The sequence below is a fragment of the Chromatium okenii genome, from assembly GCF_002958735.1.
Taxonomy (GTDB): domain Bacteria; phylum Pseudomonadota; class Gammaproteobacteria; order Chromatiales; family Chromatiaceae; genus Chromatium; species Chromatium okenii_A.
Genome location: NZ_PPGH01000037.1, coordinates 288,358 through 749,730, shown reverse-complemented (window position 1 = coordinate 749,730; position 461,373 = coordinate 288,358). Strand labels below are relative to the sequence as shown.

Sequence of the window (461,373 nt, the reverse complement as noted above, 5' to 3'; positions counted from 1 at the left end):
ACGCTTCATCATCGAGCGTAGGCGCATTTTCAGTGGCGTCTTGATCCTCAATTAGCGTCATCTCGGTACGGAAACAGTAGATTATTTGATTAGTGCAACATTGCCTGAGAAAATAAACCACACATTCAATTTATTTGAGAGGCAATTATGTTTCGTTTGCACCGTATTTTGAGTTATCTTGCGATGATCTGTTGCGTTACTTTTTCGGCATCGGTTTTTGCAGCAGATTCTGCGGAAAATCTGTATCAAACCAATTGTCTACAGTGTCATTCCACTGAAATTTACACTCGCGCAATGCACAGAATCAATGCTTTTGATATGCTTGAACGTCAAGTCAAACGTTGCGAACTGTCGTTAGGATTACAGTGGTTTGATAAAGATATTCATGCAGTTGCAGTTTATCTTAACGAACATTTTTATCACTTTTTACGCTAATGTTGATAACGGTATTCAATACTGCGCAGCGATGATTATGGTGTCAGCAGTTTAATTTGATTATTGGTATCATCAATGGTCATTTGAAACTGCCCTAATACTGCCATTCCCAATAATGCTTGACCACCGAGACGTTGATCGTCAATAAAAGCGACTGGAACATCCGCAAGCCGTTGGGAATCAAGCCACAGTCCAGAAAGATTAGCGGCTTGTGCATTCACGACACCATTGGCAGTTTGCACTGGTCGTTGCCGCAGCGTATTGGGATTTAAACCAAGTTTGGTAATGAGTGAAGTTGGCAGTACGACGTGATCGGCTCCGGTGTCAATCAATAAAGATTGGCGGATTTTTTGATGATTAACGCCTTCCAAAGTGACAGTGACGAGATGAGAAGTGCCTTGGCGCTGGGTCGGCAAAATAATCTCGGTGGCTGACGATGAAGTATTTGGCTGCGAGTGATTAGAATTTTGCGTCACTGCTGGCGGTGGTGCAGAAGCTGTTTTTTCCCCCAGAATTAAAATGCGTTCCACCTTTCGATCTGGTGTTTGCACCAGTACATAATTAAAATTTTCTAATAATATGTGTAGTCGAGAAAGTAATTCATCTCCTTCTACATGTGCTGTTGCATCAGCGGTTTGTTCAATACCAGTCACTTCAAAACCGTGTATTGACATCAACCGCTCTAATTCGGTAGTCACTGCAACCATTGTGGATGGCGCAGCAGCATTGCTGAGGTGATAAGTGAATAATAATGCTGCGATTACCCAATAATACTTTGATTTCATGGCAATCATCCGACGAATTGATATGTTGATAACCGTGCAGGCGAATACAACACATCAGCCGCTTCATTGCGGCTTTTTAATGCGCTGCTTTTTAGGTATGAAAATATAGCGCAGTATCATTTTGAGAATTGCACACTGCATCGGAAAGAATGTTCGAGGAGCATCAATTAAAAAACCGATTTTGGTAAGCGATGCCGAGTTGATAGCTATCAATCATCCGCTACCATTTGTGTTTAAGAGGCAGCGAATGATTGTGAATTAAAATCGCGTTAAACTCTTCGCGCTTCCATCATCCGTTCAATAATTGGTTGCAAAATCACTTCCATTGCAAAACCCATTTTACCACCCGGCACAACCATGCTATTACGACGCGACATGAAAGAATCGTGAATCATCGCCAGTAAATACGGAAAATCAACATGCAGCTTTTCCGGGTTCTTAAAACGAATAATGACAAAACTTTCGTCTGGCGTCGGAATATCCCGTGCAATAAACGGGTTAGAAGTATCAACCGTAGGGACGCGTTGGAAGTTAATGTCGGTTAACGAGAACTGCGGCGTGATATGGCGAATGTAATCGGGCATTCGGCGCATAATTGTATCGACAATCGCTTCAGCAGAATAACCGCGCTCCATGTTGTCGCGTTGAATCTTTTGAATCCACTCCAAATTGACAATAGGAACTACGCCGACACCGAGATCAACATGTTGGGCGACATTGTCTTCTTCAGTCACCACTAATCCATGCAGACCTTCATAAAATAACAGGTCAGTATTCGCAGGCAGCGTTTCCCATGGCGTGAATTCACCGGGCGCAAGGTCAGTGCCAAGACGCGCATTTAATTCTGCTGCTTCATCGCTGCTATGAATGTAATAACGCTTTTGCCCAGTGCCAGTTTCACCGTAGTCTTGAAACAGTTTTGCGAGTGAATCAAAACGATTGGCTTCAGGACCAAAATGGCTGAGATTGTATGATTTTCAGCGGCTTTGGCCATTTCCGCTTTCATTTCAACGCGACCATAGCGATGAAAACTATCGCCTTCGATGACTGCCGCACTGATGCCATCACGATAAAAAATGTGCTCAAAGGCGCGTTTGACAGTGGTCGTACCCGCGCCGGAAGAACCGGTGACGGCAACAATCGGATGTTTTTTTGACATAAATCGGTCTCTCCTCGTTGATTTTCAGTGTGTTTCGCATTCGGTTCAATCCGCAAACCAATGCGAAATGACGCGCTAATGTACCACGAGACCAGACGACGATTGCAGTTGGCGTTCTGTGCGCCTACTGCACGGCGTTTTAGCCGCTGCTCGCACCGCGATCTAAACGGCGATAACCAATTGCTTCGCTGAGATGCGTCACCGTGATCGCCGATGTAGCGTGTAAATCAGCAATCGTCCGCGCAACTTTCAAAATGCGGTGATAAGCGCGAGCAGAAAGCGCCAGCCGCGTTAACGCCTGCTCCATCAACCGCCGTCCTGCGTCATCCAGCACACAATCACGGTCAATTTCGCTCGGACCCAGCACGTTATTGGGTTTATTAGCGCGGTCGCGTTGGCGAGCACGCGCAGCAATCACGCGATCACGCACCATTGCTGTCGTTTCGGTATCGGTCGGGCGAGCGCCAGCCAGCCGCGAACATCGAGCCGAGGCACTTCGATGTGCATGTCGATTCGATCCAGCACGGTCCAGAAATGCGGGCGCGATAACGCCCAATTTGATCGGCAGAGCAATGACAGCGTCCGCTGTTGTCGCCCAAATAACCGCATGGGCACGGATTCATCGCAGCAATCAATTGAAATCGCGCTGGAAATCGCGCTTGGCGGGCAGCGCGAGAAATGTCGATATGACCGGATTCCAGCGGCTCACGCAGCACTTCCAACACTTTGCGGTCGTATTCCGGCAGCTCGTCCAGAAACAGCACGCCTTGATGCGCCAGCGAAATTTCACCGGGACGCGGATTGCTGCCGCCGCCAACCAGTGCTGCGCCGGAAGCAGTGTGGTGCGGAGAACGAAACGGGCGCTCGCGCCAGCGCGAGGGTTCAAACAAATCGCGGTCGCTCACCGAACGAATCGCCGCTGCTTCCAGTGCTTCGTCATCAGTCAGCGGAGGCAGCAAACCGGGTAAACGATTGGCTAACATCGATTTTCCCGTGCCGGGTGGTCCAATCAGCAGCAGGCTGTGCGCACCCGCAGCGGCAATTTCTAATGCGCGTTTCGCGTGTTCCTGACCGCGCACTTCGGCCAATTCGGGATACTGCGGTTGCCCATGATCGGGCGTGACTGGCGCGGTAAAAACCGGCAAGGCGCGAACGCCGCTGAGGTGATCGCAGACTTCGCGCAAATGTGCTGCCGGACGCAGCACCAATCCGTTGACCAATGCTGCTTCAGCGGCGTTGTCATGCGGCAAAATCAATTCTCGCCCAGCGCGATGGGCAGCCAGCGCCACCGGTAACACGCCGTTGACTGGACGCAGTGCACCGGATAACGCAAGTTCACCAATGAATTCATAACGATCTAGCGCGTTAATCGGGATTTGATCCGAAGCACCGAGAATACCCAGCGCAATTGGTAAATCAAATCGTCCACCTTCTTTCGGTAAATCCGCTGGCGCGAGATTGATGGTGACGCGCCCATCGGGAAACCGAAAGCGCCCGTTCAGCAGTGCACCGCGCACCCGATCTTTGCTTTCTTTCACTGCCATTTCTGGCAAACCAACCATGGATAACGACGGCAGTCCGTTGGCTAAATGCACTTCGACGGTGACTGCTGGCGCGTGAATGCCGACGCGGGCGCGGCTGTAAAGGGTACACAGTGCCATGAGATGCGCTGGTGCTCAGTTGGCGGACGATTGATTGACGGCGAGGGCGCGTTCCAACGCATTCACCTGCTTCTCCAGCGCGGAAAGTTTGGTGCGGTTCGTGCCAGCACTGCGGATTGCACATCGAATTCTTCGCGGGTGACTAAATCCATTCGCGCCAGCCCAGATTCCAATGAAGCGCGGAGATTGCGATTCACATCTTCCTGCAACACCTGAAAACCTTCGGTAACGCTGAAGACATCCGTTGCAATAAATCATCGAATTGTTTGGGGTCTAACATTTTGATATTCCTGTATGAATTGTCGCGTGTGCGACCTGAAATCAGAAAGATGATGGCGATTGATTATAAAGAAAGTCGCTCATCACCGCCGTTATCAATCATCGCCCTATCGCAGTGCGGTGCAAAATCAACCGGCGGCATGAGCGGTTTAACTTGGTGCACCACTTACCGACAGCTGTTGCATTTATCGCACAGATGTTTTGTTTTTGCCGCGATCACTGACTGGCATGTAATATGCTGTTGACTTTATGTCAACGCGGCTAACCGGTTTTATCTAGGCTCCGGTTGGTTCTCGTTTTATACCCCGTGCTGCCTAGATTGAATTGAGGAATACACGAATGAAAGTAACACCTTTTCGCGCCGCGTTGACGATTGGCGTATTCGCAGCTGGCGCATCGCAAATCACTTTTGCCGAAGACGGTGGTCCACACACCATCACTGCTAATTTTGGCGCAGTGAGCAATTACATTTGGCGCGGGCTAACCCAGACCGATAATCAATCCGCAGTGCAGGGTGGAATTGATTACAACCATTCCAGTGGTCTCTATGCGAAAACATGGGTTTCCAATGTTGATTTCGGTGCTGGAGATCAAACCAATTATGAATTTGATGTCGCAGCAGGCTTTGGTAATTCAATCAATGATGATCTGAGCTACGACATCAACTTGACTTACATTAGTTATCCCGATGTCGATGATATTGATTTCGCCGAACTCGGTGGCAGTGTCACTTTCAAATGGATCACTGCTGGAATGAATTATACCGTCTACGGGCAGGTCGATAATTCTTCTGCTTATGATGTCGGTGACATCTATTACCACGCTGCACTTGATTTCGAGTTGCTCTATAACTTGGGATTAAATCTACATGTTGGCTATTACGATTTTGATGCTCCCAATGTGACAGACTATACCAATTGGGGCATTTCTATTAGTCGCTCCGCTGGTGACTTTGGTACGGTCAGTTTGAATTACGATCAACTCGACAGTGATACCGAAGGCGCTTACGACGAAGATCCAAAAATCTGGATCGGTTGGAATAAAACGTTCTAATCCGACGTTTTATCACGACTTCAACCCTTAACTGGGGTATTCATACCCCAGTTTTTTTACTGGAGAATGTTAGGATGAAATTGGTTGCAGCCGTCATTAAACCTTTCAAGCTCGATGATGTGCGCGAGGCACTCGGTGATATTGGCGTATCGGGAATTACGGTGATTGAAGTTAAAGGCTTTGGTCGCCAGAAAGGCCATACCGAACTGTATCGTGGCGCTGAATACGTTGTTGATTTCTTGCCAAAAATTAAGGTCGAAATTGCGGTTGATGATGAGATGGTAGATAAGGTCATCGAAGCAATTAGCAATGCTGCGCATACCGGAAAAATTGGCGACGGCAAAATTTTTGTATTTGAACTCAGCCAAGTCATGCGTATTCGTACCGGCGAGACTGGTTCTGATGCACTGTAACTACGATTTAGGAGAAAATCGGATGATAAAACATGATAACTGGCTGAATGCTGCGGCATTGACTGGTGTATTAACATTAATACCGACAATTGCATTTGCGCAGGAAGAAACGCCGGTGTTAAATAGCGGTGATACCGCGTGGATGCTGACTGCGACGGCATTGGTTTTGTTTATGACCATTCCGGGGCTGGCGCTGTTTTACGGCGGCATGGTTCGAGCAAAAAACGTGCTGTCGATTTTAATGCAGTGTTTTGCGATTACGGCGCTAATCACGGTATTGTGGGTGCTTTACGGTTACAGTGTCGCCTTCTCGACTGCGGGAATGGAACAGGGTGTGATTAACCTTAATTCATTCATTGGTGGTTTCGATAAGATGTTATTGGCTGGTGTGACCCGCGAGAGTTTAACTTTAGCCATTCCTGAAACGGTCTTTGCAACCTTTCAAATGACGTTTGCGATTATCACGCCAGCGTTAATTGTTGGTGCCTTTGCGGAGCGCATGAAGTTTTCGGCATTATTAGTATTTATGGCGATTTGGTTCACGCTGGTTTATTTGCCCATTGCACACATGGTTTGGGGCGGTAACGGCGCATTAATGTGGGATTGGGGCGTAATTGATTTTGCTGGCGGAACCGTGGTGCATATTAACGCCGGAATTGCGGGTTTAGTTGCCGCATTAGTATTGGGAAAACGCAAAGGTTTTCCGACAACCGCCATGCCGCCACATAATTTAAGCTATACCGTAATTGGCGCATCAATGTTATGGGTAGGTTGGTTTGGATTTAATGCAGGCAGCGCAGTTGCTGCAAATGAAAGTGCGGGCATGGCAATGTTAGTCACGCATTCGCAACGGCAATGGCGGCTGGCGTGGATGTTTGCGGAATGGTTAAGTCACGGAAAAGCGAGTGTATTGGGTATTGCTTCTGGCGCGGTCGCTGGTTTAGTTGCAATTACGCCAGCATCGGGCACTGCTGGGCCATTGGGCGCATTAGCGATTGGCGCTGCTTCGGGCATCATTTGTTTTCTCGCTTCAACGAAACTCAAACGCAAACTTGGTTATGACGACGCATTAGATGTATTCGGTGTTCATGCGGTTGGCGGTATCATCGGTGCGTTATTAACCGGCGTATTCGCTGCTGCAAGTTTGGGTGGCGCAGGTTTAGTGGAAGGAATGACAATTCCCGGTCAACTGTGGATTCAAACGAAAGCCGTTCTGGTCACGCTGATTTATACGGCAATTCTGAGTTATATCATTCTTAAATTGATTGATTTAACGATGGGCTTGCGTGTGAATGAAGAGCAGGAAACCGAAGGGCTTGATCTTTCGCAGCACGATGAGCGCGGTTATATTCTTTAAGAATGTAATGTTCGCTTAACAAAAAACCCGTCTTTTGGCGGGTTTTTTTATGCAATCATACTGGTGTCGCAGTCACAGTGAATTGAATTGAAACTGTCAATCCAAACGATGCTGACAACACTAGAATGCGGTGGCGAGTGTTGCAGACAAGCATCAACGTTAAAACGATGCAGCTCTATTGCGCTGGACACTATCCAATCTTCATTGATCTGTTTATGATGTTTCGTAGATGTCAATAATAATTGGAGTTTGAAATGAAACGAGTTTTTGCAAAAAGTATCGTGATGCTGACGACCGTTGCTGTGGTGCTTTCCGGCTGCGCTACGACGGGGACTTCTGGCGGCAGCGGCATGTCCGATACCGGACAAGGTGCGGTGATGGGTACGGTCATCGGTGCGGCAGCCGGGGCGCTCATTGGTTCTAAAAGTGCCAATGCTGGACGCGGCGCGTTGATTGGGGCGATTGGTGGCGCATTGGCTGGCACTGCGGTTGGCGCGTATATGGAAAAGCAACGGCAGGATTTTGAAAAGGTGCTCGCCGATGAAATTGCCAGTGGCATGATTCGCGTGCAGAAATTGCCGAATGATGAATTGCTAGTGGGAATGACCGGCGAAACTACGTTTGAAGTAGATTCGGATCGCATTAAACCCGGCTTTTACAGCACGATGGATAAAATTGCTGCCATCGTGAATAAATACGGCAAAACTGCGCTGGCAATTGCCGGTCATACCGATAGCACCGGCTCGGCAACCTAACCAAACGCTATCGGAACGCCGCGCTGGTTCGGTTGAGCAGTATTTGAGCCGCGCTGGTGTAGCATCCGGTCGTCTCACCTCCGCCGGATTCGGTAAAGATCAACCCATTGCCAGCAATGCCAGCGAATCTGGACGGCGACTCAATCGTCGCGTGGACATCACCATCGTGCCGATTACTGATGCTAATCAAGGCTAACGTTGCCGAACGACTGCGGTCGTGAGCGCATCGGCGAGCCGTGCCAGTTGTAGCCACGGATCGCCGGGTGCTCGTCCTTTGATCGCCAAATCAATCTGTAAACACTGTTGCAGCATTCGTTGCAGATAGCCGGGCGACAGTTTTTGCAACGCTTTCACAATTCCCTCCTGACGCGGACGCGGAACCCGATGCGTCGTTAACACGGTTTCCAATGACCCACGCCGCGCCAGCACTCCCGCTGCTTCTGCCAACATCCGCAACTCCCGCGCCAGCACCCATAACACCAGCACTTCAGAGGTGCCTTCATCACGCAGCCCAAACACGATGCGCTGCACTCGCGCCCGTTCGCCCGCCAACGCCGCAGTGGTCAATGCGTACACATCAAAGCGGGCGCTATCGGCTAAATTGCCTAGCAAATCATCGAGTTTCAGCGCACCGGGGCGGTGCAGCAGCCGCAATTTTTCGATTTCCTGCACTGCCGCCAGCAGATTGCCTTCAGCGCGTTCTGCCAGCAGCGCGCCACGCCCGGCTCGGGTTGAAATCCCGCAGTTTCCAGCCGCTGATTGACCCAAGGCTCCAGCTCCTTTTCCTTCAATGGCCACACTTGCACCACTGCGCCGAGCGCATCACGCTTGACCCACTGCGCTTGCAAATCCTTCCATTCCAATCCCGGTGCGAGGATTAACAACAGGTTATCGGCGCAGGGTTGCGTGCAATACGCCCGCAGCGCCGCGCTGCCATCTTTACCGAGTTTCCCATTATTGATGCGCAATTCAATCAATTTGCGGGTTGCAAACAGCGACATCGCCTCGGCGGATGCAGCCAGCAAATTCCAGTCAAAATGAGTTTCAACATCAAGCACTTCGCGTTCAGTAAAACCTTCACGCTGCGCCCGTTTACGCACCAACCGCGCTGCCTCGCCGAGTTGATACGGCTCATCGCCGCACAGCAGATAAACCGGCGCGAGATTGCGATTGAGTTGGCTATTCAATTGGTTAAAACGCAGTTGCATGAGTTAAATCAACACGGCGCGTAAGCGCATTAGAATACGGTCAGCAGTATCAGTTGCAAAGTCTTGATAAATCAGCTCTTCTTCTAGTTTTTTACCAAGCACTTCAACCTCTGGATTATCAAAATTACGGGTTAAATCTAGTGTTTGTGGCGGCACTTTCTGCGTTCCATCTGGCGCAATAGCATCGAAATGCACCACCGAATGCAATTCAAACGCCAGCGTTTTGCCATTGGCATCCACTGCGGCAACCCGTGATGAGCGCATTTCCGACAAAATCCGCAACGTTAATTTCGCCGCAGCAGGAGTAGTTGTGAGATGAATGGCGCTGCCGGTTAATAAATCTTCAATTGCCCGTCGTACTGGTGAACCGACTGGCGCTTGAATAAATAACGGATTAAGTGACACCGGAATTTCAATTCGCCCGCGCAAATGAAAACCGCAGCCGGTGAATAGTGCAAACGTGAATAAGATGAGAAATCCTTGCCCCCAATTTTTCAAAGGGGAGAGAAAAAAGCCCCCCTTTAGCAAAGGAGGGTTGGGGGGATTTATCAATAGCCAATTATTCATCACGCAACGACATTAACCAATTTGCCCGGCACGACAATCACCTTGCGCACCGGGTTATTGCCAATGAATTTTTGCACCACTTCACAAGCCAGCACTGCTGCTTCAATGTGCTCGCGTTCGGCATTCACCGCCATGCGTATACTGCCGCGCATCTTGCCATTGACCTGAATCACATAATCAATGCTGTCTTGTTTCAATGCAGCATCATCTACTTGCAGCAATGGCGCATTCAAAATATCCACACCAAAATTCAATTCACGCCACAAATAATGCGTGACATGTGGCGCAATGGGAGCCAATAAACGCAGCACCATTCCAATGCCTTCGCGCAACAATGCTGCTCGCAGTGGTGATGCTTCCAATTTATACAACACATTCACCATCGTCATGCAGCCCGAAACCACCGTGTTAAATTGCTGGCGCTCATAATCAAACAACGCCTTTTTTAATGCCGTGTGCAATTCGCGGCGAGCGTTTTGTTCTGCATCGCTTAATGCAGAAAGATTCAATGTTGAATCTGCCGCTTGAATTGCTTCGGCTTCATTCATTGCCAGCGCCCACAATCGTTTGATAAAACGAAATGCGCCCTCAACACCTTCGTCATTCCATTCTAATGATTGATCCGGTGGCGAAGTGAACATCGTATACAATCGCACCGTATCTGCGCCATAACGTTCAGTGAGATATTGCGGATCAACGCCATTGTTTTTTGATTTCGACATCTTTTCGATGCCACCAAAATGAACTGGTTGACTATCAGCAGCGAGCACTGCGCGAATTAATCGCCCTTTTTCATCGCGTTCCACCATCACTTCTGCCGGATTAAACCACTGTTTGCGTCCATCGCTATCTTCGCGGAACCAAGTTTCCGCAACGACCATGCCCTGCGTGAGTAATTTTTGAAATGGTTCATCGCAATGCACCAAACCTTCATCACGCATCAATTTATGAAAAAACCGCGCATATAATAGATGCAAAACTGCATGTTCAATCCCGCCAACATATTGATCAACCGGCAACCAATAATTCGCCCGTTCATCCAGCATTGCCGTATTACAATCAGATGAACAATAGCGGGCATAATACCAACTGGATTCAAAAAACGTATCAAACGTATCGGTTTCGCGGGTTGCGCCATTGGGTAATTCAAAGAATGCGGGCATTCGTTTTAATGGCGATCCTGCGCCGTCAACAATTACATCTTCAGGCAATTGCACTGGTAATTCGGTTTCCGCTCGTACTTCGCCATTTGCATCGCGCACCATTGGAATTGGACAACCCCAATAACGTTGACGCGATACGCCCCAATCACGCAAACGAAAATTAACGGTTTTTTGTCCACGTCCATGTTCAGTTAACCAATTCGCAATCGCATCAAAAGCCTGCGCCGAAGTAAGACCATCAAATGGTGCGGAATTAAATAACACCCCTTTTTCAGTAAACGCAGCAGTTTCAATTCCGCACGGACTGCCATCAATAGAATGAATCACTGCTTGTTTCGGAATTCCGTAGCGTTCAGCAAATTCCCAATCGCGTTGATCGTGCGCAGGTACGGCCATCACTGCGCCCGTGCCGTAACCCATCAACACAAAATTGGCAGCAAAAATAGGCACTTGTGCGCCAGTAATTGGATGAATCGCGTCGAGACCGAGCGGATGACCGCGCTTTTCCATCGTCTCGATTTCCGCCTCCGAGGTGCCGCCTTGCCGACAACTTTCCACAAATGCGGTAATCGCGGGATTGTTCGCCGCTGCTCGCTGCGCCAGCGGATGTTCGGCAGCCACGGCAACGTAGGTCACGCCCATCAGCGTATCGGGGCGCGTGGTGTAAATTCCCAATGTTTCCGTAGTGTTAGCGATGCTAAAATCCATGTGCACACCTTCGGAGCGCCCAATCCAATTGCGCTGCATGATGCGCACCCGCTCCGGCCAACCGTCGAGTCCGTCGAGTGCGTCGAGCAATTCCTGAGCATAATCAGTGATCCTCACCGACCATTGCACGATTTCACGCTTTTCCACCAACGCGCCGGAGCGCCAGCCACGTCCATCAATGACTTGTTCATTCGCTAAAACCGTTTGATCAATTGGATCCCAATTGACAATTGCTTTGGCGCGATAGGCTAATCCCTTCTCAATTAACCGCGTAAATAACCATTGTTCCCAGCGGTAATAATCAGGATCGCAAGTGGCTAATTCACGCTCCCAATCATAACCAAAACCGAGTGATTTAAGTTGATTTTTCATATACGCAATGTTGGCGCGTGTCCATTGCGATGGCGGAATACCATGTGCAATAGCGGCGTTTTCTGCTGGCAGCCCAAACGCATCCCAACCCATTGGTTGTAAAACATTTTTACCGAGCATTCGCTGATAACGTGCAATGACATCGCCAATGGTATAATTGCGCACATGTCCCATGTGCAACCGCCCAGATGGATACGGAAACATGGCTAAACAATAAAACTTTTCGCGGGCTGGGTCTTCAATAGCTTTGAATGACTGTTGCTCTTCCCAATAGGTTTGGGCAGCGGCTTCGATGGTGCGTGGATCGTAATCGGTCAGCATGAGAATGGTCTGAATTGAAAGACGGAAGTGATAATGAATTGCGTCAACAAGGATGCCGTCGTTACCCTGCGCAATTGTTAAAGAGCATACAGTTTAGAGTTCAATAACATCTGCGATGATTTTATAAAAGTATTCAAGCCAATGTTCGCCGTTTGGAAAATCCATTGATAAAGGACGTTGTCCAGCAGTATCACGAATACACCGAAAAACCGGCAATTCATCAATTTGCAACGTCACTTCAAAACTTAAAAACCCGTTGGGCATGGCTATTTTTAATCCATAGGGTGCGGTTTCTGGACCCAATTTAGCAACCAATAAGCCAGCAACACGATCATCACGCTGGTCGAAATCACTTGGCCAAATTTGCCGCAAAACAGCGACCCGCACGAATTCACGTTCTACATCGGTAAATGCTCGCAATAACGGTGCGGCAAATTTAGCACGTAAGGCAATGTTGCGTTGTTCTTTTGATTCAGAATCCTGAATACTCATCACGCTTTCTTGTGCCAGTTCGCGCAATTTTTTAATTGTCTGATTCATTGTGCTAAAACCCTCAATAGTGAAAATAATGTTGAATTGAAAGGTTTAGTTAATCGCGAGCATTTAACTCAAACATGGGTTTACCCGTTGGATCAGCATCATGTAATGCTGGATTTAAATAACGTGTATTCAGCGTTGGCTCAACATTCAGTGATAGCAGTGACAAATCAAGATATTTTTTGAGTAAACGCCGCGCTTGTTTCGGATTTTTAACTTCGCGCAAAGTTTGCACCTGCGTTAATGCGGTTTGGGTGGGTGCTGTACCGCCTTGACGCTGATAGTTACTAATAACTGCCTCGGTATAATTCAATGTTTCCCGATAAGTGACTTGGCTATTGGTGCGATCAACAACACCTTCGCCAGCGTTATAAGCCATAATAGCTCGTCCGTAATCGTTTTTATATTTGTTTAATAGGCGTTTCAAATGGCGTGTTCCAGTGCGAAGATTAGTCAATGGATCAAATAGTTTATCGACTGATGACACGCCATAATCATTGGCAGTTGGGGGCATTAACTGCATCAATCCAACTGCACCTGCCGGAGATACTGCGTGTGCATTAAAATTGGATTCAGCAGTAATCACTGCGCGAATAAGTGCTTCTTCTACGCCGTAATGATTCGCCACTGCGGGAATCATTGCCATGATTTGAGCACGGCTGGGACGCGGACAATTCGGTGGCGTGGGTAATGCCGGTTTAATTGGTGGCGGAATTGCTTCAGTAGGCGGCGCAGATTCCGCAGGATCAGGCGTTGTCATTGCCACGAGAGGCGCATCAGGTGCGCTCCAGCCCAGCGCCGGAATAATTAAAAATACCAGAATTAACCAAGAATACGAGTGCAAATGAACCATTGCAGGTTATAAACCTCTAAAGCTGGGCGGAAACATCACGGCATGATTTAATCATGCACCGCAAGCGTCGTCATCGCAATACCAATCAACAGTGGATTTTTATAATGAACGAACAACAACGCCAGCAATTCTTTCTTCGTTTACAATCTGCAAATCCTGCGCCAATTACTGAATTGAGTTATCAAACGCCATTTGAATTGCTCATTGCGGTGATGCTGTCGGCGCAAGCAACCGATAAAAGTGTGAATAAAGCCACCACCAGTTTGTTTGTCATTGCGAATACACCTGCGGCAATACTTGCGCTCGGTGAAGAGCAATTGAAAGCGCATATTCGCACCATCGGTTTATTCAATACTAAAGCGCGTAACATTCTCAAAACTTGTGCGCTGCTGATTGCCGAACACAATGGCGCAGTACCGAACAATCGTCAATCACTGGAAGCCTTGCCCGGCGTTGGTCGCAAAACCGCTAATGTTATGTTGAATACGGCGTTTGGCGAGCCGACGATTGCGGTGGACACGCATATTTTTCGGGTTGCTAATCGTACCGGTCTTGCGCCGGGGAAAACACCGCTGGCGGTCGAACAGGCATTATTGCAGCAGGTTCCTGTTGAATTTCAAAAAGATGCGCATCATTGGTTAATTCTGCACGGACGCTATATTTGTGTTGCTCGCCGTCCACATTGTGCTCAATGTCCAGTTGCTGATCTATGCGAATTTCCTGATAAAACGTGAATTTAAATCGAATAGCGTGACGCTTAAAACTGTCAAAGATTGCGTGGTTGAAAAAAGTTGTCAGTTTTAGACGCAGTGTTTAATTGCCATTAATGATATTCAATCACTGCGTATCGGCAAGCCTTTACCGGGATTCAAAATGTTTGCGGGATCAAAACCCAGTTTAATTGCTGCCATTAACCGCAGCGCCACTGGATCAAGTTCGCGCTCCACGAATTCGCGTTTTTCTAAACCGACGCCGTGCTCACCAGACAGCGTACCGCCGAGCCGCAGCACCAGTGTAAATATCGCGTCCAAACACACGCTGGCTTGCGCAACTTCAGTCGTATTATCAGGATTAATCAATAGATTAACGTGAATGTTGCCGTTCCCAGCGTGACCGAAATTGACAATGCGGACGCCGGTTTCGTGCGCCAGCCGCTCCAGCCCGTCGATAAATTCGCCCATCCGCGACACCGGAACGACCACGTCTTCGTTGATTTTCTTCGGTGCAATGTGCCGCAGCGTCGGTGATAACGATTTACGAATTTTCCACAGCGCCGCGACTTCCGCTGCCGATTCCGCTCGCCGCAGTTCGCGCAATCCCGTCACGGTCGCAGCCGCACTCACCGCAGCAACCGCTGCGTCAATGCAGGCATGAGCGCCGTCTACTTCAATCATTAGCAATGCGCCGACGCCATTTGGTACGTCAAGTGGCGCGAAATGGCGCACCGTCGCCAGTGCCGCTGCGTCCATAAATTCAACGCGCAGGGCGTTACTGGCTGCGCCATGATTGCGGACACTGCGGCAGCGGCAGCGTGAATATCGACATAGCTGGCGCGAAGGTGCGCCGGGTTTCCGGCAGTGGCGTTAGTTTCAACTTCGCTTCGGTCAACAGCGCCAGCGTTCCTTCCGAACCAATCAGCAGCCGCGTTAAATCGTAACCAACCACGCCTTTCGTGGTTTGAACGCCGGTATGAAAAGCCTCGCCGCGTCCATCAATTGCCCGCAAACCCAGCGTGTTATCGCGGGGAGTGCCGTATTTCACGGCTCGCGGTCCAGCGGAGTTGTAGGCGAGATTACCGCCGATGGTGCAGGTTGCAGCACTGGTTGGATCGGGTGGCCAGAAAAATCCAGCGGTTCAATTGCTTGCTGCAACTGCGCATTCACCACCCCGGGTTGTACCACTGCCAGCCGATCTGCGGGCGCGAGGCGAATAATCTGCGTCATCCGCTCAAATGACAGCACGATGCCGCCTTGATCCGGCACGGTCGCGCCCGTTGTGCCTGTGCCGCGTCCGCGAGCAATCAACGGCGTTCCCGTTTCTGCGCACAGTCGCACCAGCGCAGCAATTTGCATTTCATCCGTGGCGAAAATCACCGCTTGCGGCAGCGCGTGACGGCGGCTGTTGTCGTAACCGTAAGCCCAGCAATCCGCGGGATCAGTGCACAGGCAGCCGTCACCGGCGATTTTGGTGAGGCTGGCGCGGAAGCCAGCGGAAAATGCGGGATGAGTGGATGTTGCTGCGGAATTCATTGCGGCGAGCTGAAGATTTGAGAAGCAGACAGATTAAGTGTGATCCGTTGGTTTTCCTAGCAATTGCGTTTAGCCCGCCGCGCTGCCGTCCAAATTTCAATCTTGTGATCACAAATTGGCATCATCAATCCAACTCAAACGATTGCGCTAAAACATTTCAAAAAGCGACTGGGCTGCCTTGCAATCCTTCAATCTCTTCAGCTAATTGCTGCGCTTCAAATTCTAAAATCGCAATCTCTTGTTGAATATCTTCAATTTGCTGCGCCGCAATTTCATCCAGAAAATCTGCGTTCATGCAACTGAGCTGATACAGCTCGTAATTGCTGGTGGTGCGTAATTGCGCCAATGCTTCGAGAGTGGCAAGAATGCGCATTTGCAAACTGTCGTAAAGTTTTTGCAGTTTTTGTAAATCTTTTTCTTCAGTAAAATCAAGACTTCCTCCGCCATGTTGTGCCAGAAATTCATTGGGATCGTTGGCGATTTCACGCAGCAATTGGATGTCACCGCTACTAAATATCTAACAAAATCTATACAAAATCGTACAAATCTAGCTTTGATATATTCACACCGTCAACGCAAAAGCCATGATGAAACTATGGTCTAACTTTGCTCTGGTGTGCATTTAAGGTCAGGCTGTAACGTGTCCAGACCGTATTGATTTAGATTGAGCGCGGCGTTTAAATCTCTATCCGCGCTAAATCCACACTCACAGGTAAAAGTTCGATCTGCAAGTGATAAATTTGTTTTAACTTTTCCACAACAGGAACATGTTTTACTGCTGGGAAAAAATCGATTTGCGACAACAACGACACAATTTCTCAATTTAGCCTTATATTCAATCATCTGCCGTAAATAACCAAAACCAGCATCGCTAATTGCACGACTGAGTTTTCGATTTTTTACCATGCCTTTGACGTTTAAATCTTCAATGGTAATCACGTCAAAAGTCTCAGTTAAATAGTCCGATATTTCATGCAATAAGGCTTGTCGTTGTCTGGTAATACGAAAATGAAGTTTTTGAATCTTGAGCTTGGCTTTCGCTCGACGGTTTGAATTCTTCACTTTCTTTGCTAAGTTGCGTTGAAGTTTTGCCAACTTTTTCAAACTGGCTTTCAACTTTTGATGTGCCGGAAACACTTTACCCGTGCTTAAAATGGCAAGTGCTTTGATACCAAAATCAACACCAATTGATGGTTGGCGATCAACATCGTGGGGATTGTAATCTTCTGTTTCAATTAAAATTGAAGCAAAATACTTTCCAGCTCGTTTAGAAATCGTGACTTGTTTTGCGATGCCTTGAAAACGTAACGGTTGACGCAGTTCAATTTTAGTTTTGAGTTTTTCAATTCGCAGTTGTCGCCCACTAACCGTGAACTTTGATGGTTCACGCAACGCAAAACTATCTTTAACATCTTTCTTTTTGAAGCGAGGAAAACCTGCTTTTTGTTTCGCTTTCACGCGCCTGAAAAAGTGCTTAAACGCGGTATCCAAATCATCAATTGCATTGCGGGTGACACGACTTGAAACTTCGTTGTACCACTCAAATTCTTTGCGAAGTACGTTGATATAATACTGATATGCTTCATTTTTTGACCACTTATTTTCTGGCTTTGAAAAATGAGCCAACAACTGATTATAGCAATGGCGTTTGGAGCCACAGGCTTTATCCAAGTACACCATCTGTTCAGGTGTGGGACGCAATTCAATTTTGTGTGCCAGTAACATTTTCGTCGGTTAATTCAGTAACGGCTTCGTTGAGTTTATCTAAAAATTGTTTGTTTTTGTGGCTTCGTGAGCCATAAAGTCTCGCGCTAAAAACGGTAATAATTTCTAACACATCTTTTGCGAGTTCTTCTTCAAAGCGGGGTTGTTCGCCCTTATGAATAATAATGATTTCAATGCCTTGTGCTTCACATAATGCAAATACCAACTCTGCACCAAAACGCAATAATCGGTCTTTATGCGTAATCACCAGCCGTTTAATGCTTTTTTTAAAATCATTTCCAGCAATTTGAGCTTTTTTGCGGTAATTCATACCTGAACCTAAATCCGCTATCACTTCGGTTCGCCAACCTTTCGCCGCGCAATACGCTTCGAGCATATCTTGTTGTCGTTGCAAATCTTCTTTTTGGTCGTGACTTGAAACGCGAGCGTAACACACCGTCGGGGCATCGATTTCACCTACTTTCATCAATTCGGCAACGCTGTAGTAACGTGTTCCACCTTGCGTTTTTCGCGTTGGGACTAATTCGCCCGACGCTTCCCATCGACGCAATGTATTTACACACGTTCCCAAAATTTTTGCCGCTTCACCTATTTTTACTAATTTCTTTTCCATAAGTGTAGATTTTAGTAGATATGTATAGATTATTGCAAGCTGTTACTTACCCGCCCGCGCCACCGCCCAAATTTCAATTTCCGCCACTCCCGCCAGCGCCAGCACCCGACTCAATTCGCTCACCGTCGTGGCGGTCGTCATCACGTCATCAATCAGCGCCACCCGCGACCACTGCGGCGGCCGCGTCAGCGCAAAGGCTCCGCGCAAATTATGCCGCCGTGCTCGCGCCGACAATTCCGTTTGCGGCGTGGTCGCCAGCACCCGCGCACAGCTTTGATAATCCACCGAAATCTGCAACTCGCGCCCCACCACGCGGGCGATTTCGAGCGATTGGTTATAACCGCGCTCGCGCAATCGCTGCGGATGCAGCGGCACCGGAATCAACACCTCCGGCAGCGGCGGCGCTGCGGCAATAACGCGCTCGGCGAGGCATTGACCGAGCAGGCGAGCAACATTCAGTTTTCCTTCAAATTTCGCACTGATCATCAAAAACGGCACTGCGCCCTGATAACGAAATGTAGTGATGGTGCGCGTGAATGGCGGCGGCTGGCGCTGGCAGCGACGGCACAGCGTGTCCGGTGGTTTCGTGGTGCTAAACGGTTGGGCGCAGCGCCAGCAAGCGTGGCGATTGTGCGGTAATTCGGCGGCGCAGCCTGCGCACAGATCGCGGTCGCCAACTCCCGCTGCGCCGCACAAAATGCAGGTGGCGGGAAATAATGTGGATTTCAGCGCAGAAATGCCGATTAAACGCATTGCGAAAATTCAGTTAACAGTGGACAAGTGCTTGCCAAAGTGTAGATTTCACTAACAAATGACAACTGATAACTTCATCCTATGACCGCTGTTATTCGCCACGATTGGATCCTCGACGAAATCACCGCTTTATTGGATTTGCCCTTGACCGATGTCTTGTTTCGCGCTCAGACCATTCATCGCGCCAATTTTGACCCGAATCAAATCAAAATCAGCACCTTGCTGAGTATTAAAACCGGCGCTTGCGCAGAAGATTGCAGCTATTGCGCCCAAAGTGCCAAGCACCAAACCACGTTGGAAGCGAACGGTTGCTGGCGCTAGAGGCAGTGCTGACTGCGGCCGTGCTGCCCGCGAACAGGGTGCAACGCGGTTTTGCATGGGCGCAGCGTGGCGTAATCCAACCGACACCAATTTGGAACAAGTGATTGCGATGATTGAAGGCGTGCACGCGCTGGGCATGGAAACCTGCGTCACGCTGGGAATGCTCACCACCGCGCAGGCGCAGCGGTTGAAGGACGCAGGGCTGGATTATTACAACCACAATCTCGACACCTCGCCGGAGTTTTACGGTCAGATCATCACCACCCGCACTTTTCAAGATCGGCTCGATACGCTGGAGCGACTGCGCAAAGTCGGTTTGAAAACGTGCAGCGGCGGCATTCTCGGCATGGGCGAATCCCGCCGCGACCGCGCTTCAATGCTGCGCCAACTCACCAATTTGCCCGCGCATCCAGAATCAGTGCCAATCAATTTATTGGTGCAAATTGAAGGAACGCCACTATTTGGACAGATGCCGCTTGATCCATTTGAATTGGTGCGCGTAGTCGCAGCAACGCGCATTTTAATGCCGCTATCGGATATTCGTTTATCTGCCGGGCGCAGTGAAATGAGTGATGAATTGCAGGCACTGTGTTTTCTGGCAGGAGCCAATTCCATTTTCTATGGAGAAAATCTATTAACTGCGCCGAATGCTGCGGCGAATCGTGACCGCGAATTATTTACGCGGTTGGGTTTAACATTTGAAACAGTCGCTGCGGAACGCGAAGAACCGGGCGGCTGTCATCGGAGTAAACACGTCCATGATTAAACGGATCGCCATTGAACAGCTTAAGATCGGTATGTATATCCATGATCTGAATTGTGATTGGCTTGATCATAGTTTTATGCGCACGCGTTTTTTAGTGAAAAACGCGAAGCATTTAGAAAAGATTCAACAGCTCGGAATGCACGATCTTTACATTGATACCGAAAAAGGTCTCGATGTGTCCTCTGCGCCGACTGCCGCCCAAGTGGAAAGTGAAATTGAACAAGATTTAACGCATATTGCAGCGACACCAGATATTCCTCATCCGGTGGTATTAACCGCAGAACGCGGACAAGCACGGCGTATTCATCAAGAAGCCATTGGCGTAGTGAAAACATTGATGGAAGATGTGCGGCTCGGACAACAAATTGATTTAGAACATGTCAATCCGGTTGTCACCAAAATGGTTGGTTCCATTTTCCGCAATCAAGATGCGTTATTGGCGCTCACGCGCATTCGCCAAGTGGGACGCTATACATTTGAGCATTCAGTGAATGTCGCAGTGCTCATGGTGTCTTTTGCACGAACAATGGGATTAGAGCAAACATTAATTCACAACATCGGTCTCGGCGCATTATTACATGACATTGGAAAAACGCTGGTTCCACCGGAAATTCTGAATAAACCCGGCGCATTAACGGATGATGAATTTGTCGTCATGCGCGGTCATGTCGTGCACACCCAGAATCTGCTCACGGTTGTTCCCGGTATTCCGCATATTGCACTATCAGTCGCTGCCGAACATCACGAACGTATTGATGGTAATGGTTATCCTTATCACAAAGCTGGCGACGATATTTCATTATACGGGCAAATGGCATCAATCGCTGATGTGTATGACGCGCTGACGACCGATCGGGTCTATCACAAAGCAATGGAACCGCATCAGGCGCTGCGCAAGTTATTGGAATGGAGTAATCATCATTTTGATTCTGCGCTGGTGCAGCATTTCATTCGTTGCGTGGGCATTTATCCGATTGGAACGCTGGTGCGTTTGAATAGCGGACGGCTGGGCGTGGTGGTCGAAAATGGTCGTCAAGGCTTGCGCCAGCCAGTGGTGCGTGTGGTGATGGATGTCAAACGCCGCATCTTTTTAACTGCAAAAGATGTGGATTTATCTTGTTTACCGATTGATTCCGATGAACGCATTATCGGCACTGAATCACCAGCGCAATGGGATATAGATCCAATAAAAGTAATGATGCTGGCTTAATAAAGTTGGCAGTAACAGCACTGTTTTTGCTGACAACTGCCAACTGACAACTTTTTACACATTCAACGCCGCAAGCAATGCGGCATTTTCTTTTGGTGAACCCACAGTTAAACGCAAACAATCTTGTAGCAGCGGATGTGCGCCATGCAGATTTTTAATCAAAATGCCTCGCGCTTTTAATTCAGCAAAAATGCGTTCAGCTTGTTCGGGTGGCGTTCGCACCAAAATAAAATTGGCTTCACTGGGATAAACGTGTAACGCAGTCAAACTGCTTAATGCGCTAAATAAATGACTGCGTTCTAGCCGAATCGCTTGGGTTTGCGCATCAAATACCGTTTTATGCTGTAACGCAAAGGTCGCAGAAAGCTGCGTTAATACGTTGATGTTATACGGTAAGCGCACCTTGTCGATTTCATTTAACCATTCCGGCGCTCCGATTAAATAACCCAGCCGCAAGCCCGCTAATCCCATTTTCGATACAGTGCGCATCACCAATAAATTCGGCCATTTACCGAGTAAACCGAGAAAGCTCGCATCAGTAAATGGCGAATAGGCTTCATCGACGATGACCAAGCCCGGCGCTGCTTCAATAATCCGCACCATATCTTCTGCATTAAAAAGATTGCCGGTCGGATTATTCGGATAAGCGAGATAAATCAATGCTGGCTGAGTGCGTTCAATTGCTTCTAATACGGCGAGAACATCAATTGAAAAATCTTCGGCATGGAGCGGAACGCCGACGTAATTTATGCCAGCAAATAATCCGATCATGCGATACATCACGAAACTCGGTTCAACCGATAAAATCGTCCGCCCCGGTGCGGAAACCGCCAGCGCCAGCATTTGAATCAATTCATCCGAGCCATTGCCCAGCAATAACGCCATGTCATGCGGAATGCCCATTGCTTCGCGCAATTGATGTTGCAATTGCGAGCAGTGGGATCGGGATAACGATTTAATTCTGCGCTGCGCAATTGTTCGCGCCATTCTGCTGCCAGCGTTTCTGGCAATGAATACGGATTTTCCATTGCGTCCAATTTAATCAATCCGCTGGCTTCGGGAATGTGATAAGCATTCAGAGCGCGGATTTCGGGGCGAATTAACCGTTCAATTAAATTGTTCACGCGGCATCTCCGCGATATTCAGCCGAACGCGCATGGCAGTTAAACCTTCGCCTCGCGCCAGCACCGATGCCGTTTTAGACAATTCAGCCGCGCCAGCAGCAGACGCCATGATCAAACTGGAGCGTTTTTGGAAATCGTAGACGCCGAGCGGTGAGGAAAATCGCGCCGTTCGTGAAGTCGGTAAAACGTGATTCGGTCCAGCGCAATAATCGCCGAGCGCCTCGGCGGTATAACGTCCCATGAAGATCGCGCCGGCGTGACGCAGTCGCGTGACCACTGTTTCTGGGTCGGCAATCGACAGTTCCAGATGTTCCGGCGCGATTTGGTTGGCGACGGCAATCGCGTCGTCAAGATCGCGCACCTGAATCAGTGCGCCGCGCAATCGCAACGCATTGGCGATGATTGGCTGGCGCTCCATGGTCGGCAGCAGGCGTTCAATACTCGCGGCGACCTGCGTCAAAAAGTCGTCGTTCCAACTCACCAAAATCGCCTGCGCGTCCTCGTCGTGCTCGGCCTGCGAAAACAAATCCATCGCAATCCAATCGGGATCGGTCGCGCCGTCACAAATCACCAGAATTTCCGAAGGTCCGGCGATCATGTCGATGCCAACTTGCCCGTAAACAGCGCGTTTCGCCGTGGCGACGTAGATATTGCCGGGACCGACAATTTTATCTACGCCGGGAATGGTCGCCGTGCCATACGCCAGCGCCGCCACTGCCTGCGCTCCACCAATCGCAAAAGCACGATCAACGCCCGCGATGTGCGCGGCAGCCAGCACCAATTCGTTCAATTCGCCATCCGGCGTGGGCACAACCATGATGAGTTCACCCACGCCAGCAACTTTGGCGGGAATCGCATTCATCAGCACCGACGACGGATAAGCCGCTTTGCCGCCGGGCACATACAACCCAGCACGATCTAACGGCGTGATCTGTTGCCCGAGCAGCGTTCCGTCTGCTTCGCAGTAGCTCCAACTTTCCAATTTTTGGCGCTCGGCATAGGCGCGAATGCGCTCGGCGGACAGTTCCAACGCAGCACGTTGCGCAGCCGGCAGTGTGTTCCATGCCTGTTCCAGTCGGGCGCGAGGTAATTCCAAATCAGCCGCGCTGGCTGGTGTCCAGCGATCAAAACGGGCGGTGAATTCCAATAGTGCTGCGTCACCACGAGCGCGAATGTCACGAATGATCTCAGCAACGGTGCTTTGCACGCGATCATCAGAAACCGAATCCCATGCCAGTAACGCATTGAGCTGGGGCTGAAAATCGGCGTCGGAAGTAGATAAACAATGGATATCAATCACGGTGAATGACTCGAAAAATGAGGAGAGAAAGTAAGTTGTCGGTTGCCAGTTTTCAGTTGTCAATCACCATCTTGTTTGCTGCCAACAACTCAACGTTGATTGTTTATTCTCAACGATATTGCAGTATTTGCGCAGTTAAATAGACAAATAATTGATTTATTTGGCAATAACCGTCGCATTTCTTGCTGACAACTGCCAACTGACAACCGATCACTTGTTTCAGCTACGCAACGCCTAATCGCTTATAAACATCTGATTTTATAATTTTTTATTGGCGCGTTTTTCGCTTTAGATTTCCTGATAAATGCCGTTAGAGAAATCAACGGCACCACCTCTTCGCCTTTGCGGGCGCTCGTTTTCATCAGGATGCTGACATGGCTTCTTCCATTATTTCCACCATGAGTCTTACCAAAATCGCTGCGTTGACGACCAAGCAAATCGCTGGTTTTCAAACCGCAGATGTCGCGGCGTTATCGACAGCGCAGATCGTGGCAATGAGTCCCGAACAACTGGCTGCGATCAGCACCAAAAACGTCGCAGTGCTCACTTCGGTGCAATTGGGCGCAATGCTCACTGAAGACATCGCGGCGTTGACCACGTTGCAAATCGGGGCGTTTTCCTCGGCAGCGATGGCAGGTTTAACGCCTGAACAAGTTATTGCGTTGAGCACCGCGCAGGTGACATCGCTCACCTCGAAACAGATTCCGGGTTTAAGCACGGTTGCGGTTCAATCTCTGACGCCAGATCAAGTTGTGGCGCTGACGACGGCTGCTGTCACAGGGTTGAGTGGCTCTCAGGTTGGCGCACTAGAAGTAGCTGATATTGCCGTGTTGTCTACCGCGCAATTTGCCGCGTTGTCATCAAAGGCATTGTTAGGGTTGCAAGTCGATGACGTTCCCGTCTTAACCTCGGCGCAATTGATCGGATTAAGCGTCAAACAGATTCCCGGTTTAAGTGCGGAAATCATCACGGCGATGAGTCCTGAGCAAATTGGGGTGTTCAGCACTGCGGCGCTGGGCGGCATTAACGCTACCCAATTACTCGCCCTCGAAACAGCAGATATTGCGGTACTCACGCCCGATCAATTTGCCGCGCTGCCGTCTAAGGCGCTGCCGGGATTGCAAACGGAAGACACCGCGGCATTGACGGTCGAACAGATTGCCGTGCTGTCCGCAAAACAAATTCCAGGTTTGATGCCAGCCAGTATTGGCGCATTAACACCTGAACAAACCGCAGCGTTGTCTACTGCCGCATTGGCGGCGCTCAGTTCTACCAATTAGCCGCATTTGATAGCACTGACATTGCTGCGTTGACACCAGAGCAATTTGCGGCGTTATCGGCAAAAGCGTTACTGGGACTGGAAACTGCTGATGTGTCGGCGCTCACGGTTGAGCAACTGGCTGCGTTGAGCGTCAAACAGGTGACGGGTTTGCCAACTGCTGACATTGCATTGCTGACTTCAGCGCAGATTGCTGCCTTGCCAGCCGCAACTTTCGCGGCGCTGACTTCGGCGCAGATTCCGGCGATTGCGCTTGACGTAATCCCGACACTGGCAACGGCGCAGATTGCGGCAATTACTGCCAAACAGGTTCCGGGGCTGATGTTTGTGGCGTTACAAGCCATGACTCCAGAGCAGATTGCGGCGTTGTCTACGGCAGCGATGTCGGCGTTCAATTTGACGCAACTCGGCGCTTTGGAAACGACAGACATCGCGGCGCTAACTTCGGCGCAATTTGCGGCGCTGCCATCAAAGGCGTTGCCCGGCTTGACGATTGACGACGTTCCGGCGCTAACGACCGAACAATTGGCTGCGTTTACTGCCAAACAGGTGCCCGGGCTGGCTACCGAAACCATTGCGGCGTTATCTGTCGAGCAGGCTGGCGCATTTACTGATGCAGCAGTTGCGGCAATGAGTGCGGCACAGCTCACAGCATTGGAATTGACCAATGTACAAACAATGAGCGTGGAGCATTTTGCGGCGCTGTCATCGAAGGCATTGGTGGGTTTAGAAACTGAAGACATCGCGGTGTTATCCGCAGCGCAAATCGCGGTGTTATCGGCGAAGCAAGTGCCGGGTTTGGAAACGGCAGACATCGCGGTGCTGAGTTCGGCGCAATTCCCCGCGTTGAGCAGTGCTGCCTTTGCTGCGTTGAGCACCGCACAGATTGCGGCGATTGCCGTCGAAGTCATTCCGAGTATCACCACTGCGCAAATTGCCGCGTTGACCGCCAAGCAAGTGCCCGGAATGACTACCATCGAAATCAACGCGCTGACCGCAGATCAGCTTGTGGCGCTATCGACTGGCGCATTGAGTGGATTGAGTTCGTTGCAAATTGCGGCATTTGATACTGCCGACATCAGCACGTTAACGCCGGTGCAAATTGCGGCGTTGTCATCGAAAGCTCTGCCGGGCTTGGAATTGGATGATATGGCGGTGTTAACGCCCGCGCAGATTGCGGCGTTGACGGCAAAGCAAGTGGTGGGGCTGGCAACTGACGATTTGGCGGCACTGCTGTCAACGCAGATCAATGCGTTAACGACCGATGCGTTTCCGGCGTTGACCAGCGCCCAGATTGCGGCGCTGCCGGTTGACATCGTGACGACGCTCGGTTCTGAGCAAATCTCGGCGCTGACCGCGAAACAGGTCGCCGGATTGACGACGGCTCAAGTGATTGCGTTGTTGCCCGAACAAATCACCGCATTGTCCACCGCTGCGATTGCGGCGTTGAATTCGGCACAAGTTGCCGCACTCGAAACCACTGATTTTCCCGCACTGTCCGCCCTGCAAATTGCGGCGCTGTCATCAAAAGCATTGCCGGGGCTGGCGCTCGAAGATATTCCCATCATCAGCCCGCTACAGATTGCCGCACTCACGGCGAAACAAATTCCGGGACTCACCACTGCGAATACGGAAGCTCTGAGCGCCGAGCAAGTTGGATCGTTGTCTATTGCTGCGCTGGCAGTGCTGAGTTCGGCGCAATTAGCCACGCTTGACACCGCCGACATCGCTGCGTTGTCGCCAACCCAGTTTGCGGTGTTGACGTCAAAGGCGTTGCCGGGGCTGGCGCTTGATGGTGTTGCAGCGTTAAGCGTTGAGCAATTAACGGCGATGACTGCGAAACAACTCCCCGGATTATCGACTGAGGCGCTGACGGCGATGACGCCAGAACAGGTTGCGGCTTTGTCGTCAGATGCACTGACTGCGTTGACCTCTGCGCAATTAACCGCGTTGGAGCCAGCAGATGTCATTGCGTTGAGTACGGCACAGATTGCCGCGCTGTCCGCAAAAACGCTGCCGGGCTTTGAAGTTGCTGATATTGCGGTATTAACTGGCGAGCAATTGGCGGCGCTGTCTGCCAAACAGATTGTTGGGCTGGCAACCGATGACCTCGCGGCGTTGAGTTCAGCGCAAATCACCAGCTTGACCAGTACTGCGTTTGCGGCGTTGACCACGGCGCAGATTCCCGCAATTGCCCTCGACGCGCTGCCCGGCTTAACCGCGCTACAACTTGCAGCGATGACCTGTGCCGCGACGCAAAGTTTTCTGCCAACGCAGGTTGACGTGCTCTCTGACGAACAGTTTGCATCGTTGAATTTCGCCACACCGCTGGCGTTAGATTTAGGTGGCGACGGACTACAAACCACGCCAGCAAATCACGGTGTCATCTTTGATTTATATGGCATTGGTCATCCGGCGCAGGTCGGCTGGATTGCGCCGAGCGATGCGCTGTTAGTCATGGATCGCAACGGCAACGGCTTGATTGATGACGGGCGCGAATTGTTCGGCAGCGGCACTCAGCTAGAAAATGGTTCACGCGCCGCTAATGGTTTTGTCGCGCTGGCCGAAACAGACTCCAACGGCGATGGTTTTGTGGATGCGCTGGATGCTGCGTTTGCGGAATTGCAGATTTGGCGCGACTTGAATCAAGACGGAATCAGCGATGTCGGTGAATTGACGTTTGCGTCATTAACAATTGCGCAGTTTGATTTAAATGCCAGCGCAGTTGAGATTATTGATCACGGCAATGTCATTGGATTGACTTCAGTATATGACACGCTTGATGGCAATACGCATTTATTAGCGGATGTGTGGCTGGCGGGAATTGTGACTACCAGCAATTTAGATGCGGGAATTGGTTGAGACTGCGTTGGTTGAGTTGGCGTGGGTCAACTCAACTGACAAAAATAAAGGATTGAAAATGCCAGTCATTTCCTAATTTTTTGGAATATATGTGCGTATGTATTTTGACGAGCACAATCCGCCACATTTTCATGTTGAATACCAAGGTCAATAAGCACTTGTGGCGATTGAAACCGGAGAGCTCATCAACGGACGATTGCCGCGTAAAGCGATACGATTGATTCGTGAATGGACGCTAGAACACCAGACGGAACTCAGTACAAATTGGGAAAGGGCGATTGCACTACTGCCACTTGAACAAATTTCTGGAGCAGACAATGATTAAAATTCGGTGCGCAACGGTACTCAATGACCATTGTATTCGTCTTGAATTTTCAGATGGAAGTCTGGGAGATTTTGATTGTCGTGAATTGATTGCGCGTGATACCGAGATGGTGCGACCGTTATCTGATCCAACTTTTTTTAGCCAGTGCTTTTTAGAACTGGGTGCGTTGTGTTGGCGAAATGGATTTGCGCTGAGTGCAGGTAGTTTGCAACAAAAATTGGCGCAGCAAGGTCAATTGCAATATACAGAAGCGGCGTAAATATGAGACTGCTATGTTGATTGATGTCATTGCCGTTTGTCCGCGTCCTAATTTCCAACTTGATTTGGAATTTAAGAATGGTGAACAGCGCCGTTTTGATATGCGCCCGCTGTTAAAAATAACACCTTGGAATCGTATCGCTTCGCCAGCTATTTTCGAGCGCGTATCTATTGATTATGGCATCGTTGTTTGACCTGGAAACATTGATATTGCACCTGAAACCATTTATGACAATTCAGTGCTTATCGAGGAGCAAATAAAATTAACGCTTTGATTAAACAGCAAGATGTGTTGACAGTTTTAGAAGAAACGGCGCAAGCCCTAAAAGCATCTGCTGAAGCTGTTAATGGCTCAACTGAATATGATAACGGGCGGTTGCTGGGCTATTACGAAGCATTATCAACCTTGTTATCACAGTGTGCGGTGATGGGAATAACGCCTGCTGATTTACATTTGGGAGAGGACTTTTTTCCAGAATCGTTGCTTAACGCGCACCACCCAATTTAGATAACATACTTGTAGTTGACAAAACTCAAATACTTCCGACAGGATTAAGCATATTTTGCCAACGTGACCTAAACGATTATTGTATTTTTTATCAGGCTTGCGCGTTGCCCGTAGTTTGCGCCAACAATTAGCGTAACAGAGGGCAAGTTTCAGTAGGTAAAAGTAGCTTAAAAATGCGTTATCTGTCACAAAACTAATCTGATTTAATTGTTAGACTTCGTCTAAATTAAATGTAGATCGTACTTCACCCGCGAGATTATTTTAATCAACACGGGATTTCAAACCGCTCGACCTTTGGAGAATTAAGATGGCATCTACCATTTCCAAAATGACAACCGCGCAGGTTGCGGCACTGACCACCACGCAGATCGCTGGTCTCCAATCCACGGACGTTGCCGCACTAACTGCCGCGATGATCGACGCGATGGATTTGAATCCCACTGACGGTCAGTTTGAGGCCTTCAAACCAACGCAAATCACCAGTTTGAGCAATCTCGCGGTTGCGGCGTTGAGTTCGACCCAGCTTAACCAGTTGACCACCGCGACCTTTGCGGCGCTGTCGAAAACGCAGGTTGCCGCCATTTCCACCGCAGCGATTTCTGGAATCGACGTGGCGCACATCAAGGCGTTGTCTTCCGTCCAGATCACGGGTTTGAGCATCAGCGAAATCGCGAATCTCACCACCGCCCAAGTCAGCCAACTGTCTACTGCTGCCGTTGGCGCATTAAGTACAGCGCAACTCGGCGCGTTTTTGGATCCACTCAATAAAAGCTCCGGTGCTGATGTCACCGGTGGCATTGCGGCATTGACACCAACCCAGTTTGCGGCGTTGTCATCCACGGCGCTGCCGGGCCTGGAGACTAATGACATCAATATCAAGGGTGATGCGGCTAACAGTTGGCTGGGTGTGACTACGGCGCAGTTGGCAGCATTGACCTCGAAACAGGCACCGGGTTTGGCGAGTGATGACCTCGGTGAATTCGCTGCGGCGCAAATTAACGCGCTCAACACCGCTGCTTTTTCGCAGTTGACCAAGACGCAGATCGCTGCCATCGACACGGCGCAGATTTCTGGTCTCGATGCCAGCCATCTCGGAGCGTTGACGACGGCGCAGGCTTCCGGGCTGTCAGTGGGGGCGATGGGAAAATTGTCGGCGGCGCAGCTTGCTAGTTTGCCCAGCGATGTGGTGGGCGTGCTGACTGCAGCGCAATTGGGCGGACTGGCAAACGGCGTGATTAAGGGCTTTACAGCAGATCAGTTTGCGTCATTGGCATCCAGCGCATTGCCGGGTTTAGACGCAGCGGACATCACCAGTCTGAATGACAACTCGGTGGTCAGTAATACATTGCTGGGGGCGCTGACTTCTAAGCAAACACCGGGGCTGGCAACCGCTGACATCGCGTTATTCAGTGCGGCGCAGATCAATTTGCTTGATCCTGATGCGTTTGCAGCGCTGTCCAAAACCCAAGTTGCGGCGATTGCGATCGATCAAATTGAGAGTATCGACGCTAATCACATCGCAGCTCTGACTTCGGCGCAGGTTTCAGGTTTATCAACTGCGGCGATTTCGGCGCTCAACGATGGAACAGTCACCGGACAAATTGCGGCGCTGTCTACGGCGGCAGTTGCGGCGCTGAGTGCAGCGCAAGTGGATGCACTCGGTGCAGATGGAGTTGCGGCACTTACGTCGGATCAGTTTGCAGCGTTGCCGTCGAAGGCGTTGGCGGGATTGACGGCGGGGGACATCACGAGCTTCTCTGACAATAGTTTTACCCCAACAGCGTATACAACCAATGCTCCCACGCTGGTCAGCAGCACCCCAATAAATGGCGCAACTGCTTTTGCAGCAGGCGATAACATCACTTTGACCTTTAGCGAAGACGTTGAATTTGGCACTGGCAATATTAATGTTAAGACCGGCGCCACAGACATGAAGTTTGCTGTTGCTACGGGAACATCTGCAACTGGCACAGTGACCGTTGAGGGCAACACCGTCACCATCAACCCACTCAACACCCTAGTTGGCAGTAGCACTTACAACGTCATCATTGATGACACTGCCATCCTCGATATGTCAGGCACTGCTTTCGACGGATCGGCTACGGGTGATGTCACTTTCGACGTTGCGCCGATGGTGTCGAGTGCTAAATGGACTGGTAATCCTGCAAACAATGTGGATGACAGCACCACCTTCCCTGTTAACGACAGTATCACCTTGACCTTCGCTGAGAACATGAAAGCAGGCGTCGGTAACATCATCATCAGCAGCACTGATGGTTCTGATGTCCGTACCATTCCGGTGAGCGATACCAGTCAGGTGACAGCAGGAACGATTGCGGTTCCTGCTGCGACCGTCATCATCAATCCGACGGCTAATTTAAACGCCGGCACTGGCTATTTCGTACAGATGGCAAGTGGCACGTTGGTTGATGCAGCCGTTGGTGCGCCCTACGCCGGAATAAGTGACCAGACCACGCTGAACTTCACAACTGCTACTGATGCCGTCATTCCTGCGCCTACTCTTATCGTAAACACGGCTGCTTCGACCGATACCAATCTGGTGCTGCAGTTTGGGGAAGATGTCACTCCTGTTGCGGGCAAGACGATTCAGATCATCAGAACTACTGGAGCTGTCCAAGTCGGCTCGTCGATTGATGTTGCGACAGATCCGCAGGTTTCGATTACAGGCAGATACGTCACAATTAATCCTACAGATGCCCTGCCTGCCGCAGATACCTACTATCTATTGATGGACGCTGGCGCTTTTAAGGATAGTTCTGGCAATGTTTCGGCTGCAGTTACTTTACCGGCGACTCTCAGCACTGGGGCGCTCACTGCCATAACTGACACAACCTTCGCATCACAGACACCCACCCTTACACCACTGGACGATGAAGCTGTTGATGCAACACCTATAGCATCGATCAATCTCGATCTGCTTTTTACAGAGAAGGTCATGCCCGGTGCTGGCAATATCACCATCAGAAGTGACGATGGTTCTGATATTCGTGTCATTAATATTCACGACAGTACCCAAGTGGATTTCACGACGACGCCCATGAAAGTCACCATCAATCCGCTTGCCGATCTGCGCACCAACACGCTCTATTCCGTGCAGGTCGATGGCGGTGCTATTACAGACTTTGCCAACAACAGCTACAACGGGATCAGCAATACAACTGGTTGGAACTTCACCACGATAGACGCCCTTCCCTCTATCGTCAGCAGCTCGCCAGCAGACAACGCAACCGCGACGACCGCAACACCAGTTGCGCTAGATAGCAACATCGTTCTGGTTTTTAACGAACCGGTTAAAGCGAACCCGGTAGCAAAAAATATCACATTGGAAGCAACTGTTAATGGTGCTGCAACCAATACCACTATTGCGACCAACAGCTCGCAAGTGTCTATCGATGGCAATGTCGTTACCATCAATCCAACGACTGATTTAACGTCTAATGCGATTTATGAGTTGTATATGGAAGCAGATACATTCATAGATGTTGATGGTGCTGCAAATAATACCGCCGCTATTGCTAACGGTTCTGGTATCGATTTCTTTACCACCGATACCATCGCGCCGCAATTAGGATTTGTTAACGGTGCGCCGGTACGTGTAGGTTTCACACCTGGAGGTGCAGATACATTCATCGGTATGGTCTTTGATGAAGTCGTCGCGAAAGGCAGCGGCAACATCATTATCAATGGAGTAGTAACCTTCACTGGCGCTCCCGTTGCTACGCAAATAGTGCCGGTATCTACTGTGACAGTTGACGCAGCCAATAAAGCGATCGCTATTCCCGTTACCGCTTTAGCAGGTACTAATAAGTACTCGATCACCATGGACAGCGGTGTGATTGTTGACGTAGATGGCAACTCTTACATCCCTGGCGCTTCAATGAGTGGTGCGCCAGCACTGACCAAGATAGGTGGTGATACAACGGCACCCCTTTCTATCTCTACGGCATTGGCAGCGGATATTACTGCTGGATTCTCTGGCACTGCTGAAGGCAATAACTTCACATTGCAATTCAATGAAGCGGTCAAGGCCGGTAACGGTGACATCATCATCAGTGACGGTGCTGGCGATACTCGCGTCATTTCGGCGGCTGATACCAGTCAGGTGTATTTCAACGCGACGGCAAAAACGGCGATCATCAACCCGACATTCGATCTTGCGCCCAATGTCGCCTACTCCGTCACCATCGGTAGCGGAGCCATCACCGACCTTCAGGGCAATGCCTACAATGCACCGACCGCAGTCACTCAAGGCTTGAGCGTAGATCGAATTGCCTTACTGACTTCCGCTCAGATTCCTGGGTTATCGGTCGATGCAATCACGGCGATGAGCTCCACGCAGGTCTTGGCGCTGACACCCGAAGCTGTAGGGGCAATGAGTTCAGCACAAATCGCTGCCCTTGATCCAAATGACGTTGCCAACATGACGGTTGAACAATTTGCAGCGATTGGTTCAGCTGCGATTGCGGGCTTGGAAGCCTCTGACATCACTGCATTGGCATCGATACCCGGTGCAACCGACCGCATCGCCGCCCTGACTGCAACGCAGGCACCGAAATTGTCCGAAGCGGTGATGACGGCACTGAATACGGTACAAGCTCCGGCGTTGAGCGTTGACGCGGTAGGTGCGCTGACTTCGGTACAACTGAACGCGATGACGCCGAGTGCAATCGGCTCCATGACCTTTGCGCAGTTTGCGGCGCTCAATTCTGCGGCGCTCGCCAGTCTGGATGCCACTGACATTGATGCGCTGGATGCGAGTAACACTGGACAGATCGCCGCCATCACGGTGGATCAGATCGCCAAAATCTCCACCGATGCCATCGCCTCATTCAACAGCACCCAAATCTCGGCGTTGGCCACAGAGACCTTTGCGGCGTTGTCTACCGCGCAGATTGAAGCGATTGATATTGGTGCGGTGGCGGGAATCACCGCCGCTCAAATCGAGGCGTTGACTTGTGCGCATCAAAACCTGACCCAAGCGCAAGTCTTGTTATTGAACGCCGCGCAACTTCAGGCGATGAACTTCGCAACGCCGTTGGTGCTTGATCTCAATGGCGATAACGTCATCGACACCACTGCCGCTAAAGACGGCGTTGTGTTTGATTTGGCGGGCGACGGCTCGGCAACGCAAGTGGGCTGGGTTGCACCAAGTGACGGTTTGCTGGTGTTGGATGTCAACGGCGACGGCGTGATCAATGACGGTACTGAACTGTTTGGTAGCGGCACACGCTTGGCAGATGGCAGCACGGCAGCGGATGGTTTCATCGCATTGGCCGCGCTCAACAGCAACAATAAAGACGCGAGTGAGGGCGTGATTGATGCGCAAGATGCAGCGTTTGCGCAGTTGCAAGTGTGGCAAGACGCGAATCAGGACGGCGTGACCGATGCGGGTGAATTGCTGTCACTTGCTGAATTGAACATCGCCAGCCTTTCGCTCGATGCAAACCGTGACACGCGAGAGATGAACAACGGCAACATTCTGGATATGTATGCCGAATACACCACGACCGACGGCGCTACGCATCAACTCGTTGACGTGTTGCTCGCCGGCGTGATCGACGCGCCTTAAATCCCCCCAACCCCCCTTTTTCTAAGGGGGGCTTTTGAATGAACCGAAACCCCCTTTTGTAAAAAAGGGGGTTTTTTGTATCTTCTTTTCAAAAAAGAGATAGAAAAATGCCTGAAATTTGCCGTTTTTTGGAACAACACTATGAACGACAATTTTGATTTAGAAAGCATCAAGGAATTACAACAACTTGCGCATCTAAAAGATGAAGATATTGACACCAGCGATATTCCCGAACACATTGATTGGACTGCAGCGAAACGCGGATATTTTTATCGCCCGCAGAGACAGAAGGTAACAATTAGCATTGATAGAAAACGCACCAAGATAATGACCGAACATTACACCCGCTGGGACAGCGCAGAGTGTTTGGAAACCGAAGAAGATATTAGGCTGTATTTAGATGCCTGCATCGCCGAAGACCCCGGCGATGGAACGCTCTGATTTGCCAAGTGTTGTCCGCGATTGCACGAAGACGTAATCTCAGTTCTTTGGCTGGCGACGGTATAAATCACGAAGGATTGAACAAGGCGCTATCTGCGAATGGAAACCCGTCATTTGCGCTGATTTTGAAGATTGCACATGCACTGAATTTAGAATTGCAATTAGTGACAATGCGCTAGTGAATATCTCAAGTTGGTAGTGGTCTCATCAATAGAGCTGTAATAACTTTTATCCTTTATTTAAAAAGAATTAATAAATTCTCAACCTGCTGATAAGATCACTACCCATCATTATAATGCGTCGTTATCAACCAGCAAAAATAGATAAAGTTTGCAATTCTATTCTATTGATTATGGCACTACCTCGGAATTTAGGACATGTTGATTGATCGGATGCGTATTGCATCACCACTCACACCGCCGCGCATCATGGGCATTCTCAACTGCACTCCCGACAGCTTTTCCGACGGTGGGCGCTATCTCGCCATCGAAGCGGCGCTCACGCAGGGATTGCTGATGTGCACACAGGGCGCAGATGTGCTTGATATTGGTGGCGAATCACTCGCCCCGGCGCATTGCCGGTTGCCGCAGAAGAACAGGAACGGCGCGTGCTCGATGTCATTCGCCTGCTGCGTCCCGTGTTCCGCCGCAGATGTTAATGAGCATTGACACGACTTCGGCGCAGGTCGCGGCGGCCGCACTCACGCTGGCGTTAATTGGATCAACGACACCTCGGCGGGTTGGACGATCCGCGCATGTTGCCGCTGGCAGCAGACTGGGCAGTGCCGATTATTTTAATGCACCGTCAAGGCAACCCGTTGATATGCAAACGAATCCGCATTACACCAACGTCGTGCGCGAGGTGTGCGAGCAACTGAGCGTCCGCGTCGATGCAGCACTTGCAGCGGGCATTCACGCCGACAACATCCTGCTGATCCCGGCATCGGTTTTGGTAAACGTATCGAAGACAACTGGCGCTGTTGGCGGGATTGCCTGAAGTCGTGGCGCTGGGTTTTCCGGTCGTGCTCGGCACCAGCCGCAAACGGTTTTTAGCGATGCAGTGCGGCAATTGCGCTCCAACTGCGCTGCTGCCTGCGACCTGCGCACGACAGCGATTGGCGTGCTTGCGGGAGTGCAGATATTTCGGTGCACGATGTTCTTGGCAATCGCCACGCCGCTGATGTGGCTTGGGCAGTGCGTCATGCCGATTAAACTGCTGCGCTGGGTCGCCAATAAACTGTTGATTGTTTTAATCATCATGCTGCTGCTGTCGGTTGTGATGGTCGTGTTATTCCGCTGGGTCAATCCGCCAACTTCCGCAATCATGCTGCAACACTGGATCAGCGCCGCTACTAAATATCTAACAAAATCTATACAAAAGCGTACAAATCTAGCTTTGATATATTCACACCGTCAACGCAAAAGCCATGATGAAACTATGGTCTAACTTTGCTCTGGTGTGCATTTAAGGTCAGGCTGTAACGTGTCCAGACCGTATTGATTTAGATTGAGCGCGGCGTTCAAATCTCTATCCGCGCTAAATCCACACTCACAGGTAAAAGTTCGATCTGCAAGTGATAAATTTGTTTTAACTTTTCCACAACAGGAACATGTTTTACTGCTGGGAAAAAATCGATTGGCGACAACAACGACACAATTTCTCAATTGAGCCTTGTATTCAATCATCTGCCGTAAATAACCAAAACCAGCATCGCTGATAGCGCGACTGAGTTTTCGATTTTTTAACATGCCTTTAACGTTTAAATCTTCAATCGTAATCACGTCAAAGTTTTTAGTCAGATAATCCGACAATTCATGCAACAAGGCCTGTCGTTGTCGTGCAATACGAAAATGAAGTTTTACAATTGCCAGCTTGGCTTTCGCTCGACGGTTTGACCACTTCACTTTCTTGGTTAAATTGCGTTGAAGTTTTGCCAACTTTTTCAAACTGGCTTTCAACTTTTGATTGGCAGAAAACATTTTACCCATGCTTAAAACGGCAAGTGATTTGATACCAAAATCAACACCAACTGAGTGTTGGCGATCAACATCGTTGGGATTGTAGTCTTCTGTTTCAACTAAAATTGAAGCAAAATACTTTCCAGCGCGTTTAGAAATCGTGACTTGTTTTGCGATGCCTTGAAAACGTAACGGTTGACGCAGTTCAATTTTAGTTTTGAGTTTTTCAATCCGCAATTCACGACCGATAACATCAAATTTAGCCGATTCACGCAACGCAAAACTATCACGCAAATCTTTCTTTTTGAAGCGTGGAAAACCTGCTTTTTGTTTTGCTTTGACGCGCCTAAAAAAGTGCTTAAAGGCGGTATCTAAGTCATCAATTGCATTGCGGGTGACACGGCTTGAAACTTCGTTGTACCAGTCAAATTCTTTACGAAGTACGTTAATGTAATGCTGATATGCTTCATTTTTTGACCACTTATTTTCTGGTTTTAAAAAATGCGCCAATAATTGATTATAGCAATGGCGTTTGGAGCCACAGGCTTTATCCAAATACACCATCTGTTCAGGTGTGGGGCGCAATTCAATTTTGTGTGCCAGTAACATGGTTTCTAATCTCAATCAACACATCTAAAATGTTATTCAACGTAGCCTGCAAATCTTCTTTTTGGTCGTGACTTGAAACACGAGCGTAACACACCGTATTTCACCTACGTTCATCAATTTGGCAACGCTGTAGTAACGTGTTCCACCTTGCGTTTTTCGCGTTGGGACTCATTCGCCCGACGCTCACATCGACGCAATGTATTTACATACGTTCCCAAAATTTTTGCCGCTTCACCTACCTTTACTCATTTCTTTTCCATAAGTATAGATTATTGCAAGCTGTTGCTTACCCGCGTCGGTTGCGCTGGCGGTGATTGCGGCGGAAGATCAACGTTTTCCCACGCATAATGGCTTTGATTTAATTGAAATTCAGAACGCGATGACTGCGTTTCAACACGGAAAACGACTGCGCGGCGCCAGCACCATTAGCCAGCAAACGGCGAAAAATCTGTTTTTGTGGTCGGGGCGCGATTATTTGCGCAAAGGGCTGGAGGCGTGGTTGACGGTGCTGATTGAAACGCTGTGGTCGAAGCAGCGCATTTTGGAAATTTATCTCAATATCGCGCAATTCAGCCCAGATACTTACGGCGTTGCAGCGACGAGCTGGCGCTATTTCAACCGCCCGATTTTCGCGCTGGAAACCCAGCAAGCTGCGTTGTTAGCCGCCGTGCTGCCGAATCCTGAGCATTTCAAATTGCAATCGCCATCAGCAATTGTTCGCCAACGCGCCAGCCGGATTAAACGGCAGATGCAGCAACTCGGCGGAGCACGCTATCTCCAACAGCTTTAACGCTAGACTACGCGCCATTCGCACCCACTCAGGACCGCATCGCTGTGGAACCTCGTTTTATTCATCTGCATCTGCATTCCGAATACTCACTGGTTGACGGTCTGATTCCAATCAAGCCGTTAGTCAAAGCTGTTGCTGCTGCCAACATGCCTGCCGTCGCCGTCACCGATCAAGTGAATCTGTTTGGACTGGTGCGGTTTTATCAGGCAGCGATGAGCGCCGGCATCAAACCCATCGCGGGCGCAGATTTATGGGTGCGCAATGCCGATGACGCCCAGCAACCACATCGGCTCGTGCTGCTGGTGCAGAACCAACTGGGCTACGGCAATCTGACGCGCCTGATTTCTCGCGCCTATGTCGAAGGGCAGCACAGCGGCGACGTTCCGCAAGTCGAACCGGAATGGATCACTGCCGCTGCCGACGGACTGATTGCACTGTCTGGCGGAGTGCACGGCGATGTAGCGCGGGCGCTGCTCAACGGACGACCCGAAATTGCCGAGCGACTGCTCGACCGCTGGCTTGCTGCATTTGGCGACCGCTTTTATTTGGAATTGACGCGCACCGGACGCGAAGCTGAAAACGAATGGATTGAAGCGAGCGTGGCGCTGGCGCTGCGCCGCAATGTGCCAATTGTTGCTACGAATGACGTGCGCTTTCTCGCCGCAATAGATTTTGAAGCGCATGAAGCGCGAGTCTGTATTCACGACAGCGTATTATTAGACGATCAAAATCGCCCAAAACGCTATAGCGCAGAGCAGTATTTGCGCACTCCAGCGGAAATGATTGAACTCTTCGCTGATTTACCCGAAGCATTACAAAATACGGTGGAAATTGCCAAACGCTGTAATATCGAATTAACGCTCGGCAAGAATTATTTACCCGCATTTCCAATACCGCCAGAAATGACGACTGATGCGTTTTTTACTATACAAGCGCAGCAGGGATTAGAAGCGCGACTAAAACGCATTCTCGATCACACTGCAGTAAATTATGCTGCGCAGCGCCGCATTTATGATGAACGGCTGGCGCTGGAATTAACCGTCATTACCCAGATGGGTTTTCCCGGCTATTTTTTAATCGTCGCTGATTTCATTCAATGGGCAAAAGACAATGATATTCCCGTCGGCCCCGGACGCGGCTCCGGCGCAGGTTCATTAGTCGCGTATGCACTGAAAATTACCGATCTTGATCCAATTGAACATGAATTATTGTTTGAACGCTTTTTGAATCCAGAGCGGGTGTCCATGCCCGATTTCGACATTGATTTCTGCATGGAAGGGCGCGACCGTGTGATTGATTATGTCGCCAATAAATACGGACGCGAAGCAGTCTCACAAATCATTACTTTTGGCACGATGGCCGCAAAAGCGGTATTGCGCGATGTCGGTCGTGTCATGGGTCATCCCTATGGATTTGTAGATCGAATTGCCAAAATGGTGCCCTTTGAAGTGGGCATGACGTTAGAAAAAGCCCTTGCCGAAAGCGATGAATTAAAACAAGCCTATCAACGCGATGAAGAAGTACGAACCCTGATTGATCTTGCCCGAAAATTAGAAGGTTTAGCGCGAAATGCGGGCACTCATGCTGGCGGCGTGGTCATTGCACCAACGAAATTAACTGATTTTGCCCCACTGTATTGCGAACAAGGCGGCGTTAATCTCGTCACCCAATTCGATAAAGACGATGTTGAAAAAGTTGGTTTAGTCAAATTCGACTTTCTCGGTTTGCGCACCTTAACCATTATTGATTGGGCATTAAAAACCGTGAATGCGATTCGCGCCAAACAGGGTGAATTACCGATTGAAATTGATCGGATTGATTCCCGCGATCAAAAAGCCTTTAACTTGCTCAAACAGTGCCAAACAACAGCGGTATTTCAGCTTGAATCGCGCGGAATGAAAGAGCTGATTAAAAAGCTCCAACCCGATAGCTTTGATGATATGACCGCATTGGTGGCGCTGTTTCGTCCCGGTCCGCTGCAATCGGGAATGGTGGATGATTTCATTAACCGCAAACACGGACGCGCTGATGTTGCGTATCCGCACCCGGATTTAGAGCCGGTATTAAAACCCACTTACGGCATCATTCTGTATCAAGAACAAGTCATGCAGATTGCGCAAGTCTTGGCTGGCTATTCGCTCGGCGGCGCTGATTTACTGCGTCGTGCAATGGGTAAAAAGAAAGCCTCAGAAATGGATAAACAGCGGGCAATTTTTGAACAGGGCGCAGTGAAACGTGGTGTTGATGGTAAGGTTGCCACCTATATTTTCGATTTAATGGATAAGTTCGCAGGTTATGGATTTAATCGTAGCCATTCAGCCGCTTATGCGCTGGTGAGTTATCAAACGCTGTGGTTAAAAGCGCATTATCCGGCGGCATTTATGGCCGCAGTGTTATCGGCAGATATGGATAACACCGATAAAGTTGTCATGCTGATTGAAGAATGCCGTTCGATGCAGTTGCGGGTTGATCCGCCAAAAGTCAATCGCTCTGTATATCAATTCACCATTGCCGATGATTCCACTGTCATTTATGGCATGGGCGCAATTAAAGGCGCGGGTGAAAGTGCCATTAAATCATTATTGAAGTGCGCGATGTTGGCGGTGTATTCACTGATTTGTGGGATTTTTGCTGTCGGATTGATTCCCATAAAGTCAATCGCCGAGTTTTAGAAGCGTTAATTCGTGCTGGTGCGCTTGATGACTCGGTGCAAATCGGGCGACGTTAATGATGCAATTGCCGCTTGCGCTCAAAGCGGCCGAGCAGCGCAATAGCACTAAAACTGCGGGTTGGTGGATTTATTCGGTTCTATAGAAACAAAAACAACAAGCACATCTGATCCGCAATTAGCGAATACATGCTGCGCCGAATGGGATGATGAACAGCGATTACAAGGCGAAAAAGACACGCTGGGTTTGTATCTCACTGGACATCCGATTGATCGTTATACAGCAGAATTTAATGCGCTGCGTTGTACGCGCATTGCCCAAATACTTGAGAGCGAGCACGAATTAGGTCGCCGTGATCGGCGTGAGCGTGAAAAGCGCACGGTGATGGGTTTGGTTGTCGCAGTGCGCAATAATAAAACTGCACGCGGATCAATGTGTTCAGTTACCCTTGATGATCGCAGTGGGCGAATTGAAATAACCGCTTTTTCTGAAGTTTATGAGCAACATCGAGAGCTATTGGTTGTTGATCAATTGCTGCGTGTCACGGGCGGTCTCAGTTTTGACGAATTCGTGATAATTGGTCATTACGCGCCGAGGAAATACAAACATTTGAACAGGCGCGAACTGCGGCGGCAGATCATTTAGCATTGTTATTCGATTTGTCTGCTCCGGCGGATTATGCACAAGCCAATATGCGTATTGCCGCATTGCGTGAAGCATTGGCAGCGTATCGTCCGGGAAAATTACAAGTGCGCTTGCGTTATCAGCGAGAAGGCGCAGTGGGAGAATTGGTTTTTGGTAAAACGTGGCGTGTTCAATTAAATGATGCGTTATTAAAACAATTGCGGCAAATCTTGGGTGCAGAGGCAGTTAAAGTGTCGTATCAACAGCCCTCTTATTTACAAATGTGATTTTTCGTTTAATGTGAATGAACTTCTTTTTTGTTTAACGGTCTATGTCAACTGAATAGCGTGACATTGGCGTCATGGAATTATGTTATGTCTGAGCCTCAGGCTGACTGTGAACTGGTAAAACGTGCCAAGGCTGGCGATTCTCGTGCTTTCGATTTGTTGGTATTAAAGTATCAACAAAAAATCGCCCAACTCGTTTCTCGTTATACCCGCGATTCTAATGACATTCTGGATATTACTCAGGATGCGTTTATTAAAGCCTATCGCGCTTTACCGGGGTTTCGTGGTGAGAGTGCGTTTTATACATGGCTCTATCGTATTGCCATCAATACGGTAAAAATCATTTAGTCGCTAAAGGACGGCGACCACCCAATGATGATATGGATACGTTATTGGCGGAACAAATGGATATGGCGGACGTTTGCGCGATTTTGCAACACCAGAACGGCGCGTATTAGCTGATGAAATTGCGCAAACGGTGCAGCGTGCACTGGATGATTTACCCGATGATTTACGTACTGCATTATGTTGCGTGAATTTGAAGGAATGCGTTATGAGGAAATTGCTACGGCAATGAATTGTCCAATTGGTACGGTGCGGTCGCGGATTTTTCGTGCCCGTGAAGCAATTGATCAGCAATTGCGACCGCTGCTTGACGATTAAATACACCGCCTTGATCTGATTTTTAATGACTCCCAGCGCAGGCGCAAAGCAATGAACCAAGCGCAACATTTTACTGATAAACAACGCTTTTTACTTTCAACTCTTCAGGATGGGGCATTGGATGTGCCGAATTACCGCAATTGCTTGACGCAGTCGCTGAGGATGCAGAACTGCGCGGCACTTGGGAACGTTATCAATTAATTGGTCAATTGATTCGCGGTGAATCTTACGCTCCGCTGGCACGACAGGTTTCGCCACAAGTGCACTTGGAATTGGCAATTGCGCCGGTGTTGCCATTGCCGCAGCGCATTCGTGCAGTGGCAATGCACACGCAGTTGCGGTTCGCCATCGCTGCGAGCGTGGTTGGCGTGGCGGTGTTCGTTGCGCCAGCATGGTTAGAACACAGCGCATCACCTGATCATGTTGAAATTGCGCAGGAATTTGTGCCCGCAGAGGCAGCGTCCGGCGGGCGCTGGCATCTCGATCAACCACATTTGGCCAATAAGCTCGACCGCTTTCTGGTGACACATCAAGAAACTGCGCCCATCGGCGAAACCAAAGGAATGCTGCGTTATGCGACCTTCGTGCGTGATGACCTTGATCGTTAATTGCCGCTGGGCATGGCGTTGGGCACTGCTGCTGAGTTGTGGCCTGATGAGTCCGTTGATGCTGGCGCAAACTGCTCCTGCGCCAGCATTAACGCAGCAGGTCAGCGTGCTGTTGGAGCGCATGACCAACGCGCTGCACGCGCTGAATTACGAGGGCGTTTTGGTCTATCTGCATGATAATCGGCTAGAAACACTCAATTTGCTGCATCGTGTCACTCAAGGACAGGTGCAAGAACGGCTGGTGTCGTTGAGCGGACCGGTACGCACGGTGGCGCGGGAACGCGACCGTATTTTGTCTGCGCAGCCTGAAGGTCAACCATTTGCTGTTGATCCGCCCAGCGGCGGTGGGCACATTCTCGCCACCGAAGGCATCGATCCCGCAGCACTGGACGCGCATTATCGAATTGCAATTCTGGGTACGGCGCGGATTGCCGGACGCGATACCGAAGTCATTGGCATCATTCCCCGCGATGCGCTGCGCTACGGCTATCGGTTTTATATCGACCACGCTACGGCGCTGCCGCTGAAATCCGATCTGATTGATCAACAGGAAGAACCGCTGGAGCAATTGATGTTTACCACCATCAGCATCTCGCCTGCTGATGGCGCGACACTGGCTCGCAGCGGGCAACCGATGCGCAATGCACCAGCAACGGAAGCGAGCAGTCGCTGGCGCTTCGGAACCACACCTGCTGGGTTTCAATTGGTGTTACACCGCAAAATTCGCCAGCCGGATGGCGCATTAACGGAGCATTTTTTATTTACGGATCGGCTGTGCGCCTATTCGATTTATATCGAAGACGAAAGCCAAGAAGGTTTAAACGGTGTGACCAATACCGGCGCAGTTCATGCTGCTGGGCGCACCATTGACGGGTATCGGGTGACGGCGCTGGGCGAAGTGCCAGCAGCAACCGTTGCCGCAGCGATTGCCGGAGCGCAGCGGAATTAAAGCGATCACGACAATTGCGGTGTTCTATCAAATTGAATTGGGCAACCGACGCGGCTACAGTGTCGCACCGTGCGCGATGTCGTGAGACAGCGACCTATGTATCAACCGTCTTCCATTTCCATCGCTGCGACCTAAACGATCGAGCGATGACTTCCACGTAGCCATTCACTTTTTATGACGAGATTTCTCATGCGGCGTCTATCCGCCCCATCGCTTGCCTTGACCGCATTTTTGGTCGCCGCGTTTCTTTCTCCATTGGCTATTGCCCGCGAACTGCCTGATTTTACTGTACTGGTGCGCGAAAACGGCGCGGCAGTGGTCAACATCAGCACCAAGCAAGCCGCAGCAACGGTCGCGCAAACGCCGCATAGCGGAATGACCATTCCTGATTTGCCACCAGACAGCCCGCTGCGGGAATTATTCCAGCATTTTTTGGGTGAAGACGGCGGCACTGACGAAGCGCCAGACGATGCTGCGCAATCGCGTTCACTCGGTTCTGGCTTCATTATTTCAGCAGACGGTTATGTATTAACCAACGCACATGTCGTTGAAAGTGCGGAAGAAATCGTAGTAAGAACCAATGATTTCCGCGAATTTGTCGCAACTTTAATTGGCGCAGATAAACGCAGTGATATTGCGCTATTAAAAGTCGATGGCGAAGGATTACCAACAGTACGCATTGGCGCTTCTAAAAACTTGCAAGTCGGCGAATGGGTGCTCGCAATTGGTTCACCTTTTGGTTTTGATTCTTCTGCGACAGCGGGCATCGTCAGCGCAATGGGACGCAGTTTGCCAACAGAAAATTACGTGCCGTTTATTCAAACCGATGTCGCAATTAATCCCGGCAATTCTGGCGGACCATTGTTTAATTTGGATGGCGCAGTCGTTGGCGTGAATAGCCAAATCTATAGCCGCACTGGTGGCTTTATGGGTTTGTCATTTGCAATTCCCATTGATGTAGTGATGGATGTCGTCAATCAATTAAAAACGAATGGGCGCGTCAGTCGCGGTTGGCTGGGCGTACTAATTCAAGATGTAACCCGCGAGCTGGCGGAAACTTTTGGCATGACGCAACCACGCGGTGCACTGGTGGCGCAGGTGTTGCCCAACAGCCCGGCGCTTGCTGCCGATTTGCGCCCCGGCGATGTGATTTTGAGTTTCAATAGTCAGGACGTGCTGATTTCTAGCGCATTACCGCCGTTGGTTGGCGCTACGCCAGTGGGCAAAAGCGCCACGCTGCAAGTGTTGCGGCAAGGCAAACAGCAAGCTATCACCGTTAAAATTGAAGAACTTCCTGATGATAATCAAGCATCAACCGATGAGGAGCCTGCCGTTGATCATCTCGCCAATCGCTTGGGATTGGTCGTGCGCGATCTCACGACAGACCAACGCGAACAGCTTGATGACGATGCGAATGGCGTATTAGTGGAAAGCGTCGTTTCGGGTTCTGCGGAACAAGCTGGGTTGCGAGCTGGCGATTTGATTTTAATGCTAAATAATCAGCAAGTGCCTAATTTAACGAGTTTTAATAAAATTCTCGATACGCTCCCCTCCGGTCATCCGGTCGCGGTGCTCATTCAACGTGCCAATAGCCGCATGTTTTACGCATTCAGATACCAAAAAAATGACCGACATCAGCCACATTCGTAACTTTTCAATCATTGCGCATATTGATCACGGCAAATCAACGATTGCTGACCGTTTTATTCAAATTAGCGGAGCATTGACCGAGCGCGAAATGTCCAGCCAAGTGCTGGATTCAATGGATATTGAACGCGAGCGCGGTATTACCATTAAAGCGCAAAGCGTCACGCTGGATTACATTGCTCGTGATGGTCAAACCTATCAATTAAATTTCATTGATACGCCCGGACACGTGGATTTTTCATACGAAGTATCGCGTTCGCTGGCAGCCTGTGAAGGCGCATTATTAGTGGTTGATGCAGCGCAGGGCGTAGAAGCGCAAAGCGTGGCTAATTGCTATACCGCTATTGACAGGGTTTGGAAGTATTGCCGGTATTAAATAAAATTGATTTACCGTCTGCCGAACCAGAGCGCGTCATTAAAGAAATCGAGGAAATTATCGGTTTAGATGCGCAAGATGCGCTGCGCGTGAGTGCGAAAACGGGTGAGGCATTCCAGATTTATTAGAAGCACTGGTGGCGCATATTCCTGCACCAAAAGGCGATCCGGCTGCGCCATTGCAAGCGTTAATTATTGATTCATGGTTTGATCCGTATGTTGGAGTGGTGTCATTAGTACGGGTGATGAATGGTCAAATGCGCCGCCGCGATAAGATTCTCATCATGTCTACTGGGCGCACGCAACAAATTGATGTCGTCGGCGTGTTTACTCCGAAAAAAACCGAGCGCGAAGTATTAAGCGCAGGTGAAGTGGGCTATATGGTTGCCGGAATTAAAGAGATTGACGGCGCACCCGTTGGCGATACGATTACGCGCCCCGATCAACCTGCACCAAAATTACCAGGATTCAAAGAAATGCGCCCGCGTGTATTCGCCGGGCTGTATACCGTCATCACTGATGATTATGAAGATTTGCGCGAAGCACTCGGCAAATTGCGTTTGAATGATGCTGCGCTGCATTATGAGCCAGAAGTTTCGCAAGCCTTAGGTTTTGGTTTTCGCTGCGGCTTTCTCGGAATGCTGCACATGGAGATCATTCAAGAGCGATTGGAACGCGAATACGATCTTGATTTGATTACCACAGCGCCGACAGTTGTTTATGAAGTAGTGCGCAGCGATGGCGAACTCATTAAGATTGATAATCCCGCCAATTTGCCAGAGCCGGGTCAGTTCAGCGAAGTGCGCGAACCTATTATTGAAGCGCATATTTTAGTGCCGCAAAATTATTGGGCGCAGTGATTAACCTGTGTATTGAAAAGCGCGGAATTCAAAAGCAATTGCAATATCTCGGCGGTCAGGTGCAAGCAACCTACGAACTGCCATTGAGCGAAGTAGTGCTGGATTTCTTTGATCGCTTAAAATCATGCAGCCGAGGTTTTGCTTCGTTTGAATACGAATTCAAACGCTTTCAATCTGCTGATTTAATCAAACTTGACGTGTTGATCAATGGCGATAAAGTCGATTCACTCTCAACTATTGTTCACCGTTCGCTGTCACAAACACGTGGTCGTGATATTACTGAACGCATGAAAGATTTAATTCCACGCCAAATGTTTGAAGTGGCGATTCAGGCTGCGATTGGTGCAAAAGTGATTGCCCGCACTACCGTCAAACCATTACGCAAAAATGTCACTGCAAAATGCTACGGCGGTGACGCGACCCGCAAACGTAAATTGTTAGAAAAACAAAAGGCGGGTAAAAAACGCATGAAACAGGTCGGCAAAGTCGATATTCCACAAGAAGCATTTTTGGCAGTCTTACAGGTCAATAAAGAGAATTGAATTCTGGGTAATACTCAGGATTAAAAAACCCATGAGGATTCAAAAATGACCATTGATTTTCCGGCTTTTTTAGTATTAGCTTCGGCGCTGACTGGTGGCATTTGGTTAATTGATGCGTTGCTGTTTGCTCCACGTCGCCATCGTGCAAATGATGCAGCACTCTTGAAAGGCGTAACCGATAAACTACTGTGCGTGAGCCAACAATTGTTGAGTACGCTCGCTCCTTTTTCCCTGTGATTTTTGCGGTATTGATTTTGCGTTCATTCTTGGTCGAGCCATTTCGGATTCCATCGAATTCAATGATGCCAACGCTTTTGACTGGCGATTTATTCTAGTCAATAAATTTTCGTATGGATTGCGGCTGCCAATGCTCAATTATAAAATGGTTGAAATTGGCAATCCACAACGCGGAGATGTTGTGGTTTTCAAATATCCAGAGAATCCGAGAATTGATTACATCAAACGTGTTGTTGGCTTGCCGGCGATGAAATTAATTATCGAGATAAAACGATTTTTGTGAATGGCGAAGCAGTGAGTCAATTGCCAGTTGGTAGCTTTAGCGGTGAAGGTTCGGGTATTGAAATGACTGGAGCAATAGAATCGCTAGAGCATCTTGGTGACATCAATCATGCAATTCTCACACGATTTGATGCACCTAATTTGCCTTTTGGCTGTCAAAAATTGGCGCTAGGATCGCTAATGGTTCCACCAAACCAGTATTTTGTTATGGGCGATAACCGTGATAATAGCAATGATAGTCGTTGCTGGGGTTTGTACCGGAAGATCATTTCGTTGGTAAAGCATTTGCAATCTGGATGCACTGGGATATGGCGCGAAATGGTTTTCCAATTCTGTGGTCACGTCTAGGCAATGGTATTCAATAAATAATTAAGGGGCGCAACAGTGAGAATGATAACAGGAATGAAAAAATCCCAGCGCGGAATGGGAATGCTGGGTATTTTATTTACCATAGGCTTGCTGGCATTCTTTATGACGGTATTGCTTAAACTTGGTCCATTGTATGCCGACTTTTGGACACTGCGTTCAATAATGGTTGAGGTATCGCAGCAGTCTGCAACTGAAGGTGGTGCTCGCGGTATTTCTGATATGCTTGGAAAGCGTATGGATGTTAATAATATCCGTTCGATAACGATCAATGATTTTGAAATTGAAAAGCAGGATCAAAATAAATTTAAAGTGACGCTGAATTATGCTCAACAAGCGCATCTTTTCTTTAATGTTGATGCAATTGTGAAGTTTGAATATCAGGTGGAAGTTAAAACCCAGTGAATGCTGAACCACGCCGATTGGCGCTTATACTTGGTTACTCTTTTCAGAGTATTGAATTGTTTGAACAAGCACTAACACACCGTAGCGCAGGCACGTTAAATAACGAACGATTGGAGTTTTTGGGCGATGCGTTAATTGGCTTTTTAATTGCTGAAGTCTTATCAGAAAAGTTTCCTGATGCGAATGAAGGCACATTGAGTCGAATGCGTGCATCGTTAGTAAAACGCGAATCATTGGCAGAATTAGCGCGGAAATTAAAACTTGGTGACTATTTGCGTTTAGGCGCAGGTGAATTGCGCACTGGAGGTCATGCCCGTGATTCAATTCTAGCCGATGCGTTGGAAGCAGTGCTTGGTGCAATCTATTTAGATGGTGGTTTTACGGCAGCGCGTCAGGTGGTTTTGGCGCTATTTGCTGATCGATTAAATGCAACCAGTGCAACGCAATCGGGAAAAGACCCGAAAACGCAATTACAAGAATGGCTGCAATCGCGGCGACGCGCATTACCGGAATATGTCGTGGTTACAGTAGCTGGAGATCAACATAATCAATCGTTTACTGTGCGCTGCCAATTATCAGACGCGCTTATTTATTCCCTTGGTACGGGCAGCAGTCGTCGCCGTGCTGAACAATCTGCGGCTGAATTGATGTTGGAGCAAATTAAAATATGACCGAGCACACAATTAGCCAGTCACCCAGACGTTGCGGTTATGTTGCGATTGTCGGTCGTCCCAATGTCGGTAAATCGACGTTATTAAACCGTATTCTTGGGCAAAAAATAGCGATTACCTCGCATAAAGCGCAGACCACGCGCCATGCCATTTTGGGGATTAAAACCAGTGCTGAAGGGCAAATCCTATTTGTCGATACGCCGGGCATTCATCAGCGCGGAGCGAATGCGTTAAATCGCTATTTGAATCGCGCAGCATTGGCGACATTGACTGATACAAATCTGGCGTTATTTGTGGTAGAAGCACTGCGTTGGACAGCAGAAGACGGCAAAGCATTGGCGGCAATTGCCACTGCTGGAGTGCCGGTAATTGCAGTGATTAACAAAGTCGATCGAGTGGCAAATAAACAAGCATTGTTGCCGTATTTGCAAATGTTAGCACAGCGTCATGCGTTTGTTGCGTTAATTCCAGTTTCAGCGACCAATGGCGAACAAATAACCGTATTGGAACAGGCAGTGATTGCGGCATTGCCAGAAAGTGAACCGCTATTTCCAGAAGATCAATTAACGGATCGTTCGGAGCGATTTTTTGCAGCGGAATTGGTGCGTGACAATTGATGCAGCGTTATGGCGAAGAATTGCCGTATTGCACTTCAGTGAGATTGAACGTTTTGAACAATGAATGGGCGTTATCAGATTCATGCGCTGATTTGGGTGGAGCGTTCTAGTCAAAAGGCTATTATTATCGGCAAGCAAGGCGAGGCATTAAAAGCGACAGCGAGCCAAGCGCGTCAGGAAATGCAGAAGCTATTTGATTGCCCAGTGCATTTGGAAGTTTGGGTCAAGATTAAAAAGAGTTGGTCAAGCGATGAAGCGGCAATTGCGGGTCTTGGTTACAGCGAAGATTGAACGTCCCTTTTTAATAAAGCGTTAATAAATTGACGCCAATAAAAAAGGCTTACAACGTTGTTGTAAGCCTTGATTGATTTGGTAGCGGGGGCAGGATTTGAACCTACGACCTTCGGGTTATGAGCCCGACGAGCTGCCTGACTGCTCCACCCCGCAACTGAGCTGTGAATAATAGAGACCTCGCTATTCGATAGCAAGCATTTTTTTAATTATTTTGATCCCGCTGCATCAATCCCGTGAATAATCAAAAGCTAACCAGTTTGCGGCTGGCGGCAAATCAGCGCGAGCAACCGCCGCAATAAAACCAGTTTGCGGAATGCAATGCGCAATCTGCGGCGGGTTTTCATCCGCAGCGCGAGTGCGAAATAGCCCGCGTCCATCGCATTTCACCTCCGCCTCCAGCGCCGTCCACGCCTGATAAAACAGCGCCAGCCGCTCGGTTTCCGCAGCCGCTTCCAGTGCCGCGACGGTTGCGGCGCAAACATCCGCTGCGCAATTGCCAGCCAGCGCCGCTGCGGTCGCAGCATTTCACAATCGACGCCAACCGCCGTCGTGCTAATCGCCACCAGCGCCAGCTCGCCGCTCGTCGTGAGATTGAACTCCAGCGCCGCGTCCGCCAGCGCCGGTTTGCCGTTGATTCCATAGATAAAATTGAGCGCGGCTGGCGCGACTGCCAGATAACGCGCCAGAATCAACCGCAGCCCGGCGTGAGCGCGAAGATATTGCGCTCGGCGCTCGGTCAAGCGCATTCGGCAGCGCGTTGGCGTTGCGCGTCACCAGCAGCGCCCAGCACTCGCGCAGATTCATGCCCAGCGCTGCGGTGTGCAGCCGCCACAGATGCAGATCATGCGGCGCGAGTGGCGGCAGGTTTGGCAATGCGGCTGCCGGTTGCCAGCACAACGCAATTGGAGAAAAAAAACGATGTCCACGCTCGATCATCTGCGTCTCGAATCCGTTTAGAATCAATCTGTCAGCACGGTTGCCAGCAGGTGCGGCGCATCATCGCTGCGCTTGAAAATGGCGATGAAGTGCCGGAAACGCACGGCTTAAATCAAGCCGAACGCGCCGCGCTGCTCGCTGAATTACAGCAAATCATGGCGGTTTATGGTGACGTGTGCCGGTTTGAGTTGTCAGTTGTCGGTTCGCAGTTGTCAGTAAACTGAATGCCAACTGCAAACTGAAAACCACCCATGTCTCAAATCATCACCATCATCAGTCACGACATCGCCGCTCGCCCTGAGCAAGTTGAAGCCGCATCCGCCTGTTGGACGAAGGCGCGACCGTCCCGTTCATCGCCCGTTATCGCAAAGAAGTCACCGGCGGACTTGATGACAACCAGTTGCGCCTGTTGGAGGAGCGGCTCGGTTATCTGCGCGAGTTGGGCGACCGCCGCGCTGCCGTGCTCAAAAGCATCGCCGAGCAGGGCAAATTGACTGCCGAATTGGAAGCTGCGATTGGCGCTGCCGATACCAAACAACGGCTTGAAGACCTCTATTTGCCTTATAAACAAAAGCGGCGCACCAAGGCGCTGATTGCGCGTGAAGCCGGTTTAGAACCGCTGGCCGATGCGTTGCTCGCGATCCGACGCAGTCGCCGGAGCACTGCGCCGCCGCCTTTATTGATCCGACCAAAGGCGTTGCCGACGCTGCGGCAGCGTTGGAAGGAGCGCGGCAGATTTTGATGGAGCGTTTCGCGGAAGACCCCGAATTGACCGGACAACTTCGCGCTGCGTTGTGGGCAAATGGAGTGCTGGTGGCGCGAGTGGTTGACGGTAAGGAATTGGAAGGCAACAAGTTTTCCGATTATTTCGATTATCGTGAAACCATCGCCACCATTCCCTCGCATCGGGCGCTGGCGCTGCTGCGCGGACGCAATCTCGGCATTCTCAACCTCGAATTGTTGGCGGATGCCAGCGCCGATCCCGATGCCGCCAGCCTCGGTCTGATCGCCGCGCAGTTTGGGATTCGGGCGCAGCAGCGGGCTGCCGATGCGTGGTTATTGGAAACGGTGCGCAAAACGTGGCGCGTGAAACTGCTGGCGCGGCTGGATTTGGAATTGAAAAACCGGCTGCTCGAAGCCGCTGAAGCTGAGGCGATCCGCGTTTTTGGTTTGAATCTCAAAGCGTTACTGCTCGCGCGCCAGCCGGTCGCCTGCCCACGCTGGGGCTTGATCCGGGCTGCGCACCGGCGTCAAGGTCGCAGTGGTGGACGCGACTGGACGCGTCGCGGCGACCGATACGATTTACCCGCATGTACCCAAAAATCAATGGGATGCCTCATTAGCGCGGCTGGCGCAGTTGGCGCAAACCCACGCCGTCAAACTCATCAGCATCGGCAATGGCACCGCCTCGCGGGAAACCGACCGCCTCGCCCGTGAATTGATCGCCGTCATCCGAATTGGAATTGCGCTCGCTGGTGGTCAGCGAAGCCGGCGCGTCGGTCTATTCGGCATCCGAATTGCCTCAAAAGAATTGCCGGAATTGGACGTGTCGCTGCGCGGCGCAGTGTCGATTGCGCGACGCTTGCAAGACCCGTTGGCGGAATTGGTCAAAATTGATCCGAAGGCAATTGGCGTCGGTCAATATCAACACGATGTCAATCAAAGTCGGCTGGCGCGGACGCTGGAGGCGGTGGTGGAGGATTGCGTGAACGCAGTCGGCGTCGATCTCAACACGGCATCCGTGCCGCTGCTGGCGCAGGTGTCTGGTTCAGTCGCTGGCGGAAAACATCGTGCAATTCCGCGAGGCGAACGGCGCATTTCGTAACCGTAAGAAATTGTTGGCAGTTCCGCGTTTTGGCGACAAAGCCTTTCAATTGAGCGCCGGTTTTTTGCGCGTGCCCGACAGCGACGAGCCGCTGGATGCTTCGGCGGTGCATCCAGAGCGTATCCGCTGGTGCGGCGGATCGTCGCGCACTGCGGCAAACCGATTCAGGCGCTGATTGGCGACCGTGCGACGCTGCGCCAGCTTGATCCGCGCCAATTCACCGATGAACGTTTTGGGCTGCCGACGGTGCAGGACATCGTGGCGGAACTCGAAAAGCCCGGCCGCGATCCGCGCCCCGAATTCAAAACCGCGCACTTTCAGGACGGCGTGGAAACGCTGGCCGATCTCAAGCCGGACATGATTTTGGAAGGCACCGTGACCAACGTCACCAACTTCGGCGCATTTGTGGACATCGGCGTCCATCAGGACGGTTTGGTGCATATTTCGCTGTTGGCGGATCGCTTCGTGAAAGACCCGCACGAGGTGGTCAAATCTGGCGATCTGGTGAAGGTCAAAGTGATGGAGATTGATCTGGTGCGCAAACGGGTGGCGCTGAGTATGCGGCTGGGCGATACGGCGGCGACGCAGGCGGGAGTTGAATCTGGGCGGCAGGCAGCGCGACCGAGCAAGCCGGTGGTGACTGCGCCCGCTCCGGCTGGTGGCAGCATGGCAGCGGCGTTTGCGAAAGCGAAAAAGTGAATTGAAATTCCGCCGCTTTTTGTCAAAGGGCGGAGAAGAAAAGCCCCCCTTTGAAAAAGGGGGGTTGGGGGATTAGTCAATAAGGCTTTTTATTTTGTCATTCGACAAATTGAGCGAAAAACACAAATGAACATGAGTCTTTCAGGAAAACTGTATTCGATGGCCGCAATCATGGCAGCGCTGGTGATTGTGGGAGCGGTTTCTGGATATTTCGGTATCATGCACTCGATTGACAGCTTTTCTAATCTGATGGTCGAGGAAGAGGAGCAGGTGAGAGTTGCGCTCAAAGCGCAAGTTTATTATGGAATGGCAGTGAGAGCTTTCAAAAATTATCTTATTCGCAAAGATGCCAAATATACACAAGAGTTCAATCAAGCTGCGGCTGCTATGAAAGGCGAACTGGAAACGTATTCACGGCTGGCAGATTCTCAAGAAGAAAAAGATGCGATCAATAACGCAAGCAAAACCCTTGCAGTGTTTGAACAGGCATTTTCAGAAATGTCGAAGCAACGCGAAATTAATAACGATATTCCTGCTATTGATAAGTTATTTGGTCGTCCCGCAGCGCCGGTTTATGATGCGATTCTCGTTTTGGACGGAATTGCAAAGAAAGATTATGAACTGGAATATAAGCGCGTGGAAGCGCTGGCGCTGCAAACTGGCGTTATTTTAATTGTAGGCGGGCTGCTTGGAATTGTGTTGATTGTAGTCAGCAGTCATTTAATTATCCGGCGCATTTTGCTGGCGGTTCAATCGGTGACGGCAGCAGCAAGGCGGGCAGCGGAACGTGATCTCACAATGAAAGCAACGGTTTTTGGAGCTGACGCAATTGCGATGATGGCACTTGACATCAATAAAATGATGGCAAATCTTGGCATCATTCTCGGAAAAATGAATACCACTTCGGTTGCCGTGACGCAACGTTCTCAAGCCTTTTCTGCAACTGTTACCAATATCAGATTGAAAATGAGTGAGCAGGCAGCAAAGACTGCGCATGTTGCCACTTCGGCAACTGAAATGTCTAAATCTATATTAGATATAGCAAGGAATACATCGGACATCGCTATTTCTGCAACCGCGACACTGAAAACCGCTGATGAAGGTAAAAATGCAGTTGGTAAAACAGTTGCCGAAGTGAGTGAGATTGCAAAAACAGTAACGGGTTTGGCAGCATTGGTGCATTCTCTTGGTGATCGCTCTAAACAAATTGGCGACATTGTCAATGTGATTAAAAACATCGCCGCGCAAACGAATTTATTGGCATTGAATGCCGCTATTGAAGCAGCGAGAGCCGGAGAACAAGGGCGTGGTTTTGCAGTGGTGGCTGATGAAGTAAGAGAATTAGCGGAAAAAACTGCGCATTCAACGGCGCAGATTAGCGCAATGATTGGTGCCATCCAAAGCGAAACTGCTGAAGCAGTTAAAACAATGGAAGATGGCTCGAAAAAAGTCGCTTCTGGGGTTGAATTGGCTTCATTGGCTGGCGTCGCGCTGGATCATATACATGAAAAAGTTGCAACCTTGCAGGGCATGGTTCAAGAAATCGCTTCAGCAACTGAAGAAATGTCGGTGGTTTCTAGTCAGATTAGCGATGACATCAAAGTGATTGCAGCGGCATCACAGGAAACCAGCGTGTCATCAGTTGGGATTCAGGATGCAGCACTTGAATTAAATCAGTTATCGTTGGCGATGCAGAACGAAGCAAATTTGTTTAAAATTTGAATGCGTTTTTTGGTAGTAGGGTAATGACCATATGTAGGGTGAAAATTTCTTAATCATTTTGTAAATGAAGGATAAAAATCTGTACAAACCTATTAACAAGACCACTATCCGCAAATCTACCCTACAAATTAGGATCACCACCTCTTAATTGTACGCTATTACAATCCGTCATTATTGATTAGCGCAGTACCGTTGAGCGTTGTCAGCAAATGGTCAGGACGGTTTAACGTAGACTCAACCACATGTTCATCACGCGCCGTTTCCTCATCTTCTTCATTGCCGCCATGTTCAGCACCAGCGGCAATGCCGATCATCGCGCCCAACGCAGCGCCGCCGCGCACGATCACGCTCGGCAGGCGTTGGAACGCGGCGAGGTGCGCCCGCTGGCGGAGATTTTGGCGCGAGTCGCCGATGCCGTGCCCGGTGAGGTGATTCACGTTGAATTTGAGCGCCAGCATCAGCGTGATCACCCGGTGTGGATGTATGAAATCAAGGTGTTGGCTGCCGATGGGCGGCTGCGTGAGGTGGAAGTTGACGCCGCCACTGGGCGCATTTTGAGCGTGGAGGACGATTGACGATGCGCATTTTGTTGGTGGAAGACGATGAGCGCGTGGCAGCGGGCGTCACGGCGGCGCTCACCGCTGCCGGTTTTGTGGTGGATCACGCCCGCGATGGCGATACGGCGTGGTTTCAGGGCGAAACCGAAAATTATGCGGCGGCGATTCTCGATCTGGGGCTGCCGGGTTTGGATGGTTTGTCGGTGCTGCGCAAATGGCGCACGGCGGGAGTGCGGCTGCCGGTGTTGATTCTGACGGCTCGCGGCGATTGGAGCGAGCGGGTTGAGGGCATTGATGCTGGCGCGGATGATTATTTGCCCAAACCGTTTCGCGTGGAGGAATTGCTGGCGCGACTGCGGGCGCTGGTGCGGCGAGCGGCGGGACAGGCGACGGCAGTGCTGGTGAATGGTCAGTTGACGCTCGACACGCGGCGGATGACGGTCAGCGTGGACGGTGCGCCGGTACATCTCGCGCCGCAGGAATATCGGTTGGTGAATTATCTGATGCAACACGCGGGGCGGGTGATTTCGCAGCTTGAATTAACCGAACAGCTTTATGCGCAGGATTTCGAGCGCGATTCTAATGCCGTTGAAGTGCTGGTGGGGCGCGTGCGGCGCAAACTCGGCAGCAATTTGATTCAAACGCGACGCGGGTTTGGTTATTTGATTGAAACGGATAATTAAATTCGCCAACCTTTTTTTCAGAATGGTTAAAGTGATGTTTTAAGCGATCAAGTGGAGAACAAAATGCTTACAGCAGAAGCCGTACAACAAGCGATAAAACAATTACCGCCACCAGAATTGATTAAATTCCGCTGCTGGTATGCTCAATTTGATGCTGACGCTTGGGATATTCAAATCGAAACCGATGCTGCGGCTGGTAAACTAGATGCGCTGGCAGCAGAAGCACTGGCTGAATATCACAACGGTCAGGCACTAGAATTGTGAGACATTTTGCTTCGCGCAAATTCTGGCATCGTTTTCAAGCGTTGCCAGAGGATGTAAAAAAATTGCACGGGACAATTATGAATTACTCAAAAAAAATCCGGCACATCCATCGCTTCAATTCAAGTTTGTTTATTCAGGACGCTTCAGAAGCGTTCGAGTAGGTTTGCATTATCGAGCACTAGGCGTCCCTGTGCCAGAAGGTATCCAATGGTTTTGGATTGGAAGCCATTCGGAATACGACCAGATCATTGGGTGATGCGCTTTTTTCACCTTTATGCCTCCCTTTAAATAAAGAAGGGAAAAATCTAATGCAGCACCGTTCACTACGCCTCCGCCTCTGGCTCGGCGCGATTCTCTCCATCAGCGTTGCGCTTACCGTTGCCGCATTTGGACTGATCAGCCTGTTTGAACATCACGTTGAACGGCGCATTGATGCCGAACTTCGGCTGCATCTCAACCACCTCGCTGCCGCGCTCGTTGTCGCCGCTGACGGCAGCGTCAGTCTCAATGATGAACCAGCAGATCCGCGTTTTTCCCAACCGTTGAGCGGGCTGTATTGGCAAATTGACGACATCACAACGCCGGGGTTATTGCGCTCGCGCTCGCTGTGGGACGCGCTGATGGTGCTGCCCGCCGATCCGCTCGAACCCGGCGGCATTCACGCCCACCTTCTCGCTGGTCCCAGTCAACAACAATTGCTGGTGCGCGAGCGCCAAATCCGCTTGCAAACCGCCAGCGGTCAACCGCTGCTGCGCCTCGCGGTGGGAATAGATCGTGCCGAACTGCTTGCTGCTCGCGCTGACTTCGCTGCCGATATGCAACCTTATCTTGCGTTGATTGTGGTCGTGCTGCTGCTGGCAACGTTGGTACAGATTCAAACTGGACTCGCGCCATTGGAAGCGGTGCGGCGCGGCGTTGGCGCGATTCGTTCCGGGCAATCGCCGTTGTTGCCCGATCACTATCCTCTGGAGGTGATGCCGCTGGTGAGCGAAGTAAACGCGCTGCTCGCCGCTCGCGCCGAAGCGATTGAACGCGCTCGCATCTGGACTGCCGATCTCGCGCACGGATTGAAAACGCCGCTCACGGCGCTGGCGGCAGATGCGCAGCGGCTGCGTGAGCAGGGACATCCGGCGCTGGCAGATGATTTGGAGCAATTGGCAACGGCGATGCGCCGCCGCGTTGACAGGGAATTGATCCGGGTGCGAGTGCGTTCTGGCACCGCTCGCCATGAAGCGCGGGTGGAAGTGGGCAGCGCGATTGCCCGTCTGCTGCGGGTGTTGCAGCGCACTCCAGAAGGCGAACGTTTGAATTGGCAAGTGGAGATGCCGCTGGAAGTACAGGTGGCGCTGATGCCGGATGATTTGCTGGATTTGCTGGGCAATCTGCTGGAAAACGCGGCGAAATGGGCGCGATCAAGTGTGACGATAACGGTGACGACGGCGCAGATTGGGTAGAAATTACGGTCGGTGATGACGGCGCTGGCGTCGCTGCCGCACAGTTGCCGCGTCTCGGTGAACGCGGGCTGCGCCTCGATCAACAAAAAGAAGGGTCGGGCTTGGGATTGGCGATTGTGCGCGACATCGTGGATGCCTACGGCGGCGCGGTGACTTTTGAAACCGCAGATGCGGGTGGTTTGCTGGCGCGGGTGCGATTGCCGGTGGCAAGCAAACGCTGATTTTGAATCAATCAGCGTTTGCTTAATGCGGCAGCAGTCTCGAATTAAATTCAACGCATCGAATAACTCGCCAGCGTATTTGCGCCACTCCGCCATACCACATTGCTATTCAAGTAAGGCACAGGATTAAGCGGGCGGTCATTATTCAGCACTTCAAAATGCAGATGCGGACCTGTTGCCGTCCCGTCGCGCCGACTGTGGCGATCTTGTCGCCTTGGAAAACCCGTTGACCTTCTCAACCACATTCTTCGTGTATTGTGGGCATAGCGCGTCACCAGCCCGTTGTCGTGACGAATATCGACCACGCGCCCATAACCACGCCGCGTTCCGCTATAAATCACCACGCCATCAGCAACGCTGGTAATTGGCGTTCCCCGCGCACTGGCAATATCGACACCTTCGTGAAACATGCGCACATGTTTGGTGGGATGCACTCGATAACCAAAAGGCGAAGAAATGTAGCCGGAGCGCACTGGCCAACTTGACGGCGTCGCCGCTGCGCTCAGTTCCTTGTCTACCAGCAATTCGTCGAGCACATCGAGCTTGCGCTGCCGATCCACCAGCGCATCAACCACGCCGCCGAGTTCGGCAGCCAGCTCTTTAATCGTGTAATCGCGCACTCGTCCTCGTTCAGCGCCGCCCTGCGGTGGCGGATTCACGAAATCAAACTCAGTCGGATCAAGATTTGCCATCTTGACCAAGCGTTCGCCCAGCGCGTTGAGCCGCAATAATTCGGCCTGCATGTCCGCCAGCCGCACGGCCATCGCATTCACATCTTCATTTTCAACGGCATCTGCCGCCATATTTCACCAGCATCTGCATCGGCGTAATAACCGAGCCAAAAACCCAAACCCGCACCGCTAACGGTGAGGCACAGCACGGCCAAAAGCACGACAAAGGCCGATCCGCGAGCGTGTGTATTGCGATCGTGGTGGTACATTTGTTTTTCTCTCTTGGTCAGTCATGGAATAGAAGTGATTGTAGGCACAATCAATGAACACCAAAGCATCGCCAATTGGCGATTTATTACAAAAAAATCCTTTAGTTCAACAGCTTATTCATCAGCGCCAGCAGGATATTGCACTGTTGGCAATAGTACGCGAACAGTTGCCATCTGCGATGCAAATCCACTGCGTCGATGTCAAACGGAATGGAACACATTTAACGCTGTATCTCGATTCGCCAGCATGGTTAACCCGACTGCGGTTTATGGCGATTGATCTTGCCGCTGCATTGACGGCACACGAGATTCGGATGGTAACCGGTCGGATTTGCCTGAATACACATTTGGCAACAGGAACTCGCTCGGTAACGCGATCTGCTCCGCGCATTACGGCAACCGCCGCTGCCCATTTACGGGAAGCGGCGGCAGCAGAGACTGATCCAGAATTAAGTGCGTTATTCATGCGCTTGGCGAGTCGTCATGTAGCTGACTCCACCACCTCTGCGGATTGATTCAGAGCGCAGGAATCGGCTGGGCGTAACAAATCGGCGCAGCAGCGGAGTCTTCAAACGACACTGCTTCCCATGCTGATTCTTCCGCGACCAGCGCCCGCAGCAGTGCGTTGTTCAGTGCATGACCGGATTTGTGCGCAGTGAACGCGCCAATCAGCGTGTGACCGAGCAAATACAGATCGCCAATCGCATCAAGAATTTTGTGCTTCACAAACTCGTCTTCATAACGCAGCCCTTCGTCATTGAGAATGCGGTATTCGTCAACGACGACGGCGTTATCCAAACTGCCGCCGAGTGCGAGCTGATGCTGGCGCAGGTGTTCGATGTCACGCAAAAAACCGAAAGGTTCGTGCTCGACTCACTTCGCGGACAAAAGACGCAGTGGAAAAATCAACGGTGGCGCGATTGGCGCGAGCAGTAAACGCGGGATGATCGAAATCAATCGAGAAATCAACGCGAAAGCCGTTGTATGGCGTGAACCGCGCAAACTTATCGCCATCGCGCACTTCAATCGGCTGCTTGATGCGATAAAGCGTTTGGCGCGATTTTGTTCTTCAATTCCAGCGGATTGGAGCAAAAACACGAACGGCGCAGCACTGCCGTCCATGATCGGCACTTCTGCCGCACCAACATCCACGCAAGCGTTATCAATGCCCAGCCCAGCAAAAGCGGATAAAAGATGTTCCACCGTGGAGATGCGCACTGCATCGCGGGAGAGCGTGGTGGAGAGACGGGTATCAGCGACATTAAACGGCGTCGCTTTAATTTCGACCGGCGTATCTAAATCAACACGCCGAAAAATGATGCCGGTATCGGGAGCTGCGGGGCGCAGCGTGAGTTCGATTTTCGCGCCGGTATGCAGTCCAATGCCGGTCGTTCCAACCACAGTTTTCAAGGTACGTTGCCTAAGCATCGTTCGGGTCTCCACAGCGGCTAACGACATCCTGTGCTTGCTGATCGACAGTGCCGCGTGATTCAGCCATCCCTGCTAAATCACGCTTATTGTCTGGTCGTCATAGCGTTTTGCGCTCACAAATCGGCGCGTTTGAGGATTAGCCTAGGGTTTTCCCGAACTTTTTTCAAGTTCAATATCGAAAAAGCGCAAATCTCCTTGTTTTTAATGGAGATTCAAATTAAACAACCATTGCGCCGAGTTAATCGGCCTGACGCCGCAAAAACGCCGGAATATCCAGATAATCGTCATCAATCGTTTCCGAAGCGATGGCATTGCCGCCGCGCCGGTAAATCGCTGGACGACGCTCCATTTCACGGTAATCCGGCTGTCCGTCGTTAGAATCAACCGACACTAAACGGATGCCCGGTTCAGCGTGGCCGCCGCGTTTGTGGACGCTGGCGGCGCGGCGCTCCCCCAAACCAGTCGCCACGACAGTCACGCGCAGTTCGTCCTCCAACTCCATGTCAAACACCGTACCAACCACCACCGTCGCTTCATCATCCGCAAAGTCGCGCACCGTGCTGCCGACTTCATCAAACTCGCCGATGGTCAGATTTAACCCAGCGGTGATGTTGACCAAAATCCCTTTTGCGCCTGCTAAATCAATATCTTCCAACAGCGGACTCTTAATCGCTGCCTCCGCTGCTTCCCGCGCCCGATTCGCGCCACGTGCCGAGCCCGTGCCCATCATCGCCACACCCATGTTCGACATGACGGTTTTGACATCCGCGAAATCGACGTTAATCAAGCCTTGGCGCGTAATCAGTTCGGCAATCCCCTGCGTGGCATTGAGCAACACATCATTCGCCGCTTTGAACGCATCGAGCAGGCTCATGTCCTTGCCGAGCACTGCGAGCAGTTTTTCATTCGGAATGGTAATCAGCGAATCCACTGATTTTGCCAATTCAGCGATGCCTTCTTCCGCCACGCGCCGCCGTTTTGCACCTTCAAACGGAAACGGTTTGGTAACGACTGCGACCGTCAAAATGCCGAGTTCCTTCGCCACCTGCGCGACCACTGGTGCCGCACCAGTGCCGGTGCCGCCGCCCATGCCCGCAGTAATAAACACCATATCTGCGCCTTGCAGCGCCTCTTGAATGCGATCCCGATCCTCAATTGCCGAATGGCGACCAACTTCGGGGTCTGCGCCAGCACCCAGCCCTTTCGTGATTCCAGCGCCCAATTGCAGAATGGTTTTTACATTCGAGCTTTTAAGTGCCTGCGCGTCCGTATTCGCGCAGATGAAATCCACGCCTTGAATGGTTGAATTCACCATGTGATTGACAGCGTTATTGCCACCGCCGCCCACTCCGATGACTTTAATCACCGCATTTGGCGTTTGATTGTCGATAATTTCAAACATGAAGCTCATCTCCTAATTGTGTACTTTTTTATCGCAGTACACGAAAACCTTATTTAGACCGTACACTATTCGTGCATGACCGCCATTTGACACTTCATCACCACAGATTTGGCGCGAAATCAATACGCTAAAAATTACCTTGAAACCAACTGCGCATTCGCGTCCACGTTCCTTTCAAACCCTGTTGCTCATTCAATTCAGGATTCGGGGTAAACCGATGTTGTCGCGCATAAATCAGCAAACCAACGCCTGTCGCATGAATTGGATTATTCACTACTTCATCCATTCCAATCACATGCTGCGGCAATCCCAAACGTACCGGCATTTTAAATACCGACTCCGCCAATTCGAGCAGCCCTTCCATTTTCGCACTGCCGCCGGTTAACACCACACCGCCAGCAATCAAATCCTCAAAGCTGCTGCGTCGCAATTCATTATGCAGCAACGTTAAAAGTTCCTCATAACGTGGCTCAACTACTTCAGCAAGCGTTTGACATGACAGCCGTCGCGGTGGACGGTCGCCAATACTCGGCACTTCAATCGTTTCGCCATTCCCCGCCAATTGCGTCAACGCGCAGGCGTGATTGACCTTAATCAATTCCGCATGTTGCGTTGGAGTACGCAGCGCCACTGCAATGTCATTAGTCACTTGATCGCCCGCAATGGGAATGACTGCCGTGTGCCGAATTGCGCCATCAGTGAATACTGCCAAATCGGTCGTACCGCCACCGATGTCAATGACACAAACACCGAGTTCTTTTTCATCTTCACTGAGCACCGCATAACTGGAACTCAATTGCGCCAGCACCAAATCATCAACTGCTAATCCACAGCGTTCAATACACTTTTTAATGTTCTGCGCTGCGCTGACTGCGCCCGTGACCATGTGCACTCGCGCTTCCAAACGCACGCCGCACATTCCAATCGGTTCGCGGATACCTTCCTGATTATCAATGATGAATTCCTGCGGCAGGATGTGCAGAATTTTCTGATCTGCCGGAATTGCCACTGCTCGCGCTGCATCAATTACCCGATCTACATCCGCCTGCGATACTTCCACTTCTTTAATGGCAGTGATGCCGTGTGAATTAAGACTACGCACATGGCTGCCTGCAATTCCGGCATACACTGAATTGATTTCGCAGCCCGCCATCAATTCTGCTTCTTCCACTGCGCGTTGAATGGATTGCACCGTGGATTCAATATCCACGACGACACCCTTTTTTAATCCGCGTGATGGATGAATACCGATACCAATGATTTCAATTTGGTCATCGTCTTTCAGTTCGCCAACCAGACAGGCAATTTTTGAGGTGCCAATATCCAGCCCGACTAATAGATTCTTATCATTACGCTTGTCGTTACGTTTATCATTACGTCGCGGCATTCAATTTATCCTCGATTGCCAGATTGCATGGGGCGATCTTTATTTGGCGTGGGAACCGCTGGTTCAACGTTGGGAGCCCATTTCACCGCAAAACCATTGCGATAGCGCAAATCTACCCGCAGTGGATGACCTGCTGCTTCCAGTTGTGGCGCACTGGCGATAAAGCGGGCGAATCGTTCTTCCACTGTATCGGTGCCGAGCCGCAACCGCGTTCCTTTCGCCAATTCAACTTGCCAGTCGCCCCGCGAATCGACTGATAACACGGTAATTGCGTGGCCAATGTGTCGCAGCGCCTCGCGCCATTCCTGATAACGCGCTACGACTTCGGGAGCGCGTGGTTCTTCGGCTTCGAGCTGCGCCAGCCCCTCGGGAACGATACCAGTGCCTTTCTTAAATACGATGCCGGTTGCCGTGACTAAACTATCCTGATTCCAACGCGCCAGCGGACGATATTCTTCTACTTCGACTTCCAAGCGATCCGGCCACACGCGCCGTAAACTCGCATGTCCAACCCAAGATAAATCCTCGGCAGCCGCTTTAAGCTCAAGCAAATCAACAGTTAAAAGACCACCGCGCAGACGCGCAGTGAGGGTTTTTTGCAATAGCTGCGATGAATAATGATGGAGTTCACCTTTGACCTCAATCACACGAATTGGCAATAGCCGAGGTTCCCAGTCATTAAATAGCCACCCAGCCACGCCAATTGCCATCACCACCAATAACGCCAACATCGCCCGCAATCCAGAAAATCCGCTTTGACCACTTTTCGCAGCGAGCGGCGCAGCAATCTCCGCTACTTCTGGTTTCGCGTCCGGTTCCTTGGCGAGAGGTGGATCAGCGTCGGCTTCGTTCTCAGCCACGGCGCAAACTCGTCGCCAAAATCCGCAGCACTAGCATTTCAAAATCAATGCCAGCCGCTCGCGCCGCCATCGGCACCAAGCTGTGATCGGTCATCCCCGGCACGGTGTTGATTTCCAACAAATACGGCTGCCCGGCGGCGTCCACCATAAAATCCACCCGTCCCCAGCCGCTCGCGCCAGCGGTCGTAAACGCAGCCAGCGCCAGCTCGCGAAGTGCTGCTCAGTCGCGGCATCCAATCCGCACGGGCAATGATAACGGGTGCTATCGGCTTGATATTTCGCTGCAAAATCATAAAACAGATGCGGCGTTTCCAACCGAATCAGCGGCAACGCCTCGCTGTCTAAAATGGCGCAGGTGTATTCCGGGCCATCAATCCACCGCTCCGCCAGCACTAAATCATCGTAATGCGCGGCAGCTTGCCACGCCTGCGCCAATGCTGGCGCATCTGCCACTCGCGCCATGCCGATGCTGGAGCCTTCGTGTACCGGCTTGATCATCAACGGAAATCCGAGCGCGGCAGCGGCGGGTAAATCAGCGGCACTGCGCAATAACACCGAGGCAGCAGTCGGCAAACCCGCGCCCGTCCACGCCAATTTGCAGCGATATTTGTCCATGCCCAGCGCCGAACCGAGCACGCCGGAACCAGTGTAGGGCAAGCCAATCGTTTCCAGTGCGCCCTGAATTTGCCCATCTTCGCCGCCGCGCCCGTGCAACATGATGAAAGCGCGGTCATAACTGCCACGGCGCAACTGCGCCAGCACCGTGTCATCAGGATCAAGCGGATGGGCGTCGATGCCCTGCCGTTGCAGCGCCGCGAGCACCGCTTGTCCACTTTTCAGAGAAATCTCGCGCTCGGCCGCACGTCCGCCGAGCAGCACTGCGACCTTGCCAAATTGTTGGGCGTCAAGCGTGGTTGTCATCAGAATATCCAGTAATTTGATGCACTTCGGGAATCAGGTGAATGCCGGTGTGCTGCGCCACCTGCTGCTGCACATAGTCAATTAAATGGCTGATGTCAGCGGCAGTGGCGCTGCCGGTGTTGATGATGAAATTAGCATGTTTTTCAGAAACTTGCGCCCCGCCAATGCGATAGCCTTTCAGCCCCAGCGCATCAATCAAGCGGGCGGCGTGATCATTGGGCGGATTGCGGAATACCGAGCCGCAGCTCGGCTGACCAATTGGCTGCGTCGCCGCTCGGCGCTCCAGCATCTCGCGCATTCGCTCCAACGCTGCCGCGCCATCGCCGGGCGTCAATTCCAATTCGGCGGCAACAAACCACTCGCCCGCTGCGCCGCTGACCTGACGATAACCGACGTTGAATTCTGCTGCCTCGCGCCAGCGCAACGTGCCGTGCCGATCCAGCGTGTGAACGCAGCGGACGTGCGGCCACGTTTCACCGCCCCACGCGCCAGCGTTGAGCGCCAGCGCCCCGCCAAAAGTGCCGGGAATGCCGGTCAGAAATTCCAGCCCACATAAATTGTGCTGCGCCGCAAATCGCGCCAGCTTGGCGCTCGGCACTCCCGCGTCAACGACAATGCCGGTCGCGCCGCGCTGTTCCAGTCCGGTCAAGCCGCCGAGCGTGTGAATCACGGTGCCAGCAAAACCGCTGTCAGCAATCAACACATTGCTGCCGAGTCCGAGCCACAGCAGCGGTTCAGCGGGCGGCAATTCTCGCAAAAATGCCGCTAAATCAGCAACATCAGTTGGGCGATACAGTTGTCGCGCTGGACCGCCCACGCGCCAAGTCGTGTAACGCGCCAGCGGTTCATCATGGCGCAGGATGCCGGAATAAGTGCTCATACAAATCCCCCCAACCCCCCTTTGAAAAAGGGGGGCTTTTCATCTCCCTCCCCCCTTTGAAAAAGGGGGGCTGGGGGGGATTCTCCCCCCTTTGGAAAAGGGGGGCTGGGGGGGATTTCAGACCACTGCTGCGGCAATCTTGCCGCCAGTGCGCCGATGTCGCCTGCGCCGGAAATCAACACGATGTCACCAGATTGGAGCAAATGCGGCAGCAGTTCTGGCACCTCGCTGACCTGCTGCGCAAATACCGGCTCCAGCGCCCCGCGCATCCGAATTGCCCGAATCAACGCCCGTCCATCTGCGCCAGCAATCGGCGCTTCGCCTGCCGGATACACCTCGCACAGCACCAGCGCGTCGGCGGTCGAAAGTACGGCAACGAAATCCTCAAATTGCTCCTGCGTGCGGCTGAAGCGGTGCGGCTGAAATACCAGCACCAGTCGGCGCTGCGGCCAACCGGCACGAATCGCGGCGATGGTGGCAGCGACCTCGCGGGGATGATGCCCATAATCATCAATCAACAGCAGCTCGCGTCCGGCAGCATCGGTGATGGCGCTGGCGACAAACCGCCGTCCGACGCCTTCAAATTGGGTTAAGGCGCGGGCAATCGCCGCCTCGCTCACGCCCAATTCCAGCGCGATGCAAATCGCCGCCAACGCATTCAACACGTTATGACGGCCGGGCAGATTGAGCGTGATCTCCAGCGGCGCTGCGAGCTGGGCGCTGTGGACGACAAAGCGCGTTTGCATTTCGTGCTGGCGCAGGTCGGTCGCCCGCACGTCTGCGTCAGGATGAGTGCCATAAGTGCGCACGGCGCGTCCGACCATCGGCACCAGCGCCCGTACTTCGTCGTCATCCAGACAGAGCACCGCCAGCCCGTAAAACGGCAGATGGTGCAGGAATTCCATAAACGTGCTGCGCAAGCGATTGAAATCATTGCCGTAAGTGCGCATGTGATCAGCGTCGATATTGGTCACGACGGAAATCATCGGCTGCAAATACAAAAATGAAGCGTCGCTTTCGTCGGCTTCGGCGACCAGATATTTGCTGGTGCCGAGCTTGGCGTTGGCTCCGGCGCTGGTGAGGCGTCCGCCGATGACGAAGGTCGGATCAAGTCCGCCTTCCGCCAAAATGCTGGCAACCAAGCTGGTGGTCGTGGTTTTGCCGTGCGTGCCGGCGACCGCGACGCCGTAATAAAACCGCATCAGCTCCGCCAACATTTCCGCCCGGCGCACAATCGGCAGCCGCGCTGCGCGAGCGGCAGCGATTTCGGGATTGGTTTCATCAATCGCGGTGGAAACGACAACCGCGTCGGTCGCGGCGACCTGTTCGGCGCGATGTCCGATAAACACGGTGACGCCGAGCGCAGTCAGGCGGCGCGTGGTGTCGCTCTCGCGCATGTCAGAACCGCTGACTTGGTAGCCGAGATTGGCCATCAATTCAGCGATGCCGCTCATGCCAGCGCCGCCGATGCCAATGAAATGTAAACGCCGAATGCGCCCCATGCGCTCGGCGGTGTGTTCAAAATGGGTGTTCATTTGAGTTGTCGGTTGTCAGTTGGCAGTTGTCAGAAAACAACTGGGAAGTGGGCGGGCTGGGAAAAAAGTTGTCAGTTATCAGCAGATTGAGCGCGTTGGGCAATGACGAGACACGCGGCAGCGATGCGAGCGGTAGCGTCGGGTTGAGCCAGTTGGCGAGCGCGGGCGCTCATCGCCGACAAAGTGCTGCGATCTGCGAACAATTCGGTCAATAACGCGCTCAGGCTGCTGGCGCTGAGATCGCGCTGCAACACCAGCCGCGCTGCGCCAGCATCGCTTAAATAACGAGCGTTGCCGACTTGATGATCGTCCACTGCGAACGGATACGGCACCAGCACGGAGGCGACGCCTGCTGCGGCGAGTTCGGCAACGGTCAACGCGCCAGCGCGACAAATCACCAGATCAGCCCAGTCATACGCTGCCGCCATGTCGTTGATAAATGGCGTGATCTCGGCGCTGACGCCAGCGGTTTGATACGCAGCCTGCGCAAGCTGCAAAGTCCGTTCACCGGCTTGATGACGCACTTGCGGGCGCTGCGCTTCTGGCAACGCGGCGAGCGCAGCGGGCACGATTTCATTTAACGCTTGTGCGCCGAGCGAGCCGCCGAGAATGAGGAGATTAAATCCCCCCAACCCCCCTTTGCTAAAGGGGGGCTCAGTTGCAGCGCCTTTTTCTAAGGGTGGCTTTTCATCTCCCCCCTTTGGAAAAGGGGGCAGGGGGGGATTGGTGAGATCGGGCTTGTTGCATCAAATCCCCCCAACCCCCCTTTGCTAAAGGGGGGCTTTTCTTCCTCCCCCCTTTGGAAAAGGGGGGGCGGGGGGGATTTAAGCGACAAGTCAAGAATCGCCTGCCGCACGGGATTCCCGACCGTGATTGCGCCTCGCGCTGGCGGAAAACTGTTCGGAAAGGCTTCAAAAACTTGCGTGGCGAGCCGCGCCAGCCAGCGATTGGTCAAGCCCGGAATTCCGTTTTGCTCGTGAATCACCAGCGGAATGCCCAACATTCGCGCCGCTAATCCGCCCGGGCCGGCGACAAATCCGCCCATGCCCAGCACCAGCGCCGGTTGCCGTCGCCGCAAAATGGTCTGCGCTTGCCAAACTGCGCCCGCCAAGGTGAACGGCAGCCGCAGCCGCGTTGCCCAGCTTTTGCCGCGCACGCCGGCGATGTCGATCCATTCCAGTTCAAAACCGTGTTCAGCGACCAGTCGCGCTTCCATGCCGCTGCGGGTGCCGATCCAAAACACCTCAACGCCGTGCTGGCGCAGCACTTCGGCGACCGCCAGCGCCGGGAAAACGTGCCCGCCCGTGCCGCCCGCCATGATGCCAATCGTTATGCGCGAACCCATCGCACCCCCTGCTGTGGTTTTGGAATTGCGGCAGCCGCGAGCTGGCGCATGGTGACATCAATGCGCAGCAGAATGGCGACTGCCATGCAGCCAACAATCAGGCTGTTACTGCCATAACTGAGAAACGGCATGGTTAAACCTTTAGTTGGCAGAAAACCGATATTAACGCCGATATTGACAAAGGCTTGCAAACTCAACCACATCGCAATGCCTTGGGCAACATGCGCTCCGAAGCGTTGATTGAGTGCCTCGGCGCGGCCGCTAATGGCAAATGCGCGTTGCGCTAAAAAAACAAATGCGCCAATTAAGGCGACAATGCCAACTAAACCAAACTCTTCACCGACAACAGAAACGAGAAAATCGGTGTGCGCTTCCGGTAGAAAGAATTGCTTTTGAATGCCATTACCCAAACCGACGCCTGTCCATTCGCCACGCCCAAATGCAATTAACGCTTGGCTGAGTTGATAGCCGCTATTAAATGGGTCTTGCCAAGGATCGAGAAATGAAATGACGCGCTTCATTCGATACGGTGAAAAAATCACCAGCGTTACTAAACCCGTCGCCACTGCACCAATTAAAACAGCAAATGGCAATAAGCTGGCGCCACCGAGAAATAATAAGCCCATGACTGTCGTGAGCATCACTGCCGTTGTGCCGAAATCCGGCTGCATTAAAATCAAAGTTGCTGCTGCGCCAATTAATAGCATCGGACGAATAAAGCCGACGATTTGATTGGCAACGGCGGTGGCATGGCGGACGAGATAGCTGGAAACGTAGATCACCGCAAAAAGTTTCACGAATTCCGACGGTTGCAAGTTGAGCGGACCGAGTGGAATCCAGCGCGTGGCGCCGTTGACGCTGCGCCCAATGCCGGGGACTAATACTAGCGCCAGCACTAAAATTCCTAATAAAAATAAAACGGTGCCTGCGCGTTCCCAGCGTTCTAATGGCACAAAATAGGTCGCTAATCCGCAGCCCAGCGCCAGCGTCATGGCGAAACCGTGACGAATAACATAAAAAAATGGATCGTTGCAGCAGCGTTCGGCAATCGACATTGAGGCGGAGGCGACCATGATGAAGCCAAATGCCAGCAGTCCGGCAGCGCAAATCAGCAGCGGATAATCAAGTTGTGGTGGGCGCACACGGCGGCGAGTGAGTGGGCGCGGAGTGCGTTTGACGATTGCCATCATGGTGATTGATTGAACCTATTTCTGACCAAAGTTTTTCACCTTATAAAGTGAATTGTCCAATTAAATACATAATGGGAAACAATCATCCAATACTTAAAGGTCTTTTTTTGATTGCTCGTCGGTGAGAGCTTGATTAACTTGCTTTTTGTAATTTTCAAGTCCGGGTATTCGGCGCGAGAAGACGTGAAGGATATTGAGCAAGTCGTTGGTAAGTTCGTGCTCTGACGAGTAAGAAGATTGGTCAAGAATCACGAGTTCTCCACCATTGTGTTCAATAACCTGTTGAATGAGTTCGCAGCCAAATCTTGCCAGTCGGTCACGGTGGGCAACCACAAGTTGAATGCAATCGCCGCGCATTGCGCGTTCCAAAATGGCTTTAAGTCCTTTGCGTTTGAAATTGAGTCCACTACCAATATCCTTAATGATCTCTGCTTGTGGATATTGATTGCGTATGAATTGAACTTGGCGGTCGAGATCATCGCGCTGTTTGAATGAAGAGACGCGGCAATAGCTAATGACTACGCGCTGGGGTTGGATGCGGAGATAAGCATCAACATCGTAGCGGCGCTGTCCGCTGCTGGTGCGAATGTGGGAATTTTGCCAGCATCTGCCCATTTTCTGAGCGTACAGGGATGGCAGCCGAGTCGTTTAGCAGCTTCTCTACTTGGAATGTACATGGGGTTTTGATGCCATAAGCAATCATTAACATTACTCAATAAAACATAGCATATCGTTTACTATGTTGTAACCTCAATGTCCCCGATCTGCGGCAATCATACGGGCATAACGTCCGCCGGCAGCAGCGAGGCTGACATGAGTGCCTTGTTCTACAATTTGTCCTTGATCTAACACCAAAATTTGATCTGCTCGGCGCACCGTTGCCAGCCGATGCGCAATCACCAACAACGTCCGTCCCTGCGCCAGCTCGTCGATACTTTCCTGCACCAGCCGTTCACTTTCGGGATCAAGATTGGCAGTTGCTTCGTCGAGAATCACCAGCGGCGCATCGCGCACAAATGCTCGCGCCAGCGCAATCCGTTGAATCTGTCCGCCAGACAAACCCGCGCCGCGTTCGCCAACCACGCTGTCATAACCATCTGGCAAACCGTCAATAAACGCATCAATCCGCGCCCGTCGCGCTGCTTCGCGCACTGCATCAAATGATGCAGCTGGCGCACCGAGCCGAATGTTGTCGGCGATGCTGCCCTGAAATAAACGCGGCTGCTGCGGAACCCACGCCAGATGTTGCCGCCAATCCGCGAGATTAATTTCTGCAAGGTCCTGATCGTTAACCACAATGCGCCCGGCGGTCGGCGTCAAAAAGCCCAGCAGCAGATTGATAATCGTGGTTTTGCCAGCGCCGCTGGTGCCGACCAGCGCGATCCGTTGCCCAGCGGGAATGTTTAAATTCAGCCCGTGCAGCGCATCGCGTCCGGCTTCATAACTGAAATGCACTGTCTCGAAACGCACGGCGAGTGAAGAAATCCCCCCCAGCCCCCCTTTTTTAAAGAGGGGAGACGAAAGAGCATCTTTTGCAAAGGGTGGAGTTGAAGAGCCCCCCTTTAGCAAAGGGGGGTTGGGGGGATTTGTTGGCGCAGGGTGGTTGGGGGGATTGGTCTCTAACACGCGAATCAGTTGTTCCGCTGCTGCCGTGGCCGCCATTCGTGCGTGATATTGCGTGCCGAGATTGCGCAGCGGCGCGTAAAACTCCGGCGCCAGCATCAGCACAAATAACCCGTGCAAAAAGTTGATGTCGGGCACTTTGAACCACGGCGGCACCGGTAACGCCATGTCGTATAAACGAAAACCGATAAATACGGCGATGATAGCGATGCCGACAGTGGCGAAAAATTCGAGCACTGCCGACGATAAAAAACGCGATCCGCAGCACCTGCATCGTGCTGATCCGGTAGTCATCGGAAATTTTGGCGATAACTGCGACTTCGCGGCGGCTGGCCCAAACAGTTTGAGCGTGGTTAAGCCTTGAATGACATCGAGAAAATGCGCACTCATTCGCGCCAACTGCTTCCACTGGCGCTGATTGCGCACTTCTGCGCCGGAGCCAATCAAAATCATAAACAGCGGAATCATCGGCGCAGTAATCAGCAGCACTGCGCCCGCCAGCCAATCCATCGGCAGCACGACGTTAATAGCGCCAGCGGCAAAATCATCGTCAAGGTCATCGTCGGCAAAAAACGGCGTAATAACCTTCCGATCATCGATGCCTTTGGTGAGTTTTCCACCAACGCGCCGCTGCGTTCGGTGGCGAGATACGCTGGACCGAGCGTTTGCAAATGCCGATACACTTGATCGCGCAAATGAATTCGCACTTTGGCTGCCGCAGTAAAGCAGCGCGTTCACCCAACCACACAATGACTGCGCGTACTGCCAGCAATCCCAATAAACTCAGCAGCCAGCGTTGTACTGCGACGAGGTCTGCGCCTTCAAACATCACCGCGTTGAGAATGACCGCCAAACACCATGCTTGCGCGATGGCCAGCAACCCGTTGAATGTGTTGAGCCAAATGGTGTGCGCGAGGGCGCGACCGGCAAGTGGGCGTTGTGATTTAAGCCAAGTGATCGCGGACATGCGCAGAGATTCCAATACCGATGGTGATAAAAAACAGTAGGAACTGCGCAGTTGAAAACGCAAATATTGATTTAATTCTCAATCGTCGGTAATGACATTTCTTACTGATAACTGACAACTTTTTTAACGCGCAGCCCTAAGCAGAATACGGAACCAGTCGGGAGCGGCAATGCAGATTTATCATTGTGAACCAATACTGAGCTTCCAACTGCAACTAAACATCGAAATGAATCAATTCTGGACCAGCGCATGACCACACCCGCACTTTCTGTTGCTGCTTTACCTTGGTTAACCGAAATTTGGACAGGTTTACAAACCGCTCGCGCCGCAGATCGGCTGGCGCATGGACTGCTCATTAGCGGTCCGTGGTGTCGGAAAACGCTTGCTTGCCGAGCAGTTAGCGCATTCGTGCTGTGTCCACTGTGACCATGACGGCGTACCCTGCGGGACTTGCGCCGACTGTCATCTGCTCGCTGCGGGCACACATCCCGATCTCACTCGTCTCGGTCCTGATCCCGAAGCCAAATCCAACTCATTACGATTGACACCATTCGCGCTTTCACTGAGCACGAATCGCTCACGCCAAGTCGCGCACCGCGCAAAATCGTGTTGATTGATCCCGCAGATCGTCTCAACACTGCGGCGGCCAATGCGCTGCTGAAAACACTGGAAGAACCTGCTGGGCGCACGATTTTATGCTTGATTGGCGAGCACATCGGGCAATTGCCGGCGACGATTCGCAGTCGCTGCCAGCACCTCAAAGTGCCGATTCCCGCCGAAACCGTCGCGCTCGCGTGGCTGCGCAGTCACACCACGCAACGCGATCAAACCTTGCGGTTGCGGCTGGCGCACGGCGCACCGCTGCGGCATTGACCGAATTCAACGATGAACTGCTTGAACAACGGCGCTTGCGACTGACGGGATTTCTCGCCATTGCCGCCAAAACCCGCGATCCGGTTGCTGAAGCAGCGATTTGGAACACGCAGGGCGCAGCGCAAATGTTGGATTGGCTCGCCGGTTGGCTGTGCGATCTGCTGCGGCTGATGGTCGCGCAGCAGCCGCCGCGATTGAATAATCCCGATCATCAGGGCGATTTTGCCGCGCTGGCTGGGCGCATTTCACCCGCTGCGGGACATCGTTTATTGCGGCGGATTTTAGAAGCGGGAAATTCAGCTTAATGCCAATATCAATTCGCTGCTTATTTTAGAATCATTAGCAATTGAATGGGCACAAATTAACGTAGTGCACAGGAAATCTTAAAGAATGAATATGCCAAATTCTCTGGGTTCATTAAGCGGTCAACAGCGTATTTTGAGCTTTGCCATCAAAGATAAAAGCGCACTGTATTTATCGTTTATGCCCTACATTAAAAACGGTGGTTTATTTATTCCGACCACCAAATCCTATCAGCTCGGCGATGAAATCTTTTTGCTGCTGCAATTGATGGATGAAACCGACCGATTGCCGGTTGGCTGGTAAAGTCATTTGGATCACGCCACCGGGCGCAGAAGGCAATCGTTCTATTGGCGTTGGAGTCCAATTCAGTGAACAAGATAAGGGCGGCGCTCGGCGCAAAATTGAAGCCTATCTCGCAGGATCAGCCGGTTCTGATCGCCCCACACACCATGTAATTTGAGTTTTGAACTGCCATGTTAATAGATTCTCACTGCCATTTGGATCGCATTGATCTCACACCGTATGACGGAGATTTTGCCGGTTTTATTGCACAATGCACTGCGGCAGAAGTAACGCAAATGCTCTGCGTTGCAATTGATCTTGAGCATTATTCAGCAATGCGCCAATTGATTGATCCATTTCCACAAATCGCAGTTTCCGTTGGCGTTCATCCCAATCATGAGCCGGCGTTTCAAGTAACAGTTGCACAATTGGTTGAATTAGCGACCGAGGCGCGTTGCGTGGCAATTGGCGAAACGGGATTAGATTATTATCGCAGCGGCGATTTAACTTGGCAGCATGAACGGTTTCGCATTCATATTGCCGCAGCGCGGCTTGCGGCAAACCGCTGATTATTCACAACCGCGATGCGGGAGCTGACATTATTCGTGTTTTAACTGAGGAACGCGCCAACGAGATTGGCGGTGTAATTCATTGTTTTACCGACAGTTGGGAGATTGCCGAGCGGGATTAGAATTAGGATTTTATATTTCATTTTCGGGCGTGGTGACATTCAAAACTGCGGACGCATTGCGCGAAGTAGCGCGGCGTGTTCCATTAGAACGCATTTTAATCGAAACCGACGCGCCGTATTTAGCGCCTGCGCCGCATCGTGGCAAACCCAATTCACCGCATTTTGTTCCGTTGATTGCGGCAGTGCTGGCGGATATTCATGGGATGACGTTGCCAGCATTTGCCGCCGTTGTGCGGGAAAATTATCAACGGTTATTTAATGTTCCATTCGCTTAACTTTGAGCAGAGTTTTTATCTTCTGAGTTGTCAGTGGAATGCGCAAATCGCAATTAAAGCCAGTATTCAGAATCCAGCAATTGCGCAATGGTAAACGGGCAATCAGTTGGAAAAGTTGCAGCCGGTAAACCGGTTTCGAGTATGAAAATGACTTGCTAGCGCATGTTTTTCACTGCGTCCCATATCTTCAATTTCCTCGGCAATACGGATCAAATCCAAACCAGCGAGATGACTCGTTCGCAATTGCTCGGCGCAGTTGATTGACCATTGATAGAAATCTTGATCGTGATTCATTCACTCACCAACTTTGCTGCGTATTCTCGCGAAATAACGCAGCGTACTTAATACTGGATTGGGCGCAGTTTGCCCCAGCCCGCATAAACTGGTGGCTTGCACCACTTCGCATAATTCTTCCAATAAGGCCAAATCGGCAGTTGTGCCCTGTCCTTTGGTGATTTTTTCTAATAGCCCGTGCATTTGCTGGGTTCCAGCGCGACATGGAATACATTTGCCGCACGATTCGGTCATGCAGAATTCCATGAAATAACGGGCGACATCGACCATACACGAAGTGTCATCCATCACGATCATGCCGCCCGATCCCATCATCGTGCCCAGTGTTTTCAGGCTGTCATAATCGACTGCGATGTCGAGATGCGCGTCTGGAATGCAGCCGCCAGAAGGACCGCCGGTTTGTACGGCTTTGAAGGTGCGCCCGTCGGGAATGCCGCCGCCGATGATTTCAATGATGTCGCGCAGACTGGTTCCCATCGGCACTTCAATCAGTCCGGTGTTCTGAATCTTGCCAGCCAGCGCAAACACTTGGTTCCTTTCGATTTTTCCGTGCCGATGCCCGCAAACCACTCGCCGCCATTGCGAATAATCGGCGCGATATTGGCGAAGGTTTCGACGTTGTTAATCAGCGTCGGGCAGCCCCATAACCCAGATTCGGCTGGGTACGGTGGACGCGGACGCGGTTGACCGCGCAAGCCTTCAATCGACGCCATGAGCGCCGTTTCCTCGCCGCAGACAAACGCGCCAGCGCCGAGGCGAATTTCCACTTCAAAATTAAATTGCGTATCGGCGACGCGATGACCGAGAAAACCTGCGCCTTTGGCAGTGCGCATGGCAGTTTGCAGTCGTTCGACAGCCAGCGGATATTCAGCACGAACATAGACATAACCTTTGCTGGCGCCAATGGCGTACCCGGCAATCATCATTCCTTCCAACACGCGATGCGGATCAGATTCGAGCACGGCACGATCCATAAATGCGCCCGGATCGCCTTCGTCGGCGTTGCAAATCACATATTTCTGCGCCGGGCGTTTTGGCGACGGTTGACCATTTCAGCCCAGTTGGATAACCACCGCCGCCGCGTCCGCGCAGTCCGCTGGTGGTCACTTCACGCAACACTTCGGCAGAAGTCATTTCACTCAGCGCCTTGACCAGTGCGGCATAACCGCCAGCAGCAACGTAACTTTTGAAACTATCGGGGTCGATGATGCCGCAATTTTCCAACACGATGCGTTGCTGGCGGGCGAAAAATGGTTGCTCAGTCGAGCAGCGCAGCCGTTCCACTGGCGCACCGCAGACGCTGTGCAAAATGTCGGACGCATCTTCGGGCGTGACATCGCGGTAAAGCACTGAATCTGCGAGATCACAATTTTTATCTGCGACTGCGACCAACGGTCCGGCGGAACACAAGCCCATGCAGCCGACGCCTTTAATGCGGCAGGTACCGCCGCCGTCACCGCAGGCTTGTGTCAGTGCCTCAAATACCGGCAGCGCACCGGAGGATTGGCAACTGGCTGCGACGCACACGCGCACTTCGCGTTTGATGGCAGCTTCTTCGGCGCGAAATTGCGCCGCTTTTTCAGCGAGGTCTTCTGGGTGCATGTCAGTCCAATGCCTCCAAGGAGTTAACGAGAGTCGCGGCGTTTTGCTTACCCAGCACGTCGCCGTTGAGCACTACTGCTGGCGCGAGTCCACAGGCGCCCACGCAGCGGGCAGTCAGCAGTGATAACCGATCATCGGCAGTGGTGTCACCGGAATTGATGTCGTAGCGGGCGTGAATGCCGTCGAGCAATGCGCCTGCGCCCTTGATATAACACGCAGTCCCGGTGCAAATCACGCAGGTGTGGCGACCTTTCGGTTTGAGCATGAAGATGTGATAGAAGGTTGCCACGCCAAAAACCTTGCTTAGGGGCAAATCGAGCGATGCAGCAACGAAACGCAGTGCAATTTCGTCCAGAAAACCAAAGGCGTTTTGTACGCTGTGCAGCGTTTCAATGAGCGCGTGATCGGCGTAACCATGTCGGCGCATCGTCGCGTTAACGAGTTTCCAGCGTTTATCGTCGTCGGGTAATGGTGGTTTGGGTTGTGGCTGTTGCATGGCAATTCCTGTGGGCAATTGATTTTAAATTATTTGATGAAGAATTTTCTTTTTCGGTATCCTACGAAGTTCACCGCACTATCAGTTGTATACGCTTATCTCTAGCAATTATAAAAAAGCGTTGCGTTAGCAGTGAGCTAGTGGCAGTATCCTGACTGCCTAAAGAATCGATATTCTGACGACTACAGCTCGATTTTATCGTTAATCAAGGCAGGTAATCATGTCACAAAAAGCCAACTATTTAAGGCTATTTTACTCCGTTAAGTTTACTCCAAACGTCATTGTAATTGGAGTGATTCTTGGTCTAACTTTTGCATTACAATTTTTTCTGGTTGCCCAAACCTTTCCACTATCTGAACTATTTGGTTCGGCAAGTTTATTATACATTGACAACCCTTTTCACGAATACAATGTTGCAATGGGAGCAGCAGTCGGTTCGGTTGGATATGATCCTTTTTTTGCTGCGGGTAGAGCCACCGGCTTTGCGCTTAACCATAGCGACAGATTGCCAGCATTTTTAGCGAATATTCTACCAAGCAGTCTGACAGCAGCAGACATTTGGAAACTGTATACCTTTGCCGTTTCTCTTATTGCCAGCATTTGTTTACCACTCACTTTAATTATTTTACGCTTTGAGCGCAATGCAATCGCAATCAGCGCGGCGCTAGGTTTGCTATTGTGGTGGACGGGTATATTTCGCTGGTTTCACACCGCTGGCATGGTCTCATTTATTTTTATTGCTTTTGCATCGCTTCCGTTTACAGCATTAGTGGTGCGGTTACTGACGCAAGCGTTTACCAAAACATTAATTGCTACAGTGGCATTAGGATTAGTTGCCGCATTTCTCTTTTTTAGTCATCCTTTGTTCCCACTGCCAATAACTGTTTTTTTAATTTTTTATCTTGCCTTAAATAGGCAAGCTGTTCATTGGCAGTTTGGGTTAACCGCGTTATTAGCGGTAGCAGCTATTGGCATCCTGTTGAATGTTGGTTGGTTATACTACTTTATGAATCCACTGGAAATACAAGAGACTTTTGATCTTTATCAACGGGCGACTGGCGGCGATTTAGTGATTAAATCTCTTCTTGGTATTTGGGATAAAGCCAACGGAGCAAGAATCAATACGCCAATTGCGCTGGCTGTTATCTTAGGATTCTTTTTAGCCTATTTCAGCAGCCAACGGCGGTTACTTTTAACCTATTCTGGCGTTGGCGTGTTCTGGCTCCTATATGCTTATACGGCAGGCGATAACGACGTATTAGGGAAACTTACCCAGCCGAATCGATTTACTACAGTTGCCTATTTATTTCTTGCCTTGCCCGCGGCAGTAAGCATTGCGGAAATTTTTTGCAACGCATTACAACACGAGAAAACATGGCGACGAGCAATCTCTCGTGCAAGTGCTGGTCTGCTTGCGATTGGACTTACAATCAGTGTCGTTGAAATGGGACGCGAGGTTTCATCTGCTAACATTGGACATTATGGTCAACATCCACCGCAGGCGCGTCATCAAGGAGAATATGCAGATCATATTCTGAGTTTTTTGAATACTAACACCGATAATTCAGCACGAGTCCTATTTGAAACCTCGCTCGGAAGAATCCATGATGGCGGTCATATTGCTGGAATACTTGCATTAAAAAGCCAACGTGAGTTTGTTGGCGGACCATATGTGCAAACTGGCTTTGCTTCTTTCTGGGATGGAAAGGCATTTACGAAGCCAATCGCAGAGATTTCACCAGAAAAAATGCACGAGTATTTTGATCGCTACAATATCGGCTGGATCATTGCCCACTCGGAAAAAAGCAAGCGTTATTTTGACCAATTAAACGGCGTCGTTTGTATTAACGAATGGAAGCAACTGAAGTTTTATCAGGTACAGCGTCTGCACAGTTTCTTTTTAGCAGGGGCGGGAGAACTTGTTGCAAGAGATGCAAATCGACTGGTTTTCAAAGCTGTTTTAGGCGACTCCATCACACTCAAATATCATTATCTTCCTGGAATGCAAGTTACGGAAGGCACAATTGATCCGGTATTTATTGGTGATGATCCTAACCCGTTTATTCAATTGCGCGGAGCATCACAAAACGTTATTTTAACGTACCGCTAAAATCATAGAACACGGATCAAAACTGAATTTAATGTTGAACAACTTGGATAGTACAGGTGTCATTGTGAACGATCAAGACATTCAGCGACCATCAAACCCGACTATCTCGGTCGTGGTTCCTGTGTATCGTTCACAAGATACGCTGCGCGAATTACATCGTCGAATTACTGCGGTATTGGAAACGATTGATCCGCATTTTGAGTTAATTTTAGTGGAAGATTGCGGTGGTGATAATTCTTGGAATATCATCGAAGAACTGGCTAAAGAAGATCGTCGGGTGCGTGGCATACAACTCAATCGAAATTTTGGTCAACATGCTGCCACAATTTGCGGTTTTGCTCATTCTAGGGGTAAGTGGATTGCAACCTTAGATGATGATTTAGAACAAGTGCCAGAATATCTGCCAAATTTATACAAAAAGGCGTTGGAAGGGTATGATTTAGTTTATGGAGTTTATCCTGAACGTACTCATAAATCTTGGCGCAATATCACATCTCACACTGCTCGCTGGTTGTTTAGTAAAGCTATTCCGTCTTTGAATCATGCTTATACAAGTTTTCGTATGATTCGTGGTGATGTTGCCCGCACACTTCCTCAGTTTGATTCTCCTTTTCCTTTTGTAGACGGATATTTATCTTGGCTTACTAATAGCTATACCACCGTCGAGGTTCCGCATGGAACACGTACCTATGGCGTTAGTAATTACACTTTCAGAAAGCTCATCACTCATACTATAAATATTTTCGTTACTTTTTCTGACCTTCCACTAAAAATGGCGACATGGATAGGTATTATAGCTTTTGCTATTGGCATGATTTGGTTCACTATCATTATCGGGCGATTTTTTATCGGTGGCATTAACGTATCTGGTTACGCATCTATCATGGCAGGAATTTTGCTGTTCGGTGGGGTACAACTATTGGTTTTAGGTATCTTTGGCGAATATCTAGGACGGATGAACTTTAAATCATCGAAGAGACCGTTATTTATGGTAGGCAGAGCCACTAGTACAATAGTTAAGGATTAATTTAACATGCGTTTATTAATTTATGGGTCAAAAGAATTTGCTGCAACAGTTGCGGAATTAGCACGGCATTGTGGGCATGATGTTGTGGGAATGGTGGATGATTATAGCATGGGTTCTAATATCTTGGGTAGTTTTGATGTTATTTCACATTCACATCCTCCTTCTCAATATGGTATTGCTGTAGCGGTAGGCTATAAAAATTTACTTGCGCGTTGGTCTGTGTGGGAAAAAATTAAATTGATAGGTTATCAATCGCCTATTCTAATTCATCCACGCGCTTATGTTGCTGATACTGCGCAGATAGGAGAAGGCGCTATGGTGATGGCTGGAGCGATTGTAGATGTTCGTGTTCAACTTGGCGCATTAACTGTTTTATGGCCTGGCACATGTATTAACCATGACACTAGAGTTGGTGCAAATACGTTTATCTCACCTAATGCCACTTTATGCGGATTCGTCAATGTTGGTTCGCATAGCTTTGTTGGTGCAGGTGCTGTAATTGCTGACCATTGCACAGTTCCAGATGAAAGTTTCATAAAAATGCTTACACGTTACACGCTAAATTTATGAAAAATGTCGTTATCCTCCAATCCAACTACATTCCTTGGAAAGGTTACTTTGATCTTATCCACGATGCCGATCTATTTATCTTTTATGACGATCTTCAGTTTACTAAAAATGATTGGCGTAATCGAAATAAAATCAAAACACCAAGAGGATTAGAATGGATTACAATTCCAGTAGGTACTGATTCAAATCGTTTGATTTGTGAAGTGCAAATAAAAGATTATTCTTGGCAAGCGAAACACTGGAAAACAATTCAACAACATTATGGAAAATCACCATATTTTGCCAGTTATCGAGATTTTTTTGAGGATATTTATCTTGGGCAAAAGTGGACTAACCTTTCTGTTCTAAACCAGACCTTGATACGCTCAATTTCAAGTGAAATTCTGAATATCAAGACAGAGTTCCGAGATTCCAGAGATTACAACCTCTCGGGTCTGAAGCTCGAAAGACTCCTAGAATTGGTTACTAAAGCTGAAGCAGATCGATATATTTCTGGTCCGGCTGCAAAAGATTATATTGATCCTTCTCGTTTCGCGGAAGCAAACATTGAATTGATTTGGAAGGATTACTCAGGTTATCCCGAATATCCACAGCGATTTCCGCCGTTTGAGCATGGAGTTTCGATTCTTGACCTTATTTTCAATGTTGGTTCCGACGCACCTTGGTACATCTGGGGATGGCGTAAAAGCGAGACTCAACCAATATGAAATGGCATGTTCAACTTTCAAGATATGCTTTAGTCGGTGTTGCAAGTAATGCTTTTGGTTATTTTCTTTATCTTTCTGCCATTTGGTTAGGTGCTGGTCCTAAAACAGCGATGACCTGGCTTTACCTGTTAGGAATTCTGCAAACTTTCTTTTTCAACAAAGATTGGTCATTTCAATTTGGCGGAGCCGCAGCGCCCGCACTCGCTCGTTATGCTGCCCTCTATGCTCTTGGTTATGCTATCAACTTTCTAGCAATTATGCTGCTAGTCGATTATATTAAGTTACCCCATCAATGGGTTATGGCGGGTCTTATTTTTTACATGGCGATCTTTTTCTTTTTAGGACAAAAATTTTGGGTTTTTAACTATTTGCGTACAAAAGATTAAATTCCGAGAAAATTATGTCGTTAAATGCGTTAAATATACATCTAAAGCGCCTACTTTTTGGCATGTATTCCTTCGCCGAAAATCTACTGCGAATCATATTAGAATTGCTTCCGCATCCATTCCGTTACTGGATATTCAAAATCATGCTTGCAAAATTAGGGTCTGATTCAATGATTGATTATCAGACTTATTTTCGCTATCCATGGAAGATCAGTATTGGCAATGGAGTTTGGATAAACAGAGGATGTGAGTTCTACGGCTCGATGCTGGCTACCAATAAAGCACAGATAACAATTGGTGATCATTGCGCCTTTGGACCTCGGGTCAGGGTGCTTAGTGCCACGCACGATTACCACAGACTTGATCTTCCTGACCAAGCTGCAAGTGTCACGGTAGGGCATCACGTTTGGATTGGTGCAGGTGCAACATTATTACCAGGGATAAGTATTGGAGATGGAGCGGTGGTTGCCGCAGGTAGCGTGGTCACTCGTGATGTTGCTCCATTTACAATAGTGGCTGGTAATCCAGCACGTTTTATAAAAAACAGGGATTTAAACGATGCAAATTCCATTTAATAAGCCCTACATGACCGGTAAAGAACTTTGGTATATCGCCCAAGCTCACGCGAATGGGCATTTGGCAGGCGATGGTCAGTTCACGAAACAATGTAATGCTTGGCTAGAAACGCGCACGGGAACCAGTAAGGCGCTGCTCACTCATTCCTGTACCGCAGCATTAGAAATGGCTGCGATCTTGGCTGACATCCAGCCGGGCGATGAAGTGATTATGCCGTCTTACACCTTTGTTTCTACAGCGAATGCGTTTGTGCTGCGTGGAGCAATACCGGTGTTTGTGGATATTCGCCCAGACACGCTAAATATCGATGAAACCCGAATTGAAGCCGCCATTACCGAAAAAACCAAGGCAATTGTCCCAGTTCATTATGCTGGAGTTGGGTGCGAAATGGACACCATTATGGACATCGCCCAACGCCATGATTTGCTGGTGATTGAAGATGCGGCGCAAGGTGTAATGGCCAGCTATAAAGGTCGGGCGCTGGGCTCAATTGGGCATTTAGGTTGTTTATCTTTTCACGAAACTAAAAATATCATTTCCGGTGAGGGTGGCGCATTATTAGTCAATGACCCGCAGCTTGCCGAGCGTGCTGAGATCATCCGTGAAAAAGGCACTAACCGCTCACTATTTTTTCGTGGTCAAGTTGATAAATATACTTGGGTTGATCTCGGCTCTTCCTATTTGCCGTCCGAGTTAGTTGCCGCCTTTTTATGGGCACAAATGGAAGAAGCAGATGTCATTACGCAGCGGCGAATTGGTTTATGGAACAGTTATCACCGCTGGTTTGCGGCATCGGAAACTGCGGGTATGTGTCGTCGCCCCATTATTCCTGCCGCATGTAGTCATAATGCTCACATGTATTATTTATTACTGGCAGATTTAGAAACCCGTAATCAATTTATTGCTCGGTTAAAATTACAGGGTATTTCACCAGTGTTTCATTATGTGCCATTACATAGCGCCCTGCTGGGCAACGTTACGGACGAACACATGGCGATCTTTCTCATACCGAACATTTGGCGGATTGTCTGGTGCGGTTGCCGTTATGGATTGGTTTAGAAGAATCACAAGCTGAAGTCGCGCGGAGTATTTCGAACGTATTGGCTGAAATTGTTTGATAACTTTGAGTATTTGATTAAAAAATGAGGTTTTTTATATGAAAGGAATTGAGACAGGCACCGTAAAAAACAGTACTTTACTGTTTTTAGGAATGGGCATAATAGCTATAACAATTTTTTTTAGAATCATTTTTTATACTGGTTTTTTAGGATCAGATGAAGTCACTTACACAGAAGCTGCATTCTCTGTTCTTCACGGTAATTGGACTGTATCTTCATATGCAGGTTCAAATCGTTACGGCATCAATCTTCCCGTTGCCGTGTTGATGTCAATTTTTGGAACGAGTGAGTATTCAGCTAATTTGTGGTCTTTCCTTTGTTCAGTTTTAGAAGTTACTGTGGTGTTAGTACTTGGAACACGTTTGCTCGGCTATAAAATCGCTTTTATTGGAGCACTGTTATTAGCACTGCTTCCAATTCATGTCCATTTTGCCGGCAGGTTAATGGCGGATTCTCCATTAGCCCTTTTTATTACTCTAAGTTTTCTTTTGTTTTGGTTGGGTGAAAAACATGATCACCTAATAAGTTTTCTTTTCGCTGGCATATCAGCGGGATTCGTTTTCTGGGTTAAGCCTATAGTCGCTATTCTGTATATTTTGGTTTTTTTGACATACCCACTGATATTTCGGCGCTGGAATTTTCGCTGGATATGGATGGTAGCGGGTTTTGCTACCTTTGTTGGAGCGAACATGATTTTTTTCTGGTGGGCTGCGGGAGATCCACTTTTTGTATTCCGCGTGATGTTCAATCAATCTTCACTCGATAAAATAGTGGGCAATGAAGATGCTTATTTTTATCCCAGTTACTATCTAGTTTATCTTTTCGGAAAAATATGGCACACATGGCTGCTTGGACCACTTTCTTTGTTTGCATTAGTACTATGGATATGGAAACGTTTTACATCTCATCATTTAACTAACGAAAATATTCCGTTCCTAATTTGGTGGAGTCTTGGTTTAATGTGCATATTTTCTCTTTTCATTATTTCTTGGGAACCGCTAACTTTTATCATGAAGCAAACGAATTACATGCTTATTTTCGTTGCACCACTATCTCTGTTAGCAGGTTATGGTCTTACGATACTTTCTAACAAATTTCTCACCCTTATGCTAACAATTTTCATTTTACCATCAATCGTGTTAGCTGGAATGGAACAACGTCTAATTCATGTACATACTGCTAACAGTTTGACAACTTATGCTTTTGCACAGACTCACAACGACACGAATGTTTTTGTTGGCACTAACGCTAAGATGTTTGCTTTATTCAAGCGAGTGACAGGTCATGCAGCTCAAAAGAACATAAGATCGTTGGATGAACTGAAAAATGGAAAAAATGACGTATTAGAACTGGGGAATTATTTAATTTTTGATACGCAGACGTTTACTAAAGAGGAGCGAACAATAGTTAAAGAATTACTTGACAAAAAATCACCTTGTTTGAGTGAAGAAGTAAGTACGAAAATCAAAGACAAGCCAGCCATACTAAATTTTTTCTCAGTAGGCATTAACAGCACTTTTGATTTATTGGCTAGTAAAACTGAAAGTTTACTCCAACCAAGCCCTGCTATTATTTACAAAGTGTCTTCTTTAGATGCGTGTTCAAACTACCAATAATCCGTTTCAATACTGTTGAGAGTAATTTTCAAACGATATCAATTGATGATCTCACGGTAACAGCACCGACGCTGAGGCAAACCCGCACCGCGCACACCTAACGCCATCCGTTGGGCTGTGCCATAATCCGCCGCCTTTCCGCGTTGTAAAAGTGGTCTTTGTCGACCCGCACCGGACACGGCAACTTTACAATTTAATTTTTAGGATCAATCGCTTAACGGAGATCAAGATGGACGAAAACCGCAAAAAAGCGTTGACTGCCGCACTTGCACAAATTGACAAGCAGTTTGGTAAGGGCACGGTGATGCGCATGGGCGACACTGGCGGAGTGCGCAATGTCGAAGCGATTTCCACCGGTTCACTCGGTCTTGATTTGGCGCTGGGCATCGGCGGCGTTCCCAAAGGACGGGTTATCGAAATCTATGGTCCTGAATCGTCAGGCAAAACTACGTTATCGCTGCACATCATCTCTGAAGCGCAGAAACTTGGTGGTACCGCAGCATTCGTCGATGCCGAGCACGCGCTTGATCCGATTTACGCCGAAAAGCTCGGCGTCAACATGAAAGACCTGCTGATTTCACAGCCCGACACTGGTGAACAGGCGCTCGAAGTCACGGATATGTTAGTGCGTTCTGGTGCGCTGGATATTGTTGTAGTTGATTCGGTCGCTGCATTAACGCCAAAAGCAGAAATTGAAGGCGAAATGGGCGATTCGCACATGGGACTTCATGCGCGATTAATGTCGCAGGCATTGCGCAAATTAACTGGCAATATCAATCGCTCCAATTGCTGCGTGATTTTCATTAACCAAATCCGTATGAAAATTGGGGTCATGTTTGGCTGTTTTGATTATCACGCTCGCGTTGTTTTAGCAGATGGCACCACTGAAAAAATCGGCAAAATTGTGAATCAACGGCTGCCGGTAGAAGTGTTATCAATGGACCCAGCAACTGGAGCATTATCGGCGCGTCCAGTGGTGAATTGGTTTCGCAATGGTGACACCGAGGAATGGCTTTATTTTGAAGTGGCAGCTGGCGGCGGTTCAGGACGGCGTAAATTGACTTGTACGGAAAATCATTTAATTTTTACACCAAATGGCGAACGTCGCGCTGGCGATCTTAATATCGGTGATGAAGTGATGGTGGCGGTGAAGCATTACGCACTCACTGAAGATCAAAACCAATTGATTTTAGGTGGTGTTCTTGGCGACGGATCGCTGCGTTTTGCATCAGAATCCAATGTTGCTTTTCGTGTGGGTCACGGTGAAAAACAACGCGAGTATTGTGATTGGAAACATGAAATGCTGGCACCGTTTGCCAATCGTATTGGCTCAACAGGTAATGGTATTGGTTTTGATACTTTACCAATGGGGCAACTGGTGGGATTGCATCGTCAAGCCTATAGCGCCCAAGGGCGACGAGTGAGTGATGGCATGTTATCTGCGCTTGATGCTCGCGCTGTCGCGGTTTGGTATTGCGATGACGGATCATTTTCGGGTTCTTATGAACATTGGGGACATGGTAAAGCCGAGATTGGGTGCATGAGTTTATCAATAGATGATAAAGAACGTTTAGCGGATCGTTTAGAACAGCTTGGAATGGGACGTCCAACAGTGCGCGAGCGTTCATTATTATTTAGTGGCGAGCGTACGCAGCAATTGCATGAAAAGATTGCGCCTTATGTGCATCCGTCGCTTGATTACAAACTCCATCCTGATTTTCGTGGACGCTTTAATTGGCATCCCGATACTTCTGACCTGCATTTGAATGGTCATCGTCTCGATGCCCGCACACAGCTTAAAACTGCTCCGATGCGTATCACACGCAAAGAAATCCGCCCCGCGACGCCGCGTCATCGCACGCGATTTGATTTAGAAGTTGCTGGCAATCATAGTTATTTGATTGATCACGTTGCCGTTCATAATTCACCAGAAACCACAACTGGCGGCAATGCGCTGAAGTTTTATGCGTCAGTACGATTGGATATTCGGCGCACCGGCAATATCAAAAAAGGCGATGAAGTGATCGGCAGTGAGACCAAAGTCAAGGTCATTAAAAACAAGGTCGCGCCGCCATTCCGTCAAGCTGAGTTTGATATTTTGTACGGACACGGTATTTCCCGCGAAGGCGAGATCATTGACATCGGCGTTGCGGAAGGTTTCGTCGAAAAATCAGGTGCTTGGTATAGTTACGACGGCACTCGTATTGGTCAAGGCAAGGATAATGTGCGCAATTACCTGTGCGAGAATCCTGCAATTGCCCAGTCGATTGAAGCTAAAATTCGCGCCAAATTATTACCCGCAGTGACCGATGAATTGCCGCCGAACAAATCAACAAAAGATGACTAAATCGTCATGCACAATTTGCTGCAATGACCGCGCTTGATTCCCCAATTGATATTGAAAACTGCGCACTGCGCTTACTGGCGCAACGCGATCACACGCAGCGCGAATTGCTGCGCAAATTGCTTCAACGCGGTTTTATTGAAAGTGCCATTGATCCAGTCCTCAATCAACTTGAAACACAGGGCTTCATCAATGAACCGCAATTTGCTGAACATTACATTGCCGAGCGTATGAAAAAAGGTTTTGGTGTGCTGCGTATTCGTGGCGAATTGCGCGAAAAAGGATTAAGCGGAACGCTAATTGAACAGGCGCTCGAACCGGTAAAAAATGAATGGGCGGAGTGTATTGCTGCTGCTCATCAACGGCGATTTGGAAATACCGCGCCGACTGACCGCGCCGATTATGGCCGCCGCGCTCGTTTTCTCGAACAGCGCGGTTTTCCGACAGACTTAATTGTGCGCATACTGCGCTGATTAGACAGGATATTTGCGAGAAGTTTTGACCATGACCACCAGTGCCGCGCTCCGCGCCAGCTTTCTCGACTATTTCGCCCAACGCCAACACGAACGTGTCGCTTCCAGTTCGCTAGTGCCCGCGCATGACCCGACGCTGCTATTTACCAACGCGGGCATGGTGCAATTCAAAGATGTGTTTTTAGGGCGTGAACGCCGCAGTTACGTCCGCGCCACGACCTCGCAACGCTGCGTCCGCGCTGGCGGCAAACACAACGATTTAGAAAACGTCGGCTACACCGCCCGCCATCACACCTTTTTTGAAATGCTGGGCAATTTCAGCTTCGGCGACTATTTCAAGCGCGAAGCCATTGGTTTTGCGTGGGATTATTTGACACGAGTGCTGGCGCTGCCGCCGGCGCGATTGTGGGTGACGGTGTTTGAGGACGACGACGACGCTGCGAATATCTGGCTCCACGAGATCGGCATTGATCCGACGCGGTTTTCGCGCTGCGGCGCGAAAGACAACTTTTGGTCGATGGGCGATACCGGACCGTGCGGACCGTGCTCGGAGATTTTTTACGATCACGGCGCGGAGATCGCTGGCGGTCCGCCCGGTTCAGCGGACGCAGATGGCGACCGCTACGTTGAGATTTGGAATCTCGTATTCATGCAGTTCAACCGCGATGCTGAAGGGCATTTGACGCCGCTGCCGCGTCCGTCGGTTGATACCGGCATGGGGCTGGAGCGGCTCGCGGCAGTGTTGCAGGGCGTCCACAGCAATTATGACATTGACCTATTTCAACGCCTGATTGCGGCGGCAGCGGCGCTGACCGACTGCGCCGATCCCGCTGACAAATCGCTGCGCGTGATTGCTGATCACATTCGTTCGACGGCGTTTTTAATTGCGGATGGCGTGACGCCCAGCAACGAAGGGCGCGGTTATGTGCTGCGGCGGATCATGCGGCGAGCGATTCGGCACGGGCATCGGCTCGGCTGCACCACGCCATTTTTTCATCAGCTCGTGCCGGCGCTGGTGGCGGAAATGGGTGGCGCGTATCCCGAACTGGTCAGGGAACAAGCGCAGATTGAGCGCGTGATTGTGCAGGAAGAACAACGCTTTGCGGAAACGCTGGAGCACGGAATGCGGATTCTTGACGAGGCGATTGCCGGACTGACGAGCCAGCAAATTCCCGGCGCGACCGTGTTCAAACTCTACGACACCTTTGGTTTTCCGACCGATCTCACTGCCGACATCGCCCGCGAGCGCGGCTTGACGCTGGATATGGCTGGCTTTGAGGCGGCGATGGCGCAGCAAAAAGAACGGGCGCGGGCGGCGAGTCAGTTCGGCGGTGGGCAGGCGCTGGAGATTCAGATTCAAGGTCAAACCGATTTCTGCGGTTATGAGCGGTTGCAGGACGAGGCGACGGTGGTGGCGCTGTATCGTGACGGGCACTCGTGCGACGCGCTCAACAGCGGCGATGACGGTTTGGTCGTGCTTGATTTAACGCCGTTTTATGGTGAATCCGGCGGGCAAGTTGGCGATTGCGGCGAGCTGACGACGGAAGCGGCGCGGTTTGAGGTGCGGGACACGCACAAAAAAGGCGCTGGCGCAGTGATTCACGTCGGGCGCGTCACCGCTGGGCAAGTGACCGTTGGCGACCGAGTAACGGCGCGGGTGGATGCCGAGCGCCGTCACGCCATCGCGCTGAATCATTCGGCAACTCATTTGCTCCACGCGGCGCTGCGGCAGGTGCTCGGTGAACATGTGCAGCAGAAAGGCTCGCAGGTTGGGCCGACGCGCTTACGCTTTGATTTTTCACACTTTGCGCCGATCAGCCGCGAGCAGTTGCGCACCATTGAGCAGTTGATTAACCGCGAAGTTCGCGCCAATCATCTGGTCGAAACGCGGATTATGAGTTTGGACGATGCCAAGGCGACCGGCGCGATGGCGCTGTTTGGCGAGAAATATGCGGCGCAGGTGCGGGTGCTGCGGATGGGCGAGTTTTCGACTGAGCTGTGCGGCGGCACGCACGTCAAGGCAGTTGGCGACATCGGGCTGGTGAAAATTCTCAGCGAAACGGGCATCGCGTCGGGTGTGCGACGGATTGAGGCGACGACCGGCGCGACTGCGCTCAATGAAATTGCGGCAGATGAGGAGCGGCTGCTGCGCGTGGCGGAATTGGTCAAGGCGGGCGCGAAGATGCTGGCGAGCGCGTGAGCAATTGCTGGAGCGCAGTCGGCGTTTGGAAAAGGAGCTGGCGCAACTGAAAGCCAAGCTCGCGGCCGCTGCTGGGCAAGATGTGGCGAGTCAGCGGTGCTGGTGAATGGAATCAAGGTGTTAGCGGTGGAGCTGGCTGGCGCGGAGCCGAAAACGCTGCGCGACACGCTCGATCAAGTGAAAGATAAACTCGGTTCAGCGGTGGTAGTGTTGGCGACGGTCGCTGACGGCAAAGTCAGTTTAGTGGCGGGCGTGACCAAAGATTTGACCAATCGCTTCAAAGCGGGCGAATTGATCGGCGTCGTCGCAGCGCAGGTTGGCGGCAAGGGCGGCGGTCGTCCCGATATGGCGCAGGCGGGCGGCACTGATCCGGCTGGATTGCCGGCGGCGCTGGCGCTGGTTGCCGACTGGGTCAACAACCATCTTTGAAAATCTTTTCCGCCCCCGCTAACAAAAGGGGGCGATAGTTTGGTTATCCCGCCCGCAGTGGCGGGTTTACTTGTGAAAAAAACCATGATGCTTTTATCAGGTTATCAAACGCAGTCACTGCTTTATGAAAGTGCGAATTCAGAAATTTATCGCGCTATTAAAGCAGCGGACGGACAGAAAGTCATTCTCAAAGTTTTGAAACAAAACTATCCAACACCTTCAGAAATTGCGCGTTATAAACAAGAATACGAGCTGACAAGCCAGTTAGATTTAGACGGCGTCATCAAAACGTATGGTCTGGAAAAACATCAAAATACTTTTATTATTATCGTAGAAGATTTTGGAGGAACTTCTTTAAGTGAGCTGCTGAGTGATCGTGACTTATCGTTAGTGGATTTTTTATTGCTTGCTATCAAAATAGCGAATAGTTTAGTTCAACTGAATGCAAATCACATCATTCACAAAGATATTAATCCAGCTAACATTGTGTTTTGTCCTGATACTGCACAACTCAAAATAATTGATTTTGGAATTTCAACTAAGTTTACAAAAGAAAACTCCATTTTTAGAAATGCAAATCTCCTAGAAGGAACGCTTGCTTACATTTCTCCAGAACAAACTGGGCGTATGAATAAAAGTTTGGATTATCGTACAGATTTTTATTCTTTAGGTGTCACTTTTTATGAACTGTTGACGAAAAAATTGCCATTTTCTGCACAAGATGAATTAGAACTTGTACATTGTCATCTTGCCAAAGAAGCAGCATATCTCACTGACCTTGATCCGCTCATTCCTGTTGCAGTTTCTAATATCGTCAGAAAACTGATGGCAAAAAATGCGGATGATCGTTATCAGAACGCTTTGGGTATTAAAGCCGATTTAGAACGCTGTTTAGCGCAGTTACAGGCAACTGGTCGTATTGAAAATTTTGAATTAGCCACGCAAGACTTTTCTGATAAGTTTCAAATTCCTCAAAAATTATACGGCAGAGAATCTGAAATAGAAACCCTGTTGACTGCTTTTGAGCGCGTCAGTCATCCTAAAGATGCTGTGCCCAGTTCTGAGTTAATGTTAATTGCTGGATATTCTGGCATTGGTAAGTCAGCATTAGTGCGGGAAATTTACAAACCAATTACTGAAAAAAGAGGTTATTTTATTTCAGGAAAGTTTGATCAATTTCAGCGCAATATCCCTTATAGTGCCGTCGTCCAGGCCTTGGGCGAGTTAATTAAAAACTTATTAACCGAATCTTTACCAGAATTAGAACAATGGCGTAAAAAGTTATTAAGTGCGTTAGGAATAAATGCGCAGGTGATTATTGATGTAATTCCTGAGTTAGAGTTGATTCTTGGCAAGCAGCCACCTGTACCAGAATTAGGTGCAAATGAAGCGCAAAATCGATTTAACTTTGTTGTTAAAAATTTTACACAAGTATTTGCGCAACCAGAACATCCATTGGTGCTGTTTTTAGATGATTTGCAATGGGCTGACAGCGCGTCACTAAAATTTATGCAGTTATTGATGAGCGGTGAAATTAGATGCCTATTTTTGATTGGCGCTTATCGTGATAACGAAGTGTTTCCAGCTCATCCTTTAGTGCTGACCATTGATGAAATTGCAAAAAATGGTTCAATTATCAATCGGGTGATACTGTCGGCATTAGATTTAGCCACTTCTTCGCAGTTAATTTGTGACGCGCTCAAAACAGGAGCGGAAGAAGTGACACAATTAACAGAAATGGTGTTATTAAAAACAGGCGGAAATCCTTTTTTTCTAAACGAGTTTTTGAACGCGCTGTATGCTGAAGATTTCCTTAGTTTTGATCGTACTTCCTTGCGTTGGGTTTGGGATTTTCAGGCAATTGAGAATAGAAATTTTACTGATAACATCGTAGAACTAATGGTTAGTAAAATTAAAAAACTACCACTAAAAACTCAAGCTATTTTAAAAATTAGTGCTGCAATTGGTAATCAGTTTGACTTGTCATTAGTCAGCGCATTTGAGGCAACAGAGTTAAGAGAGCTTGTTAATCATCTTGATGTTGCCGTATCAGAAAATTTAGTCATGCCCTTAAATACTAGGGAGTATATTGAGTTATCTTTGTTAAATACTCCTAACTATTTGTTACCTGAATATAAATTCGTTCACGATCGCATCCAACAAGCAGCTTATAGCTTTATTCCTGATGATCAGCGGCACGTTGTCCACTATCAACTTGGGCAAATTTTGTTAAAAACAATACCGCCATCTGCAAGAGAAGAAAAGATTTTCGAGCTGGTGAATCAGTTAAATCAAGGAACAGTTTTAATTACGGAACAAACAGAAAAGTATTTGTTGGCGCAACTGAATCTCATTGCAGGTCAGAAAGCCCGCAATTCATCTGCTTATCAAGCAGCGCGTGACTATGCAACGCTAGGTCTGTCGTTATTGGGAGAGCATCCTTGGCATGAACACTATGAAATAAGTTTGGCTTTTCATGAGTTACAAGCAGAGCTTGCTTTTCTGTGTACTGACTTTGACCAAATGGAGTATTTTATTGATTGTGTCATTACAGAAGCACGATCTGTATTGGATGCAGTGAAAGTGTATATTATCAGGATTCAAGCAAATGCTGCCCGTAATAGAATACAAAAAGCCTTAGATGTTGGGCAGGAGATTTTACAGCGATTTAATATCACTTTTCCTGTTTTTCCGACAACGTATGATGTGCAAAAAGCCATAGCAGAAAATCAGGCGTTGCTGGACAAAGACGTTGCAGACTTATCTAATTTGCCCGTTATGACTGACAAAGAGAAACTGGCGATTATTGAAATCGGCAATAGAATTATGCCAGCAGCATTTAATGCTGGCTCTTTGTTATTCTTTTTAATTGGTTCTTTAACGGTCAAATTGTCTATTCAATCAGGTAATGCGCCAAGCTCTTGTTTTAGCTACTCAACCTATGGAACCATACTGTGTAACTTTTCTCAAGACGTTAAGACGGCTATTAAATTCGGTCAGTTAGCCCTAAATGTGCTTTCTAAATTTAATGCAATGCCTGTAAAAGCGTCGGTATTAACTGTGGTTGCTTTATTTATTTTGCACAGAAATAATCATATCCGAGATACTGCTGCTGTTTTACAAGAAGCCTACACAACAGCGTTAGAAACAGGTGATTTAGAATATAGCGGTTATAGTGCGTATGGTTATTGTCTTGCTCGTTTTTGGAGCGGCCAACCTTTGGCAGACGTGCAGCAAGAAACGGGCGCTTATGTCACACAATTGGCAAAAATGAATCAGCTCACCACGGCAAATTATTGTCGAATTTATTTGCAAGCGATTCAAAATTTATTGGGATTCAGCAAAAGTCCTGTTCTTTTTTCTGGTGAAGTGCTCCAAGAGTCTGAAATTCTCCCGCAGTTGTTAGAACAGAAAGATTTGGTAGGCGTTTATTTCTTTTATTTATACAAGTTAGTGCTCTGCTTTTTATTTGAAGACATCGAACAAGCTCAGAATTACGCTGCGGAAGGTAGACGTAATTTAATGTCAGGAGCGGGTTTAGTGACTCAAGGCGTTTTTTATTTTTATGATTCTCTTGTCATTTTGGCGAAACTCAAACCTAACGCATCAGGAGCGGAAGAAGCATTATCTTTAGTTGAAGACAATCAAACTATTTTACAACAGCATTGGGCTAGTCATGCCCCGATGAATTATCAGCATAAAATTGATTTAGTAACAGCAGAAAAATATCGCGTGCTGGGGCGGGCTTTAGATGCGATGGAGTTTTATGATCGTGCAATTGCCTTAGCGAGGGAAAACGATTATATCAACGATGTAGCAATTGCGTATGAACTAGCAGCTAAGTTTTATTTGTCAATTGATAGAACAATGATTGCAAAAACTTACATGCAGGAAGCATACTATTTTTATGAACTCTGGGGGGCTACAGCAAAAGTCAACCATTTGCGAAACAACTATTCCGGGTTAGTTACTGCGAAAAATTATAATTATCGCTTTGAAAAAAACTCCACTCCACACACGCAGTCAGCGTTGCACACTCAGTCAGCTTTTAATAATAGTTTAGATTTAGCAAGCGTCATGAAGGCGAGTCAGGCAATTACAAGTGAAATTGTCTTAGAAAATTTGTTACAAACTTTGATGAAGATATTGTTAGAGAACGCTGGTGCAGAAAGTGGTTGCTTACTCCTACAGTTGCAGCGAGAACATCTGGAAGTTGCCATTCATGCTCAAGATGGCGTCTTTGTCGTTTTTCCAAAACAAGAACTGATACAAGTTGCACCGGTGTCAGTGCTTAACTTTGTTGTACGCACAAAAACGGGCATCATTTTAGATGAAGCAATTGCAACGAAAAATAATTTTCATCAAGATGATTACATCCAGTCAGTAAAACCACTTTCTATGCTTTGCCATCCTTTATTGAATCAAAATGAATTGGTGGGAGTGGTTTATTTAGAAAATAAGATGACTGCGGGAGTGTTTACTCAAGAACGGGTCGAATTGTTACAACTCATTTCTGGTGAAGCTGCAATTGCAATTATCAATGCCACGTTATATCAGGAAAAACAACAGTATGCTTTAACTCTTGAAGAAAAAGTCAACGAGCGCACTCTGGAGTTACAAAAAGCTAACGATGAATTATTAAAACTTGCGCATTTAGATGGATTAACGCGGATTGCAAATCGACGCAGTTTTGACAGTTATTTAGCCACAGAGTGGGAAAGACATTTTAGAAGCCAAGAACCTTTGGCGCTCATTATGATTGATATTGACTTTTTTAAACTGTATAACGATAGTTACGGGCATCAAGGTGGAGATGATTGTCTGATTCAAGTAGCCCAAACGTTGGCTAAAGTTCCGCAACGTGCTGCTGATTTTGTTGCGCGTTATGGCGGAGAAGAATTTGCAGTGGTTTTGCCCAATACGGATGCACAAGGGGCACTCGTTATTGCTGAAAACTTAAATAAGCAGATCAATTTGCTTGCCCTCCCACATAAGGCATCTAAAGTCAGCGATCATGTGACTCTAAGTTTAGGTGTAGCAAGCCTAATTCCATGTGTTAATTTTAATGCGGAGCGTTTAATTGCTGATGCCGATGAAGCACTGTATCGAGCGAAAAATCAAGGTCGGAATCAAGCGAGTTTTTAATTAAATTTTGATTTATTACTAGACTTTATTGTTAAACCATTTGATAACCGCGTTTATTCAAAATTGGAGATAAGTGAAACCAATGGCGTTGATTGTGCAGAAATATGGTGGAACCTCGGTCGGCAGCGTGGAGCGCATCAACGCAGTGGCGGATCGTGTCAAACGCTGGGTTGAACAAGGGCATCAATTGGTCGTGGTGCTGTCGGCAATGTCGGGCGAGACGGATCGGTTGCTGGGGTTGGCGAAACAGATTCAGGTGCGCCCCGAACCCCGCGAGCTAGATGTGCTGCTGTCCACTGGTGAGCAGGTGACAATTGCCTTATTAAGCATGGCGTTGACTGCGCAAGGTTGTCCAGCGCGGTCGTATACCGGCGGACAGGTGCACATTTTGACCGATAGTGCGCACAATAAAGCACGGATTCGAGATATTGATGCAGCACGAGTTCGCGCAGATTTGGATGCCGGACGAGTGGTGGTGGTCGCTGGTTTTCAGGGCATTGATGAGCACGGCGACATCACGACGCTGGGGCGCGGCGGTTCGGATACTTCGGCAGTGGCGATTGCGGCAGCGCTGAAGGCGGATGAATGCCAGATTTATACCGATGTCGATGGCGTGTACACCACCGATCCGCGAGTGGAGCCGCGAGCGCGTAAGCTCGACCGCATTACTTTTGAGGAAATGCTGGAGATGGCTAGCCTCGGCTCGAAGGTGTTGCAAATCCGCTCGGTGGAATTTGCGGGTAAATATCAGGTTCCGTTGCGGGTGCTCTCCAGTTTTATTGACGGCGAGGGCACGCTGATTACGTTTGAGGAAGAAAATGTGGAAGACGCGAAAATTTCTGGAATTGCGTTCAGTCGAGATGAAGCGAAGTTGACGGTGCTGGGTGTACCGGATCAGCCGGGCGTGGCGCATCAGATTTTGGGACCGATTGCGGCAGCCAATATCGAAGTGGACATGATTATTCAAAATGTCGGGGCGCAAGAGGCGACGACGGATTTTACGTTTACGGTGCATCGCAACGATTATGCGCGGGCGCTGGAAATTCTCGACGCGATGGCGCACACGCTGGGGGCGCGGCAGGTGTTGGGCGATGCCAAGATCGTGAAAATTTCGCTGGTGGGCGTGGGAATGCGCAGTCACGCGGGCATCGCCAGCCAGATGTTTGGCTGCCTCGCCAAAGAAGGCATCAATATCCGCATGATTTCCACCTCAGAAATCAAAATTTCGGTGGTGATTGATGAGAAATATCTGGAGCTTGGCGTGCGGACATTGCACGAGGCGTTCGGTTTAGAGCACAGCGCGACGATTTGAACAGCACCAGCTAAATTGCGAATCATCATGGCACTGACAGAAAAAACTGTGGCGCAGCAGTGACAATTGCTAGAATTGACCCGCAAATCTGTACCTCACACGGGCATCCGAGGCTGACTGGTTGCATGACTTGCATGGATCAAGCTATTGAATTGAACCGATTATTGCATCGGCATTAGGGAAGAAAAGGGAGCAAACAACGATGTTAATTTTGACTCGGCGGGTTGGTGAAACACTGATGATTGGCGATGAGGTAACGGTTACTGTTCTTGGCGTCAAAGGTAATCAAGTGCGGATTGGCGTCAACGCCCCGCGCGAGGTGTCGGTGCATCGTGAGGAAATTTACGAGCGGATCAAGCGTGAACAAGCGGATGGCGGGCAAAGCGCGAGCGTTGAAGAAGACGCAGACAACTAGCGCAAATTGAATAGAACGTGTTAGGATGCGCGTCCTAATCGCAAGGCGAATAGGCAGATTGTTTGAGGAGAGATGGCCGAGCGGCTGAAGGCGCTCCCCTGCTAAGGGAGTATAGGTTAATCCCTATCGAGGGTTCGAATCCCTCTCTCTCCGCCAACTTTTATAAAAACCCGTTGTTAATATAACGGGTTTTTATTTGTCTTCAATCAGAGCTTGAATAAACGACTGAACAGCCACATCATTAAAGACCTCGCGGTCTTTTTTTATGCGCGGGAATTATGCTTTGCTGGCAGAGTGCTGATCATCTTTTTGCCATCAATCGCCAGTATTCTTTATCGTTCCATCACGCCGCCGAGGAGCGTTGCAACTCGAATGAATTCGAGCCAGGCTCGGCGTTGTGATTTCCCTTTATTTAACGGCGCTCACTCACGATTCATCGAGAGTTGATTAACCATGAGTGAGTTTTCTGATTACAAAGTCGCCGACATTGCTTTAGCTGATTTTGGGCGCAAAGAAATGGTCATCGCGGAAACGGAAATGCCGGGGTTAATGGCGCTGCGGCGGAAATTCGGCGCTGCAAAACCGCTGACTGGTGCCCGCATTACCGGCAGTTTGCACATGACCATTCAGACCGCCGTATTGATTGAAACCCTGGTTGAATTGGGTGCGCAGGTGCGCTGGTGTTCCTGCAATATCTTTTCAACGCAAGATCATGCTGCGGCAGCAATTGCCGCTGCTGGTATTCCGGTTTATGCGTGGAAAGGCGAAACGCTAGAAGAATACTGGTGGTGTACTGAGCAGGTATTGAATTGGCCCGATGGCGCAGGCCCGAATATGATTCTTGATGACGGCGGCGATGCAACTTTAGTGTTCATAAGGGCGTTGAATACGAAAACGCGGGCGCAATTCCCGCTCCTGCTGCTGGCGATAGTGAAGAATGGACAGCAATTCTTGGTCTACTCAGTCGCACTTCGACCGCAATCCACAGCATTGGCACGGAATTGCCGCTGCCATTAAAGGCGTCACGGAAGAAACCACAACTGGCGTGCATCGGCTTTATCAAATGCACCGCGATGGGCAATTGTTATTCCCCCATGAATGTCAATGATTCGGTGACGAAATCCAAGTTTGATAATTTGTATGGCTGTCGTGAATCATTGGTTGATGCCATTAAACGTGCAACCGATGTGATGATTGCAGGTAAATTAGCATTGGTCTGCGGCTTTGGCGATGTGGGTAAAGGCTCGGCAGCTTCATTGCGTGGTTTAGGTGCAACCGTTTGGGTCACAGAAATTGATCCGATTTGCGCATTACAAGCTGCAATGGAAGGTTATCGCGTCGTGCGGCTTGATGATGTCGTATCAATGATGGACATCTTTGTCACTGCTACTGGCAATACCGACATCATTACCCATGATCACATGGTCGCAATGAAAGATCAGGCGATTGTGTGCAATATCGGTCATTTCGATAATGAGATTCAGGTGTATAGCCTGAAGCAATACGAGTGGATCAATATCAAACCGCAGGTCGATCAGATCGTATTCCCCGCTGGTCATCGCATTACATTATTGGCAGAAGGGCGGTTAGTGAATCTCGGCTGCGCGACCGGTCATCCCAGTTTTGTGATGTCCAATAGCTTTACCAATCAGGTACTGGCGCAGATTGAAATCTTCACCAAGCCGGAGGAATATCCAATTGGTGTATATGTGTTGCCGAAGCATTTGGATGAAGATGTTGCACGGCTGCATTTGGAGAAGATTGGCGTTAAATTGACGACGCTGACGCAGACTCAAGCGGATTATATTGGTGTTCCGGTTGCTGGTCCATATAAAGCGGATAACTATCGTTATTAGTTGTAATGCGTGATGGTGATGAATTGATGTTGCGGATTATTCATCACGAGATAGCGAAAAGGAATTCGCTTTCAGAGTCGTAGATTGTAGATTGATCGCAAGTTGATTAACACAGCGTTGTTTGCGCTTATTTGGCGAGCAACGCAGCCCAATGTTCATCACTATTGACGAGAGAGGATTAATTCAACCAATGGCTAATACAAAACACGTTTTTGCGTTTGAAGATGGCGATGGAAAAAACAAACATCTGCTCGGCGGCAAGGGCGCGAATCTGTGCGAAATGACGCAGATCGGCTTGAATGTGCCGCCCGGTTTTGTGATTTCCACCGCTGCCTGTTTGGACTATCTCGCTGCAACCAAGCTGCCGACTGGCTTGATGGACGACGTGCAGGCGCAGATGCGGGCGCTGGAGCAGAAGACCGGCAAAGGTTTTGGCGATTCCGACAATCCGCTGCTGGTGTCGGTGCGCTCCGGCTCGGCGATGTCGATGCCGGGCATGATGGACACCATTTTGAATCTCGGCCTCAACGCCGAGACGTTGCAAGGCGTGATCTGCGCGACTGGCGACGCTCGTTTTGGTTACGACGCGTATCGGCGCTTCATCCAACTGTTTGGCAAGGTCGCGCTCGGTGTGCCGGATGCCGCGTTTGATAAGGAATTCGACGCGATCAAGGAAGCCGCTCATGCCAAGCAAGACGTTGATTTATCAGCCAATGATCTGAAAGAAGTCAGCGAACGCTTCCTCGCCGTCGTGCAAAACGTGACCGGGCATCCGTTCCCGTCCGATCCGTATCAACAGTTGGAAATTGCGATCAAAGCGGTATTCAACAGTTGGGGCGGCAAACGCGCCGTCGATTATCGCCGCCAATTCCACATCACCCCGGACATGGCCAACGGCACGGCAGTCAACGTCGTGACGATGGTGTTTGGCAATCGCGGCGACGATTCCGCGACCGGCGTTGCCTTCACGCGCAATCCGGCGACCGGCGAAAACAAGCTCTACGGCGAATATCTGGTCAACGCGCAGGGCGAAGATGTCGTTGCTGGCATTCGCACGCCGAAGCCGCTGGATCGGCTGAAAGTGGAAATGCCGGAAATGGCGGATCAGCTTGATGCGCTGCGCGACAAGCTCGAAAGCCATTATCACGAAGTGCAGGATTTTGAGTTCACCATCGAACGCGGCCAGCTCTATTGCCTGCAAACGCGCAACGGCAAGATGAATACGGTGGCGATGGTGCGCACGTCGGTTGAAATGGAGCGCGAGGGCTTGATCACCAAAGAACAGGCGCTGCTGCGTATCGCGCCCGATTCGCTGGAGCAGATGCTGTTTCCGCGCCTTGATCCGACGATCAAAGCAGAAGCGGTCGCGCAGGGTTTGCCGGCATCGCCCGGCGCTGCATCTGGCATCGCGGTGTTTGATGCGGATCGCGCCGAGCAATACGGGCGCGAGCAGGGGCGCAAAGTCATTTTGGTGCGCGAGGAAACCAAGCCCGAAGATATTCACGGCTTTTTTGCGTCCGAAGGCATTTTGACCTCACGCGGCGGCAAAACGTCTCACGCAGCGGTCGTCGCTCGTGGCATGGGCAAGCCGTGCGTGGCTGGCGCAGAAGGCATCAGCGTTGATGTCAATCGGCGCGAGGCGCGAGTGGGGCTGACCAGTTTCAAAGAAGGTGACGTGATTACGCTCGACGGCACTTCCGGCAAGGTCTATCTCGGCGCAATTCCGACCGTTGAGCCAGATTTCACGCCGGAACTCAATGTGTTGCTGGGCTGGGCGGATGAACGGGCGCGGCTGAAAGTGATGGCGAATGCCGACACGCCAGATGATGCGCGTCGCGCTCGCAGCTACGGCGCAGTTGGAATTGGGCTGGCGCGGACGGAGCGGATGTTTAACGACGTGGAACGGCTGCCGATTGTGATTGAGATGATCGTGGCCGATACGCCGGAGCAGCGCCAAGCTGCGCTGGATAAATTGCTGCCGCTGCAACGCCGCGATTTCCGCGAGCTGTTTGAAGTGATGTCGCCGAATCCGGTGACGATTCGCCTGCTTGATCCGCCGATTCACGAGTTCCTGCCAGATGAGCATGTGCTGGAGCGGGAATTGTCCGAGCTGCGGGCGCTGGCGCAGAACGCTCGCGGCGTGACCGTGCTGGCTGGCGCGATGGGGCTGCTTCATGCCTCTGAAAGTGTGCGTCACGACATCGACATAGCGCGGCGGATGATTGATCCGGCGGTCGTTGAGGACGCGATTGGCAAAAAAGAGGCGATGCTCAAAAAGGTGCGGGCGCTGTACGAAACCAATCCGATGCTCGGTCATCGCGGGGTGCGGCTCGGCATCACCTTCCCGGAGATTTACCAGATGCAGGTGCGGGCGATTCTCGAAGCGGCGGCGGAATGCGCCAAGGCGGGGATTCAGGTCAAGCCGCAAATCAAGGTGCCGCAGGTGTGTACCGCTGAGGAACTGCGCAAGGTCAAGACCTTTGTCGATGACATTCACGCCGAAGTTGCCGAACGTTATGGCAAGCCGGTGAGCTTCAAATTCGGCACGATGATTGAGGTGGTGCGGGCGTGTATGCGGGCGGAATCGCTGGCGGAAGAAGCGGAGTTTTTCTCTTTCGGCACCAACGATTTAACGCAGGCGACGTTTTCATTCTCGCGGGAAGATGCGGAGAATAAATTCCTGCCGCTGTATAACCAATCGGGGATTTTGCAAGACAACCCGTTTGATGTCTTGGATGTGAAAGGCGTCGGTAAATTGATGCAATTGGCGGTTGAATGGGGTCGTTCAGTGAAACCCGATTTGCATGTCGGCATTTGCGGCGAGCACGGCGGACATCCAGCATCAATTGAGTTCTGTCATAAAGCCAACTTGGATTATGTCAGTTGCTCCGGGCCGCGTGTGCCGGTGGCGCGATTGGCTGCGGCTCATGCCGCATTGAAGGCAGGCAATAAATAAATTGTTGCTGGCTTGAAACTGCGGGTTGATGCTTTCAATCAACCCGCAGCGCGTTATTCAATTAAAGGGTCGCACACGATGAAATTAAAAGTGGTTATTCATCCGGCAGAAGAAGGCGGGTTTTGGGCAGAAGTGCCAGCGATTCAAGGTTGCGCAACGCAAGGCAATAGCATTGAAGAACTGTTAAAAAATGTGCAGGAAGCAATAGAAGGCTGTTTGGTAGTGCCTCGATCAATAGAACTAGTAAATGTCGGAGCACCACCTAAAAACTAACACCCTAACTTATTCAATAACGGCATAAGAAAGATAGGGTTCAAATACAAAACGTTGAATCCGTAATTTTTGAATCAGTAACGACTCCACAACTGCTTGCGTTTCTCCCGGCCATTTTGGACAGTTTAGTTCATCAAACACAATTACTGCGCCTTTGGGCATACGATTTAAAAACGTATCAATCGCTGCTTTTGTTGGCAAATAAATATCAAAATCAAGATGTAATAAAGAAACAACCGTGTGAGGATTGTCGATTAGATACTGCGGCATGGTTTCACACGCATCTCCACGAATCAGACGAACTTTTGGAACGTGACCAATAGCACGATTTTGATCGTAAATTTCAAGACATTGCGTTAAATCTTCAAATGAATTGGCTTGATAACCACCTTCTCGATGTTCTTTTCCAATTTCGGCATGTTTGGTGTCATTGGAATGAAGATCGGGAAAACCGCTGAAAGTATCGAAGCCAATGATCCTGCGCTGAAGATTAAAAGGCTCAAGTGCGGCGCTCATTTGCGCAAACCACATCAAGCCTCCGCCCCAATTAACCCCGCCTTCGATAATGTCACCCTGAATGGGAAGAACTATCTTAAAAATCTCGTATAAAGCCAGATACCGCGCAGTGGTTTGACGAGTAATATATTTAGGAAAGTTTTCAAATTTTTCGCTGGGTGTACCAACGCTATTAACCGCATAATCATCTAGTTGTTGTTGATAAGCAATTTCGCTTTTCGTGGAACGACCAACTTCACGAAAACCAAAACAATCTTGCTGATAAAATGCCGATTGAGATAAGTTATCTGACATGACGAATAACCGAGTTCGCTGTATTTTTAACGATAGAATACGGTGGAACATGAGAAGTTAGAACCACGCCAGAAGCAATAACGGATTCCGTACCAATTTCAATAAATGGTTCCACCGCAACATGCGTACCAAACTTAACGCGATCCGCTACCTTAACTCGTCCAGAAAGCGATGTACGTGGACCAAAGGTGCAATGATTTCCCACAATAGAATGGTGCTCAATATAAGTGCCAGCTGCTAAAAAATTGTTATTACCTAAAATGACTCCAGTAGCGATATAGCTGCCATGCACGACTAAATTACCAGTGCCAAGCTGGCATTTTTTACGCACATTTGCTGTGGAAGCAATAACATTCGTAAACGGAATACCGATTTGTGTAAAACGTTCAAATATGGCAGCACGATCTGCAATATCTTTAACCACGGTTGAAATGAGCGCATCAAATTTTTTCTCATGCCACAGTTTAATCGCAAGATCAAAATTTCCAATTACCGGCACTCCCATCAAATCAGTGCCAATGATTTCTGGGCTGTTATCCAAAATTCCAATTGCTTGCTGCAACACCGTGTCAGAAAGTATATCCAATACTAATGCCGCACCACCGCCACCACCTAAGATAAGAATACGTTCTGGCTGAATACCAAGTGAACTGGTAACGAGCGAATGAGTGGCAGTTGTCAAATTGGGTGCATGATCTGATTCTAATTTAACCGAATTAGCTACTCCTGTTACGAGTTCTTCACCAATTAAAACTCCAGGGTGAGCAGCGCCAAGTGCAATCAAATCAACACCTAAACGGTTAGCAAGAATCTGCGCTTTTTTTGTCCACTTCGGTAGAGATAATTCAGTAGTATCATTCGATAAAGCGGGTGTTATTTTTTCAAAATGAGTGGGTATTGACTCATCAATTGATGCTGCGATAAACCCAATAATATGACCAGTGAGATATGTTTTATCTGCTGGGGCGATTTGTCTTAAAATACCATCGACTTCAGCACAAAGATCAACGGCGCTTTTCGTTGTTTCTATCACACAAATTGGTTCGTTTTGATGGACACTAGCACCGTCTGGGTGTAACCAACGCACAAGCGTAGCTGATTCATCGTTGATATTCAGCAACGGCATTTTAATGATCATGCCCATGACAGTGCCTCTAAAATTGCATTCTCAATTTTTAAACTTGAAATTAAAACCGTGGTTTCCTGTTCGATAGCCGTTGGAATAGTACAACGATTAGAGGTCACAAGTTTAATCGGGCAATACAATTTCCCCCAGAACTTTTCGTAAAGCTGGCTTGCAATACTTGATGCCCAAGTGAATCCTTCAGTACTTTCTTCGGCGATGACAATGCGTCTCGCTTCATTTGCAAAATGCGCCAGCATTTCAATTGGTACTGGATCAATAGATTCTGGCAAAAGTGCCACAATACGTATTTCTTCTGCCGCTAATTTTTTCAATAGTTCTGGCAGAAAACGCGAAATTCCGCCGTAACCAATTAGGCAAACATCTGGTATACCAAAGCGGTAATTGCGGAGAATCGCTGTTTGATAACCCGTTTCATCAATTTCTAACGTGAATGGCAATTCATCGCTATTAGATTGCAATGTTTCCCGATACAGCAGTTTGTGTTCAATGAAGATCACTGGGTTGGTTTCCCGCACAACAATTTGCTGAATGGTTTTCCCCGGTTGATGATAATGACTCGGCGCAATGAGCTTTAATCCGGGAATGCCGAGAAACATTTTTTCTAAACTTTGGCTATGTGTTGGACCATAACCTCTTCCGCCACCCATTGGTGAGCGCACGATTAACGGGCAGGTTACACCCTGATACATATTCGGAAACTTTGTTGCATGATTGATGATTTGATCGGCGCAGAGTGTTAAAAAATCACCAAACATAATTTCTACAATTGGAACGTGTCCACGCAATGCCAACCCTATTGCTACACCAGTAATACCTGCTTCCGAGATGGGTGTAGTGAATACGCGATTGGGAAATTGCGTGGATAAACCAGCGGTTACCTTGAAAGCGCCACCATAGGGATCAAGTACATCTTCTCCGAGCAGAATGACACGCGGATCATTAGAAAAAAGATCGAAAAGGCCGTTTTGAAGGTTTTGCAGATACGTCAACATTTTAAAGTAAAGAGAAGTTTTCTAACATGTGATTGATGCGTGTTTGACAGAGAGTTTGAATGCGTGTTTTTACGTTTTCAGACAACACTGTTTCAGCACGTTTGAGTGGATCATTCGTTTGATGAAAAGAAATTTCTGTAATGCAGCGATAATCATCACCTTTACTATGTGGACCTAAACGATAAGTGTTTAATAACAGGCATCTTGGTTTGGAATCTTGACGCATGTTGTCCACAATCGTTTTTGTCGAAGCGTAAACTGCTTGCACATCATTACCATCAACGGTTTCAGTTGGTATACCAAATGAAATAGGACGACCTTCGATGGCACTGCCATGCTCGAGATTCCATGGAGTACTTTGTGCAATTTGATTGTGCTCTATCACCAGTAAAAGCGGCAACTGCCATAACGATGCTATGTTTAGTGCTTCATAAATTACTCCTTCTGACATTGCGCCGTCTCCAACAAATACGACACTAATACCATCTTTTGCTGCAAATTTTTGAGAAAGTGCAATTCCCGTAGCGATTGGAACCATACCGCCAAGAATGCCATTGGAATAAAAATTATTGACATGTAAATGTTGACTGCCGCCTTTACCGCCACAGATACCAGATGCTAATCCTAATATCTCTTTTAATAATCCATCTGTATCATCGGTAAATGCAAGAAAATGTCCATGTCCACGGTGATTTGAACATAGCGTATCCCGTTTGGGATCAATTGCACTCACAACTCCAACAGCACAGGCTTCTTGACCAATGCAAGTATGAACCGTTCCGCGCAAGTGCCCAAGAGAAAACAGATTTAAAAGTGTTTCTTCAAATAAACGAATTAAAAACATTTTTTCGTAGAGAATCACAAGATCAGAATTCATGATAAAGATCGCTTCTCCCAAAAAGTTACTGGTGTTGCGTTTTGTAATACAAGACGCAAAAATGAAAGGACAATAGCGTTTGCAATGAAAATCTAGCGTCCTCGAATCAGTGTCCCAACACCAGTATCAGTGAACAAATCCAACATCACTGCATGTTCGACCCGCCCGTCAATGATATGCGCTGATTTGACGCCAGATTGCACAGCATCAATTGCGCATTGAATTTTTGGCAACATTCCGCCGTGAATCACTCCGGTTTCAATGAGTGTTTTCACCCGACCAACATCCAACTGTTGAATTAACGCTCCATCGGCATCAAGCAATCCTGCGATATTCGTTAATAACAGCAGCTTTTCTGCTTTCAATACCTGCGCCATTTTGCCCGCAACTAAATCGGCGTTGATATTATACGAGCGCCCATCTGCGCCCACGCCAATCGGTGCAATCACTGGAATAAAGTTGCTATTCACCAACATATTCACAATGCTGGGATCAATACTTTCCACTTCACCAACATGCCCAATATCAATAATTTCCGGTTCATTCAACTCTGGCGCATCGCGGCGCAATAACAGTTTTCGTGCACGAATTAAATCACCATCTGTTCCCGTCAATCCCACTGCGGAACCGCCGTGCCGGTTAATGAAATTGACGATTTCTTTATTTACCAAACCACCGAGCACCATTTCCACCACGTCCATCGTTTCAGCATCAGTGACGCGCATTCCTTGCACGAATTCACTTACTTTACCAAGCCGCTTTAATAACGAGCCAATTTGCGGCCCCCCGCCGTGTACAATGACGGGATTGATGCCGACTAATTTCATTAACACGACATCGCGGGCGAAACCTTCTTTTAAGGCTGCATCCACCATCGCATTGCCGCCGTATTTAATCACCATTGTTTTGCCTTGAAAGCGCCGAATATACGGCAGCGCCTCAATTAAAACATCTGCAATAGTTTGTGCACGATCCTGAGGAAGTGTCATCAATTTAACTCTCTTTTATTCGATTTTTGATAATTGAAAAATAACATTAAAATCTAATGCGATTTCCAAGTGTAAACGGCAGTGACAGCATAATTCCACACTGCGCCGACTAAAATGCCAGCCAACGCCGAGAAAAACCAACCTGAATTTCCTTGCTGAAATAAGGCATTAGCAATGCCGACATTTGCCAGTGCGCCCAGTCCGCACACCAGCACGAAACTCAACCAACCCCACAACAGCTGGCGACCAATCAGCCGCTGATCACGGTAAGTGAATAAATTGTTTAGAAAGAAATTGCTCGTCATGGCAACCAGCGTTGCCGTCGCTTGACCGAGCAAAAATACGCTTTCACCGAGTAAATGCAGCATCGGCCACAATACCGCCATGTGCACGGCAACGCCCAGTCCACCAATTAATGAAAAAGCAATAAAGCGCACTGGAATACGAGTGCCAATTAATTTCTGCGCCAGCATTAATAGATATTCCCACAGCACTGCTGATTCCAATTTACTCGCGCCTGCCAGCCGTTGCCGAAATGTAAATGGCAATTCTTGAAACCGCAGCGGTGTTGGCGCAGCAAAGAAAATATCCAATAAAATCTTAAAGCCCACGCCACTTAAATGATGAACGCACTGATGAATAACGTTGGCGCGTACCATGAAAAAACCGCTCATTGGATCGTGCAATTCAGCATGAATTAAGCGTTGACCGATGCGTGTTGCCAAGCGACTCATCCATTGCCGCTGCGTATTCCATTTGCCCACGCCGCCGCCCGCGATATAACGGCTGCCAATCACAATGTCGAGCGCCGCCGTTTTCAATGTCGCCAGCATTTGCGGCAACAGCGTTTCATCGTGCTGTAAATCGCCATCCATCACCGCTAAAAAGGGCGCAGTCGTCGCTAACATGCCTTCAATACACGCCGATGACAGCCCACGTCGCCCGATGCGCTGAATCAAGCGCACCCGCGCATCCTGTCGCGCCAGCTCGCGCACGCGCTCGGCTGTAGCGTCCGGTGAATCGTCATCTACAACGATGATTTCCCACGCAATACCGTCCAATACCGTCGCTACCCGTCGCACCAATTCGGCAACTGAATCTGCTTCGTTGTAGGTCGGCACGATAATCGCCAATTCGGGTGGTGGACAGTATGAATGGGATGAAATAACGGACATGAAATCAACCTAAATAAAATGAAAAGCGGCGCTAAAGTTACTGGATTAGGGAAAGCTGTCAAGCGGTTAATGGCACATTAACCGCTTTCTCAACGGTGGCATGGTTGATAAAGTACGCAGTCTCAACAATTTATCAAATGAGTTTACTAATGAGTACAGTCCGATCCGCTGATGCAATTACGCGCATTTTTGAATTATCCACTGCTGAACGTTATGACCTTTTTTTAACTGAAGTTACTGAAAATGCTCAGGTTTGGACGCTGAAAGGTGAAGGCGGTTTCGTTTCCTTCAGCGATGATGAAGGTCTGGATTACTTTCCATTTTGGCCTGCGTCGGAGTTTGCAAACACTTTAGCAAACGACGATTGGAGCGATTGTCAACCCGAACCATTACCGCTCGCCGTATTTATGGAACGCTGGTTAATCGGTATGGCAGACGATGATCGATTGGTTGCCGTATTTCCGGCATTGGATGGCTCCTGCATGGTGAGCGATCCATTAAGTTTACGCGATGATTTAATTGCTATCACCCAGCAACTTAATCTCGATCTCGGCGCTCATAATTCAAAAGACGCCCACACCGGACAATGATCTGAAGGTTTATCCATGCCGCGAATTGCGGTATCAATACCAACCTCACGCAATTGCGCAGCCAGCGGTGCGGTCATTAAAATATGATCAATCCGCAAGCCGCGCCGAGGTTGATCTTCAAAGCCCCGCGAACGGTAATCAAACCAACTGAATTGATCGCTGACATCAGGATGAATTGCGCGATAAGCGTCAATTAAACCCCATTCCAATAACCTATTAAACCACTCGCGTTCTTCCGGTAAAAACCCGCATTTGCCAGTACGCCGCCAGCGTTTGGCATTCACATCACCAATGCCGATGTCGTTTTCCAATGGCGCAACATTCAAATCACCAACGACTGCCAGCAATTGATCGGGTGAATGATTCATTTGCAAATGCGCCAGCAGATCAGCATAAAACCGCTGTTTCGCCGGAAACTTTAACGGATGGTCGCGCTCTTCGCCTTGCGGAAAATAACCGTTAATCACCGTTAATTCACCGCCACGCGGCAATGAATAGCGCCCAATGATTAAACGCCGCTGGGCATCAATTGCGTCATGCGCAAATCCTTTAGCAATTTGCAACGGCGCAGTTTGACTCAGTAATGCCACGCCGTAATGTCCTTTTTGCCCGTGAATTGCGGTATGAAAACCGAGTTGCTGCGTCCATTCTAATGGGAATTGTTCATCGACAACTTTGCATTCTTGCAGCGCCAGCACATCGGGATAATGGGCAAGTTGAATTGCTTCGATTTGATGCAGACGAGCGCGAATTCCATTGACATTAAAACTTACAATTTTGAACATGATAGATACAACGCAGTTGAAAATTAGGATATTGACTTTGTTGCGAACTGCACAAACTTAGTTTCAATAAAATCAGGCATTCAGAAAAACTCGCACAAACTTTTTAATTGAAGCTAATTTCAATAATATAAAATGCTTGGGCATTTCGGTATACCATACCACACTCCACGCAAGCCTTTAGAGGACATCACTTTTAATGTCAAATTCTCCGTTTGATCTTCACCACGATGCGGCTTATCAACACTGGCGCGAGGATAAATTAGCCACTGCGCCAACCGATCTCGGCGCGTTGATCGTGGAAATCGGCGATCCGCGCCAGCTCACTGCCAGCGAACATGCGGCGATTTTAGAACGCTGCCGTTTGGCGAATATGGCGATTTATGTCGGCACGACCGGCGACGATCCGAGTAAAGGTATTCCCGCTGCGCTGGGTGCGCATTTTGGTCTGCATCGGCTAGATCACAATCGCGGCGCAGATGACGACGCGATCACTTCATTGACAGTGCAAACCGATGTAGCGCACCGCGAATATATTCCCTATTCCAATCGCGCAATTGATTGGCATACCGACGGTTATTACAATGCGCCAGAGCGACAGATTCACGGTTTGCTGTTGCATTGCGTTCATCCGGCGGCCGATGGTGGCGAAAATGCGCTGCTCGATCACGAAATTCTGTACATCCAAATCCGCGATCACAATCCAGAATTTATTCGGGCGCTGATGCAGCCCGATTGCATGAGCATTCCTGCGCATCATATCGACGGCGAAGAAATCCGTCCTCATCAGCCCGGTCCAGTATTTTCAGTTGGAGCGAATGGCGCGTTGCACATGCGCTACACCAATCGCGCTCGCAATATCGTATGGCGCGACGATCCGCTGACTGCGGCAGCCGTGAGCTATCTTAAAAATCTGCTGCGTACTCCTTCGCCGTGGCATTTTCTCGGCAAACTGCAAGCGGGCTGGGGTTTAATCAGTAATAACGTATTGCATACGCGCACTGGTTTTAATGACGATGCCACGCCGCGTTTGTTGTATCGCGCCCGTTATTACGATCGTATTGCCGGCTGTTAATTCACGATTCACTTTTGAGCTAAACAATGAACACCAATTCTTTATTACCTTGGCAACAACGGTTTGTACTTTTGATGTGTGCGCTACTCTCATTCGGCGCAGCGCAAGCGCAATCACTCTCACTGACGCCGCCGGAAGCGCAGACCAAGCTGCAAGCCGGTGAACTCATTCTGATTGACATACGCACTCCAGAAGAATGGCGCGATTCCGGCACTGCGCCGAATGCGCAGCGCATCAATCTACAAGACCCTAATGGCGCAACAGGTTTTGCCGTTAAGGTATTGGATGCGGTGCATGGCGATAAAACTGCGCCAATTGCCGTGATTTGTCGCACCGGCAGCCGCAGTAGTTATGCGCAGCGTTATTTGGTGAAGCAGGGTTTTAGCAATGTTTTTAATATCCCAGAAGGCATGATTGGCAGCAGCGCGGGCCCCGGCTGGATTGAGCGCGGATTGCCGATGAAAGCCTGTTCCGATTGTTAAACCGTCATCTCACCATCAGGAATTCAAATTATGTTCACACGCTCTGCACTGCTCGCCAGCATTCTGCTCGCTACTGCCGCCACGCCCGCGCTGGCAGCCAATCCGAAAGTTGCCATTGATGTGAGCATTGGCGGTCAGCCAGCCGGAACGATCACCTTTGAACTGTTTGCGGATGTCGTGCCGAAAACGGCGGAGAATTTCCGCGCCCTGTGCACCGGCGAGAAAGGTCAAGAACTGCGTTATGCCGGCAGTCCATTTCATCGCATCATTCCAGAATTCATGATTCAGGGCGGCGATTTCACCAATGGCAACGGCACGGGCGGCGCGTCGATTTACGGCAAATCTTTCGCGGATGAAAACTTTGATCTCAAGTTTGGCGACGCTGGCACTTTGGCGATGGCCAACGCTGGGCCTGATACCAACGGTTCGCAGTTTTTTATCACCGTTGCGCCGACACCGTTTCTCGACGGCAAGCACGTTGTTTTTGGCAAGTTAATTAGTGGCATGGATGTAGTGCGGGCAATGGAAGCGCAAGGCAGTCGCTCCGGTCGCACCAAAACTGCGGTGACATTTGAGGGCTGTCGGCAGCTTTGAACGCACCGCTTATCGCCGTAGCGATGATTGGCTGGCGTCCAAGAGCATAAAGAGAAAAGACGTTGAGATTTAGGCGTCCTGCTGCGTTGAGTGGCAGGATTTTTCTGTCACAACTCGCGGACTTGCGCCGCGCTTGAGGTCAACCATGCAACCCGTCACTGGAAATCGATCAATCACTGCGTTGGCACAAACCGCCACGACCAGTTCACACCACACGCTACTCACCAGCCGCTCATCTGCTGCGCCAGCAGTACAAAACCCCGGCGCTGGCGGTGATTTGGCTGCCGAAATCGCAGCTCGGTTGGAGCAAGATTTGGATTATCAGATTTTGCGCAAATCCTTTGATTTGGAATCGAAAACTTCGTTGAATGTGCACCGAGCACAAACTCAGGCTGCGGCAGCGCAAGCCGACGCAGTGACGGCGCACCAAAACGCAGTGGCGCTGAATCTGCACGTCGCCACACCACAACAATCCACCGCAAAAGTGGCGCTGGCGCAGCAGTCCAGCACCAGCTCCACGTCGAGTTTTTCGTTGGTATTTCAGGTGCGCCAGCAGCAGTCACTGGAAGTTTCAGTCAGTGTCAGCAGCAATCTCGCTTCGATTTTCACGACCGATCCGCTGGTGCTTGATTTGTCTGACGCTGGCATCGCCACGACGGGCGTTGAGAACGGCGTGGAATTCGATTTGAACGCAGATGGCATCACCGAGCAGGTCAGCATGGTGAATAGTGAAACTTGGTTGCTGGCGCTAGATCGCAATGGCAACGGACGCATTGATGACGGCGGCGAGTTATTTGGCGATCAACACGGCGCAGCCAATGGATTTGCGGAATTGGCGCGTTATGACGCGGATGCGAATGGTGTGGCGGATGGCGTGATTGATGCCAATGACGTGGCGTTTTCACAATTGCAATTGCTGCAAATTGACCGCAACGGCAAGCAAGTCACGCAGACGCTAGAAGAAGCAGGTGTGGTGGCAATTGAGCTGGCGCATCAAAATACGCGCAAAGCCTTGAATTTATACGATACCGTCGCGCAAACCGCGCAATTCCGGCGCGATGACGGCAGCACCGGAGAAGCAGCAGATGTGCTACTGGGTTATCGCAGCATTGCCTGAATGCGGGCATCTTGCGTTGATGGTGGACATGACAGCACGTCAGTTTGGATACCGATGCTGCTAGACTAGAAGCGAGAACAGGCTTGTCTATCCTAGGTATCTACCGATGCAGCAGACATCTGAAGTGCTGTCACTTTTGACGGAAATTGATCTGATTCGAGACCTTTCGGAAAGCACCCGCGAGGTGCTGTCAAAACAATGCACGATGGGCGAATTAGCACCAAAAAAGCGCATTCGGCTCACCGACATTGAAGGCTGTCGATTATTTCTGGTTGATGGCCACGCAGTGCGGCTGACAAATGGTGTCACCGAGCGTTTGGAGAGTTATCAAGGGTTGAGCGATCCGATCAATCTTTTTGCAAATGAAGGTGAATTTGCAAATGATTGCGTCATCACCGAAACGCCCTGCATCGTGCTGAAGATCCCGTTGACAGCACTGGAGTCGGCGCTCAACACCAGTCTCGAAGTCAGCGATATTGAGCTTGATCCTTCCGAAGGCATGTTTCTCGCGGAACTGTACGAGCTCATCACCAGCAATCGACTGGAACTGCCCGCCCGTCCTGAAATTGCTCTGAAAATTCAGGAGCTCACCAATGATCCCGATGCCGGAGTGCAGGAACTCACCGAGGTAATTCAGCGCGACGGCACCATCGCTGGCGCACTGCTTCATGCCACCAATAGCCCGCTCTTTCGTGGCACCAAAGAAATCCAATCGGTGCGTGACGCAGTGCTGCGCTTCGGATTTCGTAACACGCGAATGCTGACCACCAATTTGGCGTTGCGGCAATCTTTCAAAGCCAAACACAATGTCACCCGCGAGGCGATGGCGGCAGTGTGGAGCGACAGCGTGCTGTGCTCGGCTTACAGCTATTTGCTCTCGGATATTCTCGGCATTTTGAATCACGATCGGGCGCTGCTGGCGGGACTGGTGGCTGGCATCGGCGCAGTGCCGATTATTCAATTCATTGAAATGCGCGATGCTAATCCCCGCTTGGCACGCATTGAATCGTTAATTGGCAAACTGCGCAGCATTACCGGAGTGTTGGTTATCAATTATTGGGGTTTAGGCGAAGATTTGGTGGAAGTAGCGGAGCATTCGAGCCATTGGGAACATCGCGCCGAGAAACCTGATTACGCTAGCATTACGACGGTAGCGCGGTGGGCAGCGTTGCAAAGTGAAGGTCGCCCGCATCCTCCAGCGACCGAAGTTCCGGCATTTGCGACATTGGGCTTATTGCCGCCGCCACAACCGGGCGAATCCATTGCACAATTGATTGGTAGCGAAAAAGCATTGGAAACTATCAAATCAATGTTTACGGTTTGATCGGTTTTTCAAATCAGCAACGATTTACTGGAGCATGTGCGCGTGTCCTCACCCATTAACCATCAACGCTCTTATTAAACAGACTGGTCGCCTGCTGGCGATTCCACGGGTGGTGGGCGAAGTGCTCAAGCTGCTTGATGACCCGAAAAGTCGTCAATCCGCCATCGCTGAGTTGCTGGCGCAGGACCCCGCACTGGTCGCCATCGTGTTGCGACTGGCGAACAGCCCAGCATTTGCCAGCTCGCGCACGGTCGATTCGATGGAACAAGCGACCATGTTGCTGGGACGCGATCATCTGCGGCGTTTGGTGATCGCTGGCGCAGTGACGCAGGCTTCCGACCGTTTGCCCGCGCAGAATCTCTTGCCGTTGGAAGTGTTTTGGCATCATTCCGCGTACTGCGCAGTGATTGCGCGATTGCTGGCGGATGCCGAAGCGCCAGCGTTATCGGGCACGGTATTTTTGGGCGGACTGCTGCACGATTTGGGACAGTTGGTGTTGTTTTCGCAGGAACCGGAAGCTGCGCATCACGCATTTCTGCGCAGTTTGAGCGAGCCACAAGCGTTAACGCCGCAAGCTGCGGAACGGGCTGAATTAGGTTTTGATCATGCGGAATTGGGCGGAATGCTGGCGGAGCACTGGGGTTTGCCCGACAGTTTGTGCGCCTGTCTGCGCTTTCATCACGATCCGCTGCGAGCGCCAGCCACTTTTCGTGTGCCGGTGATTCTGGTGCATTTGGCGAATACCGGCGCACATTTAGCCGAACTAGATTCACGCGATTGGGACGATGCGCCGCCGATTGATCCGGCGATTTGGTCAGAGATGCGCATTCGTCCAGAGGGATTTTTAGAACTGCTGGATAAGGCGCAGTATCAGGTGCTGGCGGTGGAGGCGTTGCGCAATCCCAGTTTGAATTAAACGCTCGGCGCTGGCTGTTCCAACCGATTCACATCCACGGCAACGCGCAAATCGTGAGTGCCGCCGCCGTAAAAAATCCCCCGCAATGGCGTCACATCTTGAAAATCACGACCCACCGCGGTCGTGATGTATTGCAGATTCGGCGTTTGATTATTTGTCGGATCAAAATCCACCCAGCCCAGTTCGGGAATCAGCACCGCAAACCAAGCGTGTGACGCATCTGCGCCTTGCAATTTGATCTGACCGGGCGGCGGCAGCGTCTCCAAATAACCGCTGACATACCGCGCCGCCAATCCCAATCCGCGCAGTCCGGCAATCGCCACATGCGCAAAATCCTGACACACGCCGCGCCGCTGCTGCATCACCTCTGCCAGTGGCGTGGCGACCGTTGTTGACAGTGGATCGTATTCAAATTCGCGGAAAATTCGCCCCATTAAATCCAAGGTCGCTTCTAAAATCGGTCGCCCCGCAGTGAACGACACGGCGGCAAATTCCCGCGCCTCTGCATCAAGCGGCACCTGTGGCGATGGCAACGTAAACATGCGAGCGTTGGTCATCAGCGCATCGCCTCGGTCATACAACCGCGTCACCACGCGCTCCCACGTCGGCGTTTTATCGGCATCGGGCAGCGCCAGCACATTCACATCGACTTCGCTGGTGGCGATCACTTCCAATACGCTGTGCGCCTGTTGAATCGAAAAGTAATTGACGCGATTGCCGAAAAAATCCTCACGCTCGCGCATCACCGCTGGCCAGGGATCAACGCGCAATTGGCTGGCTAAACACCGCTGGCGGCGCGTTTGCAGCGGTTTGAGATGGGCGATGCTGTGACACAACGACACCGGTTCAGCGTATTCGTAACGGGTGAGGTGCACGACGCGAAACTTCATGGCGCAGTCGCTCCAGCACGACGCAGCAGACTGTGCGGCTGTTCTTCGTGGCGGAAATACTGCGCAGTGATCGCGTCTGAAATCGCCGCCAATTCATTGCTCAAATCACTGAGCATTTTGGCCAGCGTGACGCGGCGGTTGCTGTGCTTATGCGGTTGAATCAATTGGTCAATCTCAGTTAAACGAATCTCGGTTAAACTTTTCAGCACCAGTTTCTCCGCTGCCGTGCGCCCTATCGCTAAATCACCGCGTGGCAAATCGCTAATCAGCCGGTCAAGCATCGCCAATTGATACGCCAGCGCCCGTGGATTGCCTTCGTCTTGCAGCACCAAATCTAATAACGCGCCGACGCGAGTGCCGGCGTGATAACGCCGCCGATAGGTAATCAAACTGTCGGTAATGCCCAGCACGGCTTCAATCAGCATGTTTTCATCTGGTTCGCCAGCAATCGGCACCAGCGTTGAATGCAGTAAACACGCCAACGCAGTGCCGCGTTCCAAGCGCCGTCCGGTTTCCAGAAAATGCCAGCCCTCGTTGTGCGTCATGTTTTCCTGCGTCAACCCTGAAAATGCCACCAGCGAAGTTACTAGCGGATCAAGTTCATCCAGAGCCTGCGACAATTGACTGGGCGGATTTTGCGTCAAATTCGCCAGTCGCCCTTCGATGTCGCTGATGATGCGCCAGGTATCCGCCGACAGTCGTTCGCGCACTGAATACGCTGCTTGCCCAAGTGCCTCCAACGTGCGCGGTAATCCGCCGCTGCGCTGCGGATCGGTCATCAATGACAGCAATTCGGGAATGGGCTGGCACAGCAATCCTTCTGCGCCAGCACCGACGAAACCGGGAAAGGACTGCGTTTGATTGGTCAATGCTTCCAGCAGCGAGCGCAGACAAGAGGAGCTGGCTTTTGACAGCGGATAATCTGCCCGCTCCGCAAATTTGAAAATGGTAATCCGCAACAGCCGCACCAAGCCCTCGGCGCGTTCGGCGTAACGTCCAATCCAAAACAGGTTATCGGCGACCCGACTCGAGACGGCGCTTTCCTGCACCACCGCTGGACTTTGCGAATCAGTCGTCACGAGCAGACTTTCTTGGCGCTCTGGCTCCGATGCCAGCACCCATACATCTTTGCCCAGCCCGCCGAGTTGACCAGACACCAGCGCAGTGTCTTGGGTCAGGGCGATGCGCCCCAATCCGCCCGGCATGACTGCGTAACTGTCTTCTTCGGCAACCAAAAAAGTGCGCAATACGTTGGGACGCGGTTCGAGGCGTTGACCGATTAACGCTGGCGCAGTGGACGGCAAAATCTGTGCCTGCGCCACATAACCGCTGGGATTTGCTTGAATGGCTTTGAGCAGCGCGGCTCGCGTCGATGGCTCCAATGTTGCGGAAACATAAGCCGACAGTGGGCGCGGAATCTGCACGCCGCTGCGAGCGGCAAGGGTTGGAATGGGTTTAATAATGAGGTTGTCGAAATCTCGCAGCACCTGCGCCAGCGCCGCTGGTTCGCCACACCACCACGTCGGCACATCCGGCAGCAGCAGTGCTTCACCAAGTAAATGCTCGCAAATGTGCGGTAAAAACGCTGGCAATGCCGGATGTTCCAAAATGCCGCTGCCGAGCGCATTGGCCAACACGAGATTGCCTGCTCGCGTTGCCTGCAATAAACCGGGTACACCGAGAAAGGAATCCTCGCGCAGTTCGAGCGGATCACACCATAAATCATTGACTTGGCGCAGCACTGCGTCGATGCGCTCTAACCGTCCCAGTGTGCGCAGCCACAACGCTCCATCGCGCACCGATAAATCGCCGCCCTGCACCAGCGTGTAGCCGAGATAATTCGCTAGATAAGCGTGTTCAAAATAGGCTTCATTCGCCGGGCCGGGCGTGAGCATCACCACTCGCGCATGATCGGTGCGACGCGGTGCGAGTTGCGCCAGCGTTCGGCGCATGGAGCGGAAAAATCCGGCGAGCCGATGAACGTGTGAATCACGGAATAAACTCGGCAATACCCGCGAGAGTACGACGCGATTTTCTAACGCATAACCTGCGCCCATTGGACTTTGAGTGCGATCGCCAATTACGCGCCATTGACCATTGGGCATTCGCGTTAAATCAGTGGCGTATTGCACCAGCGGACGTCCAGCAAAAATTTCAATACCGTGACAAGGCAATAAATAATTGGCGTGACCATCAATCAATTCAGCGGGAAGAAGTCCGGTGTGCAGCAATTCGCGCTCGCCATAAAGATCGCGCAAAATTAAATTGAATAATTCTGCGCGTTGAATTAAGCCGCGCTCCAATTCCGCCCATTCGTCACTGTGAATTAAAATCGGCAATAAATCCAATTGCCATGGACGCGACATGCCTTGTGGATCGCCATTGAGGTTGTAGGTGATGCCGTTATCACGAATCAGCCGCGCTGCTTTACTGCCACGTTCGGCAATGGCTGCTGCGCCCAAAGTACGCAGTGCATCCAGCAAATAGCGCCATTGCGGACGCACTTCGCCGCTGGCGGTGCGCATTTCGTCGTAACGATTGGCGAGCGGGGAATAGGCATCAATCAGCCCGGGTTTTTCTAAAAATGGTGCTAAATCAGAAACGGACATGAGCGTCAAGGTCTGTGAAGAGCGCATGATTTGATTAGACACGCCGTGTCTAACCGACGCAAGGGTTTAAGAAATCTGCTAACTCACCTGCTTTGTTAAACCGCTCCAACTTCTTTTTTTCAAAGAGGCACGTGCAACGGTTGCGCTAGAATGCGCATTATTTTGGCTCAGTGAACAACCCAGATCAAACAAGATCAGCACACGAGGATTCAGCGATGGATTGGAAAAAAGCATCTATTATCAATGCAAAACGTCTCGAGCAGGCGCTAGATGTCGAACGTTTTGCGCGTCAATTAGCTGAATTGCCACAAGCGCGACAAGCGGGAATTACTCAAGCGCAATTAACCGCGCTTACCGAAGAACGGAACAGGCAGAACGGCAGCGTCAACGTTTAGAAAAAGGCGAGTTTCGTATTGCTGTCGTTGGTCTCGAAAAAGCCGGTAAAAGCACATTTGTTAATGCGTGGCTGGGTTGCGATCTATTACCCGCAAAATCACTGCGTTGTACCTTTACGACGACGCAAATTTTTTCAGTCAAAGAAGAGACTGAACAACGACTGGAAACCCAACCAAAAACCAATGGTGAATTCAGCAGACTCGTTGCTGAATTAAACACCGTTGCGAATGGCGCAGATGACACTCGGGCTAAAAATGCAAAAGAAGATTTAGCCACCATTCAACAGTATCAAACAACGCTTAAAGAAGTATTGGATGAAGGGGCGCGAGCCAAACATTTCACCAATTTAGAAGAAATTAAAGATGCTTTGCGCAAATACGTTGCGGATGCGCGTTTTGCTCATGCGATGCACGAAGCAAGATTGTATACCTGCCGATTAGCTGAAGCTGAAGGCATTGTGTTTTATGACGTGCCGGGATTGGATTCAGGATTAGCAAAACATATCGAAGAATCCCGCGATATGCTGCACAGTTGCGATGCAGTTATTTTAATCCAACGTTATCCAGATTTGCGCGGTGCGGAAAAGGATTTAATTAAATTTGCGCGAGAAGGTGATCGCCACATTCGTTTAGAAGATAAGATGTTTGTCTTTTTCGGACGCATGGATTCTTTTGCGACACGAGAGGCATTTCAACGCGATTTTCAACATGCGGTGCAAGCATGGCGCGAGGAGGCTAATTTGCCACCGTCGCGTATTATTGGCGGATCAGCGGGTGCGCATTTGGTATTGCATGGTATGGCCGAAAGCGAAACGCTTAAAGACCTCGGCGATCAACAAAAAATTGCTGCGGATTTGCGGCGCGTTACTGGTGAAAATACCGCAGAATTAGATGTTCTAAAAACCTCACTGGTATTGATGCGATTAAAACCACCATCAACCATTATTTGAATCACGAGCGCGTGGCTATTGTGGAACGCCGCTGCACGGCGCTATTTGAAACGATATTGCGTCACAGTGAAGATATTTATCGACAAGTGCGCGGGCATTTTCCTGAAGACCCGGATGAAGCGCGGCGGCGGCAAGATGAAGATCGCAATCTCGCTTTTAATCAATGGTGGAGTGCGCGTCAAGATCAACTCAAAGCTGAATTCAATGCTTATTACAATAAAGAAGTGAGCGCCGATTTTAATGCCAATACGTTGCGTGGCTTTAATCAGCGGTATGAGGAAATCGTGCGCGAGAATATGGCGAAATTACCCGCCCGCGCTGCTGCGCAACGGGATTACAAATTTTTCAGCAGTATGCAGCATGGATTTGATCCCGATGCAGCCAACCGCGAATGGCGCGAAGCATTGTATAAAGATGTGCGCCAAATGATTCAAGAGATTGCAGCAAAACTCGCAGTTGAATTGGATCAAGATACACAAAAGATTAGCGAATTTGTGACCGGTCAATTGTGGGGGAGTGATCGCGTTCGCCATTTGCTTGTCGGTGATACACGGCAATTTCAAGAGCGGTTGCAATACAGTCTTAAAGCCTTGTTTTTGCGGTTTGTGCGCCCGCTGGCTGAGGCATTGGTACGCGCTCCAGTGAATAGCCAAACGCGGATGAATATCGTTCGTGATAGCGGTGTTGATATTGAAATTCTTGATTACTACTACCCAGAGAGTGGCGAGATTCTTTATCGTGAACTTAAACAGTATTTACGGCATGGTTCCAAGCTATTGACTGATCCGGCAGTCGCAAAAAATATGTTTTCTAGTCATCTGATAAAATTGATAAGATTTGTGAAATCTTAAAAAACGCAGTGGCTGGCGTGAGTGAACAGGGTGTTGATCAAGAAAACCGGCGTCAGGTAGTAGAAGAAGTGGAGGCAGATTTGCTGGCATTGGAGTATTACTTGTTGCACAGTTTATTTGATGCAGCGGCTTCAAAGCATTTTGTCAACAGGAATTAGAAAACCTGCGCGACCGCTATTTAGAACGCATGAATGATGGCAGTTGGGGTGGTATTGCTGGCAATGAATGGAGAAATGGTAATTCAATTATGGTGGCGGAATTGCCGCCGGAATTGCGCCCGCAGACATTTAATACAGAAGTGAGTGATCGGTTGCGTCAACTCGGCATTGCCATCCAACAGGCACGTCATTCTGTATAGTGCAAATAAGAGGGTTAATTTATGGCTGGGTCTAATGTCTGTCCGGTTTGTAGCAAAGAACATGGAAATGTGTCACATTGCAAATTGTCATTTTGATTTGACTGAGTATGCTTTTGCAAATCTCCGTCAACAGAAAGCAATGGTAGAAGCGCACCGCACACACTGGTTATCTGCTCATTCACCAGCATTAGATTCGATTGCGGCAGATTTAATTGTAGCACCAGCACCGCTGATTGATCATGCAGCTCCGTTAATTCCTGAACCACCTTCAGCATCAGTAGATCGCGGCGCATTAGAAATTATCGTGCTGTGCTGCAAATGGCGTGGGTCGATCAATATCTCGACATGCAAGAAATTAATTTGCTTTTTAAGCAAGCGCGAGAATTGAGTTTGACTTCGGAACAAACTGAAGCGATTGATCGAGAGGTGATTGGGCGTTCAGTGCGTGAACAAGCCTATTTTACTGCCTTGCAAGCAGCACGGAATGAACATGGCGATTTTTCATTGCAAGAATTACAAAAATTACCTGCATTTATGCAGCAAATTTCGATTTCGCATGAACACGCGCAGGCAGTGGAATTAGAGGTTTTAGGAAAATCTCTGATTGAAGCATTGATTTTTGAGTTGCAGCAGCAAAAAGAAAGTATTCCAGTAGTACAGGACAATCATTGTATTGAGACGAATTTATAGATTATCCACTGATCAATGAGCGTTACTGTGATTTAGGTGATGGAACGGTATTGGATACGCAAACCAATTTGCAATGGATGCGTTGCGCATTGGGGCAAACTTGGGATGGAGAAAATTGCGTTGGTAAGGCGATCAGATTTAATTGGGATGAAGCAAACACTGCGGTCAAAGATCATCAGCAGTTAATGATAATGATTGGCGATTGCCTTCGTTAGAAGAGCTGGCAACGCTGATTGTGAAGGACAAAAACCGACAATTGACTCAAAGTTTTTCCAAATACGTTAGCTTGGTTTTGGTCTAGTTCATTGGATGCTGATAATTCAAGTTATGTTTGGGGCGTGAATTTTCACAACGGCGACATCAATAATAATTATCGAAGTGGCAATAGCTACGTTCGCCTTGTGCGCAATAGATTGTGATTTTGCAGTACATTGATATTTGGTGTAAGCGTATACATTTAGAGAATTGCTGATTTATTCGTTGAGTGAGCGCATTTTGATTAGCAAAATCAGGATATGATCGCAACCGAATTCCCGTGATAATCATCAGGTTTCCTTTAGGTTTATGCTCATGCCGTTCCCGCCACCGCGCATTCTTAGCGCCCGCGTTCACACCTTCGGACAATATCTGCTGCAACGCTACGGTCAGCGCGTCCACAAACTCGCGCTCCACGCCGGTTTCACTTGTCCAAATCGTGACGGCGCAAAAGGACACGGCGGCTGCACTTTTTGCAACAACATTTCATTTAGCCCCAACGCAGCGAATCCGCCCGCGCTGGCTATTCAATTAGAAGCTGGGCGACAGGTGCTTGCCAAACGCACTGGAGCACGGCAGTTTCTCGCGTATTTTCAAGCCTATACCAACACTTATGATCCGCTTGATGCCCTGCGCCGGCGGTATGACAGCGCTTGAGTCATGCTGACGTGATTGGGCTGTCGATTGGGACGCGCCCGGATTGTGTGCCCGATGCAGTGCTGGATTTGCTCGCCAGTTATCAGGCGCAGGGCAAGGAAATTTGGCTGGAACTGGGGTTACAGTCCGCTGATGATCGGACTTTGGAGCGCGTCAATCGCGGTCATACTTTTGCTGAATATCGCACTGCGGTCATTGCCGCGCAGCAACGCGGAATTCCGGTGTGTACCCATTTAATTCTCGGTTTGCCGGGCGAAGGGCGAGCGCAGCGTTGACCAGTTTGGAGCGGGTGTTGGAGCTCGGCGTGGAAGGCTTAAAACTGCATCCGCTGCATATTGTGCGCAACACGCAGCTGGCGTTGGAGTGGCAGCGCGGCGACTATCAACCGCTGGTGTTTGACGATTATGTCAACCTGTGCGCCGATCTGGTCGAGCGCACACCGCCTGCGGTGATTTATCATCGACTCACCGGCACTGCCGCCCGCGAGATTTTGTTAGCGCCGAGCTGGTGTCACCAAAAATGGGCGGTGCTCAACGCCATTGAAGCTGAGTTGTATCGCCGCAATACCCAGCAAGGCGCACAGCTCGCCACCGCACCCTGTCATCCACTTGTCAGCACTGCCTGACGTCACACGAGACTGAAATCATCATGGAACTCGTCTGTCCTGCCGGTAATTTGCCGATGCTCAAAGCAGCCGTCGATCATGGAGCCAATGCGGTTTACATTGGTTTCCGCGACGACACCAACGCTCGCCATTTCGCTGGCTTGAATTTCAACGACAAACAAATCCGCGAGGGGCTGAATTACGCCCACGACCGCAAAGTCAAGGTGTTTGTCGCCATTAACACTTACGCGCAGCCGAATGGCTGGGAACGTTGGACGGCAGCGGTAGATCGCGCTGTTGATCTCGGCGTGGACGCGATCATTCTCGCTGACATGGGCGTGTTGGATTACGCCGCCGAGCGTTATCCCAACGTCAATCTGCATTTGTCGGTGCAGGGTTCGGCAACCAATCCGGCAGCGATTGGCTTCATGCACCGCCATTTCGGAATTAAGCGCGTGGTGGTGCCGCGAGTGTTGTCGCTGGCGCAGGTCGCGCATTTGATTGAAGAAACGCCAGTTCCGGTGGAAATCTTCGGTTTCGGCAGTCTGTGCGTGATGGTCGAAGGGCGTTGTTTATTATCGTCTTATGCCTGCGGACAATCGCCGAACACTTACGGCGCGTGTTCACCAGCCGCGCATGTTGAATGGCGCGACACGCCCAAAGGTCAGGAAACGCGGCTCGGCGGCGTGTTGATTGAACGGCGTTCGCTCAATGAACCGGCAGGTTATCCGACGCTGTGCAAAGGGCGCTACGACGTTGCGGGCGAATTGCGCCATGCAATTGAAGAACCGACCAGTCTGAATACCTTGGATATTTTGCCGGGGATTCTCGCCGCTGGCGTCAGCGCGATTAAAATTGAAGGTCGCCAGCGCAGCACCCGTTACGTTTCGCAAGTGACGCAGGTCTGGCGCGAAGCGATTGACGCTTGCCAGCGCAATCCAGACACCTTTCGCCCGAAAGAAAGCTGGCATCAAATCCTTGCCCAAGTATCGGAAGGCGCACAAACCACCATCGGCCCCTATCATCGCCCTTGGCACTAATTCACTCACAGCGACCCGTCATGCCAACGACTTCACACTCCATTCCACGCCTCACGCTCGGTCCGATTTTGTATCACTGGACACGGGAGCAGATTTTTGATTTTTATGCAGAAATGCTTGAAACGCCGGTTGCAGTGATTTATCTCGGCGAAACCATTTGCTCGAAACGACGACTGTTGCGCCCAGAAGATTATTGGGAATTGGCGGAGCGCGTCGCTGCCGCTGGCAAAGAACCGGTCATTTCCACGCTGGCGCTCATTGAAGCAGACAGCGAATTAAAAACGCTGCAACGCATTTGTGCTGACGAACGGTTTTTAATTGAAGCCAATGATTTAGCGGGATTGGATTTTCTGGAAGGACGACCATTCGTCACGGGTCATTCGATCAATTTATACAATCAACGAACGCTGGCTTTTCTCATCCAACGCGGCTTAAAACGCTGGGTTTTACCCGTTGAATTAGGACGCGAAACGACTGCCGCTTTAATTAAAACGCGCCCCGCTGGTGTGGAATGCGAATTATTCGCGTATGGACGTTTACCGCTGGCGTATTCCGCTCGCTGCTTCACCGCGTATAACCGCAATTTAAGCAAAGATGATTGTCAATTCTGCTGCGGTGATTATCCCGACGGGTTATTGGTTTCCACCCAAGAAGGAACACCGTTTTTGGCATTGAATGGAATTCAAACGCAATCGGCAACCACGCATAATTTGTTATCGGTATTGCCGGAAGTGGCGCAACTCGGCGTTGAATTGCTGCGCATTAGTCCGCAATCAATGCACACCGCTGAGATTATTCAAGTGTTTGCGAAAACACTCGCTGGCGAACTTGATCCAATTGAAGGCACGGCGCAATTACGCAATTGGTGTCCCAGCGCCCTGAGCGATGGTTATTGGACGGGTAAAGCAGGGATTGCAACTGCTTGATTGCCAGTTAAAAAGTTGTCAGTTTTCAGTGACCATGCCGTATACCTAATTCACTTAAATTGCTTGACCGAGAATTGCGATGAGCACTAAAGACCATTTGATGATTTTCGATACCACGTTGCGCGATGGCGAACAAAGCCCCGGCGCATCCATGACCCGCGATGAAAAAATCCGCATCGCCAAAGCGTTGGAACGGCTGCGTGTCGATGTGATTGAAGCCGGATTTCCAATTGCCAGCCCCGGCGATTTCGAGGCGGTGAAAGCGGTCGCTGCGGCAGTGAAAGATAGTCGCGTGTGCGGGCTGGCGCGGGCGTTGGATGCTGATATTGACCGCGCTGGCGAGGCGCTGAAAGGTGCAAATGCTGGGCGTATTCATACGTTTATCGCCACTTCACCGATTCACATGGAAAAGAAATTGCGCATGTCGCCCGATCAGGTGCTGGCGCAGGCGGTGCACGCGGTGAAACGGGCGCGGCAATTCACCGATGACGTGGAGTTTTCGCCCGAAGATGCCGGACGTTCTGAGATTGATTTTTTGTGCCGGATATTGGAAGCGGTGATTGCGGCTGGTGCGCGTACCGTCAACATTCCCGACACGGTCGGCTACAACATTCCCGATCAATTCGGCAGCCTGATTGCGACGCTGCGCGAGCGTGTGCCGAATGCCGATCAAGCGATATTTTCGGTGCATTGCCACAACGATTTGGGGCTGGCGGTCGCCAATTCGCTGGCGGCAGTGCGCAATGGAGCGCGGCAAGTGGAGTGCACTATCAACGGCTTGGGCGAACGCGCAGGCAATGCTGCGTTGGAAGAAATCGTGATGGCGGTGCGCACTCGCGCCGATTTGTTTGACTGCGCAACGCGGTTGGATACCACGCAAATTATGACCTGCTCGCGGCTGGTTTCGACCATCACCGGCTTTCCGGTGCAACCGAATAAAGCGGTCGTCGGCATCAACGCTTTCGCGCACGAATCCGGCATTCATCAAGATGGAGTGCTGAAAAACCGCGAAACCTACGAAATCATGCGGGCGCAGGATGTTGGTTGGACGGAAAACCGAATGGTGCTGGGCAAGCATTCTGGGCGCAATGCGTTTCGGGCGCGGCTGTTGGAGCTGGGCATCACCTTGAATTCTGAGGAAGAATTGAACGCAGCGTTTGCCCGTTTCAAAGATTTGGCTGATAAAAAGCACGAGATTTTCGACGAGGATTTGCAGGCGCTGGTGACGGATGCGACGCTCGAAACCGCCAACGAGCGGGTCAAATTGGTTTCGCTGCGCGTGTGCTCCGAGACTGGCGAAACGCCTCATGCGCAATTGGTGCTCACCGTTGATGGCGTTGAGCAAACCGGCAGCGCCAGCGGTGGCGGTCCAGTCGATGCGACGTTCAAAGCGATTGAAAGCATTGTGAAAAGTGATGCAGTGCTCCGGCTGTATTCGGTCAACGCGATCACCAGCGGAACGGATGCGCAGGGCGAAGTCACGGTGCGTTTGGAAAAAGGCGGGCGCGTGGTCAACGGACAGGGCGCAGACACCGACATCGTGATTGCCTCGGCCAAAGCCTATCTCAATGCGTGCAATACGATTTTGCATCCGGCCGAGCGGGCGCATCCACAGATTGCGGATGTTTGAGGACGTAACGATGGACGAAACGCGGCGACGTGCTTATCTCGAAGCGATGGACATCAGTCTGTGGCAACCGCGTTTTGCTGCGTCGCCCACATCGTCAACGCCAGCGGTAATGCCCGCCGCAGCGCCAGCGTCGGCAGTAATCATGGAGCAATCTGTTGAATCCACAGTGATTCATCCAGCGCCAGCACCGATTGTTGAAGTCATACCGCCAGCGCCGATGATTGAAACCGCAGCGCCGGTGATTGCTGCGCCAGACTGGAACACGTTAATTGCTCGCGTGAGCGCGTGTCGTGCTTGCGGGCTGTGCGAACAGCGCACCCAAACGGTATTTGGTAGCGGCAAACGCGATGCAGCGTTGATGTTCATCGGTGAAGCGCCGGGCGCAGAGGAAGATCAAACCGGTGAGCCGTTCGTTGGGCGAGCGGGAAAATTGCTGACCGCCATCGTCAGAGCGATGGGGCTGGAGCGTGAGCAGATTTACATTGCCAATGTCGTCAAATGTCGCCCGCCGGACAATCGCAATCCGCATCCTGATGAAATCGCTGCCTGCGCAGAGTATTTGCGGGAACAGGTGGCGCTGATTCAACCGCGCATGATGCTGGCGCTGGGTGGCGTGGCGGGACAGAGTTTGCTGCACACGACCGAGACTGTTGGGGCGCTGCGCGGACGCTGGTTTACGTTTGGCGAGACCAAAATTCCGCTGCGCGTCACCTATCATCCTGCGTATTTGCTGCGGTCGCCGAACCAAAAAGTGAAGGTTTGGAATGACTTAGTTGCAGTGCTGGAGCGCATGAACGTCCAATCATAAAAATAAAACCAAGGGTATTTACTATTTAAGCATCTTCTAATATACTAATTCCCATGGTCGCAGTTCAGGCGATCAGATGAAGTGCAAATCAAAAATAATTTGGAGAATATCAATGAAAAAACTTGCTACTGCTGCCGCCATCGCTGCTCTGTTGGGTGTGTCTGCTTCTGCTTCCGCATGGTGGGGCGGTCCTTGGGGCAATAACAATGGCTGGGGCAATAATGGCTACGGCAACAACGGCTGGGGCGATGGCGCTGGCGACATGCTTGGCGACATGCTCGGCGATGGTTATGGCGACTTCAACATGAGCATGGGCGGCGGCGGTCGCGGCTATGGTCGTGGCAACGGACGCGGTTATGGTCGTGGTTATGGCTATAACGATGGTTACGGTTATGGCAATCCTTATTATGGCGGCTACGGCGCTCCTTATGGTGGTTATGGCGCACCTTATTATGGTGGCGCTTATCCATATGCGTTCCCATACGCACCGCCAGTTGCACCAGCAGCTCCTGCTCCGGCAGCGCCAGCACCAACCAAGTAAACGCTGTTTTTTAAGCGTCAAAAAAACCAGACTTCGGTCTGGTTTTTTTATGTCAATTGAAAAAAAGTTGGCAGTAACGACAGGATTTTCTACTGCCAAATTTTCTATAAAGTGGGTTGTATGCGGTGATTGTTACGGAATGATTTTGAGATTACGCAATTCGCACAGGAGCTTTTCTTTACGAATAGGCTTGACTAAATACGCATCGCATAATCCTTGAAAAGCGACACTCACTGTTTTAACATCATTCAATGCAGTGGTCATCATGATCTTCGCACCTTCTGAAGAAAAAATTCCTTTTGCTTCTTCAATTTCACGAATAGCCCGCAGTGCTTCTTGACCACTCATTTCTGGCATCATCACATCAAGACAAATTAAATCATAGGGCGCATTGATTGCATCAGCCGCTTTGACTGCGGCAATTGCTTCTTTGCCATTCACCGCAATATGTGTGGTGCCATAAAGATTGAGATATTCCTGAAGAATGGTGCGACTGACGAAATCATCTTCGACAATGAGTATTTTCAAAGTTTTATCCTCTGCGTTTAAGATACCGACATGGATTTTATCTTGTCTGCCATAATATAACCGCTAACTTTTCCTACAGGAGCTTTTCGATGTTGAGTTTTATCCGTCATTTTGCTGGAGTGAAAACCGATCAAGCGATGCAGGTTGGCATTGAGGCATTGGTACGTTGGGATCCAAAAGGTGCAACTGAAGCTGAATTGCGGGCAATGGAGCAGCGTCTGGATGAATTGGGATTGGAAGTTGCGCAAGCCCGCGCTTCTTATGAACGCGAGAAAAAAGAGGCGGATGCTATTCAAACTCTGTTGAATCAGCGGATGGCAGCGGCGGAATTGCTGCAAACGCAGGTCGCAGTTGAGTTTGACGCAGCACGGCGAGCCTCGTTGGAAAAAAGTTTGAATACCTTGCTCGATATGCTGGAGCAGATGACGCCGGACGTGGAGCGCGAAGTGAGTGAAGCGGCTGATGCGCAGAGTTTTTTGGCGATGCTGGAGACGACCTATGCGGATGCTGGCAGCAAATTGAAGGCAGCACGCAGTCAGTTGGAACGCGCCGAGCGGGATATGAAACGCGCCGAGCAGCAGCGTGAAGCTGCGGAACGTCAGGCGGAATCAGCGCGACGAGCTGCCGGTTTAAGTAGCACGACCAATAGTTTAAGTGTGGCACTGAAAGCGATGAACGATGCTGCGGCGCGTGATTTGGCGCAGGCGCAGGCAGCGACCGCCAAAGCCAAACTCCTCGCGCCAACCCGCCCAGAACAGGATGATCCCAATCTCGCAGCGGCGTTGGCAGCGGCGAGTGGAACGTTATTACCTGCGCAATCGCCAGCGACCGCTTGGCACGACTGAAAATGCGCCAGCCCTAAACATTCCATTTTCACTCCGCATCAGATGAAGCTAAACCCATGACACAATTGAATTTAGAGCATTTACAACCGCTGCGTGAGCAGTTGAATCAACATCCGATTTACGGCGCGTTAACCACGATTGAAGATTTGCGCGTGTTTATGGCGCATCACGTGTTTTCAGTGTGGGATTTCATGTCGTTAATCAAATACTTGCAGCGGTACATCGCGCCGGTGCAGGTTCCGTGGATTCCGCGCAGCGATCCGAGTTTGCGCTTTTTTATCAATCAGTTAACGCTGGAAGAGGAATCCGACACTGTGCCGCTGGCGGATGGGCAAATCGGTTACGCCAGTCATTTTGAGTCGTATTGCCGAGCGATGGAGGAAGTGGGCGCAGATGCGCAATTGCCGTGGGATTTTCTAAAACTGGTGGAAGAAAAGGGTATTGATGCGGCGTTGTATGCGCCCATCGTGCCGCTGCCTGCGCGGTATTTCAGCGAAACCACCTTTAGTTTTATCCGCGAAAACAAAGCGCATTGTGTGGCAGCGGCGCTGGCGCTGGGACGCGAGAATCTCATTCCGGCGATGTTTCGGCAGTTTCTGGGTCACATGCAGATCACCGAAGCGCAAGCGCCGGTGTTTCATTTTTATCTGCATCGGCACATTCACCTCGATGAAGATTTTCACGGACCGCTGTCATTTCGGCTGTTGGAAACGCTGTGCGGCGACGATCCTGAACGCATCAGTGAAGCAGAAGTCGCGGCTGAAGAAGCGTTATGTGCACGAATTCGCTTTTGGGATGGTGTGTTAGCCGCGATTCAAGCGCGGCGATAATCTGCGCAGAGTCAAGAGGTTATCGTGCAACCTCTTGATTCTGGTACACGCGCAAACTGTTGACGTGCGCGTTTCAGCCAAAAACTCTCCGGCAGCAGCAGTAAATGCACTGCGCCGAGAATAACGAATTGATACCACAGGCTGCCGATCCACAAGGGCGTCACGCCAGTTTCCAGCCAACTTTCCGCCAGCCGTTGCAAATTGAAAAAGCAGAAATACGCCAGCAGCGCGAGTAATAACCGCCCGGTTGCAGTTTGGCGTGGCGAAATTTCCACCAGCGGAATTGCCAATATCGACAGCGTGATAATCGCTAACGGCGCAGCGATTCGGTGTTCCAACTCCGCACGATTGCCACGTTCCGGCGTTGCCAGCAGTGCCGCTGTCGGCAAGGCGGCGCGTTTTGACGGAAACCGCTGCGGCGGAGTGTCGCTGCGAATCCGTAATAGATAATCCTCAAAATGACCGATCAAAAATGCACCTGCGCCGGGATTGCCATCAAACCGCTGTCCCTGTTTCAGTGTGACCAGATGATCGCCAGTCACGGGATCGAGGCGATGACTGCCGCCGGCGCTCATCACCAACTGCGTTGGTGCGCTGCGCCGATCGAGAATGAAGAGATTGCCCAGCGTTTTGCGTCGGTAATTTCGCCAATATAAATCACCACTTGACCGTTTTCTTCGACATAAAAGCGCCCCGGCTGTAACCCCGCAAGCTGCGCTGCCTGCTCGCGTTGCTGCAACCGAATATCCTGAATCGCGCTCGCCGCTTCGGGCTGCAACCACAGCGCAAACCACGCCGTCAGCAATGCCACCGGCAGCGCCAGTAAGAGCACAATTCGATATAAACGCGGCGGACCAATGCCACACGCATTCAGCGCAATCAGTTCGCTATCACGCGATAAACGGCTCAAAGTGACGAGCGCAGCGAGAAAAAATGCGGGTGGTAACAGGCTGGCGCTATCGCGGAGGAGTTGCAGCCGCAACACCGTAAACACCAGTTCAACATTGAGACCACCGAGGTTGACTTCTTCTAAAATGCGCAAAAACATCAAACTGGTCACAATCAACAGTAAAATGATGACAATCGCGCAAACACTTTGGCGATTTCGCGCAGCAAATAACGATCAATCACGTTTAACATAGCAATTCTGCGTTGAGTTTCACAATAATCTGACAACAGATAACACAAAAACGAATACTTTGCTTTCGCCCAAACGGGCTTTTTTCATGTGAATGTGGAGTGCATAAAATGGCGCATGGCGCAATTAAAAAAGTGGTTTTAGCCTATTCCGGCGGTTTAGATACGTCGGTGATTTTACAATGGCTGCAAGAAGAATACGGCTGCGAAGTTGTCACCTTTACCGCAGATGTTGGACAGGGCGAAGAATTAGAGCCAGCTCGTGCTAAAGCGACAGCGGCAGGCGTAAAAGAAATTTACATTGATGATTTACGCGAAGAATTCGTGCGTGATTTCGTCTTTCCCATGTTTCGCGCCAATGCGATTTATGAAGGCGAATATCTGCTCGGCACTTCAATTGCGCGTCCGTTAATTGCCAAACGCTTAATTGAAATTGCTGCTGCAACAGGCGCAGATGCCATTGCGCATGGTGCGACCGGTAAAGGCAATGATCAGGTGCGTTTTGAATTAACTGCCTATGCACTCAATCCCGACATTAAAATCATCGCCCCTTGGCGCGAATGGGATTTATTATCGCGTGAAAAATTGATGGATTACGCTGCCGCGCATGGCATTGCGGTAGAAATGAAACGCGATGGAACCAAATCGCCGTATTCAATGGATGCAATTTGCTGCATATTTCATACGAAGGCTATGATCTTGAAGACCCATGGATTGAACCCGGCGCGGATATGTGGCGCTGGAGCGTTGCACCAGAAGAAGCCCCTGATCAACCACTCACCATTGAATTAACGTTTGAACATGGCGATGCAGTAGCAATCAATGGACAACCATTCAGTCCGGCGGAATTATTAGCAGAACTCAATCGCATTGGTGGCGCACAGGGTATTGGTCGCGCCGACATCGTTGAAAACCGCTATGTCGGTATGAAATCACGCGGCTGCTATGAAACACCCGGCGGAACGATTCTATTAAAAGCGCACCGCGCCATTGAATCATTGACGCTAGATCGTGAAGCAGCGCATTTGAAAGATGAATTAATGCCGCGTTATGCCAGCTTAGTTTACAACGGCTATTGGTTTGCACCGGAACGGTACATGCTGCAAGCAGCAATTGACCAGACGCAGGCAGTGGTGAATGGCGAAGTGCGCTTGAAACTATACAAAGGCAATGTGATGGTCGTTGGACGCAAATCGGCAACAAATAGCTTATTTGACGCTTCAATTGCGACCTTTGAAGAAGATGCTGGCGCATACGATCAAAAGGATGCGACCGGTTTTATTCGTTTGAATGCGTTGCGGCTGCGGGTTGCTGGGCGCAAAGGACGTTAGTCTTTTTATTCAAACGCGGCAGCGTTACATTGCAATGCGATGTAACGCACACTGACTGTTTTATTCACATCGAGGCATTTAATGAAAGCATTTCGTTACTCTATTTTAGTGACGCTTATCTGTTTGATCGTAGCGTTTTACTGGGGAAATCAAACACCTGCTGGCGGTATGGCAGCAATGTTTTTAGCGTTAATTCTGGGCGTTATGGAAGTCAGTCTTTCATTTGACAACGCAGTTGTTAATGCCTCGGTGCTCAAGGAAATGGATGCCAAATGGCAACAGATTTTTTTAACCGTCGGTATTTTAATCGCCGTCTTTGGAATGCGGTTAGTTTTCCCGATTGTAATTGTCGCTATTGCCTCAGGTCAGGGCATGATTGATGTCACCTTGATGGCGCTGCAACAACCCGATCAATACGCAAAATATCTCACAGACAGCCATGTCGGTATTTCTGCGTTTGGCGGAATGTTTCTGCTATTGGTATTCCTTTATTTTATGATGGATGCCAACAAAGAATTACACTGGCTGGGCGCAATCGAAGAGCGTTTATCAAAACTTGGCAAGCTCGATGCAATTGAGGTGATGGTTGCGTTAGTTATTCTGTTTTTGCTACAAGCCTTATTGCCATTAGAGCCCGCAGCGCGGATGTCACTATTAGTTGCTGGCATTGGTGGTGTTATTCTCTACGTTGCAGTCAGTAGCCTTGATAGCCTATTTGAAAACGAAGAAGAAGGCGCAGCAATGGTCAATACCGCCAAGCGTTCCGGTATTGCTGGCTTTTTATATCTGGAAGTACTGGATGCGTCGTTTTCTTTTGACGGTGTAATCGGAGCGTTTGCCATTACCCGTGACGTGGTGATTATCATGTTGGGCTTGGCCATTGGTGCGATGTTTGTCCGGTCATTGACAGTATACTTAGTCAATAAGGGTACATTAGATGAATATGTGTTTTTAGAACATGGTGCGCATTGGGCAATTGGTGCATTAGCCGGAATTATGCTGACCAGCATTGTGCTACATATTCCTGAAGTGATTACTGGTTTAATTGGCGTTGCTTTTATTGTTTTTGCGCTGATTTCTTCAATGCGTTACAAACATCCTGTTATTGAAGCGACTGAATCAATAACATAGCCTGTTTAATTTTTCACTCGCCCGGAAGCAGTGAGCAACCGGGCAGTGACTTGATCTACATATCACTTTTTATGAGGTAATCTAATGAGTACAGCACAATCGACTAAACTACTTTCACCCAATCGTGAACATACCCGTACTGGAATGTCTAAAGAAGCATTAAAACAGGCTTATATTGATAATCTTTTTTATATTCAAGGACGCTTTCGAGAAGTTGCAACATCGCATGATTTGTATATGGCTGCCGCTTATACGGTACGCGATCGACTACTAGCACGCTGGGTAAAATCAGCGCAGGCATTCAAAGTCAATCGTGCGCGTACCGTATGTTATTTATCAGCAGAATTTTTACTTGGCCCACATTTAGCAAATAATTTAGTCAATCTGGGAATTACCAAAATTTCGCAAGAATCTGCTGCGGAATTGGAACTAGATTTTGCAATGATTTTAGAAGAAGAAGAGGAACCAGGATTAGGTAATGGTGGTTTGGGTCGCTTGGCTGCCTGTTTTATGGATTCATTAGCAACCCAATGTATTCCCGCAATTGGCTATGGTATTCGTTATGAATTTGGTATTTTCGATCAAACGATTGAAAATGGCTGGCAGGTAGAACGTAGTGACACTTGGTTACGCAATGGTAATCCGTGGGAAATTCCGCGTCCCAAAATCTGTTTTCCAATTGGCTTTGGTGGTTATACCGAACAATATCGTCATGCAGATGGTTCATTGCGCCATCGTTGGTTGCCGAGTTTAGAAATCAATGGCGTTGCCTACGACACGCCAATTCTCGGTTATGGCGTTGGCAATGTGAATCTGTTGCGATTATGGAAAGCGGAAGCACCGCAGTCATTTGATTTTCAGGCATTCAATGTCGGTGATTATTACGGCGCAGTTCATGCAAAAATTGAGGCTGAAACCATTTCTAAGGTGCTTTATCCAAATGATGAGCCAGAGGTAGGCAAGGAATTAAGATTAAAACAACAATTCTTTTTTGTATCCTGTTCATTACAGGACATGATTCGATTACACCTCAATACTGTTGGTTCACTCGATACTTTTGCAAATAAATTTGTTGCGCAATTGAATGACACGCATCCGGCTCTGGCTGTAGCAGAGTTAATGCGGTTATTTATTGATGAGCACGGCATGGCGTGGGAACAAGCATGGACGATTACCCGCAACACTTTTTGTTATACCAATCACACGCTATTACCAGAGGCATTAGAAACTTGGTCAGTCGCTTTATTTGAGCGATTATTGCCACGTCATTTGGAAATTATTTATTTAATTAACCAAGATTTTCTCAATCAGGTACGCGAAAAATTTCCAGATGATGAGACACGGGTCATTCGGATGTCACTGATTGCAGAGGGAGAACAACGACGTGTCCGCATGGCGAATTTGGCGGTGGTTGGCAGTCAAGCAGTGAATGGTGTTGCTGCACTACATTCAGAATTAGTGAAGACGACATTATTTAATGACTTTTATGACCTATGGCCAGAGAAATTTCATAATGTTACCAATGGCGTGTCGCCTCGGCGCTTTATGGTCGTGAGTAATCCTCGGCTGGCAGATTTAATTAGTCACACTTGCGGGCATAACGATTGGATTCGTGATTTGAGTCTGTTGCGTCATTTAGAACACCATGCCGATGATGTTGAATTGCAACAGCGGTGGCGCGAGGTAAAAATTGCTGCAAAACAAGATTTTGCGAATTGGTTGCAGCAACAAACGGGCGTCGTGCTTGATCCGCAAGCCATGTTTGATGTGCAAGCAAAACGGCTGCATGAATACAAACGCCAGCATCTGAATATCTTGCATATCATTCGGTTATATCAGCGCATTCAACAGAATCCCAATCAAGAAATTGTGTCACGAGCATTCATTTTTGGCGGTAAGGCTGCGCCCGGCTATTATCTCGCTAAACTTATTATTAAACTCATTAACGCGGTTGCAGAAGTAGTTAATCATGATCCGTTAGTCAATGGGCGAATTCGCGTTGCGTTTATGCCAGATTTCAATGTTAAAAATGGTCAACGGTTGTATCCAGCAGCCGATTTGTCAGAACAGATTTCACTCGCCGGTAAAGAAGCCTCTGGCACTGGCAATATGAAATTCTCATTGAATGGTGCATTGACGATTGGCACATTAGATGGTGCGAATGTCGAAATCCGCGAAGAAGTTGGAGCGGAGAATTTCTTTTTATTCGGTATGACAGCGGCTGAGGTGACTGCAAAACAGCGTGAAGGTTATCGACCTTGGGAGCTTTATCACGCTGACCCGGAGTTAAAAGCTGATATTGATTTAATTAACTCTGGTCATTTTTCACGCGGCGACATGGTGTTATTTCGTCCATTAACTGATCATTTAATTAACCATGACCCGTTTATGGTGTTAGCTGATTACCGTGCTTATTTAGAGTGTCAAGCGCAAGTGAGTACTGCGTGGAGCGATGCTGCAAATTGGGATCGCATGTCGATTTTGAACGTGGCGCGAATGGGTAAATTTTCATCAGATCGGGCAATTGTTGAATACGCCAAAAACATTTGGAATGTTCCGCCAGTGACTGTTGAACGGTAAAAATGCTTGATTCATTTTCAATACACGATCAACGCATTGGAACGCAAAACGTTTTGCATCCATTCACAATTGGGCGCTATCAATTTGCGAATAATCTGGTGCTCGCGCCAATGGCAGGAATTACGGATCGCCCCTTTCGTGTGTTATGTCGCCAATTCGGTGCCGGTTATACTGTAGCGGAAATGGTCGCAGCGAATACGGCATTATGGGGCAGTCGTCAATCATTGCGCCGTCTTGATTATAGCGGTGAATCCGGCATCATTGCCGCGCAAATTGTCGGCGCAAACCCAATTGAATTGGCGCAAGCTGCCCAGTTGAATGTCGATTTAGGTGCGCAGATTATTGACATCAATATGGGTTGTCCCGCGCAGAAAGTCTGCCGCGTCGCTGCCGGTTCCGCTTTGCTGCGCGATGAGCCATTGGTTGGGCGGATTTTGGCGGCGGTCGTCGCGGCAGTGCAGGTGCCGGTCACGCTGAAAATTCGCACCGGCTGGTCGCCAGAAACCCGCAACGCGCCCGCCATTGCGCACATCGCGCACGATTCTGGCATTGCGGCGTTGACCGTACACGGACGCACTCGCGCTTGTCATTACAACATTCCGGCCGAACACGACACGCTGGCTGCCGTCCGCGAGGTGTTCACTGGCACTTTAATTGCCAACGGCGACATCGCTACGGCGGAGGACGTTCGCCGCATTGTGGATGCAACCGGGGCGGATGCGATTATGATTGGACGCGCTGCGCGAGGGCGACCGTGGTTATTTCGTGATCTCGCGGCGGAATTGACCACCGGCGTTGCCCCGCCGCCACTGCCCGCGCCAGCTGGATTGCCGCGCTTGTCTGCACCCATCTTGATGAATTATATCAATTTTATGGCGCAACCATGGGCGTGCAAATTGCGCGTAAACATCTCGCGTGGTATTGCCGCAGCTTTCCTCAGGCGACGGCATTTCGGGCAACGGTCAATCAGGCGCAGACGCCAGCCCAACAAACCGCGCTGGTGCAAACATTTTTCGCCCGCTGCGCGGATATAACTTGAATTTTCAACCCTTTAACGACGTTCGGACTCAATTTGATGCAAGCCATTCATCGCGCCCTGATTAGCGTTTCTGATAAAACCGGAGTAGTCGATTTTGCCCTCGCCCTCGCCGCGCACAACGTCGAAATTCTCTCCACCGGCGGCACTGCCAAACTGCTCACCGCGCACGGCATCCCCGTCATTGAAGTCTCTGATTACACAGGTTTTCCTGAAATGATGGACGGGCGCGTCAAAACGCTCCATCCGCGCATTCACGGCGGCATTTTGGGACGACGCGGCATTGACGAGGCGGTGATGGCGGCCAACGCGATTGCGCCGATTGATTTGGTGGTCGTCAATCTGTACCCGTTCGAGCAGACCGTCGCCAATCCCGACTGCGATTTGAAAACTGCGATTGAAAACATCGACATCGGCGGCCCGACCATGCTACGCGCTGCCGCCAAAAATCACGCCGGCGTGACCGTCGTCGTCGATGCAGCGGATTACACCCGCGTCTTGTCCGAACTGGAGCGCAACGGCGGCGTTTGTGTCGCAACGCGCTTTGATTTGGCAGTCAAAGTGTTTGAACACACTGCGCGTTATGACGGCGCAATTGCCAATTATCTCGGTGCCCGCGTGGCGACTGCGGTGGGTGAAAACAGCGCCTTCCCGCGCACCTTGAGCCTGCAATTCAAGCGTCAGCAGGCGCTGCGTTATGGCGAAAATCCGCATCAACATGCCGCGTTTTATGTCGAACACGATCACAGCGAAGTTGGCATCAGCACCGCCCGCCAAATTCAAGGTAAGGAACTGTCTTATAACAACATTGGCGACACCGACGCCGCGCTCGAATGCGTCAAACAATTCAGCGGAGCGCCCGCCTGCGTGATCGTCAAACACGCCAATCCGTGCGGCGTCGCTGTCAGCACCAGCCTGCTCGACGCCTACAACCGCGCCTATCAAACCGATCCCGAATCGGCATTCGGCGGCATCATCGCGTTTAACGACGAACTCGACGCAGAAACCGCGCAAGCCATTGTGGAACGGCAATTTGTTGAGGTCATCATCGCCCCGCGCATCAGCGCCGCTGCGTGTGCCGTCGTCGCCGCGAAACAAAACGTACGGCTGCTCGAATGCGGCACTTGGAATGCAGAACCTGCGTATCGCCTTGATTTCAAACGAGTCAACGGCGGATTGCTGGTGCAAGATGCGGATTTGTGTCTCACCGAACAGGTCAAAACGGTCACCGAACGCGCTCCCACTGCACAGGAATATGCCGACTTATTATTTAGCTGGCGCGTGGCTAAATTTGTAAAATCCAATGCCATTATTTATGGCCGTGAACAAATGACCATCGGCGTTGGCGCGGGCAAATGAGCCGGGTGAATTCGGCGCGAATTGCACGCATTAAAGCCGAACACGCCGGGTTAATTGTTGCTGGCGCAGTGATGGCATCCGATGCGTTTTTTCCATTCCGCGATGGCATTGATCAAGCCGCGAAGCAGGAATTACTGCCGTGATTCAACCGGGTGGCTCCATGCGCGATGCTGAAGTCATTGCCGCTGCGAATGAACATGGCATGGCGATGATCTTCACAGAAATGCGCCATTTCCGCCATTAAATCCTCCAGCCCTTTTATAAATCCCCCAACCCCCTTTTTCAAAGGGGGCTTTTAGTCCGATTGGCAAGGGTTAAAGTTAAACATGCGGATTCATCCCACTGCGATTATTGAAGCTGGCGCTCAATTGCACGACACGGTGCAAGTGGGCGCGTATTCAATTATTGAAGCAGGAGCTGTCATTGGTGCTGGCTGCATTATTGATAGCTGTGCGCGTATTTATGGCAATACGCGCATGGGCATGAATAACCGCGTGTGTCACGGAGCGACGCTCGGTGCCGAGCCGCAGGATTTCACTTTCACTCCCGACCGCGCTAAACCATTAACCATTGGCGACCGCAATCATTTCAAAGAAGGCGTTAATATCAGTTGCGGTATTAAATCGACGAAGGCACCGAATTGGCAACGATAATTATTGGATGGCATTTTCACATGCTGGGCATGATTGCGTGATTGGCGATCACAATATCTTTGCCAATACCGCCACGCTCGCGGGCATGTCACGATTGAAGATCGCGTATTTTTATCTGGTCAAGTGCAGTGCATCAATTCTGTCGCATTGGCGCGTATGCATGGTGGCGGGAGTGACGGGCGTGGCGCAGATGTGCCGCCGTTTGCGTTGCGGATGGACATCGAGCCGAATGATTGGATTAAATGTAGTCGGGCTGCGCCGCAATGGATTTACGCAAATTCAGCGCAGTCAAATTAAAGCGGTTTATCGGTTAATTATGCGTTCTGGTTTGCGTTTAGCGCAGCGTTAATTCAAGCTGAATTAGAATATCCCAGCCCAGAAACGGCGCAGATTGTGCAGTTTATTCAATCCAGTCAGCGCGGATTGATTTCGTTTGCGGATTGACGCGCTGCGCCAGCAAATAATTCATCAATTTCTTCAATCAATTGACGCGGCGGTTTATCCATCAATAACCCTTGACTGGCTGTTGCTGCGCCACGCAGAAAAACATAAATCGCGCCGCCAATATCACGCGTCATAATCGTAATTTGGCAATCGCGCTTTCAATAGCCGATGCAGCGCCAGCACATACAACACGGCTTGCAAATCATAACGGTGATGCAGCATCTCCAGTTGCATCGCCATTCGCGTATACGCCGCATCATCTTTGCCAAGCCAATTCGATTTCCAATCGACGACGTAATAACGCCCCTCGTGCACCAATAACAAATCAATAAATCCTTTGAGCATTCCGTTTAATTGATTGCTGGCGAGCGGTGGACGCGGTTGATTGGGCTGGCAATGTTTCTGCACTAATTGATCGAGCGTGGTCGTTTTAACGCCATGACTTTCAATCCAAAATTCCATTTCAACTTGAATAGCATTTGGCGCGAGATCGCGCAATGCAAATCTCCCCAACTCACTTGTTTCATCAAATCCCCCAACCCCCCTTTGCTAAAGGGGGGCTTTTCTTTCTCCCCCTTTGTAAAAGGGGGGCAGGGGGGATTTCTCTCCCTTTGAAAAAGGGGGGCGGGAGGGATTTCAAGTGACCACGTTTGATTGAGAAAAGCGCCGAGCCATTGCTCCAGCGGGACAATCCATTCAGTTAATCCATTCAATGCACAGCGATTTTTTAACATTTCCAATCGTGCTGGCGCAGACGCAGCCGCTGCGGCAAAACCAAACAGCAATTGACCGTCAGCGTCACGGGTTTCGCACTCCGCAGCCCATTCCAAAATGCCGTGCAAAAAGGTTCCAGAGCGCGTTCCTCTCGGAAAATCATGTAGTTGGCGCAGTTCGGACGCAAACGATTCCTGCGGCGCGATGCTCAATCTTTCCAGTTCTGCTTCTTCTAACACTCTGTTTTGCAATGGTGTTTCTGGCTCGGCAGCCGTGATGGTTTTCAGCGCCGAATAGCTGGCAATCCACCAACGCGACGGTAGCGAAAAATTAGCGACTCGCGCTGCTTCCAATTGCGCGGTCGGTGGCGGCGTAAACCAAGTGGCAGTTGGCGCAGGCGCTGGCTGAATGCGCAGATGCGGACAATCGCCTTGCAGCTCCGCCAGCGCCGTCCACACTTCCGCTGCACTCGCAAACTTGTTACCGCCATTGAGCAAGTAACCAAAAGCCGATTTTTCCAACTGCGGAATTTTTACATTGCCACTTTTTAACGGTGCGACACCCAACATCAGCGCATTGCGGGCGCGAGTGACGGCGACATAAATCAGCCGCACATCCTCACTCAATCGCGCTTCATCCGCTGCTTCCCACGCTTCCGCAAACTGTTTTTTCCCGCCACTTCCAAAAAGGTCTGTGTACCGTTGCGATACAGCACTTGACGCGTTTTGTCATCAACCTCTTTCCAATGACAGATAAACGGCAGCAGCACCAGCGGATATTCCAAACCCTTGGCTTTGTGAATGGTGATGACTTTCACTAATTCTGCATCACTTTCAAGGCGTTGAATGAACTCGTCGCCGCTGCTGTCGAGATGCGCAGTGAGATGCCAAATCAGCGCCTGCTCGCCGTCAAGCGCAGTTGCTGACTGCTGCAACCATTCGGATAAATGCAATAAATTCGTGAGGATACGCTCGCCGTTGGGCTGCTGGAGCAACTGTGCTGGCAATGCGAAATCGTGCAATAACTGCCGCAGCATTGTCAGTACGCCTTGCTGCTGCCACAGCAATTGATAACCGCGAAACCGCTCGATCTGCGCTTCCCACGCCAATTCATCCTGTTGCAGTTGCGCCAAATGCTCCAGCGGCAGCGCCAGCGTGTTGGTTCCCAGCGCGGCGCACACCACACGGTCATCAGTTGGCGCAGCGACTGCTCGCAGCCAATGCAGCAGGTCTTTTGCCTCTTCAGTTTGAAAAACCGATTCCCGATCAGACAGATAGACGCTGTGAATCCGCCGCGCTGCCAGCGCCTCGCGCATGATCTGCGCTTCCGTGCCGGTGTGTACCAAAATGGCGATGTCTTGTCCGCGCAGCGGTTGAAACACCTCGCCGTCAATAAAACCGGCTTTCCCTTCAGCGGCTTGCGCAAACCACGTACCAGTTGGGTGCAGTCGCAGCCGCCATCTGCTCGCGGTAACGCCGGGACTGACGGGCTGCTCGTCCACGCCGTCGAGCGTCCAAACGTGAGTGCGACTGCGTCCACGCCGTCCAAAATTAAACGCGGATGCAACGTTCGCTGGCGATCACGGTTTGCAACGGAATCGGATTGTGACCGTCGTCGGTTTTGCACCGAAACGCGCCGCGTGACGACCCAGTTTCTGCGGGCGCAAACAACCGTTGACACGCATCAATCACGGCGCTGGTGGAACGGTAATTCACGCCCAGCCGGTGATGACGCCCAGTTGTCGCAGCTCGCGCTGTCAAATAGGTGTGAATATCTGCGCCGCGAAAGCCATAAATCGCCTGCTTCGGTCGCCGATTAAAATCAGCGCCGTGTTCGGGTTGTTCGCAGCAACGCCATAAATGTGATTAAAAATCAGGTATTGCAGCGGATCGGTGTCTTGAAATTCGTCGATTAACGCGACGGGAAATTGAGCGCGAATGATGGCGGCGAGACGAGAACTGGCTCCATTTGGCGCATCCGCAGCAGACCGCGCCAGCGCTGCCTCCAATTCCCGCAACAGGTCATCAAAACCCATTTCGGCGCGTAATTGCTGGCGCTCATCGAGCGTTTTCGCCACCCATTGTTTGGCGTGTGCCAGCACTTGAGCGGCGAATGGCAATTGCGGTTGTGCTTGATACTGCTGCAAATTCGCCAGCGCCTGAAATGCCGGATGGACGATTTCAGTTTGAATTTTCGCGCCTTTTCTGAACCGAAATGCGCCCTGCGCAAAGCTCAGTAATTTATTGGGCGCAGCGCACCAGCCGCCCAGTCCGCGATTTCCGCCAGCAATTCCTCGAATTTGTCGGCATTGGCGCTGCCGTGAACATTGCCGTTGAAATGCTCGCGCAGCCCGCGCAATTGCTGTTCGAGATTGGCTTGATCCGCTTGCCACAAATTCCGCGCTTGTTGTTCCATGCTGCAACTGCGCTTGCGCCAACACATCAGCGAGCGAATCAACGACGAGCAGCTGCCCTTGATGCGCCAGCGGAATTTCGCGCCGCGCCAGCAACACCTTGAGTTTTTTCTGCAATTCTTCTGGCGATTTCACCACGCCCAGCATCAATGCCGCTTGTGCGGGTTCCAGCGGATAAAAATGAACGCGCCAATAATCGCGCACCACTTCCGCCAGCAATTCGGTTTGATCGGTGACGAGTTCCCGCGTGAACAACCCGCGAGTGTCGAAGCGTGTTCTTGCAGCATTCGATAACACCACGCATGGATGGTCGAAATCATCGCTCGTCCATCCATTGCGCAGCTAAACGCAGGCGCTGCGCACATTCCGCCCATTCGTTCGGAGCATAGGTTTCGCGCAGTGCCAGCAACGATTCCGACGCATCGCTTCCCCCCTTAGAAAAAGAAGGATTGGGGATTTGAATATCCGCCTCAAAACACTGCGCCGCTGCGACCAGCAACGCCCGAATCCGGTCGCGCAGTGCCTTGGTTGCTGCATCAGTGAAAGTGACCACCAGAATTTGCGGCGGCGTTAATGGGCGCGGAAATGCCGAGTTGTCATCGCCGTGACCGAGCACCAGTCGGACATACAGCAGCGCCAGCGTGAAGGTTTTGCCGGTGCCGGCGCTGGCTTCAATCAGCCGAGTGCCGGTGAGCGGAAAAGTCAACGGATTCAGTGCGTCGTTCATACGTCTAGCTCCGCTGCGGCGTTTCTTCTCCCCCCTTAGAAAAAGGGGGTTGGGGGGATTTGTATATCCGCGCTGTAAACGTGATCAAACAGCGGTTGATACAACTGGGCAATTAACGATAAACCGTTGATCGGCAGCGAGTTCAGCGTAGGTTGGCCAGAACCGCCGATAGCCGGGATGACTGGCGCATTCGCCGGGCTGGTGGGCGTTGAAATCATCGCCTTCGTAGGTTTTTACCAGATTAACACTGCGCCCGGCGTTGGCGGCGAGCGCGGCAAAACCGGTGTCACACGCCAGCGGCAGCGGTTGACTGATGCCCTGTTGATAGCCGTCAAGCAGCGCCAGCAAATAGGTTTGCGCCGTTTCTGCTGGCAGCGGATTGAGAACGAAATCGCTTTTTGGTCCGAAAATATGGGTGGTGGTGGCGCCGCCGAATTGCGCCGCGAGATGCAGCGGCCACGCCCGCACCAATCGCCTCCATTTCGCATAGCGCCGGAATACAGGTTACTGGCTTGTAATTGCAGAATAATTCGGTTGCCAGCGGCATCGCTGCGAATGTCGTTGAGCGCGTCATTCAGAGTTTCAAGCTGAATACTTTCCGCCGGACAACGCCGCGCATACTGCGTTAACAGCGTTTGATATTGCGCTACCGGCTCCGTCAGTTCGGCGAGCAACTTATCCATCAATGCTGCGGCAAACGGCGGCAGCGGCAATGCGCCAGCACGTGCCAATTGTGCGGCGGCATCGCGTAAACAACGGGCAGTGTCAACGCTAACATCTTGTGCCAGCGCGGTTTTCACTGCATCCAACACATCGCCCAATTGCCAACTTCCAAACTGTTCCACAGTGAACTGCTCATCATCAAGCGGCACTGTCATCCGCGTTGAAATACAGCCCCAGTCGCTGGGTATAAAAGGTCTTGAGCGGCTGGCGCAAAAACAATCCCAGCGCCGAAGTTGTCAGTTGGCAGTTTTCAGTTGGCTGATTTGTCTCCCCCTTAGTAAAAGGGGGGTCGGGGGGGATTTCTTCTTTCAAATCCCCCCAACCCCCTTTGCTAAAGGGGGGCTTTAGCTGCTCTCCTTTGCCAAAGGTGGGCTTTTCGTGGTCTTTGCTAAAGGTGGGTTTTAGCTGGTGATGCGCCGCTCGCCATTCGTTCGCGTAAGTGAACAAACGCGGCGACCGCTCCGGCTGAAAATAACGCGCACTGAATGGCTGCAACGGATGTTCGGTCGTCAAAGCGTCCAACAGATTCGTGCTCGATCCGTCGGCTAACCGCCAGCCAGCGGCAAGGTGATCGCGCAATTGCCCGACTAAAACCGACGGCGGGCGCGTCGAATCATCGCGGATGCTGCGCCCAACCCAGCTAATGACCAGCCGCTTGCGGGCTGACAGCAGCGCCTCTAAAAACAAATAACGGTCATCTTCGCGCCGCGCTCGGTCGCCGGGGCGGTAATCGTTGCTCATCAAATCAAAATCGGCGCGGTGATAATTGCGCGGATAATCGCCATCGTTCATGCCCAGCAGCCAGATGTGCCGAAACGGAATTGCTCGCATCGGCATCAGCGTGGCGAAATTGACCGCGCCCGCAAAAAATCGCTGCGTCAACGTCGGCTGATCCAATCGCGCCAGCAGTGCTTCACGCACCACTTCCAGCGGCAATTCTTCAGCTAATTCACCGTTTTGGCATTCCAGCGCCCATTTCTCCAGCGCAGCTCTCACCTGCGCCAGCGCGAGTTGATCGGCATCACTGACGGCAACAAACAGCTCGTCCATCGTCTGCGCCAATAACGCCACCCAGTCCGACGCAGAACGCGGGATTTGCAGCACCGTCCATGCCCGTTCCAGTGCATTGAGCAATTGCACCAGCGGTCCAATCAGCGCGGCATCTAAACCGCCAACTTCATCATAGGGTTCAATGCCTTGCCACGCGCTGCCTGCGCCGCTGGCAAATCCGAGCAACATCCGCTGCAAACCGAATTCCCAAGTGTTTTGTCTCAAGTCGGGCGGAAAACCCAAGCTGGCGCGATGTTCGGCAGACAAGCCCCAGCGGATATTCGCGCCACCGATCCACCGCCGCAGTTGCGGCACATCCGCGTTGTCAATGCCGAACCGCTCGCGCAGCGCCGCGATGTCCAATAAATCCACCAGCTCGGTGACGCTAAACCGCGCTTGCGGCAGATTGAGCAGCGTCGCCAGCCCGATTAACACCGGATTGGTGACAGTTTGTCCTTGATCGGCAAGTGAAACGGAATGTTGCGGCGCGGATCGTCATAACGGCGTTTGAAGACGGCCGTCACGGCTGGCGCATAACTGTTGATGTCGGGAACCATCACCAGCACGTCACGCGGCGCGAGCGGCGTTCCGGCGTGTTCCGCCAGCGCAAACGCTTCAAGTAATTGATCGTGCAGAATTTCCACCTCGCGCAACGGACTGTGCGCAATCAGAAATTCCAGACTGCGGTCAGTTGCCGGATCAATGACGGTGCGCAGCGCCTGCCGCTCCGCCAACGAACGCAATTCCAAAATGTCGTCTTGTAATTGATGCAGCAGCGTGTCGTTGCCGGGCGATTCAAACAGATCAATCGGCATGTCGGCAGCTTGAAAATGTGCCTCGTATTGGCTGCGCTGATCGTGCTCGTCCAACAGCCGCAGATAATCGCGCCCCTGTTTGCCCCACGCCGCCAGCAGCGGATGACCGTGCAGATGCAGCGCGGCAGCATCGGTGATCGGTGGGCGCTGGCGCGGTGGCTGGCGACGATAATCCTGCCGGAACAATTCGCGCTCGGCGACCAGATCGCCCCAGTAATGACGGCTGGGATTGTGCGCAAACAGCAACACCTGCGCGTGAACAGCAATCGCGGCGAGCACTTCCAGCGATTGGCGCGGCAGCGCGGAAATGCCAAACACGATGATGCGGCGGGTAAACGTGGAGCTGGCGCAGTGCGCAGTTGTTCTAAAAAAGCACGGTGAACGGCAGCGCGGCTGGCGGTGGTGAATTCACCTTGTTCAATAAATCCCCCAACCGCCCTGTTTTGATAAATCCCCCCAACCCCCCTTTTTCAAAGGGGGGCTTTTCTTCTCCCCCCTTTACGGGGGGGATTTGAATATCCGCCACTAGCAACCGCCACAACGCGGGTTGCCAGCGCTGCGCTTCGGGAATTGGTTCGCGGCTGCCATGCGGACGGATGAGCACGTCGTCGCCGTCCTGCCACGCAGTCAGCCAATCGGCGCGATAGACTTGATATTGATCGAAAAGATCGGCCAGTTTTGCTGCGAGTTGATGACGACGGCGGGCGTGATCATCACCGCTGAGAAAGCCGGTGAGTGGCGCAAAAATCTCCGCCAGCGCATCCAAATTGCCGAGCAGCCGATACAGCCGCCACGTCAACGGTTCTTTGTCAAACGGCGAGCTGTGCGGCAAATCGCCGAGCACTTGCCGATACGCTTGCCAAATAAACCGCCCCGGCAGCGTCACGTCAGTCCGCCGCAATGCCGCAGCCAGTCGCATCTGCGGCAATCGCCAACTTCAGCCACTGCGCGATGCCGTTGCTTTGCACCAGCACCACGTCATTTTCTAACGGCGGCAGCGGATGACGTTTCAGCCATGCCACCAGCAGTTCACACAGATTTTCCAGTCGGTTGCCTTGAATCAGCATGAAACCGTGCGGCAAATCTTGGTGCTCTGCGTTCATCAATTAACGTCCGCCAGAAGTGATGTCGAGCGTCGGTGACGGACGCTGCAAAAAATTACCCTGTACATAATCAACGCCAGCCGTCCACAGCACCGTTAACGACTGCGCATCTTCCACGCCGGTGACGATGGTTTTCACATTGAATTCATGTGCCATGGTCGCCAGCGCCACCAACCGCTGTTGTTTCGCCGGATCATTGGCCAAACCCTGCGCAAAGGTCGATTTCAGCAGGACGTAATCCAGCGGCAAATTCTGCAACAGCCGCTCAGGATGCGCGAGCAATCCGAAACGATGCAGCGCCACGCGACATTTAATTTTCTTTAATGTTTCCATCAGTTTATTCAGGCTTGCTAAATTGTTCGTCACCACTTCTTCCTGAAATTGGAACGTCAACCAGTTGCCGCGCACATCGAATTCGCGCAGGCAGTCGCAAATCCACAACACAATGCTGGGATTGCGAAAAGTGTCTTCCGCCAGACTGATAAACAAACTGATGCGCTGCCCAGCGCGACGCTGCTCGCCAATCACTTGAATTGCCGAGCGAATCGTCCAGCGATCCACTTGTTCGATCAGCCCAGCGCGGGTGGCGGGACCGACAAAATCCCGCGCTTCCAATGGTGGCTCGTGTTCATCAATCAACCGCACCAACACGCTGTAATTTTCTTGATCGTCGCCCATCAAGCTGATAATTGGTTGATACACCAACTTAAAATGATCCTGCGCCAGCGCCCGTTCCACCCGCCGCGCTATCTCGGCTTCACTGTCGCCAGCCGGAGTCGCTGCGGGCGCTGTTGGAACAGATTCACGCCCGACACACAGCCGATAAGCGGCGTTGACAATATCTTCGGCAGCACCAGCACGGTCGCGCACCAAGTAGTAGCCCATGTCAAAATCTGCCGTTGCATCATCCGGTTGCGTTCCGGCGCGGTGCGGCAGACGGGCTGTCGTCAATAAACGTTCAGCCAGCGCCTTGGCTTCCAATTCGTTGACATCATCGACCAACACGACAAATCCGTCATCAGTGACGCGGGCGCAAAACCCGTGTTCGGCAGCAACGAGCGTGCTCAGTTGTGCGGCGTAGGCGTCGCGTTGTTCTAGTCCCAGTGTCAAACCGAGATCACGCAGCAACTGTGTGCCGTCTTTCAATTGCAAATAGAAAATGGCAAACGGACGTTCTATCCGATGTTCGGCGTTGAGATGCCCAGTGATTTCTGCCAGCAATTGCGATAAGCCCGGTGCAGACATTTCCGCATTGACTGCGACGGGCGCTGGCGCAGCGGTGCTGATTTCCGGCTCCGCTGAAATGGCGATTGGTGTTACGAGTGCTGGCGCGTCAAGCGGATGCACCAGCAACCGCAAACAGGGTTCATGGTCGATTTCGGCGGGTGCTGCCAGCAGTCGAGCGTTGAATTGGCTGGCATCGTGACGGCGACAAATGACGGTCAATTCCACCGGTTCGTTCAACGCAGTTGCATCGCCACCGCGCAGCAGCTCGCGGATTTTCTTTTGATATTCAGGAACAAACAGATCGAGAAAGGGAATGGCTTGCAGTTCGTCGAGATCGGGATAACCAAATAGCGCGAGATAAGCGGGATTGGCGTCGAGATGCAATCCGTCCTGTACGAACGACACGCCCGCGCTGGTGACAGCAATCAGTTCACGGTCGCGCTGTTCGCACAGCCGCAAGCGTTGATTGAGTCCGGCAGCTTCGCGGCGACGCAGCAGTTCGGCAAATTCCCGCGCTACTGCCAGTTTGAGGTGATCGTGATCGTGGCGGCGAATGAGATCGCGGACAGCGGAACGGCGAATTTTGGCGAGATTGGCAGCGTGTTGCTCCGATTCTTCGATCAAAATCAACGGAATGTCGCCGATGAGCTTCCGGTGCGCTGCCAGCACGCTGTCCAAATCGACCTCGCGCTGATAGCTACAACAGAGAATCAAATCACAGCCGCGCTGGGCGATGATTTCGGCCAGTCGTTCGGCATGAGGCACAGTGACACTTTGCGTCGCAATGCCGTCTTCGCGCAGCGCCCCGATCAACCGTTCGGCATCGCTCGCATCGGAAGTAATAATCAACAGGGTGGCGGTGTGCTTGTGAACAGACATGCTGAAATGGTGAAACAACCTGAATCAGTTATTGATTGGGATTATCGGCTTTTGCAAGCGGTGAGGGAAAGGCGCGATTGTTATTTGCGCGGCGGTCTGGAAATCTTTTCCGGTTTGCAAAACAAGCCGACGCCAGTCAAGCCCGGTTCCCGCGCCAGCAACTCGCGCAACGGCTGTAAATCCGGCAAACCCAGCGCCGCTGCCAGCGCGTCATCAATGGCGATGCGATGCGGATCAACAGCGAGTTTGGCGAGCGCCAGCAGAGGTTGTTCGCACAGCCGATCATAATCTGCCGCCAATTGTTCCAGCGTCGCTGGCGGCAGCGCCCGCACATCCAGCACCGGCATTGCTGCCCACGCCGGTTGTTTAACTTTCATCCACGCACCTTGTGTCGTCACCCGCCGCGATAACAGCAGCACCAGCGCCGGAGTGCTGTTGAGCCACAGCAGCAGCACCTTCTCCTGCGCGGGCGATAACTCGGTTTGCAGCGCCCACCATGAATTGCCCAGCACGGGTCGATCAAAACCAACTGCCATCACGCGATGCGTATTTGTGCGCAGGCGTTCCGCTAATAGAATCTTTCCGGCGCGAGGCCATAACAATCGGGAGCCGTAATCTGCGCCGCGTGGCGACTGTATCCACAGCGTGAGATAGGAATTGGGCTTTTGCGCCATCGTGGTCACGATTTTGGAGTTGTGATCCCAAAAGCCTTGATAGGGCGACCAATCGTGTTTAGCCACCTTAAATCCTTCGTGAATACGTTTTTGATCTGGTCCCAATTTGCCCAGTTCGCTCACTGCGCACAGCGGCAGCGTGACTGGCGGTTTGCCCGGCACCACCAAATTGCCAGTGCCCAGCAATGCTGCGGTGCGCAGCGTCCAGGTTTGCGCAAACTGTGCTCCGATCCACTGCGCCTCGCCGACGCTCGCTGGCAATGCAATCACCTCGCCGAGCGTGTAACCGTCAAGATCACGCAGCGGCGTGATGGTTTGCTCGGTCAAGGTGGCGGGCGTCAAATCACGAATCCGCCGCGACAAATCAAGTGCTTCAAACACGGTCGGCGGATTGCGCCACAGATTGATGTAGTGCGTCATTCCTGCTGGCGCGTCTGGTTGACGCTTACGTGCGATAAAGAGCAATTCAGAAAGTTCAGTGTTTTCTGAGAAATTCGGGCGCCCGGCGTCGTGACTGACGACCACCATTTCCACCGTGTATTTCTCCGCCAGCAGCGCCCGACTGCTGCCCCACGCCTCGCCGGTCGCCAGCGCCACCGGTAAGATAAACGCCAAGCGCCCGCCGACTTTGAGCCGCGTATCCGCCAGCGCCACAAACACGCTGCCCAAACCGGCAGTGCTGCTCGCCGAGAGCTTTTTGACCTGCACTTTGAGTTCTTTCTGGAGCTGGGCGCGTTCCCGTTCCGGCAGATTGCCGAACAGCAAATTGCCGCCAACCGAGCGCACAAATGGCGGATTCATCACGCACAGATCGAGCAGCGGAATTGCTGCCTCAGCTTTAAACGTGTTGGCAACGCCAGTTTGCTGGGCTTGTAATTCCCGGTTATCCAACGATAACTGCGTCGGCACGTGATCGGTGCCGATGAATTCCAAACTGCCTAAACGCGGCAAGTTGCCTTGCATTCCCAGCGGCATGATGAACAGATTCATCCGTCGATAAGTGACGTGTGGCGACAGCATTCCCAGTGTCGATGCCGTCAGATGCACGGCAGACGGTAGCACGTCGTAACCGTGCAGCACGTTTTCCATCAGCGCCACATGCAACTGCTTCCAATCCTCCGCGAGGAGTGATAGCCCTGCGCGGGCGCGTCCTTCCACAAACCGATCCGCAATTGCTTGGCCTGCCGCCATCAGCAACGTTCCCGTGCCGCAGGTCAAATCAGCGACGGTGAACTCCGCCAGCGGCGGTGAGGTACTGACATCCAGCGTCGGCCAATCTTGGTTAAACGTCAGTTTGAGCAGCAGCGTTGCGGAAGAAACGGCGGTGTAATAAGTGCCGAGATATTTGGCGTGATACAGCAGCCAGTGATAAATCCGCCCCATTAAGTCATGGCGCAGCGCGGACTGATTGGCGCAAATGCTTTTGGCTTCGGTAATCAGCCAGCGCGTCGCAGAAATGGTCGGCAGACTGACCGGCAATTCCGCCAGAATCCGCTCGCCGAGTTGAAAAATGGGCACGTAATTGATTTCGTTCCAAATCCAATGCCAGTGCTCGCGCAGGTCGGCAATCGGATCGGGCGCTTGATCGTAAGCGCGGAGCGTGTTCACTCGCGGATCATTGCCGAAATTGGCGAGTTGTTCCTGAAAAATCATCGCGTTCGCCATCACCAGCGCGGCAACTTTGGCGGACATCACGCGCCGCGCTTCCCGCACTTCGGGCACTTCATCCGCGTGAATCGGCATTCCCAGCAATTCCGACAGCCGATCGCAGGTCGCGCCCTGTCCATTCCAAAATGAAGCAATGGTTTCAATGCGTTCTGATAATGCCTGCGCTGCCGTCGCCACGATGTCCTCTTGCGACATGGTGTGATGCACGCGCCGCAAGGTTTCCAGTAATTCGGCAGGCGTTGCCTCGCTCCATGCCGTCGCGCCGATTTCCGACAGCGTGCACACCCGCAACTGGGTTTCAGCCAGTACGCCGCTGATGTTCTTGGTAGACGTGGTGCGCAGTGCTTCGGGATACACCACGGCAGCCGCGATATGACAGATGCCGCTATCGACGCGCCGCTGCGCATCCGCCTGCACCACTTTTTCCGCGTCGGCAACGTCGGCAAATTTGCCCTCTAAAATGACGCGCAACCCATTGAAAGTGAACATCACATCCGGGCGCTGGGTTCCGGCAGTCAGGATAGTTTCGGGTTCGGCGTCATCAATTCCGTGTTCGGTCAGCAACACTGCCAAATGGGTATTGAGCGTTTCTTCGCGGTGACGTGGAGCTGGAGGCATGTGGTGGAATGCGGCGTGTGTGGTGAGTGCGATGATCCTAACAAGGATATTGGCGGTGGACAGCGCCCATTCAGCAAATGCGCGGTAACTGCTCGCCGACCGGCCAATCAACAATGCGGTTGCCCCCGAAGCAGGTAGTCATCTGCACAAATTGCAATTTATCTTCAACCACTTCGCCAATGATCGCCGCTGCTGCGCCCAGCGGATGCGCTCGCATCGCCGCCAGCAACTTGTCAGCCTGCGCGGCCGGGCAAATCGCAATTAATTTGCCTTCATTGGCGATTTGGAGCGGATCGAGACCGAGCAATTCACAGACCGCTGCAACTTCAGTGCGCACCGGAATTGCCTCCTCGCGGAGCTGCATTCCGACGCCAGACTGCTGCGCCAGCTCGTTCAATGTCGCTGCCACGCCGCCGCGAGTCGGATCGCGCAAACAGTGAATCTCCGGCACTGCCGCAATCATCACCGCAACCAATTCATGCAGCGCGGCAGTGTCCGAACGCAGCGTCGTCTCAAAACCGAGATTTTCGCGTTGCGACAACACCGCGACGCCGTGATCGCCGATGCTGCCGTTAAGCAAAATGGCATCGCCGGGCTGCGCCAGCTCGCCGGAAATGTTGATGCCGTCGGGAACCACGCCGATTCCCGTCGTCGTGATAAACACGCCATCGCCTTTGCCGCGCTCAACCACTTTGGTATCGCCGGTGACAATCGGCACGCCCGCAGCTTTGGCGGCAGCGGCCATACTTTCGACGATGCGCACCAGCTCGCGCAGCGGAAAACCCTCTTCAATAATGAACGCGGCGCTCAAATACAGCGGACGCGCTCCCGCCATTGCGACATCGTTAATCGTGCCGTGCACCGACAGGCAGCCAATATCGCCGCCGGGGAAAAACAGCGGTGAAATCACATGCCCGTCAGTGCTGATAACCAACCGACCCGCTGGCGGTTGAAACAGCGCCTGATCGTTGCCTTGCGCCAGCAGCGGATTGTCAAAATGACGCCGGAACACCTCAGCGATGAGCTGCGCCGTCGCTCGCCCACCTGCGCCGTGACTTAAATCAATGTGACCCTGATTGGTGTTCATTCGATATTTTTATGCCAACGCTCACTCACCAGCGCCAATACCTGCACACTCATTTTTGAGCGAGGGATGTAGCATGTTGGTAACTGTTGACCAACCCCCGTTGTAAAAGGGGGTTGGGGAGATTTACGCGTAATTGCTGGCGACAAACGCCCAGTTGATTTTGTCCCAAATGGTTTCGAGGTATTTCGGGCGGGCATTGCGATAGTCGATGTAATACGCGTGCTCCCAGACATCGACCGTTAACAGCGCCGTTTTGCCGGAAGTCATCGGCGTTCCGGCGTTAGAGGTGTTGAAAATCTCTAGCGAACCGTCGGCATTTTTCACCAACCATGTCCAGCCCGAGCCGAAGTTGGTCGCGCCAGCTTGGGCAAATTGCTTCTTAAATTCTTCAAACGAGCCAAAAGTTGCTGCGATCGCTGCGCCCAAGTCGCCATCTGGTGCACCGCCGCCAGTGGGACTGAGGCAATTCCAATAAAAACTGTGATTCCACACCTGCGCCGCATTGTTAAAAATTCCGCCCGTTGCTTTCAAAATGATGTCGGTCAAACTCAGATCGGCAAATTCAGTCCCAGCAATCAGGTTGTTGAGATTGGTCACATAGGTTTGATGATGCTTGCCGTAGTGATACTCAATCGTTTCCGCTGAAATCACGGGGGCAAGTGCATCTTTCGCGTAGGGTAATGCTGGTAATTCGTGGGTCATGCTGTGAATGCTCCAATGGGTGAAAGAAGAAGTTGTCAGTTTTCAGTGAACGTGGTGTTTCTTGTTGCCAACGGAAAACCGTGTCCAGTCCTGCGGAATGAAAATAAGCACATATCCACAGTTCTCAAGCCATGATTGATGCAAATCGCCATTCATTCGTGATCAACAGCATTCTGCTTGTGCAATCGCTTTATCATCGACTTACCATAGTGAAATGAACGACTAATAGCGGCTGGCAGTTGCAGGCTTTGTGGAGAAATTGCGTTTATGTTGAACATCTTGATCGTCGATGATGAGGAGCTTTTTCGCGTCATGCTGGCTGAAATGGTGCGCCGCGAAGGACATCAGGCACACACTGCGAGCAATGGCAACGAGGCACTCCGCGCTGTCGCCCAACAACCACCCGATCTCATCATTACTGACATTTTGATGCCAGAAAAAGACGGCATCGAACTGATTGCTGAACTCGCTAAACGCGGCAACCGCATTCCAATCATCGCCATTTCCGGCGGACGCCGCACCATCAGTTCTGAGTTCAATCTGGAATCGGCAACACTGATAGGTGTGCGGGCGACCTTGCCCAAACCCTTCACGCGTGAGGCGTTGCGCCGCGCCATTGCTGATGCGCTCGCGCCTTGAGCACTGTGATGTCATCGTCTCCCACCATCATCGTCGTTACCAACCGCAAAGGCGGCAGCGGCAAAACTACGACCGCTGTCAATGTTGCTGCTGAGTTCGCCGCCACTGGTCAACGTACCCTGTTGATTGATTTGGATACGCAAGGGCATTGCGCTCTCGGTTTAGGCGTGAAAACCAGCGCCAGCCAGCTCACTGCGCATCATTTGTTTACTGCTGCTGGCGCGACGCTGCCACTGACGGCGGCGATTGTGCGCACTGCGTGGGAACTGCTCGATCTCGTGCCAGCGGACCCGGAGTTTCAGCACGACAACGCACCGAATGACGATCACATCCTCGCCCGCGCTTTGACGGATTCCACCATTACCAGCAGTTATGCACGAATTGTGATTGATTCGCCGCCGTCATTGGATCGGCTGCTGCGCAATGCGTTGACTGCTGCGCAGTGGGCATTGATTCCATTTGTGCCGCATCCTCTGTCTGGCGAAGGAGTGCGCCAGCTGGCGCGGCTATTTTTTCGGATTGCGATGACGACCAATGCCGAATTGCGGTTACTGGGATTGCTGCCGGTGCAGCTCGACTCGCGCATCATTCAACATCGCCGGGTGCAGGAGCAGGTGGTTGGACAATTTGGGCTGGCGCGGTTGCTCGGTGGCATTCGCACTGACATCAAACTGGCGGAAGCCTTTGCTGCTGGTCGTCCGATTCGTTATTACGCGCCGCGCAGTCGTGGCAATGAGGACTATCAAACCGCATTTGCGAATGTCTTAGCTCGGCTGGCGATTGCCAGCTAAGTTGGCACGATTTCCCCCCTTAGCAAAAGGGGGCAGGGGGGATTTAAAGATTCAAGCCTTTGACGCCGAGGAGAAATCCCCCCTAACCCCCCTTTTGCTAAGGGGGGAACTTTCGTGTAACACCTAAACTGAAAACTTCTTTCAATCCCAACAGGTTAAATACTCATGACCCACACTGCACACAACGTTGATCCAGTGGAAATCAGCAAATTTGAAGAGCTTGCCGCCCGCTGGTGGGACCCAAATAGCGAGTTCAAACCGCTGCACGATATCAATCCGCTGCGTTTGGAATACATCGACCGCACCGCAGGCGGATTAGCCGACAAACGGGTGCTTGATGTCGGTTGCGGCGGCGGAATTTTGTCGGAAAGCATGGCGTTACGCGGGGCGCAAGTGATTGGCATCGACATGGGCGCGATGCCGCTGCGGGTGGCGGAATTGCACACGTTGGAAAGTGGCGTAGAAGTGGAATATCGGCAAATCACTTCCGAGGCGCTGGCTGCCGAACAGCCGGGCAGTTTCGATGTCGTGACCTGCATGGAAATGTTGGAACACGTTCCAAGCCCAGCGTCAGTGGTCGAAGCCTGTGCGCGGCTGGTGCGTCCCGGCGGCAAAGTGTTTTTTTCGACGCTGAATCGCAATCCCAAATCTTTTCTGTTTGCGATTGTCGGCGCGGAATATCTGCTCGGGTTATTGCCGAAAGGAACGCACGATTATGCGCGGTTCATTCGCCCGTCCGAACTGGACAGTTGGATTCGCAAAACGCCGCTGCGCACGCTCGATTTGATCGGTATGACTTACAACCCGTTAACCCGCACTTATCGCCTCAGTCCGCGCCAGCTTGATGTCAATTATCTGGTCGCCTGCGTCCGCGAAACCGCCTGAGAAACAAGATGATGGAGCAAAATTCACTGCCGCTGGCGGAGCGGATTATTCTCGTCACTGGCGCGACCGAAGGGATTGGGCAAGCGGTGGCGCTGGCGTGTGCGCAGGCTGGCGCAACCGTGATTCTGTCTGCATTCAAAGCGGATGATTTAGAACCCATTTATGACGCTATCGTTGCTGCTGGCGCACCGGAACCAGCAATGTTGCCGCTGAATTTGGAAACGGCGACCGAAGTTGATTTCATCGCTGCCGCGAACATCATCGGCGACACTTTCGGGCATTTGGACGGGCTGGCGCACTGCGCAGCGTTTGCGCCCTATCTCAGCCGGATTGACGATTACGACGCGACCGAGTGGGAACGGGTGCTGCGCATCAATTTAACTGCGCCATTTTTATTGACCCAAGCCTGTTTGCCGCTGCTGCGAGCGTCCACTGCGGCATCCATCGTGTTCACTGCTGACCGCGTGGGACGACGCGGCAAAGCCTATTGGGGCGCGTTCGCCGCTGCCAAATTCGGCATTGAAGGACTGATGCAGGTGCTCGCCGACGAAACCCGCGCTGGCGGTCACATCCGCGTCAACAGCTTCGATCCCGGTATCGTCCGCACTGCGTTACGCGCCCACCTGTATCCCGGCGAAGACCCGCACACGCATCCCGAACCGGCGACCATCACCGACCGCTACATTTACCTGCTCAGTGCTGCCAGCTCCGGCATCACTGGTCAATCCTGCTGATTATTCTTAGCTTCTCGCGGTCGAGCTATTCGGTCAGCGAGAAGCACCAGCGCAGTATCTTCCGATACATTTTTCTTAACTTTCGTTAACTGCGACAACTTAATCCGTGACCGGCGTTGTCGGGTGTATCTACCAAGGCACGAAATAAACACTTCGTGCTCCAACTCTTAGATGCGTTTCAAGTTTTACGCTAACAACTCGTGTTAGCAACCGCATACTCGAACTTGTTAAAGAGCTTAAATTAACAACGCGGGCTTGGTTCTCGCCATAAGGTACACGTTGTTGCAAACATAATAACCATGATGTAGCGATCATGTCTAATCAATGATTAGTAACCAATGTTAAAAATTGTTAACTTATTGAATGCTATACATTGACCTTTTGGATTTCGCATCAAGTTGTGTTTTCAGCATGAACCAACCGGCATCCAAAACGGACTTTGCCATCTTGGTTTTTACCAATTTGGAACTACTGACGTTGCCGACAACGATCAATGAATTCTCACGCACAATTTTAGTGGTGAATTAGTGTAAATGGTTAGCTCGACGGTTTTTGAGTTTGGCATGAATCGCTTTAACGCGCTTCTTTTTATTAGCACGTTGGGCAATACCAAGTTGCTGTTCAGCATTGCGATAAAACTGTTTTGATTCGAGCTTTAAGCCATTACTGCAGGTCGCTACTTTTTTAAGACCAAGATCAATACCGATTTCACCACGACCTGACATTTCAATAACGGGTACTTGCACCACGACATTAAAATACCAGCGCCCGCGCGAATCCTCGGTAAATGAACCAGATCGAAACGCAAATTGCGATAAACTGTAGCTGTCCCAGACCTTGAAGAAGTGCTTGTTGTAACGAACTTGACCGTTTTTCCACACTGCAGCGCCAGACTTAAACGGAACCCAGCCCAATGCACGGCGACTACCACCAGACACTCGCCAGCGCAGCTTGTCTTTTTTGAATTGCTTACGCGCTTTAGCGTGTGCTTCGGTCACTTCCTGCACTGTTTGCGAATGAATCGTGAAACCGCGTGATTTTGCGAAAATAGCCTGACTTTTGGCTAAATCAAACGCCGAAAAATTAAACCGCATCCAACCTACTTCGGGAATAGGCATGTATGAGTATTCAGCCGTGATGGCATTCGCTTCATTCCAGATTTGATTGCACTCAAACGCCCATTGGCGCAGTAATGGAGCGTGTTTGTCCTTGATGCGGACTTTGAGCGTTTTCAGGGTGGTTTCTGGATTCATGTCGTATTTTTACACTTCACGCGTTAAGCGTGCAAAAACTTAAAAGCAGCGATTGATGACAACATCTCACGCACGATTGACGTACTGCTTGGCATTTACAAACAAGACCAAAACCGCGTAAAAACCGCCTCGAACGGCGTTTTACCTGGTTCCAAATCATTCGCTGGCGGGTTGTTCGTTACCCATGACTGACCCGATAAATTGCCACCGAATCTATCCCGTTGATTTCACTTTTAATCAGGAACTTAACATGAGCTTTTTTATTTCCGATGCCATCGCCCAAACCGGCGACGCTGCTGCCTCCGCTGGCGGCTCCATCATGGCGCTGCTGCCGCTGGTACTGTTTGCCGTAGTGTTTTATTTCCTGCTGATTCGTCCGCAGACCAAACGCCAAAAAGAACATCAGAAGATGGTGGATTCGCTGGCGAAAAACGATGAAATCGTCACCGTCGGCGGCATGGCTGGGCGCATCGCGGAAATTGGCGACAACTTTGTACTGGTGGAAATTGCCGAAGGCATTCAGGTCAAGGTGCGGCGCTCTGCGGTGGAATCCGTGATGCCCAAAGGCACACTGAAAGACCTTTAACCTCCTCGCGTGTGGTTTCAACAGCGCCGCCATCTGTCAATGTCGGCGCTGTTTGTTTATTTGCCTTATGCGATCCCGCGTTTTTGCAACTTGGAACTGCCGATGAACCGATACCCGTTGTGGAAGAACCTGCTGATTTTAAGCGTGATTTTGGTCAGTCTGCTGCTGGCGTGGCCGAATCTTTATTCTCAAGACCCCTCGATTGAAATTACCGCCGCTCGCGGTGTGACCGTGACCGAAGCCAGCGTCGGCGAAATCCGCGCCGCGTTGGATAACGCCAGCATTCCCGTCAAGGAAATCAAATTGCGCGACGGTGGCAAAGTGCTGATTCGTTTCGCTGCTGCCAGCGATCAATTGCGCGGACAGGAGGCAATTGAGCAAACGTTATCAACGCGTTATCACACTGCGCTGACGTTGTCAGCGGATTTGCCCGGCTGGATGCCAGCGCTGGGTTTGAAGCCGATGAATCTCGGTCTCGATCTGCGCGGCGGCATTCATGTCGTGATTGATGTCGATTTGGATGCAGCGTTGGAGCAGGCGCTGGAGCGCAATCTCGGCGACATGCGGACGCAATTGCGCGATAAGAAAATCCGTTATCTGACGCTGACCCGCGACAGCAATCACATCATCGCCAAATTTGACGATGCGGAATCTCGCGCCGCTGCCGTGAAAGCGTTGCAGCGCGACACGCAGGATATGCAGATCGAAACCAGTGAGGACGGCGACCGCTTTATTGCCCAGCTCAGTTTGTTGCCGACCGCGCAGCGCCAGATTAAAGATTTCGCGTTAGAACAAAACATTACGACGCTGCGCAATCGCGTGAATGCGTTGGGCATCGCCGAGCCGAGCATTGCCCGTCAAGGCGAGCGGCGCATTGTGGTGCAGTTGCCCGGTGCACAAGACCCCGGTCGGTTGAAGGAAATTCTCGGCGCGACGGCAACTTTGGAATATCGCCTCGTCGATACCGAAGGCAGCGTGGCGGATGCAGTGGCGGGCAAGGTTCCGGTCGCCAGCAAGCTCTATTACGAACGCGACGGCAAACCGATTTTGCTCAAACGCCGCGTCATCGTCACCGGCGATCAAATCACCGATGCGTCATCCGGCTTTGATAATCAAAGCGGTACGCCAACGGTGTTTGTCAATCTCGACGGTCAGGGTGCGCGGCGAATGCGCGATATGACGACCGAAAATGTCGGCAAACCGATGGCGGTGGTGTTTATCGAAAATCGCACCACCACGGCGATGGTGGACGGTAAACCGGTCAAAACCACGCGCAAAGTGGAGGAAGTGATTAGCGTCGCCACCATCCGCGAACCGTTCGGCTCGCGCTTCCAAACGACTGGGTTGGAGAGCAGCGCCGAAGCCCACGATACCGCGCTGCTGCTGCGTTCGGGCGCATTGGCTGCCCCGATTCAGATCGTCGAAGAGCGCACCATCGGCCCCAGTTTGGGACAGGACAACATCGACCAAGGCATCCTGTCGGTGCTGATTGGCATGGGCGCGGTGGTGCTGTTTATGGGCTTTTATTACCGCGTATTCGGCTTGATCGCCAACGTCGCGCTGGTCGTCAATTTGGTGATGATCGCAGCAGTGCTGGGGCTGCTCGGCGCAACGCTGACCATGCCCGGCATTGCGGGAATGGTGCTCACGCTGGGCATGTCAGTTGATGCTAACGTGTTGATTTTCGAGCGAATGCGCGAAGAAATCAAAAACGGTAATTCACCGCAAGCCAGTATTGCTGCCGGCTTTGAAAAAGCCTTTTCAACGATTGTTGACGGTCACGTCACCACGTTAATTGCGGCAATTGTCCTATTCAGTTTTGGCACGGGTCCAGTGAAAGGTTTTGCGGTCACGCTCATTATTGGTTTAGCCAGCTCCATGTTCACCGCAATTAATTGTAGCCGCGCCTTAATCAATTTGGCGTATGGCGGCAAACGTTTGAAAACCCTGCCTGTTTAAGAGAACCCATTATGCGAGCAATTAAACTTCCTCAATTCAACTTTTTATCGCAGCGCCGGAAAGCGATGATCTTTTCTGCAGTGCTCATTGTCACGAGCCTGCTGTCACTGGCGATTCAAGGATTAAATCTCGGTTTGGATTTCACCGGCGGTACAGTCGTGGAAGTCAATTATAAAACGGCAGTTGATCTTGCCGAGGTGCGCAAGGCTTTAAGCACTGCCGGTTTTGAAAACGTCATGGCGCAGCAATTCGGAACACCGCGTGATGTGTTATTACGCATTCCGCCCGTGGGTGATACCAACGACCATGAACTTAGCAAGCGAGTATTTAATGCCTTAAATGCTGCCGCACCGGATCAAGTTGAGTTGCGCCGAGTTGAATTCGTCGGTCCGCAAGTCGGTAAAGAATTGGCGGATCAAAGCGGATTGTCGGTGCTATTTTCACTCATTGGCATTCTGATTTATGTCGCATTGCGGTTTGAATGGCGTTTTTCTGTTGGCGCAGTGATTGCGACCATGCACGATGCAACGATTGTGGTCGGCGCATTCTCGCTATTTCAAATTGATTTTGATCTCACCGTATTGGCCGCAGTGCTTACCGTCATCGGTTATTCACTGAATGATACCGTCGTTGTTTTTGATCGAATTCGAGAGAATTTCCGCAAAGTGCGGCGCGGCACGGTCATTGAAATCATGGATCAATCGGTGAATGAAACCATGACGCGAACCATTATTACCGCTGGAACGGTATTTTTAGTGGTGGTGACGCTGTATTTCTTTGGCGGACCAACGCTGCATGGTTTTTCATTGGCGTTAATTATTGGCGTGGTGTTCGGAACCTATTCGACGATTTACGTCGCCAGCGCGTCAGTGGTTGCGCTCGGCGTGAGTCGCGCTGATTTGTTGCGTCCACCCAAGGAAGCAGTGACCGACGGGCGGCCTTAAATCCCCCTCGCCCCCCTTTTTTCAAAGGGGGGAATTGAATTAGATGGAGAGTGATGAATGAACTGTATTATGGCGACAATTTAGATTTTGTGGAATAGGCTCAAAGATGACACGATTGATCTGTGTTAATTCTAAGCGCAATTATTTTCAGATTTATAACAACATCGGCAAAGAGGATCAGGCGCAAGCCCAAGCATTTGTTGATACTTGAGCTTGGAATGATAAAGTTTTTCTCACTAAATCGAGAGATGCGCTGCTGAAACGCACAGTTCAATCGCTTCAATATGATTTGTTCGTCCACTTTCTTTGCCAACAGCACGATAGCGTTTTGATAGGAATATCATTCCATAAGCTGCCAAAAAATCGGTATAACTTACTGCGCATTAGCGATAAATAAGAAGCAAAGATTCCCATAATCCACGTGCAGATTTCTCACTGCTATCCACAATATACGCGCCAATAATGTCACGTGTGCAAGTGTCAATCGACAACCAAAGCCATTGTTTATTTTTGTATGTACAAATAACTACATTTCATCACACTCAATCGTGATTCATCCCCGGCGCTTTTTACTCACTTCAACGTGACGTGGAATTGATTCGTGTTTTTTGTTGACATAGCGTTGCAGCCAAAATTTTGAGACGCCAACAATTCGAGTAATAGCAGCTAAAGAAACCCGCTCTAAAAGCAAGCGGTCAATCAAAGATTTCTTTTCATCAGAGATCATGCTTTTATCAGGGCTTAATACAAATTGTCGTCCGCAGTCTTTACATCGGTACATTTGCTTATTGGTAGCATTAAAACCGTTTTTGACGAAAGATTGAGAGTGGCATTTAGGGCAGTGCATAAAATAACTCCGATTCAAGTGCGTAATGATATTTTAATTTTATCCTATCGACATTACCACTACCACCCACTCACCCCGGCAGCGATGTCGGGGCAATCACTTCAGTGCTGCTATACTGTACGGAAATACACCGTATGGATGCAGCACATGGTTGAAAGCGACCGTCTTGATCTTCGTCTCCCCACGACTGCCAAACAATTACTCCAGCAAGCGGCAGCAATAACTGGCAACACCCTGAGCGCACTGGTGCTGAATGCGGCACTGGATCGGGCGCGTGACATTCTGCAAACCCACCAGCATTTTGTGCTCACAACTGAGGAATGGCGCGACTTTATGCGGTCATTGGACGACCCACCGCCGCCTACTGCTGCCCTGCGTCAAGCGTGGCGCAATGAAGATTGAACTGCTTGATCCGGCGCGGCATGAACGGCGCGGATTTGAGAGTGGGAACGCGCAACTGGATGAGTATCTGCACCGCTACGCCATGCAAGGGCAACGGCAGCAACTGGTGCGAGTTTATGTTGCAGTTGATGACCTGAACCGCGTCGTGGGTTATTGCACTTTGTCGGCAGCGTCAGTGCGTCATACCGAATTGTCCCCTGATCATGCCCGCCGTCTGCCGCGTTATCCGCTCCCAGCCGTGTTGATTGGTCGCCTTGCCAGTGACCGGACTGCTCGTGCCACTGGTCAGCGCATCGGTTCACGACTGCTGATCCATGCGTTGAAGCAAGCCTTACGCGCTGCGGACAGTATCGGGGTGCAATGTGTCATCGTGGACAGCAAACCGGATGCAGTGGGATTTTATCAACGCTTCGGGTTTATGCCGTTGCAAGCGGACGGACATCAACTGTATTTACCAATCGCTACGATCCGAATGCTGGCGACAGATTAAAATCAATTCCACAGTTGCCGAGGTCAACCATGAATCAAGATAAATTATCCGCAGCATTCTTAAACGCCAGCAATGAATACTCTGAATTGGTCGCGCAGGGTTTGGGTGAACCACCAGCAGCAGCACGCGCATTTGCACGCATGATGGAAAACGCTCCGCAATCCTTTATGGATGTGGCGCATGACGTGGCGATGGAAATGGGATTGATGCCGGAGAAACCAGACGGATACACCGCTAATGGAGAGCCTGTTTATCGTTTGGAATCAATCGCAAAACGCTTGGGTATATCGAAAGAGGAAGCGGAGAAATCACTGCACGAATTCGAAGATGCGACTGGTAAGCAATTCTTTGATGTTGATGATGTGTATTTGGTGCAGTGAATTAGCAAAATGGGAATAATGCAGTTAATCCTTGGCGAACTCGTGCTTCATCTTGTGGTGAAAGCTGACCGAGAACGCTACGAATTAAACGATGGTCAAGTGTAAAGAGTTTGAAGCGCACTTTAGATGGTGCGGGTAAACCAGCCGCGCTCAGATCATCGATGATGCAATCGAGAGGCCAAGCGGCATTTTCAGCAGAAGTAATCATTGCCATTACCGAATGACCAACCAGCGTGTTAAACCGAGATTGATCGGACAGAATAAGCGCCGGACGATTCTTGGTGGCGCTGCGATCTGTGAATGGAAAAGGCACCCGCACCACGTCAAAAGCGTTAAAGATCACGATACGCAACCTCATCTGCTGCACTTGCCCACTCGCTTAAAGTACCTTCCAAAGCGTGAAGATAATCCATATCCAGCGGTTCAGCGCGGCGTACCTGTACAGAACCATTATTGGCTTCCCACACAATCCGATCACCGGGCTTGACGTTGAGCAGTGCTCGAATTTCCTGTGGGATGGTGGTTTGTCCTTTGGCGGTGATTTTACCGATGGTCAGCATGGCAGTTGTCCAGCGTTGAGAATGATGTCCTTACTGTAAGGCGGTCATTCTGGTCTGGCAAGTATAAACGTATCAGCAGATCAGTCACGCCCAGTCGGTTGTCCACGCAGGCGCATGTATTCCTCTGCTGATAGCACGTTCCAAACCGTTGATGGGAAATGTGCTAAGGCGTTTAATGTACATCCGTCATACATCCTTACGGGTATCACCATGCACACGACACGGGTTTTTAAGAATGGCAATTCGCAAGCGGTGCGGATTCCGGCAGCACTAGCGTATGAACACACCGATATTGAACTGGAGATTGAACGTGAAGGCGATGAACTCAGAATACGCCCCGCACGTCGGTCATTGTCTGGTGTCTTGAATAAATTTGCCCAATTCTCTCCTGACTTTTTGATTGAAGGGCGCGGCACTCAGGAACAAGTTGAGCGGGATGTTTGGTAATCTCATTACCGCTGATATAAACAATTCATGGTTTCAATCACGCGGGAATATCTTTGTCAAGATAAAAACGCCATTCCCGTTGATTAAACAGTGATTCGTTCCTGTTCAATAAAAGGGCGCAATTCCGGTCGCAAGGCGCTTTCTGTAATCAAATCCACCGGACACTTCAGGAAATCCTCCAGATAAAACTGCACTCCAAAGTAACGGGCGGAAGTCGCAGCTCCATCAAAACGCACGAGGATGTCAACATCGCTATCGGCGCTTGCGGTATCGCGGGCAGTGGAACCGAATAACGCAAGGCTAATTACACCAAAGCGCGTGTGCAATTCCGGCTTGCTCTGGGTGAGTAATTCAAGGGTGCGTTGGCGATTCATCTTTTATCAACCCAAGGATTTAATGTTGCAACTCCGGCAGCAATAAAATCACTGGTGTCTCTGGTCACAACGGTTAATCCATGCTGGGCTGCGGTCGCGGCAATGAGAACGTCTGGATGACTGAAGGTGTGTCCAACCCGGCGACCGCTGTCAATGATGAGTCGCCATTGCAATAAGACATCTTCAGAGATGGGAAGTGTCCGCGTGGTAAACATGGGACGCAGTTGTTGCTCTAACCAATGTCGCAGTTCAGCACGGCGTTCTGGTGCAGCGATCAATTCAATCCCAAACCGAATCTCGGCAAAGGTCACTTCACTGACGTAGAGCTGGCTTAAAGGCTGGGCGCTAACAAATGCGACAACCGCAGGCGCTGGCTGTGGTCGCCGCAACTCAGATAAGACATTGGTGTCCAGTAGCCATCCGCTCATAGCGTGACCGCTCTCACCGCTCCCTGCACTTTGGGATGTTCCAGCACGAGGTCGGTAAGCGCCGTTCCCGCCATCAGCTCTACCAAGTCATGCCCAGTCGGTTGTCCCCGCAGGCGCATGTATTCCTCGGCAGATAGCACGACAGCACGTTCCAAACCGTTGACGGTGACATGCTGAGGACAGTCACGCGCTCGCCGTACCAGTTCACTGAATCGTGCTTTGGCGTCTTGAAGCTGCCAGTGATTCCTTGCTTCAGGGTGAGATGGCTCGTTCATGGTGTTATTCCAAAGTGGTCAGCCTGACTAGACTGTAGTCCACAATCCCATGATCTGCAAAGTCACCGCTCAAACAATTCCTCCGCTTGTTTCACCAATTCCGGTATGACGATGCGATTTAATACCTTCTGCTGGCTCACATCATTCTGCTCGGCAATAAACCGCAACATGGTGAGTTGATATTCATTCAGCCGGATTGAAATCGATGTCAAGACCCGAGAGATTGTAGACCTGTTTTTTGAAGCGTTCAGGTTCCTTCTGTTGCCAGTTTTTCAACGCTTGCACCGGTGACACATGTCCAAGGGCTTTTTGGGGTATCTGATGGTTATACATCCGCACATAATGGTGCAGCGTTTCCTCTAACTTCTTTCCAGAATCAAAGCGCGTCGTCGCCACTACCTCGGCAATCCGTCCGTTAAATCGCTCGACCATTCCGTTCGTTTGCGGATGCGAGGGCGGAATTAGGCGATGCTCAATCTGGTGTTCTTTACAAACTAAATCAAAGCGATGGCGACCAGTCGGTTCGCGTTCGCCGGTAGCGCAGAAACGATCAGTAAACTCCTTACCGTTGTCGGTCAACACCTTTTCCATCTTAAACGCGGCAGCAGCGATCACTTGCTGGAGAAACGCGCTGGCGTTGGCGGCAGTTTTCTGAGCAAAAACCTTGGCATAGACCCAACGCGTTGCCCGATCAATGGCGACAAAAAGATAGCGATGGGCTTGTTCATCCGGCATCTTAGGGAGGTATTTAATATCCATGTGGATAAAACCGGGCGCGTAATCTTTGAACTGTTTAGGTGGTTTTTTCGCACCTTCTTCTTTTGGAATCAATTCTTTAAGGTTGGAGACATGGTGGCGACGTAAGCAACGCTGTAGCCCTGAGCGCGATACCTCAGGGTTAAAACAGGTGCGCAGCACGACCAGCAAGTCATCGATGGGTAGCAACAACGTCGTGCGCAACTCCACGGCGATCAATTCTTCCAATGGTTTCAAAGTGGTATGTAGATGATGCGGACAATGAGACGCATCGTCAGTGGTCTCGCGGTGACGCCATTTGCGTACCGTCGCCCGATTCAGATGATATTCGCGGGCGAGTTCACGCTCAGATTTAGTGGAATGTTGCAGTTCACGCCGGATCGCGGGAGTTGTGCGGGCATTTTTGTGTAAATTCAAGTTCATAGCATCAATTCTCCTCTGTGTGCCCAGCTATGTGTGGATGTAGGGCGCGGTGGTGAATGTCCGTGATGACGCCTTGCAAAGCCTCTCATGCTAAAAATAGTGGGTAGCTGCGTTGCGGAATATAATCATACGGTTCCTGACAGGTAGTGCCACGATCAATAGGATTAAATCCTCCTGGTGCTTTATAAATAAAGGTTAAAAGTTATTTATTCTTATTGATTCTGGGCACTACCTTTATTTGAATTGTGTGATAGAAAAAGCGGTTTATTTTTAGCTTTCAATCCCGATAGCGCCGCCCAAGATCGCCATAAGCATCAATTCGCCGATCGCGCAAAAACGACCACGACCGCCGTACCTGCTCCGTCCGCACCAAATTAACCTCAGCAATCAATAATTTAGGCGTTTGCGAATCCGCCTGCGCCAGCATTTCACCCTGCGGTCCGCACACAAAAGAACTGCCCCAAAACCGTGTGCCAGCGCCAGAACCACGCGGCTCCGGTTCAAAACCGACCCGATTGCAGGCTGCCAGCGTCAGACCGTTGGCGACCGCATGACCGCGTTGCACCGTCACCCACGCATCCAACTGGCGCGTTTGTTCGGCAGCCGAATCGTTCGGATTCCAGCCAATCGCCGTCGGATAGAGCAGAATTTGTGCGCCAGCCAACGCCATCGCCCGCGCTGCCTCTGGAAACCATTGATCCCAACTCACCAACACGCCCAGTCGCCCAATTGCCGTATCAATCGGGTTAAATCCCAAATCGCCCGGCGTGAAATAGTATTTTTCGTAATAGCTCGGCGCGTCAGGAACGTGCATCTTGCGATAAATCCCCGCCAGCGAACCGTCTACATCCAACACCACCGCCGTGTTGTGATACAACCCCGGAGCGCGGCGCTCAAACACCGAACCGACAATCACCATCTGTAATTCACGCGCCAGCCGACTTAATCGCTCGGTCGTCGGTCCGGGAATCGGCTCGGCCAAATCGAACAGCGCAGGGTCTTCCACTTGGCAAAAATAGGAACTGTTGTGTAATTCTTGCAACAACACCAAGCTGCAACCGCGATTAGCCGCCGTGCGAATCGCCGTTTCACAATCATCCAGATTCGCGGCAGCGCTGCCCTGATCGGATTGCTGGGCAAGGGCGATAATGAGGGGCTGGGACATAGCGCGGAATCTCGACTGAAAAACAATCCGACTATTATCTTCACAATTTGCCGCACAACCTAGAAACCCGCACTGTCCACATCCTTATGGCTAATTTCCAAACCCATCTCAACCTCGGCATCGTCGTCAGTGCCACCACCACGCTGGCGCTGCACACCGCCGCGTTGATTAACGGCAGCCAAACCTTCTCGTTTTTCGTGCTCGGCGTCATCGGCAGCCTTCTGCCTGACATCGACTCGAAAACCTCCAAACCCACCAACATCCTATTTAGTCTGATCGGCGCAGGCCTTGCCTTCGTCACCACCTTGCCGTGGTTCGGACAATTATCACCACTGCAACTCACGCTCATTTGGGCTGGCGTTTACGTCCTCGTCCGTCACGGCTTCTTTGAAATTTTCGCCCACCTCACCGTACATCGCGGCATCTGGCACTCGCTGCTCGCCGTCGCCGCCGTCACTCTCAGCATCACCGATGTGGCATTTTGGTTATGGCACGAATCCGCGCAGGCAGCGTGGATTGCCGGATTCGTGACCGGCATTGGCTATCTCACGCATCTCACACTGGACGAAATCTACAGCGTCGATTTACTCAATCGCCGCATCAAACGCTCCTTTGGCACTGCCTTAAAACCATTTAGTTATACCGACCGCTGGAGCAATCTATTGATGCTGATAATTATCGTCACGCTGGCGTGGTTTACACCGCCGCTCACTTGGTTAACAACGCTGCCATTGCACATTGTTATTGACCCCGCAGCATTGCTCGATCAATTCCGCACCAGCAGCGAACAACTGTGGACGCAATTGCTGCACTGGTGGCAGCATTTCATTCGTACTTTTTAATTGGAGATTGCCATGACGCTTATTCGTGAAACCGACTTTATCACCAGCATTGCCGATGCACTTCAATTCATTTCTTATTATCACCCGCGTGATTATCTTCAAGCCCTCACCGCTGCCTATTACGCCGAACAATCACCCGCTGCCCGCGATGCAATGGCGCAAATTCTCGTTAATTCCAGACTCTGCGCCGAAGGTCAGCGCCCAATTTGCCAAGACACTGGTTTGGTTGTAGTTTTTCTCAAAATCGGCATGAATGTCCGCTGGGACACCGCGTTGAGTGTGCAGGAATTAGTCGATGCCGGAGTGCGCAGCGCCTATCAACATCCCGATAATCCGCTCCGCGCTTCAATGGTCGCGCCGCCATTCGGTGCACGTAAAAACACCGGCGACAACACGCCAGCCATCGTGCACGTTGAATTAGTGCCCGGCGCTCAAGTGGAAGTGCGGTTGGCAGCCAAAGGCGGTGGCTCTGAAAACAAAGCGAAATTTGCCATTCTCAACCCCAGCGCCAGCCTGACTGACTGGGTTTTGCAAACTGTACCGACACTCGGCGCAGGCTGGTGCCCACCGGGAATGCTCGGCATTGGCATCGGCGGCTCGGCAGAAAAAGCGATGTTGCTGGCGAAAGAATCGCTGCTCGCGCCGATTGACATGCACGAATTGCGAGCGCGAGGCGCAGCCAATCCAACTGAGGAACTGCGCTTGGAATTGTTCGATAAAATCAACGCACTCGGCATCGGAGCGCAGGGCTTGGGCGGCCTGACCACCGTGCTGGATGTCAAGATTCTGACTCATCCGACTCATGCCGCGTCGTTGCCAATCGCCCTGATTCCCAACTGCGCCGCGACTCGTCACCTTGAATTCACGCTCGACGGCAGCGGTCCCGTTACGTTCACGCCGCCCAAATTGGATGATTGGCCGCGCATCGACTGGAACGCCGCCGCCGGAGCACGGCGCGTCAATCTCGACCAACTCACTCGCGCCGATCTCGCCACTTGGCAACCTGGCGAACGGCTATTGTTATCCGGCAAATTATTAACCGGACGCGATGCAGCACATCAGCGCATTATTGAATTGCTCAATCGCAGTGAACCATTGCCCGCTGGCGTTGATCTAAACAATCGCTTTATTTATTACGTCGGCCCAGTTGATCCAGTCCGTGATGAAATTGTCGGTCCAGCAGGACCAACCACCGCAACGCGCATGGATCAATTCACCGAACAAATGCTGCGCGATACCGGTTTAATTGGCATGATTGGCAAAGCCGAACGCGGCGCAATTGCCATTAACGCAATTAAACAGCATGGCGCAGTCTATTTAATCGCAGTGGGTGGCGCTGCCTATTTAGTCGCCAAAGCGATTAAAGCCTCGCGCCTCATTGCCTTTGCTGATTTAGGAATGGAAGCAATCCGCGAATTCACTGTTGAAGACATGCCGGTCATGGTGGCAGTGGACAGTCACGGCGTATCAATCCATGAAACTGGCCCAGCGCAATGGCGCAATTATTCCGGAATCACGGTCACATAACAGTCATGTTTTTCATACCATTATTTGGTATTCTGTTTTGAACATTCACATTAGGTTATTTTGCCAATGACAGTCCATCACGCTCTCGTTCTTAATCTCCATCAACCGCCGAACAATCTTCAGGATTTACTCGCACATCAAACATGGGAAGCACAGGAAATTCTGTTTGCTTTAGATCGCATTCCGCGCAGTTTATGGGGACATGAACAACATGCGCGAGTGCATTTATCCTTGTCGGGAACGTTATTAGAAACGTTATCTGATCCCGCATTTCAACAACAGGTTTATGGTATTGTTGATTGCGGTGCGCTATTGTGGCATTTCCAAAATCAATCGCTCTTTGATATTTTGGGCACGGGTTATTATCATCCCGTATTACCGTTAATTCCTGAAGCAGATCGCCGCGAGCATTTACAACGCTGGCTGGGAATTGCGCATCATTTATTATGGCGACCACGATTTCAGGGTTTTTGGCCACCAGAAATGGGTTTTTCAATGGAACTTATTCCGCTGTTGCAAGCCTCTGGTTATCGCTACGTTTTAGTCGATAGCGAACACATTGAACCCGTCACGCCAATGAGTTGGGAAGAAATGCGTTATCGCCCGCATATTGCCCGTTATGGCGATGCAGAAATCACTGTTATTGTGCGCGACCGTGAATTGTCTGATGCGCAAGAATCCGGCATGGATTTAGGTTGGTTTCAATCCGAAGTTGCTGAACGCACGAAATGGTGTGATTTCCCGCCATTAGTCACCACTTGCACCGATGGCGAAAACGGTGGCTGGTTCCGCAATGTCACTGAAGGTGCGAATTTTTGGAGCGTTTTTTATCGCCCATTATTAGAACAAGTCCATGCTGGCATTTCAAACATCGTGCCCACATTCATTCATGAGTATTTAGATACCTATGGCGTTCACAGCGAAGTCAAAGTGCGCACTGGTGCATGGAATACGGGCTGGCATCATGGACGTGATTTCACGCAATGGACTGGATCAGAATATCAACGCAAGGTATTGGCAGAATGTGGACGCATGAGTCAATTGGTGCACGATGCGCGTTGGTTTGCTGGTGAGCATGGGATGACTGAAGGAGCACATGCTAATGCGATTGCAACTGCACTCAATGCGTTATTACGCGCCGAAACCAGTTGTCATTTCTATTGGGGCGAAGCATGGGTTCCCCGCGCTGAAGCAGATTTAGCAATCAGTCGCGCTGCATTAAATGAAATCGGAATCAATACCGATTTAGCGAATGAACCAGCGGAACAAATCAATAGCGATGCGGCGGACACTGAGGAGGTGAATACATCAGAAGAATAGCCATCTTCTGCTTTGCAGTAGCATAGATCATCAAGAATTGATAAACGTCTTTTTTGAATAAACTGTTAAGGAAATTTGCGTGAACCAACTACCTGAATACGTTAACGATGTCCCGAATATCTCTGGCAATGAAACCGAGCTGGCACAAGTCGTCGCTCGTGGTCGTGAGCGCACCTTATTTACAGATCGTGGCGGTATTAATTTCGGCGCAATTCGCTCCGCCACTGCCATCGCGCTGCATCAACATCAACCGCTTATTCCTGCTGGCGGCAATGATTTGCGTACTGCTGAACTGATTAGCAATCTGCAATATATGATGCACAACCAACACATTGGCGACAATTACAATGCGCCAGCTTTTGTGTGGTGTTATAAGCGCATGGGCGAATTCATTCCGCAATTGATTGGCGAAGGCAAATCACCGCGCTGTATGTTGGAGTATTCTGGAACGCTATTGCATGGTCTGCGCAAAATGGGTGAACACCACGTCATTGATGCGTTAAAAAACATTACCTGTAATCCTGAATACAATTGGGCAGCAGAATGGTTAGGAATGCCTTGGGGTCATGCCGTTGCGCCATCAACTCCAGTACAGGATTTCCGTTTGCATGTTCGCGCTTTTCAACATCATTTCGCTGCGATTTTCGGCTGGGAAGCATTAGAACGAGTGCGTGGTTTTTCACCTTCGGAAATGGCACTGCCGAATCATCCTGATGTCGCTTATGAATTCGTTAAAACGCTGGTTGATTGCGGTTTTCAATGGGTGCTCATTCAAGAACATTCGGTGCAACAGGTCAGCAATGGTCGTCATCCAGAGCGCCCGCATATTCCACAGCGTTTAGTCTGCACCAATTCCAAAGGTGAGACTGCAAGCATCATTGCTATTATTAAAACGCAGGGTTCTGATACCAAATTGGTTGCGCAAATGCAGCCGTGGTATGAAGCACAGGGATTGAATCGCGTTGAATTGGCTGGCAAATCCATTCCGCCATTGGTCACGCAAATTGCTGATGGCGAGAATGGCGGCGTGATGATGAATGAATTTCCCGGCAAGTTTATGGAGGTTGCGGCATTATCCAGTCATTCAGACAGCCCGATGATGAATGCCAGTGAATACCTTGAACATCTGTTTGCAATGGGTATTAAAGAGAGTGATTTCACAGCCATTCAACCGATTTTCCATGATCGTATTTGGCGCGAATGCAGCCCGGAGATGGTCCTGAAAAATTGGCGCAGGTGATTGCAGAATTGAAGCAGGAAGATGGGCGTTTTCACATGGAAGGCGGCAGTTGGACGAATGATCTGTCTTGGGTGCGCGGTTATGACAATTTGCTCGGTCCAATGGAAGCAGCCAGTTCGCTATTCCATGAAAAAGTATTGCAACGTGGAATTGCTACCAATCATCCCAGCTATCGCAATGCACTGTTTCATTTAATGGCATCGCAAACCAGTTGTTATCGCTATTGGGGACAGGGTTTGTGGACAGATTACGGACGTGAAATCTGCCAGCGTTCAATTGATGTGGTGAATCACGATTTTGCGTAAATAAAATGCCAAGCGTTCGTTAATTTTATTCAATGGGCGCTTGGTATTTATTGGAAATATGCTATGAATCAACTCATTTTAGGCGATAACCTTGAAGTATTATGCGGTATCGCAGCGGAAACAGTGGATTTAATCTATCTTGATCCGCCGTTTTTTTCTAATCGGAATTACGAAGTGATTTGGGGTGATGCTGGCGAACTCCGCAGTTTTCAAGATCGTTGGAGCGGTGGCATTGACCATTATATTTCTTGGTTAAAAGAACGTGTGATTGAAATGCACCGCATCTTAAAACCAACGGGTTCACTGTTTTTGCATTGTGATTGGCACGCAAATTCCGAAATTCGCGTTGATATTCTAAATAAGATTTTTGGCATTGACAATTTTCGAGGTGAGATCATTTGGCAACGACATAATGCACATAATGACGCTAAAAATAAGCTAGCTGTATTAAAAGATACAATTGGTATTACTCAAAAAGCGAAAAGTTCACTTATCATCCAATTTATTCTGGTTACTCAGAAAATACAGGTGAATTTTATCGTTATGATGATCAGGACGGTCGAGGATTATATCGACTAGTGATATGGGAAGTCCTAATCCACGACCTAATATGATGTATGAATGGATGGGATTTTCGTATCCAGTAAAGGGTTGGCGCTATGAAAAAGCGACGATGCAAAAACTGCACGATGAAGGAAAAATCTATTACCAAAAGATAAGCAGGCAATTACAACTTTAATAAAAACCAAGACTAAAACGCTATTTAAGCGAACAAAAAGGCACTTTATTAGGCGATATGTGGACAGACATCAATAACGTCCAAGCTCACGCTAAAGAGCGCATTGGCTATCCAACACAAAAGCCATTGGCGCTGCTGCGGCGCATTATTGAAATGGCATCCAATGAAGGTGATATGGTGTTAGACCCGTTTATGGGCGGCGGCACTACTGTTACAGCTGCGGCAGAACTAAAACGCCATTGGATTGGTATTGATCAATCGGTGCAAGCAGTCAAGGTGACAGAACTTCGGTTAATGAATGCGCGTGATTTATTCTCGGAATCTTTTGTGATTCAGCTTCATCAATACGATTACGATACCTTGCGCTATCAAAATGCGTTTGCATTTGAGACATGGATCATTGAACAATACGGCGGAACACCGAACACACGCCAGCGCGGTGATTTAGGGATTGACGGTAAAACCCGCGACGGTGTACCAATTCAAGTAAAACGCAGCGATGATATTGGTCGTAATGTAATTGATAACTTTCATTCTGCAATTATGCGTGATGATAAAGTGCTATATGAGCGCAATAAAAGCGAAAATGCATGATTGGTGTTATCATTGCGTTTAGTTTTGGCAAAGGCGCAATACAGGAAGTGGCGCGGTTAAAAAATCGGGAAAATATCAGCATTGAACTGGTGACAGTTGCGGAGATTGTGCCGATTTCAAAAAAACCAACCTTATCAGTTCAATTTAATGATCTTGGTGTCACCAAGAAGGCACACCGCGAAATTGAGTTGATCGCTGCCGCTGAAAGCGCCAGCGGAATTGAATTTTTTGCGTGGGATTTCAATTTTAATGCGGTGAAAGGGTTTAACGCTGAAGTTTTATTAGACAAAGAGGGTAAACAAATCTATCAATTCAAACCCGGCGCACATACTATTGCAGTTAAAGTGGTCGATAACGATGGTTTAGAAAACATCGAGCTGATTCATTTGAAAGTCAACGGCGGTATCACGTCGCATACTCAGCCCAGTTAGTTAAATCGCTTGTTCTGTGTTTAGCCATTTGGAGAATGCTATGGATCGTTTGTCACTCAATAAACCTGCGTTGACTCAAAAAGTACGCAAGTTTTCACCTGTATAATCCCCGTTGTGGAAAGAAAAAGGTCTATGGTGGACACTTGGTCTTTTCATTATCACCTATCTGGTGGTGATATTGATTCTCGGTATTGTTTGGTCGCGTTCGCCAGCAAGTTTTGATGTACGTGAACAGGCGCTGGCAGTGGCTAATGGTGATTCGAGTAAAGTTGTGATTGGCAGCGTCACTGCTGCAACGGCAATTCGGATTGGTGAAACACTGCTTGATAAACCAGGTGGTTATCTCACGAATGATAAAATACCCCCCGGTATTTATCTGGATAACATTCCGAATTGGGAATTTGGAGCCTTGACTGAATTGCGCGATTTAGCCAATTCGCTGCGCAATGATTTCAGTCGTGCGCAATCGCAATCAGTAGAAGATAAGGATTTACAAATTGCGCAACCGCAATTTAATTATAATTCTGATTCGTGGATTATCCCTTCAAGCGAATCAGAATATCGTAAAGGCATTACAGCACTTTATGGTTATGCGCATCGTTTAGCCGATCAACAGGCGTTTGATGGTCAATTCTTTGCGCGTGCGGATAATCTTGCGGTTTATCTTCAGGTAGCAGAAAAGCGGTTGGGTAATCTGGCACAGCGGTTATCTTATGCGGTCGGTCAAGAACGCTTGAATACGGATTTGGCGGGTGATCGCAATGCGCGTCAATCAACTAGCACACCAGACCAAATTCACGCGAAGACTCCGTGGCGACAGATTGATAACGTATTTTTTGAAGCTCGCGGTTATACCTGGGCGCTATTGCACACGCTGCAAGCCTTAGAAGTTGATTTCGATGCAGTCTTAAAAGATAAGAATGCGTTGGTGTCATTAAGGCAGATTATTCGTGAATTGCAAAACACTCAAAATCCAATTTGGAGTCCAATGATTCTTAATGGGACTGGCTTTGGCGCAATGGGTAATCATTCGTTAGTGATGGCATCTTATATTTCTCGTGCCAACGCAGCGATTGGCGATTTAAGAATGTTATTGCAACAAGGTTAATAGATTTAAACGAATTGCCCTTTTTTTCGATAAGAAGATAAGGGCAATCGTTGTTGATTTAAGTGTGCTCTTCCGGCCAAAAATCGCCCACAGTTTGCTGCCAATCAAATGGACTCAGTTGTGGAAAAGTGTTCTCAGGTAATCCTGTTTCGCGGCGAGCAATGAGACGCGCATCGCTATAAGCGTCAGTGCACGTTTCTTCTAAGTTTTCTTTCAGACTGGGATTTTTTCGTAATAATCGAAGAATACGTTGCCGCTGTTCTTTAATAGTTGCTTCCCAACTTGCTCCGCGTCGTTCAGGTTGATAACGCCATTTCAATAGGTGCGCCAGCAACACACCCAATCGGTTTTCTAATTCCCGCGCCGTACTCGTTCCTATGTCTTCCAATCCTCTGCAAGCTGTACGGCATCAAGCGCATCGAATTGACCAGCGCGAATCAGCGCAGCACTTTCTAATAACCAAGCACGATGATCGTCACGAGCGTCTATCGTTGCCATTTTGTTGTTCTCCAATCGAATTTAAGCGGCGATAATACCCTGTGTTTGCAAATAAATAATCACTGTCTCAGCGAGCATTTCTGGCGTATGATTATCAGCATTGAGCGTCAATTCAGGTGCAAGCGGTGCTTCATACGGATCATCAATGCCAGTGAAACCTTTAAGTTCCCCAGCACGGGCTTTTTTGTATAGTCCTTTGGGATCGCGGGTTTCACAAATTGCCAACGGTGTATTAACGAAAACTTCAATGAACTCGCTGGGCTGTAGCGCATTCCGTACCAATTCCCGATCGCGGCGATATGGACTAATAAACGCAGTTAATGCGATCATTCCCGCCTCTGCAAATAATTGGGTAACCGCACCAATACGACGAATGTTTTCCTCGCGGTCAATGGCAGAAAAACCCAGCCCAAAACGTTCAGCAAATGCCTCGCCGTGAATTGGTAATAATTGCGCTGGCGCAGCATTTAATGAATGACGCACGTTATCGCCATCGAGTACTGTGCTGCGAATACCACGCGCATATAATTGATGGTCAAGTGTATTGGCGATGGTGCTTTTGCCAGAACCGCTCAATCCAGTAAACCAAATGACGCAGCCTTTGTGACCATTCTGGGTTTCACGGTGAGCGCGTGTGACCTGATGCGTGTGCCAAGTCAGGTGAATATCAGTTGTCATCAGTTGTCCTATCGGGAATATCAGTTGAAAATCGCCATAATTGATTGTGCATGATTGACTGATCCTGCGTTCCTGACAATCGACAACTTTATTCATAAACCATAAAACACGATAAAAAACATGAAAGTACTATTATTGGTAATGGCGGACGCGAGCACGCGCTGGCGTGGAAAGCGGCGCAATCGTCGTTGACCACGCAGGTTTTTGTGGCACCCGGCAATGGCGGGACGGCGCAAGAATCCGGCGTCGAAAACGTGCCGATCGCGGCACCGATATTCCGGCGTTGGTGCACTTTGCCCGCGAGCAAGCCATTGATCTCACAATCATTGGGCCAGAAGCGCCATTGGTCGCTGGCATCGTCGATGCGTTTGAAGCTGCCGCTTTACCCTGTTTCGGGCCACGCCGTGCTGCGGCACAATTGGAAGGTTCCAAAGCGTTGCCAAGGATTTTTTAGCACGTCATCAATTCCAACTGCGGCTTACGGCGTGTTTACCGAAATTGCGCCTGCGTTGGCGTATTTACGCGCCGTTGGTGCGCCGATTGTGATTAAAGCGGACGGGTTGGCGGCAGGAAAAGGCGTGATTCTCGCGGAAGATTTGCCGACCGCCGAGGCAGCCGTGCGCGACATGCTGGATGCTGGGCGGTTTGGCGCAGCGGTGCGCGAGTGGTGATTGAGGAATTTTTAACGGGCGAAGAGGCGAGTTTTATCGTCATGGTTGATGGCGAGCAGGTGCTGCCGCTGGCGACTTCGCAGGATCATAAAGCCCGCGATGATGGCGATCAGGGTCCAAATACTGGCGGGATGGGCGCATATTCGCCTGCGCCGCTGGTGACACCCGCAATTCACGCCGCATTTTGCGCGAAGTCATTACGCCTACGGTTGCCGGACTTGCCGCCGAAGGCATTCATTATCGAGGCTTTTTATACGCCGGACTGATGATTGCTGCCGATGGAACGCCGAAAGTGCTGGAGTTCAATTGTCGGCTTGGCGATCCTGAAACCCAGCCGTTATTGATGCGCCTGCGTTCGGATATTCGTTGCACTCTGCATGGCAGCCGTGACGGGGCGACTGGCGGAAATGTCCGCAGATTGGGATGAACGCGCCGCGGTGGGTGTTGTGCTCGCAGCGGCTGGCTATCCTGATACGCCAAAAATTGGTGATGTTATCAACGGTTTAGAGCAGTGATCGCTGCGTCCGAGTTAAAAGTGTTTCATGCGGCACACAACTTGTTGATAACGTAGTTAAAACCAATGGGGGACGAGTGCTGTGCGTTACGGCGCTCGGCGAGCACGTGGCAACCGCGCAACAACGGGCTTATCAGGCGCTGGCAGCAATTCATTGGGACGGCGCTTTTTGTCGGCATGATATTGGTTATCGTGCTATTGCCCGCGAAACAATTGCGCGTTAAAAAGTTAAAGCGTCTTGAATGTCAGTGAGAGCGCAGAGTAATATCAATAGCTATTCGCAACCGCAATAGTCGATTAAAAAACGCGCAGGAGCGCAACCCGATGACAGACGAATTTACAAACAAGAAATTTCTGATTATCGACGACTTCAGCGATGTGCGCTCGGCGATCAGAAGTATTTTACGTTCACTCGAAGTCACGCAAATTGATCAAGCCCGTGATGGTAATGATGCTATCGCGCAGATGACGGGTAAACGTTACGACGTGGTGTTATGCGATTACAACCTCGGTCCCGGTAAAGATGGGCAACAGGTATTAGAAGAAGCGCGTCATAATCTGCTGCTTAACATTGACAGCATCTTCATTATGATTACTGCTGAAAACACCCGCGACATGGTGATGAGCGCAGTGGAATACTCACCAGACAGTTATCTTTCCAAACCCTTCACCAAAGAAATCCTCCAGCGGCGTTTAGATAAGCTATTTGAGCGCAAAGCGGATTTGAAAAAAGTCAGTAAAGCGATGATTGTAAAAGATTATAATACTGCCATTGCTGAACTTGATGCGTTAATTGCAACTGATCCCAAGAACCTTCCCGATTTACTCAAGCTCAAAACTGAGATTTGCATGACCGCCAATCGCTATGATGACGCGATGGTGATCTTTGAAAAGGTATTGCACGAACACGAAGTATCATGGGCGCGTTTGGGCATTGGAAAAGTGCTGTATTGGAAAAAGAAACATCAACAAGCATTAGAGATGTTTCAGCAATTGATTGAACTCGATCCTAATTTAGTTACAGCGTATGACTGGCTGGCAAAAACGCAGGCGGAATTAAAACAGTTTGATGCCGCCGAACAGACATTACATGCTGCCGTGAAGATTTCACCGCGTGCCCTGAAACGCCAGCAACAACTCGGTGATCTTGCACTCAGTAATGGACATCCCGAACAGGCAGAAACCGCATTTACTCGCGCCGTTACTTTGGCGAGAAATTCAGCATTGAATCATCCTTCATTACTCGCAGGATTGGCGCGTTCAAAGTCGTCGAATAACAAGCATATTGAAGCGTTGAAACTCATTGGCGAAATTACCAAGTCATTTCCCAATCAACCAGAAGCAGTCTTTTATAAAGCCACTGCGACTGCTGCGGTTAAGCAGAATCAAGGAGACAGCGTGGCAGCAGCGGCAGCACTGCAAAGTGCCGAGCAAGTCATTAGCCAATGCGGTGAGCTTGCCAATTCTAAACTCGGCTTGGAATTGGCAAAAACCTATGCACAATTAGGCGATCACGATAAAGCGACAGCGTTAATTCAAAGTGTAATTGCGAATAACCACGACGATGAAGAATTCCTAATGGTGTTGGTGCAGGTGTGTCGTGAAGCTGGCTTTGAATATGATGCTGAAACTGCAATCCGTGAAATTCAACAGGGCGTAGTGAAAACCAATAACACTGGGGTTTATCTTATTAAACAAGGTAAATTCGACGAAGCCATTCATTTATTGCATGAAGCAGCTGATGAAATGCCCGGCAATAAGACCATTAATCTCAATGCTGCTAAAGCAATGATTATCAAGATGGAAAAGTTTGGCGCATCAATGGAAGACATCCTCACTGTACGGCGTTATGTCGAACGGGTACAAACACTTGCTCCACAGGATTGGCGGTTGCATGAAGTGGTATCGCGGTTAAAAAATATCTCGCCTACTGCCTAATTGAGTGAATCATCATGGATTTTTCCGACGTTCTTGCTTCTTCTATTCACGACATCAAGAATTCGCTTGGATTGATCCTGAATTCGCTTAATGAATTGGTTAACGATCCGAATAACCACATTGCTAATCCGCGTCAAGCCAGCCTGTTGCAGCACGAAACGCAACGGGCAAACAGCGCGTTAATTCAATTACTCAATCTCTATAAAATTGGTAATGCACAATTGGTGGCGCGGATTAACGAACACAATCTTGATGATTTTTTTGAAGATGTACTTGCCGATAATCAAGCCATGTGTCGTGGCTTAAATCTTGAATTAACGCACCGTTGCGATCCGCATTTAACTGGATATTTTGACGCTGATTTAATTCATGGTTTGCTCAATAGCGCCATTGGCAATGCTGGGCGTTATGCTAAAACGAAAATCCTTCTCAGCGCCACAATTGAAGAACGTTATTGTGTAATTCGTTTGGAAGATGACGGCGCAGGTTTTCCCGATGCTTTAATCCACTGTTTGCCCTCTGAAAACGGTTTACCTCAATTCATTGCAAACGATCCGTCGCGGACGCATCTCGGTTTATATTTTGCGTCACGCATTGCTGCATTACATCGCAATTCTGATGGGCGCACTGGAATGATTCGGCTGCGCAATGCCCATATTCTCAGCGGCAGTTGTTTCGAGTTGTGGTTGCCGTAAATTAACATCTGAAAATAACTATTATCACCGCTATTTTTAGCGAGCATCATTAAAATGAAGCGCCCTTTGTTAATCGTTTTGATTCGGCAATTATCGCTGCTGCTGGTATTATTCATCAGCACTACATCATTATGCGCAGCAGCAATACCACCAGAAGTGCGATTGCTGATTGATGTGTCTGGCAGTATGAAGGAAAATGATCCGCAAAATCTGCGTGTTCCCGCATTGCGCTTGGTGAATGAATTGCTGCCAGCCAATGCACAAGCTGGCGTGTGGTTATTTGCTGAAAAAGCTGAGGTGTTATCACCACCCAGTGTGGTAGATGATAAGTGGAAAAACCGCACTCGTAGTCGGTTAGATCGTATTCATTCGCGTGGTTTATTTACTAACATTGAACAAGCAATTAACGCGGGTATTGATGGTTGGAAACCACCGATTGAAGAAACCGACCGCCATCTGGTGTTATTAACTGATGGATTGGTTGATGTTAGTAAAGATGCCAATCAAAGTGCGGCGTCACGAGAACGTATTCTTTCTACTCAGATTGACCAATTGCGGGAATTAAAAGTTAAGGTTCATGCAATTGCGCTTTCAGATGCAGTGGATACTGAATTGCTGCGGATGTTGACGAGTGAAACTGGCGGTTGGTTTGAATCTGCGGCGAATGCTGATGAATTGCAGCGGATTTTTTTGCACATGCTGGAACAGACGGCAGCGCCGACCACCGTGCCATTAACCGGAAATCGGTTTCAGATTGATGGGCAAGTGTCTGAATTTACGCTGTTAGCGTTTCGCGGCAGCGAGCGCACGACCGCACTGATTACGCCGGATGGCAAAACTATTTCGGCCACTAAACCCCAGCCTGGCGCGTTGTGGCGCGAGGAAGAAGGTTACGATCTGGTCACGCTGACCAAACCGATGCCCGGACAATGGCAACTTCAAGGCGTTACTGATCCCGATAATCGGGTGGTTGTCGTGACGGATTTGGGAATTGAACTCAATCCATTACCTGCTGCGTTAAGTCATGGCGCACCGCTGCCAATTGAAACTTGGTTGACCGATCACGGAAAAATGGTGACGCGCAGTGATTTGCTGCAATTGGTCACGGCAACCGCCACGCTCACATTGCTAGACCTTGCCGCTGCGCCAGCGCCTGCTGCGGTCAAACCGCCACCGGCTGATGCTCATGCAGATACAGTTGCTGCGCATGAAGATGCGCATCCCGTTGAACATGCAGAGAAACCTGCTGATAAACCGGTCGCTGAAATAGCGGCTGCGCCAATTGAAGTGCATTTAGAACTCGACGCTGCGACCAGTCATTTTCATGCTGAATTGGAAACGCAACTGCTGACGCCAGGCAGCTATCAACTTCAGGTCACGCTCGACAGCGGAACGTTCAAACGCCAATTGGTTAAACGCTTCAAACTGATTGGTGCGCCGCTGCAAGTGCATTACACCCAACAAAATCCAAATGAAAAAACTCCGGCGGCGATCATTGCCACGGTGGAATTTGAAGCTGATCTTGTTGATCGAAAAACCCTTTCTGGTTATTTGAGTATTCAAGGACCGCCGGGTCTGGCGACCGTAATTGACCTTGCCAACCAAAACGCCGAGCCGTTGGTGTTGACGATTCCGGTGACACAACCGGGCAAATATCAGGTTCAGGCGCGATTGTTGGCACGCACCAGCAACGGTGAAATGATTGATGTTAAACCAGAAAATGCAAATTTCACGTTCGATTTTGCAGTGCCAGAAGAAACCAAAACTTCAGCAGATACGCCGTTCTCATGGCTTGATTTTGGTCTGTATCTGCTGATTGGTAATGCCGCGTTGGGATTGATTCTCGGTCTAACGTGGTGGTTGTTACATCGCTCGAAGCCAGCCGCAATTACGACTACAGTTGTGCGGGCAAGCAAATCTTCAGCAGGCGCAACGTCCACATGAACGCACTCACGCTCAGTAGCATCGTCCTTGCCACTGAATTTGCCCTAATTGCGTGGGCAATTTTATGGATTTTAGTGCACCGCCAGCGCCAGCAGACACAAGCTGATCTTCAACATGCTGGCGCAGTAGCTAAAAAGTTTGAACGCATTGAAATATCGCGCCGGGATGCGCTCACCACGCTATTTGAATCGACCTATCGCTTGCAAGAAGACGAATTAAAAGCCAAGGTGGATGAATACGCGCTGCGCGAACAAGCATTTTATCAAGCGATGCTGAGTCTTTATTTAGAACGCGATGGTAAAAAGCTGGCAGAAATTCCGGCTGAATTAGCAAAAGTGCTTGATCCTTGGTCAGAATTAGTACCGAGCGGAATGGTTGATACTGCTGAACTTGAGGAAGAAAAAGCCAAGCTCGCCGACGAATTGGAAAACACTCGGCACACTTTAGATGAGTTAATGAAAGAATACTCTGCTGCATTCAGTAATGCCGAGGAAGATCATGCGCAATCGCCCGAAGCACCTAAACCACCATCGCCTAAAGTAGAAAAAAAACCTGAGATAGAAATTAGTGCCGAAGAATTAGACGGTCTCACTGATTTATTTGATTCGCCCAATTAAACATGCACTGCTTGCCAACCGACATCCTATTGATTGCTGATGTGCATTTGTCGCCGGAATACCCAGCGACCGTGACGCGTTTTGTGCGTTTTCTCAGTGACCGCGCACGGCAGGCGCAGCGGCTGTATATCCTCGGCGATCTGTTCGATGCGTGGATTGGCGACGATGATGATGCGCCGCACAATGTGCTGGTGAGTACGGCGCTGCGCGATCTCACTGCCGCTGGCGTGGAGTGTGTATTGCTGCACGGCAACCGTGATTTTCTGCTGGGACGGCGGTTTTTTCGACACACCGGCTGCCGACTGGGGCGCGAACCGTTGTTGATTGATTGCGCGGGCGAACGGACGTTGTTGCTGCACGGCGATGTGCTCTGCACGGATGATGTCGCGTATCAGCGATTTCGGCGGCGAGTACGCAATCCGTTGTTACAACAGCTTTTTCTGTGGAAATCGCTGGCGCGTCGGCGGGAAATTGCCGAGCACTATCGGCGCACCAGCATGAATGTGAATGCGCACAAAGCGCCAGCAATCATGGATGTTAACTTATTGACCGTTAACGATTTTCTGCGCCGTTTTGCAGCCACACGGTTGATTCACGGGCACACGCATCGTCCTGACGAGCATGTACTGGATTTGGACGGCAAACCGGCACGGCGCAGCGTGCTGGCGCAATGGGATGAAATGACGGGTGGCGAGATGCTGGTGTTCGCGCCGCAAACTGGTGAATGGCGACGCGAACCAGTGCTTTAACTGAATTAAATCGCTGATTCTGGTGGAGAAAACAGATCACGCAGTGGCGCTGGCGGGGTCAATCCAAAATGCACATAAGCGGTTTGCGTGGCCATGCGTCCGCGTGGAGTGCGCATCAAAAAACCCTGTTGAATCAAGAACGGCTCCAACACGTCCTCAATCGTTCCGCGTTCCTCACCAATCGCCGCCGCCAAACTGTCCACGCCGACCGGTCCGCCATCGAACTTTTCAATCACTGCCTCCAACAGCCGCCGATCCATGTGATCAAAACCGAGCGCGTCAACTTTCAATAACGCCAGCGCCTGATCCGCTACTTCGCGGGTAATGCGCCCATCGGCACGAATCTGCGCATAATCGCGCACCCGTCGCAGCAACCGATTGGCAATACGCGGTGTTCCGCGTGATCGCCGGGCAATTTCTGCCGCACCAGCGACATCGGTATCAATGGCGAGAATCTGCGCCGAGCGCGTGACAATCCGCGTCAAATCTTCCGCCGAGTAATACTCCAACCGCGCCACAATCCCAAACCGATCACGCAGCGGTGCAGTCAATAGCCCAGCGCGAGTGGTCGCCCCAACCAACGTAAACGGCGGTAAATCCAGCTTAATCGACCGCGCTGCGGGACCATCGCCGATCATAATGTCAAGCTGATAATCTTCCAGCGCCGGATAAAGTATTTCCTCGATGATAGGACTAAGACGATGAATTTCATCAATAAACAACACATCGCCGCGTTCTAAATTCGTCAACAGCGCCGCCAAATCGCCGGGCTTTTCCAACACCGGCCCAGAAGTCTGCCGCAGATTAACCTGCATTTCGTGCGCGATAATGTGCGACAGGGTGGTTTTGCCCAGACCGGGCGGCCCAAAAATCAGCACGTGATCGAGCGCCTCACCGCGCCCTCGTGCTGCGCTGATGAAAATATCCATCTGCTCGCATACTGTGGGTTGTCCCACATAATCAACGAGTTGGCGCGGACGAATGGCGCGATCAATCGCGGTATCATCGCGCAACGCAGCAGGATCAATTAAACGGTCAGAAATGTTCATTGCAGGTACATCATTCGCAGCCTGAGGTAAAAAATTGAAGTATTACAAACCACTATCGGCAACACTACCGACCAGATCATCAATCGCATTCAGCTCATGTTGCAGCGCCTGCGACCGTTGTTTGAGCGCATCTATCGACTGCGCTGGCGCAGCTTTTTGCACCTGCGGACGGATCGCCGCGAGCTGGCGCTTGGTTTGAACCAACTGCGTTTGTGCCTGCGCCAACCGCGCTTGTTGCGCCCGTGCCGCCGCAACCTGCTGCTTCTGACTGGCGAGCCGAGCACGCGCCTGTTTAATGCGATTTTCCAATGTTATCAATCGACTTTGTGCTTGATTCAGTTCGCCACGAATCGCTTCACGCTCTTGTTCCAAGGTTTGCGCTTGCGCCCGCAATTGTTCTCCGGCGCTCAATTCGGTGTGATAAACACTTTCACGTTCATCAATACGTCGCTGATAATTGCCATTAGCAAGTCCAGTAATTCCGTTAATAAATCCGCCTTGATGCGGATCGGGATTAGTCGCGCAACCAGCCAACCAAGTTGCACATAAAATAACCATTCCGCGTAATAAACAATGATGCGTTAGTCTGATTATCGGCGCATCTAAATCGAGAGAATAAATCATTTGTTTCCTCGATACAGCAAACAGCATTAAACTTGTACACCGATGATACACGGTATACTACATTTGTTAAATAAACGCATTAAAACTAACTGGGGGAAATGATGAAAAAACACACAACTCTAATTGCATTAATCCAATTGTTAATGGCAATTTGGTTAAATAGCATTGTTTTGACTGGGCAAGCGGCAGAACCCTGTCCGCCGTGCAGTTGCCCCACACCAACGGGCAACGACATTTTTAATCTATCTATCTGCGTTGATGGCGCAGTTTCTAATGTGAGCGCAACTTCAATTAGCGAAATCATTACGCAGATTGATGCAACGCAAATGAGTAGTCGTTTTTCTACCTATGAAGATAGCGTTTCTGCGGCTATTTACCATCTTGATTTACGCGGATTACCAATCACTTTAGGTTATAGCTATGGTTCTACCACACTCATGTTTGCTGTGCCAAGTTTAGGCATTGCAAAAGTATTTGAAGGTGGCAGCCGCAATGCAAGCAACGATTTATTTGAAGAGTATATTAAAAATAGCGGAAAAGACATTTCAAAAGAACTGCTGCGAGTATCTCCAGCTGACCCTGTTGCGGGCAATCCTGCAAGTATTGAAACGCAAATGGCTGAAGGTGATTTTAAGGCTGCAACCAGCCCAGTATATGAGGGCTTACCTGCTGGAAAATCGTTAAGTCTTGATGCACGTTTTGGCAGTTATAGCGTAGGCAATTTAACTCAAAACGTATTCACTATTCCCATGTCATACACCTATACTTTCAGCAATTACGATCGCCTAATTGTGCGTACCCCAATCACCTATATGGAACTTGGTGGTGCAACTGCCTATCGCGGTAATATCGGTATCGCTTATCGTAAAGCTCTATTTCCGCGTTGGTCGTTAACGCCGGCAATTGGCTATGGTATTACTGGATCATCTGACCTTGGATCACTTGCACAAATTATTTCTGGTTCGTTAACGAGTGATTTGGTATTACACCAAAGCGATACTCTGCGTATCAGCATGGGAAACATGGTTGGTTATTATGCAACTTTACCAATTAGCTTTGGCGACTACAGCGTTAGTTACAATTTAAAGAATACCATTATTCGCAATGGACTACTGTTTTCTGTTCCAATACAACGACGTTTTTGGAATCGAAAATTTACTATTGACTTATTTGCGACGGATACCAGTTTTTTTGGTGATGCTTTGTATAGCAGAAACTATCAAGAATTTGGCATTACTTTTGGTCCAGCACGCGCTACGGAAAAGCAGGATGTAAATCAATCAAGTCATCCTTTTGGTCTTGGTTTTAAATACATGATTGGTGATGGTGATATTAAAGGTTTAGAACTGAATTTTGGTTATCGCTTCTAGCACACTATTTTTTAGAGCGCCGACATAACGAAAACTGATCTGAAAAAGTCGATTCTTGTGGATCACAATGGTCATCTTTTTCTTTCTCTTTTTCTTTCGTTACCAGATTTTTGCTCTGAACATTAACGGACTTAACCAATGGTGGTGTTACCAGTTGCTTTTCAATCACCGGATTTTGTTCTATAGCAGCCAAATTAATTGCTTGCGCAATATCAGGTGATTGCAAAACTTCTTCCTGTTGTGCGATAACCACTGGCTGCTTTAATACTGATTGGGATGGTTCGGCATCGCTAGTTTGCTGTACTGTTACCATAGCAGATGCAATTGCTGCTTTGAATATGTCATAACTCGAACTCAAATTAGCGCTATTGGCAACCGCAGAAATTAAATCCGCAATTTCCACTAAAACACACGAAGTGTTTCCATCAATCTTCATAGTCATTACAGTTCTTGTAGGCGTCCGAGTTATAAACTGTGTTGAACCTGACCCTGTTTCTGATCCCTGTTCAACTACTGTTATTGTGACTGGAGTAATGATTACTTTGCTGTTAGTACTTAGTGTAGTTACATCAGGTAAAACGTAATCACTCGCCGATCCATTAATACCATCAGCCAGCGTCAAATTATTTAAACTTATTAAATAAGTTGTGTTATCAGATTTCTCGCTATCAGCTATTGCTAATCCAGAACCAGTAAGTGTTAATAATTCACCATCAATACCAATAACATTAATTTGGCTTGCTGTAAATTGTGCCGTACCATCGTAATCTTTAGCAGCAGTGAGTAATACAATTGCAGGGTTAATAGTTCCCTTTGCAGATTTAAGCGTTACGCTGTAATTCAATCCGCTATTCCCGTCATTCAAAATGTAATTAGGTAACACATTTAAGATGCGACTGCCCGCATGTTTGCTATCGAATACCTGCGTTAATTTGGTGAGCGTATCGCCAGTTTGCAATCCGCTAAATAATACTGCGCCGCTTGAATTGATTGTCCCATCATAAATGCGATTATCAGTAACTGCGTTAATGGTTAATGCCGCAGGGTTAATATTTCCCTTTGCAGATTTAAGCGTTACGCTATAATTTAATCCTCTATTCCCATCATTCAAAACATAATCAGGTGACACATTTAGAGTGCGATTGCCTGCATGTTTGCTATCAAATACCTGCGTTAATTCAGTGAGCGTATCGCCAATTTGCAGCCCGCTAAATGTCACTACAGCAGTTGATTCAGTAGTGCCATCATAAACGCGACTATCGGTAATAGCGTTAATGGTTAAGGCCGCAGGATTGATCACGACATTAACAGAACCACCGAGGACGCTGTAATTGGCAGCTTCAGCACCACTTAAACTCAAATCATTACGAATAAAAGCATTATAAATGCCAGCATTACCACTGCTGACTTCGGCATTACCACTGCTGAGAAGTACGTCATCATCACCCAATACACTGCCTGGATCAATTTCTAATTGAGTGTAATCAAAAATAGGTGTTCCATCATAAATTTTATTACCAAAAATACTGAGCAAATGAATGTCCGCAGCGGTAATTATCACGTTGTTATTGATACTTCGCGTAGTTAAATCAGGCAAAATATAATCACTTGCTAATTCGTTCACACCATTGGCAAGGGTTAAATCAGCTAAATCTTTTAGATAATTCACATCATTATCAGCAACTTGGTTACTATTTGCAGTTGCTAATCCAGTGCCATTAAGGGTTAATAACTCACCAAAAATACCTGTAACATTGATTTGACTGGTACTGAATTGAGCTGTGCCGTCGTAAATTTTACTCGCATTCAATGATGCAACTGCAGGGTCAATAGTTCCCTTTACAGATTTAAGCGTTACGCTGTAATTCAATCCGCTATTCCCGTCATTTAAAACATAATCAGGTGACACATTTAAGGTGCGACTGCCCGCATGTTTGCTATCGAATACTTGCGTTAATTTGGTGAGCGTATCGCCCGTTTGCAATCCGCTAAAGGTTACTGCACCGCTTGAATTGATTGTGCCATCATAAATGCGGCTGTCAGTGACTGCGTTAATCGTTAATTCTGCGGGATTGATCACGACATTAACAGAGCCTCCTACAAGGCTATAATTGGCAGCATCACTGCCACTTAAACTCAAATTATTACGAATGAAAGCATGATAAGTACCAGTATTACGATTACTAACTTCCGCATTACCACTGCTAAGAATGACGTCATCACTACCCAATACGCTTACTGGGTCAATTTCTAATTGAGTGTAATCAAAAATCGGTGTTCCATCATAAATTTTATTACCAAAAATACTGAGCAAATGAATATCCGCAGCGGTAATTATAACGTTGTTATTGATACTTCGCGTAGTTAAATCAGGCAAAATATAATCACTTGCTAATTCGTTCACGCCATTGGCAAGGGTTAAATCAGCTAAATCTTTTAGATAATTCATATCATTATCAGCAACTTGTTCACTTTTTGCGGTTGCTAATCCAGTGCCATTAAGGGTTAATAACTCACCAAAAATACCTGTAACATTGATTTGGCTGGTACTGAATTGAGCTGTACCGTCATAAATTTTACTCGCATTCAATGATGCAACTGCAGGGTTAATAGTTCCCTTTGCAGATTTAAGCGTTACGCTGTAATTTAATCCGCCATTCCCTTCATTCAAAACATAATCAGGTAACACATTTAAGGTGCGACTGCCCGCATGTTTGCTATCGAATACTTGCGTTAATTTGGTGAGCGTATCGCCCGTTTGCAATCCGCTGAATGACACAGCGCCGTTTGAATTAATTGTCCCATCATAAATGCGATTATCAGTAACTGCGTTAATCGTTAATTCTGCGGGATTGATCACGACATTAACGGAGCCTCCTACAAGGCTATAATTGGCAGCATCACTGCCACTTAAACTCAAATTATTACGAATGAAAGCATGATAAGTACCAGTATTACGATTACTAACTTCCGCATTACCACTGCTAAGAATGATGTCATCACTACCCAATACACTTACCGGGTCAATTTCTAATTGAGTGTAATCAAAAATAGGTGTTCCATCATAAATTTTATTACCAAAAATACTGAGCAAATTAATATCCGCAGCGGTAATTATAACGTTGTTATTGATACTTCGCGTAGTTAAATCAGGCAAAATATAATCACTTGCTAATTCGTTTACACCATTGGCAAGGGTTAAATCAGCTAAATCTTTTAGATAATTCACATCATTATCAGCAACTTGTTTACTATTTGCGGTTGCTAATCCAGTGCCATTAAGGGTTAATAACTCACCGAAAATACCTGTAACATTGATTTGGCTGGTACTAAATTGAGCTGTGCCGTCGTAAATTTTACTCGCATTTAATGATGCAACTGCAGGGTTAATTGTTCCCTTCGCAGATTTAAGCGTTACGCTGTAATTTAATCCGCTATTCCCGTCATTCAAAACATAATCAGGTGACACATCTAAGGTGCGACTGCCAGCATGTTTGCTATCGAATACTTGCGTTAATCTGGTGAGCGCATCGCCAGTTTGCAATCCGCTAAAGTTCACTGCGCCGCTTGAATTGATTGTCCCATCATAAATGCGATTATCAGTAACCGCGTTAATGGTTAATGCCGCTGGGTTAATTATTCCCTTCGCAGATTTAAGCGTTACGCTGTAATTCAATCCGCTATTCCCGTCATTCAAAACATAATCAGGTAACACATTTAAGGTGCGACTGCCCGCATGTTTGCTATCGAATACTTGCGTTAATTTGGTGAGCGTATCGCCCGTTTGCAGCCCGCTGAATGACACGGCGCCGTTTGAATTAATTGTCCCATCATAAATGCGATTATCAGTAACTGCGTTAATCGTTAATTCTGCGGGATTGATCACGACATTAACGGAGCCTCCTACAATGCTATAATTGGCAGCATCACTGCCACTTAAACTCAAATCATTACGAATAAAAGCATTATAAATGCCAGCATTACGACTACTGACTTCAGCATTGCCACTACTCAGAATGATGTCGTCACTACCCAATACACTTGCTGGGTCAATTTCTAATTGAGTGTAATCAAAAACCGGTGTTCCATCATAGAATTTATTACCTAAAAAATTGAGCAAATTAAGTGTTGCCGGTTTGATCGTTAAATTATTTCCGACATAATCAATATGGTAGTTATTATTCGTTGATAGGGTTCCTTGCCGAATAGGATAACTTGCTACATCTTCACCTGAATCACGATTTAAAATCCCAATAAATATCGAAAAATCATCACCATTTTTTAGTCCGTCGACTTGGTACGTCAGCACCGGATCAATTTCGCCATAAACCTTTTCTTGGATGTCAGCAGTTACGGTGATTGTTGGTTGATTGATGTAGATAAACCCGTTTTCGGTATTTGGAAAAAAAACAGAACATCCACTATCATAAGCGCAGCCGTAATAATTAAAGAAAGGCTTAGTTGCTAATCCTCCTCGATGATCATTATCAATATCGTTACTATAAATTAACCAACGTGGAGTTCCCTCTCCAGTGAACTGAATAGAGATTCCACTTGTATTGTTGTTAATGAACTGATTGCCTGAAACAAGTGTTACTGCATCTATATTCTTTGACGATGTACTGATAACACTTTCAGTAGCTAAAGTTAAATTAGAGGTTCCGCCCGCTTGAATAAAAATAGAACCACTCGCGTTAATGTTGCCCAGTGTTAGATCAGTGCGACCAAGTGTTTCAACAAATACAGTATCGGCATTGCTAATTACCAATTTTCCGGTGTCAAAACTAGATGAACTGCCAAGTGTGACATTACTTCCAACGGCATCAATTGTGGTTGTTCCGGAAACAGATTGATAAGTCGAAATATCGCAAATGCCTGATGCGCAAATGATCGAATTGTTAATATCACGAATTGCACCGACTGAATTGAGGGTTAGATTGCCTTGAGTATTGATATTGGGAAGCGCCAAATTAGCATTTTCAGAACCCTTAATTGCAATGAAAATATCACCAGTTTGATCGACATTGCCGATATAACCCATCATGTCGCCAAAATACCAATTTGATCCGTCATCGGTTCCGGCCGTTGTTTCTAAATCAAGTGTTAATTGACCACCGTTAATAGTGTAAATTCGCGTCGAAGTATCTGCTGTTGCTGTAGCGTCGCCGAGTGATAAAGCATAGCTATTTTGCGCATTGATATCGCTAGTAACATTGGCTTTGGCGCTTAAATTAATTCCATTAGCTCCGGCAACTAAAATGCTGTTGTCATAAATAGCAATACCAACGCCACTGGAATTTGCGCTGTAAACACCTTCTCCTTTTAATATCACGCCACCAGAATTGCCTGCATCAATTTGCGTATTGCGCAAATCAATTCCAGTGCCACCACCCGTATCACCTCGACCAGAAAGCTGAATTGTGCCGTTGTTTGAAGATAATGTGACATCCAATAATGTGATGCCAGCGTGATAATCGCCGCAAGTGCTGGCGGAACAACCTTCAGTTTCAGCGTTGTAGCCTGTTGCATAACCAATAGGATAACCACTTGTATTGGTTGCACCGCCACCAAGAGTAATTGAACCACCATTGCTTTTAATTGCTGAACCGGAATACATGGAGATAGCGCCAATGCCATCTGCATCAAAATCAGAATTCAAAATGACGTTTAATTTGCCGCCGCTGGCTTGAATTAATGCACCTTCAAGAAAAGTGATATTGCGGTCTGCTTGCAGAGTTAATGTCGTCGCAGTAGCGCGAATGGTTGGATTGATCACTGCGTCTGAATTGATAATGAGATCACTGATATAATCGGTTGAACAAATTGAATAAACACCACATTCTGAACTGCCAACATGTGCAACAGTAATGGTCACGTTATTATTCACCAACGCATCGCTGATATTCATTGCCGTCGCCGCAGTAATGATTTGCGTTGTTGGATCAAGCAACCAAGTTCCCGCTGCGCCTTGATCCGCGCCAGCATCAACTCGCGCTCCTTCAATTTCCAATTGATGCCCAGAGGTTTCGACCAATCCGCCCTTGCCAGCAGTTTTACCGCCGCGAGCCTTCGCAACACCTTGAAATTTTGTGGTTTTACCAATCGCGGTAATGGTTCCGCCGTCGCCGCGCTGTGTGGCTGAAGCGTCGAGTTTGGACGCTGCATCGACGTGAGTTTGTTCAACGTCCCAGTCGCCGATGTCAATCCGCCCGCCGCCATTAGCACCGCTGGCATCAAGGCGAGCGCCAGCTAAAGTCACTGTTTTACCTTTAGTTTTTACCGATCCGCCCGTTGTACCAGCGACGTTAATCGTGCCGCTGACGTGCACTGCGCCGCTGCCTTCCAACGTCACTTCGCCGCCTTTGCGCGTGATTGAGCCGGCTTCAATGCTGCCGCTCATGTTGACTGCGCCCGTCAGCAACGTGTTGACGGCTTTTGCGGTGAGAATCACGCGCCCGCCTTCGGCTTGAATCATCGCTTTCTGCTCGATCAAGGTGTCCACCGTCGCCGGATCAACTTTGACCGAAACGTTGTCGCCGAGCGCCAGCGTCACTGCATCACCGGCGGCCAGCGCCACCGTGCCGAGCCGCGCCGAGAGCACACCTTCATTGCGCAATTCCGGCGCAAGCAGCGCGATATAACCACCATCGGCTGCGGTGATTTTGCCGCGATTGATGATTTTGCCCGTCGCATTTTTGCGCTTAAACCGATGTTTTCCCGCCATAAAATCGTGATCATCAATGTCGAGCGTGGACGCCACAATTCCGCCAGCATTGACCTGCGAATCCTTGCCAAACACGATCCCCGCCGGATTGATCACAAACACCTGACCGTTGGCCTTGAGTTTGCCGTGAATTTCCGACGGGCGAGCGGTGGTCACGCGGTTGAGAATGGCGGCGTTGCGATCTGGCTGCTTGATATTGACCTCGGCGTCACGTCCAACATCGAAGCCCTGCCAATTGATGACGGCACGTGGACTGGCTTGATCGATATTCATCTGTGCGCCAGCCTGTTTAATCTGCACTGCGCCAGCAGCAACTTTTCCACCAGTCGGCAGCGCAGTCGCAGCGGGATCGGCGCTGGCGGTCGGAACTGCCAGCGCACTGCTGGCGCTGAGAATGGCGGCGATCAGCGTGGGACGAAATGAGAATGTCAACATGACGGCATGACCTTTCGGTTGCATTCGATGCAGCGTTAGGCTTTTGCCATATTTGCTGCGATTTTATCGAGCGCATCAATGGATTGGCGGTAAGTCTTCACTTCGCGGGTAAAGGCTTGTGTTGCCGTTACTGGATGCGATTGCTCCACTTTACGCTTGGCGCCCTCAAACATCTGATATTGATCTTTCGCGCCGAGCGTTGCTTTTTCGACCACCGTCCGATTGCTCCACACCCGCGCCCGCTCCTGTTTGACTTCCTCCTCGGTCGCCTTCCCGCGCTGATAGCGCGTTTGCACATCAGCCAAACGCCGCTGATCTTCAGCAATGACGGTGCGAATGCTGGCGATCAATTCTTCAGTCTGACGATTTGCGGTGCGCACATCGTTGGTCATCGCCGCTAATTGATCTTCCTGACTGGCGAATTGCTGTTGCTTCTTCGCAACGTAAATGCCGGCAAGTGCCCCCAAACTCGCGCCGATGATCGCACCGCTCACTGCATCTTCAGCATCGCCGCCCGTGACCGCGCCGATGGCCGTGCCCGCGACCGCGCCGATCAACACGCCTTGCCAGACGGTGCGATCAAACGCTTTGCTGCGTTCACGCAACGCCTTTTCGCTGGCGCTGAGTTCGCCGGTAAAGCCGTAATTTTCCTTGGGTTTCATCAGCTCCAAACCACCGAACAGAAAGCGTCCGCCGACTTCAGCCGGCGCTCGCGTCAAATCGGTGACGGGATTGGTGATGCAGCCGCTGAGGGCGACGATGGGCAAGACACTGGTTAAAACAATCACTTGCAAGTTCATCGTGCGGAACTCCCCGGTTCGATTTGCAACAAATCACGCTGCCAGCGGGTTTTATCGACGGCGCGGGCGCTGCGATACGCGGCGAGATGGGTGACGAAAACCCGCGCATAAGCAATGAGATAGACGTTGTTTTTGGCGGTTAATTCTGCTTCGACGACCGGCAATTGCCCAGTCGTTTCGGCCTCGGTGTAATCGCTGCCGACTTCAACGGTCATATCGCCGTAATACGACAGGCTGTTGGCTAAACTCGCTTCAATCTCGCGCAGCGATTCATCCCATTTTTTCTGCTTATTATTCAAATCAGTCCGCGCTTCGGCGAGCAGCGCCGCGCTGTCTTTGACGCCCTTCGCCTGCTGGCGCAAATCCTCAAACCGACTTTCTGCCAATTTGCGCAGCCGCCGAATCGCCTCCGCTCGTTGCACGTCCGTCACCACGCGCTTGCCCATAAATGCGCCAGTGCGCAGCAACGCCCGCAGCGTCCGCGTCCGCGCTTCGTTGATCGCGGTTTGCGACTGTTCAAAATTGCGCTGAATCAATTCCAGCCGAGTGCGGAGCGCGTCGTCCTGCGTTTGTACTGCCAGATTTTGCAATTGTTTGAGCGCCAGCGTCGCATCCGTGCCGGCATCGCCGCTCAACGTCGGCAATCCCGTCCACGATTGTTTGATCGCGCTCAACCGCTCCGGCGACACGATGACCGGCGCAGTGACCACCAGCCGCAAACCGAGACTGTCCATCGTTTTCGCCTGCTTCGTACCCGGATCAAAATAATTGTGTTCCTGCCGCACTGCGCTGGCGAGCTGGCTGTCTGGCGTAAATAAATCGCCGCCGCGACTGACGAAACCGCCAGCCTGACCGTGATCGCGTCCGCGCCGATCCAAATGAAATGGCGCCAGCGTCAATTCCGACGCATTGCCGAGAATGTCGTAAAGCCCCAGCGGATTGGGTTTAAGCAACCCGACTGGGTGCAATTCGCCCTCGGCCGAACCAGAACTTTCAAACCACGCATAACGCGCCAGCTCGCCGTCGGGCATCGGAAAACGCGGCGCGAGAAAATCTGCGGCATCGACTGCCAGCCCGCCGCGAGCAGCAAATTCCCATTCTTCTTCGGTCGGTAAACGCAGAAAACCGGCAGCGTGATCTTCGGTGGGCAAGCTGGCTGGCGCGTTGGTCAACAGCCATTCGGTGTAACGACGACTCAATTCCACTGCGTCAAACCAACTCACGCTGGTCATCGGCAGCCGTCCGCGCATATTCGGTTTGGGGCAATCGGGCGTCATCAGCGCCGCGTATTGATCGCGGGTGACTTCGTATTTGCCGAGATAATAACGACGCGCTGCGCCGCCCTCGGCAGTGAATGCGCCCGCCAAATGACTCAAGCGGCGACCTTCTTTGTAACCGCGCTCGGCGTCACTCTGCCCGAGTTCAACCGGACGATCATCGAGCCAGCCACCGCCGGGAATTTCCACCGGACGAAACGCCATTGCCCCGCCGCACGGCAGCGGCAAAATCAAATCGGCTGGCGCTGGCGCAGGGTTGTAGAGCTTTTCCGACCAAGTGATTTCGGCGCTCGCGGCGGCGATGACGGGAATTAGGAGTAGGAGAAATCCCCCCCAACCCCCCTTTTTCAAAGGGGGGAGTTTTAAGCTCCCGTTTAGTAATGCTGGGAGTTTTAAGCCCCCTTAGAAAAAGGGGGGTTAGGGGGATTTTTAAACATCACGAATGCTCTCCGCTGGTTCAATCCGCGCTGCTCGCCAGCCCGCCCAACTCGCTGCGGCGATTGCGCCGAACAGCGTGATAGCCAGCGCCAGCCCTAAATGCACTGGCAACAGCCGACAAATCGCTTCGCCCGGCTGCAAACTCAAAATAAACCAATCGTTTAACGTCGTCGTCACCGGCAGATACACCAACATGGCTGCCGTTGTGCCGAGCAATGCAATCAACGTTGCTTGCATCACTGGAAACAGCATCAGGCTGCCGGTCGAAAAGCCAATCAACCGTAAGATGCTCAATTCACGCCGTTTGCGCTCGACATTGGCCAGCAAGTTGGCCGCCAGCGATGCCAGAAAACCCAGCGTCCCAATCCCGGCAATCAGCCAGAACACGCGGGTCAAATTGCGATCTAACGCCTGCATCGCCGCGATTTCTGCCAGTTGACTGCGCACGTCGATATCTTCGGCAGTCAAATCTGCTTCCAGCCGCGCCACGTCGTTGATGCTCGCGGCGTACAGCCGAAACCGCGCAAATTGCCGCTCACCCGTCGGCGCTGGCGCACCAGCCCAGCCCAGCGCGGGAACCGCCACGCCGTCGCGGTAATCCTCGGTTGCCACCAGAAAATCGAGCGCCACTAACGCTGCTTCTTCGGTGAGCATTTCCGGCTGCAACACGCCGCTAACGGTCAATTCCCACACCACACCTTCATCGCGTCCGCTGTAGTTGCGGTCGATTCGCGCCAGCAACCGCTCGCCAGCGGTGACGCCCAACCGCTGCGCCGCGCTCGCCGATAACACGATTTCATTCAATCCGGTTGGCGGCGTGAGCGTGGTTTCCAGCAGCGGATCATGCAGCGCGGTCGGCACCATCTGCACCGCCCGCAATACCGCACCGCTCGCGGGATTTTGCAACTGGCTCAGGCTGGCGGCAATGCGCCGCGTGTTCGGAATCACAAACGCCACATCCGGTCGTGCCGCGATGCGTTTGAACCAAGCGGCGTCATACCGGTGACTGCCGACCGCGATCACTTCTCGATTCGATGGTGATTCAACCAACCGGCGAGCGAGCGTATCGACCAACCCAAATTTTAGACCAAATAAAATCAGCAGCGGCGCGAGCACTGCGGTCAGCGCCAGCACGTAACACCACGACAGGCGCTGCTCGTGGGCGAAATCTCGCACGGCCAAACGGATGATTTCAGAAGTGGCGGGCATGGCGTCAATTCCAGAACAGCGAGCGGGTGAGATCGCCGTGACGCTCGATGCGATGCTCCGCAAAGGTCACGCCCGGCTGCGTTTCAGTCGGCCAATCGTGCGCCGCGATGATCGCAGTCAAACCAGATTTTTGGACAAGTTCGAGCAGCAGTTGCCGAATGATCTCAGCGTTGATCGGATCAACCGAAGCAGTCGGTTCGTCGGCCAAAATCACGCTGGGGCGGTGGGCAATGGCTCGCGCAATGGCGACGCGCTGGCGCTCGCCAACCGACAACTGCGCCGGATATTGCTTGAGTTGCGCGGTGATATTCAGCCGCTCGGCGAGGCGTTCGATGCGTCCGGCAGGTTTACGCCCCAGCAGCCGCCCCGGTAACGCGATGTTTTCCCGGGCGGTGAGAAAAGGCAGCAGCCCGCCGGTTTGCAAAATGTAACCGATTTCCGCACCGCGCAATCGCCCCAAGCCGTTGAAATCATTGCGTGACCACAGGCGCATCAATCAGTCGGCTGGCGATGTTCTGGGCATAAATTAAACGTTGCAGCAGCATCGGGGCGCAGTGCCAGCGCCAGCAAATCGAGCAGCGTACTTTTGCCGCAGCCACTCGCGCCGCGTAACACGACGACTGCGCCGGGGCGAATCGTGAGCGACGGAATGTAGAGTTCAAAACCAGAAATCCCCCCTGCCCCCCTTTTTCTAAGGGGGGAGATGAGGAAAGCCCCCCTTTGGAAAAGGGGGGTTGGGGGATTTGTCAATCGGCAGTTGGGGGGATTTTTTAGCATCGGTGGATTTGTCAAAACCACGCCGTTTGACCATTTCCCGACACGTGTAAATCGCTGGCGCTGGGGCGGCCATTAGGGCAACGCATCCAGCGGAACAGTGGTGACGGATTCGCTTTTGGGCGCGTCCGGCGCGAGGGAAATCCACCGTGCGGTTTCATCGTGAATGCGCCGATACAGCCGGATTTTTTCCTCAATCGCATCCAGCACTTCTTGCTGCTCGGCGTAGGAACGCGCCAGCCAGCGCGTTTCGGTGAGATTCATCACCTGACTGGTGTACGGCAAATCATCCAACCACGCGCCAACTTGTCCGACATCCGCCAGCCGCCCGACTTGCACCTGACTGATTTGCTCTGGATTTCGCGCCAGCGCCGCTGCTGCGCCGCGCAATTGCCCGAAAAAATCCTTGGGCGTCATAAACGTACCCTCGCCCGCTTTGAGAATCGCCTCCAGCGTTTCCTGCAAATCGCTCAATTGATTTTTGGTAATCAGCACCCGCACCTCCAGCGTTTTCTGCGTTGGATCAAGCAGATCACGATCCGACACCCACGCATCCAGCAAACGCGGGGCTTGGCTGCCGCGCTCGCGTCCCAAATACGCCAACTGCATCGCTTGCCCGACGCGAGCGGTTTCGCGCTCCACCGCCGTTGCTTTCGTGTCTTCTTCTGCTGGCGCAGCGAGCATTTGCCCAGAACGAATTCCGCTGATTTGTTGCATCAGCGCATCAGCGAGGCTGTCAACTTGCGCGCCAAATTCTTCGACCGTGCGCCTTTCACCGGAAAATACAGCGCCCCGGCATCGCCCCAGCGACTCAGCGCCCGATATTGCGCGGCGGCCGCATCAAATCAGTCGGCTGGCGATGTTCTGGGCATAAATTGAACGTTGCAGCAGCATCTGGTCGCAGCGCCAGCGCCAGCAAATCGAGCAGCGTACTTTTGCCGCAGCCGCTCGCGCCGCGTAACACGACGACCGCGCAGGGGCGAATCGTGAGCGACGGAATGTAGAGTTCAAAACCAGAAATCCCCCCCTGCCCCCTTTTTCTAAGGGGGGAGATGAGGAAAGCCCCCCTTTGGAAAAGGGGGGTTGGGGGATTTTTTAGCATCGGGAGATTTCTCCAAACCCCGCCGTTTGACCAATTCCCGACAGGTGTAAATCGCGGGTGCAGCGGCGGCCATTAGGGCAACGCATCCAGCGGAACAGTGGTGACGGATTCACTTTTGGGCGCGTCCGGCGCGAGGGAAATCCACCGCGCCGTTTCATCGTGAATGCGCCGATACAGCCGAATTTTTTCCTCAATGGCATCCAGCACTTCCTGCTGCTCGGCGTAGGAACGCGCCAGCCAGCGCGTTTCGGTGAGATTCATCACCTGACTGGTGTACGGCAAATCGTCCAGCCATGCGCCGACCTGTCCGACATCCGCCAGCCGCCCGACTTGCACCTGACTGATTTGCTCAGGATTACGCGCCAACGCCGCTGCCGCACCGCGCAATTGCCCGAAAAAATCCTTGGGCGTCATAAACGTCCCTTCGCCAGCCTTGAGAATCGCCTCCAGCGTTTCTTGCAAATCGCTCAACTGATTTTTGGTAATCAGCACCCGCACCTCCAGCGTTTTCTGGGTTGGGTCAGCAATCACGATCTGACACCCACGCATCCAGCAGACGCGGGGCTTGGCTGCCGCGCTCGCGTCCCAAATACGCCAACTGCATCGCTTGCCCGACGCGAGCGGTTTCGCGCTCCACCGCCGTGGCTTTCGTATCTTCTTCTGCTGGCGCGGCGAGCATTTGCCCAGAACGAATTCCGCTGATTTGTTGCATCAGCGCATCGCGAGGCTGTCAACTGTGCGCGAATTCTTCCACCGTGCCGCCTTTCACCGGAAAATACAGCGCCCCAGCATCGCCCCAGCGACTCAGCGCCCGATATTGCGCGGCGGCCATCGCGTGGTTTGTTGACCTTCCGGCGTGAGCAGATGCAGCGTGGCGATGGCGATTTTGCTGCCACCAGCGACTGATCTTTTTCCTGCGCCAGCAATCGCAACCGCTCTGCGCCCAATTTGGTGCGACCGAGCGGATCGTTCGCTTCTCGCGCTCCGGCATCGGTAATCAATACGACGAATCGCCCGGCGTAACCGCTCCAGTCGATGCCTTCAATGCGTCGTACACGCCAGCAAACGCATCTTCGTTAAAGCCTTGATTTGAGGTTTTAGCTTCCTTGACCTCGGCGATGCGCGACAGAATTCAGCGGGATCGCGTCCATCTTTCAGCGTTGCCACAATGCGACTGACATATTCCGTCCCGGGCGCGGCTTCCGTGTTATCGCGGAATGCAATCAACCCGAAACTCAACGCGTCGCCCATTGGCGAGCCTTTCATTGGTCATAAATGCGCCGACTGCATCACGGGTGCGGGCGATGTATGGCCCCATCGAAATCGTGGTGTCGATGACGAACACCACGGCAGTGCGGTAATCGCTGGCGGGTTTACGACGCCCTGCACCGAATGCGGCGACCGTCCGGTTTTCCGGCTTGCAGCGTGGCGGCTGCGACATTGAGCAACATCGCCGTGTGACCGCTTTCCAAATAGGTTTCTTCAAACCCAAAATCGGCAGCAAATAAAACTGCTGATTGGGTCGATGTACGTTTCCGGCTCCTGCGCCAGCACGGAAAATTCGCGGCGGCTGACCGCTGCGAATCGTCGAACGGAGCTGCTCGATTTCCGACACCACCCGCTCCGATTCCAGTAAACCGTCAAGCTGGCGCGGTCACGGAAAAACAACGCGGGTTGCCGATTGCCGTCGCGCAAATGCGACGGTCAAGGTTTGTCGCCAATCCATCGCTGCGGTTGCGGGCAACCAACCTTCCGCGCCATCGCGCACTGCGCCGCCAACTTCCAGCCATTCCTGTTCGCCCTTGCGCTGGCGAGCGTAGACATAACGCACGGATAATGGTGGCAATTCCGCACCTTTCGCTGCTTGACCGGGCATCGCACTGAGGCCGAGCGCCGGGGCGCGTCAATACGCGCTGATACAAGCCCGGTTTGCCCTCCAGCGCCAGCGCCTCGCGTTCGGCTGCGTTCGCGCCAGCGGCGATCAACAACAGCGCCAAACCGAATAACCAAACTCGCCAGAAATCCCCCCTGCCCCCCTTTTACAAAGGGGGGAGGAAGAGAAAAGCCTTGGCAAAAGGGAGGAGATGATGAGGAAAGCCCCCCTTTGGAAAAGGGGGTTGGGGGGATTTGTCAACTTGATTCATCGCGGATTCTCCGTTGCAGACAACGCATTTAACCGCTCGCTCGCGGCAGCAATGCCCAACTCCGCAGCGCGTTGATACCAGTCGCGGGCTTTTTCAAGGTTCGGTTTGGAAAAGGGCGAAGTCGCCGCAGACCAATGATTTGGATCGTAAAATTCGCCGAGCGTTAAACAAGCAGCGCCGTCGATTGTTCGCCAGCAGCCGAATCAAGGTGAACGCTGCATCGCGTTTATTCGCCGCACCCAACCGTTCAATCAGCGCCCGACTTTGCATCGGCGCTGGCGGATTGCCCGCCGCATACCGCGTTTGCACCAGTGCCGCTGCATCTTCCAACCGCCCAGCTTGTATCAGCGCATCTAGCTCATCAGTTGCTGCGACCGGCGGTGTGGTCACGATTGGCGTGACTGGTGCAGAAACCACGGGCGCAGGCGTGGCGACTAACGGCGTATCGAGCGGACGCAATATCCAATAAAAACTAGCACTTATTCCCGCTAAAACGAGCGCCGCGCCAACTGCCAGCAGCCAGCGCCGACCACGGGCGTTTTCGGTTCGTGCCGAGTAACCCACGCGCCCATGCCGTTTCATCCGGCGTTTTCCCAGTCGTGGTCGGTTGCGCCGCCAGCATCGTCTTTGCCGGCCAGCGTTCCACCAACGTTTCCACACTTTCTGGACGCGCTGCTGGGTCTGGTTGCAGCATCACTGCAACCATTCGCGCAGTGCCGGTGAAACCGCACTTAAATCAGGCACTTTTGACGAAACGCAGTGCATCCATGAAATCGCTGCCCATGTCCAGCGGCTGCCCAGTGGCAGCAGCGACCAGCACCAAACCGAGGCTGTAAATATCAGTTCGCGCATCGACCACGCCGCCGAACATGCCGAATTGCTCCGGCGCGGCGTAGCGTATTTGCCGGCAAAGGCAGTGCCGACGATGGTTTTTTGTTCGGGATCGGTCAGTTTGCACAGCCCGAAATCAATCAGTTTGGCTGCGGCAATTTCACCATTTGGCAAAATCACGTTGTCGGGCGACAAATCACGATGCACTGCGCCCTGATGATGCGCAGCGCAATCCCGCACACAGGCGGTCGCGCAGCGTCAGCACTTCGGCAACGGTCAACGGCTGGTGTTTGAGTCGATCCGACAGCGGAATGCCTTCGACATATTCCATCACCAGATAATCGCGCCCCTGCGCATCGCGGACGAAACCGTCGTAATTCACCACTGCATCGTGACGCACTCCGCGCAGCACTCGCGCCTCGCGGTAAAACAAATCCATCACTTGCGTGTTGTCGCCCATCGACGGGCGAATGACTTTGATTGCGTGTTCGGTGCCGAGTCCGGCGTGACGCGCCAGATAGACTTCGCCCATGCCGCCGCCACCGAGCAAGCGTTTGATTTGATAAGTGTTAATGATGAGCGTTTCCGGCGGAATGCCGTCGCCCACGGCTGGCGCTGGTGTTAATTGCGTCGGCAATTCGGTAGGAACGACTGCGGTCGGTGGCGCGATTTCGGTGGTGAATGCTGCTGGCGCAGGTGGATGCGGCGCGATTTCAGTTGCCAATTCGAGCGTTGGCGGTGGAGTAACTAATTCGGTCGCCAATTCAACCGATGGCGCTGGCGAGCGCGTGGGTTCTTGGGTCATGGAATGTTGTGCCGGACGTTAGGAATCGAGATGTCGATAGCATAGTCTGCTTTTTCAATACAACACAGATTTGAGTGTTTGTCTTATTCAAGCGCAATCAACAGCAAAATGATCGAAACTGCGGCGCGTTATTGTCCACTGTCCGCCATTTGGTAATACACATTTTAATCCGCAGCAGCGCAAATTTGTCCAATGGGATGAATGGCACAAGCACATTGCGCGGCGATTGCCTGCGCTGCAGCGAGCCGAGCAGCAGGGACACAAAAACACAGTTCGTAATCATCGCCAGCAGCGAGCGGCAGCGCCCAGTCGCCAGTTTGGGCGATGAATTCAGCGACTGGTGGCGACAACGGCAATTGTTCCAGCGCCAGCTCTGCGCCCACGTTGGATGCCGACAAAATGTGCCCCAGATCGCCCGCCAGCCCGTCGGACAGATCAATCATCGCAGTCGCCACTCCGCGCAATCCCAATCCCAGCGCGACTCGCGGCATCGGATATTCCAAACGCTGCCGCAATTCCGCCGCCACTGCCGTTCCCGCCCGCAGCCCGCGCAGCGCCAGTCCCGCATCGCCGAGCGTGCCGCTGACGCAAATCACATCATCCACTTGCGCCCCGCTGCGCCGCACTGCCTCGCCTTTTGGAATAAAACCATGCACTTGCACGGTGACGCTCAACGCGCCGCGAGTCGTATCGCCGCCAACTAATTGAACGCCGTGCGCGGTGGCGAGCGCCGCAAATCCAGCGCTAAAGCCTTCAATCCACGCAAGTTCTGCGGTCGGCAACGTCAGTGCCAGCGTTGCCCACGCCGGTTGTGCGCCCATCGCTGCCAAATCGCTGAGACCGACCGCCAGTGCCTTGTGCCCCACGGCGACTGGATCGCAGTCCGGGAAAAAGTGCACACCAGCCGACAGCGTGTCGATGCTGACCGCCAACTGCTGCCCAGCCGGAACATTGAGCAGAGCGCAGTCGTCGCCCACGCCGAGCGCGACATCGGCGCGTGCTGCGCCAAGGTCGGCAAAGAAACGACGAATTAAATCGAATTCGGACATATTGATTTATTCATCGACGGCTGGCGCTGCGCGTCGCGCTTGATCTACTTTTAATGCGTGATGACGGGCGATTTTATCTAATACGCCATTGACATATTTATGCCCTTCAAATGCGCCGAGCAATTTGGTTAATTCCACTGCTTCATTGATGGCGACGCGGTCGGGAATGTTATCGGAGAATAAAATCTCAAATGCGCCGAGCCGCAAAATCGCCATTTCCACTGGATCACATGACATCACGCAATGGCCAGCCGCAAGTTGAATGCACGGTTTCAAATAGATCGCATAGCGTATTTTGTAAATGAACGCGCACCAGTGTTGGGCGGTCGGGACGAATTTCACCGAGCGTTAATGCTAAATGCAATTCGTTATCAATGCTGTCACGATAGGCAATGAGTTGAAATACGCCTTCGGCTGTAGGTAATTCACATACGCATTCGCGCAATACTGCTTTTTCATGGCGGACGCGGTATTGAATAAGATCAGCAATGGTGCCGATTTTTAAGCCGTGCGTTTGCGCAAATACTTCTAAATCGGGTCGCCGCGCCATGCTGCCGTCTTCATTGAGAATTTCGACAATGCTGCTGCGGACTGAATCCGGCCAAACGTGCCAAATCGCAACCGGCTTCGGTGTGACCGGCGCGAACCAACACGCCGCCGGGTTGCGCCATTAACGGGAAAATGTGTCCGGGTTGCACGAGGTCTTTGGGGCTGCGTTGGCAGCAACTGGCGGCGCGAATCGTGACGGCGCGATCTGCCGCAGAAATGCCGGTGGTGACACCCTGCGCGGCTTCGATGGACACGGTAAATGCAGTGGAATGCGCGGCTTGGTTGTCACTGACCATCAGCGGCAGTCGCAGGCGTTCGCAACGATCTTTGGTCAGCGTCAAGCAAATGAGTCCGCGCCCGTATTTCGCCATAAAGTTCACTGCTTCTGGCGTCACGCAGTCGGCAGCTAGCAATAAATCTCCTTCATTTTCACGATCTTCGTCGTCCATGATGACTACCATCCGCCCCAAGCGCAGGTCAGCGATGATGTCTTCGATGCTATTTAAGCCGGAACTGCTCATAACTGTGGAATATCGTTTGCGGGAAATGCCGGTGAGTCTAACAAATACTGCTTCAGTTCATCATGCCAAACGCGCTCATAATGACGACAACTGCGCTTATTTAAGCCTTAAAAATCAATTTGATAACGCTAAATCTCTGCGCCGTGATACCATTTTTCGCGCAAGCCTTGTAAGATGCAGGACATGCGCGGGTGGCGAAATTGGTAGACGCGCTGGATTTAGGTTCCAGTGAAGCAATTCTTGGGGGTTCGAGTCCCCCCTCGCGCACCAACCAGTTGATTTCAATACTTCAATTCCGCAGCACAAACGCAATTCCACACCGCATTCAATCAAGCTCCGAAACGTGTCACCGTGCTGGGTTCCGGCATTCTTCCCGCAATCAATTCGCTTAACACATACCAAATCGCCTCGGCGCTCGGCGGACAGCCGGGAATGAAGACATCCACTGCGACTTCGCCATGAATCGGTTTGACTGGAACGCGCAGTGCCGGTACGCCGCGAGTCGGAATCTGCGGCTGTAGCGTGACGTTTTCGTGGTAAGCGCGATTCAACACGTCAGCCAGTTTGAAATGATTGCGCAGCGCTGGGACGTTGCCAGTCACGGCGCAATCACCCAAACTAATCAATAACTTGCAGTGTTTCCGAAACTGCTGCGCTTTTTCCAGATCATCCTCAGAACTGATTGAACCTTCCAAAATTCCGACATCGACGGTTTCTGGTAATTCCTTGGCATCCACCAGCGGGCTGTAAACGATGTCGATCAACTGCGCCAGCTCCACAAGACGTTGATCCATATCTAAAAATGACATGTGGCAACCTGAGCAACCATCAAGCCACGCAGTGGCAACCGTAATTTTTGCGTTGTTCATTGGGCATGTCTCCGGCGAGCGAGAATCGGTAAAAAGTGTTGATCCTTAACCATTTCTCCAACTGAAGTGCCCTGTTTTACCAGTGCTCCAGTCGGGCACACCTGAACGCATTTGCCGCAACTGGTGCAGGTGTCGCTGCTGCCCCACGGCTGCGCTAAATCAGTGATGACGCGACAATCGGTGCCGCGTCCCATCACGTCCCAAGTGTGTGCGCCTTCGATTTCGTCGCAGACGCGCACGCAGCGGGTGCAGAGAATGCAGCGGTTGTGATCAAGCCGGAACATTTCATGTGAACTATCAACTGGATAAGCGGCTTGTCGGTACGGAACGCGGACGTGATCAACGCCGCATTGTTGCGCCAGCCATTGCAGTTCGCAGTGCCCATTGGAGACGCACACTGCGCAGACGTGATTGCGTTCGGCAAACAGCAATTCAAGAATCGTGCGGCGATAACGCTGGAGCTTTGCGCTTTGGGTGTGAATGCGCATTCCTTCAGCGACACGGGTGGAGCAGGCAGCAAATAAGCGGTTTTGTCCTTCCAATTCAACCATGCACAGCCGACAGCCACCCCACACGGAAAGCCCGTCGAGGTGGCATAAACTGGGAATGGGAATGTGGTTTTCGCGGCACACGTCAATGATCGTTTCATCTTCGCGGGCGGAAAGATCGCGCTCGTCAATACGGAGCGTGACGACGCGAATATTCAGAGTGGTAGTAGGTTGTGCCATTTATTGTTGTCCGCAGTTAAACACATAAATGATTGATTTAGTTGTAGGTTGTCAGTAACGACGCTATTTTTTACTGACAACTGACAATTTTTTTATCCTAATTCTCACATAATAACGAAATCAGCAGCGTCTAGTTGTGGAGCGCCGGAAATGATGGCAAATTGAATTGCAGCAGCACCGCCGGAACCGTCAGCGTCATACCACAGATTGCCGTTATCGGTGTCATACACAATAAAATCATTAGCGTCTTTAGCAATGCCGGTGGTATTGGCATAGAAATTGTCTGCATCAAGCCCGCCAGTCGTTTTTAATCGGGTAAAAATCGCGTTATCTAATTCGATTACATCATAAGCATGACTGAAATCAGTAATGGTATCAACGTTGCCGGCTTTGAGCACACTATCAAAACGGAAGGTGTCAATTTCTGCACCACCGGTCAGCTTATCATTGCCACCATTGCCAGCCAGCATATTCGCGCCATTGCTACCAGTTAATGTGTCATCGAAATGTGAGCCAGTGAGGTTTTCAATTGCAATCAAGCGATCATTTCCAGAGCCGCCAGTGATTTGTGTTGCAGTGATAGCGAGGCTAACAGTAACGGCTTTCATTGCCGTGTTGTAAACAACCGTATCAATGCCCGCACCGCCGTCAATGACGTTATTGCCTGCGCTCACAGTCAAAACGTTATTAAGCGCATTGCCGGTGAGATCAGAGGCTCCGGGTCTAGCAATGCGTCCGTTTTCAACATTGGCAACCAAGGTGTAGCTGGGCAGACTGCTGGCAACTATATCGATGCCACCCGCGCCGGTTTCGACCACCACATCGTCAATGTTATCAACGAAATAAATGTCATTACCTGCCCCGCCAATCATGCTATCGGCACCTGCGCCGCCGTCGAGAATGTCATTGCCAGTTCCACCATCAAGCGTGTCGTTGCCGGCAAAACTGGATAATTTGTCGTTGCCCGCCAAGCCGCTTAATAGATCGTTACTAGCGACTTTGGTATCGCTTTTCAGCGTGTCATTGCCAGTCGTGCCGATAATCAAATTCTCAAGCGCCGCTTCAATGTTGAAAGTAAGCGTGGCGGTCGAAGTAGATAGCGCGACGCCATCACTGACTTTGAAACTGAAATTTACCTTGCCGCTGGGCGGAGCAGTAAAGACCAAACCATCGGCAGCAATATCAGTGGCGGTGATTTCTTGATTGCGGGTGACTGCTGCGCCATCCAACGTAAGGCTGCCGGTCGCTGGCAAGCTGGTGATGGTGACGGATTGCAGGGTGTCGCGGGGATCGGCGTCGCTAAATCCAAAGTCGGCAAGCGTCAGGATCGTGGCGACATTGGCGCTGGTGGTAAGCGTTTGGTTGCTGGCAGTAGGGGCGTGATTGTCTGAGGCTCCACCGCCGCCACTAAAATCCAATGCCACTAATTGTTCGTCAGACATCGTATCAATCTGCGCGGCGGTTAGACCTTGAATCGCATGAGAATTCAGTGCGGAAATCTGCGTCGTGGTCAGACTGGGAATAACTTCAATAGAAATTGCCGGAATTTGTGTTGCGGTCAACGCAGCAATATCTTCGGTATCGAACGCAGCTAGTTGTGCGGCATTCAAGACCGCAATCGCTGCGGTTGATAGTGCCGCAGTCTGTTCGGGCATCAGCGCCGCAAACTGTTCAGGACTCATTGCGGCGATATCTGCAGTTTGTAAGCCAGCGATCTGCGCGGTGGTCAGAGCCGCAATTTTTGTAGGAGACATCATTGAAATAATAGAAGCCATGTCAACATCCTATAGAAAGAAATTGATGAGCACCGTAAATTGGGTTGCCGCTATTAACAACCCAATTCAATAATCCGATTTAACCCACCACCTCGCGCAGCAGCGCCAGCAATGCCGTCACCGCTTCATGTTTCATTTTCCAACTCGCTTTATTCACCACCAGCCGCGAGCTGATGTCGGCGATGTGTTCGAGCGGCACCAGTCCGTTGGCTTTCAAGGTGCTGCCGCTCTCCACCAAATCGACGATCACATCCGCCAGCCCGACCAGCGGCGCGAGTTCCATCGACCCGTAAAGTTTAATGATTTCAACCTGTTGCCCTTTGGCGGCGAAATAACGCTCGGCGCTGTGAACGTATTTGGTGGCGATGCGCAGGCGACGATTGCTCGGTTCTGGCAGGTCGGGGCGACCGGCGACCATCAGCCGACAGCGGGCGATGCCGAGATCAAGCGGTTCGTACAGCCCGTCGCCGCCGTGTTCGAGCAGCACATCTTTTCCCGCCACGCCGAGATCGGCCGCGCCGTATTCAACATACGTCGGCACGTCGCTGGCGCGGATGATGACGAAACGCACCTGCGGATTGGTCGTTTCTAAAATCAATTTGCGGCTGGTTTCAGGATCATCGAGCGGCGCAATTCCCGCGTGTGCGAGCAGCGGCAGCGTCTGCTCAAAAATGCGCCCTTTCGACAGCGCAATCGTTAATGGTGCGTTGAGATTCATCACGCAATTCCTCACTTAACCCGTTGAATTTGCGCACCAAGTCCGCGCAATTTCGCTTCAATGTTGTCGTAGCCGCGATCTAGGTGATAAACGCGATCAATCAACGTCTCGCCCTTCGCCACCAATCCCGCCAGCACCAATCCGGCCGAAGCGCGTAAATCGGTCGCCATCACCGGCGCAGCGGTCAACTGCTTGATGCCGCGACAAATGGCGATATTGCCCTCCACGCGAATATCCGCACCCATGCGCTGCAATTCGGGAACGTGCATAAACCGATTCTCGAAAATCGCCTCCGTCACCGTGCCCACGCCGTCCGCAATCGCGTTGAGCGCACAAAATTGTGCTTGCATATCAGTGGGAAACGCCGGATGTGGCGCAGTGTGAATATCCACCGCTCGCGGGCGCTGCCCCTGCATATCCAGCTCAATCCAATCCGCGCCGGTGGTAATGACCGCGCCGGCGTCGCGCAATTTGCGCAGCACCGCGTCCAAACAATCGGGACAGGTCTGCGTCACCCGCACCCGCCCGCCGGTCATCGCCGCAGCAACTAAAAAGGTTCCGGTTTCAATGCGATCCGGCATCACGCGATGCGTCCCGCCGCCGAGCTGGTTCACGCCCTGAATCTGAATTTGCGCCGTGCCAGCGCCGCTGATTTTTGCGCCGAGCGTGGTTAAAAATTCCGCTAAATCAACGATTTCTGGCTCACGCGCTGCATTTTCAATCACCGTTTCACCCTGCGCCAGCGCCGCTGCCATCAGCAGATTTTCGGTGCCCGTGACCGACACCATCTCCATCACCAGCCGCGTCCCGCGCAGCCGCTCGGCGCGAGCGCGGATGTAACCGCCGTCAACGCTGATGTTCGCGCCCAGCGCCCGCAGCCCGTCAAGATGCACCGTCACCGGTCGCGCCCCAATCGCGCAGCCGCCGGGCAGCGACACATCCGCCTTGCCGTAGCGAGCGACCAGCGGGCCGAGCACGAGAATCGACGCCCGCATCGTTTTGACGAGTTCATAAGGCGCAGCAAAATTGGTCAGCGGCGTCGGCTGCGCGACGATTTGCGTGCTGCCGTCGGCGGCATTTTCGCGTGATAAATCAGCACCTAAGCGCCGCAATAATTCCAACGTGGTGGTGATGTCGCGCAGACGCGGGACGTTGGTGAGCGTCACCGGGGCGCTGGCCAGCAATGTCGCCGCCAAAATCGGGAGCGCCGCGTTTTTTGCGCCGGACGCGCTGACGGAGCCTTGCAATTGCGCACCGCCGCTGATGAGAAGTTTATCCATTGTTTTAAGTTGTCAGTTGTCAGTTGTCAGTTGTCAGTGTCAATTGCGTATTCAATCAATTGGACACTGCCGCGAATTCTATAGCGCAGACTCTGGCTCATTGCCGCCAGCAAAAATCTGATAAGCGGGATTGCCGGTTTCATCAAAATAACGATAACCGAGCGCATCCAAAGCGTGATGAAAATCCTGTTGTTCAAGTGGTGGAATTTGTGCGCCCATCAACACGCGCCCATAGGCTGCGCCGTGATTGCGATAATGAAATAAACTGATATTCCAGCGTTTTCCCAAGCCGGTTAAAAAATCCAATAATGCGCCGGGGCGTTCTGGGAATTCAAACCGAATCAGCGTCTCGTGTTCAATCGTCGGTGCATGACCGCCCACCATAAAGCGAATATGCTGCTTGGCGGTTTCATTATCGGTCATATCCAATACTTTGAAATGCTTTTCGATCAGTTTTTCAATTAACTCGGCGCGTTCTTCATCGCCTCGCGTCAATTCAATCCCAACGAAAACTTGCGCCCGTTGCGTATCGGCATAACGATAATTAAATTCGGTAATTTGACGCTTGCCAATCGTTTTACAAAAGCTCAAAAAGCTGCCCGGACGTTCAGGAATTTCCACCGCTAATAATGCTTCCCGATGTTCGCCCAATTCAGCGCGTTCGGCGACATGGCGCAAGCGATCAAAATTGATATTCGCGCCGCTTTCAATGGCGATTAAATGCGCGTCACGAATGCCGGTTGTTTCTACCCAACGTTTTAATCCTGCGACCGCTAATGCGCCTGCTGGTTCGGCAATGCCGCGAGTATCATCAAAGATGTCTTTAATTGCTGCGCAGATTTCATCGGTGCTCACTAAAACCACTTCATCGACGCGCTCGCGGGCAATACGAAAAGTCTCCGCACCAATTAAACGCACCGCCACGCCATCGGCAAATAATCCCACTCGCGGCAGCGTAATGCGGCGACCGACCGCCAGCGCGGCGTGGAGCGTGGGCGCTTCGGCGGGTTCAACACCGATAATTTTTACTTGCGGATACAACCATTTAACATACGCAGCGATGCCAGCAATCAAGCCGCCGCCGCCAACCGGCACGAAGATTGCCGCTGGTGGTTCGGGATGCTGGCGCAGGATTTCCATACCGATGGTGCCTTGTCCGGCAATGACATCAGGATCATCAAACGGATGAATAAAGGTTAATTGTTTTTCAGTCACTAATTCCATTGCGTGAGCATAGGCATCATCATACGAATCGCCGTGCAAAATCACTTTACCGCCATGCGCTCGCACCGAACGTACTTTAATTGCGGGCGTGGTGCGCGGCATGACAATCAATGCCGGAATACCAAGTTTTTTCGCACTGAGCGCGACACCTTGCGCATGATTACCGGCGCTGGCCGCAATGACGCCGCGAGCACGAATCTCAACATCTAAATTGATGAGTTTATTATACGCACCGCGCAATTTGAATGAAAAAACTGGCTGCAAATCTTCGCGTTTTAAGAATACGGTATTGCCCAGCCGCGCCGATAATTGCGGAGCGCGAGTGAGTGGGGTTTCATGCGCAACGTCATACACTCGCGCTTTCAGAATTCGATCAACGTAGGAATCTGGCATTGATGGTCTCAGTAAAATTGCTTCGATTTTTACATATTACAGGATTTGCGCAGTTATTTGCGATCAGGCTACTGCGCATGGTTGATTTTGCTATGATGATGCTTCAATTCAATTCCAGTCACGTTGGCGTCAGTTGTTGGGTTGCCAACAGCGGCAACCCAACCTACAATTATGCTTTATGCGCATTGCGTCATCAAATCCAGTCAATTGGATTTTCGTTCGCTGCTTGTTTTATATTTGGTTTTTTAGTCTAAATTAAGAGTTGTATTTTATAGCAATGTCTGATTTGAAACCCATTCAATTTCTCGGCACTTCTCTTGATGATCTCCGTTCTTTTCCTGTGTCAGCACGGCGTGAAGCCGGTTATCAACTTGACCAAGTGCAGCACGGTCACGAACCGGACGATTGGAAACCAATGGTAACGGTTGGACAAAGTGTACGAGAGATTCGGATTCGGGATGCTTCCGGTGGATTTCGCATTATTTATGTGGCGAAATTTGCAAACGCTATTTATGTTCTCCATTGCTTTCAAAAGAAAACGCAAAAAACAAGTATCTCTGATCTGAGTATCGCTAAAAAACGCTATCGAGATTTGATTCAGGAGCACAGTTAATGAGTCATCAACAATTTATCAGCGTTTGGGATGCTATTGAAGACACGCCTCAAGAAGCCGAAATGATGCGGCTTCGGTCGGCGCTAATGATGGCATTGAAAAACCACATGACGCATCAAGGTCTCACTCAACTGCAAGCTGCGCAATTATTTGCTGTAACATTGCCGCGTGTTTCCGATCTTTTAAGTGGCAAAATCAATCTCTTTGATTTAGATGCTTTGGTCAATATGGCAGCAGCGGCTGGTTTGCACGTTGACATCCAAATACGCGACGCAGCATAAAATTACCCAACAGTTTTCAAATCCACTCAATTGGATTTTCGTTTACTGCTGGTTTTAAGCCCTGTTGTTCAATAAATAAACGATGCCAGATGGCGAATTGCATTAACCCAAATAATTCCCGACTAGCGCCATTGCCGCGTTGTCGCGCTGCAACTAATTTCGGAATTGCTGCGAGATTAAACCATTCTCGAATTCCACGATTACGCAATAGCCGTTGCCCGATTTCTGCCGCCACTTCGCCGCGCAGCCAATCGCCAACTGGAACATGAAAACCGCGTTTCGGCTGCTGGAGATGACCGGGCGGTAATTGCGGTTCTGCCCAGCGTTTCAATAACCATTTACCGTGATGTTGTTGAATTTTCAGCGTATCTGGCAGCGCCAGCCCGAATTCCACCAGCCGATGATCGAGAAATGGCACGCGCCCTTCAACGCCAAATCCCATCAGCAGCCGGTCGGTTTTGACCAGCAAATTGTCCGGCAGCGCAGTCACTAAATCGACGTATTGACGGCGTTGTAAATCCGACCAAGTCGTTGGAGTGTCGCGCCAAGCCTTTATAAATGGCGCACGTTCCATTGCTGCAACTGTGTTTAATTCTGCGCCAAATAATTGCCGTGTCCATTGTTTTGCCCATTGCCCGCGAGTACGAAAACCGCCGCTGCCAGAATGTAATAAGGTTTTTAACCAGCGTTCAGCAAAACGCGGATCATAACGGCGATAACCGGCAAATACTTCATCACCACCTTCGCCAGAAAATACAACTTTTAATGACGCGCCAGCGGTTTCTGCCAGAATTGATGTGGGCAAGCTGGCGTAGTCGCGCATCAATTCATCGGCGCACCAGATACTGTGCGGAATGCGGGAAAATACTTGGTTAAATTCCAATTCCAGCGCGTGATGATTAAAGCCAAAATGCGCGGCAATACGCGCCGCTTCATTCAATTCATCAGCTCGCGTCGCGCCGCGATAACCAACTGAAAAACTTTTAATGCGTTCGTTGCTATGCGCGTGGAGTTGCGCAGCGAGAATTGCGGAATCAACGCCGCCTGATAAAAACAGTCCAAACGGCACATCAGAACGCACATGTTCACGCATGACTGCCGTCATTAAATCATTCAATTCAGCTTGCGCAGCGTCAATTCCGATCTGGCGCGGTTCTATATTCAATGGCGACCAATAACGATGGCGTTTAATGTTTAAATCAGCATCAATGAGCAGCGCCTCGCCGGGCAATACGCGCTGAATTCCAGCCAGCAATGTGTCTTCTCCGCTGGCGAATTGATGTTGCAGAAATTGGCGCAGCGCAGTTGCTGCGACCTGCGGCTGGTGCGGCAAAATTGGCAGCAAGGCTTTGATTTCAGAAGCAAAAGCGATGCGATCCGGCAGCCGCACATAAAACAGCGGTTTGATGCCGAGCCGGTCGCGACCGAGGATCACGCGCCCAGCGGTCGCGTCGTGGAGCGCGAAGGCGTACATACCGCGCAGCTGCGGTAAACACTGCAAACCGTGTTGGGCATAACTGTTGAGGATGGTCTCGGAATCGGAGGCGGTGCGCGGAATGCGCCCGAGCTGGCGCAATTCTGCGTTTAATTCCAAGTAGTTATAAATCTCACCGTTGGCAACCAGTGCCAACTGCCCGTCGGCAGACAACAGCGGCTGATGACCGTCGTGTAAGCCGATGATTGATAAGCGCGTTTGCGCCAAACCGACCGCGCCCGCGCAATAAATGCCGCTGTCGTCGGGGCCGCGATGTGCCAGCGCCGCGTTCATCTGCGCGAGTTGCGCCGGATCGGGACGCTGCCCGGCGCGAAGAATAAAACCAGCAATGCCGCACATGATTTAATTGGTCGTTTGCGGTTGATAACTAACAATTGACAATTGACAAATTGCCGCCGCCACGCCATACACCATCACCGCCGACCAGATTATATCGGAAGCGAAATGATCGCCCATCGCCATTCGCGCCATGCCAATTAAACTCCCCGCCAGCAATGAAATAAATAGCGCCAATCGCGCCAAAATTGGGCGCTCGCGTCGCCACCAAAAGAATAATGCGCCAATTAAAAATCCAATTGAACTGTGCCCGCTGGGAAATGATTTGCCGCTGCCACTCGGATTGAATGCCAGCGGCGGTTGATAGATTTCGCTGCCGCCAAACGCGATGGTTTGATGCGGGCGCGGGCGTCCCCAGTGTTCTTTGAAGATGCCGTTGACCAATAATCCGGGGCCGAGCAGCGTCACTGCGAGCAGAAAAATTGCCAAGCGGCGCGGGCGCTGTAATTGTGACCACCGGAAGCTGGCGGCGATGACGGCCGCGCTGCCGAGCACGATGGCACCGACTAGGAACGGCACGACGTGGTAACACCATTGCCACAGCGGGCGCTGCCCTTCCCACCACACGTCGGCAGCGTCAGGGTGATAAAACTGCGCCGCGAGCCACACATCTGCGTCACTCAGCCAAAATGGCACCGTGCCCAACACTGCCGCTGCGGTCAACGCCAAGAGCGGTAATAATTCATTTCGGCGCGGGGCGGCAATGGTCAAGCGTTGCATATTATGGGCGCTCATTGAATAAAGATGCGAGCTTAACCATTTACACCGATTAACACAATTAGCGGTTATCATTTAACCGTTTTTTATTCCAGAATTGATTAAGGAATGCACTGATGATTTCACTGCTTGATTATGGCGCGGGCAATGTCCGCAGCGTCCGCAATGCGATTCAGGCGCTCGGTTTTAGCGTGACCGATATTACTTGCCCGGACGATATTTTACGCGCTGAACGGCTGATTTTTCCCGGCGTTGGCGCATTCGGCGCAGCGATGGAACGGTTGCAACGGCTGGGTTATGTCGAACCATTAAAAGAATATCTCGCTGCCAATCGTCCTTTTTTTGGGATTTGTATTGGTTTGCAAGTGCTATTTGATGGCAGTGAAGAATCGCCGGGCGTCGCCGGATTAGGTTTCATTCCGGGACACATTCGCCGTTTTGATGTCGGATCATTATCGGTTCCGCACATGGGTTGGAATGACGTGCGGCTGGCGCGTGAATCACCATTATTTGCAAATTACCGCGATGAAAAACTTTATTTTGTGCATTCTTATTGTGCAGCGCCCACGCCAGAAAATGCGGAATGGCAATTAGCATTCACTGATTACGGCGCACCATTTTTAAGTGCGGTGCAGCGCGGCAATATCGCGGCGGTGCAATTCCACCCGGAGAAAAGCGGCGCAGTCGGTTTACAATTATTGCGGCAATTTTTAGCGGGAGAAAATACGACTAAACCCATCACCAATTCATTACAGCAGACGCATTTTGCTAAACGCATCATTGCGTGTTTAGATGTGCGCACGAATGACGCTGGTGATTTGGTTGTGACCAAAGGCGATCAATATGATGTGCGCGAATTGGGTGAAGTGCGCAATCTGGGCAAACCCGTTGAATTAGCGCAACGCTATTATGATGAAGGCGCAGATGAAATCACCTTTTTGAATATCACCGCCTTTCGAGATTTCCCGCTTGCCGATCAACCGATGTTGGAAGTCTTGCGCCGCACTTCTGAGCGCGTGTTTGTGCCATTAACGATTGGTGGCGGTATTCGCGCCTTTACTGATGCCAGCGGCAAAAGTTATTCCGCGCTGGATGTTGCGGATGAATACTTTCGCTCTGGCGCCGATAAAATTTCAATTGGTTCTGATGCAGTAGCAACGGCTGAAAATTATTTAGAATGCGGTAATGGTGATGGCAGCAGCGCAATTGAACAAATCGCTCGCGTCTATGGCAATCAAGCGGTCGTGATTTCAATTGATCCGCGTCGCGTATATGTCAATTCACCCGATGACACGCGCCATCACACCGTTGCTACAACGACACCTGGACCGCATGGCGAAGGCTATTGTTGGTTTCAATGCACCATTAAAGGTGGACGGGAAGGGCGCGATGTGGATGCAGTAGAATTAGCGTGGATTTGTGAACAATTAGGCGCGGGTGAAATTCTGCTCAATTCAATTGATCGTGACGGCACGGGCGCGGGGTTTGATTTAGAATTGATTGGCGCAGTAAGTCAAGCAGTCACGATTCCGGTGATTGCGTCTAGCGGTGCAGGTCAGGTTAAACATTTCAGTGAAGTATTCGCTGCAACTGGAGTGGAAGCGGCATTAGCAGCCGGGATTTTTCATCGCCGTGAAGTGCCCATTGCCGCCGTCAAAACACATTTGCGTGAACAGGGAATTGAAACGCGGGTTTAATAAAATATCTGCGCAACGTAGTGATTGACAAAGTATAGTGTTACACAGTTGAAAAAAGTTGTCAGTTGGCGGTAAACGCAGTGTTTCTTACTGCCAAATGACCACTAATTTATGTTTTTAACTGCGCAATTTCACAGATACGAAAACATTTATTGCGATGTCATTCTTAAATATGAGAGGTATTTGGATTCTATGGAACTTTTTTTACAGCTGGTCGCAGCCGCTGCAATGGTGTTAATGCTGGTTTATTTGTGGCCAGCATTCAAACATTGGCAGCAAAATAGCCCTAAAGCTCAAGCTGGTGATTGGCAAGCAGCATTATTACCACTTGGTACAGTGGTACTTTTGGTTATTTTTCTTATCATGGCAGTACGCTGAACGCCATAATGAGAATGCCGAAAAGCAGCAGTAATTCTGGTAGGCTTGACTGTAATCGCAGTTTTACTATTCACTCACATTAATTGGATTTCACTATGAATACGCAACCACTTATCCTGCGTAAAGATCAAGAACGCCGTTTGCTCGCTGGGCATTGTTGGATTTATAGCAATGAAGTTGATACGCAGGCGACGCCGCTAAAAGCATTTTCACCCGGTCAGCCGGTAGCAATTTTTAGTGATCACGAACGCTGGATTGGTCACGGTTATGTCAATCCGCATTCATTGATTTGTGCCCGCATCGTCACTCGTGAACGGGCGCAACCACTCAGTCCGGCGCTATGGCTTAAACGTATTCACGAGGCGCTGGCGCTGCGCGAACGTCTATATCAACGCCCATTTTATCGGCTGATTTTCGGCGAAAGCGATGGGCTACCGGGCTTAATTGTAGATCGTTACGATAGCCTATTGGTTGTGCAAATCACAACGGCTGGAATGGAACGAGTACGTGGGGAAATTCTCGCAGCATTAGAACAGGTATTGCGTCCGCAATTCATCGTATTGCGCAATGACACCAGTATTCGTGAATTAGAAGGATTGGAGCGCACGGTAGAAACGGTGCTCGGAACACCGACTGATAGCATGATGTTAATTGAAAATGAATTAACATTTGAAGTTGCGCCAATCACTGGACAGAAAACTGGGTGGTTTTTTGATCAAGCAGAAAATCGTCGGCGGCTTGCGCGTTATGGCGTGGGGCAACGGGTGCTCGATGTATGCAGTTATATTGGCGCATGGGGATTACGCGCAGCAGCATTAGGTGCAAAAAGCGTGACCTGTGTTGATAGTTCGCAAACCGCATTAGATCGTGTTGCTGCTAATGCCGCTCGTAATCAATTAGACAAGCGCATTCATTCGCTACATGGCGATGCGTTTGAAGTGTTGCGGGAATTGCGCGATCAGGGTCAACGCTTTGATACAGTAATTCTTGATCCGCCAGCATTTATTAAACGCCGCAAAGATGAAAAAGAAGGCAATCAAGCCTATCAACGCTTAAATCGCTTGGGAATTGAACTACTTGAGCCGGGCGGTTTATTGGTGACTTCATCCTGTTCATTTCACATGGATCGAGATACTTTTTTGCGTGGAGTGCAATTGTCAGCGCGACGTGCTGGGCGCAGTGCACAATTGTTAGAAACTGGTCAGCAAGGTCCAGATCATCCCGTACATCCGGCAATTGCAGAAACCGCGTATTTGAAAACCTGCTTTGTACGCGTATTGCCGGAGTTTTAATGTAAAAACCTGTGTATTAAAGCAACCCATTCACACTATTAAATAATGCACCGGCTCGCAGTCGGTGTCGTCTTTTTGTAAGGATTGATTGATGTCGTTTCAGATTGATGTTTCCCGCATAATTCCCGTTATTATCGCACTGGCACTGCTGGGTTTATTCAGCATTACTGGCTGTAGTACTCACCCACCGCGTGATAAAAAAATCACCGGACCAATTGATAAGGTTGTGGTCAGAAAAGCTGCGCGGCAGCTTGAATTGCACAGTCGCGGACGGATCGCACATAAATATCACATTGCACTGGGGGGATCGCCAATTGGTCACAAATACCGTGAAGGCGATCAACGCACTCCAGAAGGTAATTATGTTTTCAATTGGCGCAAACCCAATAGCCAATTTTACAAGGCGATACACATTTCTTATCCCAATGCGCGAGATCAGGAAAATAGCCGCAATCTGGGTTATAAACCCGGAGGAATGATTATGTTGCATGGCTTGCCGACCTATATTCAGTCGGAATCCATGCGTAAACAATACCTGAACCGTGATTGGACGCATGGTTGTATTGCAGTACAAAATCACGAAATCGATGAAATTTGGAAATTAGTTCCAGATGGAACGCCAATTCAGATTTTACCTTGAGTAAACGCATTTACGTCGTTTACCTAAATCGACTACATCAATTGCGTTTTTACAGCGGCAGTGTGCCACGCAATTGATGTTATTCTTTGCCGTGTTATTGCATTTCACCTGGACGACGTACCGGAGTTTTTAATGTCACCAATTCTTCGGCGCTGCAAGGATGAATTGCCACAGTCGCATCTAAATCCGCTTTAGTTGCGCCCATTTTTACCGCAACGGCAAAACCTTGTAGCATTTCGTCTACACCGTCGCCAATCAGATGAATTCCAACCACACGCTCTTCTGCGCCCGCACAAACTAACTTCATCGCGGTCGTTGCGCCATGCGCATTAAGCGCGTAACGCATTGGCGTAAAAGCAGTTTCGTAAATCGTCAAGGTATCGCCGAACCGTTGCCGCGCTTCCGGCTCCGTCAAACCCACTTTGCCAAGCGGCGGATGCGTAAATACCACAGTTGGAATATTGTCATAATCGAGTTTGAGATCGGGTTTACCGTTAAACAGCCGCTCGGCCAGTCGCCGCCCCGCAGCGACTGCAACCGGCGTTAATGGCTCGCGTCCAGCCACATCGCCAAGCGCGTAAATCCCTGAAATGTTAGTGTTTTGGTAGGCATCAGTCGGGATGATGCCGTTCGGTTGCACGGTCACACCAGCGGTTTCTAAACCCAGATCGCGAGTGTTTGGAGTGCGCCCAACCGCCCAAATAATCTGATCAAATCCACTCAATCGCTCGCCATTTTGCGCAACCAATGCCAGCCCATCCGCATCCTGTGACAATTCTGCAACAGCAAATTCCAACCGTGTTTCAATACCATGCGCGTTCATGTTCTCGCGCAGCGTCGCACTAATCAGCGGGTCAAACAGCCACAGCAGCCGATCTTCCAATGCAACCACCGTCACCTCGGTTCCAAACGCCCGCAATACACCCGCAAGCTCGACGCCAATATAACCACCACCGACGATGGCAACGCGCTTAGGCTGGGTTTGCAGTTTAAAAAATCCATCAGAATCAATGCCTAATTCCGCACCTGGCATTCGCGGCACAATCGGTCGTCCCCCAGTGGCAATCACGATGTGCGGGGCGCTGTACTGCTGCTCGTCGACTGCGACAGTGTGCGCATCGACGAAATGGGCGCGTCCAGTGATGCGCGTAATGCCCAATTCAGTGACGTATTGATCCCAATACTGATTGATATTTGCCACATAACGGTCGCGTCCAGTGACCAAAGTCGCCCAATTCAACGCGCCACCAGTGGTATCAATGCCGAATTTCGGTGCATTAGCAACTGCAGTGGCAAGATTGGCGGCATACCACATTATTTTTTTTGGTACACAACCTGCATTAACGCAGGTTCCGCCAAGTTGTGCGGCTTCAATAATGGCGACGCGCTGCCCGAATTGCGCAGCTTTTTCTGCCACTGCTAACCCGCCGCTGCCGCCACCAATAGCAATTAAATCAAATTGTTGTGCCATAACGATCTCCAGTCTGTAGTAGAGTAATGAATGATAGCTTGCGCTGATTTAAGCTAAATTGAAAGATAACTATTTTTTAATGTTATGCCAATTGCTATTGCATAGATATTTCTGGCGTTGCAGTCAGTTTTCAAGTCATCATACGCGATGACATGCGTTTACTGGATATAAAAATTACCGTAAAAATAAATTTTCACATTTGAAAAAGAATGGTTAGGCTTTTAGTAGTCTATCAAAGAGTATGACATTTATGACACCTTTTAAGGAGCAAACCATGAACCTTCCCTATGACAGCCTGTTAGACACCGCCCGCCAATTTAATATCGAGATTTCACCGTTACAAGGCGATCTCGTCTGCGCCTTCGTTGGCGAATGGAATTCTGGCAAGAGCAGTTTATTAAATAATCTGTTTGGTTTACCGCTGCTGCCAGAACGTGCAACACCGGCGACTAAAACGCTGGTGTTATTACAACGCAATACAGATTCCGCTCCTCATGCCAAGGTTCAAGATGATCGTGGCGCAATTCAAGAGTATCAAGGAACGGCGGCGGTTGAGGCTTTACAACAATCATTGCAGCATTTATCGCGCATTGAATACCAAGCGCCACAATTAGATGTGCCTGCGCATACCGTATTTGTGGATACGCCTGGCTTTAATGATACCGATCAACAAGCCAGCACAAAAGCGGAAACGGTACGCGCCGATTTGATCGTTTTTGTGTTGAATGCGCGGGTGTCGGCGTTGAATCAAACGCAGATTGATTTTATTCAACGGGCGGTATTGAGCAAAGCTAATCTGAAAGACCTGTTTTTCGTTTTGACGCACAGCGACGTATTGGAAGATGACGACGATTCCGCCAGCTTGCGGCAACGGATTGGCGCACACGTCGGCAGTGATCGGATTTTTCTATTGTCCAATAAAGACGCAGTGACAATTCAAGGTTTTAAGCAGGCGCTCTATACCTATATTGATGAACGCCGCAGTGTTTTATTGGATGAGCGGCGGCAGCGCCATCAACGCCAGCTTTTCGACGCATTGCGGCAGCAGGTCGCTTTGGAGCGCGTGGCATTGCAACAAATGCTCAATCAGACTACTGAACAACGCGATGCCTTGCGCACGGAAATTCAAGAGGCGCGACGTAAAGAAAGCCAGAAGAAAAGTGAATTGCGTCGGCGCAGCCAGCAGCGTTTGCAATCAGTGTTACAAAGTTTGCGCGAATTGATTGAGCAGACTGAGCAGCAATTGGATGATGCGATTGACAGCAGTTCGGTTGAACAATTGCAGAAAAAAGGTTATCTCCAGCAACGCATTGAGGACGCAATGAAAACTCTGGAACCGCAGATGCAAGCCAAGCTAGATGAATTGATGCGCAGTTTGCAGGGCGATGTGCAGGAAGGTCAAACGCATTCCAATCAGTTATTAAAAGAGCTGAATTTGGAGCTTGATTTACCTGATTACAGTTCGCCATTGTCACGCGTGAGTGCCGAGCATATTATGCCGCTTGCGTTTATGGGCAGTTTATTGGTGTTTGGATGGTTTAGTGTGCCCACGCTGTTGGTGGGTTTTTTGGCGCTCAAAGCGCGTGAATTCGGTTTAACGCGCTTTGGCGATCAAACCGGCATTCTCGATACCGTGATTGATAAAATTAAAGATGGAGCTGCCAGCGTCCATCGACAAACGATTAAGATCACACTGGCGCGTACCTTGTCAGATTATCTCAATCAAGTTTCCGATTACTTCCGCGATGTGATGGATAAGTCAACGGATCAGGCGCTGCATCAAATCAATTTGGTGGCAGAATTAGAAAAAACGCTGGTCGCATTGAATAATGAAACCTCCCATATTGATTGGGAGCTGCGTTTAGATAAAGCCGAGGCGCTGATTACAAATCAGCAGCTCGCCAACAATTAACCCATCAGGAGCCGCACCATGAGTTTATTTGAGCGTAAACCGCAGTTATTGGCTTTCTATCAACGCTTGATTCAGGACGATGACGATTTGTTTTCCGTTGATGATATTCGTCAATTGAAAGAACGCGCTGCTATCTTTGATAAAGAGCAATTCAATATCGTGATTGCTGGGCGCTTTTCTGCTGGAAAATCATTGCTCATCAATCGCGCTTTTTTACAAGCAGACATTCTGCCGTATAAAAATCGACCCACGACTTGTCATCCGGTGTATATCCGCTATCACGAGAGCAAACGCTTAACGCTGGGCGCTGCGGATGGACGCACTGATTGTGTGACCGGAAATGATGACGCAATTAAAGATGCGTTGAATCAATATGTCGCGCTGTATGGCAATGACCCTGATCGCTATCAAGAAATTGAATTAGGCTGGCCGGATGCAGAGTTATTACAAAAGGGCGTGGTGTTGGTGGATACCATCGGCACGGAAGACACCGAGGAGCGTTATATTCAGCAGACGTATCGGGAAATGGAACGCGCTGCGGCGGTGCTGTTTTTAACCAACGTGCAGCAAGCGGGGACGGATTCGGAGAAGGTTTTAATTGAAAAATACCTGTCTCAGACTGGTAAAAAACTCTTTTTCGTGCTCACGCAAGCTGATGTCCGTTCTGAGGAAGAGCAAGCCGAAGTATTGGCTGATTTTCGGCGTCGGTTTCATGGCTTTTTTGCCGAGCACGGAGTGCGCGTTGAAGAGCGCATCTTTCTCACTTCTGCCAAGATGGGAACTGGGCTGGCGGAATTGCGGCAGCGATTGATTGAATTCGTCGCCAATGATCGGTTTAAGGAATTGCTGCAACAGCACGGGCAACAATTGCGCGGCGTATTGACCAGCAATAAGAGCCAGATTGAACTCCGTTTGAGCGATTATCAGGCTAAAAAATCTGGCGATGAAGTGCAGTTGAAAAAAGCCTTGCAAGCGATTGAACGGCTCGAAGAAGAATTGAATCAACGCGCCAGCCAGTTCGATGATATGAAAGACAGTTTGATTGAAGATGCGATTGATCATCTTCGTAGTGAATGCGACCGTGTTCAAGACCGCACTTTGCGCGATCTCAGTCGAATAGATACCGCTAATGAATTACAAGCAGGTTATCAAGATTTGGTGGATGAATTGGCGAAAGTTGTGGATAAAGTGGTGCGTACTTTGGCGCGTCGCATTAGCGAAGAAATCGGTAAGCGCCTGCGTCAAGGTCGCCCGCAATTGGAGACAGACGTTTGGGAACAACGCCTGACAGGAATTGGTATTAGTGGCTGGAAAATAGGCGGTTATGTGGCACACACTAGTGCTGCATCAGGTGTTTTGCTTGCTGGTTATGGTGGATTGCAATCGCTTTTAGCAATAAATACGGCAGCGAATACCGGCGCTTTAGTTACCTTGTGGAATGGGTTGGTTGGTGGTGGCGCTGCAGCGACAGCGACCATCGGGCTTCCTTTTATTGCCGGTGGTACAGCTTTAGCAGTGGCTGCGTATGGTATCGCTCAATTGTTTAAGAAAAAGCATTTAAGCAGCCAGCGCACTGAATGTAAGGAGCAGATTAAAAAGCTCATCAAAGAAATGCAAAAGGACATTGCACAACGTATTGAGCAATACACTGACACCCAAATTGAGTCGCAATTAGACGCGCTGCGGCGGGAAACCACGCAACAGCGGCAACATTTGCAAAGCACCATTCGGGAGATCAGTTTAGACAATCTGAACCGTCAGGTCTTGATTGCAGAAAAACAACGGCAAGCATTGACTGATTCTCTTCAACAATTACAACGTATTTGCACGGTATAACATGACAGACCATCATATTGATCCGCGTTTTCGCAATGAACCCTACGGTTATCATTTAGACATCAATCCGCTGTATGGCTATCGGGAACAATTGCGCACGATTTTAGCAACGGTACAACCACATCAAGATTTGCTCAATCGCATTGATGCAGTGTTGAAAAGTTTTGATGATCCCATGCGCGTGGTGGTGGCCGGTGGTTTTAATGCTGGTAAATCAACGTTTTTGAATGCGTTGGTGAATCAACGCATCATGCCAACTAAAGCGGTGCGCAGCACTTGCACCGTAAATTTATTGCAAGGTGGAACACGGCGGGAACTCGTTATTCATCGCTGTAATGGACAGCTTGAACAGCGGTCTTATCAAAATGAAGCGGATGCGCAGCAACAGATTGATGCGTTAATGAAAACTGAGCATAAAACTATTGCGCAAATTGCCGTCTGCTGTCCCAATCAATCGTTTTTAGAACGCTTTACGTTAATTGACACGCCCGGCTTAGATCATAATGCACGAGATAGCGCAGCCAGTGCGGCAGAAGTTAAAAATGCTGATGCGTTGATTTGGGTGTTACATAATAAGGGCGCGGAAAAACTCGATTATGAGCAGATTGTGCAATTTCGCACCGCCAATCCCGATAGTCCGGTGATTTTGATTTTGAATCAGGTGGACGCATTAGAATATGATGAATTGCGCGATGCGTTAACTGCAACGCAGAATAAATTGAATGCACATGTCGCAGTAGTGTTGCCGCTGTCGGCAAAGTTGGCAAGTGAAGGGCAAGCAGAAAAGAATCAAACCAAACTAGATGCCAGCTATTTCTACGATTTGCGCAATTATTTACAGCACTACCTGTTTGATCAATATCGCACGTTGCAAGAGAAGATTCGTTTTCAACGCTGCAGCCAGCCGTTAATTGCCGAGTTGCAACGCTTTTTTAATGATGTTGCCGCGCAACAGCAATCAAATGCGCCGATTATTATCAATCATCGCTATCAAGATTTAGGTGATGGTACTGTGATTGATATTCTAAACAATCTGCAATGGATGCGTTGCGCATTAGGGCAAACTTGGAACGGTAAAACCTGCACCGAAGAAGCAAAGACATTCACTTGGGAAGGTGCAAAAGGAGCCGCAAACAGCACTCATCATGCTGGGCATAACGATTGGCGTTTGCCAACGGGAGTTGAATTAGGAAAGCTAGTTGTTCATGGACAAAACCCAACCATTGATCAGCAGGCTTTTCCGAATACGCCAAATTCGCGGTTTTGGTCAAGTTCCCAGAGAGATGAAGGTGTTTTCACAACAAAAAACAAGTCGTATTATGTAGAATTTAATGATGGTGGTATCGACACCGCAAAAATGGATGATACAAATTACGCTCGTCTTGTGCGCGAAACGGTAGCTCCAATTGAACAACGCTATCGAGATTTGGGCGATGGTACGGTATTAGATACGCAAACTGGTTTGCAATGGATGCGCTGCGCTTTAGGGCAAACTTGGGACGGAAAAACTTGTGTTGGTAAGGCTAGAAAATTCGACTGGAGTGACGCGAATAAGGCAACTATTGAAAATCGTTATCTAGGCTACAGTGATTGGCGGCTACCAACGATTGATGAATTAAAAACATTGGTGATCAAAGAACAAAAACCAACAATTGACCAACAAGCTTTTCCGAATACGCCAAGTTCGTGGTTTTGGTCGGGTTCTCCGTCCGACGTCTCGAACTACGTGTGGTATGTGTATTTCTACAATGGCTACCCCAGCAGCAACTATCTGGGCAATGGTTACCACGTTCGGCTCGTTCGCGGTAGACAGTGATTTTGATTCTTTTGATTTTTAGCAATCGTAGGTTGGGTTGATGCAGTCAACCCAACATAACCAACCGCTCAGGCATGAAAAAACCGCCCCAATTTTTTAATGACGGTTCAATTTAATCGTATTGACGTTGATGCACGTTGTTGGGTTGCTAATCAAAGCACGGTTTTTTGAAATGCAGAGTGACGAAATTACCTTGGATTGTGTTGGCGATTTTCCATGAGTGGATAGACTTCTTTGCGGTGGCAAATACCAAGAATGAGGATTTCTTGTTTGTCAATCCGAAAAACAATACGGTAATCGCCAACCCTAAGTTTCCAATATCCTTTTAGTGTTTTGCGTAAGGGTTCACCATAATCTTGAGGTGCCACCATCAGGCGGGTTTCAATGGCTTGTTTCAAACGTTGATGCACATTGCTATTGATTGCCGGAATATCTCGTTTTTTGACATCTGGATGATAAATGATAGAAAAATTCATTTTCAGTTCCAAACATCTTCATGAGTCAACGCTTGAGAGCGATCAAAACTCTGCTCTCGTTCCGTAGCCAAATCAGTCAAAGCGCGATCTTCACGAATATCAAGCGCCTCCTTCACCAAATCGCGCATCAACATTGATACAGAAATTCCTTCGTCTTCAGCGAGGTCTTGAAGAGCAATATAAAGCGGTTTTTCAACGACGACGTTGATTCTCGGATTTTTTGTGGGCATTGGTTGCGCTCTTTAGTGTTTGTGGTCAAATGCTGTGAGCTTATCGTTCAATGAATTATTACAGCGACTAGGTATCCAGCCATGAATACGATGATTTATCGAGGCTATACTGCTCATGTTGAATATGATGAGCGTGATCAAATTTTGTTTGGGCGCGTTCTTGGTATAAAAGCAATTATTGGTTTTCATGGTGAAACAGTTGCTGAGTTGCGCCAAGATTTTGAGAATGCAATTGATTTTATGATTGAAGATTGCCATAAAAATGGTAAAAACCCTGAGCAACCTGTTGATGGAAAAATAATGCTGGATGTTCCGCCTGAAGTTCACGGTGCGGTATTAGTTGCAGTACAAACCGCAGGAACAAGTCTTAATCAATGGGCTGCAAAGGAACCGCTGATCTATTTAATGTTCTCCACGTTGCCTTTTTAAAAGCATATTTTTATAGAGGGGATATTAAATAAATAGTTTTTGCTTTAGTGATTCAAAATAGTCAACCTCTTTATTAGGTAAAATTAAGGTACTCTTATGCTGTGAACTCTATATTAGGCTTTTAACAGCGCCTTTTTTGCTATTAAGAGATTAGCCAGAGCAAACAAAGTTTGTAGTTGCGCAGTGTTTTTCGCAAGCCCTTTATAACGTACCTTACGGTGCATAAATAGATTTTTAATAATGTGAAATGGATGTTCAACACGCGCGCGTATTTGCGCCTTAATTTTTTCAATCTGTTGCGTGAGATTTTTCAACAAACCATCATCCATTTTTTCAACTTTAGAACGTTTTTCAGCGATATTCCAACTGACCACTTTTTCATTAAATTTGTTTTTAACTTTTTCGCGTTTATCTGCACCAGTGTAGCCAGCATCACCAAAAACTTTTTGTTCTTGACCATGTAAAATGTTTTCAACTTGAGTGACATCATGCTCATTTGCCGCCGTGCCAACCACGGTATGCACTAACCCAGAATTAACGTCAACACCAATGTGTGCTTTCATTCCGAAATACCATTGATTTCCCTTGCGAGTAGAATGCATTTCTGGATCGCGTTCTTTTGCTTCGTTTTTTGTTGAAGAAGGGGCATTGATAATGGTCGCATCAACGATTGTCCCTTGATTTAACAACAATCCTTTCTCGCGTAAATGCGCATTGATTGTAGAAAAAATCACTGTAGTCAGTGCATGACGTTCGAGTAAATGGCGAAATTTCAACAGTGTTGTTGCATCTGGTACCGCTTCAACACTCAAATCAATACCTATGAATTGCAGTAATGATTGACTATCGTAAATTGCATCTTCCAGTGCCTCATCAGCAAGATGATACCATTGCTGTACAAAGTACATCCTTAACATCCGCTCTAATCCTATTGGCGGACGACCACGCTTACCTTGACTATCAGGGTAGTAATAAGGTGTCAATGCTTTAACCAAAGTTGACCATGGAACAATTTTTTCCATATCATTGAGAAAACGTTCACGGCGCGTCGTTTTCTTTTTTGCTAAAAATTCTGATTGTGCAAAAGAAAATTGTTTCATGCTGGTATCATATTTACATTACGACTGATGCCTATTTTATCATTTAGATCGCAACGATGCTGGCTATTTAATCAGTGTTTCCCAAAGGTATTTAAAGAAGCTGTGGAGCATGAACTTTATACACCGTAATCAATTCAATTGTGCTCTTTTATTAAAAAAGCGCCTATTGATTAAATCCGCTCAACCATCATATTCAAAAGGGTGTAGAAACTATCAACTACGGCAGAAATGCCTTATTATCATCTTAGAACCCAATGTCATCACCATAAATCTATGACCATTAACATTCATCCACATGCGCTCACCAGAATGAAGGAACGTGGCGCGACCAAACAAGAAGTGATTGAAACTGTCAATTCTGGTGAACGCTTCCCAGCTAAATTTGACAGAATTGGTTTCCGTCGCAACTTTCCCTATGCCAGCGTTTGGCGTAACCGAGAGTTTGCCACAAAACAAATCGAAGTCTTTGCGGTTGAAGAACAAGGCGACCGGGTAGTCATTACCGTCATCGTGAAATACTTTTAGAGGATTGATAAATGCGCGTTGAATATGATCCACAATACAACATTGCTTATTTACGCTTTCTTGATACCCAAGCCGAAGATTTGCAAACATTGCATCTCAGTGAAGAATTGAACATCGATTTAATGCCTGACGGACGCCTTTATGGAATTGAACTACTCAATGCCAATGAACAGCTTTTCCGTCAAGATGCTGGACAGCTTTTAGTGAACAATCGCCAGACTGGACAAATGCAATCAATTCTTGTATTTGATTTTGTGTAAACCCATGCCGTGCTTCGCTTGAAACAAGCATTAAAATCTGCAATCCATTACGGGGATTTTCACATGACTGCGCAATACTACGAAGCCGTTGCTGAACTTCCAAAAACCATTGCTTACAATTACAGCTACCGCTAGAAATACCAACGGGAATAGTGCACATGGCGATTAGTTTTAAACCGACATCCAATAATCAAGCGACCGGTGACAGCATTAAAAAGTTGTTTTCTGCAATGCCATTTTACTATTCATCATGCCCTTAAAGTTATTACATCCACGCCATTGGGTAAGTTGGTTAGGCGTAGCAATTATTTATCTGTTGGGGCGCTTGCCATTTCCATTGCTATGGGCATTTGGTAGCTTCATCGGCGGATTGAGTTATTTATTTGCTGGATCGCGGCGGCGAATAGCGCGGCGCAATTTACAATGCTGTTTTCCAACGCTCAGTAACATCGCCCGCGAGTACCTCTTATGGAAGCATTTTATTTGGCTTGGTGTTGCAGTATTAACGCAAGGTGTGCGTTGGGAGATTTCACCGGCGCGAGTACGGCGGCTGGTGCATATTCGCAACCAATCAATTATTGACACCTATCTTACTGCTGATCGTCCGATCATCTTATTAGCACCGCATTTTATTGCATTAGAATTAGGTGGCGCGGGATTAACTGCATTGGTACATCCATGCGTTCACATGTATCAACGCCTCCGCAATCCCGTCATGGATTGGCGAGTACGTCGCGCCCGTTGTCAATTCGGCAGCATTCCCATTGAACGCAGCGATGATTTACGCGGTTTAATTCGCATCATTAAAGCGGGTACGCCATTTATTTATTTGCCAGATCAGGATGCAGGGCGACGCGGGATTTTCGTTCCTTTTTGTGATCAGCCCGCTTCAACCGTACCAATGCTAGGACGCTTCGCAGCGAAAACAAATGCCGTTGTTATTCCAACAATCACTCGGTTTTTACCTTGGGGACGTGGTGTCGAATTGTGTTTTTATCCGCCATTAGAACAATTTCCAAGTGGCGATCAAATTGCCGATACAACACAAATGAATCAAGTTATTGAAGCACATGTGCGCGATTTACCGGCACAGTATTTCTGGGTGCATCGTCGCTTCAAAACCCGTCCAGATCATTTATCGCCATTATATTATGTAAAACGAAAACGCTAATGGAAAATTTTTGTATTAATCCCAGTCTAAGCAGTATTTTTTCAAAAAATGGGAAATTAAATTTCATTAGTAAATGGCGTGACTGGTTATTAGGCGCAACATTTTTATTGCTATTGCTAGCAGCAGTACAATTCACAATTGGTTGGGCAACGCTACTCGCACCATGGCGGGAATTATCGCCTTGGCTACTCGCTTGGCTATTCGCATTAACCGCACTTAGTTATGGATTACGCGCTGTGCGTATGACGGATTATTTCCGCCAACAATTTGCCGGAAAATTTGCGGTTATGTTGCGCTTAACAATTTTTCACAATGTCGCTAATAATTTATTACCCATGCGCAGTGGTGAATTGGTGTTTCCGTGGTTAATGCGGCGCTATTTTGGATACGAAATACTGGATGCTGCTGCCGCCTTAATTTGGATTCGATTATTTGATCTGCATTTTCTCGCACTAATTGCTATTGTTATTCTCAATTTACGTCAGCCGTCATGGATATGGTGGCTGTTAGCGGCACTATGGATTGCAGGATTAACCCTATTAAAATTTTTCAACCAACTGCATCGTTTACCACAATTAAGCAGTACTGGGCGAATACAAAAATTAATCAAACAAGTCTTGCAAACTGCACCAAGTGAATTGAGTTTAATTGCACGGATTTATTTATGGACAGCGTTAATCTGGAGCTTAAAATTCGCTGCCTTTGTGAGTTTGCTAAGATTCTTTTTGCCGCTGGATATTTGGCAATTATTAACTGGCGTGATGGGTGCGGAATTGTCTAGTGTGTTGCCGTTTCATGGCATCGCTGGCAGCGGCAGTTATGAATTGGCAGCAGTAGCTGCATTGATGCCGCTTGGAATTGAGCCTAAACTGGCGTTGGCTGGTGCAGTCAATTTGCATTTATTTTTATTGGGAAGCACGTTAATTCTAGGTGCACTCGCATTTCTTCTAAAAAAACCATCACCGAATTGTTGAGGAGTTATTTTGTGTTGCGTGGATTGCCAATTGTATTGATACTTTGGGTATTAATGTATACGCATCTCACTGAATTAGCTGATGTTTCAATTGCATTACTGCATTTGGAACGTGCCAGCGCATTTGGCGAAGCAGTTTATTTTTTCTGTTACGAAGTGCCTAAAGTACTGTTATTACTGATCGGCATCGTCTTTATCATGGGGATCATTCAAACTTTTTTCGCACCAGAACGTACTCGTGCACTGCTTGCTGGACGACGACTTGGTATTGGTAATTTAATGGCAGCCAGCCTTGGTATTGTGACGCCATTTTGTTCCTGTTCAGCAGTGCCATTATTCATTGGTTTTGTTACTGCGGGAGTGCCATTGGGTGTAACCTTTTCATTTCTTATTTCTGCGCCGATGGTAAATGAAGTCGCGCTGGCACTGCTGTTTGGATTATTCGGATGGAAGGTTGCAGTGCTCTACTTAGGAATGGGGTTGATTATCGCTATTGTTGCAGGAATTATTATTGGCGCATTACGAATGGAAGGATATTTAGAAGATTGGGTTCGTGCAATTCATTTTGGCGATGTCGCAACGCAGGATTACACCAATTTTATTTGGTCACAACGAATTGCTGCGGGAATAAAACATGTCCGCGAAATTGTCGGACGTGTATGGCTATATGTGGTGATCGGTGTTGGATTAGGCGCAGTTATTCACGGCTATGTGCCAGAAGATTTTATGGCTGCGTTGATGGGACGTGATGTGTGGTGGGCGGTTCCTATGGCAGTAATACTTGGTGTGCCAATGTATAGCAATGCTGCCGGAATTATTCCCATTGTTGAGGCGTTAATTGGTAAAGGCGCAGCGCTTGGTACGACCTTAGCGTTTATGATGAGCGTGATTGCGTTATCTGCGCCGGAGTTATTGATTTTGCGCAAGGTGCTAAAATGGCCATTAATTGCCACTTTTGTCGGGGTGGTTGCTACTGGCATTTTATTGGTTGGTTATGTTTTCAATTGGGTTTTATAACGGAGCAATGACATGAAAAACGTCAAAATTCTTGGTACGGGTTGCCGCAATTGCCAAACTACACGCAATTTAGTCGAAGAAGTGGCGAAAGCGAAAGGCGTGATTATTGAATTAGAAAAAGTGGAGAAAATTGAGGACATCATGCGCTATCGCATTCTGGCAACGCCGGGCGTGGTGATTGATGGAGTGGTGGTGCATTCTGGCGGAATACCGGAACGCGGAACAGTTGAACGTTGGTTTGAATGAATCGCTATTTTTTAATGCACTCGCGCCCAATCAAATGCCGCACCAGGATCAGTTTTGCGTCCGGGTGCAATGTCACTGTGACCAACGATGCGCTCAGAAGTGATTGCTGAATAGGTGCTGCGCAATTGCACAATGCTCGTATTCAGCGTTTGATATTGTTCATCCGTAAACGGCATATCATCCGTTCCTTCTAATTCAATCCCAATTGAATAGTCATTACAGCGTTCGCGCCCTTGAAAACACGATTTTCCTGCGTGCCATGCTCGTTGTATAAAGGGCACGTATTGAATGATCATTCCGTCGCGGCGAATCAGTAAATGTGCGGAAACGCACAATTGTGCAATCGTTACAAAATACGAATGCGCAGCAGGATCAAGCCGATTGAGAAAAAAGTCATCAATCCAATTCCCACCAAATTCGCCCGGCGGTAGGCTGATATTATGAATTACTAATAGATCAATCACGGTATTCAGCGGGCGTTGATCGTAATTCGGTGATAGGTGGCGCTGCGCGGTCAATAGCCAGCCGTCAGCGTCAATGGCGGAATGAAATGTCATTATAAATTATTCGGTTGAATGGAGAAAAACCAGTGTTGCGCCAAGCTGCTGCTGGAGCCATTCGCGGATTTGATGGCGAGAACGAGCGCCGCTGAATCGCGCTATTTCCAGACCGTAATGAAACAACATCACGGTCGGAAAACCGCGCACCTGATAGCGCCCAGCCTCGCGCATATTATCGCCTTCATCTACCTCCAAAGTGGCGAGGTGAATTTGACCGTTGAGATCGGCAATTACGCGCTCTAATTGCGGTGATAAGGCGCGGCATGGCGCACACCAATCCGCCCAAAAATCCACGAGAATCGGACGCTGATGTGATGCTTCCAATACGGTAGTAGTGAAGTTTTCGGTGGATACTGCGAAGATGTCAGGATGTGTGGACACGACAAAAATACTCCAAAGCTAATCGACGACAATACGGATTAGTGTTCTCAAAATTGGACGCGTTTGCCGTCATGCAATTGAATTTTTTATTCACAGTAAACCCGAATTGAAACCACATGATAGGCATTACAATTTCAATTGCGTTTTTGTTTGTAGCTGGAAAAATCAATACCTGAATAAATATGCCCTAAGTGATATTTTAGCATTTATGATATCGTTAGCAATGTAAAAAAAGCGCGGAATAAAATTCCGCGCTGTTGTTCTGTCATTTAGATTAACCATATTCGCACTAAATTGGCAATATGATCAAATCAATTTAATTAGCTACCCAAGTATTTTCATCTTCAGCACACAGACCCCGACCACCTCTGTATTCAACATCCATTAACATCGTGCGGACACCATCTGTGGTAACGCTGAATGGTTCGCGTAAATCGCGGGGTGCCCAATCACAAAAGGTGGTCATTCCCGGGTTAGCGCCACTGATTGGCACTACGTTGTAACACAAAAATAATCGCGCCATATTCGCCAATGCGTCTGGTACTGCAAAAGTTGCATATCCTGCTGGAAGTGTTGTCGGATCGGGATTATTTACCCAAAACGTTGGTATCAATTTAATTACACTCAACTGTCGATTGTACGGGGGACCAACCATTACTGCGCCCATTAAACCGCCATCGTGAGTGCAATCATCGCGCAATAACGCACCACCAAACACATTCACATGATCATCAGCCAATAGATATTTGCCAACATCTCGCGGTTGCTCAGAATTACCGACACCATTACCCGGAAAAGAATCAAAATCATGTCGATGATCAGGAGGACTCGCCTGTACATTCGCAAAGACTAGCCCAAGTGCTAATCCTACCGCGCAGGAAAACTGTGTTTTCATTATTGCTGCCTCTCTATTTAACGATAGACGCTCAAGTTGAGCTGTAACTAACCGTGCCATATTAGTCAAATACGACCGATATATTCTAACGCCTATTTAGTAAATGCGTAAAGCACATGATGCGTTATGTGCGCAAACGAAGCTGGTAATAACGCGAGATCACTTCCCCGCTCCTTCCACAATTACAATTTCATCAGGTGTCAATTCGTACAGCGCATACACCAATTGATCTATTTCCCGTTCCAAGGCGCTGGTGTCCGCTTTGGGATTCTCTGATTTGGCGACAAGGATTTGGTTAACTAATTTAATGATTGGCTCTTGTTCATCTGGAGCATCAAAACTACGTTTGGGTAAAAGTAATTCTTCAACGTGTGTCTTTTTTACTTGAGCAAGTGCTTCCCCCTTTTCTGGATTGATAAAAAAATAAATAAAATCTGTAAATTTTGAGTTTAAAATACCCAAAACAAAAAGTAAGTCTGTAGAATTTTTTGGCAAAATAATGTGTAAATTGTCTCTACCTACAACGCCTGAATTACAAAGAGTTGAAATAATAGAATCACTAGTTTGACGAACAAAAATTTTAACAGGTGCTTCAAATATAGATGAATCGCGTGGCGCAGCAAGCCACTCTCCATACTTAATCCAATAATCGTTATTCCAGAGCGTGACATAACGTTGGATAAGACTACCTCTCAGAAGTGGCATCCAATTAGCACCGGATGGCTTCGAGCCTTCAACAACAAAAGGTTTTTCTCTCATAATTTGCGCAGTTTGAGGCGGTTTCCCTTTTCCCTTTTCAAAGGGTTTAACCCCGTTATACACGTCTGCAACAGATTTCAAAACTACGCCTCTTTTTTTAATTGTCTGAAAAAGATTTTGATGGGTTGGAGGAAAAATTACATTGATTGCATTACCATCTTTTGGAACATTTGCCCAAGTGAGATTGTGTGCAAAACGAATTCCAACTGGCTCAAAAAAGAAAACTGGAAACCCAATGCCTTCTTGAGGTGTTGATTTTTTGAAAACGAATACATTTGTGTCAACGACAGCAGCAAATACTTTTGTTTTAATAACAAGAAGACCAAGCCACTGGAAATGAGATACTAAAAACCTTCTAAATTTTTGAAAGGTAAGCGATGGCAGCCATGTGTTAGGAACAATGTAAATAATTACACCCTGATGACGCATCAGTTCATAACCTTTTTCTACAAATAGCATATAGCTTTCGGGAGGATTGCTTTGGTGTTTATAAATTTTTAGGAGCCAAGCTCGTAATTCAGGTGAAAACTTTGCACCATAAGGCGGATTTCCAATCACCACGTCAAACCCGCTTTTCTGATGAAATACTTCTGAAAAGTAAATCTCAAAATCAAACTCTGCTTTACCATTCGTTAGCGTGTGAATAATGGCATCAATCTGTAGCTTATACTGATCTTTCTGCTGCTTGTCTGCCGCATTAAAATAAAGCGGTTTTAATTGTTCAAGCTCACGGAATGCTTGCTCATTAAACAGCGTTTTTTCCACACCCAACAATGAATTGCCGCACACAATTTTATAAGACAAATTCGGCAACGGCTTGATGTGCTGCACGTTATCTTCATCCACCACCAGCGATAACCACAGCCGCAACTTAGCAATATCAACTGCGCCCGGATCAATATCAACTCCGTATAAACACGATTGAATGGCATGGCGTTTGAATTGATACGCGCCGCGCTCGGTAGCGTCATTAAAATACGGCGTCAATGCCGAACGAGCGCGGACAATTTCACTCATCATCCCCACCGGAAATGCACCCGAACCAACCGCCGGATCACAAACAGTAATATCCGCCAATTGCTGATCAATTTGCCGCGCCTGTTGTTGAATCGCCAGCGGCATTTCGCGCCCCGCATACTGCGTTTTAACCGTTTCATAATGCGCCAATTGATCGCCCAGCCGCACCAGCGTTTCCAAATCATCACGCGGCACGTTTAATTCCAATTCAGTCAAGCGCGTATCCAGATAATTAATTAAACTTTCCTGACACATATAATGCACGATTTCACGCGGCGTATAAAAAGAACCCAATCCTTTACGGCGATTATCTTCAATCAGATTTTCAAACACCTTGCCCAACATTTCGGGATCAATCGCCACGTCTTTTTCTAACGGCGCTGATTCAGTGATGGTGAAATTGTAGCGATCAAACACATCTAAAATGCCGGTGCCAACGTCGCCATTAGCCGCCTGCTCGGTATTCGTAAATAACCGATTGGGCAATAAAATATCCACCGTTTGCCAATGGTAATCGCCTAACGGCTCAAATAAACCGCCATTCAAAAAGGGAATACGGCAGTTGAATTGCGCACACCACGCAGCATGACCGCGATCAGTAGCGAGCGTGTCATAAAACAGCGGTTCAAGAATGTCATTAAAAAAATTGGTGTAATCATCGCGCTGCGCGAGACGGCGCAAAAAATCTGCTGGTCCCGCGCCCCAATTGTCATCTTGTGCCACACCGAGCCAGCCTTTCTTTTGCAAAAAGTATAAAAACACAATTTGCCCTAATAACTTTTTAACAAAATCTAAAGCGTTAATCTGCTGCCGCTCGAATTCATCGCGCAACAATTGCGCTTGCGCTAATAGTTGCGTCAACGCCTGTTCTAATTCACTACACAGCGCCGCGTATTGCTTGAAAAATTCTTTCGTGACCGCCTCAACACTAAACGCATCTTCAATCTGCGCCAAGGTCGGCGCGAGCCGCGTTTCCTGTAATAACGCAATAAAACGCGATTGCGCCGTGTGGCAACTTTCATTTGCACCCACGAGATAAGAACTGCGCCGCGCTGGGGTTAATTGCGTTTTAATTCCAACCGTACCAGCGACCGTTTCAACGGCACTGTATTCCATTTTGACGTAAGACAAGCGCCATTGCGCTTCTGTTGGTGAAACAAACGCCACCAATGCTGCATCTTTTTCATCGCGCTGTTTAAGATGATCGGCAATAAAATTGCGCAGCGCCGTCCGGGTGCGTTCTAATTTTGCATCATGCGTCAAGTGAACAATGAGCACATCTAATTGATCGCCGTCTGGCGCAGTGTAAGTACCGAGCCGTTCATAGCGGGCAACATGCGACTTGAAAGCATCTTTGATATAAACCGTATTCCACAGCGCAGCTTTATGTTCATCAAAATTGTTATTCAACACATTGCGCGTGAATTCCAAAAATTTCACGCGATTAAAAGCGTGGGAAAATAGATTGGCAATGTAAGTGCGTGCTTGTTGTGGGTTCATAGTTGTTTCATCAAATAAGACGATAAAATCACTTCACGCAGTGCTGGTGGGTGATTGATGGGAACAAAGCGGTTGAATTGTAGCAATTCTGCTTGAATCTGTTCGCGCAGCACTGCCAGCACCCGCAACGGAGCAAAATTCTCTTGTCGTTTTAATGCAGTTGCCACTTTTTTAGCCGTTACTTTAGGCAATAAACCATCTTCTACAAGGCGAATCACTTTGCCAATTAACGCTTCATCATCAGTGGTGAATTGCGGGCAATGCCGCACCGCTTTATCTTTTAAGCGTTTCACAATATAACTATCATATTGATGATCCGATTGCAACGCTTTCATGTGTTCAATATCAATTATGGTGGCAGCCATCCATGCCGCTTTATTTTGCTCCAGTAAAGTATAAAAACGCTGCGGAATGTGATGGCGCAGTTCATGCGGATCAGTCGGTTTTAGCAACGTCGCCGCAGTGATAAAATCTAATTCAAACGTTGCGACGCCAGTGCCACTGCTGAGAAAAAACTTATCCAATTTGCCTTGTCGAAAATAATTCAACACCGCCGGAACTGTTGGCACTGCGGTGCTTGACACTTGCCGAGTTGAGCGGGCTTTTTGTGGCAAGCGTTTGATCCGCGCAAACAACTCGGGCTGCGTATCTCGCACGGCGCGAATTTCCGTTAAAAACTGCAATTCAGATGCCGCATTGTCATCTTCACCCGTGAGCGTTTGTTTTGAATTCCAGCGCGTAAAAAGATCGTGCGACACGATGTCTTCATTTTCTGTAAGCAGCCGCGCATCAGCACCGAGCATCTGAATAAACGCATGAATTTTTGCCTCAGCCGCTTCACGCAGTTTGATTAAATCATTACTTTCATCAGTTGGAAAAAAGTTATAGGTATAAATCCGCTCAAATGTGGTATCTACGCGATTAACGCGCCCAACGCGCTGAATTAAACGGGTCGGATTCCAAGGAATATCATAATTCACCACGATATTGGCGCGGTGCAAATTGACGCCCTCAGCAAGCACTTCAGTCGTCACGAGAATACGGTAATCATCTTTGGGACGATAAAATTTAGCATCAAAATTAGCAATGACTTCTGCGCGGACGCCGGGCGCAGCGCCACCTGTCACCAACAATACTTTTGATTCAACCTGAGCGCGGATTTTTTCTGCTAAATCGGCGGCGGTTTCTTTTGATTCGGTGAAAATAATGATTTTGTTACTTTTAAGCAGCGCATTGTCATTCAGAATGGCGCAAAAGCAATCCCATTTAGGATCGCGGGTCATTTGTTGCCAATTGCTGTGAATATCCTTGAGCAGCGCCAAATCATGTTCCAAATCAATCTTAAACTCCGGTGTAAAATCGGCAGCCGCCAATTTTTCCGCTTTATCTTCATCCAGCAGCCGCTCAATTCCTGCTTCATCATCTGCATCCAATAAATCAAAAATTTTTGCGCTGTGTTTTTTACTAATAAATACATGCCCTTTATTAAATTCAATCATCACGCGTTCATAAGTCACAATAAAGCGTTCCAGCGTGGCACGAAATGCCGCAAAGCTGCTTTCAAGGCGCTTAACCAGCATTATTTTCATTAATTTAGCTAAATTGCGCTGGCTGTGAATGGCTTGCTCATCACGCTCGCCGTTGTAATATGCCAGTGGTGTATAGCGGGCATATTTGAACTCGTGAGTTAGTGTATAAATAGTCTGATTAAATACCTGCGATTCATTCGTATTAAATTGATAAAACAGTGGTTCGGGATCGGCAACTTCGGGAAATTTGAGACCTTGTTGGGCAAGATCAGCGCCGTAGTATTTGGCAATCTCGCTGCGGGTGCGGCGAATCATCAAGAATTTCAACACTTTTTCGCGGGTTTCTCGCGCATTATCCTGTACGATGCGCAAATACTCGGCGTGATCACTTTGACGGTCGAGGGCATCGAGACGGCGGCGCAACCGACCAAAGAAGGCTTCCAAATCGCGCACATTCGGAATGGTGCTGCGTTTACTCGGCTGGAACAGTTTGATTTGGCTCAAAATATCTTGTGGCGCATTATTCAGCGGCGTGGCCGACACCAGCACGACACGCTTGCCAAAACAAATCTGCGCTAATAGCGAATAACTTTGCGTGGTTTCACTGCGAAAACGGTGCGATTCATCAATAAATACCGTTGTGAATTTGCGCAAATCTTGTGTGCATAATGCCTCCAATTTACCCACTGATTCACACCGATAACCACGCACGCCAAAATCACGAAATACATTTGGCCATGCGCTAGGATTTTGCGCATCCAATAAATGCGGTGGCGCAATCACTAAACAGGGCGTATTGAGTTGCTGCGCCAGCAATGCCGCCATATAGGTTTTTCCTAAACCAACCACATCCGCTAAAAATACGCCGCCGTATTCATCCAAAATTTTATGCGCATTTGCCACCGCTTCTGCCTGATAGCGCAATGGCTTAAAACCGGGCGGCAAATTGCCATCCAAACTATCAATTGATAAATTCAGTTCGCCGCGAAAGTATTCGTATAACAATTTGAGATACAGCTCATAAGGCGTGATTGCTGCATAATGTGAATCTTGTTCAATGGTGGTGACATAATCCGCCGTCACATCCACCGCTTCTGTCCACAATTCATTAAACTTGGCGCGAGCAAATTCGTAATCAGAGCGATTTTTTAGTTCAACGTTAAATTCTAAATTATCCACTAAACCGGCAGCGGTAAAATTGCTGGAACCAGTAATAACGCGTCCGGCGTCGCGGTCGCCTTCCTTAAAGGTCATGATATAGAGCTTGGCGTGAATACGCCCCGACGGATATGCACGAATAGCTAATTTGCCGGATTTAATCCATTCCACAAAGTGCTGCACTCCGCTTTCAACAGCAGCACTCTCTTCTGCTTGCTGTAATTCGTGTAGAATTGCGCCGGGGAGATGTTGATGGACATAAGAATGAGATTCTAGCGCCAATTCCTGCTGCGCTTGCGCCGTTGCCAGCAATTGCAACACTGGTCGATCCGTATTGATGCCAATTAAAATCCGAATCTGTTCCGTATTTGCTAATGCAGAATGCAATTGATGAAAACCACTGATGAAAAAATAACCAACTAAACACTCAAAACAGCGTGGATGATCATTTAATAACACATTAAAGCGGTCGCGGAGATGTTGCCCGTGTTCATTGGTAATAAACGTCAAATCTGAGACAGTACTCATGCAGCGATTTCCTAAAAATAAACGACAATAGCGAGCAGTTTAGCCGGAAATCTGCACTGCAATCTGGAGCCGCTGCCCGTCCTGAGCTATCGTAGCTGTCCGCTGCCAACCATCAGCGGCATTTTTCCTTCCTATTGAGAACCACTGCTTATGTCCACACTTTCCACTCCTCGCTCGGCTTTTCCCGTTACGCGGCTGCGCCGGATGCGCCGTGATGATTTTTCGCGTCGGTTGATGCGCGAGCACACGCTTACTGCTAACGATTTGATTTATCCCGTATTTGTGCTGGAAGGCAGCAATCAGCGCGAGCCAATCGCGTCGATGCCCGGCGTGGAGCGCCTGAGCATTGATTTATTGGTAGAAGACGCTCGCACTGCCTATCAATTGGGAATTCCGGCGCTGGCACTATTTCCTGTGACGCCGTTATCGGTTAAATCACTCGATGCGCGGGAGGCATTTAATCCCAACGGACTGGCGCAGCGTGCAGTACGCGCAATTAAAAACGCAGTGCCGGAATTGGGGATCATTACCGATGTCGCGCTTGATCCATTCACCACGCATGGACAAGACGGTTTAATTGATGTCGCCGGTTATGTGATGAATGACGAAACGGTGGAAGTACTCGTACAACAGGCTTTATCTCATGCCGAAGCTGGCGCAGATATTGTGGCTCCATCGGACATGATGGATGGACGCATTGGCGCAGTGCGCACCGCATTAGAAGCTGCCGGTTATATTCACACCCGTATTCTGGCGTATTCCGCAAAATATGCGTCGAGTTATTACGGACCATTCCGCGATGCAGTTGGTTCAGCGGGCAATTTAGGTGCGGGCAATAAATACACTTATCAAATGGACCCGGCGAATTCCAATGAAGCACTGCATGAAGTCGCATTGGATTTAGCGGAAGGTGCGGATATGGTGATGATTAAACCCGGCTTGCCGTATTTAGACATCGTGCGGCGGATTAAAGATCAATTCGGTGCACCAACGTTTGTTTATCAAGTCAGTGGCGAATATGCGATGTTAAAAGCCGCCAGTTTGAATGGCTGGCTGAATGAAAAGGCAGTGGTTTTAGAGGCGTTATTATCAATGAAACGTGCTGGCGCAGATGGCATTTTGACGTATTACGCTAAAGACGTGGCGCGTTGGTTGGCGGAATAGACGAATTGGCAACGATGATGACCAATAAACCTTGGTGGACAATAACAACGGTGCTGCGTTTGTTGGTCGATGTCATCGCTGCCGAAGTGACGCGGGCGCGACCGGGGTTGCTCGGTGTGCGGCAGGCGCTGGCGCTGTTGACCGAAGCGCCGCTGCATTCTGACAGTCCGCAACTTGAGCAGGCGTTGGAGCGTTTAGATTTGGATTCGTTGGAGTTTCTTAATCTGGTGACGGCAATCGTGGTGCTGTTTCATCTCCACGAAACCGGTTTAGATCAACGTTTGATGACCTCACGGCGCTTGCGCGTGTGGGTCGATACCGTGCTGGAAAGTCGCCGTCACTGGGATGAAGCGATGAGCTTTTTCACTTCCGGTTCGACTGGACAACCGAAATTATGCACCCATCCGCTGGCGTGGCTGGAAGAAGAAATCAGCTTTTTTGCCAACGAGTTACACGACCGGCGGCAGGTGCTCAGTGCGGTTCCATTTCAGCATATTTACGGCTTTTTATTTGCCACGATGCTGCCTGCGCAGTTGAAAATTCCCGTGCACGATGTGCGTAACGCACTGCCGAGCAACGTACTGCGGCGAGCGCAGGCTGGCGATGTCATCGTTGGTCATCCGGCATTTTTTGATTTGGCGCTGCGTTCACCATTAACGCTCGCGCCTGATGTCACCGTCATTTCATCGACGGGGCATTGTCCGGCGAGTGTATGGCAACGGCTCGCTGCGGCGGGTTGTGCGCGGTGCATTGAGGTTTACGGTTCTTCGGAAACTGCGGGCATTGGACTGCGTGAAGCGGCTGGTGATCCGCTGCAATTACTGCCGCATTGGTCGCGTCCTGCCGATACCGTTGAACATCTCAGTCGCTACTTGCCAAACGGCGCAGTGGTGACGACGGCGTTACCGGATCAATTGCAATGGGTGGAAGCGCGGCAGTTTCAAGTGCTGGGGCGACGCGATGGCGCAGTGCAGGTCGGCGGCGTCAACGTGTTTCCGCAACGGGTGCAGGAGTGTCTGTGTCAACATCCCGACGTTATTGACGCGACGGTACGGCTGGCAAGTGCAGCGGCAGGCGGACGTTTGAAAGCGTTTGTCGTGCCGCGTGTCATTGGTGCAGATTCCGCACAATTTGCCGAGCACCTGCATCATTGGTTATCTGAACGACTCACCGCAGCGGAATTGCCACGCACCATTACAATTGGTGCTGAATTGCCGCGTTCGTCATTAGGCAAACTGATTGATTGGATATAAAAAATCGCTCGATTGTGCTACACGATCGAGCGACTATTAGAAATTAAAACGCCCGGTACTCAGTTATTCTTTGCACCCTGCGCAATCCAGTGTTCAATCAATGCAATCTTGTCGGCACTGAGTGGATCTTTTTTGTGCGGCATCTGAATTGATTTGTCCACTTCACCGGAAACCAAACGGTAAAGACTGCTGGATAGCGGATCACCAGCAACCACGACCGGGCCGAATTTCGTGCCCTTCATCAACGATTCATAAGACTCAATAAAAAATCCGCTGGTCTCGTAACCCTTGCCGCCTTTCAAATGACATTCAATGCAATTGGTATCAAGCAAGGGTTTAATGTCGTTTTTAAAACTCACCGTCCGTTCGTTACAGCCCGCAATAAAAAGCGCCAATGGAAGACCAACAGCAATAACTTGCAGATATTTTTTCATACCTTCCTCTTCGTAAAAAACCCAGTTTTAATACTGGGAAAAAATAAGCAATGACCGTATCACGGTCGGTTCTTTTTAATACACAAATACTGGTTTTCAAATCAGGATTTTGAGTACTTATGATTGAAAATCAAGTCTCTGTGGTTACTACTTTTATTCCAATGAGTGCACGCACTGGTGCAAAACTTCGCCGATGATGCGGGCACACTCCTAACGTTTGCAATGCCGCTAAATGGGTGCGCGTCGGATAACCCTTGTGTTGCGCAAAACCATAGCCGGGATATTCCGCATCCAATGCAATCATCAATCGGTCTCGCGCTACTTTCGCTAAAATCGACGCAGCGCCAATTGCCGCAATTGAACCGTCACCACCCACCACTACCTGCGCTTCACAACCGAAATCTGGACAGCGATTACCATCAACGAGAACACGCTGCGGTGGTACGGTCAACGCTGCCACCGCCCGCTGCATCGCCAGCAGCGAGGCTTGTAAAATGTTAATACGATCAATCTCTTCCACGCTTGCCCATGCCACTGCCCACGCCAGCGCCCGCTCCTGAATAACTTGCTCAAGCGCAGTGCGACGAGTTGGACTGAGTTTTTTGGAGTCATCAATTCCCGCAATCGGGCGACGCGGATCGAGAATCACTGCTGCTGCACTCACCGGCCCAGCGAGCGGTCCGCGCCCTGCTTCATCGACTCCGGCAATGAGCAGCACATGTTCATTCATATCATTCTTTTCCAATTAACTTCATTATTGCACTGGCTGCAGTTTGCGCAGCATCACGGCGCAATTCGCTATGAATACGTCCGTAATCCGCTTGAATTGCTGCCACCCGTTCTGGGTGATCGAGCCAATCCAGTAATGCAGCTGCCAGCACCTCAGCACGGCATTGTGCTTGAATAAACTCCGGCGCTAATGCCCGTCCCGCCAATAAATTCGCCATTGCAATAAATGGAACCTTAATTAAACCTAGGCGTTTAATTAATTGATAAGTTAATGGATGAACGCGATAAGCAACCACCATCGGACGTTTAAGCAACAGCGTTTCTAAAGTCGCAGTTCCCGACGCAGTGAGCACACAATCCGCAGCAGTAATTGCTTCTCGACTGCGCCCATCTAACAGCGTTACTGGTAAATGCGGTGCACGTTGCGCCAATTCTTTAATAAATAACTCTCGCAAGGTGTTATTCACCAGTGGAACCACGAAATGCAGATTTGGACGCATTAAATAACAGCGATGCGCCGCATCAATAAAGGGCGCAGCCAATCGCCGCATTTCACTGATTCGACTGCCGGGCAATAACGCAATCACCGGATCGGCGAGAGACAAATTCAATGCGCCTCGCGCTGCATCACGATCAACAATAAAAGGAATCTGATCTGCAAGTGGATGACCAATTGCAATTGCGGGAATATGATGGCGTGTCAAAAAAGCGGCTTCAAATGGAAATAGACACAACATTAAATCAACTGCGCGGCGAATAGTTTTTACCCGCCCAGCACGCCACGCCCATACAGTTGGACTGACTACATGCACTGTTTTAATTCCCGCTTCGCGTAGTTGCTGCTCTAAATACAAATTAAAATCTGGGGCATCAATACCAATGAATACTGCTGGGCGATTAGCGAGAAAGTAACGCTTCAAAGTACCACGCAATTTTAATAATTCCGGCAAATGTGCGAGCACTTCGGTTAATCCCATTACCGATAAACGCTCCAACGGCAATAAGGTTTCACAACCAGCCGCTTGCATCTGTGTTCCCGCAACACCAATAAAACGTGCATCTGGAATATGCTCACGCAGCGCCCGCACTAACGCTGCACCAAGCAAATCGCCAGAGGTTTCATTGGCGATAATTCCTATTAACATTAGCGCACAATCCCGCGCTCACTAGCCGCAATGAAATTAATAAAAATATCCAACTCTGGCGTTGCATCAACCATATTTCGAATTTGTTCAAGCGCCATATCGCGTTTTAGATCAGCCATATAAAATAGTCGATATGCACGTTTGATTGCTTGAATTGTTAGAATAGAAAAATCGCGGCGGCGTAATCCTTCGGCGTTAATGCCACGCGGCACAGCAGGATGACCACTGACAATAACATAAGGCGGCACGTTTTGATTTAATACCGTGCCCATTGCGCAAAAACTATGCGCTCCAATTCGACAAAATTGGTGAACAATAGTAAAGCCGCCAAGAATCGCCCAATCTTGAATTTCAACATGACCACCAAGTGACGCAGCATTCGCCATAATCACTTGATTACCAATTCGACAATCATGCGCAACGTGGGTATACGCCATCAATAGATTATCGTTACCAATTTTAGTAATTCCTTGATCTTGAACGGTTCCACGATGCAGCGTTGTAAATTCACGGATTTGATTGCGATCGCCAATTTCCAGCAAAGTCGGTTCACCCTGATACTTTTTATCTTGCGGGTCTTCACCAATAGATGCGAATTGAAAAATTCGATTATCACGACCAATACGTAAAGGACCGCGCAATACGGAATGAGAACCAATACGCGTACCTGCGCCAATTTGCACACCTGCACCAATAATTGCAAAGGCTTCAATCTCAACTTCAGCATCTAATTCAGCTGCTGAGTCAATGATTGCTGTAGGGTGAATCAAGCAGTGAAATCCCGTGCAGTACACATAATTTCAGCGGTAGCCACCACACGATCATCAACACGTGCTTCAGCATCAAATTTCCAAATTCCACGCCGTACTGGACCGAGTTTTACTTCCATGAATAGTTGATCGCCGGGCTCAACGGGACGTTTAAAACGTGCTTTATCAATACCGACAAAATAATAAAGTTTATTGCCAACTTCTTCCGGGCGTGAAGCCATAGCTAATAGCCCGGTTGCCTGCGCCATTGCTTCAATAATCAGAACGCCAGGCATGACTGGTCGTATTGGAAAATGCCCAGTAAAAAAAGGTTCGTTATAGGACACATTTTTAACCGCAATCAAATAATCATTGATTTTAAAATCAACAACTTTGTCAACTAATAAAAAAGGGTAACGATGCGGTAAAAGACTAAGTATTCTGTGAATATCCATCGTATTTACAGTACTTTCTGCGCAACTAATCTCTTGATTAGAATCAGTTGCAACTGAATGTGATCCATCCATTATGAGTTCTCCTGCGTTGTCATTTTTTTCATTGTTTCAATCCACGCTTCAAGGAATTTTACTCGTCGTATCAAGCCATCAAGTTGTTTAAAGCGCATCGCATTACGTCGCCATTGCGTGTTTGGCATTGCCGGAATTCCGCTACTGTATAAACCCGGTTGATGAATAGAACTGGTAACCATACTCATTCCAGTAAAATGTACTTGATCGCCAATTTCTAAATGTCCTGCAATTCCCGTCGCACCGCCGATGGTGCAATTACGACCAATGTGCGTCGAACCAGCAATTCCAGTATTGCCAGCAATTGCAGTATTGTCGCCAATTTCAACGTTATGCGCGATTTGAATATGATTATCCAATTTAACTCCATTGCCAATGCGCGTGTCACTCAAGGTGCCGCGATCAACCGTAGTGTTTGCGCCAATTTCAACATCATCACCGAGCACCGCTAGACCCAATTGCGGAATACGAATCCATTGTTCTCCATTACGCGCAAAACCAAAACCTTCACGCCCAATGACTGCTCCCGGATGTAATAATGCCCGCTTACCAATTCGTGCACCGCTACATAATGTAACTCGCGCTATTAAACGGCTATCCTCGCCAATTTCAACTCCGGCACTAAGAATGCAACCGGGTCCAATAAATACTCGCGCTCCAATTACTACATCAGCTTCAATAACTACCAGCGGACCAATCCAAGCGGTTGGATCAATTTGTGCGCAAGAATCAATTACCGCTGTTGGATGAATACCGCTATTGATTGGTGGATCAGGATGTAATAAACGCGCTGCCTGTGCAAAACTCAGATAAGGATTTTTACTGATTAAAACAGGCATCTTTGCAATCGCTGCATCGGCTTCCGATACAATGACCACGCCAGCCTGTGTTTTATTCAGCGTATTGCGATGTTTTGCATCACCAATAAATGCAAGGCTATGTGCATCGGCATTATTTAATTGTGCAACCCGCGAAATCTTAATTTCAGGATCACCGCGTAGCGTGACGTTTAGCTGTGCGGCAAGTTCTCTAAGGCAGATTTCCACGTTTTCAGGGCTCCAGCGTTGTATCAGTCAAAGCAAATGCAAATGATGACTATTTTTTATTAAACTCTTGTTTCAATCGTTCAATCACAAGATCAGAAATATCAATACGCGGATTAGAATAAACTAATCCTTCACTGAGGATTAAATCAAACTTTTGTTCTTTTGCTAATTCAACAACAACTTCGTTGACCTGCCGACCAAGTTTAGTACGCAACTCATTTTGGCGCAGTGCAAAATCTTCTTGAAATTCATCGCGGGCATATTTAAGTTTACGGGTACGGCTACGAATATCATTTTGCAATCGCTGAATTTCACTTTCACTCATTAACGCGCCGTCATGTTCCAATTTCTTTTGTAGTGATGCAATTTGCTCTTGTTGATTGCGTAAACCACGCTCTCGATCCTCAACTTCATGCTGTAAAGCATCACGCGCCGCTTCATACTGTGGTGATTGTTCAACGACACGATTCGGATTAACTACTGCAATACGATAATCAGCAGCAAGCGTTGCGCGTTGACCGAGTAACGCACACAATAACAGACCAGAGATAATCAGCGTTTTGATCATATTTAACCTCATATTATTCAAAAGGTTTGACCAAATCCAAATTGGAATACTTGTGTATCATCGCCATCTTTTTCATTGAGTGGATATGCAAGGCTAATGGAAAGTGCTCCCACAGGTGAGAGCCAAGTGAATGACATTCCCGTTGAGTAACGCAAATCACTGAAATTAAATCCAGTATTTGTTAATAAACGGGAATCTTCCATTGCCCACACGGAGCCGAAATCTAAAAAGGCTCCTAATCGTACTGATTTTTCAAACTCACCACCGACGGGTGCTGGTGCAAATAATTCAAAGCTACCAGACATTTTTAAATTGCCACCAATAGGGTCATCAGTTTGAATCTCGCGGGGTCCAATTGAATTAGCGACCCAACCACGAACAGAACGTGGACCACCGGCATAATAGTTTTCAAAGAACGGTAAATTGGTGGTTTCACCGTAACCATCGCCATAAGCGAAATTTCCGGTCAATGAAAAAATAAACCGCGACGTTAATGCAACATAGCGTTGTTCTTGATAGTTAACTTTGTAGTATTGTAGCGCACTTCCGGGCACTGCTATTTCAGCAGCAAGCGTTCTTAATCCGCCTTTCGTGGGAAAAATAGCGGTGTCACGAGTGTCGTTTGAATAACTTGCTGATATTAAATAATCGCTAAACCGCCGTCCATTATCTAAAACAAATTGTTCGGCAATACTCGAATCACCAGCAGTAAAATCCGTATATTGATAGCGAAAACCTAGTCCAGCACGACTATTATCTGCAATGGGCAATCCAAAATTCATTTCGGTTGTTCCCACATTTGACGAATAATTTGCGCCAATCAACTTGCTAAAATCTGTTTCTCTATAAGATGCGTTGAATCCGCGACTAATTCCATCAATCGTATAATATGGATTGGTATAACCAATCTGATAAAGACTGGTTGAGGAGCTGGTATTAAACGCCATTGCAACTCGTTTGCCGGTTCCCAGAAAATTGTTCTGAGTAATACTCGCATTCAGCAAAATACCCTGCGATTGCGAGAAGCCAATGCCAGCAGCAAGATTACCCGCCGGTTTTTCTTTAACGGTGACATCAATATCAACTTGATCTGCTGATCCGGGTACTGCTGGAGTCGCAATAGCAACATCTTCAAAATAACCAAGACGTTGCAGACGTTCGCGGGATTTGCGTACTAAATCTGCTGAAAACCATGCTGTTTCCAATTGGCGCATTTCACGGCGCAGCACTTCATCGCGGGTGCGTGTATTACCTTTCATATTCAAACGGCGCACATAAACGCGCTTGCCGGAATCAACAAAAAAGGTCACAGCAACCTGATGTGCCGCTTCGTTAATTTCAGGAACTGTATTCACATTCGCAAAAGCATAGCCCTCGTCGCCGAGTAAACCAGAAATACGTTCGGCGCTTTCGGTAGTTGCTTTACGCGAAAAAAAATCGCCGCGTTTGAGTTGAATTAACGGGAATAAGCGTTCAGCGGGAACTGAAGGATCACCAGCAAGTTTAATATCGCTGATGGTAAATGCTTGACCTTCGTCAATCACAATTGCAATGTAGATTTCTTTTTTATCAGCACTGATAGAAACCTGCGTTGATTTAATGTCAAATTTAATATAACCGCGATCTAAATAAAACGACCGCAGTGTTTCTAAATCGCCAGCCAGTTTTTGTTTTGAATACTGATCATTTTTTGAATAAAAAGAGTTCCAGCGTGTGATGCCAAGTTTGAATTTTTTGCTGAGTTCTTCAGTGGTAAAGGCTTGGTTGCCGATGATATTGATCTGTTTAATGCGGGCAGTTAAACCTTCAATGACATCAATGTGAATTGACACACGATTGCGTTCTAGTGGTGATATGGTGGATTGAATGAGAACGCCATATTTGCCGCGTGCGAAATACTGCCGTTCTAATTCCTGCTCAATGCGATCCAGCACCGAGCGATTGAATACACGACCTTCTTTAAGACCAATATCCGCTAATGCAGTATTGAGTGCCTCGGTTTCAATGTCCTTATTGCCAACGATTTTAATTTCTGCAATTGCCGGACGCTCGCGCACCCATAACACCAAAACATTTCCGTCACGCTCAACCCGCACATCATCAAAGAATCCGGTTTTATACAGCGCCCGAATAATGCCACCAGTGACATCTTCCGCAACGGTATCGCCAACTTGTATAGGGAGATAATTAAACACCGTGCCGGGCGCAATACGCTGTAATCCTTCAACGCGAATATCAGCAATCTGGAATACTGCGGCAGCAGCAAATTGTGGTAACGCGGTGATAACGATCAATAGCAGCAATAACTGTTTGGTCTTGCTGCAAAAAATCTGAGCTATCGGTTGCACGATAGAGTCCTCGTTGAAGGTGCGGCAATAGAGAAGATCAACTGAAATCAATCCAATAGTCGGACAATATCAGCGTAAAATGCGAGTACCATTAACGCTGCCAATAGAACAAAACCCACGGTTTGTGCGTGCTGTTGAATGGTTTCAGACACTGGACTGCCTTTAATACGCTCAATGAGAAAATATACCAAATGACCGCCATCAAGTACCGGCATAGGCAACAAATTCAATACGCCCAAACTAATACTCACGACCGCTAAAAACTTAATGAACGCATCAAAACCAGAGCTGGCAGTGCGCCCAGCAATTTCGGCAATGGTGATTGGACCGCTCAGATTTTTCACTGACGCTTCGCCGGTCAGCATTCGCCCCATGACCCGCAGCATCATCACGCTCATGTCCCACGTTTTGCCGACCGCCTGACCCAGCGCCTCACCTGCGCCGTAGCGCACAACTACTTGATAGTCATCCATCAACCCATCAGGCACTGCAACGCCCGCGCCAATGTGTCCGCTCACCTTGCCGTCAACTTCGTTTGCTTGCGGCGTGACCGTTAGCGTGGTGCGTGAACCATCGCGGCGTTCAACTTCTACCGCAATCGCTTGACCGGGGTGCTCGCGCACCAGCGTCACCCAATCTTTCCATAATTCAATCGGTTGACCGTTGGCAGTGCGCAGATGATCGCCAACGGCAAATCCCGCTTTCTCTGCCGCTTCGCCGGGCACTAATTCACCAATGACAGCCGGCAGTTGCGGACGTTTCGCCGTCAACCCGAGCCGATTGAGCAAATCCGGTTCCTCTGCCAATGCCGCGAGTTCCACGCCGGGCAGCCAGCGGGTTTGCTCCAAATTGCTGGCGTCGCGCACCCGCACCGGCAAATCTGCGCCATCCAGCGCATCCACCGCAAAAGCAAACAGCGCCGTTTCCCAACTTCGCGCCGGTTGTTCGCCAATCACCAGCAATTCATCGCCAGATTGAAAACCCGCATTTGCGGCAATTGATTGTGGCGCGACCGTGCCAATAACCGGTTTTAAACCGAGATCGCCGACCATGAAAATTGCCCAATACGCGATAATTGCAAATAGCAAATTAAAGAGTGGTCCAGCGAATACAATTGCCGAACGTTTCCATACTGGCTGGCGATTAAATGCGCGATCTAATTGATGCGCTGGCACTTCGCCTTCGCGCTCGTCGAGCATCTTGATGTAGCCGCCGAGTGGAATCGCGGCCAGCACATATTCGGTGGTCTCGGGATTGCGCTGCCATGACAGCAATGTCGGGCCGAAGCCAATTGAAAAGCGTGTCACCATTACGCCCAAGCGCCGCGCTACCCAAAAATGTCCGAATTCGTGCACCGCAATTAAAACGGTCAGCGCAATGATGAACGCGGCGAGAGTGAATAACAGGTTGTCCGTCACGCTAAAACTCCTCGGTTGCGTACTAATTGCTCGGCCTGCGCACGGGCGCGGCGGTCAACATCTAATAGAAAATCAACATCTTGTCCTTCAACCGTTTCATACGGCAGTGCATCCAAAGTGCCACTGACCACTGCCGCAATGCCCGGCAAATCAATCTGCCGTTCTAAAAACGCAGCAACCGCAATTTCGTTGGCAGCGTTCAGAATCGCTGGCGCAGTGCCGCCGGTTTGCGCCGCTTGAAACGCCAGCGCCAAACAAGGAAACCGTGCTAAATCAGGCTCTTGAAAATCTAATCGTCCGACTGAGAACAAATCCAGTGGCGCTACGCCAGAAGCAAAGCGTTTCGGCCACGCCAGCGCGTGGGCAATCGGCGTGCGCATGTCGGGATTGCCGAGCTGCGCCAGCACCGAGCCATCCTGATATTGCACCAGCGAATGAATCACGCTTTGCGGATGAATGACGACCTGAATGTGATCGGTGTCCGTGCCAAACAGCCAGCAGGCTTCGATGACTTCCAAACCCTTATTCATCATCGTGGCGGAATCGACCGAAATCTTGCGCCCCATCGCCCAAGTCGGATGCGCGCAGGCTTGCTCCGGCGTCACGTTCGCCAATTGATCCAACGGCCACTCGCGCAGCGGCCCGCCCGATGCAGTGAGCAAAATGCGTTCGACGCCGACTGCCTCCAATCCGGTGGCGAAATTGGGCGGCAGGCATTGGAAAATCGCGTTGTGTTCGCTGTCGATCGGCAGCAATTCCGCTCCGCTGGCGGCGACTGCCTGCATCAACAACGCGCCAGCCACGACTAGCGATTCTTTATTGGCGAGCAGCACTCGTTTTCCGGCATGAGCCGCCGCGAGCGTGGGGCGCAATCCCGCTGCGCCGACAATCGCGGCCATCACGTAATCGGTTTCTGGCAACGCAGCGACCTGTTCCAAACCGGCAACGCCACTCAGGATTTCTGGGCGCTGCGGCATATCGGCGAGCTGTTCACGCAATTGTGCGGCAGCATTCGGATCGACCATCACCGCAAATGCTGGGCGATGTTCACGACATTGTGCGGCCATGCGCTCAACATCCTGATTTGCCGTCAGCGCCACCACGCGAAACTGCTCGGCATGTCGCGCCAGCACATCCAAGGTGCTCACACCGATGGAACCCGTTGAACCCAGTACGGTTACACCTTTCACGACGTTACTCCGAATTAGGAAAAAACCCAGATCATGCCCAGCGCAAACAGTGGCGCGGCGGCGGTCAGGCTGTCGATGCGATCCAATAAACCGCCGTGACCGGGCAGCAGATCGCCGGAATCTTTCAATCCGCGCTGGCGCTTGAGCAAACTTTCGTACAGATCGCCAACGACGGAAATCACCACGCTGGCGCTGCAAATCATCAGCACGCGAATACTTTCCACCACATCGAGCTTCAACCACAGCGCCAGCGCTACGCTACAAATCACCGCACCAGCCAATGCGCCGTAAACGCCAGCGCGGGTTTTGCCGGGACTGATGATCGGCGCTAATTTGGTGCGTCCCCAGCGTCGCCCAGCAAAATATGCCAGTGAATCGGCGCTCCAAATCAGAATCATCAAAAACAGCACCAGCAACGATCCGACGACCGGCAGTTGATGCAGTGCCACCAATGCGATCCACGGCACAACTAAAATCACCAAACCAACCAATAACAATTCTGGTTGCAGCCCGCTCTGCGGCGTGATGTCGCGCACCTGCGTTAGCAACAGCATTTGTCGCGCCCACCACAGCAAGCCCAGCGCCAGCAATCCCATTTGAAACTCTGGGCGGAACCAGCACAGCGTCATCACTGCCGCGAGACCAAAGAGATACAGCGTCCGCAATGCCGGCTGCGTCAATCCCGCCAAGTTGCACCATTCCACTCCAGCCAGCAGCAGCACCAGCGCCATGCCGATGGCAAATACTGGCGTCGGCAGCCACAGAATCGCGGCGATAACCACTGCGCCCAATATCAGCGCAGTGCGGAGGCGTAACAAAATCCCGCCCTGCCCGCCTTTTTCCAAGGGGGGAGAATCAGAAAGCCCTACTTTTGCAACGGGCGAGGTGTCAAGCCCCCCTTTGGAAAAGGGGGGTTGGGGGGATTTTCCTAACGAATCATTTGCTTCGGTCATTGAATGTCACCCACGATTCAATTTGTTCACTGGTGCGCCCAAACCGCCGTTGCCGATTGGCAAAATCGTCGAGCGCCGCGCTAAACGCCGTTTCATTGAAATCTGGCCACAGAACATCGGTGAAATACAGCTCGGCATACGCCGATTGCCACAGGACAAAATTGCTCAACCGCTGCTCGCCGCCGGTGCGGATGAACAAATCAGGATCGGGAATATCGGGAAAAGACAAATAAGCAGCGAGCGTGGTTTCATCAAGTAAATCAGGATTTAATCGCCCTGCTTGCACGTCAATCAGCAAGCGGCGCATCGCTTGGGTAATGTCCCAGCGTCCGCCGTAGTTGGCGGCGACTTGCAACAACAGTGCGGTGTTGTGGGCGGTGAGTGCCTCGGCGTCGGCAATGCGCCGCTGGAGTTTTTCAGGAAAGGCGCTGCGTTCGCCGATGATGCGCAGGTGCACACCGTTTTCGTTCATGCGCCGGACTTCGCCGCGCAGCGCAGTCATAAACAGCTCCATCAGGATGTTGACTTCGCTGCGTGGGCGCTGCCAGTTTTCGCTGCTAAACGCAAAAATGGTGAGCGTCTTCACGCCGCGCCGGAGGCATTCATCGACCACGGCACGAACGCTTTTTACGCCCTCACGATGACCAACGGTGCGCGGACGTCCGCGCAGTTTTGCCCAGCGACCATTGCCATCCATGATGATCGCTACATGCCGAGGAATGGAGCCGTTATGCTCGGCGGTAACGGAAACAGCGGGAGTCGCAGTGTCCACAAGCGTATGAATTAACTTTGAAAAGTAGGTTTAGATCGACATTAAATCTTGTTCTTTGTCGGCCAGCACTGCATCGACATCCTTGATCGACTGATCGGTTAACTTCTGTACATTTTCCTGCCCGCGCCGCTCGTCATCTTCAGAAATCATCTTATCTTTGACCAACTCTTTGAGATCGTGATTGGCGTCGCGGCGAATGTTGCGAATGGCAACCCGCGTCTGTTCGGCTTCGTGGCGAGCGACTTTGATGAGATCGCGGCGGCGTTCCTCAGTCAACGCCGGCAGCGGCACCCGAATCACTGTGCCAGCCGTGTTGGGATTCAAACCGAGGTCTGACTGCATGATCGCCTTTTCGATCGCCTGCACCATGTTCTTTTCCCATGGCACGACCGCGAGCGTCCGCGCATCTTCAGCGTTGACGTTGGCAACTTGGCGAATCGGCATTTCCGAACCGTAGTAGGACACCATGATGTGATCGAGCAGCGACGGATGCGCCCGTCCGGTGCGAATCTTCGCCAACTCGTGCGTCAAGGCTTCGATGCTTTTGCCCATGCGCAGGGCAGCGTCTTTCTTAATATCTTCAATCATCTAAAAATTCTCGCTGACAACGAGCGAACCAATGTCCTCACCGCGCACCAAACGCAGCAAGGCTCCCGGTTCATTGATGTTCATCACCCGCAATGGCATCTGGTGATCCCGACATAACACGATGGCGGTGGTGTCCATGACTTGCAGCGCCTCGCGCAGCACTTGATCGTAACTGATGCGGGAATAACGGATTGCGGTCGGATCGCGCAGCGGATCGGCGGAATAAATCCCATCAACCTTGGTAGCCTTGATGAGCACGTCTGCGCCGATCTCAATTGCTCGCAAACTCGCGGCAGAATCGGTGGTGAAAAAGGGATTGCCGGTGCCGGCCGCGCAAATCACCACGCGCCCTTTTTCCAGATGCCGCAGCGCCCGCCGCCGATCATAACTTTCACACACCTGCGCCACTGGCAATGCCGACAGCACTCGCGCTGCAACGTCCAACCGCGCCAGCGCGTCCTGCATTGCCAACGCATTCATCAGCGTCGCCAGCATTCCCATGTGATCGCCGGTGACGCGATCCATGCCCCGCGCTGCCAAACCTGCGCCCCGAAACAGATTTCCGCCGCCAATCACCAGCGCCACTTGCACGCCCAGCGCCAGCAGATCGCGGATGTCTCGCGCATACCGGTCGAGCACATCGGGATCAATGCCGTCAGTTCCCGCGCCCATCAGCGCCTCGCCACTGAGTTTGAGCAGAATGCGACGATAAACAGCGGGTTGTGACATTGACGATGACCTCGTGGAAATGAAAGCGTGAACGCCGCTGGCGCTGGTTCGATTAGCTGCCGCGCACCTGCGCCATGACTTCCTCGGCGAAGTTTTCGGTTTTCTTTTCAATCCCTTCGCCGACTTCAACCCGCGCAAATGCCAGCACCTTCGCGCCAGCCTGCTTAACCAGTTTCTCAACCGACTGTTCAGGGTCTTTCACGAACGGCTGACCCAGCAGCGTGACTTCTTCCAGATATTTGCGCATCCGTCCGTCGATCATTTTGTCCACGATCTCCGGTTTTTTGCCGCTATCCAGCGCCTGCGCCCGGAAAATTTCCTTTTCCTTTTCAAGCGTTTCTGCCGGAACCTGCTCGGCACTGAGACACAGCGGATTGCTGGCGGCAACGTGCATGGCAATGTCACGCCCCAGCGTCGCGTCGCCACCTTCCATTTCCACGACCACGCCGATGCGAACACCGTGACGATAGCTGTGCAATGCGCCGGTCGCGCTCTCGAACCGCAGCAACCGCCGCACTTGAATGTTCTCGCCGATCTTGGCAATCAACGCTTCACGTGCTGCGCTGACGGTCATCGCTGGATCAGTGACCAGCGGCAATGTCACCAGCGTCTCAACATCAGCGGCAGTGCTTGCCAACGCAGTCGCAGTGACGGCTTCGGCGAAAGCAACGAAACCAGCGTCTTTGCCGACGAAATCGGTTTCGCAATTCACTTCTACCAGAACGCCGTGTTTTTGATCGGCAGTGATCTGAATCATCACCACGCCTTCAGCGGCAATGCGCCCGATTTCTTGGCGGCCCGTGCCTGACCGGATTTGCGCATGGCTTCAATCGCAGCTTCGATGTCGCCATTGGCTTCAACGAGGGCGGTTTTGCATTCCATCATGCCGACGCCGGTGCGCTCGCGCAGTTCCTTAACCATTGCGGCTGTAATCGCCATGTTTCACCTATCTAAATGTTTGACTGCATTTTAAATCCCCCCAACCCCCTTTTTCAAAGGGGGCTTTTCTCTCCCTTTAGTGAACTGGGCTTTCTTCTCCCCCCTTTGAAAAAGGGGGGCAGGGGGGGATTGATCAAAAAGGTTTATTCCCGACCGGCGGAGGCATCCATGATGATGGTATCGCCGCGCCCAACCATTGCTGCTGCGGTGCTGCGTCCGTCGAGAATCGCATCGGCAGCGCCAGCGATGTACAACTGCACGGCGCGGATCGCGTCGTCATTGCCGGGAATGACGTAATCGACGTTGCTGGGATCGTTGTTGGTATCGACCACGCCAATCACTGGAATGCCGAGCTTATTGGCTTCGGTGACGGCGATTTTTTCGTGACCGACATCAATCACAAACATCGCATCCGGCAGACCGTCCATGTTCTTGATGCCGCCGAGACTCTGCTCCAATTTGGCGCGTTCACGGGATAAACCGAGTGCTTCCTTTTTGTTGAAGCGTTCAATCGTGCCGGTCTCAAACATGACTTCTAAATCTTTCAGGCGCTTGACCGATTGGCGAATGGTCTTGAAATTGGTCAACATTCCGCCAAGCCAGCGATGGTTGACAAATGGCATTCCGCAGCGCAGTGCTTCGTCACGAATCGCATCGCGGGCAGCGCGTTTCGTGCCAACAAACAGCACCTTGCCGCCATTGCGGCGAGCGTCCCCATGAAATTGACTGCGTCTTGATACAGCGGCAGCGTCTTTTCCAAGTTGACGATATGAATCTTGTTGCGATGCCCGAAGATGAACGCGCCCATCTTGGGATTCCAGTAGCGGGTCTGGTGGCCGAAATGAACTCCGGCTTCCAGCATCTGGCGCATAGTGACATTGCTCATAATCTTAATTTCCTAATGGTTTGGGTTGAGACCTCCACGCGCCCCATGTGACCACCTGAGTTGAATCTCAAGGCACCCAGTCGCATGTGTCGGTGCGTGTGTGGACGGTAATCGCAGTCAGTGCTGCTGATAAAAATAAAGCGAAAAACGAGTTTTTCGCTTGGTGTCAGCGTCGCCATCATTATGAAACGCAAAACTGGCGTTGATTGCGGCGCTGCGCGGCGTTTTATACCATGCTCAACTCAATACGGGCAATTGTCCCGCTTTCTTACTCGATTTTTCATAAACCAACGATGAGTGTGCAAATTAAAACGCCGGAGGCAATCGAGCGAATGCGCGTTGCCGGTCGCTTGGCTGCTGATGTGCTCGATATGATTGAGCCTTATGTGCAGCCCGGCGTGACCACCGAAGAACTGGATCAACGCTGCCACGACTACATCAATGCGCAGGGCGCAATTGCGGCACCGTTGAATTATCGCGGGTTTCCCAAAGCCATTTGCACTTCAATCAACCATCAGGTGTGTCATGGCATTCCCAATGGCAAGCGTCTGAAAAAGGGCGATGTCATCAATATCGACATTACCGTGATTAAAGACGGCTATCACGGCGACACCAGCAAGATGTTTTTCGTGGGTGAACCGTCGGTGCTGGCGCGACGACTGGTGACGATCACGCAGCAGGCGATGCAGTTGGGAATTGCGGTGATTCGCCCCGGCGCAACACTCGGTGATATTGGTTTTGCCATTCAAAAGTTTGTGGAAAAACAAGGTTATTCAGTGGTGCGCGAATACTGCGGTCACGGCATCGGACGCGAGTTTCACGAAGAGCCGCAGTGCTGCATTACGGTAAAGCTGGCGACGGGCTGGTGTTGAAGCGGCATGTGTTTCACGGTGGAGCCGATGGTCAACGCTGGCAAACGTTATATCAAAGTGTTGCCGGACGGTTGGACGGTGATCACCAAAGATCGCAGCCTCTCGGCGCATGGGAACACACCGTGCTGGTCACGCCCGACGGACACGAAATCCTGACGCTTCGCGCCGAGGAACGCGATGATCCGGTTTCAACATGAACAATCCACTGCGTTCTGATCCGCGCTCGACCCCCGCAACTAACCCGCTCACGGTTTACCGAGAACGTCTCCGCGCTGATCAACAGGCGCTGTTTCAGCAATTCAATCAAGGTGTTCCTGTCACAACGCTGGTGCGCCAGCGCAGCCAACAGATTGATGCCGTGCTGCGCCAAATCTGGAACGACTACTTTGGTGAAACGCAAGCTGCCGCGCTGATTGCGGTCGGCGGTTACGGGCGGCAGGAGCTGCAACCCGCGTCTGACATCGACATTTTGATTCTGATCGAACCGGAGATTGACACCGCGCTGCAAGATGCGTTGGAGCGGTTTATCACGCTGCTGTGGGATTTGCGGCTCGACATCGGTCACAGCGTGCGCAGCGTCGCCGATTGTGTGGCGGAATCGGCAAAAGATGTCACCGTCATCACCAATTTATTGGAAGCCCGCTGGCTGTGCGGCAATCCGGCGCTGTTTGAGCAAATGCGCGAAGCCATTGCGCCGGAACAGTTATGGAATAGTGAACAATTCTTTGCGGCCAAAACCGAGGAGCAATGCCTGCGCTGGCAGAAATACGGCGGCACGGCTTACAACCTCGAACCCAATATCAAAGAAAATCCCGGTGGACTGCGCGACATCCAATGATTGGCTGGGTTGCAAGCGGCATTTTGCTGCCGAAACGCTGCATGATTTGGTCAATCACGGCTTTCTCACCGAAGCCGAACATCAGGCGTTGCATGATGGACAGTGTTGCTGTGGCGTATTCGTTTTGCGCTGCATCAATTAACCGGACGCCACGAAGATCGGCTGTTATTTGATTATCAGCGGACATTGGCCGAGCAATTCGGTTTTTGCGATGGAGCGAATAATCTCGCGGTTGAGCAATTCATGCAGCAGTATTACCGCACGGTGCAGGAACTCAATCGCCTCAATGAAATGCTGCTGCAATTGTTTCGAGAAGCCATTTTGCTGCATGATGCCGAGGTTTCACCGCAGCCCATTAACAAACGTTTTCAATCGCGCAGTGGTTATTTGGAAGTGACTGCGCCGAATGTGTTTCAACGTTCGCCGATTGCGTTATTAGAAGTTTTTCATTTATTACAAACCCGCTCTGAATTGCACGGCGTTCGCGCCAGCACCATTCGGTTAATTCGTGAAAATCGCCACCGCATTGATGATCGCTTTCGCGCTGATCTCCGCGCTCGCAGTTTATTTATGGAAATCTGCGCGAACCTTTTGGTATCACTGGAGCGATTCGGCGCATGAATCGTTATGGCGTTCTCGCTGCGTATATTCCGGCATTTGCCAATATCGTGGGCGAATGCAATACGATTGCTGCACGTTTACACCGTGATGAACACACGTTGATGCTGGTGCGCAATCTGCGCCGTTTCGCCAGCCCCAAGCATGATGATGAATTTCCGCTGTGCAGCGCAGTTGGGCGACGTATTCCTAAACTTGAATTGCTCTATCTCGCAGGGTTATTTCACGACATCGCCAAAGGACGCGGCGGCGATCATTCGACGCTGGGTGCGCGTGATGTCTGGGATTTTTGTCAACTGCACGGGTTGAGCGAATTCGACACCCGTTTGGTCGCGTGGCTGGTCGAGCAGCATTTGGTCATGTCGATGACTGCCCAGCGCAAAGACATCAGCGATCCTGAAGTGATTCAAGCATTTGCGGAAAAGATTGGCGATCCGATGCGGCTGGATTATCTGTATTTGCTGACCGTCGCCGATGCCCGCGCCACCAATCCCGACCGCTGGAATGGCTGGATGGATGCGCTGCTGCGCGAGCTGTATCAAAGTACGCGGCGGGCGCTGCTGCGCGGTTTGGATAATCCGCAAGCGCAGGACGAATTGATCGCGCAGAAGCAGGCAGAAGCAGTGCGACTGGTGGCGCGTTATGGCGGCGATTCAGCGGCTTGCGCGGCGTTGTGGCAGAAATTCAGCGTGGATTATTTTCTCCACCATTCGCCAGATGAAATCGCATGGCAAACGCGGCAAATCCTCGCTGCTGATTCCGCGCATTTGCCATTGATTGTGATTCGTCCGGTGACGCTGCGCGGCGCGACTGAGATTTTTATTTATACCCACGACCGCACTAATTTATTTGCCTATACGACTGCGCTGCTCGATCAACGTGGTTTAAGCGTTATGGATGCGCGAGTGATGACCACCAGCGACGGCATGGCAATTAATAGTTATCAGGTGCTCGATCAAGATGGAACGCCGGTTAATGATGCGCAGCGCATGGCAGAAATCCGTATTAAATTGGCGGCAATTATTACTGCGCAGCAGGAAGCACGAATTGCGGTGGCTCGTGCTGCTTCGCGGCGGCATCGGCATTTTCCAATTGAAACTCGCGTGAGTTTTGCAATTGATGCACCTAATCAGCGCACGATCATGCGGTTAACGACGCTTGACCGCCCCGGCATTCTCGCCGAAGTTGGCGCAGTGTTTCAGCAATGCGGAATTCGGTTGCAAAACGCCAAAATCGCCACGGTCGGCGCGAAGTTGAAGACGTGTTTTTCATTACCAATAGCGATGCGACGCCAATCACCTGCGAAACCGCATTAACCTGTCTGCGCTGCGCCATTCACGACCGGCTCGAAAGTCTCACGCCGCCGCGTTGATTCATAACGATAAGATCGCCATGTTCACGCTCATCCGCACATATTTAGGAATTGCAACATGTTAAGAGAATGGTCAGATATTTATAGCATCGGGATTGCTGATATTGACGCGCAACATCAGGTTTTTTTGCTGCGGCGCATCGGTTATATGACGACATTTTAGAACGCGAAGGCAAAAACGCGGTGGAAGATGCAATGGCGTTTATGCGCAATTACGCCGAGGAGCATTTTCAAACCGAAGTGGCATTTATGCGCAAGCATGAATACCGGTTTGAAGGAGCATTTAATCCTTCATGCGGGTTTTTTCGGAAGTTAGACGAATTAGAAAACGATTTGATGATGTTCGGCCCCAGTCAGGCGCTGGCAGATCGCGCATTGGATATTACGCAAGACTGGTTCATTGACATATCGCTGATGAAGATATGCTGTATTCGCTGCATGTAAAAGCAAAAGGCGTGAGTGATTTAAGCGCAGTTTAAATCCCCCCAACCCCCCTTTTTCAAAGGGGGGCTATTTTGAGTATTTTAATAGAGCACAGCGTGAAAAGTACCAATAAGAAAGCCCCTGTATAAAAGGGGCTTTTCTTTACTCCCCCCTTTGAAAAAGGGGGGCAGGGGGGGGATTTAACAGCGCGGTTGATACCGCAAATCCAACGTATACGGCTGCTCGCCAGCCGGTATTTCTGGCGGCGGATCAATCACTCCTGCCGTGTGTCCCATCACCCGAAACCGCGCAATTCGCCGACTTTCTGCTTCATAACTGTTCACCGGAAAACTCGATTCGCTGCGTCCGCCCGGATGCACGACGTGATAGGTGCAACCGCCGAGACTGCGCCGATTCCACAGATCAACAATCTCAAAAATCAACGGGTTATGCGCCGGAATCGTCGGATGCAATCCCGACGGCGGACTCCACGCTTTGAACCGAATGCCGGCGACAAACTCCGCTTTGCGTCCGGTCGAACGCAGCGGCACCCGCCGTCCGTTGCACACCAAGACATGCCGCTCACCAACTAAGCCGTTGATTTTGACCTGCATTCGTTCGACTGAACTATCCACGAAACGCGACGTGCCCTGCGCGGTGACTTCTTCGCCCAGCACATGCCAAGGTTCAATTGCTGCCCGCAATTCCAATTGAATACCTTCGGCAGTGACGAGATCGCCGTAATGCGGAAAACGGAATTCAAAAAACGGTTCAAACCACGCCGTTTCAATCGCATAACCAGCGCGACGGACATCGCAAATCACGTCCTCAAAATCCAAACGCGCAAAATGCGGCAATAAAAAACGGTCGTGCAATTCCGTGCCCCAGCGAATCGGTTTGCGCGTATACGGTTCTTGCCAAAACCGCGCTACGAGTGTGCGCAATAACAGCAATTGCGCCAAACTCATTTGATAATGCGGCGGCATTTCAAACCCACGAAATTCGACTAAACCCTGTCGCCCCGCCGCGCTGTCTGGTGAATAGAGTTTATCAATACAAAACTCGGTGCGATGCGTATTGCCAGTAACATCGGTTAATAGATTGCGCAGAATACGATCCACTAACCAAGGTTGCGGAATTGCGCCCGTTGGCATTTGTTGGAATGCAATTTCTAATTCGTATAAACGATCATCTCGCGCTTCATCCACTCGCGGTGCTTGACTGGTTGGGCCAATAAACATTCCCGAAAATAAATACGATAAACTCGGATGATGTTGCCAATACGCAATTAAACTCTGCACCAAATCAGGTCGGCGCAGCAGCGGACTGTCCGCTGGCGTCGCGCCGCCGAGCGTGACGTGATTGCCGCCGCCCGTGCCGGTGTGTCGCCCGTCAAGCATGAATTTCTCAGTGCCGAGCCGCGCCAGCCGCGCCTCTTCGTACAAAATCCGCGTATCGCGCACCAGCGCATCCCAGCTTTCGGCCGGATGAATGTTGACCTCAATCACGCCGGGATCGGGCGTCACCGCTAATTTTTGCAGACGCGGATCACGCGGCGGTTCATAGCCTTCGATGATGATCGGCAGTTGCAATTCCGCTGCGGTGTCTTCGATGCACATGACCAAATCCAGCCAGTGCTCCAAATGCGTCAGCGGCGGCAAAAAGCAGTACAGCCGCCCCTCTCGCGGCTCCACGCACAGCGCAGTGCGAATCAATTCCGGCGGCATTTCGTCCGGCAGGGCAATTTGCTGGCGCAGGTGATGGCTGTCATCGGCTGGCGCAATTCGACCATAATGCGCCGCTAAATCATGCGGTTGTGCGCCCTGCTCGCGGATGGTTTGCGGCGCTTGCGCTGGTGCACTGCGTTGACTATAACGCCGCGCTACTTCGTCAAACGGCGACCGCAGCGGCGCGACTGCTTCCAGCGGATTGCGCTCAGGGACTTGATCCAATTCAACTTCTGGCACATACGGCAGCGCATCGAGCGGCAGCCGCAAACCCAGCGGCGAATCGCCGGGAATTAAAAACAGATTGCCGTCGCGCAGCGCCCAGCGTCCACTTTTCCAACTGCCGGTCGCGTCAAATCCCCACCAGCGCAGCGGCAGCACAAAACCCGCAATCTGGTTTAAGCCCTTGTTAAATAACCGCGCAATGCGCTGGCGCTCGTTGGGATCGTTCAGTTTGTTATCCAGCGGATTGACGTTGACTGGCAGCCGCGCCTCGCGCCACAGGTAATACCAAACGTCTTCATGCGCTGGCGCAGCGTTCGCGGGATCAACGCCGAGATGACCGGCGAGGGTACGAATAAACCGCTCGGCATCAGCGGCAGTGTGTCCATAATCTTGATTTTCTTGACCAAACAGCGCCGGATCGCGCCACACCGGTGCACCATCTTTGCGCCAGTAACAAGACAGCGCCCAGCGCGGCAACTGCTCGCCCGGATACCATTTGCCTTGACCAAGATGCAGTAAACCGCCCGGCGCGAAATGCTGTTTTAAGCGCCGCAGCAAATCTTCAGCCAGCGGTTTTTTAGTCGGGCCGAGCGCGTCGATGTTCCATTCCGCGCCGTCCATGTCGTCAATCGACACAAAAGTCGGCTCGCCGCCCATCGTCAAACGCACATCGTTGGCGACCAATTCTGCATCGACCTGATGACCGAGCGCCTCAATCGCCGTCCATTGCTCCGGCGTGTACGGTTTGGTGACTCGCGGGTCTTCGTGAATGCGACTGATTTCATTGTGAAAATAAAATTCCACTTCGCATTTATCGGTCGCGCCCGTGATCGGCGCAGCACTGCGCGGCGCAGGTGAACACGCCAGCGGAATATGTCCCTCGCTGGCAAACAGCCCGGAGGTCGGATCAAGCCCGATCCAGCCTGCGCCGGGCACGTAAACCTCTGCCCACGCATGTAAATCGGTGAAATCTTTTTCCGTACCAGACGGGCCATCGAGCGATTTCACGTCCGCCGTCAACTGCACCAAATAGCCGGAGACAAACCGCGCTGCCAGTCCAAGATGGCGCAGAATCTGCACCAACAGCCAGCCGGTATCGCGGCACGAACCCTTGCCGCTGCCCAGCGTCTGCTCGCAAGTTTGAACGCCCGGCTCCAGCCGAATCACGTAGCCGATGTCCTGTTGCAACCGCTGATTCAAATCAACCAGAAAATAAACGGTTTCGCGGCGTTTACGATTGACGCCAGTTAACCATTTGCGCAGCAGCGGTCCACCTTCAGTGAGTTCCAAATAGGGCGACAATTCTTTACGCAAGTCCGGTTCGTATTTGAACGGATAATAAAATGCGTAATCTTCGAGAAAGAAATCAAAGGGATTGATCGTAATCATCTCGGCGATGACATCAACTTCAATTGACAATTTGCGCGTTTTTTCCGGGAATACCAATCGCGCTAGATAATTGCCGTAAGCGTCCTGCTGCCAATTGATGAAATGTTCCGCTGGTTCGATATTGAGTGAATAAGAACGAATCGCAGTACGACAATGCGGCGCTGGGCGCAAACGCACGACATGCGGCGACAGATTGACCGAACGATCAAAGTGGTATTCGGTTTTGTGATTGAGCGCAACCAAAATCGACATCGGGGTAGAATTCCTGAATGAGTCTGGACAGATAATAAGCAGAAAATGTGCCGCATTTGAAACAGCGACTGGTGGATTTCGCGCAGTTAATGCACTGCGTCATCGCTCGCAATCGGCAGCGAATCGGCGCTCGGCGCAGTCTGATCAACAATGCGGTGACGTTCATCAATCCAATCACCGAAATCAATCCAGCGACAGCGTTGACTACAAAAAGGTCGCCAAATTGAAGTGGCAACCCATTCCACCGGTTTTCCACAATGAGGACAGTTAACAATGGTATTGATCATTATTTAAAACTCACAATCGGTTTAGATGAAAAGAACTATTTCACAGGAGATTATTCAATCACAATGACGATTAAAAACAACCGTTATTTAATGCTTGCCCGCGTTATTCTATTGTTCGTTGCCTTAGCATTTTCTATAACAGCAGCTGCAAGTTCACAGGCACATACTGCGCCGCGCATTGGTCTCGTACTGGCTGGTGGCGGCGCAAAAGGCGCAGCACATATTGGCGTGCTTAAAGTTTTAGAAGAACTGCGCATTCCTATTCATGCCATTGCCGGAACCAGCATGGGTTCATTAGTGGGCGGTGTCTATGCAGCGGGCATGTCTGCCGATGAATTAGAACGGCGCGTCACACAAGTCAATTGGGACGATCTATTTAATGACGATCCACCGCGTGAGGATTGGCCGAATCAACGCAAAAGAGCATCTACAATGCCTACTTGGAATTTTACAGTTGGAATACGCAATAGAAATTTACGTTTACCCAAGGGCGCAATCTCCGGTCAAAAAGTACAATTATTTTTTAACGATTTAGTCAAAGGTGTCGAAACAGCACCTGATTTTAACGCTTTTCCCATTCCATTTCGCGCCATTGCGACCAATTTAGAAAACGGCGAAATGGTCATTTTCGATCATGGCTCATTGCCAATGGCAATGCGAGCCAGCATGGCTGTTCCCGGTATTTTTGCGCCGATGGAATGGAATCATCATATCTATGTTGATGGCGGTTTGGTGCGCAATTTACCCGTTGATGTAGCGCGTTCAATGGGCGTTGATACGCTGATTGTCGTCAATTTAGGTTCTAGTTTTCTTCCACGAGAACAGCTCGGCAATATCCTCGGTGTTTCTGGTCAAATGATTGCCATTCTGACCGAGCAAAACGTGACCATTTCACTCCAACAACTGAATTCAAAACGCGATGTATTAATTGTTCCTAATTTGGGTGATATTGGGTCTGGTGATTTTGCGCGAGCAGCCGACGCAATTAAAACTGGCATCACCGCAGCACGTAAAGCGACACCTCAATTAGCGCGTTACAGCTTGAGTAAAAATGAATACGCAGCATGGAAGCGCAAACATTTTAATTCTGGGAATCCCGTGCAATATGTTGGAAAGGTACAAATCGCTGGTTTAGAGCTGGTAAACACCGTTGTTTTCGATGGTTTAATTGCAGATCATACGCAACAACCATTAAACCGAATACAATTAGAACAAGATATTCAAAAGGTTTATGGGCGCGGCGATTTTGAGCGCATTAGTTATCATTTCATACCTGAAACGGATAAGCGCGATGTGCTCGTTATTGATGCCATTGAAAAAAATTGGGGACCTGGTTATTTAGGATTTGGGCTTGATTTATCGAGCGATAATGAAGGCGATAGCCGTTTTGGATTGCGCAGCACTTATAATCAAACTTGGATCAATTCACTGGGCGCAGAATGGAATAATCTATTTGTTCTTGGCAATGCACCACATATACAAAGTGAATTTTATCAACCGCTTAATCTCAATCAAGCGATTTTTATTGCGCCTTATTTAGATTATCGCTTGAATCAACACAGCATATTTTTAAAAGACCAACGGGTAGCGCGGTATGACGTAACACAATCCAGAATTGGCGTTGATCTTGGTACTAGTCTTAGCGATGTAGAAGTACGTGCTGGTTTTTACATAGGTCAAACGGGAATTGCATTGGATACGGGTTTTTCTGAACTTACAGAAGGACAAATTACTGATACTGGACTACACGGACGAATTATTTATGACACGCTTGATAGTGCGGGAGCACCGCGTTCGGGAGTGCAAATCACATTAGAATCAACGAGTCCGCTGGCGCAGTTAGGGGCTAGTGTTGATTATACGCGCACTTTATTTAGTACCGTTGTTGCCCATAGTTTTGGCGCGAATACGCTTTCTGGGAGCATTAAAGCTGGGTCTAGTTTCGGTGCAAATATGCCTTATTACGATCAATTTCCATTAGGTGGTTTTCTTAAACTTTCTGGTTACGCCAATGAGCAATTTCGCGGAAATGATATGGCTTTTGGTGCGATTTCGTATTATCGACAAATTGCTTCACTACCATCACCGCTGGGACGCGGATTATATTTGGGCGCATCATTAGAAGTCGGTTGGCTTTCTAAAGGCATAATTTCCAACGCTAATACTGGAAAAAATGTGCTCGTGACCCAGAAGCAACGCGAGTTAGTGGGAGTTTGTTCTTCGGATCAGATACGTGGATTGGACCGGCTTATTTAGGGTTTGGAATCGCCGAAACTGGCGATAACACAATTTATGTTTTGATCGGACGACCCTGAATATCAATCGCTCATTTTAGAGTACGCAGCAGGCAAGATTAAAAGGCACATCTTCATCGCAGGGCACGGTGGCTTTTCCATCCAGTTCCACACTCACAAAACGAATGCTATAACGGTTTTTATGCCCGCTAATTTCTGGATAACAATTGGTTGCTGGCGCAAGCCACACGCGCAGCAATTGTGCCGGAAATTCTGGGTTTAGCGCCTCTTGAAAAAAACCACCATTCGCAGTGAGTGTGCGCGTTTCCGCACTATTTCGAATTAACGACAGCATTAATTTAATTGCGTTCATTGCCGGCTCTAAATCTTCCAGCCAATGTTTAAACCATGCTTGATGCACATCGGCTGGCTGCAACAGCCAATAATGATAATGCGGCAAATCAAAACGACATGCGCCACCGGGCAAGCTGTTGCGTTGACTAATCGCTTTTAGAAACTCATCCTCACGCGCATTTTGTCCAATTGGGCAATCGAGTTGACGCAAGACATCTACTGCGCAGCTTAAATTCGCTAATACCTGTTCCAACGCATCGGTATTCACTTCCGGTTGTTTAGAGATACGCTGAAGCGTATTAAACAAACGGTCGAGTTCTTTGAATATCTCATTTTTGAGATCGGAACGCGCCGTGACACTTGCTAAATCAATGAAAGTGGTTATCGCTACCCGCCTAGCAGCGATACCGTTTTGCGGTATAAAATGTTGCACTTGTTCATAAAGATGTTCAATCCGCAAAAAAGTACGAATACGTTCATTGAGTGGTTGCTCAAAGGTCATTAAAGCTGACACGTTAGTTTCTCAAAGCTGAATGACGCCAATTAGTTGATTAGCGCGTTTTAGAAATTAGATCATCAAGCAACACAATAAAATTGCGTTTTGCTTTGTGCTGAATACGCAACGCATTAAGATATTCGATCAATGCTTGATGTTGATTCGATGCAGTCATCAAGGTAGCTATTTTTCTCAGCAGCTTAATCGCTTCTTCATAAGCGGAACTTTTTGTTTTTCCAATAAGAGAAGACACGATTCTCTGATAGATGTTAATTGCATCTTGAGGACGTGTTGATGAAAATTTTTCGGCAGCAGTGATGAGCAAATTCTGTTCGCAAAAACCTTGCTGTATCGCGGCATGAGCTGCTTCAAGATCATCTTCCCATAGCGCAATTTGAACTCGTCGTGAATAGTTAGGTGTTGCGTTTTCTGATTTATGTTTACTAAAAGTACTTGCAGTGTGAATAATGTCATCATGCAGATAATTTAATGCGCGTTCGCGCTGTTCCGACCAGACACCAATAGCACTGCTGACCGCATGTAAACGTTGATAATGCGTCAATGATGATACTTCTGAGAATTGCGCCCAGCGAGTTGTATTGCTTCATCATTGCGTCCGCGTTTAGGTAAGCATCAATCAGAAAATCGCGCAATCGACTATCGGTTTTTTCAGGAAATGCTTTAGACCGCGTTCTGCCCAATCAGTGCTTTTTCTGGTTTTGTGCTTCAGTCCAAATCTCAGCGATATTCAGATAAGCATAAGCAGATGATAAATCGGTGGCATGAATAGCGACCAATTCTTCAATATCGCCACAGGCTGTTGCTAATGCCTCCATAATGGATTTTATTCTATAGCGATTCCATGATACCCAGCAGTTTTAGCCTTATTCCATTTCTGCTAATTCCGATACCGCTGTAATCCAGTTTACCCAGTACATCGCAGTAAGTTAGCGGATCAAAGCTGTTCGCAGTTTCTGATAGGCGTTATTTCCAGTCGAAACAGGCGATCAGCCAATGCACTGGGATCAATTGATGCCAAACGACAGGCTTGCAAATGTAATTCACCTAAACGATCATCAATACTGATGATTTCACCTTCTTCATCATCTATTTCATACTTTATGTTTTCAAGTCGTTCGATGGCATATTCAGTGAGTTCAATCAGTTGTTGCGCCGTTTGGCGTCAACAATTCTTCTAATGAATCAATGACTTCATTGATGTTTTCAGCAAGCGTAAAGCGTCGTATATAATCGCTATCATCGACATGGATTGCATGTTAATAGCTTTCCGCAACGTATTTAATGTGTCGGCATTCATGTTAGGCGGATCTGCTTTCAATAGAGTGAGCGGTAAATCCGCTCATCATATTGCGCAGCATCCAATAGTAGTTTAATCAAGGTTTCTGCGCTTGTGCTGCGAGATAATCGCGGATTTTCTGCCAACGAATCCGCTGGTGGTTTTTCATCGGTTTCAACTTCAGTTTTATTAAAATTGGTCATACCTGTCAGCCAAGTCAAACCAACAGCGACACAGTGCTTGCAAAAATTGCCATCATCGGCATGAGGGCAAGTGCAATCAAACATCAATTCGCCTTCTTCTTCCCATAATCTGACGTGATAATTTCAGTGCCTTTAACTCGCGCTATGATGTTGTCATCAATGACTTGTATTTGTCGAACCGCGCCATTTGAATAATAGGCTTCGCCACGCCAGAAAACCGCTTTGCCAGCGGCTTCTTCAAGTGTATCAATGGTGATTACGTTATTGAGCATGAGATTGAATACCGAGTTGAGTTGCAGTATATTTGTTCATACCATTTTACCAATGACACACCAGCATGTTTAATTGCGCATCACGACTGGTAAAGTGGCGAGATTCACTGTTCCGTATTGGCTACTAAATGTAATTGAAGTGCCGCCGCCTTGCTGTTGGGAAAATCCCACCAATTTGATGATCAAGCGTGTCATAAATCCAGCACGAACCGCCGGTTTCAACTGCCAGCCGATGACTATTCGCAAAATAAGCATATTTGACATTATTCTGCGCTCCAGTAGCGTTTGGTGTACCAAGTTCTGCTGGCCACCAATTCATTGCTGGATCGGGAATAAATAGGCTGGATTGACCGGGAAAACCGCCCGCAGTTTGCATTTGTGCATTAACGCCGCCCTGCATTTGCGATTGAAAACTACCGCTGTGAATTAACCCCGGCTGCCGCGCCAGCACGCCAGCAATTTCGCTGCACAGCGCATCGACGCGCCCTTTAAGCCCGTGATTGAACATGTCGCCGAGCATAATCATTCCGCCCGACATCCATTGCCCGCCACCACCGAATTCAGGATGACCAAATTGTGCCATTGAACCGTTGCCATGCAACACTGCAAACAGCATATGCGTGACTGCATCGGTACTGAAACCATGCCGTCCAGCAAGTTCAGTGACCAGATTTTGACCGGCAGGAGTAAGTTGTTGCATGACCATGACCTATTGAATGATGTTGAGAAACGATCACAGGCTAACACGGGCAGCAAACAGTCTCGCGTCATCTCGCCGCAAACGTCAAAAAATTGTATCGCTTCAAATAGCGACTATGATTTGCTCCAAATCATCGGCATTTGTGCCGACCATCTGATACTCAATCGACCACTGACTTGCGGAGTTTGATCCCATGCGCCTGATCCAGGAAGCCCTGACTTTTGATGATGTTTTACTCGTTCCCGCGCATTCGCGGGTGTTGCCCAATGAGGTGAATTTTCACACTAAATTGACGCGCCAGATCGAGCTGCGCATTCCGCTGGTGTCGGCGGCGATGGATACCGTCACCGAGGCGCGGCTGGCAATTGCGATGGCGCTGGAGGGCGGCATCGGAATTATTCATAAAAACATGAACATCGAGCGCCAAGCCCGCGAAGTGCTGGCGGTGAAAAAATACGAGAGCGGGATCATCCGCAATCCGATCACGGTTGCGCCGAATATCAGCGTGGGCGAGGTGTTGGAACTCACTCATGCCCATAACATTTCGGGTGTGCCGGTGACGGAAAACGGCAAATTGGTCGGCATCGTGACTGGGCGCGATTTGCGGTTTGAGACGCGGATGGATGCGCCGGTGGCGGCGATTATGACGCCGCAGGAACGGCTGGTGACGGTGCGCGAGGGCGCGAGTCGCGCTGATGTGCTCAAACTGCTGCATCAACATCGGATTGAAAAGGTGCTGGTGGTCAACGATCAATTTGAGCTGCGCGGGCTGATTACCGTCAAAGATATTCAAAAAGCGAAAGATTTTCCCAAAGCATCGCGGGATATGCAGGAGCGGCTGCGCTGCGGCGCGGCAGTCAGCGTCGGGCGCGGCACTGAAGAGCGGGTGGCGGCGCTGGTCGCGGCGGGAGTGGATGTGATTGTGGTAGATACGGCACACGGGCATTCTCAGGGCGTATTGGATCGAATTCAATGGGTTAAAGCACATTATCCCGATTTGCAGGTCATCGGTGGCAATATCGCCACAGCGGATGCGGCGCTGGCGCTGCGCGATGCGGGCGCAGATGCGGTGAAGGTGGGGATTGGCCCGGGCTGTTTTGCGGCGGGTACGCGGGTGTTGATGGCGAACGCGACCTATAAAAATATCGAGGACATTCGCGCCGGTGAGCGCGTGATTAACCGCGACGGGCAGCCGGTGACGGTGGTCAAGGCGTGGTGTACCGGCATTCGTGAAGTGATGCAGATTCGCCACAGCGCCTCATTTTTGGGCACGTTGGCGACGCCGGATCATCGTTATCTGGTTGGCGATTTAAGCACTGCCAGCGCCGCGACCGTCACATCAAAGGGTTATGCCAACGTGCTGGAGCGCCCGACGCGCAGCGGAGCCACTAAAATCGGCTGGCAAGCGATTGGTGAAGTCGAACGCGCTACCTGTTTATTTCCGCGCCAAGTGCAATTTGAATTGCCTGCTGCGCTGAAAATTGATTTCGGCGCAAATAGCGTTTGCGATTCTTATGCGCTGGGTTATGTATTTGGCATATTCCTCAGCGGGGGCGATATTCAATCTGCGCATATCAATTGGAATCTCGCAGCGGATCAAGTTGCAGTGGCAGAACAATTGACTGCCTGCATTAAAAAAGTCAGCGGTATTCAACCTGAGCAAACGCAGCAAGCAAATATCATCACCGTTCAAATTGACTCACCGCAATGGGCGCAATTGCTGGCGCAGTTTGGCACACACCATGACAAACATTTACCTGCTGAATTGCTCTGCGCCAATCCAGACTATTTGCAAGGACTATTCGATGGTCTACTCGATAGCGATGGCTATACCGCTAGTGATGGACGGCTGTGTTTTACCAATACTTCACAACGGCTGGTTGAATTGTTTAACCTGCTGTCGCTGTTAATCAACGGCAGCTTGCCGAATTGTCATGTTGAAGCGCCCACTGCAGGCGGATTGGTCGGTGTTGAAGTCGCCAATTGCCGCGATTCTTATCGTGCGCGTTTGAATGTGTCGCATGAAAAACGGCTGATTCAGAACTATCAAGTCTTAAAAATTCTTGATCGCCAACCGCTCAATCTTGCGCTGCCGGTATATGACATCGAAGTCGATTGTCCGACCCACAGTTTTATTGCTGACAACGCAATTGTGCATAATTCAATTTGCACCACGCGCATTGTTGCTGGCGTCGGCGTTCCACAAATTACTGCCGTTGCGAATGTCACTGAAGCATTAGAAGGCAGCGGAATTCCGGTGATTGCCGATGGTGGATTGCGCTATTCGGGCGATATTGCCAAAGTCATTGCTGCTGGTGCGCACAGTGTAATGATTGGCGGTATGTTTGCGGGTACTGATGAAGCGCCCGGTGAAGTCGAGATTTATCAAGGGCGGTCATATAAATCCTATCGCGGAATGGGTTCGCTCGGTGCAATGGGTGCGAATGAAGGATCAAGTGATCGCTATTTTCAAGAAGACACTGCGAAAGAAAAATTAGTGCCCGAAGGAATTGAAGGGCGCGTGCCCTATAAAGGCAGTTTGCTGAATGTGATTCATCAATTAGTTGGTGGTTTAGGTTCCAGCATGGGCTATACCGGCTGCGCGACGATTGAAGAAATGCGTACTAAACCGCAATTCGTCCGTGTGAGCAGCGCCGGAATGCGTGAATCGCACGTTCACGATGTGCAGATTACCAAAGAAGCGCCTAATTATCGGATTGATAATTGAGACATGAATCGCTTGCTGTAACGAAATAAGACGGGGTTTATTGCCCCGTCTCTGATGGTCTTCCGTTAGTAAAGAAAGCACGATTTTACAATACGCCGTAAATCACCATGGACGATATTCTAATCCGGGAATATCTTCTCGCTCAAAGACTGCTGGCATTCGAGTAATACGTTTGCAATGTCGCAAAATCTAATTCTCGACCATAAGATGCTTTTGCTGCATCAAGCGGCAATTCCAACCAATAACCGCCAACCGTCGCCGGTTCGCGGAAAATTTGCAGGATATTATCTGCGTCCATTAAACCGAGATAATCATCTGCGCCTTGCAACCGAGGCAGCAATTGTTCGCAAATTGACCGGGCACTCATTTCAATGGCATTTGCCGAAGAACAGCTTCACCTGATCGTTCAAATAGATAAAAAACGCGATAGTGCATAATCAATTAACGCTCCATAATCGTGCACCGCAGCGATGCGCGTTTTGCTTAAACAAGGCGCATTCGGGGACGTGTTATGATTTTATCGCCCGGCGCTTTGGCTTCAAGTCTAAATAATATACGCCTGATCCCGCATATCATCGTTGCAGTCTTCGGCGCATCACTGACGCACCAACGGTTAGTGCCATTTTTTGATTTCATTCGAGTCTAGCTGTGTCATTCCAGTCCCCAACTGATGCCGATTCCACCGCCCGGTTGTTTCGAGAACGGGTCTTCAAACCGACTGAAGGCGTGTTCCTGTTTCATCCACGAGCGATGGAGCGGCTGATTGTCGAACACCTGCAAACCACTGGTTACGAAGGTTCCGTTCCCGATCTCAATTATTACCTCATGCCCGCGCCGCTTTTCTGCGCGGTTTGGAATCGGAAAATCCCGAAGCGCTCGCCGTGATTGAAGGATTGAATTTACCCCCGCAGGTGATTTTGCTGCCGATGCCCGTGGAACAGCGGCTTGATCCGGCTGGATTTACGCGCCTGCTGCGCAATTATTGGGCGCGGCGTTTTGAAGGTGAAATCGCTCGTGCGTGGCAAGCGGTGTGCGATGCAACCGGACAGCCACGCGTTGCATACGCTGATTGGCGTGCTGCCTTTGCAGAAATCCGCGATGTGTTAACCCGCGACAACATTATTCCTGCTGGTCTCAGTGACGCGCTGGTGTGTCGCGGTTTCGTGGCATTGGTCACACGACTGCGCTATTTCAGTCCCGGAGTGCGCGGGTGTTTATTTCCAGCAATTCACGATTGGGCTGCGCTGATCAATGGGTGCACCACAGCGGTTTAACGCTCTCACTTCCGGCATTATTGGAACGCATTCAACCTGATCCGCATTGCGGCGATTCAGTGCATCTGCTGGCGCTGCCGCCAGATTTGCCTTACAGCCAATCTGATCCGATGTTCGCGCTCGCCCCGCAGCGCGAGTCAGTTTTAATCCGCCATCACTGCCGGAACCCGCGCCAGCTCCACGCTGCGGTCAATCCTGTGCGCCCTGCCCCATCAATCACGCCCCTGTTTAGCAGTACGCGCATTAACCGTTTTAGATCAAACACCTCATTGGCGCTGGCGCGAGCAATTCGCACATTGGCTGCTCATATTCTGTGCGCCGTTACTGGATGCACTGCTCGCGCTGCCGCGACCATTTTGGTTTCACCGAGCGACACCGCAGATCATCGCCAGCTTGCGCCTAGAACTGGGGTTATTACTCTTTCGTCACGCTGCCCACCGAATGCAGATTGCCGAACGCAGTGAACGCTTTGCGACCGTGATTGAACAACTCGCCATTGCGCAACGGCGTTTAACCCGACTCGGCGAACCCTGCGCCAATGTCGCGTCCGAACGTTCACAAATTCTGCTGCATCGCCGAACTGCGGCGGAAAGCACCTTAGCGGCGCTGCTGGCTGAAAAATGGGTGCTTGATCCGCACAGCGCCCAAGAATTAAGTGTGCTGGTGCGGCGTCTCAGCGCAGACATTCTTAATCAATCAAGAGCTTGGACAGCGCGAGCACTGCTGCACGATTTGGAGCGGGTGCTGATTGAAAGCCGCACCACTTATTACTGCCTGCGTCCGTTGGCATGGATGCTGAGTTTTGGCAATCAGCGGCTGCGCGAGGTGTTGCCATTTCAAGCCAATCTCAAAGCGTTGCGGGCGCTGGATGCCGGATTGACGCGACTGGAACAACTCGGCTGGGCAACGCCAGAAGTTGAACGTTTTCATCAGCCACTGCATCGGCTGGCGCGACGACTCACCGTACATCTGGAAAAACAATTAAAACCACATTTGCAACGCGCCATTGCCGACGCCGGTTTCAGCGCCAGCGATCATCGTGAAGCCGTCGCTGCGCACAAATTACTGCGCGAATTGCTGGATGTGATTGAACATCGGCGACATTTGAAATTTACCGATGTGCGCGACATCATCGCCCGCAACGTGCTGCGCCTGCCTGATTTCAGTGCCAATGACGTGTTTCGTGGCGATCGACTAGCGCGATTTGATCGTGCCGCAGCACACGCCTTGCCCGGCGTGTATAAACCGGGCGAATTTTATCTCAAAGGATTACAGCAACTTGGAGCACCGTTGTTTGGCACGGCGCTGGGGCGATTGGCGCTGCGCTATTTGATACTGCCGTTTGGCTTGGCATTTTTAGGGCTAAAAACCCTGCACGTGCTGATTAGCTTATTGGTTCATCACAATTTTGATTTAACGCCGCTGTGGTTGGTCATCGTGGTTGGGCTGGCAATTAACGTGATCGCTCACGCGCATGTCGTGCGCACGGTGGCACTGGCGACGCTGCGCGGATTGTGGTGGGGATTGCGATTGTTGTTTTACGACAGCTTGCGACGACTGCTGCACTGGCCACCGCTGCTGCGTTTATTGGACACCAGCGTGGTGCGCGGAATAGATCGTCATTTGCTGCGTCCATTCGTGATTGGTGTATTTCTAGTGCTGCCTGTCATTGCCATTGCCAGCGTGATTGAAGGCACATTAATTCAATTAAACATTTCGCAATTTGCATTGGCGCTGGCGCTCGGAACGCTGGTGCGCAATACTCCAGCGGGACGGCATTTATTAGATGACACCGCCAGCGGTGTTGGGCGCTTTGTGCGCGTAGTGAATCAAACGTTAATTCTCGGTTTATTACGCGAACTGATGCAGTTTTTCAAAGAAGTCACGCGGCGCTTTCAACAGGGTTTACATTGGATTGAAGAATTATTAAGTCATCGGCTCGGCGAATCGCGCTGGGCGCTGGCATTCAAAGCGTTATTAATTCCATTGTGGCGCTTATTAGATGCACTCATTCAATTTTACGTCACCGTATTGGTGGAACCGCAGGTCAATCCCATTAAACATTTTCCGCTGGTGACGATTGGGCACAAAGTGATGCTGCCGTTTTTCCCAGTGATTACCAGTTTTTTATTGACCGTGACTGCCAGTTTATTGCCAAAATGGATTGCTTATCCATTGGTCACTTTAACCGTGCTGTTACTGCCGGGATTGGCAGGATTTTTGGTTTGGGAATTAAAAGAAAATTGGAAACTTTATGCGGCGAATCATTCGCAACCCGAATCACTGCCCGCAGTGGATAAGTCACCATTACGGCAATTGCAAGCCATTGAATTAGCAATTATCGGCAATCACGGCGAAACGATGCGCGGATTACTGCGGCGCGGTTTTCATAGTGGAACTTTACCCAAAGCATTTGACCGTTTGCGGCGCATTTTGCGTATACAAATGCGCACTGAAACTGAATTGCCACAACGATTGCGCGATGCGCGACGACATTTAGCCGAGATTGAACGGGCGATTTGCGTCTTTTGTGATCGAGAATTGGCGTATGCGTTACGGCGGCGTTGCCAACAGCCGGATTGCAGTTTAGGACGAATTGAAACGCAGCGTCCGCGTTTGGCGACTGCGTCATTTGAATTGACGTTAGAACTGTATTGCAAAGCGCCAGATCATTCTCAACCAATTACGCTGCATCTCAGTTTTTATTTATTGGAACCTGATTTATTTTTAACGGTTGCCATTCGCGGCCCGCGCATCCATTTAGATGCGCGGTGCTGGCAGCGTATTCACGAAGATTTACGGGTATTTAGCGGACGCGCCGGAGCGCGTTTAGAAGTGATCAATTAATTCGCAGTGGCGCGAACTGCCTGCGTTAATGAATTGGCATCTGCATGAGGCAATGGTAAATAAATCGCGCCCATTTCTTTTGCCAATTCACGCCCTTGCGGTTGCGGACGCGGCGAGGTGTCAATCACCAGCGCAGTGATTTCCAATCCGCGCACGACTCGCGCCGCGCCCAGCGCCTCTTCATTGGCGCGAGTGCGACCGCCCGAACCATCCCGTGCCACATTCGCTCGCCCGTCGGTCATCACAATCAGCACCGGCGTTCCGCCGCGCCGTTTGATCGAATCCGCCAAAATCATGCCCAGATCAATGCCCGACGCCAGCGGAGTGCCACCGCCACCCGGCAACCCCGCCAAGCTGCGTTTGGCTCGCACCAGCGACCGCGTCGGTGGCAGCAGCACTTCGGCGGCTTGCCCACGAAATGCCACCAGCGCGACCTTGTCACGGCGCACATAACAATCTGCCAGCAACAATTCCACTGCGCCCTTCGCCTCCGCCAGCCGATGCAGCGCCGAAGAGCCAGACGCATCAACGACAAAAATCGTCGTCGTTTCCGATTTGTGCTTGAACCGCGTGATGCGGAAATCGTCTTGCCGCACCTCAATCCGCGTCGAAGTTTGCCCGCAGCGTTCGCGTTCCTCGCGGCGCAAGCGTTGCCAAGGTGCCGCAGCGCGGAGCGTTTCCACCACGTTGAGCCGCAGCCCGGCGCGAGGTTCACCGCGCAACACGCCAGCCGGTCGCCCGCGAGTCTGCGCGTTCTGCATCGCGCCAGCTTTACCCGTCGCCCGCGAGCGCGACCGCCGTAATTTGCCCATCTGCAACTGCGCCAGCAGCCCTGCCGGAATCGCCGCTTTGGTGGCCTCTAAAATCTGATCCTGCAATTCCTGCGGTTCCTGCTGCTCCGTCTCTTGATTTTGATTTTGCTCAGGTTCCTCCGGCTCCGGCGGCGGTGGCTCGGCATCCGGCGGCGGCTCCATCGGCGGCAACTGCGTCGCTCGCGGTGCCAGCACCAGCCGCCCGGCGACCGCTAAATCTGCTTCCGTCACCGCCTCACGTTCGGCTAACGCAGCAGCAGCGCAGGCCGCACGGCAGGCAAAAATCGACGCTCGCAGCGATGGAATGCCCAGCGCCAGCGCGATTCCGCACAACGCCTCAACCTGTTCATCGCTGATCGTCACCGTCGGCAGCCGCACCCGCGCCGCCGTCAGTTCCTCGGCGTCGTAATCGCAGCTCACCGCCTCGTGATGGCGGATGTAGGTCAAGTCGAGATGAAACGCCAACCGATCACTCAGCGCGTGCAGCAAGCCTTCATCTTCACCGACGCCTTCATCCAGCGCGACCACCGCAAAACGTGCCGGATTGCGCTGCGCCAGCCCGTCGCGCTCCAAAATCACCTCGCCAAAATCAAACGCGCTGGTTAATCGCGCCACCGTGCCGGGCGCAATCCGCTCGGCCATCGCCAGCTCAATCACGCCGCCATTGGCTTCGACCAGCAGCCCGCGCTCGGCAACGGGGCGACCGGCATTCAGCGTCGCCGCTAAATCCAAACCGCCGAGCAGCCGTCCGTCAGCGACGTGCAGCGGAATTCGACGCTGCGGCGCGTCTTCCGGTTGCAGGTCGCGCATGATCGTCAACCATTGATCGCGCACCGGCCCGGCGAGAGCGCGAAGGGCGACGCCGCCAGTGCCAAACGGATCAACCGTCATCAACGCTGCTGCCAGCACGGCGTCTTCCCAAGGTGAGGCAGCGGCTGGCGCGGGGCGGGCGTCAGTCATCACAGCGGGAGTCGCGCCAGCAGTGCTCATGCGCCGAATAACTCCGCAACTGCGCGTTCAACGCGACTGGTGGAACCGGATTCATCCAGCGGATCGCGGCGCAGGCGATGACGCAGCGCAGAAGTGGCGATGGCTTTGAGATGCGTTTGGTGACTTCGGTGTCGCCCTGCAACGCGGCAAGTGCTCGCGCAGCGCGGATCAAGGTCAATTCGCCGCGCAGTCCGTCAGTGCCGAGTTTGATGCACAGCGTCCGGCATCTTCGAGCGTGGCATCCGGCACGGTGACGGTTTTTAACACTTCCTTGCCTTTCTCAATCAGCTTGCGGATTTTGGCGTCCTTGCTTTTCCATTTCTGCACGAAGGCGTTGGGATCGCGCTCAAATTCATCGCGCAGCCGTACCACTTTCATCCGCGTCGGCAAATCCTGCGGCGTCTTCACTTCGACCGATAAGCCGAAACGATCTTGCAACTGCGGGCGCAATTCGCCTTCTTCGGGATTGCCAGAACCGACCAGCACAAACGCGCTGGGTGGCGAATGCTCAAACCTTCGCGCTCCACCAGATTTTCGCCGGAGGCAGCAACGTCGAGCAGCGAATCAACCAGATGATCTTCCAGCAGATTCACCTCGTCGATGTACAAAAAGCCGCGATGTGCTCGCGCCAGCAAGCCCGGCTCAAAGGCTTTTTCACCTTTGGTCAGCGCCCGCTCCAAATCCAACGCGCCAATCACGCGGTCTTCCGTCGCGCCGAGCGGCAAATCGACGACTGGCACCGGCACTTTGCGGGATTTGGGCGGATTGCCTTTGGCGCGTTTCTCGCGGCAGTCGGCGCACACGGCATCATCACCGGCGTCGGGATCGCAATTGTAAGTACAATCATAGGCTTGCATTTTAGGCAGCAGCGCGGCGAGACCACGAATTGCGGTGGATTTGCCGGTGCCCCGGTCGCCAAACACGAGAACGCCGCCAATTGACGGATCAATTGCTGCAATCAACAGCGAGCGTTTCATCTCTTCTTGGGCGACGACGGCGGAAAACGGAAACGGGATGGACATAGGTGGCGAACCTGATTGCTGTGATTTGGAAAGAAAGGTGCAGTCACGCAGTGACCTGCGATCCCGTTGCCAAATTGGGGCTGGCGCGTGAGATCAAGATGATACTTTACCGTTAAATTGGCGACACGTCGGCAACGGATCGCGCCCAACTGCGCGGCTGGACGCCGCTGCGGCTTTCATGCAGACTCGCTGGCGCTGGGTTGACCAATTGAATCACCGGCTCTTTTTTCACGAGGAATGACGTTATGACATTGATACAGCAAGTTTTTTTAGCCGATTGCGGAGTGCGGACATGAGCGATAGCGCGTCTTTCATGGCGACTGATGGCCCGTCCAAAGGTCTCGCCCAGATCGCGCTGTTGAGCAGCGACGCTCGGCTGCAAGGTCGCCCGCGTTGTGCAGCGACTGCGGGCTGTGCGACAGCTATTTGCAGCCAGCGATGGCGCAGGCCTGCGTGTTTGTGCGCAATCAAACCGAGGCGCTGGAGCACGGCTGCACGGGCGCAATCGCCACGCCGATGACGAGCGCCAGTTTGGAATTTTCGGGCGCAACACGCAGCGCGACTGCGCCGCCCCAATCCCAAGGCGCAGTGGACGGGTATCGTAACGGCGCTCGGAGCGCGGCTGCTCGAACTGGGCGCGTTGAGGCGGTGCTGACCACCGGCGCGGGCGGGCACGCGGTTTCAAGCGCAGCCGGTGCTGGCGCGACGCCGGCGGAAGTGCTGGCAACGGCGGGCAATAAACCGAGTTTATCGCCGGTTTTGAATTTATTGGATGCCGTGCGCGAACAGGCATTAAACGCTTAGGATTTATTGGCACCAGTTGCCAAGTTCACGCGCTGCGAGCGATTGAATCTGAATTGAATTTAGATCATTTAGACGTGATTGGCATTCCTTGCAGCGATAACGTCAGTTATCCCGATTTGGTCTATTTTTTAGAACAGTCTCGCGTTCACCGGCAACGATTGTGCATTATGATTTATGCAGGATTTCGGCTGTGGATGCGCCATGAAGACGGCAGCGTAGAAAAACTCAACTTTATTGATTTCCGATGGATAAATTGCACGGCGTCTTCCCGTCGGCGTGTTTATCCTGCTTTGATTACGTCAATAGTTTGAGTGACATCACCGTCGGTTATATGGGCGCGGAATTGGGTTGGCAATGGGTGCTGGCGCGGACTGCAAATGGTGAAGAATTATTTGAGTTATTGCGCCCGGATTTAGAACTGGGCGAACTAACTTCAAAAGGTGATCGCAGCAAAGGAATGCCGCATTTTATTCAACGGCTGGCGCAACCGCCCGGCGCAAAACGTCCGCCGTATTTGGTGCGGCAATTGGTGGCGCTGCTACAACGCAAGCGCGGCTCACAGGGTTTAGAATTTGCGCGAGCGATCATTGAAATGAAACTGCTGCGCAACTTGAATTATCTGCGCAGCAAGTTTGCGCGGTTTGAGGAACGCGTGGTGCCTTATCATGTTTATGCTGCGCTGGAACCATATAACGAACAGTATCAGGAGACATTTGCGCAACCGCTAACGCCATTGCGTGAAAAGTAACTGATAGCAGGTTAAAAAGTTGTCAGTAAGAAGCAGTGTTTTTGCTGACAACTGACAACCAGTATTCTTCCTGATCCAATGTATAAATAGCAGAAAGTATTGAAAATAAGTCCGATATTAAAATTGAAAAGTGATATTCTTTACTGAAAATAATCAACAATACTATTGCACAAATGTTCACCGGCATCATTCAGGCTATCGGCCACCTTCAGCAATCGCAACCGCGCAGCGGCGATGTGCGTCTCACCATTAACACCGGCAATTTGCCGCTCGCTGGTGTCGCGCTCGGCGACAGCATCGCCGTCAACGGTGTCTGTCTCACGGCGGTTGAACTGGCGCGACAAAGTTTCGCTGCCGATGTTTCCCGTGAAACGCTGGCGCTCACGACGCTCGGCAGCCTCAGTTCCGGCAGTCGCGTCAATTTGGAACCGGCGTTAACGCTGGCGACTCCGCTCGGCGGTCATCTCGTGAGTGGTCATGTGGACGGCATCGGCACAATTTTGGAACGTCATGCCGATGCGCGTTCGTGGCGCTTGCGGATTGAAGCGCCAGCAGAATTGGCACGTTATATCGCGCCTAAAGGTTCGATCTGCATCGACGGCACGAGCTTGACGGTCAATCGAATTGACGGCGCAGTGTTTGAATTGAACATTGTTCCGCACACCATCGCGCACACCATCAGCGGCGATTATCAGGTTGGCAGCCGCGTCAATCTCGAAGTGGATTTAATCGCGCTATTTGGAGCGATTGCTGTTGGGCGATCAAGCTGCTGCGCCCACTGCGTCCGGTATTACCCGCGAACTGCTTGCGGCGCACGGTTTTCGCGCCGACTAAACCATTCCAGCGGCAGCGAGTTGCGCTGCTGCTCGCACCAAATCTTCTGCGTATCCACGCCGACACCCGGTTCGGCATCGGCAATTGCGACACTAATCCGTGCGCCACACCACAGCGCCCGCAATTGTTCCAACGATTCAACTTGTTCCAACGGCGCTGGCGACCAAGTGACAAATTGTTTGAGAAACGCAGCGCGATACGCATACAGCCCAATGTGGCGCAGCCAGCCGCCGGTTGCTGCAAGTTGAATCGGCATATTTTCAGCAAAATCATCACGATGCCACGGAATCGGTGCGCGGGAAAAATACAGCGCCAGCCCATTTTTATCCGTCACGACCTTGACCACCTGCGGATCAAACAACATCGCTGCATCCGTAATCGGAAACGCCAACGTCGCCATGCCCAACTCCGCTGACGTTGCCAACAGTGCCGCAACCTGATTGATTAACGCCGACGGCAATGCTGGTTCATCGCCCTGCACATTGACCACGATTTGCGCGTCATCCCAGCCGCACCGCTCAATTACCTCGGCGATCCGGTCGCTGCCGCTGCGATGCGTGGTTGCAGTCAGCAACGCCGTCACGCCCAGCCCGGCGCACACGTCAACAATCCGCTGATCGTCGGTCGCCACGATGATTTCATCCGCTGCGCTCGCCCGCGCTCGCGCCACGACGTGCGCGATCATCGGTTGTCCGCCAATGTCGAGCAGCGGTTTGCCCGGCAATCGCGTTGAGCCGAACCGAGCGGGAATGACCACTTTGAATTGATTAAGCATTTTTCTCACCATTGCCAAACACGAGGCGCTCAAACTGCGCCAAAAACTCTGCATCGACCGCTGCTTCCACCGGCACAAACCAATGATTCGCGCCCGCCAGCGCCGCACATTTCACTGCATCTTTTTCGGTCATCAACACTGGCAGCGGCGGCCACTGCGCCACATCTGCAGCAGTGAACCGATGATGATCGGGATACGGTCGCAGTTCGAGGTCTAATCCCAATGCAATCAAACTGTTAAAAAACCGCGCCGGATAACCGATGCCCGCCACCGCCAACACGCGCTGTCCCCGAAACTCCGCCAGCGAGCGCGTCAAATTCGGCTGGCGCAGATTGACTGCCGCGCTGGGAATCAGGTGCATTTGCGGCTGGCGCTGCATTCCGCCGTGATACAGCCGCAAATCAACGCTTTCCAACCGACGCGGCGGTTCGCGCAGCGGCCCGGCTGGCAAACAATGTCCGTTGCCAAACCCGCGCTCGCCGTCGATCAGCGCGATTTCTACCTTTCGCGCCAGCCGATAATGCTGCAATCCGTCATCGGTCAATACGATGTCGCAGCCGAGTTGCAGCGCCAAATTGCCCGCTGCGACGCGATTCGGTCCCGCAATCACCAAACAACCGCTGCGTCGCGCCAGCAATACCGGTTCATCGCCAACTTGCGCCGGATCGCTGTTCGGACGCACCACTTGCGGCCACTTCCGCGCTGCGCCACCGTAACCGCGAGTCAGAATTGCGGGCGTTTTCCCGCGCTCGCGCAATCGCGCCGCCAGCCGCAACACCAACGGCGTTTTGCCCGTGCCGCCAACCGTGAGATTGCCGACCACAATCACCGGAATCGCCAATCGCACCGAAGTCAGCCAATTGTGTTGATAAGCCCAACGCCGCATTTGCACGATGACGCAATACAGCCACGACAGCGGTAATAATAACGCGATGAACAAACGCTTTCCGATGCAATGGCGATCATTTAAGGGAACGTCGTCACAAGTTTGGTTATACCATATTGGCATAAAGTTGATACCTGTTATAAGGTTGCAATAATAACATTGCGTCGATGCCGCTAACTGTTTATTTGTTAGGGTTTTTCTATTTCACTTTAAGGCAGTTTAATTCTATGACAACGCGAGAACGACAAACGGTATTGGTCGTAGACGATGCGCCAGCAAATATCGACTTACTGGTCAGTAGTTTGAAAGATGAATATCACGTTAAAGCGGCAACTCGCGGTGAAAAGGCGTTGCAAATTATTCGTTCCGAGCGTCCACCGGATATGATTTTACTCGATGTGATGATGCCCGGAATGGATGGTTATGAAGTCTGCCGGCAATTGAAAGCGGATTTTACCACACGCCATATTCCAATTATTTTTATCACCGCCAAAATCGGCATTGAAGATGAAATTCACGGCTTTAATTTGGGCGCAGTCGATTACATTACCAAACCGATTAGCCCGCCCATTGTACAGGCGCGAGTGCGAGCGCAATTAGCGTTATTCGACCAAAATCAAGTGCTCGACCGGCGCGTAAAAGAACAGACTGCGCAACTGCAAATCATTCGCCGCTTGGGTCGCGCAGCGGAATATAAAGACAATGAAACTGGTTTGCATGTTATTCGGATGAGCCATTATTCCGAGATTTTAGGGCTGGCAGTGGGCATGAATGAACAAGAAGCCTCGTTATTATTAAATGCTGCGCCAATGCACGACATCGGCAAAATCGGTATTCCTGATTGTGTGTTGCAAAAGCCGGGTAAACTAGACGCAGATGAATGGTCGCTGATGCAAACGCACTGTCAAGTGGGCGCTGACATCATTGGCGAAGCAAATGGTTCTGATTTATTAGAAATGGCGCAGATTGTCGCCTTGACACATCACGAAAAATGGGATGGTTCTGGTTATCCCTGTGGATTAAAAGGTGAGGCGATTCCGCGTATTGGGCGCATTGTTGCAGTGGCGGATGTATTCGATGCGTTGACTTCAGTGCGCCCCTATAAAGATGCGTGGTCAATCGAACAAGCAATTGATTTTCTAAAACAAGGTGCGGGAAATCATTTCGATCCACATTTAATTCCGCTGTTTCTGGATGCGTTGCCGGAAGTGCTTGCTTTCAAAGAGCAGTATGCAGAAACGCGCTATTGTTTTGCGAGTAAACCATGAATAAACAACGGACACTTTTGTTAGTCGATGATGCGCCAGAAAATATCGACTTGTTAAAAGGTATTTTGCGCGATAATTACAAAATTAAAGCAGCAACTAGCGGCAAAAAGGCGCTGCAAGTGGTCGCAAAATCGCCGCCAGATTTAATTGTGCTGGATGTCATGATGCCTGAAATGGACGGTTATGCGGTGTGTCAACAATTAAAGGCTAACTCGACCACTGCGGCGATTCCAATTCTATTCGTGACCGGTCAAGTTGATCCTGCTGAAGTCGCAAAAGGTTTGGCACTTGGCGCTCGCGCTTACATCATTAAACCCATTGATCCCGCGCAATTATTGACGACTATTGCGGCGCATTTATCCGATGAAATGCTGGGCGAATAGTGTTGATTTGTTGCCGCGCTATACCAAGTTAATATCAGATTTTCGGTTCTTAATCTCCGATAATAGTGAACTTATCACTCATTAACGACAGTATTTCATCATGGTATTGATTTGCGTTACTAAAAAACGATTGACAGGCAAACTTGAAATCATCGAATGACTCAAAATAGCGGTTGTAGAGAATTTTCTTTTTGAAAAATTTCCACAGTCGTTCAATAAGATTAAGGTTTGGCGCATAAGGTGGAAGAAACATTAGTTTAATTCGTGAAGTTTCAAGATACTTACTAACCGCTTTTGAACGATTATAGCGAGCATTGTCACAAATGACGTAGATTACAGCAGCGGTCGGATGTAACTGCTCCAATTGTTTCAATAGTGCAATAGTAGATTCTGAATTGATTGTGTCGTCATAACGCACGACTGGTTCTAGCTTATCTAGACTCATAGCACCGTTAATGTTGATACGTTTACGACCAGTGTTAGAACGAATTTCTTGTTCATCACCACGCTTAATCCAAGCATTGGAGATCACTGGATTATGTTGAGGATGTACCGCATCCATAAAGTATATTGGGTCTTCTTCGCCTTTGTTTTCTTTAACTTTTTCGTATTCAACTAAAAATTCTTTTTGCGCTTCTGGATCAGCTTTTCCTGGAATCAACTTCGGTTTTTTGTAAACATAACCAAGACGATGCAACAGTGCTGTCATACCGCTTTCGGTATAGGTCACTTCAAAGGTATTTTCAACCCAATGAGCTATCTCTTTTGCCGTCAGATAAAGGTTTTCTTGTAAGTGGTTGTTGAGAAGAGCGAGTTCTATATCGTCAAGCAAACACTCTGAGCCACGAAAAGCAATATGCACAAGTAATTCAATGCCGCCTTGCTGATAACGCTTAAAATGATTGCGCACAGTATTAGGGTCTACTTGCAAGACTTCGGCGACTTGTTCGGCAGTCCAGCCTGTGGCTAAAAGAACGACAGCTTTAATTCGGTCAGCCTCTCGTTTATTGCGGGTATGCCGATGCAAATTACGCAACTCGTTTAGTTTATCTGTTGGAAGGTGGTAGTCAATCATAGGTAGAATTCCACAACATCACTTAGTTGATTGCACCAAGCATATTAACGAAAAAGCTAAATGAAAAGGGTATAAATGCGAGTGTTAATTAGAGGAATTTTGATGAGCTGGAAACTCAGTTTTGCAGCAGTCACCGTGTTTTTAACCATTGTGTTGATGGTCGTGCTTTACGGTCTGCACACGATGGAACGGCAATTGCGCCATGAATTCGGCGAAACGCTCACCAGTGTCAATGCCTCAGCAAGTCAGGCGTTGGAAATGTGGCTGGATAGTCACATGCGCGAAATTCGGGTGATGGCAGAAGCGCCAGCACTATTGCCGTGGACAACTCAATTATTAGAATTGCCGCGCACTGCCGATACGTTGAATAACAGTCCATTTAAAGAATTGCTGCACCGTTTGCTGCGGCCGCAAGTTAATTACATGAACGCCACTGGGTTTTATTTAATTGCGCCGGATCGCACCACGCTGGCGGCGACGCAATTAAATTCTCTTTTTGATCAATCCCCCCCTGCCCCCCTTTTTCAAAGTGGGGAGAAAGAAAAGCCGTCTGTTGACAAATCCCCCCAGCCCCCTTTGCTAAAGGGGGAGGAAAAGCCCCCCTTTGAAAAAGGGGGGTTGGGGGGATTTGAATTAGGCGCTCGCACTCAAATTGCCGTGTGGCAACCGGAATTGCTCAATCGAGCACTCAATGGCGAAACCGTGTTTGTGCCGCCGGTTTACCTCGAAACCAATTCCGAAGATGCAAATGGTGCGTATCTTCCACCGCGAGCAGCGATGTTTTTGCTGACACCGATACGAAATGCCGAGAATGCAGTGATCGCGGTGTTTGCGTTGTGCTTTGATCCACTTACTGAATTTAGCCCGATCATGCAGGTGGCGCAGGTGCACGGTAGCGGCGAAAGCTATGTGTTTAATCGTCAGGCGCAGGTGTTAACGCCATCCCGATTTGCTGAAACGTTAACGCCAGTTGCCAGCTATTTTCGCGGTAAAACCAATATGTTAGGGCTGCGAGTGCGCGATCCCGGTGGCGAGTTGTTGAAGGGCTATCAACCATTCGCGCTGCGGGCGCAATGGCCGCTGACGCAGATGGCAAGCGCAGCGTTACATGGCAATAACGGCGTGAATACAACTGGTTATCGGGATTATCGTGGCGTGATGGTGTTCGGCGCGTGGCATTGGTCGGCGCGGCTGGGTATCGGTTTGGCGACCGAGATTGATTTGGCGGATGCGTTAGCGCCCTATCGGACGATGCGCACCCTGATTTTTGCCGCGTTGTTGAGCATTGCGCTGCTGGTGTTGGGTTTGACTGCGCTCATCATCTGGTTGAGCGACCGCAGCCGCGACCGTTTACAAGTGTTAGTCGATGCTCGCACCAATGAGCTGCGCAAGCTGGCGCAGGTGGTGGAGCAAAACCCGCTGTGCATCGTGATTACCAACGTGGAAGGACGCATCGAACACGTCAATCCGATGTTTACCACCGTCACTGGTTACACCCCGGAAGAAGTGATTGGGCAAAATCCTCGCGTCTTAAAAAGTGGTTTCACGCCGCCGGAACGTTATGACGAGCTGTGGAGAACGATTCGCTCCGGTCAGGTGTGGCACAGCGAAATCTGTAACCGTCGGAAAAGTGGTGAGATTTACTGGGGATCAATTTCCATCGCGCCAGTGATAAATCAAAGCGGACAGGTGACACATTTTGTCGCCATGACCAAAGATTTAAGTGAAAACAAGCTGGTAGAACTGGCGCTGCGTGAAGCCGAAAACACGCGCCAGCTGGCGCTGGAGGCAGCGCAGATCGGGTTGTGGAGCGGCGATCTCAAAACCAACTGTTGGACATGGGATGAACGGGTGCTGCGCATGTTTGGGCTGGAGGCGGAAACGACACCGCAGCCCAGCGCGTTAATCGCCCTGCTTCACCCCGATGATCGGGAACGGGTGACGCAGGCATTCGCAGCGGCGCTGTGCTGCGAGAAAGACCTTGATCTCGAATATCGTCTGCTGTGGGCGGATGGCAGCGAGCGGTTTATTGCCGTGCGCGGCAAAACCAGTGTGGATGCGACTGGGCAGCCGACGCGGATCGACGGTGTTGCGTTTGATCGTACTGAACTGCGCTGCGCCGAAGCTGCGGTTAAAGCCGCGCAAGCCTATAACGCCTTGATTCTCAACTCCGCTGGTGAAGGCATTATCGGTTTAGACACGGCAGGACAGATTAGCTTTTGCAATCATGCGGCAGCGCAGATGCTTGGTTACACAGTAGAAACCTTGCGCGGGCAGTCAATTCACCTCATCACCCGCACCGATGCGCTCCTTGCCGATCTGACTGCGGGGCGATTCCGGGAAGGTGAACGCCGTCAAGTCGATGATGAGCTGTTTTGGCGCGAGGACGGCAGCAGTCTATCGGTGGAATCGGTCGCCGTGCCGCTGTATCAAACGGGTCAATTGGTCGGCAGCGTCGTCGTGTTCAAAGACATCAGCGAGCGCAAAGAAGCGGCGCTGGCGCTCGCGGCGCGGGAGCAAAATTTCAGAAATTTGGTCGATACCATTCCGGGCACGGTGTATCGCTGTTTGTTGGATGAACACTGGACGATGCTGTTTGTCAGCGACGAAGTGGAGCGATTAAGTGGTTATCCAGCCGCAGATTTTATTCATAACGCAGCGCGATCTTTTGCCAGCCTGATTCATCCCGATGACATGGAGTGGGTGGAAACGGAAATTGTGGCAGCAGTGCTCGCGCATCAAACCTACACCGTTGAATATCGCATCATCGACCGCGCCGGAAAAATTCGCTTCGTCTACGAACAGGGGCAAGCGAGCTACGATGCTGCGGGCAACACCATCAATCTTGCGGGCACGGTGATCGACATCAGCGACCGTAAACAGATGGAAACCGCGCTGGCGGAGGAACGAGCGCAGTTGAAATCGCTGCTCGATACCACGCCGCTGGGCGTGGCGATTTCAGTGCAAGGCATCATTCGTTTCGCTAACTCGAAATTTCTGGACATGATCGAAACCGAAATTGGCAAGCCAGCCGCCGCGATGTACGTCGATCCCCAAGAACGGGAAATCATCATGCAGCGGCTGGCGCGTGACGGGCGGATCGAAAATTACGAGCTGCGGCATTACGGGCGCAATCGCCAATCCCGCGACATGCTCGCCAATTTCATGGTGTTCAATTATCAGGGTGAAGCGGGCGTGTTGGGCTGGCTGCTCGACATTACTGATCGCAAACAATCGGAAGAGCGGTTGCGCGAAAGTGAAGCGCGGTTAGAAGCCGCAGCGAGCGCCGCAAATTTGGGCTTGTGGGATTATTTTCCGCAGCGCGGCGAGGTGCTCATCAATGCCAATTTCGCCACGATGCTCGGTCATTTGCCGGCGCTGCTGCGCGAAACCGATGACAAATGGGCGCGAATCAGCGGCGGCTGGGCGTTTTTACAGCAGCAGATTCATCCTGATGATCGTGACTGCGCCAGCGAACGTTTACAGGCGCATTTTGCTGGCGCTACTGCTGCGTATCGCGCCGAATATCGCTGCCGCTGCGCCGATGGTGGTTGGAAATGGCTGCTCGATGCTGGACAAGTGATTGAGCGCGATGCCGAAGGTCAACCGACGCGAATGGTGGGAATTCGTGCTGACATCGATAATCTCAAGCAATTACAAGAAGATTTAGAGCAGACGCTGCTCGTGGCGGAAGGTGCAACGCGAGCGAAATCGGATTTTCTGGCCAATATGAGCCACGAAATTCGCACGCCAATGAACGCGATCATCGGCATGTCGCATCTGGCATTGCAAACTGAACTTGACCAGAAGCAACACAATTACATCGAAAAAGTGCACCGTTCCGCCGAGGCGCTGCTGGGCATCATTAACGACATTCTGGATTTCTCGAAAATCGAAGCCGGTAAATTGAACATGGAAGTGATTGATTTTCGTCTGGAAGATGTGATGGACAATCTCGCCAATTTGGTCGGACTGAAAGCGGAAGAAAAAGGCGTGGAGCTGATGTTTGATCTGCATCCCAGCGTCCCGACGGCGCTGATTGGCGATCCGCTGCGGTTAGGGCAGATTTTGATTAACCTCGGCAATAATGCGGTCAAATTTACCGAACGTGGCGGCGAAATCGTGGTTTCGGTCAGTGTTGATGAACTGAGTGTAGATGCAGTGCTGCTCCATTTTGCGGTGCGTGATACCGGAATTGGCATGTCTGCCGAGCAGCAGGCGCATCTGTTTCAGTCGTTCAGTCAGGCAGATATGTCTACCACCCGCAAATACGGCGGCACGGGTTTGGGGCTGGCGATTTCTAAACGGCTGACCGACATGATGGGCGGAAACATTTGGGCAGAAAGTGCGCTGGGTCGGGGCAGCACTTTTTCGTTTACAGCGCGGCTGCTGCGCCAGCAAGGTGAATGTTCGCAACCGCGTATTAAATTATCTGAAATCAATCCGTTGCGCGTGTTGGTGGTTGATGACAATCCGACTGCGCGGGAAATTTTGTCGGAAATGCTCTCGGCGTTTGGCTTCAAAGTGGATCAAGCAGGCACGGGCGCAACGGCAATTGCACTGCTCGAACAGACTGACCGTGAAGCGCCCTACGATCAGGTGTTAATGGATTGGAAAATGCCGGGCATGGACGGCGTGGATACGATTCGTGCCATTCAGAACGACGCACACATTACGCACGTTCCAACGCTGATTATGGTGACAGCTTACGGACGCGATGAGGCGCTGGCTGCGGCGAGTGGTTTGAATATCGAAGGATTTCTGACCAAACCAGTCACACCTTCGACGCTGCTAGATACCATCATGCAAGCCAGCGGACAGGAAATCGCATCGAGTAGTCGCGCCGCTGGGCGTCACGAAGAAGCCTCCGAAGCGATTGGACGTTTGCGCGGAGCATCGGTATTGCTGGTGGAAGATAACGAACTTAATCAAGAGCTTGCTTTAGAATTACTGACGATCAACGGGCTGCACGTCGCAGTAGCAAATAATGGGCAAGAGGCGCTCGACATGCTGGCGCTGGCGCACTATGACGGCGTGTTGATGGATTGCCAGATGCCGGTGATGGACGGTTACGCAGCGACCCGGCGCATTCGCCAACAGCCGCAATATCAACATTTGCCGGTGATTGCGATGACCGCCAACGTGATGACCGGCGACCGCGAGAAAGTGCTGGAAGCCGGAATGAATGACCATATCGGCAAACCGATCAATGTGCGCGAGATGTTTACGGTCATGGCGAAATGGATCAGTCCCGAAATCCCCAGCTCCCCTTTTGCTGCGGAAGAAATCCCCCCCAGCCCCCCTTTTACAAAGGGGGGAGATGAAGAAAGCCCCCCTTTAGAAAAGGGGGGTTGGGAGGATTTATCAATCAAGCCTCCTTTTGAAAAAGAGGGGTTGGGGGGATTTAGATTTCTCCCCGGCATTGACACCGCTGCTGGGTTGGCAATTACCCAAAATAATGCGCAGCTTTATCAACGGTTGCTGGTGAAATTCCACGCCAGCCAAAGCGATTTTGCGGCGCAATTTGCTGCGGCGCAGTCGAGCGATGACCCAGAAGCTGCGACGCGCTGCGCCCACACGCTCAAAGGCGTCGCCGGCAATATCGGAGCGCAGGCAGTGGCAGCGACTGCACAAGCGTTGGAATCGGCGTGTCATGCGCAGGCAGAACCGATGGAAATTGACGCTTTGCTTGCCGCGACGGTTGCAGAATTAGAACCGGTTATCAATGGTTTGGCGGTATTTGCACCACCGACTGCATCTGTTGCTGCGCCGCCGCAAACGGTCGATGTCGCGGCGATTGCGCCGCTGTTGGCGCAGTTGTACGAACTGTTGGCAGATGACGATACCGATGCCGCAACAGTCATTGAGATGTTGCAGCCATTGCTGGCAGGAACGGCGTTAGCGAAGACGCTGGCGCAAATGCAGCAAGAGATTGATGATTACGACTTTGAAGCAGCATTGACCGTTCATGCCATGATTGCGCAGGAACTTGAGCGTTATGACCATTGAATTAGCAGGCGAATTTGAACTTGACGCTGGGTTGTGTCATCTCAATCACGCGGCGGTGAGTCCCTGGCCTCGGCGCACGGCAGCGGCAGTGACACAATTTGCGGTTGAAAATGCGCGTTCTGGTTCAATGGGTTATCTGCGTTGGCTGGAAATGGAGCAGCGGTTGCGCGAGCGATTGGCGCGGTTGATCGGCGCGAACGCAGCGGATATTGCGTTGGTCAAAAATACGTCAGAAGGGTTGTCGATTGTTGCGCATGGTTTGCCGTGGCGAGCGGGTGAAAATGTTGTTGGCATTGCTCAAGAATTCCCGTCAAATCGCATCGTGTGGGAATCGCTGGCGGCGCAGGGCGTAACGTGGCGAGCAGTCGATTTGGCGCAATCAATTGATCCTGAAGGTGATTTGCTGGCGCAGTGCGATCAACAGACGCGGGTGCTGGCGATCAGTTGGGTGCAATATGCGCGGGGTTTGCGTTTGGATTTGGCGCGATTGACAGCGGGTTGCCGCGAGCGCGATATTCTGTTGTGTGTTGACGCGATTCAAGGACTTGGTGCAGTGCCGTTTGATTTGGCGACCAGCGATGTAGATGTCGTAGTCGCGGATGGACACAAATGGCTGCTGGGACCGGAAGGCGTGGCGTTGTTGTATGTGCGCCCGGCGCTGCGCGAGCGGTTGACATTGCGGCAATTTGGCTGGCGCATGGTCGAACACCCCGGCGATTTTGACCGCGTTAAGTGGTTGCCAGGGACTGATGCGCGGCGTTTCGAGTGCGGCAGCCCGAATATGCTGGGGATTTGTGCACTGGAAGCGAGCTTGTCGCTGTTGGAAGAAATTGGTTTGGAGACAATTTGGCAAGAACTTCAGGCGCGAACGGCGTATCTTATTGCGCTATTAGATCAACGTGGTTTTGAATTGCTTACGCCCCGCGATCCTGCTCGTCGTGCGGGAATTATCACGTTTAATGTGCCTGATTTGCCTGCCGATCAATTGTATTCAGCGTTAATGGCGCGGCAAGTATTGTGTGCACAACGCGGCGGTGGAATTCGGTTTTCTCCGCATTTTTATACGCCGTTGGCGGTGATTGATGCTGCGGTTGCGGTTATTGATGAGTTGCGGGAATAAGAATGAAAAAAATATTGATGATCGCTTTTCATTTTCCGCCAATTCTCGGCAGTAGCGGTATGCACCGTACACTAGGCTTTTCACGGTATCTTCCCGAATTTGGCTGGGAACCGATTGTGTTGACCGCACATCCATTTGCTTATGAAAACCAGCGCGAAGAACTGAATAAAGAAATCCCTATTGAATTACAAGTTGAACGCGCTTTTGCATTTGATGCAGCGCGTCATTTCTCTATTTTTGGGCGTTATCCACGCGCTTTAGCAGTTCCTGATCGTTGGGCAAGCTGGTATTTTGACGCTGTACGACGCGGCAAACAGCTTTTACGCCAACATCAGATTGATGCAATTTGGTCATCTTATCCAATTCCAACGGCTCATTCTATTGGTCTCGCATTACATCAATTTAGTGGCAAACCTTGGATTAGTGATTTTCGGGATCCAATGGCGCAAGAAGGTTATCCATCTGATCCAATTCTGAAGAATGCCTATATTGTATTGGAACGTGCAACAATTGAGCAATCAACAGCGGTGACATTAACAACGCCTGGTGCTGTTCGTCTTTACCATCAGCGGTATCCGCACTTTGTTGATAAAGTACATTTGCTCGAAAATGGATATGACGAAGAAACTTTCGTTGGTACTGAAGCAGGAGCGCCCTTAAATCCTGGCAAAATTACATTGTTACATAGTGGTATTGTCTATCCACAGGAACGCGATCCAACATCTCTTTTTACGGCACTGGCAACATTAAAAGAACGTAATCCTGAGTTAACAAATAGATTACGTTTGCGTTTCAGAGCACCGGCACATGAAGATTTACTTGTTGAATTAAGCAAGCGTTTTGGCATTACTGAATTGATTGAATTGATGCCGCCAGTTGGCTATCGAGAAGCATTAAACGAGATGTTAAGTGCTGACGCTTTGATGATCCTTCAATCTAATGGCTGCAACGATCAAATACCTGTAAAAATTTATGAATATCTGCGGGCTGGTCGTCCGATTATCGCTTTAACAGATGATGCTGGGGATACAGCCCAATTATTGAAAAAAGTTGGAATTGAAGCGATTGCTCCTCTCAACGACTCTGTGCGCATTGCTGATATGTTAGTTAGGGTAATCAGTAATTTTGACAAACAGTATCTTCCGTCTTTTGAAGTTATTCAGAATTTTTCTCGGAAAGGTCGAACATACCAGTTGGCTAGATTATTTGAAAAATTGTTATAAGCATTGATTGGCATGGTTGAAGCAGCAGTCGTTTAATGGTGGACAAAGCATGAGTCTTGAAAAATACAGAGCAAGCAGTTTAGAACAAGCGAGAACAGAAGACATCCTCCGGTTAATACCATCTAGTGGCAATATTGCGCTTGATATGGGGGCTCGTGACGGACATTTCTCTAAACTTTTAGCAGAGAAATTTAATTCAGTTGTAGCTCTTGATTTAGAAGTACCATCTATTAAACACTCTCGGATTAGATGCGTAAAGGGTGATGTATTATCGTTAAATTTTGACGACGCTTACTTTGATTTTGTATTTTGCGCTGAAGTTCTTGAGCATATCCCACCGCTAGCTCTAAAAAAAGCATGTTTAGAACTGGCTCGTGTCAGCAAAGACTACTTGTTGATAGGTGTTCCGTATAAACAAGACATTCGGGTGGGACGTACAACTTGTTATTCATGCGGTGGAAAAAATCCACCATGGGGACATGTGAATACATTTGACGAAAATCGTTTAAAACAACTATTTCCTCAATACGGGATAGAAAAAATATCATTTGTTGGAAAATCGAACGCTACAACTAATCTCCTCTCAACCTTTTTGATGGATTTAGCTGGTAATCCATATGGCACTTATGATCAAGATGAACCCTGCATTCACTGTGGCAAGAAATTAGTACCACCACCAAATAGAACGCTATTTAAAAAAGTAATAACAAAAAGTGCGTTCTATGCAAAAAAACTAAGTTACTGCACTCACTCGAACTGGATTCATGTACTTTTTCGTAAAATAAAGTAGTAAAAACTAAAATTAAACACATAATGAGCTTATCCAAACCAACAAGCATTCTACGTGGAACTTTATTCACTGTAGTCATGCGTTGGACTGATCGACTGATTGGGGTAATTAGTACACTTATACTTGCTCGTCTGCTCGTACCTGAAGATTTTGGCATCATTGCAATGGCTTCAATCTTTATTGGCTTAGTTGGTGTATTTCTTGATGTCGGTGTGCATGTTGCTTTAATTCAAAATAAAAATCCCTTACAATCCCATTACAATGCCGCTTGGACAATTCGATTAGGTCAAGTATTACTATCAGCTTCATTCGTATTTTTTTCTGCACCTTTTGCTGCTGATTATTATGGTGATGCGAGGGTTGTTCCGGTTATGCAGTGGATGGCACTCGGGCTGTTCATCGCGGGATTTGAGAACATTGGTACTATTAACTTTCAGAAAGAAATGCGGTTTGGTCTCGATTTTCAGTTCATGTTTTTCAAAAGAATTGCCAGTTTTATTATCACGATCACCGCAGCATTTATTATTGAAAACTACTGGGCACTCGTTATTGGAACTTTAGTTGGACGTATTGTAGGTGTGATATTAAGTTATTGGTTGCATCCAATGCGTCCACGTTTAAGTCTTGAAAAATTTGGCGAGATTTTTGGTATTTCACAATGGATGCTTGTTAGCAGTATCGGTGGTTATCTTGACAACAACTTGCATAAGTTTATTGTTGGTCGTCAAGCTGATTCGAGCACCATGGGTGCTTACACATTAGGCGATGAGATTTCAGGTCTTCCTACAAGTGAGTTATTAGCTCCGCTAAATCGCGTCTTGTTTCCAGCAATGGTTCAAGTGAAACATGATCGAACAGAACTGAAACGCCTTTTTTTGCTCCTCCAATCGGTACAAACAACCATTGCTATTCCCGTAAGCATAGGGTTGGCTCTAATTGCTTCAGATGTTGTTGCCGTACTCCTTGGTGAAAAATGGTTTGTGGTTGTTCCCTTTCTACAAATTTTGGCAATTGTGCATTCTATCAATGCAATCACCACAAGCTGTGGTTATATTTTACTTACACTTGGCTGGGTTCGCTATTCGGCAACAATCGCTTGGCTACAAGTAGTCTGTTTTATTGTGATTGCATTTTTATTACTACCTGATTCTAATGCTGTTGAAATTGCTGTAGCGCGAGTTATATCTGTATTGGTTGGCTTATCCGTTGTTTTTACGCTTTTATTGCGCGTGATGAAGAACATCAAATTATGGGAAATCATTCGCTCTATCAGCCGACCTGTAATAGCTACAATAGTGATGGCACTTTCGATCTTCTGGATCAAGACAGTAATAGTACTATCACCATTTTTTTCATTGGTAACTGAAATTATAGTCGGTGCATTTGTTTATGTATTTGCGCTTGGGTCGATTTGGTTACTATTTGGTCGCCCTGCGGGTGCTGAGTCCTATTTTACTGACAAGCTAATTGTTTTGCGTAGAGAAAACAATTAGAGTGGATGATATACGACACAAAAATCGATTGAAGTTGAAATCTGCAAAGTTAATTTTATTAGTGCTTCAATAAATAGCGATTTAATAACTGCTTGTATACCCTTTTCATTTAGCTTTTTCGTTAATATGCTTGGTGCAATCAACTAAGTGATGTTGTGGAATTCTACCTATGATTGACTACCACCTTCCAACAGATAAACTAAACGAGTTGCGTAATTTGCATCGGCATACCCGCAATAAACGAGAGGCTGACCGAATTAAAGCTGTCGTTCTTTTAGCCACAGGCTGGACTGCCGAACAAGTCGCCGAAGTCTTGCAAGTAGACCCTAATACTGTGCGCAATCATTTTAAGCGTTATCAGCAAGGCGGCATTGAATTACTTGTGCATATTGCTTTTCGTGGCTCAGAGTGTTTGCTTGACGATATAGAACTCGCTCTTCTCAACAACCACTTACAAGAAAACCTTTATCTGACGGCAAAAGAGATAGCTCATTGGGTTGAAAATATCTTTGAAGTGACCTATACCGAAAGCGGTATGACAGCACTGTTACATCGTCTTGGTTATGTTTATAAAAAACCGAAGTTGATTCCAGGAAAAGCTGATCCAGAAGCGCAAAAAGAATTTTTAGTTGAATACAAAAAGTCAAAGAAAACAAAGGCGAAGAAGACCCAATATACTTTATGGATGCGGTACATCCTCAACATAATCCAGTGATCTCCAATGCTTGGATTAAGCGTGGTGATGAACAAGAAATTCGTTCTAACACTGGTCGTAAACGTATCAACATTAACGGTGCTATGAGTCTGGATAAGCTAGAACCAGTCGTGCGTTATGACGACACAATCAATTCAGAATCTACTATTGCACTATTGAAACAATTGGAGCAGTTACATCCGACCGCTGCTGTAATCTACGTCATTTGTGACAATGCTCGCTATAATCGTTCAAAAGCGGTTAGTAAGTATCTTGAAACTTCACGAACTAAACTAATGTTTCTTCCACCTTATGCGCCAAACCTTAATCTTATTGAACGACTGTGGAAATTTTTCAAAAAGAAAATTCTCTACAACCGCTATTTTGAATCATTCAATGATTTCAAGTTTGCCTGTCAATCGTTTTTTAGTAACGCAAATCAATACCATGATGAAATACTGTCGTTAATGAGTGATAAGTTCGCTATTATCGGAGATTAAGAACCGAAAATCTGATATTAACTTGGTATAATAAGTTACATTAATCTTGTTGATCAAGGTACTGCCAAATTTTTATTTTTTTGAGGAAAATTAAAATGAATAGCGTAAAACAATATAACAGTGATTTTCAAAAACGGAGAGTTATAGGAGTATTTGCGCATAACGAAGAGAAAAACATCGTTCAATGTTTAGAGAGTTTGAAAATATGTGTTCGAAAAGATGATATCTGCGTAGTACTAAACAATGGAAGCAAAGACAACACTGCTTCTGTTGTTGAGTGCTTTATGAAAGAAAACGATTTTTGTCGTATTTTTACAACTGAAATTGGCGACAAAGCAAACGCTTGGAATTTCTTTATCCATGAACTAAAAATAGATGCTGATATATTCTATTTTTTAGATGGAGACTGCCAGATTTCACGCAATGCACTAGATAATTTAGAAGTGTGCCTTTCAGAAAATATTTTTGCAAATGCGGCAGCGGCACTCCCTTCTGTAAAGGTTTCTCCAAAATTCAGAGCAGAAATGATAAAAAATGGAGGTCTTGCGGGAAACCTTTATGCGTTGTCTAAGCGTTTTGTTGAAAATTTAAGATTAAATAATGTATATCTTCCTGTTGGTTTTATTGGCGATGACTCTCTTGTTGGTGCATTAGCATACTGGGATTTAAACACTCAAGGTGAGTGGGTTAAAGAAAAAATCATTACCTGTAGTAGTGCTGATTTTTGCTATACTCGATTATCCTTATTTTCATTAGCTGATATTCGTTTTTACTACAGAAGAAAATTTAGATATAGCTTGCGATATATTCAAATTGAGTTAATTAAACCAATACTGAAGCAAGAAGGACTAAAAGCAATACCTAATACCGTCGATGATATGTACAAAAATAAAATTTCCGAACTAAGAATCAAATGGAGAGGAGTTGATACTTTTTTTGATTATTTAGCAGTCAGTTATATTAAAAAATGTGTAAATAAACTGACTAAAAAAGGGAAGGGGTTGTAAATAATTTTATCCTTTTAAAAAATTAAGATTCGCCCTACTATATTGGGATCACTACCTAGATTTAAATTGGATATTCTGTTCATTTGATTAAATCAATGTGTCAAACAAGGTACAAGCAATGAATAAAGAAAGAATGATTTCTAACTACAAAAAAATCTTGAATTTTATTGGCTACGACTATCGCCACTGGACGCGACCAGTAATGTACGATGCGTGTACTAAATTATTAGTAGAAATTGGGGCAGAGAGTTTAGACGTGTTAGAAATTTCTGCTGGACAATATTGGAAAACGTTGCCTTTTCGTAGTTTCTCAGAAATGAATTATCCTGAGTATGATATATGTCGAGATACATTAAAGAAAAATTTTGATTTAATTATTGCCGATCAAGTTTTCGAACATCTATTGAGGCCTTATCAAGCTGCGCAGAATGTTTACTCAATGTTAAATCCTAATGGATATTTTCTTATTTCTACACCTTTTTTGATTAAGTATCACCCAATTCCCAATGATTGCACGCGCTGGACTGAAACAGGATTACGGTATTTTTTAGCGGAAGCTGGGTTTCCAATTGACGAAATTGTTACTGGGTCTTGGGGTAATCGTTCATGTGTGAAAGCTAACTTTAATCATTGGGCAAGGCGAGGATGGTTTGGCTCACTAAAAAATGAACAAGAGTTTCCTGTCACTGTTTGGGCATTGGCAAAGAAATATAATTAATTTTTCGAAAATTACTAGGGATTAACTAACAGGATAAAAACGACTTATATACTCTTCTCATTTAGTTTTTTCGTTAGAGTTTCGCTGTGATTAGTCAAGCGATGTTACGGAATCTCAACCGTGATCAACTGTAAGAAACGCCAGTTAACACGATAACATGTTGATTTTACTAATTGTACCGTGTTGGCTTCCCGAATAAATTGGTGTTTGTTCAATAGTTCGCGTCAGTAACATGGAGAATTACGGTAATTGTCAGGAACCGTATGATTATATTCCGCGACGCAGCTACCCACTGTTTTTAGCACGAGAGGCTTTGCAAGCCGTCATCACGGACATTCACCACCGCGCCCTACATCGCTAATCGGTTGGGCACTCAGAGGAGAATTGATGCTATGAACTTGAATTTACACAAAAATGCCCGCACAACTCCCGCGATCCGGCGTGAACTGCAACATTCCACTAAATCTGAGCGTGAACTCGCCCGCGAATATCATCTGAATCGAGCCACTGTGCGCAAATGGCGTCACCGCCAGACCACTGACGATGCGTCTCATTGTCCACATCATCTGCATACCACTTTGAAACCATTGGAAGAATTGATTGCAGTGGAGTTGCGCACAACGTTGTTGCTACCTATCGATGACTTGTTAGTCGTGCTCCGCACCTGTTTTAACCCCAAGGTGTCGCGCTCAGGGCTACAGCGTTGCTTACGTCGCCACCACGTCTCCAACCTTAAAGACTTGATTCCAAAAGAAGAAGGTGCGAAAAAACCGCCTAAACAGTTCAAAGATTACGCGCCCGGTTTTATCCACATTGATATTAAATACCTCCCTAAGATGCCGGATGAACAAGCCCATCGCTATCTTTTTGTCGCCATTGATCGGGCAACGCGTTGGGTCTATGCTAAGGTTTTTGTTCAGAAAACTGCCGCCAACGCCAGCGCGTTTCTCCAGCAAGTGATCGCTGCTGCCGCGTTTAAGATTGAAAAGGTGTTGACCGACAACGGTAAGGAGTTTACTGATCGTTTCTGCGCTACCGGCGAACGCGAACCGACTGGTCGCCATCGCTTTGATTTAGTTTGTAAAGAACACCAGATTGAGCATCGCCTAATTCCACCCTCGCATCCGCAAACGAACGGAATGGTCGAGCGATTTAACGGACGGATTGCCGAGGTGGTGGCGACGACGCGCTTTGATTCTGCACAAAATTTAGAAAAAACGCTGCACCATTATGTACAGATGTATAACCATCAGATACCCCAAAAAGCCCTTGGACATGTGTCACCGGTGCAAGCGTTGAAAAACTGGCAACAGAAAGAACCTGAACGCTTCAAAAAACAGGTCTACAATCTCTCGGGTCTTGACAGGTAATTACTGAGCGATAAGTTCGCTATTATCGGTGGATCAACTCAATTTTTAACATCAGTTTGGAGTACAACCCAATGAAAGAATTGAAGAAAAAAACTAAAAACACTTTCGATCACGGCACACGTCAAGAATTTGTTGACTATTATGCTGAAAAAAGTTTAACCGCTACCAGCGTTCAGCGTATGCAAGGAATTGCAAATTGTGTTAAGAGAAATTTAAAAAAACGTGGCATCTCTGGATGCCTTAATGTTGCTGATATTGGTTGTAATGCTGGTATTATGAGTTTGATTTGGGCGCGAGAAGGACACAGCGTTTACGGACTGGATGTTAATGCCGCACTTTTAGAAATTGCCAAGCAACGCGCTAATCAGGAAAATCTGAACATTGATTTTCAACTTGGTTCGGCAACTGAATTGCCTTGGGAAAACGAATCTATGGATGTGTGCATTGCACCTGAACTTTTAGAGCATGTAGCTGACTGGGAAACCTGTCTCAAGGAATTCGTGCGGATATTAAAACCTAGTGGTGTTCTTTTTGTGAGCACAACGAATAAACTATGCCCTATTCAAGAAGAATTTACGTTGCCTTTGTATAGTTGGTATCCAAGTTTATTAAAGCATCGCTTTGAAAACCTAGCAAGAACGACCCGTCCAGAAATAGCCGGTTATGCTACATATCCTGCGGTTAATTGGTTTAGTTTTTACCAACTGCGTCGAGAATTTTTGAAAATGGGTATGGACTCATTTGATCGATTCGATATTATGGATACTGAACAAAAATCTACCTATCAAAGATATATTATTCACACTGTTATAAGCAACTCAGTTTTACGTTGGCTGGGGCATGTTGCAAGTCCAGGTTTATCCATGTTAGCAATAAAAAAATGATATATTTCCATGCGTGATTTACTAGTTACTTGCTTTGTTTTACTTGGATGTATTTACACGTTAAAGAAACCATATATCGGTATTTTATTGTGGTCATGGTTAAGCTACATGAATCCACATCGCTTATCTTATGGTTTTGCTTATAGCATGCCATTTGCACAAGTGACAGCACTAACGTTATTTGTTTCAATGTTGTTTTCAAAAGAAAATAAAAAAATTCCAGTTAATTTAATTACTGTTCTGTGGATTATTTTTGTTTTATTTATGGGTATTACAACTGCTTTTGCCTACTTTCCAGAAAGTGCATTGGAGCAGTATGAAAGAATATTTAAAATCCAACTCGTGACATTCTTAACAATGATGCTCATCACCGACATGAGCAAGTTAAAACAGTTGCTGTGGGTGATCGTTTGTTCAATTGGATTTTTTAGTGTTAAAGGTGGTTTTTTTACAATTATGACGGCAGGAGGATACCGGGTTTGGGGACCAGCTGAAAGCTTTATTGCCGATAATAATGCTTTGGCAGTGGCTGTTTTAATGACTATTCCGCTCATGGTTTACTTATATCAAATTGCAACAAATAAATGGATCAAGTATGGACTTATGGGATCATCTGTTTTAAGTCTTTTTACGATTATCGGAAGTAACTCGCGGGGCGCACTTTTGGCGATTGTTGCGATTGGTTTGACCTATTGGCTTAAAAGCAAAAATAAACTTGGAACAGGCATCGTCATTGCAGTATTAGCTTTTTCTTTATTAAGTTTTGCGCCAGAATCTTGGTATCAACGGATGAATACCATTGAAAACCACGAAGAAGACGGTTCAGCAATGGGAAGAATTAACGCTTGGTGGTACGCTTTTAACGCCGCAAACGATAACTTACTGGGGGTCGGACTTAATAGCTGGAGTGCTGAGACTTTTGCACTTTACGCACCAGAACCCACGGATGTTCATGCCGCACATAGTATTTACTTTAGCGTACTTGCAGATCATGGTTGGATTGGTTTAGGAATGTTTTTGACTATTTTTTTATTAACTTGGCTAAAATTAAAAAGCATCATTAAAAAAACTGAAAAAAATCCTGACGCTAAGGAAATTTATTTACTGGCTAAAATGCTTCAGGTTAGCTTAATGGCGTATTTTGTAGGTGGCGCTTTTTTAAGTTTATCTTATTTTGACTTGCCTTGGCATCTTGTGAGTTTTGTCGTTTTAATCGAACGTTTCTACAATGAACAGTATTCGGTTAACAGTGTTAAGCAAACACCTTCACAATTCCCGACCACACCCCGATCGAAATAACGCAATTTGCCCCTGCGTTGTCATTTCCCAATCAAATTGTTCCGCATATTTTCTCACCGCTGCGCGATCAGGATAATCGCTGATTAACGATTGAATGCCCTCAACAAGCGCGGCAACACTTCGTTCACGCATAATGCGTCCAACAATAGGCAATTGCACCACTTCTGGTGTCCCGCCCACCGCAGTTGCGACCACTGGTGTTCCACACGCCATTGATTCAAGTAATACATTCGCCCAGCCCTCACGGCTAGAACACAATAACAATATATCTGCGGCGCTATACCAATCTTTCAATTCCGTTTGCGGACGCGCTCCCGCAAAAATCACTCGCTCAGAAACCGATAATGCTTGCGCTTGTTGACGCAAATGCTCGCGCTCTTCTCCTTCTCCAACAATTGCCAGCATTGCTTGCGGTAATTGTGCTAATGCTTCAATCGCAAGATGATGACCTTTTCTTTCGATTAAATATCCAACCGAAAGCAATAATTGACCCGTTGGCAGCCCCAACTTTAAGCGCGACTCTGCTTGATTCTGTGGAGTGAAACGCTGAAGATCAACGCCATTGCGCAGCACATGCGTTTTATTCATATCGCCGCCAAGTTGAATGAGCGTATCCGTTAATGCTTTGCATACGCCAATTGAACCCGTTGCGCGTTGTTCAGCCCACTGAATTAAACGACGCGGAATGACGTAACGCGGAATTAAATTGAGATCAGTGCCGCGAGCAGTGATAAACAACGGTTTGTTAAACCATTTTGCCAATAACGCCGCTGCAACACCATCAGGATAATAATAGTGCGCGTCAATGACATCAAAATCAAATCCGCTATGAATGAGATTCGCAACAGTGCGCCGCGCACCCAGCGCCAGCGTAAATGGCGCGATATTCATACCAATTTTTGGTGGTAATACATAGCGCGGATGCCATACCTCAATTCCGTGATGTTTTTCATAATTTGGGATTTGCGCAAATTGACTCCAACTGCCAAATCTCTGATGTTTGAATGGAAACCAAGGCACTGGCGCAATCACGCGAGTTTCCACTTCACCGCTGGCGAGCAGATATTTTAAGCGCGTTTCCACAAAGATGCCGTGTCCGGGACGAATGCAATTGGGATAAAGCGTTGAAAATAATAGTGTGCGAATTGGGCGTGTCATAGCCAGCAACCGTTAAATGGTTATCGAAGAAAAAGAATATCCGTTAATATCACATCTTCTACTTTTAATTGCCGAGAATTGCTCATGTGTGGAATTGTTGGTGCGATTGCGCAACGCCCAGTTGCAGCCATTTTGCTCGAAGGTCTGCGGCGGCTGGAATACCGTGGTTATGATTCTGCCGGAATTGCGGTACTGGCCGCGCCGGAAATGCTGAACCGCGCCCGCACGCTCGGCAAGGTGGCGCGGTTGAGTGAAGCAGTGGCGGCGCAACCGCTGCCCGGCACGCTCGGCATCGCGCACACCCGCTGGGCGACGCACGGAGCGCCAGCGACGCACAACGCACATCCGCACATTTGCCGCGACCGTTGTGCAATTGTGCACAACGGCATCATCGAAAACCACGAAACGCTGCGCCGCGAGCAGACTGCGGCCGGTCATCGGTTCACTTCCGATACTGATACTGAAGTCGTCGTTCATGCACTGTATGACGCGCTGACCGCTGGCGCAGATTTGATCGACGCGGTGCGGCAAGTGACTGCGCATTTGCAAGGCGCTTATGCGCTGGGCGTGATTGATACCCACGATCCCGAGCATTTGGTTGCAGCGCGGCAAGGCAGCCCGCTGGTGATTGGCGTTGGTTTTGGTGAGCATTTCATCGCCTCCGACGTGTTCGCGCTGCTGCCCGTGACGAATCGCTTTATCTTTTTAGAAGAAGGCGACATCGCCGAGTTGACCCGCGAGCAGGTGCGGATTTGGAACCGTGACGGCGTTCTGGTGGAGCGTCCGGTGAAAACCTCCGCCGTCAATGCCGATGCAGCCGAACGCGGCGCGTATCGCCATTTCATGCTGAAAGAAATTTTCGAGCAACCTCAAGCCATTGCCGCCACGTTGGAAGGGCGATTGTTGGCGGATCGCGTGCTGCCGGAGAGTTTTGGCAATCAGGCTGCCGCGCTGTTTGCGCAGTTGCAAGCCGTCACCATTGTCGCCTGCGGCACCAGTTATCACGCTGCGCTGGTCGCCCGCAATTGGATCGAAGCGATTGCTGGGCTGCCGTGTCAGATCGAAGTCGCCAGCGAATACCGCTATCGCGCCCACGTTGTCCTGCCGAATACGCTGTTTGTGACCATTTCGCAATCCGGCGAAACTGCCGACACGCTCGCAGCGCTGCGGCTGGCGCAAACCTCCGGCTACACGACCACGCTGGCGATTTGCAACGTGCCGGAAAGTTCGCTGGTGCGCGAATCAGATTTGGTGCTGCTCACTCGCGCGGGGCCGGAAATTGGCGTCGCGTCCACCAAAGCGTTCACCACCCAATTAACTGCGCTGCTGCTGTTGACGGTGACGTTGGGGCGCGAGCGGCGACTGGATGCAGCGGGCGAGGCGCAACTCGTGCGGCTGCTGCGCACTTTGCCGAGCAAAATCGAAGCGGTGTTGGCGTTGGATAACCAAATTGCGGTGCTGGCCGAGCAGTTCGTGGACAAGCAACACACGCTGTTTCTGGGGCGCGGCGAGCAGTATCCGATTGCGATGGAAGGCGCGTTGAAATTGAAGGAAATTTCCTACATTCACGCCGAGGCTTATCCCGCTGGCGAATTGAAACACGGACCGCTGGCGCTGATTGACGAAGAGATGCCGGTGGTCGTGGTTGCGCCGAACAACGCGCTGCTCGAAAAGCTCAAATCCAATTTGGAAGAAGTTCGCGCTCGCGGCGGTCAACTGTTTGTGTTTGCTGATTTTCAGGTGCCACTGGACGAAGGGCACGGCGTGACGGTGATTCGGTTGCCAGAAACCGACAATCTGCTCGCGCCGCTGGTGTTTACCGTGCCGCTGCAATTGCTGGCGTATCACGTCGCCGTGCTCAAAGGCACCGATGTTGACCAACCGCGCAATTTGGCCAAATCGGTCACGGTTGAATAAAGCCGTAGGTTGGGTTGCCGCTGTTGGCAACCCAACAACTGCCGCCAATATCACAGCAATTGAATTGCACTGTTATTGCATGAATAAGTCGTTTTTTCATGCTTTGTTATTGAGTTGACTGCGTCAACCCAACCTACGATTGATGCCTCATGTTTAATTCATGCACCCACATTGCCGTTGCGCCTGCGACTGCGCTCGGCATTAAAATAAAGTTAATGATCGGAACCATTCCCATCACTGCGACTGCGCTGCCAAAACTCAAACTTAAACCGCGCTGTTTCCGTAACCGCTGCCGCAATTCAGCAAACTTCACGCCGTGATTGCCCATCGGATAATCTGCGTATTCAACTGCGAGCATCCACGCTGTATACAAAAACCATAGCAATGGTCCAACGACTGGTACAAATAACAAGAATAAAAATGGAATTGCCCACAGCAGCGCATACAGGATTTTGCCCACTTCATCGCGCAAGGTTGGTAATAAATCGGCGAGCAATTGCGTTCCTTCATTGCCTTGAATCAGCGGTTGATCGGTTAAAAACAATTCGACTTTTTCCGCCAATAATCCATTAAAGGGTGACGCAATGAGATTGGCAACTAAACTGAAGCTGTAAAATACTACGATAAATAGCAAGGCAATAAATAACGGCCACAATAACCAATCTAACCACTGCAACCAACTTGGTACACTAGCATGAAATTGCAGGATCAATGCTTCAAACTGCATGATGCCAACGTAAATTGCGGCAATAAATACGACGATGTTAATCAGTAGCGGCATTAAAACAAACCGCCGTAAACCCGGGCGGGTGATTAACCACATGCCTTGAAATAAGTAGCCAGCACCAGAAATTGTTGGTATTGCCATCATCGTTCCTCGTGGAATGAACTTATTAACAATTGTCGGTTGGGTTGACTCTGTCAACCCAACCTACGGAATGAACAAATCAGATGAAACTGCGCAGCACTTCTGCCAGCTTTTCGGGCGCTTCCAATAATGGGTTATGCCCAATTCCATCAAAAATACGCAGCGTCGTTGCGGGGCGCAAGTGCAGCACTTGCTGCGCTAATTCCAGAAATTTCTGATCTGCGCCACCAACCAGCCAGTGTAATTGCCCGGAAAATTGCGCCAACGTCGCCCAAGTGCTCGGCATTTCCGCTAAACCCAGCCGTTCTAAACAGCTCGCTAAACCCTCGGCTTGATGTTGCAACCGCCCGGCGCGTTGGCGGGCAAGAATGGCTGGCGGTAAATGGCGCTGCGTCGTAAACAGCGGTTGCTGTGCCCAGTTGTCCACAAATGCGGCGAGTCCTTCGCTGCGTAACTGCTTGATCCATAATTGATCTGCGTGACGACGCTGCTCGCGCTGGGCTGCATCGGTCAAGCCCGGATGCGCGGCGATGATGGTGGCAGCGCGAAAACGTGCGGGCGCGGCTTGCAGCAAACCAAGTGCCAGCCGTCCGCCAAATGAATAGCCGATCACGCGGTCGATGCTGGGCGGAAGGCGTTGCAATAGCAGGTTGATTTCGTGAGAGAAATCGCCGAGCGGTGCGGGTTGATGGTCGTGTCCGGGCAGAGCGAGCGCGAGCACTGCGGAATGATTGCCGACGAGCGGTTGCCAATCCTGCCGACTGCCGGTGAATCCGTGCAGCAGCAGGCAACGCGGCGTATTCAGGGCGCGACCTCAATGGCTTTGTCGCGGGCAATTAACGCATAGGCAGAATGGTTATGAATAGATTCAAAGTTTTCTGCTTCAACGATATAGGCTGCGACGCGCACATCATCATTTAAGCGTTTAGCTACATCGCGCACCATATCCTCAACAAACTTGGGATTTTCATAGGCGCGTTCAGTCACAAACTTTTCATCGGGGCGCTTTAATAAGCCGAATAGTTCTGATGATGCTTCCTGTTCAACCATTTCAATGATTTCTTCTAACCAAATGAAATCTTGAGCGCGAATTTGCACGGTGACATGTGAACGCTGATTGTGTGCGCCATAACGCGAAATTTCTTTGGAACAGGGACACAAACTGGTCACGGGAATTTGCACTTTAATTTCTAAAGTGGGTTGTCCATGACAAATTTCGCCAATGAAAGTGACATCGTAATCAAGCAGACTTTCCACTCCTGAAACCGGCGCTTTCTTATTGATAAAATACGGGAAGCGCATTTCAATATGCCCAGCTTCGGATTCTAAACGCGCAGACATTTCGGTCAGCATGTCTTTGAATGAATCAACGCTAATCTCGCGTTCGTGATTATTCAATATCTGCACAAAACGCGACATGTGTGTGCCTTTGAAATCATGCGGCAAATACACATACATATTGAACGTGGCGACAGTGTGTTGTTCATTTCCGTTACGTTCACGCACACGCACCGGATGACGAATATCTTTAATGCCGACTTTGTCAATAGCGATGTGACGGGTATCGGCGCTGCCTTGTACATCAACCATTTCAGCGGTTGAAGTGTTACAGCAGGTCGATTCAAGCGAATGATCCATGAGTGTTTATCCAATTAAAAAAGCAACGGCATTTAATTTGGGGGTCAATTGCCGTTAAAAAAGTGCTGCGCAGTTGGTCGTGGTCACAGCCAACTGCGGCAGATTTAACTTTTGCGCCCTTCAAGTGCGCCCGCAATCCAGCGCAGCGGTTCTGCGCCAGCCGGAAAAATCGCAATCGCAGTTAGCGCCTGCGCGGTGAGATCGCTGACCATTTCTTTGGCGGCTGCCAGCCCAACCAATGATGGATAGGTAGCTTTATCCAGCACTTGATCGCGCCCAGCGGTTTTGCCAATCGCCGCAGTTTCGCCTTCCACATCAAGCACATCGTCCTGAATTTGAAACGCCAGCCCGAGGCATTTGGCGTAACGATCTAAACGTTCCGCGTGATCGGGATTGATCGCGGGATCAGCCAAAATGCCCATTTGTACGGCGGCACGAATTAGCGCCCCAGTTTTGTGAATGTGAATGTGCTCCAACATGGTCACATTCAATTGTTTTCCTTCTGCTTCTAAATCAAGTGCTTGTCCGCCAACCATGCCGCGAGAACCGCTGGCGCGAGCAAGTTGTTCAATCATTGCGACGCGGATGCGCGGGTCTAAATCCCCGGCTTCGGCGAGTGCCTGAAATGCCAGCGTTTGCAGCGCGTCGCCCGCCAAAATCGCCGTGGCTTCGTCAAATGCGCGGTGACAAGTGGGGCGACCACGGCGTAAATCGTCATCGTCCATCGCTGGTAAATCGTCGTGAATCAATGAGTAAGCGTGAATGAATTCAATCGCGCAGGCCGGACGATCCAAACGCGCAGCGGGAATGTCGAGTGCTGCGCCGGTGGCGTAAGTCAGCAGCGGACGAATCCGTTTGCCGCCGCCGAGCACGGAATAACGCATCGCTTCGTGCAGACGCACCGGTTGCACATTGACGCGAGGCAGCAGGTCATCAAGGGCAGATTCGAGACGCGCTTGGCAGTGCGTCCGGTAGGCTTCTAAATTGTTGGCAATCATTGGCGCTCGTCGGATTGATGCTCGGCGCGATGCCGAGTTGCGGTAAATAGGGAAATGGTGAGCAGTGATTTTAATCAGCGATTTATCAATAAGCTACTGTTAGACCAAATCAACGCTCAAACTGCTGCGTCCATGCGCATTTTTCCGCTGAATAAAATTGTTGAGATTCACTGCTGCTGCTCCAATTACGCTGATGCGTATTGATTAAACATTGTTGTCAATTAGCATCAGCATAAAAATTGCTCAAGATGCCAGCGCATAACCGATGTTTTCTAATGAAATACTCGGCAATTGGTCGGAACCAAAAATTTGTTTAGCATCAAGAATTTCAATGCCAATGAGTGTTTCACCGGGACCGATATTAAGCGCCACTTCGTCGTTAAGACGTAACGTTCGACATTCACAACTGCCTTCCAGCAGACGAATATACAGCGCGTCAATTTCAGAGTCATAGCTTATTTTCATAAACGATTCTCATTGTGTACATAGTTTCGATACGCTGCCAGCGTCGCTGCAATCACCGCTTCGTCAACCAATGGAAAGGTTGCCAGAATATGCGCGAATTCGTCATCCGTTAATCCGTATAAATGCGCAATTAACCCGTCAAGTTCGGCGCGTAATTGGGCGCGTTCATTTGCATCATTAACGCCGTCACGATGTGATTCTAAACCAACCGCCGCTGCCAATTCATCGAATTCTGGCGTGATACAAATGAGCTGTGCTGCGCGATGAACAATCGGCAAAAATGCTGGATCGGTTGCAGTGAGGCGGGGAATTGGCATATTGTATACAAAGAAAAAAGAGACATGCGACGTAACACGCTGCCGGAACAAATAATCAAGAACAAAACTGTTCAATACGGCAATCAAAAAAATACGCTCTCGATGATTGATATTTGTACAGTTATAAATAATCTTGTCATTTTTTATCGAGTCAAAAAATACGTTTTCTAAACTAACCGTATGTGGACAAAATCGATTTGGAGAAAGAATTGTTCCAATAAAAGTTCTTTCGTTTGTACTGGCAGAAACATCGCGGAAAGCAAGTCGATAACTTTCATAATCAAGCTGCATCATTTCTGGTTTTACTTCAGCAGAAACCGTTGATGCAGTAATTAGTTTTTTAGCTTGTTTTATTCGTGCTGTAATTAAATCAGAACGAGCTTCATTTTCGTTTAACCAATACTTTGGCTGTCCATGATCCGCAGTAAATTGATGAAAATGTTTCCCTTCATATAATGGCAACCGCCCAGCGCCTGGCTCCGTTTTGAATAAATGGCTGTCGTTGGTCATGTGAAATTCATTCGTTAAACGCAGATTCCAAGTGCCTTCAATCGTTTCACCGAGCAGCGGAAACTTCAGCATCTTTTCCGCAATTTGCATATCAATTGCACTTTTGAATTCCATCACCGAATGCGAATCGGGCGACAACCGGCGGATCAATTCAATGGGCAATTGCAAACCCATCTGCGCTGGGAATGTCGCCAATTCTGCTACTTTATGGCGCATAAACGCAGCCGGGAATTGTATCGTTGAACCACCCTTTGCAAACGTCAATACCACAAACTTAAAACTACGATGGACGCCCTCAAAAATCTCTTCTCGATTTTCAAAGCAAAATAAACCCGTCACCTGATTCTGATTGAATAACAAATCCCGCAAACCTTTTGCGCCCAAATCGGTATAAATTCCCGACGGAATGACAATTCCACACTCGCCGCCATCGCGCAGCAAATTCGCGCATTGCTCCACGAATAACTTATACAAATTGATGTCGCTGCCGGTCTTTTTACCATTCACCACTGCCGATTGAAACTTGAATTGCGGCGCAGCACGAAACCACGCTGATTGATGCGCAAAGGTCGATAAATACGCCAGCCACAAATCCCGAACGGCTTCATCAACTAATAACTTATCTTGTTCCTTCTCGAATTCTTTAATCGTCATCTTATTCTTCGTCACCACCGCTGAATGCTCCTGAAAAAACTCCTTTGCATTCGGCTTCACAATTTCCCACGGCGGATTGGTAATCATCGCATCAAAACCACCGCGAGCTAATACCTCATCGAATTCAAACCCCAATGAAACGGACGCAGCGATTCAATATCAGCAATAAGCAATTTGCGCTTCGTCGGCTTGCCCATCTTATTCTTGGCTGCATCCCAATTTGCCTGCTCAAACCGCACACCAGCCTGATCCATTGCATTTAATAAAATCTCATTCAACACCGCTTGCGCCGCTGCCTTATGGGATTCAATCTCGCATTTAATCGTCGCCAGCGCCTCGCTACTCATTTTTGCATCATCACCGCGATACAGCGCAATCAACCGATTCTTTTCATTCACCATCTCGCGGTAAGTTGAAGTGCGAAAAAGATCGCCAGTCTTATTTTTAATCTTCTCATGTTTCTCATAATCAGCGGCGTTAACGTGCATTAACCCAATCAACGAATTACCGGCAACGATATTAAAATCAATGTTCGGCAACGGCTCCAATTGCTCCACCGTCTGCGCCGATGACACCAACGCCAAAAACAGCCGCAATTTAGCAATTTCAACTGCCTCCTCGTGAATCTCCACGCCAAATAGATTATCAGTGATGATGGTGCGTTTAATGAAATACGCCAAACTTTTATGCGCAGTTTCCCACTGCGTCACAATGGCCAGCAATTCGGGATCATTGAGCTGTTTAATTTTCTCAATCAACGCCGAATAAATGTTAATCAGCGTTTTCATCGCTGCCACCAAAAACGCCCCAGAACCGCAAGCTGGATCAAGCAATTTTAACTTAGGCAATAACTGCAACAATTCCCGACATAAATCCACATCCAAATGCAAAATCAAATCATTCAAACTCTCAAACTTGCGCCCAGCCGCTACTGGCAAAGCAAATGGATGTTCTGTATTAAAATGCGCCAAAATTAGCCCATGAATCGTGCGCTCGCACAAATAATTGGTAATTTCTGGGCGCGTATAATATGCACCGAACGCCTTTTGATTCACATACTTTTCAAAAATATAACCCAACACATCGGGATTGATTTCGTTATCCTGTCCGCCCGGCGCATCATCCAGATGCCACGAATAACTGGAAAATAACTTAAACAGATTTTCAAACGCAGCATCAGGAATTTGCAACGTGTCCTTGTATTGCATTTCCAACCGATGCGGCAAAAATAAACCGCCATTCAAAAAGCGAATCTCCCCAATCAACGCCTGCGTCTTTGCACTGCGCTTTTCTTTCGGCAACGCAAAACCCTCAAAAAACAACGCCTGTAAAAACTCGCTGTAAAACAAATCAACGCCGCGTTGACGACTGCTTGCCAGCTTATTCACCAAATAATTGAGATTACCGCCATCAAGAAAATGTTTGCGCTGTAAAAACCAAATAAACATCAACCGATTCATCACAATTGATGCCAGCCAAGCGCGATCTTTTTCATTTGTAACACCAGCAATCAGCTCAATAAAAACCAACCGCTGCGCTGCATATTCCTTAAAAAAAGCCTTGGTGACGCGCTCCACATCCAATGCCGCAGTCATGCGAGCGAGCAATTGCGCCAATGGATACTGACCGTTCTCATCTAATGTATTAATATCAACCACAATTCCCGACAATTTAGATAAAAACAAATCGCCCGGTTGTCCTTTCACATACAGATGCTCACGCGGAAATTGTCGCTTTTCATCGCGGCGCATCCATAACCACAAACTCTGCGTGATTGCATTCATTTGATCGACAAAAATCACCAAATTTTCATGCGCCTTCTTTGTTAATTCCCATGAATTGCTAAACGCATCTCACGCTCTGGCAAACCGTCCACTAAAAACGCCACCACGCCAGACATCTCAGCAATCGCTTTTATCTGAAATGATTACCTTGCGCAGTCATCAAAAACGGCTGGTCATGCGTATACGACCATCCGAGTTCTTCAATAAATAACGCGGTAAAATTAAAATTTTGCAGATGATCGCGCAGCCGTTCAATTTGGAGTTTGTCCATTTAGTGAATACTCAAAAAATTAAAATGATGGTGCGTTAATGATGTGCATTAACGCACAAAATTGCTTAATTGACAATCTGCGGTTTATTCTTCTGAAGTATTTGACGCATCCATTGGATAATCATCGTTAAAAATCTGCGCCACTGAATAGGGGCAACTGGTCGGAAAAGTCTTTAATGGCAAGCGCGTTTCCCGATGTGCTAAATCAACTGCATCAGGATAAGCAGCAGCAATGGTGTCAGTTAATACGGATTGAAGACCGGGTGATTGACGTAATAGCACCGCAATTTTTTTACGCTGTTCGATGATCGTCATACGCCAACTGCGTCCATCGAATTCACGCCAGCGTTCGGAAAGCGTTTGATATTGATACTCCCATTTTAATAAATGCGCGAGCAGCGTTAACAAACGGCTCTGCAATTCGCGGCGCTCCGTTTTACTCATATCGCTCAACTCTTCCACCAGATGTTCAATATCCAACTCTGCATAATTCCGCGAGCGCAATAATTCAGCATTGCGTTGTGCCCAAGCAGAATAATCTTTTTCATATAGCATACTGAGTTCAGTCATCAATTTCTCCGCAAGAATCTCCGCTTTTTAGGCGGATAAGTTGATTAACGCATCAGTGGAATTTTTACGCCACACGCTTGATACACCTGAGTGATAATCTCAAAACATGGTGGAGTATCAAGATGCAATGATGCAAATAATGCTTCACGAGTGATTCCTGATATCTTCGCAATTTCAGTCATTCCGCGAGCACGTGCAACGACTCCTAAAGCATGTGCTAATTCGGATGGATCGCCGTCCTCGAGCACTAAAGTTAAATAGAGTGCAATATCTTCTTCATCTTTGAGATGTTCGGCGGGATCAAAATCAGGCACAGTAGAAAGCGGAATTTTATGCGTCATGGTTTATTCCTCAAAAGCGGCTGCATACTGAACAGCCTTATTAATATCGGCGAGTTGCGTCGATTTATCTCCACCACCCAACATGACAATTAATGTTGCGCCGCGTTGAATATAATACATTCGCCAACCGGGACCAAAATGTTCGCGCATTTCAAATATGCCGCCGCTAATCGGCTTGACATCACCAAAATGACCACGACTTGCCCGATCAATTCGGCGATTAATCCGAACACGAGTTTCTCGATCTTTTAAGCCATCGAGCCAAGCAGCAAACTCATTCGTGCGCTTGATGATAAACATAGAGGGATCCATTGAGCAAAAATAGAATTATAAAACACAACATAATTCATAAAATCAGCAGATTAAACCTCAATGAAAAGTTCCATCACGCGCTCATAAACGTCCTGCACCAGCACACTGCAACCCAGCGCATCAAATGCAATGCGTTCATCGCTTTGCTGATATTCAGTTAATAACCAGCAATGATCCACTTGCCGAGTGTAATGTTCAATCCTGATTTCGTGCTTGGAAACTAATAAATAATCCTGCAACGATGGCAGATTGCGATAATGTAAAAACTTCGCGCCGCGATCATAGCCTTCGGCTGAATGAGACAACACTTCAATAATCAATAGTGGATTCAGTAGTGTATCAATTTGCTGATCTTCAAAGGCGGGTTTATCGCAGGCAATCACAACATCAGGATAGGTATACATGCCAGTGATACTGACTTTAACGCGCATGTCATTGACGTACACTTCACAGGATTTTCCGCGCAATTGAGAATGCAATGCAGCAACTAAATTGCTACAGATTAAATTATGGCTGCGGCTGGCTCCGGTCATAGCGTAAATTTCACCATTGATGAATTCGTGACGCATTTCTTGTTGGCGTTCCCAATCAAGATATTCCTGTGCTGTTAATGTCGTTTGTGAGTGTAAAATGGTCATGGTGATTGACTCGTTTACAGTGAAAAAGCCAAATGGTTGATTGCTTCAATCCGGCGCACACAATCCCAGCGTACAAATCAATTGCGGCTCCTGCTGTTCTGGGAGTGTATGCGTCACACAGAGCCGTTCATCGCGCTGCAAATTTAATAGCAAATCCACTAAATGTTGATCGCTAATTCCTGTGCGCAATTGGCGATTGAGCGTATCCAATGCGCTATGAAATAACGGATAACGCAATAGCGTTTCTAACGTTCGATCCATGCACCGCACTTCATCATCCGTCATTAACAAATCGCGCTTGTCGCCCACATTCAACCGATAGCGTTTGAGCCGTTCATAGGCTTTGGCGCGAGCACCGCTGGCGCGACCCAGCGAACCGCCAAACCGTTGTTCTTCCTTGAGAATATGCGCAATGCCGAGTTTAGTCAGATCGTGATGTTGCTCGACACGCGGCAGCGCCACCGTGTCGGCGGTGCATTCGGCAGCCTGCAAAATCGTCAATTGCGATTGCGTGACGGCAGCGCCGGTGTCGTCGATCCACGCCAGCGCGTCATTGCCCTGCGGCGTGCGGGTGTAAACCAAAACGCCGGGCGGTGCATTGATGCGACGCGGCTGCGCTTTCGTCGCGTACACCACAGCGGGCAGATTTTCGATTTTGGCGACCAGACTCGGATCGGCAGCGGTGGCGTTTTTCCAGATTTGAAAGGCGTAAGACGCGAGATCGACCTCACCATCATGGTCGGCATCGAGAATGCCGCTTTTTTCGGTATAGAGATCGCGCAGCGCCTGATCCTGCGCCAGCACTTTTGCGTCATCATCAAAAAAGAGTTCATCAGAACCAACGACTTCCGCATTTTGATTCAAGCGTTCGCGGACGCGCTGCCGCAAATTCAAAATGCGCTCCACGCCGTCGGCCGGCACGAACGAATAACAGCGGATGCAGTCGGCTTGCTGACCGATGCGATCCACGCGCCCAGCGCGTTGAATCAGCCGAATGATCGCCCACGGCAGGTCGTAATTCACCACGATGGCGCAGTCTTGCAAGTTTTGACCTTCCGACAGCACATCGGTCGCAATCAACACGCGGACTGCATCGGCTGCCGTCACGGTCGCGGCATTTGAGATCGGCGAAAAGCGCCGCGCTAATTCAGTGGGATCGGCGCTTTGCCCCGTCGCCAGCGCCAACTGGGTGACGTTTCGTGCCTGCAACTGTTTGGCGAGATACGCAGCGGTATCTGCAAACTGGGTGAAAATCAGCAATTTATCGTGCGGATGCTGCTCGGTAATCAGCCGCGCCAATTCCGCCAGCTTGGTGTCCTGCTGCGGATTCCAGTTGCCGCACTGCGTCAAAATCTCCACCAGCGCCAGCGCATCTTTCAACAAATCCTCAGCCAGCTCGGGCTTGAACAAGGCGCTGGGCAACCAACGAAAACGTTTTTGGTAGGTGCTGCGATAACTGGCATCAATGGCGGCGGCGCGGTTTTTTAAATTCAAATCCCCCAACCCCCCTTTTCCAAAGGGGGGCTTTCTGAGTCTCCCTCCTTTGAACAAGGCACTTCTTCAACTCCCCCCTTTGCAAAAGGGGGGTTGGGGGGGATTTCTTCCTCAACCTCCGGCAGCGTCTGCGGATCATCAGGATCATCATCACCAGCATCGAGCCACACCGCCTCCTGCGTTCCCAGCGGAACATCTAAACCCTGTTCTAAAGCATGTAACATGCTGAAATTGCGCAGAATATGCCGCTCAATTGACAATAAAAACGTCGGGCCGGCGCTTTCCAACCGCTTAAATAAATTAGTACGACAAAAGCCCATCAATCGCGTTCCGGCGCGTGACAAATCCACGATGATCTGTTCCTGCTCGCTGGTGAGCGACAACGCAGGCAACGGATCATTGAGATATTTTTTCAAGCCATAACGCGGCAACAGCAGCGCCGCGATGGTGTTCACCACTGCTTCCGAATAGAGCCGGCGTAAGGATCATTGGCGTTGCGCTCGTCAATCGGAAACACGACATTTTGCGGAATGCGCTGCGGAAAATAGGATGTGCTGCCGTCAGGAAAACGCAGAAATTGCCCGCGTTCATCGCTTTCGGCGTAGTGCTGAATAATGAAGCTGCGGGTGCGCCGCACCAGATACAGCCGCATCAAATCGCGCCAATCGTCTGGATCGTCGCTCTTTTCAAACGCAGCCAGCGAACGGACTGAACATTGATGCTGCTCGTTGAATTGTTTCTCGCCACCAAGCGCCGCCACCAGCCGCTCTGGGCGAATACCTAAATCCGTGTCTTCTTTGAGAAAGAGCGCGAGTTGCGCCGAGAGGTCCCCGTAATTTTTGTTATACGGCGTAGCGGACAGCAGAATGACGCGGCTGTCATTGCGTTCGATGTAGTCGCGGATGACGCGCCAGCGTTTACTGTCTTTGTTGCGCAAATTGTGCGATTCATCAATCAGCACCACGCGATAACGGCGCGTTTTTTCTGGCAATTCCGCCAACACCCGCGACAGCGACAACACCTTGGCGCAGAGCTGATAACGGTGCGCGTAGTGCTCCCACATCGTCACCAAATTTTTCGGGCAAATGATCAGCGTTTCCGTGCCGTGATCGTCCTCGAAAATCTTGGCCAGCGCCGTCGCCATCACCGATTTCCCTAAACCAACGACATCGCCGATCAACACGCCGCCGCGTTGATTGAGATGACGCGCTGCGGTTTGTACGGCAGCAGCTTGAAAATCCAATAAAACGTGTTGAAACAAAGGCGGAATCCGAAACTCGGCGATGCCAGCGCGAACGTCCTGCGCCAAATACCACGCCATGCGCAGATAAATGTGATAAGGCGACACCAGCCGATCTGCGGCCCAACTTTCTTCAATGAGCGTCGCCAATTCGTTTGATAAATCAACGCACCAGCGGTCGCCCCAGCGGTCTTCAAACCAATGCGCCAGCTTGTAGCAGGCATCGTGATCAATCACATCCAAATTCAATTCGCCCTGCTGTTGCAGCCCAGCAAAGGTCAAATTGCTGCTGCCGACAAAACCGGTGATTGGATTATTCGCATCGGTGCGATACACGAGATACAGCTTGGCGTGGAGCGGATAAGACAATGCACTTTAACGATCAACTGGCTGGCGCGGAGTTGGCGAGCGAGCTGGCGCAGTGCCGCTTCATCGGCATTGGTCGGAATGCCAAAGGTCAATTGCTGCCGGAATTCTTCCGCCAACCGGCGCTTTTCCTGCACCACCATTTGATTATCAATGCGCGGCGTGTGTTGACCCAGCCGCAGCGCCTGCCGCAAACCTCGGACGGCGTTGATTGCATTCCGACCAACAACCGACAGCAATGACCGTCGCCGCCCGCCCAATTTCCAACTGCATCGGCGAGTTGTCGCCAGCCGCGCAAATTGAAATAACCCACACAGCAATCTGCCCGCTCACCGACCTTTAAAGTGTCAAGTAACGCGGGCAGTAAATTTTGATTGATATTGTCGAAAATGCGCGGCATGGCGATGAATGCAGTTTGAATAATTAAACCGTCATCATAACCGCTTAATCTACATTTAGCGCCCAGCTTAAAAGCATCACAACGTCAGAGATAAATTCTAAAATTTGTCGTTGCGTTAAATTAAAAAATAGCGGTTAGGTTTTTTGCCGTGGACGCAATGCGCCAAGACCAATTCCGATATTTGCTTGATGTACAAAATGCTTGAAATCATCAAAGCAGGTGGCATCCAGTGGATGATTGCTTAATGCGCGGTCAGCATAAAATAAACCAATGCACTGATGATGCACGACAATTGGCGCAAGCATGAATGGTGTATAGCCTACTAATTGCTTTAAGCCGTTTGGAATCAATTGTTTATACACATCATAATCTTTCTCGGTAATCCAGCGCGGCAATTTGCGATCCATGGTTTGAAATAATAAATCAGGCGCAGTTGGCGAACGGATAAATTGAAAACCTTTAATCACTTCTTCTTGATCTTCGCCCAGCGCATATTTCGCTTTAAGTATTCTTTTGTCCGGTGAACTGAGCGCAAAGACCACGCGATCGACACCGATACCGCGATAGATTCCCTCTAAAACCAATTCCATAATGATATTAAAATCACATTGACCGGCATCGAGAACTACGCCTAATTCCCGCAAAATTTTAACGCGCAGCGAGCCATCAGGAATGCCTTTACTTGCTAAGGATTTTGCTTTAGTAAATTGCTCTTCTTCACCACGAATGACTGCATCTGGCGATGGAATATGTTTTATCGCAAAATCTGCTCCAAGATCAGATGCCAATTGTTTGGCTACTCGCGCTTCTTGATATAAATTAATTCGCGTTTCATCCAATGTGCGTTCAGTTAATTTAGCAATGCGTTGTATTAGCTGCGTCATTTCTGGTGATTGCCAGCCGGGACCCTCAGCACAACGCGCAATCTGTTGACCTAAACGAATGGTATGCAAGCGTTCATCAGCCTGTATAGGTTGGCTAATGCGCGTTGCAATAGTTCGGTTAATTGCCATTCTTGAATTAAACGGCGACTGAGTTGACTGAGACGAAACCCCAGAATTTGTTCCTGTGCACGCTCCTGCGTCATTCCGGGTTGATTGTATAGCTGCATCAGCATTTCGCCGACTTCATCGCTATAACACCAAAACGCCATTTCGCCGACGCGCATTAACAATGCAGCAATAAAGATTTCTTCCGAAGATTTGTCATTTTTTGCCAGCGCCCGTGCTTGTGTGGCGGTGTGTAGCGCCAGCGCCAGCTCGTGTCCTAATCGTTCGCGTGCTGCGCCCTTAACCAGTGCATCAATTAAGCGCACGGCTAAACAAATATCACGCACTGCATTAAATCCCAGCACCACGACGGAACGGGTAATGGTGCTGATGCTCACGCCCATTGGGTTATAAAATACAGAATTTGCCAATTTCAATACGCGAGCAGTCAACGCTGCATCGCGCAAAATGACGTTGGCTAATTCCGAAATCGGCGCTAATTCATCGCTGGTAAACGCAATGACTTTGCGAGCGGTCATATCGAAAACCGGCATTTCTTGTTCGCAAATCAATGCGACCCATTCGTCGAGATTTTTCGGAGCGGTTTCAATCTTCATAGAAATAATGCGCTTAAAATATAATCAATTGATTTTATTAAAACATACTAGAGGCAGTTATTCAGTATTAGTGTGCGGTGCGATGCTGCGCAAACTCACTTCGCCAGCATGAAATTGTTGTAAACCGTCTATCGTGTCTAAACGCAGCGCACCATCATTAGCAATTCCAGCATAAATGCCGATGATCTGCCGGTCGCCGCAGCGCAGTTGCACCGGCTGCCCCAGCCATTGATCGAAAACGCGCCAGCGGTCGAGAAACGGTGCCAGCCCGGTCTGTTCATAACGCGCCAACGCTGGCAATAACGCATCAAGTAGTTGTGCTGCAAGCAGATTGCGGTTGACTGATTGTCCGCCGAGCACCTGATCCAACGCCGTCCAAGGTTGGTCGATGAAGCCGTTTTCGTTGCGCTTGTCAGAAGGTTGATGCCAATGCCAATGACGAGTGTGCTGGTGGTCGATGATTTTGCGCCGACTTCCAACAGCAGCCCGGCTAATTTTTGCCCGTGCCATAGCAGATCATTCGGCCATTTAAGACTGAGATGTTGCGCTCCCAATGCCTGCAAAACTTCTGTCGTGACTGCGCCAGCGACCAAACTTGTGCCACCGAGCGCTGCGGCGGGTAATGGAGATCGCCATAGCAACGATAGATACAGATTACCAAAAGGCGAGACCCATTCCCGACCACGCCGTCCGCGCCCCGCAGTTTGGCGTTCGGCGAGACAAGCGGCTGGTGAAGGTGCACCTGCCGCAGCTTGGCGCAGCAATTCGGCGTTGGTTGAATCCAGTTGCTCATGACAAACGAGATGCGCCAGCATCGCTTGTCCGGCGGTCGATAAAGCGGCGTGAATATGTTCGGCGTTGAGCTGTTCTAGTGCTTGGGAAGCAGGATGCAAAGTGGAATGCGGCAACATAGGCATTTCAGTATGGCAGGACAGCGGACAGAAAAATGCCGTCAACGGTGAGGCACTGTTGACGGCATCGATCAAATGTTAGGGCAAAACCCGCGCCCTAGCAGAAGGCGTTTTTACCAGCGCGGTCCACGGGAAGGACGTTCCCCGCGTGGCTTGGCCTGATTGACTTTCAGGTTACGACCTTTCAGCGGAGTTTCGTTTAAGCCCTTGATCGCGGCATCCGCCTCGGCGTTATTCGGCATTTCGACGAAGCCAAACCCTTTGGAATCACCAGTGAACTTGTCAGTGATCAGGTTCACGCTGGAGATATCGCCGTAAGCACCGAAGGCGTCACGCAATTCCTCTTGGGTCACGCCGTAGGCAAGGTTGCCAACATAGATATTCATCAAATTCAATTTCCATGGAACGCGCATTGAAGAGAAAGAGAACGGTCGAAAAATCAATGCACAACTGATTCGACAGTCTGTGTCTCCAACCGCTGGAGACGACATTCGCAGGCCATACTATCAGCACTGCTGAAACAACGCAGTTTAAGTGGGTTTGCGCGGTGAAGCTGTGCGCGAACGCTGTCCATCACGCCGCGATCCTTGTCCAGTACGAGGACTGGGAGTCGCTCGCCGAGGTGCTGCGCTCGCCGCGACATGGCTCCCGCGTCGCCGTTCGCCGGGTTCAGGATCATTGGGCGGTGGTGTCAATGACGGCTCAAAACCCACCACTGGATTCAGCGTGATCTGCCGTCCGAGCAGCCGCTGAATGCCTTTCAGCAACACCATTTCATCATGGCTCACCAGCGACAACGCCTGCCCACCAGCGCCAGCGCGTCCAGTGCGTCCAATGCGGTGCACATAATCTTCAGCCACGTTCGGCAGCTCGAAATTCACCACCTGCGGCAACTGCGCAATATCCAAACCACGCGCAGCAATATCCGTCGCTACCAACGCTCGCACTGCACCACGTTTGAATTCATCAAGTGCCCGTGTTCGCGCCGCTTGGCTTTTATTCCCATGAATTGCAGTGGCCGCAATACCTTCGCGTCCAAGATGCTCCGCCAAGCGATTTGCGCCGGCTTTAGTGCGCGTAAAAACTAACACCTGCTGCCAGTCTTCACGATGAAAAAGATGTGCTAACAAATCGCGTTTTCGCGCTTTATCAACTGGATAGGCAGTTTGAATAACCGTCTCTGCCGCAGTATTCCGTCGCGCCACTTCGATCAATTTCGGACGCTGGAGCAGATTATCAGAAAAACGCCGCATGTCGTCAGAATAGGTGGCAGAAAAGAGCAGATTCTGGCGCCGTTCTGGTAATAGATTGATAATGCGTCGTACATCGTGAATAAATCCCATGTCGAGCATTCGATCAGCTTCGTCAAGTACTAGAATTTCAATCCGCGATAAATCCAGCGTATGTTGTCCAGCGTGATCAAGCAAACGTCCGGGCGTGGCAACTAAAATATCCACGCCGCGCCGCAGTTGATTGATTTGCGGTTGCATTCCAACGCCACCGAAAATCACGGTTGAACGCAGTGATAAGTGAATACCATAAGCATGAACGCGCTCACCAATCTGCGCCGCAAGCTCACGGGTTGGCGTTAAAATTAATGCGCGGGGATGACGCTGCGGATGACCTTTTTCAGCTAATAACTGGAGTAAGGGTAATACGAAAGCGGCGGTTTTACCGGTGCCAGTTTGAGCGCCAGCAAGTAAATCATGGCCGGCAAGAATAACGGGAATTGCTTGAGATTGGATTGGGGTCGGACGACCATAACGCTGCGTTGCTACAGCACGCAACAAATCGGCTCGTAAGCCGAGTGAATCAAATGACATGAAAGCTCCTGAAACCGGCCTAACCCAATGTATTTACTGAGGCCGGTCTAGGCGGAAAAGAGGGAATTGTGTTGGGGTTGATGCCTGAAAATAAAAGGAATTCAGCCACAAAACGACGCATCGACCGGGTGATGCGAGAAGTGCAGTGTAAGCAATGTTCCATTCAAAAGCTAGCAACGCCAACACCAATTTCGATCGAATACCCCGCTTTATCGATTATCCAAAATCATGACGACAAAACGGGGGAGTCAAACAGGTTAAAGCGTTCTGAAGAGCGTCAAACCAGAACCGCTTTTAGCGAATTCGCTTTGAATACTTCACGATCGGCTTTAGAGCGCGGATCGTAGCCCTGCTCCTGCATCTTTTGTTTCATCCAGCGTGGTAAAACGCCGCGCACATAAATGTGCTTGGCATTCTCTGGATCAACGTAATGGGTGTATTGACGGGTGGCAGTAGAGTGTTTTTTAGCTGGCCCTCTACCACGACGCTTTTTGGGTGCGATGAATGGCGTGATGTCGTCATACGAATAGCCATTGCCTTCAATAATATCACGAATCTGCTGGATGACATTGTCCTTGCCAGCTTGACGACGTTCTTCGAGAAGACGATTGAGTTCAGCCTGTCTGTTCTCGGTTTCATCACGCAGGCGCTTCAGTTCTTCAAGACTAAGATTAGCGTACTCCACGAGCGATACTCCTAAAAATGGATTAAGGGTGTTTGAACATGACGTGGTTAAGAATGACCGCGTCTATTTCTAATTTATGCGATTCTAAATAAATGTCAAGAAGGCTTATTGTTATTTTAATCTGGCTGACCTGCCCGGAAGGAACATCGCATCGCCGTAACTGAAGAAACGATAGTGCTCTGCAACGGCATGACGATAGGCATTCATCATGGCGTCGTAACCCGTAAATGCCGCAACTAACATCAATAATGTCGATTCCGGCAGATGAAAATTAGTGAGTATCGCGTCAACTACTTGAAATTGATAACCCGGTCGAATAAACAACCGACTATCACCGCAATACGGTTTGAGTTCACCGCTCGCCGCCGCAGTTTCCAGACTGCGCACCGAGGTGGTGCCCACCGCAATCACGCGCCCGCCAACTTGCCGGGTCGCCGCAATCTGTGCACACAGTTGCGCCGTCACTTCCAACCATTCGGCGTGCATTTCGTGTTGATCTAAATCATCGACGCGCACCGGCTGAAACGTGCCAGCGCCGACATGCAGCGTCACTTCTGCTCGCGTCACGCCGAGCGCATCCAAACGCTGCAACATCGCAGCATCGAAATGTAAACCCGCAGTTGGCGCGGCGACTGCGCCTTCACGACTGGCGTACAGCGTTTGATAACGCGCTTCATCGGCGGCAGTGTCCGGGCGCTGAATGTAGGGTGGCAGGGGAATGTGTCCGTGGTGCGCCATCAATTCCGCAAACGCCAGTTCTGGCGACTGCAACTGAAATAACGCGCCCTCGCGCCCCAGCACTTGCAGCGTGACGCCGTCGATCAGCAGCGTTGAACCTGCCGCTGGCGCTTTGCTGGCGCGGAGGTGCGCCAGTGCGATGTGCGGCGTTAATACGCGCTCAATCAGCAGTTCCACGCGCCCGCCGCTGGATTTGCGCCCAAACAATCGCGCCCGCATGACGCGAGTGTTGTTGAACACCAGCAAATCGTGGGGACGCAGCAGTTGTGGTAAATCGGCAAATTGCAGATCGCGGAGAGCTGCGGCGGAATGTTCCACCACCAGCAGCCGTGACCCGCCGCGTTCGGGCAGCGGGTGTTGGGCGATCAACTCAGGAGGGAGGTCGTAGTGAAAATCAGAACGAGAAAAACGCATTGCACTCAATCAGAAATGACCTTGAATAACAGTGAATTACAGCAAAATTTGCGGATGCAGCAGCGGCGCACCATCCAACCACGCTCGTCCATCCGCGCCCAGCGCCAGCCGCTTTTCGGCAAACCAGCGCACCGTCGTCGGATAAAGCCGGTGTTCCTGCGCCAGCACCCGTGCGCCCAACGTTTCTGCATCATCATTCGGCAGCACCGGCACGCGCACCTGCGCAATCACCGGCCCGCCGTCGAGTTCGGCAGTCACAAAATGCACACTCGCGCCGTGCTCTGTTTCTCTGGCGGCCAGCGCCCGCTCGTGGGTGTGTAATCCTTGAAATTTCGGCAGCAATGACGGATGGATATTGAGCATTCGACCTCGGTAATGCTCAACCAAGGTCGCAGTCAGAATCCGCATAAACCCAGCCAGCACGACCAAATCCGGCGCGTATTGATCAATCAACTGTTGTAAATCAGCATCATAGCTGGCGCGGTCGGCATAATTCCGATGATTCAGCACTGCGCTGGCAATGTTCGCCTGCTGCGCCCGCTCCAAACCAAAAGCCTTTGGCTCGTTGCTGATGACGGCCACGATTTCGAGGTGCGCAATCTGCGCGTCAAGCAATGCCTGCAAATTGCTGCCGCTGCCGGAAATCAGCACCACCACGCGCAATTTAGCCATGCGCAGCTCCGTCGCAATACACCACGCTTGGCGCAACATTCGGCGCTTCTGCTTCGATATGCCCGATGCGCCATGCCGTTTCGCCGGCTGCCTGCAACTGCGCCAGCGCGGTATCGGCATCTTCTGCGGCCACGCAGACGATCATGCCGATGCCGCAATTGAAGGTGCGCAACATTTCCATCGCGGTAATGCCGCCCTGCATTTGCAACCAATCAAACACTGCCGGACGTGACCACGCAGTGAGATCAAGCTGCGCTCGTGTGCCCGGCGGCAACACTCGCGGCAGGTTTTCGGTCAAGCCGCCGCCGGTGATGTGCGCCAGCGCGTGTATTTTGAGACTGCGGGTTAATGGCAGCACCGAGCGGACGTAAATCCGCGTCGGCGCGAGCAGCCGTTCGCCGAGCGTCGCGCCATCAAACGGCTCGGCTAAATCTGCGCCGCTGACGGCAATCACTTTGCGAATCAAGGAATAACCGTTGGAATGCGCCCCAGAAGATGCCAGCCCAATCAGCACATCGCCGACGGTGACGCGCTCCGGCACGATCAAATCTGCTTTTTCCGCAATGCCGACGCAAAAGCCAGCGAGATCGTATTCGCCTGCGTGATACATGCCGGGCATTTCCGCTGTTTCGCCGCCGGTCAAGGCGCAGCCCGCTAATGTGCAGCCCTGCGCGATGCCGCTGATGACTGCCGCTGCGACTTCGACATCCAATTGCCCAGTGGCGTAATAATCGAGGAAAAACAGCGGTTCGGCGCCACTAACCAAAATATCGTTGGCGCACATGGCGACCAGATCAATGCCGATGCTGTCGTGTCGTCCCAGTTCCAGCGCCAGCTTCAGTTTGGTTCCCACGCCGTCGGTGCCTGACACCAGCACCGGTTGGCGATAATTCGCCAGTGGTAATTCAAACAGTGCGCCAAAACCACCGAGTCCAGTGAGAACGCCGGGGCGCATGGTGGCAGCCGCGAGTGGTTTAATGCGTTCGACTAAACGTGCTCCGGCGTCGATGTCAACACCGGCATCACGATAATTGAGAGAAAGAGGACGAGAATCTGGCATGACGGCGATGATTAGTTCCGAATGAAGTGGCGAATGGCCGATTGTATACCGAGACGCTTGGACAGCTGTGAATCACCCAGCTAGCATCTTAACTTTAGAACAGCACATTTCATTTAGGTCGTATTGTGAAGCTCAAAGATTTACCTAACATTATTAGCATGATGCGGTTGATTGCCGTGATTCCGGTGGTCTATCTGCTGTTTGAAGATCAATTCGGCTGGGCGCTGGTGTTATTTGCCGTTGCTGGCGCGTCAGATGGACTGGATGGCTTCTTGGCCAAGCATTATGGCTGGCAAAGTCGGCTCGGCGGTATTCTCGATCCACTCGCGGATAAAACGCTATTAGTGTGCTGTTTTCTGGTGCTGGGTGCACGCGAGTTAATTCCGATTTGGTTGGTATTGGCGGTGGTGTTTCGAGATTTGGTGATTGTAAGCGGCGCAGTGCTTTATAACTATCAAGTGGAAGCAGTGGAAGCAGCGCCCATTCCGGTGAGCAAACTCAATACGTTATTGCAAATTTTGCTGGTCGTGGCGGTGATTACCAATGCTGCGCCGCTGCCGTTGCCAGCAGCATTGTTATCGGGATTAACGTGGGCGTGTTTTATCACGGTGATTATCAGCGGTGCGCAATACGTGTGGATTTGGACACGCAAAGCGATGCGCCGAGGTTTGAAAGCCGATTAACTGCGTTCGGCAGTGAGTCGAATCGCCGCAGTAGCGAGCCGCTGACCGAGCGCATGACAGAGTTGGCGTTCGTCATCGCTGATCGGCAATTGATTATCCGCACCGGCGACATGCGATGGACCGTAAGGAGTGCCGCCGCTGGTGGTGTGCAGCAACGCCGGTTCGCTGTACGGCAAACCCATGATGAACATGCCGTGATGCAGCAGCGGCAACATCATGCTTAACAGCGTTGATTCCTGACCGCCGTGCAAACTGGACGTTGACGTAAACACACCCGCTGGTTTTCCCGCCAACGCGCCAGCCAGCCATAAACCGCTGGTGCCATCGAGAAAATACTTCATCGGCGCAGCCATATTGCCAAAGCGTGTCGGACTGCCGAGCGCCAGCCCCGCGCAGTGGCGCACATCCTCGTGATCGGCGTAGGGCGCACCGCTCGCCGGAATGCTGTCCTCGGTCGCTTCACACAGGGCAGACACTGCGGGCACGGTGCGCAGCCGCGCTTCTAAACCGCCAGCTTCCACGCCTCGCGCAATGTGTTTCGCCATTTCTGCCGTCGCTCCATGACGGCTGTAATACAACACCAAGATATAATTCATTTCTATTCTGCTCCTGAATTGCGTTGTCAGTGATCACCGATTTTCCTACTGCCTGCTGCCAATTTTTCTATTATTCAATCGCCCCCGCAACCACCGCCGCATCCATCACCACCATCGCTATCACCATCGCCGCCAAAGAAATCACCCAGCCCATCAAGTGAACCATCGAAATCAGTGCTCGTAAAATCACCCACGCAATGCACGTTAACGCCATTATTTGATTGTAAACCAATGCAATCTAGCGCGTAATAAAAACCGTTTTCGATGCCGAGTTTTTCATCCAGTGCGAACAGCAATGGTAAACGTTCACTGCTGCGTGGATTCAATTTTTCATCACGGCAGCATTGCCACCACACGCGGCGTAATCCGGCATTATTTTGGCGATTGGCGCTGAGAACCACCGCTGGCGTGTGATGTAAAAAGCGTCCAAATGCTCGCCGACAAAAGGCTTGGTAATGGCGCGTGTATAAAATGAATTCATGCCAGAGTGCATCGGCGACTTGCGAAGGCATAGAAACGAATTGCCGCCCGCTATTGAGATAAGCAATAAAGAATTGCCGCAAAGCGCGAGCAACCAAATGTCGTTCTCTGGCATTTAATTGCGGATAGTGCGCTGCAAAACGGTCGAGTAATCCGGGTGGAAAAGCATAGCTGCGAATATACGCAGCGCGTTTAGCACGGCGGCGCATCGCCCAAATTTTAATGATTAGGCTCGTCGTCCCAGCGCCAGCAACGTGATCCAGAATCCATTCATGTTAAGTACGCTGCTGTTGGCGATGTTGACCGCCGCCATCGCACAACGCCATCAATGCTGAAAAGTTCAGCAATTCAATGTGTTTACGATCAACGCGGATCATGTTGTCGTCCTGAAAGCGCGTGAGAACGCGACTGACGGTTTCCACCGCCAAGCCGAGATAACTGCCGATTTCATGCCGCGACATGCTGAGATAAAAATCCGAGGGCGAGAGTCCGCGCCGTCGTAACCGCTGCGACAAGTTCAATAAAAAGCTGGCCAGTCGCGCCTCGGCATTTTTCCTGCCGAGCAGCAGCAGCATCTCGGTGTTTTGACCGATTTCCTGACTCAATAGCCGATACATCTGATGTTGCAGGCTGGCGGTAATCGCGGTGAGCGTTTCGAGTTTCGCAAACGAAATTTCACAAATCGCTGAGGTTTCCAAGACCTTAGCGGAACTGATGTGACAGGCGCGAGCAATCGCATCGAGACCAATGATCTCGCCGGGTAAATGAAAGCCCAGCACTTGCTCGCCACCTTCGGGGCTGGGAGCAAAGGTTTTTACTGCGCCAGTTTTGACGATGTACAGCGACCGAAAGTGATCGCCACGCCGAAATAAATAATCCCCGCGATGCAGCGGGTGATTGTGTTTGATGAGACCGTCCAGACGTTCAACGTCATCTGGTGTTAATCCCATCGGTAAACACAGGTTGACCAGACTGCAATTGCGACACGCGATGCGCATGGACTCTAGCGAGATCACTTGAAATTGGCTCACGACACATCTTTCCTTTGGTATTGACAGTGGCAGCGTGATCACGCTGGTCTGCCATTTGATTTAGATTATTTGCATCAAAATGTACGCGGTTTTTAACTGGATCGTTGACGAATTACAAGGGCGACCATTTTTGTTCGTATTATTCTGTAATGTTTTTTTGTCTGGCATTTTGTCGCCGGTCAACTGACAACTGAAAATCGCTAAATTTCTCGCTGACCACGCTACAGGCTTGATGCAACGGTGAAACCGCAACCGCTGAAATGTGGTCTAATTTCAATCAACTTTTTATGCGACGCGCTCATCTTTCTTTATGGAACAATTATTTGAACTCGCTGATCGCTTCCTCACGCAAGCTCCCGCCTGCGATTACTGGACGCTGCGCTTGGTCGAAGAGGACTCTGATCATTTAGAAGTGCGGCAAGGCGTCGTCGAACCCAGCACGCTTAATTCTTCACTCGGCGCAATGATGACCATCGTGAAAAACGGTGGCATTGGTTACGCAGCAACCAATGATTTGAGTCTCGCGGGGCTGGCCGCAGCGAGTGCGCGAGCGACGGAATGGGCGCAGGCACATGCTCGCCTCGGCTTATTCGATGCCAGCCTGTATCCGCGTTCTAATACCCGCGCTGATTACCATTCGCCAGTGCGCGAATCGTGGAATGCGCTGACCGTGACCGACAAACTGGCGCTGCTGCAAGACGCCAATCGCGCTTTGCAATTGACGAACGCATCGTCGATTGTTCGGCATGGTTGACGCGGCATCGAACGGCGCAGTTGCTAGTCACCAGCGACGGCGGGCGCATTTCGCAGGTATTTGAATCGGTACATCAGGGATTGCTGGCGGTTGCCAATGCTGGAAATCAAACGCAGCGCCGTCACGGTGGCGGCGCAGATTGGCCGCAGCAGGGTGGCTGGGAGCGGGTCACGGCAGCGCGGTTGTTGGACGATGCGCCGCGTGTGGCAGCGGAGGCGCTGGCGCTGCTGATGCGCCGGAATGTCCCAATGACATCCGCGATCTGATTTTGCTGCCCAGCCAAATGGTGCTACAGATTCACGAAAGCATCGGTCATCCGCTTGAATTAGATCGAATTCTCGGCGACGAGCGCAATTATGCGGGCACCAGTTTTGTCACGCCCGGCATGTTTGGGCGTATCGCTACGGTTCTGAATTGCTGGATGTCACCTTTGATCCCACGCTGCCCGGCGAGCTGATGTCGATGGTTGCTGACGATGTGGGCACTCCGGCGCAGCGTGAGTATTTGATTCGACGCGGGATTTTAGAACGTCCACTCGGCGGTGCACTGTCACAGTCTCGCGCCGGGTTGCCGGGCACTGCCTGTACTCGCGCCAGCAGTTGGAATCGTCCGCCGATTGATCGCATGGGCAATATCAATTTGGAGCCGGGCGAAGGCAGCTTGAACGATTTGGTGGCGCGAGTGGAACGCGGGGTGCTGATGGATACCAATCGCTCGTGGTCGATTGATGACAGCCGGAATAAATTTCAATTCGGCTGTGAATTCGGACGGTTAATTAAAAATGGCGAACTCACCGATTTGGTGCGCAATCCCGGTTATCGCGGCATTTCCGCCAATTTTTGGCGCAGTCTCGACGGCGTAGGCGGCCCAGAAACGCTGGAAATTCGCGGCGTGACCAATTGCGGCAAGGGCGAACCCAATCAAGCGGTGTATGTCGGTCATGCGTCGCCGCCGTGTTTATTTCGGGATGTAGCGGTATTTGGAGGCGATGGCGATGATGCTGAATCGAAAAATAGATGAACGGCGCAGTTCTGAGCGCGTGGCGTGGCAAGGACAGGTGCAAATTCTGCCGTTGATTCCATTTCATCCGGTGCTCGGTCTACAGCAGGTTCGGGCACAAGATTTGAGCGAAAGTGGCTTGCAGGTACAAAGCGAGCGAGCGTTGCCATTGAAATCAACAGTATTAGTAGAAATGCAGGCTTTCAATCATCCGACCGGAATTCAGGTGATTGGATCGGTGATTTGGATTTCACCGGCTGCGGCAGAGCATGAATGGTGTCTTGGGATTGAATTTTGCGATGTGGGTGAAAGTGCGCGTCACGGGATTCGCACGTTATTGAAGGATTGAGTTCAATAAAAAAGTCCGCACAGTGGCGGACTTTTTTGCTGGGTTAAATTGGGATTAGCGGAGTTGCTGCCAGTTCAGACGGCCAGTCAAAAGGTCAAACAAACCGCCATCGATTAGCGGTAATGGTTTGAGATCGCCTCCATCTGATCCCGATATTACCGATACATAATCATTAGTAGTGCCATCACGCAAAACACGCGGTGAATCGACAATTTGATTTAGTTGTACGCCACTCGCTGGCAGCTTTATATCTCCTTCTTCTGCAACGTAATCTTCTACAGTTTCAGAGCCACCTAAACTTGTTGTAACTATTTTTTCAACACCATCGATAATGCGAATTGTTCCTACAACTCCATCGCGTATGATTAGCATATCTTCAGTGTTGAATTCACCATCACCGTTAATATCAAAAGTTTTACCAGTAGAGCTACCGCCAGTGAACAGATCAATCGCAAATACCCAACTCTTGCCACCGCCAACTGTACAGGGATCGTCTGATTCGATTGGAATAATACTGGTAAACAATACCTGTCCAGCACCCGATAAAATTGCGGACGAGTGACTACGCGTTCACCTTCTTCGCCATTCTCTGGTGAAATAAGATCGAGAAACCAACCACGCTTTATCGGCGACGCTTCCCAATCCATTGGGTTTTGTGAAATAACTCGCCAAGTGTAATCTTCTGGGTCATCAGGTAAACCAAGTTCAAAAAGGATTTCCTGCTCAAGTAATGAACTTCGATTCGTGACGACAGAGCCACCATCCCAAACAAATTGAAGCGAATTATTAGGGTCTTTTTCCAATACAGCATTATCCCAAATGCCGTAAACACTTTGCAGTGCGACTAAGAACATCATTACCGCGCATGTATTGACCAGTGCCAAAATACACTAAATAACCGCCTAATGGATGTGTGCCAATTTCTAGCGGTCCAGTGATTGGTTGCCGCACATCATCCGCATCGACTGCTTGAAATAGCGGAACTCCGCTGTATGCAACACCCCAAGCAGAAGAAGTACCTGTCAAATCGAATTTCCATAGGTTGCCTTTGAGATCACCAGCATAGGCTCCAGCAATAGTTTGGTTGGTATCACGAATTAACGTTGCAGCAGACAAGCCATTGGTGACATCGGTTGAAACTTGAATCTTTTTAATTAAACTACCATCATCTAAGTTAACAATATAAAGCCAAGCACCTGTACCGCTGTCGTAGCCATTACCGAATACCGCCGCCCATTGACCATTTTGTAACCGACCAATGACGGGCGAATGTACTCCAGCAGCAATTGGCGAAGTGTTCATTTGACCGACCATATAACCAAGATTAGCATCACTGAATTCCCATAGCACATTTTCAGTTGTGAACGTATCCGGGTTTGTGACATCTAATGCAAATACCGCTTTTCCGCCATCACCTAATGTTCCAATTAGAATAGAGCGCCAAGCATCATTGACATAGGCATCAGCAACATTGGGCGAGCCGTCTACAAAATCGCGGTGCTAGTGAGGCTTTTATAAGTTGGACTGGTCAAGTCTTTTAATTTACCCAACAGGGCATTTGGCACATAAGCGAATTTTTCTTCACCTGTTAGCGCATCGAAAGCATGTAACATGCCGTCATTAGCGCCAACATAAATCATTGATGTGCGGGTCGCATTGGAGGTAAGAAATGTCGTATATGTATCTTTACCAAGTGCTCCTGTTGGTAAGTATTTATAACCGACATTTTGCGGCTTGCCGACATAAAGCGGATCGGAATGAACAATGTCACCCAAAATTTAGTGCGCTCACGAAAACCAGTGATTCCGTCATCTTTCGTTCTTTGCTCTGATCGCCTCGCAACCAATTAAATATAGTTTCATCGTTAGATAAATAGGCTTTTTGAGCGTTATTGAGTGTTGCCCAAGTGAATGCAATTCCTGCTGGGTCAGAATCATCATCTGGCGTTCCATTCCAAGTGTAATACTACGATCATTCCAGTCAGGTATAGTTGCCGAATCCCATTCAGCGTTGACTATCAACGTTATCGAACAACTGAAAGGCTTTTAATTCACCACTCCAGTCACTTGGATCAAACTTTGCCTGATAGATGAGTGTGTCATCTTTGGTGCGGGTGGAACTGGCGGCTGCCGATGCCGCAGTTGCTTTGCTTAGATTTAAGATTCTGGTAAAGGCTTCTTCGAGTTGATCTTGCAATTTTCCGGCATTCGTCACTAAGAAGTAATTAGGTGATGCTTCACCTTTAGCCAATCCTTCATTACCTTCAGAGCCATATTTTGCCGCATACCATAATGGGTTTTCTAATACCGTTGCAGCATCAGTTGCAGAGCTGGCCGTGAAGGTACGTGTTGCAGTCAATGGCAATGGAGTATCAGTTCCTGATATTCCGCAATCAGAAGGTGGTGATCCGATCGCACAACCTCCTGATGACACACCGGCTGGCGTATCAAGAAAATAATCTGGATCATCACCAACGCTCGTATCTTTATCACGTACTTCTAAATAAACGCCATCGTGAGTGGTTCCAGAAATGACATAGCCCAGATGCTGCATAATGCTTCCAGCGGCATAGCTCGAATCCAGTGCTACAGTCAGGGTATTATCTGCATTAACTTTCAAATCATATAGAACAATGGCATCCATATCGTGATCTGCGCCCTGTTCCACGTCCTCGTAGTTAATACGAAACTTAATTGATGGACGTCCACCATTAATGCTGTCATTTTCGTCTGAGCCATTTGGATCAGTGTTAGCAAATTCTTCAATAAAGAAATCAACAATGGTGTTTGTTGGTTGAAATTGCCCCTGCGCTATATTGATACTATAGCCACCAACCGATTTCGCAAAGGGTACTAGCGTTACTTTTTTAGTACCTACCGGAATGACAATCTTCGGCAATGGTGACGCCAAAGCGACAGAAAATGTATTGATGTCTTGTTTATCTCTAAATCAGTCCGAGTCATTCTCAAACGCATAGCGTGCAATGCCAGCGGAATAATAGCCGCCCTGTTTGGTTGGTTCAGAAGGTGATAATCCTCGGATATTGCCTAATCCACTAACGGTCTTTGCCGTTGGCGCACCAAGAAAATCAGAGCTACCGTTGACTTCACCAATAAAATGCGCACTTGAGCCACCATATTCGGCGCTCCAAATCGCATTTGCTTCGGTCGTTACATTTAATCCGCTGATGTCACCGCTAAAACTTCCAAACACTGTACCGGGAACCTGATCGGTATCAAATGATGGATTGACATCGCTAATCACTAATTGAGCGCCCGGTGAACAATAGAGCGAAGAATTATCGGTGTAAGGATCAACCCAAGCTGGTGCGGGTAAATCCATCGCCGAATCCGCAGGATCGCGTAAAGTAATATGCTCTTTACCGCTTGTCAGCGTTGGCATGAATACTGATGTCGCAGTGGTTTTACCAGAAAAATAACGCAAACTTTCATACATCATTTCCGCAATCGGATTACCCCAATCTGGGAATTTACTACTTGAACTCACCATCGGGCTGGTTGTCAACCAACCGCCACTATAAGAATAGCCTGTACCGCTATTGAAATCGACGATCCGAAATAAATCCAAAGTTTTTACAATACCAAGCAAACCTGTAAATACACCAGTTGATAGATCAACTTCGCCAAGACTTGGATTTATTTCATTCATAAAACTTTCAATATTTTTGCGTAAAACACCGCCGCTCATGTTGGTTGAGTGCTTGAATGATCCAGAAATTAAACCAAACAGCATTTTGTCATCTTTACCATATTCCTGTAACAACCCATCTGGTTTATAAGTCACGACATCTGGATTTGGAGCCGTATTGGTATAGGGTTTGCAATTAGAGTCTAAAAGACCGTCTTTACAAACCTGAACGCGGACAGTGTAATCTTCCATATCCGAAGCCGGAACATTTCTACTGTAAGTTGAAACAACTAAATCAGAATATTTTGCAGTTGGAACAACTGCCCAGATATCACTGCTATCAGCTCCCTTCCAATACAAGATATATTTATCTCCACCACCACCTTCTTCGTGTCGAAACTCAATTTGATGTGATCCGGCTGTAAGGTCAACACTACCTTTACAGTTATCGTCTTTAGCGGTACATACATTCCATGTATATCTACCAAAAACTACGCTTCCATCAATGATTACTTCAGTTGCATCATCACCATTGATTGAAAATTCATAATTACCAGCTGTAACGATATTAATACTTCCCTTAAATATAGTGATGTAATTATCATCGCTGCCATAAGGGTTGCAACTGCTACTACAATCAATTCTGCCATTCAGCGTAAAATTAGGAGTTGAAGGTGTGGGTGGAGCATTGCTCCCCATAAAGTTATTTGAATTTGCTAAGAGCTCAATAAGCGCATTAAAAGCATCGTGATCTGCTGGTCGAGTATTATTGACTGTTGCCGTACTTTCACATGCACCACCAGAACAATTTGTTCCAGCAACAGGTCTTTCAATTGCCACCCAGTTCCAAATTCGATAATTAGAATTCGTCAACACCCGCATTAGTGGTTTTTTACTAGCTTCATTAGCAAGTGTCGTATTAGCAAACAGATGACGAGTTCCCGCTGATGGTTGTGACAACGGCGTATAGTCAGAAATGAGATAACCATCATGTGCAGAACTTAAGTATTCCTTGCCCCAGCTATGGGCATCTTGTGGAATATAAGAACGTTCAAGAACTGTTGTAGCTGTGGTAGGGCTATCAGGGTTATAAGCAATATCAGTAAACCTCCGTCCGCCATAAAGCACTTTGCGCAGCGCATCAATCCGAGTTGTTGTAATGTAGTTAAGAAAATCGCCACTCCAATGTCCGGGACATTTTTTAGTTGTTGTCGTAGAAACTGGAGTAAAAAGATCAGCACTATAGTCATAACAAAGATGCGAATCAAAATAACCAAAATAATCGACAGCATCACCATTGGTATCAACCATATTTGGTTTATAGCCAACATCGAGCACTCCATCACCGCTTAAATCAGACGCATCGTTATAGGCTTCATAATAAAGCGTGTGATCCTTGCCCATAATCAGCATGGTCAACGGTGGCGCAGCGACATCGCCACCACTCGCAAATAATGGGTATTGCGCAAGGTCTTCAGCGTTAACGAATGCGACCGGAAACGAAAGAACGATACCAATCAAAAATGCAAATCCAGATCGGTATTGAAGAAGATGTTTGCTGTAATCACGCATGACGAATCTCCGGTAGAAATAGCTATTAATCTTCTATTCGTGCGACAGTTGTTTCTAAAACTACGACCGAAGTTGTAACAGCACCCTGTCCTCGTGCTATCACCCGATAAATTGCAAGAACAGTATCAGCAGGAGCACCAGTTGCATCTAAACAGAGATCACAAGGATTACAAAGAGTTAACTTGGGAGCATTGGGGATCAAACTAAGAGTAGGAACAGCGCGACATAAAAGCTGAGTAACATAAACTGGCTGCGCAATAACATTAGAAATTGTTTCAGAATCAACGGATATTTCATCTGTCCAACCGTCATCATCATCTGAACTAGGTTCTTTTAAGTCTTCACCCTCAGTAATTGTTGTTGGTAAATCTTCAGCATTCACAATTTGATTTTCAGCTCTACGTAATGCCACTTCTGCTGCTTGAAATGCAACATTACGATCATTCAAATTGCTCGCCATGCGTTCATTAAGTGTGGTTGTTTGTACAGAAGTCATGCCAAGAACTGTCATCAATAACAGAAAAATAAGTCCGGTGACTAAAACCATGCCACTTTGACGTTTGCGGTTCAGTAATTGACTCAACATTGCCAGCTTCCTCATTTCATGCGATTGCGCAAGGCAACAGTGGTACTAAACATTTGATAGATACGGCGGTTAGTGGCAGTAAAAAAAGTGCCATCGTTTTTTTCAAAAGGCAGCGACATTGCAGCATCCACTAAATTATCTTCACTGCTACCAACTAATAAATCAATTTTTACCGCAAGCACCCGATTCCAATCTGGAGCGGTGTTAAAATAGTTATCAATTTGGTCGTCACCTGTTGTATCAACACCATAGCGCAACTGCATATCGTAAACGCTTTCTAATAACTCTTCGTTGGTTGTGGTGGTTGTATTCACAACGGTTTTTTGTTCTCGCAGTCCTGGTAATCCGCTGGTATTGGAAACGTAATAAGTATAAGTGACAACTGAACTCAGGTTGGTATCATAATAAGTAATTCTAAAGAGATCGGTGTTTTTAACATAACCAGAGACACCTACTGTCAAAATTGCTCCTGATGGTGCTGAAGTTGCTCCAGGCCAACCCTGAATATAATTCGTTGGTGGCCAATTTGCAGGTGGAATCCCTGCGAAGTTTTGTAACCCCGATTGCCGAACATTTTTCGCTAGATATTCAACTGCGAAGCGTCCAGTTTCTTGCACTCGCGCCACATTTTCGCTATCGCGGTAGCTTTGCTTGTTGCCAATTAACAGCGCTACCATTCCCGCAGAAAGAAAAAGACCAATGGTCATGGAAATCATCAATTCAACGAGTGTAAAACCGCGTTGCGATGATGACTGCGTATAAACGGATGCGAGATACATTGAAAGCCTCATAATTCCGTTGTAAATAGAAATGATTGACTGCTGCCAGTTCCTTCTAAGCGGCTTTCATCCCAAGTAATTGTTATTGTCACCATCGTGCCGCCTGTTACCGAAATAGTAGCGGTGCCACTTGGTAAATAAGCAAGATGATTGCGCCATGCAGTAAGGTCAGCAGTCGCAATAGTAGTACTGGTAGTACCGGATGAATATGCTGTTGCAAATGTTTGATTGCCAGTAATTGCCGCAAAAGTTCCATTATAGCTTGCAGCATTCGGTGTATTTGCCCGCATCGCATCAGTGATTTCATACGCGAGATTCACTGCCTGAACGCGCAAATAAGACCCCTGACTCATTTTGAGTGAAACGCCTTGCAATCCCGCCAAACCTAATAAACCCACAGAAAGCACCAGCGCAGAAATCATCACTTCAAGTAATGTAAAACCCTGTTGATAGTGTCGATGCGCGATCATGGACAAGTTCCTGTAGTAATACGCAAACGACCAATTGCATTAAAAATTATATTGCGTTCAGCCGGTGCAATACAGATAGAAATAGTACCCCGTTGGGTACTTGCACCTAAACTTTGACCATTCGGTGTGAATCGCACAAAGTTCGCAAAATTAGTGCCTCCGCCAATTACCACACCGCTATTCGTTGACTGTCCAACGCGCAATGGAGTATCGCCAGCATCAAAAGTGCCATCACCATCGTTATCAACGAAAACAACCCAGCCATCTTGCCAATTCGCGCCAGTATTACAGGTTGGTGTGCTGTCAGTAATGTCATCAGATTTACACACTGTAACTGTTTTACCGCGTGTCATTGCTTCCGAACGCGCATGTTGCAGTGCACTGCTGAGTTGATTGGTGATCGCAGCGATGCGATTGGTGCGGGTAAAGCTCTGAAAGCTCGGCACGGCAATTGACATTAAAATAGCGGCAATTGAGAGGGTAATCATTAATTCAAGCAGCGTGGTTCCCGTCATACGCTGCCGCAGAATAAAACGGTGCGAATGGCGATTGATACCGAGCGGATAAATACGGCACATGAACATTCAGTAGCTCCGTGGGTGTGATATTGCCGTGAATCACGCAAATCGCATTCAAGCTGCTATTTCAGCTTAGATGATCTAGTTTAAAAAAATGGGAACTGCGACACAAATCAACGCATTAAATTTAATCCGTCGCAGCAGGACGCACCACCGCAATTGGTAACAGCCTAGGACGTTGAATTCGCAAGCGTTTATAGCGGGCATGTTCGCCACTGAGCAATGTAATGTGCGAAGGTGCAACGCCAAATTCCTCCGCAATAAAGCGTTTAAGTGATTGATTTCCTTTGCCATCAACCGGCGGCGATTGGATGCGCACTCGATAATAATCACCGCTCGGATCAACGCCCACAAAGTCATCACGCGGCGCTCGGGTTTGCACCCGCAGCGCCAGCTCCAAATCTTCACCGTGCCAGCGATACCACGACATCAGCGCGATCCGTTAAAACGGGCTGCCGACCAGCCATTTTAGCGGTGGAATCAGCAACATATTGAGCAACGTCAAGCCAATAATGACGACCAGCGGTGAAAGATCAACGCCGCCAATCGGCTGAATTTGCCGCTGGGCTGGCAGCATCACTGGATCGGTTAAGCGCGTGAGCAAGCCGATCATCGGATTACGCGGATCGGGATTGACCCAACTCAATAGCGCCCGCGCCAATACAGCAAATAACATCAAGTTAATAAATAACTCCGCCATGCTTGGAATGGCCCAGCCAACTGCGCCGAGAATTGAGTGCGGGCTACCGAGCAATAGCGCCAGCAATGCCAGTTCCACTGTCGTTAATAACCAAATCAATACCAATGCGGCGAGATCAAGTCCGCCATAACCGGGAATATATTGGCGCAATGGACGCAGTGCTGGCGTCGTCACGCGCACTATAAATTGCGAAATCGGATTATAAAAATCCGCTCGCGCCCATTGCAGCAGAAAGCGAATGGCGACTACAGCGGTATACAACCCAAAGAGGGTTTGTAATAAAAAAACCAGCGGGGACAGCAGATAGGAACTGGTCATGGGTGTTGTGCGAGAAAACCATTATTATCAATGGGAAGGCAGCGCATGATGCAACTGCCAAACTCGCTTCCTCCGTGGTGGTTGAGTGAAATGAATTGCTATTAACCATCAGTGCATTATTGCATTGAAAGCAATAGCAGTGAGGAATGCTGCGGCGTCATTCCTATTCTATATCGAACAATAATTCCAACTGCAAGCGGTTGATGTCTGGCGCAGGTTGATGTTCCAACCGCTCGATTTCTTCACAAAATGCGTTGACATCGGAAAACTTGCGATAGACCGAAGCAAAGCGCAAATACGCGACTTGATCAATTTGACGCAATTCGTCCATTGCCAATTCACCCAGCCGCGCTGATGACACTTCGCATTCGCCGCTGGACATTAAACGCCGTTGAATATGCGCCAGCGCCTGATCTACGCGCTCAGTGCTGATTGGGCGTTTTTCCAATGCCCGCATCATTCCCGACCGCAATTTGCGATCATCAAACGGAACGCGGCTGCCGTCGCGTTTAACGATACGCGGCACACTCAATTCCGCAACTTCATAAGTGGTAAAGCGTTCTTTACAGCCTACGCACTGCCGCCGCCGCCGCACTTGATCGCCCTCGCTGGATAAGCGCGAATCAATGACTTTGGTTTCCTGTTCATTGCAAAAAGGGCAGCGCATGATGGGCATCCAGTCAGCAGTCGAACTGCTCGACATGTTCTTCTAAGCGTTGAGCCAGCCGCCGCAAATCTTCACCGGCGCTGGCGGTTTTTTTCAGCACATTAAAACCCGCACCATCAGAATTTTAGGGCGATCCGTCGCCTCTTTTTTAGAGTTTAAGCGTGACGCAATTGAATAGAGAAGTAGTTTATTGTTATTCAATCCAAGTGCTCACTGGTGGTTTCAACTGCATCACATTTCACGCTTAACGTTGGTATACCGGAAACCGTTGGCACAGCGCCAGCACCTGCGCTTTTACGGTTGCAATTACTGCTTCATTGCCCCGCGCATCAATTAAATCACACATCCAACCCGCCAACTCCTGCGCTTCATCGCTGCCAAAACCGCGAGTGGTCATTGCTGGAGTACCAATACGAATGCCGCTGGTGACAAATGGCGATTGCGGATCATTGGGAACCGCGTTTTTATTCACCGTGATATTCGCTGCGCCGAGCCACGCATCTACATCTTTACCGGTCAAACCCTGTTGAATAAAACTTACCAAAAACAAATGGTCATCCGTGCCGCCAGAAACCACATCATAACCACGCGCAATAAAGACTTCTGCCATGATCCGCGCATTACTCACCACCTGCGCTTGATACACGCGAAAACTCGGTTCTAATGCCTCTTTGAATGCAATCGCTTTGGCGGCGATGACGTGCATTAACGGTCCGCCTTGAATACCAGGAAATACCACTGAATTCAGTTTCTTTTCAATCTCAGGATTGGCTTTTGCCAGAATAAGTCCACCGCGTGGTCCACGCAGGGTTTTATGCGTGGTCGTCGTAGTCACATCCGCAATTTGTATTGGGCTGGGATACACGCCAGCAGCAACCAATCCAGCAACATGCGCCATATCAACCAATAAATACGCGCCGACACTATCCGCGATATCACGGAATCGTTGCCAATCGACAATACGCGAATACGCGGAAAAGCCAGCAATGACCATGCGCGGACGATGTTCATGCGCCAATCGCGCTACTTCGTCATAATCAATTTCACCAGTTTCTGGATTTAAACCGTATTGCACTGCGTTATAAAGTTTGCCAGAAAAGTTCGGTTTGGCGCCGTGTGTGAGATGACCGCCATGCGCCAAACTCATTCCTAAAACAGTATCACCTGCATTGCACAGCGCCATAAACACTGCGGTATTAGCTTGCGAACCGGAATGCGGTTGCACATTGGCGTAATCGGCATTGAAGAGTTGTTTAGCGCGATCAATGGCCAATTGCTCGGCGACATCGACGTATTCGCAGCCGCCGTAATAGCGTTTGCTGGGATAACCCTCGGCGTATTTATTGGTCAATACGCTGCCTTGTGCCTGCATTACGCACGGGCTGGCGTAATTCTCAGAGGCAATTAATTCGATGTGTTCTTCTTGGCGGCGTTCTTCATTCTGAATAGCAGCCCAAATTTCTGGGTCTTGGGCGCTAATGTGCATGGTCGATTCAAACATTGTTTTATTCTCTGGCAATACAAAGTGGCGCATTTTAGCGATTTTACTGGGTGGCGTCGCTGTGACTGCGCGGCAAATGCGCAGTGCGTAAATGCTGAAAATTGGTCAAACGTTCTGGCGCAATCACTCCGGCGGTCACGGCGTCACGAATCGCACAATCCGGTTCGTGGTCGTGATGACAATCGGCAAAACGGCAGCGCCCAAGATACGGTTGAAACTCGCGGAAACCCTGCTGTAATTCGTCACGGCTGATCGCACCGAGTCGGAAACTGCGCACGCCGGGCGAATCAATTAAACGTCCGTTATCGGGCAGTCGGTAACAGGTGGTGGCGGAAGTAGTGTGGCGACCCAAGCCGGTTGCTGTTGATAACTGCCCGATTTGAATCGCTAAATCCGGCAGCAGAATTTTGACCAATGATGATTTGCCGACGCCGGATTGACCGACCAACACGCTGGTGTGGTTGGCAAGCGCCGCAATCAGTGCTGCGAGCGTGCTGAGATCATGGAGCGTTGTCCAAAAAGTGCGATAACCAATTGCCGAATAATGCGCAAATCTGCGTTCAAATGCGGCGCGAGCGGGCGGATTGAGCAAATCCATTTTGTTGCCGACTAAAATGGCTTCGACACCGATCAATTCCGCAGCAACCAGATATTGATCAATGAGATAGCTGCTCGGTTCCGGTTCTGGTGCAATCAGCACAATGAGCTGTGATAAATTGACCGCAAGTGCCTTGGGTTGATTGTTAAAATCAGGACGACTTAACACGGTGGAACGCGGCAGCAGCGCCGTCACGACCCCCTGAGCATCGGCAATGCGTTGCCAAACGACACAATCTCCGCACACTGGCTGCCCAATGTTGCGCCGCACCAAACAGTGCACCAACTGTCCAGCCATATCTTCCACTGCGAGATTTGCACCATAACGCACCATCACTCGTCCAGTTTCCGGTTCACCAATCAATTCAGTGTCTGCGGGAATGGTGTCTGGCCGTGTTTCCACGCGTGAGCGTCGCCGTTCTTGAATAGCGCGAATGCGTTCCAGCTGCCGTTCGGACAAGCGGCGTTTTGTCATAGAATTAGCACCATCATTGCAACTTGCATTAAAATTCTAAAACCAACATCATCACTTTTGTTCTCTATTAGCGGAATAATATGAAATTTAACTATAATATTGATAATTCGATGACTGTGTACAAAAATCCTGTTGAATCCACAATGTATTTAGAGGCGCTTTCGTTGTCTAAACTGGATGATTGGTCTTCGACTTTTTTAGCCAACATGCCCGAAGAGGATTTGTCAACAGTGAATGAGTTAATGATTGCAAATAATGCAATGCTCTTTGCTGGCTTATCACGCGAGGAACGCATACGCATCATGTATTTAATGTTTTTAATGAAGACCGCAATTTACGAGTCAGTGAGAACGGGTAAAAGACTCGAAGATTTTTATGAATAGCATTAGATAGCTTGTTGCTTTATCTGCGCTGAATGTACAAAAAAACCCGCAGTTACGCGGGTTTTTAATAAAATCAACGTTAATTCTGCACCTAATCACACAGTGAAAAACAAGTTTTTAACGCTCAACTGACCGGCGGCGGCAAAATGAATTCCAATACGATCTTGGTTCCGAAATACGCCAAGATGAGAATGACAAAACCGCCGAGCGTCCAAATGATCGCAGTGCGTCCGCGCCAGCCATTACGAAAACGCCCGACCAATAGCCCGCCAAACACTAGCCATGCCAGCACCGATAACACCGTTTTGTGTACTAAATGCTGCGCAAACATGTTTTCTAAAAACGCAAATCCGCTCAACAACGCCAGCGTGAGTAATACAAATCCGGCGCTAATCATTTCAAATAATAGACTTTCCATCGTTTGCAATGGCGGCAAAGTGCGAATAAATCCGCCGGGATGACGCTGGCGCAGATGACGATCTTGCAGCGCCAGCAAAATGGCTTGACCAGACGCGAGCGTTAATAGGCTATAAGCGAGCATTGACAGCAATACATGAATTTTTAGCGGCCAAGTTGCGGTCGGACGCAAAAAGGCGACCTCCGCAAAATTAGCTTCTAAAATCAGACTGAGTGCCGCAGCGGGTAACAAATCAAACCGAGATTATCGACTGGTTTGGTTAAGCTGGAGACCAGCAGCAGCGCAATGATCGTCCATGCCGTCAGCGCCAGCGCGTGATAGAAACCTAAATTGATTCCGCCTTGACTGAAGATGCTGTCCCACAGCAGCCAGCTATGCAGCAGCAAACCGGCAAACCCGACGGCAATCGCAAAACTGCGCTCTGGAATCCAGCCTTCTTTACGAAATAAGCGCATTCCAATTAAGCCGGATGCAGCGAGATAACAAAGGGTGGCGATGGTGGCAAAAATAGTATGAGTCATAGGTTTAATGGTGTGACATAGGCTGTTGATACTGAAAACGTGGGGGCATCTCACGCGAAACATTATACTCGCAACTTTCTGTGCGAGGCAGACAGCGATTGTTATTGAGGTCAATACATGTTTGAAACTCTCCAAGACCGTTTTGCCGATGTCCTGACCAATTTGCGTGGTCAGGGTCGCCTGACTGAGGACAACATTAAAGACAGTTTGCGCGAAGTACGGATGGCGCTGCTGGAAGCAGATGTGGCGCTGCCGGTGGTGCGTCAGTTTATTGATGATGTGCGGACCAAGGCGCTCGGCGAGGCAGTGGCGAAAAGCCTCACGCCCGGTCAGGTGCTGATTAAAATCGTCAATGACGAATTGGTCACGCTCATGGGGCAGGCCAATGAACAACTGAATCTTACCGCCCAGCCGCCCGCAGTGGTGCTGATGGCGGGTTTGCAAGGCTCCGGCAAAACCACCAGCGTCGCCAAGCTGGCGCGGTGGCTACAGGAAAAACAGAAAAAGTCCGTGCTGGTCGTCAGTTGCGATGTGTATCGCCCCGCTGCGATTGCGCAATTGAAAACGGTTGCGGCAGAAGTTGGCGCAGAGTTTTATCCCAGCACTGGCAGCGAACAACCGGTTGATATTGCGCAACGGGCGCTCGATTACGCTCGCCGTCATTATAAAGACGTGTTGATCGTCGATACCGCCGGACGGCTGCACGTTGACGCGGCGATGATGGACGAAATCAAAGCCATTCACGCTGCGCTCAAGCCGGTAGAAACGCTGTTTGTTGTGGACGCGATGACCGGTCAAGACGCAGCAAATACGGCAAAAGCGTTTGATGCTGCGCTGCCGTTGACCGGCGTGATTCTCACCAAAACCGATGGCGATGCTCGCGGCGGCGCAGCGTTGTCGATTCGCCAAATCACTGGCAAACCAATCAAATTTCTCGGTACGGGCGAGAAAACCACTGCGCTGGAGCCGTTTTATCCAGAGCGCGTCGCCTCGCGCATTCTCGGCATGGGCGATGTCGTGTCGCTGGTCGAAGAGGTGCAGGCACGAGTTGATCACGATAAAGCTGAGAAACTGGTCAAAAAGCTCAAAAAAGGCAAGGACTTTGATCTTGCTGATTTCAAAGAACAATTGGAAGCAAATGAACCAGATGGGCGGCATGGCCAGCCTGATGGAAAAACTTCCCGGCATGGGGCAACTGCCTGATCACATCAAAAGCAAAGCCAGCGACCGCGAGATGGGCAAATTGGTCGCCATCATCAATTCGATGACGCCGAATGAGCGGCGTTTCCGCGATTATCAAAGGCTCGCGCAAACGGCGGATTGCTGCCGGATCGGGAACGCAGGTGCAGGATATTAATCAATTGTTAAAGCAATTCATGCAGATGCAGAAGATGATGAAGAAAATGAAGGCGGCGGCATGGCCAACTGATGCAGGGATGCGCTTGCCACCGGGATTTGGTGGTGGTTTACCGCCGGGCGGATTTCCGCTGTGAGGTGCGACGTGATATTTAAAATCCCCCCAACCCCCCTTTTTCTAAGGGGGGCTTTCTCCCTCCGCTCTTTTCTCCCCCCTTGGAAAAAGGGGGGCAGGGGGGATTTCTTCTCATCACGTTTAATTTGCTGCTGCTTCCCGCATTTAACGCCGCAGCGACGCCGTGGGGCGAAGTGCAAACGCCAACTGCTGGCGCACCGCGAGTGATTGGCAGTGTCGCCAACGGCTGCATCAGCGGGGCGCGATGTTGCCAGAAAGCAGCGATGGCTACGTCAATGTGCGGCGTTATCGCAATCGTTCTTACGGTCATCCCAGCCTGCTGCGCTTTATCAACGATATGGGACGCGCCCAGCAGCAGCACTCTAACTGTTGATGATGGTGGGCGATCTCAGCCAGCCACGCGGTGGGTTGATGTCATCGTCGCATCGCAGTCACCAAAACGGACTGGACGTTGATCTGTGGTTCACGCTGGCAACTTCTCCCGCCGCAGCGCGGGCGCTGATGGATCACGCCGATGATCCGCCGAGCATGGTGCGCCGCGATGGTTTGGCGGTGAGCGAATACTGGGGCGCAGATCAACAATTTTTAATTGAAACGGCAGCGCGGCAGCGAACGGTAGAGCGCATTTTTGTGAATCCAGCAATCAAGCAGGCGCTGTGTCAACACGCAATGCCGAATGATCGCAGTTGGTTGCACAAAGTGCGTCCGTGGAAAGGACACGACGCGCATTTTCATGTGCGTTTGGTGTGTCCGCCCGGCAGTCCGCACTGTGAGCACAAAACGCATTACCGCCCGGCGACGGCTGCGGCGCAGAGTTGGATTGGTGGTTTACCGAGGAAGCACGCAAACCCAAACAGGGGATTCCCGGTTACGCGCCACCGAAACCGACGACCAGCCCGCTGCCTGTCGTGAGGTGTTGCAAGCGCCATGAAGCGTGTCGCCGCACTCCAGTCAAAAGCGGATAAAGCGGTCATCGGGGCAGCGATGGAGCAACTGGCAGAATCATTTCTGGTCGCACAAGGCTTGCAAGTGCTCGCCCGCAATCATCGCTGTCGGTTTGGCGAACTGGATTTAATTGTGCGGGATGAATCGGTGCTGGTGTTTGTTGAAGTGCGGTTTCGGCGTTCAGCACAATTTGGCGGCGCAGCAGCGAGCGTTGATCGACGCAAACAGCAGCGTTTAATTGCTGCTGCGCAGGATTATCTTCAATTCCATCCGCTGCCATTACCCTGCCGTTTTGATGTAGTGGCAATCAGCAATCAACACGACATCAATTGGATTCAACATGCCTTCATTATTGAAAGTTAATGTTTGTATTATTTTAATGCTGGCGCTGCTGCTCACGGGCTGCGCACCAGTGATTTTCGGCGGTGCAGTTGCTGGCGCTGGCGTTGCTGCACTTTATGATCGCCGCGATGCACAAACGCTTTTTGACGATCAACAAATTCAATTCGCAGCAGCTGCTGCGCTCAAACAAGACCCACGTATTAAAAGCCAAGCCGATGCGATTTCTGTGACCAGTTATCATCGTACCGTATTATTAACCGGTCAGATTGAAGCGGAAGCAGTCGCAAATCGCGCAGTCAAACGTATTACGCATTTAGCCAAAGTGAAGCGCGTGATTAACCAATTAACCTTTGGTGCGCCGCTTGATCTCACCCGGCAAGCCGAAGACCTCTATATTATTTCCCGCGCTAAATTTGCACTGACGCAAATCGGCTTACCAGATTTCAATGCCACTCGCGTTAAAATTGTTGCTTCCGATGGCGTGGTGTATTTGCTAGGTTTGGTGCGCCAGAAAGAAGGCGATGCAGCCATTGAAAAGGTGCGTTATGTGCCCGGAGTGCGCCGCGTGGTCAATCTATTTGAATATCAGTAAATAACTTCTTTTTGAAGTCAAGGAATTAAAATTTTAATGACGCATTCCACTCCACGCATCGGTTTTATCAGTCTCGGCTGCCCCAAAGCAACCGTTGATTCCGAGCACATTCTGACGCAACTTCGCGCTGAAGGTTATTCCATTCAATCGGCTGATCATGACGTTGATTTAGTCATTATTAACACCTGCGGTTTTATTGACGCAGCAGTGACCGAATCGCTAGACGTGATTGGCGCAGCATTGAATGAACATGAGCGCGTAATTGTCACTGGCTGTTTGGGCGCTCGCGCCGAATTGGTGCGCCAGCAATTTCCCGATGTGTTGGCGATTACCGGACCGCACGCGCTCGCCGAAGTGATGGCGGCCGTGCATTCGCATCTGCCTGCGCCGCACGATCCGTTAACCAGTTTGGTTCCGCCGCAGGGCGTTCGGCTCACGCCCAGTCATTACGCCTATCTCAAGATTTCCGAAGGCTGCGATCACCGTTGCAGCTTCTGCATTATTCCCAGTCTGCGCGGCGATTTGGTCAGTCGGGGCATTGGCGAAGTGCTGGATGAAGCGGCGCGTTTGGTGGAAAGCGGAGTGCGGGAAATTCTGGTGATGCGCAGGACACCAGTGCTTACGGCATGGATGTGCGTCATCGCACCGATATTTGGCACGGGCGAGCGTTGCGCACGGACATCACGACGCTGGCGCGAGAGCTGGGCGCATTGCCCGCGTGGATTCGCTGCATTACGTTTATCCGCATCCGCACGTTGACGCGCTGATTCCGCTGATGGCGGAGGGATTGATCTGCCGTATTTGGATGTGCCGTTGCAGCATGGCAGCGAGCGCGTGTTGCGGCGATGAAGCGACCGGCAGCGAGCGAACAGGTGCTGCAACGACTGGAACGCTGGCGCAGTGAATGTCCGCAATTGGTGCTGCGCAGCACCTTCATCGTCGGTTTCCCGGCGAAACTGAGGCGGAATTCGCGCAACTGTTGGAGTTTTTGCAAACCGCGCAATTGGATCGCGTCGGCTGTTTTCCGTATTCCGCAGTCGCTGGCGCTGCTGCCAATGCGTTAGCCGATCCCGTGCCGGAAGCAGTGAAGTTGGAACGGCTGGAACGGTTGATGACGCTGCAAGCAGAAATCAGTCGCGCCAAACTCGCAGCGCGGATTGGTCAGCGATTGATGGTGTTGGTTGATGCAGTGGAAGAAGACGCGATCATTGCCCGCAGTGCTGGCGATGCGCCGGAAATTGACGGCGAGGTCATCATTCCCGGCGAATGGGAAATTGAGGTCGGCGATTTCATTGAAGTGGAGATTACCGACAGCGATGACCACGATTTATGGGCGATTCCGGTGGATGATGCAGAATCCGGTTAGGGATCAAGCGCCAATCCGCTTTACAATGATGCCAATGCTTTCCACCGTTCTTTCACTCAAATAGCGCCTGTTTATCATGTCTGATTCTGAAAACTTTGAAGACCTCCTCAAGCAGTTCGACCAAACGCATCCGCAATCCCGCAAAGGTGCGCCGACCATTGGCGACCGCGTGCGCGGAACGCTGGTCGTCATCAGCGACACTCACGCCTTTGTTGATCTCGGCGCAAAAGCTGAAGGTCGCCTCGAACTTGCCGCGATTACCGATGCTGAGGGACAGCTCACTCACGCACTGGGCGATGTGATCGAACTGCAAATCACCGGCAAAGATGAGGACAGCGGAATGCTGCTGCTCGGCAGCCAGCAAGGGCAGCGGTTTCATGGTCTGGATGAAATTGAAAGTGCGTATCGGCAGGGTTTGCCGGTGCAGGGACAAGTCAGCGCAGCAGTGAAAGGCGGCGTGGAAGTGCAGATTGCTGGACTACGCGCCTTTTGCCCGGCGTCGCAGATCGACATTCGGTTTGTTGAAGAAATGGCGGAATTTGTCGGACAGCGGTTTGATTTCCGCATTACCAAATTTGAAGGCGGACGGCGTCCCAATTTGGTGGTGTCGCGGCGGGCGCTGCTGGAAGAACAGCAACGCAGTCAAGCAGAACAAACCCGCGCTCAACTCACCGAAGGCGCAGTGCTGACCGGAACTGTCACCTCAATTAAAGATTACGGCGCGTTTGTGGACATCGGCGGACTGGAAGGCATGATTCACGTCAGCCAACTGGCGTTCGGTCACATCAAACACCCGAAAGAGTGCTGCAAATCGGGCAGCAGTGAAGTCAGCGTGTTGCGCATCGACCCGCCGAGCGAGAAAAACAAGCGCGAAAAGATCGCGTTATCGATTCGCGCCCTGACCCGCGATCCATGGCAAGACGCAGTAGCACAATTTCCCGTCGGATTGCGCATCACCGGCACGGTCTCGCGTCTGCAACCATTCGGCGCGTTTATCGAACTCGCGCCCGGCATTGACGGACTGGTGCACATCAGCGAACTCGGCGCAGGTCGGCGCATCAATCACCCTAACGAAGTCGTCAATCTCGGCGATTCAGTGGAAGCGACCGTGCTCGGCGTGGATTTGGAACGCCGCCGAATTAGCCTATCGCTCAGTTCCAATCCCAAACAATCCGCAGAAACGCCGGCTGCTCGCGCTCCGGCAGCAGAATCCGCACCAGCGAAACCGCCAGAAAAAACGCTCGGTACTTTTGGCGCGTTATTGCAAGAAACAATGAATAAGGCGCGTTAACGTGATGTTGCCAGCGAGCGGAGCGCAATTGTTGCCACCGCTCGCGCTGTATATTCATCTTCCGTGGTGCATTCGCAAATGCCCGTATTGCGATTTTAATTCCTACACCAGCACCGCTCCACCGCCGATCATTATCCAGCAATTACTCGCTGATTTAGAAAACTGTGAATTGCAAAACCCAGCCGCACAACGTCCGTTATCTTCATTTTTATCGGCGGCGGAACACCGAGTTTATTTTCCGGCGCAGCAATTCAAACGCTGCTGAATGGTATTCGTGCCCGCACCGCGTTATTGCCAAATCTCGAAATTACCTTAGAAGCGAATCCGGGCGCTGCCGAAGCACGACATTTTGCCGCCTATCGCGCTGCTGGAGTGAATCGCTTATCTATTGGCGTACAAAGTTTATCAGCAGCGCAATTAACAACTTTGCAGCGCATTCATAATCCAGACCAAGCGCGTGCTGCCATTGCTGCGGCGCGTGATGCGGGATTCGACAATCTCAATTTAGACCTGATGTTTGCCTTGCCAGCACAGCGTTTGCGCGAGGCAGCAATTGATTTAGAAGCAGCGTTAGAACTCGCACCAGAGCACATTTCGTATTATCAATTGACCATCGAACCGGACACTTTATTTCACGCCAATCCGCCGATTTTACCGGATGATGAAGTGGCAGCAGAAATGGCAATACAAGGACGAGAATTGCTAGCACAAGCTGGATTTATGCAATATGAAGTTTCTGCGTATTCGCAGCGCAATCATCAATGTCGTCATAACCTTAATTATTGGCAATTTGGCGATTATCTCGGTATTGGCGCTGGCGCTCATGGCAAATTAACTGAAGTGATATTAAATAATAAAAGCTGGCGCATTTGGCGCACCGCAAAACATGCACATCCCAGCATTTATTTGCAAGCGGCAGCGAACGATTTTATTGCTAATCGCACGGAATTAAGCGCGGATGATTGTGTCTGTGAATTTGCATTAAACGCGCTGCGTTTAACGGATGGTTTTAATACGGAATTATTTATGCAAACAACCGGGCTGCCGTTGACCTATTTGGCGGCGCAGATTACGTCAGCAATCGCTGATGGATTATTGAGCGTTGATGGCGATCATATTCAGCCGACGGCATTGGGGCGGGATTTTCTCGATGATTTGGTGGGACGATTTGCGTGATGGCGACAATCTGGCGTTACTTGCGCTGAAAGTTGCGACACGATAACTGCGATGATAACCTTATGTGTTCCCAAAAATTATTAACGCCCGCGCTGGGCAAAAGGTTGAATTATGAAAGCAGACATCCATCCGAAATACACCGAAGTTAAAGTTGTGTGCAGTTGTGGCAATGAATTTGTGACCCGTTCTACTAAGGGCAAAGACCTTCATATTGAAGTATGCTCGGCGTGTCATCCGTTTTATACCGGCAAGCAAAAGGTATTAGATACCGCTGGTCGGGTGGATAAATTCCGTCGCAAATACGCCCGCTAATTCATTACATAAACGCGGAAGTTTTTAACTAAACTTCCGCGTTTTTAGTTTGATCTTCCTCGCTTTAACCCGCCCCGCATTCAAAACCATCCGTTTGATTAACGATCAATACACAATAATTGGTTGTGTTTGGCGCAGCGTGAACTGCCGCCAATTATTATGCTCAATGAAAGGTAAAATAAAGTGAAAAAAATCAGTATTGTTGGCGCAGGTCGTGTCGGTGAAACGACGGCACAAATTCTTGCAGAAACTGAATTGTGCCGTGACATTGCGCTATTCGATGTGCGCGAAGATGTACCTGAAGGCGTGGCTCTGGATATTTTACAAAGCGCACCTTTTTTTAAGTTCGATGGCGTACTGTCTGGCAGCAATGATCCGCATATTTTGCGGGATTCGGATTTAGTCATTGTGACTGCGGGTTTTCCGCGCCAGCCCGGCATGTCTCGCGCTGATGTGCTGGAAAGCAACGTTCGCATTATCGACCAAGTGACCGACCACATTATGACTCATGCGCCTAACGCGATGATTTTAGTGGTATCTAATCCGGTTGACACGCTGACGTATCGCGTGGCGCAGCGCACCGGCTGGGGGCGTGAGCGCGTATTTGGTCAAGCAGGCGTTTTGGATGCGTCACGGATGGCGAGTTTTATCGCGCAGGAAACTGGCTTTTCGACGCGAGACATCACCACACTGGTGCTCGGCGGTCATGGCGACACGATGGTTCCAGTGACGCGCTTTTGTACGATCAATGGCGTACCAATTGCGCACTTTTTATCGAAAGAACGTATCGCTGCCATTGTCGAACGCACGCGCACTGGTGGCGCAGAAATCCTTGCATTGAGAAAGAATTCAAGTGCTTATGATGCACCCGGCGCAGCAGTTGCGGCGATGGTCGATGCCATTGCCAACAATCGGCGACGTTTGCTGCCCTGCGTTGCGCTGCTTGATGGCGAATACGGCGAAACGGACATTGCGATGGGCGTTCCCTGTATTCTCGGCGAGCGTGGCGTGGAATCGGTCGTTACCCTTGATCTCAATGCTGAGGAACGTGCTGATTTTCAGCGTTCAGCGCAGGCAGTGCGGATTGATATTGAACGCCTTAATATGCTTTAAGCGTTTTTAATTCAGTGAGATGCGATGAACAACAATCATCGCATCCTGCTACCGAACATTGATTTTTTGCATGTTACTACGCAACAGATTGAAAGTATTCGTTAATTAACACAAATTGCCGGTTCGTCATGCGGCGAATACAACTAGCGAAATCGGTCAAATTTGTTATCTTTGGAATACCGCAATTTGCGCTAGATTGTAACGGCGATCACGTTTGCAGCGAGAGCACTCATGTTTGGATTTGGCCGCAAAAATACTCCACTCCTTGGTATCGATATCAGCTCGACTGCCATTAAATTAATTGAATTGTCATGTAAAGCTGGTAATTCAAACAGCCCCTCAATGTCATATCGGGTTGAGCGTTTTGCAATTGAACCACTGCCCTTTAATGCTGTTTTAGAAAAAAAGATCGCCGATCCTGAAATGGTTGGACAATGTATTCGTAAAGCTGTCATTAAAGCCGGAACTAAAACCAAACGCGCTGCGGTTGCGGTCGCCGGGGCAATGGCAATTACTAAGGTCATTTCATTATCAGCATCTTTTAATGATGCGGAAATTGAAAACCAAATTCAATTAGAAGCAGATCAATATATCACCCACCCGTTAGAAGAAGTCAATCTTGATTTTGATGTGATTGGCCCAACACCAAATAATCCAGCAATGGTTGATGTTTTATTGGCTGCATCGCGGCGCGAAAACGTTGATGATCGGGTTGCAGCACTAGAAATCGCCGGATTAACTGCGAGCATAGTTGATATTGAAGTTTATGCAATGGAAAATGCAATCTCGTTGTTATTAAATGACGCCAACAGAACCACTGATTCCCCCATCGCAGTCGTTGATATTGGTTCTGCTAATACCACACTATACGTTTTTAACAAAGGACAAATTATTTATACCCGTGAGCAAAATTTTGGTGGGCAACATTTAAAAGATGATTTGCAGCGGCGTTTTGGAATTTCCCGTGAAGAAGCAACGCAGAAGATTTTAAATAACGATTTTAGTACAACGCCTGAAGTCGAAGCACTTGAAAATTTTAAAGATTCATTATCTCAACAAATTAATCGCGCTTTACAGTTTTTCTATTCTGGAACAACGTTTAATCATGTTGAACGTGTCATATTGGCTGGGGGTTCAGCAGGTTTATCTAGGCTTGATGCAGTAGTCGAGGAGCGGCTTAAATTGCCAATTAGCATTGCTAATCCCTTTCAACACATGTCGCTATCACCACAAGTCAATGCAAAAGATTTACTGTGTGAAGCGCCGTCTTTAATGGTTGCCGTCGGGCTTGCTTTGCGGGGATTTTAATGGCACGGATTAACCTTCTTCCTTGGCGTGAAGTCGCCCGCCAACAACGTCAGCAGGAATTTCTCATTGCGGGTGGCATCGCACTGGGCATTACCTTTGCAATTGCAATTCTCATTCATTTTTTTATTGAAGGACAAATTAGTGACCAATCAGCGCGTAATGAATACCTTAAAGGCGAGATTACGAAACTTGATATTCAAATCAAAGAAATTAAAGATTTGGAAACAACAAAAACAGATTTGTTAGCGCGAATGGAGATCATTAAACAATTACAAAAAAGTCGCCCGGAAATTGTTCGGCTATTTGATGAATTGGTGAATGCGCTTCCAGAAGGTGTTTACCTCACACAAGTTGAACAAAAAGGGCGCACTGTAGAAATGGCGGGACGCGCCCAATCAAATGCGCGTGTTTCTGCCTTTATGCGCAAAATAGAAAATTCTAAATCTATTGGTAAACCGCGTTTAGTGCTGATTGAAAATAAAGATAAAACTGATACTGGTCTCAGTCATTTTCGACTGGCTTTCAATCAAACAAGTGAAGACGCAGAGGCGGAGATTGAAAAGAAAAAAGTTACGTCAAAAAAATCAACCACAGCAGCAAAACCTGCGCAATAGACTAAGCGCCATTATAACGGCACCCTTATTATGGACTTAAACGAACTCAATGAACTTGATCTCAGTGGTTTTGGTGAGTGGCCAATTCCTGTTAAAGCGGTCGTTATTTTAATCTTCTGTATTGCACTTGGCGGTTTGGTATTTTATCTTGATACCCAAGATCAACTAATTCGTTTCGATCAAGAAAAAGCCACTGAAGCCGAACTAAAAATTAGTTTTGAAGGTAAGCAACGCAAGGCTTCTAACCTTGACGCTTATCGACAACAACTTGCTGAAATGCAGGAATCTTTTGGTGCAATGTTACGGCAACTTCCGAATAAAACCGAAGTGGCTTCGCTATTGGTTGATGTATCGCAAACTGGGTTAGCTAACGGATTAGAATTTGAGTTATTTCAACCAAATCAAGAATTAACTAAAGATTTTTATGCCGAATTGCCCATTGATATTCGTGTAACGGGGAATTACCACGATTTCGGGCGTTTTATTAGCGGTCTTGCAGCATTACCGCGTATTGTGACTGTCCATGATGTGCAAATTGCTTCCGCAAATAAACCAACGGCAACAGATAAAAATGCTGATAAATCAGACGATAAAAACGCTAAACTCACGCTGCAGGCCACCGTCAAGACCTATCGTTATCTTGATGAGGAAACCAAAAAATGATGTGCCGTCTTCTGCTGTTACTAATTCTTGTATTGACTGTCGCGCAACTTGCTGGCTGTGGCGATGATGAGACTGCTGCGTTAGAGGCTTACGTTCAGGAAATTAAACAACGTCCGCCGGGTGGAATTACGCCATTACCAGAAATTGAACCAATTGAAACTTTCGTGTATATCCCCAGCGACCGTCGCGATCCTTTCGTTCCCGATGAAAAAGCAATGCCAGTTGAAGAAAAACCACCCGAAAATGAATTAGCACCAGACCCAAATCGGCGTAAAGAAGAATTGGAAAGTGTGCCACTTGATTCATTACGCATGGTGGGGACTCTCGATCAAGGCGAAGAGCGGTGGGCATTGGTAAAAAATAAAGATGGTACTCTATATCGCGTGAAAGTCGGTAATTATCTGGGGCTAAATAATGGGCAAATCGTCAATATCAGTGAGAACGCAATTCAACTGAACGAAATTGTTGCTGATGCGCCCGGTCAGTGGCGTGAACGCCAAGCTACTATTGCGCTATCTGAGTAATGAAGGGACAAATAAAGATGACTCGTTCAATTGAATATCGCGGTTGGCTAACGTTATTAAGCCGTGTGCTTTGTTTATTCATTGTTTTAATTGTGCCTGCGCAGGCAGTCGAGTTATTGAGTGTGCAGCCATCTGAATTGCCCGGAAAACAGGTGCAGATTCAACTCACTTTTTCTGCACCAGTTGCTGTACCAAAAGATTTTTCTATTCAATCGCCAGCGCGAATCATGCTTGATTTTCCGAATGTGACGAGCAAACTTGAACGCAAACCAATTGCAATTGGTGTTGGTGTTGTGCATAGCTTGATCGCAATTACTGCGGCAGTAGATGGCAGTGATCGCACTCGTGTTGTGCTTAATCTCACTGATTCGCTGCCGTATACCGTAACCAATGCGGGTGAGCGAGTCACGATTACAATCAATCCAACCACTGCTGCGTCGTCACCGGCAGTCAATTCACCAGTAGAAACGGCAACTTCCCGTCCTAATACAACACCCGTTTCAACAAGTAATTCCACTGGCGCGGCATTGCGTGACATCAATTTTCGACGCGGCAGCAGTGGCGAAGGGCGTGTTGTTATTCGTTTGCCCAGCTCCAGCACTCGCGTTGCGGTGCGCGAAGAAGGCAGCCGCGTTCTCGTTGATTTATATGACACGGCAATTCCTAAACGCTTGTTTCGGCGGCTTGATGTCACTGATTTTGCGACGCCCGTGACTGCCGTCGAATCGCGTCCGAATGGAAAAAATGTTTTGGTTGAGATTCAAACTAGCGGCGATTTCGATCAAATGGCATATCAAACTGATGAAGTCTTTACTTTGGATTTTCGTAAATTAACCCCAACGGAAAAAGAAGAGATTGCACGCAATAAAATGGTATATGAGGGGGATAAACTCAATTTGAATTTTCAAGATATTGAAATCCGCTCTGTGTTGCAGGTGTTGGCTGATTTTACCAATATGAATTTGGTTGCCAGCGATACCGTTCAGGGCAATATCACATTGCGATTAAAAAATGTGCCATGGGATCAGGCGCTTGATATTATTTTGAAAACGAAGGGATTGGATAAACGTCAGGAAGGCAATGTTATCGTCGTTGCGCCAGCGCAGGAATTGGCAGCGCAAGAACAGTTGCAAGCAGAAGCAACACAAAAAATTGAAGAACTCGCACAATTAAAAACTGAATATATCCAAATCAAGTACGCGAAAGCAGCGGATATTTCGGCTTTTTTAACTGGTGGTGCAGTTCATAAAGAATCAAAATCAACAATTAGTGATTCAACAACAAGTGCCGGTAAAAAAGTAAAGAATAGTCGTGGCATGGAAAACATGCTTTCTATGGAAAGCGATTTATACAAAGGCTCAATTCTAACGCCCGGTCGTGGGAGTGCTACTTTTGACGAACGTACCAATACACTGGTGGTGATGGATACCGCAGTACGCTTAGAAGAAATTAGAAAAATCGTGACACGATTGGATATTCCAGTGCGTCAAGTTTTAATTGAATCGCGGGTGGTGGTTGCAAATAACGATTTTGCGCGTGATTTGGGCGTGCGTTTTGGTGTTTCCGGTTCGATGGGTTCAGTTGGGAATAATGAGTTGATGGTTGCAGGCGGTCAGCCCGGCAGTCTTGCTGTTGGTGGTTTTGATAAAGGTCCATTCGGGTTAAATCTCGATGCTGGAGCACCATACAATTCTGGATTAATTGATAGCGACAACAATCAAACACTTATTACAAATTTACCTGCTTTAGACCCGTCAGGCTCTGTTAATTTCTTAATAGGAAAAGTTGGCTCTTATTTGCTTCAATTAGAGCTGTCTGCAATGCAAAAAGAAGGGAAAGGAGAAATAGTTTCCAGTCCAAGAATTATCACATCAGATCAACATCAGGCTACCATTAAAGTTGGTCAACAAATTCCGTATCAAACTGTTACCGGTACTGGTTCTAACACCACTGTAACTACATCTTTTAAAGATGCTTTCCTTCAATTAGACGTGACGCCTCATATTACGCCAAATGAAAAAGTTGTTATGGATATTTTAGTTACTAAAGACTCGGCAAATTATGAACAAAAAACAGATGCCGGTTACCCAATCGACACACGATCAGCAGAAACATCTGTTTTAGTTAGTAACGGTGAAACCCTTGTTCTTGGTGGAGTATATGAGAGAACAAAAACCTATTCTAAAGAACAGTTACCATGGCTTGGTGATATTCCTGTACTCGGTCGTTTGTTCAAAAGTGAATCGCGTTTAGATAATAATCGTGAACTACTTATTTTTGTTACGCCAAAGATATTAAAAGGCGATATAGCAAATACTGGAAAGTAATTCAAAAATGGAATTCAAGTTATTCAATCAAGACGGATTGGCGCGACGCGGGCAATTGCAATTCGAGCGCGGCACGGTCGAAACTCCGGCGTTTATGCCAGTCGGCACTTACGGCACTGTCAAAGCAATGACGCCGGAAGAATTGCGCGACGTTGGCGCGGAAATCATCCTCGGCAATACCTTTCATTTGATGCTGCGCCCCGGCACCGAAGTCATTCGCCATTGCGGTGATCTGCATCGTTTTATGCACTGGGAGCGCCCGATTCTCACCGATTCCGGTGGTTTTCAAGTATTTAGCCTCGGTGCACTGCGCAAAATCACCGAGGCTGGCGTGCATTTTCAATCGCCAATTGACGGCAGTCCGGTGTTTCTCAGCCCAGAAGTGTCGATGCAGGTGCAGCGCGATCTCGGCGCCGACATCGTGATGATTTTCGACGAATGCACGCCTTATCCAGCGACGGAAACGCAGGCGCGAGCGTCAATGGAATTGTCGTTGCGCTGGGCAGCGCGGTCGCGGGCAGCACACGGCGACAATTCCGCCGCGTTATTCGGAATCGTGCAGGGCGGAATGCACCCGCAACTTCGCGCCGAATCGCTCGCTGGGTTGACGCAAATCGGTTTTGATGGTTACGCGATTGGCGGGTTGTCGGTCGGCGAACCGGAAGCCGAGCGTTTACAAGTTCTTGATTTTTTAGCCGATAAATTACCAATTGACCGTCCGCGTTATTTGATGGGCGTCGGCACTCCCGAAGACCTCGTGGCTGCCGTGCAGCGCGGAATTGACATGTTTGATTGCGTGATGCCGACCCGCAACGCTCGCAACGGTCATTTGTTCACGCATCAGGGTACGGTCAAAATTCGCAATGCAATCCATCGCAGCGACAACAGCCCCATTGATCCGCTGTGCGATTGCGAAACCTGCCGCCATTACAGCCGCGCTTATCTGCATCATCTTGATAAATGTAAGGAAATCCTCGGCGCTCGGCTGGCAACCATTCACAATCTGCGTTATTACCAAACGCTGATGCGCGGACTGCGCGACGCGATTGCTGCTGGGCAACTTGCCGCATTTATTCAAGAATTCAAACGTTTGCGCAGCCAATCAGCGAACGATCACGACGCTTAACGCGCCAGCCGCGACGTTCATTTAATCGAGTATTTTTACGATGCCGCAGGTCACGCTTTACACCACGTTGATTTGTCCGTATTGCCACCGCGCCAAACGCCTGCTTAAACGTAAAGGCGTTGTATTTCAAGAGATTCCGATTGATTACGATCCGGCGCAGCGACAAACCATGATTCAACGCAGCAACCGCCACACCGTCCCGCAGATTTTCATTGATGACCGCGCTATCGGCGGCTATGACGATATGGTGCTGCTCGACGAATGCGGCGAACTCGACGGACTATTAGGGCTGGCGTAATGAATACGGCAAATGAATTAACGGAATTGAGACTGGATAAATGGCTATGGACAGCGCGATTCTTCAAAACACGCCAGCTCGCAGTGGAAGCAATTAACGGCGGAAAAATCGAAGTCAATGGCCATCGTGCTAAACCCGGGCGCACCATTCGCCCCGGCATTCAATTGATTATTCACAAAGACAATCTGGTTTGGGAAATCGAAGTGTTGGCGCTGAATAAACAACGGCGACCCGCAAATGAAGCAGCATTGTTGTATCGAGAAGAAGAAGCCAGTCAATTAAAACGCGCCGCCGCAGTGCGTGAACGTCGTGATTTAGGTGTGATTGATAGCGGCAAGCCAAATAAACGTGAGCGGCGAATGATTGAACAATTCACTGGGCGCAGCGAAACGGATTGAACATCATGGATATGAATGGCAAAACTGCACTGGTGACGGGCGCCAATTCCGGTTTAGGTAAAGCAATAGCGTTAGCATTGGCACAAGACGGCTGGCGTGTCGGTTTGGTCGCTCGCAATCCTGAGCGCGGCGCAGCAGCAGTTGCCGAAATTCAAGCGGCAACCGGCAATACTGAAGTGCATTTATTTATTGCGGATTTCATTGATCAAACGGCAATTCGGCAATTAGCAGTAGCAGTCTGTGATCAATTTGAATACTTGCATTTACTCATTAACAACGCAGCAACGGCGTATCCCGAACGGCGATTAAGCCCCGACGGGGTTGAATGCGCTTTTGCGGTGAATCATTTAGCGCCGTTTTTATTGACGCATTTATTATTGGAACGCTTAAAAGCCAGTGCGCCAGCACGAATTGTAACGGTTGGAACGCGCATGAATACGGCGCTGGATTTTGCGGATTTGAATTGGGAACGGCGGCGCTATCGGATGATGCAGGCTTATGGTCAAGCAAAGCTCGGTAATCTGCATTTTACCTTTGAGCTGGCGCGACGTTTAGACGGTAGCGGCGTGACTGCGAATTGCGTATTTCCGGGGATTTTTAATTCAAATCTCGGCGGAACAGATGGAGCGCAGGATTGGTTTTGGAAACTGATTGCATTGCTATTTGGTCGAATACTGCCGACACCAGAACAGGCAGCGCAGCGCGTGTTATGTGTTGCCACTGACCCGGTATTTGCCGGAATCAATGGCACTTATTTGGGAAATCATAAACCGTTAAAAGTACCGGCGCAGGCGCAGGATATGCTGATAAACCGGCAACTGTGGCGAATCAGCGAAACCTTGACCGGCATCCTGCCGGCTGCGCCCAGTCCTCTGCGTCAACTCAGGCCGTAATCGACAGGCTAGATTGATAGCTTGATGCTGCACCAGTGCGGGTTTGCTGCGTGTTTTGCTGCAAACCGTAAGCGTCCATCAATTGCATGATGCGACGTTGCAGCGCATCAGTCATGGTGCGGGTCGTGCTGGGAGTTTCATTCGCAGCAGTCGTTGTTGCTGTTGCAGTCGTTGCAGATGCAACCGTCGTGGTATTTGACGCAGTCGTTGCGGCTGTCGTCTGCGCCGTTGTTGCGGCGAGAGTTGACTGAATGGCAGCAATTGCCTCAGTCGCACTGACCGTACCGTCACCATTGGTATCCGCCGGATCGCTGACTGTTGTTGCAGCGGATGTGCCCGTCGTTGCAGGTGGCGGGGGTGGACCGCCTGCTCCACCTGGACCACCGGGCCCCATGTCTTGCTGAATAACGCCAGTTTGCGCACCGCTTGCCCCTTGCTGCTGACGATCCGCTAATGCCTGCAACGTGGTGGTAATTTCGGTCGTTGTTGCCTGACCATCGCCATTACTATCAAACGCCGAAAAGACTTGTTGCGCATTTTGAACTGCGGTCGTGCTATTCGCAGTCGAACTTTGCGCAAAAGCCGTTTGTAAATCAGAAACTTCAAGATAGCCTTTCTTTGCTGTATCTAAATTAGCAACGAGAGTTTCCGCCATCTTCGCCGGATCAGGACGCTGCGTTGGTCTAACGCCCTGCAATATCGCCGAACCACTGCTAAAACGACTAATTGATTCAACCATAACAACCTCTGTATTGGTCAACCTGATAAAAACATTAGACCTATTCAAATTGAGTATAGACCCAACCTGAGACTAATGATCGAGCGGTGGTTTGTAATTCGGATCTTTTGGATTAAGGAAAATGAAATGGAATTGACCCGGCTCAATTTCAACATAATCCATAACAGCTTGATCGAGCAATGGGACTTCCTCTGGCGCCATCACCACCGCAATTCCCTCACAAGTTAACCGAATATCATCTTCAGTGTAATCGTCAAATCCCATGCGATACACAATTTCACCGTCTGGTTGCTGCGCGGCAGCGAAACGCAACGACATGCCTTCAGTACCACCTTGATGCGCTGCGTTCAACACCTGTGCGGCAGCAGCGGCTGTGAGCTTGAACATCTCAACTCCTCATCGGTTAACCATCTAAAAATGAAGCAGAAATTATGCCATTTTTTCTGCGCTAATTGCGCTGAATGTCAGCAATGGCGCGAGGTGATTTTGGTAAACAGGATATTGTCTGCTATAGACAAATATCAATGCGCAGGTTGACGATTTATGTCGCAACCTAGATACTCAGTACTGTCAGATAAGCACTATTCGTATTTAACCTTTTACTGATAGGGTATTATTTATGCCGCAGATAAACCGCATTTTTAGCGCCACATTATTGATAATTGCGTTTCTGTTCAGTCCCAGTGTATTTGCTGCCGGTTTTTCACCTTTTATTCAAATTGCTACGGTTCCAGCGGTGTGGAAAGATGGCAAAGTAGATCATGTTGCAACCTATACGCGAGCTGCTGATGTTGCATTCAAAATTGCCGCTTTCGTTGCTAAAAAAGATGAATCAATGCTGGGTTTATCAGAAAGTAATTGGGTAAGTAACAGCTTGCAATAATCTACATAAATCTATACTTATGGAAAAGAAATGAGTAAAGATAGGTGAAGCGGCAAAAATTTTGGAAACGTGTCTAAATACATTGCGTCGATGGGAGCGTCGGGCGAATGAGTCCCAACGCGAAAAACACAAGGTGGAACACGTTACTACAGCGTTGCCAAATTGATGAACGTAGGTGAAATACGGTGTGTTACGCTCGTGTTTCAAGTCACGACCAAAAAGAAGATTTGCAGGCTACGTTGAATAAATTTTAGATGTGTTGATTGAGATTAGAAACCATGTTACTGGCACACAAAATTGAATTGCGCCCCACACCTGAACAGATGGTGTATTTGGATAAAGCCTGTGGCTCCAAACGCCATTGCTATAATCAATTATTGGCGCATTTTTCAAAACCAGAAAATAAGTGGTCAAAAAACGAAGCATATCAGCATTACATTAAAGTACTTCGTAAAGAATTTGACTGGTACAACGAAGTTTCAAGCCGTGTCACCCGCAATGCAATTGATGACTTAGATACCGCCTTTAAGCACTTTTTTAGGCGCGTCAAAGCCAAACAAAAAGCAGGTTTTCCACGCTTCAAAAAGAAAGATTTGCGTGATAGTTTTGCGTTGCGTGAATCGGCTAAATTTGATGTTATCGGTCGTGAATTGCGGATTGAAAAACTCAAAACTAAAATTGAACTGCGTCAACCGTTACGTTTTCAAGGCATCGCAAAACAAGTCACGATTTCTAAACGCGCTGGAAAGTATTTTGCTTCAATTTTAGTTGAAACAGAAGACTACAATCCCCACGATGTTGATCGCCAACACTCAGTTGGTGTTGATTTTGGTATCAAATCACTTGCCGTTTTAAGCATAGGTAAAGTGTTTTCTGCCAATCAAAAGTTGAAAGCCAGTTTGAAAAAGTTGGCAAAACTTCAACGCAATTTAACCAAGAAAGTGAAGTGGTCAAACCGTCGAGCGAAAGCCAAGCTGGCAATTGTAAAACTTCATTTTCGTATTGCACGACAACGACAAGCCTTGTTGCATGAATTGTCGGATTATCTGACTAAAAACTTTGACGTGATTACGATTGAAGATTTAAACGTTAAAGGCATGTTAAAAAATCGAAAACTCAGTCGCGCTATCAGCGATGCTGGTTTTGGTTATTTACGGCAGATGATTGAATACAAGGCTAAATTGAGAAATTGTGTCGTTGTTGTCGCAAATCGATTTTTTCCCAGCAGTAAAACATGTTCCTGTTGTGGAAAAGTTAAAACAAATTTATCACTTGCAGATCGAACTTTTACCTGTGAGTGTGGATTTAGCGCGGATAGAGATTTGAACGCCGCGCTCAATCTAAATCAATACGGTCTGGACACGTTACAGCCTGACCTTAAATGCACACCAGAGCAAAGTTAGACCATAGTTTCATCATGGCTTTTGCGTTGATGGTGTGAATATATCAAAGCTAGATTTGTACGCTTTTGTATAGATTTTGTTAGATATTTAGTAGCGGTATTAGGCGGAGCGCCAGAAGGAGCAACCGTAAAAGACGCCGATGTTAAAGCGGCTATTTTAGATCAACCTATCAATCCGAGCGTGGCATATTCGGTTACTAATACCAAGAAAATTAACATCATTGAATTATGTAATCAGGTTTTTGCCAGCAAAGCATTAGGTGTTACGCCAGTTGTTGGCAGTACTCGAGTAGCGAATGGTCATTTACACGCAACGGCTTTACCTTGTGAAGTTGCAGTGTATGCTGATGAGTATGATATTAAGATTGAAATGCTCAACGCCGAAGCAATTTTTAGCCTCTTTTTTACTGACGTTTTATTTGGTAAGCAAATGCAAAATCAAGCCTTTGCTACTGCTATTCAAAAGTTACCTGTTCAGGTCAATACGGAATTGCCTGCGATTATTTATCAGGCACTCACTGATGCAAAAGTGACGTATTGGGCAGATAATTGGTCTAAAGGACCTTGGTTTAGTGATGAATGGGACATGGTGCGTGCTTTATTATCAACACCAATGAATTCGCCTTATGTTCATTTCACATACAACAAAGTTGATGGCAAGATTTTTTCAGATGATGAAGTGTTAACAGTTGCAAAAACGATTATTGCGACATTAACCGTAAATGGTACGACGGGCGCAGGCGTTCACGACGCCGCTTTGGATGCACAATTGAGCACAGGATCACAATGGCGTTCAGCACGCCCAGCACCATTATCATTGCCTGGCGGAATCAAGTTAATTGAAGGTTGTTCGCCAATGTATGCGAAACAGGCATTAACGACTGGTTTTTATCATGCGACCGCGTTGCCCTGTGAAATGGCGGTAATGAAAAGCGCAGATAGTAAACAGCTTTTAATTAGCTTCCTTGATCCGCATTTTATGTTTAACGCCTTATTTTCAGACGCTTTTGATAATATGACAGCGGAGCAACTCACTGCTTTTGCCACTCTGCCCGATATCGTCTTAGATGATTTGCAAATCATTGTTGATTATGCGCTAGATGTGAATCTTCCGAAAACCGGAATAAAGCTCATGCCACCAGTTTCCTTCTATTACGATATGCTGCCGTTTTAATACATCATTCGTGATTTGCAGCCAACAAAAAACACGCTACGGCGTGTTTTTTTATTGCTCAATGTTAAGATTTGGTAATGGCGTTACAAAAAATCAAATAGTGAGAGTTTATTCACCTTAACATAAGTTTGTTGTGCTGCTTCAAGCACTGCTTCCTGTAATTTGAAGCGACTAATTGCATCAGCGTAATCTAAATCACGCACATCAGAAAGCGTAGTTGAAAGATCAAGCACCCGTTCATCATTCAAACCAGTTTGCATTTCCAGTGTAGAAATACGCAATCCAACTGTAGTGCGCACCTCATCAAGTCGACCTAAACCGGAATCAATGTTACGGAGCGCAATACTGCTCGCTCGGGAAAGGGCTTCACTACTAATCGTACCCGTTAGCGAATCCTCAAACGCAGTTGCAATATCATCAAGCGTTTGAAAAATAGTAACTTGAGATACTGGACGTGAAATTAATTCGTCGCCATCAGCAGGCTCACCAGTAATAGTAACCATTCGTCCTGCTAATTCAATTGACTGCGTTGAAGGCGTTGGTGCTACGAATACACCAGCAGCATCGGTATTACCATAGATACCACTAATTAAATCACCACTAGAATTGCGCACTGAATTACCATCTAAATCTAAAACGTCATATTCAACTGGTCCCGGATTTGTCGGCGGATAACTAAAGCGAATGCGCAATGTTTGTTCAGAACTATTAAGCGCATCATCTAAATTAGTAACGCTAGTTGAGTTAACATAGAGAGTGCCCGTATTGGTCGATTTTGGCACGGCTTCATTCAATAAACCACTGCGTTCTGGAATTTCCATAAATACGGCTGAACCAGTATCACCAATGGCAACATTTTGGGCATTAGTAATTGAAACCTCACGCACTGAACCTGCACCAATAGCGCCGACATAAGACACTTTTCCATCAGTACCCGTGACAAAAGGTTCGGTATGCGAACGCGCTCCTGCGAATAGATATTCATCATTAGCATCTTTTAAGTTAGCAATACCAATAATGTCTTCGCGCAGTTTACGGATTTCACTCGCAATAATAGTGCGGTTTTGTTTGATATACGTATCATTATTACCGGCAACAACCAATTCTCGTACACGTTGCAGTACATTTTGGGTTGCAACAATCTGAGCTTCTTCTTGCTCTAAACGCGGTTTTGCTAAATCGTTATTGCGTTGGTATTGCTCGGTTTTTTTAATGTTCGTATCAAGCTGAATCGTCTGTGCTGCGCCATTTGGATCATCCGAAGGTGTTAAATAACTCCGACCAGTTGACATTTGCAAACTGGTTTTATTGAAATTGGACTGAGCACGCTGCATCGCAGATAAACCGCCTTGATACATCTGTGGTGTTGAAATGCGCATTGACGTACTCCGTTACTGAACTGCGTTAAGTAAGGTATCAAATAAAACACCAGTGACGGCAATTACCTGCGCTGCAGCCTGATATGCTTGTTGAAATTTCAACATGTTAGCAGCTTCCTCATCGAGATTAACTCCAGACACCGATTCACGACTGGCCTGCGCATCTTCTAATAAAGTGGTGCTGGCGCTGTGTTCGATTTGTGCGTGGCGAGTTTTAGAACCCACTTCGGTTAATAAACTATTATAACTGCCAGTAAATGTTTCTTGTCCTTGCACTAGAAAATTCGTTTGTAATTCTGTCATTGCTAGCAAATTACGATTATCACCATTGCGCCCTTTACTCAGATCAACTGAAAAAGTGTCATATTGCTTCGGTGTACCTTCAACATCTAACTCCCAACCCTCCCGACAATTGTGGTAAGCGCGGGTTCTTCAGTTGCTATTGAGGTTTCTGCAATATTAACATTAAATACCGTACTTGTTTCAGGTGTACCACGAATTCGCAATTCCCAACCTGATGTGGTAATAGTTGTTAATCCTGAAGGGTCAAGTGAAAAGTGTTCGCCATTAACACTAAATTGCTTTTGCGTCGCATCATAGGTTACTGTCGCTCCACCATTGACTTGTTTCGGATCGAGAATCCGAAAACTGTCAACACTTGCTCCACCAACTTGATCACCATCGCTCACACTAATTAAGTTAAATTTATCAGCGGTCTCATTCACCACAATAGCCGCAGGACGATAAGTTGCAGGTGTTGCAGCTGTTATACGTAAATCAACCAGATTCGCACTACCAGTATTTAATTCGCCTTCAAGTGCACCAGATGCTGCGGCAACTTTAATTGGATCAGTCATTATCACTGGCAAATTGCTAGCTGCCAATCTGGTTGGTTGAATTACCCAAGTATCGCCCTGATCAGCATCGCTAATTGCGCTAGTATCAATCCGTAAACCATCGCCAATAAGCACATTATTATCGACTGGATCAACGGTTAACGTGACTGCTGTATTATTTGGTTGGCGCGTGAGTTGAAATGCACCATTTTCGTAGCGTAATCGGTAATCGCTGGTGCTTACGGCAGTGACATCACCAATCGTTACAATAGGGACTTCTGTTTGTGTATTACCCGGTTTGGGATAAACATCGACTTTAGATAATTGGAAAATATCACCGCCGATGTCGCCGTTTAAATCTAATCCCAGCCCGTTTTGTTCATTAAATTTAGTTGCCAGCGTTAACCCAATCAATCCCAGCGTATTCTGCGCAGTATCAAGAATGCCGCGAGTTTCTAATAAGCCACCAATTTTCCCCCCGGTAATTAAGCGAGTAATACTCACTTCTTCGTTATTAGCACTAACGCCAATATCGATATTTTGCGGATCACCGGAAAAATGACCAGTCAATAATTGTTTGGCATTATTACCTATCACTAACGCTTGACCATTTCCTGCGAAAACATTAATTGCGCCATCATCTTGTGTCACTAAACCAATATCTAATTTCTGCGCCATTTTATTCAGGAACAATTCACGTTGATCAAGTAGATCATTTGACGGTGATTGTATTGTCGATTTGGCTGTAATATCACTGTTAAGTTTGGCGACCGCTTGTGCAAATTGATTGAGTTCATCTACCGCTACTGATAATTGACCATTGATCATGGTACGTTGTTCTTGAAGCTGACCGTTTACTGCACTTAATCTTCCCGTTAATGTTTGAGCAGAATTTAAAAATGTGATGCGATTAGGAATTGAGGTTGGATCATTGGCTACATCCTGAACCGCTGCGGAAAATTCATCTAAAACCGGAGTTAGTCCGGTAGTTTCATCAGCCAGCACCCTGTCGAAATTTTCTGCATAAGCCACCCGAATTTCGGTATTGTAATTAACAGTAAGCGCATTGCGCACTTGTGCATTGACTAAATCATCTTTAATGCGTTGCACACTAATAAGCCGCGAACCCTGACCAATGTAATAATTACTGCCACTGCTTTCAGCATTTTGCGGTACGATCTCAACCCGCTGACGGCTATAACCTTCGGTAGCAGAATTAGAAATGTTATGCCCAGTGGTGGCGAGAGCGCTTCTAAAAGCCATGACACCCGAAACGCCTGTGCTTAATATGCTCATTGTCATAACCTGAATTGATCGACGATTAACGGTATTAAATACCGTCCTGGCGAACGCATCTCGCAGCGTCGCATCCTTCCTATCTCTTAACTTTTATCGACCTTTGCTGTTGAAACTTGAGTTTCAGCACTGGCGCTTAAATCAGCAAAACGATCACGGATTCCTAATACTTTTGCGGCATAACGCGGATCAGTTGCATAACCCGCTTTTTGCAAACCACGAATAAAATCTTCACCATTACTGCTCGCCAGCGCATTGCTATAACGCGGATTGCGCCGCAAAAAAGCAACATAATCAATGAACGCATGGGCTGGCGTGTCGTAAGCACGGAATTTTGCTTGTTCACGCTGCGCGACACCGTTGCGATATTCCAACGTGCCCACTGCTACCTTATCACCTTCCCAACTGCGATCCGCTTTGATTCCAAACAAATTAAAGGTGCTGCTGCCATCAGCGCGACGCGGAATATGCTTGCCCCAGCCAGTTTCCAATGCGCTCTGCGCCAGCAAGACCTCGGTATCCATGCCCAGCGTTTGTGCTGCCTGCTGCGCATAAGGTTTGAGATAACTGACGAATTCTGCTGGAGAACGGGGCGGCCATTGCGCTTGCGTACCTGCGGGCAATGCAGCAAGCGCGGTGCTGCGCGATGTCCGTTTGAATAGTGACGATTGGGTCGCAGTGGTTTCGGTGCTGGTGGGCGCAGTGGCGTCAACTTTTTGACGACGCTGCGGCAGTAACCAAGGATTGCGTTCGGGCAAACGCAAGGTCGCAGGATCGCGGGCAACAGAGCTGTTACCGCTGGTGTTGGCGAGGCTTGGTGCTAATTGGCGCATTAGCATTTTGCGCAAGCCCAAACCTTCGCCTTGACTTAACGCACCGGCAATCTGTTGATCGTAAAGGTCTTGATACAGTTTCGTTTGTTCAGAATCGAATAGCCCGCCGCCGGAAGATGACGTGCGCATCTGTTTAATCATTTGCCCAGTGAGCAGCGACTCGAAGGCACGCGCAGTGGATTCCAACGCAGCGGGATCGTTGGTGCGAGCAGCTTTTCCCAGTGAAGCGAGACTTGCCGGATCGCTCACCAATCCGCTCTGCGCCGTCCCGCTTGATGCGAGACGATTTCCAAACGCAGCGGTGACGGCAGTGGGCAGCATGGCGGTTTAGATCACGATGAGTTCAGCGCGGAGTGCGCCAGCTTCGCGTAACGCTTCGAGAATGGCGACCAAGTCACCGGGCGCTGCGCCCACATCATTGATCGCCTGCACGATGTCGCCCAAAGCAGTGCCGGGCGCAAATAAAAACATGCGATTTTTATCTTGTTTTGCTGCCACATTCGTATCCGGTGTGACCGCAGTTTGCCCGCCAGCTCTGGCGTTAGGTTGCGAGACCTGTAGTTTTTCATCAATGGTGACGGTGAGATTGCCATGCGTAATTGCAGCGGGCGTGACTCTGACACCAGCGCCAATCACCAGTGTTCCTGTGCGCGAATTGATGACCACTCGCGCTGCCGGAGTGCCAGTGGTGACATTGAGATTTTCCAGCATCGACACGAACGACACCCGTTGTCCACGATCCACCGGGGCGCGAACAGATATTGATGAACCGTCAAGCGCCTCGGCGACGCCCTTGCCAAAGCTGCGATTGATGACCTCGGCCATTTGGTTTGCCGTCGTGAAATCTGGGCGATGCAGATTGAGCGTGATCGCATTGCCGTCACCAAAACTGTTGGGCACTTCGCGCTCCACCGTCGCACCGTTGGGAATGCGCCCAACGCTCGGCACATTCACGGTAATGCTGCTGCCGTCTTTACCCTCAACGCCAAAACCGCTGACCGTGAGATTGCCCTGCGCGATTGCGTACACCTCGCCATCAAGACCTTTCATCGGCGTCATCAGCAACGTTCCGCCGCGCAAACTTTTGGCATTGCCGAGTGAAGACACGGTGATGTCCATGCGCTGCCCGGGTTTGGCGAACGGCGGCAAATCGGCAGTAATCATCACCGCAGCGACGTTTTTGAGCTGTGGATTGACGTTGGGCGGAATAGTGACGCCGAGTTGACCGAGCATGTTTTTCAAACTTTGCACGGTAAACGGCGCTTGCGTGGTTTGATCGCCCGTGCCGGTGAGACCAACCACTAAACCGTAACCAATCAATTGGTTATCGCGCACACCAGCGATGGTGGCGAGGTCTTTAATCCGCTCCTGTACATCACCGCTGCGATTGCTCAACCCAGCTTCAGCGGGATCAATCAGCGAGTTGCCTGCGAGCAGATTGGTCGCAAAAAGACAGATTCCGGTCAATAACACTGTTCGACTGAACACTGCGATCCTGCTGCTCATGGGATACCTCGTTGATTTACCAGCGTGATTTAGATCGGCCACAGCGGATGATTGAAAAATCTGGACAGCCATCCTTGCGCGTTGCTGTCTTGAACTGCGCCAGTGCCACCGTAATAGAGTTCGGCGTTGGCGATTTGCGTCGATAGCACGGTGTTGGTGGCGCTGATGTCCACTGGGCGAATGATGCCGCGCAGCCGCACGAATTCATTGCCTTGATTGATGCCGAGCCACTTTTCACCTTGCACGACGAGATTGCCGTTCGGCAACACTTCAGCAACCGTCACGGTGATGTCACCGCTCAATTGATTGCTCTGACTAGAATCACCGGAACCATCGAAAGTGCGATCCCCGGTACTTCCCCCCGTCAACAACGGCAATGCTCCTGGAATCACACTGCGCCCAGCGATGCTGGGGCTATCAACGTTCATTGAGATATCAGACGTTTTAGCAGTTGAAGTCGCCGTCGATTTTTTGGCGTTGGTTTTTTCTGCCAGTTGCACTTGCACCAAATCGCCAACCCGCCGCGCTTTGTAATCCTCAAATAAACCTTGACTTTGCGCTGCCTGAAAAATCGCACCGCGATTCGCATTTGCAGGAAGCGGCGGCTGCGGCGGAGTCGGGCGGTAATTCGACGAATCGCCCGGCTGCGGTGGTTTGAGACTGCTGCAAGCCGTCAGTCCCAGCGTGAGCAGCAATAACAATGGTTTCAGGGTACGCATGGCTATTCATTCAACGACTTAGCGAGCGAGATTGTTATTGACGAACTGCAACATCGAATCCGCTGCAGCAATCGCTTTGGAATTCACTTCATAAGCACGTTGCGTTTCGATCATATTCACCAGCTCTTCGGCCATGTTGACGTTACTGGTTTCGAGTGCGCCCTGAACCATCGTGCCCGCGCCATTTTGTCCGGGATTAGAGGCTTGCGCCGTACCCGAAGCTGCGGTTTCGACGTAAATGTTTTCGCCCATCGCCTGCAACCCAGCGGGATTGACAAAATCAGCGAGTTGCACTTGCCCCAGCGTTTGCGGCGCAGCTTGACCGGGAATCTGCGCAGAAACCGTGCCATCTTTGCCAACCGTCACCGACAGCGCATTGGCGGGCACGGTTAAGCCCGGTTGCAGCGCGTAACCGTTCGACATCACGATTTCGCCATCAGCATTCAATTGAAAAGTGCCATCGCGGGTATAACCCAATTCGCCGCTGGGCAATAGCACTTGAAAAAAACCGCGACCTTCAATCGTGAAATCAAGTGCATTTTCGGTTTGCACCATACCGCCTTGCGTAAACAACTTTTCAGTAGCAACTGTGCGAGCGCCCATACCAATCGTTAAACCCGATGGCAATTGCACTGCTTGCGTGGCCTGCGCTCCGGGCTGGCGAATAGTTTGATAAATTAAATCTTCAAATACCGCCCGACCTTTTTTAAAGCCGTTGGTATTCACGTTGGCGAGGTTATTGGCGACGACCGCCATGCGCGTTTGCTGCGCATCAAGACCGGTTTTAGCAATCCACAGTGATTGATTCATTTTTATTTCCTCGCGCTAACCAATTCCCAGCAAACGATTATGCGTTTGTTCTACGTTATTGGCGCTTTCCATCATTTTAATTTGCATCTCGAAATGCCGCGACAATTCAATCATCTGCGTTAACGCCGCCACTGTATTGACATTGCTGGTTTCTAACATTCCCGTCACCACGCGCACATTGGCATCAGCGGGTTGCGCCTGTCCATCCCCCGCACGAATCAGACCATTTTCAGTGCGCACCAGCGTTTTTACATCAGGATTAACCAAACGAATACGTTCAATCGTCGTCAACGTATTCGCACCTGAACCGCCCGGACGAATCGTGATCGTGCCGTCAGTGCCAATGAGCAAATTTTCATTTGGCGGCACGGTAATCGGCCCGCCACCACCGAGCACCACTAAACCGCGCTCGGTACGCAACACACCGAGCACATCAACATGTAAATTGCCGGAGCGGGTATAGGCTTCACCACCATCTGGTGCTTGAACCGCAATAAAACCTTCACCTTGAATTGCGATGTCTAAATCGCGTCCGGTGCTTTGCTCGGCGCCAAATGAGAAATCAATCGCCTCATTTCTAACCTGCACATAATCACGGGAATCGTAAACCGGTCCGCGCACTGGAACGGTATACGCATCGCCCAGTGCTTGACGAAAACCATGTGTATTTGCATTTGCCAAGTTATGGTTATTAATGGCTTGCGCATAGAGGTTTTCTTTTGCGCCGGACATTGCAAGATACAGAAAACGATCCATGATTTAATTCTCCTGCAACCAACGTTTAATCAAACGATCTTACTGAAGATTGAGAATCGTCTGCACCATCTGGTCAGCAGTGGAAATGGTTTTTGCATTCGCCTGATAATTGCGCTGCGCCGTGATGAGATTTACCAATTCTGCTGCAACATCAACGTTGGAGGCTTCCAGTGCTCCTGATTGAATTGAACCGAGTTCACCATTACCGGGCGCATCGTAAGTGTGTGCGCCAGATTCAGCGGTTTCAATCCAAGAGTTGTTTCCCATAACCTGCAATCCTTGTGGGTTATTAAAATTGGCAAGTGCAACCTGCCCTAATGCCTTGGATTGCCCATTGGTGTAGCGGGAAAAAACGATGCCATTTACATCAACTTCTAAACCGCTTAAACGCCCAACTGCATTACCATTCTGGCTGAGTTCATTGACGGTGTACTGAGTCCCAAATTGGGTCATAGAAGAAAAATCAACAGAAATGACACCATCTGTTGCAGCAGTACCAATCTCCGCACCATTTTTCGGATTATATAAAGCCAAGTCTGGAAACGGCATCTCGATTAGAGCGGTTGGAGATGTCAGTTTACCGTTTGCATCAAACGTTAACGGAGACCCAACCAGTGGCGATAGTGCTGTTGTATTGTCAATTTTATTGTCCAAATCAGCGTAAACATCCCACGTTGGAACCGGAGGATCGGTTTCAACTTTTCGAAAGTAATAAGTTAGATTACGTGGAAGTCCCAACGAATCGTACACAGTGACTGAAGTGGAGTAGTTGTAAGTATCAGGATCATTCTGATTGAATTCGATAACCGTGCCATCAATCGCCTTAATCGGTTCAGCATCTGAGCGTAGGTTGACACTCACAATCGTTTTCCCTGTCGTGGTTGGTTCTTGATTCGCTAACGGCAATTGCAGAGGTCTTAAGTCACCGACATTGAATTCCTCCCCCGACTTTACCGGAATGAAAAGACTTTGATCAGTCGAATAGTTATTATTCTCTTTAACCGCATAGGTCTGTAACTTCTGACCTTGGCTATTGACAACATAACCATCCTTATCGACCTGAAAAGCACCAGCACGGGTATAGGAAATACTGTCATTATTATCACCCTCCTTCATAATGAAAAAACCCTGACCACTGATTCCCATGTCCATAACATTCTCAGTATAGTCAAGCGAACCCTGCGTGAATTGCTGCGGTGTTGCTGCCAACTTCGCCCCAGAACCAACCGATGTTTTACTGATGCTGCCATAGGATTGAACAAAGAGATTGGCAAATTCAGCACGCGATTTCTTAAAACCACTCGTTCCCGAATTCGCAATGTTATTGCCTACAACACTGAGATCTGACGATGAAGAGTTCAATCCAGTCAGTCCGATATTAAATGACATGTTCTATTCTCCTGTGTGACGTGAATAATCAGTAAATAGTGTGATTAGCCAATGCGATAAACATCTGAAAAACCAATGTTACCAAGACCTTGGACATTGAGTTTTAGCCCACTACTTGCGCTATCGTAAGCAACGTTCTTTACTTGACCGTTGAGCAGTGTCTCTAAAACTTCTGTTTTACCGTCGTTTTGACCGGTAATTTGAAATGTATAGGCTCCAGCGGGAACCGCTTTACCACTATCATTTAAACCATCCCAACTAAATTCTTGCAAACCGGCACTCAAACTACCGAGATTGAGACTACGCACCAATTGCCCACTCGCATCCGTGACATTCACAGTAATACCCGATGTAGATGCGGATAAATCAACGGCGCCATTTACAGATTGACCTGCATCAGTCAAGGTCATTTTAGTTGCTGGTGCAAGCACATTTTTACCAACTAATGTCGCTGCTTGTAATGCTTGGCTTTGATTCAAAGACAATGACAGCGTATTGAATTCTTTGGTGAGTGATTCAATGCCCGTGACGGTTGAAAACTGCGCCATTTGACCAAGAAAATCACCATTTTCCATAGGCTCTAATGGGTCTTGATTGGTCAACTGGGTAGTCATGAGTTTGAGAAAATCAGCTTGCCCAAGTTTGTCGCTTTTTTCCTTGACGGTTGTATTGCTGGGCGAATAAGTCGTTAGACCAATTCCACTATAATCTGCAGAAACATCAGCCATGATTGCTACTCCTAATTCTGACCAACTTGAAGGGTGCGTTGTAATAACTGCCGCGCAGTATTCATTACTTCTACATTTGCTTCATAGCTACGCGAAGCAGACATCATATTTGCCATTTCTTCAACCACACTAATTGCTGGGCGAAAGACATAACCATCCGCATTGGCTTGTGGATGATTGGGTTCATAGATTGGAATTGGTAACGCAGGGGAATCAACAATATCGGCAACGCGTACGGGCATTGATGCGCGATCGGGGTCTTCTTTATCAAGTATGGTTTGAAATAACACCTGTTTTGATTTGTAAGTTTCTTCTGGTGTTTTTGATGCGGTTGCTGCATTGGCTAAATTGGACGCAACCGTATTCAATCGAATTGATTGCGCAGTAAGTGCTGATGCCGAGGTATTAAAGAGACGAAACAGATCACCGCTCATCGTTTTATTACTCCTTGCGCAAGGCAGCGCGAATACTAGAAACGCGCCGATTAAGGAATTCAAGGGTGCTTTGATAGTGCATTGCATTATCCGCAAAAGCAGCTCGTTCTAATTGCGGATCAACGGTATTCCCATCAAGTGCTGGTTGAGCTGGAATACGATATAGCAAGGTTGGCGTGTCACTCACTACGCTTCCTGGCAATGCAAGATGATTCGGTTGCGTTTTCACAATATCGAGCGTTTTTTCTCGACCAACCAGTGTGCCTAAAAGACCTTTAATATCGAAATCACGCGATTTGTAATTCGGTGTATCGGCATTTGCGATATTAGATGCCAGCAATTCAGTACGATGCGCTTGTAATGTCACCGACGCTGGCAAAATGCCCAATGCTTTATCCAATGACAGGTTCATAAAGTTGGCTCTGAAAATCGAAATGTCGAGAATACTGACAATTTGAGAATCAGCAAATGCTGTGCCATGGATTGCGCAAAAAATTTGCGTGATGCTGCGCCATCGCTTGCTGAACATCATCGGCAGGCAATGGTGTTTTCTTGAGTGGTTTATTTAATACACGAGCAGTTGTTTGATAAACAACGGTATTTTTAAGAATGGCGACAGCAGGCGTTAATGACGCAGCGGTGTCGAATACAGCGGAAAGATTAAAAGCGACGATAAGGAATAAACATCTAACCAAAACAATTGGTTAGCGTCGTCTTAACATGGAGCCTTGTGGAGTACGGAGGATTTCAAAGGCATCAGTGTAGGAGCCAACAGCTTCTGACGCGCCGACGAATAGATAACCACCGGAATCCATTTGGCGGGCAATTCCGTCAAAAATCCGACGCTTGGTGTCTGCTGAGAAATAAATCAACACGTTACGACAAAACACAATCTCAAATTTGCCCAGCGCAGCGTAAGAATCCATGAGGTTAAGTTTTTGAAATCGCACCCGTTGCTGAATTTCTGGCTTAATCCGATGACCATTGCTGACCGTCTCAAAAAAGCGTTGACGGCGCTCAGGAGTGAGGCCACGCACGATGCTGAGTCCGTCATACAACCCAGAACGTGCTTGCGCCAGCACACCTTCGGACAGGTCGGTCGCCAAAATGTTGACGTTTGCTTTCATTGGGTGCGTGGCTTCCCATTCTGCGATCACCATGGCGATGCTGTACGGTTCCTGACCGCTGGAGCAGGCAGCAGACCAGATGCGAATTGGGCGTGATTTGGCGAGCAACTCCGGCAGCACGGTTTGACGCAGAATTTCAAAGGGATAATTGTCTCGAAACCATGAAGTTTCATTGGTGGTCATCGCATCAATGACGCGGGATTTGAGCGTTGGATCCGCCGACCGCCGCAACGCCCGCAGCAAATCCTCAACCTTGGCAAAGGCGAATTCATCGAGCAGGCGCGAGAGACGACTAGAGACGAGATATTGGCGGTTTTCGCCGAGCACCAGCCCACAGCAATCAGCAAGAAATCGGGAGAATTCAGCGTAATCCTGCGCATCAATCACGGTTTAACCTGCGAACTCTGAGCAATTGGAATGAAAGAAAAACAATTCAACCTGCAATTTAATCTGTCAGTTTTCACGGACATATTTGAGCACTGTTGAAGCTAATTCAGTGGGATCAAATTTAGCGAGAAACGCATTTGCTCCTGCTTGTTTGACCATATCGTGATTAAACTGACCACTTAAAGAGGAATGTAGAATCACCCGTAAGTTTTTTAATTTGGGGTTTTCACGAATGTTGCGGGTCAGCGTATAGCCATCCATACGCGGCATTTCAATATCAGCAATGATCATTTCAATCGACGAATCGACCAAATCAGCCGCTGCTAATTCTTCTAAATAATCCAGTGCCGACCGTCCATCAGAACGGGTTTCTGTGCGGAAGCCCATTTCTAAAATCGCCCGTTCAATCTGCTTGCGTGCCACCAGCGAATCATCGACGACCAGAATTCGCCGATCATGGTGCAGCACCTGCGCCTGTCGTTGCACATCTTCAGCAACGTTGGTTTTGAGGTGATTGATCTGCGCAAACACCCGTTCAACGTCGATGATTTCGACTAAACGGCTGTCTACTTCGGTGACGGCAACCAGATAACTCTCGCGTTCCGTGCCACGCGGTGGCGGTTTCACGGTTTCCCAGTTGACATTGACAATGCGATCTACTGCGGATACCCAAAATCCCTGCACCGAGCGATTAAACTCGGTCACGATCACCTTGGCATCAGCGTCGTCATCTGCTGCCGCAGTCGTTAAACCAATCGCCAGCGCCAAATCCACCACCGAAACAGTGCGCCCGCGAATGTTAGCAACACCGCGCACGGTGTGACTCGACCCCGGCAAATGACGCAACGTCGGCTTGGCGATCACTTCGCGCACTTTGAACACATTGATCCCAAATGTTTGCCGACTGCTCAGATGAAACAGCAGCAATTCCATGCGATTATGACCGACCATGCGAGTGCGCTGATCAATATCGTCGATAAAGTGACTCATTAACAACATCTCCAGATCAATTGATCGCAATCAAGTCTAACAGGATGATAGCCTAGCTTGTCGATCCGCATTTACTCACAAAATATCGCGTTCGGCAGCAAGTGAACGTTCAATTGATTGGCATCATCATCCAGAGAGGATTTTTATCATGCACCTCGCTGCCATAGCGCCACGTACACCAATCATCGGACCAATGCTGTGCGGTATGGTCTTGATGAGCATGATGTTGATCAGCCATGACGTGAATGCCCAAGTGGTTGATAGCGAACCGTTAGAACGCATTGTGGAAGTTGTGCGAACGCTGGTGCAAACGACACTCGGCGCTGCGGAACCTGCGACCACGCAGATCGAAATCGCTCAATTGGACAGTCGTCTGCGTCTGCCGCGCTGCGCCCAGATTCCCAGCGCCGAGCTGGCACCGGGCACACGCTCAATTGATAACGGCACGATTAGTGTTCGCTGTAGTGCGCCGGTCGCGTGGTCAATTCTGGTTCCAGTGCGGGTGGAACGTGAACAAGAAGTGGTGGTGGTGACGCGAATGCTGGCGCGGCAGCACATTATCCAACCTGATGATGTACAAATTAAAACCGTTTCCAGTCGTACTTTAAGCAACGGCTATTTTGACACGCTTGACGCAGTCATTGGTTTACAAACCAAACGGGCGCTCAATCCCGGTGAAGTCTTGAATACGACGATGGTGACAGCGGCCAAATTGATCAAACGCGGTCAGCAGGTCACGCTTTTTTCAAGCAGACCGGGATTAACCGTGCAAATGAAAGGTGAAGCGTTGGAAGATGGCGTCCTCGGGCAGCGGATTCGCATCCGTAATCGCACGTCAAAACAGATTGTTGAGGGTTATGTTGAGTCTTCAGGAACGGTTCGGCTTGGGCTGTGAAACGCAGCAGTCACGCCGACTAATTCCTAAATGCTTGATTTTACTAAAACTTAGTTCCAGCGGCGCATCATTGCGTTTTCATAAAAAACAATGAGTTGTAGTTTCAATGGCGTAACACATCAACGCCCGCTAAAAGTGTGAATGTGTCTACAGTTTTAGGCACGATTGCCGTTAGATAAATTAAGCTCGTATTGACTCGGATCATGCTCATGGACATCAAAAGCCTGACTGGTAATAACCACCGCACTGAGACTGCAAACTCAGCAGCAAAGGCACGGGTGAGTGCTGGATTAACTGCGTCTGTCGTTAACAATGTGAGCGGCGAAATCACCAAACCAGATCAACCTGTCCGCACCACCAGCGCCCATTTCGTCGAAACAATTGCATTAACAGAACAAGCGTCAGTGGCGCCAGCGTTTCGCGGATCAACACAAGGGATGAACGCGACTGGTGAATCCGTCACCTTGACGCCGACTGCGCTCACGATGACTGCTGCCTTAAATAATGCGGCGGAAGTCCCGTTTGATAGCAATAAGGTTGCTAAAATCAAAGCGGCAATTGCCGAAGGGCGCTATCCCATCGACAACCAGCGTCTTGCCCAGCGGATGCTTGATTTTGAAGAGATGTTTACACGTTAATCTGAAACATTATTTCGTTGAAGGTTGTTTGCTATGACTCACCAACCGACGTTTACTGGTTCTTCCACGCAATTCGCGCAATCACTGGTTTGCTCGCTGCGACTGCTCACGCAATTAGAAACGGTCATGCTTGAAGAAGCTCGTGTCATTGCAACACGCAAGCCTGACGCGCTACAGCATGTGGTAACACAGAAAAGTGCATTGGTCGTTGCGCTTGAAGCAGAAACAGCGAAACAAAAACAATGGGTTGAATCCGCACAACTGCCATTTAGCAACTCCGGCGTGGCGCAGTTTTTTACGCAATTTGAGAATGCACAATCGTTGAATGAACAATGGGGACAACTGCGCGAAATAGGGATGCGCTGCGATCAACTTAATCGCGCCAATGCTCGCCTCATCGAACATGATCGCAAACGCATTGCGACCCTATTGCGCATTCTCAAAGGTGACGATACCGCTTCCACAACTTATACTCCGCAAGGTCGCACAGCATCTGCTAGTTCGCGCAGTCGCACACTTATTCACGCATAACGAGAGACAAGCGGATTGGGCACCTTGAAGCAAACTCCAGTTGCAACGGAACCGGAAACCAATGATACCCACACCGTCATTAAACCTGAGCGTATTGCATCAATTCTGAATGAAATGCGCCAGCAACTGGTTTTAATTGGCGTGCGCATTGATGCTAAAGGACCATTATACAATTCGCTACTCGTGCGATTGGATGAAGCAACGCAGCAGCTTTATTTGGATGAACTCAATCTCCTTGATGCTCAGGAATTGCTCAGTGTTGGCGATGTTGTCCACATTTATGCCAGTCTGCGTGGGATTGCGATTCGCTTCGTGATGACGATTGATAACATCTTCATTGAAGATGGGCATATGCTTTACGTTGGCGCTTATCCAACTCACATTAGTTATCTACAACGCAGAGATATTTTTCGAGTGCCATTGCCACTCCATGAGCGACGCAGCGTAACATTGCAGCATGAGAGATCGGAACTAGAATTAACGGCGCGATTGATTGATTTGTCGATTAAAGGTTTCTGTATTGGTGTCCTGAATGGCACAATCAATTCCCGATGGTTACAAACACATTTTCGTTATTTCAATATGGATTTACCGGAGTTGAGAGCGCCACTATCCGGTCAAGCGACACTCGTTAATCTGCGTCCTTCAATACATCCCGGCATTACTGCTGCCGGTTTTTCAATTATTCATTCTGATCCGCAAACCGAACGCGCCCTGATGCGTGCGGCGCTGTATTACCAGCGCGAAGCACGTAAAAAAGCAGATTAAATCCGCTTATTTAAGGCGTTACTGTTGTTAGCATCTTCATTCTCAGCGGTGCTGATCCATGCGCGAGCCACTCCTTCCGAGCTTAACAGGCACAACTAAAACGCCTTTGAGTAAGCCCGCTGTAGCAACCAGCAAAGCCAGTGCGGCTGCGTCACCGCCGTCTCCACCAGTACAATCTTCTCGATTATCAAATACTTCCGCTGCAAGTTCGTCGGCATGGATCGCTGCGCAAGTCCGCCAACATCTGCCGCAGTCGCAACCGTTAACCGCCACGCTTGACCGTTGGGTCAATCAACTCAACACCAGTGCCGCCCCGCTTGATGCGAAGCAGCAGTTAGTGGCTGCATTCGTGAATTGCCTCGCCACGACCAAAGATTTAACCCAGCCGCAACAGTTAGCTGCTGCGATCCAAAATAGCGGCATTTGGTTGGAAGCGCAGCTGGCGCAGGCGCTCGCAGCGCCAAATCAACCGCAGGGGCGTTGGCGCAAGACCTCAAAGGACAGTTGCTGAGTTTGGCCGAACAACTGCGTGCGATTGAATCAACGCCTGAACCGACAGAATCCGCAGAAACGCCCGATGCTGCGCCATCCGAAGTAGCTGTGATGACAGAAATGGCGGCAACCGTAGAAGCTGATGCGCCAGCAGAATCGGAAACCGATACGGCAACTGATGAATCTGATGATGCGGAATCGACACTTGAATCTGAGGATGATGATCGGATTGACGATGATCAAGACCCTGAAATCACACTGGAAACTGGTGGCGAAGAATCAAACGCTGATGGCAATTCAGAAGCTAAGACACAGTCGGAAGCTGATGCAGAAGTGCCGTTTGATGCGAACGAGATGCCCAGCGATGCCGAGCATGTTGATGTGGACAGCGGAGTCGCAGCATTTGCCGATGACTGAAGTAACGCGGTCGGCTGCGCATCAAGCGCGATTAAAGCGAACACATTCAGAGCTGTTGATTCACGACATCGACGGCATGATTAAACACGTGGTGACACAACAATTACACAGTCTCAGCAGTGATAGTGCGCAACCACGCTGGCTGTTGGAATTGCCGTTCAGAATACCAAGTGGTGCGTTGTTGATGCTTGATGTCGAAATTGAACGGGAACGTCGCGGAACGCGCCCCGAAGATGAACGCTGGAATATGCGATTAAAATTGAATTTACCGCGCATTGGTCCGCTGTCGATCAATCTCAGTTTGCGGATGGAGCGATTGGACGCAGGTTTACAGGCGGGAACGGAAGCGGGCGCGGCGCTGATACGCAGTCATTTGGAAACGTTGCGCCAGCAACTCGCAGAACAACATCTTGATATTGCGAGTCTTTATGCTGGCTATCGCCCTCAGAGCAATTCAACTGCGCCGTCGTGCGCACCCACTGCGCCAATGATTCAAGAACGGGGCTGATTGTGGACAACACGCAGATCAAATCGCTAAAAGCTGTTGCATTGCAATGGGATCGACGCAATGCGCCGCGAGTGACCGCAATCGGTAAAGGCTATACCGCAGCAGAAATTATGCGGGTCGCGGAGGAAGAAGGAATTCCGCTGCAATCTAATCCAGTGTTAGTAGAAGCATTGGCGCAGATTCCACTCGGTAATGAGATTCCGCAGAGCCTGTATGTTGCTGTAGCAGAGGTATTAACTTTCGTATTCATGTTGGAAGGCATTGATCCGTATCAAACCACATTGCCGGATTAAATGCCTTAGCGTTGTAGCAGCGTTTCCGTTTCCATCTCCGTTGCACTGCTGGTGCTCGCGCCTTGCCCGTGCAAACTAAATAACAAATCAACTTCTGATTCAGTCAAAGCGCATAACTTGCGCACTTCCTCACGGCGGCGTCCGTCATAAATCATTTGAATCGCTTGAGGATAAAGTCCTGAATCCACTTCACGCAGGCGCATTTCACTGTGTTCATCGGTCAGGCGTTCAAGGGTGCGGGCAAACGCAGTTTGCTTTTGACTATGCTGAATCACGTCTTCGGCGATGACTTTCATTGCACCGTGTAAAGAGAGTAATGAGGTATTTTGACGCTGGAAATTATCGTTGAGGTCTTTAATCTGACGACGTAATTTTGATACTGCAATCAGCGCAAACACCGCTGCAATGATCGCAATAAAAGTGAACGCGAGAAGAAATAAAACCAATCCAAATAGTGGATTTTCATTGATGAGCATGAAATCAAATTAACATTGATCGAGAAGTGGTTTCTCAATCGATCCTAGCCAGTTCACTGCTTTAAGCATAGTCATCAATTTTACCCGCCGATTCCCTCCTAAACGTTCCAAACGTACTCGCAATGAACGCCGCTCACCTTTTCGGCGATCACCATGCGCTGCTGATAACCGCTGCGAATATTTTTCAGCACTAACGAACGCTGTAACACCATGTGTTCGCGGGCAAACCGGCGCTCCTGCTCATCGCCCACCAACCGTGATGCGTGGTGAGAATCAATCGCAGCAGGTGGTGTGATGAGATCATTCATCAGCTTATTCCAAAATTGAATACAGGTTTAACCGCTAAATTTAGTGTTCACGAATTGCTGCCCATTCATCGTCGGACAGTAATTTATTGAGATCAATTAAAATTGTGAGTTTTTCGCCGTTACTGCTCACACCGAGAATAAAACGACTGGTTTGATCATTACCAACGGCTGGCGCAGGATCAACTTCATCTGGTGGAATTCGTACTACTTCTGCAACAGAATCGACCAAAATTCCTACATTTTGATTATCCACATCAATAATAACAATGCGAGAAGCATCATCAGGAGCGCGTTCAGGCAATTGCATTCGCCGCCGGGCATCAATCACCGTAACGACATCGCCACGCAAATTAATAATACCCAAAATGTAATCGGGGACGCCCGGCACTGGCGCAATTTCAGTGATTTTAAGCACTTCTTGAACCTGCAACACATCAATCGCATAAGTTTCCTCCTCCAAACTGAAGGTTACATACGATGATGAGGCGCTTTTCGTATTCGTTTTTGGCTCGACTTCGGTCATTATGGCGGCGTCCTTAAAAGATGATTGTAAAAGCCATTTTTAAATAATGAAGATGAATTACAGTTAATGCTTAACGAATTTGACCGACATCGGGCTCATAATAATCACTGCGCAGGCGTTCAGGTTCTATCTTGGTTTCAGAGCTTACTTGCAGCGGTGCGGGTAACACAATAATTGACACCCGCCGATTTTGTGCTCGTCCATTTTCACTATCATTATTGGTTACTGGTTGAAATTCAGCATAACCAATTGCCACCATACGTTCAGGATTTACTCCATTTTGCGCAAACAAGCTGACCACTGTTGCAGCGCGACCAGATGACAACTCCCAATTTGAAGGATAAATTGGGTTTTTAATTGGCAAATTATCAGTATGTCCTTCAACGTGAATACGTGCATCGCGTTTAGCAAGAATTGCAGCAACGCTTTCTAGTGCTGGTTTTGCGGCTGCTTCTAGTGTTGCCGATCCGCTAGAAAACAATAGACTAGAATTGATTGTAATTTCTAGCCAATAGGCTTTGCGTGTCACCTGTATTTTATCGTCATTGATTAAACCGCCCAGCGACGATTCAATTTCCTGCGACATTTCTTTAACTTCTTTTAGAATACGTGCACGTTCAGCGTTATCGACAGCTTCAAGTGAATTTTCAATAGCAACATCAGTGGGAGAAGTTGCATTTTCAATCGGTACTAACAAGCGTTTAACATTATCGGCTGCCAGATTTGACGCTAAACTTGGATCGCCAATTTGAATGGGCTCAAGCGGAATTTGTGAACCAAATGCTTCTACCAATGAATTCGATAAAACACGATATTTGCCAGCGTCAACAACAGATACGGCATACATCACTACGAAAAAAGCTAATAACAGCGTAATGAGATCGCCGTAAGGAATTGCCCAAGCCTCGTGATTGGTGTGCTCTTCGCAGCGACGTTTATGTGCCATGATAATTTATTGACCTTGAACAAAACCATTCAGTTTGTTTTCAATATGGCGCGGATTTTCACCTTCAGCTATTGATACCAAACCTTCTAATAACATGGTTTCGTAATTAATTCGCGTTTGAATAATGCTTTTGAGTTTTGTTGCGATCGGTAAAAATAATAGATTTGCTAACCCTACGCCGTAAATAGTTGCGACGAATGCCGCTGCAATACCATGACCAAGTTTGCTGGGATCGGCGAGATTTTGCATCACCGCCATCAATCCCATAACTGCGCCGATGATGCCGAGCGTTGGTGAATAAATCCCCATACTTTCAAATACTTTCGCCCCTTGCAAATCAAAGGCTTCGCGGTTTTCAAAATCAGCTTCGAGAATCTGCCTTAACACAAGCGGCTCAGTGCCGTCAACTAATAACTGCAATCCTTTGCGAATAAATGGATCAGTTTCCATATCTGAAAAATCTTCTAAACCCAGCAGACCTTCTTTGCGTGACACCTGCGACCATTCCACGATGCGCTCAAGCGTTTGGCGCGGATCGAGTTTGGGTGGCACAAATACCCAAGACACAATCCGAAAAGCGTGTAAAAACGCCTGTTTACGTGTCTGCACCAGCGTCGCCGCTAGCGTGCCAAGGATCACAATCACGAACGCTGCGATATTCCAGAGTGCACCCAGACTGCTACCTTTTGCCACTGCGCCACCGAGAATGGCGAAAAGACCAAGTGCAATCCCGATCAAACTCAGAATATCCATCTCAGCAGAAACTCTTTATTAATGCTGGTCCTACATCCTTGAGCGCCAGAATATGATCGGCAAGTCCAGCTTCAATTACTGCTGCGGGCATTCCGAAAACTACACAACTTGCAGCATCTTGCGCCCATACATGCGCACCCAGTTCGCGTAATGCTCGCGTCCCTTCGCGCCCATCTGCGCCCATTCCAGTCAGTACAACGGCGAGAACCTGTCCTTTGAGTGCCGTTATTGCCGACTGAAACGTAATGTCAACACTGGGTTTGTAAATCGTCCCCGGCGGACTGTCCTGAATACGGATGCGCGTTTGTGCGCCAGCACCTTCTAAAATCATTTGCTGACCACCCGGCGCAAGTAACGCGCAGCCGGGCTGCAACACATCGCCGCTGGCTGCTTCACGCACACCAATTTCACATAAATTATTGAGGCGCTGGGCAAATGCAGGCGTAAAACTCGCTGGCATGTGCTGAACTAAAATGATCGGCAACGGAAAATTCTTGGGTAATCCTTTTAACACTTCCTGCAACGCCACCGGTCCGCCAGTGGAAGTGCCGATGAGCACGGCACGCAGTGAATGCAGCGGCGTCGAACTGACTGGTGCTCGCGGCAACGCTGCGGTATCCATTTCGGAAGCAGCACTCCCGCGCTCCCGCGTCGCCATTGGACGCATGACATGCGGAACGCGACTCCGCGCCAGCGCTCGCACCCGCCGCCGCAACATGACTTTGGCTGCGTCTTCGTCTTTGGCGATTTCGCTAAACCGCTTGGCATGAAATCCATCGCGCCAGCATCCAGCGCATCCAGCGTAGCTTTTGCGCCTTCAGTGGTTAGCGTGGAAAACATCAGCACCGGACGCGGCGACTCCGCCATGATGCGGCGCACGGCGGTAATGCCGTCCATCACCGGCATCTCTATATCCATCGTCACGACATCGGGATCAAGGCGCTTGACGACTTCGATGCCTTCGAGTCCGTTGACCGCAGTACCGACAACTTCGATGCCAATATCAGCATTGAGAATTTCGACGATGCGTCTGCGAAAAAACCCAGAATCATCAACGACAACCACTCGTAATGCCATTGCTTAAACCCCTGCTCCCGCGACCGGACGGGCAACGCGTGATCCGCGTCCGCCATATCCCGGACGCCCCATCAGCCGCAGCAGTTCGGGAACATCAATAATCAACGCGATTCCGCCGTCACCAGTGATCGTCGCTCCCGCCAATCCCGGCACGCCTTGCAAACCACGCCGAGCGGCTTGATGACCACTTCTTCCTGACCAACCAAACCGTCCACCACCAGCCCAACTTTGCGCTGCGCGACGTGAACAACCACGACATGCGCTTCGGTTTTGGGTTCGATTAAACGTCCCGGATGCAGCCAACGCCCGATGTAATACAGCGGCAACGCATGACCGCGCACCATGATTGCTTCTTGATCGTCAACAAAATGACTGCGGGTTAAATCGAGATCGAGGATTTCCGACACGGACGCCAGCGGAATTGCAAATTGCCGCCCGTCCAGAATCACCATCAGCGCCGGTAAAATCGCCAAGGTTAACGGCAACTTGACCAACAATTTGGTGCCGCGCCCGATGGTGGAATCAATTTCGATGGTGCCGTTGAGCTGGGCAATGCGCGTTTTCACGACATCCATGCCCACGCCGCGCCCGGACACATCGGAAATTTCTTCTTTGGTCGATAGCCCCGCGAGGAAAATGAGATTGAACGAATCCCGATCCGATAAACGTTCCGCCATCGACGGTTCGAGCAAACTTTTTTCAACCGCTTTGCGCCGCAATACCACCGGGTCCATGCCGCGCCCATCGTCCTGAATAATCAGCGAAATATGATCGCCTTCCTGCGCTGCGCCGAGAATCACCGTGCCTTTGCGCGGTTTGCCATTTGCCTCGCGGACTGCGGGCATTTCCACGCCATGATCGACTGCGTTACGAATTAAATGCACCAGCGGATCAGCCAGTGCCTCCACTAAATTCTTATCTAAATCCGTATCTTCGCCGAAAATTTCCAGATCAATTTCCTTGCCGAGACTGCGCGCCAAATCGCGCACCACTCGCGGAAAACGACTGAATACCTTTTTGATCGGCTGCATTCGGGTTTTCATCACCGCCGTTTGCAGATCGGCAGTCACCAGCGCCAACGCGCCAATCGCTTTGCCGAGTTCGTCGTCCATTGTGCGAGTGCGCAACATGGTCATGCGATTGCGCACCAGCACTAACTCGCCGACCAAATTCATAATTTCATCAAGGCGTTGCGTGTCTACCCGCACCGAAGTTTCTGCGCCAGTATTCGCAGCGGCGTTGCGTGGAGTTTTGGTCGCAGTGCTGCTGGCTGCGTCATCGCGCTCGCCAGAACTACTTGATCCTTCGCTTAAATTTGCTGCTGCAACAGGCGGCGCTGTTGACGCAGCTGCCGGTTTCGCAACAGATGCTGCGTCTTCGGCGCTGGTAACAGAAACTTTTTTATTACCCTGCAACTGATCAAGCAGTGCATCAAATTCTTCGGCGGTGATCAGATCACCCGATTCAGGAAGAGATGTGGCTATCGATGTGGTTGGTGCTTTGGGTGGCGGCGCTGGCGCGACTTTCGCGGGTGAATTCGTACCCGACATGATGTCGAGGAGTGATTCAAATTCTTCCTGAGTGATGTCATCAGTCGCACCAATGCCATTTTGCGCAGGAGCTGCAACTGGTGGCGGTGTTGGTTTTACCACTGCTGCTGGAGGTGGAGCGGCTGGGCGCGGTGGCGCAATCGCTTCACCCGGAACTGCCAGACGCGCCAAATCTTCAATGAGTTTATCGGGTGCTGGATCGGGTTCATGCCCTGATTTCAAATCACCGAACATGACGTTGAGTACATCGAGAACACGCAACACGGTATCCATCAAAAACGGTTCAATTTTGCGCTGATTGTTGCGCAGCAGATTGAACACGTCCTCGGCGTGGTGACAGACCACCACCAGCGCGTTGAGATTAAGGAAGCCTGCGCCACCCTTAATGGTGTGGAAGCTGCGGAAAACCGCATTTAATAGATCGCGGTCTTCGGGATTTTGCTCCAAGTCGATCAATTGTTCGTTCAGGGCTTCGAGCAGTTCTCCAGCCTCAACCAGAAAATCCTGAAGAATTTCATCTTGCGGATCGATTGCCATGCAAAATCACCTGATAGCAGTGAACTTAAAAGCCCAGACTAGACAGCAGCGCATCCACGTCGTCTTGTCCGCTGACCACATCTGCTGTCGCATCGTGGGTGTTGGGGACAATCGGTCCATGACTTGTAACGATTTCCGCATCATGTGTGACGGCAGCTTTCGCCGCCTTGGAACCATGAACAGAATCCATGCGTGCACTCGACAAGCGAATCAGTCCAACCAAATTTTCTTCAACTTCATGCACTAAGCGAATCACGCGCCGAATAATTTGCCCGGTCAGGTCTTGGAAATCCTGCGCCATCATCACTTCCGACATCAGCGACCGTAAACGCTCGGTTTCTTCGCTGCTGGCAGTGAAAAATACATCCAGTGCCCGCGCAAATTCACGGAATTCCTCAACTGAAAGTTCACGGCGGCGGAAGCGTTGCCAATTACCAGTTAATGACTGAGAACGTTCATGGAGCGATTCAGCAATCGGCATGGCTTCATCAAGCGCATTGAGTGTGCGATGCGTCGCCTGCTCAGTCATGGTCACGACATAATTGAGACGTTCCTTCGCATCAGGAATTTCGTCGCGGGTTAATTCAGTTAAACGAGAATCTCCGCGAAAACTATTTAATGCTTCGTGTAAATCACGAGTCAGTTTACCGAGTTCCTCAAACATCAAATAGTTCTCGCTCATATGGAATACGCAGCTGCGAATCACATTGGATGCGTCACTGGAATTGCCTACTTCCAGATGTTCAACCAACTGCCGCGCAAGTTGCAATTGGAAAACTAGACTTTCTTCATCATTATCCATCGAAACCAACTGCCGCGCAAGTTGCAATTGGAAAAACTAGACTTTCTTCATCATTATCCATCGACGATTCTCAGGCGAACACCGTTGATAACGCGGCAGGAATCAAATTACGGCTCTTGCACTCTGATATCGATGGTCAAAACTCCAACCAACAACATCATTTAATAACGTGGCAACAACCCATAAAGTCGCTAGCATACAGACGCAAATGCTCTTAAAACCATCGATGCGTTCAAAACACGATCTGATCGCGTTTTGCTTCCGCTTCACCATTAATACAGGCAGGTTCTTTAATGCTGGATCAGCTCGCACTGCCGCAACAGATCAATGCCTTCCATATTCGGCATATTCCAGTCAGTGACTAGAAAATCAAATCCGCCGCCTTTCAACATCGGCAGTGCGGTACTGCCATCATCCGCTTCCATGGTGTTATTAAAACCCAATTCGCGGAGGAGATTTTTAATAATACGTCTCATTGTAGAAAAATCATCCACAATGAGAATTTTCATACCTGTATCCACACAAACCTCCCGTGGAATTAATTAAATGGATGATGATGAACTTGCTGCGTTTTGAATCCACTCATTCATACGCACGCGTAAACGATGTAATGACTGGCTACGAATTTGGCTCACCCGTGATTCAGTAACGCCGAGAACGGCACCAATTTCTCGAAGATTAAGTTCTTCATCGTAATACAGTGACAACACCAATCGTTCTTTTTCCGGTAAGCCTGCTAATGCTTCTGCCAGCGCATTGCGCAATTGACTTTGCTCAAACTGCATTGCTGGGCTTGGTGATCAGCATCCTCACCAAACAACTCTTCCCAGCCTAAAATTCGTGTTCCGGCACAATCCTGCAACATCGCATATAATCATGCTCATGCTGACTTCTAGCATTGCGGCAATTTCTGCATCCCGCGCTGCCCGTCCTTCTCGCGCTTCAACCTGCCGAATGGTCTCTGCAATACGGCGACTATTGCGGTGAACCGAGCGCGGAGTCCAATCGCAACGGCGCAATTCGTCAATCATTGCACCGCGAATACGAATGCTCGCATAGGTAGAAAAGGTTGCCCTTGACCGGGTTGAAAACTGACGCGAGGCTTCAATTAACCCAATCATTCCAGATTGCACCAAATCTTCAATCTGTACCGATGCAGGTAAACGCGCCAACAAATGATGGGCAACCCGTCGCACGAGATCAAGATGTGCCGTCACCAATTGATCGGATTGATCGGTGTGACCGGAATATCCTGGTAGGGAACGGTTCGGAACCATCACGCACTTTGCAACATCCGTTCAACGAAAAAGCCGATGCCGCCAGTGTCATTGTCTGCCACTGTCCAGCGATCAGCCTGACGTGCTAACTCAATCAGCGCCCGCCCCGACAAGCTCCCCGGAAACAAACTGACTACCGGCTCGCGGCGCTGTACGGCGCGGCGCAAATCTTCGTCCATTGGAATCATACCCGATGCTTCTAAAATCACATCAGGCAGATATTGCATACACACCGAGGATAATTTTTGCATCAGACGTCTTCCCGCTTCAGGTGTGCGTAACATGTTGCCGATCACGCGAAATCGTCGCAAGCCATGCTCTTGATGTAACACTTTAATGAGCGCGTACGCATCGGTCAAAGACGCCGGTTCATCGCAAATCAATGAGCGCGTACGCATCGGTCAAGACGCCGTTCATCGCAAATCACCACTGAGACATTTTGTACTGCAACGCAAAAACTAGTCACTGACTCTTGTAGCCCAGCGGCAGTATCCACAATCAACACATCTAGCGGTTGATTGTACGTGCTAAATGCGCGAATTAATCCAGCGTGTTCAGCTGGCGATAGGTTCGCCATGCTGCTGATTCCCGAAGCAGATGGCACCAACAGTAAGCCATGAGGTCCTTCAATGAGAATTTCCTCCAGCGTGTCTACTGCGCCGGTAACAAGATCGTGCAAACTTCGAGTCGGACGCAATCCGAGTAATAAATCCGCGTTGGCAAGACCGAGATCAGCATCAAATAACATCACGCGCCGCCCCATGCGTGCGAGTGATACTGCGAGATTGACCGCAACGTTCGTTTTGCCGACACCACCCTTGCCGCTCGCAATGGCGATCGTTTTCAGCGGTCGGTTCCTCCGCATTGGCATTTGCATCAACTTACTTCCTGAAAGGAACCACCGATTCTAAAACCATCGTCTCTCGCGGAGGATGGGGCTGCGCAACGAAAGATGCTCGCCTTGGCAATGGCTCTAATTCCGATTCTGGGGGCGACGGCTTGGCATTGGTGCTGGCGCATCCCGTTCTGCAATCAATCGTGCCGTTGGTCGCGTCGGTTCTTGCAACGCCCGTGACATGAGATAAGTGGTGTCGGCTTTATGAAAATCTTCATCAATCCGTTGACCGTCGCTGTAAAACACCAAACCCAGCGGCTGTTCCAATAACACGGACAGGGTTTCGCCCAATTGTTCGGCTTCATCAACTTTGGTCAACACTAGCGCCGACGGATCGCTGCCCTGAAAGGCTTGTAATACCTGCCGCAACACCGCTGCTTGATGCGTCGCCGGAATCACCAACCAAGTTTCTAACGCGAGTTGGTGGCGCACTTTCGCAAATAAATTGCGTTCCGCTGCTGACCGCGCTGATTGCCCTTCGGTGTCAATTAAAATTAATTTGCCGTCACCAGCACGATCTGCCAGCGCCACCAAATCACGTTCGCTTTCCAGCAGCATGACTGGAATTCCCGCCATTTGCCCGAACGCTTGCAACTGTTTATAAGCGCCAACGCGCTGCCGGTCGAGCGTAACCAAACTCACTGCGTCGCGCCCCAGCCGCCGAATCTGCCGCAGCGCCAGCCGACAAATCGTCGTCGTTTTGCCCACGCCAGTTGGACCGATTAAAGCGAGCATACCACCGCGTTCCAGCACGGTGGGCGTTGCAGTGGCGATGGATGCTGACAGCCGAGTACGCAGCCGCGCCCATGCCGTTTCTGGCGTTAAATCTTCCTGAATGCTGCCCGCTAAACTCCGCGCCAGCTTCTCGTGAAATCCGCAATTGCGCAGCCGTTCCACACATTCTGCGGCCAGCGGATACTGCGCCATCCATTGATCCTGTTCGCTCCACACTTGCTGGCGCATCAACAGCGTCCGCAAATCGCACAGCTCGCGGCGCATCGCAGCTAAATCTGGATCAACCGCAGTCGGCGACGTGGGGCGCATTTCTGCATCATCCGAAGATTCGGTGACATTTGCTGCCAGCGCCGGATCGCAAGCTGCGACTACTTCCAACACGCCATCAACTCGGCGACTCGACAGAATGACCGCATCCGCGCCCTGCTGCTCGCGCACCTGCCGCAGTGCATCCCGCATATCCCGCGCCCGATATCGCCGTACATTCATCTGCATCACTCCTGTTCGCTCGCTCAACCTGCATCGGACGTGGGTTAGCCACCCTTGCCGACGGTGGCGACGACCCGAATGCGCCGGTTATCCGGTATTTCGGTGAAGGCTAAAACGGTCAAATTGCGCACTGCCCCGCGTAGCCAATTGGCAATCCAAGCGCGAATTTCCGGTGCGACGACGAGCACCGCCGGAGCACCTTCGCTTTCTTGTTGGCGGGCAGCTTCAGCGACTGAACGCTGCACCCGCTCCGCAAGCCCCGGCTCAATTCCGATCGATTCGCCCTGACTGCCTTGAAACGACTTATGCAAAATTTGCTCCAAAGCGGGATCAAGCGCAATCAACGGCAATTCATCCTCTGGACCCACCAAGTCCTGCACAATCGACCGCGAAAGCGCGATCCGCACTGCGGCAGTGAGGACGGCAGAATCCTGACTCTTGGGCGCACGTTCCGCCAAAATCTCGACGATGGAGCGCAGATCGCGGATCGCTACCTGCTCGGCAAGCAAATTTTGTAATACTTTCAACAGTAAACCCAGAGGCACGGTTTTTGATGCCAGCAGATTTTCCACCAGTTTGGGCGAATGCCGCGTCAGTTGGTCGAGCAGATGCTGCACCTCTTCATAACCGATCAAACGGTGCGCGTTATCGCGGAATACCTGCGACAGATGCGTGGCAATCACGGTCGCGGCATCGACCACGGTATAACCCGCGCCCTGCGCAGCTTCCCGATCCAGCGGGTCAATCCACAGCGCGTCGAGATTGAACGTGGGGTCTTTGGTGGGTGTGCCGGGCACGACGCCGAACACCTCGCCGGGATTGATTGCCAGCTCCCGATCTGGGAACACCTCGGCTTCTGCGGTGATGACGCCGAGCAGCGAAATTCGATATTGATTGGGACCAAGATCGAGGTTGTCGCGGATGTGCACCGGCTGAATTAAAAAGCCGAATTCCTGTGACAACTTGCGGCGAATTCCTTTGATTCGTCCCATTAACTGCCCGTCTTGACTGCGATCCACCAGCGGAATCAGGCGATAACCGACCTCCAGCGTGACCAAATCTACCGGCGGCACGTCATCCCACGACAGCTCCTGCTCGCCCGCTGGCGCTGGCGCTTCACCACCGCCCGGCAGCAGTTGTTGTAGCTCACCGCCTTCAACGGCGAGTTCCGGCGGGTTGCGACTTTGCAGATAAGCGCCACCCGCCAGCATCGACGACAGACCGATAAACACCAGATTGGGCATTCCGGGAATGATGCCGAGAATCGCAATCACGCCAGCGGCAACGTAAAGCACACGCGGATTGGAGAACAGTTGACCAAAAACCTGCTGCCCCATGTCCTGCGCAGTGTTGGCGCGAGTAACCACAATTGCCGTCGCCGATGACAGCAGCAGCGCGGGCAACTGCGCGACCAAACCGTCCCGATACTCAGCAGCACATAATTATTCGCAGCATCGTTAAACGTCATGCCGTGCTGGGTCGTGCCGATGATGATGCCGCCGAGAATGTTGATGAATAGAATCAGAATTCCGCGACTGCATCGCCGCGCACAAACTTGCTGGCGCCGTCCATTGAGCCGTAAAAATCAGCTTCCTGCGCCACATCCGCCCGGCGTTTGCGGGCATCTTCCTGCGAAATCAGCCCAGCGTTGAGATCGGCATCAATCGCCATCTGCTTGCCGGGCATGGCGTCCAACGTGAACCGGGCGCTGACTTCCGACACCCGCCTGCGCCTTTAGTCACCACGACAAAGTTGATGATGACCAGAATCGCAAACACCACCAGCCCAATCGCAAAGTTGCCGCCCAGCACGAATTGTCCAAAGGCTTCAATCACTTGACCGGCAGCGTCAGTGCCTTCGCCCCTTTGAGCAAAATCACCGCGTTGACGCGACGTTGAGCGCCAGCCGCAGCAGCGTCGCCAACAGCAAAATGGTTGGAAAGGCAGCGAAATCGACCGGACGCGGCGTATAAACCGCCACCATCACCACGATCAACGACAGTGCAATGTTGAATGTAAACAATAAATCCAGCGCCAGCGGCGGCAGCGGTAATACCAACATCGCCAGCAACGCCAGCACATCAGCGGTGCACCCAAACCCAAGCGCCCCAACCCGCCGCTAATTCGTTCGCCCAGCGTCGCCATTAGCAATTACCGCCGAATACGCCGAGCAGTGCGTTGATCAAGATATTCATCGGGCACAGGTAAATCATCTGGCAGTGTTAAATCCTCAACATCTTCTTGTTTTAATTGATACACATAAGCCAATAAACGCGCTACTGCGACGAATAAACCATTGGGTATTTCTTGACCAATTTCTGTAGTGAAATAAATAGCACGTGCAACTTTTGGCGCTTGCACTTGCGTAATATGATGCTCTTTTGCTAATTCACGAATTGCTTGCGCAGTTTCATCCACACCTTTTGCTAATAACAGTGGCGCAGACATCGTTTCTGATTGATATTAATGCCACTGCGTAATGCGTTGGATTAGTAATAATCACATCTGCTTTGGCACTTCTGACATCATGCGCTGCCGCGCCATTTCCTGCTGCAATTGCCGAATGCGCCCCTTAACTTCTGGTTTACCATCGCTTTCTTTGTATTCGTCTTTAATTTCCTGCAACGTCATTCGCAACTGTTTATTGTGCGTCCACAACTGAAAAGGCACATCTATTAACGCCACGACTAATAACGATGCAGAGGCGATTAAAAATAACGTTACTGCCATGTCACCAGTTTGCATAATTGCCTTTTCAATTGGCAATTCACCGAGATTCATCAACGTATTCCAAACGCCACTAATTGCGATCCATGCGACCACACTCACTAAAGTAAATTTACTCAATGCCTTAATCAGTTCGAGCAAACCCTGCACTGAAAACAGTCGCTTCATTCCGGTTAACGGATTTAGTTTAGAAAACTTAGGCGAAAAAGCCTGTGCTGAAAAGTTTGCACCGCCAATTAAAATAGGACCTAAAATCGCAATTGTCATCATTAAGCCAAACAGCGGCGCAACAATAAGCATGGCGCGAGTCATCAGTTCCTGTAAATGTGGAACCAATAGTGTCGTTTCAAAAATTAAATGCCGATCTAAAGTCAATGCCTCTTTTAATAATGCAAGTAAATCTGTTGTAAAAGTGCTGCCAAGAAACTTAAAATAAGCACCGCCTGCGATTAAAATCACTAGCGTATTAAATTCGCGTGACCGAGCAACCTGTCCTTTTTCTCGCGCATCGCGTAAACGTTTAGCCGTTGGCTCTTCGCTTTGTTCCTGACCATTTTCGTTTTCAGCCATTTCAGACGCTCGTTATTTGCTGAATTAACGCAAATGCGGCGAATAACAATTCACCAATGCGTGCTGGAAAACTTGGCAACGTCAGAATTAAAATGATAAATCCCGCTAAAATCGTTAATGGAAACCCAATGGCAAAGATATTTAACTGCGGTGATGCGCGTGTGACGACACCCATTGCTAAATTAACTAATAACAATGCCGCCATTGCTGGCAAGGCGATTAACAGCGCATGAGAAAACATCACGTTGCCAAAGCTCACTACTGCCCATAAATCATCGGTAGTTAACCCTTCACCTGTCACCGGTAGCGTTTCAAAACTTTTCAATAACAATTGAATTAAAACCAAATGACCATTTAAGGCGAGAAAAATTAGCATCGCTAAAATGGTAAGAAACTGTGAAATCATGGGCACCTGAACACCGCCCACAGGGTCCATCGCTGATGCAAATCCTAAACCCATAGATAACGCGATATATTCACCTGCTTGCGTTAATGATGAAAAAATCATTTGTAGAATAAAACCAAGTGCAATGCCGATTAACACTTGACGCAGTGCTACAACCAGACCTTCTATACTTAGCGGATCAATCAATGGTGGCGCTTTCAATTGCGGAACAACAATCAACGCTAATAATAATCCTAATCCTAAACGGGCACGGATATTGACATGACGCGCCCCAAAAAGCGGTGCTACCAGTAGCATTGCACTAATTCGCACAAATGGCCACATCCACGCACCCACCCATAGCGCAATCTCTTCAGCAGCCAGGGTCATACAATTAGCCGATTAAATTAGGGATTGAATGATATAAGCGCGTGACGTAATCAGTGATTAGCGACAACATCCAATGTCCAGTAAACACTAACGCCGCACCAATGCCTAACAATTTAGGAATAAAACTCAGTGTCATTTCTTGAATCTGGGTTGCAGCCTGAATCATGCTGATAATTAAACCGATGATTAATCCTGCCAATAGTGGCGGCGCTGATAGCAGAATAATAATCTCACCCGCTTCTTTACCAATGTCCAATACCATTTCTGGTGTCATGTGTGACCTCAACTGTAAAAACTTTGCGCCAATGTTCCCATAATCAATGACCAGCCATCGACCAGAACAAATAGCATGATTTTGAACGGCAGCGAAATAATGAGTGGCGACAGCATCATCATACCCATTGACATCAGCACACTCGCAACCACTAAATCAATAATTAAAAATGGAATTAAAATTAAAAATCCAATTTGAAATGCTGTTTTCAGTTCGCTAATAATAAACGACGGCACTAATAAATTGAGTGGAATAGCATCTGGCGATTCAAAACCATCAATTCCTCGAATCTCTGCAAACAACGCAAGATCAGTTTCTCGAGTTTGTTCTAACATGAATGCGCGTAAAGGCTTAACAGCTTTAGTAATTGCTTCTTCAGTACCAAGTTTCTCAGCAAGATAAGGCAATACCGCAGTGTCATAGATTTCTTGAAACACTGGAGCCATTACGAAAAGGGTCAAGAAAAATGCAAGCCCTAATAGAATTTGATTGGATGGTGTTTGTGAAGTGCCTAATCCTTGGCGCAAAATGGCGAGTACAATAATGATCCGAGTAAAGGACGTCAGCATAATGAGTGCCGATGGCAAAAGCGTCAGCAACGTCATTAGTATTAGAATTTGTAGCGTTAACGAATAAACTTGCCCGCCATTAGGAGCGGTAGTAACGGTAACTGCATTCATTCCGCCAATTTGTGCAAATATCATTTCCGGCAATACCAGACCAACAATTAGCAGTCCGATTTGCCAACGTTTTGTCATGGCTTTAGTCCTGAATTGCGGATTTTGTTCAGTAGCTTTGCGAAATCATTAGTTTGTGGTTCAGGCAATGACACTGCAACGGGAGTTTGTAATGTATGCAAATGACATAATCCAGCTGGCGTTGCGCCCACTAATAGTTGTTCTTCACCTATTTGTATTAATAGTAAACGTTCACGGTTTCCAATTACGCGCACTGCTAAAATTTCAATGACTGGTGATCCCTGCATTATTATTCCTGGCAAGCGACGTAATAACCAAGCCATAACCAAAATGAGTAGGATAACGAGAACTAAACCACCAACAAGCTGAGTGAGATAGCCCGCTGCTTGTGTTGAAACAGTGGCAGGTGGAGTATTCGCTAATACTGTTGACGATATTCCTGCAAACCATATTCCGCAGAAATAAATTAAAGTATTGAATTTAGACATCACCGCGATCTACCGAAGTTTGCGAACTCGCTCGCTTGGACTAATGACATCGGTTAAACGGATACCAAATTTCTCATTCACAACAACCACCTCACCATGCGCAATTAAAGTGCCATTTACTAAAACATCAAGTGGCGCACCTGCCAGCCGATCTAATTCCACTACCGAGCCTTGGTTTAATTGCAATAAGTTACGAATAGTTATTCGTGAGCGCCCAATTTCCATTGAAATAGTCACCGGTACATCCAACAGCATGTTGAGATTAAGATTTTCTAACGATGCTGGCGCAGTACCTGAAAAATCATCTGGATTCATTGGTTGAGCATTGAGCGAATCCATTGTTTCTTCACCAAAACGGCGCAGTTTTGGTGTCGGTCTACCGCTATTCTGTCGTGCTGCCGGACGTTCTGGTGGTAAGTCTGGCGGTGCGGTCGCTTCTTTTTGTTCTTCTAATGCTGAAGCCCAATCATCAGCAATGGCATCGCCTAAATCAGTATTATCACTCATATCGCTATCCGTTAATGCTTGGCTTGGATATATTCAGAAATTTTAATGGCATTATGCCCATTTGAAACGCCAAATTTCCCTCGAAAAAGTGGTATATCTTCAACGAATAAAACCACAGTTTCAGGCAAATTAACGGAATAATATCACCTATACGCATATCTAGTAATTCATCAACAGTTAACTCCGTTTCAATTAAAGTTGAACTAATATTAACAACTGCAGTAGGGATTTCTTCTTGAAGGGCGCGTAACCAACGTTCATCGACACCAGAACGATCCGATTGTAACCCAGTATCCAATTGCTCACGAATTGGCTCGATCATTGAATAAGGTAAGGTGACATGCAGATTGCCACCACCACCATCTAATTCAATGTGAAAATCATTGATAACAACAATTTCGGTTGGACTAACAATGTTGGCGAATTGCGGATTAACCTCTGAGTTAATAAACTCAAAGGTCAAATCCATAACTGGCTCCCAAGCTTTTTGCATATCTTCAAATGCAGCATCAAGCAAGTTTTTAATAACTCGTAATTCCATCGCAGTAAAATCGCGCCCTTCAATACGCGAATAATAACGCCCGTCGCCACCGAAAAAGTTATCAACCAAACTAAATACCAGTTTTGGATCCAGTACAAAAAGCCCGTACCGTGCAATGGAATAACTCTTACCATATTCAAACTTGTGGGAACGTAGAGACCATGAACGTATTCAGAAAATTTAGTAATTCGTGCTCCAATCACCGAAACTTCGGATGAACGGCGCAGCAAATTAAATAAATGAATACGTAAATAACGTGCAAAACGTTCATTAATCATGTCGAGCGTAGGCATTCGCCCACGCACAATGCGTTCTTGGGTCGCAAAGTCGAATGGTCGCGCATTACCATCGGCAGGAAAAGGATTCGCACCTGTATCGATATCACCATCATCGACGCCATGTAGTAGCGCATCAATTTCGTCTTGACTGAGAATATCGGTTTGCTGTGCCATGCTATTATAAATCCTTTATTGCATAACCATATCTGTAAACAAAATATCCTGAATATCAGCAGGTTCTCGTGCTTTCATTAGAATATCAGTTAGCATTTTCTTCAGGTCTTCACGCAGTGCGTTTTTACCGTCAGTGCTATTAAGTACAGAATAACTTTGCCCTGATAAGCGAATAAGTAAATCATTGCGAATCATCGGCAAATTTTTATCCAGCGCGGTAATAACGCCGGTGGTGCGGGTCACAACAACGATGCTAATACGCAAATATTTCCCAGGTCCTCCGGCAGCGATGTTCACTGTTATAGGATCAAAGGCATGATAAATCACCGGAACTTGATCAATAGGATGTTCGTTTGATGCAGCGGCATGTTCATCTGTGGTTGGAGCAGTTTCTGAATGATTTGCGTCATCTGCCACTTCACTATGCGCCGCTGGAGCATAAATTAAAAAGTAATAAGCAGCCCCTGCGCCCACAAAGAGCACTAACACAATTCCAACAATCAACAAAATCAGTTTGAGTTTACCGTTGTTTGATACTTCTTCTGTTTTAGTTTCAGGGGCTGGAGAGGGTTTTTTGGCCATGTTTTTTCCTGACAAAATTATCTTAAATTCGGAAATGTTACGCGCTAAAACGGCGTCTCACGTTGAATAATAATCAGCATACCAGATTATTGGAAATCTGCATCACACGCTAGACTATTTATGCAAAATCATCCAGCTGTCCATCACTAACAGATGATGAATTTTTGCGATAAAGAGGAGTTTCTGTCTGTGTTTCTGCATCATCATCGTCGAAATGCTCGTGTCCTTGTTGCATTGCTTCAGCTAATTCGCGTCCCGATCCACGCCTTTGTTCTGCTGTTTGATCGGAAATAGACACAGTCCCAAGCTGTAAACCATCTTGCGCTAAACTATCGCGCAAGCGCGGCAATGCTACTTCTAATACTTCGCGGACAATTGAATTAGAAGATAAAAATTGCACATGCGCTTTTTCTGCTTCCATTGTTACTCGGACATCAATTGCTCCTAAATTTGCTGGATGCAATTTTAATTCAATAGAATTCGTATTTGTTTGCACCAGCCATTTCACCGGCTCTCCGAGATAACGTTCACCGCTAGGCTGTAGCACTGTTGCTAAATCTAATGGGCGTGTAGGCAGTACAGTATTCTGCAAAGTTATTGTCGCTAAAGGCGCTGTTGATATAGAAGTTGATGATCTTTCCGGTGTTATAGAATTAAAAATATCTGTGCTATCTATTTCAGTCTGTTTGGATTCTACATCAATTGCAATCGGACGTAGTAGTGTTCCCTGTTCAGAAAAAAGCGGTTGAAATCGCCGATGTTTAATAACTTGTTGCGTTTCTGGTGATACCTTGCTTTGTTGTTGAAGTGACAACAAAGGCGCAGGGGCAAGAACTATTGAGCTTTCCGTATCCGCAGTTGAATCATTAACAGCAGGCACGGATTCTGCGTCATTCATTGTTGATGTTATCCGAGCAGATCGTAGAGGCATCGCATTAATTAGTGCTGACGGAATTGTTGTTTCTGATTCTGATATTAATTGCGAAATTGTTTGACTTTGATCTGTATTTTTTATTTGTTGAATTAGCGTCAACGCAGTTTTAATTGGCTCTGGTTCAGATTGAACAACTGGTTTAAGAGATTCGGTTTCAATTGCTTCCGGTGCAGATTGCACAACAGATTTAATTGGCACAGGTGCGCTTTCAATCGGTTCAGGTTGAGACTGAATAATTGGCTTAGTTTCCGCTGCTGGCGCAACGGTTTTTAATTCAGTTTCAATGACCGGCTGAATTGGCATTGCTGCGCTTTCAATCGGTTTAGGTTGGGATTGAACAATTGGTTGAACAGCTTCAGCTTCAATTGCTTCCGGCGCAGATTGCACAACAGATTTAATTGGCGCAGGTGCGTTTTCAGTCGGCTCAAGTTGGGACTGAATAATTGGCTTAGTTTCCGCTGCTGGCGCAACGGTTTCTAATTCAGTTTCAATTACCGCCTGAATTGGCGTCGGCGCAGGTTTAACTGGTTCAGATTGAACAACTGGTTTAACCGGTTCAGTTTCAATTGCTTCCGGCGCAGATTGTACAACAGGTTTAATTGGCGCGGGGGCGCTTTCAATCGGTTCAGGTTGAGACCGAATAATTGGCTTAGTTTCTACTGCTGGCGCGACGGTTTCTAACTCAGTTTTAATCACCGGCTGAATTGGCTTCGGCGCAGGTTTAATTGGTTCAGATTGAACAACTGGTTTAACCGGTTCAGTTTCAATTGCTTCCGGCGCAGATTGTACAACAGGTTTAATTGGCGCGGGGGCGCTTTCAATCGGTTCAGGTTGAGACTGAATAATTGGTTTAGTTTCCGCTGCTGGCGTAACGGTTTTTAACTCAGTTTCAATCACCGGCTGAATTGGCGTCGGCGCAGGTTTAATTGGCGTTGCTGCGTTTTCAATCGGTTCAGGTTGGGATTGAACAATCGGTTTAGTTTCCAGTACCGGCGCAACGGTTTCTAATTCAGTTTTAATAACTGGTTGAATTGGCGTCGGCGCAGGTTTAACTGGTTCAGGTTGAGATTGAATAACTGGTTGAACAAGTTCAGTTTCAATTGCTTCCGGCGCAGATTGCACAACAGTTTTAATTGGCGTTGCTGCGCTTTCAATCGGTTTAGTTTTCAGTACCGCTGCAACGGTTTCTAATTCAGTTTCAATCACCGGCTGAATTGGCGTCGGCGCAGGTTTAACTGGTTCAGATTGAACAACTGGTTTAACAGATTCAGTTTCAATTGCTTCCGGCGCAGATTGCACAATAGGTTTAATTGGCACAGGTGCGCTTTCAATCAGTTCAGGTTGAGACTGAGTAATTGGCTTAGTTTTCACTACCGGTGCAACGGTTTCTAATTCAGTTTCAATCACCGGCTGAATTGGCGTCGGCGCAAGTTTAACTGGTTCAGATTGAGATTGAACAACTGGTTGAACAGGTTCATTTTCAATTGCTTCTGGCGCAGATTGCACAACAGATTTAATTGGCGCAGGTGCGCTTTCAATCGGTTCAGGTTGAGACTGAATAATTGGCTTAGTTTCCGCTGCTGGCGCAACGCCTTCTAATCCAGTTTCAGTCACCTGCTGAATTAGTGTCGGCGCAGGTTTAACTGGTTCAGATTGAGATTGAACAACTGGTTTAACAGATTCAGTTTCAATTGCTTCCGGCGCAAATTGCACAACAGGTTTAATTGGCATTGCTGCGTTTTCAATCGGTTCAGGTTGAGACTGAATAATTGGCTTAGTTTCCGCTACTGGCGTAACGGTCTCTAACTCAGTTTCAATCACCGGCTGAATTGGCGTCGGCGCAGGTTTAACTGGTTCAGATTGAGATTGAATAACTGGTTTAACAGGTTCGTTTTTAATTGCTTCCGGCGCAGATTGCACAACAAATTTAGTTGGCACTGCTGCGCTTTCAATCGGTTCAGGTTGAGACTGAATAATTGGCTTATTTTCCGCTACTGGCGTAACGGCATCTAACTCAGTTTCAATCACCGGCTGAATTGGCGTCGGCGCAGGTTTAATTGGTTCAGATTGAGATTGAATAACTGGTTTAACAGGTTCGGTTTTAATTGCTTCCGGCGCAGATTGCACAACAGATTTAGTTAGCACTGCCGCGCTTTCAATCGGTTCAGGTTGAGACTGAATAATTGGCTTAGTTTCCGCTACTGGCGCAACGGTTTCTAATTCAGTTTTAATGACCGGTTGAATTGGCGTCGGTACGGGTTTAACTGGTTCAGATTGAGATTGAATAACTGGTTGAACAGGTTCGGTTTCAATTGCTTCTGGCGCAGATTGCACAACAGGTTTAATTGGCGTTGTTGCGCTTTCAATCGGGTTAAGTTGGGACTGAATAATTGGTTTAGTTTCCGCTACTGGCGCAACGGTTTCTAATTCAGTTTTAATGACCGGCTGAATTGGCGTCGGTACGGGTTTAACTGGTTCAGATTGAGATTGAATAACTGGTTGAACAGGTTCGGTTTCAATTGCTTCTGGCGCAGATTGCACAACAGGTTTAATTGGCGTTGTTGCGCTTTCAATCGGGTTAAGTTGGGACTGAATAATTGGTTTAGTTTCCGCTACTGGCGCAACGGTTTCTAATTCAGTTTTAATGACCAGCTGAATTGGCGTCGGTACGGGTTTAACTGGTTCAGATTGAACAACTGGTTGAACAGGTTCGGTTTCAATTGCTTCTGGCGCAGATTGCACAACAGGTTTAATTGGCGTTGTTGCGCTTTCAATCGGGTTAAGTTGGGACTGAATAATTGGTTTAGTTTCCGCTACTGGCGCAACGGTTTCTAATTCAGTTTTAATGACCGGCTGAATTGGCGTCGGTACGGGTTTAACTGGTTCAGATTGAACAACTGGTTGAACAGGTTCGGTTTCAATTGCTTCTGGCGCAGATTGCACAACAGGTTTAATTGGCTTTATTGCGCTTTCAATCGGGTTAAGTTGGGACTGAATAATTGGTTTAGTTTCCGCTACTGGCGCAACGGTTTCTAATTCAGTTTTAATGACCGGCTGAATTGGCGTCGGTACGGGTTTAACTGGTTCAGATTGAACAACTGGTTTAACCGGTTCAGTTTCAATTGCTTCCGGCGCAGATTGCACAACAGGTTTAATTGGCGTTGCTGCGCTTTCAATTGGTTCAATTTGGGATTGAACAATCGGTTTAGTTTCCAGTACCGGCGCAACGGTTTCTAATTCAGTTTTAATGACCGGTTGAATTGGCGTCGGCGCAGGTTTAACTGGTTCAGATTGAACAACTGGTTGAACAGGTTCAGTTTCAATTGCTTCTGGCGCAGATTGCACAACAGGTTTAATTGGCGTTGCTGTGCTTTCAATCGGTTCAGGTTGGGACTGAATAATCGGTTTAGTTTCCATTACCGGTGCAACGTTTTCTAACTCAGTTTCAATTACCGGCTGAATTGGCGTCGGCGCAGGTTTAGTTGGTTCAGATTGAACAACTGGTTTAACCGGTTCAGTTTCAATTGTTTCCGGCGCAGATTGCACAACAGGTTTGATTGGCGTTGCTGCGCTTTCAATTGGTTCAATTTGGGATTGAACAATCGGTTTAGTTTCCAGTATCGGCGCAACGGTTTCGAATTCAGTTTTAATAACCAGTTGAATTGGCGTCGGCGCAGGTTTAACTGGTTCAGGTTGAGATTGAATAACTGGTTGAACAGGTTCAGTTTCAATTGCTTCTGGCGCAGATTGCACAACAGATTTAATTGGCGTTGCTGCGCTTTCAATTGGTTCAATTTGGGATTGAACAATCGGTTTAGTTTCCAGTATCGGCGCAACGGTTTCTAATTCAGTTTTAATAACCGGTTGAATTGGCGTCGGCGCAGGTTTAACTAGTTCAGATTGAGATTTAATAACTGGTTGAACAGGTTCAGTTTCAATTGCTTCCGGCGCAGATTGCACAACAGTTTTAATTGGCGTTGCTGCGCTTTCAATCGGTTTAGTTTTCAGTACCGCCGCAACGGTTTCTAATTCAGTTTCAACCACCGGCTGAATTGGCGTCGGCGCAGGTTTAATTGGTTCAGATTGAATAACTGGTTGAACAGGTTCGGTTTCAATTGCTTCCGGCGTGGATTGCACAACAGATTTAATTGGCACAGGTGTACTTTTAATCGGTTCAGGTTGAGACTGAATAATTGGCTTAGTTTCCGCTGCTGGCGCAACGGTTTCTAATTCAGTTTCAATCACCGGCTGAATTAGTGTCGGCGCAGGTTTAATTGATTCAGATTGAATAACTAGTTTAACAGGTTCAATTTCAATTGCTTCCGGCGCGGATTGCACAACAGGTTTAATTGGCGTTGCTGCGCTTTCAATCGGTTCAATTTGGGATTGAACAATCGGTTTAGTTTCCACTGCTAGCGCAACGGTTTCTAATTCAGTTTCAATCACCGGCTGAATTGGCGTCGGCGCAGGTTTAATTGGTTCAGATTGAACAACTGGTTTAACCGGTTCAGTTTCAATTGCTTCCGGCGCAGATTGCACAACAGATTTAATTGGCGTGGGGGCGCTTTCAATCGGTTCAGGTTGAGACTGAATAATTGGTTTAGTTTCCGCTGCTGGCGTAACGGTTTTTAACTCAGTTTCAATCACCGGCTGAATTGGCGTCGGCGCAGGTTTAATTGGTTCAGATTGAATAATTGGTTGAACAGGTTCAGTTTCAATTGCTTCCGGCGCAGATTGTGCAACAGTTTTAATTGGCGCGGGGGCGCTTTCAATCGGTTCAGGTTGAGACTGAATAATTGGTTTAGTTTCCGCTGCTGGCGTAACGGTTTTTAACTCAGTTTCAGTCACCGGCTGAATTGGCGTCGACACTGGTTTAATTGGTTCAGATTGAACAACTGGTTGAACAGGTTCAGTTTCAATTGCTTCTGGCGCAGATTGCACAACAGATTTAATTGGCGCAGGTGCACTTTTAATCGGTTCGGGCTGAGATTGAATAATTGGTTTAGTTTCTGCTACTGGCGTAACAGTTTCTAATTCAATTTCAATCACCGGCTGAATTGGCGTCGGCGCAGATTTAATTGGTTCAGACTGAGATTGAATAACTGGTTTAACAGGTTCGGTAGATTGTACAACAGGTTTAATTGGCGTTGCTGCGCTTTCAATCGGTTCAGGTTGAGACTGAATAATTGGCTTAGTTTCCACTGCTGGCGCAACGGTTTTTAGTTCAGTTTCAATTACCGGCTGAATTAGCGTCGGCGCAGGTTTAACTGGTTCAGATTGAATAACTGGTTGAACAGGTTCAGTTTCAATTGCTTCCGGCGCAGATTGTACAACAGGTTTAATTGGCGCGGGGGCGCTTTCAATCGGTTCAGGTTGAGACTGAATAATTGGTTTAGTTTCCGCTGCTGGCGTAACAGTTTTTAACTCAGTTTCAATCACTGGCGGAATTGGCGTCGGCGCAGGTTTAATTGGTTCAGATTGAACAACTGGTTTAACCGGTTCAGTTTCAATTGCTTCCAGCGCAGATTGCACAACAGGTTTAATTAGCGTTGTTGCGCTTTCAATCGGTTCAGGTTGAGACCGAATAATTGGCTTAGTTTCTACTGCTGGCGCGACGGTTTCTAATTCAGTTTCAATCACCCTCTGAATTAGCGTCGGTACAGGTTTAACTGGTTCAGATTGAGATTGAACAGTTGGTTGAAAAGGTTCAGTTTCAATTGCTTCCGGCGCGGATTGCACAACAGGTTTAATTGGCGCTGCTGCGCTTTCAATCGGTTCAGGTTGGGATTGAACAATTGGTTTAGTTTCCACTACCGGTGCAACTTTTTCTAATTCAGTTTCAATCACCGGCTGAAATGGCATCGATACAGGTTTAACTGGTTCAGATTGAAATTGAACAACTGATTTAACAGTTTCAGTTATTGTTTCCGGCGCAGATTGCACAACAGGTTTAATTGGCGCTGCTGCGCTTTCAATCGGTTCAAGTTGGGATTGAATAATCGGCTTAGTTTCCACTATTGGCGCAACTGTTTCTAATTCAGTTTCAATTGCCTGCTGAGTTAGCGTTGGCGCAGGTTTAACTAATTCAGGTTGAGACTGGACAATCGGCTTAGTTTCCGCTGGTGGCTCGATATTTTTTAATTGAATTGTTTCCGAATTTTCACGTGCAATTTTGGCAAGTTGATTTGCTAAATTTGTAATTGATTGCGCTGCCGGTAATTCAGCCGTTGTTGATTTTTCACTTGGCGCAGATAGTACTGGAATGTCTGGCAAATCTTTTGGTACTGACCAAGTTTCTAGTGATGAAGATTCGAGTAATCGCTTTAATAAATCATCAGGAATATCAAGATCGGGCGCATCTTCCGCAGCATAAACTGCCGCCGTCGTGACCGGCGCGACTTCAGGTGTTTCGATGTCTGAATTGGGAACTGGTGGAGCAGGCGCAACAGGCACAAGATTTTGATTAGATACAATCGCTTGCGTGATCACGTCGTGACCAGAAAGCGCAGCAATTTGCGCCGGATCGGTGTCTGCATCAGCCAACGCATCTTTCAACCGCGTTTCAAACGTGGCGGCGAAATCAGTGCCTTCAGGCAACGTAGTAGCGCCTAATTCACTGAATGTGCTACCGAAAATCTGTAGCCACATGCTGGCTGGACTAGCTTGTAAGGTAATTGACGGCATCATGTGAACGTCCGCAGAAATGTTCATGCCAAGTCTTGATCTGTTTTTTGAAACGCTTTTCGGGTCGCCCAAAGGTCTTGTTCGTATTGCTGTTTGCGTCCATCCAGCGTGTTTTCAACGCGCCGCCGTCGCTCAATCAATTTCTCTAACGACAAGCTGGCTTGGTGCATTTCCATCCACGCCGAACGCGCTTGTTCAACTTGTTTTTCTGCAATGACAAGGCGTCCTTCTTGCTGTTGTAATGCACCGCGCAGTTGCTGTTGTAATAGCGCAATTTGTTTAAGAATTCGCGCATCATTCGGCAAATTGGCATTGACATAATGGCTTTGATATTCCACCAGCAAATCGCGCTGATGTTCAATTCGCTGCAATTCTGCCAGTCGTCCACCCAGCGCAACTGCGCCTTCATTTTCCTGTGCTTTCCGAATCGTTAATAGGCGCTGAAAACGTTTAATGCTGCTACTACTCATGGCGTTAAGCGGCGATCTAAACCGCTGGGCATTGATAGCAAAGTAAATAAATCATTTCGTGATTGTTCAAAGCTGGCGGCATCAGTACGGTTTTGACTGAGATATGCTTCCAATCGCGGATTTATTGCGACTGCTTCATCTAATTGCGGATCGGAACCTTTGCGATATGCACCGACCGCAATTAAATCGCGGTTACGCGCATAGGTTGCCATTAAACTGCGAAACCGATAGGCAGCGCGTTGATGTTCTGGAGTGACGACCGCACTCATTACCCGCGATACGGATGCACTCACATCAATTGCAGGATAACGTCCCGTTTCAGCAATTTCCCGCGATAAGACGACGTGACCATCGAGAATAGCGCGAGCGGAATCAACAATTGGATCATTTTGATCGTCGCCTTCCGCTAATACGGTATAAAACGCGGTAATTGAACCGCCGCCGTGATCGCCATTGCCAGCGCGTTCTACTAATTGCGGCAGCCGCGCAAATACCGATGCGGAATAGCCTTTGGTTGCTGGTGGTTCACCAATTGCCATCGCAATTTCTCGCGCTCCCTGCGCAAAACGCGTTAATGAATCCATCAATAGCAATACATTCAAACCACGATCTCGAAAGTATTCGGCGATGGTGGTCGAAACCCAAGCGCCGTGTTGACGCAATAACGGCGATTGATCGGCGGGAACTGCGACCACAACCGTGCGTTTACGCGATTCGACATCGAGAATTTCGTGAATGAATTCATTTACTTCGCGCCCGCGTTCGCCAATCAGTCCGACGACAATCACATCCGCTGCGGTGTGTTTGGTCATCATGCCCAGCAATACGCTTTTGCCGACGCCGCTGCCGGCAAATAATCCGACCCGCTGCCCGCGTCCAATCGATAGCAACCCGTTGAGCGACCGAATTCCGACATCCAGCGCGGTTCTGACCGGAGCGCGTGTTAACGGATTGATCGGACGACCTTCAATCGGCACTTGCTCCTGAGTGCGCAGCGGCCCGCCGTCATCCAGCGGTTTGCCGAGTGCGTCGATCACGCGCCCCAGCAATTCGGGACCAACTGCGATGCGCCGACTCTGTTCCAACGGTTCGATGCGAGCGCCGGGAATCAAACCTTCCAATTTGCCTTCCGGCATCAAAAACGTCCGTTCACCCTGAAATCCCACCACTTCGGCAGCCATTTGCGTTCCGTGCACGGTGTGAATGGCAGCGCGTCCGCCGACGGGTAAACGAATGCCTTCAGCTTCCAGCGTCATTCCCACCATCCGCGATAAGCGACCTTCTGGCTGTGGATTGGGAATGTTTTCAATGCGTTGACGGGATTGCGCCAGCCGTTCGCGCAGACCCTGCGCCAATTGCCGCGAGCTTTCTTCCTGTAAATCTCGAATCAATTCGGTCATGGCGTCATCTCCGGCGGGGCAAGTTCGCCCCAAATGGCAGCGATGTTTTGTTGCAAACGGGTTTCTACGGTGGCGTCGATTCGGCTCGCGCCGCTTTCGACGATGCAGCCGCCGCGTTCGATGGTGGGGTTGGGCAGCCAAGTCATGGTTTCATCAGCGGTTTTGGCGTACACCTCCAAAATGACTTGATCGTCTGGATGCAGATGAATCCGCAGCGGATGATTGCGCGAGGGCAACTGCTTCAATGCTTCGCGCAGCACGGTGACGATCAATTCCGGGCGCTGTTGCAACTCTTCGAGAATCACTTGCCGCGCCAGCGTCGTCACCAACAGCAGCAATTCCGGCTCCAGCGCGTCCACCGAATCTGCCAGCGGATCAGACAGCGCGTGCGCGATATTTTCCAACGCCTGCACTGCGACTTTGAGCATTTCTTCCTGCTGATCACGCAATGCTAATTCGCGCTGCTCGCGGGCTTCTTCTTCCACTGCGGCACGTTGCAGTGCCAAGGCGTTACCAGCGTCATAGCCAGCTTGATAACCCGTTTGATAACCAGCTTCTTCGCCGGCAATCCGCGCAGCTTCTTGAATGGCAGTCACTTCTTCGGGCGTGGGCAACGGCATCACCGGCTCGGCAAAGTTCTCCACAGTGTTGTCATCATCATCCTCAACCATCGGCAGATTGACGGGGCTGACATCGGGCGGTTCCCAAAGTCTGGCGCTATTCGCTGCTGGTGAGGATGAACGGATCACAACATGGTTTCTCCACCTTTACCGCCGAGCACGATCTCGCCGCTTTCGGCCAAGCGCCGTGCCACTGCGAGGATTTCTTTCTGTGCCGCTTCAACATCGCTCAAGCGCACTGGACCTTTACTGTCGAGATCATCACGCAGTGCTTCGGCTGCGCGTTTGGACATGTTGCGGAACACCTTGTCTTTCAAATCTTCTTCGGCACCTTTCAATGCAACCACCAGCGTATCGGTGGATATTTCGCGCATCAGCGTTTGTAGACCGCGATCATCGACATCAATCAGGCTGGCGAATACAAACATCAATTCCTGAATCCGCGTGGCGATGCCTTCATCGACCTGCGAAATGCCTTCCATGACAATCGCTTCTTTCGATGAATCCATCAAATTCATAATGTTGGCAGCCATTTTGATTCCGCCAACCATTGACGATTTCGCAGTATTTTTACCGGAGAGCTGGCGCTCCAGCACTTCATCTAATTCCTGCAACGCAGCCGGTTGTACACCGTCTAACGTGGCAATGCGCAAAATCAAATCCGATTGCACCCGATCCGGCAAATACGACAGCGTTTCTGCGGATTGATCGGGATCGAGATGCGACAACACGATAGCGACGATTTGCGGATGTTCATTGCGAATCATTTCCGCAATAGCACGCGGATCAAGCCATTTGAGCGCCTCCAATCCTTTGGAATTGCGCCCCAGCAAAATCCGGTCAATCAAACCTTCCGCTTTATCTTCACCGAGTGCCTGCCGCAACACGCGCCGCACATAATCATCTGCGCCGATGCCAAATGACGTTTGATCGTGAATGAGATTCAGAAATTCTTGCAGCACATAACTGATGTCGTTGCGCGAAATGCGTTCCAGCGACGCCATCGCCGTGCCGATTTTTTGCACCTCTTTCGGTCCCATGTGGCGGAGGATTTCCGCTGCCGAGTTTTCGCCGAGCACCATCAAAAAGATCGCGGTGCGTTCAACGCCGGTAAAGCGGCTGGGATCGTTAACTTTTTTTGCTTCAGCCATTTTCTGCCATCCACAGTTTCATCACTTGCGCCACCCGTTTCGGGTCCTCATGCACCAGCTCGCGGATTGCTTCCAAATCCATCTGTTGCTGCTCGGCTTCTTTCGTAGTTGCTAACGCCAACTTCGCACCCGTTAATTCAGCATTCTTTTCGCTTAACTGCGCTGCCATTGCCGCGCCCTCCTCACTCAGCGCCAATCGTTCTTCATCGGTTAAATTTTCATCATATTCATCGGATTCAACTCCATCGCGCAAGGCGCGGCGTTGTTCATCATCCGGTCCGGTCAACTGCGCAACTGGCTCTGGTGCGGGCGGTGGCGGCATCAATTGTTTCAATGCTGGACGCACGACAGTCAGCAACACCAACAACGCCAAAATCATGCCACCGACGACCTTGACCAAATCCAAAAACCAGCTTTCCGACCAAAATGGCGTGGCATCTTCCACCAGCGTATCTGGCACAAATGACGCCGAGCTGACACTAAGTAAATCACCGCGCTTGTCGCTGAAACCAATTGCGCCGCGCACCAACGCCCGAATGTTTTCTAACTCTGCATCGGTACGCGCAACCCGCACCACTTCGCCTTTGTCATTCGTTTGATCTTGAAAATCAACCACAACTGCGGTCGATAAGCGCCGAATACCGCCCGGCTTTTCTTGAATCCGCGCCGTGCTGCGATCCACTTCGTAATTGCGCGTGGTTTGCTGATTGCGACTGCTGGGAATTTGCTGATTAGCTGCGCCAGCAGCCTGCTGATTACCCACTGCGCCACCAGCAGGAGGTTGATTGGTTAATGCGCCGGGAATACCACCAATGGCTGGATCAGCGCCAAGTTTTTCTTCTTCATTGCTTTGTTCGGAACGCACCGCAATCCGGTCTGGATCAAAGGATTCTTGAGTGCGTTCAATTTCAGAAAAATCCAATTCCGCAGCGACCTGTACGCGAACGCGATTGCGCCCAACGATAGGCGTCAATAGTGATTGCACTCGCTCGGCAAAACTCGTTTCAACCCGCTGCGTATAGTTTAGATGATCGAGCGAAAGACTGGTTTCTTTACCCTTATCGTTATTGGTCAATAGCCGCCCAGCTTGGTCAACAATGGTCACGCGCTCTGGCGTCAGTTCGGGAACGCTGGATGAAATGAGATGCACAATTGCGCCAACTTGTGCTTCGGTTAATTCATTGCCATTGCGCAAATGCACCACGACCGATGCGCTGGGTGGAGTGCGTTCACGAACAAACACCGAGCGTTCTGCTTGCGCTAAATGTACTCGCGCCAGCTCCACTGGTTCCAACGCGCAACTGAACGCGCCAATTCACCTTCCAATGCCCGCTGATAACGCGCTCCTTCAATTAAACGACTGCTGCCAAAATTAGAACTGTCTTGCAGCATTCAAAACCAATATCGGCTGATTTCGGCAAACCCTGACCGGCAAGCAATAAACGAGTTTCGGCAATTTTTTTGTGGAATTTCAATGCGTCCCGACAGCGTATCGACTTTGTAAGGCACTTTCATTGCCGTCAATGCTTCCATACCTGCGCGGCTTGCGTACTTTCAATTTGCATGAATAACGGCGCGTAGGTTGGACGCAGCGCCCAATACAAAATTGCGCCAGCAACCACCAATCCACCCGCAATAATGCTAATCAGCGCAATTTGCCGACCAATTGGCAATCCATTAAATGCACCATTCGCTCGGAAAGTGTCTGCGGCGCAGCGGGCGCTGGCGTATCCATCGGGGCAGTGATTGACGGTGACGAGTCCATGGCGAAATCCTGCGGTTATTCAGTGAATGCGGTCAATTCAAAGTTCAGACTTGCATATTCATGATTTCTTGATAGGCAGTCAGTAAACGGTTGCGCACTTGGTTAATTGCCTCGAATGAAATGCTGGCGCGATTCATAGCAAGCATGACCTGCGGCAAACTGACATTGTCGTCACCAAGTTCAAATTGGGTTTGTAATGTACTGGCTTGTTGTTGTTCGTTATTTACTGCGCGGACTGCATCTTTTAATTTGGATGCGAAATCTTCACCAGCGGACAGTTTGGCAAGTTCACCAACGGCATCAATTGAAGGAGTGTCTTCCACTGGATTTGATTGAAAGCGGCTCACCAGCGGCGCGACGAAGGACTGTATTTTCATGTCGCTCATGTGCTTATTCTCCAACGGGTGCGCAATGTAGCTCCGGTCAATGCCCGCGTGATCTCGATAAAGCGTCAAAATATCGAGCGCGCGGGTGACGGTTGCAGTGGAGAAAGCAAATCAATGCCGTTGCGGTTTTGACCACAGCATGCAAAAATAATACAATTGATTTCAGTGGGTTAAGCGAGGAGTCGCGCTAGATCGCGTGGAATTGTGCGTAAACGGCAACAGCTTGTTTTGATTTGGATTCTGCGTCGCGCCGGGTGTTCAAGCGCCAGCAGCAATGGTGATGAACGCGAAATCTGACGTTTTTTTGACGTTTGAGAAATCGGCTGGCAATGCGAACTCAATTCAGTCTGGCGAAAATCGCTCACTTCGGCAGCCGAGCCGTCACGGTCTAGCCCGAATTTGCGCATCCGTTCAACCAGCGTGGTGCGCCGCATTCCCAGCCGCCGCGCAGCGCGTGCCACCACTTGCCCGTTTTGTTCGAGTGCCGTGACGATCATGTCGCGCTCCAGCGCGTTGAGATAATCCCGCAGTTCCACGCCTTCCGGCAGCAATGTTGAGGCAGTGGTTATTTCTGCTGCGGGCGCAGTTCCCAGCGCCAATATCTCGGTTTCTGGCGGACGAAAGCGCGGCGGTAATTGCGCCAAATCCACCAGCATTTCGGGATACATGATTGCCAGTTGTTCCAGCAAATTAGCCAGTTCGCGGATGTTGCCCGGCCACGGATGACTTTCCAGATGCGCTAGCACTGCGGGCGTTAATTGGGCGGGAGTCACGCCTTGTTCGCGCAGTCGCGTTTCCAGAATTGCAATCAATAGCGGAATGTCGGTTTGGCGTTCGCGCAGCGACGGTATTTCAATCGGGAACACGTTGAGACGAAAGAATAAATCCTGCCGGAATACGCCTTCGTTGACGGCTTCTTCCAAATTGCGATGCGTGGCGGAAATGATGCGGGCGTTGGTTTGCAGCGGTTTATTCGAGCCGACGCGCTCAAAAGTGCGTTCCTGTAATACGCGCAGCAATTTGACCTGCATCGGCAGCGGCATATCGCCGATTTCATCCAGAAATAACACGCCGTCTTCCGCCAATTCAAAGCGCCCAGCGCGAGCAGTGAACGCGCCAGTAAATGCGCCTTTTTCATGCCCGAATAATTCGCTTTCCAATAAGTCGGCGGGGATTGCGCCGCAATTGATCGCAACAAACGGTTTGCCCTGCCGCGTTGATGCTGCATGAATGGCGCGAGCAACGACCTCTTTGCCGGAACCGGTTTCGCCGCGAATCAGCACCGTTGCATCGGTTTTGGCGACCTGCGCGATCAACCGTTTCACCGTCAACATCGCTGGATGACGTCCGACCAAATCCACGCCGCAATCCGCCTCGGCAGTCGCGGTCTCGGTGTGCAGCCAATGCAGAATTTGCAGTACCAAACTGGGTTGCAGTGGCGAACGCAGTTGCATCACTGAAGACGGCAGCGTCGCAATGGCAGCATCGGTTATTTGGTAAATCACTGGCGCGATAAAGGTCGCAGGCAATGCGGCTCGCCATGCCAACAGCGTCGTCGTCGGAGCGCATAACCACAGTGCGGAAAGATCATCGGCTGGCGCAGTCGGCAATTGCGCCAGCTCGCGCACGGCGCAGCCGAGAAATTCCAGAATATGGCGCGTTGCTGCGCCGGTGTTGGCATGACTGAATAAACCGATTGTGATCACCGCTGCCTGTCCTGTTGATGTGCGCATCGCATGATAAAACCTATAGGCGTTAAGTAGTTGGCTCAAATACTCCCCCATTTTACAAAGGCTCGAATACTCCCCCCTTTGTAAAAGGACTCGAATACTCCCCCTTTGCAAAAGGACTCGAATACTCCCCCTTTGCAAAAGGGGGGGCAGGGGGGATTTCTCTTCGATGCCTTCAAATCCCCCCTAACCCCCCTTTTACAAAGGGGGGAAATTTTTGCTGGTGGAGGCAAACGTTGAGGCCGTTGCGCGTATTAAATCAGAGTCTTGTAGATCGGATTGCAATCGTCGCCGCGCTACATCGCGCCGATGCAGCCGAAATACCCAGCGTTGCAACACTTCGCGCAAACCGTAATCCGGCGAATACCAAGTTGCGCCACAGTGTTGATCGCGTTGAATAAAAGGATTGAGTTCTAAAATCAGCGGCTGCGCCAGCCAATGACAGGGATAAATGGCGAGGCGCGTGCATTCAATCGGCAATACGCCAGCGGGAATCACGATGCCTTCACCGCTCAGTTTGATTTCCACGCAGCGCGGCACTTGATCGGCCAGCAGCGTCATCACCAAATCCATGAGCAAATCGAGTTTGAGTTCCAAGCGCGTCAATTCCGGCGGTGGCAGTTCCTCGTTAGAACGGCTGGACGAATCCGCTTCCAGTGCCGCAATCGCATCGAGCAGTCGCGCTGCCACATCGCCGCTGGTCGGCAACCGCTCACTTGCTGCGACTGGCAACTCTAGCGTCACTGCCAGCCCGTCTCCGAGTACATCTTGCCAGTTCGCCATCGTGATAACTCCGATTTTCTGAAGTGAATAAAACGCGCTTGATCCTAACCGATTTGCGACCCAGTGCACGATGCTTAACTCAGCAGGCTTGTCCGTAACAGGCAATGATATTTATCTCACAACGCACAAATAAAACGGTTGGTGCAGTATTTTGTTACGATGCGTTAATAAGGAATACGTTGCACTGTTTAATCTGCATCATTACACAGGTTTAATTTCATGTCCGCACTCACTGAATTACTTGATCATTATCGCAGCATTGCCCGCACTCAAAAGGAAAAAGGCACGTATTTTGAGGAATTGATTGTTTGTTATTTGCGCCATGAAGCGACCTATCAAGATTTATATGCTCAAGTGTGGCTGTATGCGGATTGGGCAGTCACGCAAGGAATAAGCGAGCAGGATACGGGAATTGATTTAGTTGCGCAAACTCGCGGAACCAATGAATTGCACGCGATCCAATGTAAGTTTTATGCGGCAGAGCATGTCGTGCAAAAAAACGATATTGATAGCTTTTTTACTGCTTCGGGTAAAACGGCATTTACGCATCGTATTATTGTCACGACTGCGTTGCAGTGGAGTCAACACGCAGAAGAAGCCTTGCGCGATCAACAGCCACCAGTCAATAAAATTGATTTGGCTGCGCTCGAAAATAGTCAGATTGATTGGCGGGAATATCATCCTAAAACCGCGCCGGTATTCAAACCGAAAAAAGTGATTCGTGAGCATCAGCAAGCGGCATTAATTGCGGTGCAAAGTGGATTGAATACTGCCGACCGTGGCAAGTTGATTATGGCGTGTGGCACGGGCAAAACCTTTGCGGCATTAAAAATTGCGGAGGCAATTGCTGGCGCTGGTGGGCGCGTGTTGTTTTTGGTTCCGAGTTTGAATTTGTTATCGCAGACTTTGACGGAATGGACACAAGAAAGCGCGATTGCGTTACATAGTTTTGCGGTGTGTTCGGATAGTGATGTCGGGAAAAAACGCGATAAAAATGCCGATCAAGTGCAAACGCTGGTGCATGAATTGCGTTATCCAGCAACTACGAATGCGCAGCGATTGGCAGCGGAAATGCTGAAGCGGCACGATGCAGAACATTTGACGGTGGTGTTTAGCACTTATCATTCAATTGAGGTGCTGCATCAGGCGCAAATCAATTGTCAATTGCCAGCGTTTGATTTAATTATTTGTGATGAAGCACATCGCACCACTGGCGCAGTGTTTGAGAATGCAGAAGAAAGTGCGTTTGTGCGGGTGCATGATGCTGCGTATTTACGCGCTACCAAGCGGTTGTATATGACGGCAACGCCGCGTATTTATGCGGATGTGGCAAAAGCAAAAGCAGAACAGGATAAAATCGCGCTCTGTTCAATGGATGATGAGGCGTTATATGGCAAAGAATTATTTGTATTAACCTTTTCCGAAGCAGTGTGGCGCAAGTTATTGGTGGATTATAAAGTGGTGGTTTTAACCATTGATGAAGCGCATGTGAGTCGGCGTATTCAGCAGTTATTAAAAGACCCGGATAATCAATTGAAAATGGATGATGCAGCAAAAATTATCGGCTGTTGGAAGGCGTTGGCAAAACAGGGATTTGCTGAAATAGAGGATGCTGCGCCAATGCAACGCGCAGTAGCGTTTTGTCAGGTGATTGAAAAAGCAACAGCGGTGAAAACGCATAAAATCAGCTCAAAACAAATTAAAGAGATGTTTCAGGCAGTGGTGGAAGCGTATCAGGCGCAGGAGCAATTGCCATTGGATACGGCAGCGCAATTGCGTTGTGAAGCAGAGCATGTTGACGGCACGATGAATGCGAGTGAAAAAGATGAAAAGTTGCAATGGTTGCGGAATACAGCGCCAGAACATACTTGTCGCATTTTAAGTAATGTGCGCTGTTTATCGGAAGGCGTGGATGTGCCGACTTTGGATGCAGTGTTATTTCTCTCGCCGCGCAATTCACAGGTGGATGTGGTGCAGGCAGTTGGGCGGGTGATGCGGATTGCGCCCGGTAAAGAACGCGGTTATGTGATTTTGCCGGTGGTGATTCCGGCGGGAATGGAACCGCATGAAGCCTTAAATGATAATAAAACCTATGCAGTGGTTTGGCAGGTATTGCAGGCGCTGCGTTCGCATGATGATCATTTTGATGCGTTTGTGAATAAGTTGGAATTCATTGGGCGCGATTCTAAAAAGATGGAAGTGGTGGCGATTACCGATAAAATTGGTAAAAAAAGTGCCGCAGGAAAGAAGAAAAAACCCAAGACTGGACGCGATGATTTTACGATTGGAACGCCGGAAAAGCCGCAGTTAACCGCTGAAGATCAGGGTGAATTGCAGTTTGAAATTGGCGAAGTAGAGCGGGCGATTTATGCCAAGTTGGTGGAGAAATGCGGCAATCGGCATCATTGGGAGGAGTGGGCAAATGATATTGCGAAAATTGCGAATAGGCATATTGAGCGCATCACCAGTATTTTAGCCAATCCGCTCAATACGGCAGAGCAAACGGCGTTTGCGGCATTTACGCGGGAATTGCGGGCGAATGTGAATGATAGTTTGAGCGATGGCGAAATTATTGAAATGTTGGCGCAGCATTTGGTGACAGAGCCGGTATTTGCGGCGTTATTTGCGGATTATGCGTTTGCACAACACAATCCGATGTCAAAGGCAATGCAGGCGATTTTGACGCAATTGCATGAGCATCATTTGGAAAAAGAAACCGATACGCTGCAAGCGTTTTATGACAGTGTGAAAATGCGGGCAGCAGGAATTGATAATGCTGCGGGCAAGCAAAAAATCATCGTTGAATTGTATGATAAGTTTTTCCGCAATGCGTTTCCGAAATTGACCGAGCGGCTGGGTATTGTGTATACGCCGGTTGAGGTGGTGGATTTCATTTTGCACAGTGTCAATCATTTATTACAAACTGAATTTAATTTGTCGCTGGGCAGCGCGGGTGTGCACATTCTTGATCCGTTTACTGGAACCGGAACCTTTATCACGCGCTTATTGCACAGTGGTTTGATTAGTCCAGAGCAATTGCCGTTCAAATATCAATACGAAATTCACGCCAATGAAATTGTGCTGTTGGCGTATTATATCGCGGCAATCAACATTGAATCCAGTTATCACAGTTTAGTCGGCGGCAATTATCAACCGTTTGGCGGGATTTGTTTAACCGATACGTTCCAGCTTTATGAAAAAGGTGATTTATTGGATGAACTGCTGGCTGAAAATAGTTCGCGGCGACACAAGCAAAAACAGTTACCAGTGCGGGTGATTATTGGCAATCCGCCATATTCCGCCGGACAAGCCAGCGCCAATGATAACAATGCCAATTTGCGCTACGCAGGTTTGGATGAACGTATCCGCACCACCTATGCCGAACGCTCAACAGCAACATTAAAAAATTCGCTTTATGATAGTTATATCCGCGCTATTCGCTGGGCATCAGATCGGATTGGTGACAGCGGAATTATTGGTTTTGTAACGAATGCCGGTTGGTTAGAAGCAAATACGGCGGACGGTTTACGGCAGTGTTTAGCAGAAGAATTTAGCAGCATTTATATTTTTCATTTACGCGGTAATCAACGCACGTCTGGAGAATTATCGCGCAAAGAAGGTGGCAAAATTTTTGGCAGCGGCAGCCGTGCGCCAATTGCAATCTCGTTGTTAGTTAAAAATCCGAATGCGGCACAGCACGGGCAGATTTATTTTCACGACATTGGCGATTATTTAAGCCGTGAGGATAAGTTAGACAAAATCAACGCTTTTGTGAGCATTGCGGGAATTACTAAAAGCGATGGCTGGCAAGCAATCACACCGGATCAGCACGGCGACTGGCTGAATCAACGCAATGATAATTTTTCTGATTTTATCGTGCTGGGAAATAAAAAAAGCGACGGGATTAAATTGTTTGAAAACTACTCAAATGGAGTAAAAACAAATCGGGATGCGTGGGTTTACAACTTTTCTTGTAACAGTTTATTAAAAACTGTAGAAAATATGATTGCTTATTATAATTCTGAGATTGAAAGATACAAAACAGCCTGCGCCGGAAAAGTAAAAAAAGATTATCCTGATGTCGAGAAATTTGTTGATTTTACGTCAAGCAGATTGAGCTGGACTCGTGAAGTAAAACAGGATTTAGGAAACCATAAATCACGGCAAGTAATAAAATCTGGGTTTGTATTTTCACTGTATCGACCTTATTCTAAAAGTTGGATGTATTTTAACGAGCATTTTAATAACTGCGTTTATCAAATGCCCCGCATTTTTCCTGATGCAACGGCGGAAAATGTGGTGATTATGATTACAGCAAAAGGAGCTAAATCTTTTTCATGTGTCATTGCTAACGTTATTCCTGATTTGAATTCAATGGAAGCGGGTGCTCAATGTTTCCCGCTCTATTTATACGATGAGCCAGCACCAGCAACGAGTGACGCCAGTTTATTTGCAATGGAATCAACCCGCACGCGCCGCGATGCAATTACTGACGCGGGGTTAAACCATTTCCAAACGGCTTATCCTGATGAAATAATCAATAAAGAAGACCTGTTTTATTATATTTATGGTCTGCTGCATTCGCCGGAATATCGCACCAGTTATGCCGACAATTTGAGCAAAGAATTACCGCGCATTCCGCGAGTGAAAACTGCTGCGATTTCTGGGCATTAGCAATGTCGCGCTGGCGGCAATTAGCCGCGCTGCATCTCAATTATGAAACCGTCGCGCTGTATCCGCTCACCATTGAAACCAGCGCCATTGACTGCGGCTGATTATCGCGTCACCAAAATGAAATACGGCAAGCGCGGAAAAGAGAAAGATTTAACCACCGTGATTTATAATGATTTCATCACACTGCGCGACATTCCGCTGGCAGCGTATGAATACGTTGTCAATGGCAAACCAGCATTGGATTGGGTGATGGAGCGGCAATGCGTCAAAACCGACAAAGACAGCGGCATTGTCAACGACGCAAATGATTGGGCAAATGAAACGATGAATAACCCGCGCTATTCATTAGAATTATTTCAGCGCGTGGTCACAGTGAGTTTAGAAACGCTGGCGATTGTAAAGGGGCTGCCGATATTGGAAAGTTTATAACCGCACAAAACAAGAATATCATCAATGAATCACTGTTTTTTTCCAAAATTAACCTCAGTTGAAGCGTTGCAGCCCTATTGCCTGCGCACTCACTGGAACACCGGCGAAGTATTGGATGTCAATGTTGAAACGCAGTTGCGTCGTCATGCTGTATTAACGCCAATTTTGAATTCCGATCTGTTTACCCGTGTTCATTTGGGCGAATGGGGAAACAGCATTGAATGGACAGATGAAGAATTTGGTGCTGATAATGTTTATGCTTGGGCGAAGGAACAGCGCGGCGACATTAGCCATGAAATGCTTAATGAATGGATGCGCCGCAATGCACTAACATCCATTACTGCTGCTACTGCACTCGGTATCGCAGAGAATTTAATTGATGATTATCGAATTGCTCGTCAAAACATTCCGCGTACAATTTGGTTGGCTTGCTTGGGTTGGGAAGCGATTGGCTCGGTGCGCGATCATTTGCCGCGTGTTCTACCGATATTTGGGCATTCAACCAAGCTGGGCAGCAATTAAATAAATTGCATTGGAGATAAATCATGCACTCACAAAAACTAACGTTACGCTGCTATGCAGAACAGGAAAGCGAATCTCTCTGGATTGCAGTTTGTATTGATCTTTGTTTAGCGGCGCAAGGCGAATCATATTGCGAAGCCCGCAAGCGGCTAGATCGCCAGATTGACAGTTATATTTTTGATGCAATTGATGGCGAAGATCAACGCGATGCTGACCAATTGCTTCACCGCAAAGCGCCATTAAGCAACAGCTCAAATATCATCTGATTCGGTTGCATTTATCTGGTCTGCTTTTTCAACATAAAACGTGTAATTTTATGCGCTTAACACCGCGAACTCATGCCGTATGAGTCGTTGGCCACCACTCACTTGCGATGATGTCAAACGCGCTTTGAAGGTGCTGGAATTTATGCCACGACCACCGCATTCTGGAACGTCGCATGAATACTGGGAAAAGCGCGTTAACGGTCGCTTATTTAAGGTCACAGTAGACTGTCCAAAAGCGCCATTTAGTTTAACGTTATTGGATTCGATGAGTGCACAAGCTGGCATTAGTCGGAGTGATCTATACCGTGCTATAGACAAAAAACGCAAATGGCGCTGGCTTTGGTAAAGCCATGATTGGCGAATGAAACGATGAATAACCCGCGCTATCCGTTAGAATAATTGGAAATAATCAGATGACAATGAGGATTACATGATGAGCACGTTAATTGAATTATCCACTGAATTTGAGCAACGCTTAGACGCATTAGTCATGCACAGCGGCATCACCAAAGCTGCGCTATTGCATGACATGGTGGAACAAGGATTAGCTGATTTGGAAACAGAATATCGCGCTGTAGCTGTTTTAGAGCGTGTCTGCACAGGTCAAGAACCCATTTATTCTGCGGCAGCAGCGAGATTTATCGTGATTAAATAAGACAGCCGCTTTATTAACGATGCAAATGATTGAACGAATGAAAAGATGATGATTGTCAATAAACTACTGGAGATTAGAAGATGTCACTAACACCAGAGAAAAAAGAATTTTACATTATGATTGAGCGCGATGCTGAGGGCTATTTTATTGCATCAGTGCCAAGTTTGCCCGGCTGTCACACCCAAGCCAAATCGCTTGATATTTTAATGGAGCGTATTCAGGAAGCGATTGAACTGTATCTCGAAGTGCAAGCGATAGATATTGAACCGCTTGATTTTATTGGTATGCAAAAAATCACCATCGCAGCATGAATAAACTGCCATCTTTAACTGGAAAAGACGTGGTTGATATTTTAATACGAGTGAAATTTTAAGTGATAAGAATTAAAGGCAGTCATCATTTCATGCGCCATCCAGACGGAAGAACAACCGTCGTGCCTGTGCATACTGGTGAATCATTTTGATGCGTTGGTGAATAAGTTGGAATTCATTGGGCGCGATTCTAAAAAGATACAAGTAGCAATTACCGATAAAATTGGCAAAAAAAGTGCCGCAGAAAAGAAGAAAAAAACTAATAATAGACGCGATACGTTTATGGCTGGCATCATTACGATTATGAATATCTAGCGAAGAAGGCAACATGTATTATTCTGTATTGGACATATTTGCTGGCGCAGGTGGATTTAGCCTTGGATTCCAGCTGGCTGGTGCCGATATTATTGGTGCCATTGAAATAGATCGTTGGGCATGTGAAACATTTCAGTTTAATCACCCTGAAGCTAAAGTGATACAGAGTGACATCACGACGATGACTGACGAACAAATTATGACTATGTTTGGAAAAATTCGACCGAACATCATATTGGGTGGACCACCTTGTCAAGGTTTCTCAATCTGTAATAAGAATAGCTGCGACCACAAAGACCCGCGTAATTCTCTTTTTGAAGAATTCATTAGAGTTGGTCGCTTGCTCAAACCACAAATTATGATCATGGAAAACGTGCCTAATCTAGTTAAAGCACGCACTGCAAATGGAGAACTTGTAATTGATATTGTTATAGCCAAGTTGCGAGAAATTGGTTACGAGGTCAATTATCGAATCCTAGATGCCACAGACTATGGAATTCCTCAAATCAGAAAACGCCTTTTCGTTGTTGCATCGACAATAAAATTAAATACACCTTTTCCAGAAAAAACGCATTCAATAATGAGCACTCCAGATTTTCTGGAAGCGCATTTGGATAAATGCCCAACACTATGGGATGCTATTTCTGATCTTCCAGAAATTAAAGCACGAGAAGGCGAAGAAGAATGTGCTTATTCTAAGCCACCACAAAACAACTACCAACGACTTCTCCGCGCTGGTTCTAATAAGCTGTTTAATCATAAAGCCATGAATCACTCACAACGCCTTGTTGCTCGCTTTGCAACAATGATGTGGGGCGACTCTACAGCGAATGTACCTGATCACTTGCGTCCACTGAAAAGGAATAGTGCAGAATTTTCAGAAAAAACATACGGACAAAATAACCGGCGAATGCACCCTGATCGGCAATGTCATACGATAGCGGCATCTTTTTATGCAAACTTTGTTCATCCTTATATGAATAGAAACTTTACTACTCGTGAAGGCGCAAGAATTCAGTCTTTTCCTGACTGGTACGTTTTCAAAGGTAAGCCGACTGTGGTTAGCCATAAATTGCTTCAGCGTGAAGGTCGCGTTGAGGAAAAGTATTTATGTCAGTACAACCAAGTTGGCAATGCAGTTCCACCGCTACTAGCAAAAGCAATCGCAGAAAATATCATTAACCAACTTCGGAGCTAAAATGTACGTTCATGGGAATAACTTAGAACAAAAAGAACATCATCAAACTAAATACAAAGATGCAGAATCACGTCGGTATTTATCTGAGATTAGATTTCGCTACGATCAGTGGAAAACCGCCAACGAAGTTCTTCGCGGCCCCGTTGCCGATGTGAGTGAAAAAGATTTTCTAACTATAGAAAAACGAGTCAAGCTGCTAAATGATTACAAGGATTTTTTAGATCAACAGCATTACGCTGAAAAATTCGATTCTCGCTCAAACCTTCATTCTTCTGTTTTAGAAGAATTCATGTATTACTTGTTTAGAGACCTTGTTTTTGGTATTTCAGAATATGCCTTAATCGGTAAATCTCATTCATTTAAGGACATTTTCTTCAGAGCTCCATCGTACCTGCATATGATAAAGAAACCTCACGCTTTATTTGAAATAAAAGATCACGACTTTACTATCGGCGCAAGCGTAAAAACGACAATGAAATGTCGTGGCTCGGCATTAATTGAAGAGCACGATTGGGACATTCCCGCAGTTGCAATTGAATGCAAAACATATCTCGATAAAACAATGCTTCAAGATGTATCGACTGCTGCTGAACAACTCAAGCAGAAAAATCCAAACGCAATGTACATCGTTGTTGCTGAATGGTTAAAACTTACTGGCTCAGTCAATCTTAAAAAATACAAAATTGACCAAATTTACGTTCTTAGAAAGCAGAAAAACACAGACCGCGAGTTCAGGTATGACACCAACTATCAAAAGAATCCTATTTATGATGACGTAATAAATCACTGTTTCAACAGTGTGCGTGAATTTCTTACTAGTGATTGGGAAGGCGGTATTTCTCACGGAATAGACCGAGGCTTCTTAATCTAATAAGAATGGTATAACTCAATGTTTCCCGCTCTATTTATACGACGACCCAGCACCAGCAGCGAGTGAAAACCGACAAAGACAGCGGCATTGTCAATGATGCAAATGATTGAACGAATGAAAATTGTCAATAAACTACGGAGATTAGAAGATGTCATCAACACCAGAGATAGAAACAAAAAAAGAGTTTAGCATGGGGGTTGAACGCGATGCTCAGGGCATATTTATTGGATCAGTCATCGGCTTACGCGGCTGTTATGTTCAAGCTGAATCAATTGAACTGTTAAGGGAGCGTGCTCAAGAGGCGATTAAACTCCACATCGCATGGGAAGATAGAGGAGAAGATGATGAGACGTTTGAGTTTTTAGGCATGACAAAAGTCTTCATTGAAGCATAAAAATACATCGCTGTTGTTGACTGGAAAAACGTGCTTGCTGTTTTAATACGAGAGACTGCAAGTGATCTGCGTTACCGGCAGTCAGCAGCGCGAATAATGCTCGATGTGTTGCGGAAATAAGCGCATTTCGAGCATTGTCCCGCTGTTTAAGATTCACAAAAACTGCTGACATAAAAATGTTAAATCATTCATAATAAAATCCAGTGTTAACGCAGTTGCTGCTTCATTGAGAAATCACGATGAATTTGATTTTAGGACGCATTTTTATTGCCAGTATTGCCGCTGCAATGCTATTCGGCTGCGATTTATTGCCGGGCGCAGGGGCGACAAACCCGCTGGTCCGCCGCCGATGCCAACGCCAGAAGTCTCTGTCATCACTGCAAAAAGTCAGACTGCGCCGCTCACCGCGAATTGGTGGGACGGCTGGCAGCCACGCGCATTGCGCAGGTACGGGCGCGAGTGGCCGGCATTGTGTTGGAGCGGGTGTACACCGAAGGGACGGATGTCAACGCGGGCGCGGTGCTATTCAAAATTGATCCGGCGCAGTTGCAGGCCAAATTGCGGGCGGAAGAAGCGGCGCTGGCAAAGGCAGAAGCGGATGCTGTGAATGCGGCGCTCACTGCTCGCCGTTACAGCGAATTGCGCGAAAAAAAGACCATTTCTCAACAGGATGTAGACACGGCGCTGGCGAATGAACGCACCACCGCTGCGGTAGTGATGCAGGCACGCGCCAATATCGAAAGTGCGCGACTTGATCTCAGTTACGCCACCGTTCGCGCTCCGATTGCCGGACGTGCGGGGCGAGCATTGGTCACGGAAGGCGCGTTGGTTGGGCAAGGCGAAGCGACGCTGATGACTGCGGTGGAGCAAATTGATCCGATCTACATCAACTTTAGTCAATCGGTGCGCGAACTTGCCGAATTGCAGCATGGAGCCAGCCAGCCGCTGGGGAACAAAGCTGCATCGAAAACCAAGGTTGAAGTGTTGCTGTCCGACGGCGCGACCTATTCCGAAACGGGAACGCTGGATTTTTCTGATCTCGCAGTTGATCCCAATACCGGCGCAGTGTCGCTGCGCACCACATTGAGCAATCCGCAGCGGGCGCTGCTGCCGGGCATGTTCGTCACGCTGCGCCTAACGACCGGGCAATTGGAACATGCGTTTGTGCTGCCACAAGCCGCAGTGCTGCGTGATGACAAAGGCGCATCGGTCATGGTGTTAGGCGCTGATGGCGTGGTCGCAGCGCGGCGCGTGGATACTCGCGTGATGACGCACAGCGATTGGGTCGTGACGGGCGAATTGAGTAACGGCGAGCAGGTCATCGTTGCCGGTTTACAGAAAGTGAAGCCGGGCGCAGTGGCCAAACTTGCCGCACCAAAACCTGCTGCTGGCGCTGCGCCAGCGCCCAGTAGTAAATAAAGGACGTTGATATGCCACGCTTTTTTATTGATCGTCCGATTTTCGCGTGGGTGATTGCGATTCTCATCACGCTCGGCGGCACCGTCGCCATTTTCCAATTGCCAGTGTCGGCATATCCGCCCATCGCACCGCCGCAAGTCAGCATCAACGCCAATTACCCCGGCGCCAGCGCCGAAGTGCTCGAAAAAACCGTGACTTCGGTGATCGAGCAGCAACTGACTGGCGTGGATAACCTGCTGTATTTCGATTCCACTTCGCGCTCCAACGGTTCGGCGCAAATCACCCTGACCTTTGAAACCGGCACTGATCCCAACATCGCGCAAGTGCAGGTGCAAAATCGGTTGAGCGTGGCGCAATCCCGCTTGCCGGAAGAAGTCGTCCGCAACGGCATCACCGTCGCCAAAGCCAACGGCGATTTCCTGATGGTGGTGGCGCTCAAATCCACCGATCCGACAATTGACAGTTACGCGCTCGACAACCTGATCGCCGCGCAGATTCTCGATCCGATTCGACGCTTGCCCGGCGTTGGTGGCGCGACGCAATTCGGCGCGGGTTATGCGATGCGGATTTGGCTTGATCCCGACAAACTGCGCGGCTACGGCCTCAGCGCCGCCGCAGTGTTGGACGCAGTGCGAGCGCAAAACATTCAAGTCGCTGCCGGTTCGATTGGCGCAGAACCGGCGTTGCCCGGTCAGGGTTTTACCGCGTCAGTCAGTGCCGCCAGCCGCTTCACCAGCGCCGAAGAATTTGGCGACATCATCCTGTACGCCAATCCCAACGGCAGTCACATTCAATTAAAAGATGTCGCCCGCATTGGGCTGGGCGCGGAATCATTCGGACGCGAAGTGCATTTGGCGGGCGATTCCGTCGCTGGCTTTGCGATTCAACTCGCGCCGGAAGCCAACGCGCTTGATGTGGCGCGAGCGGTACGCGCCAAAATGGATGCACTGGTGCGTTATTTGCCGAACGGCGTGGATTGGGTATCGCCGTATGACAGCACGCAATTCGTTGAAATCTCAATCAAAGAAGTAGTGAAAACGCTGGCCGAAGCGGTGGTGCTGGTGTTTCTGGTGATGCTGCTGTTTTTACAGAATTTACGCGCCACGCTCATTCCAACTTTAGTCGTGCCAGTGGCAATTACCGGCGCATTTGCCGGAATGTACGCCGTCGGATTTTCAATTAACGTTCTGAGTTTATTCGGATTAGTGCTGGCAATTGGTCTGGTCGTCGATGACGCCATCGTCGTGGTTGAAAACGTCGAACGACTGATGACGGAAGAAAAACTGTCGCCCATCGAAGCAGCGCGAAAAGCGATGGATCAAATCACCGGCGCAGTGATTGCGATGACGCTGGTGCTGGCTGCCGTGTTTTTACCGATGGCATTGGTTGGCGGCAGTGTCGGCGTCATTTACCGGCAGTTTTCGCTGACGATTGCGATTTCAATGGGCATTTCGGCGCTGATGGCGTTGAGTTTTACGCCGGCGCTGTGCGCGACGCTGCTGCGTCCCACGCACGACCGCCCGAATTGGTTTCTGCGCGGTTTTAATAGCGGTTACGGCTGGATTGCGAAAACTTATCTCAAGCGCGTGAGCGCCGCGATTCGTCACACGCCGCGCTGGATGGTGGCGTTTATTGCGCTGGTGACAGTTGCCGGTTATCTGTACGTCAAGCTGCCGACCAGTTTTCTGCCAGAAGAAGATCAGGGTTATGCGTTTGCAATCATCCAGTTACCACCGGGCGCGAGTTTGCAACGCACCAGCGCCGTATTGAAAAAAATGGAAGCCATTTTGAAACAACATCCGGCAGTGGATCGCGTGCTGCATGTCGCCGGATTCAGTTTTGTCGGTCAGGGCGAAAACGTCGGACTGGGTTTTATTCGCTTAAAAAATTGGGATCAACGTCTTAAACCGAATGAACAAATCAAAGCGTTTATTCCGGCAGCCAATGGCATGTTGCAGTCAATTCAGGAAGCACGAATTTTCGTGGTGAATATGCCAACCGTGCGCGGATTGGGACGCTTTGGCGGATTTGATTTCCGTTTAGAAGATCGCGCCGGATTGGGTCACGCGCAATTGATGCAGGCACAAAATGCACTGCTCGGCGCAGCAGGAAAAAATCCAGTATTAGCAGGAGTGCGCCCCAATCAATTAGAAGATGCGCCACAAGTGCAATTCACGGTTGATCGCTTACAAGCGCAAGCCATGGGCTTAACGCTGGCCGATATTTATGGCGCAATTCAATTAATGCTCGCGCCGGTCTACGCCAACGATTTCAATTATCAAGGGCGGGTCTTAAAGGTGCTTTTGCAAGCAGATGCCGCATTCCGCAGCCGTCCAGAAGACCTCAATCACTATTACATTCCGAGCAGTCGTGGCGGATTAGATGACATGGTTCCATTGAGTAGCGTCGTCACTGCAAGTTGGAATAATGCACCGCCAGCCATTGACCATTATAACGGCTATGGTGCCATTCAAATCAACGGCAGCGCGTCACCCGGTCACAGTTCTGGGCAAGCAATGAAGGCGATGGCATCCATTGTTGAAAACGATTTGCCCAATGGCATTGGCTACGAATGGTCTGGATCATCATTTCAAGAAATCATTTCCGGTCAACAGGCGCCAATTCTATTTGCGTTGTCGCTATTAGTGATTTTTTTAGCATTGGCTGCGCTCTATGAAAGTTGGTCTATTCCAGCAGCAGTAATGTTAGTGGTTCCGCTTGGCGTATTAGGCGCATTGAGCTTCACTTGGTTGCGCGGATTAGAAAATGATGTCTATTTCAACGTTGGTTTAATTGCGGTGATTGGACTATCGGCAAAAAACGCAATTTTAATTATTGAATTCGCCAACACGCTGCGCCAATCAGGAATGAACGTCTTAGAAGCGACATTAGAAGCCAGTCGGCTGCGTTTTCGCCCCATTTTAATGACATCCATTGCGTTTATTCTGGGCGTCTTACCGCTGGTATTATCAAGCGGCGCTGGCGCGAATAGTCGTCATGCGATTGGTACTGGTGTTATGGGCGGCATGATTGGCGCAACCTTACTCGGTGTCTTATTCGTGCCCACTTTTTATGTGGTTGTGCGGCGGTTAATGGGCGACAAACCGGAATAAATCCCAGCCCCTTATTCAAAGCGGGCATCATTTTTGAATGGAATACTTGCAATGACACCAGAATTTTGGCTTGAACGCTGGCAACAGGGCGAAACCGGCTGGCATTTACCAGAAATCAATCGGCATTTACAGGAGTTTTGGCCACAATTTAACTTGCCAGCAAATGCAGCGGTATTGGTTCCATTATGCGGTAAAACATTGGATTTGCTGTGGCTAATGAGCCAAGGTCTGCGTGTAATTGGTGTCGAACTCAGTCCACTGGCAATCGAAGAATTCTTAACAGAAAACGGTTTAACAGCGGTAATGACTGATGCGTCACCATTCCGCAGTTATCAAGTCGATGAATTAACGCTGCTGTGTGGCGATTTTTTCGCACTCACACCAGCACATCTTCCTGAAATACATGCAGTTTATGATCGTGGTGCGTTGGTGGCTTTGCCGCCAGCATTGCGCGAAAGTTACGCAGCGCAGCTTAAAATGCTGGCTCCAAATGCTGCTCAATTATTGATTACATTTGATTACGATCAACAGCAAATGGCGGGACCACCGTTTGCAGTGCAGCGCAATGAAATCGCACAGATATTTGCAGGTAAAACCATTATTGAATTGGCAAATTTTGATGTATTAAATGAAGCGCCAAATTTGCGCCAGCGCGGTGTCACGGCGCTGGCAGAACAGGTGTGGAAACTTGAGTGATGAAGTGTTGGATAAAACGGCTTTGTGAGTTAGGTTATTGTGACCATACTGCTAAATAGGTGATGGTTATTTTTTAGATTTTGCCTGCTGGCTGAAGGGAGTAGTTAGCGACTACCCCCTTTCATAAGTTACCGATAATGCTATCTTTTATGTAGGCGTGAAAAATTAAACAAACTATCGCCGCCTAAGTTTTATTTGATTATCCATTTGAACATCAATGGCGTTTTCTGTCTCCGATTTCATGCAAATGAAAATCGCCGATCCCAATGCCAACTGGGGTGGGCAGATGATGCGAAAGGTTGGCATACCGGGAAATGGAACCGGCGCAGCTTGCACTGCCCTTCCGCACATCTATCCCAAATGAAGTCAAGTATTAAAATGCGACAATTAAAAATCTCCCCAACTCATGCCAGATGTATTTATTGATTAGCGTTTTTCTGGCATTTCAATATAAATAAATTGCGAATTGTGACACGTTATGAAAAAAAAACCATTGCTTACTGTGTTTGCGTCCTTTTCTGGAAGCGGTGGCGTTGAACGCATGTTAATTAATTTAATACGCGGTTTTATAGCACTTGATCAACCGGTTGATTTGGTTGTGGTGCGTGCTAATAGTCCACATCTTGCGCGTTTACCGCCACAAGTTAATTTAATTCAATTGCACACCAAACACACATTTTCTGCAATTCCCGCATTCGCCCGTTATTTGCGCGATCAGCGTCCAGCAGTGGTATTGGCAGCAAAAGATCGTGCCGGACGCGCAGCGGTATTAGCGCGAGCAATGGCGCAAATCAATACCCGTCTTGTATTGCGCTTAGGAACCAATTTATCTGCGGCAATGGCAATGCGGACTGCACCAGAACGTTGGCTGCGTTATGCACCAATTCGCCTGCTTTATCCGCAACTTGATCGTATTATTGCGGTATCGCAAGGCGTCGCTGATGATACTGCGCAGATTGCGCGTATTCCCCACGAACGCATTAACGTCATTCGTAATCCAGTCATTACGCCAGAATTAAATCAATTGGCGGCAGAACCCTGTCCGCATTCGTGGTTAGAACCCAATCAACCGCCAGTTATTTTAGGAATGGGACGACTGCAACAGCAGAAAGATTTTCCAACGTTAATTCGTGCTTTTGCGCGAGTACGGGCGGAGCATAATTGTCGGTTGATTATTCTTGGCGAAGGCGGCGGACGAACGCAATTAACTGAATTGATCGCGGAATTAGGCTTAAATGCCAGCGTTGTGCTGCCCGGATTTCAAGTTAATCCGTATGCGTGGTTAGCGCGAGCAGGATTATTTGCGTTGTCATCGGCGTGGGAAGGATCGCCGAATGTATTAACAGAAGCATTGGCATTAGGTGTGCCAGTAGTAGCGACCAATTGCCCAAGTGGACCAGCGGAAATACTTAATAGTGGACAATACGGAAAGTTGGTATCAGTTGGCGATGTCGCAGCAATGGCAAACGCAATGGTAGAGACATTAAAAAAACCGTTATCGCCGGTGTTTTTGCGTCAGGCAGTGAGTGAATATACACAGGAATACAGCGCCGCACAGTATTTGCAGGCGCTGGGATTAAACGTTAATACACCCAAGGAATAAATTTGCGCACCCGTTTGGCATAATCAACGTATTCAGGATGACGTTCGGTTAACCAGTGTTCTTCTTTACTTGCTTTGAAATCGAAGAATATAAAACCAACGATAAACCACAATAAATGTGAAAGGCTTAAACTGTATAACACCCAGCCTAATGCCATAATTAATTGGCTGGCATACAACGGATGTCGCACCCAATTATAAATACCATGTTTTACGAACTGATTGTGGTCAACGGGATACGGTAACGGCGTGAGGTTATCACGCAGATTAATCATGCCAAATCCCACAAAAAGTATTGCAATCAGTCCCGAAAAAAACCAGATTATTTTTCGCGGAATTTCCAGTAATTCAAACCAAGTTTGCATTGGTATTGGATGCCACACTGGAGTAATGATAAAAGCGAACAATAATGCGAATTGCAACGCAACGAGATATTCGCCACGTTTACCTTTTAAAAATGAAAAATTAGACATCATTGATCTCCGAAAGAAGGGGATAACACTGGATTAACGCTGGGTGGCGCATCAGGATCACGTTCTGCAACAACGAGCCATTGATCAAGCCAATTTTGCACCACTTCAACACCTTGGCGTTCTAATGCAGAAAACAATTGTACGGTAATGCGTCCATTGCTATTGGCTGCGTCAGTTTCACGTTCAACAGTAAGTTTGGTTGCCATTGCTGCGCCGCGTTTTAATTTATCAGCTTTAGTTAATAGCAATAGAATTGCTAAATTAGCGCGTTGTCCCCAAGCCAACATTTGCCGATCAAAATCGGTTAATGGATGACGAATATCCATCACAATAACTAATCCGGTTAATGAACGGCGATCTTCTAAATAATGCGCAAGATGACGCTGCCATTGCAATTTAATTGCTTCAGAAACTTTGGCGTAACCATAGCCGGGCAAATCAACTAAACGCCGTTCAGCATCCAATTCAAAAAAGATAATTTGCTGGGTACGACCGGGCGTTTTACTGGTTCGCGCCAAGGCTTTTTGATGACATAGCGCGTTGATTGCGCTGGATTTTCCGGCATTAGATCGCCCAGAAAAAGCGACTTCGCGCCCGCTATCGGCTGGCGCTTGATCGAGCTGGGCAGCGGCAGTGAGAAAGTGAGCGCGTTGATAAAAAGAGTTCATATTTTTGAGGTCATCATGGTGGGAGTGCGCTGCCAATGCCCTGATTGACCGCCATTTTTTTCCAGCAGACGCACGTCAGTCATGGTCATGCCACGATCAACGGCTTTGCACATGTCATACACCGTCAGCAAACTGATTTGCACGGCACACAGGGCTTCGATTTCGACGCCAGTTTGACCGCTGGTAGCGACGGTGGCGCAGCAATAAACGCCTGATTCTACATGACAAGTAGCGAGTTCTATCTCAACGTTGGTCAGCGCCAGCGAATGACAGAGTGGCACTAAATCGGCGGTGCGTTTGGCGGCCATGATCCCAGCGATACGCGCAATGCCGAGCACATCACCCTTGGAATGATCGCCCTGTTCAATCAGCGCCAGCGTTGCTCTGGTCATGGTAATCCAGCCTTCAGCGACGGCAACTCGCGCCGTCACTGGTTTGCCGCCCACGTCCACCATGTGCGCAGTACCGCGATCAGTGAAGTGGGTTAAGTGCATCAAAACGCTGGTTTTTCTGGTGCGTTTTCAAACATGTCCACGCTGGCGAGAATTTCCTGACAGGCTTCATCGCGCCCGCCCCAGCCGCCCACGCGAACCCATTTGCCTTCGTCTAAGTCTTTGTAATGCTCAAAGAAATGCGCAATCTGATCCAGCAAGTGCGCCGGCATATCGCGGAAACTCTCGATGTCACGATAGCCCTTAAACAGTTTGTCAATCGGCAGCGCCAGAATTTTGGCGTCATCGCCGGATTCGTCGGTCATGGTCAACACGCCGACCGGACGACATTTAATGACGGAGCCGGGAATCAGCGGATAAGGCGTGACCACAATCACATCAACTGGGTCGCCATCGGACGACAACGTGTGCGGAACGTAGCCGTAATTGCAGGGATAGTGCATCGCAGTGGACATAAACCGATCGACGAACATCGCGCCGGTTTCCTTGTCCATTTCGTACTTAACCGGCTCGGCGTGAGAGGGTATCTCAATGATAACGTTGATAATGTTTGGAACGTTGTCGCCGCGTGAAACCTTCGATAAATCCATGAAAACAGTCTCTGTATTGAAAAAAATGACGCCGAATCATGCCGCGTTAACGGCGGATGCTCGGCGCAAATTGGGTGTTTATTATAAGCGATACGATGCGTTTATGTTTTAGTAACCGCAAAATTGCTTAGGTTGCACGATGATCGGCAGCGTTGCTGGGCGCGGTCATCTTTTCGTTCGCAAAAAAGAATGGGAACTATATTAAAAAATAATTTATCATCAATAAGTATTTATGTTTGACATTTTTTAACGAAAAAAGAGATTAAATTTATGAACGTATTGCAATTTTTAGTTCGCTGTGCATCGTTACCAACGATGTCTTTGTCCGCCGTTAGTTCTGGGAATAACCGCATTAATAACGTAGGAGATGCACTGGAAAAATTTGTAAAAGATGTATTTGCGAATGCTGTTAATGTGACAGCGCAAAATAGCAATCTTGCGTATAGCGTCACATTTTCGTATTGTGGGAATAAAAATAATCCACCAGACGTGATGATAAAGGGAGGTGACGCGATAGAAATTAAAAAAATTGAGTCGCCTCGCGCACGAATTGCTCTCAATAGCTCCTACCCAAAAGACAAGATTTATTCAAACAGTGAGATGCTTACTCTGGCTTGTCGTAATTGCGAAAAATGGACTGAAAAAGATATGCTGTATGTTATTGGTTACGTTAAAAACAGCGATATTAAATGTTTATGGTTAGTCTATGGAGATTGTTTTATTGCCAACAAAGAAATTTATGAAAGATTAAAAAACAAAATATCTACTGGTGTAAACGAAATTCCCGACATTAAATTTACGGAAACGAACGAACTTGGTAAAGTTAAAAAAATTGATCCGTTGGGAGTTACGGATTTAAGAATTCGAGGTATGTGGCACATTGATAATCCAATGACAATTTTTGAGCATTTTGAAAATTACGACCAATCTTCGGAATTTAAATTGGTTTGCATTATGCAAAAATCAAAATTTGAAACGATGCCTGCCGAAGATATTTATTCCATAGAGAGCGAGAGTTCAGCTTTTTTTACTCGAAATGAAAGTATAAGAAACCCGAACAATCCTGCACAACTTATTGACGCAAAAATTATTACTTATCGGAAAAAATAATCATGGATATTGTGTCTCTTTTTGCTGGCGCTGGTGGCTTAGATTTGGGTTTTCGCCAAGCCGGATTTTGTATTAAATGGGCGAATGAATATGATCGCCATATTTGGGAAACCTATGAAAAAAATCATCCCACAACAGTATTCGACCGCCGCAGTATTACCAAAATTGCCGTCGATGACATTCCTAATAGCGTGGGTTTAATTGGTGGGCCGCCATGTCAAAGTTGGAGCGAAGCAGGTGCATTGCGCGGAATTCACGATCAACGCGGGCAATTGTTTTTTGATTCATTCGGATTTTAAGTGCAAAACAACCGCTGTTCTTTTTAGCAGAAAATGTATCTGGAATGCTGCTTCCTCGTCATCAACAAGCGTTACAAAATATCAAAACGCTCTTTGCGGAAAGTGGCTACAACTTATCATTTAAGCTATTGAATGCGGCTGATTATGGAGTACCACAAGATCGGGCGCGAGTCTTTTTTGTGGGGTATCGCGCTGATTTAGGTTTAACGTTTCATTTTCCGCAGCAACAGCGAATAAAAAAAGCAACTTAAAAGCAGCAATTTTTGATCTTCGAGATAGCGCATTGCCAGCACTAAATCATCAACGCACCAATGGCGAACGCTGCATCATTCCGAATCACGAATACATGACCGGCGGATTCTCCACCATTTATATGTCAAGGAATCGAGTGCGTTCGTGGGATGAAACTTCATTCACAATTCAGGCTGGCGGGCGTCATGCCACTGCATCCACAAGCACCCAAAATGGAATTGATTGCGCCAGATGTGCGGCGCTTTGTGCCGGGATTTGAACCGCAATATCGCAGATTAACGGTGCGGGAATGCGCCGTATTCAGACCTTTCCAGATGAATTTGTATTTCATTATGAAAATCTGGCAGCGGGTTATAAGATGGTGGGTAATGCGGTTCCGCCAGTGCTCGCGTATCATCTGGCACAAGCGATTCTTGCAGATTTGACATCTTCTCCGCTTTAATACAGAAAAGATGTCAATAAATCGGTAAAGCACGAATAACCGATTAGACTTCGCCGCGATTATAATCGGGCTGCGCAGTGATTTTATGAATACTGATATCAGCGCCTAGATATTCTTCTTCATCAGTCAAGCGCATTCCAATTGCGAGCTTCACTAAACCGTAGATGATAAAACCCCGCAAAAGCAATGGAAACGCCAATTAAAGTTCCAATAACTTGCGCACTAAAACTCACGCCGCCGACGCCACCGAGCTGCGTTAAACCAAAAATACCCGCTGCAATTCCGCCCCATAATCCGCAGAGTCCGTGTAATGGCCACACGCCAAGCACATCATCAATTTTCCATTTGTTTTGCGTTATGGTAAATGCGTATACGAATAATACGCCGGCAATTGCGCCGGTAATGAGTGCACCTAATGGGTGCATTAAATCTGAACCAGCGCACACGGCAACTAATCCCGCCAGCGGTCCGTTATGTAAAAAGCCGGGGTCATTTTTACCCGCAATTAACGCCGCTAAAATACCGCCGACCATTGCCATTAACGAATTCACTGCGACCAATCCGCTTACGGCATTGAGTGTTTGCGCTGACATCACATTAAAGCCAAACCAACCGACCGTTAATGTCCATGCACCCAAAGCGAGAAATGGAATAGATGAAGGTGGATGTGCGGTCATGCTGCCGTCTTTACGATAACGTCCAAAACGGGGGCCAAGTAATAAGACTGCGGCGAGTGCAATCCATCCGCCAACTGCATGAACAACAACGGAACCAGCGAAATCGTGAAAGGGTGCGCCAAAAGTGGTTTCAAGCAGCGTTTGCATTCCAAAATTGCCGTTCCAAGTTATGCCTTCAAAGAATGGATAGAGCAAACCCACAATTAAAAATGAAGCAAGTAATTGTGGATAAAAGCGGGCGCGTTCGGCAATGCCACCAGAAATAATTGCGGGAATTGCTGCCGCAAAAGTTAATAGGAAAAAGAATTTAACGAGTGCGTAGCCGTTATTTTCCTGAAGAATTTTTGCGTCGGTAAAAAAATCAATTCCATAAGCCAAGCTGTAGCCAATGAAAAAGTAAGCGATGGTGGAAATGGCGAAATCGCTCATAATTTTCACCAACGCATTCACTTGATTTTTAGCGCGGACGGTGCCGAGTTCTAAAAATGCAAACCCGGCGTGCATGGCTAATACCATCACTGCGCCAATCAAGATAAATAACACGTCTGAACTCGTGTGCTGTGCTTCCATTGTGTTGCCTCGTAAACTGTGAAATGAGGCAATAAGCATATTAAATGCCAATCAATAATACGAGTATTTGTGGATTGTGCGGTTGCTGTATGAGCCAATTTAGTGCGAACTGCGCCAGCGGTCGCACTGTTTCATGTCAAACCGTCGATTTCTTCGTAAATCATCTCAATGGGCAGCGCACAATCGATGCAATTGAGCGCCACTTCACCCGCAGTGATGATTTCGGCTTTCCATTGTTGTGAACGGCGGTGGATTTGTACTTCGCGGCGGTTTTGCGCAATCAATAGATATTCGCGCAAACTGGGGAGTGTTTGATAAGCAAGGAGCTTTTCGCGCCGATCAATGCGTTCAGTAGAATTAGATAAAACTTCAATAATTAAACAGGGATGAGTGCAATAATAACGTTCGCGGTCATTCGGATCGCAACTCAATAATAAATCTGGATAATAAAAAATGTCATCTCCACCAATAAACAGGCGGACTTTCATGTCGTTAGCGAAAATTTGACAATGACTGCTGCGCAATTGTGGACGTAGAAAAGCAATGAGATTGGTAACGATTAAACCGTGTTGACGGCTCGCGCCAGTCATGGCGTAAATCTGACCGCCAATATATTCATGGCGTAATTCACAGTTTTCTTCACCAGTGAGATAAGCATCAACAGTGAGTGGAATTTGCAGAATAGATGAAATAGTCATCGCAACTTGCCTCACAACATTTTGTGAAAATTGGGATTTTTATGCGCCAGCCAATTGCAAATAACGTTCATGCAATTGCTTAATTTGAGGAATTAGCGCCGCAGAATTTCCACTGTTATCAATGAGTCGTCGGCGCGAGCGAGCCGTTCAGCACGAGCAATTTGGCTGGCAATAATGCGTTTGATTTCATCGGTCGCCAGTCCGCTGCGCTGCTGCACCCGCTCGATTTGCACCGTTTCCGGCACATCAACCACCAGCACCCGCTGCGCCCATTGCTGTTGCCCAGTTTCAAACAGCAGCGGAATCACCAGCACTGCGTAGGGCGCAGTCAATGCGGCGCGTCGTTCCAACATCAATGCTTCAATCGCTGGATGCAGCAACGCCTCCAATCGTTTGCGTTCTGGCAGCGATTGAAAAACCCGCTGGCGCAACGCAGCGCGGTCGAGCGCACCATCTGCGAGCAGCATTTCTGCACCAAAGTTGACAGCGATGCGCTGCAACAGCGGTTGCCCGACGGCGGTCAATTCTCGCGCCAGCACATCGGTATCAATTACGCCTGCGCCGAGAACGGCGAGTTGGTCAGCGACGGTCGATTTCCCGCTGCCGATTCCGCCCGTCAATGCCACGCTAAACATCATTTAATTCAATCCGCTGAGGTGAAATACGCGGTATTGATCGCGTCGCCCCACAGCAAACTGATCCAACCTGCCACCGCTAAAAATGGACCAAACGGCAGTGGTTGTTCGCGGCGCTGCTGCCCGGTGACGATCAACAACACTCCAAGCACTGCGCCGGTCAATGCCGAGAGCAGCACGATTTGCGGCAGCAGTTGCCAGCCAAACCACGCGCCGAACAGCGCCAGCAATTTGAAATCGCCATAACCCATGCCTTCTTTGCCGGTCGCCAGCCGAAACAGTTGAAACACCGTCCACAGGCTGAGATAACCCGCGACTGCGCCGATAATTGCCGTTTGGCTATCGGTGAACATTCCGAACGCATTCAATAACAAACCGAGCCACAGCAGCGGTAACACGATGTTATCGGGCAATAACTGGGTGTCGTAATCAATCAGCGCCAGCGCAATCAGCGCCCACGTCAGCACCAGCGCCGCTGGCAATTGCCACGTCATGCCGAATTGCAGCGCCACTGCCAGCGTCAACAGCGCGGTCAATGCTTCAACGAATGGATAACGCAAACTGATGTGCGTGTGACAGGACGAACAGCGTCCGCGCAGCAATAAATAACTGATAATCGGAATGTTTTCGTAAGCGCGAATGCGATGACCGCAATGCGGACAGGTGGACGGCGGTGATGACAGCGAGATTGATGAATCCCCCCAACCCCCCTTTTTCAAAGGGGGGCTTTTCGAGTCCTTTTCCAAAAGGGTGCTTTCTTGATTTTCCCTTGTAAAAGGTGGGCTTTGTTCTTCTCCCCCCTTAGAAAAAGGGGGGCAGGGGGGGATTTCTTCCAACAATTCAGCGCAGTCGCGCTGCCATTCCGCCTGCATCATCAGCGGCAGCCGCAAAATCACTACGTTGAGAAAGCTCCCAATTAGCAAGCCAAACAGTACGGCGACCAGCGCCAGCAATTCCGTATTTTGCGCAAGTAAAGCAAAGACCTCGCTCATAAAAATCACACCACTGATGCCATTTTGAAAATCGGCAAATACATCGCCACCACCAAACTGCCGACCAAACCGCCGATCACCACCATAATCATCGGCTCCAGCAGACTGCTTAAACTGTCTACCGCGTTGTCCACCTGTTCTTCATAAAAATCCGCGACTTTTGCCAGCATCGCATCCAATGCGCCGGATTCCTCACCGATGGCGGTCATCTGAATCACCATGTGCGGAAAGATGTCGCGCTGGCGCATCGCCAATTGCAGCGATTGGCCGGTCGCTACTTCCTCGCGCATTTTCAGCACTGCATCTTGATAAACGATGTTGCCGGTCGCGCCCGACACCGATTGCAGCGCCTCGACCAGCGGCACACCCGCAGCAAACATGGTTGACAAGGTGCGGGCAAATCGCGCCAGCGCCGCTTTATTCAAAATCGGACCGATGATCGGAATCTTCAGCAGCAGCCGATCAATGCCTTCACGCATCGCCCGCGAGCGTTTGTAAGCGTAGCCAAAGCTGTAAACGAAGCTGCCTGCGCCAGCAACATTGCCCACCACCATGCTTGAAGCAGTTCAGACAGATGAATGACCATCATCGTAAAGCGGCAAATCTGCGCCAAATTTGCAAAAAGCTCTTTAAACTTCGGAATCACGAATAACAAAATCACGACAGTGACGATGACTGCGACCGCGATGACTGCCGTCGGATAAAACATCGCTTTTTTGATTTTGCCTTTGATCGACTCGGTTTTTTCTTTATAAACCGCGATCTTATCCAGCAGATTGTCGAGAATACCGGCTTGTTCACCGGCAGCGACCAGATTGCACACCAGATCGTCGAAATACAGCGGATGTTTGCTCATCGCCACGCCATCGCTGTGCCGCCCTCAATGTCCTGTTTAATCGTCAGAATAAATCCTGCATCGACGGGTTGTCGTGACCGCGTCCCACAATGTCAAACGCCTGCACCAGCGGCACACCTGCGCCCATCATGGTTGCGAGCTGGCGCGTGAAAATCGATAAATCCGCGCTGGTGATTTTCTTTTTTCCACCGCCCAACAACGGCTTCGGCTTCATCTTGACCTTGGTTGGATTTACGCCTTGTCGCCGCAAATCTGCCCGCACTGCATTGATGCTGGGCGCACGCGATTCGCCCTTGACTTTCGCCCCGCGCCGATCCATGCCTTCCCACAAAAAGACGCGAGCTTTTTCAGCTTCAACTTTTGGTTTTGCTTTTTTAATTGCGACTGCCATTGTTATGCCTCCAATGAACGAAACCAAAGTATAGAGCGCAACCACTGGAATCGCGCAGCTTGACCGCCTCAAATGTGACGCGATCCCCAACATCCACTAAGCTCGCGTCTTCATTCAAATGACTTCATCAGCACCCGCGCCTCATCTGCTATGTCCGTATCAACGCCCACAATTCCACCATTATTTACCCGCTGCATTCTCGCCGCTCGCCCCAAAACGCTGCCGCTCACACTCGCGCCAGTGTTCGCCGGAATCGCGCTGGCAGTCGCTGAAACCAATCAATTCGCGCTGATTGCGTTGTGCACGCTATTCGCAGCAATGGCAATTCAAATCGGCACCAATTTGTATAACGATGCTGCTGATTTTGAACGCGGCACGGACACGCCCGACCGTCTCGGCCCGCAACGCGCCACGGCGCAGGGTTGGTTTCGCGCCAGCCAAGTCAAAACGGCTGCGCACCTGATGTTTTTATTGGCATTTGTGCTGGGTTTAGTATTGTTGCAGCGCGGCGGCTGGCCGATTTTCAGCATCGGAATCGCCTCACTCGCCGCCGGTTACGCCTACACCGCCGGCTCACGCCCCATCGCTTACGGACCATTTGGCGAATTATTCGTATTGGTATTTTTTGGCATTATTACGGTTGTCGGCAGCCATTATTTGCAAACGCTCGTATTTAATTGGAACGCCGTCATTATTGGAATTGCGCTGGGATTACCCGCTGCCGCAGTGCTTTTGGTCAATAATTACCGTGATTTAGACACCGACCGCGCTGCTGGTCGCCGCACGCTCTGTCATTATCTCGATCGTTCCCGCGCTCGCGTGTTATACGCAGTGCTATTACTTGCGCCAATACCGCTGCTATTGCTTGCGCCATTGCCCGGCGCGAATGAATGGTTAATCAGTGCATTCCCGCTGGCAGTGCTTTTAATTGTGCAATTAGGTCGCAGCAATGGCGCAGCGTTGAATGTGCAACTCGCTCGTACTGCGCTATTTCAATCGGCACTGGTGCTCTTGTTAATTCTGAGTTTTTTATTCTGAATAATGCAGATCGAATGCCTTCAGATGATTGCCTACGATTTACCGCTGCACCGCCATTGGGCGACTGCTCGCGGCGGATTTAATCGACGGTGCGGGTGGCTGGTGCAATTGCGCAGTGCTGATGATTTAACGAATTCTCCCAACTGCCTAATTTCATCAAATCCCCCCAACCCCCCTTTGCTAAAGGGGGGCTTTTGTCTCCACCCTTTGCAAAAGGAACTCCTAAATCTCCCCCCTTTGAAAAAGGGAGGTCGGGGGGGATTTTACGGCGACTGCGCTCCACTAGCCGCTGCTGGCACAGAAACGCCGCAAGCCGCAGCGCAAACCCTGTTGAAAATTCAGAAAATTGCGATTGGTCACGACGCAGCAACGCTGCTTGATGCGCTGGAGCCGGAATTGACTGCAACGCCAGCCGTCCGTTTTGCGGTGGAATGTGCGCTGCTGGATTTATTGAGCCAAGAGCGCGGTTTGACGTTGCGCCATTTTCTCGCGCCCACCGCGTCAAATGCAGTGCCGGTCAACGCGATGCTCGGCGCACTGTCAACCATCACGCCAAATGAAGTTCACGCTGCCTGCGCTGCCGGATTTAAGGTGTTGAAAATCAAAGTCGGTTTGCATGATCCCGCGACCGAATTGGCGCAACTGACTGCGTTGGCACAACTGCTGCCGCTCGATGTGACTTTCCGACTGGATGCCAATGGCGCGTGGGAATTCGATGCTGCACAGCGAATGCTCGACGGGCTGGCGCAGTTGCCGATTGAATCGCTGGAAGAGCCGCTACGCCAGCCGAATGCTGCGCAGCTGGCGACATTGCAGCAGCGGGTGATTTTTCCGCTGGCGCGGGATGAATCGCTGCATGGCGTGAATTGGCAGGGCGATTTGAACGCGCTTGGTGTGCGGCGACTGGTGCTGAAACCGGCAGCGATTGGCGGTGTACAACGAACGCTGGCGCTGGCGCAGCGGGCACAAGCTGCCGGAATTGAAGTGGTGATCACCAGCGTGATCGAAAGTGCTGCCGGATTGTGGGCGACGGCGCAACTCGCGGCAGCCAGCGCCAGCGCCATTCCGCACGGTTTAGCAACTGCCGACTGGCTCGCAGCGGATTTGGGTGCACCGCCGCTGTTGCACAACGGTCAATTGCTGCTGCCACCAACGCTCGGCACAGGTTTTCATCCACACTTAATAGATTGAATATCAGGAGCTTTTATGCTGTTACTGGATATTGGCAACACCAATTTACGCTGGGCAGTGCACGACGGCGCACAACTCGGCGCAGTGCAAATTGCGCGACACGGCAACGCGATTCCGTTGGATGTGCTCGCGGCGTGGGAAACGCTGCCTGCGCCGACGCGAATCGTGGCGAGCAATGTCGGTGGCGCTGCAGTGGCGGAGGCGCTCGGTCGGGTGACGCAAGCGTATTGGGGATTGGCACCGGAGTTTGTCAGCACTCGCGCCGAATATGCCGGAGTGCGGATTGCTTACGCCGAACCGTCGCGTTTTGGCGTGGATCGGTGGCTGGCGCTGCTCGCGGCACATGTGGACAACCCGACTGCTGCGCCGACGCTGATTGTCGATGCCGGAACCGCTGCGACCTTTGATCTGTTGCTGGCAGACGGGCGACATTTGGGCGGATTGATCGTGCCGGGGCTGGAGATGATGCGGACGAGTTTGCTGGCGGGAACGCAGATTCCGCGCATCGAAATCGAGCCGTGCGGAATGCTGTGGGCGAATGACACGACGGCAGCAGTCGCAGCGGGCAGTGTTCAAGCGATTGCGGCGTTGGCGGAGCGATTAGCCGAGCGGTTGGCAGCAGAAACGGGGGCGACGGTGCGGATATTATTGACCGGCGGTGATGCGCCGCGTTTGCGAGCAGCGTTTTCACAACCATTTATTGAAATTGAAGATTTGGTATTGCGCGGATTAACTGTTTAATTGATTCACAACATCCCGCAGCGATTCACCAGCGAGCGGGATTTTCATTCTAAAGATCAAAAGCTGCCTGTCCTTCTGCTGTTAAGCGCCAGCCCTCGCCAATACGATAAGCAATATCTTCTAATACACTTAAAATCGTTTGCGCTTCTGGCGTGGTTCCGTTTTTCAATAATGGCATCATCGCTAACACAATTTCATCAAATTCCGCTGTTTTCTTTTCGCGCTCCATGCGCCGCAAATAAGAGATTAAATAATAACGAACACGTAATTTCAGATCGACATGCGTTTTGAATTGCTTGTCTTGTTTGATGCTGAATAACTCGGTTTCCTTTCATAATCAAACATATCGAGCAGCAACGGCGTTAAATCAGAATACTCTTTTTTCAGTAAATCAAAAAGCCCAGCTCAAACCTTTAATAATTAATTCGTCGTTGATTTGTTCTAATGATGCGCCGTTATATTTGGCAATCACGCCTTCAATTGTCTGCATGACAATTTCACCATATCCATGCCCAAACTGGCTTTCATAATATATTTAGGTTTGCGCACCTTTCTAAAATTAATAATTAACTGACCGGATAAAACTGTAAATGGATTTTGCCGTTTCTTAAAACTGGTTTGTCCGTTCTTTTGCGCGACTGCACCGGCGTATTCAAAACCGCAGCGTTCGCAGTATCAATAATCAAATGCCAAAATTCTGGGTCTTTGTGCGCAAACACAAATGACATCCAGCGATCAAATTTCAATACGCGATACATTTCTTCAATACTTTTTGCAATCAAAGCGTTGTAATCCGCTTTGCTTTTCTCATGTTCGCCACCTTCAATGGCTTCTAAACTATAATCCTGCTCGGTTACGGGTAAATCTAACCACGCATTCCACATGACCGACAAATCAAGATACGGAATCTTTTTGCCATACGGCGGATCAGTGTAAATATAATCCACACTTTCTTTTTTTAAGAACGATAAATCGGTTGCTGTGCCGCGAATAATCTGCAACTGATCTATAGTTTTATCATTTATTTTGTGCGCTATTTCTCGCTTGGCATTAAGAATTGCTGAAATCTTTTTTTCATAAGTTTTCATCAAATCTAAATCAACACCTTTTGGAGCGATTCTGTAACGATAGTAGCGCATGGGACTACTATCACCTGCGTTTTCCTTAGTATAGGTTGAACTATGATAAGTCAGATTAATTTTATTTATCGTGCTTGAAAACGCCAACAATAATGCTTTCAGAACATTTTTGTTGGTTTCTTTGTAATTAAATGTTTCAAAAATCCGAGTTGCGCCAACTGTTTTTTGCTAAATAAATCCTGTACAACCTTGACATCTGAACCTTTTGGTAACACAAAATCTTTAGGATACGCATAGTGCTTTAACGCCTTTTCAATGGCTTCCTCAGTTTTAGGTTCGCTCCAGATATGCCGTTTTAATTCGTTCAAAACTGCACTGTAAATCAATAAGATCAACTGGGCTGGTGAGCGCATCAATTAAAAAAGTAGACATTGGATTCAAATCTAAATGAATCGCTTGTCGATCTAACATCATGGCTTCAACGGCAGTCACACCGCTGCCGCCAAAAGGGTCTAAAACTACATCGCCAGCTTGTGAAAAATTAATATATTCATGAACGACGTTCCATGCTTGTTTGGTAAAATAACCATGTACACCGAAATGACGTTTCGCTGCCCGTTTTTTAACCACAATTTCTTCAATAACGGACGATCCAAATAATCAAACGGCGCACTTTTAACCGCTTTTTTCGGCGTGATATAAGTTAAAACCTTACCCGTTTGAAACGAACTCGGCGATAAATAAGCGGATAATTCTTCCCAATAGTGCGCAATTTTCGCTAGTTCAAAATATAAAATTGGCTCTGGCGTGTCTTGGCGAAATAAAGCAAATGCCCAGCCATTACATAACGCAAAAAACTTGCTGCGTACTTCAGGATGAATGCTATAAGAAAAAACTGTGCGACATGATCGCCAGATTGAATGTGTTGATGCGGTGCTTTGGCATCTAATACCCACGCGTGACTATTTTCGACTTTCAATAGATAATCAGGAATTAAGGTAATCGGACGTTTTTTGCTGCTTTTACTGCCAACTGTCAGAAAGGGATGTAATAAACTTTTGCTGCGGATAATCTGCGTTTGCCCATAACCGAGCTGCGTTAAAATGGGTAAAATCAATACTTCGCGTACACTGTCTTCTTTGAAATCTGGCGAATGCAATTGAGCAAAATCAAAATCTTGAAACAATTGATTATTCATAGAATTTCCAAATAAAACGACAATAACGTATTGCTCAAGAATTGGGTATTTGGCGCAGCGCCGCCCGAATGATCTCCTCAGTTGTATTCGTACCATCATCAACTGCTCGCGCCATGCGATTGGCATCGGGCGGACGATAACCCAGCGCCAGCAACGCACTGATTGCATCGTTAAGCGCCAGCTCCCGCGTATTCATCGCTGGCGCAGTATTCGCTGGAATCACGCCAGCACTCAGCCCAGCGAGCCGGTCGCGCATTTCCATGATGAGGCGCTGCGCGGTTTTCTTGCCGATGCCGGGAATGCGCATCAGCGCGGTCACGTCATCCTGCGCCACGCAGTGCGCAAATTGACCCGCGTCCATCGCGCCCAAAATCTCCAGCGCCAGCCGTGCGCCCACGCCGGTGACTTTCAGCAGTGCGCGAAACAGCAGCCGGTCGTGCGCGTGCAAAAAGCCATACAGCAAATGCGCGTCATCACGAACAACCAGATGCGTGATCAGCGTGAGTGGTTCGCCCAGCGCGGGCAACTGCGCAAATGCTGAGAGCGGCAGTTCCACTTCGTAACCAACACCGCTCACATCAAGCAGCAGTTGCGGTGGTTGGGTGGCGAGAAGATTGCCGCGCAGTTGCCCAATCATGTCGTCAGTTGCTCAATAACCAGCGTCTTGGCGGAAAGCGCGGAGATACGCCGCAAAGCGTTCGCCCAATTCAGGATGCGCCAGCCCGAATTCCACTGTGGCTTCCAAATAACCGAGCTTGCTGCCGCAGTCATAGCGTTTTCCTTCAAAGGGATACGCGATAATTGGCTCATCGGCGAGCAGATCAGAAATGCCATCGGTGAGCTGAATTTCGCCACCGCTGCCTTCGCCGATGTTTTCGAGTTTTTCAAAAATGCGCGGTGTCAATAAATAACGCCCGACCACGGCGAGATTTGATGGCGCATCGGCTGGCGCAGGTTTTTCCACGATGGAAACGACGCGCATCATGCCGTCTGCGCCCTTTTCCACCTGCACGATGCCGTATTTATGCGTTTCCTCGTGCGGCACTTCCTGCACACTCAACACGCTGCAACCGTGCTGCGCATACACATCGGCCATCTGTCCCACGACGCCCTTGCCGCTGGTGCGGATTAAGTCATCGGCGAGCAGCACAAAAAACGGCTCATTGCCAACGACCGGCTTGGCGCACAGCACTGCATGACCCAAACCCATTGCCTCGGCTTGGCGGACGTAAATGCACGATGCGAACTCCGGCAGCACATCGCGCACGATTTTTAGCAGCGCAGTTTTCCCTGCCTGCTCCAATTCTGCTTCCAATTCGTAAGCCTTATCAAAATGGTCTTCAATCGAACGTTTGCTGCGTCCGGTGATGAAAATCAATTGATCGACGCCAGCTTCTTCCGCCTCATCCGCAGCGTATTGAATCAACGGCTTATCAACAATCGGCAGCATTTCTTTAGGGCTGGCTTTGGTTGCCGGCAAGAAACGAGTGCCGAGACCGGCAACGGGAAATACTGCTTTGCGTACTTTAATCATTAAATCGTTCTCAAGTGAGTTAAAAATCAGATTTTGTTATCAAAATCAGCCAGTTCATGCTCAATTGCCGCCAGCGCCGCCAATGGCTCGGCAGCTTGCGTAATCGGTCGCCCAATCACCAAATAATCCGCACCCGCCGCCACTGCCTGCGCGGGCGTCATTATCCGCTGTTGATCGCCAATTGCTGCGCCAGCCGGGCGCACTCCCGGCGTCACCAGCAAAAATTCGCGTCCCAGCGCAGCGCGTACTGCCGCTGCTTCCAACGGCGAGCACACAATTCCATCCAATCCGGCCGCGTGACCGAGTTGCGCCAGCGCCAGCACTCGCTCGGCTGGCGCTCCGGGACAACCGAGCGCTGCCAAATCGTCTGCCGTCAAACTGGTCAGTACGGTGACGCCGATCAACAGCGGCGGCGGAGTTGCGCGGCGATCCAACTGTTCTCGTGCTGCGGCGAGCATTCGCGTTCCGCCGGAAATGTGCACGTTGACCATCCACACGCCGAGATCAGCGGCAGCGTCGCAGGCAGCGGCAACCGTGTTTGGGATGTCATGAAATTTGAGATCAAGGAACACGGCAAATCCGCGTCGATGCAGTTCCTCAATCAAATCAGGGCCGCAGCGGGTGAATAATTCCTTGCCGACTTTCAGCCGACAGCGGGCGGGATCGAGCTGATCGACCAGCGCCAGCGCCGGGGTTTTAGCTGCGAAATCAAGGGCAACGATGATGCGAGATGAAAAGGTCACGGGGGCGAGGATTCCGTTGAAGATGAAGATTCGGCAACAATTGCTTCCGGTTGCACCGGCACGACGGTTCCCCAGCATTTGCAACTGGGACAATGCCAATGCAGCGACCGCGCTTGAAAGCCGCAATGTTCGCATTGATACACCGGCTGCCGCGCCAGCAAAGTGCGCGTGACCGTTAGTGCGACTTGTAGCCGATGCTGGGTTTTGCGGTCAGCGCCGTCCTGCGCCTGTAACTCCAGCAAATGCTCCAGCACTGATAAATCAGCATATTGCGTGAGATAGGCAGTCATCAGATCAAGCGCGGCGGTATTGCCCCGCGTTTGCGCGACTACTTCGGCGAGACTGCGCATCAGCGGCGGGCTGGGATGACGATGTGCCAACGCCTCCAGCAGACTCAACACATCTTCGCGCCCCAGTTGCCGCAATGCTTCAATCAATTCCGGCAGAATTTCCGCAACATAAGTTGCGCCACGATCGGCGACGCGCAAAAACAGGGTCACTGCGCGTTGTGGATCGCCATCAGTCAACGCGGTGCGTCCTTCCAACATGGCAGCGCGAACACAGTTAGGATCAACCCGTTGCGCCAACATCAACTGCTGATGTGCGGTGTCGCGGTCGCCTTTGCGCTGGGCATCTTCGGCGAGTTCGCAGTGATAGTGCGCGATTTCAGTGGTCATTACTTGACCAGTGAGGACGCGCAGACGCTCGGCAACAGCAATGCAGCGGCTCCAATCGCGTTCGCGCTGGTAAATATCGCGCAGCGCGTGAAGGGCGCGTTGCCGATGCAAACCGCGATCGACCAATTCTTGAAACAGCTTTTCGGCGCGGTCGAGAAACCCAGCGCACATGTAATCCTGAGCGAGTTCAAAGAGCGCATAACCGCGCAGTTCGGTGCTGAGATGCGCCCGTTCGACGAGGTTTTGATGAATGCGAATAGCGCGATCTACTTCGCCACGTCGCCGAAACAGACTGCCGAGCGCCAGATGCGTTTCGACGGTTTCGCTATCGACTTCGGTGAGTTTGAGGAACATGTCAATCGCTTTATCTGGCTGCTCTTCCAGTAAGTAATTGAGACCGCGCAGAAAATCGGGATGCGCTGGACCGACGCGCTCAAACTTAGCACGAAGATCGCGCCGTGAAAGCCACCAACCTGATGCAGCGGCGATGGGCAGTAATAAAAAAAGTGTCTCGATCATGTCGGCAACTTCCAATCTTTGCACCGGACACACGCGGGACGCACCGCTAACGGTTGCGCGTATGGTTGAATCATACAGATTCACAACGCCGGACGGGTGTATTGGATGCGCCACCGCTAAAATCCACACACTACAGCGATTGAAAATTGCGCCATCGTCACCAATTCACTGACGGTTAAAGTGTTTGACCTAACTGTTATCAATCATTTGGAGTTTCAAGATGTTAGAAGATATTACTGGAAACCCAGTTCCTGCCGTCACCTTTCACACGCGCAGCGGTCACGAATGGGTTGAAGTGACGACCAATGACCTGTTTGCGGGCAAAACCGTCATTGTGTTCTCGCTGCCCGGCGCATTCACGCCAACTTGTTCCTCGTCGCATGTGCCGCGTTATAACCAATTGCTGCCGGTATTTAAACAGCATGGCGTGGACGACATTATCTGCATTTCAGTCAATGATACGTTTGTGATGAATGAATGGCAGAAAACGCAACATGCCGAAGGTCTGACGTTTATTCCTGATGGCAATGGCGAATTCAGCGAAGGCATGGGCATGTTGGTCGATAAAGATGCCATTGGTTTCGGCAAGCGGTCATGGCGCTATTCGATGCTGGTGCGCGATGGCGTGATTGCCAAGATGTTTATTGAACCGGATGTTGACGGCGATCCCTACGGTGTTTCCGATGCCGATACGATGTTGGAATATCTTGCGCCAGACGCGCCCAAGCCATTGAGTGTGACCGTAATGACGCGCCCCGGTTGCCCATTCTGTGCGAAGGCAAAAGCGGCATTGAAAGATGCTGGCATTGCGTATGAAGAACTGTTGCTCAACCGCGATTACACGGATTTAACGTTACGCGCAGTGGCGAATGCAACTTCGGTTCCACAAATCTTTATTGATGGGCAATTGATCGGCGGTTCCGACAAATTGGAAGAATGGTTAACTGCTCGCGGTTAACGCTTAAAATCTGCGCAGTCGCTCTATTCGACAGGCGATTGAAAAGTTGAAATACGGGGGCGCAATGCCCCCGTTTTGCTGTGTGGAATAATGGTTTATGAATGCGCATCATGAAGAGCTTTTTTTGTGTCTGCAACGGCGCAAATCGCGCCGTTTTCTGTTTCTAAATTGCGCAATCTATTCGACACTAGCAGCGTCGTTTTCACTCACATCCAGAGCAATCCATGCGCAACGCTGAACTCTCATCTTCTCCACCAACGTTTTGGCACAACGTGTTAACCGCCACGCTGACTTCACCGTGGCTGCTGTTGCTCGTTGTAGCGTTGAGTTTTTTCTGGCAACTCGGCGCAGTGCCGCTGTATGACCTTGACGAAGGCGCGTTTACCGAAGCCACCCGCGAAATGCTTGATACCGGCAACATCATCACGCCGCACCGCGACGGCGAACCGCGTTACGACAAGCCGGTGCTGATTTACTGGCTGCAAGCGGTATCAACCCAAGCATTTGGTTTTAATGAATTTGCGCTGCGTTTGCCGTCGGCACTAGCCGCGAGTTTATGGGTGCTGGCGCTGTGGGGATTTGTGCGCAAACGGCTTGACGCACCAACTGCCGTGGTTGCCGGATTGACGCTGGTGCTGGCGCTGCAAGTGTCGCTGATTGCCAAAGCTGCCGTCGCTGACGCGCTACTTAACCTGTTAATCGCGCTCACTTTCTTTGAGATTTACCGCTATTTTTTAGAACCCGACGCGCCAGCGAATCGGCGTTATTTATTGCAAGCGTATTTGTGGATGGCGCTGGGATTTTTAACCAAAGGCCCGGTTGCAGTATTTTTTCCATTGGTGGTGAGTCTGTTATTTGCGCTGTCAACGCTGCGCTGGCAAATGATTTTGCAGTGGTTAAAAGCGGTTTTTTATCCGCTGGGCTGGGTGATTTTTCTATTGGTTGCTGGTCCTTGGTATCTGGCGATTTATTTAGAAGACGGCGTGGGTTTTTTCCAGAGCTTTTTCCTGCATCACAATCTCGGTCGTTTTGATGCGCCAATTCATAATCACAGCGGTTTCCCCGGCTATTATTTGGTCATGCTGCCGCTGATGTTATTACCATTTAGCGGCTGGTTTCTCAATCTGTTCAAAACATTAAATACAGCATGGTCAGACCTGCTCGAACGCTTTTTATGGATATGGTTTATCACAGTATTCGTGTTCTTTTCTTTTTCAGCAACGCAATTGCCGCATTACCTGTTATATGGCGCAGTGCCGCTGTTTATTTTAATGGCAAAACATCGCGCAGTATTAACGAATCGCTGGCTCGCATTTATTCCACCGCTTGCACTTTTTGCATTCTTAGTGGCGCTGCCACTATTGCTTGATGCCGCAATTCATATCGCGTATGGCATCGCCACCAGTCCCTCGGCAGATGTGCGCGAACTGTTGACGCTGCAACCGCACACCGCCGCGCTGCTCGGCGCGAGTCGGCAAGTGCTTGATGTGCATTATGGAATCGCTGCACTCGCCGGGCTGCTGCTCACCGTGGCGCTGCTGCGCTGGTCAACGCCGCCGCTGTGGCAACGGCTAATTTTTGCGGGACTGGTGCAAACGGTGGTGGTTTACGGATTCGTGGTGCCCCGAGTGTTTGAGGTGTTGCAAGCGCCGGTCAAGGAAGCAGCGTTAATCGCCAAACAGCTTGATTTACCGACTGTTTCCTATCGCACTTCGCTGCCGAGTTTCAGCGTGTACCGCGACGCCATCACGCCCCAGCGTCCGCCGCAAGCTGGTGATTTGGTGCTGCTGCGTTTGGACAAATTGCCGCTGTTGATCCGCGATCATCCTGATTTACAACAGGAAATGGTTTATCAACGCGGCGCAGTGGCGCTGGTGCGGCTGCGGTGAACAACGTTCGTGCTTGGCGGGAACGAGTCGCTACAGCGCCGCCATCCACCTTACCGGGAGCGCGTTGGCTGCTCGGTTTCGCGCTGATCTGCGCCAGCATCGCCGTCAGTCTCTGGCTCAGTGGCGGTTATCACGCTGGCTTTTTAACCGTCAACAGTTGGGCAGCGAGTTATCCGGCGTGGTGCTGGCAATGGCTCACGGTGCTGGGTGATGAGCGCGTCGCCGTCATTTTAACGCTTTTATTTTCATGGCGTTATCCGCGTTTACTGTGGAGTTTGGTGCTGGCAGCAATCCTCGGCGCACTCTACAGCCGAGGTCTGAAAGAACTGGTTGATGCTGCTCGCCCGCCCGCCGTACTCGCCAGCGATGCGTTCAATCTCATCGGTTCGATTCATCGCCGCGCCAGCTTTCCCTCCGGTCACAGCGTCACGGCAGCCGTGTTGTGCGGCGTGTTCATCGCCCACGCTCGCCTCAGCGAATGGCGCATTCTGCTGTTGCTGATCGCGGTGTTGATCGGCATG

At 49.5% G+C, this 461,373-nt stretch carries 435 protein-coding genes, 3 tRNA genes, 68 pseudogenes and 1 riboswitch (2 of these 507 cut by a window edge); of the genes and pseudogenes, 241 read left to right on the top strand and 265 right to left on the bottom strand.

The window, feature by feature from the left end; translation table 11 throughout:
* Positions 1-61, bottom strand: partial view of a sigma-70 factor domain-containing protein gene (locus tag CXB77_RS24765; RefSeq protein ID WP_431520741.1) — the 5' portion only. The gene continues 203 nt to the left of window position 1, outside the view; 61 of the gene's 264 nt are visible here — the first part of the coding sequence; it begins with the start codon at positions 59-61; the stop codon falls past the left edge of the window.
* 233 nt (positions 62-294) lie between these two features.
* On the opposite strand from CXB77_RS24765, the gene CXB77_RS22320 reads away from it, so the two are divergent.
* A complete protein-coding gene (locus CXB77_RS22320; RefSeq protein WP_242445760.1) occupies positions 295-435 on the top strand; it encodes a hypothetical protein in 141 nt (46 codons plus the stop codon).
* A gap of 35 nt (positions 436-470) precedes the next feature.
* On the opposite strand, the gene CXB77_RS15425 is transcribed toward CXB77_RS22320, so the two are convergent.
* The 4 genes and pseudogenes from CXB77_RS15425 to CXB77_RS24060 form a co-directional block, all read right to left on the bottom strand.
* Positions 471-1,220 (bottom strand): retropepsin-like aspartic protease family protein, encoded by a 750-nt coding sequence (locus tag CXB77_RS15425; RefSeq protein WP_105074784.1) that lies wholly within the window; start codon positions 1,218-1,220, stop codon positions 471-473.
* Between the two features lie 269 nt (positions 1,221-1,489).
* Positions 1,490-2,379: pseudogene (locus CXB77_RS15420) on the bottom strand (phosphoribulokinase).
* A gap of 139 nt (positions 2,380-2,518) precedes the next feature.
* A pseudogene (locus CXB77_RS15415) lies at positions 2,519-4,040 on the bottom strand (YifB family Mg chelatase-like AAA ATPase).
* Positions 4,041-4,102: 62 nt separating this feature from the next.
* Positions 4,103-4,252 carry an accessory factor UbiK family protein gene (locus CXB77_RS24060; RefSeq protein WP_347338157.1) on the bottom strand — a complete coding sequence of 50 codons (150 nt, stop codon included), beginning with the start codon at positions 4,250-4,252 and terminating at the stop codon, positions 4,103-4,105.
* Between the two features lie 406 nt (positions 4,253-4,658).
* On the opposite strand from CXB77_RS24060, the gene CXB77_RS15400 reads away from it, so the two are divergent.
* The 5 genes from CXB77_RS15400 to CXB77_RS24055 all read left to right on the top strand — a co-directional run bounded on the left by CXB77_RS15400 (position 4,659) and on the right by CXB77_RS24055 (position 8,093).
* Positions 4,659-5,372: a TorF family putative porin gene (locus CXB77_RS15400; protein WP_105074562.1), complete on the top strand. Its 714-nt coding sequence runs from the start codon at positions 4,659-4,661 to the stop codon at positions 5,370-5,372.
* 74 nt (positions 5,373-5,446) lie between these two features.
* A complete protein-coding gene (gene glnK, locus CXB77_RS15395; RefSeq protein WP_105074561.1) occupies positions 5,447-5,785 on the top strand; it encodes a P-II family nitrogen regulator in 339 nt (112 codons plus the stop codon).
* Positions 5,786-5,807: 22 nt separating this feature from the next.
* Positions 5,808-7,142, top strand: a complete 1,335-nt coding sequence (locus CXB77_RS15390; RefSeq protein ID WP_105074560.1) for an ammonium transporter — start codon at positions 5,808-5,810, stop codon at positions 7,140-7,142.
* 254 nt (positions 7,143-7,396) lie between these two features.
* On the top strand, positions 7,397-7,897 hold the full coding sequence (locus tag CXB77_RS15385; RefSeq protein ID WP_347338156.1) for a glycine zipper domain-containing protein: 501 nt from the start codon (positions 7,397-7,399) through the stop codon (positions 7,895-7,897).
* Positions 7,860-8,093 carry an OmpA family protein gene (locus CXB77_RS24055; protein WP_347338155.1) on the top strand — a complete coding sequence of 78 codons (234 nt, stop codon included), beginning with the start codon at positions 7,860-7,862 and terminating at the stop codon, positions 8,091-8,093. Before CXB77_RS15385 ends, CXB77_RS24055 begins: the two co-directional genes overlap by 38 nt.
* Here CXB77_RS24055 and holA (CXB77_RS23260) read toward each other — a convergent pair.
* The 6 genes from holA (CXB77_RS23260) to CXB77_RS15360 all read right to left on the bottom strand — a co-directional run bounded on the left by holA (CXB77_RS23260) (position 8,090) and on the right by CXB77_RS15360 (position 13,626).
* Positions 8,090-8,569, bottom strand: coding sequence for a DNA polymerase III subunit delta (gene holA, locus CXB77_RS23260; RefSeq protein ID WP_277949415.1), 480 nt, complete (start codon positions 8,567-8,569; stop codon positions 8,090-8,092). The genes CXB77_RS24055 and holA (CXB77_RS23260) overlap by 4 nt on opposite strands.
* Positions 8,521-9,105: a DNA polymerase III subunit delta gene (gene holA, locus CXB77_RS23255; RefSeq protein ID WP_277949414.1), complete on the bottom strand. Its 585-nt coding sequence runs from the start codon at positions 9,103-9,105 to the stop codon at positions 8,521-8,523. Before holA (CXB77_RS23255) ends, holA (CXB77_RS23260) begins: the two co-directional genes overlap by 49 nt.
* 3 nt (positions 9,106-9,108) lie before the next feature.
* Positions 9,109-9,672 carry an LPS assembly lipoprotein LptE gene (gene lptE, locus CXB77_RS15375; RefSeq protein ID WP_105074559.1) on the bottom strand — a complete coding sequence of 188 codons (564 nt, stop codon included), beginning with the start codon at positions 9,670-9,672 and terminating at the stop codon, positions 9,109-9,111.
* Positions 9,672-12,236, bottom strand: coding sequence for a leucine--tRNA ligase (gene leuS / locus CXB77_RS15370; RefSeq protein ID WP_105074558.1), 2,565 nt, complete (start codon positions 12,234-12,236; stop codon positions 9,672-9,674). The genes lptE and leuS overlap by 1 nt, the downstream gene beginning before the upstream one ends.
* 93 nt (positions 12,237-12,329) lie before the next feature.
* On the bottom strand, positions 12,330-12,776 hold the full coding sequence (locus CXB77_RS15365; protein ID WP_105074557.1) for a hypothetical protein: 447 nt from the start codon (positions 12,774-12,776) through the stop codon (positions 12,330-12,332).
* Between the two features lie 49 nt (positions 12,777-12,825).
* Positions 12,826-13,626, bottom strand: a complete 801-nt coding sequence (locus CXB77_RS15360; RefSeq protein WP_105074556.1) for a lytic transglycosylase domain-containing protein — start codon at positions 13,624-13,626, stop codon at positions 12,826-12,828.
* Between the two features lie 104 nt (positions 13,627-13,730).
* Between CXB77_RS15360 and nth the strand changes: the two genes are divergently transcribed.
* Positions 13,731-14,360, top strand: a complete 630-nt coding sequence (gene nth / locus CXB77_RS15355) for an endonuclease III (RefSeq protein ID WP_105074783.1) — start codon at positions 13,731-13,733, stop codon at positions 14,358-14,360.
* A 99-nt stretch (positions 14,361-14,459) separates the two neighbouring features.
* Here nth and CXB77_RS15350 read toward each other — a convergent pair.
* From CXB77_RS15350 to CXB77_RS15330, 5 genes and pseudogenes are all read right to left on the bottom strand, one after another.
* Positions 14,460-15,875 (bottom strand): annotated as a pseudogene (locus CXB77_RS15350) (FAD-binding oxidoreductase).
* Between the two features lie 157 nt (positions 15,876-16,032).
* Entirely contained in the window at positions 16,033-16,368 is a 336-nt protein-coding gene (locus CXB77_RS15345) for a hypothetical protein (protein WP_105074555.1), read from the bottom strand.
* Positions 16,369-16,475: 107 nt separating this feature from the next.
* Complete coding sequence (locus tag CXB77_RS15340) at positions 16,476-17,600, bottom strand: RNA-guided endonuclease InsQ/TnpB family protein (protein ID WP_105074554.1); 1,125 nt, start codon at positions 17,598-17,600, stop codon at positions 16,476-16,478.
* Positions 17,578-18,213 carry an IS607 family transposase gene (locus CXB77_RS15335; protein WP_105074553.1) on the bottom strand — a complete coding sequence of 212 codons (636 nt, stop codon included), beginning with the start codon at positions 18,211-18,213 and terminating at the stop codon, positions 17,578-17,580. Before CXB77_RS15335 ends, CXB77_RS15340 begins: the two co-directional genes overlap by 23 nt.
* A gap of 42 nt (positions 18,214-18,255) precedes the next feature.
* Positions 18,256-18,966: a ComF family protein gene (locus tag CXB77_RS15330; RefSeq protein ID WP_105074552.1), complete on the bottom strand. Its 711-nt coding sequence runs from the start codon at positions 18,964-18,966 to the stop codon at positions 18,256-18,258.
* Positions 18,967-19,047: 81 nt separating this feature from the next.
* Here CXB77_RS15330 and bioB point away from each other — a divergent pair.
* Positions 19,048-20,053, top strand: a pseudogene (gene bioB, locus CXB77_RS15325) (biotin synthase BioB).
* Positions 20,046-21,263 (top strand): HD-GYP domain-containing protein, encoded by a 1,218-nt coding sequence (locus CXB77_RS15320; RefSeq protein ID WP_105074551.1) that lies wholly within the window; start codon positions 20,046-20,048, stop codon positions 21,261-21,263. The pseudogene bioB and the gene CXB77_RS15320 overlap by 8 nt, the downstream one beginning before the upstream one ends.
* Positions 21,264-21,317: 54 nt before the next feature.
* Here CXB77_RS15320 and hisC read toward each other — a convergent pair.
* Both hisC and hisD read right to left on the bottom strand, forming a co-directional pair.
* A pseudogene (gene hisC, locus CXB77_RS15315) lies at positions 21,318-22,387 on the bottom strand (histidinol-phosphate transaminase).
* Positions 22,384-23,687 (bottom strand): annotated as a pseudogene (gene hisD / locus CXB77_RS15310) (histidinol dehydrogenase). The pseudogenes hisC and hisD overlap by 4 nt, the downstream one beginning before the upstream one ends.
* Before the next feature lie 374 nt (positions 23,688-24,061).
* Between hisD and CXB77_RS15305 the strand changes: the two are divergent.
* The 13 genes and pseudogenes from CXB77_RS15305 (at position 24,062) to CXB77_RS15260 (ending at position 36,396) form a co-directional block, all read left to right on the top strand.
* Positions 24,062-24,967 (top strand): hypothetical protein, encoded by a 906-nt coding sequence (locus tag CXB77_RS15305; protein ID WP_105074550.1) that lies wholly within the window; start codon positions 24,062-24,064, stop codon positions 24,965-24,967.
* 29 nt (positions 24,968-24,996) lie between these two features.
* Complete coding sequence (locus tag CXB77_RS15300) at positions 24,997-27,828, top strand: hypothetical protein (RefSeq protein WP_105074549.1); 2,832 nt, start codon at positions 24,997-24,999, stop codon at positions 27,826-27,828.
* Positions 27,829-27,919: 91 nt separating this feature from the next.
* A pseudogene (locus CXB77_RS15295) lies at positions 27,920-28,153 on the top strand (DUF4160 domain-containing protein).
* Positions 28,146-28,412: a DUF2442 domain-containing protein gene (locus tag CXB77_RS15290; protein ID WP_105074548.1), complete on the top strand. Its 267-nt coding sequence runs from the start codon at positions 28,146-28,148 to the stop codon at positions 28,410-28,412. Before CXB77_RS15295 ends, CXB77_RS15290 begins: the two are co-directional and overlap by 8 nt.
* A 13-nt stretch (positions 28,413-28,425) precedes the next feature.
* Positions 28,426-28,605 carry a DUF2442 domain-containing protein gene (locus CXB77_RS15285; protein ID WP_105074547.1) on the top strand — a complete coding sequence of 60 codons (180 nt, stop codon included), beginning with the start codon at positions 28,426-28,428 and terminating at the stop codon, positions 28,603-28,605.
* Between the two features lie 77 nt (positions 28,606-28,682).
* On the top strand, positions 28,683-28,919 hold the full coding sequence (locus tag CXB77_RS15280) for a hypothetical protein (RefSeq protein WP_105074546.1): 237 nt from the start codon (positions 28,683-28,685) through the stop codon (positions 28,917-28,919).
* Between the two features lie 307 nt (positions 28,920-29,226).
* The gene (locus CXB77_RS15275) at positions 29,227-34,509 is read left to right on the top strand and encodes a beta strand repeat-containing protein (protein ID WP_105074545.1); all 5,283 of its coding nucleotides are present in this window, start codon (positions 29,227-29,229) and stop codon (positions 34,507-34,509) included.
* Positions 34,510-34,650: 141 nt separating this feature from the next.
* Positions 34,651-34,950, top strand: a complete 300-nt coding sequence (locus CXB77_RS22315) for a hypothetical protein (protein ID WP_242445759.1) — start codon at positions 34,651-34,653, stop codon at positions 34,948-34,950.
* An 8-nt stretch (positions 34,951-34,958) separates the two neighbouring features.
* A complete protein-coding gene (locus CXB77_RS24050) occupies positions 34,959-35,129 on the top strand; it encodes a hypothetical protein (protein ID WP_347338154.1) in 171 nt (56 codons plus the stop codon).
* A gap of 198 nt (positions 35,130-35,327) precedes the next feature.
* Complete coding sequence (locus CXB77_RS23250) at positions 35,328-35,618, top strand: dihydropteroate synthase (protein WP_277949413.1); 291 nt, start codon at positions 35,328-35,330, stop codon at positions 35,616-35,618.
* Positions 35,608-35,946, top strand: a complete 339-nt coding sequence (locus CXB77_RS23245; RefSeq protein WP_277949412.1) for a dihydropteroate synthase — start codon at positions 35,608-35,610, stop codon at positions 35,944-35,946. Before CXB77_RS23250 ends, CXB77_RS23245 begins: the two co-directional genes overlap by 11 nt.
* Positions 35,939-36,130 carry a hypothetical protein gene (locus tag CXB77_RS22310; protein WP_242445758.1) on the top strand — a complete coding sequence of 64 codons (192 nt, stop codon included), beginning with the start codon at positions 35,939-35,941 and terminating at the stop codon, positions 36,128-36,130. The genes CXB77_RS23245 and CXB77_RS22310 overlap by 8 nt, the downstream gene beginning before the upstream one ends.
* Positions 36,103-36,396: a hypothetical protein gene (locus CXB77_RS15260; RefSeq protein ID WP_146108847.1), complete on the top strand. Its 294-nt coding sequence runs from the start codon at positions 36,103-36,105 to the stop codon at positions 36,394-36,396. Before CXB77_RS22310 ends, CXB77_RS15260 begins: the two co-directional genes overlap by 28 nt.
* Here CXB77_RS15260 and CXB77_RS15255 read toward each other — a convergent pair.
* Positions 36,393-37,517, bottom strand: a complete 1,125-nt coding sequence (locus tag CXB77_RS15255) for an RNA-guided endonuclease InsQ/TnpB family protein (protein ID WP_105074543.1) — start codon at positions 37,515-37,517, stop codon at positions 36,393-36,395. The two genes, CXB77_RS15260 and CXB77_RS15255, sit on opposite strands and share 4 nt — an antisense overlap.
* A 268-nt stretch (positions 37,518-37,785) precedes the next feature.
* On the opposite strand from CXB77_RS15255, the gene mtgA reads away from it, so the two are divergent.
* The 11 genes and pseudogenes from mtgA to era all read left to right on the top strand — a co-directional run bounded on the left by mtgA (position 37,786) and on the right by era (position 50,400).
* Positions 37,786-38,307: a monofunctional biosynthetic peptidoglycan transglycosylase gene (mtgA, locus tag CXB77_RS15250; RefSeq protein WP_105074542.1), complete on the top strand. Its 522-nt coding sequence runs from the start codon at positions 37,786-37,788 to the stop codon at positions 38,305-38,307.
* A 44-nt stretch (positions 38,308-38,351) separates the two neighbouring features.
* Positions 38,352-41,887: pseudogene (gene dnaE / locus CXB77_RS15245) on the top strand (DNA polymerase III subunit alpha).
* 87 nt (positions 41,888-41,974) lie between these two features.
* Positions 41,975-42,550: pseudogene (rpoE, locus tag CXB77_RS19345) on the top strand (RNA polymerase sigma factor RpoE).
* A gap of 140 nt (positions 42,551-42,690) precedes the next feature.
* On the top strand, positions 42,691-43,158 hold the full coding sequence (locus CXB77_RS15230) for an RseA family anti-sigma factor (protein ID WP_172452698.1): 468 nt from the start codon (positions 42,691-42,693) through the stop codon (positions 43,156-43,158).
* On the top strand, positions 43,124-44,107 hold the full coding sequence (locus tag CXB77_RS15225; RefSeq protein ID WP_105074539.1) for a MucB/RseB C-terminal domain-containing protein: 984 nt from the start codon (positions 43,124-43,126) through the stop codon (positions 44,105-44,107). Before CXB77_RS15230 ends, CXB77_RS15225 begins: the two co-directional genes overlap by 35 nt.
* 189 nt (positions 44,108-44,296) lie before the next feature.
* A complete protein-coding gene (locus CXB77_RS15220; protein WP_105074538.1) occupies positions 44,297-45,757 on the top strand; it encodes a DegQ family serine endoprotease in 1,461 nt (486 codons plus the stop codon).
* Positions 45,732-47,531: pseudogene (gene lepA / locus CXB77_RS15215) on the top strand (translation elongation factor 4). The gene CXB77_RS15220 and the pseudogene lepA overlap by 26 nt, the downstream one beginning before the upstream one ends.
* Positions 47,532-47,576: 45 nt before the next feature.
* Positions 47,577-48,415: pseudogene (gene lepB / locus CXB77_RS15210) on the top strand (signal peptidase I).
* A gap of 37 nt (positions 48,416-48,452) precedes the next feature.
* Entirely contained in the window at positions 48,453-48,821 is a 369-nt protein-coding gene (locus CXB77_RS15205) for a DUF4845 domain-containing protein (protein ID WP_242445757.1), read from the top strand.
* Positions 48,818-49,492, top strand: a complete 675-nt coding sequence (gene rnc, locus CXB77_RS15200; RefSeq protein ID WP_105074536.1) for a ribonuclease III — start codon at positions 48,818-48,820, stop codon at positions 49,490-49,492. Before CXB77_RS15205 ends, rnc begins: the two co-directional genes overlap by 4 nt.
* A pseudogene (gene era / locus CXB77_RS15195) lies at positions 49,489-50,400 on the top strand (GTPase Era). The gene rnc and the pseudogene era overlap by 4 nt, the downstream one beginning before the upstream one ends.
* 79 nt (positions 50,401-50,479) lie before the next feature.
* Here the strand turns inward: era and CXB77_RS15190 are convergent.
* The 3 genes from CXB77_RS15190 to CXB77_RS15185 form a co-directional block, all read right to left on the bottom strand.
* A tRNA-Met gene (locus CXB77_RS15190) sits at positions 50,480-50,556 on the bottom strand.
* Positions 50,557-50,628: 72 nt separating this feature from the next.
* Positions 50,629-50,790 carry a hypothetical protein gene (locus tag CXB77_RS19895; protein ID WP_172452697.1) on the bottom strand — a complete coding sequence of 54 codons (162 nt, stop codon included), beginning with the start codon at positions 50,788-50,790 and terminating at the stop codon, positions 50,629-50,631.
* A complete protein-coding gene (locus tag CXB77_RS15185; RefSeq protein WP_172452696.1) occupies positions 50,787-51,143 on the bottom strand; it encodes a 4'-phosphopantetheinyl transferase family protein in 357 nt (118 codons plus the stop codon). Before CXB77_RS15185 ends, CXB77_RS19895 begins: the two co-directional genes overlap by 4 nt.
* Here CXB77_RS15185 and CXB77_RS22305 point away from each other — a divergent pair.
* The 13 genes and pseudogenes from CXB77_RS22305 to CXB77_RS24045 all read left to right on the top strand — a co-directional run bounded on the left by CXB77_RS22305 (position 51,123) and on the right by CXB77_RS24045 (position 58,764).
* Positions 51,123-51,563: a hypothetical protein gene (locus CXB77_RS22305; RefSeq protein ID WP_242445756.1), complete on the top strand. Its 441-nt coding sequence runs from the start codon at positions 51,123-51,125 to the stop codon at positions 51,561-51,563. The genes CXB77_RS15185 and CXB77_RS22305 overlap by 21 nt on opposite strands.
* Positions 51,564-51,664: 101 nt before the next feature.
* Positions 51,665-52,081, top strand: coding sequence for a Tex-like N-terminal domain-containing protein (locus CXB77_RS24760; protein WP_431520740.1), 417 nt, complete (start codon positions 51,665-51,667; stop codon positions 52,079-52,081).
* Positions 52,018-52,446 (top strand): annotated as a pseudogene (locus tag CXB77_RS24755) (RNA-binding transcriptional accessory protein); the annotation flags it as partial. The gene CXB77_RS24760 and the pseudogene CXB77_RS24755, both read left to right, overlap by 64 nt.
* Before the next feature lie 154 nt (positions 52,447-52,600).
* Entirely contained in the window at positions 52,601-53,164 is a 564-nt protein-coding gene (locus CXB77_RS22290; protein WP_347338153.1) for a hypothetical protein, read from the top strand.
* Positions 53,130-53,339 (top strand): helix-hairpin-helix domain-containing protein, encoded by a 210-nt coding sequence (locus tag CXB77_RS22285; RefSeq protein ID WP_242445754.1) that lies wholly within the window; start codon positions 53,130-53,132, stop codon positions 53,337-53,339. Before CXB77_RS22290 ends, CXB77_RS22285 begins: the two co-directional genes overlap by 35 nt.
* The gene (locus CXB77_RS22280) at positions 53,294-53,863 is read left to right on the top strand and encodes a S1 RNA-binding domain-containing protein (protein WP_242445753.1); all 570 of its coding nucleotides are present in this window, start codon (positions 53,294-53,296) and stop codon (positions 53,861-53,863) included. The genes CXB77_RS22285 and CXB77_RS22280 overlap by 46 nt, the downstream gene beginning before the upstream one ends.
* 126 nt (positions 53,864-53,989) lie before the next feature.
* On the top strand, positions 53,990-55,585 hold the full coding sequence (locus CXB77_RS15170; RefSeq protein ID WP_105074534.1) for a methyl-accepting chemotaxis protein: 1,596 nt from the start codon (positions 53,990-53,992) through the stop codon (positions 55,583-55,585).
* Between the two features lie 242 nt (positions 55,586-55,827).
* Entirely contained in the window at positions 55,828-56,160 is a 333-nt protein-coding gene (locus CXB77_RS15165; protein ID WP_105074533.1) for a PepSY domain-containing protein, read from the top strand.
* 2 nt (positions 56,161-56,162) lie between these two features.
* On the top strand, positions 56,163-56,825 hold the full coding sequence (locus tag CXB77_RS15160) for a response regulator transcription factor (RefSeq protein WP_105074532.1): 663 nt from the start codon (positions 56,163-56,165) through the stop codon (positions 56,823-56,825).
* A gap of 63 nt (positions 56,826-56,888) precedes the next feature.
* Positions 56,889-57,089, top strand: a complete 201-nt coding sequence (locus CXB77_RS15155) for a hypothetical protein (RefSeq protein WP_105074531.1) — start codon at positions 56,889-56,891, stop codon at positions 57,087-57,089.
* Positions 57,090-57,108: 19 nt separating this feature from the next.
* A complete protein-coding gene (locus CXB77_RS24750; RefSeq protein ID WP_431520753.1) occupies positions 57,109-57,345 on the top strand; it encodes a hypothetical protein in 237 nt (78 codons plus the stop codon).
* Positions 57,346-57,397: 52 nt separating this feature from the next.
* Positions 57,398-58,543, top strand: coding sequence for a sensor histidine kinase (locus CXB77_RS15145; protein WP_347338152.1), 1,146 nt, complete (start codon positions 57,398-57,400; stop codon positions 58,541-58,543).
* Positions 58,492-58,764: an ATP-binding protein gene (locus CXB77_RS24045; RefSeq protein WP_347338151.1), complete on the top strand. Its 273-nt coding sequence runs from the start codon at positions 58,492-58,494 to the stop codon at positions 58,762-58,764. Before CXB77_RS15145 ends, CXB77_RS24045 begins: the two co-directional genes overlap by 52 nt.
* A gap of 50 nt (positions 58,765-58,814) precedes the next feature.
* Here the strand turns inward: CXB77_RS24045 and CXB77_RS15140 are convergent, their stop codons facing one another.
* Both CXB77_RS15140 and CXB77_RS19890 read right to left on the bottom strand, forming a co-directional pair.
* Complete coding sequence (locus CXB77_RS15140; protein WP_105074530.1) at positions 58,815-59,567, bottom strand: M23 family metallopeptidase; 753 nt, start codon at positions 59,565-59,567, stop codon at positions 58,815-58,817.
* Positions 59,534-59,704 (bottom strand): hypothetical protein, encoded by a 171-nt coding sequence (locus tag CXB77_RS19890; RefSeq protein ID WP_172452695.1) that lies wholly within the window; start codon positions 59,702-59,704, stop codon positions 59,534-59,536. Before CXB77_RS19890 ends, CXB77_RS15140 begins: the two co-directional genes overlap by 34 nt.
* A 53-nt stretch (positions 59,705-59,757) precedes the next feature.
* Here CXB77_RS19890 and CXB77_RS15135 point away from each other — a divergent pair, with 53 nt between their 5' ends.
* Entirely contained in the window at positions 59,758-60,219 is a 462-nt protein-coding gene (locus CXB77_RS15135; protein ID WP_105074529.1) for a DciA family protein, read from the top strand.
* 1 nt (position 60,220) lies between these two features.
* Here CXB77_RS15135 and CXB77_RS24745 read toward each other — a convergent pair whose 3' ends face one another.
* From CXB77_RS24745 to CXB77_RS22275, 14 genes and pseudogenes are all read right to left on the bottom strand, one after another.
* Complete coding sequence (locus CXB77_RS24745) at positions 60,221-60,553, bottom strand: UDP-3-O-acyl-N-acetylglucosamine deacetylase (protein WP_431520739.1); 333 nt, start codon at positions 60,551-60,553, stop codon at positions 60,221-60,223.
* A pseudogene (gene lpxC, locus CXB77_RS24740) lies at positions 60,546-61,132 on the bottom strand (UDP-3-O-acyl-N-acetylglucosamine deacetylase). Before lpxC ends, CXB77_RS24745 begins: the two are co-directional and overlap by 8 nt.
* Before the next feature lie 241 nt (positions 61,133-61,373).
* The gene (ftsZ, locus tag CXB77_RS15125) at positions 61,374-62,537 is read right to left on the bottom strand and encodes a cell division protein FtsZ (RefSeq protein WP_105074528.1); all 1,164 of its coding nucleotides are present in this window, start codon (positions 62,535-62,537) and stop codon (positions 61,374-61,376) included.
* Positions 62,538-62,664: 127 nt separating this feature from the next.
* Positions 62,665-63,924: a cell division protein FtsA gene (ftsA, locus tag CXB77_RS15120; protein ID WP_105074527.1), complete on the bottom strand. Its 1,260-nt coding sequence runs from the start codon at positions 63,922-63,924 to the stop codon at positions 62,665-62,667.
* Between the two features lie 5 nt (positions 63,925-63,929).
* Positions 63,930-64,784, bottom strand: coding sequence for a cell division protein FtsQ/DivIB (locus tag CXB77_RS15115; RefSeq protein ID WP_242445752.1), 855 nt, complete (start codon positions 64,782-64,784; stop codon positions 63,930-63,932).
* Positions 64,777-65,705 (bottom strand): annotated as a pseudogene (locus CXB77_RS15110) (D-alanine--D-alanine ligase). Before CXB77_RS15110 ends, CXB77_RS15115 begins: the two are co-directional and overlap by 8 nt.
* Positions 65,689-66,585 carry a UDP-N-acetylmuramate dehydrogenase gene (murB, locus tag CXB77_RS15105; RefSeq protein ID WP_105074526.1) on the bottom strand — a complete coding sequence of 299 codons (897 nt, stop codon included), beginning with the start codon at positions 66,583-66,585 and terminating at the stop codon, positions 65,689-65,691. Before murB ends, CXB77_RS15110 begins: the two are co-directional and overlap by 17 nt.
* Positions 66,582-68,120 (bottom strand): UDP-N-acetylmuramate--L-alanine ligase, encoded by a 1,539-nt coding sequence (murC, locus tag CXB77_RS15100; RefSeq protein ID WP_105074525.1) that lies wholly within the window; start codon positions 68,118-68,120, stop codon positions 66,582-66,584. Before murC ends, murB begins: the two co-directional genes overlap by 4 nt.
* Before the next feature lie 71 nt (positions 68,121-68,191).
* Positions 68,192-68,737: pseudogene (locus CXB77_RS15095) on the bottom strand (UDP-N-acetylglucosamine--N-acetylmuramyl-(pentapeptide) pyrophosphoryl-undecaprenol N-acetylglucosamine transferase); the annotation flags it as partial.
* A gap of 215 nt (positions 68,738-68,952) precedes the next feature.
* Positions 68,953-69,465, bottom strand: a pseudogene (locus CXB77_RS15090) (UDP-N-acetylglucosamine--N-acetylmuramyl-(pentapeptide) pyrophosphoryl-undecaprenol N-acetylglucosamine transferase); the annotation flags it as partial.
* Positions 69,450-70,655, bottom strand: a complete 1,206-nt coding sequence (ftsW, locus tag CXB77_RS15085; protein WP_431520738.1) for a putative lipid II flippase FtsW — start codon at positions 70,653-70,655, stop codon at positions 69,450-69,452. The gene ftsW and the pseudogene CXB77_RS15090, both read right to left, overlap by 16 nt.
* Positions 70,656-70,748: 93 nt before the next feature.
* Entirely contained in the window at positions 70,749-71,270 is a 522-nt protein-coding gene (locus tag CXB77_RS15080; RefSeq protein ID WP_197711077.1) for an IS607 family transposase, read from the bottom strand.
* 135 nt (positions 71,271-71,405) lie between these two features.
* Entirely contained in the window at positions 71,406-72,788 is a 1,383-nt protein-coding gene (gene cydD, locus CXB77_RS15075; RefSeq protein WP_242445818.1) for a thiol reductant ABC exporter subunit CydD, read from the bottom strand.
* Positions 72,758-72,985 (bottom strand): hypothetical protein, encoded by a 228-nt coding sequence (locus CXB77_RS22275; RefSeq protein WP_242445751.1) that lies wholly within the window; start codon positions 72,983-72,985, stop codon positions 72,758-72,760. Before CXB77_RS22275 ends, cydD begins: the two co-directional genes overlap by 31 nt.
* Positions 72,986-73,027: 42 nt before the next feature.
* Here CXB77_RS22275 and CXB77_RS22270 point away from each other — a divergent pair, with 42 nt between their 5' ends.
* The 7 genes and pseudogenes from CXB77_RS22270 to CXB77_RS24735 all read left to right on the top strand — a co-directional run bounded on the left by CXB77_RS22270 (position 73,028) and on the right by CXB77_RS24735 (position 75,669).
* Positions 73,028-73,285, top strand: coding sequence for a hypothetical protein (locus tag CXB77_RS22270; RefSeq protein WP_242445750.1), 258 nt, complete (start codon positions 73,028-73,030; stop codon positions 73,283-73,285).
* Between the two features lie 209 nt (positions 73,286-73,494).
* A complete protein-coding gene (locus CXB77_RS22265; RefSeq protein WP_242445749.1) occupies positions 73,495-73,671 on the top strand; it encodes a hypothetical protein in 177 nt (58 codons plus the stop codon).
* Positions 73,589-73,858 (top strand): hypothetical protein, encoded by a 270-nt coding sequence (locus tag CXB77_RS22260; RefSeq protein WP_242445748.1) that lies wholly within the window; start codon positions 73,589-73,591, stop codon positions 73,856-73,858. The genes CXB77_RS22265 and CXB77_RS22260 overlap by 83 nt, the downstream gene beginning before the upstream one ends.
* Positions 73,771-74,118 (top strand): hypothetical protein, encoded by a 348-nt coding sequence (locus tag CXB77_RS22255; RefSeq protein WP_347338181.1) that lies wholly within the window; start codon positions 73,771-73,773, stop codon positions 74,116-74,118. The genes CXB77_RS22260 and CXB77_RS22255 overlap by 88 nt, the downstream gene beginning before the upstream one ends.
* Entirely contained in the window at positions 74,115-74,423 is a 309-nt protein-coding gene (locus CXB77_RS22250; protein ID WP_242445747.1) for a DNA polymerase III subunit delta' C-terminal domain-containing protein, read from the top strand. The genes CXB77_RS22255 and CXB77_RS22250 overlap by 4 nt, the downstream gene beginning before the upstream one ends.
* 85 nt (positions 74,424-74,508) lie before the next feature.
* Positions 74,509-74,881: pseudogene (locus CXB77_RS15065) on the top strand (PilZ domain-containing protein).
* Positions 74,882-74,894: 13 nt separating this feature from the next.
* Positions 74,895-75,669 (top strand): annotated as a pseudogene (locus CXB77_RS24735) (TatD family hydrolase).
* 53 nt (positions 75,670-75,722) lie between these two features.
* Here the strand turns inward: CXB77_RS24735 and CXB77_RS24730 are convergent.
* The 4 genes and pseudogenes from CXB77_RS24730 to hoxE all read right to left on the bottom strand — a co-directional run bounded on the left by CXB77_RS24730 (position 75,723) and on the right by hoxE (position 78,061).
* Positions 75,723-75,812 (bottom strand): DUF29 family protein, encoded by a 90-nt coding sequence (locus tag CXB77_RS24730; RefSeq protein ID WP_431520752.1) that lies wholly within the window; start codon positions 75,810-75,812, stop codon positions 75,723-75,725.
* Positions 75,772-75,963 carry a DUF29 family protein gene (locus CXB77_RS15055; protein ID WP_105074521.1) on the bottom strand — a complete coding sequence of 64 codons (192 nt, stop codon included), beginning with the start codon at positions 75,961-75,963 and terminating at the stop codon, positions 75,772-75,774. The genes CXB77_RS24730 and CXB77_RS15055 overlap by 41 nt, the downstream gene beginning before the upstream one ends.
* Positions 75,960-77,565 (bottom strand): annotated as a pseudogene (locus CXB77_RS15050) (NADH-ubiquinone oxidoreductase-F iron-sulfur binding region domain-containing protein). Before CXB77_RS15050 ends, CXB77_RS15055 begins: the two are co-directional and overlap by 4 nt.
* Position 77,566: 1 nt before the next feature.
* A complete protein-coding gene (hoxE, locus tag CXB77_RS15045; RefSeq protein WP_105074520.1) occupies positions 77,567-78,061 on the bottom strand; it encodes a bidirectional hydrogenase complex protein HoxE in 495 nt (164 codons plus the stop codon).
* Between the two features lie 220 nt (positions 78,062-78,281).
* Here hoxE and CXB77_RS15040 point away from each other — a divergent pair, with 220 nt between their 5' ends.
* The 21 genes and pseudogenes from CXB77_RS15040 to CXB77_RS14955 all read left to right on the top strand — a co-directional run bounded on the left by CXB77_RS15040 (position 78,282) and on the right by CXB77_RS14955 (position 103,574).
* A complete protein-coding gene (locus CXB77_RS15040) occupies positions 78,282-80,171 on the top strand; it encodes a hypothetical protein (protein WP_146108845.1) in 1,890 nt (629 codons plus the stop codon).
* Between the two features lie 64 nt (positions 80,172-80,235).
* Entirely contained in the window at positions 80,236-81,198 is a 963-nt protein-coding gene (locus CXB77_RS15035; protein ID WP_172452694.1) for a glycosyltransferase family 2 protein, read from the top strand.
* Positions 81,199-81,204: 6 nt separating this feature from the next.
* Entirely contained in the window at positions 81,205-81,768 is a 564-nt protein-coding gene (locus CXB77_RS15030) for a hypothetical protein (RefSeq protein WP_105074517.1), read from the top strand.
* Positions 81,765-82,475, top strand: a complete 711-nt coding sequence (locus tag CXB77_RS15025; protein WP_105074516.1) for a WbqC family protein — start codon at positions 81,765-81,767, stop codon at positions 82,473-82,475. Before CXB77_RS15030 ends, CXB77_RS15025 begins: the two co-directional genes overlap by 4 nt.
* Positions 82,472-82,861 (top strand): GtrA family protein, encoded by a 390-nt coding sequence (locus tag CXB77_RS15020; protein WP_105074515.1) that lies wholly within the window; start codon positions 82,472-82,474, stop codon positions 82,859-82,861. The genes CXB77_RS15025 and CXB77_RS15020 overlap by 4 nt, the downstream gene beginning before the upstream one ends.
* Positions 82,862-83,223: 362 nt before the next feature.
* Positions 83,224-83,409: pseudogene (locus CXB77_RS24725) on the top strand (DapH/DapD/GlmU-related protein); the annotation flags it as partial.
* A gap of 10 nt (positions 83,410-83,419) precedes the next feature.
* The gene (gene rffA / locus CXB77_RS15010) at positions 83,420-84,496 is read left to right on the top strand and encodes a dTDP-4-amino-4,6-dideoxygalactose transaminase (RefSeq protein ID WP_242445746.1); all 1,077 of its coding nucleotides are present in this window, start codon (positions 83,420-83,422) and stop codon (positions 84,494-84,496) included.
* Between the two features lie 97 nt (positions 84,497-84,593).
* Positions 84,594-86,171, top strand: coding sequence for a glycosyltransferase family 39 protein (locus CXB77_RS15005; protein WP_105074513.1), 1,578 nt, complete (start codon positions 84,594-84,596; stop codon positions 86,169-86,171).
* A 229-nt stretch (positions 86,172-86,400) separates the two neighbouring features.
* Positions 86,401-87,012 (top strand): annotated as a pseudogene (gene recA / locus CXB77_RS23240) (recombinase RecA); the annotation flags it as partial.
* A pseudogene (locus CXB77_RS24025) lies at positions 86,989-87,750 on the top strand (intein-containing recombinase RecA); the annotation flags it as partial. The pseudogenes recA and CXB77_RS24025, both read left to right, overlap by 24 nt.
* Positions 87,751-88,095: 345 nt before the next feature.
* A pseudogene (locus tag CXB77_RS23230) lies at positions 88,096-88,518 on the top strand (recombinase RecA); the annotation flags it as partial.
* A 23-nt stretch (positions 88,519-88,541) separates the two neighbouring features.
* Complete coding sequence (locus CXB77_RS14995) at positions 88,542-88,988, top strand: regulatory protein RecX (RefSeq protein WP_172452693.1); 447 nt, start codon at positions 88,542-88,544, stop codon at positions 88,986-88,988.
* A gap of 31 nt (positions 88,989-89,019) precedes the next feature.
* Positions 89,020-91,188: an alanine--tRNA ligase gene (gene alaS / locus CXB77_RS14990; RefSeq protein ID WP_431520737.1), complete on the top strand. Its 2,169-nt coding sequence runs from the start codon at positions 89,020-89,022 to the stop codon at positions 91,186-91,188.
* 96 nt (positions 91,189-91,284) lie between these two features.
* Positions 91,285-91,617, top strand: a complete 333-nt coding sequence (locus CXB77_RS24720; RefSeq protein ID WP_431520736.1) for a DHHA1 domain-containing protein — start codon at positions 91,285-91,287, stop codon at positions 91,615-91,617.
* A gap of 57 nt (positions 91,618-91,674) precedes the next feature.
* Positions 91,675-96,762, top strand: coding sequence for a diguanylate cyclase domain-containing protein (locus CXB77_RS14985; protein WP_197711076.1), 5,088 nt, complete (start codon positions 91,675-91,677; stop codon positions 96,760-96,762).
* An 82-nt stretch (positions 96,763-96,844) separates the two neighbouring features.
* A complete protein-coding gene (locus tag CXB77_RS14980) occupies positions 96,845-98,074 on the top strand; it encodes an aspartate kinase (protein ID WP_105074512.1) in 1,230 nt (409 codons plus the stop codon).
* Between the two features lie 202 nt (positions 98,075-98,276).
* Positions 98,277-98,489: a carbon storage regulator CsrA gene (gene csrA / locus CXB77_RS14975; RefSeq protein WP_105074511.1), complete on the top strand. Its 213-nt coding sequence runs from the start codon at positions 98,277-98,279 to the stop codon at positions 98,487-98,489.
* Between the two features lie 66 nt (positions 98,490-98,555).
* Positions 98,556-98,645 (top strand) — tRNA-Ser (locus CXB77_RS14970).
* 191 nt (positions 98,646-98,836) lie between these two features.
* Positions 98,837-98,920, top strand: a riboswitch (S-adenosyl-L-homocysteine riboswitch).
* Between the two features lie 22 nt (positions 98,921-98,942).
* Positions 98,943-100,345, top strand: a pseudogene (ahcY, locus tag CXB77_RS22240) (adenosylhomocysteinase).
* A 190-nt stretch (positions 100,346-100,535) separates the two neighbouring features.
* Positions 100,536-103,301 (top strand): pyruvate, phosphate dikinase, encoded by a 2,766-nt coding sequence (gene ppdK / locus CXB77_RS14960; RefSeq protein WP_105074777.1) that lies wholly within the window; start codon positions 100,536-100,538, stop codon positions 103,299-103,301.
* A 12-nt stretch (positions 103,302-103,313) separates the two neighbouring features.
* Positions 103,314-103,574: a type II toxin-antitoxin system HicB family antitoxin gene (locus tag CXB77_RS14955; protein WP_242445745.1), complete on the top strand. Its 261-nt coding sequence runs from the start codon at positions 103,314-103,316 to the stop codon at positions 103,572-103,574.
* Positions 103,575-103,583: 9 nt separating this feature from the next.
* On the opposite strand, the gene CXB77_RS14950 is transcribed toward CXB77_RS14955, so the two are convergent.
* The 6 genes from CXB77_RS14950 to CXB77_RS14925 form a co-directional block, all read right to left on the bottom strand.
* The gene (locus tag CXB77_RS14950; protein WP_105072528.1) at positions 103,584-104,384 is read right to left on the bottom strand and encodes a TylF/MycF/NovP-related O-methyltransferase; all 801 of its coding nucleotides are present in this window, start codon (positions 104,382-104,384) and stop codon (positions 103,584-103,586) included.
* On the bottom strand, positions 104,374-105,528 hold the full coding sequence (locus CXB77_RS14945; RefSeq protein WP_105072527.1) for a biotin/lipoyl-containing protein: 1,155 nt from the start codon (positions 105,526-105,528) through the stop codon (positions 104,374-104,376). The genes CXB77_RS14950 and CXB77_RS14945 overlap by 11 nt, the downstream gene beginning before the upstream one ends.
* Positions 105,519-106,520 carry an alpha-ketoacid dehydrogenase subunit beta gene (locus CXB77_RS19885; protein ID WP_172452482.1) on the bottom strand — a complete coding sequence of 334 codons (1,002 nt, stop codon included), beginning with the start codon at positions 106,518-106,520 and terminating at the stop codon, positions 105,519-105,521. The genes CXB77_RS14945 and CXB77_RS19885 overlap by 10 nt, the downstream gene beginning before the upstream one ends.
* Positions 106,521-106,524: 4 nt before the next feature.
* Positions 106,525-107,400: a thiamine pyrophosphate-dependent dehydrogenase E1 component subunit alpha gene (locus tag CXB77_RS14935; protein ID WP_105072526.1), complete on the bottom strand. Its 876-nt coding sequence runs from the start codon at positions 107,398-107,400 to the stop codon at positions 106,525-106,527.
* A gap of 92 nt (positions 107,401-107,492) precedes the next feature.
* On the bottom strand, positions 107,493-108,389 hold the full coding sequence (argB, locus tag CXB77_RS14930; RefSeq protein ID WP_105072525.1) for an acetylglutamate kinase: 897 nt from the start codon (positions 108,387-108,389) through the stop codon (positions 107,493-107,495).
* Positions 108,390-108,442: 53 nt separating this feature from the next.
* Positions 108,443-109,564 carry a glycosyltransferase gene (locus tag CXB77_RS14925; RefSeq protein ID WP_105072524.1) on the bottom strand — a complete coding sequence of 374 codons (1,122 nt, stop codon included), beginning with the start codon at positions 109,562-109,564 and terminating at the stop codon, positions 108,443-108,445.
* A 149-nt stretch (positions 109,565-109,713) separates the two neighbouring features.
* Between CXB77_RS14925 and CXB77_RS14920 the strand changes: the two genes are divergently transcribed.
* Positions 109,714-110,154, top strand: coding sequence for a DUF2750 domain-containing protein (locus CXB77_RS14920; RefSeq protein WP_105074510.1), 441 nt, complete (start codon positions 109,714-109,716; stop codon positions 110,152-110,154).
* Here the strand turns inward: CXB77_RS14920 and xthA are convergent.
* Positions 110,121-110,939: an exodeoxyribonuclease III gene (gene xthA / locus CXB77_RS14915; RefSeq protein WP_105074509.1), complete on the bottom strand. Its 819-nt coding sequence runs from the start codon at positions 110,937-110,939 to the stop codon at positions 110,121-110,123. The two genes, CXB77_RS14920 and xthA, sit on opposite strands and share 34 nt — an antisense overlap.
* 196 nt (positions 110,940-111,135) lie before the next feature.
* Between xthA and CXB77_RS14910 the strand changes: the two genes are divergently transcribed.
* The 6 genes from CXB77_RS14910 (at position 111,136) to CXB77_RS14885 (ending at position 116,444) form a co-directional block, all read left to right on the top strand.
* Positions 111,136-112,011: a TauD/TfdA family dioxygenase gene (locus tag CXB77_RS14910; RefSeq protein ID WP_105074508.1), complete on the top strand. Its 876-nt coding sequence runs from the start codon at positions 111,136-111,138 to the stop codon at positions 112,009-112,011.
* Positions 112,012-112,037: 26 nt separating this feature from the next.
* Positions 112,038-112,493, top strand: a complete 456-nt coding sequence (locus CXB77_RS14905) for a rhodanese-like domain-containing protein (RefSeq protein WP_105074507.1) — start codon at positions 112,038-112,040, stop codon at positions 112,491-112,493.
* Positions 112,494-112,523: 30 nt separating this feature from the next.
* Entirely contained in the window at positions 112,524-113,087 is a 564-nt protein-coding gene (locus tag CXB77_RS14900; RefSeq protein ID WP_105074506.1) for a peptidylprolyl isomerase, read from the top strand.
* 145 nt (positions 113,088-113,232) lie between these two features.
* Positions 113,233-114,204: a hypothetical protein gene (locus CXB77_RS14895; protein WP_105074505.1), complete on the top strand. Its 972-nt coding sequence runs from the start codon at positions 113,233-113,235 to the stop codon at positions 114,202-114,204.
* Positions 114,205-114,310: 106 nt separating this feature from the next.
* Positions 114,311-115,528: an HDOD domain-containing protein gene (locus CXB77_RS14890; RefSeq protein ID WP_105074504.1), complete on the top strand. Its 1,218-nt coding sequence runs from the start codon at positions 114,311-114,313 to the stop codon at positions 115,526-115,528.
* 34 nt (positions 115,529-115,562) lie between these two features.
* Positions 115,563-116,444 (top strand): HDOD domain-containing protein, encoded by an 882-nt coding sequence (locus tag CXB77_RS14885; protein WP_105074503.1) that lies wholly within the window; start codon positions 115,563-115,565, stop codon positions 116,442-116,444.
* On the opposite strand, the gene CXB77_RS14880 is transcribed toward CXB77_RS14885, so the two are convergent.
* A complete protein-coding gene (locus CXB77_RS14880) occupies positions 116,441-117,334 on the bottom strand; it encodes a transglutaminase family protein (RefSeq protein WP_105074502.1) in 894 nt (297 codons plus the stop codon). The two genes, CXB77_RS14885 and CXB77_RS14880, sit on opposite strands and share 4 nt — an antisense overlap.
* Positions 117,331-119,943: a circularly permuted type 2 ATP-grasp protein gene (locus tag CXB77_RS14875; RefSeq protein WP_105074776.1), complete on the bottom strand. Its 2,613-nt coding sequence runs from the start codon at positions 119,941-119,943 to the stop codon at positions 117,331-117,333. The genes CXB77_RS14880 and CXB77_RS14875 overlap by 4 nt, the downstream gene beginning before the upstream one ends.
* A gap of 215 nt (positions 119,944-120,158) precedes the next feature.
* On the opposite strand from CXB77_RS14875, the gene CXB77_RS22235 reads away from it, so the two are divergent.
* From CXB77_RS22235 to CXB77_RS19875, 5 genes are read left to right on the top strand one after another with little or no spacing between them, the layout of a single operon-like run.
* Entirely contained in the window at positions 120,159-120,338 is a 180-nt protein-coding gene (locus CXB77_RS22235; protein ID WP_242445744.1) for a hypothetical protein, read from the top strand.
* A complete protein-coding gene (locus CXB77_RS14870; RefSeq protein ID WP_347338179.1) occupies positions 120,284-121,288 on the top strand; it encodes a dynamin family protein in 1,005 nt (334 codons plus the stop codon). Before CXB77_RS22235 ends, CXB77_RS14870 begins: the two co-directional genes overlap by 55 nt.
* Before the next feature lie 11 nt (positions 121,289-121,299).
* On the top strand, positions 121,300-122,139 hold the full coding sequence (locus tag CXB77_RS14865; protein ID WP_146108843.1) for a hypothetical protein: 840 nt from the start codon (positions 121,300-121,302) through the stop codon (positions 122,137-122,139).
* Positions 122,140-122,147: 8 nt separating this feature from the next.
* Positions 122,148-122,297 carry a hypothetical protein gene (locus CXB77_RS19880; RefSeq protein WP_172452692.1) on the top strand — a complete coding sequence of 50 codons (150 nt, stop codon included), beginning with the start codon at positions 122,148-122,150 and terminating at the stop codon, positions 122,295-122,297.
* Between the two features lie 29 nt (positions 122,298-122,326).
* Positions 122,327-122,497 carry a hypothetical protein gene (locus CXB77_RS19875; protein WP_172452691.1) on the top strand — a complete coding sequence of 57 codons (171 nt, stop codon included), beginning with the start codon at positions 122,327-122,329 and terminating at the stop codon, positions 122,495-122,497.
* 14 nt (positions 122,498-122,511) lie between these two features.
* Here CXB77_RS19875 and CXB77_RS14860 read toward each other — a convergent pair whose 3' ends face one another.
* Positions 122,512-122,790 carry a hypothetical protein gene (locus CXB77_RS14860; RefSeq protein WP_105074499.1) on the bottom strand — a complete coding sequence of 93 codons (279 nt, stop codon included), beginning with the start codon at positions 122,788-122,790 and terminating at the stop codon, positions 122,512-122,514.
* A 25-nt stretch (positions 122,791-122,815) separates the two neighbouring features.
* Between CXB77_RS14860 and CXB77_RS14855 the strand changes: the two genes are divergently transcribed.
* The 8 genes and pseudogenes from CXB77_RS14855 to CXB77_RS14820 all read left to right on the top strand — a co-directional run bounded on the left by CXB77_RS14855 (position 122,816) and on the right by CXB77_RS14820 (position 129,648).
* Complete coding sequence (locus CXB77_RS14855; RefSeq protein ID WP_146108842.1) at positions 122,816-123,187, top strand: hypothetical protein; 372 nt, start codon at positions 122,816-122,818, stop codon at positions 123,185-123,187.
* Positions 123,188-123,462: 275 nt separating this feature from the next.
* Positions 123,463-123,606: pseudogene (locus tag CXB77_RS24715) on the top strand (hypothetical protein); the annotation flags it as partial.
* A gap of 151 nt (positions 123,607-123,757) precedes the next feature.
* Positions 123,758-124,724: pseudogene (locus CXB77_RS14845) on the top strand (TIGR01212 family radical SAM protein).
* Between the two features lie 23 nt (positions 124,725-124,747).
* Positions 124,748-125,743 (top strand): ubiquinone anaerobic biosynthesis protein UbiU, encoded by a 996-nt coding sequence (gene ubiU, locus CXB77_RS14840; protein ID WP_105074496.1) that lies wholly within the window; start codon positions 124,748-124,750, stop codon positions 125,741-125,743.
* Between the two features lie 20 nt (positions 125,744-125,763).
* Positions 125,764-126,669 (top strand): ubiquinone anaerobic biosynthesis protein UbiV, encoded by a 906-nt coding sequence (gene ubiV / locus CXB77_RS14835; RefSeq protein ID WP_105074495.1) that lies wholly within the window; start codon positions 125,764-125,766, stop codon positions 126,667-126,669.
* A gap of 79 nt (positions 126,670-126,748) precedes the next feature.
* Positions 126,749-128,299, top strand: coding sequence for a 2-isopropylmalate synthase (locus CXB77_RS14830; RefSeq protein WP_105074494.1), 1,551 nt, complete (start codon positions 126,749-126,751; stop codon positions 128,297-128,299).
* Complete coding sequence (locus CXB77_RS14825; RefSeq protein WP_242445743.1) at positions 128,292-129,107, top strand: uracil-DNA glycosylase; 816 nt, start codon at positions 128,292-128,294, stop codon at positions 129,105-129,107. Before CXB77_RS14830 ends, CXB77_RS14825 begins: the two co-directional genes overlap by 8 nt.
* 112 nt (positions 129,108-129,219) lie before the next feature.
* The gene (locus CXB77_RS14820) at positions 129,220-129,648 is read left to right on the top strand and encodes a sulfur globule family protein (protein ID WP_105074493.1); all 429 of its coding nucleotides are present in this window, start codon (positions 129,220-129,222) and stop codon (positions 129,646-129,648) included.
* Positions 129,649-129,780: 132 nt separating this feature from the next.
* On the opposite strand, the gene CXB77_RS14815 is transcribed toward CXB77_RS14820, so the two are convergent.
* Positions 129,781-130,176, bottom strand: a complete 396-nt coding sequence (locus CXB77_RS14815) for a response regulator (RefSeq protein WP_105074492.1) — start codon at positions 130,174-130,176, stop codon at positions 129,781-129,783.
* An 89-nt stretch (positions 130,177-130,265) separates the two neighbouring features.
* Between CXB77_RS14815 and CXB77_RS14810 the strand changes: the two genes are divergently transcribed.
* Both CXB77_RS14810 and CXB77_RS14805 read left to right on the top strand, forming a co-directional pair.
* Positions 130,266-131,021: a hypothetical protein gene (locus tag CXB77_RS14810; RefSeq protein ID WP_197711074.1), complete on the top strand. Its 756-nt coding sequence runs from the start codon at positions 130,266-130,268 to the stop codon at positions 131,019-131,021.
* 56 nt (positions 131,022-131,077) lie between these two features.
* Positions 131,078-131,851 carry a DUF3050 domain-containing protein gene (locus tag CXB77_RS14805; RefSeq protein ID WP_105074491.1) on the top strand — a complete coding sequence of 258 codons (774 nt, stop codon included), beginning with the start codon at positions 131,078-131,080 and terminating at the stop codon, positions 131,849-131,851.
* Positions 131,852-131,862: 11 nt separating this feature from the next.
* Here CXB77_RS14805 and CXB77_RS24020 read toward each other — a convergent pair whose 3' ends face one another.
* Together CXB77_RS24020 and CXB77_RS24015 are read right to left on the bottom strand one after the other, a co-directional pair.
* On the bottom strand, positions 131,863-132,462 hold the full coding sequence (locus CXB77_RS24020) for an LptF/LptG family permease (RefSeq protein ID WP_347338178.1): 600 nt from the start codon (positions 132,460-132,462) through the stop codon (positions 131,863-131,865).
* Entirely contained in the window at positions 132,426-132,899 is a 474-nt protein-coding gene (locus CXB77_RS24015) for an LptF/LptG family permease (RefSeq protein ID WP_347338148.1), read from the bottom strand. The genes CXB77_RS24020 and CXB77_RS24015 overlap by 37 nt, the downstream gene beginning before the upstream one ends.
* Positions 132,900-133,099: 200 nt before the next feature.
* Between CXB77_RS24015 and CXB77_RS14795 the strand changes: the two are divergent.
* The 7 genes and pseudogenes from CXB77_RS14795 (at position 133,100) to CXB77_RS24000 (ending at position 141,427) form a co-directional block, all read left to right on the top strand.
* A pseudogene (locus CXB77_RS14795) lies at positions 133,100-134,319 on the top strand (argininosuccinate synthase).
* 81 nt (positions 134,320-134,400) lie between these two features.
* Positions 134,401-135,450 carry a DUF475 domain-containing protein gene (locus tag CXB77_RS14790; RefSeq protein ID WP_105074490.1) on the top strand — a complete coding sequence of 350 codons (1,050 nt, stop codon included), beginning with the start codon at positions 134,401-134,403 and terminating at the stop codon, positions 135,448-135,450.
* A gap of 84 nt (positions 135,451-135,534) precedes the next feature.
* On the top strand, positions 135,535-138,030 hold the full coding sequence (locus CXB77_RS14785) for a glycogen/starch/alpha-glucan phosphorylase (RefSeq protein ID WP_105074489.1): 2,496 nt from the start codon (positions 135,535-135,537) through the stop codon (positions 138,028-138,030).
* 2 nt (positions 138,031-138,032) lie between these two features.
* A pseudogene (dusB, locus tag CXB77_RS14780) lies at positions 138,033-139,069 on the top strand (tRNA dihydrouridine synthase DusB).
* A 36-nt stretch (positions 139,070-139,105) separates the two neighbouring features.
* Positions 139,106-140,669 (top strand): annotated as a pseudogene (gene purH / locus CXB77_RS14775) (bifunctional phosphoribosylaminoimidazolecarboxamide formyltransferase/IMP cyclohydrolase).
* Between the two features lie 82 nt (positions 140,670-140,751).
* Positions 140,752-141,078, top strand: coding sequence for a hypothetical protein (locus CXB77_RS24005; RefSeq protein WP_347338147.1), 327 nt, complete (start codon positions 140,752-140,754; stop codon positions 141,076-141,078).
* A gap of 7 nt (positions 141,079-141,085) precedes the next feature.
* A complete protein-coding gene (locus CXB77_RS24000) occupies positions 141,086-141,427 on the top strand; it encodes a hypothetical protein (RefSeq protein ID WP_347338146.1) in 342 nt (113 codons plus the stop codon).
* A 64-nt stretch (positions 141,428-141,491) separates the two neighbouring features.
* Here the strand turns inward: CXB77_RS24000 and CXB77_RS24710 are convergent, their stop codons facing one another.
* The 17 genes and pseudogenes from CXB77_RS24710 to CXB77_RS14705 all read right to left on the bottom strand — a co-directional run bounded on the left by CXB77_RS24710 (position 141,492) and on the right by CXB77_RS14705 (position 155,922).
* Entirely contained in the window at positions 141,492-141,656 is a 165-nt protein-coding gene (locus tag CXB77_RS24710; RefSeq protein ID WP_431520735.1) for a hypothetical protein, read from the bottom strand.
* Positions 141,646-141,984: a PD-(D/E)XK nuclease family protein gene (locus tag CXB77_RS24705; protein WP_105074488.1), complete on the bottom strand. Its 339-nt coding sequence runs from the start codon at positions 141,982-141,984 to the stop codon at positions 141,646-141,648. Before CXB77_RS24705 ends, CXB77_RS24710 begins: the two co-directional genes overlap by 11 nt.
* Entirely contained in the window at positions 141,930-142,862 is a 933-nt protein-coding gene (locus CXB77_RS14760) for a hypothetical protein (protein ID WP_105074487.1), read from the bottom strand. Before CXB77_RS14760 ends, CXB77_RS24705 begins: the two co-directional genes overlap by 55 nt.
* On the bottom strand, positions 142,859-143,737 hold the full coding sequence (locus CXB77_RS14755) for a 3'-5' exonuclease (protein WP_105074486.1): 879 nt from the start codon (positions 143,735-143,737) through the stop codon (positions 142,859-142,861). Before CXB77_RS14755 ends, CXB77_RS14760 begins: the two co-directional genes overlap by 4 nt.
* A gap of 49 nt (positions 143,738-143,786) precedes the next feature.
* Complete coding sequence (locus tag CXB77_RS14750; protein ID WP_105074485.1) at positions 143,787-143,996, bottom strand: hypothetical protein; 210 nt, start codon at positions 143,994-143,996, stop codon at positions 143,787-143,789.
* Positions 143,993-144,904 carry a UvrD-helicase domain-containing protein gene (locus CXB77_RS14745; RefSeq protein ID WP_197711073.1) on the bottom strand — a complete coding sequence of 304 codons (912 nt, stop codon included), beginning with the start codon at positions 144,902-144,904 and terminating at the stop codon, positions 143,993-143,995. The genes CXB77_RS14750 and CXB77_RS14745 overlap by 4 nt, the downstream gene beginning before the upstream one ends.
* A 61-nt stretch (positions 144,905-144,965) precedes the next feature.
* Positions 144,966-145,376, bottom strand: a complete 411-nt coding sequence (locus tag CXB77_RS20435) for a UvrD-helicase domain-containing protein (RefSeq protein WP_197711072.1) — start codon at positions 145,374-145,376, stop codon at positions 144,966-144,968.
* Between the two features lie 84 nt (positions 145,377-145,460).
* Positions 145,461-145,844 carry a hypothetical protein gene (locus tag CXB77_RS23225; RefSeq protein WP_146108841.1) on the bottom strand — a complete coding sequence of 128 codons (384 nt, stop codon included), beginning with the start codon at positions 145,842-145,844 and terminating at the stop codon, positions 145,461-145,463.
* 95 nt (positions 145,845-145,939) lie between these two features.
* Positions 145,940-146,254 (bottom strand): annotated as a pseudogene (locus CXB77_RS23220) (hypothetical protein); the annotation flags it as partial.
* Positions 146,238-147,584: a hypothetical protein gene (locus tag CXB77_RS23995; protein ID WP_347338145.1), complete on the bottom strand. Its 1,347-nt coding sequence runs from the start codon at positions 147,582-147,584 to the stop codon at positions 146,238-146,240. The pseudogene CXB77_RS23220 and the gene CXB77_RS23995, both read right to left, overlap by 17 nt.
* On the bottom strand, positions 147,578-148,282 hold the full coding sequence (locus CXB77_RS23990) for an exodeoxyribonuclease V subunit gamma (protein ID WP_347338144.1): 705 nt from the start codon (positions 148,280-148,282) through the stop codon (positions 147,578-147,580). The genes CXB77_RS23995 and CXB77_RS23990 overlap by 7 nt, the downstream gene beginning before the upstream one ends.
* A gap of 46 nt (positions 148,283-148,328) precedes the next feature.
* A complete protein-coding gene (locus CXB77_RS23985; RefSeq protein ID WP_347338143.1) occupies positions 148,329-148,883 on the bottom strand; it encodes an exodeoxyribonuclease V subunit gamma in 555 nt (184 codons plus the stop codon).
* The gene (locus CXB77_RS23980; protein ID WP_347338142.1) at positions 148,852-149,067 is read right to left on the bottom strand and encodes an exodeoxyribonuclease V subunit gamma; all 216 of its coding nucleotides are present in this window, start codon (positions 149,065-149,067) and stop codon (positions 148,852-148,854) included. The genes CXB77_RS23985 and CXB77_RS23980 overlap by 32 nt, the downstream gene beginning before the upstream one ends.
* 3 nt (positions 149,068-149,070) lie before the next feature.
* A complete protein-coding gene (locus CXB77_RS14720) occupies positions 149,071-151,173 on the bottom strand; it encodes an EAL domain-containing protein (protein WP_105074482.1) in 2,103 nt (700 codons plus the stop codon).
* Positions 151,174-151,253: 80 nt separating this feature from the next.
* Complete coding sequence (locus tag CXB77_RS14715) at positions 151,254-154,247, bottom strand: hypothetical protein (RefSeq protein WP_146108840.1); 2,994 nt, start codon at positions 154,245-154,247, stop codon at positions 151,254-151,256.
* Positions 154,204-155,220: a hydrogenase expression/formation protein HypE gene (gene hypE / locus CXB77_RS14710; RefSeq protein ID WP_105074480.1), complete on the bottom strand. Its 1,017-nt coding sequence runs from the start codon at positions 155,218-155,220 to the stop codon at positions 154,204-154,206. The genes CXB77_RS14715 and hypE overlap by 44 nt, the downstream gene beginning before the upstream one ends.
* A 123-nt stretch (positions 155,221-155,343) precedes the next feature.
* Positions 155,344-155,922: a superoxide dismutase gene (locus tag CXB77_RS14705; protein WP_105074479.1), complete on the bottom strand. Its 579-nt coding sequence runs from the start codon at positions 155,920-155,922 to the stop codon at positions 155,344-155,346.
* 267 nt (positions 155,923-156,189) lie between these two features.
* Here CXB77_RS14705 and CXB77_RS14700 point away from each other — a divergent pair, with 267 nt between their 5' ends.
* From CXB77_RS14700 to CXB77_RS14685, 4 genes are all read left to right on the top strand, one after another.
* Positions 156,190-156,561 (top strand): response regulator, encoded by a 372-nt coding sequence (locus CXB77_RS14700; RefSeq protein ID WP_105074478.1) that lies wholly within the window; start codon positions 156,190-156,192, stop codon positions 156,559-156,561.
* Between the two features lie 8 nt (positions 156,562-156,569).
* Positions 156,570-157,352, top strand: a complete 783-nt coding sequence (locus CXB77_RS14695) for a ParA family protein (protein WP_105074774.1) — start codon at positions 156,570-156,572, stop codon at positions 157,350-157,352.
* Between the two features lie 165 nt (positions 157,353-157,517).
* Entirely contained in the window at positions 157,518-158,237 is a 720-nt protein-coding gene (ubiG, locus tag CXB77_RS14690; protein ID WP_105074477.1) for a bifunctional 2-polyprenyl-6-hydroxyphenol methylase/3-demethylubiquinol 3-O-methyltransferase UbiG, read from the top strand.
* An 11-nt stretch (positions 158,238-158,248) separates the two neighbouring features.
* Positions 158,249-158,971, top strand: coding sequence for an SDR family NAD(P)-dependent oxidoreductase (locus tag CXB77_RS14685; protein WP_105074773.1), 723 nt, complete (start codon positions 158,249-158,251; stop codon positions 158,969-158,971).
* Positions 158,972-159,495: 524 nt separating this feature from the next.
* Here CXB77_RS14685 and CXB77_RS14680 read toward each other — a convergent pair.
* Entirely contained in the window at positions 159,496-160,224 is a 729-nt protein-coding gene (locus CXB77_RS14680) for a transposase (RefSeq protein WP_197711017.1), read from the bottom strand.
* Between the two features lie 250 nt (positions 160,225-160,474).
* On the opposite strand from CXB77_RS14680, the gene yajC reads away from it, so the two are divergent.
* The 3 genes from yajC (at position 160,475) to secF (ending at position 163,713) form a co-directional block, all read left to right on the top strand.
* Positions 160,475-160,810, top strand: coding sequence for a preprotein translocase subunit YajC (gene yajC, locus CXB77_RS14675; protein ID WP_105073170.1), 336 nt, complete (start codon positions 160,475-160,477; stop codon positions 160,808-160,810).
* A 102-nt stretch (positions 160,811-160,912) separates the two neighbouring features.
* Complete coding sequence (secD, locus tag CXB77_RS14670) at positions 160,913-162,769, top strand: protein translocase subunit SecD (protein ID WP_105073178.1); 1,857 nt, start codon at positions 160,913-160,915, stop codon at positions 162,767-162,769.
* A gap of 11 nt (positions 162,770-162,780) precedes the next feature.
* The gene (gene secF / locus CXB77_RS14665; protein ID WP_105073171.1) at positions 162,781-163,713 is read left to right on the top strand and encodes a protein translocase subunit SecF; all 933 of its coding nucleotides are present in this window, start codon (positions 162,781-162,783) and stop codon (positions 163,711-163,713) included.
* A gap of 177 nt (positions 163,714-163,890) precedes the next feature.
* Here the strand turns inward: secF and CXB77_RS14655 are convergent.
* A pseudogene (locus tag CXB77_RS14655) lies at positions 163,891-164,560 on the bottom strand (IS1 family transposase).
* On the opposite strand from CXB77_RS14655, the gene CXB77_RS22230 reads away from it, so the two are divergent.
* Genes CXB77_RS22230 through CXB77_RS14640 form a run of 3 tightly spaced genes read left to right on the top strand, consistent with a single transcriptional unit; the run spans position 164,555 to position 165,832 of the window.
* A complete protein-coding gene (locus tag CXB77_RS22230; protein ID WP_242445742.1) occupies positions 164,555-164,962 on the top strand; it encodes a DUF1778 domain-containing protein in 408 nt (135 codons plus the stop codon). The pseudogene CXB77_RS14655 and the gene CXB77_RS22230 overlap by 6 nt on opposite strands.
* Positions 164,952-165,452, top strand: a complete 501-nt coding sequence (locus CXB77_RS14645; protein ID WP_105074475.1) for a GNAT family N-acetyltransferase — start codon at positions 164,952-164,954, stop codon at positions 165,450-165,452. Before CXB77_RS22230 ends, CXB77_RS14645 begins: the two co-directional genes overlap by 11 nt.
* A 29-nt stretch (positions 165,453-165,481) precedes the next feature.
* Complete coding sequence (locus CXB77_RS14640) at positions 165,482-165,832, top strand: hypothetical protein (RefSeq protein WP_105074474.1); 351 nt, start codon at positions 165,482-165,484, stop codon at positions 165,830-165,832.
* Between the two features lies 1 nt (position 165,833).
* On the opposite strand, the gene CXB77_RS14635 is transcribed toward CXB77_RS14640, so the two are convergent.
* Entirely contained in the window at positions 165,834-166,175 is a 342-nt protein-coding gene (locus CXB77_RS14635; RefSeq protein ID WP_105074473.1) for a type II toxin-antitoxin system PemK/MazF family toxin, read from the bottom strand.
* A complete protein-coding gene (locus tag CXB77_RS14630; protein WP_105074472.1) occupies positions 166,165-166,392 on the bottom strand; it encodes an AbrB/MazE/SpoVT family DNA-binding domain-containing protein in 228 nt (75 codons plus the stop codon). Before CXB77_RS14630 ends, CXB77_RS14635 begins: the two co-directional genes overlap by 11 nt.
* Positions 166,393-166,602: 210 nt before the next feature.
* Between CXB77_RS14630 and CXB77_RS14625 the strand changes: the two genes are divergently transcribed.
* On the top strand, positions 166,603-166,839 hold the full coding sequence (locus CXB77_RS14625) for an antitoxin (protein ID WP_105074471.1): 237 nt from the start codon (positions 166,603-166,605) through the stop codon (positions 166,837-166,839).
* 83 nt (positions 166,840-166,922) lie between these two features.
* Here the strand turns inward: CXB77_RS14625 and CXB77_RS14620 are convergent, their stop codons facing one another.
* From CXB77_RS14620 to CXB77_RS14600, 5 genes are all read right to left on the bottom strand, one after another.
* On the bottom strand, positions 166,923-167,213 hold the full coding sequence (locus CXB77_RS14620; RefSeq protein ID WP_105074470.1) for a nucleotidyltransferase family protein: 291 nt from the start codon (positions 167,211-167,213) through the stop codon (positions 166,923-166,925).
* Positions 167,210-167,641 carry a type II toxin-antitoxin system VapC family toxin gene (locus tag CXB77_RS14615; protein ID WP_105074469.1) on the bottom strand — a complete coding sequence of 144 codons (432 nt, stop codon included), beginning with the start codon at positions 167,639-167,641 and terminating at the stop codon, positions 167,210-167,212. Before CXB77_RS14615 ends, CXB77_RS14620 begins: the two co-directional genes overlap by 4 nt.
* Positions 167,638-167,916, bottom strand: a complete 279-nt coding sequence (locus CXB77_RS14610) for a type II toxin-antitoxin system Phd/YefM family antitoxin (RefSeq protein WP_105074468.1) — start codon at positions 167,914-167,916, stop codon at positions 167,638-167,640. The genes CXB77_RS14615 and CXB77_RS14610 overlap by 4 nt, the downstream gene beginning before the upstream one ends.
* Positions 167,917-168,099: 183 nt before the next feature.
* Entirely contained in the window at positions 168,100-169,095 is a 996-nt protein-coding gene (locus CXB77_RS14605) for an IS481 family transposase (protein ID WP_105074467.1), read from the bottom strand.
* Between the two features lie 277 nt (positions 169,096-169,372).
* Positions 169,373-170,260 (bottom strand): carbon-nitrogen hydrolase, encoded by an 888-nt coding sequence (locus tag CXB77_RS14600; protein WP_105074466.1) that lies wholly within the window; start codon positions 170,258-170,260, stop codon positions 169,373-169,375.
* An 86-nt stretch (positions 170,261-170,346) separates the two neighbouring features.
* Between CXB77_RS14600 and CXB77_RS14595 the strand changes: the two genes are divergently transcribed.
* From CXB77_RS14595 to CXB77_RS14560, 8 genes and pseudogenes are all read left to right on the top strand, one after another.
* The gene (locus CXB77_RS14595; protein ID WP_105074465.1) at positions 170,347-171,102 is read left to right on the top strand and encodes a metal-dependent hydrolase; all 756 of its coding nucleotides are present in this window, start codon (positions 170,347-170,349) and stop codon (positions 171,100-171,102) included.
* Positions 171,103-171,114: 12 nt separating this feature from the next.
* Positions 171,115-172,629 carry a fumarate hydratase gene (locus CXB77_RS14590; protein ID WP_105074772.1) on the top strand — a complete coding sequence of 505 codons (1,515 nt, stop codon included), beginning with the start codon at positions 171,115-171,117 and terminating at the stop codon, positions 172,627-172,629.
* Positions 172,630-172,695: 66 nt separating this feature from the next.
* Complete coding sequence (locus CXB77_RS14585) at positions 172,696-173,949, top strand: glycoside hydrolase family 57 (protein WP_105074464.1); 1,254 nt, start codon at positions 172,696-172,698, stop codon at positions 173,947-173,949.
* Between the two features lie 79 nt (positions 173,950-174,028).
* Positions 174,029-175,494: pseudogene (locus tag CXB77_RS14580) on the top strand (glycosyl hydrolase family 57).
* A gap of 63 nt (positions 175,495-175,557) precedes the next feature.
* Positions 175,558-176,073, top strand: a complete 516-nt coding sequence (locus tag CXB77_RS14575) for a DNA methyltransferase (RefSeq protein WP_105074463.1) — start codon at positions 175,558-175,560, stop codon at positions 176,071-176,073.
* A 199-nt stretch (positions 176,074-176,272) separates the two neighbouring features.
* Positions 176,273-176,827, top strand: a pseudogene (locus CXB77_RS14570) (DNA-methyltransferase); the annotation flags it as partial.
* A complete protein-coding gene (locus CXB77_RS14565) occupies positions 176,824-177,258 on the top strand; it encodes a hypothetical protein (protein ID WP_105074461.1) in 435 nt (144 codons plus the stop codon). The pseudogene CXB77_RS14570 and the gene CXB77_RS14565, both read left to right, overlap by 4 nt.
* A 112-nt stretch (positions 177,259-177,370) precedes the next feature.
* Entirely contained in the window at positions 177,371-178,366 is a 996-nt protein-coding gene (locus CXB77_RS14560) for a DUF2333 family protein (RefSeq protein WP_172452689.1), read from the top strand.
* A gap of 58 nt (positions 178,367-178,424) precedes the next feature.
* Here CXB77_RS14560 and CXB77_RS14555 read toward each other — a convergent pair whose 3' ends face one another.
* The 3 genes from CXB77_RS14555 to cysC are packed head-to-tail and all read right to left on the bottom strand — an operon-like array spanning position 178,425 to position 179,542.
* Positions 178,425-178,754 carry a DUF29 domain-containing protein gene (locus tag CXB77_RS14555; RefSeq protein ID WP_347338141.1) on the bottom strand — a complete coding sequence of 110 codons (330 nt, stop codon included), beginning with the start codon at positions 178,752-178,754 and terminating at the stop codon, positions 178,425-178,427.
* A complete protein-coding gene (locus CXB77_RS23975) occupies positions 178,742-178,864 on the bottom strand; it encodes a hypothetical protein (RefSeq protein ID WP_347338140.1) in 123 nt (40 codons plus the stop codon). The genes CXB77_RS14555 and CXB77_RS23975 overlap by 13 nt, the downstream gene beginning before the upstream one ends.
* Positions 178,865-178,885: 21 nt before the next feature.
* A complete protein-coding gene (gene cysC, locus CXB77_RS14550; RefSeq protein WP_431520734.1) occupies positions 178,886-179,542 on the bottom strand; it encodes an adenylyl-sulfate kinase in 657 nt (218 codons plus the stop codon).
* Between the two features lie 131 nt (positions 179,543-179,673).
* Here cysC and purD point away from each other — a divergent pair.
* The 6 genes and pseudogenes from purD to CXB77_RS14520 all read left to right on the top strand — a co-directional run bounded on the left by purD (position 179,674) and on the right by CXB77_RS14520 (position 186,670).
* Positions 179,674-180,951: pseudogene (purD, locus tag CXB77_RS24700) on the top strand (phosphoribosylamine--glycine ligase).
* A 100-nt stretch (positions 180,952-181,051) separates the two neighbouring features.
* Positions 181,052-182,665 (top strand): tetratricopeptide repeat-containing response regulator, encoded by a 1,614-nt coding sequence (locus CXB77_RS14540; protein ID WP_105074459.1) that lies wholly within the window; start codon positions 181,052-181,054, stop codon positions 182,663-182,665.
* A gap of 14 nt (positions 182,666-182,679) precedes the next feature.
* Entirely contained in the window at positions 182,680-183,360 is a 681-nt protein-coding gene (locus CXB77_RS14535; RefSeq protein WP_105074458.1) for a sensor histidine kinase, read from the top strand.
* Between the two features lie 54 nt (positions 183,361-183,414).
* Positions 183,415-185,304 (top strand): VWA domain-containing protein, encoded by a 1,890-nt coding sequence (locus CXB77_RS14530; RefSeq protein WP_242445736.1) that lies wholly within the window; start codon positions 183,415-183,417, stop codon positions 185,302-185,304.
* Positions 185,301-185,921, top strand: a complete 621-nt coding sequence (locus tag CXB77_RS14525; protein ID WP_105074457.1) for a hypothetical protein — start codon at positions 185,301-185,303, stop codon at positions 185,919-185,921. Before CXB77_RS14530 ends, CXB77_RS14525 begins: the two co-directional genes overlap by 4 nt.
* A 2-nt stretch (positions 185,922-185,923) precedes the next feature.
* Complete coding sequence (locus tag CXB77_RS14520; RefSeq protein ID WP_105074456.1) at positions 185,924-186,670, top strand: UDP-2,3-diacylglucosamine diphosphatase; 747 nt, start codon at positions 185,924-185,926, stop codon at positions 186,668-186,670.
* A gap of 5 nt (positions 186,671-186,675) precedes the next feature.
* Here CXB77_RS14520 and ruvB read toward each other — a convergent pair whose 3' ends face one another.
* The gene (gene ruvB / locus CXB77_RS14515; RefSeq protein WP_105074455.1) at positions 186,676-187,719 is read right to left on the bottom strand and encodes a Holliday junction branch migration DNA helicase RuvB; all 1,044 of its coding nucleotides are present in this window, start codon (positions 187,717-187,719) and stop codon (positions 186,676-186,678) included.
* 42 nt (positions 187,720-187,761) lie between these two features.
* Entirely contained in the window at positions 187,762-188,343 is a 582-nt protein-coding gene (locus CXB77_RS14510) for a hypothetical protein (RefSeq protein ID WP_105074454.1), read from the bottom strand.
* A gap of 101 nt (positions 188,344-188,444) precedes the next feature.
* On the opposite strand from CXB77_RS14510, the gene CXB77_RS14505 reads away from it, so the two are divergent.
* A complete protein-coding gene (locus CXB77_RS14505; RefSeq protein ID WP_105074453.1) occupies positions 188,445-189,713 on the top strand; it encodes a hypothetical protein in 1,269 nt (422 codons plus the stop codon).
* A 4-nt stretch (positions 189,714-189,717) separates the two neighbouring features.
* On the opposite strand, the gene CXB77_RS14500 is transcribed toward CXB77_RS14505, so the two are convergent.
* Together CXB77_RS14500 and CXB77_RS22200 are read right to left on the bottom strand one after the other, a co-directional pair.
* Positions 189,718-195,621: a beta strand repeat-containing protein gene (locus CXB77_RS14500; RefSeq protein WP_242445735.1), complete on the bottom strand. Its 5,904-nt coding sequence runs from the start codon at positions 195,619-195,621 to the stop codon at positions 189,718-189,720.
* Positions 195,618-195,896 (bottom strand): hypothetical protein, encoded by a 279-nt coding sequence (locus tag CXB77_RS22200; RefSeq protein ID WP_242445734.1) that lies wholly within the window; start codon positions 195,894-195,896, stop codon positions 195,618-195,620. Before CXB77_RS22200 ends, CXB77_RS14500 begins: the two co-directional genes overlap by 4 nt.
* A gap of 14 nt (positions 195,897-195,910) precedes the next feature.
* On the opposite strand from CXB77_RS22200, the gene CXB77_RS22195 reads away from it, so the two are divergent.
* Positions 195,911-196,183 carry a hypothetical protein gene (locus CXB77_RS22195; RefSeq protein ID WP_242445733.1) on the top strand — a complete coding sequence of 91 codons (273 nt, stop codon included), beginning with the start codon at positions 195,911-195,913 and terminating at the stop codon, positions 196,181-196,183.
* Here CXB77_RS22195 and CXB77_RS24695 read toward each other — a convergent pair.
* From CXB77_RS24695 to ribB, 20 genes and pseudogenes are all read right to left on the bottom strand, one after another.
* Positions 196,078-196,872, bottom strand: a pseudogene (locus tag CXB77_RS24695) (filamentous hemagglutinin N-terminal domain-containing protein); the annotation flags it as partial. The gene CXB77_RS22195 and the pseudogene CXB77_RS24695 sit on opposite strands and share 106 nt — an antisense overlap.
* A 35-nt stretch (positions 196,873-196,907) precedes the next feature.
* Positions 196,908-197,672, bottom strand: coding sequence for a glycine zipper domain-containing protein (locus tag CXB77_RS14495; RefSeq protein WP_105074451.1), 765 nt, complete (start codon positions 197,670-197,672; stop codon positions 196,908-196,910).
* Complete coding sequence (locus CXB77_RS14490; protein ID WP_105074450.1) at positions 197,669-199,300, bottom strand: formylglycine-generating enzyme family protein; 1,632 nt, start codon at positions 199,298-199,300, stop codon at positions 197,669-197,671. The genes CXB77_RS14495 and CXB77_RS14490 overlap by 4 nt, the downstream gene beginning before the upstream one ends.
* A 78-nt stretch (positions 199,301-199,378) precedes the next feature.
* Positions 199,379-200,596, bottom strand: coding sequence for an ABC transporter permease (locus CXB77_RS14485; RefSeq protein WP_105074449.1), 1,218 nt, complete (start codon positions 200,594-200,596; stop codon positions 199,379-199,381).
* 4 nt (positions 200,597-200,600) lie between these two features.
* Entirely contained in the window at positions 200,601-201,089 is a 489-nt protein-coding gene (locus tag CXB77_RS22185) for an ABC transporter ATP-binding protein (RefSeq protein ID WP_242445731.1), read from the bottom strand.
* Positions 201,089-201,346 (bottom strand): ATP-binding cassette domain-containing protein, encoded by a 258-nt coding sequence (locus CXB77_RS22180; protein WP_242445730.1) that lies wholly within the window; start codon positions 201,344-201,346, stop codon positions 201,089-201,091. Before CXB77_RS22180 ends, CXB77_RS22185 begins: the two co-directional genes overlap by 1 nt.
* A 99-nt stretch (positions 201,347-201,445) precedes the next feature.
* Positions 201,446-202,087, bottom strand: a complete 642-nt coding sequence (locus CXB77_RS14475; protein WP_242445729.1) for a hypothetical protein — start codon at positions 202,085-202,087, stop codon at positions 201,446-201,448.
* Positions 202,088-202,181: 94 nt separating this feature from the next.
* A complete protein-coding gene (locus CXB77_RS14470) occupies positions 202,182-202,472 on the bottom strand; it encodes an ATP-binding cassette domain-containing protein (RefSeq protein WP_146108839.1) in 291 nt (96 codons plus the stop codon).
* Between the two features lie 72 nt (positions 202,473-202,544).
* The gene (locus CXB77_RS14465; RefSeq protein ID WP_105074448.1) at positions 202,545-203,003 is read right to left on the bottom strand and encodes a hypothetical protein; all 459 of its coding nucleotides are present in this window, start codon (positions 203,001-203,003) and stop codon (positions 202,545-202,547) included.
* On the bottom strand, positions 202,993-203,184 hold the full coding sequence (locus CXB77_RS14460; RefSeq protein WP_105074447.1) for a hypothetical protein: 192 nt from the start codon (positions 203,182-203,184) through the stop codon (positions 202,993-202,995). Before CXB77_RS14460 ends, CXB77_RS14465 begins: the two co-directional genes overlap by 11 nt.
* A gap of 18 nt (positions 203,185-203,202) precedes the next feature.
* The gene (locus tag CXB77_RS19330; RefSeq protein ID WP_146108838.1) at positions 203,203-203,463 is read right to left on the bottom strand and encodes a hypothetical protein; all 261 of its coding nucleotides are present in this window, start codon (positions 203,461-203,463) and stop codon (positions 203,203-203,205) included.
* Positions 203,464-203,679: 216 nt separating this feature from the next.
* A complete protein-coding gene (locus CXB77_RS14455; RefSeq protein ID WP_146108837.1) occupies positions 203,680-204,087 on the bottom strand; it encodes a hypothetical protein in 408 nt (135 codons plus the stop codon).
* Positions 204,088-204,126: 39 nt separating this feature from the next.
* Positions 204,127-204,348 carry a hypothetical protein gene (locus CXB77_RS14450; protein ID WP_105074445.1) on the bottom strand — a complete coding sequence of 74 codons (222 nt, stop codon included), beginning with the start codon at positions 204,346-204,348 and terminating at the stop codon, positions 204,127-204,129.
* A 361-nt stretch (positions 204,349-204,709) separates the two neighbouring features.
* A complete protein-coding gene (locus CXB77_RS14445) occupies positions 204,710-205,198 on the bottom strand; it encodes a hypothetical protein (RefSeq protein WP_172452687.1) in 489 nt (162 codons plus the stop codon).
* Positions 205,089-205,310 (bottom strand): hypothetical protein, encoded by a 222-nt coding sequence (locus CXB77_RS14440; protein WP_146108835.1) that lies wholly within the window; start codon positions 205,308-205,310, stop codon positions 205,089-205,091. Before CXB77_RS14440 ends, CXB77_RS14445 begins: the two co-directional genes overlap by 110 nt.
* Entirely contained in the window at positions 205,310-205,687 is a 378-nt protein-coding gene (locus CXB77_RS14435; RefSeq protein ID WP_105074442.1) for a protein kinase domain-containing protein, read from the bottom strand. The genes CXB77_RS14440 and CXB77_RS14435 overlap by 1 nt, the downstream gene beginning before the upstream one ends.
* Positions 205,644-206,252 (bottom strand): protein kinase domain-containing protein, encoded by a 609-nt coding sequence (locus tag CXB77_RS14430; protein WP_105074441.1) that lies wholly within the window; start codon positions 206,250-206,252, stop codon positions 205,644-205,646. Before CXB77_RS14430 ends, CXB77_RS14435 begins: the two co-directional genes overlap by 44 nt.
* 164 nt (positions 206,253-206,416) lie before the next feature.
* On the bottom strand, positions 206,417-207,301 hold the full coding sequence (gene thiL / locus CXB77_RS14425) for a thiamine-phosphate kinase (RefSeq protein ID WP_347338139.1): 885 nt from the start codon (positions 207,299-207,301) through the stop codon (positions 206,417-206,419).
* Positions 207,302-207,307: 6 nt separating this feature from the next.
* Positions 207,308-207,541: pseudogene (locus tag CXB77_RS14420) on the bottom strand (transcription antitermination protein NusB); the annotation flags it as partial.
* Positions 207,531-208,371: pseudogene (gene ribB / locus CXB77_RS14415) on the bottom strand (3,4-dihydroxy-2-butanone-4-phosphate synthase); the annotation flags it as partial. The pseudogenes CXB77_RS14420 and ribB, both read right to left, overlap by 11 nt.
* Before the next feature lie 185 nt (positions 208,372-208,556).
* On the opposite strand from ribB, the gene CXB77_RS14410 reads away from it, so the two are divergent.
* Positions 208,557-208,641: transfer RNA gene (locus CXB77_RS14410), tRNA-Leu, on the top strand.
* 59 nt (positions 208,642-208,700) lie between these two features.
* Here CXB77_RS14410 and CXB77_RS14405 read toward each other — a convergent pair.
* From CXB77_RS14405 to ilvA, 6 genes are all read right to left on the bottom strand, one after another.
* Positions 208,701-209,240, bottom strand: a complete 540-nt coding sequence (locus tag CXB77_RS14405; protein ID WP_105074440.1) for an NADP oxidoreductase — start codon at positions 209,238-209,240, stop codon at positions 208,701-208,703.
* Positions 209,237-209,968: a bidirectional hydrogenase complex protein HoxU gene (gene hoxU / locus CXB77_RS14400; RefSeq protein WP_105074439.1), complete on the bottom strand. Its 732-nt coding sequence runs from the start codon at positions 209,966-209,968 to the stop codon at positions 209,237-209,239. The genes CXB77_RS14405 and hoxU overlap by 4 nt, the downstream gene beginning before the upstream one ends.
* Before the next feature lie 104 nt (positions 209,969-210,072).
* Positions 210,073-211,722 carry a cadherin-like domain-containing protein gene (locus CXB77_RS19325; RefSeq protein ID WP_242445728.1) on the bottom strand — a complete coding sequence of 550 codons (1,650 nt, stop codon included), beginning with the start codon at positions 211,720-211,722 and terminating at the stop codon, positions 210,073-210,075.
* 100 nt (positions 211,723-211,822) lie between these two features.
* The gene (gene hisG, locus CXB77_RS14375) at positions 211,823-212,461 is read right to left on the bottom strand and encodes an ATP phosphoribosyltransferase (protein ID WP_105074434.1); all 639 of its coding nucleotides are present in this window, start codon (positions 212,459-212,461) and stop codon (positions 211,823-211,825) included.
* 11 nt (positions 212,462-212,472) lie between these two features.
* Positions 212,473-213,741 carry a UDP-N-acetylglucosamine 1-carboxyvinyltransferase gene (gene murA, locus CXB77_RS14370; protein ID WP_105074433.1) on the bottom strand — a complete coding sequence of 423 codons (1,269 nt, stop codon included), beginning with the start codon at positions 213,739-213,741 and terminating at the stop codon, positions 212,473-212,475.
* 78 nt (positions 213,742-213,819) lie between these two features.
* Positions 213,820-215,358, bottom strand: a complete 1,539-nt coding sequence (gene ilvA / locus CXB77_RS14365) for a threonine ammonia-lyase, biosynthetic (RefSeq protein WP_105074432.1) — start codon at positions 215,356-215,358, stop codon at positions 213,820-213,822.
* 277 nt (positions 215,359-215,635) lie between these two features.
* On the opposite strand from ilvA, the gene CXB77_RS14355 reads away from it, so the two are divergent.
* Positions 215,636-215,971, top strand: coding sequence for a type II toxin-antitoxin system RelE/ParE family toxin (locus CXB77_RS14355; RefSeq protein WP_105074430.1), 336 nt, complete (start codon positions 215,636-215,638; stop codon positions 215,969-215,971).
* Positions 215,971-216,252, top strand: a complete 282-nt coding sequence (locus tag CXB77_RS14350; protein ID WP_105074429.1) for a helix-turn-helix domain-containing protein — start codon at positions 215,971-215,973, stop codon at positions 216,250-216,252. The genes CXB77_RS14355 and CXB77_RS14350 overlap by 1 nt, the downstream gene beginning before the upstream one ends.
* A 16-nt stretch (positions 216,253-216,268) precedes the next feature.
* Here the strand turns inward: CXB77_RS14350 and asnB are convergent, their stop codons facing one another.
* Complete coding sequence (gene asnB, locus CXB77_RS14345; RefSeq protein ID WP_105074428.1) at positions 216,269-218,086, bottom strand: asparagine synthase (glutamine-hydrolyzing); 1,818 nt, start codon at positions 218,084-218,086, stop codon at positions 216,269-216,271.
* Positions 218,087-218,089: 3 nt separating this feature from the next.
* Positions 218,090-218,803 (bottom strand): phosphatase PAP2 family protein, encoded by a 714-nt coding sequence (locus CXB77_RS14340; protein WP_172452685.1) that lies wholly within the window; start codon positions 218,801-218,803, stop codon positions 218,090-218,092.
* 113 nt (positions 218,804-218,916) lie between these two features.
* Between CXB77_RS14340 and hisF the strand changes: the two genes are divergently transcribed.
* The 4 genes from hisF to CXB77_RS14320 all read left to right on the top strand — a co-directional run bounded on the left by hisF (position 218,917) and on the right by CXB77_RS14320 (position 222,807).
* Positions 218,917-220,497, top strand: a complete 1,581-nt coding sequence (hisF, locus tag CXB77_RS14335) for an imidazole glycerol phosphate synthase subunit HisF (RefSeq protein WP_105074426.1) — start codon at positions 218,917-218,919, stop codon at positions 220,495-220,497.
* Between the two features lie 192 nt (positions 220,498-220,689).
* Positions 220,690-220,875, top strand: a complete 186-nt coding sequence (locus CXB77_RS14330; RefSeq protein ID WP_105074425.1) for a hypothetical protein — start codon at positions 220,690-220,692, stop codon at positions 220,873-220,875.
* Positions 220,876-220,970: 95 nt separating this feature from the next.
* A complete protein-coding gene (locus CXB77_RS14325; protein ID WP_105074424.1) occupies positions 220,971-222,167 on the top strand; it encodes a class I SAM-dependent rRNA methyltransferase in 1,197 nt (398 codons plus the stop codon).
* A gap of 91 nt (positions 222,168-222,258) precedes the next feature.
* On the top strand, positions 222,259-222,807 hold the full coding sequence (locus CXB77_RS14320) for a L,D-transpeptidase family protein (RefSeq protein ID WP_105074423.1): 549 nt from the start codon (positions 222,259-222,261) through the stop codon (positions 222,805-222,807).
* Positions 222,808-222,901: 94 nt separating this feature from the next.
* On the opposite strand, the gene gorA is transcribed toward CXB77_RS14320, so the two are convergent.
* On the bottom strand, positions 222,902-224,278 hold the full coding sequence (gene gorA, locus CXB77_RS14315) for a glutathione-disulfide reductase (protein WP_105074422.1): 1,377 nt from the start codon (positions 224,276-224,278) through the stop codon (positions 222,902-222,904).
* 274 nt (positions 224,279-224,552) lie between these two features.
* Here gorA and CXB77_RS14310 point away from each other — a divergent pair, with 274 nt between their 5' ends.
* Genes CXB77_RS14310 through CXB77_RS14300 form a run of 3 tightly spaced genes read left to right on the top strand, consistent with a single transcriptional unit; the run spans position 224,553 to position 229,842 of the window.
* Positions 224,553-226,190 (top strand): dynamin family protein, encoded by a 1,638-nt coding sequence (locus CXB77_RS14310; RefSeq protein ID WP_172452684.1) that lies wholly within the window; start codon positions 224,553-224,555, stop codon positions 226,188-226,190.
* Positions 226,191-226,208: 18 nt separating this feature from the next.
* Positions 226,209-228,026 (top strand): dynamin family protein, encoded by a 1,818-nt coding sequence (locus CXB77_RS14305; RefSeq protein ID WP_105074420.1) that lies wholly within the window; start codon positions 226,209-226,211, stop codon positions 228,024-228,026.
* Position 228,027: 1 nt separating this feature from the next.
* On the top strand, positions 228,028-229,842 hold the full coding sequence (locus CXB77_RS14300) for a DUF1566 domain-containing protein (protein ID WP_105074419.1): 1,815 nt from the start codon (positions 228,028-228,030) through the stop codon (positions 229,840-229,842).
* A gap of 188 nt (positions 229,843-230,030) precedes the next feature.
* On the opposite strand, the gene CXB77_RS14295 is transcribed toward CXB77_RS14300, so the two are convergent.
* Complete coding sequence (locus tag CXB77_RS14295; RefSeq protein WP_105074770.1) at positions 230,031-230,318, bottom strand: type II toxin-antitoxin system RelE family toxin; 288 nt, start codon at positions 230,316-230,318, stop codon at positions 230,031-230,033.
* Between the two features lie 2 nt (positions 230,319-230,320).
* Positions 230,321-230,548, bottom strand: a complete 228-nt coding sequence (locus CXB77_RS14290; protein WP_105074418.1) for a ribbon-helix-helix domain-containing protein — start codon at positions 230,546-230,548, stop codon at positions 230,321-230,323.
* An 81-nt stretch (positions 230,549-230,629) separates the two neighbouring features.
* Here CXB77_RS14290 and CXB77_RS14285 point away from each other — a divergent pair, with 81 nt between their 5' ends.
* Positions 230,630-230,977 carry a type II toxin-antitoxin system HicB family antitoxin gene (locus CXB77_RS14285; protein ID WP_105074417.1) on the top strand — a complete coding sequence of 116 codons (348 nt, stop codon included), beginning with the start codon at positions 230,630-230,632 and terminating at the stop codon, positions 230,975-230,977.
* Between the two features lie 113 nt (positions 230,978-231,090).
* Here the strand turns inward: CXB77_RS14285 and CXB77_RS14280 are convergent, their stop codons facing one another.
* Entirely contained in the window at positions 231,091-232,077 is a 987-nt protein-coding gene (locus tag CXB77_RS14280; RefSeq protein WP_105072451.1) for an IS5 family transposase, read from the bottom strand.
* 273 nt (positions 232,078-232,350) lie between these two features.
* Between CXB77_RS14280 and CXB77_RS14275 the strand changes: the two genes are divergently transcribed.
* The 6 genes from CXB77_RS14275 to CXB77_RS14250 all read left to right on the top strand — a co-directional run bounded on the left by CXB77_RS14275 (position 232,351) and on the right by CXB77_RS14250 (position 236,269).
* On the top strand, positions 232,351-232,602 hold the full coding sequence (locus CXB77_RS14275) for a DUF4258 domain-containing protein (RefSeq protein WP_146108622.1): 252 nt from the start codon (positions 232,351-232,353) through the stop codon (positions 232,600-232,602).
* An 11-nt stretch (positions 232,603-232,613) separates the two neighbouring features.
* Positions 232,614-232,862, top strand: coding sequence for a DUF2283 domain-containing protein (locus CXB77_RS14270; protein WP_105072389.1), 249 nt, complete (start codon positions 232,614-232,616; stop codon positions 232,860-232,862).
* 250 nt (positions 232,863-233,112) lie between these two features.
* Positions 233,113-234,033, top strand: a complete 921-nt coding sequence (locus CXB77_RS14265) for a lysophospholipid acyltransferase family protein (RefSeq protein WP_105072390.1) — start codon at positions 233,113-233,115, stop codon at positions 234,031-234,033.
* Positions 234,034-234,140: 107 nt separating this feature from the next.
* Entirely contained in the window at positions 234,141-235,007 is an 867-nt protein-coding gene (locus CXB77_RS14260) for a lysylphosphatidylglycerol synthase transmembrane domain-containing protein (protein ID WP_242445302.1), read from the top strand.
* Positions 235,008-235,018: 11 nt separating this feature from the next.
* On the top strand, positions 235,019-236,023 hold the full coding sequence (locus tag CXB77_RS14255; RefSeq protein ID WP_242445303.1) for a permease: 1,005 nt from the start codon (positions 235,019-235,021) through the stop codon (positions 236,021-236,023).
* A gap of 12 nt (positions 236,024-236,035) precedes the next feature.
* Positions 236,036-236,269 (top strand): thioredoxin family protein, encoded by a 234-nt coding sequence (locus CXB77_RS14250; RefSeq protein WP_105072393.1) that lies wholly within the window; start codon positions 236,036-236,038, stop codon positions 236,267-236,269.
* 11 nt (positions 236,270-236,280) lie between these two features.
* Here the strand turns inward: CXB77_RS14250 and ampD are convergent, their stop codons facing one another.
* From ampD to CXB77_RS14225, 5 genes are all read right to left on the bottom strand, one after another.
* A complete protein-coding gene (gene ampD, locus CXB77_RS14245) occupies positions 236,281-236,826 on the bottom strand; it encodes a 1,6-anhydro-N-acetylmuramyl-L-alanine amidase AmpD (RefSeq protein ID WP_105072394.1) in 546 nt (181 codons plus the stop codon).
* 6 nt (positions 236,827-236,832) lie between these two features.
* A complete protein-coding gene (locus CXB77_RS14240; RefSeq protein WP_242445304.1) occupies positions 236,833-237,210 on the bottom strand; it encodes a thioredoxin family protein in 378 nt (125 codons plus the stop codon).
* Between the two features lie 316 nt (positions 237,211-237,526).
* A complete protein-coding gene (locus CXB77_RS14235; RefSeq protein ID WP_105072396.1) occupies positions 237,527-238,105 on the bottom strand; it encodes a hypothetical protein in 579 nt (192 codons plus the stop codon).
* A gap of 159 nt (positions 238,106-238,264) precedes the next feature.
* Positions 238,265-241,381, bottom strand: coding sequence for an Eco57I restriction-modification methylase domain-containing protein (locus CXB77_RS14230; protein WP_105072397.1), 3,117 nt, complete (start codon positions 241,379-241,381; stop codon positions 238,265-238,267).
* The gene (locus tag CXB77_RS14225) at positions 241,378-244,596 is read right to left on the bottom strand and encodes a helicase-related protein (protein ID WP_105074416.1); all 3,219 of its coding nucleotides are present in this window, start codon (positions 244,594-244,596) and stop codon (positions 241,378-241,380) included. Before CXB77_RS14225 ends, CXB77_RS14230 begins: the two co-directional genes overlap by 4 nt.
* Positions 244,597-244,746: 150 nt before the next feature.
* Here CXB77_RS14225 and hemB point away from each other — a divergent pair, with 150 nt between their 5' ends.
* Entirely contained in the window at positions 244,747-245,760 is a 1,014-nt protein-coding gene (hemB, locus tag CXB77_RS14220; protein WP_105072401.1) for a porphobilinogen synthase, read from the top strand.
* A 14-nt stretch (positions 245,761-245,774) separates the two neighbouring features.
* Entirely contained in the window at positions 245,775-247,013 is a 1,239-nt protein-coding gene (locus tag CXB77_RS14215; protein WP_105072405.1) for an AMP-binding protein, read from the top strand.
* Positions 247,014-247,072: 59 nt separating this feature from the next.
* Here the strand turns inward: CXB77_RS14215 and CXB77_RS14210 are convergent, their stop codons facing one another.
* The 16 genes and pseudogenes from CXB77_RS14210 to rpsB form a co-directional block, all read right to left on the bottom strand.
* Entirely contained in the window at positions 247,073-247,447 is a 375-nt protein-coding gene (locus CXB77_RS14210; RefSeq protein ID WP_105072402.1) for a c-type cytochrome domain-containing protein, read from the bottom strand.
* Between the two features lie 130 nt (positions 247,448-247,577).
* Entirely contained in the window at positions 247,578-248,177 is a 600-nt protein-coding gene (rnhB, locus tag CXB77_RS14205; RefSeq protein ID WP_105072403.1) for a ribonuclease HII, read from the bottom strand.
* A gap of 1 nt (position 248,178) precedes the next feature.
* Positions 248,179-249,321: a lipid-A-disaccharide synthase gene (lpxB, locus tag CXB77_RS14200; RefSeq protein ID WP_105074415.1), complete on the bottom strand. Its 1,143-nt coding sequence runs from the start codon at positions 249,319-249,321 to the stop codon at positions 248,179-248,181.
* Entirely contained in the window at positions 249,321-250,091 is a 771-nt protein-coding gene (gene lpxA / locus CXB77_RS14195) for an acyl-ACP--UDP-N-acetylglucosamine O-acyltransferase (RefSeq protein ID WP_105074414.1), read from the bottom strand. Before lpxA ends, lpxB begins: the two co-directional genes overlap by 1 nt.
* Positions 250,088-250,597, bottom strand: a complete 510-nt coding sequence (gene fabZ, locus CXB77_RS14190) for a 3-hydroxyacyl-ACP dehydratase FabZ (RefSeq protein ID WP_105074413.1) — start codon at positions 250,595-250,597, stop codon at positions 250,088-250,090. The genes lpxA and fabZ overlap by 4 nt, the downstream gene beginning before the upstream one ends.
* Positions 250,597-251,643: a UDP-3-O-(3-hydroxymyristoyl)glucosamine N-acyltransferase gene (gene lpxD / locus CXB77_RS14185; RefSeq protein WP_105074412.1), complete on the bottom strand. Its 1,047-nt coding sequence runs from the start codon at positions 251,641-251,643 to the stop codon at positions 250,597-250,599. The genes fabZ and lpxD overlap by 1 nt, the downstream gene beginning before the upstream one ends.
* A gap of 49 nt (positions 251,644-251,692) precedes the next feature.
* Positions 251,693-252,211 carry an OmpH family outer membrane protein gene (locus tag CXB77_RS14180; RefSeq protein ID WP_172452683.1) on the bottom strand — a complete coding sequence of 173 codons (519 nt, stop codon included), beginning with the start codon at positions 252,209-252,211 and terminating at the stop codon, positions 251,693-251,695.
* Between the two features lie 17 nt (positions 252,212-252,228).
* On the bottom strand, positions 252,229-254,514 hold the full coding sequence (bamA, locus tag CXB77_RS14175; RefSeq protein ID WP_431520751.1) for an outer membrane protein assembly factor BamA: 2,286 nt from the start codon (positions 254,512-254,514) through the stop codon (positions 252,229-252,231).
* Positions 254,515-254,606: 92 nt separating this feature from the next.
* On the bottom strand, positions 254,607-255,977 hold the full coding sequence (rseP, locus tag CXB77_RS14170; RefSeq protein WP_105074410.1) for an RIP metalloprotease RseP: 1,371 nt from the start codon (positions 255,975-255,977) through the stop codon (positions 254,607-254,609).
* Entirely contained in the window at positions 255,974-257,167 is a 1,194-nt protein-coding gene (ispC, locus tag CXB77_RS14165) for a 1-deoxy-D-xylulose-5-phosphate reductoisomerase (protein ID WP_105074409.1), read from the bottom strand. Before ispC ends, rseP begins: the two co-directional genes overlap by 4 nt.
* Before the next feature lie 14 nt (positions 257,168-257,181).
* Positions 257,182-258,120 (bottom strand): phosphatidate cytidylyltransferase, encoded by a 939-nt coding sequence (locus CXB77_RS14160; RefSeq protein ID WP_105074408.1) that lies wholly within the window; start codon positions 258,118-258,120, stop codon positions 257,182-257,184.
* Positions 258,104-258,892 carry an isoprenyl transferase gene (locus tag CXB77_RS14155; RefSeq protein WP_105074407.1) on the bottom strand — a complete coding sequence of 263 codons (789 nt, stop codon included), beginning with the start codon at positions 258,890-258,892 and terminating at the stop codon, positions 258,104-258,106. The genes CXB77_RS14160 and CXB77_RS14155 overlap by 17 nt, the downstream gene beginning before the upstream one ends.
* A gap of 30 nt (positions 258,893-258,922) precedes the next feature.
* Positions 258,923-259,480, bottom strand: coding sequence for a ribosome recycling factor (frr, locus tag CXB77_RS14150; protein WP_105074406.1), 558 nt, complete (start codon positions 259,478-259,480; stop codon positions 258,923-258,925).
* The gene (pyrH, locus tag CXB77_RS14145) at positions 259,481-260,209 is read right to left on the bottom strand and encodes a UMP kinase (protein WP_105074405.1); all 729 of its coding nucleotides are present in this window, start codon (positions 260,207-260,209) and stop codon (positions 259,481-259,483) included.
* 52 nt (positions 260,210-260,261) lie between these two features.
* Positions 260,262-261,148 (bottom strand): annotated as a pseudogene (gene tsf, locus CXB77_RS14140) (translation elongation factor Ts).
* A 143-nt stretch (positions 261,149-261,291) separates the two neighbouring features.
* A pseudogene (gene rpsB / locus CXB77_RS14135) lies at positions 261,292-262,010 on the bottom strand (30S ribosomal protein S2).
* A 317-nt stretch (positions 262,011-262,327) separates the two neighbouring features.
* On the opposite strand from rpsB, the pseudogene map reads away from it, so the two are divergent.
* The 4 genes and pseudogenes from map (at position 262,328) to CXB77_RS23965 (ending at position 266,178) form a co-directional block, all read left to right on the top strand.
* Positions 262,328-263,103: pseudogene (gene map / locus CXB77_RS14130) on the top strand (type I methionyl aminopeptidase).
* Positions 263,100-264,365, top strand: a pseudogene (locus CXB77_RS22175) (nucleotidyltransferase domain-containing protein). The pseudogenes map and CXB77_RS22175 overlap by 4 nt, the downstream one beginning before the upstream one ends.
* Positions 264,362-265,678: an HD domain-containing protein gene (locus CXB77_RS22170; RefSeq protein WP_242445727.1), complete on the top strand. Its 1,317-nt coding sequence runs from the start codon at positions 264,362-264,364 to the stop codon at positions 265,676-265,678. The pseudogene CXB77_RS22175 and the gene CXB77_RS22170 overlap by 4 nt, the downstream one beginning before the upstream one ends.
* Positions 265,679-265,917: 239 nt before the next feature.
* Positions 265,918-266,178, top strand: a complete 261-nt coding sequence (locus CXB77_RS23965; protein ID WP_347338138.1) for a hypothetical protein — start codon at positions 265,918-265,920, stop codon at positions 266,176-266,178.
* A gap of 179 nt (positions 266,179-266,357) precedes the next feature.
* Here CXB77_RS23965 and CXB77_RS14115 read toward each other — a convergent pair whose 3' ends face one another.
* Both CXB77_RS14115 and CXB77_RS14110 read right to left on the bottom strand, forming a co-directional pair.
* Entirely contained in the window at positions 266,358-269,750 is a 3,393-nt protein-coding gene (locus CXB77_RS14115) for a DUF2126 domain-containing protein (RefSeq protein ID WP_105074404.1), read from the bottom strand.
* An 86-nt stretch (positions 269,751-269,836) separates the two neighbouring features.
* On the bottom strand, positions 269,837-270,037 hold the full coding sequence (locus tag CXB77_RS14110) for a DNA gyrase inhibitor YacG (RefSeq protein ID WP_105074403.1): 201 nt from the start codon (positions 270,035-270,037) through the stop codon (positions 269,837-269,839).
* 63 nt (positions 270,038-270,100) lie between these two features.
* Between CXB77_RS14110 and CXB77_RS14105 the strand changes: the two genes are divergently transcribed.
* Positions 270,101-272,293, top strand: coding sequence for a patatin-like phospholipase family protein (locus tag CXB77_RS14105; protein WP_242445726.1), 2,193 nt, complete (start codon positions 270,101-270,103; stop codon positions 272,291-272,293).
* Positions 272,294-272,368: 75 nt separating this feature from the next.
* Here the strand turns inward: CXB77_RS14105 and zapD are convergent, their stop codons facing one another.
* The 6 genes from zapD to CXB77_RS14080 form a co-directional block, all read right to left on the bottom strand.
* Complete coding sequence (gene zapD / locus CXB77_RS14100; protein WP_105074402.1) at positions 272,369-273,139, bottom strand: cell division protein ZapD; 771 nt, start codon at positions 273,137-273,139, stop codon at positions 272,369-272,371.
* Between the two features lie 37 nt (positions 273,140-273,176).
* Entirely contained in the window at positions 273,177-273,683 is a 507-nt protein-coding gene (locus tag CXB77_RS14095; RefSeq protein ID WP_105074401.1) for a hypothetical protein, read from the bottom strand.
* 139 nt (positions 273,684-273,822) lie between these two features.
* Positions 273,823-273,957: a hypothetical protein gene (locus CXB77_RS23215; RefSeq protein WP_277949411.1), complete on the bottom strand. Its 135-nt coding sequence runs from the start codon at positions 273,955-273,957 to the stop codon at positions 273,823-273,825.
* Positions 273,958-274,456: 499 nt separating this feature from the next.
* Complete coding sequence (locus CXB77_RS14090; protein ID WP_146108833.1) at positions 274,457-274,705, bottom strand: SWIM zinc finger family protein; 249 nt, start codon at positions 274,703-274,705, stop codon at positions 274,457-274,459.
* Positions 274,705-274,893 (bottom strand): SWIM zinc finger family protein, encoded by a 189-nt coding sequence (locus CXB77_RS14085; protein WP_105074399.1) that lies wholly within the window; start codon positions 274,891-274,893, stop codon positions 274,705-274,707. Before CXB77_RS14085 ends, CXB77_RS14090 begins: the two co-directional genes overlap by 1 nt.
* A gap of 124 nt (positions 274,894-275,017) precedes the next feature.
* Positions 275,018-275,593, bottom strand: a complete 576-nt coding sequence (locus CXB77_RS14080) for an SHOCT domain-containing protein (protein WP_242445725.1) — start codon at positions 275,591-275,593, stop codon at positions 275,018-275,020.
* Between the two features lie 193 nt (positions 275,594-275,786).
* On the opposite strand from CXB77_RS14080, the pseudogene CXB77_RS14075 reads away from it, so the two are divergent.
* Positions 275,787-276,905, top strand: a pseudogene (locus tag CXB77_RS14075) (IMP dehydrogenase); the annotation flags it as partial.
* A gap of 849 nt (positions 276,906-277,754) precedes the next feature.
* Positions 277,755-278,321 (top strand): annotated as a pseudogene (locus tag CXB77_RS14065) (IMP dehydrogenase); the annotation flags it as partial.
* Positions 278,322-278,463: 142 nt separating this feature from the next.
* On the opposite strand, the gene CXB77_RS14060 reads toward CXB77_RS14065, so the two are convergent.
* On the bottom strand, positions 278,464-278,688 hold the full coding sequence (locus tag CXB77_RS14060) for a hypothetical protein (protein WP_242445724.1): 225 nt from the start codon (positions 278,686-278,688) through the stop codon (positions 278,464-278,466).
* Positions 278,689-278,969: 281 nt separating this feature from the next.
* Between CXB77_RS14060 and CXB77_RS23960 the strand changes: the two genes are divergently transcribed.
* The 4 genes from CXB77_RS23960 to CXB77_RS14045 are packed head-to-tail and all read left to right on the top strand — an operon-like array spanning position 278,970 to position 282,442.
* Complete coding sequence (locus tag CXB77_RS23960) at positions 278,970-279,206, top strand: hypothetical protein (protein ID WP_146108832.1); 237 nt, start codon at positions 278,970-278,972, stop codon at positions 279,204-279,206.
* A gap of 8 nt (positions 279,207-279,214) precedes the next feature.
* Entirely contained in the window at positions 279,215-279,595 is a 381-nt protein-coding gene (locus CXB77_RS23955; RefSeq protein ID WP_146108831.1) for a hypothetical protein, read from the top strand.
* The gene (locus CXB77_RS23950) at positions 279,532-280,059 is read left to right on the top strand and encodes a hypothetical protein (RefSeq protein WP_172452682.1); all 528 of its coding nucleotides are present in this window, start codon (positions 279,532-279,534) and stop codon (positions 280,057-280,059) included. The genes CXB77_RS23955 and CXB77_RS23950 overlap by 64 nt, the downstream gene beginning before the upstream one ends.
* Positions 279,989-282,442, top strand: coding sequence for a hypothetical protein (locus CXB77_RS14045; protein ID WP_146108830.1), 2,454 nt, complete (start codon positions 279,989-279,991; stop codon positions 282,440-282,442). Before CXB77_RS23950 ends, CXB77_RS14045 begins: the two co-directional genes overlap by 71 nt.
* Here CXB77_RS14045 and CXB77_RS14040 read toward each other — a convergent pair.
* Both CXB77_RS14040 and bchI read right to left on the bottom strand, forming a co-directional pair.
* A complete protein-coding gene (locus CXB77_RS14040; protein ID WP_105074395.1) occupies positions 282,439-284,244 on the bottom strand; it encodes a magnesium chelatase subunit D in 1,806 nt (601 codons plus the stop codon). The genes CXB77_RS14045 and CXB77_RS14040 overlap by 4 nt on opposite strands.
* Positions 284,241-285,266, bottom strand: a pseudogene (gene bchI, locus CXB77_RS14035) (magnesium chelatase ATPase subunit I). The gene CXB77_RS14040 and the pseudogene bchI overlap by 4 nt, the downstream one beginning before the upstream one ends.
* Before the next feature lie 393 nt (positions 285,267-285,659).
* On the opposite strand from bchI, the gene CXB77_RS24690 reads away from it, so the two are divergent.
* The 4 genes and pseudogenes from CXB77_RS24690 to CXB77_RS14025 all read left to right on the top strand — a co-directional run bounded on the left by CXB77_RS24690 (position 285,660) and on the right by CXB77_RS14025 (position 287,652).
* Positions 285,660-286,070, top strand: coding sequence for a hypothetical protein (locus CXB77_RS24690; RefSeq protein ID WP_431520733.1), 411 nt, complete (start codon positions 285,660-285,662; stop codon positions 286,068-286,070).
* Positions 286,016-286,381, top strand: coding sequence for a Coenzyme F420 hydrogenase/dehydrogenase, beta subunit C-terminal domain (locus CXB77_RS23210; RefSeq protein WP_347338174.1), 366 nt, complete (start codon positions 286,016-286,018; stop codon positions 286,379-286,381). The genes CXB77_RS24690 and CXB77_RS23210 overlap by 55 nt, the downstream gene beginning before the upstream one ends.
* On the top strand, positions 286,315-286,818 hold the full coding sequence (locus CXB77_RS22155) for a Coenzyme F420 hydrogenase/dehydrogenase, beta subunit C-terminal domain (RefSeq protein WP_277949410.1): 504 nt from the start codon (positions 286,315-286,317) through the stop codon (positions 286,816-286,818). Before CXB77_RS23210 ends, CXB77_RS22155 begins: the two co-directional genes overlap by 67 nt.
* A gap of 173 nt (positions 286,819-286,991) precedes the next feature.
* Positions 286,992-287,652: pseudogene (locus CXB77_RS14025) on the top strand (riboflavin synthase).
* Here CXB77_RS14025 and kdsB read toward each other — a convergent pair.
* Both kdsB and lpxK read right to left on the bottom strand, forming a co-directional pair.
* A complete protein-coding gene (gene kdsB, locus CXB77_RS14020; RefSeq protein ID WP_242445723.1) occupies positions 287,609-288,427 on the bottom strand; it encodes a 3-deoxy-manno-octulosonate cytidylyltransferase in 819 nt (272 codons plus the stop codon). The pseudogene CXB77_RS14025 and the gene kdsB sit on opposite strands and share 44 nt — an antisense overlap.
* The gene (gene lpxK, locus CXB77_RS14015) at positions 288,420-289,367 is read right to left on the bottom strand and encodes a tetraacyldisaccharide 4'-kinase (RefSeq protein WP_242445722.1); all 948 of its coding nucleotides are present in this window, start codon (positions 289,365-289,367) and stop codon (positions 288,420-288,422) included. The genes kdsB and lpxK overlap by 8 nt, the downstream gene beginning before the upstream one ends.
* Positions 289,368-289,540: 173 nt before the next feature.
* Between lpxK and CXB77_RS14010 the strand changes: the two genes are divergently transcribed.
* Both CXB77_RS14010 and CXB77_RS14005 read left to right on the top strand, forming a co-directional pair.
* Entirely contained in the window at positions 289,541-290,581 is a 1,041-nt protein-coding gene (locus tag CXB77_RS14010; protein ID WP_105074392.1) for a response regulator, read from the top strand.
* Positions 290,578-290,964 carry a response regulator gene (locus tag CXB77_RS14005; protein WP_105074391.1) on the top strand — a complete coding sequence of 129 codons (387 nt, stop codon included), beginning with the start codon at positions 290,578-290,580 and terminating at the stop codon, positions 290,962-290,964. The genes CXB77_RS14010 and CXB77_RS14005 overlap by 4 nt, the downstream gene beginning before the upstream one ends.
* Positions 290,965-291,013: 49 nt before the next feature.
* Here the strand turns inward: CXB77_RS14005 and CXB77_RS14000 are convergent, their stop codons facing one another.
* Positions 291,014-292,039: an IS630 family transposase gene (locus tag CXB77_RS14000; protein ID WP_105074390.1), complete on the bottom strand. Its 1,026-nt coding sequence runs from the start codon at positions 292,037-292,039 to the stop codon at positions 291,014-291,016.
* A 102-nt stretch (positions 292,040-292,141) separates the two neighbouring features.
* Here CXB77_RS14000 and CXB77_RS13995 point away from each other — a divergent pair, with 102 nt between their 5' ends.
* The 12 genes from CXB77_RS13995 to CXB77_RS13945 all read left to right on the top strand — a co-directional run bounded on the left by CXB77_RS13995 (position 292,142) and on the right by CXB77_RS13945 (position 309,146).
* Positions 292,142-298,048, top strand: coding sequence for a PAS domain S-box protein (locus tag CXB77_RS13995; RefSeq protein WP_172452681.1), 5,907 nt, complete (start codon positions 292,142-292,144; stop codon positions 298,046-298,048).
* Positions 298,038-299,168 carry an aminotransferase class V-fold PLP-dependent enzyme gene (locus CXB77_RS13990; protein WP_105074388.1) on the top strand — a complete coding sequence of 377 codons (1,131 nt, stop codon included), beginning with the start codon at positions 298,038-298,040 and terminating at the stop codon, positions 299,166-299,168. The genes CXB77_RS13995 and CXB77_RS13990 overlap by 11 nt, the downstream gene beginning before the upstream one ends.
* A gap of 2 nt (positions 299,169-299,170) precedes the next feature.
* Positions 299,171-300,391, top strand: coding sequence for a glycosyltransferase (locus CXB77_RS13985; protein WP_105074387.1), 1,221 nt, complete (start codon positions 299,171-299,173; stop codon positions 300,389-300,391).
* 49 nt (positions 300,392-300,440) lie between these two features.
* Complete coding sequence (locus CXB77_RS13980) at positions 300,441-301,181, top strand: class I SAM-dependent methyltransferase (protein ID WP_105074386.1); 741 nt, start codon at positions 300,441-300,443, stop codon at positions 301,179-301,181.
* A gap of 23 nt (positions 301,182-301,204) precedes the next feature.
* Positions 301,205-302,674: a lipopolysaccharide biosynthesis protein gene (locus CXB77_RS13975; RefSeq protein WP_105074385.1), complete on the top strand. Its 1,470-nt coding sequence runs from the start codon at positions 301,205-301,207 to the stop codon at positions 302,672-302,674.
* Between the two features lie 169 nt (positions 302,675-302,843).
* Positions 302,844-303,389 carry a helix-turn-helix domain-containing protein gene (locus CXB77_RS22150; RefSeq protein WP_242445721.1) on the top strand — a complete coding sequence of 182 codons (546 nt, stop codon included), beginning with the start codon at positions 302,844-302,846 and terminating at the stop codon, positions 303,387-303,389.
* A complete protein-coding gene (locus tag CXB77_RS22145; protein WP_242445720.1) occupies positions 303,356-303,868 on the top strand; it encodes an IS630 family transposase in 513 nt (170 codons plus the stop codon). The genes CXB77_RS22150 and CXB77_RS22145 overlap by 34 nt, the downstream gene beginning before the upstream one ends.
* A 95-nt stretch (positions 303,869-303,963) precedes the next feature.
* Positions 303,964-304,875 (top strand): glycosyltransferase family 2 protein, encoded by a 912-nt coding sequence (locus CXB77_RS13965; RefSeq protein ID WP_105074384.1) that lies wholly within the window; start codon positions 303,964-303,966, stop codon positions 304,873-304,875.
* A gap of 118 nt (positions 304,876-304,993) precedes the next feature.
* Positions 304,994-305,593, top strand: a complete 600-nt coding sequence (locus CXB77_RS13960) for a class I SAM-dependent methyltransferase (protein WP_105074383.1) — start codon at positions 304,994-304,996, stop codon at positions 305,591-305,593.
* A 392-nt stretch (positions 305,594-305,985) separates the two neighbouring features.
* Positions 305,986-306,963 carry an IS481 family transposase gene (locus CXB77_RS13955; protein ID WP_105074382.1) on the top strand — a complete coding sequence of 326 codons (978 nt, stop codon included), beginning with the start codon at positions 305,986-305,988 and terminating at the stop codon, positions 306,961-306,963.
* Positions 306,964-307,034: 71 nt separating this feature from the next.
* Positions 307,035-307,847 carry a class I SAM-dependent methyltransferase gene (locus CXB77_RS13950; protein ID WP_105074381.1) on the top strand — a complete coding sequence of 271 codons (813 nt, stop codon included), beginning with the start codon at positions 307,035-307,037 and terminating at the stop codon, positions 307,845-307,847.
* Between the two features lie 9 nt (positions 307,848-307,856).
* Positions 307,857-309,146, top strand: coding sequence for a putative O-glycosylation ligase, exosortase A system-associated (locus CXB77_RS13945; RefSeq protein WP_105074380.1), 1,290 nt, complete (start codon positions 307,857-307,859; stop codon positions 309,144-309,146).
* Here CXB77_RS13945 and CXB77_RS13940 read toward each other — a convergent pair.
* Positions 309,114-310,304 (bottom strand): glycosyltransferase family 4 protein, encoded by a 1,191-nt coding sequence (locus tag CXB77_RS13940; protein ID WP_105074379.1) that lies wholly within the window; start codon positions 310,302-310,304, stop codon positions 309,114-309,116. The genes CXB77_RS13945 and CXB77_RS13940 overlap by 33 nt on opposite strands.
* Positions 310,305-310,388: 84 nt before the next feature.
* Here CXB77_RS13940 and glmS point away from each other — a divergent pair, with 84 nt between their 5' ends.
* Positions 310,389-312,221: a glutamine--fructose-6-phosphate transaminase (isomerizing) gene (gene glmS, locus CXB77_RS13935; RefSeq protein WP_105074378.1), complete on the top strand. Its 1,833-nt coding sequence runs from the start codon at positions 310,389-310,391 to the stop codon at positions 312,219-312,221.
* A 133-nt stretch (positions 312,222-312,354) separates the two neighbouring features.
* On the opposite strand, the gene cysZ is transcribed toward glmS, so the two are convergent.
* The 26 genes from cysZ to purM all read right to left on the bottom strand — a co-directional run bounded on the left by cysZ (position 312,355) and on the right by purM (position 332,996).
* Entirely contained in the window at positions 312,355-313,089 is a 735-nt protein-coding gene (gene cysZ, locus CXB77_RS13930; RefSeq protein ID WP_105074377.1) for a sulfate transporter CysZ, read from the bottom strand.
* Between the two features lie 79 nt (positions 313,090-313,168).
* Complete coding sequence (locus CXB77_RS13925) at positions 313,169-313,870, bottom strand: alpha/beta fold hydrolase (protein WP_105074376.1); 702 nt, start codon at positions 313,868-313,870, stop codon at positions 313,169-313,171.
* Positions 313,871-313,890: 20 nt separating this feature from the next.
* Complete coding sequence (gene folE2, locus CXB77_RS13920; protein WP_105074375.1) at positions 313,891-314,727, bottom strand: GTP cyclohydrolase FolE2; 837 nt, start codon at positions 314,725-314,727, stop codon at positions 313,891-313,893.
* A gap of 104 nt (positions 314,728-314,831) precedes the next feature.
* A complete protein-coding gene (gene ispA, locus CXB77_RS13915; RefSeq protein ID WP_105074374.1) occupies positions 314,832-315,725 on the bottom strand; it encodes a (2E,6E)-farnesyl diphosphate synthase in 894 nt (297 codons plus the stop codon).
* Between the two features lie 243 nt (positions 315,726-315,968).
* Positions 315,969-316,190 carry a DUF2283 domain-containing protein gene (locus CXB77_RS13910; protein WP_105074373.1) on the bottom strand — a complete coding sequence of 74 codons (222 nt, stop codon included), beginning with the start codon at positions 316,188-316,190 and terminating at the stop codon, positions 315,969-315,971.
* Positions 316,187-317,806 carry an Eco57I restriction-modification methylase domain-containing protein gene (locus CXB77_RS13905; RefSeq protein WP_146108829.1) on the bottom strand — a complete coding sequence of 540 codons (1,620 nt, stop codon included), beginning with the start codon at positions 317,804-317,806 and terminating at the stop codon, positions 316,187-316,189. The genes CXB77_RS13910 and CXB77_RS13905 overlap by 4 nt, the downstream gene beginning before the upstream one ends.
* Positions 317,779-319,473 (bottom strand): DNA methyltransferase, encoded by a 1,695-nt coding sequence (locus CXB77_RS13900; protein ID WP_146108828.1) that lies wholly within the window; start codon positions 319,471-319,473, stop codon positions 317,779-317,781. The genes CXB77_RS13905 and CXB77_RS13900 overlap by 28 nt, the downstream gene beginning before the upstream one ends.
* A 112-nt stretch (positions 319,474-319,585) precedes the next feature.
* Positions 319,586-319,726: a hypothetical protein gene (locus tag CXB77_RS19865; protein ID WP_172452680.1), complete on the bottom strand. Its 141-nt coding sequence runs from the start codon at positions 319,724-319,726 to the stop codon at positions 319,586-319,588.
* An 84-nt stretch (positions 319,727-319,810) separates the two neighbouring features.
* Positions 319,811-320,296, bottom strand: coding sequence for a DUF29 domain-containing protein (locus CXB77_RS13895; RefSeq protein ID WP_105074370.1), 486 nt, complete (start codon positions 320,294-320,296; stop codon positions 319,811-319,813).
* 44 nt (positions 320,297-320,340) lie between these two features.
* Positions 320,341-320,637: an addiction module antidote protein gene (locus CXB77_RS13890; protein WP_105074369.1), complete on the bottom strand. Its 297-nt coding sequence runs from the start codon at positions 320,635-320,637 to the stop codon at positions 320,341-320,343.
* A gap of 3 nt (positions 320,638-320,640) precedes the next feature.
* Positions 320,641-320,937 (bottom strand): type II toxin-antitoxin system RelE/ParE family toxin, encoded by a 297-nt coding sequence (locus CXB77_RS13885; RefSeq protein ID WP_105074368.1) that lies wholly within the window; start codon positions 320,935-320,937, stop codon positions 320,641-320,643.
* Between the two features lie 62 nt (positions 320,938-320,999).
* Positions 321,000-321,587 (bottom strand): Uma2 family endonuclease, encoded by a 588-nt coding sequence (locus CXB77_RS13880; RefSeq protein ID WP_105074367.1) that lies wholly within the window; start codon positions 321,585-321,587, stop codon positions 321,000-321,002.
* A gap of 45 nt (positions 321,588-321,632) precedes the next feature.
* The gene (locus CXB77_RS13875) at positions 321,633-323,090 is read right to left on the bottom strand and encodes a C-terminal helicase domain-containing protein (protein ID WP_197711071.1); all 1,458 of its coding nucleotides are present in this window, start codon (positions 323,088-323,090) and stop codon (positions 321,633-321,635) included.
* Entirely contained in the window at positions 323,078-323,536 is a 459-nt protein-coding gene (locus CXB77_RS20430; RefSeq protein WP_197711070.1) for a hypothetical protein, read from the bottom strand. The genes CXB77_RS13875 and CXB77_RS20430 overlap by 13 nt, the downstream gene beginning before the upstream one ends.
* On the bottom strand, positions 323,533-324,690 hold the full coding sequence (locus CXB77_RS20425; protein WP_197711069.1) for an SNF2-related protein: 1,158 nt from the start codon (positions 324,688-324,690) through the stop codon (positions 323,533-323,535). The genes CXB77_RS20430 and CXB77_RS20425 overlap by 4 nt, the downstream gene beginning before the upstream one ends.
* On the bottom strand, positions 324,600-325,007 hold the full coding sequence (locus CXB77_RS20420) for a hypothetical protein (protein WP_197711068.1): 408 nt from the start codon (positions 325,005-325,007) through the stop codon (positions 324,600-324,602). Before CXB77_RS20420 ends, CXB77_RS20425 begins: the two co-directional genes overlap by 91 nt.
* Before the next feature lie 214 nt (positions 325,008-325,221).
* Positions 325,222-326,040 carry a hypothetical protein gene (locus tag CXB77_RS22140; RefSeq protein WP_242445719.1) on the bottom strand — a complete coding sequence of 273 codons (819 nt, stop codon included), beginning with the start codon at positions 326,038-326,040 and terminating at the stop codon, positions 325,222-325,224.
* Positions 326,022-326,693: an HDOD domain-containing protein gene (locus CXB77_RS22135; protein WP_242445718.1), complete on the bottom strand. Its 672-nt coding sequence runs from the start codon at positions 326,691-326,693 to the stop codon at positions 326,022-326,024. The genes CXB77_RS22140 and CXB77_RS22135 overlap by 19 nt, the downstream gene beginning before the upstream one ends.
* A 57-nt stretch (positions 326,694-326,750) precedes the next feature.
* Complete coding sequence (locus tag CXB77_RS22130) at positions 326,751-326,858, bottom strand: hypothetical protein (RefSeq protein WP_242445812.1); 108 nt, start codon at positions 326,856-326,858, stop codon at positions 326,751-326,753.
* A complete protein-coding gene (locus CXB77_RS13860) occupies positions 326,831-327,601 on the bottom strand; it encodes a biotin--[acetyl-CoA-carboxylase] ligase (RefSeq protein WP_242445717.1) in 771 nt (256 codons plus the stop codon). Before CXB77_RS13860 ends, CXB77_RS22130 begins: the two co-directional genes overlap by 28 nt.
* Positions 327,602-327,717: 116 nt before the next feature.
* Positions 327,718-327,990 carry an RNA recognition motif domain-containing protein gene (locus CXB77_RS13855; protein WP_105074768.1) on the bottom strand — a complete coding sequence of 91 codons (273 nt, stop codon included), beginning with the start codon at positions 327,988-327,990 and terminating at the stop codon, positions 327,718-327,720.
* 144 nt (positions 327,991-328,134) lie between these two features.
* Positions 328,135-329,427, bottom strand: a complete 1,293-nt coding sequence (locus CXB77_RS13850) for a DEAD/DEAH box helicase (RefSeq protein WP_105074365.1) — start codon at positions 329,425-329,427, stop codon at positions 328,135-328,137.
* 277 nt (positions 329,428-329,704) lie between these two features.
* Complete coding sequence (locus tag CXB77_RS13845) at positions 329,705-330,112, bottom strand: H-NS histone family protein (protein WP_105074364.1); 408 nt, start codon at positions 330,110-330,112, stop codon at positions 329,705-329,707.
* 111 nt (positions 330,113-330,223) lie between these two features.
* Positions 330,224-331,264: a tRNA preQ1(34) S-adenosylmethionine ribosyltransferase-isomerase QueA gene (gene queA, locus CXB77_RS13840; RefSeq protein ID WP_105074363.1), complete on the bottom strand. Its 1,041-nt coding sequence runs from the start codon at positions 331,262-331,264 to the stop codon at positions 330,224-330,226.
* 36 nt (positions 331,265-331,300) lie between these two features.
* Positions 331,301-331,936 carry a phosphoribosylglycinamide formyltransferase gene (purN, locus tag CXB77_RS13835; protein WP_105074362.1) on the bottom strand — a complete coding sequence of 212 codons (636 nt, stop codon included), beginning with the start codon at positions 331,934-331,936 and terminating at the stop codon, positions 331,301-331,303.
* A complete protein-coding gene (gene purM / locus CXB77_RS13830) occupies positions 331,929-332,996 on the bottom strand; it encodes a phosphoribosylformylglycinamidine cyclo-ligase (RefSeq protein ID WP_105072406.1) in 1,068 nt (355 codons plus the stop codon). The genes purN and purM overlap by 8 nt, the downstream gene beginning before the upstream one ends.
* A 125-nt stretch (positions 332,997-333,121) precedes the next feature.
* On the opposite strand from purM, the gene CXB77_RS13825 reads away from it, so the two are divergent.
* The gene (locus CXB77_RS13825) at positions 333,122-333,679 is read left to right on the top strand and encodes a CDP-alcohol phosphatidyltransferase family protein (RefSeq protein ID WP_105072407.1); all 558 of its coding nucleotides are present in this window, start codon (positions 333,122-333,124) and stop codon (positions 333,677-333,679) included.
* On the opposite strand, the gene wrbA is transcribed toward CXB77_RS13825, so the two are convergent.
* The 3 genes from wrbA to fnr all read right to left on the bottom strand — a co-directional run bounded on the left by wrbA (position 333,676) and on the right by fnr (position 335,786).
* Positions 333,676-334,275: an NAD(P)H:quinone oxidoreductase gene (wrbA, locus tag CXB77_RS13820; protein WP_105072408.1), complete on the bottom strand. Its 600-nt coding sequence runs from the start codon at positions 334,273-334,275 to the stop codon at positions 333,676-333,678. The two genes, CXB77_RS13825 and wrbA, sit on opposite strands and share 4 nt — an antisense overlap.
* Before the next feature lie 74 nt (positions 334,276-334,349).
* Positions 334,350-334,964, bottom strand: coding sequence for a glycine-rich domain-containing protein (locus tag CXB77_RS13815; protein WP_242445716.1), 615 nt, complete (start codon positions 334,962-334,964; stop codon positions 334,350-334,352).
* 66 nt (positions 334,965-335,030) lie between these two features.
* Positions 335,031-335,786 carry a fumarate/nitrate reduction transcriptional regulator Fnr gene (fnr, locus tag CXB77_RS13810; RefSeq protein WP_105072410.1) on the bottom strand — a complete coding sequence of 252 codons (756 nt, stop codon included), beginning with the start codon at positions 335,784-335,786 and terminating at the stop codon, positions 335,031-335,033.
* Between the two features lie 310 nt (positions 335,787-336,096).
* On the opposite strand from fnr, the pseudogene CXB77_RS13805 reads away from it, so the two are divergent.
* Together CXB77_RS13805 and CXB77_RS13800 are read left to right on the top strand one after the other, a co-directional pair.
* A pseudogene (locus CXB77_RS13805) lies at positions 336,097-337,560 on the top strand (TldD/PmbA family protein).
* Positions 337,535-337,888: a PilZ domain-containing protein gene (locus CXB77_RS13800; RefSeq protein WP_105072411.1), complete on the top strand. Its 354-nt coding sequence runs from the start codon at positions 337,535-337,537 to the stop codon at positions 337,886-337,888. The pseudogene CXB77_RS13805 and the gene CXB77_RS13800 overlap by 26 nt, the downstream one beginning before the upstream one ends.
* Before the next feature lie 54 nt (positions 337,889-337,942).
* Here CXB77_RS13800 and CXB77_RS13795 read toward each other — a convergent pair whose 3' ends face one another.
* The 14 genes and pseudogenes from CXB77_RS13795 to rsgA form a co-directional block, all read right to left on the bottom strand.
* Entirely contained in the window at positions 337,943-338,413 is a 471-nt protein-coding gene (locus tag CXB77_RS13795) for a hypothetical protein (RefSeq protein ID WP_105074360.1), read from the bottom strand.
* 285 nt (positions 338,414-338,698) lie between these two features.
* A pseudogene (locus CXB77_RS23205) lies at positions 338,699-339,328 on the bottom strand (pilus assembly protein); the annotation flags it as partial.
* Between the two features lie 44 nt (positions 339,329-339,372).
* The gene (locus tag CXB77_RS23200) at positions 339,373-339,663 is read right to left on the bottom strand and encodes a PilC/PilY family type IV pilus protein (protein WP_172452679.1); all 291 of its coding nucleotides are present in this window, start codon (positions 339,661-339,663) and stop codon (positions 339,373-339,375) included.
* Positions 339,664-339,892: 229 nt separating this feature from the next.
* Positions 339,893-340,786 carry a hypothetical protein gene (locus CXB77_RS13770; RefSeq protein WP_146108826.1) on the bottom strand — a complete coding sequence of 298 codons (894 nt, stop codon included), beginning with the start codon at positions 340,784-340,786 and terminating at the stop codon, positions 339,893-339,895.
* A gap of 51 nt (positions 340,787-340,837) precedes the next feature.
* The gene (locus CXB77_RS19860) at positions 340,838-343,108 is read right to left on the bottom strand and encodes a PA14 domain-containing protein (RefSeq protein ID WP_172452678.1); all 2,271 of its coding nucleotides are present in this window, start codon (positions 343,106-343,108) and stop codon (positions 340,838-340,840) included.
* A gap of 25 nt (positions 343,109-343,133) precedes the next feature.
* Positions 343,134-343,694: a pilus assembly PilX family protein gene (locus CXB77_RS19855; protein ID WP_105074354.1), complete on the bottom strand. Its 561-nt coding sequence runs from the start codon at positions 343,692-343,694 to the stop codon at positions 343,134-343,136.
* An 11-nt stretch (positions 343,695-343,705) separates the two neighbouring features.
* The gene (locus CXB77_RS13755; RefSeq protein ID WP_277949409.1) at positions 343,706-344,473 is read right to left on the bottom strand and encodes a PilW family protein; all 768 of its coding nucleotides are present in this window, start codon (positions 344,471-344,473) and stop codon (positions 343,706-343,708) included.
* 8 nt (positions 344,474-344,481) lie between these two features.
* The gene (gene pilV / locus CXB77_RS13750) at positions 344,482-344,943 is read right to left on the bottom strand and encodes a type IV pilus modification protein PilV (RefSeq protein WP_105074352.1); all 462 of its coding nucleotides are present in this window, start codon (positions 344,941-344,943) and stop codon (positions 344,482-344,484) included.
* The gene (locus CXB77_RS13745) at positions 344,940-345,521 is read right to left on the bottom strand and encodes a GspH/FimT family pseudopilin (RefSeq protein ID WP_172452677.1); all 582 of its coding nucleotides are present in this window, start codon (positions 345,519-345,521) and stop codon (positions 344,940-344,942) included. The genes pilV and CXB77_RS13745 overlap by 4 nt, the downstream gene beginning before the upstream one ends.
* 127 nt (positions 345,522-345,648) lie before the next feature.
* On the bottom strand, positions 345,649-345,951 hold the full coding sequence (locus CXB77_RS13740) for a DUF167 domain-containing protein (RefSeq protein WP_105074350.1): 303 nt from the start codon (positions 345,949-345,951) through the stop codon (positions 345,649-345,651).
* A 12-nt stretch (positions 345,952-345,963) separates the two neighbouring features.
* Complete coding sequence (locus tag CXB77_RS13735; protein ID WP_105074349.1) at positions 345,964-346,539, bottom strand: YggT family protein; 576 nt, start codon at positions 346,537-346,539, stop codon at positions 345,964-345,966.
* A 163-nt stretch (positions 346,540-346,702) separates the two neighbouring features.
* Positions 346,703-347,206, bottom strand: coding sequence for a transcriptional regulator NrdR (gene nrdR, locus CXB77_RS13730; protein ID WP_105072424.1), 504 nt, complete (start codon positions 347,204-347,206; stop codon positions 346,703-346,705).
* 244 nt (positions 347,207-347,450) lie between these two features.
* On the bottom strand, positions 347,451-348,707 hold the full coding sequence (gene glyA, locus CXB77_RS13725) for a serine hydroxymethyltransferase (protein ID WP_105072420.1): 1,257 nt from the start codon (positions 348,705-348,707) through the stop codon (positions 347,451-347,453).
* A gap of 43 nt (positions 348,708-348,750) precedes the next feature.
* Entirely contained in the window at positions 348,751-349,779 is a 1,029-nt protein-coding gene (gene rsgA / locus CXB77_RS13720; RefSeq protein ID WP_105072421.1) for a ribosome small subunit-dependent GTPase A, read from the bottom strand.
* 110 nt (positions 349,780-349,889) lie between these two features.
* Between rsgA and CXB77_RS13715 the strand changes: the two genes are divergently transcribed.
* Positions 349,890-350,162: a hypothetical protein gene (locus CXB77_RS13715; protein ID WP_146108625.1), complete on the top strand. Its 273-nt coding sequence runs from the start codon at positions 349,890-349,892 to the stop codon at positions 350,160-350,162.
* A gap of 124 nt (positions 350,163-350,286) precedes the next feature.
* On the opposite strand, the pseudogene CXB77_RS13710 reads toward CXB77_RS13715, so the two are convergent.
* Positions 350,287-351,101 (bottom strand): annotated as a pseudogene (locus CXB77_RS13710) (cytochrome C assembly family protein).
* Between the two features lie 117 nt (positions 351,102-351,218).
* Here CXB77_RS13710 and ffh point away from each other — a divergent pair.
* From ffh to CXB77_RS13620, 21 genes and pseudogenes are all read left to right on the top strand, one after another.
* Positions 351,219-352,594, top strand: a pseudogene (ffh, locus tag CXB77_RS13705) (signal recognition particle protein).
* 162 nt (positions 352,595-352,756) lie between these two features.
* Positions 352,757-352,966, top strand: coding sequence for a penicillin-insensitive murein endopeptidase (locus CXB77_RS23195; RefSeq protein ID WP_277949408.1), 210 nt, complete (start codon positions 352,757-352,759; stop codon positions 352,964-352,966).
* Positions 352,966-353,436 (top strand): annotated as a pseudogene (locus CXB77_RS13700) (penicillin-insensitive murein endopeptidase); the annotation flags it as partial. The gene CXB77_RS23195 and the pseudogene CXB77_RS13700, both read left to right, overlap by 1 nt.
* A complete protein-coding gene (locus tag CXB77_RS24685; RefSeq protein WP_431520732.1) occupies positions 353,409-353,558 on the top strand; it encodes a hypothetical protein in 150 nt (49 codons plus the stop codon). The pseudogene CXB77_RS13700 and the gene CXB77_RS24685, both read left to right, overlap by 28 nt.
* Positions 353,521-353,901, top strand: coding sequence for a YraN family protein (locus tag CXB77_RS13695; protein WP_105074348.1), 381 nt, complete (start codon positions 353,521-353,523; stop codon positions 353,899-353,901). The genes CXB77_RS24685 and CXB77_RS13695 overlap by 38 nt, the downstream gene beginning before the upstream one ends.
* Entirely contained in the window at positions 353,879-354,472 is a 594-nt protein-coding gene (locus CXB77_RS13690; protein ID WP_105074347.1) for a BON domain-containing protein, read from the top strand. Before CXB77_RS13695 ends, CXB77_RS13690 begins: the two co-directional genes overlap by 23 nt.
* 36 nt (positions 354,473-354,508) lie before the next feature.
* Positions 354,509-355,838, top strand: a pseudogene (gene rimO / locus CXB77_RS13685) (30S ribosomal protein S12 methylthiotransferase RimO).
* A gap of 76 nt (positions 355,839-355,914) precedes the next feature.
* Positions 355,915-357,129 carry a 30S ribosomal protein S1 gene (locus tag CXB77_RS13680; protein WP_105074346.1) on the top strand — a complete coding sequence of 405 codons (1,215 nt, stop codon included), beginning with the start codon at positions 355,915-355,917 and terminating at the stop codon, positions 357,127-357,129.
* Between the two features lie 4 nt (positions 357,130-357,133).
* A complete protein-coding gene (locus CXB77_RS23945; protein WP_347338137.1) occupies positions 357,134-357,394 on the top strand; it encodes a hypothetical protein in 261 nt (86 codons plus the stop codon).
* Positions 357,298-358,305, top strand: coding sequence for a radical SAM family heme chaperone HemW (gene hemW, locus CXB77_RS13675; RefSeq protein ID WP_347338173.1), 1,008 nt, complete (start codon positions 357,298-357,300; stop codon positions 358,303-358,305). The genes CXB77_RS23945 and hemW overlap by 97 nt, the downstream gene beginning before the upstream one ends.
* A gap of 111 nt (positions 358,306-358,416) precedes the next feature.
* Positions 358,417-358,617, top strand: a complete 201-nt coding sequence (rpmE, locus tag CXB77_RS13670) for a 50S ribosomal protein L31 (protein ID WP_105074345.1) — start codon at positions 358,417-358,419, stop codon at positions 358,615-358,617.
* A 183-nt stretch (positions 358,618-358,800) separates the two neighbouring features.
* Positions 358,801-359,730, top strand: a complete 930-nt coding sequence (gene mdh, locus CXB77_RS13665; RefSeq protein ID WP_105074344.1) for a malate dehydrogenase — start codon at positions 358,801-358,803, stop codon at positions 359,728-359,730.
* A gap of 231 nt (positions 359,731-359,961) precedes the next feature.
* Entirely contained in the window at positions 359,962-361,038 is a 1,077-nt protein-coding gene (gene pilM, locus CXB77_RS13660; RefSeq protein WP_105074343.1) for a type IV pilus assembly protein PilM, read from the top strand.
* Complete coding sequence (locus CXB77_RS13655; RefSeq protein ID WP_105074342.1) at positions 361,038-361,652, top strand: PilN domain-containing protein; 615 nt, start codon at positions 361,038-361,040, stop codon at positions 361,650-361,652. Before pilM ends, CXB77_RS13655 begins: the two co-directional genes overlap by 1 nt.
* A gap of 30 nt (positions 361,653-361,682) precedes the next feature.
* Positions 361,683-362,315: a type 4a pilus biogenesis protein PilO gene (locus CXB77_RS13650; protein ID WP_105074341.1), complete on the top strand. Its 633-nt coding sequence runs from the start codon at positions 361,683-361,685 to the stop codon at positions 362,313-362,315.
* Complete coding sequence (locus tag CXB77_RS13645) at positions 362,312-362,839, top strand: pilus assembly protein PilP (RefSeq protein ID WP_347338136.1); 528 nt, start codon at positions 362,312-362,314, stop codon at positions 362,837-362,839. The genes CXB77_RS13650 and CXB77_RS13645 overlap by 4 nt, the downstream gene beginning before the upstream one ends.
* A gap of 17 nt (positions 362,840-362,856) precedes the next feature.
* Entirely contained in the window at positions 362,857-365,166 is a 2,310-nt protein-coding gene (gene pilQ / locus CXB77_RS13640; protein WP_172452675.1) for a type IV pilus secretin PilQ, read from the top strand.
* A gap of 7 nt (positions 365,167-365,173) precedes the next feature.
* Positions 365,174-366,292 carry a tRNA guanosine(34) transglycosylase Tgt gene (tgt, locus tag CXB77_RS13635; protein WP_105074338.1) on the top strand — a complete coding sequence of 373 codons (1,119 nt, stop codon included), beginning with the start codon at positions 365,174-365,176 and terminating at the stop codon, positions 366,290-366,292.
* A 40-nt stretch (positions 366,293-366,332) separates the two neighbouring features.
* Positions 366,333-366,590: a glutaredoxin 3 gene (grxC, locus tag CXB77_RS13630; RefSeq protein WP_105074337.1), complete on the top strand. Its 258-nt coding sequence runs from the start codon at positions 366,333-366,335 to the stop codon at positions 366,588-366,590.
* Positions 366,590-366,988, top strand: a complete 399-nt coding sequence (locus CXB77_RS13625) for an RNA-binding S4 domain-containing protein (RefSeq protein WP_105074336.1) — start codon at positions 366,590-366,592, stop codon at positions 366,986-366,988. The genes grxC and CXB77_RS13625 overlap by 1 nt, the downstream gene beginning before the upstream one ends.
* Positions 366,989-366,993: 5 nt before the next feature.
* Positions 366,994-367,881, top strand: a complete 888-nt coding sequence (locus CXB77_RS13620) for an SDR family NAD(P)-dependent oxidoreductase (RefSeq protein WP_105074335.1) — start codon at positions 366,994-366,996, stop codon at positions 367,879-367,881.
* Here the strand turns inward: CXB77_RS13620 and CXB77_RS13615 are convergent.
* Both CXB77_RS13615 and CXB77_RS13610 read right to left on the bottom strand, forming a co-directional pair.
* Positions 367,871-368,620: an EF-hand domain-containing protein gene (locus CXB77_RS13615; RefSeq protein ID WP_105074334.1), complete on the bottom strand. Its 750-nt coding sequence runs from the start codon at positions 368,618-368,620 to the stop codon at positions 367,871-367,873. The two genes, CXB77_RS13620 and CXB77_RS13615, sit on opposite strands and share 11 nt — an antisense overlap.
* Before the next feature lie 72 nt (positions 368,621-368,692).
* Positions 368,693-369,007: an iron-sulfur cluster assembly accessory protein gene (locus tag CXB77_RS13610; protein ID WP_105074333.1), complete on the bottom strand. Its 315-nt coding sequence runs from the start codon at positions 369,005-369,007 to the stop codon at positions 368,693-368,695.
* A gap of 232 nt (positions 369,008-369,239) precedes the next feature.
* Here CXB77_RS13610 and CXB77_RS13605 point away from each other — a divergent pair, with 232 nt between their 5' ends.
* The 3 genes from CXB77_RS13605 to CXB77_RS13595 all read left to right on the top strand — a co-directional run bounded on the left by CXB77_RS13605 (position 369,240) and on the right by CXB77_RS13595 (position 372,079).
* Positions 369,240-369,503 (top strand): hypothetical protein, encoded by a 264-nt coding sequence (locus tag CXB77_RS13605; RefSeq protein ID WP_105074332.1) that lies wholly within the window; start codon positions 369,240-369,242, stop codon positions 369,501-369,503.
* Between the two features lie 278 nt (positions 369,504-369,781).
* Positions 369,782-370,906: an RNA-guided endonuclease InsQ/TnpB family protein gene (locus CXB77_RS13600; RefSeq protein ID WP_105074331.1), complete on the top strand. Its 1,125-nt coding sequence runs from the start codon at positions 369,782-369,784 to the stop codon at positions 370,904-370,906.
* Between the two features lie 180 nt (positions 370,907-371,086).
* Positions 371,087-372,079 carry a hypothetical protein gene (locus CXB77_RS13595; RefSeq protein ID WP_105074330.1) on the top strand — a complete coding sequence of 331 codons (993 nt, stop codon included), beginning with the start codon at positions 371,087-371,089 and terminating at the stop codon, positions 372,077-372,079.
* A gap of 83 nt (positions 372,080-372,162) precedes the next feature.
* Here the strand turns inward: CXB77_RS13595 and flgL are convergent, their stop codons facing one another.
* The 15 genes from flgL to CXB77_RS13530 all read right to left on the bottom strand — a co-directional run bounded on the left by flgL (position 372,163) and on the right by CXB77_RS13530 (position 385,269).
* Complete coding sequence (gene flgL / locus CXB77_RS13590) at positions 372,163-373,458, bottom strand: flagellar hook-associated protein FlgL (RefSeq protein ID WP_105074329.1); 1,296 nt, start codon at positions 373,456-373,458, stop codon at positions 372,163-372,165.
* Positions 373,459-373,470: 12 nt separating this feature from the next.
* Entirely contained in the window at positions 373,471-373,761 is a 291-nt protein-coding gene (locus tag CXB77_RS22120; protein ID WP_242445714.1) for a flagellar basal body rod C-terminal domain-containing protein, read from the bottom strand.
* A gap of 86 nt (positions 373,762-373,847) precedes the next feature.
* Positions 373,848-375,557, bottom strand: a complete 1,710-nt coding sequence (flgK, locus tag CXB77_RS13585; protein WP_242445713.1) for a flagellar hook-associated protein FlgK — start codon at positions 375,555-375,557, stop codon at positions 373,848-373,850.
* 119 nt (positions 375,558-375,676) lie between these two features.
* The gene (gene flgJ, locus CXB77_RS13580; protein WP_105074328.1) at positions 375,677-376,744 is read right to left on the bottom strand and encodes a flagellar assembly peptidoglycan hydrolase FlgJ; all 1,068 of its coding nucleotides are present in this window, start codon (positions 376,742-376,744) and stop codon (positions 375,677-375,679) included.
* Positions 376,745-376,750: 6 nt separating this feature from the next.
* Positions 376,751-377,929 carry a flagellar basal body P-ring protein FlgI gene (locus CXB77_RS13575; protein ID WP_105074327.1) on the bottom strand — a complete coding sequence of 393 codons (1,179 nt, stop codon included), beginning with the start codon at positions 377,927-377,929 and terminating at the stop codon, positions 376,751-376,753.
* 29 nt (positions 377,930-377,958) lie between these two features.
* Positions 377,959-378,648 (bottom strand): flagellar basal body L-ring protein FlgH, encoded by a 690-nt coding sequence (flgH, locus tag CXB77_RS13570; RefSeq protein WP_105074326.1) that lies wholly within the window; start codon positions 378,646-378,648, stop codon positions 377,959-377,961.
* A gap of 18 nt (positions 378,649-378,666) precedes the next feature.
* A complete protein-coding gene (gene flgG / locus CXB77_RS13565; RefSeq protein ID WP_105074325.1) occupies positions 378,667-379,458 on the bottom strand; it encodes a flagellar basal-body rod protein FlgG in 792 nt (263 codons plus the stop codon).
* A 15-nt stretch (positions 379,459-379,473) separates the two neighbouring features.
* Positions 379,474-380,214, bottom strand: coding sequence for a flagellar basal body rod protein FlgF (locus CXB77_RS13560; RefSeq protein ID WP_105074324.1), 741 nt, complete (start codon positions 380,212-380,214; stop codon positions 379,474-379,476).
* Positions 380,215-380,253: 39 nt separating this feature from the next.
* Positions 380,254-381,603, bottom strand: a complete 1,350-nt coding sequence (flgE, locus tag CXB77_RS13555) for a flagellar hook protein FlgE (RefSeq protein ID WP_105074323.1) — start codon at positions 381,601-381,603, stop codon at positions 380,254-380,256.
* 44 nt (positions 381,604-381,647) lie between these two features.
* Complete coding sequence (locus CXB77_RS13550) at positions 381,648-382,331, bottom strand: flagellar hook assembly protein FlgD (protein WP_105074322.1); 684 nt, start codon at positions 382,329-382,331, stop codon at positions 381,648-381,650.
* An 11-nt stretch (positions 382,332-382,342) separates the two neighbouring features.
* Positions 382,343-382,765: a flagellar basal body rod protein FlgC gene (gene flgC, locus CXB77_RS13545; protein WP_105074321.1), complete on the bottom strand. Its 423-nt coding sequence runs from the start codon at positions 382,763-382,765 to the stop codon at positions 382,343-382,345.
* A 7-nt stretch (positions 382,766-382,772) separates the two neighbouring features.
* A complete protein-coding gene (flgB, locus tag CXB77_RS13540; protein WP_105074767.1) occupies positions 382,773-383,177 on the bottom strand; it encodes a flagellar basal body rod protein FlgB in 405 nt (134 codons plus the stop codon).
* A gap of 49 nt (positions 383,178-383,226) precedes the next feature.
* A complete protein-coding gene (locus tag CXB77_RS19310) occupies positions 383,227-383,460 on the bottom strand; it encodes a hypothetical protein (protein WP_146108825.1) in 234 nt (77 codons plus the stop codon).
* A gap of 9 nt (positions 383,461-383,469) precedes the next feature.
* Positions 383,470-384,279, bottom strand: a complete 810-nt coding sequence (locus tag CXB77_RS13535; RefSeq protein WP_105074320.1) for a CheR family methyltransferase — start codon at positions 384,277-384,279, stop codon at positions 383,470-383,472.
* Between the two features lie 66 nt (positions 384,280-384,345).
* On the bottom strand, positions 384,346-385,269 hold the full coding sequence (locus CXB77_RS13530) for a chemotaxis protein (protein WP_105074766.1): 924 nt from the start codon (positions 385,267-385,269) through the stop codon (positions 384,346-384,348).
* 148 nt (positions 385,270-385,417) lie between these two features.
* Between CXB77_RS13530 and flgA the strand changes: the two genes are divergently transcribed.
* The 8 genes from flgA to CXB77_RS13495 all read left to right on the top strand — a co-directional run bounded on the left by flgA (position 385,418) and on the right by CXB77_RS13495 (position 389,811).
* A complete protein-coding gene (gene flgA / locus CXB77_RS13525) occupies positions 385,418-386,164 on the top strand; it encodes a flagellar basal body P-ring formation chaperone FlgA (protein ID WP_105074319.1) in 747 nt (248 codons plus the stop codon).
* A 209-nt stretch (positions 386,165-386,373) separates the two neighbouring features.
* A complete protein-coding gene (gene flgM, locus CXB77_RS13520) occupies positions 386,374-386,802 on the top strand; it encodes a flagellar biosynthesis anti-sigma factor FlgM (RefSeq protein WP_172452674.1) in 429 nt (142 codons plus the stop codon).
* A gap of 33 nt (positions 386,803-386,835) precedes the next feature.
* Positions 386,836-387,333, top strand: a complete 498-nt coding sequence (locus CXB77_RS13515; protein ID WP_105074317.1) for a flagella synthesis protein FlgN — start codon at positions 386,836-386,838, stop codon at positions 387,331-387,333.
* A 24-nt stretch (positions 387,334-387,357) separates the two neighbouring features.
* Positions 387,358-388,101: a flagellar brake protein gene (locus CXB77_RS13510; RefSeq protein ID WP_146108824.1), complete on the top strand. Its 744-nt coding sequence runs from the start codon at positions 387,358-387,360 to the stop codon at positions 388,099-388,101.
* 58 nt (positions 388,102-388,159) lie between these two features.
* Positions 388,160-388,612 carry a hypothetical protein gene (locus CXB77_RS13505; RefSeq protein ID WP_105074315.1) on the top strand — a complete coding sequence of 151 codons (453 nt, stop codon included), beginning with the start codon at positions 388,160-388,162 and terminating at the stop codon, positions 388,610-388,612.
* Positions 388,582-389,010 carry a hypothetical protein gene (locus CXB77_RS19845; protein ID WP_172452673.1) on the top strand — a complete coding sequence of 143 codons (429 nt, stop codon included), beginning with the start codon at positions 388,582-388,584 and terminating at the stop codon, positions 389,008-389,010. The genes CXB77_RS13505 and CXB77_RS19845 overlap by 31 nt, the downstream gene beginning before the upstream one ends.
* On the top strand, positions 388,958-389,518 hold the full coding sequence (locus tag CXB77_RS13500) for a flagellar hook-length control protein FliK (RefSeq protein ID WP_172452672.1): 561 nt from the start codon (positions 388,958-388,960) through the stop codon (positions 389,516-389,518). Before CXB77_RS19845 ends, CXB77_RS13500 begins: the two co-directional genes overlap by 53 nt.
* Before the next feature lie 2 nt (positions 389,519-389,520).
* Positions 389,521-389,811, top strand: a complete 291-nt coding sequence (locus CXB77_RS13495; RefSeq protein ID WP_242445712.1) for an EscU/YscU/HrcU family type III secretion system export apparatus switch protein — start codon at positions 389,521-389,523, stop codon at positions 389,809-389,811.
* A gap of 5 nt (positions 389,812-389,816) precedes the next feature.
* Here CXB77_RS13495 and CXB77_RS13490 read toward each other — a convergent pair whose 3' ends face one another.
* The 31 genes and pseudogenes from CXB77_RS13490 to CXB77_RS13345 all read right to left on the bottom strand — a co-directional run bounded on the left by CXB77_RS13490 (position 389,817) and on the right by CXB77_RS13345 (position 423,715).
* Complete coding sequence (locus CXB77_RS13490; RefSeq protein ID WP_105074312.1) at positions 389,817-390,287, bottom strand: DUF2802 domain-containing protein; 471 nt, start codon at positions 390,285-390,287, stop codon at positions 389,817-389,819.
* A gap of 98 nt (positions 390,288-390,385) precedes the next feature.
* Positions 390,386-390,595 (bottom strand): hypothetical protein, encoded by a 210-nt coding sequence (locus CXB77_RS13485; protein WP_105074311.1) that lies wholly within the window; start codon positions 390,593-390,595, stop codon positions 390,386-390,388.
* Between the two features lie 40 nt (positions 390,596-390,635).
* The gene (locus CXB77_RS13480; protein WP_105074310.1) at positions 390,636-391,118 is read right to left on the bottom strand and encodes a chemotaxis protein CheW; all 483 of its coding nucleotides are present in this window, start codon (positions 391,116-391,118) and stop codon (positions 390,636-390,638) included.
* Between the two features lie 70 nt (positions 391,119-391,188).
* On the bottom strand, positions 391,189-392,064 hold the full coding sequence (gene motD / locus CXB77_RS13475) for a flagellar motor protein MotD (protein WP_105074309.1): 876 nt from the start codon (positions 392,062-392,064) through the stop codon (positions 391,189-391,191).
* 6 nt (positions 392,065-392,070) lie between these two features.
* A complete protein-coding gene (locus CXB77_RS13470) occupies positions 392,071-392,817 on the bottom strand; it encodes a flagellar motor protein (RefSeq protein WP_105074308.1) in 747 nt (248 codons plus the stop codon).
* Position 392,818: 1 nt separating this feature from the next.
* Positions 392,819-393,894: pseudogene (locus CXB77_RS13465) on the bottom strand (protein-glutamate methylesterase/protein-glutamine glutaminase).
* A 3-nt stretch (positions 393,895-393,897) separates the two neighbouring features.
* Positions 393,898-395,981 (bottom strand): annotated as a pseudogene (locus CXB77_RS13460) (chemotaxis protein CheA).
* Positions 395,982-396,006: 25 nt separating this feature from the next.
* Positions 396,007-396,783, bottom strand: a complete 777-nt coding sequence (locus tag CXB77_RS13455) for a protein phosphatase CheZ (protein ID WP_105074307.1) — start codon at positions 396,781-396,783, stop codon at positions 396,007-396,009.
* Positions 396,784-397,021: 238 nt separating this feature from the next.
* Positions 397,022-397,292 (bottom strand): annotated as a pseudogene (locus CXB77_RS13450) (response regulator); the annotation flags it as partial.
* Between the two features lie 33 nt (positions 397,293-397,325).
* Positions 397,326-398,060, bottom strand: a pseudogene (locus CXB77_RS13445) (RNA polymerase sigma factor FliA).
* Positions 398,060-398,931, bottom strand: a pseudogene (locus CXB77_RS13440) (MinD/ParA family protein). The pseudogenes CXB77_RS13445 and CXB77_RS13440 overlap by 1 nt, the downstream one beginning before the upstream one ends.
* Positions 398,932-398,941: 10 nt before the next feature.
* Positions 398,942-400,179 (bottom strand): annotated as a pseudogene (gene flhF, locus CXB77_RS13435) (flagellar biosynthesis protein FlhF).
* A 44-nt stretch (positions 400,180-400,223) separates the two neighbouring features.
* Positions 400,224-401,990: pseudogene (locus tag CXB77_RS13430) on the bottom strand (flagellar biosynthesis protein FlhA).
* Between the two features lie 64 nt (positions 401,991-402,054).
* Positions 402,055-402,258: an FHIPEP family type III secretion protein gene (locus CXB77_RS24680; protein ID WP_431520731.1), complete on the bottom strand. Its 204-nt coding sequence runs from the start codon at positions 402,256-402,258 to the stop codon at positions 402,055-402,057.
* 71 nt (positions 402,259-402,329) lie between these two features.
* Positions 402,330-403,475 (bottom strand): annotated as a pseudogene (flhB, locus tag CXB77_RS13425) (flagellar biosynthesis protein FlhB).
* 1 nt (position 403,476) lies between these two features.
* Positions 403,477-404,250 (bottom strand): flagellar biosynthetic protein FliR, encoded by a 774-nt coding sequence (fliR, locus tag CXB77_RS13420; protein ID WP_105074305.1) that lies wholly within the window; start codon positions 404,248-404,250, stop codon positions 403,477-403,479.
* A gap of 4 nt (positions 404,251-404,254) precedes the next feature.
* Positions 404,255-404,524 (bottom strand): flagellar biosynthesis protein FliQ, encoded by a 270-nt coding sequence (gene fliQ, locus CXB77_RS13415; RefSeq protein ID WP_105074304.1) that lies wholly within the window; start codon positions 404,522-404,524, stop codon positions 404,255-404,257.
* An 8-nt stretch (positions 404,525-404,532) separates the two neighbouring features.
* Complete coding sequence (gene fliP, locus CXB77_RS13410; RefSeq protein ID WP_105074303.1) at positions 404,533-405,282, bottom strand: flagellar type III secretion system pore protein FliP; 750 nt, start codon at positions 405,280-405,282, stop codon at positions 404,533-404,535.
* Positions 405,279-405,710 carry a flagellar biosynthetic protein FliO gene (fliO, locus tag CXB77_RS13405; RefSeq protein ID WP_105074302.1) on the bottom strand — a complete coding sequence of 144 codons (432 nt, stop codon included), beginning with the start codon at positions 405,708-405,710 and terminating at the stop codon, positions 405,279-405,281. Before fliO ends, fliP begins: the two co-directional genes overlap by 4 nt.
* 9 nt (positions 405,711-405,719) lie before the next feature.
* A complete protein-coding gene (fliN, locus tag CXB77_RS13400; RefSeq protein ID WP_105074301.1) occupies positions 405,720-406,217 on the bottom strand; it encodes a flagellar motor switch protein FliN in 498 nt (165 codons plus the stop codon).
* An 11-nt stretch (positions 406,218-406,228) separates the two neighbouring features.
* Positions 406,229-407,210, bottom strand: a pseudogene (gene fliM, locus CXB77_RS13395) (flagellar motor switch protein FliM).
* A gap of 15 nt (positions 407,211-407,225) precedes the next feature.
* Entirely contained in the window at positions 407,226-407,792 is a 567-nt protein-coding gene (locus CXB77_RS13390; RefSeq protein WP_105074300.1) for a flagellar basal body-associated FliL family protein, read from the bottom strand.
* Positions 407,793-407,910: 118 nt separating this feature from the next.
* Positions 407,911-415,410, bottom strand: coding sequence for a flagellar hook-length control protein FliK (locus CXB77_RS13385; RefSeq protein ID WP_172452671.1), 7,500 nt, complete (start codon positions 415,408-415,410; stop codon positions 407,911-407,913).
* A gap of 23 nt (positions 415,411-415,433) precedes the next feature.
* Positions 415,434-415,880, bottom strand: coding sequence for a flagellar export protein FliJ (locus tag CXB77_RS13380; protein ID WP_105074298.1), 447 nt, complete (start codon positions 415,878-415,880; stop codon positions 415,434-415,436).
* On the bottom strand, positions 415,877-417,280 hold the full coding sequence (gene fliI, locus CXB77_RS13375) for a flagellar protein export ATPase FliI (protein WP_105074297.1): 1,404 nt from the start codon (positions 417,278-417,280) through the stop codon (positions 415,877-415,879). The genes CXB77_RS13380 and fliI overlap by 4 nt, the downstream gene beginning before the upstream one ends.
* The gene (locus tag CXB77_RS13370) at positions 417,277-418,029 is read right to left on the bottom strand and encodes a FliH/SctL family protein (protein WP_242445711.1); all 753 of its coding nucleotides are present in this window, start codon (positions 418,027-418,029) and stop codon (positions 417,277-417,279) included. Before CXB77_RS13370 ends, fliI begins: the two co-directional genes overlap by 4 nt.
* Positions 418,026-419,051, bottom strand: coding sequence for a flagellar motor switch protein FliG (gene fliG / locus CXB77_RS13365; RefSeq protein ID WP_105074295.1), 1,026 nt, complete (start codon positions 419,049-419,051; stop codon positions 418,026-418,028). The genes CXB77_RS13370 and fliG overlap by 4 nt, the downstream gene beginning before the upstream one ends.
* Positions 419,044-420,724, bottom strand: a pseudogene (gene fliF / locus CXB77_RS13360) (flagellar basal-body MS-ring/collar protein FliF). The gene fliG and the pseudogene fliF overlap by 8 nt, the downstream one beginning before the upstream one ends.
* A 136-nt stretch (positions 420,725-420,860) precedes the next feature.
* Positions 420,861-421,202, bottom strand: a complete 342-nt coding sequence (gene fliE, locus CXB77_RS13355; protein ID WP_105074765.1) for a flagellar hook-basal body complex protein FliE — start codon at positions 421,200-421,202, stop codon at positions 420,861-420,863.
* A gap of 383 nt (positions 421,203-421,585) precedes the next feature.
* A pseudogene (locus CXB77_RS13350) lies at positions 421,586-422,935 on the bottom strand (sigma-54 interaction domain-containing protein); the annotation flags it as partial.
* A 195-nt stretch (positions 422,936-423,130) separates the two neighbouring features.
* Complete coding sequence (locus CXB77_RS13345) at positions 423,131-423,715, bottom strand: PilZ domain-containing protein (protein ID WP_242445710.1); 585 nt, start codon at positions 423,713-423,715, stop codon at positions 423,131-423,133.
* Between the two features lie 219 nt (positions 423,716-423,934).
* Here CXB77_RS13345 and CXB77_RS13340 point away from each other — a divergent pair.
* From CXB77_RS13340 to CXB77_RS13275, 15 genes and pseudogenes are all read left to right on the top strand, one after another.
* Positions 423,935-428,818 (top strand): annotated as a pseudogene (locus tag CXB77_RS13340) (DEAD/DEAH box helicase).
* Between the two features lie 24 nt (positions 428,819-428,842).
* Positions 428,843-429,340 (top strand): DUF2442 domain-containing protein, encoded by a 498-nt coding sequence (locus tag CXB77_RS13335; protein WP_105074293.1) that lies wholly within the window; start codon positions 428,843-428,845, stop codon positions 429,338-429,340.
* 23 nt (positions 429,341-429,363) lie between these two features.
* The gene (locus CXB77_RS13330; protein WP_105074292.1) at positions 429,364-429,606 is read left to right on the top strand and encodes a DUF1902 domain-containing protein; all 243 of its coding nucleotides are present in this window, start codon (positions 429,364-429,366) and stop codon (positions 429,604-429,606) included.
* Positions 429,607-429,685: 79 nt separating this feature from the next.
* Entirely contained in the window at positions 429,686-429,952 is a 267-nt protein-coding gene (locus tag CXB77_RS13325) for a type II toxin-antitoxin system HicA family toxin (protein ID WP_105074291.1), read from the top strand.
* A gap of 87 nt (positions 429,953-430,039) precedes the next feature.
* Positions 430,040-430,261 (top strand): hypothetical protein, encoded by a 222-nt coding sequence (locus tag CXB77_RS13320; protein ID WP_197711066.1) that lies wholly within the window; start codon positions 430,040-430,042, stop codon positions 430,259-430,261.
* An 80-nt stretch (positions 430,262-430,341) separates the two neighbouring features.
* Complete coding sequence (locus CXB77_RS13315) at positions 430,342-430,572, top strand: type II toxin-antitoxin system HicB family antitoxin (protein ID WP_105074289.1); 231 nt, start codon at positions 430,342-430,344, stop codon at positions 430,570-430,572.
* A 92-nt stretch (positions 430,573-430,664) separates the two neighbouring features.
* Positions 430,665-430,724, top strand: a complete 60-nt coding sequence (locus CXB77_RS24675) for a hypothetical protein (RefSeq protein ID WP_431520750.1) — start codon at positions 430,665-430,667, stop codon at positions 430,722-430,724.
* The gene (locus CXB77_RS19835; protein WP_172452668.1) at positions 430,711-430,887 is read left to right on the top strand and encodes a hypothetical protein; all 177 of its coding nucleotides are present in this window, start codon (positions 430,711-430,713) and stop codon (positions 430,885-430,887) included. Before CXB77_RS24675 ends, CXB77_RS19835 begins: the two co-directional genes overlap by 14 nt.
* Before the next feature lie 13 nt (positions 430,888-430,900).
* Complete coding sequence (locus tag CXB77_RS13310; RefSeq protein ID WP_105074288.1) at positions 430,901-432,085, top strand: DNA cytosine methyltransferase; 1,185 nt, start codon at positions 430,901-430,903, stop codon at positions 432,083-432,085.
* 1 nt (position 432,086) lies between these two features.
* On the top strand, positions 432,087-432,956 hold the full coding sequence (locus tag CXB77_RS13305; RefSeq protein ID WP_105074287.1) for a Bpu10I family restriction endonuclease: 870 nt from the start codon (positions 432,087-432,089) through the stop codon (positions 432,954-432,956).
* A 148-nt stretch (positions 432,957-433,104) separates the two neighbouring features.
* Entirely contained in the window at positions 433,105-433,350 is a 246-nt protein-coding gene (locus CXB77_RS13300) for a type II toxin-antitoxin system HicB family antitoxin (RefSeq protein ID WP_105074286.1), read from the top strand.
* 267 nt (positions 433,351-433,617) lie between these two features.
* On the top strand, positions 433,618-434,769 hold the full coding sequence (locus tag CXB77_RS13290; protein ID WP_242445709.1) for an efflux RND transporter periplasmic adaptor subunit: 1,152 nt from the start codon (positions 433,618-433,620) through the stop codon (positions 434,767-434,769).
* 11 nt (positions 434,770-434,780) lie between these two features.
* A complete protein-coding gene (locus tag CXB77_RS13285) occupies positions 434,781-437,882 on the top strand; it encodes a multidrug efflux RND transporter permease subunit (protein WP_105074284.1) in 3,102 nt (1,033 codons plus the stop codon).
* A 51-nt stretch (positions 437,883-437,933) separates the two neighbouring features.
* Entirely contained in the window at positions 437,934-438,578 is a 645-nt protein-coding gene (locus CXB77_RS13280) for a thiopurine S-methyltransferase (RefSeq protein ID WP_105074283.1), read from the top strand.
* Between the two features lie 478 nt (positions 438,579-439,056).
* Positions 439,057-440,181: a glycosyltransferase gene (locus CXB77_RS13275; RefSeq protein ID WP_242445708.1), complete on the top strand. Its 1,125-nt coding sequence runs from the start codon at positions 439,057-439,059 to the stop codon at positions 440,179-440,181.
* On the opposite strand, the gene CXB77_RS13270 is transcribed toward CXB77_RS13275, so the two are convergent.
* The 4 genes from CXB77_RS13270 to ppa are packed head-to-tail and all read right to left on the bottom strand — an operon-like array spanning position 440,162 to position 442,363.
* The gene (locus CXB77_RS13270) at positions 440,162-440,653 is read right to left on the bottom strand and encodes a methyltransferase family protein (protein WP_105074282.1); all 492 of its coding nucleotides are present in this window, start codon (positions 440,651-440,653) and stop codon (positions 440,162-440,164) included. The two genes, CXB77_RS13275 and CXB77_RS13270, sit on opposite strands and share 20 nt — an antisense overlap.
* Positions 440,653-441,321: a ribosome biogenesis GTP-binding protein YihA/YsxC gene (gene yihA, locus CXB77_RS13265; RefSeq protein ID WP_105074281.1), complete on the bottom strand. Its 669-nt coding sequence runs from the start codon at positions 441,319-441,321 to the stop codon at positions 440,653-440,655. Before yihA ends, CXB77_RS13270 begins: the two co-directional genes overlap by 1 nt.
* On the bottom strand, positions 441,318-441,815 hold the full coding sequence (moaC, locus tag CXB77_RS13260) for a cyclic pyranopterin monophosphate synthase MoaC (protein WP_431520730.1): 498 nt from the start codon (positions 441,813-441,815) through the stop codon (positions 441,318-441,320). Before moaC ends, yihA begins: the two co-directional genes overlap by 4 nt.
* A complete protein-coding gene (ppa, locus tag CXB77_RS13255) occupies positions 441,815-442,363 on the bottom strand; it encodes an inorganic diphosphatase (protein ID WP_105074279.1) in 549 nt (182 codons plus the stop codon). The genes moaC and ppa overlap by 1 nt, the downstream gene beginning before the upstream one ends.
* Positions 442,364-442,633: 270 nt before the next feature.
* Here ppa and CXB77_RS13250 point away from each other — a divergent pair, with 270 nt between their 5' ends.
* The 4 genes and pseudogenes from CXB77_RS13250 to CXB77_RS20540 all read left to right on the top strand — a co-directional run bounded on the left by CXB77_RS13250 (position 442,634) and on the right by CXB77_RS20540 (position 444,466).
* Positions 442,634-443,473, top strand: coding sequence for an NgoPII family restriction endonuclease (locus tag CXB77_RS13250; RefSeq protein ID WP_105074278.1), 840 nt, complete (start codon positions 442,634-442,636; stop codon positions 443,471-443,473).
* 2 nt (positions 443,474-443,475) lie between these two features.
* A pseudogene (locus tag CXB77_RS23940) lies at positions 443,476-444,023 on the top strand (DNA cytosine methyltransferase).
* A gap of 32 nt (positions 444,024-444,055) precedes the next feature.
* Positions 444,056-444,283 (top strand): hypothetical protein, encoded by a 228-nt coding sequence (locus CXB77_RS20545; RefSeq protein ID WP_198772012.1) that lies wholly within the window; start codon positions 444,056-444,058, stop codon positions 444,281-444,283.
* A gap of 30 nt (positions 444,284-444,313) precedes the next feature.
* Positions 444,314-444,466, top strand: a complete 153-nt coding sequence (locus CXB77_RS20540; protein ID WP_198772011.1) for a DNA cytosine methyltransferase — start codon at positions 444,314-444,316, stop codon at positions 444,464-444,466.
* 43 nt (positions 444,467-444,509) lie between these two features.
* Here the strand turns inward: CXB77_RS20540 and CXB77_RS13240 are convergent.
* The 5 genes and pseudogenes from CXB77_RS13240 to CXB77_RS13220 form a co-directional block, all read right to left on the bottom strand.
* A pseudogene (locus CXB77_RS13240) lies at positions 444,510-445,713 on the bottom strand (ammonium transporter).
* Between the two features lie 131 nt (positions 445,714-445,844).
* Complete coding sequence (locus CXB77_RS13235) at positions 445,845-446,411, bottom strand: Uma2 family endonuclease (protein WP_105074277.1); 567 nt, start codon at positions 446,409-446,411, stop codon at positions 445,845-445,847.
* A 39-nt stretch (positions 446,412-446,450) separates the two neighbouring features.
* Positions 446,451-447,046, bottom strand: a pseudogene (gene coaE, locus CXB77_RS13230) (dephospho-CoA kinase).
* A gap of 8 nt (positions 447,047-447,054) precedes the next feature.
* Positions 447,055-448,038, bottom strand: a complete 984-nt coding sequence (locus CXB77_RS13225) for a prepilin peptidase (protein ID WP_105074762.1) — start codon at positions 448,036-448,038, stop codon at positions 447,055-447,057.
* Between the two features lie 5 nt (positions 448,039-448,043).
* Positions 448,044-449,285: pseudogene (locus CXB77_RS13220) on the bottom strand (type II secretion system F family protein).
* 150 nt (positions 449,286-449,435) lie between these two features.
* On the opposite strand from CXB77_RS13220, the gene menA reads away from it, so the two are divergent.
* The 3 genes from menA to CXB77_RS13205 are packed head-to-tail and all read left to right on the top strand — an operon-like array spanning position 449,436 to position 452,255.
* The gene (gene menA / locus CXB77_RS13215) at positions 449,436-450,323 is read left to right on the top strand and encodes a 1,4-dihydroxy-2-naphthoate octaprenyltransferase (protein WP_105074276.1); all 888 of its coding nucleotides are present in this window, start codon (positions 449,436-449,438) and stop codon (positions 450,321-450,323) included.
* Positions 450,324-450,347: 24 nt separating this feature from the next.
* Positions 450,348-451,514 (top strand): o-succinylbenzoate synthase, encoded by a 1,167-nt coding sequence (gene menC / locus CXB77_RS13210; protein ID WP_105074275.1) that lies wholly within the window; start codon positions 450,348-450,350, stop codon positions 451,512-451,514.
* Between the two features lie 15 nt (positions 451,515-451,529).
* Positions 451,530-452,255, top strand: a complete 726-nt coding sequence (locus CXB77_RS13205) for a type III pantothenate kinase (RefSeq protein WP_105074274.1) — start codon at positions 451,530-451,532, stop codon at positions 452,253-452,255.
* 49 nt (positions 452,256-452,304) lie between these two features.
* On the opposite strand, the gene CXB77_RS20405 is transcribed toward CXB77_RS13205, so the two are convergent.
* The 8 genes from CXB77_RS20405 to lapB form a co-directional block, all read right to left on the bottom strand.
* Positions 452,305-452,484, bottom strand: a complete 180-nt coding sequence (locus CXB77_RS20405; RefSeq protein ID WP_197711064.1) for a hypothetical protein — start codon at positions 452,482-452,484, stop codon at positions 452,305-452,307.
* 337 nt (positions 452,485-452,821) lie between these two features.
* A complete protein-coding gene (locus CXB77_RS20400; RefSeq protein WP_197711063.1) occupies positions 452,822-453,343 on the bottom strand; it encodes a hypothetical protein in 522 nt (173 codons plus the stop codon).
* 321 nt (positions 453,344-453,664) lie between these two features.
* On the bottom strand, positions 453,665-453,964 hold the full coding sequence (locus CXB77_RS20395; protein WP_242445707.1) for a DNA methyltransferase: 300 nt from the start codon (positions 453,962-453,964) through the stop codon (positions 453,665-453,667).
* A gap of 148 nt (positions 453,965-454,112) precedes the next feature.
* A complete protein-coding gene (locus CXB77_RS20390; RefSeq protein ID WP_197711062.1) occupies positions 454,113-454,532 on the bottom strand; it encodes a type I restriction enzyme HsdR N-terminal domain-containing protein in 420 nt (139 codons plus the stop codon).
* A gap of 34 nt (positions 454,533-454,566) precedes the next feature.
* On the bottom strand, positions 454,567-455,169 hold the full coding sequence (gene ruvA, locus CXB77_RS13195) for a Holliday junction branch migration protein RuvA (protein ID WP_105074273.1): 603 nt from the start codon (positions 455,167-455,169) through the stop codon (positions 454,567-454,569).
* A gap of 12 nt (positions 455,170-455,181) precedes the next feature.
* Positions 455,182-456,066: a UTP--glucose-1-phosphate uridylyltransferase GalU gene (gene galU / locus CXB77_RS13190; RefSeq protein ID WP_105074272.1), complete on the bottom strand. Its 885-nt coding sequence runs from the start codon at positions 456,064-456,066 to the stop codon at positions 455,182-455,184.
* A 26-nt stretch (positions 456,067-456,092) separates the two neighbouring features.
* Positions 456,093-456,809, bottom strand: coding sequence for an orotidine-5'-phosphate decarboxylase (gene pyrF, locus CXB77_RS13185; protein ID WP_242445706.1), 717 nt, complete (start codon positions 456,807-456,809; stop codon positions 456,093-456,095).
* Positions 456,806-458,005 carry a lipopolysaccharide assembly protein LapB gene (gene lapB / locus CXB77_RS13180; RefSeq protein WP_105074761.1) on the bottom strand — a complete coding sequence of 400 codons (1,200 nt, stop codon included), beginning with the start codon at positions 458,003-458,005 and terminating at the stop codon, positions 456,806-456,808. The genes pyrF and lapB overlap by 4 nt, the downstream gene beginning before the upstream one ends.
* Positions 458,006-458,225: 220 nt before the next feature.
* Between lapB and CXB77_RS13175 the strand changes: the two genes are divergently transcribed.
* From CXB77_RS13175 to CXB77_RS13165, 3 genes are all read left to right on the top strand, one after another.
* Positions 458,226-458,963, top strand: coding sequence for a glutathione peroxidase (locus tag CXB77_RS13175; protein WP_105074270.1), 738 nt, complete (start codon positions 458,226-458,228; stop codon positions 458,961-458,963).
* Between the two features lie 224 nt (positions 458,964-459,187).
* Positions 459,188-460,852 carry an ArnT family glycosyltransferase gene (locus CXB77_RS13170; protein WP_105074269.1) on the top strand — a complete coding sequence of 555 codons (1,665 nt, stop codon included), beginning with the start codon at positions 459,188-459,190 and terminating at the stop codon, positions 460,850-460,852.
* Positions 460,849-461,373 carry the 5' portion of a phosphatase PAP2 family protein gene (locus tag CXB77_RS13165; protein ID WP_105074268.1) on the top strand. 282 nt of this gene lie beyond the right edge of the window, so the window shows 525 of its 807 coding nt (coding positions 1-525); the start codon lies at positions 460,849-460,851; the stop codon falls past the right edge of the window. Before CXB77_RS13170 ends, CXB77_RS13165 begins: the two co-directional genes overlap by 4 nt.

What these genes read in the sequence shown, in the direction of transcription:
- murB (WP_105074526.1), bottom strand. Translation starts at nt 66,585, where the DNA reads ATGAGCACTTATTCCGGCATCCTGCGCCATGATGAACCGCTGGCGCGT.
- secF (WP_105073171.1), top strand. Translation starts at nt 162,781, where the DNA reads ATGCGAGCAATTAAACTTCCTCAATTCAACTTTTTATCGCAGCGCCGG.
- CXB77_RS13485 (WP_105074311.1), bottom strand. Translation starts at nt 390,595, where the DNA reads ATGAATGATCTCATCACACCACCTGCTGCGATTGATTCTCACCACGCA.
- CXB77_RS13320 (WP_197711066.1), top strand. Translation starts at nt 430,040, where the DNA reads ATGAGCACGTTAATTGAATTATCCACTGAATTTGAGCAACGCTTAGAC.
- CXB77_RS13605 (WP_105074332.1), top strand. Translation starts at nt 369,240, where the DNA reads ATGCCGCAGATAAACCGCATTTTTAGCGCCACATTATTGATAATTGCG.
- CXB77_RS14925 (WP_105072524.1), bottom strand. Translation starts at nt 109,564, where the DNA reads ATGTCCGTTATTTCATCCCATTCATACTGTCCACCACCCGAATTGGCG.
- CXB77_RS14225 (WP_105074416.1), bottom strand. Translation starts at nt 244,596, where the DNA reads ATGAGTACTGTCTCAGATTTGACGTTTATTACCAATGAACACGGGCAA.
- CXB77_RS14230 (WP_105072397.1), bottom strand. Translation starts at nt 241,381, where the DNA reads ATGAACCCACAACAAGCACGCACTTACATTGCCAATCTATTTTCCCAC.
- CXB77_RS14935 (WP_105072526.1), bottom strand. Translation starts at nt 107,400, where the DNA reads ATGAATTCTGATCTTGTGATTCTCTACGAAAAAATGTTTTTAATTCGT.
- alaS (WP_431520737.1), top strand. Translation starts at nt 89,020, where the DNA reads ATGACCACCAGTGCCGCGCTCCGCGCCAGCTTTCTCGACTATTTCGCC.
- CXB77_RS14680 (WP_197711017.1), bottom strand. Translation starts at nt 160,224, where the DNA reads ATGAATCCAGAAACCACCCTGAAAACGCTCAAAGTCCGCATCAAGGAC.
- flgB (WP_105074767.1), bottom strand. Translation starts at nt 383,177, where the DNA reads ATGAACCTGTCATTGGATAAAGCATTGGGCATTTTGCCAGCGTCGGTG.
- CXB77_RS15385 (WP_347338156.1), top strand. Translation starts at nt 7,397, where the DNA reads ATGAAACGAGTTTTTGCAAAAAGTATCGTGATGCTGACGACCGTTGCT.
- CXB77_RS14505 (WP_105074453.1), top strand. Translation starts at nt 188,445, where the DNA reads ATGAAAAAACACACAACTCTAATTGCATTAATCCAATTGTTAATGGCA.
- CXB77_RS14525 (WP_105074457.1), top strand. Translation starts at nt 185,301, where the DNA reads ATGAACGCACTCACGCTCAGTAGCATCGTCCTTGCCACTGAATTTGCC.
- CXB77_RS22145 (WP_242445720.1), top strand. Translation starts at nt 303,356, where the DNA reads ATGGATGCGGTACATCCTCAACATAATCCAGTGATCTCCAATGCTTGG.
- CXB77_RS14565 (WP_105074461.1), top strand. Translation starts at nt 176,824, where the DNA reads ATGATTGGTGTTATCATTGCGTTTAGTTTTGGCAAAGGCGCAATACAG.
- CXB77_RS14110 (WP_105074403.1), bottom strand. Translation starts at nt 270,037, where the DNA reads ATGATCAATACCATTGTTAACTGTCCTCATTGTGGAAAACCGGTGGAA.
- kdsB (WP_242445723.1), bottom strand. Translation starts at nt 288,427, where the DNA reads ATGCTTAATCAATTCAAAGTGGTCATTCCCGCTCGGTTCGGCTCAACG.
- CXB77_RS14495 (WP_105074451.1), bottom strand. Translation starts at nt 197,672, where the DNA reads ATGAACTTGCAAGTGATTGTTTTAACCAGTGTCTTGCCCATCGTCGCC.
- CXB77_RS14640 (WP_105074474.1), top strand. Translation starts at nt 165,482, where the DNA reads ATGAATCAAGATAAATTATCCGCAGCATTCTTAAACGCCAGCAATGAA.
- folE2 (WP_105074375.1), bottom strand. Translation starts at nt 314,727, where the DNA reads ATGGATCATTCGCTTGAATCGACCTGCTGTAACACTTCAACCGCTGAA.
- asnB (WP_105074428.1), bottom strand. Translation starts at nt 218,086, where the DNA reads ATGTGCGGCATTGCTGGTTTTATTCTTCGCGCCGGGCAGCGTCCCGAT.
- CXB77_RS14085 (WP_105074399.1), bottom strand. Translation starts at nt 274,893, where the DNA reads ATGCTCAATAACGTAATCACCATTGATACACTTGAAGAAGCCGCTGGC.
- CXB77_RS13815 (WP_242445716.1), bottom strand. Translation starts at nt 334,964, where the DNA reads ATGCGCCGCCGTGCTAAACGCGCTGCGTATATTCGCAGCTATGCTTTT.
- CXB77_RS15330 (WP_105074552.1), bottom strand. Translation starts at nt 18,966, where the DNA reads ATGCGTTTAATCGGCATTTCTGCGCTGAAATCCACATTATTTCCCGCC.
- CXB77_RS20405 (WP_197711064.1), bottom strand. Translation starts at nt 452,484, where the DNA reads ATGGAGCGCGAAAAGAAAACAGCGGAATTTGATGAAATTGTGTTAGCG.
- CXB77_RS14520 (WP_105074456.1), top strand. Translation starts at nt 185,924, where the DNA reads ATGCACTGCTTGCCAACCGACATCCTATTGATTGCTGATGTGCATTTG.
- CXB77_RS15140 (WP_105074530.1), bottom strand. Translation starts at nt 59,567, where the DNA reads ATGGCGGCAGATGCCGTTGAAAATGAAGATGTGAATGCGATGGCCGTG.
- ppdK (WP_105074777.1), top strand. Translation starts at nt 100,536, where the DNA reads ATGGCTAATACAAAACACGTTTTTGCGTTTGAAGATGGCGATGGAAAA.
- flgE (WP_105074323.1), bottom strand. Translation starts at nt 381,603, where the DNA reads ATGTCATTTAATATCGGACTGACTGGATTGAACTCTTCATCGTCAGAT.
- CXB77_RS14485 (WP_105074449.1), bottom strand. Translation starts at nt 200,596, where the DNA reads ATGCCCGCCACTTCTGAAATCATCCGTTTGGCCGTGCGAGATTTCGCC.
- CXB77_RS14720 (WP_105074482.1), bottom strand. Translation starts at nt 151,173, where the DNA reads ATGTCTGTTCACAAGCACACCGCCACCCTGTTGATTATTACTTCCGAT.
- CXB77_RS13620 (WP_105074335.1), top strand. Translation starts at nt 366,994, where the DNA reads ATGGATATGAATGGCAAAACTGCACTGGTGACGGGCGCCAATTCCGGT.
- menC (WP_105074275.1), top strand. Translation starts at nt 450,348, where the DNA reads ATGATTGCCTACGATTTACCGCTGCACCGCCATTGGGCGACTGCTCGC.
- fliP (WP_105074303.1), bottom strand. Translation starts at nt 405,282, where the DNA reads ATGACAAAACGTTGGCAAATCGGACTGCTAATTGTTGGTCTGGTATTG.
- CXB77_RS14010 (WP_105074392.1), top strand. Translation starts at nt 289,541, where the DNA reads ATGACAACGCGAGAACGACAAACGGTATTGGTCGTAGACGATGCGCCA.
- CXB77_RS15365 (WP_105074557.1), bottom strand. Translation starts at nt 12,776, where the DNA reads ATGAATCAGACAATTAAAAAATTGCGCGAACTGGCACAAGAAAGCGTG.
- CXB77_RS14535 (WP_105074458.1), top strand. Translation starts at nt 182,680, where the DNA reads ATGGATTTTTCCGACGTTCTTGCTTCTTCTATTCACGACATCAAGAAT.
- CXB77_RS13560 (WP_105074324.1), bottom strand. Translation starts at nt 380,214, where the DNA reads ATGGATCGTTTTCTGTATCTTGCAATGTCCGGCGCAAAAGAAAACCTC.
- cysC (WP_431520734.1), bottom strand. Translation starts at nt 179,542, where the DNA reads ATGACAACTGATATTCACCTGACTTGGCACACGCATCAGGTCACACGC.
- hoxE (WP_105074520.1), bottom strand. Translation starts at nt 78,061, where the DNA reads ATGCAACAGCCACAACCCAAACCACCATTACCCGACGACGATAAACGC.
- CXB77_RS15320 (WP_105074551.1), top strand. Translation starts at nt 20,046, where the DNA reads ATGATTAAACGGATCGCCATTGAACAGCTTAAGATCGGTATGTATATC.
- CXB77_RS13980 (WP_105074386.1), top strand. Translation starts at nt 300,441, where the DNA reads ATGAGTCTTGAAAAATACAGAGCAAGCAGTTTAGAACAAGCGAGAACA.
- CXB77_RS15160 (WP_105074532.1), top strand. Translation starts at nt 56,163, where the DNA reads ATGCGCATTTTGTTGGTGGAAGACGATGAGCGCGTGGCAGCGGGCGTC.
- CXB77_RS14610 (WP_105074468.1), bottom strand. Translation starts at nt 167,916, where the DNA reads ATGAACGAGCCATCTCACCCTGAAGCAAGGAATCACTGGCAGCTTCAA.
- CXB77_RS13600 (WP_105074331.1), top strand. Translation starts at nt 369,782, where the DNA reads ATGTTACTGGCACACAAAATTGAATTGCGCCCCACACCTGAACAGATG.
- CXB77_RS15170 (WP_105074534.1), top strand. Translation starts at nt 53,990, where the DNA reads ATGAACATGAGTCTTTCAGGAAAACTGTATTCGATGGCCGCAATCATG.
- CXB77_RS13695 (WP_105074348.1), top strand. Translation starts at nt 353,521, where the DNA reads ATGAAGCGTGTCGCCGCACTCCAGTCAAAAGCGGATAAAGCGGTCATC.
- CXB77_RS15255 (WP_105074543.1), bottom strand. Translation starts at nt 37,517, where the DNA reads ATGTTACTGGCACACAAAATTGAATTGCGCCCCACACCTGAACAGATG.
- CXB77_RS13175 (WP_105074270.1), top strand. Translation starts at nt 458,226, where the DNA reads ATGTTAGAAGATATTACTGGAAACCCAGTTCCTGCCGTCACCTTTCAC.
- CXB77_RS14900 (WP_105074506.1), top strand. Translation starts at nt 112,524, where the DNA reads ATGTTCACACGCTCTGCACTGCTCGCCAGCATTCTGCTCGCTACTGCC.
- CXB77_RS13990 (WP_105074388.1), top strand. Translation starts at nt 298,038, where the DNA reads ATGACCATTGAATTAGCAGGCGAATTTGAACTTGACGCTGGGTTGTGT.
- CXB77_RS15290 (WP_105074548.1), top strand. Translation starts at nt 28,146, where the DNA reads ATGATTAAAATTCGGTGCGCAACGGTACTCAATGACCATTGTATTCGT.
- CXB77_RS15030 (WP_105074517.1), top strand. Translation starts at nt 81,205, where the DNA reads ATGCGTTTATTAATTTATGGGTCAAAAGAATTTGCTGCAACAGTTGCG.
- lptE (WP_105074559.1), bottom strand. Translation starts at nt 9,672, where the DNA reads ATGAATAATTGGCTATTGATAAATCCCCCCAACCCTCCTTTGCTAAAG.
- CXB77_RS14885 (WP_105074503.1), top strand. Translation starts at nt 115,563, where the DNA reads ATGTGCGCGTGTCCTCACCCATTAACCATCAACGCTCTTATTAAACAG.
- CXB77_RS15360 (WP_105074556.1), bottom strand. Translation starts at nt 13,626, where the DNA reads ATGGTTCATTTGCACTCGTATTCTTGGTTAATTCTGGTATTTTTAATT.
- CXB77_RS14450 (WP_105074445.1), bottom strand. Translation starts at nt 204,348, where the DNA reads ATGCCCGGTCAAGCAGCGAAAGGTGCGGAATTGCCACCATTATCCGTG.
- ruvA (WP_105074273.1), bottom strand. Translation starts at nt 455,169, where the DNA reads ATGATTGGGCAACTGCGCGGCAATCTTCTCGCCACCCAACCACCGCAA.
- flgH (WP_105074326.1), bottom strand. Translation starts at nt 378,648, where the DNA reads ATGCGTACCCTGAAACCATTGTTATTGCTGCTCACGCTGGGACTGACG.
- purM (WP_105072406.1), bottom strand. Translation starts at nt 332,996, where the DNA reads ATGCCAGATTCTCGTCCTCTTTCTCTCAATTATCGTGATGCCGGTGTT.
- CXB77_RS14265 (WP_105072390.1), top strand. Translation starts at nt 233,113, where the DNA reads ATGCCCTTAAAGTTATTACATCCACGCCATTGGGTAAGTTGGTTAGGC.
- CXB77_RS13205 (WP_105074274.1), top strand. Translation starts at nt 451,530, where the DNA reads ATGCTGTTACTGGATATTGGCAACACCAATTTACGCTGGGCAGTGCAC.
- CXB77_RS13235 (WP_105074277.1), bottom strand. Translation starts at nt 446,411, where the DNA reads ATGACTATTTCATCTATTCTGCAAATTCCACTCACTGTTGATGCTTAT.
- CXB77_RS22320 (WP_242445760.1), top strand. Translation starts at nt 295, where the DNA reads ATGCACAGAATCAATGCTTTTGATATGCTTGAACGTCAAGTCAAACGT.
- CXB77_RS14440 (WP_146108835.1), bottom strand. Translation starts at nt 205,310, where the DNA reads ATGCTGCAACCAGACCCAGCAGCGCGTCCAGAAAGTGTGGAAACGTTG.
- CXB77_RS14040 (WP_105074395.1), bottom strand. Translation starts at nt 284,244, where the DNA reads ATGAGCACTGCTGGCGCGACTCCCGCTGTGATGACTGACGCCCGCCCC.
- CXB77_RS13325 (WP_105074291.1), top strand. Translation starts at nt 429,686, where the DNA reads ATGAGTCGTTGGCCACCACTCACTTGCGATGATGTCAAACGCGCTTTG.
- ilvA (WP_105074432.1), bottom strand. Translation starts at nt 215,358, where the DNA reads ATGCCAGATTCCTACGTTGATCGAATTCTGAAAGCGCGAGTGTATGAC.
- glmS (WP_105074378.1), top strand. Translation starts at nt 310,389, where the DNA reads ATGTGTGGAATTGTTGGTGCGATTGCGCAACGCCCAGTTGCAGCCATT.
- CXB77_RS14945 (WP_105072527.1), bottom strand. Translation starts at nt 105,528, where the DNA reads ATGGGCATGATCATTAAAATGCCGTTGCTGAATATCAACGATGAATCA.
- CXB77_RS14460 (WP_105074447.1), bottom strand. Translation starts at nt 203,184, where the DNA reads ATGCAACAAATCAGCGGAATTCGTTCTGGGCAAATGCTCGCCGCGCCA.
- CXB77_RS13625 (WP_105074336.1), top strand. Translation starts at nt 366,590, where the DNA reads ATGAATACGGCAAATGAATTAACGGAATTGAGACTGGATAAATGGCTA.
- ubiU (WP_105074496.1), top strand. Translation starts at nt 124,748, where the DNA reads ATGGAACTCGTCTGTCCTGCCGGTAATTTGCCGATGCTCAAAGCAGCC.
- CXB77_RS13385 (WP_172452671.1), bottom strand. Translation starts at nt 415,410, where the DNA reads ATGCCGTCAATTACCTTACAAGCTAGTCCAGCCAGCATGTGGCTACAG.
- CXB77_RS14330 (WP_105074425.1), top strand. Translation starts at nt 220,690, where the DNA reads ATGGAACTTTTTTTACAGCTGGTCGCAGCCGCTGCAATGGTGTTAATG.
- CXB77_RS13965 (WP_105074384.1), top strand. Translation starts at nt 303,964, where the DNA reads ATGAATAGCGTAAAACAATATAACAGTGATTTTCAAAAACGGAGAGTT.
- CXB77_RS14475 (WP_242445729.1), bottom strand. Translation starts at nt 202,087, where the DNA reads ATGCAACAAATCAGCGGAATTCGTTCTGGGCAAATGCTCGCTGCGCCA.
- CXB77_RS20390 (WP_197711062.1), bottom strand. Translation starts at nt 454,532, where the DNA reads ATGAATAATCAATTGTTTCAAGATTTTGATTTTGCTCAATTGCATTCG.
- CXB77_RS14470 (WP_146108839.1), bottom strand. Translation starts at nt 202,472, where the DNA reads ATGCTAAAAAATCCCCCAACCCCCCTTTTCCAAAGGGGGGCTTTCCTC.
- yajC (WP_105073170.1), top strand. Translation starts at nt 160,475, where the DNA reads ATGAGCTTTTTTATTTCCGATGCCATCGCCCAAACCGGCGACGCTGCT.
- hisG (WP_105074434.1), bottom strand. Translation starts at nt 212,461, where the DNA reads ATGAATCTCAACGCACCATTAACGATTGCGCTGTCGAAAGGGCGCATT.
- CXB77_RS15165 (WP_105074533.1), top strand. Translation starts at nt 55,828, where the DNA reads ATGTTCATCACGCGCCGTTTCCTCATCTTCTTCATTGCCGCCATGTTC.
- CXB77_RS13300 (WP_105074286.1), top strand. Translation starts at nt 433,105, where the DNA reads ATGTCATCAACACCAGAGATAGAAACAAAAAAAGAGTTTAGCATGGGG.
- ftsA (WP_105074527.1), bottom strand. Translation starts at nt 63,924, where the DNA reads ATGCCGCGACGTAATGATAAACGTAACGACAAGCGTAATGATAAGAAT.
- CXB77_RS13945 (WP_105074380.1), top strand. Translation starts at nt 307,857, where the DNA reads ATGCGTGATTTACTAGTTACTTGCTTTGTTTTACTTGGATGTATTTAC.
- fliQ (WP_105074304.1), bottom strand. Translation starts at nt 404,524, where the DNA reads ATGACACCAGAAATGGTATTGGACATTGGTAAAGAAGCGGGTGAGATT.
- CXB77_RS22155 (WP_277949410.1), top strand. Translation starts at nt 286,315, where the DNA reads ATGGATAAATTGCACGGCGTCTTCCCGTCGGCGTGTTTATCCTGCTTT.
- queA (WP_105074363.1), bottom strand. Translation starts at nt 331,264, where the DNA reads ATGCGTTTTTCTCGTTCTGATTTTCACTACGACCTCCCTCCTGAGTTG.
- CXB77_RS14270 (WP_105072389.1), top strand. Translation starts at nt 232,614, where the DNA reads ATGCGCGTTGAATATGATCCACAATACAACATTGCTTATTTACGCTTT.
- CXB77_RS23250 (WP_277949413.1), top strand. Translation starts at nt 35,328, where the DNA reads ATGTTGATTGATCGGATGCGTATTGCATCACCACTCACACCGCCGCGC.
- CXB77_RS14685 (WP_105074773.1), top strand. Translation starts at nt 158,249, where the DNA reads ATGGAGCAAAATTCACTGCCGCTGGCGGAGCGGATTATTCTCGTCACT.
- CXB77_RS22150 (WP_242445721.1), top strand. Translation starts at nt 302,844, where the DNA reads ATGATTGACTACCACCTTCCAACAGATAAACTAAACGAGTTGCGTAAT.
- CXB77_RS23985 (WP_347338143.1), bottom strand. Translation starts at nt 148,883, where the DNA reads ATGCGACTGGCTGCGGCATTGCGGCGGACTGACGTGACGCTGCCGGGG.
- hoxU (WP_105074439.1), bottom strand. Translation starts at nt 209,968, where the DNA reads ATGGCACAACCTACTACCACTCTGAATATTCGCGTCGTCACGCTCCGT.
- CXB77_RS14500 (WP_242445735.1), bottom strand. Translation starts at nt 195,621, where the DNA reads ATGAATATCAGCGATGCGTTGGTGAATAATAACGTGACCATTACTGTT.
- CXB77_RS15080 (WP_197711077.1), bottom strand. Translation starts at nt 71,270, where the DNA reads ATGGGCAGATGCTGGCAAAATTCCCACATTCGCACCAGCAGCGGACAG.
- CXB77_RS15400 (WP_105074562.1), top strand. Translation starts at nt 4,659, where the DNA reads ATGAAAGTAACACCTTTTCGCGCCGCGTTGACGATTGGCGTATTCGCA.
- CXB77_RS15025 (WP_105074516.1), top strand. Translation starts at nt 81,765, where the DNA reads ATGAAAAATGTCGTTATCCTCCAATCCAACTACATTCCTTGGAAAGGT.
- CXB77_RS13550 (WP_105074322.1), bottom strand. Translation starts at nt 382,331, where the DNA reads ATGGCTGATGTTTCTGCAGATTATAGTGGAATTGGTCTAACGACTTAT.
- CXB77_RS13950 (WP_105074381.1), top strand. Translation starts at nt 307,035, where the DNA reads ATGAAAGAATTGAAGAAAAAAACTAAAAACACTTTCGATCACGGCACA.
- CXB77_RS14060 (WP_242445724.1), bottom strand. Translation starts at nt 278,688, where the DNA reads ATGAGTGCCCGGTCAATTTGCGAACAATTGCTGCCTCGGTTGCAAGGC.
- ispA (WP_105074374.1), bottom strand. Translation starts at nt 315,725, where the DNA reads ATGATTGCCAACAATTTAGAAGCCTACCGGACGCACTGCCAAGCGCGT.
- ubiG (WP_105074477.1), top strand. Translation starts at nt 157,518, where the DNA reads ATGACCCACACTGCACACAACGTTGATCCAGTGGAAATCAGCAAATTT.
- CXB77_RS13280 (WP_105074283.1), top strand. Translation starts at nt 437,934, where the DNA reads ATGACACCAGAATTTTGGCTTGAACGCTGGCAACAGGGCGAAACCGGC.
- CXB77_RS13335 (WP_105074293.1), top strand. Translation starts at nt 428,843, where the DNA reads ATGAATCACTGTTTTTTTCCAAAATTAACCTCAGTTGAAGCGTTGCAG.
- glnK (WP_105074561.1), top strand. Translation starts at nt 5,447, where the DNA reads ATGAAATTGGTTGCAGCCGTCATTAAACCTTTCAAGCTCGATGATGTG.
- CXB77_RS13250 (WP_105074278.1), top strand. Translation starts at nt 442,634, where the DNA reads ATGAACGTATTGCAATTTTTAGTTCGCTGTGCATCGTTACCAACGATG.
- CXB77_RS19325 (WP_242445728.1), bottom strand. Translation starts at nt 211,722, where the DNA reads ATGTCTCCTACAAAAATTGCGGCTCTGACCACCGCGCAGATCGCTGGC.
- ubiV (WP_105074495.1), top strand. Translation starts at nt 125,764, where the DNA reads ATGCCAACGACTTCACACTCCATTCCACGCCTCACGCTCGGTCCGATT.
- CXB77_RS14355 (WP_105074430.1), top strand. Translation starts at nt 215,636, where the DNA reads ATGTCTGATTTGAAACCCATTCAATTTCTCGGCACTTCTCTTGATGAT.
- CXB77_RS13275 (WP_242445708.1), top strand. Translation starts at nt 439,057, where the DNA reads ATGAAAAAAAAACCATTGCTTACTGTGTTTGCGTCCTTTTCTGGAAGC.
- CXB77_RS22195 (WP_242445733.1), top strand. Translation starts at nt 195,911, where the DNA reads ATGTCAATCCGCCCGCCGCCATTAGCACCGCTGGCATCAAGGCGAGCG.
- CXB77_RS14695 (WP_105074774.1), top strand. Translation starts at nt 156,570, where the DNA reads ATGTCATCGTCTCCCACCATCATCGTCGTTACCAACCGCAAAGGCGGC.
- frr (WP_105074406.1), bottom strand. Translation starts at nt 259,480, where the DNA reads ATGATTGAAGATATTAAGAAAGACGCTGCCCTGCGCATGGGCAAAAGC.
- CXB77_RS19890 (WP_172452695.1), bottom strand. Translation starts at nt 59,704, where the DNA reads ATGTACCACCACGATCGCAATACACACGCTCGCGGATCGGCCTTTGTC.
- CXB77_RS15340 (WP_105074554.1), bottom strand. Translation starts at nt 17,600, where the DNA reads ATGTTACTGGCACACAAAATTGAATTGCGTCCCACACCTGAACAGATG.
- flgL (WP_105074329.1), bottom strand. Translation starts at nt 373,458, where the DNA reads ATGCGCATTTCAACACCACAGATGTATCAAGGCGGTTTATCTGCGATG.
- CXB77_RS22315 (WP_242445759.1), top strand. Translation starts at nt 34,651, where the DNA reads ATGAACGACAATTTTGATTTAGAAAGCATCAAGGAATTACAACAACTT.
- CXB77_RS14615 (WP_105074469.1), bottom strand. Translation starts at nt 167,641, where the DNA reads ATGAGCGGATGGCTACTGGACACCAATGTCTTATCTGAGTTGCGGCGA.
- flgJ (WP_105074328.1), bottom strand. Translation starts at nt 376,744, where the DNA reads ATGCTGCCCACTGCCGTCACCGCTGCGTTTGGAAATCGTCTCGCATCA.
- CXB77_RS15425 (WP_105074784.1), bottom strand. Translation starts at nt 1,220, where the DNA reads ATGAAATCAAAGTATTATTGGGTAATCGCAGCATTATTATTCACTTAT.
- CXB77_RS14105 (WP_242445726.1), top strand. Translation starts at nt 270,101, where the DNA reads ATGACGATTAAAAACAACCGTTATTTAATGCTTGCCCGCGTTATTCTA.
- pilQ (WP_172452675.1), top strand. Translation starts at nt 362,857, where the DNA reads ATGACTCGTTCAATTGAATATCGCGGTTGGCTAACGTTATTAAGCCGT.
- CXB77_RS14115 (WP_105074404.1), bottom strand. Translation starts at nt 269,750, where the DNA reads ATGTCGATTTTGGTTGCGCTCAATCACAAAACCGAATACCACTTTGAT.
- CXB77_RS14820 (WP_105074493.1), top strand. Translation starts at nt 129,220, where the DNA reads ATGAAAAAACTTGCTACTGCTGCCGCCATCGCTGCTCTGTTGGGTGTG.
- tgt (WP_105074338.1), top strand. Translation starts at nt 365,174, where the DNA reads ATGGAATTCAAGTTATTCAATCAAGACGGATTGGCGCGACGCGGGCAA.
- CXB77_RS13470 (WP_105074308.1), bottom strand. Translation starts at nt 392,817, where the DNA reads ATGGATATTCTGAGTTTGATCGGGATTGCACTTGGTCTTTTCGCCATT.
- CXB77_RS13740 (WP_105074350.1), bottom strand. Translation starts at nt 345,951, where the DNA reads ATGTCGTGGTATCGCTGGCACGGTGAAGATTTGGAGCTGGCGCTGCGG.
- CXB77_RS14090 (WP_146108833.1), bottom strand. Translation starts at nt 274,705, where the DNA reads ATGTTTGATTGCACTTGCCCTCATGCCGATGATGGCAATTTTTGCAAG.
- CXB77_RS14605 (WP_105074467.1), bottom strand. Translation starts at nt 169,095, where the DNA reads ATGAACTTGAATTTACACAAAAATGCCCGCACAACTCCCGCGATCCGG.
- CXB77_RS20540 (WP_198772011.1), top strand. Translation starts at nt 444,314, where the DNA reads ATGCGCCGTATTCAGACCTTTCCAGATGAATTTGTATTTCATTATGAA.
- CXB77_RS13500 (WP_172452672.1), top strand. Translation starts at nt 388,958, where the DNA reads ATGCCGAGCATGTTGATGTGGACAGCGGAGTCGCAGCATTTGCCGATG.
- CXB77_RS13910 (WP_105074373.1), bottom strand. Translation starts at nt 316,190, where the DNA reads ATGAAAATAAGCTATGACTCTGAAATTGACGCGCTGTATATTCGTCTG.
- flgG (WP_105074325.1), bottom strand. Translation starts at nt 379,458, where the DNA reads ATGAATCAATCACTGTGGATTGCTAAAACCGGTCTTGATGCGCAGCAA.
- CXB77_RS13305 (WP_105074287.1), top strand. Translation starts at nt 432,087, where the DNA reads ATGTACGTTCATGGGAATAACTTAGAACAAAAAGAACATCATCAAACT.
- CXB77_RS13225 (WP_105074762.1), bottom strand. Translation starts at nt 448,038, where the DNA reads ATGAGCGAGGTCTTTGCTTTACTTGCGCAAAATACGGAATTGCTGGCG.
- CXB77_RS14235 (WP_105072396.1), bottom strand. Translation starts at nt 238,105, where the DNA reads ATGAAAACACAGTTTTCCTGCGCGGTAGGATTAGCACTTGGGCTAGTC.
- flgC (WP_105074321.1), bottom strand. Translation starts at nt 382,765, where the DNA reads ATGAGCGGTGATCTGTTTCGTCTCTTTAATACCTCGGCATCAGCACTT.
- CXB77_RS14325 (WP_105074424.1), top strand. Translation starts at nt 220,971, where the DNA reads ATGAATACGCAACCACTTATCCTGCGTAAAGATCAAGAACGCCGTTTG.
- CXB77_RS24045 (WP_347338151.1), top strand. Translation starts at nt 58,492, where the DNA reads ATGGGCGCGATCAAGTGTGACGATAACGGTGACGACGGCGCAGATTGG.
- pilV (WP_105074352.1), bottom strand. Translation starts at nt 344,943, where the DNA reads ATGATCGCGCATCGACACTATCAACAGGGTTTTACATTACTTGAAGTG.
- CXB77_RS13615 (WP_105074334.1), bottom strand. Translation starts at nt 368,620, where the DNA reads ATGGTTGAATCAATTAGTCGTTTTAGCAGTGGTTCGGCGATATTGCAG.
- fliE (WP_105074765.1), bottom strand. Translation starts at nt 421,202, where the DNA reads ATGAGCGACATGAAAATACAGTCCTTCGTCGCGCCGCTGGTGAGCCGC.
- CXB77_RS14215 (WP_105072405.1), top strand. Translation starts at nt 245,775, where the DNA reads ATGATGACCAATAAACCTTGGTGGACAATAACAACGGTGCTGCGTTTG.
- CXB77_RS14295 (WP_105074770.1), bottom strand. Translation starts at nt 230,318, where the DNA reads ATGAATTTTTCTATCATTTATCATCCAGATGTCAAAAAACGAGATATT.
- CXB77_RS13505 (WP_105074315.1), top strand. Translation starts at nt 388,160, where the DNA reads ATGCGCGAGCCACTCCTTCCGAGCTTAACAGGCACAACTAAAACGCCT.
- CXB77_RS15005 (WP_105074513.1), top strand. Translation starts at nt 84,594, where the DNA reads ATGAAAGGAATTGAGACAGGCACCGTAAAAAACAGTACTTTACTGTTT.
- CXB77_RS14625 (WP_105074471.1), top strand. Translation starts at nt 166,603, where the DNA reads ATGCACACGACACGGGTTTTTAAGAATGGCAATTCGCAAGCGGTGCGG.
- CXB77_RS13345 (WP_242445710.1), bottom strand. Translation starts at nt 423,715, where the DNA reads ATGGCGAACTGGCAAGATGTACTCGGAGACGGGCTGGCAGTGACGCTA.
- CXB77_RS14645 (WP_105074475.1), top strand. Translation starts at nt 164,952, where the DNA reads ATGAAGATTGAACTGCTTGATCCGGCGCGGCATGAACGGCGCGGATTT.
- fliR (WP_105074305.1), bottom strand. Translation starts at nt 404,250, where the DNA reads ATGACCCTGGCTGCTGAAGAGATTGCGCTATGGGTGGGTGCGTGGATG.
- CXB77_RS14575 (WP_105074463.1), top strand. Translation starts at nt 175,558, where the DNA reads ATGAATCAACTCATTTTAGGCGATAACCTTGAAGTATTATGCGGTATC.
- CXB77_RS22265 (WP_242445749.1), top strand. Translation starts at nt 73,495, where the DNA reads ATGACCACACCCGCACTTTCTGTTGCTGCTTTACCTTGGTTAACCGAA.
- CXB77_RS14805 (WP_105074491.1), top strand. Translation starts at nt 131,078, where the DNA reads ATGACACAATTGAATTTAGAGCATTTACAACCGCTGCGTGAGCAGTTG.
- CXB77_RS14405 (WP_105074440.1), bottom strand. Translation starts at nt 209,240, where the DNA reads ATGAACAACGCAAAAATTACGGTTGCCACTGCGTGGCTTGATGGTTGC.
- xthA (WP_105074509.1), bottom strand. Translation starts at nt 110,939, where the DNA reads ATGTTCAAAATTGTAAGTTTTAATGTCAATGGAATTCGCGCTCGTCTG.
- ftsW (WP_431520738.1), bottom strand. Translation starts at nt 70,655, where the DNA reads ATGATGGCAATCGTCAAACGCACTCCGCGCCCACTCACTCGCCGCCGT.
- CXB77_RS14905 (WP_105074507.1), top strand. Translation starts at nt 112,038, where the DNA reads ATGAACACCAATTCTTTATTACCTTGGCAACAACGGTTTGTACTTTTG.
- CXB77_RS15285 (WP_105074547.1), top strand. Translation starts at nt 28,426, where the DNA reads ATGTTGATTGATGTCATTGCCGTTTGTCCGCGTCCTAATTTCCAACTT.
- CXB77_RS14995 (WP_172452693.1), top strand. Translation starts at nt 88,542, where the DNA reads ATGACCGCGCTTGATTCCCCAATTGATATTGAAAACTGCGCACTGCGC.
- murC (WP_105074525.1), bottom strand. Translation starts at nt 68,120, where the DNA reads ATGAACACCCATTTTGAACACACCGCCGAGCGCATGGGGCGCATTCGG.
- ampD (WP_105072394.1), bottom strand. Translation starts at nt 236,826, where the DNA reads ATGACATTTCATTCCGCCATTGACGCTGACGGCTGGCTATTGACCGCG.
- CXB77_RS14620 (WP_105074470.1), bottom strand. Translation starts at nt 167,213, where the DNA reads ATGAATCGCCAACGCACCCTTGAATTACTCACCCAGAGCAAGCCGGAA.
- CXB77_RS13455 (WP_105074307.1), bottom strand. Translation starts at nt 396,783, where the DNA reads ATGGATAATGATGAAGAAAGTCTAGTTTTCCAATTGCAACTTGCGCGG.
- CXB77_RS22135 (WP_242445718.1), bottom strand. Translation starts at nt 326,693, where the DNA reads ATGAAGATTGAAACCGCTCCGAAAAATCTCGACGAATGGGTCGCATTG.
- CXB77_RS13755 (WP_277949409.1), bottom strand. Translation starts at nt 344,473, where the DNA reads ATGTATCTCGCATCCGTTTATACGCAGTCATCATCGCAACGCGGTTTT.
- grxC (WP_105074337.1), top strand. Translation starts at nt 366,333, where the DNA reads ATGCCGCAGGTCACGCTTTACACCACGTTGATTTGTCCGTATTGCCAC.
- murA (WP_105074433.1), bottom strand. Translation starts at nt 213,741, where the DNA reads ATGGATAAACTTCTCATCAGCGGCGGTGCGCAATTGCAAGGCTCCGTC.
- fliG (WP_105074295.1), bottom strand. Translation starts at nt 419,051, where the DNA reads ATGGCTGAAGCAAAAAAAGTTAACGATCCCAGCCGCTTTACCGGCGTT.
- CXB77_RS13655 (WP_105074342.1), top strand. Translation starts at nt 361,038, where the DNA reads ATGGCACGGATTAACCTTCTTCCTTGGCGTGAAGTCGCCCGCCAACAA.
- pyrH (WP_105074405.1), bottom strand. Translation starts at nt 260,209, where the DNA reads ATGTCACAACCCGCTGTTTATCGTCGCATTCTGCTCAAACTCAGTGGC.
- flgM (WP_172452674.1), top strand. Translation starts at nt 386,374, where the DNA reads ATGGACATCAAAAGCCTGACTGGTAATAACCACCGCACTGAGACTGCA.
- CXB77_RS22270 (WP_242445750.1), top strand. Translation starts at nt 73,028, where the DNA reads ATGACTGCGCGTACTGCCAGCAATCCCAATAAACTCAGCAGCCAGCGT.
- CXB77_RS13885 (WP_105074368.1), bottom strand. Translation starts at nt 320,937, where the DNA reads ATGTTTATCATCAAGCGCACGAATGAGTTTGCTGCTTGGCTCGATGGC.
- CXB77_RS14280 (WP_105072451.1), bottom strand. Translation starts at nt 232,077, where the DNA reads ATGAAACAATTTTCTTTTGCACAATCAGAATTTTTAGCAAAAAAGAAA.
- CXB77_RS24705 (WP_105074488.1), bottom strand. Translation starts at nt 141,984, where the DNA reads ATGGAATTTTGGATTGAAAGTCATGGCGTTAAAACGACCACGCTCGAT.
- CXB77_RS13315 (WP_105074289.1), top strand. Translation starts at nt 430,342, where the DNA reads ATGTCACTAACACCAGAGAAAAAAGAATTTTACATTATGATTGAGCGC.
- CXB77_RS13650 (WP_105074341.1), top strand. Translation starts at nt 361,683, where the DNA reads ATGGACTTAAACGAACTCAATGAACTTGATCTCAGTGGTTTTGGTGAG.
- thiL (WP_347338139.1), bottom strand. Translation starts at nt 207,301, where the DNA reads ATGTCCGAATTCGATTTAATTCGTCGTTTCTTTGCCGACCTTGGCGCA.
- CXB77_RS14910 (WP_105074508.1), top strand. Translation starts at nt 111,136, where the DNA reads ATGTCAAATTCTCCGTTTGATCTTCACCACGATGCGGCTTATCAACAC.
- ppa (WP_105074279.1), bottom strand. Translation starts at nt 442,363, where the DNA reads ATGGATTTATCGAAGGTTTCACGCGGCGACAACGTTCCAAACATTATC.
- CXB77_RS23945 (WP_347338137.1), top strand. Translation starts at nt 357,134, where the DNA reads ATGTTGCCAGCGAGCGGAGCGCAATTGTTGCCACCGCTCGCGCTGTAT.
- CXB77_RS14005 (WP_105074391.1), top strand. Translation starts at nt 290,578, where the DNA reads ATGAATAAACAACGGACACTTTTGTTAGTCGATGATGCGCCAGAAAAT.
- rffA (WP_242445746.1), top strand. Translation starts at nt 83,420, where the DNA reads ATGCAAATTCCATTTAATAAGCCCTACATGACCGGTAAAGAACTTTGG.
- CXB77_RS13960 (WP_105074383.1), top strand. Translation starts at nt 304,994, where the DNA reads ATGAATAAAGAAAGAATGATTTCTAACTACAAAAAAATCTTGAATTTT.
- CXB77_RS14590 (WP_105074772.1), top strand. Translation starts at nt 171,115, where the DNA reads ATGACGCTTATTCGTGAAACCGACTTTATCACCAGCATTGCCGATGCA.
- flgK (WP_242445713.1), bottom strand. Translation starts at nt 375,557, where the DNA reads ATGGCTTTTAGAAGCGCTCTCGCCACCACTGGGCATAACATTTCTAAT.
- CXB77_RS13490 (WP_105074312.1), bottom strand. Translation starts at nt 390,287, where the DNA reads ATGCTCATCAATGAAAATCCACTATTTGGATTGGTTTTATTTCTTCTC.
- CXB77_RS22170 (WP_242445727.1), top strand. Translation starts at nt 264,362, where the DNA reads ATGAATCGTTATGGCGTTCTCGCTGCGTATATTCCGGCATTTGCCAAT.
- CXB77_RS13745 (WP_172452677.1), bottom strand. Translation starts at nt 345,521, where the DNA reads ATGTGCCGTATTTATCCGCTCGGTATCAATCGCCATTCGCACCGTTTT.
- CXB77_RS20400 (WP_197711063.1), bottom strand. Translation starts at nt 453,343, where the DNA reads ATGAAAACTTATGAAAAAAAGATTTCAGCAATTCTTAATGCCAAGCGA.
- CXB77_RS14980 (WP_105074512.1), top strand. Translation starts at nt 96,845, where the DNA reads ATGGCGTTGATTGTGCAGAAATATGGTGGAACCTCGGTCGGCAGCGTG.
- CXB77_RS14300 (WP_105074419.1), top strand. Translation starts at nt 228,028, where the DNA reads ATGACAGACCATCATATTGATCCGCGTTTTCGCAATGAACCCTACGGT.
- CXB77_RS14950 (WP_105072528.1), bottom strand. Translation starts at nt 104,384, where the DNA reads ATGTCAGATAACTTATCTCAATCGGCATTTTATCAGCAAGATTGTTTT.
- fabZ (WP_105074413.1), bottom strand. Translation starts at nt 250,597, where the DNA reads ATGGATGGATCACATTCAGTTGCAACTGATTCTAATCAAGAGATTAGT.
- CXB77_RS22120 (WP_242445714.1), bottom strand. Translation starts at nt 373,761, where the DNA reads ATGACAGAATTACAAACGAATTTTCTAGTGCAAGGACAAGAAACATTT.
- pilM (WP_105074343.1), top strand. Translation starts at nt 359,962, where the DNA reads ATGTTTGGATTTGGCCGCAAAAATACTCCACTCCTTGGTATCGATATC.
- CXB77_RS14530 (WP_242445736.1), top strand. Translation starts at nt 183,415, where the DNA reads ATGAAGCGCCCTTTGTTAATCGTTTTGATTCGGCAATTATCGCTGCTG.
- CXB77_RS14875 (WP_105074776.1), bottom strand. Translation starts at nt 119,943, where the DNA reads ATGTCCGTTTCTGATTTAGCACCATTTTTAGAAAAACCCGGGCTGATT.
- CXB77_RS14600 (WP_105074466.1), bottom strand. Translation starts at nt 170,260, where the DNA reads ATGTCCCAGCCCCTCATTATCGCCCTTGCCCAGCAATCCGATCAGGGC.
- CXB77_RS14705 (WP_105074479.1), bottom strand. Translation starts at nt 155,922, where the DNA reads ATGACCCACGAATTACCAGCATTACCCTACGCGAAAGATGCACTTGCC.
- CXB77_RS13985 (WP_105074387.1), top strand. Translation starts at nt 299,171, where the DNA reads ATGAAAAAAATATTGATGATCGCTTTTCATTTTCCGCCAATTCTCGGC.
- CXB77_RS24015 (WP_347338148.1), bottom strand. Translation starts at nt 132,899, where the DNA reads ATGTTTTTGCGCATTTTAGAAGAAGTCAACCTCGGTGGTCTCAATGTT.
- gorA (WP_105074422.1), bottom strand. Translation starts at nt 224,278, where the DNA reads ATGGCACAACAATTTGATTTAATTGCTATTGGTGGCGGCAGCGGCGGG.
- CXB77_RS14810 (WP_197711074.1), top strand. Translation starts at nt 130,266, where the DNA reads ATGTTGAGTTTTATCCGTCATTTTGCTGGAGTGAAAACCGATCAAGCG.
- CXB77_RS15275 (WP_105074545.1), top strand. Translation starts at nt 29,227, where the DNA reads ATGGCATCTACCATTTCCAAAATGACAACCGCGCAGGTTGCGGCACTG.
- CXB77_RS14275 (WP_146108622.1), top strand. Translation starts at nt 232,351, where the DNA reads ATGACCATTAACATTCATCCACATGCGCTCACCAGAATGAAGGAACGT.
- CXB77_RS22185 (WP_242445731.1), bottom strand. Translation starts at nt 201,089, where the DNA reads ATGCGCCTGTGGTCACGCAATGATTTCAACGGCTTGGGGCGATTGCGC.
- glyA (WP_105072420.1), bottom strand. Translation starts at nt 348,707, where the DNA reads ATGTTTGAATCGACCATGCACATTAGCGCCCAAGACCCAGAAATTTGG.
- CXB77_RS14880 (WP_105074502.1), bottom strand. Translation starts at nt 117,334, where the DNA reads ATGAAGTTTCGCGTCGTGCACCTCACCCGTTACGAATACGCTGAACCG.
- nrdR (WP_105072424.1), bottom strand. Translation starts at nt 347,206, where the DNA reads ATGCGCTGCCCTTTTTGCAATGAACAGGAAACCAAAGTCATTGATTCG.
- CXB77_RS13895 (WP_105074370.1), bottom strand. Translation starts at nt 320,296, where the DNA reads ATGACTGAACTCAGTATGCTATATGAAAAAGATTATTCTGCTTGGGCA.
- CXB77_RS14290 (WP_105074418.1), bottom strand. Translation starts at nt 230,548, where the DNA reads ATGCCCACAAAAAATCCGAGAATCAACGTCGTCGTTGAAAAACCGCTT.
- CXB77_RS24005 (WP_347338147.1), top strand. Translation starts at nt 140,752, where the DNA reads ATGCGGATTCATCCCACTGCGATTATTGAAGCTGGCGCTCAATTGCAC.
- fliN (WP_105074301.1), bottom strand. Translation starts at nt 406,217, where the DNA reads ATGAGTGATAATACTGATTTAGGCGATGCCATTGCTGATGATTGGGCT.
- CXB77_RS13480 (WP_105074310.1), bottom strand. Translation starts at nt 391,118, where the DNA reads ATGACCGAAGTCGAGCCAAAAACGAATACGAAAAGCGCCTCATCATCG.
- CXB77_RS13645 (WP_347338136.1), top strand. Translation starts at nt 362,312, where the DNA reads ATGATGTGCCGTCTTCTGCTGTTACTAATTCTTGTATTGACTGTCGCG.
- CXB77_RS13330 (WP_105074292.1), top strand. Translation starts at nt 429,364, where the DNA reads ATGCACTCACAAAAACTAACGTTACGCTGCTATGCAGAACAGGAAAGC.
- galU (WP_105074272.1), bottom strand. Translation starts at nt 456,066, where the DNA reads ATGATTAAAGTACGCAAAGCAGTATTTCCCGTTGCCGGTCTCGGCACT.
- CXB77_RS19875 (WP_172452691.1), top strand. Translation starts at nt 122,327, where the DNA reads ATGAATGATGGCAGTTGGGGTGGTATTGCTGGCAATGAATGGAGAAAT.
- holA (WP_277949414.1), bottom strand. Translation starts at nt 9,105, where the DNA reads ATGCAACTGCGTTTTAACCAATTGAATAGCCAACTCAATCGCAATCTC.
- CXB77_RS14585 (WP_105074464.1), top strand. Translation starts at nt 172,696, where the DNA reads ATGACAGTCCATCACGCTCTCGTTCTTAATCTCCATCAACCGCCGAAC.
- CXB77_RS13975 (WP_105074385.1), top strand. Translation starts at nt 301,205, where the DNA reads ATGAGCTTATCCAAACCAACAAGCATTCTACGTGGAACTTTATTCACT.
- CXB77_RS22260 (WP_242445748.1), top strand. Translation starts at nt 73,589, where the DNA reads ATGGACTGCTCATTAGCGGTCCGTGGTGTCGGAAAACGCTTGCTTGCC.
- CXB77_RS14285 (WP_105074417.1), top strand. Translation starts at nt 230,630, where the DNA reads ATGAATACGATGATTTATCGAGGCTATACTGCTCATGTTGAATATGAT.
- ftsZ (WP_105074528.1), bottom strand. Translation starts at nt 62,537, where the DNA reads ATGTTTGAAATTATCGACAATCAAACGCCAAATGCGGTGATTAAAGTC.
- CXB77_RS13855 (WP_105074768.1), bottom strand. Translation starts at nt 327,990, where the DNA reads ATGAATATCTATGTTGGCAACCTTGCCTACGGCGTGACCCAAGAGGAA.
- cysZ (WP_105074377.1), bottom strand. Translation starts at nt 313,089, where the DNA reads ATGGCAATACCAACAATTTCTGGTGCTGGCTACTTATTTCAAGGCATG.
- rnhB (WP_105072403.1), bottom strand. Translation starts at nt 248,177, where the DNA reads ATGAATGAACATGTGCTGCTCATTGCCGGAGTCGATGAAGCAGGGCGC.
- CXB77_RS14430 (WP_105074441.1), bottom strand. Translation starts at nt 206,252, where the DNA reads ATGACCCAAGAACCCACGCGCTCGCCAGCGCCATCGGTTGAATTGGCG.
- CXB77_RS15145 (WP_347338152.1), top strand. Translation starts at nt 57,398, where the DNA reads ATGCAGCACCGTTCACTACGCCTCCGCCTCTGGCTCGGCGCGATTCTC.
- CXB77_RS15040 (WP_146108845.1), top strand. Translation starts at nt 78,282, where the DNA reads ATGTCACAAAAAGCCAACTATTTAAGGCTATTTTACTCCGTTAAGTTT.
- motD (WP_105074309.1), bottom strand. Translation starts at nt 392,064, where the DNA reads ATGGCACATAAACGTCGCTGCGAAGAGCACACCAATCACGAGGCTTGG.
- CXB77_RS13735 (WP_105074349.1), bottom strand. Translation starts at nt 346,539, where the DNA reads ATGACCAGTTCCTATCTGCTGTCCCCGCTGGTTTTTTTATTACAAACC.
- flgA (WP_105074319.1), top strand. Translation starts at nt 385,418, where the DNA reads ATGCACCTCGCTGCCATAGCGCCACGTACACCAATCATCGGACCAATG.
- CXB77_RS13715 (WP_146108625.1), top strand. Translation starts at nt 349,890, where the DNA reads ATGACTGTGTACAAAAATCCTGTTGAATCCACAATGTATTTAGAGGCG.
- CXB77_RS14210 (WP_105072402.1), bottom strand. Translation starts at nt 247,447, where the DNA reads ATGAAAAAATATCTGCAAGTTATTGCTGTTGGTCTTCCATTGGCGCTT.
- CXB77_RS13515 (WP_105074317.1), top strand. Translation starts at nt 386,836, where the DNA reads ATGACTCACCAACCGACGTTTACTGGTTCTTCCACGCAATTCGCGCAA.
- CXB77_RS13680 (WP_105074346.1), top strand. Translation starts at nt 355,915, where the DNA reads ATGTCTGATTCTGAAAACTTTGAAGACCTCCTCAAGCAGTTCGACCAA.
- CXB77_RS14340 (WP_172452685.1), bottom strand. Translation starts at nt 218,803, where the DNA reads ATGCAACGCTTGACCATTGCCGCCCCGCGCCGAAATGAATTATTACCG.
- CXB77_RS19330 (WP_146108838.1), bottom strand. Translation starts at nt 203,463, where the DNA reads ATGCCGGAGCGCGAGAAGCGAACGATCCGCTCGGTCGCACCAAATTGG.
- CXB77_RS13800 (WP_105072411.1), top strand. Translation starts at nt 337,535, where the DNA reads ATGATGCTGAATCGAAAAATAGATGAACGGCGCAGTTCTGAGCGCGTG.
- lpxB (WP_105074415.1), bottom strand. Translation starts at nt 249,321, where the DNA reads ATGTTAATAGGAATTATCGCCAATGAAACCTCTGGCGATTTGCTTGGT.
- fliO (WP_105074302.1), bottom strand. Translation starts at nt 405,710, where the DNA reads ATGTCTAAATTCAATACTTTAATTTATTTCTGCGGAATATGGTTTGCA.
- CXB77_RS13380 (WP_105074298.1), bottom strand. Translation starts at nt 415,880, where the DNA reads ATGAGTAGTAGCAGCATTAAACGTTTTCAGCGCCTATTAACGATTCGG.
- CXB77_RS14785 (WP_105074489.1), top strand. Translation starts at nt 135,535, where the DNA reads ATGAGTACAGCACAATCGACTAAACTACTTTCACCCAATCGTGAACAT.
- CXB77_RS13530 (WP_105074766.1), bottom strand. Translation starts at nt 385,269, where the DNA reads ATGAGTCACTTTATCGACGATATTGATCAGCGCACTCGCATGGTCGGT.
- hisF (WP_105074426.1), top strand. Translation starts at nt 218,917, where the DNA reads ATGATTTCACTGCTTGATTATGGCGCGGGCAATGTCCGCAGCGTCCGC.
- CXB77_RS22235 (WP_242445744.1), top strand. Translation starts at nt 120,159, where the DNA reads ATGGATTGGAAAAAAGCATCTATTATCAATGCAAAACGTCTCGAGCAG.
- CXB77_RS14180 (WP_172452683.1), bottom strand. Translation starts at nt 252,211, where the DNA reads ATGATCAAAACGCTGATTATCTCTGGTCTGTTATTGTGTGCGTTACTC.
- CXB77_RS13880 (WP_105074367.1), bottom strand. Translation starts at nt 321,587, where the DNA reads ATGACCATTTTACACTCACAAACGACATTAACAGCACAGGAATATCTT.
- CXB77_RS14595 (WP_105074465.1), top strand. Translation starts at nt 170,347, where the DNA reads ATGGCTAATTTCCAAACCCATCTCAACCTCGGCATCGTCGTCAGTGCC.
- CXB77_RS14700 (WP_105074478.1), top strand. Translation starts at nt 156,190, where the DNA reads ATGTTGAACATCTTGATCGTCGATGATGAGGAGCTTTTTCGCGTCATG.
- CXB77_RS19865 (WP_172452680.1), bottom strand. Translation starts at nt 319,726, where the DNA reads ATGGACAAACTCCAAATTGAACGGCTGCGCGATCATCTGCAAAATTTT.
- CXB77_RS14310 (WP_172452684.1), top strand. Translation starts at nt 224,553, where the DNA reads ATGAACCTTCCCTATGACAGCCTGTTAGACACCGCCCGCCAATTTAAT.
- wrbA (WP_105072408.1), bottom strand. Translation starts at nt 334,275, where the DNA reads ATGAATTATATCTTGGTGTTGTATTACAGCCGTCATGGAGCGACGGCA.
- CXB77_RS20435 (WP_197711072.1), bottom strand. Translation starts at nt 145,376, where the DNA reads ATGAACGACGCACTGAATCCGTTGACTTTTCCGCTCACCGGCACTCGG.
- cydD (WP_242445818.1), bottom strand. Translation starts at nt 72,788, where the DNA reads ATGGATTGGCTGGCGGGCGCAGTGCTGCTGATTACTGCGCCGATGATT.
- CXB77_RS14855 (WP_146108842.1), top strand. Translation starts at nt 122,816, where the DNA reads ATGGCGTGGGTCGATCAATATCTCGACATGCAAGAAATTAATTTGCTT.
- CXB77_RS13850 (WP_105074365.1), bottom strand. Translation starts at nt 329,427, where the DNA reads ATGTCATTTGATTCACTCGGCTTACGAGCCGATTTGTTGCGTGCTGTA.
- csrA (WP_105074511.1), top strand. Translation starts at nt 98,277, where the DNA reads ATGTTAATTTTGACTCGGCGGGTTGGTGAAACACTGATGATTGGCGAT.
- CXB77_RS15390 (WP_105074560.1), top strand. Translation starts at nt 5,808, where the DNA reads ATGATAAAACATGATAACTGGCTGAATGCTGCGGCATTGACTGGTGTA.
- CXB77_RS15135 (WP_105074529.1), top strand. Translation starts at nt 59,758, where the DNA reads ATGAACACCAAAGCATCGCCAATTGGCGATTTATTACAAAAAAATCCT.
- CXB77_RS19855 (WP_105074354.1), bottom strand. Translation starts at nt 343,694, where the DNA reads ATGTTGAGTCAATTACTGAACCGCAAACGTCAAAGTGGCATGGTTTTA.
- CXB77_RS14080 (WP_242445725.1), bottom strand. Translation starts at nt 275,593, where the DNA reads ATGCAACAACTTACTCCTGCCGGTCAAAATCTGGTCACTGAACTTGCT.
- CXB77_RS13575 (WP_105074327.1), bottom strand. Translation starts at nt 377,929, where the DNA reads ATGAGCAGCAGGATCGCAGTGTTCAGTCGAACAGTGTTATTGACCGGA.
- leuS (WP_105074558.1), bottom strand. Translation starts at nt 12,236, where the DNA reads ATGCTGACCGATTACGATCCACGCACCATCGAAGCCGCTGCCCAAACC.
- CXB77_RS13610 (WP_105074333.1), bottom strand. Translation starts at nt 369,007, where the DNA reads ATGTTCAAGCTCACAGCCGCTGCTGCCGCACAGGTGTTGAACGCAGCG.
- CXB77_RS13270 (WP_105074282.1), bottom strand. Translation starts at nt 440,653, where the DNA reads ATGTCTAATTTTTCATTTTTAAAAGGTAAACGTGGCGAATATCTCGTT.
- moaC (WP_431520730.1), bottom strand. Translation starts at nt 441,815, where the DNA reads ATGCACTTAACCCACTTCACTGATCGCGGTACTGCGCACATGGTGGAC.
- CXB77_RS15335 (WP_105074553.1), bottom strand. Translation starts at nt 18,213, where the DNA reads ATGGAAAAGAAATTAGTAAAAATAGGTGAAGCGGCAAAAATTTTGGGA.
- CXB77_RS13285 (WP_105074284.1), top strand. Translation starts at nt 434,781, where the DNA reads ATGCCACGCTTTTTTATTGATCGTCCGATTTTCGCGTGGGTGATTGCG.
- CXB77_RS15205 (WP_242445757.1), top strand. Translation starts at nt 48,453, where the DNA reads ATGAAAAAATCCCAGCGCGGAATGGGAATGCTGGGTATTTTATTTACC.
- CXB77_RS15305 (WP_105074550.1), top strand. Translation starts at nt 24,062, where the DNA reads ATGGCTTCTTCCATTATTTCCACCATGAGTCTTACCAAAATCGCTGCG.
- CXB77_RS23975 (WP_347338140.1), bottom strand. Translation starts at nt 178,864, where the DNA reads ATGGCAACGATAGACGCTCGTGACGATCATCGTGCTTGGTTATTAGAA.
- CXB77_RS14250 (WP_105072393.1), top strand. Translation starts at nt 236,036, where the DNA reads ATGAAAAACGTCAAAATTCTTGGTACGGGTTGCCGCAATTGCCAAACT.
- CXB77_RS14445 (WP_172452687.1), bottom strand. Translation starts at nt 205,198, where the DNA reads ATGAAACGGCATGGGCGCGTGGGTTACTCGGCACGAACCGAAAACGCC.
- CXB77_RS15260 (WP_146108847.1), top strand. Translation starts at nt 36,103, where the DNA reads ATGTTCTTGGCAATCGCCACGCCGCTGATGTGGCTTGGGCAGTGCGTC.
- lapB (WP_105074761.1), bottom strand. Translation starts at nt 458,005, where the DNA reads ATGATCGAGACACTTTTTTTATTACTGCCCATCGCCGCTGCATCAGGT.
- yihA (WP_105074281.1), bottom strand. Translation starts at nt 441,321, where the DNA reads ATGAACTCTTTTTATCAACGCGCTCACTTTCTCACTGCCGCTGCCCAG.
- rpmE (WP_105074345.1), top strand. Translation starts at nt 358,417, where the DNA reads ATGAAAGCAGACATCCATCCGAAATACACCGAAGTTAAAGTTGTGTGC.
- CXB77_RS14630 (WP_105074472.1), bottom strand. Translation starts at nt 166,392, where the DNA reads ATGCTGACCATCGGTAAAATCACCGCCAAAGGACAAACCACCATCCCA.
- CXB77_RS19860 (WP_172452678.1), bottom strand. Translation starts at nt 343,108, where the DNA reads ATGCGTGATTACAGCAAACATCTTCTTCAATACCGATCTGGATTTGCA.
- secD (WP_105073178.1), top strand. Translation starts at nt 160,913, where the DNA reads ATGAACCGATACCCGTTGTGGAAGAACCTGCTGATTTTAAGCGTGATT.
- CXB77_RS14830 (WP_105074494.1), top strand. Translation starts at nt 126,749, where the DNA reads ATGAGCACTAAAGACCATTTGATGATTTTCGATACCACGTTGCGCGAT.
- purN (WP_105074362.1), bottom strand. Translation starts at nt 331,936, where the DNA reads ATGGCTAAATTGCGCGTGGTGGTGCTGATTTCCGGCAGCGGCAGCAAT.
- rsgA (WP_105072421.1), bottom strand. Translation starts at nt 349,779, where the DNA reads ATGACAAAACGCCGCTTGTCCGAACGGCAGCTGGAACGCATTCGCGCT.
- CXB77_RS13390 (WP_105074300.1), bottom strand. Translation starts at nt 407,792, where the DNA reads ATGGCCAAAAAACCCTCTCCAGCCCCTGAAACTAAAACAGAAGAAGTA.
- CXB77_RS14890 (WP_105074504.1), top strand. Translation starts at nt 114,311, where the DNA reads ATGCAGCAGACATCTGAAGTGCTGTCACTTTTGACGGAAATTGATCTG.
- CXB77_RS13890 (WP_105074369.1), bottom strand. Translation starts at nt 320,637, where the DNA reads ATGACGCATAAAATTCCGCTTTCTACTGTGCCTGATTTTGATCCCGCC.
- CXB77_RS14825 (WP_242445743.1), top strand. Translation starts at nt 128,292, where the DNA reads ATGTTTGAGGACGTAACGATGGACGAAACGCGGCGACGTGCTTATCTC.
- CXB77_RS14540 (WP_105074459.1), top strand. Translation starts at nt 181,052, where the DNA reads ATGACAGACGAATTTACAAACAAGAAATTTCTGATTATCGACGACTTC.
- CXB77_RS14895 (WP_105074505.1), top strand. Translation starts at nt 113,233, where the DNA reads ATGCAACCCGTCACTGGAAATCGATCAATCACTGCGTTGGCACAAACC.
- CXB77_RS13995 (WP_172452681.1), top strand. Translation starts at nt 292,142, where the DNA reads ATGAGCTGGAAACTCAGTTTTGCAGCAGTCACCGTGTTTTTAACCATT.
- CXB77_RS15225 (WP_105074539.1), top strand. Translation starts at nt 43,124, where the DNA reads ATGCGACCTTCGTGCGTGATGACCTTGATCGTTAATTGCCGCTGGGCA.
- CXB77_RS14320 (WP_105074423.1), top strand. Translation starts at nt 222,259, where the DNA reads ATGTCGTTTCAGATTGATGTTTCCCGCATAATTCCCGTTATTATCGCA.
- CXB77_RS13310 (WP_105074288.1), top strand. Translation starts at nt 430,901, where the DNA reads ATGTATTATTCTGTATTGGACATATTTGCTGGCGCAGGTGGATTTAGC.
- CXB77_RS13955 (WP_105074382.1), top strand. Translation starts at nt 305,986, where the DNA reads ATGAACTTGAATTTACACAAAAATGCCCGCACAACTCCCGCGATCCGG.
- CXB77_RS14920 (WP_105074510.1), top strand. Translation starts at nt 109,714, where the DNA reads ATGAGTACAGTCCGATCCGCTGATGCAATTACGCGCATTTTTGAATTA.
- CXB77_RS15020 (WP_105074515.1), top strand. Translation starts at nt 82,472, where the DNA reads ATGAAATGGCATGTTCAACTTTCAAGATATGCTTTAGTCGGTGTTGCA.
- menA (WP_105074276.1), top strand. Translation starts at nt 449,436, where the DNA reads ATGTCCGTATCAACGCCCACAATTCCACCATTATTTACCCGCTGCATT.
- CXB77_RS14160 (WP_105074408.1), bottom strand. Translation starts at nt 258,120, where the DNA reads ATGACCGAAGCAAATGATTCGTTAGGAAAATCCCCCCAACCCCCCTTT.
- ruvB (WP_105074455.1), bottom strand. Translation starts at nt 187,719, where the DNA reads ATGAACATTTCTGACCGTTTAATTGATCCTGCTGCGTTGCGCGATGAT.
- CXB77_RS15220 (WP_105074538.1), top strand. Translation starts at nt 44,297, where the DNA reads ATGCGGCGTCTATCCGCCCCATCGCTTGCCTTGACCGCATTTTTGGTC.
- CXB77_RS23245 (WP_277949412.1), top strand. Translation starts at nt 35,608, where the DNA reads ATGAGCATTGACACGACTTCGGCGCAGGTCGCGGCGGCCGCACTCACG.
- argB (WP_105072525.1), bottom strand. Translation starts at nt 108,389, where the DNA reads ATGACACTTCCTCAGGATCGTGCACAAACTATTGCAGATGTTTTAATT.
- CXB77_RS13940 (WP_105074379.1), bottom strand. Translation starts at nt 310,304, where the DNA reads ATGACACGCCCAATTCGCACACTATTATTTTCAACGCTTTATCCCAAT.
- nth (WP_105074783.1), top strand. Translation starts at nt 13,731, where the DNA reads ATGAACGAACAACAACGCCAGCAATTCTTTCTTCGTTTACAATCTGCA.
- hemB (WP_105072401.1), top strand. Translation starts at nt 244,747, where the DNA reads ATGTCCACACTTTCCACTCCTCGCTCGGCTTTTCCCGTTACGCGGCTG.
- hypE (WP_105074480.1), bottom strand. Translation starts at nt 155,220, where the DNA reads ATGAACACCAATCAGGGTCACATTGATTTAAGTCACGGCGCAGGTGGG.
- fliI (WP_105074297.1), bottom strand. Translation starts at nt 417,280, where the DNA reads ATGACCGAATTGATTCGAGATTTACAGGAAGAAAGCTCGCGGCAATTG.
- CXB77_RS14000 (WP_105074390.1), bottom strand. Translation starts at nt 292,039, where the DNA reads ATGATTGACTACCACCTTCCAACAGATAAACTAAACGAGTTGCGTAAT.
- CXB77_RS23215 (WP_277949411.1), bottom strand. Translation starts at nt 273,957, where the DNA reads ATGGAGGCATTAGCAACAGCCTGTGGCGATATTGAAGAATTGGTCGCT.
- CXB77_RS14305 (WP_105074420.1), top strand. Translation starts at nt 226,209, where the DNA reads ATGAGTTTATTTGAGCGTAAACCGCAGTTATTGGCTTTCTATCAACGC.
- CXB77_RS14860 (WP_105074499.1), bottom strand. Translation starts at nt 122,790, where the DNA reads ATGCGCCGCGATCTACTGATGCTGAAGGTGGTTCAGGAATTAACGGAG.
- CXB77_RS14510 (WP_105074454.1), bottom strand. Translation starts at nt 188,343, where the DNA reads ATGATTTATTCTCTCGATTTAGATGCGCCGATAATCAGACTAACGCAT.
- CXB77_RS24710 (WP_431520735.1), bottom strand. Translation starts at nt 141,656, where the DNA reads ATGACGCGTGATATTGGCGGCGCGATTTATGTTTTTCTGCGTGGCGCA.
- CXB77_RS24000 (WP_347338146.1), top strand. Translation starts at nt 141,086, where the DNA reads ATGGCATTTTCACATGCTGGGCATGATTGCGTGATTGGCGATCACAAT.
- CXB77_RS23980 (WP_347338142.1), bottom strand. Translation starts at nt 149,067, where the DNA reads ATGAACGCAGAGCACCAAGATTTGCCGCACGGTTTCATGCTGATTCAA.
- CXB77_RS13170 (WP_105074269.1), top strand. Translation starts at nt 459,188, where the DNA reads ATGCGCAACGCTGAACTCTCATCTTCTCCACCAACGTTTTGGCACAAC.
- CXB77_RS13690 (WP_105074347.1), top strand. Translation starts at nt 353,879, where the DNA reads ATGCCTTCATTATTGAAAGTTAATGTTTGTATTATTTTAATGCTGGCG.
- CXB77_RS15155 (WP_105074531.1), top strand. Translation starts at nt 56,889, where the DNA reads ATGCTTACAGCAGAAGCCGTACAACAAGCGATAAAACAATTACCGCCA.
- CXB77_RS14350 (WP_105074429.1), top strand. Translation starts at nt 215,971, where the DNA reads ATGAGTCATCAACAATTTATCAGCGTTTGGGATGCTATTGAAGACACG.
- CXB77_RS14790 (WP_105074490.1), top strand. Translation starts at nt 134,401, where the DNA reads ATGAAAGCATTTCGTTACTCTATTTTAGTGACGCTTATCTGTTTGATC.
- CXB77_RS15055 (WP_105074521.1), bottom strand. Translation starts at nt 75,963, where the DNA reads ATGAATCACGATCAAGATTTCTATCAATGGTCAATCAACTGCGCCGAG.